Raw genomic sequence first — 457,245 nt, forward strand, 5'->3', positions numbered from 1 at the left:
GTGACCGCCACCGTCGAACCGCATCTTCTGCTCGTCCAGTTTCTCCGCGATCAACTCAGGCTCACCGGCACGCATATCGGCTGCGATACCGCGCAATGCGGCGCGTGCACCGTCCATCTCGACGGCCGCGCGATCAAGTCGTGCAACATCCTCGCCGCGCAGGCGGACGGCATGGACGTGACGACGATCGAAGGCATGGCGAAAGACGGCCAGCTTCATCCGATGCAGGCGGCCTTCAAGGAGTGTCATGGCCTGCAATGCGGTTTCTGCACGCCGGGCATGGTGATGAGCGCGAGCGCGCTGGCGGCGCAATCGCCGAATCTCTCGGAAGAAGACGTGCGCGAGCAGCTCGACGGCAATTTGTGCCGCTGCACGGGCTATCACAACATCGTCAAGGCGGTTTTGCAGGGCGCGCAGAACATGAAAGCCGGCGCCTGATTCCGCGTCAGTCCACATTCCCACACGATGTATCGCGCCTTTCACCAAGGAGACCGCGATGAATGCCCCTGAGCAACAGAAACTGATCGGCGCCGGTGTGAAACGCAAGGAAGACTATCGATTCCTGACGGGCGCGGGCCAGTACACCGACGACGTCGTCATGCCGCAGCAAAGCTACGGCGTGTTCCTGCGCTCGCCGCACGCGCACGCGAAGATCGCGCGCATCGACACCGCGGCGGCGCTGAAGTCGCCGGGCGTGATCGGCATTTTCACCGGCAAGGATATGGCCGGGGAGAACGTCGGCGGACTGCCGTGCGGCTGGCTCATCCACAGCACGGACGGCTCGCCGATGCACGAGCCGCCGCATCCCGTCATCGCGCACGACAAGGTGCTGCATGTGGGCGATCAGGTCGCGCTCGTCGTCGCGGAATCGGTGAAAGAGGCAAAGGACGCGCTCGAACTCATCGAAGTCGATTACGACGAACTGCCTGCAACCGTCGATACCGCGAGCGCCTCCGACGCCGGCCAGCCGCTCGTGCACGACAGCGTGCCGAACAACGTCTGCTATAACTGGGGCCACGGCGACAAGGCCGCGACCGACGCCGCATTCGCGAAAGCCGCGCACGTCACGACGCTCGATATCGTGAACCAGCGCCTCGTGCCGAACGCGATCGAGCCGCGCGCCGTCAACGCGAGCTATTCGAAGCACGACGAGAGCTATACGGTCTACGTCGCGAATCAGAATCCGCATGTCGAACGTCTTTTGATGGCGGCGTTCGTGCTGTCGCTGCCGGAGTCGAAGCTGCGCGTGATCGCGCCGGATGTCGGCGGCGGCTTCGGCTCGAAGATCTTCCTGTATCCGGAAGATGTCGCGCTGACGTGGGCATCGAAGAAAGTCGGGCGTCCGATCAAGTGGGCAGCCGAGCGCTCCGAAGCCTTTCTCTCCGATGCGCACGGCCGCGATCACGTGACCAAAGCCGAACTCGCGCTCGACAACGACGGCAAGTTCCTCGCCATGCGCGTGCACACGACGGCGAACATGGGTGCCTATCTGTCGACGTTCGCATCGTCGATCCCGACCGTGCTCTACGCGACGCTGCTCGCCGGCCAGTACACGACGCCCGCGATCTACGCCGAAGTCAAAGCGGTCTTCACGAACACCGTGCCCGTCGATGCCTATCGCGGCGCGGGCCGTCCGGAAGCGACGTATGTCGTCGAGCGGCTCGTCGAAACGGCGGCGCGCGAGATGAACATCGATCCGGTCGAGTTGCGGCGGCGCAATTTCATCCGCGAGTTTCCGTATGCGACGCCGGTCGGTCTCACCTACGACACCGGCGATTACGACGCGTGCCTGAATCGCGCGCTGGAACTCGCGGACGTCGCGGGCTTCGCAAAACGCCGCGACGAATCGAAGCAGAAGGGCAAGCTGCGCGGCATCGGCTACTCGTGCTACATCGAGGCGTGCGGGCTCGCGCCGTCGAACGTGGCGGGTGCGCTCGGCGCGCGCGCGGGTCTCTTCGAAGCGGGCGAAGTGCGCGTGCATCCGACCGGCTCGGTCACCGTCTTCACAGGCTCGCACAGTCACGGCCAGGGGCACGAAACGACCTTCGCGCAAGTGGTCGCGGACCGGCTCGGCATCGCGATCGAAAACGTCGAAGTCATTCACGGCGATACCGGGCGTATTCCGTTCGGCATGGGCACGTATGGATCGCGGTCGATCTCCGTCGGCGGCTCGGCGATCATGAAGGCGCTCGACAAGGTCGAAGCGAAGGCGAAGAAAATCGCCGCGCATCTGCTGGAAGCGTCGGCGGAGGACATCGAGTTCAAGAACGGCGTGTTCAGCGTCGTGGGCACGGACCGCACGAAGAGCTTCGTCGACGTATCGCTCGCCGCTTACGTGCCGCACAACTTCCCGCTCGAAACGATGGAGCCGGGCCTCAACGAAAACGCGTTCTACGATCCGACCAACTTCACCTATCCGTCGGGCGCGTACGTGTGCGAAGTCGAAGTCGATCAGGACACCGGCGAAACGCGCATCCAGAAGTTCACCGCCGTCGATGACTTCGGCAACGTCATCAACCCGATGATCGTCGAAGGGCAAGTGCATGGCGGGCTCGGGCAAGGCATCGGCCAGGCGATGCTCGAACGCTGCGTGTACGACGACAGCACCGGCCAGTTGCTCTCCGGCTCGTACATGGATTACGCGATGCCGCACGCGAGCGACCTGCCGAGCTTCACGGTGGAGACCGCGAAGGGCACGCCATGCACGCACAATCCGCTCGGCGTGAAGGGCTGCGGCGAAGCGGGCGCGATCGGTTCGCCGCCGGCTGTCATCAACGCGATTCTCGATGCGCTGGCACCGCTCGGCGTGAAGGATTTGCAGATGCCCGCGACGCCGCATCGCGTGTGGACCGCCATGCAGAACGCTCAACGCGCCTGAGGAGGCCGACGACATGTACTCATTCGACTATCAGAAAGCCGACGAAGCGAAAGCGGCCGTCGCGGCGTTGAGCGCGAACGGCGACGCCAAGTTCCTCGCGGGCGGGCAAAGCCTCTTGCCGACGATGCGCCTGCGTCTTGCGCAACCATCGGCGCTCGTGGACGTGACGCGCATCGCGTCGATGAAAAACGTCACGCTCGATGGCGACAAGCTCACGATCGGCGGCGCGGTGTCTCATGCGGCGGTCGCATCGAACGCCGATGTGCAGCGCGCGCTGCCGGCTCTCGCGGATCTCGCGAGCCGCATCGGCGACAGGCAGGTGCGCGAGCGCGGCACGATCGGCGGTTCGCTCGCCAACGACGATCCGGCGGCGTGCTATCCAAGCGCCGTGCTCGCGCTGAACGCGACGGTCGTGACGGACAGACGGCGCATCGCGGCGGACGACTTTTTCATCGACATGTACACGACCGCGCTCGAACCCGACGAACTCATCACGGCGGTCGAGTTTCCGCTGGCCGAGCGCGCGGGTTACGAGAAGTTTCGCAATCCCGCGTCGCACTTCGCGCTCGTCGGCGTGTTCGTCGCGAAGTTCAAGGACGGCGTGCGAGTTGGTGTGACGGGCGCGGCGCCTTCCGTGTTCCGTCCGGCCGATCTCGAAGCGGCGCTGTCCAAGGACTTCTCGGTGGCATCGGCGCGCGGCGTGAAGATCGCGCCCGACGAACTGAACTCGGACATGCACGCGAGCGCCGAATATCGCGCGCATCTGATTCCGGTGCTCGCCGGCCGCGCGATCGAGCGCGCGATGTCGTTGTAGCCCGCGATGCCGGATCAGGAGCCGCAAACCATCGACGAGACCCTCGCGCGCTTGCGCGGGCAGCGGTACTTCGCGAACCGCGAGCTCGCGACGGCGCTCTTTCTCGCGCTGAAGATGCAGCGTCCGCTCTTCCTCGAAGGCGAGCCGGGCGTCGGCAAGACCGAGCTCGCGAAAGCGGCGGCGGGCCTGTGCGGTACGACGCTCTTGCGCCTGCAATGCTACGAAGGGCTCGACACGGCGAGCGCGCTGTACGAGTGGGACTATCCGCGGCAGATCATGGCGCTGCGGCTCGCGGAGGCGTCGGGCGAAACGCCGTCGAACGATTCGCTGTATCGCGGCGAATTCTTGCTCAAGCGTCCGCTGCTGCAGGCGTTGTTGCCCGATGCCGCGAATCCCGACGCGCGCCGCGTGTTGCTGATCGACGAAATCGATCGCGCCGACGAGCCGTTCGAAGCGTTTCTGCTCGAACTGTTGTCGGACTTCCAGGTATCGATTCCCGAGTACGGCACGGTGCGCGCGGCGCGGCCGCCGCTCGTCGTGATGACGTCGAACCGCACGCGCGAAGTTCACGATGCGCTCAAGCGCCGCTGTCTCTATCAGTGGATCGGCTATCCGGAACGCGATGTCGAACTGGCGATCGTCGCGGCGCGCGCGCCGGAAGCGGGCAGCGCGTTGCAGGCGAGGGCGGTCGCGTTCGTGCAGCGCCTCCGCACGCTCGATCTGTTCAAGGCGCCGGGCGTCGCGGAAACGATCGACTGGTGCCGCGCGCTCGCGGCGTTGTCGGTGACGGAGCTCGATCCGCAATCTGTACGGGACACGCTCGGCGTGCTCTTGAAGTATCAGGACGATCTCGCGCGCATGGACGCCGACACGCTCGCGCAATGCCTTTCGGCGCCGCAATGACGACGACGATGGAACCGTTCGCCCGCAACGTCGTGCATTTCGTGAGGCTTCTGCGCGGCGCGGGGCTCGGCATGTCGCCGGCGCATGCGGTCGATGCGCTCGACGCGCTGCGTTTCGTCGATCTGAGCCGCCGCGACGATGTGCGCGCGACGCTCGCGTGCCTGCTCGTCCACGCGCGCGACGAACGCGATATCTTCGATGCCGCGTTCGATCTCTTCTGGCGCGATCCCGACTGGGAAGGCAAGCTGCGCGCGCTCTTGCTGCCGAAGGTGAAGAGCGGCATGCCGCCGCCGAAACGCAATAACCGTCTCGCCGATGCATTGGCGACGCGCGCGGCGGCATCGAAGGCGCGCGAGGCGGAATCGAAGCCCGAAGAAACGCATGCGCGCATCACGTTCAGTTCGCAGGAACGCCTGAGTCACCGCGATTTCGACACGCTCCGCGCCGACGAATGGCGCACGCTGCGGCATCAGATTCGCGCGCACCGGATGCCGCTCGCGACCGAGCCGACGCGCAGGCTGAAGGCGGCATCGCGCGGCACGCACGCCGATCTCAAAGCGAGCGCACGCCATGCCGTGCGCTCGGGCGGCGACTGGACCGTGTGGAAATATCGCGCGGCGGTGGAGCGCAGGCCGCCGCTCGTCTTGCTGCTCGACATCTCCGGCTCGATGAGCGCGTATTCGCGCGCCGTGCTCTACTTCTGTCACGCGCTATTGCAGTCGCGCGAGCGTCTGCAAGTGTTTCTGTTCGGTACGCGCCTCACGAGCGCGACACGCGCGTTGCGCGAACGCGATCCCGACGTCGCCATCGCCACGCTAGGGCAGAACGTCGCGGACTGGTCGGGCGGCACGCGCATCGGCGCGACGCTCGCGGAGTTCAATCGACGCTGGGCGCGCCGCGTGCTGTCGGGGCGGGCGACGGTGCTGCTCGTCACCGATGGCCTCGACCACGAAGCCATCGACGTGCTCGACGCGGAAATGCAAAGGCTCAGACGTTTCGCGCACCGGCTCGTGTGGCTCAACCCGCTGTTGCGCTTCCCCGATTTCACGCCGCGCGCGCGAGGCGTGCAGGCGATCCTGCCGCACGTCGATGCGATGCTCGCGGCGCACAACCTCGACAGCCTGCGCGCCGTCGGGCCGGAGCTGGCCGCGCTGTCACGGCACACAGGAGACACGAAATGGAACTGACCGAGACTCACACTTTGCCGGTGCCGCAGGCGCGCGCGTGGGAAGCGCTGAACGACACGTCGATCCTGAAGGCGTGCATACCCGGCTGCGACAGCATCGACGCCGACGGCGACAATGCGTACAACGTCGCGATGACGGCGGCGGTCGGTCCGGTGAAGGCGCGCTTCAAGGGACGCATGGAGCTGACGAACATCGACGCGCCGCATACCTATACGATCGTGTTCGAAGGGCAGGGCGGCGCGGCGGGCTTCAGCAAGGGCAGCGCGACCGTCAACCTCGAACCCGGCGACGAAGCCGACACGACAAAGCTCAGCTACAGCGCGAACGCGCAAGTGGGCGGCAAGCTCGCGCAAATCGGCTCGCGGCTCGTCGACGGCGCGGCGCGTAAGATTGCGGGAGAATTTTTCAAGCGGTTCAGCGCGCAGTTGCAGGGCGGGCAGGAATCACCGGATGTGGCCGCCGATGACGAAAACGGCGGCGAAGAGAAAGGAAAGAAATCATGGACAGCGTGGATCTCGAAGTCCTGAAAAACAGCGCGAAATGGCTCGAAGAGGGACATCGCGTGCTGCTCGTGACGGTCGTGAAGACGTGGGGCTCGTCGCCGAGACCCGAAGGCGCGATGCTCGCCGTGCGTGACGATGGCCACGTCGTCGGCTCGGTGTCGGGCGGATGTATCGAAGACGATCTGATCGATCGCGTGCGGCAGCGGGGCATCGAGCAGACCAAGCCGGAAGCGGTGAAGTACGGCATCAGCGCCGAAGAGGCGCATCGGTTCGGCTTGCCGTGCGGCGGCACGATCCAGCTCGTGCTGGAGCCTTTGACGATGGCGAGCGGCATCGCGCAACTGTGCGCGGCGGTGGAGAGCGGCAGGCTCGTCGCGCGCACGCTCGACATGGCGACGGGCGCGGCGCGCCTTGAACCCGCGCAGGCCACCGACGGCGTGCTCTTCGACGACGAGCGTCTCCTTACGATCCACGGCCCGCGTTACCGGATGCTCGTGATCGGCGCGGGGCAGTTGTCGCGCTATCTTTGCAGCATCGCGGTCGGGCTGGATTATCAGGTGACCGTGTGCGATCCGCGCGAAGAGTACACGGAAGAGTGGAGCGTGCCGGGCACGACGATCGTGCGCACCATGCCCGACGACACCGTGATGGACATGAAGCTCGACGAACGCTGTGCCGTGATCGCGCTCACGCACGATCCGAAGCTCGACGATCTCGCGCTGATGGAAGCGTTGAAGACGCCCGCGTTCTACGTCGGCGCGCTCGGTTCGCGGCGCAATAACGCGGCGCGGCGTGAACGGCTGAAGGAGTTCGATCTGAGCGAAGCCGAGCTCGCGCGACTGCACGGGCCGGTGGGAATTTATATCGGTAGCCGGACGCCGCCGGAAATCGCCGTGTCGATTCTGGCGGAAGTGACGGCGGCGAAGAACGGCGTGTCGTTGCCCGAACTGCTCCAGGTGGAAGGCGCGAAGGCGGCGCGCGAGGTCGCGGGGAAGGGCGAAGTCTGCGGCGTCTAAAAATTACAGATTGCTGACGAAAGCGGTTCGCGGGCAGGCAGCGGCTATATAATAATCGTTCTCATTTGCGTGGTCGGCTTCGGCTGACGCGCGGTCCGATTTCTTCTCCGCTCGAAGTTTTCATCGCATGCCCGGCAAGTTCTTGACCGGTGATGAAAGGCGCGCAGCCGCTCGCGCCGATGCATCGCCATCTACATCGCACACTAATCGCGCGTCCGCGAACACGCTGCGCCTGTGGTCGATCGTGCATCGCTGGACGAGCCTCGTCTGCACGGCGTTCATGTTGCTGCTGTGTCTCACGGGCTTGCCGCTCGTGTTCGGCCACGAACTGGACATCCTCACCGGCGATGCGATCGAAGCGCCCGCGCTCGGCGCATCGCAGGCAAATGCGCGTGCGGGCTACGACGCGGTGTTGCGCGCGGCGCTCGCGGAACATCCGGGCCACGTGCCGCAATACATGATCTGGGAGCCGGACGATCCGCTTCTGCCGGTCGTCGTCACCGCGCCGCGCGCCGACACGCCGCCCGACGACACGCTCAGCACGACCGTCGACGCGCGCACCGCGCAACCGCTCGGCATGCCGCCGGGTAAAGGCTCGCTGAAGTTCGTGCTGCTGAAGTTGCACGTCGACATGTTCGCGGGCCTCTTCGGCAAGCTCTTTCTCGGCGCGATGGGCGTGGTGTTTCTCGCGGCGATCGTGTCTGGCGTCGTCGTCTATCTGCCGTTCTGGCGCAAGGTCGGGCTCGGGCGCGTGCGGCTGAAGAAGAGGCGGCGCGTCGTGTGGCTCGACTGGCATAACGCGATCGGCATGTTGACGCTCGTGTGGGCGCTGCTCGTCGGCGCGACGGGATCGATCAACACGCTCGCCGATCTCATGCTCGAAGCCTGGCGCAACGATCAGCTCGCGCAGATGGTCGCGCCGTATCGGGACACGCCGCCGGTCGTCGTGCGCGCTTCCGTCGACGATGCCGTGAAGACCGCGCAACGCGTCGCGCCGGAGATGATTCCGTCGTTCGTCGCGTTTCCGGGGACGCGCTTTGCGAGTCCGCATCACTATGCCGTGTGGATGCGCGGCGACGGCATTCTGACGACGCGGATCATGCGGCCCGTGCTCGTGGATGCATCGACGGGCGCGCTCACGGAGTCACGCGAATTGCCGTGGTATCTGAAGGTGCTGCTCGGCTCGCAGCCGCTGCATTTCGGAGACTTCGGCGGGATGCCGCTCAAGATCTTCTGGGCGGCGTTCGACGTGCTGACGATCGTCGTGCTCGGCAGCGGGCTTTATCTTTGGGTGACGCGGCGTAATCCGCGAGAGGGGAAGGGCCGCGCAAGCGGCGGCGGCCCTTAGCTGATCGCCCGATCGCTCAAACCAACCCGCAAACCACCGCCGCAATCAACGACGCCGCCACGATCACCACGCCCGCCGTGCGCTTCTTGTTCAGCTCGGTCCACAGCAGCACGCCAGTCAGCGACAGCAAAATGATGCTGCCCGCGAACGTATCGATGAGCAGCACCCAGCCCACGCTCAGGCCCACGCCCTTGTGCAGGTTGGTCATCATGGCGAGGAAGGTGTTCTCGGTGCGCTTCACCGACACGAAGTTGTTGCCGACCCAGTACTCGGCCATCACGCTGCCGCCCGGCGACGCCACCATCACCGACCATTGCTCCGGCTGCATCGTGCTCTTGTCGCCCCAGCCGACCGGATGCGCCGGTTCCTTGCGCGCGCGTCCGAGATTGCCGTCGATCTTCAGTTCCTTCTTGAGCCACATGCCCATGTCGCGCGGCGTATTGAAGCCTTCGGCGGGCAATGGCATCTGCATCTGCAAAACCTGCGGCTCGCCGGTCGAAATGCGCAGCGGCGGCGCGCGATGATTCAGCAGAAAGCCCGTCGCGCCGAAGAGCAAGCCCAGGAGCGCGCCCCATAGGCCGATCCAGCCATGCACCTTGCGCAGCCACTTCAAAAAGGTCGAGCGGCGCGAGCGATTCTTGCGGACGAACTGCTCGGCATCGTCGATAAGGCGCCCGTGCGGACGATATTGCGTCGAGCCGCTCGTTGCGGACGTTTGCGGATTGAGAGTCTCAGGCGCGTTCACGCGTCTCTCCAGAATTCGGGCGTTGGCAGACAAAGCCGCGCCCCGACCGGCTGGACGCGCACATGCGCGCAGCAATCGATAGAACGCGGACAAATGAGAATTGTTATCATTACACGTCGAAAAGCGCTTTTCAACGCTTTGCGATCGGCTGACAGTCCGCGAATGTCACAAAAAATTTCAGACGGGCCAGAGTGGGCCTTCCTGCATCGCGCCGACCTGCTCGCGCAATTCGAGGATGCGGTCTTCCCAGTAACGCTGCGTGTTGAACCACGGAAAGGCAGCGGGGAACGCGGGGTCGTTCCAGCGGCGCGCGAGCCACGCCGAATAATGGATCAGCCGCAGCGTGCGCAATGCTTCGATCAGATGCATCTCGCGCGGATCGAATTCGCAGAAATCTTCGTAGCCCGCGAGCAGATCGGTCAGCGCGCGCGATGCATCCGCGCGTCCGGCCGGAAGCAGCAGCCATAGATCCTGAATGGCCGGTCCCATGCGGCTGTCGTCGAAATCGACGAAATGCGGGCCCGCGTCCGTCCACAGCACGTTGCTCGGATGACAGTCGCCGTGCAGACGCAACTGCCGCACATCGCCGGCGCGCTCGAAGCATCGGGCGACGCCTTCGAGCGCCATCGCGACGACCGTTTCCCACGCTTCGCGCACATCGGCGGGAACGAAGCCGTGCGTCAGCAGGAAGTCGCGCGGTTCGCGGCCGAACGTGTCGATATCGAGCGTCGGCCGTTCACGATACGGCTCGATCGCGCCTACCGCGTGAATGCGCCCGATGAAGCGCCCGAGCCATTCGAGCGTATCGCTGCGATCGAGATCGGGCGCGCGTCCGCCGCGCCGCTCGAACACGGAAAACCGGAAGCCGTCGAATTCATGCAGCGTCGCGCCTTCAAGCACGCGTGCGGCGACCGCCGGGATCTCGCGCGCGACGAGGCTCGCGACGAATGCGTGTTCTTCGAGAATCGCCGCATTCGACCATCGGTTCGGCCGATAAAACTTCGCGACGACCGGCGCGCCATCTTCGACGCCGACCTGATACACGCGGTTTTCGTAGCTGTTGAGCGGCAGCAGGCGCCCATCGGTGCGCGCGCCCGTGGGCATCAGCACGCGGTCGAGCGCGTCGAGCACGCGCTCGGGCGTGAGGCCGGCGAAGGGCGGCGCGTCATCGGCGGGCGCACTTTGGGAATCGGGATGGATCGGGTTCATCCCGGCATTGTGCCGCAATGCGGCGCGTCGCTTCTCAGTGAACGACCGTGTTCGACGGGCGCACGACATCGCCCGTATCGATCAGGTCTTCCAGAAAGAACGGCTCCGTATTGAGCAGTTTGGTGACGCCGGGCTCGCCCGCATACCACGCGACCATTGCCATGTCGCCGAGAATACGCATGACGATGCCGCGCGCACCTTGAGGCACGGCAATATGCACAGAGCGGACAATCGAACCGATTTGCATGATGAATCCCCGTTTCAGCGCCGGCTGGGAATAAAACGCCGGTCATATATTTTCACCAAGCACAGGCTTTTGACGGCTCGTGCACCAGACAATCGCCGCGTCATTGTTGCGCGAAGCGCGACACGCGCGGCTTTCGTTGAACGATTGTGCTCTTACTTTAGCGCATCGCGGCGCGTCGGCGCGACGCCAATCGCCGCGTTATGTTGCCGATCGCAGACGACTCGCAGTAATTACTGGTGATCGTCGCCGAGATGCATCCGTCGCATTAGGCAAAACCCTTAGCTTCGGAGTATCGTCGTAAGTTTTTCAGCGGAGACTTCATTCGTGGATGCTAACGCAGACCGGGCCACCGATACCGCAACGTATCTCGAACGCGGTTCGCGCGCTTACTGGCGTGCCTCGCTCGCGCTGCTGTTCGCCGGTTATGCGACGTTTTCGCTGCTGTATTGCGTGCAGCCGCTGCTTCCGGAGTTCACCAAGGCGTTCGGCGTGAGTCCGGCGGTCAGCGCGCTCGCGGTGTCGGCGAGCACGGCGGCGCTGGCGATCGCGATCTTCATCGCGGGATTCGTCTCGGAAAGCTGGAGCCGTCACCGGCTGATGACGCTTTCACTGCTGGCGTCGTCGGTGTTGACAGTGATTGCCGCGTTGCTGCCGAGCTGGCACGCGCTGCTCGTCGTGCGTGCGCTCGAAGGCTTTGCGCTCGGCGGCGTGCCCGCGGTCGCGATGGCGTATCTCGCCGAGGAAGTGCATCCCGAAGGGCTCGGCCTCGCGATGGGGCTGTATGTCGGCGGGACGGCCATCGGCGGGATGGCGGGGCGTGTCATCAGCGGCGTGCTCGCGGATTTCTTCGGCTGGCGCGTCGCGATCGGCGGAATCGGGCTTCTCGGTTTGCTCGCCACGCTCGCGTTTCGCTCGCTGCTGCCGCCATCGCGACGTTTCAAGCCACGGCGCGGCGTCGGCTTCGCGCATCATCGGCGCTCGCTTGCCGGGCATCTGCGGCATCGCGGCTTGCCGTTTCTCTTCGTCATCGGCTTCGTGCTGATGGGCAGCTTCGTCACGCTCTACAACTACGTCGGGTATCGGCTGCTGGGCGCGCCGTTTCATCTCAATCAGACGCAGATCGGCGCGATCTTCACGGTGTACTTGACGGGCGTCGTCGCGTCGCCGTGGTCCGGCAAGATGGCCGATGCCTTCGGCCGCGGCCGCGTGCTGATCGCGAGCCTCGCGCTGATGATGCTCGGCATCGCGCTGACCTTGTCGAACGCGCTGCCGGTGATCATCGCGGGCATCGCGTGTCTGACGTTCGGCTTCTTCGCGGGGCATTCGGTCGCGAGCGGCTGGGTCGGTCGTCTCGCCGCACAGGCGAAAGGCCAGGCGGCGGCGCTCTATCTGCTCGCGTATTACATCGGATCGAGTCTGATCGGATCGTATGGCGGCCACTTCTGGACCGCGTTCGGCTGGGCGGGCGTGGCCGGGTTGATCGGCGCGCTGCTGGTCGTCGGAATCGCAGGCGCCGCATATCTGAACAAGCGCGAGCGCGCTACCGCTCAGTGAGATTCGAAAGCCGAATGAAATAAGACGGTACTAAGGGTTATTCCGTGTCTGCTTAAAAGTCGGTGCGTGTAAGCCCTTGTCATGCAAGGCTTTTGTACGTCGTCGTGGTTCGCCCTCGCACGAAGTTGAGCCGGCAACTTCCGGGCAGCGGCCTATACTCGAATCGTCGATGCAAGTGTTCTACTCGCGCCGATAAAAAGCCAGAAGCAGGACGATGGGAGACGCACCATGACGACGTATTTCACGATCGGCGACTTCATTCTGATCATCCCGATGGCGCTAGCTGGCGCGCTATTCCTCGGGGCCATTCCCTGTGCGACGCATCTGAGAAACAACGTACTGCGCGTATTCGGCGCGCTGCTGGGCGTGCTCGCGGCCTTTCTTCTCGTGGAAGGGTTGCCCGCGCTGATATAGCGAACGCGTTTCTTTCGAAGCGCGCCCGCCGGATCGCAAACGGATTACAGATGCTCGCCGAGGAAGGTGAGCGTGCGGCCGTGCGCGAGCGCCGATGCCTTCGCGTTATACGACGCGCGATCGCCGCAATTGAAGCCGTGGTCTGCCTGTGCGTAGACGTAAAGCGCCGAATCCTTGCGGCCTGCGAACTTCTGGCGCACGGCGTCGACCGCGTCGGCGGGAATGTGCGCGTCGAGTTCGCCGTAGTGGAATTGCATCGGCACCTTCACCTGATCGGCCTTGTCGAGCGCGTTCTGAATGCCGCCGCCGTAGTAGGCCACCGCGCCATCCACCGAGCCTTCGGCCGCCGCGAGATACGCGAGCCGGCCGCCGAAGCAATATCCGATCGCCGCGACCTTGCCCGTGACTTCGGGCAGCGCGCGCAGCGCCTTCGCCGCCGCGCCGACATCCGCGACCGCGGCATCGAGTTGCGTCTTCTGCAGCAGTTCCATCGCCTTTTCGCGATCCGCGCCTTCGTAGCCCAGTTCGACGCGCGGCTGCGTGCGCCAAAAGACATCGGGTGCGAGGGCGACATAGCCGTCGGCGGCATATTGATCGGCGACGCTGCGGATATGGCTGTTCACGCCGAAGATCTCCTGAAGGATGATCACGGCGGGTCCGGTGCCGGTCTTGGGCAGTGCGAGGTAACCCTGGTAGCTGCCGCCATCGGCCGGAATGTCGATCCAGCGGGAAGTCGTGGATACGGTCACGTCGAAACTCCTTGTTAGTGAAGGGCGAGAGGCGTGTGAGTGTGCCAGCTTTCCCTTTCAAGCGCCCTGAACACCCGCGCGGCGCCTGGCATGCGCTTTGACGCGCGGCGGGGTTTTAGAGGCCGTGATCTAGACGCGCGCTAAAAACGAGCGTTAAAAACCGGCTAATGATGCCGACAGGCGGCGATTATCGACGCGTGTCTACCGAACTCGAATGACGGTCAAACCTTTGCGCGCCGATGTCGCGGAAACCCGCATGTACAGGGCTTCTTCGCGCGAACACCACCACAAACGGCGGCGCATCACAACTGGCCGTTAATCGGTAGTGACACCAGTATCTTAAAAAACTTCCCTAAATTAATTTGACAACCCTACACTTGCGCGCAGTGCGGATGGCGGCTGCCACGAACGGCCTGCCGGAAGAACTTGCCAAGTGCATGACGATGCATCCGGCGTGGTCGTCCACGGGACTGAGCGATCGTGATGAAAGACGGGGCACAGGGCGATTACGTTGTTTTTGGGACCGAAACTGGAGACTTACATGAACACCAAGCTTCACAAACTGTTGCCGATCAGCGCCGCAGCCGTGCTGTTCGCTACGTTGGCAACGTCCGCAGCAGCCGACCAGGTCGTCAAGATCGGTCACGTCGCTCCGCTGACCGGCGGTATTGCTCACCTGGGCAAGGACAATGAAAACGGCGCGCGGCTCGCAGTCGAAGAAATCAACGCGAAGGGCCTGACGATCAACGGTCAAAAGGTCACGCTCGAACTCGACGCACAGGACGACGCAGCCGACCCGCGTACCGCCACGCAGGTCGCGCAGAAGCTGGTCGACGACAAGGTTGTCGGCGTCGTCGGTCACCTGAACTCCGGTACGTCCATTCCGGCATCGAAGATTTATAGCGACGCGGGCATCGTCCAGATTTCCCCGTCGGCGACGAACCCGACCTACACGCAGCAAGGCTTCAAGACGACGTACCGCGTCGTCGCGACCGATGCGCAGCAAGGCCCGGCGCTCGCCAACTACGCCGCGAAGAACCTGAAGGTGAAGAGCGTCGCCGTGGTGGACGACTCGACCGCCTACGGCCAGGGTCTCGCGAACGAGTTCGAGAAGACCGCCAAGTCGCTCGGCCTGAAGGTCATCTCGCACGACGCGACGAACGACAAGGCCGTCGACTTCCGCGCGATTCTGACGAAGATCAAGGGTGAGAACCCCGACGCCGTGATGTACGGCGGCATGGACGCGACCGGCGGCCCGTTCGCCAAGCAAGCCAAGCAGCTCGGCCTGCGCGCGAAGGTTCTCGCGGGCGACGGCGTCTGCACGGAAAAGCTGTCGGATCTGGCCGGCGACGCGACCGACAACGTCGTGTGCTCGGAAGCAGGCATGGCGCTCGAGAAGATGGACGGCGGCAAGCAATTCGCCGAGAAGTTCCAGAAGCGCTTCGGCCAGCCGATCCAGATCTACGCGCCGTTCACGTATGACGCTGTGTACATCATCGTCGACGCAATGAAGCGCGCGAACTCGACCGATCCGGCGAAGATCGTCGCCGCGATGCCGAACACGGACTACAAGGGCGTCATCGGCGAGACGACCTTCGATTCGAAGGGCGATCTGAAGCACGGCGTGATCTCGCTGTACAACTACAAGGGCGGCAAGAAGACGCTGCTCGACGTCGTGAAGATGTAATTTCCTTCGGGCTTCCAAGTCCAGAAAAGCGCGCGGTGCCGAAAGGCCCGCGCGCTTTTTCATATCTTCAGGCGCCTGAGAATGCGCGGTCCGATCGCGGTGATGACGAGGCAGCACGCCGCGACGACGCATAGACCGATCGGCAGCGTGCTGATCTGCGCGACGCCGCCGATCAGCACCGGCCCGAGCAGCAGCCCGAAATACGCGAGGCCCGCGACCTGCGCGAGTCCTTCGGCGGGCGTAACGCCTTCGACGCGCGCCGCTGCCGCGAACAGCACGGGCATCATGTTCGCGAGGCCGAGTCCCATCAGCGTGAAGCCGGTCATCGTGACGATGGTGTTGGGGAACACGAGCGCCATCGCCATGCCGATGAACGCAAGCCCTGCGCTGCCGAAGACGAGTTGCGGCGCGCCGAAGCGCGCACGCACCGCGTCGCCGCCGAAGCGCCCGGCCGCCATGCCGCCGGAAAACGCCGCGTATGCCGCGCTCGACACCGACGGCGTGGCCTCGACGACATCGCGCATATAGACGGTCGCCCAGTCGTACATCGCACCTTCCGCGATCAACGCGATGAGCGCGAGGCCGCCGAGCGCCCACAGCGCGCCCGAACGCCAGCGATTCGACGACGACGCCTTCGCGTGTTCGTCGTGATGCGGCACGTGCGGCAGCACGGCGGGCATCGACACGAGCAGCACGATGAGGCTCACGCCCGAAGCGAGCGCGAGATGCGCGGCGGGCGCGAGTCCGTGCGCGAGCAGCGCCCCGCCGACGGCCGCGCCCGCCATCCCGCCGATGCTGAACATGCCGTGCAGCGACGACATGATCGGCTGCGCCAGCGCCTGCTCGACGGCGCTCGCTTCGGCATTCATCGCGACATCGAGCGTCGCCATGCCGAAGCCGAAGATGGCCAGCACGATCAGCAGCATCCAGTAATACGGCGTCACGAGAATCAGCGAGCCGCAGAGCATCATTGTGATGCCGCCCGTCAGGCAGGCCGTGCGCGTGCCGGCGCGCGCGATCCACGATCCGGCGGTGAGCATCGCGAAGATGGAGCCACCCGCGACCGCGAGGAGCGCGAACGAGAGCATGCCGGGGCTCAGCGCGAATTTATCGCGCACGGTGGGCACGTGGACGCCCCACGACGCGTACATCATGCCGGCGATGAAGAATACGGCCATCGTCGAATAGCGGGCGCGGGCGCGCGTGGCGTGCGGGAGGCTGCGATGCAATGCGAGCGTCGGATTGGACTCGCAGGCGGCGGAGGCAGTGGTCGAATCGGACACGGAAAAATAGGTTCTGAAGTTGCGCGAGAGGCGAGGCAACCGGACATGTTGCCATCGGACGCGAAGGCTTTCGATTCTATCGAACGGCCAGGCGACACGCTCGGCTCGCTGCGTTACAGTTTCCCGCGCGCATGACTAAACGCTTTACACTTATTCCGATGCGCGGGCGGCCCTGTTGTTTGCCCGCACTCGCAATCGTTTTACATTCGATTACCTCGAACTGACATTTGAAGATCGAAGGCGGCTTCCATCAAAAGGCGCCGAGCGTAAAGGGCGAATTGCGAAGGCGATAAATCCGAGTTGTTGCGTCCCGATTTAGCCGGATAGCGTACACGGGCGGAAAACATCGTCGCAAGTTGCCATTTCATGAAACTTTCCCGCCGCCCGATTTGTCTTGCTTTCATGAGATGCGAGCGTGAAGTACGAATGGAACCTTTTAATGCGATATCTCGGCCCTTCGAAGTTTGTGAAAGTTCGGCAATTGTTACGAAGAAAATTGCTAAACTTTTATTGCGTGGCAATGCGCACATGCCGCGATATTGGGAAGTGTGTTAATCTGCCTGCCAGTCCGGGGCTATACTGATAATCAATAGCGAGCTATCGACTCGCAAGCCAGCAAACCACTTAGGAAATTGCCATGCCTTCATACAAGGAACTCCTCGCTCAACGCGAGTCTCTCGAACGTCAGATTGAAGAAGCGAAGTCGCGCGAATACGCTGAAGTGCTTAATGAGATCAAACAAAAAATGGCGGATTATGGGATCACGCTTCAGGAACTGGCTGGCGGTCGGGGCGCGAAAGGCGCAAAAGCCGCGCGCAGCAGCCGTTCCGGCGTGGCGCCGAAATATCGCGATCCGGAGAGCGGCAGTACGTGGTCCGGTCGCGGCAAGCCGCCAAAGTGGATCGCCGGGCAAGATCGGGATAATTTTCTGATCGGCAAGTAACACTGACTTGAATCATGCACTCCAAGCCGCGTTTCGTAACGCGGCTTTTTATTTGCGCGACATCAATCAACGGTTCGTCCTTCGTGGCTTAAGCCGATGATTCTTAAGAAATCAGCTGCTCGGCCGGCAACAACGTCCGCATCCGGCTGATAAAATGCAGAATCATAAAGCCCGGGGTTAGATTACATGCCGCTTTCGACTGCGCACGCTGCAGAAAAGCAGAATGTCGCCCGACGAACGACGTGGACGAGCATTGCGCTGAATAGCGGGCTTACGACGGCACAGCTCATCGTCGGCTTTCTTGCGCATTCTCAGGCATTGATCGCCGATGGCATTCATTCCCTCGCGGACATCGTCTCCGATTTTATCGTGCTGCTCGCCAACAAACACGCGGGAGCCGCGCCGGACGTCGACCATAACTACGGTCACAGCCGCTATGAAACAGTCGCGTCATTATTCCTCGGCGGATTGCTTGTCGCCGTGGGTGTCGGAATGCTTTGGCGCGCTGGCACGCGTATCGTCAACCTTCAGGATATTCCAGCAGTAAAGGCTAGCGCGTTGGCCGTCGCGCTTATCGTCCTCGTTTCCAAAGAGGCGCTCTTCCGTTATATGCTGCGCGCCGCCGAACGCGTGCGCTCGGCAATGCTCGTCGCGAATGCGTGGCACGCCCGTTCCGATGCCGCTTCATCGCTGGTCGTCGCGCTCGGCATTATCGGCAGTCTGGCGGGATTCAGAATTCTGGACCCGATCGCTGCCGCGCTCGTGGGCTTTCTGATCGGCAAAATGGGATGGACGTTCGCGTGGGACGCATTACAGGATCTTTCCGACCGCGCCCTCGATCAATCCACCACCGACGATTTACGCGCCATTTTGTCGGGCACGCCGGGTGTGCGCGAAGTGCATGAACTTCGCACGCGGAAAATGGGCGATCTCGCCATCGTCGACGCGCATATTCTCGTCGATCCGCTCATTTCGGTTTCGGAGGGTCATTACATTGCCGAATCGGCGCGCGCGAATGTGATGGCCGATACGCGTGTCATCGACGCGCTCATTCATGTCGATCCCGAACTCGATGAACTGAATCCGCTACCCGGCGATTTTCCGCTGCGCTCGACCGTGAGCGACGCGGTGCGGGCGGCGTTCGCGCAGCAAGGTCTATCGGTGGAGGCGTTGAACCTTCACTATCTGAGCAGCGGATTCAATGTCGAAGTCACGTTGCCCGCGCAGAACGCATCGGATACAGCGGCGCGTTTGAAGGCGATCGACCTCGACAAGCTCGGGCGCAAGGTCGGCGCGCGCGAAATCCGCGTCGCGCAAATGCTCGACCTTGCGCCAGCCACGGCGCCGACGCGTGCAATCGATACGCGCTGACGGCGTCTCAGAGCGGCAATTGCGTGTCGAACTTGATTTCGCGAAGCACGACGCTCGTTCGCACCTGCGCGACGGCAGGAATCTTGAAGATGCGGTCGTGGAGAAACGCGTCGTACGCCTTGATATCGGGCGCGACGATCTTGAGGATGTAATCCGATTCGCCGGTCGTGCTGTAACACTCGGTCACTTCCGGGCAGGTTGCGATCTCGCGTTCGAATTGCTCGACGCCGCCTTCCGTGTGCCGCGTGAGGTGAATATGCGCGAGCGCGCAGACATGCAGGCCGAGCTTCTCGCGATCGAGCAGCGCGGTGTAGCGCTGGATCACGCCCGATTGCTCCATGTCCTTGATGCGACGCCAGCACGGCGTGCTCGACAGACCGACCTGATCGGAGATCTCTTGAACCGAACGGCGCGCGTCCAGTTGCAGAAGACGCAGGATTTTTTGTGAGAACGTGTCGAGAGTCAACTGCGCCTCCGTTCGGTCGCGATTTGACTCTAATGGTAGAGGCGCCGGAAAAGAAACGCAATGCAAACGCGGCCGGCCTGAGGGAGTTTCCCTAACTCACTGCCCTGACGGCGCGGTTTTACCTTCGCTGTCCGCGCCGGATTCTTTCGATGCGGCGGCCAGCTTCGCCTGCGACGTGCGCAATTCGGCGAGCATGTTGCAGAAGAGCGCACCTTGCTCGATCGCGTCGTCGAGCGCGACGTGCGTATGCGGCAACTCGTCGAACCAGTGTTTCGGCAGACGCGGCTTGATCGCCTTGCGATAAGGCAGACCGGTCATCGCGAATGCGAGCGTCTTGATGTCGAGCGCCGACCAGGAGAACGGGCAACGTTCGGCGAATCGCATCATGTACCAGAACATATAGGTGAAGTCGAAGCCGGCCGGATACGCGACGAACACCGGCTTGCCCGGCAGCGCCTCCACCCATTCGACGTAGGCCGGCAACGCGCTTTCCGGCTTTTGCAGATCCTTGCGGCATGCGGCCCACGCGTCGGGCTGCGTCTTCCACCACGCGGCCTGCACCGGATGCGGCGCTGCGCCCTCGAGCGTTTCGAGATTCGCGGAGAAGGTGCCGATGAGCTGCTTGTCGGCCGTGAAGGCGGCGGACGCGAAGCTGAGCATCGAATGCGGGCCGGGGATCGGGCCATCGGCCTCGACATCCGTGCTGACATAGATTTCGGGAATCGCGTTCACGCTGTCACTCCGTCGCGCACGAACGGATTGGTGCGCCGCTCTTCGCCGAATGTCGATGCAGGGCCGTGACCGGGAACGAAGGTGACTTCGTCGCCGAGCGGCCAGAGTTTCTCGCGAATCGAGCGGAGCAGTTCTGCGTGATTGCCGCGCGGGAAATCGGTGCGGCCGATGGAACCCGCGAACAGCACGTCGCCGACAAAGGCGATCTTGTGCGCGCGGCTGAAGAACACGACATGACCCGGCGTGTGGCCGGGGCAGAAGTACACTTCCATCGACTCGTCGCCGAACTGCACGGTGTCGCCGTCGACGAGCCAGCGCTCCGGCGTGAACGCCTCGGCATTCGAGAAACCGAAGCGCTGAGTCTGCGCGGGCAGCTGATCGATCCAGAACGCGTCCTCTCGATGAGGTCCTTCTATCTGTATGCCGTAGTGGTCCGCGAGCGCTTTGGCGCCGCCGCAGTGATCGAGATGGCCGTGCGTCAGAAGAATCTTGTCGACTGTCACGCCCTGACGCGCGACTTCTTCGATGATGCGCTCGATGTCGCCGCCCGGATCGACTATAGCGGCGCGGCGGCTCGACTCGCAGATCACGATGGAACAGTTCTGCTGAAAAGGCGTCACGGGAACGAGAATGACTTTCATATGACTGAGGTCGGAACGCGCGAGCCTGTAAAAACGCTCATTGTACCGGCGTCTCAGCATGCGCATCGCACACTGAATTACGCATGCTGTAAGTCTTGAGAACCGGCAATTCTTACGGTCATAGCGAAAATCAATGACGATTCGATGGGTCCGGCGAGACGAACCCCCAATTTTTTGTATAATGGGGATACTTGTGCATGCCGTGAAGCATGCCGTCAATAGGCGAAGGCCAAAACGCTAGTGCGTTTTTACAATCGCCGTCAGTACGCTGTTGGAGGCCAAAAGCCTCGCAATTGCAATTCAAGCATCTCCAGTAGGTGCACACGTCTTGTCCGGCCAGACGCCGCGCGTCTGTCAGATGGCCCTTGCAGCCGTCACGCCGGATGGGGCCTACGCCGCCGTTCCTGCGCTCATCCAGTTTTCCCAGCGCACGGACGTGAAGCCACGTTCGATGGCGGCTTGTGGGGTCTGGTCAGGCTGCCGGGGACAGGTTGCGCCAGACGTGAACAATAACCGGGCGTTTGCGGCACGAGTGCGCCGCATCCGAGCACAGTTCGCCGTTCGCTTGATCGAGCGGCGTTCTGCTTTGCACGGCAAAGCCTCGAGCAGCCTTGCGCGCGCAGACCAGCGCGGCGCGGCCGCTCCTTTTTCGTTAAAAACACGTCTATGAATGCTCGATTTATTCGACATGTCGGAAGCCTGCTAGCCGTTGTTGTGCTGGCCGGTTGCGCCGCGCCGGGTTCGGGCGATGTCGCATCCAATCCTCAGAAGGCAAACTCCTTCAGCACGAGCAGTGCCCGCTCGACGGCGCCGCTCGCTTTTGATTCGCACTTGTCCGCCGTGCCGGCCGACAAACCCGCCCAGCCCGCGCAGTCGCTCTCGGACGCCGAGCCGATCACGACCGGTCCGGACGCCAGCAGCTTCGAGCAGAAGGGCAAGGCGTCGTGGTACGGACGCATGTTCCATGGCCGCAAGACCGCGAGCGGCGAGAAGTTCAACATGAATGCGATGACGGCGGCGCATCGTACGTTGCCGCTTGCATCGTGGGTGCGTGTGACGAACGAGGCCAACCACAAGACGGTGGTCGTAAAGATCAACGACCGTGGTCCTTATGTGCATGGACGCGTGATCGATCTGTCGTATGCGGCCGCAGCGGTGCTCGGCATGCGCGGTACTGGCACGCAGAAGGTGAAGATCGAAGGCCTCTCACAGCAGGAAGCGCGTGCGGCGCGCGAAGAGCAGGCTCAGGCTCTCGCCGACGACAGCGTGAACTGATCGCGCTTCAGTTCTGGCAGTACCCGACGGGCCGTCTCGCGACGGCCCGTTTTCATTGCTCGTCGCGTTTTGCGAGTTTGAGCGCGCGTTCGTACAGCGCGTTGCGCGATGCGCCCGTCAAAGTCGCCGCGATGCGCGCCGCGCTCTTCACCGACAACTCTTCCAGCAGCGTCGAAAGCAGCGCATCGTGGGCGTCGTCGGCGTCTTGCGCTTCTGGCGCGCCTTCCACCACCAGAACGAATTCCCCGCGCTGACGATTGGCATCGCCTTCGAGCCACGTTGGCCCTTCGGCCAGGGTGCAGCGATGCAGGCTCTCATGTAACTTCGTCAGCTCACGGGCGATCAGCAATTGCCGTCCGCCGCCGAACGCCTCGCCGAGCGCGCGCGTCGTTTCGACGATGCGATGCGGCGCCTCGTAGAACACCAGCGCCATCGGATGATTCGCGAGCGCGCGTAGTTGCGTGGCGCGCTGCTTGGCCTTCGTCGGCAGAAAACCGACGAACGAGAAGCCGCTGACCCACGCGCCCGCCGCGCTGAGGGCGGTCGTGAGCGCGCTCGCGCCGGGCAGCGGAATGACCGGCAAACCGGCTTCGCGGACGGCATCGACGAGACGCGCGCCGGGGTCCGAGATGCCGGGCGTGCCGGCGTCGGACACGCACGCGATGCGCTCGCCGTGCCTGAGATGCTCGATCACGCGTTCGGCGGCGCTGCGCTCGTTGTGCTCGTGCACGGCGATCGACGGCTTCGAGATGCCGTAGCGCGCGAGCAATTGCGCGGTGTTGCGCGTGTCCTCGGCGGCGATGCGGTCAACGAGCGCGAGCACGTGCAGCGCGCGCACGGTGATGTCGGCGGTATTGCCGATCGGGGTCGCGACGACATAGAGCGCGCCCGTCGGATAGTGCTGCCCGGCGGCGAGTTCGGAGATCTGAAGCATGAGCGCGGGCATCGAAGGAAAGGACGTCATTTTGCCACGCGCGATTCGCCTCGCCCGCCGACAACTTTTATGGAGGCGTCGTGTCCAAAACGCTCGGCGATGTTTTCGAGTCGCACGCGCTCGAGTTTCTGCAGCGGCAACGCATGCGCCTCGTCGCGCGCAACGTGACGTGCCGCGGCGGCGAGATCGATCTCGTCATGCTTGATGAACGCGGCGCGCTCGTGTTCGTCGAAGTTCGCGCGAGAAAGAGCAGGCGCTATGCGAATGCAGCCGCGAGCGTCGATATGAAGAAGCGCGCGCGCATCGTGCTGGCCGCGCAGCATTTTCTCGCGACGTGGTGCGGCGCGATGCCGGCGTGCCGCTTCGATGTCGTCGCCTTCGATGCGGGCCGCATCCACTGGCTGTCCGATGCGTTTCGCGCCGACGAACCTTGAGCGCGGTTCATCGCATGATGCATGCGGTAAACTGCGCAACAACCGACGCTTTGAGCGTTCAAGCCACGTACCGCCGCACGTCGCGGCCGATGATCGAGAGTCGATGTCAGTCGAACGTATTCAACAGCAATTCCGCGACAGCGCGGCACTCAAAGTCGAAGCACTCGACGCGCTGGCGGTTCCAATCGCGGCCGCCGTCGACACGCTTTTCGGCGCACTCGCCAACGGCAACAAGATTCTCGTCTGCGGCAACGGCGGCTCCGCAGCCGACGCGCAGCGCTTTGCCGCGCAGCTGATCGGCCGCTTCGAGCGCGAGCGTCCGGGTCTGCCGGCGATCGCGCTGACGACGGACACATCGATACTCACGGCCATCGGCAACGACTATGCGTTCGAGCAGATCTTCTCGAACCAGGTCCGCGCGCTGGGTCAGTCGGGCGACGTGCTGCTCGCGATCAGCACGTCGGGCAATTCGGTCAATGTGCTCGCGGCGATCCAGGAAGCGCATGAGCGCGAGATGATCGTGATCGCGCTGTCGGGCAAGGGTGGCGGCGCGATGTCGGACGTGCTCGCCGAAACGGACATCCATATCTGCGTGCCGTCCGAGAGAACGGCGCGCATTCAGGAAGTCCATCTGCTGACCATTCATTGTTTGTGCGACGGCATCGATGCGATGCTGCTCGGAGACGACTGAAACTGAAAGGGGGAACGGAGTTGATGAACAAGACACGCGTCAAGGCGACGCTGGCTCAGGCCACGCTCGTGGTGAGCATGTTGTCGGGCGTTGCATTGACGTTGCAGGGTTGCGCGCTCGCGGTCGTCGGCGCGGCGGCGGGCGGCACGCTGATCGCGACGGATCGCCGCACGCTCGGTGCGCAGACAGAAGATCGCGAGATTCAGGTAAAGGCGCTTTCGCGGGTCAACGAGAATCTGCCCGATACGGCGCACGTCAACGTGACCGTGTTCAACCGGCGCGTGCTGCTGACCGGCGAAGTACCCGACGATGCCTCGAAGCAGAAGGCCGAAGCGGTCGTGCGCGACATCAACAACGTCGGCAGCATCGTGAACGAACTGTCGGTGCAGGGCGCTAGTTCGTATTCGTCGCGCGCGAACGATTCGTATCTTGAAGGGCGTGTCAAGACCGCGATGGTCGGCGAGAAGGATTTGCGCGCGAACTTCTACAAGGTCGTGTCCGAGCGCAGCGTCATTTATCTGATGGGCCTCGTCACGCAGGATGAAGGTGCGCATGGCGCGGATGTGGCCGCGCGCGTGCCGGGCGTCGAACAGGTCGTGAAGGTGTTTCAGTACATCAAGCCTGAAGAAGCGCAGGCGCTCGAAGCGGCGGCTGCGTCGGATGCGAGCGCGGTGTCTGCCGCGAGCGCGCCTGCTCCGGCGGATGCGACGGTCGGCACGGTACCGGATTCGGGCGTGACGTCGCGGCCGCTCGATATGCAGTCGCCCGCGCCTGTGAAGAATTCGGACGTGCGTCCGGGCAATGCCAGTCCGGCATCGGCGGTGAAATGAGGATGGGGCGATTGCTTTTTGGTGCGGCTATCGTTGTCGCGTCTTTTGGCGTGGGCGCTGCGGAGCAGCCGGTTTCGTCCGCGAATGCGATGTCGATCGCGCAAAGCAATGCTTGCATGGGCTGTCATGCGATCGATCGCAAACTCGTGGGGCCGTCGTTTCAGCAAGTCGCCGAGAAGTACAAGGGCGACGCGCAGGCGAGCGTGAAGCTCGAAAAGAAAGTGAAGAGCGGCGGCGCGGGAGTTTGGGGGGCGATACCGATGCCATCGCATCTGAAGATGAGCGATGCGGATATCAAAGCCGTCGTTGCCTGGATTCTTGCGGGGGCGCAGGGGAAGTAGGAATCTGTGGGAATCGTCCGAAGGGCTTTGATCGACGTCGATTTTGCTGTGGTACAATTTCGGTTCGTTGGGGGGGTAGCTCAGCTGGGAGAGCGTCGCGTTCGCAATGCGAAGGTCGGGAGTTCGATCCTCCTCCTCTCCACCACGAAATTGCTTTAGAAACAACGCACTACGTCTTGCGATGTAGTGCGTTGTTTTGCTTTCCGAAGCAGGTTTTTGCACACCAAGTGTGGCGGATTTGTGGCGTCACGTGGTGGTTGTATGAGCACACGGCTCATTGGTAGAAAACACTTTGCTTTTCTACCGAGATTTCACTGATCGTCAAAGTCAACCTTGCATACATCAGCCAACCAACGCCGCTGTGTGCACAAATGTGACATGGCGCAGAAAAAGAGCCATGTCCATGCAAGCCCTACTCACGGTCGATCAACTCGCAGAGCAACTACAGAAGTCTGTCGCTAGCATCCGTAGCGATGCGACGCGCAATCCCAAGTCCCTCCCGCCGATCTGCCGCCTTCCCAATACAAAACGCCTTCTGTGGCGCGTGGAAGATGTAGAAAGGTGGATTGGCCAGCACGTCGCCGATGAACCGTTCCCCGACGCCCCGGAACGGCCCTTTGCTGAAACGCGTCGACGGGGCCGGCCGACGAAAGCCGAATCGGTCGCGAAACGCACAAGTTGCGCCGACAAGCGGTGAGTCGTACCGCCGATGATCTGCGAGGCCGCATGACTCGCGCTGCCGTGCACGGACAAAGACCAGCAAGGAGCGGCGGCAAGCCGCTGCGCCACTCGGTCGATGCCCTAGTCGCACGTGTTGCAGAAATGGAGAAAAAGCACCGAGAGCGGAGCGTCCGTCAACAGCGCGACAGCGTGGCTCCAGCACCTCTTCTGTCCGACGTCGTCCAGTTGCCGCAATGGCCGGATATCGTGCGAGGCGTGCCAAACGGTTTTCTACGATCAGCACTGTTCGGCGCGATTGCCAAGGGGCACCGCCGCTATTTGTCGGGTGAACTGGTACCGACGCTTGACGGTCTCACAATTCTGTTCACTGGCGAACGCCTTGATCAGGGCGACCTCGACGTCTGGGAAAGCGTACTCCACATTGTGCGCCTTCAGTCGCTGGGAATACCGTGCCGCATGACGTCCTATTCGCTGTTGAAATTAATGGGCAAGACCGACACGGGCAAGAACCGTAAAGTGCTGCACGCCCGCATCCTTCGTTTGAGAGCTAATGCAGTAGAGATCATGCAGGAGGGTGGGTCGTACATCGGGGGTCTGATTGATGAGGCTTATAAAGACAGCCGAACACAAGAGTGGGTGATCGTAGTCAGCCCAAAGTTGCATACCTTGTTCGCGGCGGATCAGTTCACGCAGATCGACTGGAATGTACGTCGCGCGCTGGTCGGAAAGTCGCTTGCTCAATGGCTGCACGGCTTCTACGCAAGTCACGCGAAGCCATACCCTATGCGCATGGAAACACTGCTGAGGCTCGCCGGTAGCGAAGACGAGAGCACGAGCAGCGCGCGACAGACGCTACGCAAGGCACTTGATGCCTTGGCTGAGGCGAGCAAGGCCCACGGTCAGCAGTTCGACTATGACGTCCAAGGCGACCTCGTGCATATCGAAAAGAAGCCGACCGGGTCACAACGCCGACACCTGGCCAAGCGGCTTGAGGGGCAAATTAAAGCGATACGTTGATGCCGTTCTAGCACCTATCGAATTGCCGTTCCAGCACCTACAAGATACCGTTCCTTCGCCTACACTTTGCCGTTCCTACACCTAGCTCGTACCGTTCCAGCGCCTAAGCTATCCACAGGCCGAATGCCTCGCAAACCTAGCAACGGCGGAAGGTTCCAGCATTCGACTCGCAACACCTAATCTAGTTTTAATCTTTCTTTAATCATACTGCGGCTTTAGCATACCGAGCATCCGCATAGCAGTAGCGCCGCGTACTACCTGCACTGAATGCGGCGATGATCTCTCTTGCGTCCGATCATAGTGATTCGTAGCTTGGCAATCGAGGGCTTGTGCATTCGAGGACTCGAACTGAGACACACGATATCGGCCAGCACGTTCCTAAGTCTGGTGTGCAAGGATTTTGGGGGCCTTCGATGTCGATGGAGCCCAATCCAAATCGAGCGTATCCCAACGGTCGTCATCGGTGATCCACGAGAGGGAGGCAGAAGCGTAGTGCGCTACCTCGTGCTCCGCTAGGCCAATGGAAGCTCGATATGCACGGTCTACGTCGAGTCTGTTCATCTCCATGTTTACCAATTCGCTGCGCACTAGGTCGTAGCCACCATAGTCGTCCAATTCGTGAAAGATTCCTGTGGCTTCCAAGCAATGTTGGATACAGCGGTAGAGTCCGATTCCATCGATGTCGGAAACCGCTAGCGAACTGATGGTTTGATGCAAGCGATACAGAGCGATCGCTTCGGTAAGGTGATTCAAGGTAAGCGGTTCGCGATAATTCAATGCCAGCAGTAATTCGCCTTCAAACTCCCGAAGGGTCTGGTGGAATGTGCGTGGGCTCACAGAAGTGGCTTCGGCAACTCTCCATTCGGCATCATCGAGCCAAGGCCCATCGCTACAAATACGCGTTCGACATAATGTCCAAAGGACGGACGGGTCCACTGCGTTACCCCAAAGTGCGCGCCATAAATTGGCGGGGCCGTCCTCAAAAATAAGTTTGGCATCATCAAACAGCTGGCCGAGCATTTCGATCGGGCCCGTCGGATAATGTTTGAAGTCACCGTTATCAAGCTTGTACCACTTGTTTGAGGTCTGCGTATCGGTCCAACCCAGCTTCTCTGATTCTCGGTTAATCCACGCTGCAAGTTGGTTGATTTTCACAAATCCTTTTCTGTGCATTAAAGATCTCATCATTGCTCTTGCTCTGAGCTTCATGATTTCTACATCTCTGTAAGACTTGATACGCATAGAGTCGCAATCTAATGAGGAGAGTCGTAGTGGGTAGCGTGAATGCTGACCGGCTATTGATCGAAATTTATCGAAAATATACCGTGTTTTTACCGAGAAGTGTGAGGTCACAGACGTGAAAATAGCTCGGTGCACATAACCAGAGGCACGATTGAGGAGATGTCGAATGGAAAAAATGAGTTTGTCACAAAGGATTGCGGCACAAGTTTTGGCTGAGTCCACCGGCCCGTCGGGTGCAGTGAATCGCGCTACTTTCCTCGGAATTCAAAGCGAGGTTCAGCGCGCAATCGAGGAGGGTTGGTCCATTTTGGCGATCCATCGCGCCCTTCAGGACTCGGGCGTCATTTCGTTTGGATACCAGGCGTTTCGTAGATATGTAAAGGCATTGATCATTGACAAGAATTTGGCGGGAATCAGGACAAATCAGCGGTAAAACCGATCAACGATCGTTTTTTTTTCGATCTGACAAGACGAAACCGGTCAAATAGCGAGCTGTTCGCTTTTGTGTCAGCAATGATCGTCCATGTTCCTCAACTTCTTGATAGTCGTTGCTGAAACGTATCGATTGCAAACCGGGCAAGATAGGTGAAGTAGGCCCACCCGCAAGCGGGCGGACCTTCTTCACTTTTCCTTATTCGCGCTCCGCACTCAACGGAAACGTGCTAACGCGAGTGGTCACCTCGTGGTGACGACGGCCCGACCAAGGGCGCATACCGAATGAACGCCAGAATGGATAACGAAGTGAAGGCCACCCGAAAAGGTTCTACGCCAATCAAGGTGTGGTGCTTGCCGGAGGAGAAGGCGAGCATTGAAGAGAACGCGCGTAAGGCAGGAATGAGTGTTTCGATGTACCTGCGTAACGTCGGAATAGGCTACCGCATCAAGGGAGTCATCGATGCAGAGCTGGTGCTAAAGCTCGCCAAAATTAATGGCGATCAAGGGCGGCTGGGTGGCTTATTAAAGTTGTGGCTGACAAATAGCGAAAAACTCAGCTCGCAAGATCCTGAGCAAATGCGCAGGGTTATTCATGGCGTGCTCGAACGGATTGTTACGATGCAAATAGCAATGCTCGATCTCGTTGAGAAATCAGCTGCCCGGTAGTCCATCTTCGGTCGTCATCCGTCATGCTTTTCGAATGAGTGGCTACGAATTCAACCGCGCCGAATAAAAGCGATTAGCGCCGGCTATCTCGGTCGCCGGAAGTTGCCGTCATTCGCGGACTGCAAAGAAGAAGTGCGTCTTGGCTCTCCGGCTCTCGGACGGTGTCTACAAAGGACCGTTAAGATTTAGCTGCTAAATTTTCAGTCCGGTGCTCTTGCCCGCTCGCCGGGAACCCTCCGGTGTTCGCAATGTGCGGTTGGCGTTATCGCCCGAAGCTGGCGCGCTAGGCGAATTTCGCGGCTAAATTTGGCTCCTGAACTGTTGAGCTTTGTGGCGACGCGGATTGGTGTGAATAATCGCCGACGAAGAACATGCGGCAGATGAGTTCGGCGGTGCATACGTGGTAAGGGAGGAGAAATGAGCGGAGATAGGATAGTTGAGCAGAGCGAGGGCGGATGTACAACGCCGTGGAAGACGTACTACGAGCTGTTTGATGACGAGGTGTTGCACGTCGAAATCCAGGGAGTTGATTTCGAGGTGCTGGTGGTTCGACAGAAGGCTTCGATTCTATTGCGGTTGCCGCGTGAGGTGGCTCGGCAACTCGGCTTCCGCGTGGGGGAGAGGTTTTGGGACGAAGACCCTGACGGTATCGCAGATGGCGCATAGGTCATTTGTCACAAGCGCTGTTGACAAACGAGGGGCAGGACAAAACGTCTGTTCCGTTTGGACCAACGTATTCCCGACCATCAAGAATGTCTTGATGCTTTTGAACAACGTCACTATGTTTTTCCAAAACGCGGGGGATTGCATGAAGGATGTGACAGATCGTAGGGCGTTGGAGTTGCCGGCGTTCTCGGATCAGACATTGGTAACGCAGCGGGTAGCCTCGGAACTGCGCGAGGGGGGCCTCTTGACGGCCTTTGCGTTGGTTCGTGTTCCAGGCGGATGGGTGGTTCGCTTCTTTGGAACTGAAGATCGAGCGGTGGCGTTGCGAGCGGTTAAGGATGGTGCCGCTCGGGTGTTTAAGTCGTTGGATGCTGCGGCGTCGGCGGTCGAGGTTGTTGGATTTGAAGTGTCGGCGCTTGGGACCTCGGTGTGATGGGTTGGTCAGGTCGCAAAGCGGCACGTTCGACGCGGAAGCCGCGCCCGTTCGAGCTGGACATTAAAGCCATTCTGCGTGAGCGGCCGTTTGAAGCGGTCTTAGCAGCCGGTCAGCCGGCGTATGTGTCGGCTCCGGAAGGGATGGACGGAATTTTGAAGGTGTATCCGGACGGTCGACGGGAGCTGGTGACATTTGACCTGCAAGGCGAGCATTTGATAGCGGTTTTGCCGAGCTATAAGGGACCGTGGCGCTATTCCATCAAGCCCCGTCTCAAGACACCGCCGAAGGCGGCGGACGGAGGTTGACGGCCCGAAAGAAATAAGCTTCTCGGTAGAAGGGAGGGGTTAAGAACCCCACCCGACTGCCGAGCGGCGAGCTACATTAATAACAAGGGATGATCGATGGTGGAGCGGGAAAAGCGTAAGCGCGTTCCTTGAGCTGCGTTTGTCCAGAAAGCCAATGACGCTGTAGACGACGCCTGTCGTTCATCTCCGCTTCGAATCGGCGTATCGACAAGGAGAAGGACGAGCCCCACAGGAGTTGAGTCGATAGCAACCAACCCTGCCCCCGTACTGTCAACGTAGAGGCGGCGGCACGATTTTTCGCACGGCCTGAATCAACAACATCGAGGCGCGGTTGTTTCGGGGCTCTCGACGCTCATGGCGGTCCCGTAAGGGCCTCGAAGCCGTGGCTCGCGGCTTGAGATTGTGCAAGAGGCCCTGAATCTGCGTGCGGTGGCATCAACGGCAATGGCGCGTAAGGCCGTCAGCTCCCGTTCATTGACAGTACGGGGGCGCGCGGTTGGTTCAATCCCGCAGACTAGAACGGCAAGTTTGTGCGGAGCTGTAATCGAAGCGATGTGACAGTGGACCGTGCGCAAGCGAGGCTTGACATGAACCCGGAAATAGCTGCCGAACTGGCAGAAGATGCGCAACTGAAGACGGCGATACGCGAATTGCGGAAGGTGAGGAAGGACAGCGAACAGCTCAATCGCGCGTGGTCGGAAACGTGGGTGGCTCGTCAAAAATACGAGCGAGACTACGCATTCATGGTCAAGCAACTCCGGGAACGGGAGGACCGTATTATGGACGAGCTCAGGCCCTATCTCACAAACATCGAGGAGCTTGAGAAACAAGTAAGGAAGCTGGGCAGAAAAATTCGAAAGCGACACAGCAACCAAGGTCGTCCTGAAGCGGTATAGGTCTTTCAGAGTGTTACAGGCCCCCTTGCAGCTCAGTGCTGATATTCCCAGTGCTTTGGTGCTCAAACCTGGCGAAAGCTTGCGACGACAATCGCGATCCAGAGGCTCATCCTTCGCTAGCCGAATAGCGCACTGCCCTTAAGCTAATATCATGAGCGCACCGCTAATGACCTACGGAAGATGCGAAGACGCTGGCGAACTCGGCAGATTTAGCGGCTAAACTTCATTCAGCCTCGGAGTTGGACCTACTATGAAAGATGACGAATTCAAAGGTCTGCCGGATGATACGGACGAGTGGATTCGTCTTCTGCAATCCGACGATGGCCGTGCAACACGCGAGCATCTTGACGCAGGAAGGGCGATTTACTACCGCGATGCGGATACCCCTATCGGACTCTGTATTAAGAAATATCCGGATGGGCATCGGGAACTCGTAAGATTTTCAGTGGAGCACGGAGAGCAATTCGTTTCCAATCTCCCGCCATGCGTTCGGCTCGGTCTTCTGGATGGCACGCTCGATGTTCGCGATGACTTCAATGACCCGCTGCCGGCTGATCTACTCGACCTATTTGAGAGCGTTGCGAAGTCCGCAAAAGCAGCTAACGATGCTTTGGATGATGCCCTGGCGTTCATTGATGAGTCAAACATTCGAATCGAAAGGTTAACGAAGGCCAAATGATTTGAGCGGCTGTCTTCGAGCGCGCCAACCCGACGCATCGGAGCGGGGCTGAGGCTTAGCTCCGGCCTGACAGCGGGTGGGCGCGTCAACGTCATCCTCTGTTTGAGACAAGTTGTCTCTCCAGTTCTCTGTTTCGAGACCGGGGTATTGTGCGCACGCCGTGCGCACACGCCGAATGCTCGATGAGCGGTGCGCCTATATACGATAATGTCTTTTCTCAGATGTACACTGGGCGCATTCAGCCCGCTTGCGAAGCAGGCTGTCCCGACTTCAAAAAAACCATGCCACTACAAAATCGAGTCACACCCACCGGGGAGATCGTCTTTTCCCAGAGCCGCGGCCTGTTCATGGGCAATCGGGGCCGCCTTCACAATGAAGCCAAGCAGATCGTCCGCTCCAGCCAGCACAAACACTGGGTGACCTGCGCGCTCGAATTTAAGGGCGTTCGTCGCGCCTTGATGTCCGATGATAGCTACACCGAGCTTTTCTTTCTGGATGAGGCGACTGCCCTCGCTGCCGGTCACCGGCCTTGCTGGGATTGTCGGAAGCCGCAATATCGGACCTTCACCCGGCTTTGGGCCTCGACCTTCCAGGTAGAAAAATTCAACCGCGACATGATGGATAACGCCCTGCATGCAGAACGCCGCAGCGGCAACGATCCGCAAAATACGCACTATGCCGCGGTTGAAGCGCTTCCCAACGGTAGCTGCGTAGAGTTTGGAGGAAACTGGTATGTGATCTGGGGTGCCAAGCTGCTCGAATGGTCGTTTGAGGGTTACCTTGCAGAGGTCGCTCGGCCAAAGGGCATCGAGGTACAAGTTCTCACCCCGCCCTCTATCGTTGCGGTGTTGCAAGCGGGCTATGAACCGGAGTTGCATCCCACGGCGGCCAGATACCTCACGGAGGAGGCCAGTTCGACTCGTTAACGTGGCCCGCGCATTTGGCGTTCGGCCTTCTTTGTCTAGAGGCGGGAGGGATACCCATTTCTCATATTTATATCTACGTCGACGGAAAAGACCGATCGAACATAGAAAACATATTGAAGTATGGCAGCAATTCCGCGCTCACGATAAAAGAGTCGAATGACTTCTTCGCGGATCAGGCCGTGAACACGCATGAGAACTTGGTTATGTTTGTTACCGGACATGGTGGGCTGCTCGGCATTGACGGTGCTGTTCCGATCACCCCGCATAAGCTGCTCAATTGTATTAAGTCCTCGCCCACGCTCGAACGGGCGATAGTCTATCTGGGGCAATGCTTCGCCGGAAATTTCAATTACATCGGTGCTGGCAAGAAGACGGATCCGAAAGGCGTAAGTGATCCGGATGTCATTTTTATTGGCGCGACTAACTTACACGAAAGTCTGAGTTGCTCGACTCAAGAAACTTTCATGTCGGGAGCCACTGTCCCGTGGGCTGCTAATCTCTTTTTACTTCACGCATTTAAGTGGTTCTCCAATCCAGTTAATGTGGATGGTGATGGTCGCTTGACGATCATTGACTCTTACAAATACGCGGGTGTCCAGTCCAATTTTGTAAGTAAAAACGTGAAGGCTAATGTCTTGGCGAATTCGGTCGATCTTCAAGAAAAAAATGGATTGTCGCGAGAGCCGCGTATAACAAAAATCCGGATTTGTCAACGCAGGTGGCGATGGAAGCGGCCTACACAAACTACCAATCGCAATTGGCGCTGCTTTATGTTCACCAAGAATGTTGGATCTTAAACGCGATACCCGCTCAACGGATCGAGTTGAAATAACGCCGAACGCCTCCCCCAAGAGCAATAGGATGAAGTCAGGCCGGCTGGCGGGCCGCCTGTTATGACCATGACGCTGGCCGACGGTGGGCAACTCGCCAACCGGGCGCACGGCAAAGGCGGGATGTAGGCTCATCTGCCCTGGATAACGGACAAGATTGTCTCGCCGCTTGGCTCGTGCGGGCCGAGCGGGGCGAGCCGCAACTTACCGCTCAAAAACCTTGACGGATAGACTCAGGGCGTGACTCGGCCGTTCGGTACACCGTCAAACTAACGGCTCTCGCACGACCGATAGTCGTCGTTCGCCGCCGAGCTCATTCGGTACGTCTAACTTCACGCGAGAGCCGGTCGCGCAACGCGCAGTACCTACCTAGGGTGAAGTCGGCTGCCGGTGCAATAGACAAGGGCGTACCAGCCAAGCTACCAGATCGCACGCTCTGCTTCATATCCGCCGAACGCGGAAACTGACTTCGCTCTTCGCTAGGGTCCGGTAACCAGCGACTTCAGTGCCGCGCGAATTCCAGCATTGTCATCGGCGAGATCGACCGTTGCAAAGCGCAGTCGGTGACCTCGCACGGTGAAGGATTCGTCCACGTGCACGCCGATGGCAGGATGCAGCAAGAGGCCCTCCGCGCTGTTCGCATAGGCGTCGCCTCGGTCGGCCTGCGATCGCAGGTATGTGAAGATCTGATAGATGTAATCGCTCTTGAACCTGGCTTGGCCGTATTGGTTTGTAGTGAAAATGTCCGTGAACTTCGTATCGACTATGATGCGTCTGGGAGCAACCCGGCTGTCGATCACGATGTCGGCGTACATCGACGGAAGCCATTTCGTCAATCCCGCAGTGGGCGCTTCAATCGGCCAATCAAGCGCCTTCTGAGACCGGACGTTCCATTCCTGTCTCGGGAGTTCCTGCTTGTAGAAGCCCGCGACAGCCTTTTCGAAGATTTCGCGCAGCATCCGTTCGTCTCTTTTGAGGCGGGCGAGGCGAACATCGCCTGCGTCTTCGGTCGGCAGCCGCGGATCGAGCGCGAGATTCGCCACGACGATGAGCGCCGCATCGTCGGCGTCGTTTCTGCCGGTCTGCTCGCGGGTCATTTCCGATCGCTCCGGCCTTCGAAACGACACGCCGAATCGCGCGAGTTCGGAGCCGAGGAGGCGGCAGCGATGGGCGAGCGGCTTGTCGCGGACGAGCGAAGCCAACCGCGCCAAGGCGAAGCGGAAAAGCTGGTTGCGCGGCGTGTCCGCGCTGAGCTCCTCGAAACGGCAGATGACGCGCCCCTGCCGCAATTCGCCGGCGGACAACGTCGCCAATAGATCGATGCGTCCGCGCACGCGCGTCAGTCGCGCTTCCCGCGGCAGATAGGCGCGGGTCAGATTGCGCCTGATGCGGCGCTCGACCATCGCCGCGAGGAGACGGGCGAGCAGTTCCGGCACATCATCGTGTTCGCCTATTTCCACCGGCTGCTTGTCGAAGAAACTGGCGAGGCCATGCGCATAGGACAACAAAAACCAGAGGTTTTTGATCGGGATCGGCTTCGACACTGCTACGCGCCTGAAAATGGCTCGAGATTGGCGAGGAGCTTCTTGCACGCGTCCTCGGCCGTCGCCTGATTGTCGAACCAGTACTCACGCAGCAGTGGTTTAATTTCGCTTTCCACGACGCGGGCAAACCAGGCGCGCACGTTGTCGATTTTCTCGCCCTGCGCAGGCGTGACGAAACTGTGACCGATGCAGAACTGCTCGTTCAATGATTCGTCATCAGCGATGCGCTTGTTCAACTGGCGCATGCGCTCGGCGATATCGTCGGCCTCGGTTTTGGAAAAGCCATTCTCTTTCATACACCAGTCGCGCCATCTGTCGCCGACCTCGGGCTTGAGCGGGAAATACGCAAAGCGGCGACGCAAGGCCAGATCGATGAGCGCGAGAGAGCGATCTGCAACGTTCATCGTGCCGATCACGTAGAGATTTTCGGGAATAAAAATACGCTCGTCGGGTGCGCGCACGTAAGCGGGACGCAGCGCTTCCTCTTCCTTGCGCTTGTCACGTTCGAGGAGCGTCAGCATCTCGCCGAACACTTGAGCAGGGTTGCCGCGGTTGATTTCCTCTATCACTACGACATAGGGACGAGACTGGTCGCTTCGCGCCTCCTCGATCGCCTCCATGAAAACGCCGTCGATCAGGTCCAGCCAGCCGTCCGCGCCGGGCCGCCAGCCGCGCACGAAGTCCTCATAGGAGAGCGACGGCTGGAACTGCAGAGACACGAGCCGGCTCGCGTCCTTTCGTCCGAGCAGCGCATAACCCAAACGCTTGGCTAGCCAAGTTTTGCCCGTCCCGGGCGGCCCTTGCAGAATGATGTTTCGCTTGCTGTCGAGCAACGTGAGCATGGTGTCGAGGTCCTGCCTCTCGACGAAGCAGCCCTCGTTGATGATGCTCTGTATGCTGTATGGGCCGTTCGCGTTCGCGTCCGCTTCGCCGCCGGCGGCAGGGAGGGCGGCGCCAATCTCCTTGACAGCGTCGGCTGCTTCGTCATCGCGAATCTTCCAGCGCTGCTCAAACTCGTTGGGTAATGCTTCGGCGTATTCTTCGCCGTGGTCGGTGAGGACGAGTCTCGTCACGCCGTTCATCGTGACGGGGCGGATCAGTTCGACCATCTTCGCCCACATGATTGTGTAATTGCCTGGCTGCGACGAATTCCAGGTAGGAACGAGCGCCTTGAGCCTCGCTGAGAGTTCCGCAAACGCCAGTCCCTCCTCCGCCTTTTCGAGCCAGAGCAGAAGATGCCCCACGCCGAACACCCGGCCGACCAACGGGCCACGCAGGACTTCACGTGGATCGGGAGCATTTAGCAGATCTAGCCCGCGCGTTGTGGGGCGATATCCACCGTCCGCCAGCGTGATGAGACCAAGCCCACCCAGTGCTTGCGAGATGATTATCGCCGCCGTACTGCTACTCAACTGGGGCGCCTCTTGCACGATGGTGGTGATCAGATCTTCCCGGCTCAGACCATGCTCGGTTTCGCGCGCGATCGCGACCAGCAACGCGACGTTAGCACTCACGCACGGCAGGCCGCGCCGCTGCGAATCCACCGGAAGCAGCGGGATTTCCGGGAGCGCTTCAGCTTCCACGGCCTTCGGCGATTCGATCGCTCCTTGGTCGGGAGCCTTCACATAGGTGTCCCAGAGATACCACGTCAGCATCGACTGTTCGACGGCGCGCTCGATGGTGTCGTCCGGTCCCAGCACACTGCGCAGATGCTGCCGCAGCAATGCATGATGCGCGATGAACTGGTTCGACACACGGTGCTGTCCCAGTAGCCGGTGGACCTGCCAGAGGCGGTTCGCGTCCATCAAGCACGCCATATCGTGTGGGAACAGCGAAGCAAGCAGGCGGATCAGACGCGCTTTAGGCTGTTTCTTGGCGTGCTGCTTCTCTGCGACGCGTTGCAACACCCTCGTGTAGAGCGCGTCTATCCGCGCGCCGCGCACTGAGGCCTCGTCATCGCGCTTGGCTTCGCGCGCTTCGAAGAGCCAAGACGCAAGTTCCAAATCGGTGAGCGCGCCCGTTACCGTGACCGAATTGCCCGGTCCGATATTTGCCACGGGGTTGTCTTTCCAGAGCCTTGTCTGGAAGTCCGGTTTCATCCACTCGTCATGAGGCGTGTCGTTGACCACGCGCACCTGCTCGATGTAACGATCGCGCCAACGCTCTATTCCCGGCTGCTTCAGATAGGTCCTGAATTCGTTTGTCCATATGTCCAGCAGCCGTTCATTGGTCAAGAGCGTAGTCATGTCTGAGGATCTGGTCGAGGGGAGGCATAGGATATCGCGGGCGACTTACGCTAGAAGATTTTACCTACGTGCTCAATCACGAATGCATGACCTAGCCCCTGAACTGATTCCCAAGTGTCGCCCGGGCGCGACCCAGCTAGCTACGATCTTACGGCGTGTCACGCAAACGGTCGTTTCCTAGACACGTCAAAAAGTCCCATTTCAAGCTATCGTAAGTCCAATTGTCCGGTTAACATTCTCGTCAAGTTTTCAACGTCCCGGTTGTGTCAATGAATCAGCGGATCGGCTACGCGCGAGTATCCACGGATGACCAGCACTTAGACCTGCAGCGCGATGCGCTCCAGCAGGCCGGTTGCGGTGTCATTTATGAGGAAGCGGCGAGCGGCAAGAACGTTGCGCGCTTGGAATTGGAGCACTGCCGAAAGGCCCTGCGCAGTGGCGATACGCTGGTGGTATGGCGGCTGGATCGCTTGGGCCGCAGCCTGCCTGACCTCGTGCAAATCGTGGCCGACTTGGAGCGCAGCGGGATCAGCTTCGAGAGCTTGACCGAGAAAATTGAAACGAACAGCGCGGCGGGCAAGCTCGTCTTCCACGTCTTCGCTGCTTTGGCTGAATTCGAGCGCAGCCTGATCCGCGAGCGAACCTACGCCGGGCTGGCAGCAGCGCGTGCGAGGGGCCGCTCGGGCGGCCGTAAGCCGAAACTGGGAGACAAGCAGCTGCGCGAGATCAAAGCGCTTCTTCACGACCCGGATATCCAGGTCTCGGATGTGGCGCGGCGCTACGGAGTATCCCGCACGACGCTTTACAAGCATGTCGGGGTGATCAAGCCGAAGAAAAAACAACCTTATTGAAACAGGAACAACCCTATGACTAGCGCCCAGCAACGTGCCGCCCTGCAACGCCAGATCTGGCAGATAGCCAATGACGTGCGCGGCGCCGTCGACGGTTGGGACTTTAAGCAATACGTGCTCGGTACCCTGTTCTATCGTTTCATCAGCGAAAACTTTGCCAACTACATCGAAGGCGGTGACGACAGCGTCCACTATGCCGAGTTGAGTGACAATGTCATCACGCCGGAAATCAAAGATGACGCTATTAAGACCAAGGGCTATTTCATCTACCCGAGCCAGCTGTTTGCCAAAGTCGCCGCAAGCGCCAACATCAACGAAAGCCTGAACACGGACCTGGCTGCCATCTTTGCCGCCATTGAAGCTTCCGCCAACGGCTATCCGTCAGAACAAGACATTAGCGGCCTGTTTGCCGACTTCGACACCACCAGCAACCGTCTGGGCAACACCGTCAAAGACAAAAACGCGCGGTTGGCCGCCGTGCTCAAAGGCGTGGCCGAGTTGGATTTCGGTGACTTTGGTAGCAGCCACATTGACCTGTTTGGCGATGCCTACGAGTTCCTCATCTCCAACTACGCCGCCAACGCCGGCAAGTCTGGCGGCGAGTTTTTCACCCCGCAGCAGGTCTCCAAGCTAATTGCGCAGCTCGCCATGCACAAGCAGACCAGCATCAACAAGATTTACGACCCTGCTTGCGGCTCCGGCTCCTTGTTGCTGCAAGCCAAAAAGCAGTTCGATGAACACATCATCGAAGACGGTTTTTTTGGGCAAGAAATCAACCACACCACCTACAACCTGGCGCGGATGAACATGTTCTTGCACAATGTCAATTATGACAAGTTCAACTTTCAGCTGGGAAACACGCTGGAGGCCCCGCACTTTGGCGACGACAAACCCTTTGACGCCATCGTCTCCAATCCGCCGTATTCGGTGAAGTGGGTTGGGAGCGATGATCCCACTCTTATCAACGACGAACGCTTTGCCCCAGCAGGCGTGCTCGCTCCCAAATCCAAAGCTGACTTCGCCTTTGTGCTGCACGCGCTCAGCTATCTTTCCGGCAAAGGCCGCGCCGCGATCGTCTGCTTCCCTGGTATCTTCTACCGGGGCGGCGTCGAGCAAAAAATCCGCCAATACCTGGTGGATAACAACTACGTGGAGACTGTGATCTCGCTTGCACCCAACCTGTTCTATGGCACCAACATCGCCGTGAATATTCTGGTTCTGTCGAAGCACAAGCCTGACACCACAACCCAATTCATCGACGCCAGCGCGCTGTTCAAGAAGGAGATCAATAATAATCTGCTAACGGATGCGCACATCGAACGAATCATGCAAGTATTCGACAGTAAGGCGAATGTGGATCACTTCGCCCAGTCGGTGTCGTTCGAGAAGGTGGCTGGCAAGGACTATAACCTGTCGGTTAGCAGTTACGTGGAAGCCAAGGACAACCGTGAGATGGTGGACATTGCCCAGCTCAATACGGAGCTGAAAACCGCCGTGGCTAACATCGACAACCTGCGCAAAGAGATTGATGCCATTGTGGCGGAGATCGAAGGCGAGGAGTTGGAGGCATGAGCAGCGTGAGCTTTTTGGACAGGCTGCTGGATGGCGTTGCAGTGGAATGGAAGGCGCTGGGGGAAGTGACTCTGCCTACAAGCAATATTAGGTGGCGAGATGCGAGCCGCACTTATCGCTATATTGACCTTACCTCTGTAAGCATCGAAACAAAAACAATTACTGAAACGACCGAGATCACAAACGGTAATGCACCAAGCCGCGCGCAAAAACTTGTTGAAAAGGATGATGTGATTTTCGCAACAACTCGTCCTGCCCAACAGCGTTATTGCTTGATTGATGACCAGTACTCTGACGAGATTGCAAGTACTGGATACTGTGTTTTGCGCGCCAATAAGAATGAGGTGTTGCCTAAATGGATTCTGCATTGGGTAGCCTCCGCTGACTTCAAGGTATATGTCGAGGAAAATCAAAGCGGATCGGCATATCCTGCAATATCGGACGCGAAGGTAAAAGAATTCAAAATCCCCGTCCCGTGTCCGGAAAACGCAGAAAAATCGCTTGAAATTCAGGCTGAAATTGTTCGAATCTTGGATGCATATACTTCCAATGCCACAGCGCTTACCGCTGCCCTTGCCGCTGAGCTCGTCGGCCGAAAAAAACAATATAAGTACTATCGCGATCAGCTGTTGAGTTTTGACGAGGGCGACGTGGAGTGGAAGGCCCTCGGCGAGCTGGCTGAAATAAACACTGGGCAAAAGCCGCGTGAAATTTTCGAAAGCGCGACCTGTTTCGACTACATCAATGCGGGAACATCCAGATCGGGATACAGCGCTGCAAGCAATTGCGAAGGTGACACCACTACTACTCCTTCGCGAGGGCAAGGGGGGATCGGTTACGTGGGATACCAAAATAAACCATTTTGGTTGGGTCCTTTGTGCTACAAGTTGCAATCAATCGATAAGACGGTGTTGATCAATAAGTACCTTTTTTACTTCCTTCAATCAAAAAGCGAAATGTTGTTGAGTTTAAAGAAGGAAGGTGGGGTGCCTGCCGTTAATAAGTCTGACCTCGTCAAATTGCAAATACCCGTTCCTCCACTCAAAGAACAAGAGCGGATTGTAGCCCTTCTTGATAAATTCGACGCCCTAACTAATTCCATCAGCGAAGGCCTGCCTCGGGAAATTGCCTTTCGTCGGAAGCAGTACGAGTATTACCGTGATTTGCTATTGGGCTTCTCGAGGCCGGAAGACGTGGCGGCCTGACATGAGCAAGACACTAGCGGAAATAGCTCAGCAACTGAGGACGCCCAAGACAGTCAGGAAGATTGTCTCTGAAAAAAACAACGAAATTGAGGAAGCTAAGCCGGTTCCGAAAGTGCAGCTGATCTATGCATTTAACGGTACAGGCAAGACGCGCCTTTCGCGGGAGTTCAAGCAGCTGATTGCGCCAAAAGGTGATGACGAAGCCGGTCAGCCCGGATTGTCGCGCAATAAAATTGTATATTACAATGCATTCACCGAAGACCTGTTTTACTGGGACAATGATCTAGCGGGCGATGTTGAGCCAAAGTTGAAAATTCAGCCCAATTCGTACACAAGCTGGATACTTACATTGCTCAAAGACCTGGGTCAAGACGGGAATATTGCTCGGTATTTTCAGCGCTATGCGAATGACAAATCAACACCACACTTCAGCGCGGATTTAACCGAAGTCACCTTTTCGCTGGAACGCGGCAACAACGAGAAGTCTGGCCATATCAAGCTATCCAAAGGTGAGGAAAGCAGCTTTATTTGGAGCGTTTTTTACACTTTGCTGGATCAGATTATAACGATTCGCAATGTAGCCGAGCCGGGCGATCGAGAAGTCAGCGCGTTCGACCTGCTCGAGTATGTATTTATTGACGACCCTGTCAGTTCTCTCGATGAAAACCACTTAATAGAGCTAGCGGTCAATCTGGCGAGTTTGATTAAAAGCAGTGAATCCGACCTGAAGTTCGTCGTTACGACGCATAGTCCGCTATTTTATAATGTGTTTTTTAATGAGCTGAACGGAAAAGCCTGCTACATGCTTGAGCGCTCACAAGATGGAACGTTTGCGCTTATTGAAAAGCATGGTGATTCCAACAAGAGCTTCTCCTATCACCTGCATCTAAAGAAAACTATCGAGCAGGCGATCAGTGACAACACGGTAGAGAAATATCACTTTACCTTGTTGCGTAATCTTTACGAAAAAACGGCAAGTTTCTTGGGGTATCACAAATGGTCAGAGCTGCTGCCAGATGACAAACAGCTATATCTAAGCAGAATTATCAACTTCACAAGCCACAGCACGCTATCGAGTGAAACTGTTGCAGAGCCAACTCAGGAGGAGAGGGCGATTGTTAAGTTGTTGCTTGAACACTTGACGAGCAACTATGGATATTGGCGGCAGGAGAAATAAAATGATTGATTACAGCAAGCCCATTGCTGAAACGAGCAACTTCATCGTGCTGGAAAAGTACAGCAATGAGTGGAAGGTTGCTGAGAGCTACCAAAGCGAAGGTGATCTGGAGCGAGAGTTCATTCAGGACTTGGTCAATCAGGGCTATGAGTTCCTGCCCAACCTGAACACGCCCGAAGCCTTGCTCGCCAATGTGCGCGTGCAGCTACAAACGCTCAACAATGTGCTGTTGTCAAACGGCGAATGGCTGCGCTTTGTCGAAACTTGGTTGATGAAGCCCAGCGATGGCGTTGTTGAAAAAACCCGCAAGATCCACGACGACTATATCCACGATTTTGTCTTCGACGACGGCCATATTCAGAACCTCTACCTGCTGGACAAGAAGAACATTGCTCGTAATAAGGTACAGGTGATTAAGCAGTTCGAGCAGGCTGGCACGCATGCCAGTCGCTACGACGTGACGATTCTGGTCAATGGTCTGCCGCTCGTGCAGGTGGAGCTGAAGAAGCGCGGCGTGGCCATTCGCGAAGCTTTTAATCAGGTGCATCGCTACAGCAAAGAGAGTTTCAACAGCGACCACTCGCTGTTCAAGTATCTGCAGCTGTTCGTGATTTCCAACGGCACCGATAGTCGTTACTTCGCAAACACTACGCAGCGCAACAAGAATAGCTTCGACTTCACCATGAACTGGGCGAAGGCCGACAACAGCCTGATCAAGGACCTGAAAGACTTTACCGCCACTTTCTTCCAGAAGCACACCCTGCTCAATGTGTTGCTGCATTACTCGGTTTTTGACGTCAGCAACACCTTGCTGGTGATGCGCCCCTACCAAATTGCAGCCACCGAACGCATCTTGTGGAAGATCAACAGCGCTTACCATGCCCAAAACTGGAGCAACACGGAAAGTGGCGGCTTCATCTGGCACACCACCGGCTCGGGCAAAACCCTGACCAGTTTCAAGGCAGCGCGTCTCGCCACTGAGTTGGACGTCATTGAAAAAGTGTTTTTCGTAGTGGACCGCAAGGATCTGGACTACCAGACCATGAAGGAATATCAACGCTTTTCACCGGACAGCGTGAACGGGTCGGACAGCACTGCCGGACTAAAGCGTAATTTGGGCAAGGACGATAACAAGATCGTCGTGACCACCATCCAAAAGCTCAACAATCTGATGAAGAGTGAAGCTGACTTGCCTATCTACGGCAAGCAGGTGGTCTTCATTTTTGATGAGTGCCATCGCAGTCAGTTCGGTGAAGCACAGAAGAACCTCAAGAAGAAGTTCAAGAAGTTCTATCAGTTTGGCTTTACCGGCACGCCAATCTTTCCCGAGAACGCGCTGGGCGCTGAAACCACCGCTAGCGTGTTTGGTCGCGAATTGCATTCGTATGTGATCACCGACGCGATTCGCGATGAGAAGGTGTTGAAGTTCAAGGTCGACTACAACGATGTCCGTCCCAAATTCAAAGCCGTTGAAACAGAAAAAGACGAGAAGAAGCTTAGCGCCGCAGAAAACAAACAGGCCTTGTTGCACCCCGACCGCATCCGCGAGATCACTCAGTACATCCTAAACAACTTCCGGCAGAAGACCCACCGCCTGCAACCGGGCAATAAAGGTTTTAATGCCATGTTCGCGGTAAGCAGCGTGGATGCGGCTAAACAGTACTACGAGTCCTTCAGGGAGCTGCAAAAGCGCAGCGACAGGCCGCTCAAAGTCGCCACCATCTTCTCGTTTGCGGCAAACGAGGAGCAGGATGCAATCGGTGACATTCAGGACGAAAGCTTTGACCTTTCTGCTATGAACAGCAGTGCCAAAGAGTTTTTAAGCGCGGCGATTTCAGACTACAACGCATTGTTCAAGACCAACTTCAGCTTGAGCAACAATGGTTTCCAGAACTATTACCGCGATCTGGCCAAACAAGTCAAAGCCAAGGAAATCGATTTGCTGATTGTGGTGGGCATGTTCCTGACTGGCTTTGATGCTCCCACGCTGAACACCTTGTTTGTCGACAAGAATTTGCGCTACCACGGTTTGATGCAAGCCTACTCGCGAACCAACCGAATTTTTGACGCGACTAAAACCTTCGGCAATATCGTTACGTTCCGAGACTTGGAGCAGGCGACCATTAGCGCAATCACCCTGTTCGGCGACAAGAATACCAAGAACGTAGTCTTGGAGAAGAGCTACAAGGAGTATATGGAAGGCTTCACCGATCTGGCCACTGGCGAAGCGCGACGAGGCTTTGTAGACGTGGTGAAGGAGCTGGAGGCGCGCTTTCCTGATCCCGCCGCCATCGAAAAGGAAGCCGACAAAAAGGTTTTCGCAAAGCTTTTTGGCGAGTACTTGCGTATAGAGAACGTGCTACAGAACTATGACGAGTTCGCTAGCTTGAAGGAACTGCAAAGTGTCGATATGACCGATCCGATGGCGGTAGAGGCGTTCAAGACCAAGCACTATCTGAACGACGACGATCTGACCGCACTGCAAGCCATCACGCTCCCCGCTGAACGGAAAATCCAGGATTACCGTTCAACGTACAACGACGTGCGCGACTGGCTGCGTCGGGAAAAGTCTTCGGCCGAGAAGGAAAAATCCACCATTGACTGGGATGACGTGGTTTTTGAGGTCGACCTGCTGAAGTCGCAGGAAATCAACCTGGATTACATCCTAGAACTGATTTTCGAGCACAACAAAAAGGTGAAGAGCAAGTCGGACCTTGTTGATGAAGTGCGCCGCGTGATTCGTGCGAGCCTTGGCAACCGGGCAAAAGAGAGCCTGCTCGTGGACTTTATCAATGAGACCGACCTGGACAAGATCGGCGATAAGGCCAGCGTGATCGATGCGTTCTTCACCTTTGCCCAAACAGAGCAGCAGCGCGAGGCGCAAGAACTGATCAAGGACGAGGCGCTGAATGCTGAAGCGACCAGGAGGTACATTAGTACATCGCTGAAGCGCGAATTCGCCAGCGAGAACGGCACCGAGCTCAACGCCATCTTGCCCAAGATGAGCCCGCTAAACCCGCAATACCTCACGAAAAAGCAAAGTGTCTTCCAAAAGATTGCTGCTTTCGTCGAGAAATTTAAGGGCGTGGGAGGTCAAGTCTGACCTAGTCGGGTCATCGGGATACGGAGCTGTCTTTTCTTGATGCTGGACGGAGCGAGCGTCCATGGGCATCTCCTATGCACGCCGCCCTGAAAAGCTGATATTCGATTTATGCCAGCCTCTTTGCTAAATCTTCGGCTCGCGGGTGGTAGTAACGCATTAGCATGCGTGGGTCTTTATGGCCTGTTATCTTCGTCAGTTCGTGCATTGGAAAGATCGACGCCAACCGGGAGGTTGCCTCATGTCGCAGGTCGTGAAAGCGAAGGTCTGTGAGAAATTTGCCGTCTGGTCTTAGCTTGGCCGCTTCGGACTGTTCGACATAAAGCTTCCGGGCGCGAGCGACTGCGCGTTCGAACGCCCTCGTAACGGCGTCACTGCGGATTTCGAACACGCGGTCGGCGGCGTCCTCACCACTCTTGCTCGTGTCACATTTTGCGCGATCTCGCCCGTCCTTTATCGCCTGAAGCACTGCAACCGCGCGCGAAGATAGCGGCACGTCACGAGCATCTCCGTTTTTCGTCGATGGCAGATGTACCACGCGGCGTCTTAGATCCACGTTTATCCAAGACAGGGATACGATCTCACCCCGACGCATTGCGGTTTCAACGGCCAGCCAGATGATTGATGGCAGCAGCGTCGACCTACTAGCTTTGGCTATCCATTCGATCTCGCTGTCGCGCGTACCGCGCTGTGATTCGGAGTCTTCTTCGTCCACGGCACTCCCCAATACGTCGCTGATCGCAATGCGCCGGGTGCGGGCATTGTTCGGCACCGGCTTGCGGATCAGTTCAACCGGATTTGACAGGCTGTCCATGCCCCATTCTTTGCGGGCGATGCTGAACACATGGGACATAACCGCGAGCCGGCGTAAGACCGTCGCAGGTTTGTAGTCCTTGAGCCATTCGTCGCGGAGCTTTGCTATGTCCGCGCTGCGAATCGTTGCGAGGGGCCGCTGTGCGAGATTTGCTGCCTTGCAGGTCTTCAGAACCGACAACTCCTGTGCGACGCCCTTTTTTGCGAACGAGATTTCGCCCTCGTAGCGTATCAGCGCCTCGTAGACCGTTGTGGTCTCGGCCTCGCTGCGGCTAACCCATATTCCCCGTGACATTTCCGACTCGATCATTCCGGCCCAAGCTTCCGCCTCCGCCTTGGTATTGAATGTCCTACTTTGCGCCGGGTAGCCGCGACGGCGTACCTGCGCCTCCCATTGGTATTGTCCACGCTTCCGTATCGTCGGCATTTTCTCGATGCTTGCTCAAGCTAGTGTGGCAAGATTGTGGCAAATATTCCCTTGCAACGCCAGAAACCGCGATGCGTATAGCCTGATTTTTACATTCGCAATGCGAAGGTCGGGAGTTCGATCCTCCTGCTCCCACGAATCCAAAAGGGCTCGGCGTAACCGCCGAGCCCTTTTCATTCCCGCCACCCGCACTAAACTCCCCCTCACACCCCAGTGAGTCCCCATGCACTTCCAGATCCACACCTAGACCACATCGTGCTCCGCTGCGCCGATCTCGACGCCATGGTCAGTTCCTACCGCACCGTCCTCGGTTGCCCTATCGAGAAAGAGCAACGCGATCTCGGTCTCGTACAGATGCACGCTGGCCGCTCGCTGATCGATCTACTGGCCGTCGGCGCGAAGATCGATCGCCCGGAAAGCGGCCAAGCCGGCGCGAGGCGCAACATGGATCACCTTCGCCTGCGCGTCGAGCCCTTCGACGCAGACGCCTTGCGCGCCCACAGCAAAAGCACAACGTGCGCATAGGCGAAGAAGCACGCCGCTACGGCGCCGAAGGCTTCGGCCCGTCGCTTTATCTCTTCGATCCGGAAGACAACATGATCAAACTCAAAGGCCCGCCCGAACCCAAGCCCTAAGCAGCCTTCAACACGCTCCAGCGAATCGCCACGGCATCCATCTTCTCGCTGCCAAGCGATGCATCGCCGTCCTGCACCATCAACTGCAGGCGCATCGTCCGTTCGGCCAGCTTGCCGAGCGCTTCCGCGATGCCATCATCGAGCGACCAGACCGTCACGTTCTGCAGTCGCTCGACCTTGCTCTTCACGCCGTTCCACCAGATATCCGCGGTCCTGCCCGCATACGCGACGACGATCACGCGCTCCGAACGCCCGCTCGCCTTCGAGATGCGTCGTTCATCCGGCTGGCCGACCTCAATCCACGTCTGTATTTGCCCGGTGAGATCCTTCTGCCAGAGATCGGGCTCGTCGGTATCGGAAAGACCCTTGCAGAACTCGAGGCGCTCGTCGGCAAAGAGGCCGAACGCGGCGATGCGCACCATCATTCGTTCGTCAGTCTCCGACGGATGACGCGCAATGGTCAGGGAATGATCGCCGTAGTAGTGGCGATCCATATCGGCGATCTGCAGCTCCGCCTTGTAAATCGTAGATTTGAGGGCCATTCAGCATCGGACGCCGGTTCTTCGGCCGGCGCAAGGTTTGTCGATAAGGCGCGATCGATCGCGCGCGAAACCGACATTGTGCGGCGAATCCACGGAAATTTGGAAGGCGTCGGGCACGCGCGATACCCCGCGAGCGCGGGAAGCGTGCCGCCGATAAACGCGAGCAAAAGCGAATTGACGCGATTCAAAATCGCGCCGAATTACCGATTTACCCCACTTCGAAAACCGCTTATTGATCGATGAATCGATCCGCGGTCCACATGCCTTGCGTATCGCTATTGGAGGCATTCGCGAATTCGATGTCGTGGCCCACGACACGAATCACGCGAAAGTGCGAATCGACCGGAGTCGATATGCATTCGAATCCCTCAAAGAACTGCTGCATCTTCTGATGCTCGCCGGCTTTCGCGTGCTGATCGGCAGAATCGAATTTGTCCTTGGACAAACAGCCATACGAATTCGGCCGAAAGGTGAAGGTCTGTTGAGGCTGAATAACGCTGTCCTGAGCTTGTGCTACGGAAACGACTGTGAACAAACCCATCATCGCGAAAAGAGCACCGGCGCGTTTCTTCATGTAATAGCCTCCAAACGAAATCGTTTCGAGATTAGCTATGTATTTAAAAGCGGATGACCGCAAAACTCATGCTAGATGACTAAGACCAACTTGCAAGCATATGTTGTGTGCGATCGCAATACCGCAGAATGACGCAGTGAACTAAAGGGATGATCAATGAACCGAAAATCACCAAAATGCATAGCTGAGGGAAATGAAAGCTTGCATGCCCTGGCATCCTTCCAAGGCAATTTGCCCCGCGCGTGCCTTTGGTGCGGCGCATTAACCATGTGCGAGGCAAGGCGAACACAGACGTCAAGCTGGCTGAACGGCCTATTGCAAGCAATGGGCGTTCATGGATAAATCCACCGATAGAACCCAGGAGAACAAGCATGAACCTCGCTCAATGGCTGCCGTTCGCGATCGCGTCGGCGATTCTCGTTGCGATTCCCGGCCCGACGGTGCTGCTCGTCGTGTCCTATGCGCTCGGGCACGGTCGCAAGTACGCGTTCGCAACGACCATCGGCGTCGCGCTGGGCGACCTCACCGCGATGACCGCGTCGATGCTCGGCCTCGGCGTGCTGCTGGCGGCATCGGCGGAAATGTTCATGGTGGTGAAGTGGATCGGCGCGGCGTATCTCGTGTACCTGGGCATCAAGCTGTGGCGCGCCCCCGTCGTCGATACAGACGCCGTGCAGCCCACGGGCGAACTTCGCACGAGCCGCATCATGGCGCACGCGTACGCCGTGACGACGCTGAATCCGAAGAGCATCATTTTCTTCGTCGCGTTCGTGCCGCAGTTCGTCGATCCGCATACGGCAAGCGTGTCGCAGATCGCGATTCTCGAAGCCACGTTCGTCGGGCTGGCGGCGGCCAACGCGTTCGCGTACGCGCTGCTCGCGTCCGGCGCGCGCAAGGCGATTCGCAAGCCGTCCGTCCAGCGCGCGGTGAACCGCACGGGCGGCGCGCTGCTGATGGGCGCGGGCGTCTTCGCGGCGGCGTGGAAGAAGGCCGCATGACTCCGTCCGACGACTGGACCGCGAACGCGCGGCACGTGTATTTCGGCTTGCTCGACGACTGGAACCGGCAGGACGCGGCCGCGATGGCGGCGCGCTTCACCGAGCGCGGCAGCCTGATCGGTTTCGATGGCAGCGCGATCGACGGCCGAACCTGCATCGAAGCGCACCTTCAGCCGATCTTCGCCCAGCATCCGACGCCGCGTTTCGTCGCGAAAGTGCGCGAAGTGAGGAGAATGGCGAACGGGCAGACCTTGCTGCTGCGCGCCGTCGCCGGCATGTGGCCGCGCGACTCGACCGCCCTCGAGCCGAGTCTGAACACGCTACAGTCGATGGTGCTGTCGCTCTGCGACGGCGTCTATCGAATCGAAATGTTCCAGAACACGCCTGCGGCGTTCCACGGACGGCCGGAGGAAAGCGACAAGCTCAGCGCGGAACTGCGCGCGATTGGCAAGCCGGCGGGCGCGTGACGTCGCGGAAGATCATTTGCCTATGCAGAAGCGGCTGAAAATCACGCCCAACAGGTCATCGGACGTGAATTCGCCCGTGATCGCGTTGAGATCGTCCTGTGCGAGCCGCAGTTCTTCGGCGAAAAGATCGAGCACTTGCGAATGCTGATCGGCGTGCTCGGCAGCGAGCGCGAGATGATCACGCGCCTCGCGCAGCGCGATCAGATGACGCTCGCGCGCGAGGTACACGCTCTCCGCGCCCGCCTGCCAGCCCGCGATCTTCAGCAGTTCATCGCGCAGCAGCGAAATGCCTTCGCCGGTTTTCGCCGACAAGTTGACTTCGCGCGCGCCGTCCTCGCCATCGCGCGCGGTTGATGGCGTGCCCGCCAGGTCCGTCTTGTTCTTGACTCGCACGACGGGCACGCCCGCCGGAAAGCGCGCCGCGATCGTCCGATCTTCGGGCGTCACGCCCTCGCGCGCATCGAGCAGATGCAAAACGACGTCGGCGCGCTCGATCTCGCCCCACGTGCGTTCGATGCCGATACGTTCCACTTCGTCCTGCGTCTCGCGTAGCCCGGCCGTGTCGACGATGTGCAGCGGAATGCCTTCGACCTGAATCGTCTGCGCGACCTTGTCGCGCGTCGTGCCGGCTATCGGCGTGACGATGGCGAGCTCCGCGCCCGCGAGCGCGTTCAACAGCGACGACTTGCCTACGTTCGGCTGACCCGCGAGCACGACTGACAAGCCTTCGCGCAAAAGCGCGCCCTGCCGAGCGTCGGCGAGAACCGCGCCCAGCCGCTCGCGGATACGCGCGAGCTTGCCGCGCGCGTCGGCGGCTTCGAGGAAGTCGATTTCTTCTTCGGGGAAATCCAAGGTCGCTTCGACGAGCATGCGCAGCGTGATCACGTCTTCGACCAACGCGTGAATCTCGCGCGAGAACGCGCCTTCCAGCGATCGGCCAGCCGAGCGCGCGGCCGCCTCCGTGCTTGCTTCGATCAGATCGGCGACGGCTTCCGCCTGCGCGAGATCGAGCTTGTCGTTGAGAAAGGCGCGACGCGTGAATTCACCGGGCTCGGCGAGACGCAGACCGAAATCGCGCCCGGCTTCGATCGCACGCTGCAAGACGAGTTGCAGCACGATCGGGCCGCCGTGGCCCTGCAGTTCGAGCACATGCTCGCCGGTGTAGGAGTGCGGCGCGGGGAAATAAAGGGCGATGCCGCGATCGAGCGCCTCGCCGTTCTCATCGATGAACGGGACGTAGCTCGCGTGACGCGGCAGGAGTGCCTGGCCACACAGCGCATGCATCGCCTTGTGCGCGGCGGCTTCGCCCGCGCGGCCGAACGACAGACGCACGACGCCGATTCCGCCGCGCCCCGGCGCGGTGGCGATTGCGACGATCGGATCGGTGTCGTTGCTCAGCATGACGATGGCGCGATGGGATGGTTTCGAAGTGCGGGCATTGTATCGCGGCGTCTGTATCGGGCCGCGGCGTGCGCAGTCTCCAAGCAATTAGAAGTTATCTTTTTTGAGATAAACGGCTAGACTGTCGCCGGAAGAGTAAATTTTTGAGTCAAGTCAGTTCAGGGCGTTGCGGTGAAACGCGCAGCGGCATCGGTATGTTGCCAAAAGGCAATCAAATCGAACCCGTATTTAAGATAAAAAACTTCATAAACACGCCATTTATAGCGTAGTTGGTTGACTGGTAAGCAGCGATTGCCTCGCACAATCCAGCCATGCCTACACCACAAGAAAAAGCCGATTTCTCCGAACGGCTCAAATTTTCGATGACTCGCGCGCCCGAAAAGATGCGCGGCGCGACGGATCTCGCTTTGCATTTCAATCTGCGTTATCGAGGCGAACCGGTTTCGCCGCAGACGGCGCACAAGTGGCTTACCGCGCGGTCGATTCCAACCGTCGACAAGCTGAAGACGCTCGCCGAATGGTTCAAGGTCGATCAGCATTGGCTGCACTACGGGCCGCCGCCGAGCGGCATGCCACAGGTGACGCCCAAGCCACTCGCACGCGACGAGCAGTATCCCGCGTCAGAAGAAACGCTCGAGCTGGCGACGAAGATCGAGGCGCTGTCGCCGCATCATCGGTATTTGCTCGAGGAACTCATCGAGCAGTTCTATGGGTCGATGAAGCGGTAACTTCCCATCCCCAAGACAAAACGCCCGGCCATAGCCGGGCGTTTCCGCATCCGAAGAACCAGCAGAAGCGCTTACGCGACCTTCTTCTTGCCCTTGCCCATCATGCGCGTGATGTAGTACTGCTGCGCGATCGACAGCACGTTGTTCACCACGTAGTACAGCACGAGACCGGCCGGGAAGAAGAAGAACATGACCGAAAACGCGATCGGCATGAACATCATCATCTTCGCCTGCACGGGGTCCGGCGGCGTCGGATTGAGCTTCGTCTGCAGGAACATCGAGACGGCCATCAGGACCGGCAGGATGAAATACGGGTCCTGCTGCGACAGATCGTGAATCCAGCCGATCCACGGCGCGCCGCGCATTTCCACTGACGACAACAGCACCCAGTACAGCGAGATAAAGACCGGAATCTGCACGACCACCGGCAGACAGCCGCCGAACGGATTGACCTTCTCGGTCTTGTACAGCGACATCAGTTCGGCGTTCATCTTCTGCGGATCGCTCTTGAAGCGCTCGCGAATCTGCTGCATGCGCGGCGTGATTTCCTTCATGCGCGCCATCGACTTGTAGCTCGCCGCCGAGAGCGGGAAGAACACCGCCTTGATGAGCAGCGTGAGCAGCACGATCGCCCAGCCCCAGTTGCCGACGTAGCTGTGAATCTTCTCGAGCAGCCAGAAGAGCGGCTTGGCGATGATCGTCACCATGCCGTAGTCCTTCACCAGTTCCAGACCCGGCGCGATGCCTTCCAGCATGCGTTCTTCTTCCGGACCGGCGAAGAGACGAGCATCGACATTCACGGCCTGTCCCGGCGCGATGGTCTGCGCGGGCAGCGTCACGCCGACGCGATACAGATCCGGATCGATCTTCTGCACGTAGATGTCGCGCTTCACGCCCTGCTGCGGAATCCACGCCGACGCGAAGTAGTGCTGCACCATCGCGATCCAGCCGTTGTCCGAAGACGGTTCGAACGATGCCTTGTTCTTGTCGATATCGGAGAAATCGATCTTCTGGAAGTGCTTCTGATCCGTGTAGACAGCCGGCCCGATGAACGTGTGCGAGAAGCGCGGCGTCTCGACCGGCGTGTTGTCGCGCACGAGTTCCATATAGAGCTTCGGCGTGACCGGCGCGGCGCCGACGTTCTCGATCTTCGTATCGACGTTGATCACGTAGCTGCCGCGCGTGAACGTGTAGGTCTTGATGACCTTCACGCCACCCTTCACCGGCGATTCGAACGCGATCTTCAGCGTCTTCTCGTCGCCCGTCAGCGACGTCTGGCCGGGAACCGGCGTGAAGATGTCGTTGTGGTTCGGGAAGTCGCCGCCGAGCAGGCCCGTGCGCGCGAGGTACGTGTGATTAGCGGTGTGATCGAAGAGCGTGATGTAAAGGTCGGGCTGCTTGCCGTCGCCTTCCTTGACCAGCGAAAGCTTCGAGAGCGTGCCGCCGCGCGTGTCGATCTCACCGGAATACACGTCCGTCGTAAACTTGACGAGCTGCGCTTGCGCCGTGGCGGGCGGCGTCGAAGTGCCGGGAGCGGCCGTACCCGCAGGCGCGTTCGGCAGCTCGGACGGCTGCGCGCCGGATGCGGCTGTGCCCGGTGCCGGGTTGCTGGCGGTCTTGGCGGGTTGCGTCGCGCTCGGGAAGAACATCGACGGGCGCCCATGGTCGCGCTGCCAGTTGTCGAACAGCAGGACAACTGACACGAAGAAGATGACCCATAGGACGGTGCGTTTGATATCCATGCGTTGTCTCAGTGTCGATCGGAAAGCGCTTCAGCGCCGTTTAGTGTTGAAAGCTTGTCTTGCCCGGAGCCTTTGGCTTCCGCGCTCGATTCTTCTGCGTTGGGAGGCGGCACGAGATCGACGCCGCCGGCCGAAAGGGGATGGCAGCGGCACAGCCGCTTCACGGCGAGATACGTGCCATGCGCGGCGCCATGATACTGGATTGCTTCGCGCGCGTAGTCGGAACAGGAGGGATAAAAGCGGCACCGGTTGCCGAGCAGAGGGCTCACAGCAAGCTTGTAGAAGCGCAACAACGCGATGAGTGCCGTTTGCATAAGCTTCGCGCCGCACGCCCGAGTTGCCATCGAAGGCAAGTCCGGCGCAATCCGCGCTTCATGACCCTGACGGGCCGGATGTTTCGTCGACGGCGGGCGCCGCCACGGTTTCGGCCCTGCGGCGCGCGGCTTCGCGCACGGCACGGTCGAACAATGCTTCCAGCTCGCTGCCGACGAGCGCCCGCAGCGGCGGGGAACTCGCGCTCCGCATCGCGCGGCGGTCGATCTTCGCGTGCAGTCGCACGAGAATGTCGAATCCGTTCAACTGGCTGCGCCGCAGCCGGAACGCGTCGCGCGCAAGCCGTTTGATCAGATTGCGCGTGACGGCGCGCGGCGCCTGCTTCTTGCCGATCACCAGCCCGAGCCTCGCTTCCTTCCCGGACGGCTTGCCGTACAGAACGAAATGCGGCGAACGGCGCCAGGGGCGCAAACGAAAAACGGATGAGAACTCATCCGTTTTCAGCAGCCTTGCGGCCTTGGGGAACACAGCCTGCGCCGGCAACTGAACGATGTCCTGTCTCAAGACTTCTGTGCGGCGCGTGAGCGGCTCGCCGTCGAGTGCAACATCCAACCGCGAGCGAACACTCGGCGGACTTAAACTGCCAGGCGCTTGCGGCCCTTCGCGCGGCGAGCGTTGATGACCTTGCGGCCGCCAGCGGTCTTCATGCGAACGCGAAAGCCGTGGGTGCGCTTGCGACGGGTAACGGAAGGTTGGTAAGTACGTTTCATGGTGCTCTCACTTGAGTAAATTGACCGCGCGGGCTAAGGCTCCAGTGTGGTCACTGCAAGCGCGATGGCCGGAGGTTCAGGAATTCTGTTTTCGCGGAACCCGCTATTTAAACCGTTTTCCTATTGACCGTCAATAGTTTAGCGCCATCGAGCATGTAATCGACGCGATTCGCGACCCGTCCGGCGGGCTGATTTGACCCTGTGGATAACTCGCGCGCTGCCCTCGTTTGGCGTTAGAATCTCGCCTTACTCCCAAATATCCGCCCGCTGCTTCGGCCCGCCGTCCGCCCGCAAACCCTTGCGGCGTAAGCCTCCGGAGCATCCCTGCTCGGCCGTGCCGGGACTTGTCCGAACGTTCGGCAAGCACGGCCCGCAGGTGCGGAGCAACCATAACGACCGCATTCGATGAACGATTTCTGGGAACACTGTTCCGCACTGCTCGCGCGTGAACTCACGCCGCAGCAGTACGTCACGTGGATCAAGCCGCTGACCCCGGTCGACTTCGATGCCGACGCGAACACCCTGCGCATCGCCGCTCCCAATCGCTTCAAGCTCGACTGGGTGAAGAGCCAGTTCTCGGGCCGCATCGCCGATGTCGCGCGCGACTTCTTCAGCGCGCCCATCGACGTGCAATTCGTCCTCGATCCGAAAGCGACCGCGCGCAACGCTATCGGCGGCGGCCCGAGCGCCGCGCCACGCCCGATTGCAACCGCGAGCGCGTCCGTCGCGCCGCGCGCGCCGGCGCCGTCGGCGGCCGTGCCTCGGGCGCCTTCGGTCGTCGCGCATGCGAACGCCACCGCGCACATCAACGCGCTCGCCGCCGAAGCCGCGCAGCAGGCGCAGGCCACGCACGAAGACCAGGCCGATCTCGATCTCCCCAGTCTCGACGCGAACGAAGCCGCCGCGGGCCGGCGCACGTGGCGTCCGGGCGGCGCGCCGTCGGCTGCGGGTGAAACCGATTCCGCCTACGAGCGCTCGAAACTGAACCCTGTGCTGACGTTCGACAACTTCGTCACCGGCAAGGCGAATCAGCTCGCGCGCGCGGCGGCCATCCAGGTCGCCGACAACCCCGGCATTTCGTACAACCCGCTCTTTCTCTATGGCGGCGTGGGCCTCGGCAAGACGCACCTGATTCACGCCATCGGCAATCAATTGCTGATGGACAAGGCCGGCGCGCGCATCCGCTACATCCACGCGGAACAGTATGTGTCCGACGTCGTGAAGGCGTATCAGCGCAAGGCTTTCGACGACTTCAAGCGTTACTACCATTCGCTCGATCTGCTGCTCATCGACGATATTCAGTTCTTCTCCGGCAAGTCGCGCACGCAGGAAGAATTCTTCTATGCGTTCGAGGCGCTCGTCGCGAACAAGGCGCAGGTCATCATCACGAGCGACACGTATCCGAAGGAAATCTCGGGCATCGACGATCGCCTGATCTCGCGCTTCGACTCCGGCCTCACGGTTGCGATCGAGCCGCCCGAGCTGGAGATGCGCGTCGCGATTCTCATGCGCAAGGCGCAGTCCGAAGGCGTGAGTCTGTCGGAGGACGTCGCGTTCTTCGTCGCGAAGCATCTGCGCTCGAACGTGCGCGAGCTCGAAGGCGCGCTGCGCAAGATCCTCGCGTATTCGAAGTTCCATGGCCGCGACATCACGATCGAACTGACCAAGGAAGCGCTCAAAGACCTTTTGACGGTGCAGAACCGGCAGATTTCGGTGGAGAACATCCAGAAGACGGTGGCCGATTTCTACAACATCAAGGTCGCCGACATGTATTCGAAAAAGAGGCCGGCTAACATTGCGCGCCCGCGCCAGATCGCGATGTATCTGGCGAAGGAGCTGACGCAGAAGAGCCTGCCCGAGATCGGCGAACTTTTCGGCGGACGCGATCACACGACCGTGCTGCACGCGGTGCGCAAGATCGCTGCCGAGCGCGGCACCGATGCGCAGTTGAATCACGAACTGCACGTGCTCGAACAGACGCTGAAGGGCTGAACGTCCGAGTGACGCGCGGCGAAGAACGCACGCGTCATTTATTGCGCCCGCCAGCCTGTTTTTTAACGAAAACGTCCCCATTTTTAGGGAGCGGTTCCGTTTTGAGGCACAATATAGGTTTAGCCGTCCGTGGCCTGGGCGGCATTCGAGCGCAGTTTTCGCGAGTGACCGGCGGGGGGCCGGCAACGCGTGTTACGAGGTTGTCCGTCGGGCAAATCTGGTGGCGAAACCGGCGGACAGGCCGTCACATCAACGAAGGAACTCTATGCAACTGGTCAAGACCGAACGAGATAATCTTCTAAGGCCGCTGCAAACCGTGAGCGGCATCGTAGAACGCCGCCATACGTTGCCAATCCTCGCGAATTTGCTCATCACCAAGAACGGCGCCGATGTGTCGTTCCTCTCGACCGACCTCGAACTCCAGATCACGACGCGCGCCGACTTCGGCGTCGGCAGCGACCAGGTTGCCACCACGGTCGCCGCGCGCAAGCTGCTCGACATTCTTCGCGCGATGCCGCCGGGTGAAGTCGTGCTCGACCTCTCCGACAAGCGCCTCACCGTGCGTTCCGGCAAGAGCCGTTTCGCGCTGCAGACGCTCGCCGCCGACGAATTTCCCACGGTCAACCAGGCTACAGACTTCGGCGCGAGCCTTTCGGTTCCGCAGAAAACGTTCCGCCAGTTGCTCGGCATGGTCTATTTCGCGATGGCCCAGCAGGACATTCGCTACTACCTGAACGGCATGCTGCTCGTGGTGGACGGCGACCAACTGATGGCGGTCGCGACGGACGGCCACCGTCTCGCGTTCTCGTCGATGAAGATCGAAGGTTCGTTCGCGCGCCAGGAAGTCATCATTCCGCGCAAGACGATCCTTGAACTCCAGCGCCTGCTCGAAGACATCGACGATTCATTGAATATCGATATCGCCGCGACGCAAGTGAAGTTCACCTTCGGTCAGGTCGAGCTCGTGTCGAAGCTCGTCGAGGGCAAGTTCCCCGACTTCCAGCGCGTGATTCCGAAGTCGCACAAGAACACGTTCGAGATCGGCCGCGAAGAATTGCAGCGCTCGCTGCAGCGCGCGGCCATTTTGACGTCGGACAAGTTCAAGGGCGTGCGCTGCCTCGTCGAGCCGGGCCAGCTCAAGATCATGTCGACCAACGCGGACCAGGAAGAGGCGCAGGAAGAGTTGGAGATCGCTTATCAGGGCGACACCGTCGATATCGGATTCAACGTCACGTATTTGCTCGACGTGCTCGCCAATCTGAAGGTCGACACGCTCAAGGTGAGCCTCGGTGATGCCAATTCCAGCGCGCTCATCACGATTCCCGAGAACGAGGAATTCAAGTATGTGGTGATGCCGATGCGCATCTGACGCAGTCAATACCAAAAACACTCCAAGGGGCGGCGCGCCCCTTTGGCGTTTTTAAGGTGTTTTGAAAAGTTCGAGCAGTAACCCAGGCAGTGACGCAGAACCGGAAAATCTCCATGACTGAAAACACAAATTCGCAACCCGACAACAAGCCTGACAACAGCTACGGCGCCTCGTCCATCCAGATCCTCGAAGGTCTGGAGGCCGTGCGCAAGCGGCCGGGCATGTATATCGGCGATACGTCGGATGGCACCGGTTTGCATCACCTCGTTTTCGAAGTGCTGGACAACTCCATCGACGAAGCGCTCGCCGGCTATTGCGACGACATCCACGTCGTCATTCACGCGGACAACTCGATTTCCGTGACCGACAACGGCCGTGGCGTGCCGACTGGCCTCAAGCGCGACGACAAGCACGATCCGAAGCGCAGCGCCGCCGAAATCGTGATGACGGAACTGCACGCGGGCGGCAAGTTCGACCAGAACAGCTACAAGGTGTCGGGCGGCCTGCACGGCGTGGGCGTGTCGTGCGTGAACGCGCTTTCCGAATGGCTGCGCCTCACGGTGCGCCGCGACGGCAAGAAGCACTTCATGGAATTCGCGCGCGGCGTCGTGCAGAACCGCGAGATCATCGAAGAAGACGGCGTGCAGTATTCGCCGATGCCGGTTGTCGGCGATACGGAAAATCGCGGCACGGAAGTGCATTTCCTCGCCGATGCGACCATCTTCGGCAATGTCGAATTTCACTACGACATCCTCGCGAAACGCATGCGCGAGCTTTCGTTCCTCAACAACGGCGTGCGTATCCGCCTAACGGATCAGCGCACCGGCAAGGAAGACGATTTCGCTTTCGCGGGCGGCGTGAAGGGCTTCGTCGAGTACATCAACAAGGCGAAGCAGGTGCTGCATCCGACCGTGTTTCATGCGGTCGGCGAGCGCGAGAACGTGACCGTCGAAGTGGCGATGCAGTGGAACGATAGCTTCAACGAAAGCGTGCTCTGCTTCACGAACAACATTCCGCAACGCGACGGCGGCACGCACTTGACGGGCTTGCGCGCGGCGATGACGCGCGTCATCAACAAGTACATCGTCGATAACGACATCGCGAAGAAGGCGAAGGTCGAGACGACTGGCGACGACATGCGCGAAGGTTTGTCGTGCGTGCTGTCGGTGAAGGTGCCGGAGCCGAAGTTCAGTTCGCAGACGAAGGACAAGCTCGTGTCGTCGGAAGTGCGCGCGCCGGTCGAGGAAATCGTCGCGAAGGCGCTCGAAGATTATCTGCAGGAAACGCCGAGCGACGCGAAGATCATCACGAGCAAGATCGTCGATGCCGCGCGCGCGCGCGATGCCGCCCGCAAGGCGCGCGAGATGACGCGTCGCAAGGGCGTGCTCGATGGCATCGGTTTGCCGGGCAAGCTTGCGGATTGCCAGGAGAAGGATCCGGCGAAATCGGAGATTTATATCGTCGAGGGGGATTCGGCGGGCGGATCGGCGAAGCAGGGGCGCGATCGTAAATTCCAGGCAATTTTGCCGCTGCGCGGCAAGGTGCTGAATGTGGAGAAGGCGCGCTTCGACAAGCTGATTTCTTCCGAGCAGATCGTAACGCTGGTGACGGCGCTCGGCTGCGGCATCGGCAAGGACGATTACAACCTCGACAAGCTGCGCTATCACCGCATCATCATCATGACCGACGCGGACGTCGACGGCGCGCACATTCGCACGCTGCTGCTGACGTTCTTCTATCGGCAGATGCCGGAGATCGTCGAGCGTGGGTACATCTATATCGCGCAGCCGCCGCTGTACAAGATCAAGGCGGGCAAGGACGAGCGGTATATGAAGGATGCGCACGAGCTCAATCAGCATATGTTGAAGCTCGCGTTGCAGGGCTCGGAGCTGATCGCGACCGAAGGCGCCGATCCGATTTCCGGCGATGCTCTCGGCGAACTGGCGCGCGCGTACTTGCTGGCGCAGGCGGTCGTCGATCGTCTCAGCCGCATTTATGATGCGGCTGCGCTCGAAGCGGTGATGGATGGCGTGACGCTCGATCTGTCGTCGCAGGAAGCGGCGGAGGCATCGGCGAAGCGTCTGGAAGAGCGTCTGCGTGCCGATCCGCTCAAGCCGGAAGTGACGGTGGAAGCGGCTTATGACCAAGTGCGCGAACTGCGCTCGCTGCATGTCAAGCGGCGTCATCATGGCAACGTGAAGGTCACCGTGTTCGATGAAGACCTCCAACTTACCGCGGACTACAAGCAGCTCGTTTCGACGGCGGATACGTTCAAGGGCTTGATCGGCGAAGGTGCGTTGATCAAGCGCGGCGAGCGGTCGATGGCGGTGACGGACTTCAAGAGCGCGATGAAGTGGCTGATCGCCGATGCGGAGCGCAATGTTTCGAAGCAGCGCTATAAGGGTCTCGGCGAGATGAATCCGGAGCAGCTCTGGGAAACGACGATGGATCCGAGCGTGCGACGTCTCTTGCGCGTGCAGATCGAGGACGCGATTGCAGCGGATGGGATTTTTACGACGCTGATGGGCGATGATGTCGAGCCGCGGAGAGCGTTTATCGAAAGTAATGCGTTGCGGGCGGGGAATATTGATGTTTGAGGGTGTAGGTTGTCAGAGATAGTGAAAAACATGTCACTGAGATGAAAACCATTTCTCAGCGTTCGTGAAAAATTGGATCAATGTTGTAGCCCGGTCGACGTTCCATGTCTTCCGGGCTATTTTATTTTGTGGCGCCACCACCTCAATAAAACCAACAAGTTAATGCAATAAATATTGCACATTGCACTAGTGAAAATGGCCGAATATCAGATGATTAGAAATTCACTATAAATTTCAATATGTTGCGGATTTCAATAAAAACCGCCGGTTCGCAGTAGAGAAATACTGCAATAAACGTTGACCGCGTGCCGATAATCAATAAAATAACGTCTTTATCGGAAAAAGATGCTAATTTAAAGCAGGACTGTGCTCGCCGCGTGTGTTTGCGGCGAGAAGAAAACGGAGGGCAGAATGTAAAAACGGAGCAAACCCCATATTAGAAGCTTGCCCCGCTGGTGGGAGCTGACGCTACCCGACATCGACAATCGAAGTATCGTCAATCCCCCGCCTGCGGTCAAGTTTTTGCGCCCAATTTTTTCTGATCTCGCAAGTCGAGAGGGTTTAATGCGCCCTTTTAATTTGCAAGCGGAGCGAATCATGCAAAACAAACCGCATGCCGCCGTCATGCCGACGGCTAGGCAGGGGATTCATCACAACCCCGCACGACGAGTCGTCCGGCCTACCGGTGGGATTTTCCGCGGCCGTTTTCCTTCCCGAAAATCAGGCAGAGCAGTCGCGTTCGAGTCATTGATCGAGCGTGATGCATTGCTTCTCTTCGAGTTCTCTCGCGGAGTCGTCAGTTATCGCGAACAACCCTACTCGATTTATTACTCGTTCGAAGCAAGAACGCGGAAGTACACACCGGACTTTGAGCTTACTCTGGCCAGCGGCGCTGTGCTCCTCATTGAGGTCAAACCACAAGAAAAAGCGCTCGCGCCAGACGAAGAAAGGCGGCTGCGGTGCATTGGGGAACATTTTTCCGAACTCGGCGTACGGTTTCGCGTCCTGACGGACACTCAGATTCGGAGCGGCTCACTCCTGTCTAATCTAAACACGTTATTCCCGTACCTAAGCAAACCGTTGTCCGGCTTACAACGAAGGCTGGCTGTCGCACCGCTCCTTGGTGAGCAATTGTTGACGGTTGAACGTGCGAGCGCTCGTCTCGGTTCCACCGCAGCAGTTTGGCAGTTCCTTGCTCAAGATCTGCTGACCTGCGATCTGCGTCAGCCGTTGAGTGAATCGACCGCCTTGTCCATTCAAATCCGCGAGCCGAACGATGAAGAACTATATTTTTAAAGTTGGGGTGTCCATCGTAGTGGATGATCAAGATCATAGGATCGTGCATCTCACGGCCGACGGACTAGCGCACTTGGTAGCGGCGTCCACCGGTGCAATAACAGTGACGTCAACTACCGAGTTGCAGAAGCAATATCAATCTGGCCACCTGCGCTTTCTGAATGAGGCAACGAATATCGGCGATCCAGCGCAGTCACGACTCGGGCGTCCGCTATCAACCTTCCCCGATCGCGTTAGAGGAAAGGCTCTCCGAAAAAAGAAGTACTTGGACATGCTGCTCGTTCGAGGGCCGATAGTCTCGACGCCCGCTGTACTCGCCCCGTTAATTCAAGAATGTGCGAGGGAACTGAACGACTCTCATCCGCCAAGCCCTATTAGCGTCTACAGATGGGCTCGTAGTGTCTCGCGCGCAGGTGGTGACAACCGAGCGTTGATCGATCGATTCGATCGTCGAGGAGGCGGCAGCAGGTTACCTCTTTCGAGCCTGAATTTGCTGCAGCAGTCGATCGACTCTATTTACATGACGCGAGAGCGTGCTTCCGCGAACGATGTGTACTCTGACCTTCGCTACCGGGTAGATCGTGAAAATGAATTTCGCAGCGAGAGGGAGAAAGTCCCAATGCCGAGCCTGTCCACAGTACATCGCGCGATCCATTCGCGCGACGCATACGATGTATCCGTGCATCGACGCGGCAAACGCGTAGCCAATATCAACTTCCGCACAAGTGGCGCCGGCGTGCATGTCGAACAGATCCTGGAGCGTGTCGAAATTGACCACTCGCCATTAGATCTCTTTGTAATCGACGAGAGGACAAACCTACCTTTGGGCCGTCCGACGGTAACGGTTGCACTTGATCGCTATTCGAGGATGCCGGTCGGTATGCACGTTGGATTTCAAGGGCCTTCAGTTCACGCTGTGCTGCGGTGCTATCCCGATCTTCAACACGACTGGCCGTGCCACGGGAAAATTCGGGAGCTTGTCTGCGATAACGGCTTGGAATTTCACAGCGACGAACTCAAGAGGGTTGCATTCGAGCTGGGAATGATCGTGACATTCTGCCCTAAACGCCAGCCATGGTTCAAAGGTGCCGTTGAACGTTTCCTGAAGACGTTAAATTTTCAGTTTGCGCATGCGTTGCCTGGAACGAGTTTCGCTCGATGGTTTCACCGGGAAGATTACGACCCGCAGGAACAAGCATTGATCACTTACGATCAGCTACTGCATGTTCTGACTCGCTGGATCGTTGATGTCTACGCTCACTCCCTCCATCGGGGAATCAAGACGACGCCGCATGAAAAATGGGTTACGGGTGCGGAGCGTTTTCCGCCTGCACTACCATCAAGTATCGAGGACATTGATATCACAATCGGTGAAACGCACACACGAACCTTGTCTCATCAAGGTATTGAACTCGATAACTTGCGTTACAACGATCCTGCTCTTCTGCAAATCCGCAGCAAACACGGACCTCGAGTCAAGGTCGATGTCATTTCATACTTCGATGATATCTCTCGGATTGCGGTCATCGATCCGGATACCAAGATCCCTTTCATTGTGCCGGCTCTTGATCAGGATTACGCAACCGCCCTAACGCGGGAGCAACACCGTTTGCTTTGTGCTCGGGCACGCGAAACCGGAAAGGGGCTGGTTGACCAAAGCGCTCTTGCGCAGGCGAAGAGTGAAATAAGGGCACTGGTCTCTGAGTTTGCGCTGAGCAAATCACAACGGCAGCGACAAAGGAGCGCGGCATGGCGGGGTATAGGAACGGAGGCGGCGGACATATTTGTCGCTCCGACTGAGACAGCGCGCACAAAGCCGGAGACTCAAAGAAACAAGCTGTTTCCCGCCGTACCTGTGTCTGAGTTACCAAAGCTTACCGCGCTGTTGCTCGAAGGATCTCCGAACGGCAAGGTGCGGCCATGAGTGAGCGACCTTTTGACAATGACGACTACGCCCGAGTGAGGGAAGTAGAGCGCATTCTTATTCCATATCGGCAGTTTGCGACAGTAGTTGATCGCTTGAAGCACGTCCTTGACTTGTCTCGAAATGGGGCTGATCCACGTCATACGTTTCTCGTCGGCGAGTCCGGTACGGGAAAGACATGGGTAGCGCGCTATATCCGATCCATATTGCCAGAGTCAGAAAGCGATGGTGTCCGCATCAAGCCAGTTCTTGTCCTCGAAACGCCAACGTCACCGACGTTGAAGAGCTTGGCGCAGGCAATGCTTGTTGCGCTCGGTGACCCACTGGCGAGCCTTGGCACCGCTGAAGTGAAGAGGCTACGGGCACTCACGCTGATGCGTCAGTGTCAGGTGCAGATGCTCATCGTCGATGAGCTTCAACATTTCCTCGATCATGGCTCTCACAATTCGCCGCAATCGGTGGCAGATTGGCTCAAGAATTTTGTGGAAGATGCGCGGATACCGTGCCTGCTAATGGGTCTACCACGATCGACAGCGATTCTCGCGTTGAACGAGCAACTCCGGCGCCGATTCTCGGCTCGTATAGAACTTTTGCCGTTTTCAATCGAGCACGAAAGCGACGAGCTTGAGTTCCGGACGATACTGAACACCTTGGATGAAATGCTTCCCTGTCAGCGGCGCTCGGGATTTGCTGAGCCGGAAACCGCTCACCGGATCTATATGGCGACCAACGGCTTAATCGGATACGTCAGACGGCTCACCACGGGGGCTTTCGAACTTATGCTGGCTGCGAACCAGCCAAGTATCGATCGGACGTTGCTACAGAAAGCCTTCGTGCGAGAGACCTGGGGTGGGGGACTGGACGAGTTAAATCCATTCCACAAGAAATTTCCGTTTCGGCGTTTGGATCAACCTGGCGAACCATTCGCGCCAACGAGTCGTCGCGGGGAAACCCGTGGGGCGCGTCGCAGGAATTGAAGGACCGGTCGTGACTACGACGTTGCTTAACTTGCCGGAGCCTCGTCCATCCGAGAGCGTCCAGGGCTTTCTTCTGCGATTGGCGGAAGCTAACGCTTGTCCTACCGTCGAATGGTTGCAGCGTGTTGACGGTCTTGACGCACATCTTCGCGCTCTCGTGGGTACATCCATTTTTGGATTCGTACCTAAATGGCTCGGCATATTCGAAGTGCCTGCAGCAGTGCCGCCGGCGTTTGAACAAAAGTTTTGTCTCGGCCGGCGAGCAAGATGCTGCGTCGCCTGCGCGTTGGCAGCGCCATACTGGCGAGCGATATGGGAGCATCGACTGTATGTCGCTTGCCACGTGCATAGTTTGGAATTGGTGGACACATGCCCTAATTGCGGAATCGAGCTTTGTTGGAAGCGGGCGGCAATACTGAGATGTCCGTGCGGGAGTGAAATTACATCATGGAAGCAGGTCGAAGCGAATCACGCCAGTGTCGACGCTGCTCAGCATATTTGGCGCGCCTTTGTTGGGGCGACGGGTGCCCTGCAGGACATAGCCGTATCGCAAACTAGCGCAGTCGACGAACTCAGTTTTTCCTCCATTGCGGCGTTGATATCCCACCTTGGTGCAACGACAGACACGACCGAGTACATGTTATCGCCCAAAGCGTGGCGCAACCTTTCGTTGTCGGAAACTTTACGACTGATATCCGCGGCCTATTCACGCTTGACGGACTGGCCAATCAAATTTCACGAGTTCCTACGCGAAGAAGATCAATCCGTTGCGAACGCCGCTGTAATTTCGCCTCGTCTGCGCCGACTGAAGAGGTTTTTGTTTCACGACCTGTCTCCGGATCTGACTTTCCTTCTCGATGGCTTCCGCGCATACATGCGTGAACAGTCAATGGACACTCTGGACCGGCGCCGCCATTGGGCAACCATCGGCGACATCGAGTCGCAGGCGTATGTCGCCGCAACGGCGGCCGCTCGCCAACTTGGTATCCGGGCCGCGACGCTCCACACTCTGGCCACTCGTGTCGGTGTTACGGAGATCAAAAGACGTGGCGGCATCCGACGGCACTTCACACTAATCAAGCGAACTGCCCTCGCGTCAATTAAGCAAGAACTTTCCGCTGAAATCAGCCTCCGCAACATAAGTTTGCTTCTTGGAGTGTCGACATCGCGGGTCGAACAACTCGCTGATGCCGGTCTGCTGAAGCGAAGGACCGTGACACACGGATTGGTTTCGACGTCGTTCTTTCGACGTTGCGACGCGCTGGAGTTGGTTGCCAGCCTCAAAAAGGGCGGGTATGTCATAACGCACCCTGATTGTGAAATTTCGTTTACCGAAGTCTGCAAATATTATCTGGCGCAACGAGCAGAATTCATATCCCTTATTCGAGCGGTACAAGAGCAACGAATGAATTTGAGGAGGTGGAACGAGAGTGCTCGAGGAATGGCCGGTGCGATTTTTGGGCGTGGAGAGTTCCTCAATTGGCATCGGCAACAATGTTGCATCGGGGGCATGACCGTATCAGAAGCGGCTGCCCACCTTCATGTCAAGCAGGAAGTCGCGTACCACTTCGTAAAATCTGGCCTATTGAAAGGACGGGTTGCCGTTCGTGGTCGACGATCCGTTACCTTGATCACGTCGGATGCCCTATCTGACTTCGAACAGCGTTATATTTCCTCGGCTGAGCTCGCCGCAGGTGCGTCTCTGCCAGTTAGGAAAGTTGTAGCAGTTCTCTTTGATCTGGGGGTATCCCCGATTTGCGGTCCACAAACGGACGGTAGCCGGCAGAATATCTTTCGTCGAAGAGACGTCGAGCTTGTTTCAGAAGCATTTAAGGCTGCTGCTAACGGTCGGGAGGAATCGGATAACCGAGAGCTTCCGCTCGAACTTTTAGACTTACAAACGGCAAGAGGGAAAGCGTGAGCACTTTGCATCCATGGGAACGCCGCATCTTTATAGACACAGAGTGCACAGATATTGCTGCGCCGTGCTTGATAAGCATAGCCATGGTTGCTGAAGACGGCGCTGAGTTCTACGGGGAGCAAGCGCACGTAGATAGGAACGTTTGCAGCGATTTCGTTCTGGCCAGTGTATTGCCGCAGCTAGGCGCGGATCCGACGCGAGTAATGGAACGTAAAGCATTGCGTGACGCCGTGCGAAACTGGATGTCAACGTTCACTGGTTTAAAACAGCGACCGGTGATTTGTTACGATCATCCAGTTGACCTTCAACTGCTGTGGGACCTGATTGGGGGGCGATCTGCTGGCTGGAAAGAGAAGCTCATCAGTTCGAGGATTGATCCGGTCAAGAAAGAGGAATATTTCTGCGTGCACGGTGGCAGACACCACGCACTTCATGATGCGCGCGCCAACAGGGCTGCATACCGATAGCGACGAGCCACAGACATTCGAGCCCGCCTGTTGTCGAAGCGCAGTGATGAGATGAGGCGCAATGGCCGAACTCACCCGAACGAGCAACTCCGCATCCGGGTATGAACGGCTAGGACCCATCCGAACGAGTTCTCGATCGAGAATCCGGATCGGCCTACATTGGTGATACCAGCACTACAGTGATTTCGTGACGGACCAGATTAATAGAACGATTCGCCGCGCACTAGCTTCGTTACGATCATCGTTGTCGCAGGCGAAGTAGGTATGCGGAACTACGTCGTTTGGTGTCGTGCGTTTATTTGCATTGTGTGCGCTGTGCTCACGCGCATTGCAGATCACCTGATCAACCGCATCAACGATGCTCACCCGGGGGGCCGTCGCCGATCAACTCGCCAACGCATATACGCCGACGGAGCACAAGACGGCCCGGGGGACTTGCTTACGTTACAATCGCCATCGATCGCGCAGACAAAACTTGTGCCATCTAAACGTGGCATTTGGCAGCAATGTGGGGACGTATCCCTGTAGATTTTTGCCTAGGATTGGTAGTCCTTGGAAGGCCTCGTGGCCTCCGCATGAAGGCGACCGAGGCCTAGACTTGAAATGCGGCCCATCAACCCGCCCGTACAGAGGCGCCAATGAAGTATAGCGGCATCGAGACATCAGGATTGTGAAAAGCTTGCCCTGTTGAAACAGTGGGACGAGGAACCGGGAACAAGTAGCGAGCGAAAAGAACCGACATGACGACAACGATTCATACCATCCTGGAAGAGTTCAGGGAAGCCGCAACCTCCAACCGGGATCTCGGTGACAAATTCGAAAAACTGTTTGCCACCTATCTGGTCACTGATCCTCTTTATCAAGACAAATTCAGCGATGTATGGCTTTGGAATGAATGGCCTGATCGCGGGAACAAGCCAGATGTCGGCATAGATCTCGTAGCGAAAGAACGTTACACGGGAGGCTTTTGCGCGATTCAGTGCAAGTTCTATGACCCTTCCCACACTTTGCACAAGCCGGATATTGATTCGTTCTTCACTGCTTCTGGCAAGGCGCCGTTTACTTCACGCCTCATTGTTTCCACGACTGACAAGTGGGGCAAGCATGCTGAAGAAGCGTTAGAGAATCAGCATGTGCCTGTATCTCGGTTGAGGGTGCAGGACTTGGCCGATAGTCCGATTGATTGGTCTGCCTTCTCGATGAAGAAGCCGACTGCCATCAAGCTCAAGGCGAAAAAGAAGCTCAGAGAACACCAGAAAAAGGCACTCAAGAAGACCGAAGAGGGGTTCCAGGAAAGTGACCGTGGCAAGCTGATCATGGCCTGCGGCACTGGCAAGACCTTCACGGCCTTGAAGATTACTGAGAAGCTGGTGCCCAAAGGTGGCACTGCATTGTTCCTCGTGCCGTCCATCTCGCTGCTTTCACAGACGCTGAGGGAATGGACCGCAGAAACCGAGGTTGGAATGCAGAGCTTTGCAGTCTGCTCTGATTCCAAGGTAGGTAAGAAAAGTGAGAATGAGGACATCAGCACCCATGACCTCGCATTCCCCGCAACCACGGACGTTCAAAAGCTTGCGAAACAGGTGCAGGCGTTTGCTGGTAAGCGAGACCTGACCGTCATTTTCTCTACCTATCAATCTATTGAGGTCGTCGCACAAGCTCAGAAGGAGGGGCTGCCTGAGTTTGATTTGATTGTGTGCGACGAAGCACATCGCACTACTGGGGTGACGCTTGACGGCGACTCAGAGTCGCATTTCGTGAAAGTGCATGACCAGAAGTTCATCAAGGGCAAGAAGCGGTTGTATATGACCGCCACTCCCAGAATCTTCAGCGACAGTGCTCTTGTTCAGGCTCAAGAAAACGACGCGGTTGTTATCTCAATGGACGACGTGGCTCACTTCGGGCTTGAGTTCTATCGCCTTGGATTTGGTGAGGCAGTAGGGTCCGGCCTGCTGGCCGACTACAAGGTGATGGTTCTTGCCGTTGACGAGAAATACGTTAGCAACGCATTCCAAAGCCAGATTGCGGACGAGAACAGCGAAATCAGCCTTGAGGACGCCGTCAAGGTTACGGGTTGCTGGAATGGTCTGTCCAAGCGCATGGCAAAAAGTGAAGGGTTCAATGAACAAGACCCAGAACCCATGCGACGCGCTGTGGCGTTTTCTCGTTCCATCAAGGACAGCAAGCGCCTGACAAGCCTGTTTTCTCAAATCGTAGATGAGTATCGGGACACGCACGAAGATGATGACGGTCTGCTCGCATGTGAGGTAGACCATGTGGACGGCACCTTCAATGCATTAAGGCGCAATGCTCTCCTTGATTGGCTCAAGGAAGATACGACTGCCCAAGGCAACGTTTGTCGCATTCTGTCCAATGCCCGTTGCTTGTCCGAGGGCGTGGATGTGCCTGCGCTGGACGCCGTCATGTTCCTGAATCCTAGGAACTCGGTCGTTGATGTGGTGCAGTCCGTTGGCCGCGTCATGCGTACGGCTCCGGGCAAGAAGTATGGCTACATCATCCTTCCGATTGGCGTTCCTTCGGACATGAGCCCGGAAGAGGCTCTGAAAGACAACCAGAAGTACAAAGTTGTGTGGCAGGTTCTGCAAGCCCTGCGTGCGCACGATGACCGATTCAATGCCACCGTCAATCAGATTGAGCTAAACAAGAAGCGCCCAGATCAGATTCAAATTATCGGTGTCGGTGGCAGGTCTGAAGACGAGAACGAAGGCGGTGTCCACGGTAAGGGTGGAGGTGAGCCCACGCCCGTTCAATTCACCTTCAACTTTCCGCACATTGAAGAGTGGCGCGACGCCATCTATGCCAAGATCGTTCTCAAGTGTGGAGATCGTCGCTACTGGGAACAATGGGCCTCTGACATTGCTGAAATTGCAGATCGACACATCACCAGGATTACGGCCCTGCTCGAAGGGGCGAACAAAGAACATAAAAAAGCTTTTGCCAGTTTTCTTCGTGGGTTGAAAGACAACCTCAACCCTCAGATCTCTGAGAAGGACGCGATTGAGATGCTGGCCCAGCATCTCATTACCAAGCCGGTCTTTGATGCAATCTTTGAGGGCTACTCGTTCACCGAGAAGAACCCTGTATCGATAGCGATGCAGCACATGCTTAATGTGCTGGAAGAGCAAGCTATTGGCAAAGAGGTGGAGACGCTTGAGCGGTTCTATACGAGCGTTCGCACCCGCGTCAGCGGCATAGACAACGCCAAGGCCAGGCAGGAAGTCATCAGAGAGCTTTACGAGAAGTTCTTCAAGACGGCCTTCAAGGCAATGTCTGATCGGCTGGGGATCGTCTATACCCCAGTCCAGATCGTAGACTTCATCATTCATAGTGCTGATATCGCATTGCGCGAAGAGTTCGGGGTGGGACTCAGTGAAAAGGGGGTCCATGTCATTGATCCCTTCACTGGCACTGGAACCTTCATGGTTCGCTTGCTCCAGAGTGGATTGATCAAGCCGAAAGATTTGGCGTATAAATACAAGCACGAACTGCATGCCAATGAGATTGTGCTGTTGGCCTACTACATCGCTGCCATCAACATTGAAGAGGCGTTTCACGGAATAGAAGACGGCGAATACCATCCGTTTGAAGGCATCGTACTGACCGACACCTTCCAAATGACAGAGGGAAAAGGGAGTCTGGACGAGGTGATGTTCCCTGAGAACAACAAGCGGGCTGCGAAGCAAAACAAGACTGACATCCGTGTCGTCATTGGCAACCCGCCGTATTCAGTTGGCCAGGACAGCCAGAATGACGATGAAAAGAACCTCGATTACCCGCGACTAGATAGCCGTATCGAAACCACTTATGCGGCTAACTCTAAGGCTGGCCTCAAGCGGAACCTTTACGATTCGTACATCCGCGCATTTCGCTGGGCCAGCGACCGTATCAAGGACAAGGGTGTCATTTGCTTCGTGAGCAATGGCTCCTTGATCGGCAAGAACTCGATGGACGGGATACGCAAAACCCTTGTCGATGAGTTCACGAGTATCTATTGCTTCAACCTTCGTGGCGACGCTCACGGTTCAGGGGAGATTCGGCAGAAAGAAAAGGGCAACGTTTTCGGCGCTGGGGACGGGAAGATTGAGTTCTTCGGCTACTGGGCCTTGTTTGACCCAGACGAAGACATGACGGAAGACAGCCTCAGCGCCCAGCTTAACCTCCAGTTGAACTTCGTTGTTGTGGAGGCAAAAAATGGCAGCCACTAACGTTGGGCACAACCCGGAGGAATCAGGAGCGAGGCTGCTTCATTTTGTCAAACAGGAGATCACGAATCCGCCTTCGGCCCCGGTGTTCGAGAACGCCAAGTTCGAACATTTCGCCGCTGAACATGTAGCGATCTTCATTCATGGTTTCACAGCCAACTCAGCGTATCTTGGCACCATGATGCAAGAGTTCGTTGACAACGACATTTTGGCTCTTGCTTTTAACTATCCGTCTTATGACGGCATTGATTGTGCAGCGGCTGAACTTGCTGACGCTCTCAAGGCTTTGGACAATTTAGCTTCGGGGGCGATCTCTCAGCAGAGAAAGGTCGTTCTGGTCTGCCACAGTATGGGCGGACTAGTTGCTCGTGCCTTCTTGAGCTTCAATGGGGGAAACACCTTTGTTCGCAAAGTCGTGACGTTAGGAACGCCTCATGATGCAACTCTCACGAACAGCGGACTGGTCCACGCTTTCGTGACTTGGGGCGAGTACTACACTGGCTTGAACAATGGCGGCTACTCGTCTTCATGCAGATCGGCACTCCAGCTAACCATGCAAGATGGGCCGACTCCCTTTCTTCAGCAGCTCTTGAACGCCAAACCCGTTGATCCTGACGTTGAGTTCATGAGCATTTCGGGCGGCAAGAACATGTTGAAGTTTGGCAAGAACGTCATACACAATAAGGTCCTTAATGCTTTCTTGCAGTGGAAGCTGGGATCGGAAACAAATGATGGCCTAGTCAAAGAGAGCAGCAGCGATTTTTCCTCTGCGAAATTTCGTTCGTGCTTTCCGAAATGTCATCCGCATATGGGAAGCGGGACCTACTCCCGTTACGCCAAGACGAACCATTCATTCTTGATTAGCACTCAGCCGTTGGCACTTGCTGCGATCAGTTTTGTGAAGGTCTGAGCGTCGGACGAAAATCTTAAATAAATATCTTGAGGGGGCGGTCTATGCAGCAGGAAGACATTTTCTATGAGGATCGATTTCTTGAGAGCTGGGCCGGCTCCATCATCACCAATCCTAGCACTGCAATCGTGGAGTTGGTTGCTAATTGCTGGGACGCATACGCTACCGAGGTCAAGATAAGCTGGCCTGATCCGAAGAAGAACAAGCAGTTCTCTATCTCGGACAACGGTAAGGGCATGACCAAGGACGAGTTTGATTACATCTGGCGTGCCATGTCTTATGACCGTATCGCCAAGACCGGCTCCACAACCTCACCTCCCCCTGGCGTAGACGGGTTGCCTCGGTTCGTCTTTGGGAAGAATGGCAAGGGTCGTTTCGCTAGTTTCTGCCTGACTAAAAGCTACCGGATTACCTCTATCAAAGACGGGCAAAAGATCGTCTATCGGGTGAGTCGCACACCCAACAAACCGTTGATCACCGAACTCGTTGAGTTCGTCGAAAATTGTGTTGAAGGGCATGGAACGACGATCACCGGCGAGGGTGAGATCTGTCAGACCAACCTTTCCGTTGAACAAGCCAGAGAGCTGTTGGGCGGTCGTTTCTTGGCGAATCCATCGTTTAAGGTCATCCTCAACGAAAGCCCCATTACCTTCAGCGACATCGGAACATCTTCGCTGTCCATTGTGGATGTCGATGTGCCAGGTTATGGCACGGTGAAGATCTACCATATCGATACGCGAAAGGCTGATAAGACCACCAAGCAGCATGGGATCGCGTGGTGGGTGACGAATCGCGCAGTGGGTGACTGCAAGTGGCGCGGCACAGATGTTGAGCGCATCCTTGACGGTCGTACCGAGAAGGCAAAGCGATTTACCTTCATCGTGCAGGCTGACTTTTTGAACAAGGAGAATGCTGTCAAGGAAGACTGGTCCGGGTTCCATGACAATAATGAGGCCTGGCTGAAGACCAGGCCAGTTGTCCAAGACAAGATCAAAGAAATCATTTCCAGCACGAGCCATGCCGAACGCGAAGGAAAGAGGAGCGCGGTTCTGGAGCGTGTTGGCGAGTCCGTCAACCTTCTTCCGTTATTGAGCAAGGAGCGAGTCACAACCTTCGTCAATGAAGTAGTGGATACTTGCCCGAACTTTGGTGAGCAGGAGGTCGTTCAGCTAACCTCCATCCTGGCGAAATTGGAGAAGAGCAAGTCGCAATACGGCTTGCTGGAGATCTTGCATAACCAGGATCCAAAAGACCTAGACGCCCTTCACGAAGTGTTGAGCCAATGGACCATTGGCATGGCGAAGGTGGTGCTCGACGAGATACAAGGGCGATTGAAGGTCATTAACGAGCTGCGGATCAAGATTCAGGTGGCAGGCATTGACGAAGTCAAGGAACTTCAGCCTCTGTTTGCCAAGGGCCTGTGGATGTTTGGCGATAAGTTTGAGTCAATCCACTTCACGTCCAACAAGGGCATGACAACGGTCATCCGTGAACTCTTCGACGGCAAGGCAGAGAAGGCTTCGCTGAACCGCCCTGACTTTGTGATTCGTGGCGACGGCAGCACAGGCTTTTATTCCCTTCCGTCTTACAACGAAGATCACCAAGAAATTGGCGTCGGCCACCTTGTGATTGTTGATTTGAAGACCACCAAGCTCTCGCTCGGCTCTAAGGAAAAGGAACAGATTTGGAAGTACGTGAAGGAGCTGAAGAAAAAGGGCTATATTCAGCCTGAGACGCGGGTAGACGGTTTCGTGTTGGGCGATCAGATTGAAAGTGGGGAAGGCGGCACCCGCACCGAAGACAATGACAAGGTCAAAATCCAGCCGTTACTCTACAGCATCATTCTGAGCAGGGCCGAGCAGCGGTTGCTCAAGCTCTATGAAAAAGTGAGGGAAGCTCCGTTTCTTGTGGAACAGCAGGAGGAGCTGAGTAAATTCATTGAGCCTATCGCTGTTGCACAGCCATCGCTCGCCGAGACGGCGGGTGCGAAATGAACGGGGGTATCAATTGGATCGCAGCGTATAACTACCTGTTTGCGTCGCTCAACAGCGAGAACAAGGACCTCTATGTTGGCGGATCAACATTTTGCCGCATGGCCCAGCAAGTCGATCCAGGCTCGCCTAGAGATACTGCGTAAGAGCCTTCCGAGTCTGCGGAACGAATTGGCTCATGGCTCGTCGATGTTGACCAGCCAGGTACTGGGAACCATTGAACTGGTCGCCGAGATCCTGTCCCAGATCTTCGCGCCAGATTTGGGAGCAATGGCCTCTGACACGATCCAACGCGGGCGGTCCAGATGAGCCGTGCAGCGTTCGTGCCGTTGTTTTGACGTTCACTGAACTGTCTGCGATTTCGAAGAACGACCGATTCCAGGCTACCAATTAATCCTTAAGGCCGGTTTGGGTAAGCTGCTACCAACGACAGCAGCCGGTAGCTTGGCAGAAGCGGACACTGCAGCGGAATAGTGAACCTCTCTGATACAGGTTTTGTGCTACCAGTATGTTTGGCTACCGTAATAGAGGATATGTGGCCGTAGTGTCAGCTGGTTGTCCGCACTCCGCGAACCAAATGGGTTATCCCGGTGTCGGGACCTTCGTCGGGCGCCCTTTAATACCCAAAGTGAGCTAGTCTGGTTCAAAATCCTGAGCATAGAAACGAGCGCAAACAGAATAAATGATTGTAACTATCGACCTACCGCCTGACCGCCAACGTCCTTGTCTTGAGTCTCTTGACCTCCAAGCGCTCGACATCGCCACACAAGCGATGCAGCAAGCTTTCGATGTATTGCTATCCCAAGATACAACGCTCTGCGAGATTCTGAATAAAATCAGTTCGGCCGGCGTGAGGATGGGTGTGTTCGGCGGCTGGGCGCGCGACAGGCTGATCGAGGTTCCTCGGGGAACGAAGGTCTCGTCCCGCGACATTGATTTCGTCGTGGATAGCGAGCGTCCGATTGCCGAGTTCTTTCCCGCTGGGTACCGCGAGAATCCGTTCGGGGGCGTCGGGATCATCGGGAAGGTGATGCCTCTCGAAGCCTGGAATCTCCATAACACTTTCCTGTTTAAACTTCGCAAGGAGCAGGCCTCGTTTGCGGCGCTTCCTGCGACGGCAGACTACGACGTCAACGCCATCCTTTTCTTTCCGTCCCAATGCAATGAGAAATCCTCTTTACTCGACGTGGGAGCCGGAAACGCTCTTAAGTCAGGCCGTCTCGATTTCATGGCGGATGAGGTTGCGCAGCCCAAGATCCAGGCGGCACGCGCCGTTATTCTCGCTACGAAGCTGGAACTGCAGCCTTCTGAGGCGGTGTGTGATTTCGTGCAGGACGTGTGTGAGGAGGGCGATGCTGCCAAAGAAGTTCAAACTGCGGTCGATACATACTGCCCCCCCGAATTGAGGTCACGTGCCCAGCGTTTGCTGTCGGATATCCGTCAGGGGAGTATGGGTGGGAGACCAAAGACCGAATTCTTCTTCCATTGCTGGGGTGTGTTTGAAGGTGGAGGCGTTCGGGCAGCGGCACATGCGGGTGCGTACGCCGCAGCAAAGCGAGCAGGCGTGACGTTCGGTCGAGTCGCGGGGACTTCCGGCGGCTCAATCGTCGCTGCGCTTGTTGCTGCCGGCGCGCCCCCCTCCTATCTCAGGCGTCATCTTCAGGAATTGGATTTCTCGCCGCTACTCGATAAGCCGTCCAAAATGGATACCTTCTTCGAAAAGAAGCTGCCACTTTGGGCGCGTGCCTTGAGGCTAGTTACTTGGGGGAACGTGCGAAAGGCGGCGGACGTTGCCACTTATGGGGGACTGCACGGGTCCAAGCGCTTGGGGGATTGGATAGAGCAGCGGCTCGTCGAACTTGTGCGCCCAGAAAACTCTACGAACAAGAAGCCTGTTCTGTTCTCCGAACTCCCGATCCCGTTGTATGTCGTCGCCACCGATTTTTCTAACGGCCAACCGAAGGTCTGGTCCCACGCCACGACAGGCGAAGAGAGTGTGGCACTTGCCGTCCGGCATTCGTGCACCATCCCGTTCTTCTTTCAGCCTGCCCGAGCAGGGTCATCCATCTTCCTCGACGGAGGTGCGGTGGCCAACCTTCCAGCGTATGTGTTGAACAAGCAAAGCGGGACCCTTGGCGAGCGGGACGTCCTCTCGCGCATCTTGGCGTTTCGGCTTTTGGAAGACGACACAGGGAGCAAGCCGGTGCGCGACCTGCTGGATTTCGGCAGACGACTGAGTGCAGCCATCATCGACAGCGCGTCGGAAATCCAATTGCAGTTGCAGCCAAACGTCTATCCAGTCCAGATCAAGACAGGTTCCATTAAGTCGACAGATTTTGACGGCGTCAACGTTGACAGCAAGCGTTTTCTCTATGGGCGAGGCGTCAAAGGCGCAAGAGAGTTCTTCGAGAAGGAAAGACTGACGGCGCTACGCGGCGATGCGACGGCGCAAGAATTCCAGGGCTTCGACGAAAAGATGCTGCTCCTCGTGCGCCAAATGCGCTCGTGTAAGGGCACGTTTCTGGCGATTGGCCCCGATACTTACTGGCTCGATCATGTGTTCCCGAGCCTGCTCCTGCTTGCTCGCCGCGGTGTGGCCTTTACAGCTGTCGTGACACCAATCAGTTGGCTAAATCCCAAATTTGCGCAACAGGAAGCCCGTCGGCGACAGTTGCTGGGGTTGCTCGGTGCCGTAGTCACTGAAACGTCTGAGCGCCTCCCCTTCATGGGATTCGCGTTCGACTTGGGTACGAATCGAGCGAGCACTATCCTCACATATCTGCCGGAAGATGCGCGGACTAACTCTCGATACGAGGATGAGAAAGTGCGTCTCTATACGGCGGACAGCGACCCAGTTGTTCTCGAAATGCTGGCTGAACAGGTCAGCGCCCACACTACGGCTGCTGTTCCGTCGTCGCTTAAACTGGAATACGCATCTTGCGCCGAACAGAAGTTGATTGATCGCCTCCGCCGGGTTTCCGCGTACGCGCGGGCCTCGATTAGCATACAAAGTGTCCAAGTGACCCGTGACATTCTCGTCATGCAGAAGCAGATCAAGGAGTTTAAGGCACTACAGATCCGGTCTTTTATGTCCGATTTGTCGGACCACGGGCGCAACTTTTTCGGCTCGACGCAAGTACAGCTTGCGAGCGGGAGAAGTTCCATTGTCACGCCGCCGGTTTTCGAGAAGCATTCAGGGGCACTCGTCTTGATCGAGGGCAACACACGCCTATACCATTGCTTCACGAACGGAATCGACGAAGTAGAAGCCGTGGTCATTGAGGGCGTGACTGATTCACTGCCGAGCGATGGTCGTTTCTCGCTCGGCAACCTCCGGCTGGTATCGTCCACCATCTCAATTCCCAACAATTATCAGAATTACAAGGAGTCCGAGTATCGGCATATTGAGCGCGCTGTGCACGAAAGCTATGATTAATCCGGCCGGTCCAGTGGCCCCGGCGCTTCCGCGGGAAGAGACATTCGGGACGGATGGTTGAGGAAATTGGCGCGAAGAATGACAATTTCGTGGCAATTTTTCACATTTTGTGCGAGCGGGGGCGCGCCTGCGCTAGCGCAAATATGAAAAATGTCTTAATTTTCAACGGCCTAATTTTTCACCTTCGTTGAGAACCTACAGAGGGTTAGCCTTCTCGCATCAGCCAACCCGTGGTCGCGAAAGCGTCACGGGTTTTTTCTTTGTCCTCGATCGTTGCCGAAGTATGAGCGCTTCCAACCTCAATAAAATCCTCAAACGTTTCGCGGAACTGAACATCTGGGAGCGCAAGGGTGAGCGCGCGCCTCACAAGCCGCTCCTTGTTCTGCTCGCGCTCGGGTTGTTCGCGCGTGGCGTTAAAGAAGTTAGCTTCCGTGAACACGAGAAAGCGTTGTGCGATCTGCTTAGAGAATTCGCACCTCAACGTCGCACGCTCTACCCGGAAATGCCGTTTGTTCGACTGAAGAACGACGACGTCTGGGAAGTCACGGTCGACTCGACCCTCGATTCGATCGTGCGCCGAAGCGATGTAAGAAAAACCGAACTGCGTGAACTGAACGCAACGGGACATTTCTCGCCGGATGTACAGCAACTTCTCCAGAGTGAACCCCGTGCGCTGACTGCTATTGCACGCCTGCTGCTCGTCGCACACTTCCCCGAAAGCATTCACAGCGACGTGTTGGATGCTGTCGGCCTTGCGCTTGACGACGAGACGGTTCTCGCGCCCGACACGAACGCGTCGGCTGAGCGCCGGCGTCGTGATCCCGAGTTTCGCGGCGCTGTGCTGGCCGCTTATCAGTATCGATGTGCATTATGCGATCTCGATTTGCGTATCGGTAACATGACGATCGGACTCGAAGCCGCGCATATCAAGTGGCATCAGGCAAGCGGTCCGGATCTTGTCGAGAACGGGATCGCGTTGTGCTGTTTGCATCACAAGCTTTTCGATCTCGGCGCATTCACTTTGGGCGATGACCGTCGAGTTCTGGTCTCGGAAAAGGCGCACGGAAGTGGGCGCTTTGACGAAATCCTGCTCAGACACCACGGCGGACAAGCGAACGCGCCCGTGCAAAGGGAACATTATCCAGCGCAGCCATTTGTCGCATGGCATCGCGAACAGGTGTTCAAGGGCGGCGCTCGGCCACTTTGACCTCACCCGCCCCGCCTCAACCCCAACCAGATCTCCGTCACCAGATCCGCCGGCGCCGTCTCCCTCAGATCATTCACATAAACCTCGAACACCGGCGCTTCGCCCGTTTCCCGTCCGGAGTTCGGTAGCCATTCCCCATACAACCACTGATAAGCAAAACAAAGCTGCGCATACGGCCCGACGTGCGGGAGTACCGCAAACTCGCCGCTCGCGACCTCGACGCGCGACACCGGCGCTTCGAACCGGACATCATCGGGCGAGAACAGCTCGCAGCAAGCCATCGAACGTAAATCGTCTTCCGCGACAGCCGCCGGATCATCGAAATAAATGCCGAGCGAACGCGCCCGAGAATCGACCAACTCGCGCACGGCGAGCCAGTGAAACAGCATCTCGAACGCCCGCCCGACGTTCATATACGACCCGCGATGCTCCATTGCGGCCACGGTAAAGCCACGCTGACTACGAATATCGAGCTGATGCATCGCCGTGTCTCCTGATCGAACTTCATCGAAAGGAACGAACATCGAAGCGCCGCCCTCGCTGCGAAACTGCCCCGGCGCCATCCGGTAACTTGTTTGAAACGCCCGCGAAAACGCGTGCACGCTGCCATATCCGGCGCGTTCGGCGATCGAATCGATTGGCGCCGAACGCTGCAGCAAGTCGTTCGCCGCGTGATGCAGCCGCAGTCGCCGCACGGTCGCCGCCGCCGTCTCGCCGTAGAACGCGTGATAAATCCGGTGCCAGTGATACGGCGACAAACACGCCACTTCGGCAAGCCGGTTGAGATTGAGCGCGTCGTCGAGATGATCGTGGATATATGCGACCACGCGCGCGAGCCATGTTCCATAAGGCTTGTCGCTCATCGCCAGCTCCGTGAAGCAAAGTCGAATCGGTTGTCAGGAAAAGTAGCACGACCCGCTTTAGCATTTCTCGCAAAGCTGCGCGGACCGCGCCGCCACGAGACACGCGTACACTTTCGCCTTTGAGCGCACGAACGCGCCACGAACCCGAGAAATACGAACATGTTCACCTGCCGAAACCAGTCCTGCGGCGCCGATTGGGCGCTGTCGGACGTCGACATCCACAACGAAGGCCAAGGCCTGCTGTTCCGCTGCCCGATGTGCGGCGCGCGCAACTACGTCACGCGCCACGAGAAAAACGGCGACGTGACCTACGAGCAAGTCCAGGACATCCCGCCTCACGGCAAGCGATAACCGACATGACCACCGACACCTCTTTCAGCAGCCTGTCGCTTTCGCCGGCGATGCAGTCGAACCTGCAGCAGCTCGGCTATCTGTCGATGACGCCGATCCAGGCCGCGAGCCTGCCGCCGGCGCTCGCGGGCCACGATCTCATCGCGCAGGCAAAAACCGGCAGCGGCAAGACCGCCGCGTTCACGCTGCCGCTGCTCTCCAAACTCGACGCAAGCCGTTTCACGGTGCAAGCGCTCGTCCTCTGTCCGACGCGCGAGCTCGCCGATCAGGTCACGCAGGAAATCCGCCGCCTCGCGCGCGCCGAAGAGAACGTAAAAGTGCTGACGCTGTGCGGCGGCACGCCGATGCGTCCGCAGATCGCGAGTCTGGAGCACGGCGCGCACATTATCGTCGGCACGCCGGGTCGCATCATGGATCATCTGCAGCGCGAAACGCTCTCGCTCGACGCGGTCCGCACGCTCGTCCTCGACGAAGCCGATCGCATGCTCGACATGGGCTTCTTCGACGACATCGCTTCCGTCGCGCGCCAATGTCCGAAGGATCGCCAGACCTTGCTGTTTTCTGCGACGTATCCGGAAGGCATCGCGAAACTGAGCCAGCAATTCCTGCGCAATCCCCGCGAAATCAAGCTCACGGAGCAGCACAGCAACGCGAAGATCAAGCAGCGTTTCTATCAGGTCGAGGATCACGAACGCCTGCATGCGGTCGGCTTGCTGCTCGATCACTATCGGCCGGTGAGCACGCTCGCGTTCTGCAACACGAAGCAGCAATGCCGCGATCTGCTCGACGTGTTGCGCGCGCAAGGCTTCGAAGCGCTGACGCTGCACGGCGAACTGGAGCAGCGCGAGCGCGATCAGGTGCTCGTGCAGTTCGCGAACCGCAGTTGCTCGGTGCTCGTTGCGACCGATGTCGCCGCGCGCGGGCTCGACATCGCGCAATTGGAAGCGGTCATCAACGTCGATGTGACGCCGGACCCGGAAGTGCACGTGCATCGCATCGGCCGGACGGGGCGTGCAGGCGAGGAAGGCTGGGCGCTGTCGCTCGCGAGCATGGACGAGATGGGACGCGTCGGCGCGATCGAAGAGGCGCAGCGCGCTGAAGTGGATTGGCATCCGATCGACGAACTGACGTCGGCCGAACCGGGGCACCTGAAACCGCCGATGGCGACGCTGCAAATCCTGGGCGGCCGCAAGGACAAGATCCGCCCCGGCGACGTGCTCGGCGCGCTCACCGGCGAAGCGGGTTTCGACGGCAAGCAGATCGGCAAGATCAACGTGATGGACATGGTGACCTACGTGGCCATCGAGCGAACCGTCGCGGACGACGCGGTGCGCAAGCTGAGCGCGGGCAAGCTCAAGGGCCGCAAGGTGAAAGTGCGCAGAATGTAAGCGCGCGGGATGTAAGCGCGCAGGATGTAGCCGCGCTCACGCCTCTCGCGAAGGGTCTCCCACGATGCGTTCAGCCGATGGATTGCGCGTCACGAGGCGCAATCCGCTCGCGATACTGCCGACACCCGCGAACGCCGCGCCGAGCGACAGCGCGAGCGCCGGCCCATGTTTCCCGGCGATGCTGAAGCACAGCGCGACGAGCGCCGCGCCCGTCGCCTGCCCGATCAGACGCGATGTCGCGATCATGCCGCTCGCGCCGCCGCTGCGTTCGCGCGGCGCGCTCGACATGAACGCCTTCAGGTTCGGCGACTGAAAGAAGCCGAAGCCTGCGCCGCAGATCGCCATGCGGATGCAGATTTCCAGCGCATGCGGCTCTGCGGGCAGCATCGCGAGCGAGATCATTCCCACACACAGAATCGCGAGTCCGATGCCGCCCAGAATGCCGGGTGCGTGACGGTCGGACATGCGCCCGGCGATCGGCGCCATCAAAGCGACGAGCGCGGACCACGGCGTCATCAGAAAGCCGGTTTCGACCTGGCTGCGGCCCAGCACGCTTTCGAAGAAGAACGGCAGCGACACGAACGCGAGCCCTTGCGCGGCGAAAGAGCAAATGGCGGTCATCGTCGATAGCGCGAACATCGGACGTCGGAAGAGATCGACGGGCAGCATCGGCGCGGGATGGCCGCGTTCGCGCCGCAGCAGCAGGACGCCCGCGACGAGCGCGACGCCGAACGACGCGAGCACCGTATGCCTCGGCGCGCGCTGGGCCGCTTCGCCGAGCGCGAAGATCAGCGACGCGAACGTGACGACGTTGAGCAGCGCGGCGAAGCGATCGAAGCCGTGGGCGGCGCGCTTCGTCTGCGGCAGCGACGGCCACGCGATCATCAGCGCAAACACGCCGACCGGCAGATTCACTGCGAAAAGCCACGGCCACGTGCCGAGCGAAAGAACGATCGACGCGACCGTCGGCCCGACCGCGAACGCGATTCCGACGACGAGCGCATTCAAACCGACGCCACGCCCCAGCCGATGCGGCGGAAAGATCGCGCTGATGAGCGCCGCGTTGACGCTCATGATCGCGCTTGCGCCGAGACCTTGCAGCAGACGCGCGCCGACGAGCGTCGGCAGCGACCACGAGAACGCGCACACCGCTGACGCGATCAGGAACACGACGAGTCCGCCGAGGTACACGCGCCGATGCCCGAGGATGCCGCCGAGCGCGGCGAAGGGCAGCAGCGTCGCGACCATCGCGAGTTGATAGGCGTTGATAATCCAGACGGAAGCGGCGGGCGTCGTATGCAGATCGGCGGCGATGGCGGGCAGGGCGGTGTTGGCGATCGCGGTGTCGAGCGTCGCAAGCGCGACCGAGAGCAGGATCGCGGCCATGCCGCGCCGCTCGAGCGGGGTCATCGGCGAGTCGGGATCGCTAGGCAGGTGGTGGGGGCGTTCTTCGGTGGGCACGGCGGGCATTCCGGGATGTAAGCGGGCGGAGAATAATCCGAAACGATACGGGAAGACGTGGGGTTCCGCTCGCCGGATGCGCGGCAGCTTTCAAAGCGATGTCAGCGGGTATGCTTTTACGACCGTGTTTATCGAAGGAGACCAACGATGGCGATACGAATCGTGAGACTAGGGACGCCGCGCGCGGAGAACGAAGGACTGCGCATCGGCACGGTGCGGCGGCCGCCGCGCGGCGTGCCGAAGGCCGAGTTTGCGAAACGCGATTTCTACGATGTCTGGTATCCGGTGTTAGCGCCGACGCCGGAACTGGTCACCGAAGCGCTGCACGCCAAAAACGACAAGGAATTCCGCGCTTTCGCGAAGAAGTTCAAGGCGGAAATGGCCGAGCCGGCCGCGAGCAAGACGCTGGATCTGCTGGCGGCGCTGTCGCATGGGGCGAACTTTTCGGTCGGGTGCTATTGCGAGGATGAGGCGCGGTGTCATCGCTCTGTGTTGCGGGAGTTGTTGCTGGGGAGGGGAGCGGAGGGTTTGAGGCGGAAACTTGAGACGGAAACGAAAAAGGGCTGCGCAGTGCGCAGCCCTTCAAATCTTGTGGTGGGGCGTGAGTGACTCGAACACTCGACCTACGGATTAAGAGTCGCTTCCGTCGCCCTTATGATACAGGGAGATTTTCAACCTGTTCCATAAAAATCAACAGCTTAGCCTACTGCTGCTTCCTGCGATTTACCGCTATTTGCCGCGTCCAGTGCAGCAAAATTGCAGCAACGCTAGGCATAGTGTCGGCGATAGCTATGTTTCGCGCAAGCACGTAGGCCGTGGCAGCTACGTGCCCGCTAATCCAGGTAATCCGATGCCAGCGGGCCTTCGAAGAGGCCCGTCGCGGTCAACGTCGCAGCGAAGATGGCATCGCGCACTTCGGCGCGGGTCAGGTCGAGCATGCGTAGTTTGCCCTTGACCTCGGCCACGGATTCGATGCGCCGGAACGCGCCGGGGTGATGCGCGGCAGCGTAAGCCGCCAGGCCGCGCAGCTTGGGTAGCGCATCGCTCAGGTGGATGCCATGCGGGTCTATCAAATCGGCAACCACCTTGCCGCCTTCATCGGCAAAGAAGATGAAGTCCGGCCGCAGTATCAGATATTGGTCATGGTCCTGATACGCGATGCCCAGCGACGACGGCCCCGGCTGCTGGGGGTTGCGATACCAAAACTGAAAACCTGCGCGCTGGCTTTCCTGTTTCAGCACTGCGACTTCCCAAGCGTTGAGTTGCGCCGGGTAGTTTCCCTGCCCATCGCACAGCAGATGGAGCGGATAGGTAGGAATGGGCGTGTCCTGCCCGTTCTCGTGTACCGCCGTCATTTCGGCCTTGGCCGAAGGTTTGAGCATGTCGACGTCTTGCGGATCAGCGCTCATTTCCAGAATCTCGCGGTAAGCCTCTTCCCGGTCGTCGGAAAGCTGCTTGATGCGCGGCTTGTATTCGGCAAACCATGCCTTGGCGTGTTGGTCGGCGGCGGCATCGTAAAAAGGCTGCACCTCGCCCACTAGCCCCAAGGCAGCGATTTCCACCTCGGCTTCCATCAGCTTTTCTTCCAGGTCGTCCTGGTCGTCGGGCTCTGCCAATTGCATCGCCAAGTAGTGTGCATACGATTTGGCGATGGGCAGGCTGAACACACGCGCTGCCCGCTGGAACATATCGTGTATCACGGCCATGTCTGCGGCTTCGGAAAAACCGTCCAACGACATGACCTGGTCTTTAATGTTGCCCTTGACCGTTACGCCTTCAATTTCCAGTACCGCCGTGCGCCTGGCCTCTATTTTGTCCTTGAATTTTTCCCGCGCGTCATCCAGCACCTTATGCATCAGGTCATGGGCTTTCTTGCCCGCGCCGGGTAGGAAGTTGTCGGTAATCAACTCCTGGGCCAGCGCCGTCAGGCGCTTGGCGGGCTTGGCGCTTTGCTGTGGACGGGTCTGCGAAGGCAGGGAGACGAACTTCTCCCACACGGGTTCCGACACATTCGGGTTTGGCCCCATCGTGGAGGGGTTGATAAGGACACGCCCGAATTTGGGCTTTGTGTCGTCGTCGCCCGTCATCAGCATATTGACTACAGCCTTCGCCGTGTCCTTGTCGAAGTGCGGTAGCAGGCAATAGACAGAGTTCAACATGTCATTGCTAGGAATGCGCCGCGCCAGCGGGGTACGCACCATGCGGCCCAATAGCTGCGTGATGTGGGTTTGGTCGGTGGCGGGCCGAAACGACACCATCACCTCGGCGCGGGGGCAATCCCAACCGGTGCTGATGGCGTCTTTGGCAATCAATATACGTATCCAAGCATGGTCTTGCACTTGCTCGGGCGAGATATAGGGAACCGAGAAGCCGCCAAACTGCTCTGTGCGGTGTTCCCCAAAGACGTTTGCCACGCAATCGCGGGGCAAATCAGGCCAGCGTTCAAAGATAGTATCCAGTGCCTTGGCTATGTCATTGGCATTGGGGTTGTTAGGCACTTGCAGCACCATCAACGGGGTGACGCGCGGGGAATCGTCCTGCGCTTTTGCATATTCGGCCCATGCCAGGGTGGATTGTTTAAGCTGGTCGGTGCCACGGCGCACCAGCAGCGTATCGAAGTCACCCGCGCCTTCTGGTATGTCGAGAATGATGGTGTCTTTGAGCAGGCCAGATTCCTGGACCAGCGCGGAATCGACCACGACGGGGTCAAGGCGGGTGCGCTTCTGAGCAACCCGCATGGCTTCCTCAAATCGCTGGACGGTAGCGGAAATACCCCAGACGACGGGCAAACCAGGAATACCCTTTTCCCCATTGATAAGACGGGTAACGATGGTGGCGCGCTCTGCTGCGCCTGTCGCCCGTCCCATACCTCGGTGCGCTTCATCCAGTACGAAATACAGTGTCAAGCTGGGGTCATCAATGGTGTTCTTAATGACGTCCCAAAGCGTGAAGGCGCGCAAGTCGGGGCGAGTGTCGAGCAAAACGCCTTGGCGTGCGTCCACCTCCTGGTCGAAGCCGCGCACCAGCAGGCTGTTTTGGCCGAACTTCTGCGTGTTCAGGAAATAGATTTTCCCAGCCTCGAACTTGGAACGGTTGAAGTTGTCGGCCTCCACCACCTTCAAATCGGTGTATGGGTTGATGCGGTCGGACACCTCCATGAACCGAAAGCGCGTTTGCTCGTTCAGCGCGGGACTATCGCTGAACCAAATCACGATTGCGCCAGGGTCGCGCTCAAAGTTAAATTCCTCGCTACCGTGGAATAGCGCTTCGAACACAGCAGCGGCCATCACCGTCTTACCCGCACCCGTGACGGCGGAAAGGGAAAAGGCGTTGCGCTCTTTGTCCTCATGCCACCGCTTGCGCGTTTTCTTGAGATTTTCCAGAACCTCGCGTACTGCCTTATCCTGATAGTCCTTTAGGGTGAACTTCATCCCTTAATCCCCTTTCGCGAAATTGAAGTTGGTCAGGTACGACTCGTACAGGCGTACTGGCTCAACATGGTCGGGCAGGCGGCGCACGATGTTCTGAAAGCGCCGGTCGTCATCCGTCACGATGAAGGCCACGCGCAAGCCATTGGACTTCTTGATGGCTTTTACAAATGCGTCGGTGGCGTCCACGTCGGAAAGCAAGCCGTAGGCATCGACCACAGCCCAGCCATCGGGTGGCAGCTTGTCGATGCGCTTGCCGCGACTGCCCGCGCGCAGCCACAGCAGGGGTGAGACGCGCGTGAAGGCGATGCTGTGATTGACGGCGACAGGGGTTTCGTAGGTTAGCGTGAAGAACTCGGCGTTGGCCTCGAAGCCGTCGGACATCGGAAACTCATCAATAAATTTGTAGTCGCCCCGGATGGGTTCGCCACTGGGCGTAATGCCCGTCACGGCGGCGGCTACGCGCGGCTTGGTGATGTAGTCGCAGATGCCGAGTTTTTCCCAATTTGGGTCGCCGGGTCGCAATTCTTGTTTGCGAAGTGCATCGTGCTCTTTGGCTGCAACCTCATTATTCGTAACGGAGATACATTGGCGCAATCCGTTGTCTTGCTTGTTTAGTCGAATCACTGCATGGGCTGTCGTGCCGGAACCCGCGAAAAAATCAACGACTATCGCGTTTGGCTTTCCGCCAATGAAGAAACGTAGTGCATCCTCCACCGCATATAACGACTTGGGGTAGGGGAAAGGACGGTTCGACAACAAGGCATTAACAACCTTCGTGCCATATTGCTGTGCGTCATGCGATGGGCGATTCCAATTCGTTGTGGGCATTTTGTCCCGTCCGGATGGATAAAATGCATCGACCGTACCGTCTGGATTTTTCCCGCGCAAAATCGCAACGCCTGCTTCAATGTCGTTGACTATCCCTGAGGTCAAATAGCTAATAACGTATTTCTGCGGTTCCTTCAGTTTGGCTTTTCCTGCGCGCAAATATCCGTTTTCGAGAAGACGTTTAGCCACTCCCGGGGTGATGCCCCAATTCATCTCCGTACCATCAGGCCGAATTGGAAGCACAGTTATGCAACCCTTCATAGCAGGAGCATCGTTTACGGCAACATTTTCAGGAAGCGGCTCTCCTATTGCGGAGATAACACCAGTTTCTTTGTCAACGTAGACGGGAAAAAATTGATTAGGTCCGCATGCTCCAGGCCCTTTGTTTCCGCGCGCCCCTGCAAGACTGCTTCGTCTCAGCGTGTCCCAGACTACAGCTGTTTCCCCTGCCATGCGCCCCTCAGGTGCCACGCTTGCAGAACCGAATCGGGCAAAGAAAATATATTCATCTGTTCGTGAGAAATCGGAATCACGCCCAGCACCTGCTGGATTGATAACGCTACTTACCATTGAGATGCTTGCTTCAGGAAAAATTTATTCAAGCAAAAGACCAAGACGTAGATATTCCTTCTCGTCTATGCTGACTATCAATACCGAATCTTCTGGATTCAGTAATTCCCGGGCAATTAGCAATCGACGCTCCATCATGGCAAGCCACTTGCTATGCCGATATAGGTCGTCACTCTCCACGTAATCGTTGTTGTATTTCCAGTCTTTCGCCCCGGTGTTGTACGGCGGGTCGATGTAAATAGCATCGACCTTACCGCGATGCGTGTAAGTGAGAGCCTTCAACACGTGATAGTTTTCACCATTGATGACTGTATGGTATGGACGGTCGCCGCCGCGCTCCACTTTGCCTGTGCTGACTAGGCCAGGAAAAATCTTGTCGCCAAACTCGGCCACCACCACCAAGTCATCAAGCGGTATGGTCTGCACCGCGGGTTGCTCAGCCTTGTAAAGTTCCAGGTCGGCCACCCTGCGGTCACCATCCTTGCGAAGTTTAGCTACCTGCCAAAGGCGCTGGTCGCCCTTCTCCACTGAGCCGCGCGGCGGCAGCACGCGCACTTTGTCGCCCTTGCGGACGGGACGCAGGGGCAGTTCGACGGCCTCCGGCTTGTGGCGCTCGAAATTCAGGCCGAAGGGCAACCGCTCCAGCAAGACATTGATTTCACGCTCTAAATCCGCCCCCATTTTATGGTCTTTGGCTTTGGCCTGGGCTATCAGGTCGGTCAGTCGAGACACAGTGTGGCTTCCTTCATGTTTCTTAGGCAATGGCCCGAATTATGCCAAGCTCCCCGGACTTTCTGCCAGACGCATCACATATGCGCTATCGCCCGCGCCACGCCATCAATTCCTAGTTGGTCATTTCACCCATAGGGTACGCAGGTGCCTAGGTCGATACGCGCGGTAGGCGCTCGACCTCGTTTGGCCGGCAGGCTCGCGTAAGGTTGCTTGGATTGGGCGGGGCAATCGGGAATTATGGTGGAAGCACCATTTGGAGACGAAACCGATGTCGCGGTCGCGAGCTGCGACCTATGCGCGGGATACCGGGTTTGGTCGGCAAGCCTGCAGCTCGCAGTCACCGGTGGAAGCCGGGGGGGCCAGGTTGAACGGCGGACTGGCGCAGGCGCGAGGCCGGACGCAGTCCACGCAATCGCATTGGCCCGCACGCCAATCGACAACATGCTGGCGGGAGTCGGTTGTCGCTGCGCATCCTAACGCGCGGAGGTCGCCCCAGCAGCCAACGGACAGTCGGCGGGCGGCAGTAGCAGCCGCAGTATCCATTGTCGCCACGCCGGAAGGCTCCCGACGAGCATTTCGAGTCGGGCTTCGAACGAAATGACGGCAGGTGCTGTGGGCGCGACCGACGTAGCGGGGACAATGGGTACAGCGAGCGGCGGGGCCGGGAAAATCTCGCGCAGCACGGAATCGACAGGCTCGCCGTCTCGTGTGCGTTTGGCAAACTCCCGCAACGCGGGGTGCAGGTCGCTCGGCAGCGTTACGCTGATTTGCTTCATGCCGTCGCGCTCCTTGCGCTCGCGGTGCCGTTGCGCCCGTTCCGCGCCCGCTGAACGCCGTTTGCCTGTGGTATCGGGCACCCAGGCACGAACCGATTTCAGGCCAACGTCTCGCGCTGCGCCGTCGATGGCGGCTACACCGTCAACGACAGTAGCGCTTTCGGCGGCGGCAGCATCCGCCGGGGAGTGGGTGACCAGAAGCTGGTCGAGGTTGTCAGAGCCGTTTATATCAGCACCGTTACATGCAGTTGGGCATGTACCCGTACACGTTCGGCAAAGGGGCATGATTGGCTGCTAACGCGGGAAACCGCAAAATAATTTTCCAGCGGAACGACCTGCTTCATGCAGGCCGCTGGTCCGGCGTCACAGGTGACGTTACATGTCACACGGATAGTTCCAAAAAGGCGCTGACCACGGGTGATTTATTTCGAGCCGGGTTCCCCACGGATTGCCGCCGACATCGACGCCGCCGTAGCTGTCGTCGGTCATCGGAAGGCCGGTTGCTGGGTTGAGAGGGTTCATCGTCATAGTTGCTCTCCTTTGTTGAGCGGGTGGAATGAGCGCGCCGACCGTCGGCGCGCCGCGCTGAATCAGTCTTCGTTCGGCACCAGGACGGTGACAACGGGGTCGCCGTCATCGCCGGGGCCGATGTGCAGATGAAGCGTCGTGAGCCGGGGCCGGGTCGAGTGTCCGCCACGCGCAACGCGATAGAGCCGGAACGGGCAGCAGTTGCCTTTGGCACTGCGGGCGGCGAGGTAAGCCATCCACACAACATCCCACAGTCGCCCTGCCCCGTCCTGCGCGGTTTGCCGTTTGCTGTCGCGCTCGGTCCATGCCACACAGTCATCCCAGGCCGCGAGCGTCATTGCTACCGGGATACGGAAACCTGCTTCGCGTGCCGTTGCACTGACATCAATTAGCGCTCCCATCTGAAATGGCTTGTGTGCGTGTGTAAATCGAAACCGCTTCACCGAAAATGGTGCTCAGGTCGTCAAGGTTTTCCATATGTGTTTTCCAATGCTCGCTGGGTTCGAGGATTCCGAGTCCCGTCACGTTGACCGGAATCGGGGTCGGCGGTCGTGCTTGATGCTGCTGTGCTTCGTGGGTTCGTCGTCCGTGTCGAAATGGCACGTCGGGTGATGAAGCCAGCAGGCAAGGTCGCGTTCGCAGGCCGCAGCCCGCAGGGACCGGGCGAGAAACGCGCGCGTAGCGCCTGGCCTTGCGTGCTGGCGCACCCGACGTACATTCGAGTGTCATGGATGACGAAACCGCGAAGCACAGCCGTGCTTGCTGCTGCCCCGATGCCGGAGTAGCGGCCCGACGGGACGCGACCTATGCACGACAGAGTCGTGCCCGTCTCGCAAGCCGAAGTGCGCGCAGTCAGGGGCCTCAGCCGCTGACGCAAAGGAGCCACGCCCGGAGGGTGTGGGGCAAGGGCGTTCAGCCTGCCGCCCAGGCCAGCGCGCCCGCCCCTAGGCGGGTCAATGGGCTGCGGGGGGAGCCGCGAATCGCTGAGCATCCTAGTGCTCAGAAGCCCGCCAACGGGCTGGCAGATTCGCGGGGGGCCATAGCCCCGGCGCCCCGAGCTCTGCGAGCGGGCAAGGTGGTCAGTCGCCAGACCGGCGGCAACGCTGCCGCTTGGAACGCGTCCAGCGGGCCACAGTGAGCGCCTTGCCCGCTCGCAGAGTGGGGCGCCCGTGGGGTTCAGGGCATGACGGGCGTTCAGCCCGTCGAGTGACCGTCTGGGCGTTCAGCCCAGCTAAGGTCACGGTGGCCTGAGCTGCGTTAGCAGCTTCGTTCCCCCTGTTCGCTCCTGGTCGTAGAGGCAAACGAACGGGGAGAATTTTCGCTATACGGGTTATCAAGACAATCGAGATAACCCAATGGCAACACAGAAAGACGGGCGCGTGCGCGCGCTCGAAAATGAAGTCAAGGTTTTGAGAACGCTACACCGCCTAGGCTGGGCGCGTTCTCAGGATATTGCAGCCACTGTCTGGACGCGCTGGGCGCAGCGGCCCGTTGGTGAACCGGATTTCAAACCCGTTGTACCAACAGCTTCGGCGCTGCGCATGGCGCAGCGGACATTGAAACGCCTGCGGGCGGCTCGACAGGTGCTGCATGGCCAGGCAATGAATGGCAGCGTGATTTACTCGCTGGCTGAAGGCGGCGCGCGCCGATTGCGGGAACTCGGCGTACCTGCCGAAACCGGCAAAGACCTGGTACGCCAGTTCAGCGCCGCGCAGTTCATGCATCGCAGTGTTGGAAATCAGCTCGCTGTGAGTGGTATTACTGCGGGTTTTCGTGTCACTACCGAAAACGAGGTCGCACGGGGACGATGGTTCGGTGGAGTGGATGGTGTCGCTGCTAAAAAACCGGATGTGCTGTTCAACGATGGGCGGCGTATCTGGTGGATGGAGACCGAGAAGAGTCGTCGCAATGCCCGAGACCATCAGCGCCTGCTGGTTTGGCTCACGGCGGTCAGAGACGATGCGATGCGTCCGTCCGGCTCGACGTTGCTGCCTCACGGCTTGCGATGGGCCAAGGTCGTGTTTGTATGTGCGCCGACGTTCCAGGTGAAGCTGTGCCGCGACCTGTTGGCGGCGGGCTGGAAACAAGACGGGATTGACAGCATCATCATGTTCAAGCCGACGCTATACTCAAATGAGGAAATCAGGTTTGCTTATTGATGAGGTCATGGGGGCGGACGTCGTCCAGGCCAGAGTCAGCACCGCGCCATCCGTTCTCTTTCTCTTCACGGTCATAAATCCGACTGTGAGCACCGCCGGGTGCGCTGACCCCGGCGGTGTTTTTATGCGTTGAAGCCAGCAGCACATAATGATGCGCGATGTCGGCTGGATTGCCTGGTTGCGGCCCGAGCAGCGGCCCTCATCGGATGACCAGCTTGACCATGTGATTTTCAAAACTTCTTTTTCTTCCATCCCGAAACCGATTCAGGATAGGAAAAAGATTTGCAATCGGACGTGGTCATGCTGGTCATCAAGAAAACCGCCGCATTAATGCGGCGGTTTCGCAACCAGGGAATCAGTCCGACTACGTTGGCAAGCTGATATTGCAGGTACGCACATAGCCGCGTGCCGTCGCTTTGCGGTGGAACAGCACTTCACCGCCCAGTGCGTCTGGGACGCGCTTCCAATACTTCGGAGATGCGACCGCTGCCATACCATTGGCCTTGCACCAAACGGCATAGTGGTCGTACGCATCGGACTTTAGTGTGTCGGTTACCGTCAGCAAGCTAATGTCCGCTTCCTAAACCAAGGCGGCAACGGAGTTGGTTTCGACCTTCGCATTTTCGCTGGTAAGCTGCATGGCAGGAGGCAGGCACTCATCGAACCGGCCACGCGTAAGCAATCGCGTCAGGCCGTGCAAGGCCCAGTTCAACACGCCCGGAAGTTCGTCCGTGATGATGCGCTGAGCCAGCATCGGGTCGCGTTCGGCAGGCGGGATTTCGACATCGAACGGCACGATGTCGAACCGACGCCAGAATCCGTGCGACTGGTCTGTTACCGCCGGGATGTGATTGGCCAGAATCAGAAATTTCCCGGTGATACGGGTATCAACCGGGTCGCGATACTTGCGGTCAATCTGCACGAGTTCGCCCGCGACGAGGGATTTCAGGGCCTGCTCGTCGATGCCGCGTTGCGGAGCCTCGTCGCAGAAAATCAGCGACGCGCCAATCATGTTGGACATCCTGAAACCTTCCAGGTTGTTCAGTTGTACGGCGGCTGTTCGCGCATGAAGCTCCTGCACGATGTTTGACAGTACGCCCTTGCCGTTGGCTCCACTGCCGACGAAAATCTGCGCTCGCTGGTGTCGTGCGTCCGAGGTCAGCGTGTAGCCGACGTATTCCTGCACACGCAAACGTACAGCCTCGTCGGGTAGTACGCGCTCCAGAAACGCAACGAATTCTGCCGGTGATGGTGCTGCTGGGTCGTAGCTGCAATTGAGCACATGCCGCAGGCCACATGCTTTGTCGTGCGGCCCCAAGTGCATGACAGCGCCGTCAATGTGCAGGTAGCCGTTCATCATCGGAATGATGGTACGTGCGGCATCCGGTGCCTTCAATTTGGGCAAAAACAGCAGGGCTGTGTCGTAGGCGGCGCGTGCATTAGCCGCCGATGCTGGCCAAGTCGTGTGATGATGCAACCATTGAAGCGCCTCGCTTTTCAGCTCATCTTCGGGCACCGTTTGCCAATGCGTCCCGCACCAATGAAACACCTGTCGCTCACTTGCGGCGTAATCGCCCGTTGCTTCCAGGCGTTCAGCGAAGCCAATGGGGTTGTAAGGAAGAGTCTTGCTCATCTGATTGGGGGCTTAATGTGGACGGCGAGCTGCCGCGAGTTGTTCCGCGATGGTTGGCCGTCCGCGTCGGCGCGTCGGACGCACGAGGATTGCTGCTGCTGGTGATGGCGTGCAGGGCGACAGCTTTTGCTGCAACCACGCCTCGACATCCTCGCGGCGAAAGCGCAGGAGTCGGCCCAGCTTCAGGCAGGCAGGAAGGAAGGTCACCACCGCACGAGTGGCGGTGGTAGATGGTTTGTTCAGCGATGCCCAGCGCGGCGGCCAGGTCTCGTGGAGAAAGAAGGGGAGGCACTTGTTACGTTCCTATGTCATGCAGCCACATGACTGCCATCAGTATAGGAAGAAACATCGTGATGAAAGGGTAGTCAGGCGTAACTGGTAGGAAACCTTAGTATTTTCTGCTACTTTTTTGTGCCGCGTTGAGTTTGTACGCGCCCGCGTTCCGGGCGCGTACAAAACCAGTAGCTGTCAGGCCGTCCGTATTATCTGCGAGGCGTATGTGGGCGGAGTCATCTTGACCATAAAGGACGCGGTCGGGATGGTTCCCACGGGTGCGAAGCTGGGCGCGGGAATGCGTTCCGTAACTGGCGGCTGGGTGTCGGCTGTATGCTGCGATGGAGGTTTCGTGGTCGCACGGCGAACCAGCGCCAGGATTTCGGAGTCGGTCGGGTTGTAATATCTCATTGCCATTTGAAGCGTTTTCCAGCCCATGAGCTTTGCAAGGTCTTGCACTTGCATGGTAGGTGCGAATCGCGATGCCGCTTCATGGCGCAGGTCGTGAAAACGCAGGCCTTCGATGCCTGCCGCTTTGCACGCACTCGCGAATGCCCGGTCTAGTCCGGAGGTATCGTAGAAATTGGCGATGACTCTATCGCCGGTTCGGGGCAGGTTCTGGAGCACGCTTATCGCCTTGTGTGACAGGCCGACCGTACGGCGACTACCGTTCTTGGTTTGCTCCAACCGGGCACAGCATTGGTCGAAGTCAACCTGGTCCCACGTGAGGCTCAGGAGTTCGCCCGCACGCATACCGCTTTACAGTGCAATGTCGATGCAGGCTTCCAGCCAAATAGCGGAGCGCGCTTTCGGGCGGTGAACGGCTGCGCGCAGACGCATTTCTTCATCGGCATCGAGTCGCCGCTCGCGGCCCTCTTCGGCCTTGGGCTTCGACACGTTCTTCGGTTCGTGCGTGAGCGGCCAAGACCATTCCTTGATGGCGATGGTATACAGGTGTGAGAGCACCGCCAGTTCCAGGCGCACGGTCGTGGGACTGACCACTGCCAGCCGCTCTTCGCGGTAGCGGGTGAAGTCGGCGGCCTGTAGGCTACCAATGAGGCGTTGGGCTATTGGATGGCGCTGGAGCTGCTTGATGCGATTGCGTTCTGACGTTTCACTGCGCTTTTTCGACGTGACGGACGTCAGGTATTCTTCGAGCGCATCGCTGAGAGTAACCCCGGCAATGACCCGGCGGTCGCGGAAGGTGCCCGCGTCCATCTGTGCTTCGATTCTGCGCGCCCAGGCTTCGGCCTGGGTTTTGGTTCTGTGGGTTTCCGACTGTGAAGGGTACCCTTTGCGTCGGACGGTGGCCTGCCATTGATGAGGGCCACGGTTGTTGATTGTTGCCATGCGGTCGCTACTCCCAAATTAAAGTGTAGCGTCGCCGCGTGGGCATGATTGGCAGGTGCAGCAGGTTTGCCGCAAATTTCCAATGCAGCAAAATTGCAGCAATAAATGGCCAGAAAGCAAAAAGCCCACCGAAAAGGTGGGCTAAGTGCTTGATTTCTTTGGTGGGGCGTGAGTGACTCGAACACTCGACCTACGGATTAAGAGTCCGCTGCTCTACCAACTGAGCTAACGCCCCAACAGAAGCGAAATTATAGCGGTGTTATTTGCAGAAGCGCAAGCCCTTCGCGAAGAAAATTCTTAGACTTCACACGAACGCGTCCACGGACCGAACGGCGGCTTGGCAACGCCCGGTTATCATGGCGCATCTCCCGCGACCGCTACGCATACAAGAACATGGACGAAGCCGCCATCCGCGCCTTGCTCGACAGCATCCTCGCACCGTGGGTCAAGGAACTGCGCCTCGCGCCCGAATCCATCGCCGAGAACGCCATCACGCTGCGCTTGCCGTATTCGGACCACCTGCGTCACGCCGGCGGCGTCATCTGCGGTCAGGTCTTCATGGCAACCGCCGATACCGCGATGGTCGTCGCCATTTCACACGTCCTCGGCGGCTTCCAGCCGATGACCACGGTTTCCCTCAACACTACTTTCATGCGTCCGGTGAAGTCGGGCGACGTGCTCATCACCGCGCACATCCAGCGCCGCGGCCGCAATCTCGTCTTTGGCGAAATCGGCATGCACGACGATCGAGGCGAACTCGTCGCGCACGCCACAACCACCTACGCGCTCATCAACAAGTGAACGACAAGTAAATGTTCGACCAGGTCGTATTCGCCGGCGGCGGAAACCGCTGCTGGTGGCAAGCCGGATTCTGGGACGTCATCCAGCCGGAATTGAAGTTGAAGCCGCGCGTCATCGCCGGCATCTCGGCAGGCGCGGCCACCGCGTGCATGCTCTACACCAACGAGTCGCGCTGGGTAATGGACTACTACGCCCGCGCGCTCCGCGACAACACGCGAAACGCCTACTGGGGCAACCTGCTGCGCGGCCAATCGGTGTTTCCGCATTACCGCATCTATCGGCAGGCGCTGCTCGACATCTTCGCGGACCGCTTCCACGAACTCGCGACGGCGCCCGAAATCCGCATCGGCGTGTCGCATCTGCCGCGCTGGCTCGGCGCACGCAGCGCGGTCGCGGCGGGTCTCATCGCGTACAACATCGAGAAATACGTGCGCAAGACGCTGCATCCGACGCTCGGTCAGACGCTCGGTTTCCATCCGGAATTTGTGAAGGCGCAGGAATGCGCGACGATCGACGATCTCGCCGATCTCATCCTGCAGTCGTCGAGCACGCCGCCGTTCACACCGATTCTTCGACGCAACGGCCGCCCGGTGCTCGACGGCGGCATGGTCGACAACGTGCCCGTCTCCGCGCTCGATGCATCGCCGGGAATCGTCCTCGTCATGGTCACGCGTCTTTATCCGCGCGAGCGATTGTTCGTCGTGCCGCACGGCGAACAAAAGCGCGTCTACATTCAGCCATCGCGCAAAGTGCCGATTTCGAGCTGGGACTATACGAGTCCGTCGCAAATGCAACATGCTTATGACCTGGGCCGCGCGGACGGCGAGGATTTTCTTGCGCAACTGCCGCGTTTGATGGAAACCGCTTCGCGTAGTGCTTGAGGAGCCGACCGTGGCGAAGAAACATACGTACCAACTGACCGTCGACTGGACGGGCAATCTCGGTTCCGGCACATCGGCCTACGACGCGTATTCGCGCGATCATCTCGTGCGCGTCGGCACGAAGACGGCGATCGAAGCATCGAGCGATCCGGCGTTTCGCGGCGACCCTGCGCGTCACAACCCGGAGGAGTTGTTCGTGGCGTCGCTGTCGTCGTGCCACATGCTCTGGTACCTGCACCTGTGCGCGACGAACAAGATCGCCGTGACCGGTTATGTCGATGAAGCCATCGGCACGATGCAGGAGGAATCGAAAGGCGACGGGCATTTCGTCGATGTGTTGCTGCGCCCGCGCGTGACGCTGGGCGCCGGCAGCGACGCCGATCTCGCGATGCGCCTGCACGAAGAGGCGCATCGCTTCTGCTTCATCGCGAACTCGGTGAATTTTCCGGTGCGCTGCGAGCCGTCGATCGATATCTCGCAGCCCTGACTTCCGGCGCCGCGCCGAAACTCAACGGCGACGCACGTGCTGAAGCGCTTCCTTGTTGAAGACGCTCGACGTATCGCCGGCATCGAACGCGAGGATATTCCTGAACGCCGCGCCGAAGTACAGTTCGTAACTCTCGCGCTCCACATAGCCGATATGCGGCGTGCAGATCACGTTCTCCAGACGCAGCAGGCCATAACCTTGCAGGATCGGCTCGCTTTCGAAGACATCGACCGCGACCATGCCTGGCCGGTTGTGATGCAGCGAATTGAGCAGCGCGTTCTCTTCGAGCAGTTCGGCGCGGCTCGTGTTGACGAAAAGCGCGGTCGGCTTCATGCGCATGAGATCGTCCTGCTTGACGATGCCGACGGTGTCGTCGGTGAGACGCAGATGCAGCGTGAGCACGTCGCTCTGTTCGAACAGCGCTTCGCGGCTTTCGGCGACCGCGAAGCCATCTTCGCGCGCGGCGCTTAGCGAGTGCTCGCGTCCGTAGATGAGCACGTTCATGCCGAACGCCTTGCCGTATCCCGCGACCATCTGACCAATCTTGCCGTAGCCCCAGATGCCGAGCGTCTGTCCGCGCAGAACCTGGCCCAGACCGAAATTCGGCGGCAGTGCCGACGTCTTTAGCCCCGACTGCTGCCACGCGCCCTGCTTCAGGTTGGCGACGTACTGCGGAATGCGACGCTGCGCCGCCATGATGAGCGCCCACGTCAGTTCCGCAGGCGCGACCGGCGAACCCGTGCCCTCCAGTACCGCGATGCCCCGCTCGGTGCACGCGTCGATATCGATATGCCCGCCGCCCGCGCGTCCCGTCTGGCTGATCATGCGCAGTTTCGGGCACTTATCGAGTAGTTGAGAGCTGATACGCGTGCGTTCGCGAATGAGAACGAGCGCGTCGACTTCCGAAAGCCGGCTCGCCAACTGTCCAAGACCACGCACCGTGTTATTGAAGACCTTCACTTCATGGTCATCGAGTAAGTGGAAGCAATCGAGCTTCCGGACGGCGTCCTGGTAGTCGTCGAGAATGGCGATTTTCATGGGCATTGATTGGCTTTTGTTGGGCATCAAACGTGCTGCTTTTTAATCGAAGGCGAGAATAGAGCGGTTAAATTCGGGTAAGTACCAACTAACTGCGCTGTATTCATCGTTATTTGCGCTGCATCACTGAACTGACGCTACGCAGTGTTATGCTTGACTCCCCATTTTCACGGCGCGTGGAACAGCCGGACGACGGCGCCGAATGATAAATCGAAGACAAGTCGCGGAAAACACGGTGGTCCGCGATGAGACAGGCCATTTAGTATCTCTTTTTAACAGTTTGTTCCTTGGCGGCGCAAGCCGCGAGCCAGTACGGTAGGTAGTTTGAAGAATTCATGCCCGTGACGCCGCATTGGCTGATGAACCGCATTTCGTGCGAAGAAAGCGCGTTGGATAAGGCACGAAAACGCCCGGCGGTTCGGATCGCAAACGCCTCTCGCATGCAGCGTCAGATGGGCCATTGGTTTTCATTGCAGAAGAACGGAGACAGCTCGATGAACCAGCCCGCAGTAGTCGAAGACCACAACAAAAACGCCGTCCAGATCGAAGCGCCGGCCTATGTCCGGCATCAAAGACTCATTGAATGGGTGCAGCAGATCGCGGCTCTGACCAAGCCGGATCGGATCGAATGGTGCGACGGTTCGCAGGAAGAATATGACCGGCTATGCCAACTGATGGTCGATGCCGGCACGATGAAGAAGCTCAATCCCGAGAAGCGCCCGAATTCCTTCCTGGCGTGCTCGGATCCATCGGATGTGGCGCGCGTCGAGGATCGCACCTTCATCTGCTCGCAGCGCCGCGAAGACGCCGGCCCCACGAACAACTGGATCGATCCGCAGGAAATGCGCGTGACGCTCGACGGCCTTTTCGACGGCTCGATGCGCGGCCGCACGATGTACGTCGTGCCGTTCTCGATGGGCCCGCTCGGCTCGCCGATCGCACACATCGGCGTGGAATTGTCGGATAGTCCTTACGTCGTGACGAACATGCGCATCATGACGCGCATGGGCCGCGCCGTGTACGACGTGCTCGGCGACAACGGCGAGTTCGTGCCGTGCGTGCATTCGGTCGGCGCGCCGCTGGCCGATGGCCGCAAGGACGTGCCGTGGCCGTGCAACGACACCAAGTACATCGTCCATTTTCCTGAAAAGCGCGAAATCTGGAGCTTCGGCTCGGGCTACGGCGGCAACGCGCTGCTCGGCAAGAAGTGCTTCGCGCTACGCATCGCGTCGACGATGGGCCGCGACGAAGGCTGGCTCGCGGAGCACATGCTGATTCTCGGCGTGACATCGCCGCAAGGCCGCAAATATCACGTCGCGGCGGCGTTCCCGTCGGCGTGCGGCAAGACCAATTTCGCGATGCTGATTCCGCCGAGCGATCTTAACGGCTGGAAAGTGACGACCATCGGCGACGATATCGCGTGGATCAAGCCAGGCCGCGATGGCCGCCTGTACGCGATCAACCCGGAGGCGGGCTATTTCGGCGTCGCGCCGGGCACGAGCGAAAAGACGAACTTCAACGCGATGGCCACGCTGAAGGAAAACGTGATCTTCACCAACGTCGCGCTGACCGACGACGGCGACGTCTGGTGGGAAGGCATGACCGACACGCCGCCCGCGCATCTGATCGACTGGCAGGGCCGCGACTGGACGCCGGCGATCGCGAAGGAAACCGGCGCGAAGGCCGCGCATCCGAACGCGCGCTTCACGGCGCCGGCGTCGCAGTGTCCGTCGATCGATGCCGACTGGGAAAATCCGGCCGGCGTGCCGATCGACGCGTTCGTCTTCGGCGGACGCCGCTCCAACACCGTGCCGCTCGTCACCGAAGCGCGCGACTGGAAGGAAGGCGTCTACATGGCCGCGACGATGGGCTCCGAAACCACCGCCGCCGCAGCAGGCCAGCAGGGCGTCGTGCGTCGCGATCCCTTCGCGATGCTGCCGTTCTGCGGCTACAACATGGCCGATTACTTCGGGCACTGGCTGAAGATGGGCGAGCGTCTGGAACGGTCGAGCGCGAAGGCGCCGAAGTTTTTCTGCGTCAACTGGTTCCGCAAGGGCGACGACGGCAAGTTCGTGTGGCCGGGCTTCGGCGAGAACATGCGCGTGCTGAACTGGATGATCGGGCGCATCGAAGGCACGGCGCAGGGCGAGGAGCACGCGTTCGGCATCTCGCCGCGCTACGAGGACATCGACTGGGGCGCGCTCGGATTCACGCGCGAGCAGTTCGAACAGGTGATCTCGGTCAACGACACCGCCTGGCGCGACGAACTCGCCCTCCACGACGAACTTTTCACGAAGTTGAAGCTCGGTTTGCCGCAAGCACTGCCGGACGCGAAGGCCGGCATGGAGAAGCGTCTGGCCGTGTGAGCGATTCGCGCGGCGTGATGCTGCGCGCGGTTTGTCTCAAGAATTGAATCAATCCCCAAATATCGGACCCGCGCGACGGGTCCGATTTTCTTGCTGCTTACACCGTCGAAATAGACGCTGCAAGAGTCTTCAAAATTCTCTCGACGGAAATTCAGCGACGCGCGCGTTGTGCGAATCGCAACAATCGGTGATCTTTCACCTGCGTAAGTCGCCTAACTGCCAGATTTTTTTCGACTTTCCGGTGCTTCCCGGCAACTTCTGCACGAAACCGCCGGTCCTAGGATAATCCTGAATTGCTTTGCAGCAGAATTCGAGCCGTCTAGCGGCAGGAGTTGTCTTATGGATCATTTGCAGTCGATGAGAGTGTTCGTCCGCGTCGCGGATCTCGGGAGTTTCGCCCGGGCCGCAAGCGCGATGGACATCTCCAATGCGGTAGCCACGCGCCACGTCGCGGACCTCGAAGGCCGCCTCGGCACGCGCTTGCTCAACCGCACGACGCGCAGCCTATCGCTGACCGAGTCCGGCCAGGTTTATCTGGAGCGGGCGCGGCAAATTCTCGACGAACTGGAAGACGTCGAACAGATGGTGGTTGCGCGCAATCACGAACCGCTCGGTTCGCTTCGGATCGTCGCGCCTGTCGTGTTCGGTCTGCATAATCTCGCGCCCGTGTTACAGACGTATGCACAGCGCTATCCGAAAGTCGTGCCGGACGTGACGCTTGTCGATCGTCAGGTCGATCTGGTCGAGGAAGGTTTCGATGTCGGCATCGTGATCGCGCGCCAGGTCAAGAGCGCGAGCGTCGTCACGCGGCGTCTGACGACGGGTTGCATGACCGTCTGCGCGACGCCCGCGTATCTCGAAACCCACGGCACGCCGACGCGTCCCGAGCACCTGCTCGAGCATCCGTGCCTGAGCTTGCCGTCGGAGTATTGGGGCGACGAGCGCGTGTTCACCGGACCGGACGGCGAAGTGCGCGTGCGTCCGCAGAACGTGATCATCGCGAACAATACCGAAATGCTGCGGCAGTTCGCGCTGCTCGGCATGGGTATCGCGATTCTGCCGAGTTACCTGATCGGCAACGATACGACGCGCGGCCAGCTCGTGCGCCTGCTCGGCGATTATCAATTGCCGCAGGTCGAAATCAACGTCGCGTATCCGAGCCGCCGTCACCTGCCGGCGAAGGTGCGGACGTTCATCGACCATCTCGTTGAGCATTTCAGCCAGACGCCGAATCATCAACTCGGCGAGCAATGGATTCGCAACGGACGCGGCCGGCCCGACACGCATCCGCACTACGAGCACGCCGACGAACCGGCGACGCCGCCGCCGCGTTCGCGCGCGATCGACGGCGAGCTGGCACCGAAGCTGTCAAAGCCGTCGCGCACGCGAGGGCGTCAGCCGGCCGCTTCGCCTTTCTGAAGGGCTCGCGCGCGTCGCAAATAAAAAACCCCTGCGAAGCGATTCGCAGGGGTTTTTCTTTGCAGCGATCCGAACGGACGATCAGCTTGTCTTCTTCGCCGCGGCTTTCTTCGCGGCGGCCTTCTTGGCAGGCGCCTTCTTCGCGGCAGTTTTCGCCGACGTGGTCTTGGCGGCCACGGCGACATCGCTGTCGCCGTTGTCGTCGCCATCGGCCTGGGCTTCCGCCGCCGCGCCGCGCTTCGCCGCGGTTTTCGCGCCCGGTTTCGCTTCCTTCTTCTCGAACTCGAAGCCGATCTTGCCGTCAGGCTGCTTCACGAGAAACGCCTTGAAGTTGCGTCCCGTGCGCGACGACTTGAAGTTCGTCAGCAGATCGGTGCGGCCTTCGTTCAACAGCTTTGCCATCTGATCGCGCGTGATTTCCTGTTGAAGAATCACCTTGCCCGAACGGAAATCGCAGGTCTTCGGATTCGACACCGAGTTTTCGCACACATAGCTCATGCCGTGCTCGAACACGCGCGAGTGGCATTTCGGGCACGCGCCGACGGGCGTCTGATCAGAGAAGTCGGGCGGTTCACCGTCTTCGCCGCCGCTGTCCTGGCCGAAATCGAACTCGAGCTTGTAGTTCTTGATTTCATCGTCGAAGGCGAGCTTGAGAATCGCCGAGAACGGACGGCCCATTTTGCTGCGGAAACCCGACAGCGGCCCGATGGTTTTCTCGCGCAGCAATTCCTCGACTTCCGGAATCTCGAACTGACGTCCGCCGGGAATCTTCGAGATCGAGAACTCGCACTTCGTGCATGCGAACCGCCGATAGTTTTCCTTCACCTGCGCGCCGCAGTTCGGGCACGGTGTTTCGAGCGTCGCGTAATCGCCGGGAATCGTGTCGGAGTCGTACTCCTTCGCGCGTTTGACGATGGTCTGCGTCATGCGCGCGATTTCCTGCATGAACGCATCGCGATGCAGGTTGCCGCGCTCCATCTGCGACAGCTTGTGTTCCCACTGTCCGGTCAATTCCGGCGCGGTCAGTTCCTCGACGCCAAGGCCGCGCAGCAAGGTCATCAATTGAAATGCCTTGGCAGTCGGAATCAGTTCGCGGCCTTCGCGCACCATGTACTTCTCGCCGAGCAGACCTTCGATGATCGCCGCGCGCGTCGCCGGCGTGCCGAGACCCTTTGCGGCCATCGCGTCGCGCAGTTCTTCGTCTTCGACGAGCTTGCCCGCGCCTTCCATCGCCGAGAGCAGCGACGCTTCGTTGTAGCGCGCGGGCGGCTTGGTCACGAGACCGTGCGCGGCGACTTTTTCGACATCGACCTTCTCGTCCTTCTGCACCGGCACGAGATTGCCTTCCTCGCCCGCGGCTTCGCGGCCGTAGACCTGCAGCCAGCCCGGCTCGACGAGCACTTTGCCTTCCGTCTTAAAGTGATGCCCCGAGACTTCCGTGATGCGCGTCGTCACGAGATATTCGGCCGCCGGGAAGAACACCGACAGGAAGCGCTTCACGACGAGGTCGTAAAGTTTCTGCTCGGGCTCGGACAGCGCCTTGGGCGCTTGCAGCGTCGGGATGATGGCGAAGTGATCGCTGATCTTCGAATTGTCGAAGATGCGCTTGTTCGGCTTCACCCAGCCCTTGTCGAGCACCTGCTTCGCGAACGGCAGATAGTTGTTGCTCTCCTTGAGCATGGTCATCGTGTCTTTGACCGTGTTCAGGTAGTCCTCGGGGAGCGCGCGCGCGTCGGTACGCGGATACGTCAGCACCTTGTGCTTTTCGTACAACGCCTGAGCGAGGCCGAGCGTGTTCTTCGCCGAGAAGCCGAAGCGGCCGTTGGCTTCGCGCTGCAAACTGGTCAGATCGAACAGCAGCGGCGACATCTGCGTCGACGGCTTCGATTCTTCCGTCACGGTACCGGTCTTGCCACGGCACGCCGCGACGACCGTTTCCGCCGCCGCGAGACTCCACAGGCGCGAATCACGCTGCTCGGGATCGTTCTCGACGCGCTTGAACTTGGGATCGAACCAGCGGCCTTCGTACATGCCCTTCGCGGCGATGAACTCGGCGCGCACTTCCCAGTAATCGCGCGGCACGAACCGGCGAATCTTCTCTTCACGTTCGACGACGATCGACAACGTTGGCGTCTGCACGCGGCCGACGGTCGTCAGGAAGAAACCGCCGCCCTTGCTGTTGAACGCGGTCATCGCGCGCGTGCCGTTGATGCCGACGAGCCAGTCGGCTTCGGAACGGCAGCGCGCGGCATCGGCGAGCGGCTGCATGTCGGCGTCGCTGCGCAGGTTCGCGAACCCTTCGCGGATCGCGGCGGGCGTCATCGATTGCAGCCACAGGCGCTGGACCGGCTGCTTCGCCTTCGCGTGCTGCGCGATCAGACGGAAGATCAATTCGCCCTCACGCCCCGCGTCACATGCGTTGATGAGGCGGTCGATATCTTTTCGCTTCATGAGCTTCGTCAGCACCTTGAGGCGCGACTCGCTTTTCGCGATCGGATTGAGGTCGAAATGCGGCGGAATCACCGGCAGATTGGCGAAGCTCCATTTGCCGCGCTTGACGTCGTACTCCTCGGGCGCCGCGATCTCGAGCAGATGGCCGACCGCGGACGAGAGCACGTAGTCGTCGCTCTCGTAGTACTCGTCATGCTTGGTGAAGCCGCCCAGCGCACGCGCGATGTCGTTCGCGACGGAAGGCTTCTCAGCGATGATCAGGGCTTTGGACATGACTCAAAAAGGTTGGTAACTGGCAGCGGCCCGGTTTGGACTGCTTTAACGACCGCTTTATAGCACACGCTTTGCGCGGCGGGCGTCGAACCGCGATTCCGGAGGTTTCGGTATCCGGTCCGCGAAGCGTGTTGCGAGAGACGCGAAACGTGCGTTTCGCGGGCGTCGCAATCAGGCCGCAGCGAGCGCGGGGCGGAGTTTCGGCGCACCGACCATGCCCGGCAGCGCGGTCAGATCGGTAAGCATCCGGTCGACGATGGACGCCTGCGGCAGCACCGTGCCGAAAAACCGCGTCGTGATCGCGTCCTCGATCAGGATCGTAGGAAAATTTTCGACGTCGAGGTCGTCAAAACGGTCGGCGTGATTCTCGATATCGATCCAGGCGAAGCAGATGTCCGGATGCGCGTCCGCCAGCTTGTCGAACCCTTCGCGGTATTCGCGGCACGTGCCGCACCACTCGGCGCACAGACAGGCGACGAACAGCGTGCCGGGCACGGCAATGCGTTCCGCGATGCGCTCGGCATCGGTATCGAGATTCAGCGCGGACATGGCGGGTGCGTGTTCCTTATTGGTATCGACTGCGGGGACGGCTTATTTTTCGCGAATGTAGCACGATGCGCGCTCACGAGCGCTCCACCGCCGTGTAGCGGCCACCGGCGAGCGCCGCCACCCGGCCCGACAGTTCGAGCTCCAGCAGCGCGCCCTGCAACACCGCGCTGTCGAGATCGGTGCGCGTCGCGAGAATTTCAAGCGTGGACGGTGCGTGGCCGAGCGCGGCGAGCACGCGGCTGGCGTCGTCGCTGATCGGCGCGTCGTGCAATGTCGCCGATGCCCACGACGCGCTCGCCGGACGCGGCCTCGCGCGTTTCGCCGCCGCCGCGCGCGCCGTTGCCGGCGAAAAGCCGAACTCTTCGAGCACGTCCTCCGGCGTTTCGACGAGCTTCGCGCCCTGCTTGATCAGCCGATGACAACCTTGCGAAAGCGGCGCGTGAATCGAGCCGGGAATCGCGAAAACGTCGCGCCCCATTTCGTTGGCGAGCCGCGCGGTGATGAGCGATCCGGAGCGCATCGCAGCCTCGACGATCAGCACGCCGCCCGACAATCCCGCGATCAGCCGGTTGCGCTGCGGGAAGTTGGCCGAGCGCGCGGGCGTGCCGAGCGGCCATTCGGAGAGCAGCGCGCCGTCGCGGGCAATCTCGTGAGCGAGCGTGTGATGCGCGGCGGGATAGACGAGATCGGCGCCGGTGCCGATCACCGATACCGTGCCCGTCGCGCCCTCCAGCGCGCCGCGATGCGCGGAGGCATCGATGCCGAGCGCAGGCCCCGACACGACCGCGAGCCCCGCATCGGACAGCACGCGTGCGAAGCGGCGCGCGTCTTCCAGGCCTTGCGGCGTGGCATGACGGCTCCCGACGATGGCCACCGCCCGCGTCTGCAACAGATCGAGCCGGCCTTTCGCGTACAGCAGCGGCGGCGGATCGGGCATCGTCAGCAGCGCCTGCGGATAGGCCGCGTCGGCGAGTGTCAGGACGTGATTGCCGGCGTCAGACGCCCACGCGAGCGCCGCTTCAATATAGTGTTCGAAGGGAACGCCTTCGATATCGCCGGGCGGCGCGAGCACGGCTTCGGCCGCGCGCGCATCGACGGTTTCGGCGAGCGATGCAAAACTCTCCGACAACACTTCGAGCGGACCGCCGAACGCACCGAGCAGCGTGCGCAGCGCGAGCGGCCGCAGCCCCTTCGCGTGCGCGAGCCGCAGCCAGGCGCGCAGTTCGTCGGCATCGAATATGGAGGCGGTTTCCTCGGTCGGCAGGTCGGCGGTCGTCATGTTAAGATTTTTGATCCGGAACAGATAAAGAAAGGTCGCGCAGGCTTTCTGCAAAGCCTGAAGCGACGCCCATCGGCCGCTTGCCGGCGGCGTTGAATCCAGTGGATTCACCCGCATATCTTCGGCATGCCGCCCCTTTACCCGCAACCTGGCCGAATGGCCGATTCACACGCGTCGCGGCGCGCGTAGACAATCCGAATCATGGCTCTGCTCAAGATACTCAACTACCCGGACAAGCGGCTGAACAGGGTGGCGAAACCCGTCGCCGTGGTCGACGACCGCATCCGCAAGCTCGTCGCCGACATGGCCGAAACGATGTACGCCGCGCCGGGCGTCGGCCTCGCCGCGACCCAGGTGGACGTGCACGAGCGCGTGATCGTGATCGACGTCTCCGACGCGCACGACCAACTGATGGTTTTCATCAACCCCGAGCTCGTCTGGACGAGCGAGCAGAAGAAGGAGTGGGAAGAGGGCTGTCTTTCGGTGCCGGGCATCTACGATTTCGTCGAGCGGCCCGACAAGGTGCGCGTGAAGGCGCTGAACGAGAAGGGCGAAACCTTCGAGATCGATTGCGAAGGGCTGCTCGCGGTGTGTATCCAGCACGAAATGGATCATCTGGCGGGCCACGTTTTCGTGGAATATCTGTCGACGCTGAAGCAGACGCGCATCCGCGGCAAGATGAAAAAGCTGGAAAAGGCGCTGTAACCGATGACTCAATCGCTGCGCGTGGTGTTCGCGGGAACGCCGGAATTCGCTGCCGCGGCGCTCGCGGCCATTCACGCAGCCGGTTTTTCCGTGCCGCTGGTTCTGACGCAGCCCGACCGGCCCGCCGGACGCGGCATGAAGCTGACCGCGAGCCCGGTCAAGCGCTTCGCCGTCGAGCACGGTTTGAAAGTCGCGCAGCCTACGTCGCTGCGCCGCGCGGGCAAGTATCCGCAGGAAGCGGCGGAAGCCATCGACCTGCTGAAGGCCACGCCGCACGACGTGATGGTCGTCGCCGCTTACGGCCTGATTCTTCCGCAGGAAGTGCTCGATATCCCGCCGCACGGCGCGATCAACATTCACGCGTCGCTGCTGCCGCGCTGGCGTGGCGCCGCGCCGATTCATCGCGCGATCGAAGCGGGCGACGCCGAAACCGGCATCACGCTGATGCAGATGGACGCCGGCCTCGACACCGGCGCGATGATCCGTGAAGCGCGCACGCCCATTCTCCCCGACGACACGACCGCCACGCTGCACGACCGCCTCGCGCAGATGGGCGCGAAACTGATCGTCGCGGCGCTGCGCGATCTCGAACGCGATGGCGCGCTGCCGTCCACGGCGCAGCCGGAAGAAGGCACGACCTACGCCGAAAAGATCGCGAAGAACGAAGCCACGCTGGACTGGCGTCGTCCGGCTGAAGAATTGGCGCGTCAGATCCGCGCGTTCGATCCGTTCCCCGGCGCCTCCGGCACGCTGGATAATGGCGCGATCAAAATCTGGTCCGCGCAACCGGTCGACGGTTCGGGCGAGCCTGGCACCATCGCCGATGTTTCGCCCGACGGCATCGTCGTGGTGTGCGGTTCGGGCGCACTGAGGCTCACGCAGTTGCAGAAGCCGGGCGGCAAACGCCTGCCCGCGCGCGAATTCCTGGCAGGCGCACCGCTCGCGAAAGGCCAGCGTTTCACGCTTCCATAACGGACGCCCGGGGACGCCCGGGAAGGCACCGCGCTAAAATAAAAACGTCGTCGATACGCGTGCCTGTCTGGAGTTTCCGATGCTCGGCATTACCGGTTTCACCTTCTTTCTCATCGCCGTTTTTCTGCTCAACGTCACGCCCGGCCCCGATACGGCTTACCTCGTCGGGCGCAGTGTCGCGCAGGGACGCGGCGCGGGCATCGTGTCGGCGCTCGGCATTTCGGCGGGCTGCATCGTGCATACGCTCGCGTGCGCGTTCGGATTGACGGCGATTCTCGCAGCATCGACGACGGCATTCACCGTCATCAAGATCGCCGGCGCGATCTATCTGATTTATCTCGGCGTGCGCCTGATCTTCGCGAAGCACGACGAAGCCGAAAGCGCGCGTGTCGAACCGAACGACAAATCCACGCCCAAATCGCTCGGCCAGCTTTTCGCGCAAGGTTTCGTCACGAACGTCCTGAATCCGAAGGTCGTGCTGTTCTTCGTCTCGTTCTTCCCGCAATTCGTCGCCGCCGACAGCCCGCACAAGACGCTCGCATTTCTCACGCTCGGCGTCGTGTTCATCGCGATGAGCACGGTCTGGAACAGCTTCGTCGCGTGGATCGCGGGCAGCGTCACGGCGCGTTTCGCGGGCAAGTCGGGCGTGAAGAAGTGGCTGGATCGCGGTGTGGGCGGCGCGTTCGTCGGGCTCGGCATCAAGCTCGCGACGACGCATCGTTAAATAGCGTTGTCATCGATTGAATTATTGCGGCGCGCCCCTATCTAACATTTTGCTTACAATTGTCGTCCCGGTCGGGTGGCCGGGGCAACCGCGCGATACGCGCACTGCATTTGAGGAGAGGAGCTCCGGACATGTTCAACTGGGTCAAAACCGCGATGCTGATGGCTGCGATCACGGCCCTCTTCGTCGTGATCGGCGGGATGATCGGCGGATCGAAGGGCATGATGCTCGCGCTGATCGTCGCGCTCGGCATGAATTTCTTTTCGTACTGGTTCTCGGACAAGATGGTTCTGCGCATGTACAACGCGCAGGAAGTCGACGAAACCACCGCCCCGCAGTTTTATCGCATGGTGCGCGAGCTCGCCACGCGCGCGCAGTTGCCGATGCCGCGCGTCTATCTGATCAACGAAGACGCGCCGAACGCGTTCGCGACGGGCCGCAACCCCGAGCACGCGGCGGTCGCGGCGACCACGGGCATTCTGCGGGTGCTGTCCGAGCGCGAAATGCGCGGCGTGATGGCGCACGAGCTGGCACACGTGAAGCATCGCGACATCCTGATCTCGACGATCTCCGCGACGATGGCCGGCGCGATCTCCGCACTCGCCAACTTCGCGATGTTCTTCGGTGGACGCGACGACGAAGGCCGCCCTTCGAACCCGATCGCGAGTATTCTCGTGGCGATTCTCGCGCCGATCGCGGGCGCGCTGATTCAGATGGCGATTTCTCGCGCACGCGAATTCGAAGCCGATCGCGGCGGCGCGGAAATTTCCGGCGATCCGCAAGCGCTCGCGAGCGCGCTCGAGAAGATTCACGCCTACGCGACCGGCGTGCCGTTCCCGGCCGCCGAGCAGCATCCGGCGACCGCGCAGATGATGATCATGAATCCGCTGTCGGGAGGCGGCATCGCTAATCTATTCTCGACGCACCCGGCGACCGAAGAGCGCGTCGCGCGTCTGATGGAAATGGCGCGAACCGGCCGCTTCTAAAAGCCGAAACGTCATCGAGAAAGGCCGCTCCGGTTTCGCCGGAGCGGCCTTTTTCTTTGTTCACGGCGGCCCGTCCGGACGCGCATTCCCCGCACGTTACAATTCCCCGTTCGCGCGAACTCTGCGCGTCGCCGTTGACCGTTACCGTTTCGCCATGACCGACAAGCCTTCCCGCCGGCCCGCCGCCGCGCATTCCCGCCTGAGCGCGCTGCACCTCGCGCCCGATTCGCTCGCGTTCGCGCTCGACTGCGCGGCGCAAGCCGTGGGCGCGGTGCGCGCGGGATCGGCGTTGCCGGCGGCGTTGCAGACGGTCGTCGCTTCGGCGAAGCACGCGACGGCGCGCGGGGCGGTGCAGGACATCGCGTATCGCGCGATGCGCCGTCTCGCCCTCGCCGATGCGCTGCTGCACAAGCTCGTGAAGAAAGCGCCGCCGCCGCACGTGGCCAATGTGCTCGTGTGCGCGTTCACGCTGTTGACCGACGACGAAGCGCACGCCGCGTATGCGCCGTTCACTGTCGTCGATCAGGCCGTAGGCGCGATCGCCGCGCGCCGCGAATTCGCGTTCGCGAAGGGGCTGGTGAACGCGGTGCTGCGCAGCTTCCTGCGCGAGCGCGAGACGCTCATCGAGGCGGCGCGCGAGAACGAAGTCGCGCGCTGGAATTATCCGCAATGGTGGATCGACGCCGTGAAGCGCGGCCAGCCGGACGCGTGGGAGCGCATCCTCGAAGCGGGCAACGCGCAAGGTCCGCTCACGCTGCGCGTGAACGCGCGCCACGCGAGCGTCGGCGAATATCTCGCGCGCCTGAAAGACGCACACATCGATGCCGAAGCGGCCGGCCTGCACGCGGTGCGCCTGAAAACGCCGATGCCCGTCGACCGCATTCCGGGCTTCGACGAAGGCGTCGTGTCGGTGCAGGACGCCGGCGCGCAACTCGCCGCGCAACTGCTCGACGTGAAGGACGGCATGCGCGTGCTCGACGCCTGCGCCGCGCCGGGCGGCAAGACCGGGCACATTCTCGAGCTCGCGAACGTCGAACTGGTTGCGCTCGAAAGCGATGCGGAGCGCTCGGGCCGCATCGGACAGAATCTGCGGCGCCTGAAGCTCGACGCGCAAATCAGGGTGGGCGATGCGGGCGACCCCGCGCAATGGTCCGACGGCGCGCCGTTCGATCGCATTCTCGCGGACGTGCCGTGCTCGGCGTCGGGCATCGTGCGGCGTCATCCGGACATCCGCTGGCTACGGCGCGCGTCCGATATCGATGCGCTCGTCGCCGAGCAGCGGCGCATCGTGGACGCGCTGTGGCCGCTCGTCGCGAAGGGCGGCGAACTGCTCTACGTGACGTGTTCCATCTTTCCCGAGGAGGGCGAGGCGCAGGCACGCTGGTTTGGAAGCGCGCATGAAGATGCGGTACGATTGGACGCGCCGGGGCAATTGTTGCCGACAGCGGCGCGCAGAAGCGCGGGCGCGGCGCACGGTTCACCGGACGGTACAAATCTCGCGAGCCCGGATCGGGACGCGGAACACATCGCGGACCACGACGGATTTTTCTACGCGCGCTTTCAGAAACGGTGACGATCAAACGCTTCTTTCCGCTTCGGCTCGCGGCCGTCATCTGGACTGCGCTGACGCTCTGGCTGACGCTCGCCGCGGCCGATCCCGCGTTTGCCGAGACGATCGCCGTGCAGCGCGCGTCGCTGCAAGCGGACAACGCCGGCTGGAGTCTCGACGCGCACTTCGACTTCGACCTGAACAACAGTCTCGAAGATGCCGTGAACCGGAGCGTGCCGCTCTACTTCACGATCGACTTCAATCTGTCCCGGCCGCGCTGGTACTGGTTCGATGAAGAGCCGGTCAACGTGTCGCAGAGCATCCGCCTTTCTTATCAGCCGCTCACGAACGAATATCGCGTTTCGACGGGCGGACTGCAGTTGCGTTTCGCATCGCTGAACGAGGCGCTCGCGGTCATCAAGCACGTGACCTCGTGGCATGTCATCGACCGGAACCAGGTGCATGGCGGAGAAACGTATACCGCATCGGTGCGCATGCAGCTCGACATCGCGTTGATGCCCAAGCCGTTCCAGATCGACGCGGTGAATAATCGCGACTGGAACCTTTCCTCGGATTGGAAGCGTTTTACTTTTACGGCGGCAGAACGTGCGAAATAGATTTCGACGCGGCCGCACTGACATGAAGAGTTTCGTCGTTCGCTTGCTGGTCTCCACGGTGGCGCTCACGGCAGTCCTGCTGCTCGTGATGCTCGCGCTCGCCAGCGCCAACACCGAGTTCTTCGACCGTTACTACGGCTGGCTCTACGCGGCGAACGTCGCGGTGGCGATCGTGTTCATGCTGATCGTCGTCAGTCTGTTCATCATCATCGTGTCGAGGGTGCGGCAAGGGCGCTTCGGCACGCGGCTGCTCGCGAAGCTCGCGTTCATCTTCGCGCTCGTCGGCGTCGTGCCGGGCGCGATCATCTATGTCGTGTCCTATCAGTTCGTGTCGCGCAGCATCGAATCGTGGTTCGACGTGAATGTGGAAACCGCGCTCACTTCGGGTCTCACGCTCGGGCGCGGCATGCTGGAAACCTCGCTCGCCGATTTCAAGAATCGCGGTCGGCAGATGAGCGATCAGCTCGCAAGCGCCGATCCGTCGAGTCTCACGTTGTCGCTTCTGCGCCTGCGCGATCAATACGGCGTGCAGGACGCCGTCGTGTTCGAGCGTCCGCGCGACCAGTACAACCGCGAGGATCTCGCCTCGAACAACAGTTCGCAGCGCGTGTCGGGATTGCGCACGGTCGCGCAGGCATCGGGCAATTACTACGCGCTCCTGCCGACCAACGAGCCGACCGGCGCGATGCTGCGCGAGGCGCAGGATCATCCGTACGGCGCGATCGAAGGCGAGATCGACGGCGATCCGAAATCGAACGGACCGAAAGGCGCACTGCGATTGCGCGTGCTCACCAAGATTCCCGATCCGACCACTACCACGGAATTTCAGCACGTCGATCGCTTCCTGCAGATCGAGCAGCCGGTCAGTCAGGAACTCGCGCGCAATGCCGACGCCGTGCAGCGGGCGTATCGCGAGTATCAGGAGAAGCGGCTCGGGCGCACGGGCTTGCGCAAGATGTATATCGGCACGCTGACGCTCGCGCTGTTCCTCGCAACCTTCATCGCCATGATGCTCGCGCTCGCGCTCGGCAATCAGCTCGCGCGGCCGCTGTTCCTGCTCGCGCAAGGCACGAAGGAAGTGGCCGAAGGCGACTACACGCCCAAGCGCGAGATCAATTCGCGCGATGAACTCGGCTTCCTCACGCAGTCCTTCAACGCGATGACGCGCCAGCTTTCGGAGGCGCGCGCGGCGGTCGAGAACAACCGCATCGCGCTGGAGCATTCGAAGGCGTACCTCGAAAGCATTCTCGCGAACCTCACGGCGGGCGTGTTCGTGTTCGACCGGCAATTCCGTCTGTCCACGGCGAATCGCGGCGCGGAACGCATCTTCCGGCAGCCGTTCGCTGCGCTGCTCAATCAGCCGCTCGACCGGATCGACGTGCTTTCCGAATTCGGCGCGATGGTGAGAAAGGCGTTCGCCGAACGCGATGCCGCCGCGGTCGGAAGCGATCATCCCGTCGGCGATCGCGGTCACTGGCAGCAGCAGGTCGCGGTCACGGTGCCGGGCGAAAGCGATCCGCTCACGCTGCTCGTGCGCGGCACGCAGTTGCTGAGCGTGACCGAGAGCGACACCGACGACGCCGAAACGACTGGTTACGTCGTCGTGTTCGACGATATCTCGGATGTGATTTCCGCGCAGCGTTCGGTCGCGTGGGGCGAAGTCGCGCGGCGTCTCGCGCACGAGATCAAGAATCCGCTCACGCCCATTCAGCTATCCGCCGAACGCCTGCAGATGAAGCTCGCCGACAAGCTCGCGCCGCCGGACGCGGACGTATTGAAGCGCGCGTCGACGACCATCGTGAACCAGGTTCAGGCGATGAAGCAGATGGTCGACGATTTCCGCGAATACGCGCGCACGCCGCCCGCGGTGCTCGGCAATCTGCAACTGAACGAACTCGTCGCGGAAGTGCTGACGTTGTACGGCATCGAAGACGGCAAGACGCCGATCAAGGTCGATCTCGCGAAGCTGCCGGTGATACGCGGCGATGCAACGCAGATTCGCCAGGTCATCCACAACCTGCTGCAGAACGCGCAGGACGCGGTGGCCGAAGTCGCGGAACCGCGCGTGCTCCTCGAAACGAGGACAGTAGAATATGGCGAGCCCGATGCATCGGGTCATGCGCGTGTCGCGGTTCGTCTGACGGTGTCGGATAACGGCTCGGGCTTTCCGGCGCGCATTCTTTCGCGTGCTTTCGAGCCTTACGTGACGACGAAAGCGAAAGGCACGGGCCTGGGACTTGCAACCGTGAAGAAGATCGTCGACGAGCACGGCGCGCGCATCGACATACGCAACCGATCGAAGACCGCGGATGTGATCGAAGGCGCGCAGATATCGATTCTGTTTCTACAACTCGCGGACGACACCGCAGCGCCCGGCGCGACGCCGGCGGCGGCCGGTGGGTCGGCGAAGCATGGAACGGCAAAAGCAACAGTGCAGACAAGGGCAGCGTAAATGGCAACCATCCTGGTGGTAGACGATGAAATGGGGATCCGGGAACTGCTCTCCGAGATCCTGAGCGACGAAGGCCATGTTGTGGATGTGGCGGAGAACGCGCAGCACGCGCGCGACTACCGTCTACAGCAAACGCCCGATCTCGTTTTGCTCGACATCTGGATGCCCGACACCGACGGCGTGACCCTGCTCAAGGAATGGGCCGCGCAGGGCAAGCTGACGATGCCGGTCATCATGATGTCGGGGCACGCGACCATCGACACGGCTGTCGAGGCGACGAAGATCGGCGCGCTCAACTTTCTCGAAAAGCCGATCGCGCTACAGAAGCTGCTGAAGGCTGTCGAGCAGGGACTCGCGCACGGCACAGCGGCCGCGCCCGTGACGGCGGCGGCGAAGCCGCCTTCGAGCGCGAGCGCATCGGGCGTGCCGGTTGCGGCGGCGCTTCCGACGGCATTGGCACTCAACGCATCGAGCGATGCGGCGGCGGGCGGCGCGACGCAGAATCACGCAGGGCAGACGGCGTCCATCTCGTTCGATATCCCGTTGCGCGACGCACGCGATGCCTTCGAGCGCGCGTACTTCGAGTATCACCTCGCGCGGGAAAACGGCAGCATGACGCGCGTCGCGGAAAAGACCGGGCTCGAGCGAACGCATCTGTATCGCAAGCTGAAGCAACTGGGCGTCGATCTCGGGAAGAACAAGAGCGAAGTTTGAACGCGGCCCGGACATTTGCACAAAAATGTGCGGAGGGGCTTGAGGGGCGCGATAGTCTCTGCTATAGTTTCACCTCTTCGTTGGCCCGGTAGCTCAGTTGGTAGAGCAGCGGATTGAAAATCCGCGTGTCGGTGGTTCGATTCCGCCCCAGGCCACCAGAATGCAAGAAGCCCGAGAGTGTTATCGCTCTCGGGCTTTTTCATTTGCAGCATGAAAATACGCGCGGTTCGTGCAAGCGTATCGCGCGTTTTTTCTGGCTATCGTGGCTTATCTCGGATTGGCCGCGACGAAGTTCTTGAACGCGGTGTACGCTGCCTTCTGCGTCTTGCCGTCGTTCTTGAGGAGACCGTAGGCGCCTTCGCCGCCGGCGGGATCGTCGTACAGCTGGTACGTCTGGATCGCCTGAATGTTGTACTTCGACGCCACCGCGACGAACTCCGCCATCATCTTGTTGCCGACGAGATAAGACGCGATCTGTTGATCCGAGCCCATCCACGGACGCACGCCGTATTCGTTGATCCAGATCGGCTTGCCAAACTGCTGCAACGTCCCGAGCACGTCATGGCAACCGGTGCCGCCGCACGCGTTCGTGATGTCGCCCATGTCCGAGTACCAGTGCCACGCGGTGACGTCCCAGTTCACGACCGGGTGGCCGGTCGTGCCGTCCGGCTGCGAGCCATTCGCGAGCATCTGATCGAGCGCGTAGTGCATCCAGGTGCCGCCGCCCATGATGATCTTGCCGTTCGTATCGATCGACTTCACGCCTGCGATCATCCCGCGAATCACGCCGCGCGCGATCTGGAATTTGGCGTTGTCGAATTGCTGCGGATAGACGCCGTCGACGTTGTTGTAGATCGTGATCGCGTCGAGTTCGTTCGACACTTCGTAGTACGGGTACTTGTACGCGCTCGCCGTCCAGACGCCGAGTTGATAACCGGCGTTATACGCATCGGCTTCGCTGTTGAAGTCAATGCTCATCAGCATCACGGGATACACGGTCACGCCGCCTGCCGCCATTGTCTTCGCGATACCGGCGAGCTTGTTCGCGGATCCCTGGCTATACACCTCGTTTCGATACAGCTTCACGCCGAGATCCTTCAACTGCGAAAGCTGCAGCGCCGGGCTGGAGATGTCGTAGGCGCCGCCTTCGTTGTTGTGGCCGTTCGCGCCGTAAAAGATCGTGCTGGCGGGCGGCGTGGTGGCCGCTGCAGCGGCGGCGGTTACCTTGCGGCTTGCCGCGGCTGCCGTCGATGCCGTGTCGAGCGCGTCGTTGCCGCCACCCCCGCAGGCGGCCATCAACAGGCTGGTTGCGACCGCAATGGCGATCAGGCTGGTCTTCGGTGCGCGTAACGCATCGGTGACGCGGAGGTTGGTCTGGATATATTTTTTCATTGTTTGCACTACTAATCGGATGATGTGTGTCGGTGAATTAGGTACGGTCTCCGGAGCGCCGCGAACAAAAGGGCGGATTGGAAGCGGACCTGCGGTCCCGCGTAACCCTGCGGGAGGGTTTGAAGTCAGGAAACTTCGATCTACGAAGTAACGAAGGTGCTGTTCGCTTGTTGCCTGAGTTGGACTCGTCGAAACGCAAAAAGTAAAAAATACCGCTTATGTAACAGCCAACCGTGTTTTGTTACATGTATATCGGCGGGCGTTGATGCGGATTTAGAGCGCAGGACAGTCTTGCCGATTTATTTCTTCTGATGATGGCAATAAATACCTTATTACCGCTTGGCGGGCGCCAGCCCGGCGGATATTTACGCTCCATGTTAAAATTCGCGTCGAATTAAGGACTTGCCTCGTCCTCGGACCCGCAAGTCCTTTTCTTTTCGGCGCTCCGAATCGCTTCTCCGCCTGAAATTCCGCTATCGGCGGCATAAAAGGCGTGCGCGTCCGGGCGAAGGCCGCCGGCCTATACTGGACTCGCGGGCATCGCGCCCGCGCCGCTCGTCGCGAGAAGTCCGGTCACCCCGACTGCCTGTGCGGCGTGCGACGCCCATCACATTCACGGAGTACGGAGTTTTCACGGTGACTCGGATAGACGCTAAAGACAGCGCGCTCGTGCTGTTTTCCGGCGGCCAGGACTCGGCCACTTGCCTCGCCTGGGCGCTCGAACGTTACAAGACGGTAGAGACGCTCGGCTTCGACTATGGACAACGCCATCGCGTCGAACTCGAATGCCGTGACGGCTTTCGCAACGCGATCGTGCGCGAGTTTCCGCAGTGGGCCGGGCGTCTCGGCGAAGATCACATGATCGATCTGTCCGTGCTCGGCGCGATCAGCGACACCGCGATGACGCGCGAAATCGAGATTCAGGCGACCGCAAACGGCCTGCCGAACACGTTCGTACCGGGCCGCAATCTGCTGTTCATGACGATTGCTGCGGCAGTGGCGTATCGGCGCGGACTGAAGGTGCTGGTCGGCGGCATGTGCGAGACGGATTTCTCCGGCTATCCGGATTGCCGCGACGACACGATGAAAGCGCTGCAAGTCGCGCTCAACCTCGGCATGGAAACGCGCTACGCGCTTGAAACGCCGCTGATGTGGCTCGACAAGGCCGATACGTGGCGGCTCGCCGAAACGCTCGGCGGCGACGCGCTCGTCGAACTGGTTCGCATCGAGACGCACACGTGCTATGTCGGCGAGCGCGCGGAACTGCACGATTGGGGCTTCGGTTGCGGCCAGTGTCCGGCATGCAAGCTGCGCAAACGCGGCTACGAGGCGTATCGCGCGGGCGAGCAGGTCGATACCGCGCCGGTTTGATTTTTTATAAGGTTCACAGAGCAGTCATGACGTACGCGGTAAAGGAAATTTTCTACACGTTGCAGGGCGAAGGCGCCAATGCCGGGCGCCCGGCCGTGTTCTGCCGTTTCGCGGGCTGCAATCTGTGGTCCGGACGCGAGGAAGATCGCGCGGACGCGGTCTGCCAGTTTTGCGACACCGATTTCGTCGGCACCGATGGCGAGAACGGCGGCAAGTACAGGACGCCGGCGGAACTCGTCGCGAAGATCGCGTCGCTGTGGCCGCAAGGCGAGGCGCACAAGTTCGTCGTGTGCACGGGCGGCGAGCCGATGCTGCAGATCGACCAGCCTTTCGTCGATGCGCTGCATGAAGTCGGTTTCGAAATGGCCATCGAAACGAACGGATCGCTGCCGGTGCTCGAGAGCATCGACTGGATTTGCGTGAGCCCGAAAGCCGATGCGCCGCTCGTCGTGACGAAAGGCAACGAGCTGAAGGTCGTGGTGCCGCAGGACAACCAGCGTCTTGCCGAGTACGAAAAGCTCGACTTCGACTATTTCCTCGTGCAGCCGATGGACAACGCATCGCGCGACATCAACACGAAGCTCGCGATCGACTGGTGCAAGCGCCATCCGAAGTGGCGCCTGTCGATGCAGACGCATAAATACCTGAACATCCCCTGAACGCCGTGCAGACGATTACCCGAAAACTCGAATTCGATGCGGGCCACCGCATCCCCGATCACCGCAGCCAGTGTCGGAATCTGCACGGGCATCGCTACGTGCTCGAAATTACGCTGCAAGGCGATCTCGTCGACGTGGAAGGCGCGCCCGACCGCGGCATGGTGATGGACTTCGCCGACGTGAAAGCACTCGCGATGGAGCATCTCGTCAACAAATGGGACCACGCGTTCATCGTCTACGAAGGCGATGCCAAAGTGCGCGAGTTTCTGCAGACGCTGTCGGATCACAAGACCGTCGTGCTGGATCGCATTCCGACGGTCGAAAATCTCGCCGCCGTCGCGTTCAACATTCTCGCGGAAGTCTACGACGCCCATTACGGCGTCAATCTCAAGCTCAAGCGCGTGCGTCTCTACGAAACGCCGAACTGCTGGGCCGACGTCGAGCGCGGCTGATTCACGCGCGCGGCCGGAGCGCCTCCGGCGCGCGTGCTTTTGTCACGGTATGATCGTCCGATGAGTCGCCCGCCCTCCGAGGCGACGAGACACGGAGCGCACGCATGCCGGCACTTCTCCCGTTCTTCCAATGGCCGCGCGCCGTTGTCCTTCTTCGCGAAGGAGACGCGCGATGAGCACCTTCACCAATCCCCTCAAGCAGCGCCTTTCGGAACCGGGCACGTTGTTCGGCCTGTGGCTGTCGCTCGGCAGCGCCGATGCCGCCGAAGCGCTCGCGCACGCGGGCTTCGACTGGCTGTGCATCGACATGGAGCACTCGCCGAACGATAGCGCCGACGTCGTCGCCCAGTTGCGCGCGATCGCCGCCGCGCATCTGCCGAGCGAGCCGATCGTGCGTGTGCCCGCCAACGAAGGCTGGCTCGTCAAGCGCGCGCTCGACGCGGGCGCGCGCACGTTGATGTTTCCGAACGTGCAATCGGCGGAGGAGGCGGCGCGCATCGTGCGGCTCACCCAATATCCGACCGAAGCGGCGCTGCACGGGTTGCGCGGCGTCGCGGGCGCGGTGCGCGCGGCGGCGTACGGCATGCGGCGCGACTACATGTCGAACGCGAATGCGCAGATCGCGACCATCGTGCAGATCGAATCGGCGGCGGCGCTCGAAGCCGTCGACGAAATCGCCGCGACGCCGGGCGTCGATTGCCTGTTCATCGGACCGGCGGATCTGGCCGCGAGCCTCGGACATCTCGGCGATGGCAAACATCCGGACGTGCAGGCGGCGATCGCCAAGATCGTCGATGCGGCGAATCGCGCGGGCATCGCGAGCGGCATCTTCGCCCTCGATGCCGCAAGCGCGAAGCAATACGCGCAGGCGGGCATCAAGCTCGTCGCGATCGGCGCGGATGTGATGTGGCTGTTGAAGGCGACGCGTCAGGCGTTGCAGGAGGCGAGATCATGAAACCGGTCGCCGCTGCGATCATCGCGCTGGCGCTCGCCGGGGCGGCCCGCGCCGACAATACGCCGAAGCCGACCGACATCGCGACGCAAAACGCCGTCGCCGACTACAACGCCGGCAATTTCACAGCGGCGCGCTCGGAGTTCCGGCGCGCGGCGCAGAAGGGCAGCCGCCTCGCCGAATTCAATTACGCGATGATGCTGCTCAACGGCGAAGGCGGCCCGGCGGACGTGCCGGAAGGCAAGAAATGGCTGCGCCGCGCCGCCGACGCCAACATGACTCACGCGCAATACGTGTACGGCAAGATGTACGACGATGGAGAGTTCGTCGACAAAGACCCGGCAGAGGCGCATCGCTGGTTCCTGCGCGCGGCGAATCAGGGCCACGTGCAGGCCGAGCTCGCGCTCGCCAACCAGTTCCTCGACGGACGCGGCACCGCGCGCGACAACACGCAGGCGTTCGCCTGGTACAAGAAGGCTGCGGAAGGCGGAGACATGACCGCGCAGTACGTCGCGGGATCGTTCTATGAGCGCGGCGGCGATGGCGTCGAACGCAATCTGAACGTCGCGCGTGCTTATTACGCGGCGGCGGCCGCACAGGGCGATCCGGCGGCCAAGCTCAAGTATCTGCAGCTGAGCACCGAGCTGGAGCAGCAGAAGCCGCAGTGATGGCGGGCGTCGAATGAAAAAGCCACGGCTCCTTTATCGAAGAAAAGCGGGCTAGCTTTGCATCAAACGCTTCTGCCGCGCGACGCTCATGATGAGCCCGACCGCGACGCCGAGCGTCGTCAAGGCGGTGCCGCCGTAACTCATGAACGGCAGCGGCACGCCGACCACCGGCAGAATCCCGCTGACCATCCCGATATTGACGAACGCGTAAGTAAAGAATGCGAGCGTGAGCGATCCGGCCAATAATCGCCCGAAGAAGGTTGCGCCGTTCGCCGCGATGAACAGCCCGCGCGCGATCAGCGCCATATAGAGAAAGAGCAGCACGAGACCGCCCGCGAGCCCGAATTCCTCGGAGAACACGGCAAAGATGAAGTCCGTGTGTTTCTCGGGGATGAATTCGAGGTGCGCCTGCGTGCCCTTCAGCCAGCCCTTGCCGAGCGTGCCGCCCGAGCCGATCGCGATCACGGCCTGAATCGTGTGGAAGCCTTTGCCGAGCGGATCGGACGTCGGATCGAGCAGGGTGCAGATGCGGTGCTTCTGATAGTCGTGCATCATCGGCCAGACGACTTCGGGCTGGCAGATCTTGTCCTGGAACGTCGCGATGCCCGCCACCGCGATCACGGCCGCGACCAGCACCGGCACGATCAGCTTGAAACTCAGTCCGGCGAAATAGATGACGAACATGCCCGCTGCGAACACGAGAACGGCGGTGCCGAGGTCGGGTTGCTTCGCGATCAAGCCGACGGGCAGCATCAGAATGATCAGGCCGACGATGTAATCCCACCAGCGGATGTTGCTCTCGCGCTTCTGGTAGTACCAAGCGAGCATCAGCGGCATCGCGATCTTCATGATTTCCGAGGGCTGGATCACCACGCCGACATTGAGCCAGCGTTTCGCGCCCTTGCGCGTGAGGCCGAACGCGGCGACGGCGATCAGCAACGCGACGCCCACGGTATAGAGCGGCACCGCGAAGCGCATCAGCATTTGCGGCGGAATGTTGGCGAGCACCCACATCAGGCCGAAGGTCAGCATGATGTTGCGCAACTGGTCTTCGACACGCCCCGGCATGTCGAGACTCGCGCTATAGAGCGTCACGATTCCGACGCACAGCAGCAGGAACACGATCAGCGCGAGCGGCTTGTCGAAGCCCGCGAACATGCGCTTGGCGCGGTCCAGCAGCTCGCGCCTGTCTAGTTGCATGTGTATTTGCATGGCGTTTCCTTTACTCGTCGATGCCGCCGGACGGCGCGACAACGCGCACACCGTCGTTTTCGTTGCCGCGCACCATCGTGGGCGTCGGCTCGGCGGGACGTTTCTTCGGCTCGGGCGCGCGGCGGGGCGCGGACGCGGGCAGCGCCGCGGCAGGCGCCGCCGAGGCCGCGCGCGGCGTCTGCGCTTTCGGCGCGGAAGCGGCAAGCGCGGGCGCCGACGCCGCCTTCGCGACAGCGGGATTCGACGCCGCCTGCGGTGAAAACGCCGGCGACGAATTCGCGACCGACGCCGGCAGCGCGACGGACGCGGGCGATTGCGTGCCGCCGATCATTGGCAGGCCGGCATCGGTCGTCGCCGATGCCGCTGCCGCGACAGCCGCCGCTTCCGCGCCCGGCTTGAGACGATCGATCAGATAGTAGTCGAGCACCTTGCGCGCGATCGGACCGGCGGATTCCGCGCCCCAGCCGCCGTTTTCGACGATCAGCGCCAGCGCGATCTTCGGCTGTTCCGCCGGCGCGAACGCGATGAAGAGTGCGTGATCGCGCAAATGCTCCGCGAGCGCGTGGCCCTTGTAGTTCGCGCCCTGCAGCGAATACACCTGCGCCGTGCCGGTCTTGCCGGCGGCCAGGTAAGGCGCGCCCGCGAACACTTTCGCCGCCGTGCCGTTGGTGACGACGCCTTCCATCGCGCGCTTGATGAAATCCACGTCCTTCTGTTGCACGGCGATCTTGTCGCTCGGATCGCGCACGACGGCGCGCGTCGCCTTCGAGATCGGATTCTCGATATCGCGCACGAGGTGCGGCTTCATCACGACGCCATTGTTCGCGAGCGTCGCCGTGGCGTGCGCGAGTTGCAGGATCGTGAACGAGTTGTAGCCCTGCCCGATTCCCAGGCTGATCGTCTCGCCCTCGTACCAGCGCTGCTGCTCGGGTTTGCGGTACGCCTTGCGCTTCCATTCCGTCGACGGAAGAATGCCCTTCGCCTCGCCCGCGATATCGATGCCGGTAATCTGGCCGAAACCCCACGGCTTCATGAAACCGGCCATCGCGTTCACGCCGAGATCGCGCGCGAGCATGTAGAAGTATGTGTCGTTCGACACGACGATCGCGCGGTTCATGTCGACCCAGCCCTGACCCGAGCGCACGTCGTTGCGGAACGTGTGGCCGCCGAACGTGAAGTAGCCGGGATCCTGAAAGCCCCAGCCCGGCGTGCGCTTGTGCAGCGTCAGCGCGGCGAGCGCCATGAACGGCTTGTAGGTCGAGCCCGGCGGATACGTGCCGTGCAGCGGACGGTTCAAGAGCGGGTGATCCGGCGAATTGTTGAGCGCGTCCCACGTTTGCTGGTCGATGCCGTCGACGAACGAATTCGGATCGAAACTCGGCGCGGAGACGAACGCGAGCACGTCGCCCGTCGATGGTTCGATCGCGACGAGCGCGCCGCGCTTGCCCGCGAACGCCTGCTCGGCTACCTGCTGCAGCCCGATGTCCAGCGACAACTGAAGATTGTTGCCCGGCGTCGCCTGCGTGCGCGACATCGTGCGAACCGGACGGCCGCCCGCTGTCACTTCCACTTCCTCGAAACCGGTCAAGCCGTGCAGTTCGGTTTCGTAGCTCTGCTCGACACCGATCTTGCCGACGTAATCCGTGCCCTTGTAGTTGTTGGCGTCGAGGCGTGGATCGTAGTGATCGGAGCTTTCGTCGTTGGCGTCGCTTGCGTCGTCGATGCGCTCCTGATCGCGCTGCGAGATACGCCCGATATAACCGATGACGTGCGCGGCGGTCGTACCGAGCGGATATTGGCGGAACAGCCGCGCACGCACTTCGACGCCCGGAAAGCGGAAACGCTGCGCGGTGAATTTCGCGACTTCCTCGTCGGTGAGACGCGTGCGGATCGGCAGACTTTCGAAATTCTTCGAGTCTTCGAGCAGCTTCTTGAAACGGCGGCGGTCGCGGGCGTCGATCGGAATGACTTGCGACAGTTCGTCAATGGTTTCGTCGAGTGTGCCATTGATCTTCGAGCGCGTGATTTCGAGCGTGTAGGCGGAGTAGTTCTTCGCCAGCACGATGCCATTGCGATCGGTGATGATGCCGCGATTCGGCACGATCGGCGCAACCGAAATGCGGTTTTCGTTGGCCTGCAATGAGTATTTGCTGAAATGCCAGACCTGCAAATACAGAAAGCGCAGTCCGATCAGCCCGAAGCAGACGAACACGAACAGTCCCGCCGCCGCGACGCGCAGGCGGAACTTCGACAACTGTTGCTCGGTGTTCTTTATTTCGGTCATGCAGCTTTCGCGGTTTGCTCGCGATTCAAGTGTAGTTCGCGCGCGGCGGTTTATCCGGTCGCCCGGCGCCGCGCGTCAGGACTCGGGACGTCAGATCGGGCGCGTGTCGTCCGGGTCGGCGGCGCGGCGTTGCGGCATCAGCAGCAGAAAGCTCGCGATCGGCCAGAGCAGCGCTTCGACGAATCCGTTGACCAGATAACTCCAGCCGGGGAATGCCGCGCCCGTCATCAGCCGGATGATGAACGGCACGAGATGCGCGCCCACGAGCAGCGGCGCGACGACGAACATCTGCACGGGCAGCGCCATCCACAGCACGCGGCGGTGAATGGTGATCGCGCCGTACGAAAGAAGCGTGTAAGCCAGCGCGTGCTCGCCGAGCAGGTTGGCGTTGTGCACGTCCATCAGGATGCCGAGGATGAACGCGATGCCCATACCGACCTTGCGCGGCTGATGCACGTTCCAGAACAGCAGCACGAGCGCGACGAAATCCGGCACGCCGACGAGCCGTCCCCACGGCATCAGGTTCAGCAGAAACGCAGCGGCCAGACTGAACGTGATGAAGTACGGGTTGACCGGTTGCAGGATGTATTGCGGACGATTCATCGCGCGGCTCCCGATGATGCTGGCTTGGGCGCATGCGCCTTCTTCGACGGCTTCGCCGCGCCCGATGCCGCTTTCGGCGCGGCCGCTTTCTCGGAGGGTTTCTCTTCCGGTTTCGCTGACGCGGCCGGTGCTGCCGCTGCCGGCGCGGAACCCGGCGCCGGAGCCGATGCGCCGCTCGCGCCCGCTGCGGCCGCCGCCTTCGGCGCGGCCTTCTTCTTGCCCTTGTTTTCCTTCGCTTCCTTGGCGGCCGCGGCCGCTTCGACTTCGATCGGATTCGGCGGCACGTTGACGTTATAGTGCAGCACGAGCAACTGTCGGGTGCCGCGCACCGCCGCGACCGGCAGACAGACGACGCGCGCGAATGCCGTGTCCGCCTGCTTGTCGACGCGCAGCACCTTCGCGACCGGCAAACCCGGCGGATAAATGCCGTCGAGGCCGCTCGTCACGAGTTCGTCGCCTGCTTGCACGTCGGCGCTGATGGGCACGAAGCGCAGATCGAGCGTGTCGCCCTTTGGCGTGCCGTAGATCACGCTGCGCAAGCCGGTGCGCGCGATCTGCACGGGCACCGCCTGGTCTTTATCCGTAAGCAGCGTGACTTCGGACTGCAGCGGGAACACGCGCGTCACCTGCCCGATCACGCCGTCTTCGGTGACGACCGGCGCGCCTTCCTGGATGCTTTGCTGCGAACCCTTGCCGATGACGACTTTCTGCGTGAACGGATCGCGCGTGTCGTACTGGATTTCGGCGGGCGTTTCGGCGGTCGTCGCGCGCGATTGCAGATTGAGCAGCGCGCGCAAATGCGCGTTCTCGATGGCGAGTTGCGCCGCATCGCCGGCTTTGACGGAGAGTTCGAGATTCTTGTCGGCGAGCTTCGCGTTTTCGCTGCGCAAGGTTGCGCTCGTTACGGCGAGATCCGCCGCGCCCATGAAGATGTCGCGCGGCACGAGCGCCGCGCGCTGCAACGGATAGAGCCCCGCGCCCAGCATTCCGCGAACGATTTCGAGCGTGCTGTAGCGAGCGTCCGAAACCAGCAACGCGATGGCGAGCACCACGAAGAAGATCAGACGCGCGAGCGCGGAAGGGCCTTGCTTGAAAAGGGGCGGCGGACTGTATTCCATGGTCGGCGCCGAGGGCGTGAACGGATGGATCGATGCTGCAGGTTGCTTCGCCGGGGGCGAAACCTGCCCTACGCTGTTCCAACAACGGCCCGGACGATTGCCGGGCCGTGCGCGCGTCGCGTTACGCGGATGCTTTTAGCTGCCGTGCCGAAGACCGTTTCGCTCATGGAAAACCGAGCGAAGGACTTCGACAGGAAGATCACTCGTACGAGAAGATGCTGCCGAGCTTGTCCATGCGTTCGAGCGCCATGCCCGAGCCACGCACCACACAAGTCAGCGGATCTTCAGCGACGAGCACCGGCAGGCCGGTCTCTTCCGCGAGCAGGCGATCGAGGTCGCGCAGAAGCGCGCCGCCGCCCGTAAGCATCATGCCGCGTTCGGCGATGTCCGCACCGAGTTCCGGCGGCGTCTGTTCGAGCGCGATCTTCACCGACGACACGATCTGGTTCAGCGGATCCGTCAACGCTTCGAGAATTTCGTTGCTCGAAATGGTGAAGCTGCGCGGAATGCCTTCGGACAGGTTGCGGCCCTTGACTTCCATTTCCTTCACTTCGGAGCCGGGGAACGCCGAGCCGATTTCCTTCTTGATGGCTTCGGCGGTCTGCTCGCCGATCAGCATGCCGTAGTTGCGGCGGATGTAGTTGACGATGGCTTCGTCGAACTTGTCGCCGCCTACGCGCACCGAGCCCTTGTACACGATGCCGCCCAGCGAGATGACGCCGACTTCCGTCGTGCCGCCGCCGATGTCGACGACCATCGAGCCCGTTGCTTCCGAAACGGGCAGGCCGGCGCCGATTGCGGCAGCCATCGGCTCTTCGATCAGATAGACCTGCGACGCGCCCGCGCCGTGTGCCGCTTCCTTGATCGCGCGGCGTTCGACCTGCGTCGAACCGCACGGCACGCAGATGATGATGCGCGGCGACGGCGAAAACATGCGGGATTCGTGAGCGGTCTTGATGAACTGCTTGATCATCTGCTCGGTGACGGTGAAGTCGGCGATCACGCCGTCCTTCATCGGGCGGATGGCCTCGATGTTGCCCGGCACTTTGCCGAGCATCTGCTTGGCTTCCTTGCCGACCGCCTGAATGGTCTTCTTGCCGTTGGGGCCGCCTTCCTGGCGAATCGAAACGACCGAGGGTTCGTCGAGGACGATGCCCTTGCCGCGCATGTAGATCAGCGTGTTGGCGGTGCCGAGGTCAATCGCCAGGTCGTTGGAGAAATAGCTGCGCAAAAAACCGAACATTCAAAAATCCTGTCTCGCTGGGTGGCCGTTCGTCGCGAGGAGCGCCGGGGACGGCAGCGGAAAAAATAACGGTTTGCGGTGGCGGCGAACGCTCGCCGCGAAGTGCAAATCCGGGAAGAAATCTACCGCAGAATGGAACGCCGCACGCAAACGTTTCTCGCAATTGACTGATTCAGGGAGAAAGCCGCCGAGAAGCCGTTCCGGAGGTGAGTCGAACGTGTAATGATACCTTATAATTTGTGGGTATCTATAGGAAAAGGATGGCACTTTTTGCCATCGCCAGACCTGTTTCCGAGGGCTCCTTGCAAGATCGTAACTCGCTGTCACAGCGCGGTTTTCGAGATCGAGGCTGTCCACGCTTTCTCCGGTGATTCCATGTCTTTGACCCTGACCGACGTAAAACGCATCGCGCACCTCGCGCGGCTCGAATTGCCCGACCACGAAGCCGAGCCCACGCTCGCGCGGCTCAACGATTTTTTCGGCCTCGTCGAGCAGATGCAGGCCGTCGACACGACCGGCATCGAACCACTCGCCCACCCGATCGAACAGATCGAGGAAGTCGCGCTGCGTCTGCGTGACGACGCTGTCTCAGAGCGTGTCGAACGCGAAGAGTTCCAGCGTTGCGCGCCCGCCGTGCAGGACGGGCTCTATCTCGTGCCGAAAGTCATCGAGTAAGTCTCGAATATTCAGTGTCAGCGCGTGATTCCGACCGCGCTCATCAGGGAACTGCAATGCATCAGAAAAGCTTGACCGAACTGCGCGCGGCGCTCGATTCGAAGGAAGTCTCCGCGGTGGAACTTGCGCAGTCGTATCTGCAACGTATCGAGGCCGCGAAGGAACTGAACGCGTTCATCGGCGTCGATTCCACGCTCACGCTCGAACAGGCGAAAGCCGCCGACGCCCTCATCGGACAAGGCCGCGCGGGCGCGCTCACCGGCCTGCCGATCGCGCACAAGGACGTGTTCGTCACGCGCGGCTGGGCGTCCACCGCCGGCTCGCACATGCTCGAAAACTACGCGAGCCCGTTCGATGCGACCGTCGTCGATCGCTTGAAACAGGCCGGCATGGTCACGCTCGGCAAGACCAACATGGACGAGTTCGCAATGGGCTCGTCCAACGAGAATTCGTACTTCGGCGCGGTGAAGAATCCGTGGGATGCGAAGGCGGTTCCGGGCGGCTCATCGGGCGGATCGGCGGCTGCCGTGGCCGCGCGTCTCGCGCCCGCCGCGACCGGCACCGACACCGGCGGCTCGATCCGCCAGCCTGCGTCGTTCACGGGCATCACCGGCATCAAGCCGACTTACGGCCGCGTGTCGCGGTACGGGATGATCGCGTTCGCGTCGTCGCTGGATCAGGGCGGCCCGATGGCGCAGACCGCGCACGACTGCGCGCTGCTGCTCAACGCGATGTCCGGCTTCGACGAGCGCGACTCCACGAGCCTGCAACGCGAGAACGAAGACTACACGCGCTATCTCGGCAAGTCCTTCAATGGCTCCGATGACGCTTCCAAGCCGCTGAAAGGTCTGCGCATCGGCATGCCGAAAGAGTATTTCGGCGCGGGTCTCGCCGACGACGTGCGCGCGGCCATCGACGCCGCGTTGAAGCAGTACGAAGCGCTCGGTGCGAAGCTTGTCGAAGTCACGCTGCCGAAGACCGAGTTGTCGATTCCCGTGTATTACGTCATCGCGCCGGCGGAGGCATCGTCGAATCTGTCGCGCTTCGACGGCGTGCGTTACGGGCATCGCGCGGCCGAATACCGCGACCTGCTCGACATGTACAAGAAGTCGCGCGCCGAAGGCTTCGGCCCGGAAGTGAAGCGGCGGATTCTCGTCGGCACGTACGTGTTGTCGCACGGTTACTACGACGCGTATTACCTTCAGGCGCAGAAGATTCGCCGCATCATCGCGCGCGATTTCCAGGAAGCGTTCAAGCAGTGCGACGTCATCATGGGGCCGGTCGCGCCGTCGGTCGCGTGGAATCTCGGCGAGAAGGCCGACGATCCCGTGCAGATGTATCTCGCCGACATCTACACGCTGTCCGTGAGTCTTGCGGGCCTGCCCGGCATGAGCGTGCCGTGCGGTTTCGGCGCGGGCGCGAACGCGAATCGGCCGGTCGGTCTGCAGATCATCGGCAACTATTTCAACGAAGCCCGGATGCTCCAGGTCGCCGACGCGTTTCAGCGCGCGACCGACTGGCACCGCAAGGCACCATCGGCATCGGGAGTGTGAACATGCAGTGGGAAGTCGTCATCGGACTGGAAACGCACACGCAGCTTTCCACCGTCTCCAAGATTTTCTCGGGCGCGCCCACGCAGTTCGGTGCAAGCCCGAACTCGCAGGCGAGCCCCGTCGATCTCGCGTTGCCCGGCGTGTTGCCCGTGATGAACCGCGGCGCCGTCGAGCGCGCCATTCGCTTCGGCTTGTCTATCGGCGCGCATATCGCGCCGCGCAGCATCTTCGCGCGCAAGAACTACTTTTATCCGGATCTTCCAAAGGGCTATCAGATCAGCCAGTACGAGATTCCGGTCGTGCAGGGCGGCACCATCACGATTCAGATTCCGGCCAACGAGAAGGCGGGCAAGGAAGCCTACGAGAAGACCATCAACCTGACGCGCGCGCATCTGGAAGAAGACGCCGGCAAGTCGTTGCATGAAGACTTTGCGGGCATGACGGGCATCGACCTGAACCGCGCGGGCACGCCGCTGCTCGAAATCGTCACGGAGCCGGAAATGCGCAGCGCGGCGGAAGCGGTCGCGTATGCAAAGGCGCTGCATGGCCTCGTCGTGTGGCTCGGCATCTGCGACGGCAACATGCAGGAAGGCTCGTTCCGTTGCGACGCGAACGTGTCGGTGCGTCCGGTCGGCCAGGAGGAATTCGGCACGCGCGCCGAGATCAAGAACCTGAACTCGTTCCGCTTCCTCGAAGAGGCCATTCAGTACGAAGTGCGCCGTCAAATCGAGTTGATCGAAGACGGCGGCACGGTGGTTCAGGAAACGCGTCTTTATGACCCGGACAAGCGCGAAACGCGCTCGATGCGCAGCAAGGAAGACGCGCACGATTACCGCTATTTCCCGGATCCGGATTTGATGCCGCTCGTGATCGACGCAGCGTGGATCGATCGCGTGAAGGGCGAAATGCCCGCGCTGCCGGCGGACATGCAGAAGCGTTTCGTCGATACCTACGGCCTCACGCCGTATGACGCGGGCGTGCTGACGTCGTCGAAGGCGATGGCGTCGTACTTCGAAGCGCTGGTGCAGAAAGCGGGCGCGGCGCAAGCGAAGATTGCCGCGAACTGGATCATGGGCGACGTCTCCGCGCAACTGAATCGCGAATCGCTCGATATCGAGGATTCTCCGGTATCGGCCGCGCAGCTCGCGCTCATCATTCAGCGCATCGCCGACGGCACCATCTCCAACAAGATCGCGAAGGACATCTTCCAGACGATCTGGGAAGAGAAGGCAACGGACGATGCCGCCGCGGACCGCATCATCGACGCCAAGGGTTTGAAGCAGATTTCCGACACCGGCGCGCTCGAAGCGATCATCGACGAGGTGCTCGCCGCGAACCAGAAATCGGTCGACGAATTCCGCGCGGGCAAGGAGAAGGCGTTCAACGCGCTGATCGGCCAGGCCATGAAAGCGACCAAGGGCAAGGCGAATCCGCAACAGGTAAACGAGCTCTTGAAGAAGAAGCTCGGCTGATTGTTTCGGTGCGTGAAAGACAGGGCCGTTGCCGGTTAAGCTAGGCGACGGCCTTTCTTTTTGGTGAAGGGAAAAATATGGCAAAGAAACCCGAACTCGACGACTATCGCGTCCCTTTCTTCGACGCTGGCAAGAAGCCGAAACCGTTCGACCTGAGCGCCGTCGATCCTTCCTCGAAGCCGTTTTCGAGCGGCACGAAGGACATCGACCGCGAGCGTCTCGCGGCGATCGGCGCGCAGCTCGACGACCTTCAGGAGAAGCTGCACGCGCAGCGTCGCCAGCGTGTGCTGCTCGTGCTGCAAGGCATGGACACGAGCGGCAAGGACGGCACCGTGCGCGCGGTGTTTCACGATGTCGATCCGCTCGGCCTGCGCATCGTGCCGTTTCGCGCGCCGTCGGAGCGCGAGGCCGCGCACGACTTCCTGTGGCGCGTGCACGCGCAGGCGCCGATGGCCGGCGAATTCGCGATCTTCAATCGCAGCCACTACGAAGACGTGCTCGTGCCGCGCGTGCTGAAGTCGATCGATGCCGACGAATGCGCGCGGCGTTACCGGCATATCCGCGAGTTCGAGTCGCTGCTCGCGGATAGCGGCACGACCATCGTCAAATGCTTCCTGCACATTTCGAAGGACGAGCAGCGCGAACGCTTGCAGGCGCGCATCGACGATCCGACGAAGCACTGGAAGTTCGACGTCTCCGATCTCGAAGCGCGCAAGCAGTGGGACGACTATCAGGCGGCGTATGCGGACGCGCTCGGCGCGACATCGACGGAATACGCGCCGTGGTACATCATTCCGGGCAATTCGAAGACACATCGCAACGTGATGGTCGCCGAGCTGCTTTTGCGCACGATGCAGGACATGAAGCTCGAATTTCCGCCGGCCAAGGAATCGCTCAAGGGCGTGAAGGTCGAATAACCCAGATCAAAAAAGGAAGAACATGTTTCGCGTGATCACCGCCAATCTGAACGGCATCCGTTCGGCCGCCAAGAAAGGTTTCTTCGACTGGTTCGGCGAGCAGAAATCCGATGTCGTGTGCGTGCAGGAAATCAAATGCTCGCAGGACGACCTGACGCCGGAGTTTCTCGCGCCGCACGGTTTCCAAGGCTACTTTCAGCACGCGGTCAAGAAAGGCTATAGCGGCGCGGGGCTTTATACGCGTCACGAGCCGGATGACGTGATCATCGGCTTCGGCTCGGAAGAGTTCGATCCGGAGGGGCGTTACGTGGAAGCGCGCTTCGGCAAGTTGTCGGTTGTGTCCGTGTATGTGCCGTCGGGTTCGAGCGGCGATGAGCGTCAGCAGGCGAAGTATCGTTTCATGGACGAGTTCATGCCGCATCTCGACGCGCTCTCGCAAGAACGCGAAGTCATCCTGTGCGGCGACGTGAACATCGTGCATAAGGAAATCGACATCAAGAACTGGAAAAGCAATCAGAAGAACTCGGGTTGCCTGCCGGAAGAGCGCGCGTGGCTGACGAAGCTTTTCGACGACATCGGTTATGTCGACGTCTTCCGCACGCTGGATCAGCGGCCCGAGCAATATACGTGGTGGAGCAATCGCGGCCAGGCGTATGCGAAGAACGTGGGGTGGCGCATCGATTATCAGATCGCGACGAAGGAAGTCGCCGCGACCGCGAAGAAGACCTCGATTTTCCGCGACATCAAGTTCAGCGATCACGCGCCGCTGACGATTGATTACGACTGGAAGATCGCGAAGAAGAAGTAAGTCACCGCCCGCTCTTCTTGAACCGCCCCATCCCCGCGTAATTCGGCAACTGGTCGATGGTCTTGCCGACCGCCTTCGCATAGAGCGGCATCATGTCCGGCATGCGTTTGAGCAAGTCCTGCCGGCGATCCGGCCCGTACGGATGCAGCCAGATGAAGCCATCGTCGGCGCGGCGCGTGCCCGAATCGATCTTGTTCCACAACGTGACCGCCGCGCGCGGATCGTAGCCCGCGCGCGAGGCGATCTCGCTGCCGATGACATCGGCTTCGGTCTCGTCGGCGGGGGAATAGCGCATCGTCAGCAATTCATCGCCGATATCCGGCTGCTGCGATGCGTAATTCGAAAAGCCGAAGAGTTGCGGCATGCCGTTCGACGATAGCTGCGCCGCCTGCTGCCGGCCGAGCCGCTCGCGCGCATGTTCGCGCAACGCGTGCGCGATCTCATGCCCGAGCATCATGCCGATTTCGTTGTCGTTCAGATGCAACTTGTCGACGAGCCCGCTATACACAACGATCTTCCCGCCCGGCAGACACACCACGCGCTCGTCGTTCGACTTGACGACGTTGATGTCCCACTTCCAGTTCTTCGCGCGATCGTTCCACTTGAGCGCGAACGGAATCTCGTGATTCGCGATCTCTCGCACGCGCTTGACGAGCGGATTGCTATCGGGAAGCAGCGTCTTGTTGCGCTCGGCATCGTGGATGACCTGCGCGTATTCTTCCGCCGACTGCGCTTCGAGCGTCGCAGGCGCGATCAGATTGCGAAACAGCGCGGTGTTGCCGAAGCGGATCTGATTGTTCGGCGCGGAGTACGGCGGCGGCGTCTTCTCTTCGTCCTGGGCATACGCTGACAAAGGCGCGAGCGACGCCCATGTCAACGCGCAAACCAAGGCGCGAAGCCTGAAAGAGACCGTCATCGTTGAGTTCTCCAGGGAGCGATCTTGGGCAACAGTAACATGCCCGGAATGGACAACGCGACGCAGATCATGAAGTACGGAAACCATCCCGTTTCATTGACGATGTAGCCGCTGCCCGCCGCCGCGAAGGTCCGTGGCACGGCGGCGAGGCTCGTGAAAAGCGCGAATTGCGTCGCGGTGTAGCGCGGGTCGGTCGTGCTCGCGATGTAGGCGGTGAAGGTGGCAAGCGTGAGACCGGTCGCGAAGGTTTCGAAGCCGTACAGCACGGCGAGCGCAACCGGCGACGGCCCGATCTTCGCGAGCCACGCGAAACCCAGGGTTGCGATGATTTGCAGAATGCCGAAGATCCACAGTCCGCGCGCAATGCCGATCTTCACCAGCGCGATGCCGCCGAGCAGGCCGCCCGCGATGCTCGCCCAGAACGCGACCGCCTTCGCGATCACGCCGATCTGCGCGAGCGAGAACCCGATGTCGATGAAGAATTTCGTTGCGAGCGCGGTCGCCATCGTATCGCCGAGCTTGTACAGGAAGATGAAGCCGAGCACGAGCAGCGCCGCGCGCCAGCCGTCGCGCGTGACGAACTCGTGAAACGGCTCGACGATCGCCTCGCGCAGATTCTTCGGCGGCGCGCCGTGAATGTCCGGTTCCCTGACGACGAGCGTCATGATGAGACCCGGCAGCATGAACGCGGCAGTGATGAGAAACACGGTCTTCCACGGCAGCACGGTCGCGAGAATCAGCGACAGCGAACCCGGCACGAGTCCAGCGACCTTGTACGCATTGACGTGCACCGCGTTGCCGAGCCCTTGCTCGGTATCGGCGAGGAGCTCGCGGCGATAGGCATCGATGACGATGTCCTGACTCGCGCTGAAGAACGCGACGAGCGCGGCGATCGCGGCCACGGCCCAGAGATTCCGTTCCGGCGAGAAGAAGCCGAAGGAACCGATCGCGATCATCACGAGCAATTGCGTGACGAACATCCAGCCGCGCCGCCGGCCGGGACTCCAGCCGGGAAAGCGCGGAATGAAGCGGTCCATCAGCGGCGACCAGACGAACTTCCACGTGTACGGAAGTCCGATCAGCGCGAAGAGGCCGATCTCCTTCACGTTGATGTGCGCGGTCGTGAGCCACGCCTGCAAGAGGCTGTAGAGCGTGAAAAGCGGCAATCCGGATGTGAAGCCGAGAAAGACGCAAATGAGGATGCGCGTGTTGAGAAACGCGCGCCATCCGGGATGATCTTGGTGTGCGGTTAGAGCGGGCGCCTCGTGTGGCTTGTCGGGCATGTCGTGTAGCGTGCAGTTGTCGATGCGTGAGCCCGCCGGTCGATGTTACCGGCGCTTCACGCGATAGACCGCAAGACTACCACGCCAGTTCGCGCCCCAACGGACCGACTGCCCGCCGTGCAGCACCACGCGATCCAGAATCTCGATGCCCACTTCCGGCGCGAGCGCCTCGAAGTCCTTGATCGTGAGCACGCGCACGTTCGGCGTGTTGTGCCATTGATAAGGCAGCGATTTCGACACCGGCATGCGCCCCTGAATCACCGAAAGCCGATGCTGCCAGTACCCGAAATTCGGAAACGACACGATGCACTGCCGCCCGACGCGCACGGTCTCGCGCAGGATGGCGGCGGTCTGGTGAATCGTCTGCAGCGTCTGCGACAGGACCGCGAAGTCGAAACTGTCGTCTTCGAAGAGGCGCAGGCCGTCTTCGAGATTCTGCTGGATCACGTTCACGCCCTTTTGCGCGCACGCGAGCACGCCGGCGTCGTTGATTTCGATGCCGTAGCCCTTCACTTCCAGCTCTTCGCCAAGAAGCGACAAGAGCGAGCCGTCGCCGCAGCCGAGGTCGAGCACCGTCGAGCGCGGTTCGACCCAGCGTGCGATGGCGCGAAAGTCCGAGCGCAGCGCGAGCGAATCGAGAGTGTGCTGGTTCATGCGCCGATCTCCGTGGCAATGCGTTCGTAGTAGGCGCGCATGAGGTTGTGATAGCGCGCGTCGTCGAGCAGGAAGGCGTCGTGGCCGTGCGGCGCGTCGATCTCCGCGTAGCTCACCGTGCGCTTGTTGTCGAGCAGCGCCTTCACGATTTCGCGCGAGCGCGCGGGCGCGAAACGCCAGTCGGTCGTGAAACTGGTGATCAGATATTTCGCCGATGTATTGGCGAGCGCCATCGTGAGATCGCCGTCGAAGGCTTTCGCGGGATCGAAATAATCGAGCGCGCGCGTGATGAGCAGATACGTGTTTGCATCGAAGTATTCGGCGAACTTGTCGGCCTGATAGCGCAGATACGACTCCACTTCGAACTCGACGTCGAAGTTGAAGTTGTACGCGTCGAGCGCGCCTTCGGCACGGCGCAGCGCGCGGCCGAACTTCACGGCCATGTCGTCGTCGGACAGATACGTGATATGGCCGATCATGCGCGCCACGCGCAATCCGCGGCGCGGCTTCACGCCGTGCGCGTAGTAATCGCCGCCGTGAAAGTCGGGATCGGAGAGGATGGCCGAGCGCGCTGTTTCGTTGAACGCGATGTTCTGCGCGGACAGCTTCGGCGTCGATGCCACGACGATGCAGTGCGCGAGCCGCTCCGGATACATCATGCTCCACGCGAGCGCCTGCATGCCGCCGAGGCTGCCGCCCATCACCGCCGCGAAGCGCTCGATGCCGAAGCGGTCCGCGAGACGCGCCTGCGCGTTGACCCAGTCCTCGACCGTGACGACGGGGAAGCTCGCGCCATACGGTTTGCCGGTTGCGCCGTCGATGCTCATCGGTCCGGTCGAACCGAAACACGAGCCGAGATTGTTGACGCCGATGACGAAGAAGCGGTTCGTGTCGAGCGGCTTGCCGGGCCCGACCATGTTGTCCCACCAGCCGACGTCCTTCGGGTTATCGGCGTGGATGCCCGCGACGTGATGCGATGCGTTCAGCGCATGACACACGAGCACGGCGTTCGAGCGCGCGGCATTCAGTTCGCCATAGGTCTCGACGACGAGTTCGTAATCGCCGAGCGACGAGCCGTTCTGCATGCGGAGCGGCTCGGTGAAGCGCAGTGTTTGGGGAGTGACGATGCCGATCGATTCCATTCATTCCGCCTTTGACCAAGCGGCTAAACGGTGTCGGCGATGCGCTGCCTGAAAGAAGGGCGCGGCTGACGACCTCTTTAGCCGCATTTATAGTGAACGCCCGTGAATGATCACTGAGGTTCGCGCGCCCGCAATCGAGTCAGCAAATCGGCGCGCTGTTCATGTTCGAGAAATCTCGTTAGCGGTGAAGTATAGCGGAAAACGTCATAACGCCGCCAATAATGACGCCATCTGCACCGCCTTGGAAGCGATCCGCGTTTGCGTCTATAGTGACTAATCGTTTCGTTACGCCAGGAAGCGGACATGAAACCGAGCCGGGTCAGACCGCTGAGCCATTTGAAGAGCCGCGCCGCCGAGATGATCCGCAATGTCGTCGAGAGCCGCGAGCCGATGCTCATCACGCAGAACGGCGAAGGCAAAGTGGTCGTGCAGGACGTGCAGTCGTACGAAGACCTGCATCAGACGCTCGCGCTGCTGAAGATTCTCGCGATGGGGCAGAAGACCATCGAAGCCGGTCACTGCGTGAGCGCGAGCGATGTCTTTGCCGAGATCGAGCGCATGGATCGCGAGGAAGGCGTCAAGTGAAGACCGTCTTTCTCGATCCGGTGTGCCAGGATTTGCGCGATTTCCGCCGCTACGTCATCAACAAGTTCGGCGGCACCGCGTGGGCCGCGACGCGCAGCAAGATCGCCGACACCATCGCCGAGATCGAAGCCGCGCCGCGCAACGGCGCGACGCCGCCGGAACTCGTCGACTTTCGCATGTCGGGCTATTACGAAGTGGCGAGCGGCACGAACCGCATCATCTACAAGGTCGATGAAGATACGATCTACGTGCATCTCGTCGTCGATGCGCGCTCGGACCTCGAAGACATTCTCGCGCGCCGTTTATTTCGGATGTAGCGGCAACCGGCGCGACTGCGTCAGCGCGCGCAGCGAGCGCACCGTGCGATCCACGTAGTGCGGCCGGCCCGAGCCCGGCTTGCGGATCGAGATGCCGCCGCTCGACGTTTTCGTCATCGGCAGATGTCCGACGATCCACACCGTGCGAATCCCCAGCCGCCGATACGACTTCAGATGCCCGTGCGTATCCTCGACGAGAATCGCGTCCTCCATCCGCACGTGCGCGCGGCGCATCGCGTGGCGCAGCATCGGCGCGTCGGGCTTGGCGCGCCAGTGATTGCCGCGGCGCATGTCCTCGATCGCGATCACGCGCTCGAACAGCCTGGCGATGCCCAGCTCCGCGAGCACCGTCTTCGCGTATAGCGTCGGCGCATTGGTGAGCACGATCTTGCGCCCCGGCAGCGCGCGCAACATGCGCGTGAGGCCGCGTTCGGCGCGCAGCATCGACGGCAGATCGGGAAACGTGTGCACTTCGCGCAGGAAGTCGGCGGGATCGATGCCGTGATGCCGCACGAGCCCGAGCAGCGTCGCGCCGTAACGCACCGTGTAGCCGACGCGCAGCCGGTTCGCCTCGTCGATGTCCACCTTCAGGCGATCCATGATGTATTGCGTCATCCCGCGATTGATGGCTGGAAACACGGCGTGCGACGCGTGATGCAACGTGTTGTCGAGATCGAAGAGCCAGACGGGGCCGCGCGTCTTGACGCGGCGTCGGCGAGGCATGCGTTGCGCTGTCATCGTGCGCTCTAGTCGTGAAAACGCCCGCGCGGAGGCGGGCGTCTTTAGCAGGGAAAGAAGCTCAATGCGAGCGGATCATCGTGCCGAACGGCTGCTCGGTCAGAATTTCGAGCAGCACCGAATGTTCGATACGGCCATCGATGATGTGTACCGAGCGCACGCCGCTCTTCGCGGCATCGAGCGCGGAGGAAATCTTCGGCAGCATGCCGCCGGAGATGGTGCCGTCCGCGAACAGGGCATCGATCTCGCGCGCGGAGAGGTCGGTCAGCAGATTGCCTTCCTTGTCCATCACGCCGGGAATGTTCGTCATCATGACGAGCTTTTCGGCGTTCAGCACCACGGCGAGCTTGCCCGCGACGAGGTCCGCGTTGATGTTGTACGAGAGGCCGTCTTCGCCGAAGCCGATCGGCGAAATGACCGGAATGAACGCATCGTCCTGTAGCGCCTTCACGACCGCCGGATTGATCGCCTCGACTTCGCCGACCTGGCCGATGTCGATGAACTGGCCCGGATTATCGCGATCCGGCATCAGCAGCTTGCGCGCGTGGATGAGGCCGCCGTCCTTGCCGGTCAAACCGACCGCGTGGCCGCCGAAGTGATTGATCAGCGTAACGATGTCCTGCTGCACTTCGCCGCCGAGCACCCATTCGACGACTTCCATCGTCTCTTCGTCGGTGACGCGCATGCCTTGAATGAACGTGCCTTGCTTGCCGATCTTCTTCAGCGCCTGATCGATCTGCGGGCCGCCGCCGTGCACGATGACCGGATTGATGCCGACGAGCTTCAGCAGAATGACGTCGCGCGCGAAGCCTTGCTTCAGGCGCTCCTCGGTCATGGCATTGCCGCCGTATTTGATCACGACCGTCTTGCCGTGATACTGACGGATGTAGGGCAGCGCCTCGGCCAGAATTTCAGCCTTCAGGGTCGGCGCGATTTGCGTGAGATCGGGTTGCTCGGACATGGCGGCAAATGAGGCGAGGAGCGTTTAAACACGCCGAATTGTACAGGACTGACGCATCGCAGCAGGACGAATCGCCGAGGCGGCGCCACGTTTTCCGGCGCGCCGGCCGGCATGAGATCATCGTTCGTGACGCTTGATGACAAGATGATGAACCCATCTTCCGAAATGGACGAGCGGCGCGCGTCCGATGCGCAGGTGTGTGCCCGATGCGGCGCGGCGTTTCGCTGCGGCGCGCTGGCCGGCGATCCTTCGTGCTGGTGCGCGACATTGCCCGCGCTGCCGGCCGATCGTCTGCGCGCCGGGATGCGCTGTCTCTGCCCCGCGTGTCTCGCCGCGCGAATCGCGAACGCCGCTTCCGCCGACTAGCAGCGTGCGCGGAGGTGCGACAAATCGCGCCAGATGCCGCTGCAAGGACGATGCAAGCGGGATAATGCCGCATGAGGCGTATCAACGCCGCCGGACACTCAACCAGATGCATCGCATAACCAACACCGGACGGGTCAATCTCGGTCATCTCTTCTGGCTTCGCTCGCTCGCGATCATCGGCCAGTTGACGACCATCGCCGTCGTGCAGATCTTCTTCGGCGCGAAGCTTCCGCTGCCCGCGATGCTGCTCGTCATCGCGCTCGAAATGCTCTTCAACGGCCTCACGTGGCTGCGCGTCGCGCGGGCGCGGCCGGAGACCAATCTCGAACTGTTCGGTCAGATGCTCGTCGATCTGGGCGCGCTCTCCGCGCTGCTCTTTCTTTCCGGCGGCGCGACCAATCCGTTCGTCACGCTGTATCTGCCGTCGCTCGCGATCGCCGCCGCCGTCCTGCCGTGGACGATGATGACCTGCCTCGCGCTTTTCGCCGTCACCTGTTACGCGCTGCTCAGCTACAACTACGTGCCGCTCAATATCGAGAATCCGGCGAATCTGTTCGATTATTTTCGCACCGGCCTGTGGGTCAACTTCATGGTGAGCGTGGGCCTGATCGGCTGGTTCGTCGCGCGCATGTCGCGGGCGCTGCGCGTGCGCGACGCCGCGCTTGCCGACGCCCAGCAGCGTCATTTGCGCGACGAACGCGCGGTCGCGCTCGGCGTCCAGGCCGCGACCGTCGCGCACGAGATGGGCACGCCGCTTTCGACCATCGCGATGCTGTCGGAGGAATTGCGCGATTCCGCCGCGCACGACAAGAACCTCGCGCCCTACGCGGCCGACTTCGAACTGCTCGAACAACAGATGGCGCTTTGCACGTCCGCGCTCGCGCGCCTGCGCAGCCGCGCGACGGGGCCGTCGAGCCGGCAGCCGCTCGACGAATGGCTGTCGAGCTTCATCGAGCAATGGCGTCTGCGGCATCCGCAGGTGAAATTCGCGCAGATCGACCGGACGCCCGCGAATGCGTCGATCGACGATGCGGTCGCCGTCGGCCAGATCCTCACGATTCTGCTCGACAACGCCGCGCGCGCGAGCAGCGAATCGGTGACGCTGCGGGCGTCGGCGGAGAGCATCGACGAAATGGATTACGTGCGATTCGATGTGTGCGACCGCGGCCCGGGCATTCCGCACGCGCTGCGCGCCACGCTCGGCGCGGGCCCGGTCGACAGCACGCAAGGCGGGCACGGCGTCGGGCTGTATCTGGCGTTCGCGGCGGCGGCGCGGCTTTCCGGCTCGATCGAGCTGATCGACGGCCAGCCGCGCGGCACGTGCGCGGTGTTGCGCCTGCCGAATCGCGGCGCGGTCGCGGCGCCGGCGCACGCGGCGAGAACTGAACGAAGCGGCGCGGCCTGAACTCGAACGCAGGCGCACCGTGCGGCATTACGGAGAAAAAAGTATGAGCGATACCAACTTTCTGATCATCGACGACGATGAAGTCTTTTCGGGCATTCTCGCTCGCGGTCTCACGAGGCGCGGTTACACGCCGCATCAGGCCCACGACGCCGACGAAGCGCTGAAACTCGCCAACCAGCACAAGTTCGGCCAGATCACGGTCGATCTCCACCTAGGCAACGATTCCGGCCTGCGCCTCGTCGCGCCGCTGCGCGATCTGCAGCCGGACGCCCGCATTCTCGTGCTGACCGGCTACGCGAGCATCGCGACTGCCGTGCAAGCCGTGAAGGACGGCGCGGACAACTATCTGGCGAAACCCGCTAACGTCGAGTCGATTCTCGCCGCGCTGCATGAGCAGGCAAGCGAGCAGACGGCCGAGGAAGCGATCGAGAATCCGACGCTGCTGTCCGTCGCGCGGCTCGAATGGGAGCACATTCAGCGCGCTCTGGCGGAGAACAACGGCAATATTTCGGCGACGGCGCGCGCGCTCAATATGCATCGGCGCACGCTGCAGAGAAAGCTGGCGAAAAAGCCGGTGCGCCAGTAGGACGCGATCGACCCCGGCGCGCAGCCAAAAAAAAACCGCCCAAGCCGGGTGCCAAGGGCGGTAATCGGAGAGTTGCAACGACATGCGCTTGAATCAAACACGCATGGACGAAGCATACGTTGCGGGACTTCAGCGCCATATACGAAAACTCCCAATTCGGAATCCGCTTAATTTGTCTGCTGTCAGGCAGCAATCGGCCATTTCTTTCGACAGCGCTTTCGCATGTCTTTCGCGGAAGTTGCAACGCCCATCCGGCAGGCGTTATCCCCTTCATACGCGCTCAAGAAAAATGAAGCGGGCGCCGTAAAGCCACTCTGTGCGCGAACCTCGGTTTGCGCCGCGCCGTCCGCGGGCGTCGTCTGCGGGGCGCGACAGAGGAGACATCGATGAAATGGTTTGACCGCCTGTCCGTGCTCAGCAAGCTCTTGCTGTCCTTCGCGGTGGTGATCGTGTTCACCGCGTGCGTGGGTGCCACCGGCGTGGTTTCACTCGCGAAAATGAATGGCCTGATCGAGGAAATCAGCGATCGTCACATGGACGGTCTCTACTGGATCGAGGAAGCGAACAAGCACAAGCTCAACACGGATCTCGCCGCCGCCAACCTGACTTTCGCCGACGATGCGGGCAAGGAAAAGCTGAAAGAAGGCATGTCGGGTTCGCTCGACAACATGCATCGCGCGTTCGAACACGCTCGCACGACGATGATTTCCGCCGAAGGCAAGACCCTCTACGACGAGGCGAGCAAGTCCGTCGCGGCATGGGAAGACATCGTGCTGATGCAGATGGGCAGAAAAGCGATGCCCGTCGACGTCGATCAGATGGGCTTGATCGCGCGCGCGATCGCCGCAAGCGAGAAGGCGCGCGATTCGCTGGAACGTCTCGCCGATTTCAAGCGTCAGCGCGCAATGCAGGCGCGCAAGAACGCCGCATCGGAATATGAAACGATGCGCGTCGTGATGCTCGCGCTCGTCTTCGGCGCGATGGTCGCGGGCGCGTTGCTCGCCGTGCTGATCGGCCGGCGTCTTTCGTCGCAGCTCGGCGGCGAGCCGGGTTACGCGGCGGACATCGCCGACCGCATCGCGCGCGGCGATCTGTCGACGCGCGTCGCCACGCGTCCCGGCGACGACAGCAGCATGCTCGCGAGCCTCGGCAACATGAGCACGAAGCTCGCGGACATCGTTGGCGGCATTCGTCATTCGAGCGATTCGATCCTGTATGCATCGCGCGAAATTGCGCAAGGCAACACCGATCTGTCGCAGCGCACGGAAGAGCAGGCGGCATCGCTGGAGGAAACGGCGTCGAGCATGGAGCAGCTCACGCAGACCGTGAAACAGAACGCGAGCAATGCGGACGAGGCGAGCGGACTCGCGCGCGGCGCGTCGGATGTGTCGGCGCGCGGCAGCGAACTGGTGGGCGAAGTCGTCGATAACATGCGCGAACTGGCGTCGGGCTCCAAGCGCATGACGGACATCATTGCGGTGATCGAGGGCATCGCGTTCCAGACGAACATTCTGGCGCTCAACGCCGCCGTGGAAGCGGCGCGCGCGGGCGAGGAAGGGCGCGGCTTCGCGGTGGTCGCGGGCGAAGTGCGCTCGCTCGCGCAGCGCAGCGCGATGTCGGCGAAGGAGATCAAGGAGCTGATCGAGGCATCGACGGCGCGCGTGGACAGCGGTGCGGCGCTCGCCGAGCGCGCCGGCGCGACGATGGCCGAGGTCACGCACGCGGTCCAGCGCGTGACGGACATCATGGCGCAGATTTCGTCGGCGTCGCACGAGCAGAGTGCGGGCATCGAGCAGGTGAATCGCGCGGTCGCGCAGATGGACGAGGTGACGCAGCAGAACGCGGCGCTTGTCGAGCAGGCTGCCGCCGCGGCGGGCGCGATGGCCGATCAGGCCGAGCAACTGAAGCACGCGGTCGCGGTGTTCGAGCTCGAACGCGGCGTCTGAGGGCGAATGATCGGCGGGGAAAAGGCGGGAGAAAGCCTGACGCGTGGCAGGCACACGACGGTCAAACGGTCGTAATATCGGCTCGCTTGCCACCCGAGAGCCCGCTCCGTACACTCGCGCCTGTTTTTTTTCAGATCGCGAGCGCCGTACGGAACGGCGTCTCACCGCCGACAAGGAGCCCGCCGATGTCCGATTCCTACTTCCCGCGCTGGCCGGTCCAGCCGGACGCTCAGGAGGGCCGCGTCGTCGCGCCCGACGAGCGCCTCGCCTGGCCGCAGATGATCGCGATGGGCGTTCAGCACGTCGTCGCGATGTTCGGCTCGACCGTGCTCGCGCCGCTTCTGATGGGCTTCGATCCCAATCTGTGCATCTTCATGTCGGGCATTGGCACGTTGCTGTTCTTCGTGCTGGTCGGCGGGCGTGTGCCGAGTTATCTCGGGTCGAGCTTTGCGTTCATCGGCCTCGTGATCGCGGTCACGGGATACGGCGGCCACGGCCCGAACATGAACATCGCGGTGGCGCTCGGCGGGATCATCGCGTGCGGTGTGGCTTATACGATCATCGGATTGATCGTCGCGGCGGTCGGCACGAAGTGGATCGAAGCGCTGATGCCGCCGGTTGTCACGGGCGCGATCGTCTGCGTGATCGGCCTGAATCTCGCGCCGATCGCCGTGAAGGGCGTGATGGGCAGCAGCTTCGAATCGTGGATGGCGCTCGTCACGGTGCTGTGCGTGGGCGGCGTCGCGGTGTTCGCGCGCGGCATGGCGCAGCGCCTTCTGATTTTGATTGGCCTTGCGATCGCGTACATCATTTACGCGGTGCTGACCAACGGCATGGGCATGGGCAAGCCAATCGATTTTTCGATCGTCGCGAACGCCGCCTGGTTCGGCATGCCGCACTTCACCGCGCCCGTTTTCGAGGCCCCGGCGATGACGCTGATCGCGCCGGTCGCGATCATTCTGGTCGCTGAGAATCTCGGACACATCAAGGCTGTCGGCGCGATGACCGGCAAGAGCCTCGACAAGTACATCGGGCGCGCGTTCATCGGCGACGGGCTCGCGACGATCGCTTCCGGCTTTGCGGGTGGCACCGGCGTGACGACGTATGCGGAGAACATCGGCGTGATGGCCGTCACGAAGATTTATTCGACGCTGGTGTTCGTGATTGCGGCCTTGTTCGCGATTGTGCTGGGCTTCTCGCCGAAGTTTGGCGCGCTGATTCAGACGATCCCGGGGCCGGTGCTGGGCGGTGTGTCGATCGTCGTGTTCGGGCTGATCGCGGTAACGGGCGCGCGGATCTGGGTCGTCAACAAGGTGAACTTTTCGGATAACCGGAACCTGATCGTTGCGGCGGTGACGCTCGTGCTCGGGACCGGGGATTTCACGCTGAAGCTCGGGGGTTTCGCGCTCGGCGGGATCGGGACGGCTACGTTCGGGGCGATTATTTTCTATGCGTTGCTGCGGCGGCGGGGGGCGGGGGTGGTTTGAGGGGTTTGGGTTTTTAATTGTTGCCGGATCCCGTTTTCCTGTCGGTTCGTTAGCGCAGCCCCGCACAGGGCAATGCTTATGAACCGGCGCGGAATCGGGAGCCGGCGAAATAAGACCTAGACCCTTACCCTGCACCCCCCCGCTTCCGATTAACAATCGCAGTCTCCGAAAGATCGACCTCGCGCATCAGCTTATTGAGCGTCTCATCGTTGATATGCTGCAACGACCGCAACCGCAGCAACTCAGCCCGTTCCGCCCGCAACGCCGCCATCTTCAGCCGCGTCTCGACCATCTCGCTCTTCTTCGCCGCCTTGCGCGGCGCTTCGTCGTCGCCGAGCGACTCCAGCCGTCTGCGATACATGCCCATCACGCGCGCCGTCGAATCGGCACAACGTGCTGACGCGGCTTCATCCATCTGTTCGATGAGCTCGTCGTGCGTATCGTCGATCGCGCGGATCGCCGCCTGCGCCGCGCGCCGACGCGCCATGCGCTCCTCCGCCGCGTGCGGATTCTTCTCGCGCTCGATGCCGCGCAGCATCAGCGGCAAGCCGACGACCGCGATCAACAGCGACACCAGAATCACCGCCGACGCAATGAAAATCGCCAGGTCGCGGCCAGTCAGCGTCACCGGCAACGACAGCACGCCCGCGAGCGTCACCGCGCCGCGCACGCCGCCGATCGTCGTCAGCGCGAGCGTGCGGAAACCGGGCGCGGCGCTGTCGAGACCGCGCTTCGCCGTCTTGCGCGCCGCGACCCAGCGCAGCGAAAACACCCACACGAAACGCAACGCGTAGAGCGCGACCAGCGTCGCCATCACATAGCCGATCAGAAGCCCGACCTGCGCATTGCCATCGTGATGCGCCTCGATCAGCGCCTGCCCGAGAATGTGCGGAAACTGCAGCCCGAGCAGGATGAACACCATGCCGTTGAAGACGAATTCGATCATCGTCCACGTGCTCGTCATGCGCACGCGCACCGCGCTCGGAATGCCTTCCCGCAGGCTCTGGATGTTCATCATCATCCCCGCCGACACCGCCGCCAGAATGCCCGAGCAGCCCACATGCTCGGCCATCACATACGACGCGAACGGAATCAGGATCGTGAGGATCACGCCCGCGGCGGGATCGTCGTCGTCGGAAAACTTCAGCAGGCGCGACGGAATCTCGGTGACGGCCCAACTGATCGCCGCGCCGATCGCAAGGCCGCCCGCCGCGATGACGAAGAAGCTGATCGTCGCGTCGCGCAGCGAGAACACGCCCGTCAGCGCGGCCGCGATCGCGAACTTCAGCGCGACAAGGCCCGACGCGTCGTTCATCAACGCTTCGCCTTCGAGAATGTGCATCAGGTTCGCGGGAATCCGGTTGCGTCCGGCGATGCCCGTCAGCGCGACGGCATCGGTCGGCGAAAGCACGGCGGCGAGCGCGAAGGCGATGGGCAGCGGCATCGTCGGAATCATCGCGTGCAGGAAGTAGCCGAGCACGCCGACCGTGATGAATACGAGCCCGAGCGCCAGCATCAGAATCGCGCGGCGCTGCATGTAGAGCTCGCGCTTCGGAATGCGCCAGCCGTCCGCAAACAGCAGCGGCGGAATGAACAGCAGCATGAAAAGGTCGGGATCGAAAGTGACGTGCAGCGCGAAGCCCGGCCACGCGAGGCACGCGCCAATCGCGATCTGGATGAGCGGCAGCGGCAGCTTCACCGGAAGCAGGCTCAAGCCGAATCCCGAAAGCGCAACGGCCAGCAGAAGAATGAGGACGGTAAAAACGATTTCCATGTGTGCGCTACAGCACGACGGCGCGCCGCGCACGCGGACAAAAGCACGCACGCCCGTCTAGCATTGTTTCGATGAGCCGAAAGTTTAGCCCGTGCTCGCGGCGCGGGCAGCAAACGCGCTGCCATGCTTTTGCACCGTGCCGGTGCGTGTGCACCTGAAATCGTCTTACAGCGGTGCATCGGAGACGCAAAAGTCCCGCTGGCCGCGTCGCGCTCTGCGCATGGAGCTTGCTTTATCGAAAGCCACGGGATGAAGCGGCTCCCGACGAGATCATCGAGGGCGGTTCTTATGAAAATGGTATGGGGCATCACGCGGTCTACCGCGTTTCGCCGGGACGTTCGGGTGGAGGCAGCGGCATGGTGATCGCAAACCCCGAGAAGACGACGGTTTCCGCGCGCAGCTTCGAGCTCGGCGTGACCTCGGGATTCGACCGCTATTCGGTCGAGCACGGCGGGTTGACGTTATCGAGCGTCTTTCAGCCGGTATTCAGCCTGTCGCACATGCGCGCGGTCGGCTACGAAGGCTTGTTGCGCGCCCACGATGCGCTCGATCGCCCGGTGTCGCCGCTCGACGTCTTCGGACAGGCATCGCGTGTCGGCGAGGCGTTGCAGATCGACCGGCTCGCGCAAGCGCTGCATCTGGAAAACTTCAAGATGCTCGGCGCGCGCGACGAATGGCTCTTTCTCAACGTCCATCCGGGCGCGCTCACCGAGCCATATCACGCGGCCGCGCTGCTCGCGAATCTGCGGCGTCTGAATCTCGAGCCGCGCCGTGTCGTGCTCGAAGTGCTGGAGCAAAGCGCCGAAGACATCGAGCGGCTCGCGCTCGCGGTGCAGCAGTTCCGCGATCACGGCTTTCTCATCGCGCTCGACGATTTCGGCGCGGGGCACACGAATATCGAGCGAATCTGGCAACTCGATCCCGATATCGTCAAGCTCGATCGCGTGATGCTCTCGCACGCCGGACACAACGTTCACGCGCCGCTGTCCGCGCGCTCGCTCAAGCAGCGGCAGAACATGGAGGCGGTGCTGTCGGGCATCGTGTCGCTGTTGCACGAGGCGGGCAAGCTCGTGCTGATCGAAGGCGTCGAGACCGAGCACGAAGCGCAACTCGCGCTCGCGAGCGGCGCGGACTTCGTGCAGGGCTTTTTCTTTGCTCGGCCGCATCCGGGTCTCGCGGATGGCGTACACGCGCAGAACGTGATCGGTGAATTGACCGAGCGTTATCGCATGCAGATCGAAGTGCGCGAGCGGCGCGTCGCCACGCGCCTTCAGCCGTATATCCGCGCGTTCGAGCGTGCGGCCGAGCGGCTGGCGGCGGGCGAGCCGCTCGAAGAAGTGTGCTGGAATTTTCTCGCGCTGGATAACGCCGCGCGCTGCTTCCTGCTCGACCAGAACGGCCGGCAGGCGGGCCGCAATGTCGTGCTGCGCGCCGATCGCGCCGCGCACGAGGCGCGCTTTCTGCCGCTCATCGACGCACAAGGCGCCAACTGGCTGCGCCGTCCGTATTTCCGCGCGGCGCTCGGCGACCCCGAGCGCGTGCATGTGACGAAGCCGTATCTATCGATCAACGAGGCGATGCCGTGCGTCACGCTCTCCGTGGAGACGCGCTCGCAGGGCAAGCGCTGCGTGCTGTGCGGCGACATCGACTGGCTGCCCGACGATACCGACTGATCATTTCGCGACGACGATCGGGATCGACTTCAGCCCCTTGACCGTGCCGATGGCGTCGCGGACCGCATCGCCCGTCGCCGCTTCGATGCCGATGCGCGCCGCGACGTCGCGTTCGCTGCGCTTGACCATCGCGACGTTCGAGAGCTTCACGTGCCCGTAGCCGCGCACCTTCTCGAATAGCGCGGCGAGCGCCTGAACGTCCTTCGCGTTGCCGGCATCCATGCGAGACAGCGCGCGCGTCATCGTGATCTCGAAGTCGTCGGCGAGCTGGCGTTCCATGCGGCGTTCGAGCGTTCTGCCGAAGACATCGAGCGCGGTGCCGCGCAGCGCGCGAAACTTCGCGAGGCCGCCAAGCACGGGCCACATCCACTGGCCGAACACTTTCTTCTTCGGCGCGCCGTGCGACAGAGCCGGCGGCGCGAAGTTGAACTTCACCGTATAGCTTTCGCCGGCCGTGCCTTCGAACTGCGCGCCGAGCGCGGCGCGAAACGCCGGGTCCGAATGCAGGCGCGCGACTTCGTATTCGTCCTTCACGGCGAGCAGCTTGTAGAACGAGATCGCGATGGCGCGCTTCACATCCTCATTCGACGACGCCTTCGCAAGCAGCGCCCGATATCGCTTCACAAACTTTGCGCCGCCATACGCGAGCAAGCGCGTTTCGCGATCGCCGATGAGTTCCGCAAGCGACATCTCCGCCATCACCGAACGTTTCTCCTGCGCCAAAGCCGTCAGCGATTCGAGCGCGTTCATGTCCGCCGCCGCGAGACGGCCGATCGAGAATGCCAGCTTGTTGGCCGCGACCGCGACATTGTTCAGCTCGATGGCGCGCATCAGCGCCGCGAGCGACAGCGGCACGAGGCCGAGTTGCCACGCGAAGCCCAGCATGAGAATGTTCGCGCCGATGGTATCGCCGAGAAAACGCTGCGCGAGCGCCTGCGCGTCGCAACTGCGCATCGCGTCGCGCGCATCGGGACCGGCGGCGTGGCGCATCTTGTCGAGCAAGGCATCGGCGTGAAGGTTCGCTTCCGGGTTCTGCACGAAAGTCGCGTTCGGAATCGCGTGCGTGTTCACGACGATCTTCGTGCGATCGTGCCGCACCGTCTGCAACGCTTCCGGACTCGCGCCGACGACCATATCGCACGCGAGCAGCAAGTCGGCCTGTTGCGTGTCGATGCGCACCTGGTTGAGCAGCGCATCGGTCGCGGCGAAGCGCACGAACGACAGCACCGAGCCGCCTTTCTGCGCGAAGCCCATGAAATCGAGCACCGACGCGCTCTTGCCTTCCAGATGCGCCGCCATGCTGATGAGCGCGCCGACCGTCACGACGCCCGTGCCGCCGACGCCCGTCACCAGAATGTCGTACGGCGCGTGGTCGAGCTGACCTTGCGGCAGCGCGAGCGCATCGACGCGGCGCGCGAGTTCGGCGGGATCGAACGCGTGGCCTTCGGCTTTCTTCAGCTTGGCGCCTTCGACCGTAACGAAGCTCGGGCAGAAGCCGTTCACGCACGAATAATCCTTGTTGCACGACGACTGATCGATACGGCGCTTGCGTCCGAGTTCCGTCTCGACCGGCTCGACCGACAGACAATTCGACTGCACGCCGCAATCGCCGCAGCCTTCGCACACGGCTTCGTTGATGAAAAGACGCTTGTCCGGATCGGGGAATTCGCCTTTCTTGCGGCGGCGGCGCTTTTCGGCGGCGCAGGTCTGATCGTAGATGAGCACGGTGACGCCCGGCGTGTCGCGCAGACGGCGCTGCACGCCGTCGAGTTCGCCACGATGATGGAACGTCGTGCCGCGCGGAAACTGGTCTTCGTGGCCGATGTACTTCTCCGGCTCGTCACTCACGACGACCAGTAACGCGATGCCTTCCGCCTCGACCTGCCGCGCGATCTGCGGCACGGAAATGCTGCCGTCGACGGGCTGGCCGCCAGTCATCGCGACGGCGTCGTTGTAGAGAATCTTGTACGTGATGTTCGCTTTCGCCGCGACGGCCTGGCGGATCGCGAGGATGCCGGAATGGAAGTACGTGCCGTCGCCGAGATTCTGGAAAACGTGCGGGGTCTTCGTGAACATCGAGTGCGACGCCCAGTCGACGCCTTCGCCGCCCATCTGGATGAGCCCGGTCGTGTCGCGCTCCATCCACGACGCCATGAAGTGACAGCCGATGCCCGCCTGCGCCACCGATCCTTCCGGCACTTTCGTCGACGTATTGTGCGGACAGCCGGAGCAGAAGTACGGCGTGCGCTTCACGGCATCGGCGACATTGGAGAGGATGTGCGGCGCGACGAGATCGACCACGCGGTCGCGGCGATCGAGCGCGGGCTTGTGACGCGCGAGCCAGTCCGCGAACACCGGCAGCACGCGCGACGGACGCAGTTCACCGAGCGCGGAAAGCAGTTGCGCGCCGTCGCGCGCGTTCTTGCCGACAACTACCGGCCGCGCGCCATCGACGCGGTTATAGAGGTGATCCTTGATCTGCTGCTCGATCACCGGTCCTTTCTCTTCGATCACGAGCACTTCGGAAAGACCTTCGACGAACGTTTCGAGCCGCGTCGTTTCCAGCGGATACGACAGCCCGACTTTGTAGATGCGCACGCCGGCGGCATCGAGATCGTCGACGGTGAGATCGAGGCGGCGCAGCGCTTCCATCAGATCGAGATGCGCCTTGCCGCACGTCACGATGCCGACATTCGCGCGCGGACTCGGCGCGATCCACTTGTCGATGCTGTTCGCGCGCGCGAAGTGGCGCACGGCGTCGATCTTCGCGGCGAGGCGCGCTTCGATCGTCAGACTCGGCAGATCGGGCCAGCGGTTGTGCAGTCCGCCTTGCGGCGGCGTGAAGTCGCCGGGCGCGGTCCAGCCGGTGCGGATGGCGTCGAGATCGACGGTCGATCCTGATTCGACCGTCTCCGAAATCGCCTTGAAGCCGATCCACGCGCCCGAAAAGCGCGACAGCGCCCAGCCGTAGAGGCCGAACTCCAGCATGTCCGCCACGTTCGACGGATTCACCACCGGCATGTGCCACGAGATCATCGTCTGGTCGCTCTGATGCGGCATCGACGACGACACGCAGCCGTGGTCATCGCCCGCGACGACGAGCACGCCGCCGTGCGGCGACGAGCCGTACGCGTTGCCGTGCTTGAGCGCATCGCCCGCGCGGTCGACGCCCGGACCCTTGCCGTACCACATCGCGAACACGCCATCGACGGTGCGTTCCGGATCCGATTCCACGCGCTGCGTGCCGAGCACGGCAGTGCCGCCCAGTTCCTCGTTGATCGCGGGCAGAAAGCGTACATCGTGCGAAGCGAGGAGTTTTTTCGCTTTCCACAGTTGCTGATCGACCATGCCGAGCGGCGAGCCGCGATAGCCGCTGATGAACCCGGCGGTGTTCAGTTGCGCCGCGCGGTCGAGTTCGCGCTGCATCAGGACGAGGCGCACGAGCGCCTGCGTGCCCGTGAGGAAGATTCGTCCTCTGGTCGCGCTCAGGTTGTCGCTGAGCTGATAGTCCGACAGCGCGGGAGGAAAAAGGGCATCGGCGGGGACGCGCGCGTTCATGGAATCTCCGTAAATTTTTGTGTGTGAGGCAATACGACATTCTTTGCCGTCAATAGCGGAATGTTTTTGCGCACTCGTTGGCTTTGCACCGCTATCCAGAAGCAATCGGCCTGTTTTCAACCGGAACGAGAGAAAACTTCCCCGAATGGTGGCGGCTGCACGTAAACCCTGATCGGGCGAAGACGCGTGAAAGGGCTAACCTGAATGCCTCGAAAGCCAACCAGACCGATGCCGATGAAGCTCTTCTACTGGCCGAAGACGCGCGCCTTCCGCGCGCTGTGGATGCTCGAAGAAATGCGCGTGCCCTACGAACTGGCGTTCGTGAACATCCGCGCAGGCGCGCAGAAGGATCCGAATTTCTGCCGCGTCAATCCAATGTCGAAGCTGCCCGCGCTCGAAGACGGCGGCGTACGCGTGGCCGAATCGGGCGCGGTGCTGCTCTATCTCGCGGATCGATATCCGGATACCGCGCTCGGCGTGCCGTTCGACGATCCGTCGCGCGGCCGCTTTCTGCAATGGATGTTTTTCACGGGTTCGTGTCTCGAGCCGGCGATGGCCGAGCGCATGACCGGCGCGCAAGGCAACACCGTGAGCTTCGGTTGGGGCGATCTCGCGCGCGTCGAGCACGCGATCGAAGATGCGCTGGAAGAAGGGCAGTGGCTGCTCGGCGATCCGTTCACCGCCGCCGACATCCTCATGGCGAGCACGCTGCAGATCGCGTTCAAGGCGAAGCTGATCGAGCCGCAGGGCGTGCTGTTCGATTACGTCGAACGCTCGCTCGCCCGCGAGGGCTACGAGCGCGCGTCAGCGATCGATCATCGCGAAGCGGAGCGGCTTGCGCTGAACGCGCACGCGGGCGTCGCGCATTCGCCGAACGAACCTTAAGGGAACGCGCGCGGCTTCGGAATGCCCGCGCCTGCTTCGATATCCGACACCGCGCGCTGATGCGCGAGTTCGATGGCTTCGGCTTTGTCGGCGAGACCGTCGTCGCCGCCTACGGTCGTCCACTCCTGCACGGCCTTGTCGTGATGACGGATCTCGTACTCCGCGTCCCAGCGCGAGCCTTGCAGCTCGACCGGCCTCACGTGAATGGCGTAGACGCCGTAAAGGAAAATCTGCTCCGGCATGATGTCCTCCGATGCGGCCATGCGGCGTGGCTAAAGCTCGATTTCCCCGAGGATGCGGTGCGCGAGCGCGCGCGCTTCGTCGAGCGCTTCTTCTTCGTTGCCCGATGCGGCTTCCACTTCGTAGAGCGTCGCTTCGGTATCCTCGCCGTCGTCGCGGGAGAGCGAGACGAGGCCCTGGAACTGGCCGCCGTCGATGGCGCGCACGCCGATCGTCGCGGTATAGAGACCTTTCGTGTAGATGGTGTCTTCCATGATGGATCCGCCTCCGGGCAAGGACGAATCCATGCTAGCACGCTGATATGTAACGCGTGCGACGCTTATTTCAGCAATTCCTCGACCTCTTCCAGCGACGGCGAATGCGCGCCCGAGTGACGGCACGCCGCCGCGCCTGCCGCGAGCGCGAACTTCAGGTGATCCGGCCATTCGCCGTGGCGCGACATGAGGCTGTAGAGCAATCCGCCGATGGACGCATCGCCTGCGCCGACCGTATCCGCCACTTCGACGCTCGGTGGACGCGCGCTGTATTGCTTGTCGGCGGCGTAGAGCGTGGCTTCGGCGGAGCCGCGCGTGACGAGGACGGTCGCCTGCGGGTTCATCGAACGGATTTTGGCGAGCGCGTCCGCTTCGGGCATGCCCTTGAACAACATGTGCAGGTCTTCGTCGGACACCTTGATGAGATCGGCGAGGCTCGCCATGTTGCGCAAGATCGGCTCGTAGCCGTGCTCCATCAGATTGCGATAATTCGGATCGAAGCTGATCTTCACGCCGTGCTCGCGCAACTGCCGCGCAAGTGCCGCGAGCGTCGCGCCGAGCGGCTGGCGCACGAGGCTGATGCAGCCGAAGTGCGCCCACTTCACGCGCTCCATCCAGCCTTGCGGCAGCCGCGACGGATCGAACGCGAGGTCCGCGCCGTTCTCGCCCATGAAGTAATAGGTGGGCGGCTGCGTCTTGTGGACGATCGCGAGCAAGGGCGGCCGCTCGACACGCTGCATGAAGCGCATGTCGAGACCCGATGCGACGCTCGCTTCCCACAGATCGTCGGAGAAATTGTCGGTGCCGAGCGAGCCGGCGCAGGCCGTCGGCAGGCCGAGCCGCGCCACCGCGCGCGCGACGTTCCAGCCCGCGCCGCCCGGACGCGAAAGCCAGCTCGACACGTCCGTGCGGATCATGTCGGTGAGGATGTCGCCGGCTGAGACGAACTGCGGAAAGTTGGGTTGCTCGCTTGCCATTCTTGTCACCGTTGAGTCGAGGTCGGGGCCAGCGCGTTGAGCACTTCGTAGCACGCGCCCATCGTGTGATAGTCGGTCTTGCCGGCGGGGCTTTTCTCGTCGCCGTATTTGCGGTTGTCGCACGTCAGGATGCGATACCACGCGCCGTATTCGTGATCGACGAAATGCGCCCAGCTATAGCGCCAGAGTTCGTCGTAGCAATCCCAGAAACGCTCGCGTCCCGTGCGCGCGCCGAGCAGCGCCGCCGCCGCGAAGCTTTCCGCCTGCACCCAGAAGTATTTGTCGTGGTCGCAGATGGAGTCGTCCGGGCCGAAACCGTAGTACAGACCGCCGTGGCGGCTGTCCCACGCGCGGTTGAAGCCGGCGTCGAACAGTTCGACGGCGCGCCCGGCGAGCCATGGCAACGCGCGGTGCCGCTCGAGGATCAGCAGCAGCTTCGCCCATTCGGTCTGATGCCCCGGCTGGAAGCCCCACGGACGAAAGATGTTCGAACTGTCCGATTCGTTGTAATGCCAGTCGACCGACCAGTCGCGATGAAAATGCTCCCACACCATGCCGTGCGACAGCTTCGCCTGACGCAACGTGATGTTGCTGGCGAGCATCGAAGCGCGGTCCAGATAGATGACGTGGCCGGTCGCCTCGTAGGCGGCGAGCAGCGCCTCGGTCGCGTGCATGTTCGCGTTCTGCCCGCGATAGTCCGAAAGGCGCCAGTCGGGCGTGGCTTCGTCGGCGTAGAGACCGGCTTCGGCGTCCCAGAAGCGCTTTTCCATCAGCGCGAAGGTTTCGTCGATCATGGGCGTCGCTTCGTCGATGCCCGCCATCGCCGCGTGCGCGCAAGCGAGCAGCACGAACGCCATGCCGTAGCAGTGGCGCGTGCCGTCGAGCGTGCGCTTGCCGCCGTCGCGCCACTCGATTTCCCAGTCGTAGCCTTCGTTCGCGGCGTCCCAGTGCGCGTCGCGCAGAAATTCGAACGCGTGGCGCGCGTCGTCCTGATAGCGCGTGTCGCCGAAGTGGCGGAACGCCATCGCGTAATTGAAGACGAAACGCGTGCTGCTGACGAGATGGCGCGTCGTGCGGTTATAGACGCTGCCGTCGTCCTTGAAGAAATGAAAGAATCCGCCGGACGGGTCGCGCGCGTTGGGCGCGTAGAACGCGAGCGTGTCGCGCACGTGGGAGAGCAGGAAGTCGCGGCTGCGGAAATCGATCGCGCGTTCTGCTGGCGCCGGTTCCGCGAGGGCAGGTGAGGCGGTCATGTTCATGGCGTGCTGATGTCCTGTTTCGTGCCCGAACTCGCGCGAGGAACGAAATTGACGGCGACGAGCGTGTCGGCCTGGCTCGGCGGGCTCGATTGATCTTCCAACAGCAATTCGACGCCGCGGCGTCCGAGCGCTTCCTTGTCGACGGTGACGGTCGAAAGCGGCGGCGTGCTCTGCGCGGCGGCCGGGATATCGTCGAAACCGACGAACGCGATGTCGTCCGGCACGCGCAACCCGTGCGCGAGACAGACGCGCATCGCGGCGAGGGCCGCTGCATCGTTATAGGCGAAAACGGCGTCGGGCAGGGGACTGGATTGCGCGCGGGCGTCGGCGATCAGGCGCTCCATTGCGTCGGCGGCGGCGAGATCGGCGCTCAAGCCCGGCTGCGTCGTGATTTCGAGCATCGGATCGAAAAGCTGGCCGGCGTCGAAATACGCCTTCCGATAACCGAGCGCGCGCTGCGCAATGCTGTGATGCGCGAGCGATCCGCCGATGAACGCGATGCGTTGCCGCCCCTGCGCAAACAGATGCTGCATGGCCAGCGACGCGCCTTTCACGTTGTCGATGTTGACCGAGCGGAAGCCCGGCGCGCGCAGATCGATCAGCACGGTTGGGCGCGCGAGCGAATGCAGATGCGCGAGCAGTTCCGGCTCGACGAAGCCCGCGACCGCAATGGCATCGGGCGCGTGCAGGCGCATCTGCTGCGCGAGATCGTGCGTCGGGCCAGCGGTGAGCACCGACGGCACGAGCCGGCGCTCGCGGCATGCTTCCTCGAAGCCGTTCAGAACGTGCGAAAAAAAAGGGCTGACCGCGAAATTATTGTGCTGCCGATGCAGCAGGAAGGTCACGCGACGAATGCGCGTGCGTAACTGTCCGGAGTCGTAGCCGAGCTGCTGCGCGACTTCGACGACGCGTACACGCGTTGCCTCGGACAAACCTGGTTGATTCTTGAGCGCCCGCGACACTGTCCCGATCGAGACGCTTGCCGCACGCGCGACATCGCGAATGGTGGTGGCCATCGTGTGTTTCAGTCTCCGCCTGTTTCCGGCTGTCTTTCGCCGGGCGCGATGTTTATCCGCGCCTGACGAATTCGCATTCGCTTATTCGAGGCGATTGTATAGTAAAAAAGCGAGAAAACACTCTATACGGAGACTGGAGAAAACCAGTAGAAGCCCGTCGTATATGCGATTTATTGCTGCTTCACTGTTTAGTAAAAGACGAGAAACATTACGATGACGGCTCCCGATCGTGAATCGACCGCTTATCGGGCGTCCAGACGTCGAGGATCAGGTCGTCGTCCCAGTAATGACTGAGCAGCGGGAGACTCATGCGGCCGCGCAGCTTGGCGTGCACTTCGTCGCCGTTCTGCAGCCAGCCCTCGATTGGCCGCCGCCAATGACACGCGACGACCGCGCCATCACGCGACAAGGTCTGATGTATATGCTCGATGATGTGCCATAGCTGCGGCTCGTCAAGGTAATACCCGATCTCGCTGATCACGACGAGATCCAGCTTTCCGGTTGGCCATTCGTCGGGGAGCAGCATCTGCTGAACTTTCACGTTCTCGCATTGCGCGACGCGCCGCTGCGTGAGTTCGACGGCGTCCTCAGCGATGTCCGTGGCGATCAGTTCGTCGCAGCGCGCGGCGAGCAAAGCGGTCAGCTCGCCATTGCCGCAGCCGGGTTCGAACGCACGGGCATAGCGCTCGTGCGGCAGCGACGCGAGCAGAAGCGCCCGTTTGCGCCGTTCGTACCAGCGATGCCTGATCTTCCAAGGATCGTCGTTTTCTCGATAAAGATCATCGAAGTACTGCTTATTAATGTCGTTTGCGTTGTTCATATAAGTACGACTTCGAAAGGCCGTGTCAACCGTGCAAGCACATGCTCGGGAAGCACTGGCGCTTGTCCGGTCGCGGCGTCGGGGTCGAGCTGGCTACGAAAAGCCTGCACGGCACGGAGCTTCCGGGCATGCGTGGCGCCGTCGAGAACGATCCGGCGCGCACGGCTCCATGGCACGCGCGTATCGTCCGGCGACGCCCAGTGCCAGGTCCAAAGCGGCACTTCCACGCAGGGCAGGTCGAGCGCTTGTGCCGCGGCATGCACGGCGCGCCCGGCCGCCTCGTGGTCGGGGTGCCCATCATAGCGCCATGTAGTGAAAATTATGTCGCCTGGTTGAAGATATTCGGATAGCAATCCTGATAGATTTGTCTCGATACGGCCTGGGTCGCCATCCTGCAAACCGAGTCTTGCGACCTGCACCTGACGCAGATGCAGCCGTTGTAGCGCCGCCCGCGTTTCCTGCGGACGCACGCGCGCAAGGCGTTCCGGCGGCCATTCGGACGAATCCGGATGACTCGCGGTGCCGTCCGTCACGGCGATGATGAGGATATTCCGGCTGATTTCCGAGAGACGGGCGAGCAGTCCGCCGGTGCCCAGGATTTCATCGTCGGGGTGTGGCGCAACCACGACAGCCCGTCCGCCGAACGGCACGAGCTCCGCTGGATCGACTTCGGGCAGCGCATTGAGACGCGCCCAACCCTGCCATTCGGCTTCCGGCGTGCCTTCTCCGGAAATCGTGCGATCGACGGCGGCGTTGTCGGTTGGCGTTCCGGTGGTCACACTTGCCATGAAATTCGTCCCTCCTCTAGTACGCGTTCGGCGAGCGAGGCTTCGTCGCGTTCGGCGTGGCTTTGTCGAATGAATACCGGCAGATCGGCCATGAGTTGCGCGAAGTGCGCGTCGCGGCAGAGCGGGCCCGCGCCCAGTGCGCGGCCTGCGTGCTCCACGACCAGCGCTGCTGCGCGTTCCGCGGCAAGGCGCGCGCGCATTGTGGGCGCCATGACATCGGCGTGCGGTTCGCGGTCTATCAATGCCGCGGTCTCGCGCAGCAGCGCGGCGGTGGCGGACAACGCCGTGTCGATCGCGCCGAGATGCGCGAGTGCGTGCGGACCGGCGCGGCGTTTCGCACTGCGCGCGACGAAGCTCGCAATGCCCGATGCCGCGCCGAACCAGCACGCCGCGATGCCCGCGCCGCCTTGCCAGAATCCGGGGCGTTCGAGATAGGCGCGCGGCGCGCCGATCAGCCGCGCGGGCACGTGCTCGAAGCGCACGTCGACGCTCGCGCTCGCTTTCATGCCGACCGCCTGCCAGCCGGTATCGGTGATCGTTACGCCTTCTTGCTTTATGTCGACGGCGGCGAGGACGGGTTCGTCGCGCTCGTTCCACGCACTGACGAGCGCATGCGTCACCGACGCAGCGCCCGAGCACCACGCCTTCGTGCCTTGCAGAAACACGCGATCGGCGCTGCCGTCCAGCGCAGCCAGACGCGCGTTCGGCGGCTCGGCGGCCCAGACGGCCCACGCGTTGCCGACGGCAGATTGTGCGTCATCGAGTTCCGCAAGGATCGCGAGCGCGTCCGTGTGACCTTCGTAGAGCTTGACCAGCGAAAGATCGAAGGCGGCGACCGTGCCGAGCGCGCGCCAGCGATCGGCCGTGCTTCCGTGACCTGGCAGCGGCAACCGGTCCAACCCTGCGCCAATCAACGCATGCAGTGCGCGGCCGACGTCTTCGGCGCTGCCGCGCTGAAAAGGCATGCTGCCGAGAAAGTCGTTCAAGGCGGATGTCGTCGCGTGTTCCTTATCTGCCGGTGGTGAAGTGACGCAAGATGTCCGCATGGCTTGTCCTGTCCGTTTTTGCCCGGTTTTGAACAATAGTGTGGCAAGGCACATGCCCGAGCACCACTCAGCTGAAAGGCATAGGCCGAATTGACGGACAAAACGCGGTCGACTTCCATAAGCCGATGCGAACCGACAGTGTTTTCGGCTTATGCCAAACGGCCGAATCGACGCCGGGACGTTTCCGCGCTCCAATAACGAGAAAAGGCCGCGCGGGGCGGCCTTCAGAAGGAGGATCGAAGATGACGAGGCTGCCAGGGGCGCTCGCGCTAGGGAGCGAATCAGCGGCGTGCGGGCGCGCCGACGCTCTTGCCCTCGCGCGCGGGTTCGGGTGCGGTCTTGCGCGCGCCCCAGCGTTGCGCGAGCACGGCACACACCATCAACTGAATCTGGTGAAAAAGCATCAGCGGGAGCACTACGGCGCCTACTGCGTGCGACGCGAAGATCACCTTTGCCATCGGAATGCCGGAGGCGAGGCTTTTCTTAGATCCGCAGAAGATGATCGTAATCTGGTCCGCGCGCGAGAAGCCGAGGCGCTTGGCCGTGAACGCCGTGATGAAAAGCGCCGCCGCCAGCAGCAGGATATTGACGGCGAGCAGTCCCGCAAGCGTTGCGAGGGAGATCGAATGCCAGATGCCTTCGTTCACGGCCTCGCTGAACGCAACGTACACGACGAGCAGGATCGACCCCTGATCGACGAACTTGAGCATTGCGCGATGCCTGTCGATCCATTTTCCGATCGCCGGCCGCAGCAACTGCCCCGCAATGAACGGCACGAGCAGTTGCAGCGTGATGTTGCCGACGGTATGCCAAGGCGATCCGGTCGTCGCGCCGTGATTGCTCACGACAATCCCGACGAGCGCCGGGGTGATGAAAATGCCGAGCAGGCTCGAAGCGGACGCGCTGCACACGGCAGCCGGCACATTGCCCTTGGCCATCGAGGTAAAAGCGATCGACGATTGCACCGTCGACGGCAGCGTGCAAAGGAACAGGATGCCGGTGTACAGCGCCGGCGTGACGAGCGGTGTCAGCACCGGCTTGAGCGCCAGTCCGAGCAGCGGAAAGAGCGCAAAGGTGCTGAGCAGCACGACGAGATGCAGCCGCCAGTGCGTCGCCCCGGCGATGATCGCCTCGCGCGAGAGCTTCGCGCCGTGCAGGAAGAACAGCAAGCCGATGGCGAAGTCGGTGATCCAGTTGAACGCTACCGCAGCGCTGCCGCGGCAGGGCAGGAAGCTGGCGATGATGACGGTGCCGACGAGCGCCAGCGTGAAGTTGTCGGGAAGAAGTTTGGGCCGTGCCATCAAAGAATCTCGTACCTCGACACACCGGGCTCGCCGCGCGGCATGTTCAGCGTCAAGTCGGGAAAAACCATGATTCTCCCTTGTACTCGATTAAATTGGCAAATTCATTTGCCGAAGCGATTGATGCCGAATTCGCATGAAACCGCCGGCTTCCTGCCAGCGGGCGAAAGATTCAGAGAGCAATTTTCGCGCCTCGGGCACGTCGTTTTGGCATCGCGCCAAACCGTCTATGCAGCACGTTTTTCGTCACATGATTGGGCGTCCGAAAAGCTCGCGCGGAAGGAAAAAACTCTGACGTAACATGGTGTTACAACCATTGTGCAGGTCTAACACTTTTTGGCTCGACTGGCGTCGCGGCGCGAAATAGATTGTTGGATACACCGGTCGGCGGGTCTCTTGCATCGCTTCGATGCCAAGGCTCGGATGCTCCGACTACGACCGGTTGTCCGCCTGAATCGGAGACTCGCTTTTTCGATACACGGACAGGAATATCGTCGGACGCAGGCTGTTTCGACATGGCGCTCACTGGCATCCGCAAGACCACCCGGCTTTTCGCATCCGCAGCGCTCGGCACGCTGGCGGTGGCGGGTTCGCTCGCGCTTGCCGGGCCGCGCGCGGAGTGGTTGTCGTCGGCGGTCTTCAGCGACTCCGCATCGAGCCGGCAGTCGCTGCACTACACGCCTGTCGCCGCGAAAGACGGGCTGACGCCCGTAAGCGCCGAAGTCCGTCCGGGTCCGCGCGTCGAACAAGCGGTTCCGCTGCGTGGCGCGGGTTCGATCCGCGCCGACATCGCGCGCTACAACGAAGAACGCAGCGTGCCGCGCCCGCCCGGCCGTCCAGCGGACGATGGCCGCGCGCCGGTCAACGCGAACTATCGCAACTGATTTCCGCTTTCTCCGTTTGCTGCTCGCGCGCACGGAACGAAAAACGTTCGGCGCGTCTAGCTTCGCTGTCACGATGACGTAATCTCGCCACAGTTACGCATCCAATTTCCTCCGGACATTTCCCCTTTTTTTCTGCGCAAGGACAATGCGCCTGCGCGGAAAAATGTCGTATCTCGAATATTTCAAATGACTTTCGGCGCTTCGTGAGGCGCGCCGGGACTCGCTTTGCGATCGGTTCGCGTTGCTGCTGGCCGCGTCGTGCGTGCGTCGCGATGCGTGTCGCCGAGGCCGCCCTGTCTTCGCCATTATTCGAACCGCTATACCCGCAATAACCAAAAACATTTTTGACCGGAAAAATGGTCCGTAAAGATGGTGCCGCTCCACACGCGATGCCTCTTCGCCCACTAAACCGTCATGCCGGTCAGACGAGGCGAGCGCAACGCAACTCGCCCGCAAAGATTTCAATTTTCGACAAAGAACAGGAGAGTTCATGAAGTCAACCGTCAACCGTGCGCCGAAGATCAAGGTGAGAGCAACGGTCAAGGCCACCGTGGTCGCCGCAGCGATGCTCGGCCTTTTCGCCGGAAGCGCGGCACACGCGCAATCGAGCGTTTCGCTGTACGGCCAGGTCGACGAATGGGTCGGCGCTCAAAAGTTTCCGGGCGGCGATCGCGCGTGGAACGTGAGCGGCGGCGGCATGTCGACGTCGTACTGGGGTTTGAAGGGCGCTGAGGATCTGGGCGGCGGCTACAAGGCCATCTTCACGTTGGAAAGCTTCTTCCGTGCGCAGAACGGCCAGTACGGACGCTTCCAGGGCGACACGTTCTTCGCGCGCAACTCGTACGTCGGCATTCAAGGTCCGATCGGCACGATCACCGCCGGACGCCTGACGACGCAACTCTTCGTCTCGACGATTCTCTTCAACCCGTTCGTCGATTCGTACGTGTTCTCGCCGATGGTCTACCACGTCTTCCTCGGCGCCGGCACGTTCCCGACGTACCGCACGGATCAGGGCGTGGTCGGCGATTCGGGCTGGAACAACTCGGTCCAGTACACGTCGCCTGACTTCAACGGCCTGTCCGGCAGCGTGATGTACAGCTTCGGCAATCAAGCCGGCGACGGCCGCTCGAAGAAGTACAGCGCGCAGTTCCTGTACTTCCACGGCCCGTTCGCGGCGACCGGCGTCTATCAGTACGTGAACTTCAACAACACGCCGGGCGATCTGACGTCGCTCGACGGGTTCGCGACGCCCGGCTACAAGAGCCAGAGCGTCGGCCAGCTCGGTGCGTCGTTCGACATGAAGTACGTCAAGTTCTTCGCTCAGTACATGTACACGAAGAACGACTACGAAGGCCCCGGCACGTTCCACGTCAACACGGGACAAGGCGGCGTGACCGTGCCGCTCGGCCCGGGCACGGTGATGGCGTCGTACGCGTACTCGCGCAGCAACGGCGGTCTCGACCAGACGCACAAGAGCTGGGCGCTCGGTTACGACTATCCGCTCTCGAAACGCACCGACGTCTACGCTGCGTACCTGAACGACAAGTACACCGGCATGTCGACCGGCGATACGTTCGGCGTCGGCATCCGCGCGAAGTTCTAAGCAGCGCGCACGCCGAAACGAAAACACCGCGCTTCGTGCGCGGTATTTTTTTAAGGCATCGAAAGAAGAATCAGCCGATCGAGAGACGCGCCTTCGCGTCGTCGTATTCGCGCTTCAGACGCTGCACCAGTTCGGCTACGCTCGGCACGTCCTCCATCAGGCCGACGCCCTGGCCCGCGCCCCAGATGTCCTTCCACGCCTTCGCCTTGCTCGTGCCTTCGGCGAAGTTCATCGCGGTTTTGTCGGAGATGGGCAGCGCGTCGGGATCGAGACCCGAACGCGCGATGCTCTCGCGGATGTAATTGCCGTGCACGCCGGTGAAGAGATTCGTGTAGACGATGTCGGCGGCGGTTGCATCGACGATCGCGCGTTTGTAGTCGTCGAGCGCGTGCGCTTCTTTCGTCGCGATGAAGCGCGTGCCCATGTACGCGAGGTCCGCGCCCATCGCTTGCGCCGCGAGAATCGAGCCGCCGTTGGCGATCGCGCCCGACAGCACGATCGGGCCGTCGAACATGCGCCGCACTTCGCCGACGAGCGCGAACGGCGATGTCGTGCCCGCGTGACCGCCCGCGCCCGCCGCGACGAGAATCAGCCCGTCGACGCCCGCTTCGAGCGCCTTCTGCGCGTGACGCAGATTGATGACGTCGTGCAGCACGATGCCGCCGTACGAATGCACCGCGTCGATCATCTCCTTGACCGGCGCGCGCAGGCTCGTGATGAAGATCGGCACCTTATGCTCGACACAGACGCGCACGTCCTGTTCAAGCCGCGCGTTCGACTGATGCACGATCTGATTGACAGCGATCGGCCCGATGACCGCGGCGGGATTCGCGGCCTTGTGCGCGGCGAGTTCGCCCTGAATCTGCGTGAGCCATTCGTCGAGTAGTTCAGCGGGGCGCGCGTTGAGCGCCGGAAACGAACCGACGATGCCCGCCTTGCATTGCGCGAGCACGAGTTCCGGATAACTGACGATGAACATCGGCGAGCCGACGACGGGCAACGCGAGGTGCTGCAAGATGGCGGGCAGGGCCATGGCACGAATCTCCTGAGTGTCCGGCAGCATTGAGATCATTCTAGAAAAATGGCACGCGATTCGGCACGCACGATCATTTTCCAGAAAGCACGCATAACGGCCAGAGAAAATGGATAGCCAAAAAGGGCAGCGAACGATCGTTCGATTATAAGCACGTTGCCTGTGCCGGGGCATTCGCCATTTCCCGAAGAAGTATTCGGTTTCGACGCCTGGCGCGCCCTTCGCGCATTGGCGTGCGCGCGGCCGCGCCTACAATGGTCCGCAACGTTACAGACAAGAAGAAGACCATGTCATTCGAAGGCTACGAGCCCTTTCGTGTCGATGTCGGCGTCGAAATCGCCGGAATGAAGGGCGGCGACGGGCCGCCGCTGCTTCTTCTGCACGGTCACCCGCAAACGCATGAAATCTGGCACAAGTGTGCCGGCGAACTCGCGAAGCACTTCACCGTGATCGCCACGGACTTGCGCGGTTACGGCGCATCCGGCAAACCCGAGAGCGATGCGCGCCACACGCCGTATTCGAAACGCGCGATGGCCGCCGATCAAGTCGCGGTCATGCGTCACTTCGGCTTCGAGCGCTTTCTCGTCTGCGCGCACGATCGCGGTGCGCGCGTCGCGCATCGGATGGCGATGGACTTCCCCGATGCCGTCGATCGTCTGATGCTGCTCGATATCGCGCCGACGCTCGCGATGTACGAAGCCACCGACCGCGAATTCGCGACCGCGTACTTCCACTGGTTCTTCCTGATTCAGCCGGCGCCGCTGCCCGAACTGCTGATCGGCGGCAATCCGGGCGCGTATATCGATCGCGTGATGGGCAATCGTCACGCTGGCCTCGCGCCGTTCGCGCCGCACGCATTACAGGCGTACCGCGACGCGCTCGCATCGCCCGGCACGATCTTCGGGATCTGCGAGGACTATCGCGCGTCGGCGAGCATCGACCTCGAACACGATCGCGCCGATCTCGAACGCGGCATGAAGATCGCGTGTCCGCTGCGCGTGTTGTGGGGAGCCGAAGGCGTCATCGAACGATGCTTCGATGCGCTCGAAGAATGGCGGCGCGTCGCGCGCGACGTGAGCGGCCGCGCGTTGCCCTGCGGCCACTACATTCCCGAGGAACAGCCCGCCATGCTGCTCGCCGAAATGCGCTCGTTCTTCGACGCCAATGTCCCTTGAAACCCGCGCCGGCATTGGGTCTTACGCCGATTCAGGTGATCGTTAAAATTTTGTAGGGAAAGCACCGATGCACGTGAAATAGTGTCGCGTTACGATACGCTGGACGTTGATCACGTCCATATGATTCGCCGCTTGCCGTAGCTGACAAGCGGCTTTCTTTTTGTGCGGGCGCTTCGAGTCAGGCCGCCGACACGGTCTCGCCGTTCAGCGTCACCGAGCCGCCGCGCGCCAGTTCCCCGACGATTTTTTCGACAAGCATCCGCCGCTCGCCCGATGGCGCGAGCGCATCGGCGGCGGCGCGCATCGCGCGGGCGTGCGTCGTCATCGTGACGAGCGCGTCGAGGGTCATCGCGCGCACTTCCATCAACTTGAAGACGATCAGCACCTTGAGTGCGTTCTTCGCGTTGCGCGCGGGATCGGCCTGCAGATAATCGAGCCGTGACGAAGCCACGTCGAGCGCGCGCGCGATATCGCTGAACGGCGCGCCGTGGCCGGGAATCACGATATCGATATCCAGTGTCGCGATCAGTTCGAGCACGGCGCGTTCTTCCGCGAAACCGCTGTCGCCTTCGAGCTCGGGAAAGATCACGCCGAAGCCGTTTTCCCACAACGCGTCCGCGCTGATGAGCACGCGCAGTTCGGGACAATGCAGCATCAGCGAATGCGGATCGTGGCCGGGCGCGCCGAGCACGTCCCAGCCGAAACCGCCGAGCGCGAGCGTCGCGCCGTGTTCGATCGTGCCGGTGAAATCGAAGCGATCGCAACGCTGGCCGGTCGCGCGGAACGTGAGCGCGTCTTCATCCCATGCGCGCACGGCGTGCGCTTCGCTCGCGGGAATCAGCGTGCCGCAGGCGTAGGTCTGCTGCAGTAGCGCGTTGCCGCCGCAGTGATCCGAATGCAGATGTGTGTTGACGATCAGATCGAGCTCGCGCGCGCCGAGCGTGCGCTGCACGAGCGCGAGCGTTTGCGGCGCGTGCGACGCGTAGCCCGTATCGACGATCGCCGTGCCTTCGGCGCTCGCGAACAGCACGTTGTTCGACGAGAGCCAGCCGCGCTCGAAGACGGTCATCGACGCCGGCAGCGTTGTCATGCGCGCGCCTCCAGAGGCATTACGACGATGGTCGCGGTCGCCTTCATCACGGTTTCGCCGAGCTGATTGCGCGCGCCGCCTTCGAGTTTCACGAGGTCGCCGTTGAGGCCCGCTTTCCACTTCGCTTGGGTGACGCGCCAGGACATCGTGAGCACGTCGTTCGCCTTCACCGCGCGCGTCAGCTTGATGCCGAATTCGAGGCCGAGTGGCTGCGCATCGCGCGAAAAGTGCGCGGCGAGCATCGCCATCAGATGCGCGGTCGGCTGCGTGCCCGATGCGATCAGCGAACCGAAACGGCTTGCGCGCGCGTAGACGTCGTCGTGATGCAGCGGGTTGAGGTCGTTGACGAGCGTCGCGAAATGCTTGATGGAGTCGGGCGGCAGCGCAAGCGTCGCGTCGAACGATTCGCCGATCGTCACGATGCGCGCGCCCTGTCGACGGCTTTCCACGCGCGCGAGCACGGCGCGTCTCGCTTCGTCGTCGCAAGACGACCACGCCGCGATTTCGTCGATGGTGCGAAAGCAGCCGTCGCAGAAACCGGTCTCCGGATTCATGCGGCACACATCGATGCACGGCGACGCCACGCTCGTCATGACGCGGCCGTCTCGCGCAGCGCGACATCGGCGACCGGCGCGCCCGTCAGTTCGATCAATTCCTGCGGCGACAAATTGAACACCGCATGCGGATGCCCCGCCGCGGCCCACAGACTGTCGAGCGCGAGCAGGTCTTCGTCGATCAGCGTGACGGGCGTCACCGCGTGACCGATCGGACACACGCCGCCGATCGCGTAGCCGGTCTTTTCGCGCACGAACTTCGCGTCGGCGCGCGCCAGAGCGCCGACGCGCGCCGCGACCTTCGCTTCATCGACGCGATTCGCGCCGCTCGCGATCACGAGCACCGGCGCGTCGTCTTCCTTGCGGCGAAAGAGAATCGACTTGGCGATCTGCGCGACCTCGCAGCCGAGGCCGGCCGCCGCTTCCGCCGAGGTCTTGCCGGTCTCGGGCAGCATCACGACTTCATGCGGATGGCCACGTTCCTTCAACAACAGCGCGACGCGGCGCGCGGAATCGGGGAGTTGATCGATCATCGGGTTCCTTGCTTTTCAGACACAGGCGGCGGCGCCGTCGCGCTTCTTGGTGAAGATCGCCTTGCCCGCGCGCGACGAACTCGGTTTGCCAATCGCGCGCGAAATGAAATCGCCGATCTCGACGAGCTGATCCAGATCGACGCCCGTCTCGATGCCGAGCCCGTTCATCAGATAGACGACGTCTTCGGTCGCCACGTTGCCGGTCGCGCCCTTCGCATACGGACAGCCGCCGAGCCCCGCCACGGACGCGTGGAAAATCTCGATGCCTTCCAGCAGCGCCGCATAGATATTGCCGATGGCTTGTCCATACGTGTCGTGGAAATGCCCGGAAAGGCGCTCGCGCGGAAACACTTTCTGCGCCGCCGCGAGCACTTCGCGCGTGCGTTTGGGCGTGCCGACGCCGATCGTATCGGCGATATCGATCTCATCGCAGCCAAGCGCCTTCATGCGCTCGACCACGTCCACGACCGATTCGATGCTCACTTCGCCCTGATACGGGCAGCCGAGCGCGCACGAGATGGAGCCGCGCAGCCGCATGCCCGCGTCCTTCGCGGCTTTCGCGACCGGCTCGAAACGCGCGACGCTCTCCGCGATGCTGCAGTTGATGTTCTTCTGCGAGAACGCCTCGCTGGCCGCGCCGAAGATCACGATTTCATCGGCTTTCGATTCGAGCGCGCCTTCGAAGCCGCGCATGTTCGGCGTGAGAACGGAGTAGATCGTGCCCGCGCGGCGTCCGATGCCGCCCATCACGGCGGCGGCGTCGGACATTTGCGGCACCCATTTGGGCGACACGAACGATGTCGATTCCACATTCTCGATGCCCGCGTTCGCAAGCCGGTTCACGAGTTCGATCTTGATCGCGGTGGGCACGAACTCCTTCTCGTTCTGCAGGCCGTCGCGCGGCCCGACTTCGACGATTTTCACCTTCGACGGAATCATGTCTCTCTCCTGTGATGTATTTCCCGTACTTTCAGTACCCGCGCTTGAAATCGACGATGCCGCTGATCGGCTCGCCGCGCGCGAGCGCTTTGATCTTGCCGGCGATCTGCACGATGCTTTCCTCGCGCAGCGTTTCCGCCGAAATATGCGGCGTGACCGACACGCGCGGATGCGTCCAGAACGGATGATCCTGCGGCAGCGGTTCCGTGTGGAAGACATCGAGCGTCGCGGCGGCGATCTGGCCGCTGTCGAGCGCGGCGAGTAGATCTGCATCGACGAGAAGCGGGCCGCGCGCCACGTTCACGAGATACGCGCCGGGCGCGAGTCTGCCGAAGGTGCGCGCGTTCAGAATGCCTTCGGTGTCCGGCGTGTGCGGCAACAGGTTGATGAGCACCTTCACGCCGTCGAGGAACGCGTCGAACCGGTTTGCGCCCGCGAAGATCTGCACGCCGTCGATCGTCTTCGGCGTGCGGCTATAGCCGCGCACCGGCACGCCGAGCGCCAGCAGTCCCTTTGCGACTTCCGCGCCCAGCACGCCCAGCCCGAGCACGCCGACCGTGAACGATTCGCGCGCGTGCTGCGGCAGCTTTTGCCAGCGGCGCGCGCGTTGCAGCGCGTCGTATTCGTCGAAACGGCGCAGATAGCGCAGCACGCAATGCGTCGCGTATTCAACCATCTGGCGCGCCATGCCGGTGTCTTCCAGCCGCACGAGCTTCGCGTTCGGCGGCAGCGTGCCGGGCTCGCGGCGCTCGACATCGAGGATCGCATCGACGCCCGCACCGAGATTGAACACGGCCTGAAGATCGGGACGATTCGCGAAAAGCTCGCGCGGCGCGCGCCAGACGATGGCGTAATCGGCGGCGGCGGTGTCGCCGGGCGTCCAGACGCGCAGGTCAGCATCGGGCAATTCGCGTTGCAGGCCGCCGAGCCACGCGTCGATGTCCGCACCCTGCTCGTAGAAGATGATCTTCATGCGTGGCCGTGTCCGCACGCGCGTTCCGTGCTTTCGGCGCCGACGTTCTGCGCCGCTTCCGCGCGCATGCCGAGACGCTCGATCAGCTTGCGGTCGGCTTCGGCTTGCGGATTGCTCGTCGTCAGAAGCTGGTCGCCGTAGAAGATCGAGTTCGCGCCCGCCGCGAAGCACAGCGCCTGCAACGCTTCGTCCATCTGCTCGCGGCCGGCGGACAGGCGCACCATCGCTTTGGGCATCGTGATGCGCGCAACCGCGATCGTCCTCACGAACTCGAACGGATCGAGCGCGTCGACGCCGGTGAGCGGCGTGCCCGCCACCTGCACGAGGTTGTTGATCGGCACCGATTCCGGATACGGCTCCATGTTGGCCAACTGCGAGATCAGCCCCGCGCGCTCGCGCCGCGATTCGCCCATGCCGACGATCCCGCCGCAGCACACGTTGATGCCCGCGTCGCGCACGTGTTCGAGCGTGTCGAGACGATCCTGATACGTGCGCGTCGAAATGATCTGGCCGTAGAACTCCGGCGACGTGTCGAGATTGTGGTTGTAGTAATCGAGGCCGGCGTCGCGCAGGCCTTGCGCCTGATGCGCTTCGAGCATGCCGAGCGTCACGCAGGTTTCGAGGCCCATCGCCTTTACGCCGCGGATCATGTCCTTGATCGGCTCCAGATGCCGATCCTTCGGATTGCGCCACGCCGCGCCCATGCAGAAGCGCGTCGCGCCGTTCGACTTCGCGACTTCGGCGGCCTTTAGAACTTCGTCGACGTCCATCAGCTTTTCGGCTTTCAGGCCGGTGTCGTGATGCACCGACTGCGGACAGTAGGCGCAATCTTCCTCGCAGCCGCCCGTCTTGATCGACAGCAGCGTGGACAACTGCACCGCGTTCGGATCGAAGTTTTCGCGATGCACGGTCTGCGCGCGATACAGCAGATCGTTGAACGGCAGATCGTACAGCGCGACGACATCGGCGACGCGCCAGCGCTGCATCGGTTGCGGCGTGGTTTTCGAAGTGGTCTCAGTGGCGATGTGCTGTGTCATAGGTTCAATCCTTTTGATGAAGCGAGTCAGTCAGAGCGCCGATATCGAGCGAGTCGGCGGCGCGCTTGGCATCGGGCGGCGCGAGATGCGCGATCACGCCGATGAGCGGCGCATCGATGCGTTGTTTCAGCGTGGCGATATTTTCATCGGGATACAGCATATTCGGATCGACGCGATTCGCGACCCAGCCCGCGAGCTTCAGGCCGCGCGACGCGATGGCTTCGACCGTCAAGAGCGCATGGCTGATGCAGCCGAGCCGCATGCCGACGACGAGCACGACCGGCAGATTCAGCGCGACGGCGAGATCGGCGGTGTCGTGCGCTTCGGCAAGTGGCACGCGAAAGCCGCCGACGCCTTCTACGACAACGACATCCGCTTGCGTCATCGCGAACTCATGCGCCTCCACGATACGCCCGATGTCGAGCGCAATGCCTTCGCGCGCCGCCGCGATATGCGGCGCGATCGGCTCGCGCATCATGAACGGCGTGCGGATATCGTTGGGCAGCGCGACATTCGCGGCGGCGTCGAGCAGATCGGCGTCGTCGTTGTGCAGCACGCCGTCGCGCATGGCCGCGCCCGACGCGATCGGCTTCATGGCGGCGGCACGCAGGCCCGCGCGCGCGAAGCCGTGCAGCAGCGCGGAAGAAACGAGCGTCTTGCCGATTTCCGTATCGGTCCCGGCGACGAAGAAAGATAAAGCGGTCATAACGTGTTCAATGCGTTCAGAGCGTGATCGAGCCGCGCGAGATCGTCCTCGCTATGCGCGGCGGAAAGCGAAATGCGCAGGCGCGATGTGCCTTGCGGAACGGTCGGCGGACGGATCGCGGGCACCCAGAGTCCGTGCTTGTCGAGCGCGGCGGCGATGTCCAGCGTTTCATCGTTGCCGCCGATCACGAGCGGCTGCACGGCCGTATGCGAATCGACCGGCATCCAGCGCGTGCGTTTCAGCATCGCGCGCGTAATGTCGATGAGCGATGCGAGATGCGCGCGCCGCGCGTCGCCTTCATCGCCCGCGATGATCTCGATGCTCTTCGACACCGCATGCGCCACCGCCGGCGCCGACGCCGTCGTGAAGATATACGGACGCGCGCGCTGAATCAGCCATTCGACGACGGTTTCGTCCGCCGCGACGAACGCGCCCGCGACACCCGCCGCCTTGCCGAGCGTGCCGACATAGACGAGATGCGGCGAGCGCAGCGCGTAATGCGCCAACGCGCCGCGTCCTTGCGGGCCGAGCACGCCGAAGCCGTGCGCATCGTCGACGACGAGCCACGCGCCGTACTTCTCCGCGAGCTCGACGAGACGCGCGAGCGGCGCGATATCGCCGTCCATGCTGAACACCGTGTCGGTGACGATGAGCTTCGTCGCGGCATCGTCCTGCGAGGCGTCGAGCATGGCGTCGAGTGCGTCGATGTCGGCGTGCGGATAAATCTGCGTCTGCGCGCGCGACAAACGCACGCCATCGATCAGCGACGCGTGATTCAGCGCATCCGAAAACACGAGCGTGCCGCGTCCGGCCAGCGCCGTGACGACGGCGAGGTTCGCCATGTAGCCGGTGCTGAAGTAAAGCGCGCGCGGATTGTCGACGAAGCCGCCGGCGAACGCGGCGAGATCGTCTTCGAGCTTTGCATGCGCGCGCGAATGGCCGCCGAGCAGATGCGAGCCGCCGCTGCCCGCGCCGAAGAGCGTGGCGCCTTCGGCGAGCGCGGCGCGGATTGCGTCGTGCGCGGCGAGGCCGAGATAATCGTTGCTCGCGAAGCCGATCATCGCGCGGCCATCGACGCTCATATGCGCGGAACACGCGCCGTCGATCGTCTTGCGGCGGCGGCGCAGCCCGCGCGCGTCGATATCTTGCAGGCCCTGTTCGAGCGTTTCGTACAGCGCCCGCGCGGTCGTGCTCATGCGGCGTCCTCCGCGAGCGTGGCGTCGAGCGTCTCGCGCGTGCGTTGCGCGAGCAGCACGAGTTCGTCATCGGAGAGAATGTACGGCGGCATCATGTAGACGGTCGCGCCGATGGGCCGCATCAGCAGTTCGCGCTTCAGTGCGTTGGCGAAGAAGCGGCGCGAGAACGTCTTGTCGTCGATGACGGCATCGAACGCGAAGATCGTGCCGCGATGGCGCAGGTTCGTCACGCGTTCGTGCTTGCCGAAATGCGTTTGCAATACTTCATGCAGCAGCGACGACTTGCGCCTGTTTTCGGCAAGCACGTTGGCGCTGTCGAAGAGATCGAGCGTCGCAAGCGCGGCGCGGCACGCGAGCGGATTGCCCGTGTACGAGTGCGAATGCAGAAAGCCGCGCGTGATGTCGTCGTCGTAGAAAGCGGCGTAGATGTCGTCGCGCGTGAGGACGATCGAAAGCGGCAGATAACCGCCGCTGATGCCCTTCGACAGGCAAACGAAATCCGGCCAGATGCCCGCCTGTTCGCACGCGAAGAACGTGCCGGTGCGCCCGCAGCCGACCGCGATTTCATCGGCGATCAGATGGATGTCGAACTCGTCGCACAAGGCGCGCAATCGCGTGAGATACGAGGCGTCGTACATCGCCATGCCCGCCGCGCACTGCACGAGCGGCTCGACGATCACGGCCGCAAGCGCCGACGCGCGTCGCTCGAACAGCGCGCGCATCGCGGCGATGGCTTCGTCGACGCCGACCGCCGCCGGCGACGCGACCACATGCGCGTGACGGATCAGCGGATCGTAAGCGTCCTTGAAGATGGCGACGTCGGTGACGCCGAGCGCGCCGATCGTCTCGCCGTGATAGCTGTTCGCGAGGCACGCGAACTCGCGCTTTTCGCTTTTGTCGCGATTGCGCCAGAAGTGAAAGCTCATCTTCAGCGCGATCTCGACCGCCGACGCGCCATCGGACGCGAAGAACGCATGGCCGAGCGTGCGTTGCGTAAGCGCGGAAAGACGCTCGGCCAGTTCGACCGCCGGTGCGTGCGTGCAGCCCGCGAGCATCGCGTGTTCGAGCGTGTCGAGCTGATCCTTCAACGCCCGGTTGATGTCGTCGTTCGCATGACCGAAGAGGTTCACCCACCACGAGCTGATCGCATCGAGATAGCGGCTGCCTTCGTGGTCGTAGAGCCACGCGCCCTTGCCACGCGCGATCGGCACGAGCGGCGCGCGTTCGTGATGTTTCATCTGGGTGCACGGATGCCATACGGCGGCGATCGAGCGGGCAACCCAGTCCTGATTGGCTTCTATGTTCAAAAACGGCTCCCAGGCCCGCGCGCGCAACGCGGGCCGGATACGTCGGGCAGGCGCGCAACGCCTGCCTGACAGGAAACTGCGAGGAAAACTGCGGATGAAAACTGCGCCAGACAATTATCCCTAAAACATGGCCGACCTTCCGTATCCGGAAGGTTTTTTGGCCATGCGTGCGCGCGCAACGGAAATGCGAAAACGCGCTATGGCATGCAACGTCGGCGAAATGGATGGCTTAACGAGCGATCGACGCAAAAACGCCGGCGCGAGGGCCGGCGTGTCAGATTAGCGGATGAGGGCGCTTCTAGCGCGATGCGGTCTGCGTCTCGGCGGCGTGATCGTTCCAGACGACGCGATTGTTCACCGCGTAAAGCCTGCACGGATCGGCGCTCTGCTTCTGGCAGCTCGCGATGGCGACGGCCATGGGATCGTCGCCGCCTTCGGCCCACGACCACGCGCCGGAATCGGACACGGCGAAGGCGCGGCTCGAATACTGCGAGAGGAAGTTGCGATACCCGGCGCGGCCGTTTTCGTCGATGAACGGCACGGCCTGCACGGAATCGAGGTCCGCGAAGTGGGTCGCGTCGGGCATGTTCGGCTCGGACACCTGATACTGCACGGCGGTCGGCATGCCGATCTGCGCGAGGAACGCCTTCACGCGCGGCCACCAGATCTGCACGCCGTCGCGATCGCCGACGAGACGATGCGCGTCGTTCTTGTAATTGCCGAAATCGACCATGCTCGCGCGCGCGCCGTGCGCCGTGAACGCCGTGTACATCTGCGCGGACAGGTCGCCTTGCCAGACCGAATCGTTATCGCCGTAGAGCCACAGCGACGGCAAGCGCACGTTCTGGCCGTAGTCGCCGAACGCGCTGACGAGATTTTTCTGCCAGCCCGCGCATTCGTCCTGACGCAGACCGCCCGAGAAGTTGATGAGACCGCGCACGCCAGGCGCCGCGACGACATCGCGCGCGCCGTAGGCGATCGTGGTCAGCCCGCCGTGCGACGTGCCCGCGACGACGATGCGCGTCTTGTCGACATACGATTGCTCGCTCATGTAGGCGACGGTCGCGGCGACGTCCTGCGCCTGCGCGAAGCCGTTCGCCTCGACGTTGCAGCCGTGGCCGGTGTAATCGCCGCCGGAACCCGCGAAGCCGCGGCGGTTCGGCACGACGACGACGTAGCCATGACGCACGAATTCACGCGCGAGCGCGACCGGACGATTGCGCGGCTGCGCGTGCGAATCGCCGGGGAGCTTGCCGTGATTGAAGACGATCATCGGGAACGGGCCGGCGCCGTCCGGCTTGAACACGGTGGTTTCGAGCGAGATGTCGGCTTCGGGAATCTGGATGACGGCTTCGTTCAGGCCGTTTGCGACGACGGGCAAACCGGCGTCGAGCGAATCGGGGATGCGGGAAAGCGCCTGGCCGAAAGCGGGCGCCTGGAGCCCTTCGGATTGACGCACGCCGCCGATCGGTTCGGCGCGCACGGCGGACGTGACGAGCGACGTCGCGAGCGCGCATGCGATGCTGCATCCGACCAACCAGGTTCTGATCGCCATCCGTGAACTCCGACTGCGCATCCAATAAGGCGTTGATTCGGCGTGGCCCCAAACGTCCTTTTTGAAGTCACAAACCTATCGCGCTGCTCGATGAGAGCAGTATCGGCTGCGGGTTCCGGGAGTCATGCCCGGAAAAGGCATGACAATTGGCTTCAAAACGGGGCTTCGCTGCGAGTGCCCGGGCGCGGAGATGACTGCGCCCTGACTTGAACACAGATTAACTGTTCAAAATTGCACTGCACAATAAGAGAAACCCCGTAACTGTTTAATCTGAAAGGAAAAACTCAGGAAATTAATACCGCGTGCCACGGCATATTTTTTAAATGTATATTTAGTTTTCTTTTATACGACCATCGACGTAAATCCAGTTTCCCGCGCTGCTGCGCGTAAACCGACTCTCTTCATGCAGACGATGTGCGCGCCCGCCGACCTTGTAGCGCGCGACGAACTCGACTTCTTCGTGGTCCGCGTCGATCGGCGTGTGGCGCTTGATCTGCAAGCCGAGCCAGCGCGTGCCGCTGCCGGAGGCGTCGAGATCGGGCGGGCAGGTCGATTCGGCCCACGTCGCGCGCAGATACGCCGTGTCGCCGAGGACGTAGGCGGTGTAGCGCGAGCGCATCAGTTCCATCGCGTTCGCGGGCTTTTCACCGCCGTCGATGAAGCGCCCGCAACACGCTTCATAGCGCGGCGCGCGCGCGTTCGGACGCTGATCGGGCGCGGCGCCGCCGCACGGACAATCCACCGGCTTCATTGATCGACGCCCGGCATGACGACATGACGCGGCTGGCTGCGCACGCGCTCGAGCCACGCGCGGATCGCGGGATAGCGCGACAGATCGACGTTCGCTTCATGCGCGACGTGCGTGTAGGCGTACAACGCGATATCGGCGACGGTATAGCGCTCGCCGACGAGAAACGTGCGCGTTGCGAGATGCCGCTCCATCACGTCGAGCGCGCGATACGAGCCGGCGATGCGATCGGGCAGACGGGCATCGTCGGGATTCTTCTGGAATTGCAGGATGAAGCGCGCTACCGCGATGTAAGGCTCGTGGCTGTACTGCTCGAAGAACATCCACTGCAACACTTGCGCGCGTTCGAGCCGGTCGCCGGGCATGAGCGGCGTGCCGTCGGCGAGATAGCAGAGAATCGCGTCGGATTCGGAGAGCGTCGTGTGCTCGTCGATGACGAGCACCGGCACCTTGCCGTTCGGATTCAGCTTCCTGAAAACGTCGGTGCGGGTCGCGCCGTTCATCATGTCGACCTCGTGCCACACGTACGGCTGGCCGAGTTGTTCGAGCGCGAGCCGAACCTTGTGACAATTGCCCGATGCGGAAACGCCGTGTACCTGATAAGTCACGTTCACTCCTGTCTCAACCATGTTCACCATTCGAGCTTCGTGCCGTCGTACTGCACGAAGGTCCCGTTGAATGCTTCGCGCATCGCGCGTGCTTCGGCGATGACCGCGCGCATGCCTGCAACGCTGCGCGCGACATCGATCGCCGCCGACGGCCCGCCCATCTCCGTTCGCACCCAGCCCGGATGCAGCGCGATGCACGCGGAATGCCGCGATTCGATCGACGCCACCTTCAGCGCGGAATTGAGCGCCGCCTTGCTCGCGCGATACAGCCAGCCGGTCGTGCCGCTCGCCTCGCCGATGCTGCCCATCTTGCTCGACACGACCGCGAGCACGCCGTTCGCGGCGTCGGTGAGCGGCAGGAGCACGGGAATCAATTGCATCGGGCCGCGCACGTTGGTGTGCATCACCTGGTCGAAATCGTCGGCGTCGATCATTTCGATACCTTCGGTGCGCGGACCGTACACGCCCGACACGACGACCGCGACATCCAGCTTCTCCTCTTCGAGCTGCCATGCGAGCGCGGCGATCTGCTCGGGCTGCGTGACATCGAGCGAGAAGGATTGAGCGCCCATCGCGTCGAGCGCGGACAGCGAGCTTTTATCGCGGGCGGTGGCGAGCACGCGCCAGCCGTCGCGGCAATATTCGCGCGCGAATTCGTGGCCGAGGCCGCGCGACGCGCCGACGATCAATACCGTTTTCATGAGCGGATCCGTTCCTTGGGATGGACACTTTGCGACTATAGCGCGCGACTGGCTGTCGCGGATCGGGTGACGCGGCTCGCGCGGGCGGTGGCTATGCCCTTCGCCCGGAGGTGAGATCTAGCCTATTTCGTTCGGATGAATAGGGATGCTGACGAAGTCGGGGTAGAGTGCTCGCTGTTTGCAACGATCACGCAAGGAGCGTAATCATGCGGGAATTCAAGATCATTCAGGGGCCGTTGCCGTCGTGGATCGATCAGGAATGGCTGAAGGAGGCTCAGGAATACACCGCCCGGCGCCGAGAGATCGAGAAAGAGGTGCGAAGGAAGATGGGAGAGCCAGTCAATGACGATCCCGTGGGCTTCATCGACGCGCTTCTGAAATTCCCGAAGATCGACTGCGACGACGCCATCTTCGATCGTCACGCCGATAACGGAGCGTCGGATGTTTCTTGCTGATACGAACGTCATCAGTGAAACCAGACGGGAAGATCGCGCGAATGGAGGAGTTCGCGCTTTTTTTGATGGCGCTCGACGAAGAAAGGAAAAGGTCTATTTGTCCGTCATCACCGTTGGCGAACTACGTCGTGGCGTCGATTCGCTTCGCCATAGGGGAGACTCCTTGCAGGCAGGACATGTGGAAGCCTGGCTAAGAAGTGTCCTGTTGGAATACGACGATGGAATCGTGCCGGTAGACAGGAAGATTGGCGAAATGTGGGGGCAACTACGCGCCCGGCATCCGGAACCCGCCGTGGACAAGCTGATTGCGGCAACGGCGTTGGTCTACAACCTCACCGTCGTCACACGCAACATCAGAGACTTCGAAGCCATAGGCGTCAAAATGTTTAACCCCTTCGATTGACAACAAAACCGGCCCGGCGCGCCACGCCCGGACCGGCTCGAGGCCGTCAGATCAGCTCGACGCCCATCGCCGTAGCCTCGCCACCGCCGATACACAAGCTCGCCACCCCGCGCTTCAACCCGCGCGCCTTCAGCGCACCCAGCAGCGTCACCAGAATCCGCGCGCCCGACGCGCCGATCGGATGTCCCAGCGCACACGCGCCGCCATTCACGTTGACCTTGTCGTGCGGCAGATCGTGCTCGCGCATCGCGGCCATCGTCACGACGGCGAATGCTTCGTTGATTTCGTACAGGTCGACATCGCCCGCGCGCCAGCCGTTCTTCGCGAAGAGCTTCTTCATTGCGCCGACGGGCGCCGTCGTGAACAGCGCAGGCTGCTGCGCGAACGTGCTATGCCCGACGACGCGCGCGAGCGGCGTCACGCCGAGCCGCGACGCCGTCGATTCGCGCATCATCACGAGCGCCGAAGCGCCATCGGAAATCGACGACGAATTCGCCGCCGTCACCGTTCCGTCTTTGGCGAACGCCGGCTTGAGCGTCGGAATCTTTTCGATGTTCGCCTTGAACGGCTGCTCGTCGCGCTCGATGACCGTCTCGCCCTTGCGGCCCTGGACGGTGACCGGCGCGATCTCCCACTTGAACGATCCGTCGTCGTTCGCACGCTGCGCGCGCCGCAGCGATTCGACCGCGAACGCATCCTGCGACTCGCGCGAGAAAGCATACGACGACGCGCACTGCTCAGCGAACGTGCCCATCAGACGGCCTTTCTCGTACGCGTCTTCGAGGCCGTCGAGGAACATGTGATCGAGCACCTGGCCGTGGCCCATGCGCATGCCGCCGCGCGCCTTAGGCAACAAATACGGCGCGTTCGTCATGCTTTCCATGCCGCCCGCGACGATCACATCGGCCGATCCGGCGCGCAGCATGTCATGCGCGAACATCGCCGCGCGCATGCCGGAGCCGCACATCTTGTTGATCGTCGTGCAGCCCGTCGACAGCGGCAGCCCCGCGCCGAGCGCGGCCTGACGCGCGGGCGCCTGGCCCTGACCGGCGGGCAGCACGCAGCCCATGATCGCTTCGTCGATCTGCTCGGGCTTCATGCCGGCGCGCTCGACCGCTGCCTTGATCGCCGCCGCGCCGAGTTGCGCCGCGGCAAGCGATGCGAAATCGCCCTGAAAAGCGGCCATCGGCGTGCGCGCCGCCGACACGATGACTACGGGATCGTTCTGTGCCTCACTCATGTTTCATCTCCTTGATGACGCCCTTGATGACGGCGGGAACGTCGCCCAGGCGTTCGGCGAGTGCCGCATCGGACGCGAGGACATCGTTCTCCGCGGAATGCGCGCCGCTGCGAGTCATCGCGGCAATGCACGACTGGTAGACCGGATCGACTTCGTCCTGCTTGCCGATCATCAAACCCATGTTGCGCAGCCGGCCGTCGTGCACGCCGTAGGTCCAGCCGTGCACGGTAAGCGCCTGGCCGCGCGCCCACGCATCCTGAACGATCGTCGTGCGGCACACGTTGATCGTCTGCTCCATCGTGTTTAGTTCGACGAGGCGACGATGACGCGCGTCGCCCATCGGCCATTCGTCGAGCAGCGCGGCGTGTTTCTCGCGCACGTCCTCGACATGGCGCAGCCAGTTATCGGCGAGACCGACGCGCCGCCCGACGAGCGCCGCGCCCACGCCCGAGCAGCCGTAATGGCCGACGACCATGATGTGCTTCACCTTGAGCAGATCGACGGCGAACTGGATTACCGACAGACAGTTGAGGTCCGAGTGCACGACCACGTTCGCGATGTTCCTGTGCACGAACACTTCGCCCGGCGGCAAGCCGATGATCTCGTTGGCCGGCACGCGCGAGTCCGCGCAACCGATCCACAGGTATTCCGGCGTCTGCTGATGCGCGAGACGCTCGAAGAAGCCGGCGTCATCGGCGAGCTTGCGTTCGACCCATTCCTGATTGTTTGCGAACAGATGGGCAAGCGGAGTCTTATCGTCAGAGTGGCTCATGTTGGAAAGTCAAAGCGGGACGGCGCGCGTCACGCAGCGCGCGCGTCCGGTCCGCCAGGCTCGCCGAAACGCTCCGGATAACGGATGCAGAATCGGACGTCCCGGTCGTAGGGAAAGAAATCGGCGAGTTCGCCGCGCAGCAGTTGTTCCTTGTGATGCTGCCAGAGCGCGGGATCGAAGAAGTCCGCGTGATGGCGCATGAACGCTTCGCGCACGCGCGGATCGCCGAGCAGAAAAGTGCCGTACGTTTCGGGAAAGATGTCGTGCGGCCCGACGGTATACCACGGCTCGCCGGACAGTTCGTCTTCTTCTGTGCGCGGCGCGGGCACGCGGCGCACGTTGCAGTCGGTCAGATACTCGATCTCGTCGTAGTCGTAGAACACCACGCGGCCGTGGCGCGTCACGCCAAAGTTCTTGTACAGCATGTCGCCGGGAAAGATGTTCGCCTGGATCAGTTGCTTGATCGCGTCGCCATATTCCTTGATGCCGTGATCGATGTCGTCGGCGTTGCCGTTCTGCAGGAAGAGATTGAGCGGCACCATGCGGCGCTCGATATACACATGCCGGATGACGAGCTTGTCGCCTTCGTATTCGATCATCGAAGGCGCTTCTTTCTCCAGCTCGCGAATGAGCGCATCGTCGAGACGCCCGACCGGCAGCGCGACGCTCGAATACTCGAGCGTATCGGCCATTCGGCCGAGGCGATCGTGCCGCTTCACGAGCTGATACTTGTCCTGAATCTTCTGCCGCGTGGTTTCCTTCGGCGGCGGAAACGCGTCCTTGATGAGCTTGAACACGTAAGGAAACGACGGCAGCGTGAACACGATCATCACGAGCCCCTTGATGCCGGGCGCGACGATGAACTTATCGCTCGAATGCGACAGATGATGCAGCAGGTCGCGATAGAAATCGTTCTTGCCCTGCTTCTGCAAACCGACCGATGTGTAGATCTCCGCCTTCGGCTTGCGCGGCATGATCGTGCTCAGGAACTGCACGAACGCCGACGGCACTTCCATATCGACGAGAAAGTACGAGTGCGAAAAGCTGAAGATGATGAGCACCTGCTCGCGCGACAGCAGCACGGTATCGAGCGCGAGCAGGCCGGGCTGCGTATGCCGGATCGCGATGGCGAAGGGCAGCAGCGCATCGCCGTTGATGATGCGCCCGACGACATACGCCGCCTTGTTGCGAAAGAACAGCGACGAAAGCACGTGAATCTGAAAGTTCGGCGCGGGCGTCAGATCGCCGAAAGCGTCGCGCAGCGCCTGCATCACGCAGTGCACGTCGCGCTGCAAGTCCTCGAACGGCGGCTCCAGCTGAAAGTTCGTGACGATGCGCTCGAGCGTCGCGGCGAGCCCGTCCTTCTCCGGGTAATACGCGCGGTATGTCGGCTTCGCGGCGGGCTCGTCGTTCTCGATGTACTCCGTCGAAATGGCCGGCCGCACGAAGATGAAATCGTTGTTGAAGTACGAGCGATGCAGGATCTTGCAGCACACGGAATTGAAGAACGTCTCCGCGCATTCCGGCTGACGGTGCGTGGTCAGCAAGCCGATGTAATGCAGCTTGATCTGCTGCCACACGTCGTCGTCGATATTTTCCGCGTCGTATTCGTCTTCGAGCGCCGCCACGCATTCCGCGACGCGATCGTCATACGACGCGATGCGCTCGCGCGCCAGTTGCTGCAACGCGAGCCATTCGCCGCGCTCGAAGTGGCCCTTCGCCGCGATGGCAGCGTCGCGGAACACGCGGTAATGATGCTCGAAGCCTTCGAGTATCGTCTTGGCGACATCGAAGCCGATTTGCGACGAGAGCAGCTTGGGGAAATGATTCATGTCGACCCTGCGCTTCGTGTGAAAGTCACCTCATGCCGCTTTGGGTTTGCGCACGCGCTTTTCCGCGCCCGCCGCGAGCAGCGCGCGGCCGTGCTCTTCGTATGCGGAGAGTTCGGCGAGCGTCGTGTTCAGGTCTTCGAGCTGCCGCTGAAGCACTTCGCGATGCGCCGCGATGGTGTCGACGAAAGCCTGCAGTTGCGTCGCGGTGCCGGTGGGCGAGTCGTATAGATCGAGCAGCGTGCGAATTTCCGACAGCGTGAAGCCGAGCCGCTTGCCGCGCAGCGTGAGCTTGAGCCGCGTGCGATCGCGCGCCGAATACACGCGCCGCAAGCCGTTCGAACCTTCGCGTTTCGGCGCGAGCAGGCCCTGATCCTCGTAGAAGCGAATGGCGCGCGGCGTGATGTCGAACTCGCGCGCCAGTTCGGTGATCGTGAAATGCGTGGATTGAGTCATCGCGGGCCGGCAGCGCGAAAGCGCGCGCAACGTTAGAATGAACGTTTACGTTATCGTCAACTTGGCCAAAATGCAACGCGGCGCAAACCCGGAGGCTCGAACCGAATGAACGCACTCGAACATCAGCTCGATTATGTTTTCGCGGACGCTTTGCCTGAGCCGGGCAGCGTCAAGGAAGTGGCGTCGGGCGTGTTCTGGCTGCGCATGCCGTTGCCGTTCGCGCTCGATCACATCAACCTCTGGCTGCTCGCCGACGAGATCGACGGCGTGAAGGGCTGGACCGTCGTCGATTGCGGCATTTCGAACGACACGATCCGCGCGAACTGGGAACGCGTGTTCGACTCGGCGCTCGACGGCCTGCCGGTGCTGCGCGTGATCGTCACGCACTGCCATCCGGATCATCTGGGACTTGCCGACTGGATTTGCGCGGGCGGCGACAAACATCGCTGGAAAGTGCGCCTGTGGATGTCGCTCGGCGAATACGCGATGGGCCGCGTGATGGCCGCAGGCGACGGTTCGAACGCGGGCGGCGAGCGCGCGGCGGCGCATTTCGCGGCGCACGGCCTGACCGATGAAGCCTCGCTCGACGCATTGCGTAAGCGCGATAGCTATTACCCGACGCTGGTGCCGTCGATGCCGGCGGAGTATCGGCGTATTCGCGACGGCGATGTCATTCGCGTCGGCGCGCGAGATTGGGAGGTCGTGTCGGGCTATGGCCATTCGCCGGAGCACAGCGCGCTTCACTGCGCCGCCGACAAGCTGCTCATTTCCGGAGACATGGTGTTGCCGCGCATCTCGACGAACGTATCGGTGTTCGCGGTCGAGCCGGAAGGCAATCCGCTCGCGCTCTATCTGGAATCGCTCGGCCGTTACGAAACGATGCCCGCCGATACGCTCGCGTTGCCATCGCACGGCAAGCCGTTTCGCGGCGTCGGAACACGCATCGGGCAATTGCGCGAGCATCATCGCGCGCGGCTGGCGGAAGTGCGCGACGCATGCGCGGAAAAGCCGTGCAGCGCCGCCGATATCGTCCCCATCATGTTCAAGCGCAAGCTCGATATTCACCAGATGACGTTCGCGCTGGGCGAGGCGCTCGCGCATCTGAACCTGCTTTGGCTCGATGGAACGTTGAAACGTCAGACCGGCGATGACGGCGTGATCCGCTTCACGCCGGCCTGACTTCGCTTACTGCACGGACACGGCGCCGAAGTTGACGCGCCCGAACGGACTCACGTCATAGCCGCTGACGTTCGCGCGCGTGAGCGCGGCGGCGGTCGGATAGACGAGCGGAATCCACAGCGCCTGATCGTGGATGATCTTTTGGGCGTCGACATACGACTTCGTGCGTTTGGCGACATCGGCGGTCGACTTGCCATCGGCGATGAGCTTGTCGAGTTGCGGGTCGCAATAACGCGCGAAGTTGATGCCCGACTTCACCGCGTTGCAACTGAATAGCGGCGACATGTAGTTGTCCGGGTCGCCGTTGTCGCCGGCCCAGCCCATGAACAGCATGTCGTGCTGGCCTTGCTTGGCTTCCTTGATGAGCTCGCCCCACTCGATCACCTTGACCTGCGCCTTCACGCCGATCTTCGCAAGGTCGGCTTGCAGCAGTTCCGCGCCCGCCTTCGGATTCGGATTCAGCACGCTGCCGTTCGGGCGCACCCAGATCGTCGTGTCGAAACCATTCGGAAAGCCCGCGTCGGCGAGCAGCTTCTTCGCATCCGCCGACGAGTACTTGTACGCCGCGATGTTCTTGTCGTAGCTCCACGTATTAGGCGGATACGGATTCACCGCGGCCGTGCCCGTGTTGTCGAACACGGTCTTCATGTAGGTCGTACGATCGAACGCCATGTTGATCGCCTGACGCACCTTCGGATTGTCGAGCGGCTTCTTCTGCGTGTTGAGCGCCACAAACGCCGTCATGAACGCGGGCGCTTCGCTCACTTTCAGCGCCTTGTCCTTCTTCGCGTCGATGACGTCCTGCGGCTTCGGCGACAGCGCGATCTGGCATTCGCCCGCCTTGATCTTCTGCGCGCGCACGGCGGCATCGGGCGTGATCGCGTAGATCAGCCGGTCGACCTTCGGCTTCGTGCCCCAGTACGACGGATTCACGTCGTAACGGATGATCGAATCCTTCGTATAGCTCTTCAGCACGAACGGGCCGGTGCCGATCGGCTTGCTGTTCAGATCGGTCTGCTGGTTCGCCTTGAGCAGCTTGTCCGCATATTCGGATGAATAGATCGATGCGAAGCCCATCGTGAGAATCGGCACGAAGGTCGCGTTCGGCTCGTTGAGCTCGAATTTCACGGTGCGATCATCGACTTTCGATACGGCCTTGATGAGCTTCACGAGACCCATCGACTGCGCGTGCGGAAAGCCGCTCGCGCCCGCGACCTTGTGCCAGGGATTGTCGTCGGACAGCATGCGCGAGAACGTGAAGACGACGTCGTCGGCATCGAGCGCGCGCGTCGGCTTGAAGTAATCGGTCGTCTGAAATTGCACATTCGGCCGAAGATGGAACGTGTACGTGAGGCCATCGCTGCTCACATCCCACTTTTCCGCGAGAGAGGGCACGACTTTCTTCGCGGCTTCATCGTAAGAGACGAGCGTGTTGAAGACGACATCCGCCGAAGCATTGGTCGTCACGAGCGAATTGAACTGCACGACATCGAAGCCGTCCGGGCTTGATTCGGTGCAGACGGTGAGCGGCTTGGACATCGCGAGCGTCGGCGCGGCGAGGAGCGCCATCGCGGCGGCGACGGCGAAGAAATTCAGGCGCATGAGATCTCCCGTGATCTTCATTTTTTGTATATGGATGAGCGTGGCGCGCAGCAAGCGATGCGCCCGGCGCGGCCAGATTACCCAATGGATTCGCCCGCGACAACGATCCGTTCGGCATACGCATATGCGCGGCTTGCCGAAACGGGACGCATCGGGCTAAACTTGCGCGTCTTTGGGGAGTAGCCTTCCTTCGTGAGCGAAGGAGAACGCGTCAACATCCTCGGCTCTGCTGCCGTGGCGCGTTCGACCGGAACGGTTTGGCGAGACCATCGATGCGCTATGTCGTTCTTGGTCGGACGGCGCGTGGCGCATCGTGGTTCGCTTGACGTCCGGCCGTGGAATCATCGTGTCCCCACAACTAAAACATCTCCGTCTTCCGCGCACGCTTGCGCACCCATCGCATATTTCGATGCGAGGTGCCGCATGACGATGCTCTTCCTCGAACTCGCGCTGATGCTCGCGATCATCCTGATCGCGTCGGAGCTTTTCACGAATGCGCTCGAACATCTCGGCGAGCGGCTCGGCATTTCCGAAGGCGTGACCGGATCGCTGTTCGCGGCTGTCGGCACGGCGCTGCCGGAAACGACGGTGCCGATCATCGCGCTGCTCGGCGGCACCACGAGCCGCGCGGTCAACGAAGAGATCGGCGTGGGCGCGATTCTCGGCGCGCCGCTCATGCTCGCGACGCTTTCGACCTGCCTCATGACGTTCGCGATCCTCAAGTCGCGCGGCTTGCGCGGACGCATCGTGCCCGAGCGCAGCGGCTTCGTGCGCGATCTCAACTTCTTTTTGTTCGCGTTCCTGATCGCGTGCGCGGCGATGTTCGTGCCGCATCACGCGTGGCAGGTGCGCGCGCTGTTCGCGGCCGGGCTCGTCGCGCTCTATGTCATCTATGTGATTGCGACGTTCAGGGCTTCGGCGAAGCTCGTCGAAGGCGGCCACGGAACGGAAGCGCCCGAGGCGTTGTTCGCATCGCGGATCGGGCTGAAGACGTCCGTCGGCACGATCATGCTGCAGTTTCTCGTCGGCATCGTGCTGCTCGTAGGCGGCGCGAAAGGCTTCATTCACGGCGTCGAAGGCGTGTCGCACGCGCTGGGCATTTCGCCGCTGCTGCTGTCGCTCATCATCATTCCGATTGCGACCGAACTGCCGGAAAAGGTGAACAGCATTCTCTGGGCGCGCCGAGGGAAGGACACGCTCGCGTTCGGCAACATCACCGGCGCGATGGTGTTTCAAGGGACGTTGCTGCCGGCGATCGGCATCATGCTGACGCCGTGGGAGCCGCGCGTCGAAGTGCTGACAGGCGTGCTCATCACGCTCGCGGCGGCGGCGTGGCTGCGGATCAACGCGAAGGCAGGCGGCGTCGTGCTCTGGGCACTGCTCGGCAACGGCGTGCTGTACGTGGCATATCTCGCGCTGACGCTGGGACGTTGACGGCGCGGGCGCGCGCAAATAAGAATGCCCGCCGAAGCGGGCATCAAGAGCGAAGCAGCGCGCCCGGATTCAGCGCGTCGTTCTTGTTGTTCTTAGAAGGGTTATCGGCGCGGTCGAAAGAAACTTTAGAACCTTTTCGAGCCGATGAAGCGCCGATGCCCGCTCCGGCAGGACGACCGTTTCGCGCGTATGCTTTTCGATCCGTCCATTTCGCATCGGAGCAGACATGCAGACACGCAGCATCGGCACATCGGAAGTGAAAGTCGCGCCGCTCGTCTTCGGCGGCAACGTGTTCGGCTGGACCGCCGACGAGCGCACGTCGTTCTCGATCCTCGACGCGTTCGTCGATCACGGCCTGAATTTCATCGACACCGCGGACGTCTATTCCGCCTGGGTCGACGGCCATCAGGGCGGCGAATCCGAGACGATCATCGGCAAATGGTTCAAGGAAAGCGGCAAGCGCCATCAAGTCGTGCTCGCGACGAAAGTCGGCAAGCTCTCGACGCGCCCGGGCCTTTCGGCGGCGAACATCGCGGCAGCCGTCGACGATTCGCTGCGGCGTCTCAAAACCGATTACATCGACGTCTACTTCTCCCATTACGACGACGAGGACACGCCGCTCGCCGAAACGCTCGACGCGTATCAGAAGCTCATCAAGGCGGGCAAGGTGAGGGTGATCGGCGCGTCGAACTATACCGGCGAGCGGGTCGAAGAGGCGCTCAGAATCGCGAAGGATTCGGGTCTGCCGGCCTATCAGATTCTTCAGCCCGAATACAACCTTTACGACCGCGAAGGCTACGAGACCGGCCTGGAGCCGGTGGCGCGCCAGCACGAACTCGCTGTCGTGCCTTATTACGCGTTGGCGAGCGGCTTTCTGTCGGGAAAATATCGCTCGAAGGAAGACACGCGAAACAGGGCGCGCGGCTCTCGCGTCGAAAAATATCTCGATGCGCGCGGCCTGAGGATTCTCGCCGCGCTCGACGAAGTCGCCAATCGCAACGACACGACGCCCGCGACGGTCGCGCTCGCTTGGCTGATCGCGCGTCCGGGCGTGACGGCGCCGATTGCGAGCGCCACGTCCGTCGCGCAACTGGAAAGCCTCGCCGCCGCGACGCGCCTGCCGCTCGCCGCCGACGACCTCCATCTGCTCGACGAAGCCAGCGCGTGGCAGAAATAAATCTGTTGCATCAATGAGTTGGATGGCTCGCGATGGTTGGCAGCGGCGCGGTGTTCTGGTAACATCGCGCCCGAATCGAGAAATGTGCCCGATTTTCCTGCCTTCGCTGCTGAGAATGACAACGTCAACAAGCAGCGGCGAACGGCTCCGAAACGCGCCTTCGTGTGGTTCCTTCGAAAGCGCATGCCGCTTGCGCGGCTGAATCTCAACGCTCTCTTTTCCGGCCTCCGTGGCCGCTTTGCTCGTGTCCGCCGCCGTTTCGCGTCCGGCGGACGATCGGAGTGCCGGGGCGCGGTTTCAATCGCCGCGCGCTTGAAATACGTTTAGCAAACCAGGATTTACATGACCACTATCGTCCTCAAAGAAAACGAGCCGTTCGATGTCGCGATTCGCCGTTTCCGTCGCACCATCGAGCGCAATGGCCTGATCGCCGAACTGCGTGAACGCCAGTCGTACGAAAAGCCGACCACCGAGCGCAAGCGCAAGAAGGCTGCTGCCGTCGCGCGTCTGCGCAAGCGCCTGCGCAGCCAGATGCTGCCGAAGAAGATGCACTAAGCGTCTCGTTCGGGCGGGAATCTCCGGATTCCCGTCTGGAACGGCAAACGGCGGTGCGACCTGTAAGGGCGCACCGCCGTTTCGTTTTCAGGCTGTCGCGTTTAGACGAACGCTTTCAGACGAACGCGTGACGCTTGCCGAGGGCCGCGAGCAATTCCGGCCATTCGTCGATATCGGCGTAATCGTGAACTTCTTCCAGTTCGATCAGTAGATCGATGACGTTCGGATCGTACGCATTCACGTTCGATGCGTAGAGCGCGCGCAGCAGCTTGCCGTCACGCGCATGCCGATAGTACGAAATGCCGACGCCTTCCAGCTCCGGCTCGTAAAGATCGTCGCGCACGAGCGAGCCGATCGCACACTTGCGGCCCTCCGGACTGCGCAGCCGGCACGACCCGTTGTCGTCTTCCGATACCGCGCGCTGCGTCAGCAAGTGCTCACTGACGCGCTCGTAAATGTCCTTCGGGCTCAACATCGTAATGGGGCTCAACATCACAACACCTGCAATTCACGCGGCCGTTTTAAGAAGTTCGGCGGACAGCCCGAACTGACGCGCGATCGATGCCAGCCGTTCGCGCCATTCCCATCTGCCGAAGACGTCGTGGACGTTCTGCAGACACGAAAGCAACTCGACAGTGTTGGGATCGAACACATTGATGCGTGCACGCAGAAGGGCGCGCTTGAGCGCCGCGACGCCGGCATCCATGTACGCGGGCACGTGCTCGGGCGGCTTCGCAATGAAGCGGATCGGCACGCCTTCCATCGCGGACACATAGTCGCGCGGCTTGATGAAGCGTCCGACAGGACAGCCGCCGCAGTACCCCCGATAGGCGCCGCCGCCGTGCGGCAACAAAGCCGCTTGCCCCTGTCCGAAAAGATGCTGGACCGCGCTGTTGAAAATCTCCTGATGAGTCAGGAAGTTCAGGCTTTTCATGATCTTCTCCCCTGCGCCCCTGCGCAGCGGCCATACGTTCAAGTATTCGAGAACCTCACCTGCCTACCGGCGGCCGCGTCGTCGTGAAAATGCTCAACACGAATGACGCTTGCCGCCTGCACCCTGCATCTCGCACGGCGGTCTTCCCGGTCTGGGGCGTAGTGCCGCGCACTCAGTGAACGGTCCGTACACCGCTGTTATAGCGGTTCAGCCCGGTAAAAAGGTGCGCCACCGCACGCGAGGACGCCATTTTTACACGGCGCGTACGTTCGTGCAGTGCGGAAAACCCGGCACAAAGCCTTGCAGTTCGGGGAATTGCGCGTGCTTCACTGCAAAAAAATTGCCTTCTATAAGGATTTACCCGTATGCGCGCATTTTGCGCTCACGGATGTTGTCGAAAAGCAAAAAATCTCCGCATAGGAATACGCTCAATCTGCCGACCCGGTCGCAACCTTTCGCCGTGTTTTAGGCTTTCTGCGCGACAGGCAATCGGCGGCGTGATCGTTGACCATGCCGGTCGCCTGCATGAAGGCATAGCAAATGGTCGTGCCGACGAATTTGCAGCCGTACTTCTTGAGTGCCTTGCTCAATGCATCGGATTCGGGTGTCGAGGCGGGCGGGGGATGCTCTGCGTCGCGCGGCGTGTCGATGCTCTTACCGCCGACGAACGACCACACGAAGTCCGCGAACGAGCCGTGTTCCTCCTGGATCTGCTTGACGGCGCGCGCGTTGAGCACCGCGGACGCGATCTTCGCCCGGTTACGCACGATGCGCGCGTCCAGCACGATCCGCTCGATGTCCTTCTCGGTGAAGCGCGCCACCTTGTCGATGTCGAAGCCCGCGAAAAGCACGCGATAGCCTTCGCGCTTGTTGAGAATCGTCGACCAGGACAGGCCCGCCTGCGCGCCTTCGAGCACCAGCATCTCGAACAGATGCTGATCGTCGTGCGACGGGACGCCCCATTCTTCGTCGTGGTACTGGATCATTGCATCGGTCGTGGCCCAGGCGCAGCGGGTGTGATCGGTGTCTGCCATTGCGAGTCCTCATCATTTTCGAATCGCGTCAGCATAGCGGAACGGCGGCGCCGCGCCATCTATGCCATCCGGCTAATTGGCGCGCGTCGCGGCCACCGGTAAGCTTGCGCACATGACTACTTTTTCGACTTCGGCATCTGATGGCTTCCTGCTCGGCATCGACGGCGGCGGAAGCGGCACGCGCGTCATTCTCGCCGACGTGCGCGGCAACGAACTGGCGCGCGCGAGCGGCGGACCTTCGGGCCTCGGGCTCGGCGTCGAGCGCGCGTGGCAATCGATCGGCGATGCGTGCCGGCGCGCGTTCGACGCCGCCGCGCGGCCCTTCGACTGGCGCGATTGCGCGCTCGGCTGCGGACTCGCGGGCGTGAACAACGCGGACTGGCTAGCGGCGTTTCTCGGCGCGGCGCCGGACGTGCGCGCGCTGAGCGTCGAAAGCGACGCCTATACGACGGTGCTCGGCGCGCACGGCGGCGAATCCGGCGTGATCGTCGCGCTCGGCACGGGCAGCATCGCGGCGTCGCTGGATGATGCGGGTGCATGCCATATCGCGGGCGGCTACGGTTTCCCTAGCGGCGATGAAGCCAGCGGCGCGTGGCTCGGTTTGCGCGCCGTGGTTCATCTTCAGCGCGTGCTCGACGGCCGCGCACCGGAAGACGCGTGGTCGCGAGCCTTGCTCGCCAAAACCGGCGCGAAGGATCGCGACAGTCTCGTCGTCTGGCTTTGCGCCGCGAATCAGACCGCATACGCGACGCTCGCGCCGACAGTGTTCGAGTTTCACGATCATCCGGTCGCAGCGCGGCTGCTCAAGCGCGCGGCTCTCGAGATAGAGCGTCTGGTTGGGGCGCTCGATCCCGCGAGCGCGCTGCCCGTCGCGTTGTGCGGCGGACTCGCCGCGCCTTACGAGCCGTTCGTGCCGGAGGCGCTGCGCGGACGCGTGCGCGCGCCACTGGCCGATTCGGCGGCGGGCGCGCTCGAACTGGCGCGCCGCGCGGCATTCCCGGTTGCCGGCAATCCGGCGCGATAAAATAGCGCCCTTCGCGGCACCACAAAGGCAGTCATGTACTCGGTCATCGCTACTGATCTCGACGGTACGCTTCTGAACAGCGACCACCAGCTCGATCCCTTCACCGCCGAAACCGTGCGCACGCTGGCGGCGCGCGGCGTACCCATCATCATCGCGACGGGGCGGCATTATCGCGACGTCGCCGGTATCCGCAATGTGCTCGGCGTGGACGCCTACCTCATCACGTCCAATGGCGCGCGCGTGCATGCACCCGGCGATCAGCGCATCTACTCGCGCGATCTCGATCCCGCCGCCGTGCGCCGTCTCGTGCAGCCGGACCTCGCCGGCAGCGAACGCGTCATCGTCAATCTGTTCGCGGACGACGCGTGGCTCATTGACCGTCATGCGCCCGAACTGCTGGTCTTTCACCAGGATTCGGGCTTCAAGTATGAGGTGATGGATCTGCGCGAGCATGACGGCGAGAACATCGCGAAAGTGCTTTATATCGGCGATCCGGAGGATCTGAAGCAAACCGCCGCGAATCTGGAACGCGAGTTCGGCGATTCGCTGTACGTCACGTATTCCCTGCCGGATTGCCTGGAAGTGATGACGTCGGACGTATCGAAGGGGCGCGCGCTGCGTTTCGTGCTGGAGCGGCTGGATATCGATACCGCGCAGTGCGTCGCGTTCGGCGACAACATGAACGATATCGATCTGCTCGAAACCGCCGGGCATCCGTTCATGATGAACAACGCGAATCCCGATCTCATCAAGCGTCTGCCGAACGTGCCGCGCATCGGATACAACTTCGAGGCGGGCGTCGCGCATCAACTGCGCAAGCTGTTCGGCATTCGCGACGAACTGGCGTCGCCGGGACAGACGCCCGACTGAGCCGCGTCATGACGGGCCGCCGGTGTGCGCCGGCGGCCCGTGTTCTTATCCACGATGGCCCCAATTGTTGCCATAGCCGCCGTGGTTCCAGCCCGCGCGGTTATAGCGTCCGTAATCGCGGTTGTCATGCCAGCGGGGCGCTTCATGGCGATAGTACGGCGCGCGGTACGCGGGCACCGCCGGGCGCACATACACCGGAGCCGGCGCCACGTAGGCCGGCGCGCCGAGCGAGACGCCGATGTGCAGATCGTTGTGAGCCTGAGCCGCTCCGACTGCACCGATAGCAAGGCCGGTCGCGACGAGCAAGTGGGTGACGATGCGCTTCATTGTGCTTCTCCTTTGAGGCGACGTGTGTCGCATGAGTCCAATTTAAGCGTCCGCCGTCTTACATGCTTCGAGGACTTGTTACGGTGTGCAAGGACGGCGTAAGGGATGAAGCGCGCGATCAGGAAATCGTTGACTAGCCGAGAGCCTTGTCTGGCGCGCCTTTCACGCGGGGTTCGATTTCATTTCGATCGAATTGACCGACATTCATAAGCAGGCTGCGTAATTCGGCATTACATTTGTCGCGCTCGTTTAATCTTTCGCGTGCGCTTCGGGCCGCAAAAACGACAACGGGCGCATGTCGCGCCCGTTTTGCTTACCGCCGATATGTGCCGCTAAGGCTTACTTCTGACGCGTCAACGTCGGATAAAGCACGCCCGCGATAATCGCACCGACGATCGGCGCGATCCAGAAGAGCCACAACTGATCGAGCGCCCAGCCGCCGACGAAGAACGCCTGGCTCGACGAGCGCGCCGGATTCACCGACGTATTCGTGACCGGAATCGAGATCAGGTGGATGAGCGTCAGGCACAGACCGATGGCGAGCGGCGCGAAGCCTTTCGGCGCGCGGTCGTCCGTGGCGCCGAGGATCACGAAAAGGAAGAAGAACGTCATCGCGACTTCGCAGACGAGCGCTGCCGTCATCGAGAAATGGCCCGGCGAGTGCTCGCCGAAGCCGTTCGCGGCGAACGCGCTCGAAGCGAAATCGAAGCTCGGATTGCCCGTCGCGATGAGATAGATGACCCATGCGCCGAGCGTCGCGCCGATCACCTGTGCGGCGATGTACGGCACGAGGTCGCGTACCGGGAAGCGGCCCGCCGTCGCGAGACCGATGCTCACCGCCGGATTCAGGTGGCAGCCGGAAACGTGACCGATGGCGTAGGCCATCGTCAGCACGGTGAGACCGAATGCCAGCGAAACGCCGGCGAATCCGATGCCGAGTTGAGGAAAGGCCGCGGCGAGCACGGCGCTTCCGCAACCGCCCAGCACGAGCCAAAAAGTACCGAAAAGTTCAGCGCCGAGACGCTTCGACAAATGCATGATCCTGCCTTCGTGAAAAAGAAAAAGCCGTTGATTTCAAACAAGAACGCGTGTCGTGCTTGCGCAGCGGAGTGTAAGCGCGACGTCTTTCGCGGACTGTCAAAAATGGTTGATCGGCTCTTAATTCACGGGCATCGGATCGAATCTTCGGATTGTTCCTTATCGGGAAATGCAACGACACGCGCAATTGAACACGCGCGCGTGGCGCGGACAAAAAAATGCCGCCCGGCAGGCGGGCGGCATCGGTGCAACTCGAGGTGAAAGAAGACTTATCAGCCCACCGCAACCTGGCGCAGCATCGGGCGCTTGGCGGCCTGAAGCATCGCCGTATAGCTTTCGACGTAGTTCTGCGCCATCGTGTGCGCACTGAAGCGGCGCTCGAACTGCGCGCGAATTTCCGTGCGCGAGAGTTCGTCGAGACGTTGCAGCGCGCCGACCGCGCCTTGCACGTCCTCGCAGATGAAGCCCGTCACGCCGTGATCGATGACTTCCGGCACCGAACCGCGATTGAACGCGATCACCGGCGTGCCGCACGCCATCGCTTCGATCATCACGAGGCCAAAAGGCTCGTTCCAGTCGATCGGAAAGAGCAGCGCCTTCGCGCCCGACAGAAATTCCGGCTTCTGCGCTTCATTGATCTCGCCGATGAACTCCACATGCGCCTGCGACAGCAGCGGTTCGATCGTCGACTTGAAATATTCCTGATCGACCTTGTCGACCTTGGCGGCGATCTTCAGCGGCAAACCGCTCTGCGCCGCGATCTTGATCGCGAGGTCGGCACGCTTTTCCGGGCAGATGCGGCCGAGGAACGCCAGATATTCAGGCTTCTTCGCCGGCTGCGGCGTTAGCAAGTCATTCGGCAGGCCGTGATAAACGGTGTTCAGCCAGTTCGCTTGCGGCAGCGGACCGCGCTGATTGTCCGAGATCGAAATGACGTTCGCCTTCGTGAACGTGTTAAAGATCGGTTGCAGTTCCGGCAGGTCCAGACGGCCGTGCAGCGTCGTCACGAACGGCGTGTCCATCTGCGTGAACAGCGGGAACGGCATGTAGTCGAGGTGAAAGTGCAGCACGTCGAACTCGTGCGCGCGCTGGCGGACGGTTTCGAGCAGCAGCATGTGCGGCGCGAGGGCGTCGCGCACGGTCGGGTCGAGACGCAGCGCGCGCGGCCACACCGGCTCGAGCGTCGCCTTGGTTTGCGAATCGCCGCTTGCGAACAAGGTTACATCGTGGCCGAGCTCGACGAGCGCATCGGTCAGATATGACACGACGCGTTCAGTGCCGCCGTAAAACTTCGGAGGGACTGCTTCGTGCAACGGTGCAATTTGTGCGATTCGCATAACGTGACTCTCCATGTAGGTGAGGCATTGCAGTCACGCTCCGGTCGAGCGCTCAACACATGCCATTCGGGCGGGCCGCGTGTGATGTGACGCCGCCCGAGATCGCCCGGACATGAAGAAAACATCGCGACCGGGTTATCCCTTACTGCTCATTATCGGGATCGAGGGCGGCATTACACGTCATTTTTCAATCGCTTATCGTTGTTACAGCGCGAAACATGTGCTGTTACGAAGTCAGAAATTGCACCGATGTAGACGAGAAGGACGCATCTGACGCGTGAAACACGCCGCGAGGCCATTTAGCAAGTGGCGGTCCCGCGCCGCGGGGAGGGCTGCGGAATGAAAGCGGCATGTTTCACGCGCTTCGACCATAAAGTCAGACGAATAGGTGCCGATAATTCATATCTGCCGATCGGCAATGGAAACGGTCGCGCTGTAAGAATTTTTCCGACACGAATCTTCGCGAAACTCCGTCGCTGCGTCGGATGTTTTATCCGACAGGCGCGGGCGCGGGCATCGGCGACAATCGAATCGAATACAAGACAACGCGGGCGGGCCGCGTTCGCATGTCCATTGCGAGCGCGAGCAAACGATCAACCCGCCGGGCCTGACCAGCCACGCATCGATTCGGGGTAGAGAATGACGACCAGCCATACGAGTACGCTCGCGGAAATCCACGAGGTGAATCTGTCGTACTTGCTCCTCGCAAAGCGGCTTCTTCAGGAAGACCGCGTTTCGGCGATGTACCGCCTCGGCCTGTCCGAGCAGGTCGCGCAGGTGCTGACTTCGCTGTCGCTCGCGCAGGCCGTGAAAGTGGCGTCGTCGAGCCATGTGCTGTGCCGCTTTCGTTTCGACGACCACGCGATCCTCGCCTCGCTCGCCGACAAGGACAAGAACGCGGCGATCGCGCACGCTCACGCGTCGATTCTTCTCGCCGACAGTCCCGTCGAGCAGATCGGCTGAGCGCGAACGCCGATGGCGACGAAAAGCGTGCTCGCGGAAGTCCGCGAAATAACTCTGGCGATCGAACTCGTCGAGCTGGGCGCGCGGCTGCAATTGCTCGAAGCCGAAACGAGCCTGTCGCGCGACCGTCTCATCAAGCTCTACAAGGAGCTGAAGGGCGTTTCGCCGCCCAAGGGCATGTTGCCGTTCTCGACCGACTGGTTCATGACGTGGCAGCCGAACATCCATTCGTCGCTGTTTCACGGCATCTATCGCTTCATGGCCGACAACGACAAGAACCAGCCGACGATCCAGGCGATCGTCAAAAGCTACCGCCTCTATCTGGAACACGCGGCGCTCTACGGCGACGAGCCGGTGCTGTCGCTCACGCGCGCGTGGACACTCGTGCGCTACTTCGAGTCCGGCATGCTGCAAACGAACGCGTGCACGCGTTGCGGCGGACGTTTCGTCGCGCACGCCTACGAACTGCGCGCGGGTTACGTGTGCGGCCTGTGTCAGCCGCCGTCGCGCGCGGGCAAGACGCGCAAGGCCGCGTTGCCGCACGGTGCGGGCGAACGCGCGCCACGCATCGCGGCCTGACGCCGCAGCCCTTTTGCGGCGCGGGTTTTACCGTTTGCCGCCGCTCCGGACTTGCCCCCAAAGTTTTCCAGTCGAGTGCCGTAAACCACTTAACGGCGGTCTTACCGCATCGAAACGTGAGGACTCGACTGTGCTGATTTTCATTGGATCGCTCGTGACATTGCTGTCCGTTTTCGGCGGCTATGCCATCGAAGGCGGCCACCTTGGCGCGCTCATGCAGCCGGTCGAAATTCTGATGATCGCGGGTGCGGGCATCGGCGCGTTCATCCTCGGCAACAACGTCAAGACCATCAAGGCGACGATTCAGGTTTTGCCGACGCTCTTCAAGGGCGCGAAGTACGACAAGAGCATGTATATGGAGCTGATGGGTCTGCTCTACGTGCTGCTCGCCAAGGCGCGCAAGGAAGGCACGCTCGCGCTCGAAGCGGATATCGAAGATCCGTCGAAGAGCCCGGTCTTCAGCCAGTACCCGAAGATTCTCGCGGACCATCACATCGTCGAATTCCTGACGGATTATCTGCGTCTCATGGTGAGCGGCAACATGAACGCGTTCGAAATCGAAAGCCTCATGGACGAGGAGATCGAGACGCATCACGTCGAAGGCGAAGCGCCCGCGCACGCGCTCACCAAGGTCGGCGACGCGATGCCCGCGTTCGGCATCGTCGCGGCGGTGATGGGCGTCGTGCACACGATGGCCTCCGCCGATCAGCCGCCCGCGATTCTCGGCGAGATGATCGCGCAGGCGCTCGTCGGCACCTTCCTCGGCATTCTGCTTTCGTATGGCTTCATCGGCCCGCTCGCCAATGTGGCGGAGCAGCGCGTCGCGGAGCAGACCAAGATGTTCCAGTGCATCAAGGTGACGATTCTCGCGAGCCTGAACGGCTACGCGCCCGCGATCGCGGTGGAGTTCGGCCGCAAGGTGCTGTTCTCGACGGAACGCCCGTCGTTCTCCGAACTGGAAGAACACGTGCGCCGGGTCAAGTCGAAGTGACGCCTGACCCAACCTTCGCATCAGCCGAGATACAGCGATGAGCAACGATAACGATCGCCCGATATTCATCAAGCGCGTCGTCGCGGGCAAGAAGGGCCATCACGGCGGCGCGTGGAAACTCGCCTACGCGGACTTCATGACCGCGATGATGGCGTTCTTCCTCTTGATGTGGCTGCTTTCGTCGACTTCGCCCGTGCAGCGGCGCGGCATCGCCGAATACTTCCAGATGCCGCTCAAGGCCGCGATGGTCGGCGGCAAGACCGTCGGCATGGACAACAGCATCATCACCGGCGGCGGGCGCGACATCTCCAGCATCGAGGCGGGCGCGGCGCGGCGCAGCGACGGCAGCACGCAGCTCGCGCAGCGCGCTTCGTCCGACACCGACGAAGAACTGCTCAAGGCCGCGCAAGGCGAACTCGAACGGCGCGAGCAGGTGCGCCTGCACGACCTTCAGGTGAAGCTGATGGCCGCGATCGAAGCCAATCCGACGCTGCGCCAGTTCAAGCAGCAGATCCGCATCGAATCGACGCAGCAGGGCTTGCGCATCGAGATCGTCGATACGCAGAAGCGCCCGATGTTCGCGCTCTCCAGCAACGCCGTGCAGCCGTACATGCGCGACATCCTGCGCGAGATCGGCCGGTCTTTGAACGACGTGCCGAACCGCATCGTCGTGCAGGGCCACACCGACGCCGTGAAGTACGCGGGCGGCGACAAGGGATACAGCAACTGGGAACTCTCGGCGGATCGCGCGAACGCGTCGCGGCGCGAGCTGGTCGCGGGCGGCATGGACGAAGCGAAGGTGATGCGCGTGCTCGGACTCGCATCGACGCAAAACCTCAACAAGAAGGATCCGCTCGATCCGGAGAACCGGCGCATCAGCGTGATCGTGCTCAATCGCAAAACGGAAATGTCGATGCTGCGCGACGACGGCTCCGGCGGCGCGACGCTCGACAACGGCACGGACGCGAACGGCAATCCGTCGACGGCGCTCGGCCAGCTCATTCCCGGCATCGCGGCGAAACCTGCCGCGAACTGAGCAAATACCTCGAAAAGACGCTCAAGTGTCGACACGTTTCGACCGTCATCACGGCAAGAGACAAACATGATCAAGAACATTCTGGCAATCGACGATTCCGCCGCGATGCGGCAAATCCTCTCGGCGACGCTGGCGACGGCGGGTTACGAAGTGACCGTCGCGTCGGACGGCGACGAAGGGCTGGAGTGGGCGCTCGCGGAGCACTTCGATCTCGTTCTGACCGACCAGCACATGCCGGGCAGAAGCGGGCTCGATCTGATCGCGGCGCTGCGCGGCAATCCCGCGTATCGGGCCACGCCGATTCTCGTGCTGACGACCGAGGGCGGCGAGCCGTTCAAGGACGCGGCGCGCTCGGCGGGCGCGACAGGCTGGATCGAGAAGCCGCTCGATCCGGATCTGCTGACCGAACTGGTCGCCGCGCTCTCGGAAGACACGCAGCACTAAAGCCGAAGCACAAGACAACCCGCGCACGCACGCGCCGATGGTGACTCAAGCATGACACTCGACATTACCCAGTTCTATCAAACCTTCTTCGACGAAGCGGACGAACTGCTCGCGCAGATGGAGCAACTGCTGCTCGTTCTGGACATCGCGAATCCCGATCCGGAAGACCTCGCGGCGATCTTTCGCGCGGCGCATTCGATCAAGGGCGGCGCGGCGACGTTCGGCTTCACCGCGCTCACCGAAACGACGCACATCCTCGAATCGCTGCTGGACCGCGCGCGCAATAACGAGCTCGTCCTGCGCCGCGACATGATCGACACGTTCCTCGCGACGAAGGACGTGCTCTCGGATCAGCTCGCCGCGTATCGCGCGAGCGCCGAGCCGGATGCGGCCGCCGCAGCCGCGATCTGCGCGAAGCTGGAGCGCCTGAAGAACGAAACGGCCGATGCAGCCGCGCCGTCGGCGAAGCACGAAGCGACGCCCGCGCCTGTCTCAGTGCCCGCTCCCGCCGCGCCGGCCTACGACGGCCCGAACGCCGCGCCCGCGCATGTGCTGGAACAGGCGATCGACGCGATCGAAGACGACGGCAACTGGGACGGCGCGTTCGAACTGGCCGATGGCGCGAACGCAGGAACCACGAATGCGGGAACCGCTGCCGGCGCGCCGGCGGCGGAAGCTGGACCCCACCTGAAAATTACGCTACGGGGGGTGGGCGAGAAGGACCTGGCGACTCTGATCGAGGAGCTGGGGAATCTGGGAAGCATCGTCGGAGAAAACAAGACGGACGCCGAGTACGTGGTTTGGCTCGACTCGGACGTCCCCGCCGACGATATCGTCGCCGTGTGCTGCTTCGTGATCGACGAGAAGCAGATCGCGATCGGCCGTGGCGACGCGGCGGCGCAGTCCGCCGAAGCAACGCAGCAAGCAGAAGAAGCAGCACGCACGCTACGGGAAGAGCCGAAGCAATCGCAGGCGCCCGACGCGCCCGCATCCGCGGCCGGCAAGGAAGCACCAAAAGAAGAAGCGGCGACGGCGGCGGGTTCGAAAGACCCGTCCGTCGTCCAGCCGTCCAAAGCAGCCGCGAGCGATGCCGACAAGAAGGCGCGCCCGCAGGCGGCGGCATCGGCGGAAGGCAGCTCGATTCGCGTCGGCGTCGAAAAGGTCGATCAGCTCATCAATCTGGTCGGCGAACTCGTCATCACGCAGGCGATGCTCGCGGAAACCACGAGCACGTTCGATCCCGCGCTGCACGACCGTCTTTTCAACGGCATGGCGCAGCTCGAACGCAACGCGCGCGATCTGCAAGAGGCCGTCATGTCCATCCGCATGATGCCGATGGATTACGTTTTCAGCCGCTTCCCGCGCCTCGTGCGCGACATCGCCGGCAAGCTCGGCAAGGAAGTGGAACTCGTCACGTTCGGTCAGGCTACCGAACTCGACAAGAGCCTGATCGAACGCATCATCGATCCGCTCACGCACCTCGTGCGCAATTCGCTCGATCACGGCATCGAAACCGTGGAAGCGCGCCGCGCGGCGGGCAAGTCGACGACCGGCCAGCTCGTGCTGTCGGCGGCGCATCACGGCGGCAACATCGTCATCGAAGTGAGCGACGACGGCGCCGGCCTGCGCCGCGACAAGATTCTCGCGAAGGCGCAAAAGCAGGGCATGCAGGTCTCCGAATCGATGAGCGACGAAGAAGTCTGGCAACTCATCTTCATGCCGGGCTTCTCGACCGCCGAACAGGTCACCGACATTTCCGGCCGCGGCGTCGGCATGGACGTCGTGAAGCGCAACATCCAGTCGATGGGCGGGCATGTGGAAATCATGTCGCGCCAGGGCGCGGGCACGACGACGAAGATCGTGCTGCCGCTCACGCTCGCGATCCTCGACGGCATGTCGGTGAAGGTCGGCAACGAGATCTTCATTCTGCCGCTGAACTTCGTGATGGAGTCGCTGCAACCGGTTGCCGAAGACATCTACACGGTCGCCAACGGCGAGCGCGTGGTGCGCGTGCGCGGCGAATATCTGCCGCTCGTCGCGCTGCATCGCGTGTTCGATGTCGACGGCGCGCGCACCGAGCCTACGCAAGGCATCGTCACGATCATGCAGACGGAAGGACGCCGCTTCGCGATGCTGATCGACGAGCTCGTCGGCCAGCAGCAAGTCGTCGTAAAGAACCTCGAAACGAATTACCGCAAGGTGCACGGCATTTCCGCCGCGACCATCCTGGGCGACGGCAGCGTCGCGCTGATCGTCGACGTGGCCGCGCTCAACCGCGAATCGCGCGCGCAGCACGGCGCCCATTCTCACTGATATCGAAGGAGCCTTTTCATGGCAGACGTTCAAACGATTCATACCGCTGCGCCTTCGCGACGTGATGCGCAGCACGCCGAAGCCGCGGGGCAGGAGTTTCTCGTGTTCACGCTCGGCGCCGAGGAATACGGCATCGACATCCTGAAAGTGCAGGAGATTCGCGGCTACGACAACGTTACGCGCATCGCGAACGCGCCCGGGTTCATCAAGGGCGTGATCAATCTGCGCGGCATCATCGTGCCGATCGTCGATATGCGTATCAAGTTCAATCTGGGCCGCGTCGAGTACGACAACCAGACGGTCGTCATCATCCTGAACGTCGCGCATCGCGTGGTCGGCATGGTGGTCGACGGCGTGTCGGACGTGCTCACGCTGACGCAGGAGCAGGTGATGCCCGCGCCGGAATTCGGCGGCACGCTCGCGACGGAATACCTCACGGGCCTCGGCACGGTCGATGGCCGCATGCTGATCCTGATGGACATCGAAAAACTCATGACGAGCCGCGAGATGGAGTTGATCGACTCCGTCGCCGCATAAAGCACGCAGGGAAGAAGCCATGCTGAAGAAGTTGTCGATCCGCACGACGCTCACGCTCGTCGGCCTGTTGTTCACCGGATGCGCCGCGCTCATCGGCGTGCTCGCGCTCGTCGGCCTCAATTCCGCCGGCGCATCGCTCACGTCGCTCGCGCAGGAAGACATGGTTGCGATGCGCGCGCTCTCGGAAACGTCGTCGTATCTGCTGCGCTCGCGCGTCACGCTCGACCGCGTGCGTTCGCTCACCGAAGCGGGCAGCACGGAAGAAGCGAAGAAGGCGATCGATCGCGGCCAGTATCTGCTCGACAAGAGCAACGAGAACTGGAAGCTCTATATCGACACACCCAAGCCGACGCTGCCGAAAGAAACGCTCGACACGCTCGTCGCGCAGCGCGACGCGCTCGTGAAGACGGGCGTCGAGCCGGAGTTCGCCGCGATCCGTGCGAACGACCTGGCCGCGTATCACGCGATCGCCGACACGAAGATCAGCCCGATGTTCGTCTCGTTCGATCAGGCAGTGACGGCCGCCGTCGCCGCGCATCAGGCGCACGCGGAGGAATCGCGCGCGGGCACGGCCTCGCATATCGCGGCGCTCAACATGACGATCGGCGCGGTGCTCGCACTCGCGGTGCTGATGCTCGTCGGCACGCGCATGGCGCTCTCGAGCCTGATCGTGAAGCCGATCAACGATGCCGTCGATCACTTCGACCGCATCTCGCGCGGCGATCTCACGCAGTCCGCGCACAGCGACAGCGGCAATGAAATCGGCCGCCTGTTCGCAGGCATCGAACGCATGCGCGGCAATTTGACCGCGATGGTCGGCGCGGTGCATCGCGGCGCGGAATCGATCGATGTCGGCGCGCATGAAATCGCGAGCGGCAACACGGATCTCTCGCAGCGCACGGAAGAGCAGGCGGCGTCGCTGCAGGAAACGGCGTCGAGCATGGAAGAACTGACGAGCACGGTGAAGCAGAACGCCGACAACGCGCGCCAGGCGAGCCAGCTCGCGGTGAACGCATCGGATATCGCATCGCGCGGCGGCGAAGTGGTCGAGCAGGTCGTCGATACGATGCACGCCATTGCATCGAGCTCGAACAAGGTCGTCGACATCATCGGCGTGATCGAAGGCATCGCGTTCCAGACCAACATTCTCGCGTTGAACGCGGCCGTCGAAGCGGCGCGCGCGGGCGAGGAAGGACGCGGCTTCGCGGTCGTGGCGGGCGAAGTGCGCTCGCTCGCGCAGCGCAGCGCGGCGGCGGCGAAGGAAATCAAGACGCTGATTGGCGATTCGGCCGCGAAGGTCGACAGCGGCACGGAACTCGTCGCGCGCGCCGGTCAGACGATGGGCGAGATCGTGCAGGCGGTGCGCCGCGTGACCGACATCATGGGCGAGATCAGCGCGGCGTCGGAAGAACAGTCCGACGGCATCGAGCAGGTCAATCGCGCCGTCACGCAGATGGACAGCGTGACGCAGCAGAACGCCGCGCTCGTCGAAGAAGCGGCGGCCGCGGCGGCATCGCTCGAAGATCAGACGCGTCAACTGAAGGACGTGGTCGCGCAATGGCGTCTGGAAAGCGCGGCGCCCGTGCGTGCGAGCGCATCGACGGCGGCGGCGCGCATCAAGGCGTCGGCGCGCGTCGAGCCGTCGACGTCTTCGGTTGCCTCGGTCGTGTCGAAAGCGAAGTCCGTCGAGATGCCAAAAGTTGCGCCGGAAGCAGCCGTTAATAAGGATGTAGCGAAGGAAGCAGCGAAGGAAGCAGCGAAGGAAGCAGGAAAGGAAACCGCGAAGGCAGCAGCACCCGAAGCGCCGAAGGCCGTAAAGAAGCCGGCGAGCGTAAAGCCCGCACCGGCCCCGCGCGCGAAAGCGACGACCGCCGACGACGGCGACTGGGAAACCTTCTAACCGCACCGCAAACGAATACGGCCATGCAGGCATCGCGCATCACGATCGATAACCGGCGTTTCACCGCAGCGCACGGAAGACGCGAGTCCGCATGGTCGAGCGCGACGAACACGCCACATCGGGCGTCAGGAACGACGTCAAGGAAGCACGAGACATCATGATGGCAACGCGCAACACGCGCGTCGACTTGCCCGCCAATGTGCGCGGCACCGAAGTCGAACGCGATTTCGAATTCACGTCGGCGGACTTTGCCCGCATTCGCGAGCTGATTCATCGCCGCGCGGGCATCTCGCTGTCCGACCATAAACGCGACATGGCGTACAGCCGCCTCGCACGCCGTCTGCGCGCGTGCGGCATCGATACGTTCAAGCAGTATCTCGACCGCCTCGAAACGCACGAGGACAACGCCGAGTGGGAAGCGTTCGTCAACGCGCTGACCACGAACCTCACGGCGTTCTTCCGCGAATCGCATCACTTTCCGATTCTCGCGGACTTCGTGAAGCGCCGGCAGCAGCCGTTCTCGGTGTGGTGCTCGGCGGCATCGACGGGCGAGGAGCCGTATTCCATCGCGATGACACTCGTCGAAGCGCTCGGCGAACACGCGGCGCGCCAATGCACCGTGTTCGCGAGCGATATCGATAGCCAGGTGCTCGCGAGGGCCGAAGCGGGCGTGTACTCGCTCGATCAGGTGAAGGCGCTGTCCGTCGAACGTCTCAAGCGCTTTTTCCTGAAGGGCACCGGCTCGCACGCGGGTCTCGTCAAAGTGCGTCCCGAGTTGCGCGCGATGGTGAACTTCGGCCGCGTGAATCTGACCGAAGCGCGCTACGACGTGAAAGGCCCGTTCGACGCGATCTTCTGCCGCAACGTGATGATCTACTTCGACAAGCCGACGCAAGGGCAAGTGCTCTCGCGCTTCGAGCCTCTGATGAAGCCGGGCGCGCTGCTGTTCGCCGGACATTCGGAAAATTTCACGTATGTCTCGCAGGCATTCAGGCTGCGCGGCCAGACCGTGTACGAACTCGCGCGCGATACGAAGGTCGCGAGCGGATCGAGGCGCGCGCTCGCGGGAGAACCGGCATGAGCGGTCTGCCGATGGCGTCGAATCTCTATTTCGACAATCACTTCCAGAAGCCGGGCGTGAAGCTCCTGCCGAACGAGTTCTACATGACGAGCGAAGACATGGTGCTCGTCACCGTGCTCGGTTCGTGCGTGGCGGCATGCATCAACGATCGCACGGCGGGCATCGGCGGCATGAATCATTTCATGTTGCCCGATGACGGTTCCGACGCATCGCACGCCGCGTCGGATTCGATGCGCTACGGCGCGTACGCGATGGAAGTGCTCATCAACGAACTCATCAAGCGCGGCGGACGGCGCGAACGCTTCGAAGCGAAAGTGTTCGGCGGCGGCGCGGTGCTCGCGGGCATGACGACGATCAACATCGGCGATCGCAACTCGGAGTTCGTGCGGCGCTATCTCGCGCTGGAGAAGATTCGCATCGTCGCCGAGGACCTGCAGGGCGCGCATCCGCGCAAGGTCGCCTTCATGCCGCGCTCGGGCCAGGTGATGGTCAAGAAGCTGAAGACGGCGCATGACCCGGTCGTCGTCGAACGCGAGCAGGCGCTCGTGCAGCGCACGCCGGAAGAACGCGCGGAGCGGCTCGCGAAGGCGCGGGCGCGCGTCGAGCTGTTCCAGTCGAATGCGAAGCCGCGCGCGGAGCTGTTCACGACGAACGCGAACGCGTCGGCGTCGCGGCGTCCGCGCGTCGAGTTGTTCACGTCGCGCCTGAAGACCGTGGAGGAAGCATGAACACAGCGCAAAAGATCAAGGTGCTGTGCGTCGACGATTCGGCGCTCGTGCGCAGCCTGATGACCGAGATCATCAACTCGCAGCCCGACATGCACGTGTGCGCGACCGCGCCCGATCCGCTCGTCGCGCGCGAACTCATCAAGCTGCATAACCCGGACGTGCTCACGCTCGACGTCGAGATGCCGCGCATGGACGGCCTCGACTTCCTGGAAAAGCTGATGCGCTTGCGGCCGATGCCGGTCGTGATGGTGTCGTCGCTGACCGAGCGTGGCAACGAAATCACGCTGCGCGCGCTGGAACTCGGCGCGGTCGATTTCGTCACGAAGCCGAAAGTCGGCATCCGCGACGGCATGCTCGACTACGCGGAAAAGCTCGCGGACAAGGTGCGCGCCGCATCGCGCGCACGCGTGAAGCAGGCCGCGCATGTGGCGAGCGCGCCGGCGGGCGGCGTCGCGCACAAGCCCGCGCCGCATTTCAACAACCCGCTCGTGTCGACGGAAAAGCTCGTGATCGTCGGTGCATCGACGGGCGGAACGGAAGCGATCCGCGAAGTGCTCGTGCCGCTGCCGCCCGATGCGCCCGCGGTGCTCATCGCGCAGCACATGCCGCCGGGTTTTACGAAGTCGTTCGCGCAGCGTCTGAACGGGCTGTGCCGCATCACGGTGAAGGAAGCGGAACATGGTGAGCGCGTGCTGCCGGGCCACGCGTATATCGCGCCGGGCCACGCGCATCTGGTGCTCGCGCGAAGCGGGGCGAACTATGTCGCGCATCTGTCGGATGCGCCGCCGGTGAACCGGCATCGGCCTTCGGTCGACGTGCTGTTCCGCTCGGCGGCGCAGCACGCGGGCAAGAACGCGATAGGCGTGATCCTGACCGGCATGGGCCGCGACGGCGCCGCCGGTCTTTTGGATATGCAGCAGGCGGGCGCCCACACGCTCGCGCAGGACGAAGCGAGTTGCGTGGTGTTCGGCATGCCGCGCGAAGCGATTGCAATGGGCGGTGCGAGCGAAATCGCGCCGCTCTCTGAAATGAGCCGGCGCGTGATGGCACGGCTTGCCTCGATGGGCGAACGCGTACAGCGCGTCTGAACTTTGGATTTACGCGGCGCCGCCGCATTGAGAACACACGGGAGTAATGATGGACAAGAACATGAAGATCCTCGTCGTCGACGATTTTCCGACGATGCGCCGTATCGTGCGCAACCTGCTCAAGGAGCTGGGTTACGGCAACGTCGACGAAGCGGAAGACGGCGCGGCGGGGCTCGCGCGTCTGCGCGGAGGCGGCTTCGATTTCGTGATCACCGACTGGAACATGCCGAATCTCGACGGGCTGTCGATGCTGCAGCAGATCCGCGCGGACGCGACGCTCTCGCATCTGCCGGTGCTGATGGTGACGGCGGAATCGAAGAAGGAAAACATCATCGCGGCGGCGCAGGCGGGCGCGAACGGTTATGTGGTGAAGCCTTTCACGGCCGCCACGCTCGACGAGAAGCTCACCAAGATTCTCGAGAAGATGGCCAAAGCGGGGAGCTGATCTTGAACGATCTCACCACTGAACTGGCAGCCGCGGTTGCCGAAGCCGAAGCGGATCCGTCGAGCGATCGTATCCTCGCACGCATCGGCCAACTGACGCGCACGCTGCGCGATTCGATGCGCGAGCTCGGCCTCGACAAGCAGGTCGAAGCCGCGGCGCAAGCCGTGCCCGACGCGCGCGACCGTCTGAAATACGTCGCGACGATGACCGAGCAGGCCGCCGAGCGCGCGCTCAACGCGATCGAGCTCGCCAAGCCGATGCAGGAATCGATGCAGACCGAAGCGCAGGCGCTCGACGCGCGCTGGGCCAAATGGTACGACGCGCCGCTCGCGCAGGGCGAAGCAGGCGAATTGCTCGCGCAGACGCGCACGTTCCTGCAAAGCGTGCCCGGACGGACGCAGGCGACCAACGCGCAACTGCTCGAAATCATGCTCGCGCAGGATTTCCAGGATCTGACCGGCCAGGTCATCAAGAAGATCACGGACGTCGTGTATCTGATCGAACAGCAATTGCTCGGCGTGCTGCTCGAAAACATCGCGCCGGAGCGCCGGGAGCAGTTCGCGGCGTCGGCGGCGGCGCTGATGTCGTCGGCGGTGACGGGTAGTCCGGAGAGCTTGCTGAACGGCCCGCAGATCAATCCGGAAGGACGCAGCGACGTCGTGCAGGATCAGGAGCAGGTCGACGATCTGCTCGCGAGCCTGGGATTCTGACGCAGCCGCTTTTCCGGTTCTTTTCTGACCATCGAAGAACGCGAAGCGCATACCATTGCGCTTCGCGTTTTTGCGTTTGTGCGCTGGCGAACGTTAGGACTATTCGGCGCGGCTGGCATACTGGCGGTATTCGCGCTGAAAAATGAGGGGCGAAAAGCGGTGGCATCTGTCACTCAATCGTCAAGAACCGGGCGCAAAGATTGCGCGCGCGACCGGCAGATAACCGATAGGAGGCCCAGTGAAGGCACCGAAGCAATCCCGTCATGGGCGTTTTTTCAGCACGCTGGCGTTCGTCGCCGGCGCGCTGAGCGCAGGCGCAGCAGCGCCTGCATACGCAGTGCTCGGCGGCCAGCCGATGGACACGCCGCAAGGCGCTACCAATTCGTCGTCGACGCAGGCGGTCGCGCGTGCGGCCGTCGCGAGCGGTGCGTTGAGTACATCGTCGGCATCGACATCGAATTACACCATTCGCTCGACCACGCTCGCGAGCGGCACGGTCGTCAACGAATACCTGAGCACGGAAGGCGTCGTGTTCGGCATCGCGTGGCACGGTCCGCGCGTGCCGGATCTCGCGGGCCTGCTCGGCAGCTATTTCCCGCAATATCAACAAGGCCTGAAGGCGCAGCGCGCCGCGCGCGGCAGCCGTGGGCCGGTGAGCGTGCAGGGCTCCGGGCTCGTCGTGGATTCGGGAGGGCACATGGGTTCGTTCGCGGGCAGCGCGTACCTGCCGCAATCGTTGCCCGCCGGCGTGTCCGCCAGCGACATCCAGTAAGCGACGGGAGACTCAGTATGCATAGAACGACATTCGGCCTTCCCGCTGTTTCTTCCGCGCGCCGCGGCGGCATCGCCCGCTGGCTCGGCGTGCTCTGCCTGTCCGTCATGCTCGCGGCATGCGGCGGCGGTGGCGATGACTCCAGTTCCTCCAGCGGCGGCGGTTCGTCGGGCGGCGGCGGTGGCGGCGGCTCGGGCGGCGGCAGCTCGACCACGAGCAGCGCGAACGCGCAGCCGATCGCGCCCAACGGCACGAACGCGGTGCCGATCAACGTCAACTCCGGCGTCGCGGGCTTCGTCAATATCCCGAACGTCTCGGTGACGGTGTGCGCGCCGGGCTCTTCGGTGTGTCAGACCATCGATAACATTCAGGTCGATACGGCTTCCTTCGGCCTGCGCATTCTCGGATCGGCTGCGCAGTCCGTGCTCGGCAGCCTGCCGACGTCGCGCGCGTCGAACGGCGGCCAACTCGCCGAATGCGCCGGTTTCGCGGACGGCTACACATGGGGCACCGTGCGTACCGCTGACGTGAAGATGGGCACCGAAGTAGCGTCGAACGTGCCGGTCCAGATCATCGGCGATCTCGATGCATCGGCGGCGCCGACGGGCGATAACGGCTGTCCGTCCGGCAGCGACGAAAAGACGACTGGCGACATCGGCGCGAACGGCATTCTCGGCATCGGCCCGCAGACGTACGACTGCGGCAACGGATGCGTGAGCACGGCGCTCAACGCGATGTACTTCTCGTGCACGAACGGCGCGAACTGCTCGGGCGTCGCGGTGCCGCTCGCGCAGCAGGTGACGAACCCGGTCGCAAAGTTCGCGGTGAACAACAACGGCGTGATCGTGCAATTGCCGCCGGTTCCTGACAACGGCGCGGCCACGGCGACCGGCGTGCTGATATTCGGCATCGGCACGCAGAGCAACAACGCGGTCAGCAACGTGACGAAGTACGGCACGGACCAGTACGGCGACCTCACCGGCACGTACAAGGGCAAGACGTACAAGACGTTCTTCGACACGGGATCGAACGGCAACTTCTTCCAGGACAGCTTCCCGCTGTGCTCGGGATCGTCGGCGTTTTATTGCCCGAGCGCATCGCAGTCGCTGTCGACGACGATCAAGGGCACCGAGGGCAACAGCGCTGTCGTGCCGTTCGTACTCGCCAACGCGAGCACCTTGACGCAGGGCAGGAACAAGTTCGCCTTCAACAGTCTCGGCGGTCAGCTCAGCATGTCCAACTTCTTCGACTTCGGTCTGCCGTTCTTCTTCGGCCGCCACGTCTACGTCGGATACGAGTTGCCGAACAGTTCTGCCTACGTCGCGTTCTGACGCGCGCGCGGTACGCCGCAAATGAAAAACCGGCTGCGTTTGCGCGCAGCCGGTTTTTTTTATGTCACGCGCTCATTCGCCCGCGCGCGGTTTGCGCGGCGCGCGCTCGGCGAGCGCGTCATAGAGCCAGCGCGGGATGGCGTGCATCAACATGCCCGCGACGCGCATCTGCCACGGAAACGTCGCGTAGCGCACCTTGCGGCCGATCGCGTCGGCGGCTTTCGCGGCGAAGCGGTCGGTGTCCATGAGAAACGGCATCCGATACGGATTGTGCGCGGTCATCTCCGAGCGCACGTAGCCCGGCGCGATCGTGACGACGGCCACGCCGAGCGGACGCATCTCGACACGCAACGCTTCCAGATACTTCGCCACCGCCGATTTCGACGCGCTGTACGCGCCGCCGCCCGGCAGCCCGCGGACGCCCGCGACGCTTGCAATGCCGACGAGCGTGCCGCGCCGCGCTGCCGTCATCGATTCGACGAAGGGCTCGAACGTCGCGACCATGCCGAAGTAATTGACGTCCATCACGGCGCGGAAGGTGTCGAGATCGCCGTGGCCCGTCAGCGCGCCGCGGCTCATGCCCGCGTTTGCAATGACGATGTCCGCCGCGCCATGCTCCGCGATGAAGCGGCGCGCGGCATCGGCGAGCGCGCCGGCATCGCGCACGTCGGCGGGATAGATGGAAATGGTGCTTTGGGGATGGCTGGCCGCGAACGCGGCGAGCGCTTCGGCGCGGCGGGCGACGAGGCCGAGCACGGCCCCGCGCTTCGCGTATTCTCTGGCCAGCGCGAGGCCGATGCCGCTCGATGCGCCGGTGATGAAGACCTTCGGACGAACTTCAGTCATACCGGCGCGCGAGGGATTAGAGCTTCTTGTCGCGGACTTGCTGGACGAGGAAGTCCATGACCTGCGTCGTGCCCGGCAGGCTGTTGGTCATCGCCGGGCCGGTTTCGTACTTGCCTTGCACGACCACCGTCGGCACGCCGTCGATCTTGTAGTCCTGCAGGAGCTTCGCGTCGCGCTGCACGGCGCTTTGCGTGGAGAACGAGTTGTACGCGTCCATGTACTTCTTCGGATCGACGCCCTGCGTCTTGAGGAAGTCCGCCTGCGCCTGCGGCGTCAGCAGATAGTTCTTCTTGACGTGAATCTCGTTGAAGACGGCGGGCGTGACCTTTTCTGCGACGCCGAGTGCGTCGAGCGCGTGATACATCTTCGAGTGCGGGATGAAGTCGTCGCGGAATGCCACCGGCACGCGCTTGAAGACGACGTCCGGCCCTTGCTTCTTCGCCCATGCCTCGATATACGGCTCGAACTCGTTGCAGTGCGGGCAGCCGTACCAGAAGAACTCGATGACTTCGACCTTGCCCGCTGGCGCGGCGATCGGCTGAGGCGCCTGCAGCACGGAGTAGTCCTTGCCGGCCGTGGGCGCGGCGATCGCCGAACTCGCGACGCTCAGGGAAGCGGCTGCGATGCCGAGGGAAAGAGCCAACGCGCTAAAGATTTTTTTCATGATTGAAGAGGTACGCAATGGATACGCGACAGAACAAAAGCAGGTCCGTCAGTGGGACATACGACGCTTAAGCCACGCTTAAGCGTCGCGGCGCTTCGACTTCGTTGCTGCGTTCTTGCTGCCTTTTGCTGCGTTACTGCTTCGAGAAACGGATGACGGCGGTATCGACGCCCGCATCGGACAGACGCTGACGCGCGGTGTTCATGTCCTCGAACTTCGCGAACGGCCCGATGCGCACGCGATAGTACGTCACGCCGCCTGCGTCGCGCTGCGTGACCTTCGATTCGAAGCCTTGGAAGCCCAAGCGCGCGCGCTGCTGCTCGGCGTCGGCTTGCGTCTTGTACGCGCCGACCTGCAGGAAATAACCTGTGTTCGGCTCGCCGGGCGCGGGCGGCGTGGTTTTCGCCGTCGTGGGCGCTGAGCCGCCCTTCGGCGGCGTGGCGTTCGCGTTGCTCGTCGCGGCGGGCGCATTCGGCGCGGTCTCGGGCTTCTTCGCGGGCGCCGTGCTCGCGGTCTTGGGCGCGGATGCGGTTGCGCCCGACGGCGGCACTTCGACGATCTGCGGCTCGTCGAGCATGCCCGACGACTGCGTCTGATTGTTGGTCTGACCCGGCGCGGTGTTGGGCGGCGTGGGCTGCGCGGCTTGCGGCACCGCCTGACCCGGCGTCTTGCCCTGCAACGGACGATTCGGATCGTACGGTTGCGCGGAGGCCGGCGCGGAACTGGTGTCCGACGGCGGCGGCGCGACCTTCGCCACGAACGGCGTGGGCGCGCGCGTGATGTAAAGCGCGACGATCACGGCGATCGCGAGGCCGACGATCAGGCCCAGCACGATGCCGATAAACGTTCCCCCGGTTTGCTTCGACTGCTTCGATGTGCGGCGTGGTTTTGCCATCGTATGAATCACCTGCGAGAAAGTCTTCTGGTTGGGCGACGATTATAGCGGCGGCTCGCGACGAGCCCGCGCCGGCATCGGTTCGCGCACGCCGAAAATTGTGATTTTCGTGCGCGCGCGACAGGAGGTCACATCTTTTGAGGAGCGGACACGCCGATGGTCGCGAGACCGTTTTCCAGAACCTGGCGCGTTGCCGCGAGCAGTGCGATGCGCGCGGTGCGTTCCTTTTCGTCGTCCACGAGCACGCGCTCCGCATTGTAGAACGAGTGAAATTCGCCAGCGAGATCGCGCAGATAGAACGCGACCGCGTGCGGCGCGAGTTCGTCGGCGGCGTGCGCGAGCATCTCCGGAAACTCGGCGAGCTTGTTCAGGAGCGCCATCGCGCGGTCGCTCGACAGCGGCGAGAGGTCGGCCTGCGCCGCCTTCGACGGGTCGCCGCCGAACTTGTCCTTCCAGTCGTTCAGGATCGTGCAGATGCGCGCGTGCGCGTATTGCACGTAGTAGACCGGATTCTCGTCGTTCTGCTTGAGCGCGAGGTCGATGTCGAACACGAATTCGGTATCGGCCTTGCGTGAGATCAGGAAGAAGCGCACGGCGTCGCGGCCGCGGCGGATGGTGTCTTCGTCGATCTGATCGGGCGCGGTCTCGTGGCCCGGCGTGAGCCCGCCCGACCATTCGATCAGATCGCGTACCGTCACGTAGCTGCCCGCGCGCTTGCTGATCTTGACTTCCTGACCGTTGCGCATGACGGTCACCATCTTGTGCAGCACGTAGTCGGGATAGCCCCTCGGGATGCCGATGCCGAGCCCTTGCAGTCCGGCGCGCACACGCGCGATGGTGCCGTGATGGTCCGAGCCCTGAATGTTGATGACCTTGGTGAAGCCGCGCTCCCACTTCGCCACGTGATACGCGACGTCCGGCACGAAGTACGTGTACGTGCCGTCGGACTTCTTCATCACGCGGTCCTTGTCGTCGCCGTCGTCGGTGGTGCGCAGCCACAGCGCGCCGTCCTGCTCGTAGGTCTTGCCGGCATCGACGAGCGCCGCGACCGTCTTCTCGACGCGGCCTTCCTTGTACAGCGACGACTCCAGATAGAACTGGTCGAACTTCACGCCGAACGCGGTCAGATCCATGTCCTGCTCGTGACGCAGATATGCGACCGCGAAATGACGGATGGCTTCGAGATCGTCGACGTCGCCTTTGCCCTTGACCGGCTCGCCGTCTTTCGCCGCGACGGTTTCGCCCGCCATGTAGTCGCGCGCGATATCCGCGATGTACTCGCCGTTGTACGCGGCGTCCGGCCACTCGGCATCGCCCGGCTTGAGGCCGCGTGCGCGCAGTTGCGTCGACGTGGCCAGATTGCCGATCTGCACGCCAGCGTCGTTGTAATAGAACTCGCGATGCACCTTGTAGCCCTGCGTTTCGAGCAGGTTCGACAGCGCGTCGCCGAGCGCGGCCTGCCGGCCGTGGCCGACGTGCAGCGGGCCCGTCGGGTTCGCCGACACGAATTCGACCAGCACGTGCCGGCCGGCATCGCGCATCGAACGGCCGAACGCGGCGCCTTCGCCGAGCACGGCCGGGATCACGTCTTGCTTGGCCGTCGCGGACAGACGCAGATTGATGAAGCCGGGACCCGCCACTTCGGCGCTCTCGACGAGACCCTTCGCGGCCGGCAGGCCGAGCACGGCATCGACGATCTGCTGCGCCAGCTGACGCGGATTCGCGCGCAGCGGCTTGGCGAGCTGCATCGCGACATTCGATGCCACGTCGCCATGCGCGGCGACCTTCGGCCGCTCGAGGACGATAGATGGCGTGACGAAGGCCGCTTCGCTTGCGCCTTGCGTGGCTTGCGCGACCTGCTGGACCGCGTCGGTGATGAGCGTTTCGAGAGTGTGTTTGTGTGCGGGCAGCATGCTGAATGTGATCCAGTGGAGCGAGGGCCGCGGGGCGCGTTCCGGCATGTGCGCCGGCCCGGAAGGACGACTTCGCGACGCGCTGGCCCGGGAATGTGGTGTTGGCAGCCGAACGCTATTGACTACCACATGAAGTGGGGATTTTAGCAGGTGCTAATATGTCGAATCAGGGTGTCGTCATGTTGTCAGGGAGACCGGCTCGTCTGCGTGTTTCGTTTGCAAACCGCCTATGACCCAACATAAACAAAAGGACCATGCCATGCTGATCACATTCAAAACTCCGTCCGCGCCGGATGTCATGATGCTCGAGAACCTCGCGGAGTACTTGCTTGGCATCATCGGCAAGCCGCTCGGAGAGCGGGGCGTCATCACTCACGATGAGTTGCCTTCGGCCATTCAGAAACTCGAATCGGCCATCGTCACCGACAAGAAAGAGCGCGCCGAACACGACGGCCACTTCCACGAAGGCGAGGAAGGCCACGAGCCGCATGAGATTCCCATCGGGCTCGCGCAGCGCGCCTATCCGTTTCTCGACATGCTGCGCCTTGCGCAGAAGCACAACACGGACATTCTCTGGGGCGTCTGATTCGCGCGGTTCGCCGCGTCGCAAAGAAAAACCCGCATCGCTGCCGATGCGGGTTTTTTTCTTCCGATGAAACGTCGGACGGCTTCGGTCGCTATGCCGCGAGTTACTGCGACTGGCCGCTCTCGATGCCGGCGGGTTTTGCGGGCGTGCGCGGCTTCTTAGGCTTCTTCGGTTTCTTCTTGTGCTCCGACTGCGGCGGCGAGTACGACGATGCCTGGGTGCTGCTCGCCTGCGCGAATGCAGCGGAACTCGATGCTGCGAGCAAAGCCGCGGCGATCGCTACGGTTACGGCGGACGTCATCTTCTTCATGCGACTTTCTCCGTTGACGAAAAGAACGCGCTCGCCGTCATGCCGACGGCGCATCGCGGTGACAAGTCTACGGAATCCAAAAACTTCCCGCCGGTTCCGTGCGAATTCCCGCTATCAGTTTCACGATATGTCGCGTGCGCGAAACATCAGCGCAGCGGCGCGAGTGCGCGTTCGGCATCGGAGGTCGACATCGCCATGCGCGCGGCATAGCTCGCGAGTTGATCGTCGCCGATCTTGCCCACCGAGAAGTACGTGCTGTCCGGATGCGCGAGATAGAAGCCCGAGACGCTCGCGGCAGGCAGCATCGCGAGCGATTCGGTCACGCTCATGCCGATCTCGTCCGCCTGAAGTACTTCGAACATATCGCGCTTGACGAGGTGATCCGGGCACGCCGGATAACCCGGCGCCGGACGAATGCCCACGTACTTCTCCGCGATCAACGCATCGTTGTCGAGCGTTTCGTTCGATGCGTAGCCCCACAGTTCGCGGCGCACGCGCGCGTGCAGCGCTTCCGCGAAGGCCTCCGCAAAACGGTCGGCAAGCGCCTTCAACATGATCGCGCTGTAGTCGTCGTGATCGGCTTCGAACTGCTGTTCCTTCTTGTCGACGCCGAGGCCCGCCGTCACCGCGAACAGGCCGATGTAGTCCTTCACGCCCGAGTCTTTCGGCGCGATGAAGTCGGCGAGCGAGCGGTTCGGGCGCATCACGCCGTCGACGACAGGACGCACGCTCTGCTGACGCAGATTGCGCCACGTCATCGCGACTTGCGAGCGCGATTCGTCCGTGTAGATTTCGATGTCGTCGTCGTTCACGGTGTTCGCGGGCAGCAACATGACGACGCCGTTTGCCGTCAGCCAGCGGCCCTGGATGAGGCGCGAGAGCATCGACTTGCCGTCGGAGAACACGCGCCGCGCCGATTCGCCAACGATTTCATCGTTGAGAATTGCCGGATACGGACCGGCGAGATCCCAGGTCTGGAAGAACGGCCCCCAGTCGATGTAGTTCGCCAGTTCCGCAAGATCGTAGTTCCTGAACACACGCCGCCCGATGAAGCTCGGCTTCTTCGGCGCGTACGCGCTCCAGTCGATCTTCGTCTTGTTGGCGCGCGCTTCGTCGTAGGTGACCATCGGCTGCGCCTTGCGGTTCGCGTGCTGCGTGCGGATGCGATCGTAGTCGGTCTTCAACTCGTCGAGATACTTCGCCGCGCCTTCGTCCGACAACAGACTCGACGCCACCGACACCGAGCGCGACGCATCCGGCACGTACACGACCGGCCCTTCGTAATGCGGCGCGATCTTCACGGCGGTATGCACGCGCGAAGTCGTCGCGCCGCCGATGAGCAGCGGCGTCTGCTTTCCGCGGAAGTATTCGTCGCGCTGCATTTCGGACGCGACATAGGCCATCTCTTCGAGACTCGGCGTGATGAGCCCGGAAAGCCCGATGATGTCCGCGCCTTCTTCCTTCGCCTTCTGAAGAATGGTCGCGCAGGGCACCATCACGCCCATGTTGACCACTTCGAAGTTATTGCACTGGAGCACGACCGACACGATGTTCTTGCCGATGTCGTGCACGTCGCCCTTCACGGTCGCGATGACGATCTTGCCTTTCGAGCGCACGTCCGCGCCCGCTTCGGCCATGCGCTTCTTCTCTTCTTCGATGAACGGGATCAGATGCGCGACCGCCTGCTTCATCACGCGCGCCGACTTCACGACTTGCGGCAGGAACATCTTGCCCGCGCCGAACAGATCGCCGACGACGTTCATGCCGTCCATCAGCGGACCTTCGATCACGTTGATCGGACGGCCGCCCGCCGCGTCGATCTTTTGCCGCACTTCTTCCGTATCTTCGACGATGAAGTTCGTGATGCCATGCACGAGCGCATGCGACAGACGCGCCTCGACCGGCTGATTGCGCCATTCGAGGTTCTCCTCTTTCTTCGCCGCGCCGGTCTTGAACTTGTCCGCGATTTCGAGCAGACGGTCTGTGCCGTCTTCACGACGATTCAGCACGACGTCTTCGACTCTTTCGCGCAACTCGGCGTCGAGATCGGCGTACACGCCCAACTGTCCCGCGTTCACGATGCCCATGTCCATGCCGGCCTGGATCGCGTGATACAGGAACACGGTGTGGATGGCTTCGCGCACGGGATCGTTGCCGCGAAACGAGAACGACACGTTCGACACGCCGCCGCTCACTTTCGCGTGCGGCAGGTTCTGCTTGATCCAGCGCGTCGCTTCGATGAAATCGACCGCGTAATTGTTGTGCTCTTCGATGCCCGTCGCGATAGCGAAGATGTTCGGATCGAAGATGATGTCTTCCGGCTCGAAGCCGACTTCGTTCACGAGAATGTCGTAGGAGCGCTTGCAGATTTCGGTCTTGCGCTGGAACGTGTCGGCTTGCCCTTTTTCGTCGAATGCCATGACGACGGACGCCGCGCCGTAGCGGCGAATCAGCTTCGCATGATGGACGAACTGTTCCTTGCCTTCCTTGAGCGAGATCGAGTTGACGATCGCCTTGCCTTGCACGCACTTGAGGCCGGCTTCGATCACTTCCCACTTGGACGAGTCGATCATGATCGGCACGCGCGCGATATCCGGCTCCGACGCGATCAGATTCAGAAAGCGCACCATCGCGGCTTTCGAATCGAGCATGGCCTCGTCCATGTTGATATCGATGACCTGCGCGCCGTTCTCGACCTGCTGGCGCGCGACGGCCAGCGCTTCGTCGAACTGGCCGTTCAGGATCATGCGCGCGAACGCCTTCGAGCCGGTCACGTTCGTGCGCTCGCCGACGTTGATGAAGAGCGAGCCATCGGTGACGTTGAACGGCTCGAGGCCGGAGAGACGCATTGTGTGATCGGTCATGTTCTTATCTCTTTTCTGTTTCAGGCGGCGTCGCGATATTGCGAAGGAAACGCGCGCGGCTTCACTTCGGCGAGCGCCTTCGCGATCTCGGCGATATGCTCCGGCGTCGTGCCGCAGCAGCCGCCCGCGATATTCACGAGACCGGCCGTCGCGAATTCCTTCAGCAATCCCGACGTCACGTCCGGCGTTTCGTCGAAGCCGGTGTCGCTCATCGGATTGGGCAGGCCCGCGTTCGGATAGCACGACACGTACGTATCGCACAGCTTCGCCAGCTCGGCGATGTACGGGCGCATCAGCGCCGCGCCCAGCGCGCAGTTCAGGCCGAACGTAAGCGGCTTCGCGTGACGCAGCGAGTTCCAGAACGCTTCCACGGTCTGCCCGGACAGAATGCGGCCCGAGGCATCCGTCACGGTGCCGGAGATCATGATCGGCACGAGTTCGCCGGTGTCGTCGAATAACTGGTCGAGCGCGAACAGCGCGGCCTTTGCGTTGAGCGTGTCGAAGATCGTTTCGACGAGGAACAGGTCGCAGCCCGCATCGAGCAGCGCCTTCGCCTGCTCGTAGTACGCGTCGCGCAGTTCATCGAAAGTCACATTGCGCGCGCCCGGATCGTTGACGTCGGGCGAAATGCTCGCGGTCTTCGGCGTCGGTCCGATCGCGCCCGCGACGAAACGCGGTTTATCGGGCGTCGAGTACTTGTCGCAGGCCTCGCGCGCGACCTTCACCGATTCGACGTTCATCTCCGCCGCGAGGGCCTCCATGCCGTAATCGGCCTGAGCGACGCGCGTCGCGCCGAACGTGTTCGTCTCGACGATGTCCGCGCCCGCCGCCAGATACTGCTCGTGAATCTCGCGGATGACTTGCGGCTGCGTGATCGACAGCAGTTCGTTATTGCCCTTGATGTCACGGGCGAAATCCGCGAAGCGATCGCCGCGATAGGCGGCTTCGTCGAGCTTGTAGCGCTGGATCATCGTGCCCATCGCGCCGTCGAGAATCAGGATGCGCTTTTGCAGCAGCGCGGGCAGCGCGGCGCCGCGCGTGTAGGCGCGCGCGGGAGCTTTCGATATGGCGTTCTGGGTCATGACGGACGAGGCCTGCACCGATTGTGAAATAGCCTGACATTGTAGCCGCAGCGCGGGGCGGTCGCTCCCGCGCGGCGGGCGCGCATCGGCGTGACGCGCCAGAAAAAAACCCCGCCGGTTGCGGGGCGGGGTCTTCGGGAACGGCGAGTGTCGCCTGAGCCGCGGATTCGCGCGGCGGCGTGCGCGAGCGGCGCCGTGCCGCTCGCGCGCGTGCATGCATCAGTGAAGCACGACGGGTTGGTTCATCAAGATATCGAACTGGCCGAGGAATTCATCGACATCCTCGAGCGACGGCTCTTCAGCGATCAACTGTTGCACGTGCTCGCGAAATTTCGCGGCGAGCGCGCCGTCGATGAAGATCTCCCGCTGCGTGTTCTTGTCGACGATCTCGTAGCCGCCCGCCTTCATCGCGAGATGGTTGTCTTGCGGCGGAAATTCGACGACGCAATAGTTGGGGCTGTTGTAGATCATTTGCATGGCGACACTCCTTATTCCTTGTTTGCTCCGTGGCAATCCTGCGTCGTAGTTGGAGCGATTGGGTTGGAATTCAAGGGGTGGCCTCGATGTGATGCCGGTTGTATCGAGGCTTTCTTTTGCAACAAAAACAGGAAGAATCAAGCCGAACCGCGTAAAAAGTTACCCAGTAAAGCGGAAAAGCGCTGTGATTCCTCCACCGGTGTCAGATGCGCGGCATTAAGTAATTCGAATCGTGCGCCCGGCACCGTGTCTGCGACTAACCTGGAGGCAGCATGCGGCGTGCCAACGTCGTGTTCGCCCGCGACCACGAGCGTGCGTTTCGCCACGGAAGCCAGCTTGTCTCGCGCATCGAAACGGCTGATCGCCTCTGCCGCGCGCGCGAATCCTTCGGCGGGCGTGCGCGCGATCGTGTCCCCGATCGGTTCGGCCACTTCGGGGTGCGCCTTGCGAAATTCGGGCGTGAGCCAGCGTTCGAGCGTCGCATCCACGATACTCGCAGTCCCGTTTTCGCGCACGGACGCTGCGCGCTGCGCGAACGTGCCGCGCGCTTCCTCGGGGATGAACGCCGGCGCGCCCACGACCGTCAGCGTTTCCACTTTGTCCGCATGGTTGATCGCCAGCTTTTGCGCGACCATGCCGCCGATCGACAGCCCCACGACATGCGCCGACGGCGCGCCGAGCTTGTCGAGCAGTTGCGCGAGATCGTCGGCGAGATCGTCGATGGTGAACGCATCCGGCGAAACGGCCGTGTCGCCGTGACCGCGCAGGTCGTAACGCAACACGGTGAAGTCGTGGCGGAAGTAGCCGGCCATCTGATCCCATACGGAAAGATCGCCGGCAAGTTGATGGATGAAGACGAGCCAGGGACCGCCGCCTTCGTTGTCGAGAACATAACGTGTGTCGATGCGATTGATCGTCAACTGCATATCGGCTCCGTGAAAAATCCGCTTTGCCGCGCTCCGTCACGAAGTGTGACGAGCGCGTTACGGTTTGTCCGCCTCTGGCATTGCCGGCACGGCGGGCGCGGATTCCTCAGACGCAGCTTGCGTGCCCGGCGAACCAGGCGTTTCCGGCGACGAGGACGATTCCGGCGATGAAGGCGCAAGCTTGCCCGCCCACAGCAGTTCGATCTGCATGCCGTTCGGCTCGGTTTGCAGAATCCGCACGGGCAGCCAGCCGATCGACGGCGCGAGCCAGATGTCGAGCTTGCGGCGGTCGCCTTCCTTGCGCGGCAGGCGCGTGAAATGGCGCGCGGTCGTGAAGCCGCCGCGCGCCTGCACGGTTTCGTCGCCGACGGTTTCCACCGGCCAGATTTCGTTGCTGTCGTTGTCCGCGACGCTGAATTGCCGTGTGACGCCGGGCTTGTACTTGTCGGGCGCGCCGCGCACGAGGCTCGCCAACTGCATGACGACGCTGAAGCGATCCTGCGCGCCGTCCGCGAGCGGCTGGGTCTGGGGCGTCTTCGTGTAGACGATCTGCTTCGCGTCGCGATTGAAGATGGCGATGTCGGCGGCGCGGCGGCCACGCTGCTCCGAATACTGTTCCGGCGCGATGCCGAATCCGTCGATATGGCCCTTGCTCGAATACACGTACGGCCCGACGAACGGCAGCGGAATCGAGACGACCATTTCGTAATGCTGGCCGTCGTTGCTCCAGTGGATCGTGCCGGTCTGATTCATCATGCCGTTCACGAGCGTGTCGTAACGTAACTCGCCCGTGGGCGGAACGCTGAACTTGTCGCCGGATGCGGCTGCTGGTTGCGATGGCTGCGCCGGTTGCGCTGCCGGCGATGGCGCAGCCGCCTGCGCGGGTGTCGGAGCGGCTGTGGCGTTGGCGGCGGAAACTGTCGCCGTGTCATCCGCTTGCGCCGTGGTCGTGCTCAACACCGGCGCGGGCGCTTTCTGCGGCGCGGGCGCTTTCTGCTGCATAGGCGCGGACGGCGCTGGCGCTGGCGATGCCGGCGCAGGCGCAGGCGGGGCGATCGGCTTGGGCGTCAACAACTCCACCTGCACGGGCGGCGCTTCGGGCGGCGCGTTCTCCGGCTGCCGGTTGCGGTCGATCCAGCGCACCACGCTGACATGCAGCCCCGCGACGATCAGCACGGCCAGCGCCCAGCGGCCCCAGCGGCGCGGCGTGGCGGTTTCGATGGCGGCATCGGACGGCTCGCCCTGTGCGTGACGAGGGCGGCGGAATTGAAACAGTGACATCGTGCGGACGTGAAAAGCGCGGGTGCAGAGTAGCAAGCGAAACGAAGCAGGCGAAAGGCGTGAGACACGCGCGACGGAAACGATGTTCCGCGCGCGTTCGATGCGCGCCGTCAGCGTTCGCCCGCCTTGTACCCCAGTTCATACGACAGGCCGTTCGCGCACTCGCGCAGGGCTGTGTCGATTTCGCCGCCCCAGCGCGTGTCGAATGTGCCTTCGTGCCCGAGCGCGATGAGCCCGAGCGCGAGTTCGCCCGTCGAATCGAAGACCGGCGTGCAGAACGCATGGATCGTCGGCAGCAGCATGCCTTCGACGCGCGCGGCGCCGTGCTCGCGCACTTCCGCGAGAAGCGGTTCGACATCGGCGATCGTCTGTTTGGTTGCGGCGAGCTCGCGCTCGAGCATCGGCTGCGTCTTGCTGCGCGGGAGATAGGCGGCGAAAAGCAGGCCGGTCGCGGACGAAAGCAGCGGCATCACGTCGCCGAGCTTGAGCGATGCCTTCGCCGGATGGCTCGATTCCATCCAGTGCACGACGGTCGGCCCCTGATTGCCCCACACCGCGATGCCGACCGTCTGATCGAGCCGGTCACGCAGCTGCGCAAGCGCCATGCGCGCGAGTCTCACGCCGTCGACGCGCGCGAGCCTTGCCAGCCCCATCTGCAGCGCGAAGCCGCCAAGCTCGTAGCGACCCGACACCGGATCCTGCGACGCCACGCCGAGTCGCAGAAAACTCACCAGATAGCGATGCGCCTTCGCCGGACTCATGCCCGCGCGCTGCGCCAGGTCGCGCAGCATCATCGCGCGCGGTTCGTTGGTGAGCACGTCGAGCAGGCGAAAGCCGACTTCGATCGATTGAATGCCGGAACGGGTTTTTTCCTCGGCGGCGTCGGTGGCGTCTTCGTCGTCCGTGAGAGATGTGGATTGCATGTGCAAAAAGGCCTATGCCATTCGGCCGAGTGCCGGCGGCGGATTCACCATCGTAAAATACATTTCCCCTAACGTCATCTCAAGCTATGAAACTCGCAACGCTGAAGGACGGCACGCGCGACGGCCAGTTGATCGTCGTATCGCGCGACCTGCGCACGGCGGCAATCGCCGATGGCATCGTATCCACGCTGCAACGCGCGCTCGACGACTGGACCTTTTACGCGCCGCAACTCCTCGAAGTCTACGAGGCGCTGAACGCCGGCCGCGCGCGCAACCCGTTTTCGTTCGATCCGAAGTCGTGCATGGCGCCGCTGCCCCGCGCGTTTCAGTGGGCCGACGGCTCGGCGTACGTGAATCACGTCGAACTCGTGCGAAAGGCGCGCAAAGCGGAAATGCCGCCGGAGTTCTGGACCGATCCGCTGATGTACCAGGGCGGCAGCGACGACTTTCTCGGCCCGGCGGACGACATCGTGTGCGCGACGGAATCATATGGCATCGACTTCGAGGCGGAAGTCGCCGTCATCACGTCCGATGTTCACATGGCCGCAATGCCCGACGAAGCACTGCGCGGCGTGCGCCTGCTGATGCTCGTCAACGACGTCTCGCTGCGCAATCTCATTCCGGCCGAACTCGCGAAGGGCTTCGGCTTCTTCCAGGGCAAGCCCGCGACCGCGTTTTCGCCGGTCGCCGTCACGCCCGACGAACTCGGCGACGCGTGGCGCGAAGGCCGCGTGCATCGTCCGATGATCGTGCACTGGAACGGAAAGAAGGTCGGCCAGCCGGATTGCGGCACGGACATGGTGTTCCACTTCGGCCAGTTGATCGCGCACGCGGCGAAGACGCGCAATCTGCGCGCGGGCTCGATCGTCGGTTCGGGCACGATCTCGAACAAGGACACGAAGCGCGGCTACTGCTGCATCGCTGAGAAGCGCTGTCTGGAGACCATCGAGCACGGCGCGCCGCAAACGGAATTCATGAGGTTCGGCGACAGCGTGAAGATCGAAATGTTCGACGAAGAAGGCAAGTCGATCTTCGGCGCGATCGATCAGGCGGTCGTGCCGCCGGAGCACTGAACGGGTTTCGCCCGATGCGGCGTGCGCGAGCCACGCCTTACACTTTGCCGGGCTGCTTTCGCGCAGCAATAGAACGATCAAAAAAAGGAGACTTTCGATGGCGGCAGGCAAGTGGAAATTTCTGGCGGGCGCGGCCTTCGCGCTTGCCGCGACGACAGCGGCATTCGCGCAGACGGCGCAGCACGTGAAGATCGGTCTCGTGCTCTCGCTCACGGGGCCGGCGGCGTCGCTCGGCATTCCCGCGCGCGACACCGTCGCGCTGCTGCCGAAGGAAATGGGCGGCAAGCCCGTCGACTACATCGTGCTCGACGACGCATCCGACACCACGCAGGCCGTGCAAAGCACGAAGAAGCTCATCAGCGAGGATCAGGTCGATGCGATCATCGGCTCGTCGATTACGCCGAATTCGCTCGCGATGATCGATGTCGTCGCACAGGGACAAACGCCGATGATCTCGCTGGCGTCGTCGGCGAAGATCATCGAGCCCGTCGACGACAAACGCCGCTGGGTCTTCAAGACGCCGCAAACCGACGCGATGATGGCCTCCGCGATCATCGAGCACGCGAGCAATCACGGCGTGAAGACGCTCGCGTACATCGGCCAGGCGGACGCGCTCGGCGAGACGTTCTACGCGGAAGTCGCGAAGTTCGCGCAACTGCACAAGATCGAAGTGGTCGCCAACGAGCGCTTCAATCGCACCGATCCGAGCGTGACCGGGCAAGTTCTCAAGATTCTCGCGGCGAAGCCCGATGCGGTCGTGGTCGGCGCGGCCGGCACGCCCGCCGCGTTGCCGCCGAAGACGCTGGCGCAGCGCGGCTTCAAGGGCAAGGTCTATCACAATCACGGCGTGGGCAATCGCGACTTCCTGCGGGTGTGCGGCGCGGACTGCAACGGCACGTTCCTGCCCGCGAGCCCGGTGCTCGTCGCCGCGCAATTGCCCGACGATCATCCGGCAAAGCGCCTCGCGCTCGAATACATCAAACTGTACGAGGCGAAGCAGGGCGCGGGCACCGTGTCGGCGTTCGGCTCTTATGCGTGGGACGCGGGCATGTTGCTGAACCGCGCGGTTCCCATCGCGATGAAGGCGGGCGCGCCTGGCACGCCGGCGTTTCGCGCCGCATTGCGCGACGCGCTCGAAGGCACGAAGAATTTCTCCGACACCAACGGGCAGGTCAACATGTCGCCCAACGATCACATCGGCCTCGATCAGCGCGCGCGCGTGATGGTCGAGATCCGCGACGGCAAGTGGGTCTATCAGCCGCGCTAATTTTCAATCGACGAGACCATGAGCGATCTCTCCATGTACTCGGGCTACCAATCGCTCGAACTGCGCCGCCATCCGCACGGCGTGCTCGAAGTCGTGATGCCCGGCGCGGGCGCGAACAAAAGCGGCCTGTCCACCGCCGACGCCAACATGCATCGCGAGCTCGCGGATATCTGGCGCGACATCGATCGCGATCCGGACACCCGCGTCGCGCTGATTCGCGGCGAAGGCAAGGGGTTTTCGGCGGGCGGCGATCTCGGGCTCGTCGAGGAAATGGCGAACGATTTCGACGTGCGCGCGCGTGTGTGGCGCGAGGCCCGCGATCTCGTCTATAACGTCATCAACTGCAACAAGCCGATCGTCTCCGCGATGCACGGCCCGGCGGTCGGCGCGGGTCTGGTAGCGGGCTTGCTGGCGGATATCTCGATTGCGTCGAAGTCGGCGCGCATCATCGACGGACACACGCGCCTCGGCGTCGCGGCGGGCGATCACGCGGCGATCGTCTGGCCGCTGCTGTGCGGCATGGCGAAGGCCAAGTACTATCTGCTGCTGTGCGAGCCGGTGAGCGGTGAGGAGGCGGAGCGCATCGGGCTGGTTTCGCTCGCCGTCGACGAGAACGAATTGATGCCGAAGGCGATCGAAGTGGCGAACCGCCTGGCGCACGGTTCGCAGACGGCGATCCGCTGGACCAAGTACGCGCTGAACAACTGGCTGCGCTCGGCGGGGCCGACCTTCGATACTTCGCTCGCGCTGGAATTCATGGGCTTCGCGGGTCCGGATGTGCACGAAGGCATGCGCTCGCTGCGCGAACGGCGCGCGCCGGATTTTCCAGGCGGCGCGCCGTTCTGAACGACGCGAATCTCACACGAAAACAAGGAGAGTCGAATGACCGATAACGCTGGCGGCACGCCGCCCTACACGATTCCCGGTTTTCCCGGATTCGGCCAGGCCGACATGATGGGCAAGATGTGGGAACTGATGCGCCTGAATCCCTTCGCCGCCGCGATGCCGGGCGGCGGGCAGGGCATGGGTCCTTCCCTCTCGATGATGTCCGACATGCTCGCTCCGCTCACCAACATCGAAGAACTCGACAAGCGCGTGACCGACATGCGCGCCGTCGAGCACTGGCTGAAGCTCAATCTCAACATGCTGCAATCGGCGATTCAGGCGCTCGAAGTGCAGCGCGCGACGCTCGCGACATTGCGCGCGTTTGGCGCGTTCGCGCAGACGTCGGTCGAAAGCGCGCACAACGCGGCGGCCGAAAGCGCGAAATCGGCAACCGCGGGCTGGCCGATGAGCGGCGCGGCGGCAAAGCCGGAAGCGCCGAAGGAAGAAGCGTCTGCGCAGAGCGACGAATCGCCCGATCAGGCGTCCGAGCTGCCGCCGGGCTTCGATCCGACCGGCTGGTGGAACGTGCTGCAATCGCAATTCAATCAGCTCGCGCATCTCGCGATGCTTCAGCCCGGCATGACCGGCCCGCTCAACGCATCGGGTGCGGCGAGCGCGGCGGGCGATCAGCCGGCCGCCGCCGGCGTACAAGGCGCGGAGCCTGCGAACGGCACCGGCGCTGACGATAGCCCAGAAGCCGCGGCAGCGAAGAAATCGCCGGCGCGCAAGACCGCGCCGCGCAAAAAGCCGGTCTGACTTCGCGCCGTCCGGCGCTCCCTTCCTGTTCCCTCCGTCGGCGCCCCGCGCGCCGACCGGTTCCGCCTGTCCATCTCGATCGACGCCGTGTCGGGCTGCGCCCTCGCGCCGCGATCTTTCGTCACGCGCGAAAACGCAACTCTCGATAACGAACGCTTCGGATTTTGTCTATGATGAAACATCGACGACTTAAAAAGTTTGTCCACCCTGAGACCCGGGCACGTAACCTGCATCTTCGACATATGTGCAATTTTCATCGATATGTCCATGACAAACTCATCCGAACAAGACTTCGAGTCGGAGCCCGTTTCTGATAGCGCCGACGTTCCGGAGCCCGCCACGCCGCGCAGTGCCGCGACGGGCGTGACTGGCATCGGCATCGGTGCGATCGCGCAGGAAATTGGTCTGACGAAGGACACGCTGCGGGTCTGGGAGCGCCGTTACGGGTTTCCCCAGCCGATGCGCTCGTCGGGCGGCGAACGCCTGTATCCGCAAGAGCAGGTGACGAAGCTGCGGCTCGTCAAGCGTCTGCTCGACGCGGGACATCGGCCGAGCAAGGTGCTCGGGCAGTCCATCGACATGTTGCAGCAGTTGGCCGAAAGCTCAGGCGTCGGACAGGACGCGCCCGACGCCGAACTCGACCACCTGATCTCGCTTCTGCGCGCGAGCGCCTTCGACGAATTCCGCTTCGGGCTGCTCAAGCGGGCGACGCGAGACGGTCTGGAGCGTTTTGTTCTGGACGTCGCTGCACCGCTGGCGGCGCGCGTCGGCAATGCGTGGGCGGCGGGTACGCTGCAGGTCTATCACGAACATTTGTTCAGCGAAGCGATCCAGTCGACGCTGCGCACGCTGCTCCGTCCGCTCACCGACGCCGTGCGCGGACGCGGCGGACGCCCGCGCGTGCTCCTCACGACGCTTTCCGGAGAGGGCCACGGCCTCGGCCTCCTGATGGCCGAAGCGATGTTCACGCTGTCCGAGTGCGAGTGCGTGCAGCTCGGGTTGCAGACGCCGCTGCACGATATCGTCGAAGCGGTGTCGGCGCACAACATCGATATCGTTGCGCTGTCGTTCACGGCAGTGCTGCCCGCGCAGTCGATCGCGAACGGGCTCGCCGAACTGCGCAACCTGTTGCCGCCGCACGTGCGTGTGTGGGCCGGCGGCAGCAGTCCGGCGCTGCGTCGCAAGTTCAACGAAGGCGTGGACTGCATTGCAGGCTTGGCGCCGATCGACGAAACCGTCGCGGATTGGCGTCAAAACACCGTGCTATGATCGACGACGCTCGTCACGGCGGGCGTCGAAGCGGGAATTCGCGGGGCGCGCAAATCGCGTCATCGTTGCATCGTTGTCATGCGCGCGCGTCACAATGCGCAGCCGGCGCGGTTCCGGCGGAAAGTCAGACGCCGCTCGGCCATACCCCAGGCACAGGTTTCGCTCCTCACCCACGGTAGAACAAGACGCGTCAACGCGGAATCCGCACGCGCGAACGTAGTGTGTTCGCAGGATGCGGCGCGTTGCCGCAGCGCCAAAATCGCGCGCTCTTGTCGCTTTTCGTCTTTGGCCGACCGAATCCCGCGTAAAATTGAAAGCTTGGCTGCTTGCGTGCAGGGCTTTTTCGCACATCACGGCCGAAAGTCAATATAGATATAACGTCGCATAAGTGGCATCAGGGGTGGACTATGAACACCATGCTTTATCCGGAACTTTATAAATCGCTGGAATCCGTCCGCTGGGATATGGAGAAGGATATCCCTTGGGACAAATTCGATGCTTCCCTGCTCACCGACGAGCAGGCCAGGACCATCAAGATGAACGCGATCACCGAATGGTCCGCTCTTCCCGCAACCGAGATGTTCCTGCGTGACAACCATCATGACAGCGACTTTTCCGCGTTCATGAGCGTGTGGTTCTTCGAGGAGCAGAAACACTCGCTCGTGCTGATGGAGTACCTGCGCCGCTTCAAGCCGGACATGGTGCCGACCGAAGAGGAACTGCACGCGGTGCGCTTCGAGTTCGATCCGGCCCCGCCGCTCGAGACGCTGATGCTGCATTTCTGCGGCGAAATCCGCCTGAACCACTGGTATCGCCGCGCGGCCGAATGGCACACGGAACCGGTCATCAAGCACATCTACGAAACCATTTCGCGCGATGAAGCGCGCCACGGCGGCGCCTATCTGCGCTACATGAAGAAGGCGCTCGTCACTGCCGGCGATACCGCGCGTGCGGCGTTCGCGAAGATCGGCGTGCTGATGGCATCCGCGCGACGCACGGAAAAGCCGTTGCATCCGACCAACCTGCACGTCAATCAGGCGCTTTTCCCGCGCGATACCGTGCAGTCGCGCCTGCCCGATCCCGAATGGCTCGAGCGCTGGCTGGACGACCAGATCCGCTTCGACGACAGCTGGGAGAAGAAGGTCGTCGAACGTATCCTGCACAATCTGTCGATTCTGTTCGAGCGTTCGTTCGCGACCGCGCAGGAGTTGAATCGCTATCGCAAGGAAGTGACGCTGCGTCTGCAGGCGGCGCCGGGCGGCGCGGCCGAACAGCCGGCCTGACAGCTACCAGAGCTTGACATCGAAACGGCTCGCCGGTCAGCACCGGCGGGCCGTTTTGCTTTCTTCCGCCTGTAAAGCGCGTGGCACAATGCGCGCTTTCGGTACACAGCAACGAGCGCTGCCATGCCCGCTACTTTCGAACGCAAGATGACGACGCGCGAAGCCCTCGCCGCGCGCCGCCCGACGCTTGCCGGTCCCGTGATTTTCACGAACGGTGTCTTCGACATTCTTCATCGCGGCCACGTGACCTATCTCGCCGATGCGAAGGCGCTCGGCGCGACGCTCATCGTCGGCGTGAATAGCGATGCGTCCGTGCGTACGCTCGGCAAGGGCGACGATCGGCCGATCAATCGCGAGGACGATCGCATGGCGCTGCTCGCGGCGCTGGAGAGCGTCGACTGGGTCGTGAAGTTCGAGGAATCGACGCCGCTGCAACTGATCGAGGCCGTGCATCCCGACGTGCTCGTGAAGGGCGGCGACTACGACATGGACAAGCTGGCCGAATCGGCGCTCGTGCGCAGTTGGGGCGGCAAGGCGCTCGCCATCGCGTTCGAGCACGACCGGTCGACGACCGCGCTGCTCAAGAAAGTGCGCGCGCAGGGCTAATTCGCCCGCGCGCGCTCACTCATTGTCCTAGCGGCGCGGTCTGCACGTTGGCGGCGGGCGCCGGTCCACCGACCCGCGGTTGATCGAACGCTTCCTCCGGGCTCAGCGGACGCGTCGCGAGCGCCTCGGGACGTACCTGCTGGAGCAGATGATGCGGTTCGCGCGCGCCCGCGGCGGGAAGCGGGCCGAACATGCCGCGCATGACCGCGAACATCAGCAAGTTGGCGAGTATCAGAAGGGCGATCAGCCAGCGCAGCATTCTCGGGCTCCGTCCGTCAATCAAGTGAAAGTCAGGTTGAGTGGCGCGCCGTCGCGTCGCGCGCGATGAGCGCAAGACCGGACAGCACGAGGGAATCGTGTCGAGTATGCGGGACGTCGAGCGCGCCCGCGATTTCATGCGCCGCGCCGCCGCCGAGCACCAGCCGGACTTCGGCACGCCAGTCCGCTTTCAGATCGCGCCACGCGCGTTCGATGAGGCTCGCCTGCGCGAGCAGGCATCCGGCGGACAGCGCGGCGGCGGTATCGGTGGCGAAGAGACTGCGCGTCTGCGTGAGCGCTTCACGCGCGGCGGCGGCGTCGAGTGTCGGCAATTGCGCGGTGTGGCTGCCGAGAGACTCCATCATCAGCGACAAGCCCGGCGCGATCAGGCCGCCCGTGAACACGCCGTCCGCGCGCAGCGCTTCGAGCGTCGTCGCGGTGCCGAACGTCGCGACCAGCAGATGTTCGCCCGGATAAGCCGCGCGCGCGGCGATCATGCCGGCCCAGCGGTCGCTGCCGAGGCGCGTTGGATCCGCATAGCTGTTGATCACGCCGCATTGTTCCGCGCGCGCGCGGACGACGGTGCGCGGCAGCGTCGGCCAGCGCGCGTCGAGCAGTCGCTGGATGCGGTTCTGAACCGGCATGCCCGCGACGTTCGAAATCCATGCGCTCTCGGGCGTCGGCAGATCGGACCAGGCGTCGAGCGCGGCGTCGTCGGCAGCGGTCGAATGATGCGCGTGCTCGAAGGCGCCGTTCGCGAGTGGCGCGCCGGCTTCGTCGACGAGCGACCACTTGATGCGGCTGTTGCCCGCGTCGATCAAAAGATACGGCGCTGCGTTGCCGTGCGTGTTCACGGGCGTTCCTTCGCGAGACGCAAGGTGAGTTCGCCGGTCGTGACGGTGCGCGGGCCTTCGGGCGCGTCGATGAGCAACTGGCCGGTTTCGTCGACGCCCGCCGCGATGCCGCGCGTCAGTTCCAGGCCTTGATCGATCAGCGCGACTTCGCGCCCGGCCCAGGCGTGCGCGTCGAGCCAGCGCTGGCGAAACGGCCGGAAGCCTTCGGCTTCGAAGCGCGGCAGCGCGGCGTCGAGCGCGTTGAGGACGGCGGCGAGCATGTCGGTGAGATTGGCGTCGGGCCATGCGCGTGCGAGCGCGGCCGGCGGAGCGCCGGGAGCGGACTGCGCGCCGATACGGTTTGCCTCGTCGACTTGCGCGGCGAGCCGCTCTGCGCCGTGCAGATTCATACCGATGCCGATGACGACCGCCGTCGCGTCCGGCGTGTTCCACGCGGTTTCGATGAGAATGCCGGCGAGCTTGCCGTCGTCGAGCAGGACATCGTTGGGCCATTTCAGCGCGGGCCGCGCGGACGGCGCGAGCGGCAGATGCGCGAGCGCGTCGAGCACTGCGGTGCCGATGGCGAGACTCAGACCCGACAGCCCTTCGATCGGCCGCCGCAGCACGCAGCCGACGGACATCAGCAGCGCGTCGCCCGGCTCGGCGAGCCACGCGCGGCCGCGCCGCCCGCGTCCGGCGCTTTGCGAATACGCGACGCGCACGATGGGCGAAGGCGTGCCCTCGTGGCGCGAGGAACGCAGATGCTCCATCAGGTCCGCGTTGGTGGAGCCGGTCTCGTCGACGATGTCGATGGTCCAGTCGCGAGCGGGCCGTTCGGCCAGCGACGCGAGCCGGGTGCGGTCGATGCGCCAGGGCGCGTCGGGGGCGAAGGGGAAGGAGGTCATGGCGGGTATTGTAGCGGGCAGATTCGATCGATCCGCTTGGTTCGACGCAACTTACACGAGCGTGATCCGCAATGACTTCCCACATGCTTTCGCGTACTTCTTCAGCGTCTGGAACGTCGGCGAATGGGTCTGTCTCACGATCGCGCCTTCGAGCCGCGCAACGGCGGCAGCCGTCGTGCCCATGCGGTCGGCGACTTCCGCTTGCGTCAGGCCTGCGTCACGGCGCGCGCACAGCAGGACGTGGAGCGCTGCATACTCTTCCTCGAGCGCGTCATACGCTGCCCTGAATGCCGGATCGGTTTCGAGCATGCGTTTCCACTCTTCTTCGTCATCCGGGACCGGCGCGTAGGGACGTTCCAGTTCTCGTTGCAGCCGTGTTTTGGTCATGCTTTCACCCTTTTCATTCGCGCGCGTGCGACGCGCAGTTCCCTGCCAGGCGTTTCCTGGGTCTTCTTGACGAAGACATGCAAAATCACGATCCGCTTGTGGATCATCGTGCAATAGAACGCGCGTCCAATACCTTCCTCACCGCGCGGTCGGAGTTCGAACAATCCTTCGCCCATCGGGCGTGAATACGGCATTCGCAAATCAGCACCGTGCTCCTGCAACTTCTCCAGCATCCGCCAAAAGCCGGCGCGGATGCCGGCGGGCAGCTTGCGGATATCGGCTATGAGATGCTCGTCGTAATAGGTGATCGTCCATTTCTGATTTTCTGAGGTTAGCATTCTTGCTGCGTCAGGAAGATGAGGGCATGCCCAAAAGTCTTCCGTCTGCGCTGCCTTTCCGATATTCATCCATTCGGGTTAGGCCGATTCCGGATCGCCCTTCCTCCGGCACCGCTCAGACACTCTTCGCTACAATGTCCTCTCCCCGTCAACCGCGTCCCATCGCCATCGATCCTTGGACTTCGACACGCCGCCGCGCCTCAGAGTGGAAGCAGGTCAGCAGGGCAAGGTGGTCCGGCTTTCGGGCCAGTGGACCGCGCTCGCGCTCGCCCGCGACCGCGCGAAGAGCGGTGTGACGCGGCGGCTGCGCGCAATCGGGCGCGAGGCCATCGGCCAGTGGGATCTGCTGTCGGTCGAGCGGCTCGATCACGTCGGCGGACAGGCGCTCTGGCGCGTCTGGGGACGCAAGATGCCCGCGACCATCGCGCTGTCCGACACCCAGCGCGAAATCTTCGAGCGCGTCGCGTTGCTCGACGCCGAACGCGAGGAACCGGAGCCCGTCGATCGCGTCGATCCGGTCACGCGCCTTGGCCAGCTCATCTTCGATTTCTTCGATCACCTCTACGGCGGCCTCGCGATGTTCGGCGGCTTCGTGCTCGATCTCATCGGCCTCGTTCGCCGTCCGCAGCGCATCCCGTGGACGGAAATCTCCGCCAACATCTACAGCGCCGGCGCGCAGGCGCTCGCGATCACCGCGCTCGTCGCGTTCCTGATCGGCATCGTGCTCAGTTATCTGTCCGCGCAGCAGTTGCAGGCGTTCGGCGCGAACCAGTACATCGTCAATATTCTGGGGTTGTCGGTGATACGCGAACTCGGGCCGGTGCTCTCCGCGATCCTCGTCGCTGGGCGCTCGGGTTCGGCGATCACCGCGCAGATCGGCGTGATGCGCGTCACCGAGGAACTCGACGCGATGCAGGTCATGGGCATCCCGCACGGCCTGCGCCTCGTGCTGCCGCGCGTGATCGCGCTCGGCATCGCGATGCCGCTGCTCGTCATGTGGACCAACATCATCGCGCTCCTGGGCGGTGCGCTCGCGGCGAAGCTCGTGCTGTCCATCGACATGAACTTCTTCATCCGCTCGCTGCCGTCGGTCGTGCCGATCGCCAATCTGTGGATCGGGCTCGGCAAGGGCGTCGTGTTCGGCATGCTGATCGCGCTCGCCGCGTGTCACTTCGGCTTTCGCATCAAGGCGAATTCGCAGAGTCTCGGCGAAGGCACGACGACGTCCGTAGTGACGTCGATCACCATCGTGATTCTCGCGGACGCCGTCTTCGCGATCCTCTTCCAGAACGTCGGACTCTGACCGCCATGTCGACCACGCTCGCCACCGCCGTTCGCCATCAGCCGCCGCCCGTCATCGCGGAACCGGTGATCGAAGTACGCGATCTCACCAAGCGCTACGGGCGCACGGTGATCCACGAGCATCTCAATCTCGACGTGCGGCGCGGCGAGATCGTCGCGCTGCTCGGCGGTTCGGGCTCGGGCAAGACGACGCTCGTGCGGCAGATGCTCGGGCTGGAATCGCCGACATCGGGCACGATTCGCGTGCTCGGCGAGGAATGGTCGCGCATGGACGACGAAACCGCGAAGATGCTGCGCACGCGCTCCGGCATGATGTTTCAGCAAGGCGCGCTGTTTTCGTCGCTGACGGTGTACGACAACATCGCGCAGCCGTTTCGCGAGCTCGGCAAGATTCCCGAGGATCTCATCCGCGAGTTCGTGATGCTGAAGCTCGAAATGGTCGGTCTGTCGTGCAAGCACGCGAGCAAGATGCCGTCGGCGCTGTCGGGCGGGATGGTGAAGCGCGTGGGCATCGCGCGGGCGATCGCGCTCGAACCCGAACTGCTCTTTCTCGACGAACCGACCGCCGGTCTCGATCCGAAGGCATCGGACGAATTCGTCGATCTGATCGCCACGCTGCATCGCGCGCTCGGGCTGACGGTCGTCCTCGTCACGCACGATCTCGATACGATGGTCGCGCTGTCCACGCGCGTCGCCGTGCTCGCGGAGCGGCGCGTGCTCGTCGCGGCGCCGGTGGAAGAGGCGTGCGCGGTGGATCATCCGTTCATCCGCGAATATTTTCTGGGGCGTCGCGGCCGCCGCGCGCTGCAGGCCTTGCCGCCCGAGCGCCGCGCGAAGCTGCCGCCGGCCGCGCTCGAAGACGCGCCGATCGCCGTGAACAAGTAAGCGCGCACCGAGCGGTGCGCGCGAGAGGACTCTGCGGATGGAAAACAAATCACACGCGTTCTGGACCGGGCTTTTCACGATCGTGCTCGTGCTGGCCATCGCGTTCGCGGTGTTCTTTTTCAACGTCGATCGCACCGTGCGCGTGCCGTACGACCTGATCGCGCGCACCAACGTGACGGGTCTCTTCACGGACGCGGCCGTGCGTTATCGGGGCCTGGGCGTCGGCAAGGTGCAGTCGATCAGCTTCGACCGCGCGCATCCGGGCCAGATACGCATCCGCATTCTCGTCGACAAGAACGCGCCGATGACGCATTCCACCTACGCGACGCTCGGCTTTCAGGGCGTAACGGGCATCGCCTTCGTGCAGCTCGACGACACCGGCACGGATACAACCGCGCTCGCTTCGTCGCCGCAGCACGTCGCCGAAGTGCCGATGCGCCCCGGTCTCTTCGAGCAGTTGCAGCAGCGCGGCGACGTGATCCTGCGCAAGTTCGAGCGCCTCGCCGACGACGCCGACAAGTTCCTCTCCGACGACGTGCGCAATCAGCTCATGGCGACGACGAAAAGCCTGCAAGGCGCCGCCGACGGCATCGCGACGCTGGCGAGCCAGGTGCAGCCCGCGACGGCGCAGTTGCCGCAGACGCTTAAGCAGATCAACACCACGCTCGCGTCGACCAATCAGCTCGTGCAGAACCTGAATCGTCCGGACGGGCCGTTCGTCGCGAATCTGAACAAGGCGGGCAAGGCGGCCGAAGACGCGAGCGCCGCGCTTGCCGACATGAACGAATCGCTGCGCTTCGTGACGGCGCGCGTCGGCTTCGAGGCGTTGCCGCGCTTCTACTCGTTCGGCGACGACGTGAGCGCGGCCGCGCGTTCGGTCGATCGCGCCGCCGACGCGTTCAGCACCAATCCGCGCAGCGTGCTCTTCGGCGCGCCGCAAAAGGAGCCGGGACCGGGCGAGCCGGGATTCACGTGGCCGGCGAAAGCGGCGCATTAGCGGCGCATTGATCGAGATAACGACATGACGGACATCGACATGAAAGGAGCCATCGCGACGCTCGCGCTCGCCTGCGCGACGCTGCTCGCGGGTTGCGGGTCGACATCGACGGCGCTGCCGAACGCGCATTACGACCTCGGCGCGACGCCTGCCGCCAACGCCGGCGCCGCGCCGATGCCGCCCGTGAAAGTGCTCGCGGTGGCCGCGCCGCGCAGTCTCGAAACGGACGCGTTCGCGTATCGCCTGAGCTATGTCGACGCGCAGCGCACCGGCAACTATTCGAACAGCCACTGGACGATGCCGCCCGCGCAACTCCTGACGCAGCGCCTGCGCGAGGCGCTCGCGGCGCGCGGCCCGATCCTGTCGGGCGCCGATCCGGTGCGCGCGGTGCCGCTGCTCGAAGTCGAACTGACGAACTTCGAACAGGTCTTCGATGCGCCCGAGCAAAGCCACGGTCTCGTGTCCGTGCGCGCGACGCTCACGCAGCAAGGACGCGTAATCGGCCAGCGCAGCTTCGCGGCGAGCGCGCCCGCGCCGAGCGCCGATGCGCCCGGCGGCGCGCGGGCGCTCGCGGCTGCATCGGACGACGTGATCGCGCAGCTTTCCGCGTGGCTCGCGGCGCAACCGCTTGCCGCGTCGCGATGATCTTCGGCTGCTTCCCTTTGCGCCCAGCACGCAGACGCCCGGGCGTCTCATGACGGTCAAGCAATGGCAGCGCCGCCCGTCGGCGTTCTCGCGGCAGGCGCTCGCCGCATACGCGGCGCTCGTCGTCTACGGTTCGCTCTATCCGTTTTCCGGCTGGCGTTCGCTGGGCCTGAGTCCGTTCGCGTATCTGCTCGATCCGCTGCCGCAATATCTGACCGTTTTCGATGTCGTCACCAACGTGCTCGGCTATATGCCGCTCGGCGCGCTGATCGTGCTCGCGCTCTATCCGCGCGTGCGCGGCACGTTCGCGGTCGGCGCGGCGCTCGCCGGCGGCGCGCTGCTTTCCGCGACCATGGAAGCGATCCAGACCTATCTGCCGACGCGCGTCGCCTCCAACCTCGATCTCGCCGCGAATGCGTTCGGTGCGCTCGTCGGCGGCGTGCTGATCGCGCCCGCGACGAGCGCGCTGCTCGATCGAGGCCTGCTGCGGCGCATCCGCTTCACCTGGTTCGAGCGCGACGCGGCTTACGTGCTCGGGCTGACGGCGCTCTGGCCGTTCGCGGCGATGTTTCCCGCGCCGTATCTCTTCGGCGGCGGCGATCTGCCGCGCGTGCTATGGGACGCGCTCGATCCGGCGATGCAGGACGCGATCCTCGCGTGGACGCCCGCCGCGTGGGACATCGAAAGCTGGCCGGATCGCCTGGGCGCGCTTTTGCCCGACGACGCGTGGGAAGCGCTGATCACATCGACGGGACTGTTCGGCGCGCTCGTGCTCGCGACGCTGCTGACCCGCAAGCGCGCGCCGCGCATACGCCTGATGCTCGGCCTCATCGCGGTGACGATCTTCGCCAAAGCAGGCGCGACCTTCCTGCAATCGCGCGCGGGCCTGACCTTCGACTGGGCGACGGACGGCGCGCTCGAAGGCATCGTCATCGCGACGATCGCGGGCGTGCTCTCTGTGTCGCTGCCGCGCGGACTGCGGGCGGCGCTCGCGGGCGGCGCGCTCGTCGTATCGCTCGCGCTCATCAATCTGCTGCCGGTGAATCCATATTTCGATATCGTGCTCGCCGACTGGCGGCAAGGTCGCTACCTGCATTTCAACGGGCTCGCGCACTGGCTCGCGTGGGTCTGGCCGTATGCGGCGCTCGGCTGGCTCGCGTCGGCGGCGGAGCACGCGTGGCTCGCGCGGCGCCGCGCGCGGCGTGACGCGGTTTGATGCCGTTTGATGCGGCCTCAAACAGCGTGCGGCGGGCATGAACATCGCTGGCTATAATCGACCGACACTCTCATCGCACGGAAGTCATGGATTCCTTCTACAAGTACCATGTGTTTTTCTGCCTGAATCAGCGCGAGGCCGACGCCACGCGCCCGAGCTGCGCGAACTGCAACGCGCAGGCCATGCAGGAACACGCCAAGAAACGCGTGAAGAAACTCGGCCTCGCGGGCGAAGGCAACGTGCGCATCAACAAGGCCGGCTGTCTCGACCGCTGCGAGCAGGGGCCGGTCGTGGTCGTGTATCCGGAAGGCACGTGGTACACGTATGTCGATGAAACCGACATCGACGAAATCGTGGATTCGCATCTGGCCAACGGCAAAATCGTCGAACGTCTTCTGATCGATCAGCCCGCATGAACGCGCAAACCGAAAAATTTCTGATCGACGGTTCTGCCGGCAAGATCGAATGCGCGCTCGACAAGACCGACAGCGCGCCGCGCGGCATCGCGCTCGTCGCGCATCCGCATCCGCTTTTCGGCGGCACGATGGACAACAAGGTCGCGCAGACGCTCGCCCGCACGTTCGTCCAGCTCGGCTACACGACGTATCGCTCGAACTTTCGCGGCGTCGGGCAGACGGGCGGCGAGCACGACAATGGCATCGGCGAACAGGACGACCTGCTCGCGGTCATCGACCACATGCGCACGCAACCCGGCCAGGCCGATGCGCCCATCGTGCTCGCGGGCTTCTCGTTCGGCACCTTCGTGCTGTCGCACGTCGCGAAGCGCATGCGCGACGCGGGCAAGGAGATCGAGCGCATGGTGTTCGTCGGCACGGCGGCGAGCCGCTGGGAAGTCGCGCCCGTGCCTGACACGACGCTCGTGATCCACGGCGAAGTCGACGACACCGTGCCCATTCAGTCCGTCTACGACTGGGCGCGGCCGCAGGAACTTCCCGTCGTAGTGATTCCGGGCGGCGAGCATTTCTTTCACCGCAAGCTGCATATTCTCAAGCGCGTGATCGTCGACGCGTGGCGTTGAGCTTTTCGCTCATCGACCGGTAAAACCGGCTAAGCGCAGCCTGAAAAACGTTAAAACGAGCGGCAAGCGCGCAGATTCCAAGGAAAACGGAAGCGGGCCGCGCGTATAATGGCGCAGAATTTTTTCACCGTTTCCGGCCGTGCGACGCCGCTTCGAACGTATCGCGGCCGTCGAAACTCCGGCTTCTGAGAACCGTTTTCGCGTCCGTCTGTCGAACGAGCGCTTTTCGCCGCGGCGCCGCGCGTGCCGCTGTCCTGGCGAAAGCCCGACCGGCAGCGACGGTCAGCCTGTTCAACCCGTGCTTCGCCGATCATCCGATCCCCGATCGTCATCGTCGCAGCGAGCTTTTTCCGCCGATCGATCCTATGCGCTTTGTCCCTTCCGGCTTGTCTTTCCCTTCTGTTTCCGTTTCCGCAAAAGCCGCTTTCGTTCTGCCCGCTGTGCTGGCCGCAGCGAGCGCGTTCGCGCAGGTTGCGCCGCCCGATGTGACGGCCCGTTCATGGGTGCTCGTCGACGCCACCAGCAATCAGGTGCTCGCGTCGGGCAATCCCGATGAGCGCGTCGAGCCCGCATCGCTCACGAAGCTGATGACCGCCTATCTCGTCTTCGATGCGTTGAAGGCGAAGAAGATCAACATGGATCAGACCGTCATGCCGAGCGAGGCCGTGCGCCGCGTGCGCACGGACGAGTCGCGCATGTTCATCGAAGCGAACAAGCCGGTCACCGTGCACGATCTCGTGTACGGCATGATCGTCCAGTCGGGCAACGATGCGGCCATCGCGCTCGCGGAACTCGTCGGCGGCAGCGAAGGCAACTTCGTCACGCTGATGAACGCGGCGGCGAAGCGCATCGGCATGACGCACACGAATTACGCCGATGTGAACGGCATGCCCGATCCGCAGCATTACACGACCGCGGGCGATCTCGCCGTGCTGTCCACACGCCTGATCCGCGACTTCCCCGAGTACTACAGCATCTTCTCGGTGAAGGACTTCACGTACAACAAGATCAAGCAGCCGAACCGCAATCGCCTGCTGTGGCTCGATCCGACCGTCGACGGTCTGAAGACCGGCCACACGAAAGCCGCGGGCTACTGCCTGATCGCGACCGCGAAGCGCTCGCTGCTTGGCGTGCCGGACGCGAGCCGCCGCCTCGTCGCGGTGATGATGGGCGAGCCGAAAGAGCACAACCGCGTGCAGGACAGCCTGAAGATGCTGAACTACGGCTACACCGCGTACGACGCGCTGCGGCTGTACAAGGCCAATCAGGTGATCGATTCGCCGCGCGTCTACAAGGGCGCCGCCGACAACGTGCAGGCGGGCGTCGCGACGGATCAATACATCACCGTGCCAAAGGGTCTGGGCGACAAGGTCAAGCCGGCCGTCACGCACGACAACCTGCTCGTCGCGCCCATCAAGAAGGGCCAGCAGATCGGCACCGTCAAGATGGTCGCGGACGGCAAGGAAGTCGCGCAATTCCCGCTCGTCGCGCTGCAGGACGTGCCGGAAGCGGGTATCTTCGGCCGCCTGTGGGATTCGGCGCTGCTGTGGTGGCAAAAGCGCAAGTAAGGAGCGTTCGATGAGCCAAGCCGAAGCATTCGATCCGACGGTCTATCTCAACGGCGAGTGGGGACCGCTTTCCGAAGCGCGCATTCCCGTGCTCGACCGCGGCTTCATCTTCGGCGACGGCGTCTATGAAGTCGTGCCGCTCTACGCGCAAGCCGACGGCGCGCGCCTGCCGTTTCGCCTTGGGCAGCACCTTGCACGGCTCGCGCGCAGTCTCGGCAAGATTCGCATCGACAATCCGTTCGATGACGCCGGCTGGCGCGCGCTGATCGATCGCGTCATCGCGGAGAACGCCGGTCACGGCGACGCGCTCGTGTATATCCAGGTGACGCGCGGCGTCGGGAAGCGGCGCGGGCACGCGTTCCCCGCTGGCATCACGCCGACGGTCTTCGCGATGCTCGGCCAGCTCGTTCTGCCGAGCGCGGCGGATCGCGCGCGCGGCGCGGTCGCCGTCACCGCCGAAGACAAACGCTGGCTACATTGCGATATCAAATCGATCTCGCTGCTCGGCAACGTGCTGATGGCGCAGCACGCCGCCGAAAACGATGCGCTCGAAACCATTCAGTTGCGCGACGGCTTGCTGACGGAAGGATCGTCGTCGAACGTGTGGATCGTGAAGGGCGGCACGCTGCTGGGCGCGCCGCGCGGACCGCGCATTCTCGAAGGCATCCGCTACGGTCTCATCGAGGAACTGGCGCGCGAGACGGGCATCGCGTTCGAAGAGCGCGACATCACCGAAGCCGAATTGCGTTCGGCCGACGAAATCATGATCAGCTCCGCGACGAAAGAAGTCATGCCGATCACGACGCTCGACGGCGAGCGCGTCGGCGACGGCCGCCCCGGTCCGGTCTATGCTGCACTGTACGACGCCTATCAGCGGGCGAAAGCGCGCGCGTTCGCCGATGAGGCGAAGCGCGGCAAGTGAAGGAGAGAATCATGACCGACAAGCCACAATCCACCGATCCGACCGACAGCGCGAAGCACAGCACCGACGAACTGTTCGATTTCCCCTGCGATTTCCCGATCAAGGTGATGGGCAAGACGCACCCGGATTTCCACGACACGATCGTTGGCGTGCTCAAGCAGTTCGACCAGGATTTCGACGCATCGCGCGTGGAATCGCGGCCGTCTTCCGGCGGCAATTACACCGGCCTCACGTGCACCGTGCGCGCGCAGAATCGCGCGCATCTGGACGACATCTATCGCGCGCTCACCGGCCATCCGATGGTCAAGGTAGTGCTTTGACCTTGCCTGCGGGCGCATCGCACACTGCCGGCGTGCGCTCGTAGAGCAGTCTGAACTGCTCCGCTTCCTCGAAAATCCATTCCCTGAATGCCTGCACGCGCTTCGTCTGAAGCAGCGCCGCCGGGCACACGAAGTAGTACTTCCACGGGCTCGGGCCGTCCACGTTGAAAAGCCGCACGAGCCGGCCTGCGATGATTTCCTGCATCGCGAGCGAACGGCGCACGAGCGCGATGCCCTGACCGTCGATCGCCGCCTGCAGCAGATTCGACGAATCCTCATACAAGACGCCGCGCTTCGGCTCGGGCAGATCGGCGAGTCCGGCCGCGTCGAACCAGGGGCGCCAGAGTTCGTCGTCGGAGCGCAGAAGCGGCAGCGTTGCGAGATCGCGTGGCACGCGCGGCAACTGGCCGCCGCGAAAATTCGGCGCGCACGCCGGGAAAAACACTTCGTCGAGCAGTTCTTCCGTGTGCAGACCCGCGTATTTTCCGTAGCCGAAGCGCAGCGCCACGTCCGCATCGTCGCGATTGAAGTCGATGAGCGACGCGGTCGTCAGCAGTTCCAGATCGACGTCCGCGTGCCGCTCGATGAATCTGCCCACGCGCGGCGTCAACCAGCGCGCGGAAAACGACGGAATCGTCGACACGATCAGTCGGCGGTCGCGATCGCCCGAACGGATGCGCCGCGTCGATTCGGCGAGCGCGACGAGCGCCGCGCGCACTTCGGCGGCGTATTGCTTGCCGCGATCGGTGAGGCGCACGCGTTTGCCGTCGCGCGCGAACAGCGACACGCCGAGCTCCGACTCGAGCGCGCGAATCTGATGACTGACCGCGCCGTGCGTGACGAAAAGCTCGTCGGCGGCGCGGGAAAAGCTTTCGTGTCGGGCGGCGGCCTCGAAGGCGCGCAGCGCGTTGAGCGCGGGAAGCTGGCGGAGGTCCATGTGCGATGTCGGCGGTGTCGTTGTCAATATGGCTCACATAGCCGTGAAAATTGATCGTTTTGCCTGATGCCTTGCCACGCCTAGGATTGTAGTCATCGAAACGTTCCTCTGGCGGAGTGGATCATGCGAGAAATATCAACAAGCGTCACCTTCGAAATCAAGCCCGGCGAAACCGTGCCCATGCGGATCGCGCGCGGCACGCGGCTCATGGTTCACGGCAGCCCGGTCTGGGCGACGCGCAGCAACGACATCGAGGACTATTGGCTCGTGCCCGGCGACAAGCTGCGGCTGCGCGAACGCGAGCGGCTCTGGCTCTCCGTCGAAGGCGACCGTCCGGCCTATGTCGTCTTCACGATTCTGCCGCGTTGCGACGAGCGCGCGATTCACTGGCTTTCGACGCGCATCGAGCGCCTTGCGCTGCGGCTGCGCGCCGGCTGGCGGACCGTCTGAGCGGCAACTATTCGAAATTGCCATCGGAGGCATGAGAATTCACCATCGGCGGGCATGGGCCTATTTCGGTAAACTACCGTCACCATGTCCGCCATACCGCTCGCAGTCCCACACCAAACCCACGACGCGCCCGGCACCGTGCTCAGTTCCGGTGACTTTCCGGTCGCGTTGCGCTGGCGCGGCCTCGAACCGTACAGCCACAGTTTCGACGCGATGCGCGCCTTCACCGACGCCCGCACGCCGGAAACGCAGGACGAAATCTGGCTCGTCGAGCATCCGCCGGTCTTCACGCTCGGTCTTGCGGGCGATCCGGCGCATCTGCTGCTGACCGAAAGCGGCATTCCGCTCGTCAAGGTGGATCGCGGCGGACAGATCACGTATCACGGGCCGGGGCAGATCGTCGCTTATCTGCTGATCGATCTGCGCCGACGCAAGCTGATGGTGCGCGAGCTGGTACGGCGCATCGAAGAGGCCGTGATCGAAACCCTCGCGACGTATAATCTCGCGACGGACCGCAAGGCCGGCGCGCCCGGCATCTACGTGGCGCGGCATCCTCAGGACGTGAACGATCGTATGCAGGCGCACGAAGGCGCGAAGATCGCCGCGCTCGGACTCAAGATTCGCAACGGCTGCAGTTATCACGGCGTGAGCCTCAATGTCCGCATGGACTTGCAGCCGTTCCTCGCCATCAACCCGTGCGGCTACGCGGGGCTCGAAACGGTCGACATGGCGACGCTCGGCGTCGCGGCCGACTGGCGCGACGTAGCTCTCGTGCTGGCCGAACGGCTGGCACATCAAATCGGCGGCCTCCCCGCAATTGCCGCTGCAACAACCGGATCGACCGAATGACTGACGCAACCGCAAACCTGGCTGGCGATACCGCCGCTTCTGCTTCGTCGCCCACCGCTTACGACGCCACCGCCAAGCAGAAGGCGCAAGCGAAGACGTCGCGCATTCCGATCAAGGTCATTCCGATCGAAAAGCTGAGGAAGCCGGAATGGATCCGCGTGCGCACCGCGACCGGCAACTCGCGCTTCAACGAGATCAAAAAGATCCTGCGCGAGCACAGCCTGCACACGGTGTGCGAGGAAGCGAGCTGCCCGAACATCGGCGAATGCTTCGGCAAGGGCACCGCGACGTTCATGATCATGGGCGACAAGTGCACGCGCCGCTGCCCGTTCTGCGACGTCGGCCACGGCCGGCCCGATCCGCTCGACGCAGACGAGCCGCTGAATCTCGCGCGCACGATCGGCGCGCTGAAGCTGAAGTACGTTGTGATTACGTCCGTCGATCGCGACGATCTGCGCGATGGCGGCGCGGCGCATTTTGTCGAGTGCATCAAGCAAGTTCGCGAGCATTCGCCGGAAACGCGCATCGAAATCCTGACGCCGGATTTCCGCGGCCGGCTGGATCGCGCGATCGGCATTCTGACGGCCGCTCCGCCCGATGTGATGAATCACAATCTCGAAACGGTGCCGCGTCTCTACAAGGAAGCGCGCCCGGGTTCCGATTATCACCATTCGCTGAAGTTGCTAAAGGACTTCAAGGCGCTGCATCCGGAAGTCGCGACGAAATCGGGGCTGATGGTCGGTCTCGGCGAAACGGAAGAGGAAATTCTTCAGGTGATGCGCGATCTGCGCGCGCACGATGTGGACATGCTGACGATCGGGCAGTATCTCCAGCCGTCGGAGCATCATCTGCCGGTGCGGGCTTACGTGCATCCGGATACCTTCAAGATGTACGAGGAAGAGGCGTACAAGATGGGCTTCACGCATGCGGCCGTCGGCGCGATGGTGCGTTCGAGCTATCACGCGGATGTGCAAGCGCACGGAGCGGGCGTGGTTTGACGCGGTTCTTGTGCCTGGCGAACGAAACCCACCGGTAACGGTGGGTTTTTTGTTTTCAAGGCGTCTCGCGCGCGTCCGGAACCTCGGACGCCCGCATTCCGGATTTCCGGAATCTCGGATACCGCGCCGCGTGACACTAGAAAAACGTTCGTAAAATCATCGACTTAAGCCGGTGTGCAAGCTGGCATTCCCCTTGCAATAACTAAGGCACGGCCCACGAGCCGCCCATAAAAGTCAAGGAGACAAGCCGATGACCCCTCTCGCATCCAAACGTCCCTGATCCGTCGACGAAGCGGCTATCGCTCGATCGACGCGCTCAGACGTGCCCAACACGCTCGCACCGCGTCAAGGCTCGCCGCTGGCCGTACCTCCGCCAACTGCTTGTTTTTGCCTGGAAACATCGTGAAAAAACCACTCCATAAAGTCCTGTACGTGCAGGTGATCGCGGCCATCATCATCGGCATCGCGCTCGGGCACTTCTATCCCGCGCTCGCCACCGACATGAAGCCGCTCGGCGACGCGTTCATCAAGCTCATCAAGATGGTCATCGGGCCGATCATCTTCTGTACCGTTGTGACCGGCATCGCCGGCATGGAAGACATGAAGAAGGTCGGGCGCGTCGGCGGCAAGGCGCTCCTGTACTTCGAAATCGTGTCGACGTTCGCGCTGGTCCTCGGCCTCGCCGCGACGCACATCCTGAAGCCCGGCGTCGGCTTCAACGTCGATCCGTCGACGCTCGACCACAAGGCCGTCGATTCCTTCGCGACCAAGGCGCATGGCCAGAGCACGGTCGACTTCTTCCTGCACATCATTCCCGACACGCTGGTTTCGGCGTTCGCGCAGGGTGAAATCCTCCAGATCCTGCTAATCGCGCTGCTCTTCGGCGCGGTGCTCGCGCATATCGGCGAGCGCGGCAAGGTGGTGACGACGTTCATCGAAGGGCTGTCGAGCATTCTGTTCGGCATGGTCGGCATCATCACGAAGCTCGCGCCGATCGGTGCGTTCGGCGCAATGGCGTTCACCATCGGCAAATACGGCATCGGCTCGCTGCTGCCGATGCTCAAGCTCATCGGCACGTTCTATCTGACCTCGATCGTCTTCGTTGTCGTCGTGCTCGGCGCGATCGCGCGCATGGTCGGCTTCAACATCCTGAAGTTCGTCGCGTACATCAAGGAAGAAATGCTGATCGTGCTCGGCACGTCGTCCTCGGAAGCGGCGCTCCCGCAACTGATGCTCAAGCTCGAAAAGCTCGGCTGCTCGCGCTCGGTCGTGGGCCTCGTCGTGCCGACCGGCTACTCGTTCAACCTCGATGGCACCAACATCTACATGACGATGGCCGTGCTGTTCATCGCGCAGGCGACGAACACCGACCTCTCGTGGGGCCAGCAGTTGACGCTGCTCGCGGTGACGATGCTCACGTCGAAGGGCGCGAGCGGCGTGACCGGCGCGGGCTTCATCACGCTGGCCGCGACGCTCGCCGTCGTGCCGACGATTCCGCTCGCGGGCATGGTGCTGATTCTCGGCATCGACCGCTTCATGTCGGAATGCCGCGCGCTGACGAACATCGTCGGCAACGGCGTGGCGACGGTCGTCGTGTCGGCATGGGAGAAGGAGCTGGATCGCAACAAGCTGCGCGCGGCGCTCTCGCGCGATGTCGACGTGACCGACACCGAAGAAGCAAAGTCGGTGTAAGTCGCACGGCAAGCGGAAAGCGGAAGCGATCATGCAAGCGGCGAAGCCTCGGTCTGCGGGTGCTTCGCCGCGTTCGGTTCCGGCGCCTGACAAGCGCGAAGCCTATGACACAATGGCAGATCCTCTTTCGCGGGAATCTGCTCACGTGTCGCGCCGCATCGTCATGTTCTTCGCGCTTCTCGCCGCGCTCGCGGCGTGCTGCGCGCTCACGTGGCATATCGCGTGGCAAAGCGGCATCGACGAACTCCGGCTCAACGCCGCCGCGCGTGTCGATCGCACGACGAATACGCTCAAGAGCACGCTCGACCGCTACGAATATCTGCCTTATTTGTTGTCGCGGCATCCGGTCGTGCAGAACGCGCTCGATCATCCGGATCAGGCGAACGTCGCGCGCGCGAACCGCTATCTCGAAGACCTCAACGCGCGCGCCCACGCCACCGTCACGTATCTGATCCGCGCGAACGGCATCGCCGTTGCGGCGAGCAACTGGAACGCGGCGGACAGCTTCGTCGGCGTGGACTACAACTTCCGGCCGTATTTCATCGACGCGATGAAAGGCGGCGTCGGCCGGTTCTTCGGCATCGGCACGATCTCGATCGAACCGGGTTACTACATCTCGCAGCCCGTGTATCGGGAAAACGAGCGCGAGGGCACGAAAGAGATTATCGGCGTCGCGGTCGTGAAGCTGAATCTCGAATGGCTCCAGGGCGCGGATGCGTCCGAGCCGCTCATCGTCACCGACGATCACGGCGTCATCTTTCTCTCGTCGGTGCCCGCGTGGAAATATCACACGGTGCGGCCGCTGCCGCAGAACATCGAGGCGTCCGTCTATGCGACGCGCCAGTACGCGCAGCAGGCGATCACGCCGCTGCCGATGACCATCGTGAAGACGCTCGAAGGCGGCGCGCAGATCGTGCGCGTGGGCGGCGGCGGCCGCGACGGACGTCATGCGCCGGCGTTCCTTGCGACACATCGTTCGATCGGCGAACCCGACTGGCAACTCATCACGATGGCCGCGCTCGATCCCGTCGAGAGCGGCGCGCAGAACGCGGTCATCGTCACCGCGCTCGTCTTCGTCTCGCTGTGCCTGCTCGCGTTCTACTGGCGCATGCGCCGTGCGCGCGTGCGGGAAATGATCCGCAGCCGCGAGATGTTGCAGACGGCCTACGCCGAACTGAATCAGCGCGTCGCGGAGCGCACGGCGGACCTGTCGGAAGCGAACGCGCAGCTTACGAAGGAAGTGAACGAGCGCACGCGCGCGGAGCAGGACTTGCGCGCCGCGCACGACGAACTGATTCAGGCGAGCAAGCTCGCCGCGCTCGGCCAGATGGCGGCGGGCATCACGCACGAACTGAATCAGCCGCTCGCCGCGCTGCGCAGTTTCTCCGACAACACGCGCGTCTTGATCGATCGCGGCGATCAGGCGGCGGCGCGCGAGAATCTCGAAGCGATCGCGTCGCTGACCGAGCGCATGGGCAACATCACGAACCAGTTGAAGCTGTTCGTCACGAAGGCGCGGCCGAAGAACGCGCGTGCGGACGTCGCGCGGGCGCTGCGGCAAGTGTTCTCGATGCTGCGTCCGCGCATGAAGAACGTCGCCGTCGATATCGCGCCGGCGCTCGTCGAAGGCAGCGCGCCCGTGTTCGTGCGCTGCGAGGATCTGCGGCTGGAGCAGGTGTTCATCAACCTTATCGGCAATGCGCTCGATGCGGTCGCGTCGTGCGACAAGCCGCGCATCGTCATCGAACTAAATACGTACGCGGACACGATCGAACTCGTCGTGCGCGACAATGGTCCAGGCGTTCCCGCCGACGCGCTGCCGCGCCTCTTCGAGCCGTTCTTCACGACGAAGGAAATGGGGCAGGGACTGGGGCTGGGTCTCGCGATTTCGTCGGCGATCGCGCGCGATTACGGCGGCACGCTGGTCGCGCGCAATCGCGAGGCGCCGATCGTCGCGGACGGTCCGGAAGGCGGCACGCAGGCCGACGCCGATCAATCGCACGGCGCGGAATTCGTGCTCACGTTGAGGCGCGCGTAACACTTTGCAGAGGCAAGACATGACCACCGGTTTGCAGGTGATCTTCATCGAGGACGACGAACTCGTGCGACGCGCGAGCGTGCAGAGCCTGCAACTCGCGGGTTTCGACGTGACCGGCCACGGCAGCGTGGAATCTGCCGCGCGCGCCATCGACGCGAATTTTCCCGGCGTGATCGTGAGCGACATCCGCCTGCCCGGCGCGAGCGGTCTCGACCTGCTCGCGCAATGCCGCGAGCGCGCGCCCGAAGTGCCGGTGATTCTCGTCACCGGCCACGGCGACATTTCGATGGCCGTGCAGGCGATGCGCGACGGCGCCTACGACTTCATCGAGAAGCCGTTCGCGTCCGAGCGGCTGATCGAAGCGGTGCGCCGCGCGCTGGAGCGCCGCAAGCTCGTGCTGGAGAATCAGGCGTTGCGGCGGGAATTGGCGGGCGCCGGGCAGAGCCGCATCATCGGGCGCAGTCTCGCGATCGAACAGGTGCGGCGGCTGATCGCGAACGTCGCGCCGACGGACGCCTCCGTGCTCATCAACGGCGATACGGGCGCGGGCAAGGAACTCATCGCGCGCAGTCTGCATGACATGTCGCCGCGTCGCGACAAGCCGTTCATCGCGGTGAATTGCGGCGCGCTGCCGGAGCAGATGTTCGAATCGGAGATGTTCGGCTACGAGGCGGGCGCGTTCACCGGCGCGCAGAAGCGGCGCATCGGCAAGCTGGAGCATGCGTCGGGCGGCACGCTCTTTCTCGATGAAATCGAGAGCATGCCGCTGTCGTTGCAGGTGAAGCTGCTGCGCGTGCTGCAGGACGGCGTGCTGGAGCGGCTCGGCTCGAATCAGCCGGTGCGCGCGAATCTGCGCGTCGTCGCGGCGGCGAAGGGCGACATGAACGAGCATGTCGCCGATGGCACGTTCCGGCGCGACCTGCTCTATCGCCTCAACGTGGTGACGATCACGCTGCCGCCGCTAAACGAGCGTCGCGAGGACATCGTGCCGCTCTTCGAACATTTTCTTCTCGATGCCGCCGTGCGCTACGAGCGGCCCGCGCCACTCATCACGGATCGTCAGCGCGCCGAACTGATGCAGCGCGACTGGCCCGGCAACGTGCGCGAGCTGCGCAACGCGGCGGATCGCATGGTGCTCGGCATTCTCGACGACAGCGGCGCGGCCGCGGCGCTCGATACATCGACGCAATCGCTGAAGGAACGCACCGAGCAGTTCGAACGCGCGGTGATCGGGCAGGCGCTGGAGCAGTGCGGCGGTGCGGTCGCGGTAGCGGCGGATCGTCTGCAACTCGGCAAGGCGACCTTGTACGAGAAGATCAAGCGATACGGAATCGTCGTGAAGGGCGATTCCGCCGAGCGATAAAAAACCCGCTGGTTTTCGCCAGCGGGTTTCTTTCGGATTCCAAGGCGCTCAGGCCGAACCGAGCGCCTTGTCGAGCAGTTGATCCAGTTCCGCGAACGTCGGCTCGCCGACATAGCGCTTCAGGATCTTGCCGTTCTTGTCGATGACGAAGGTCGTCGGCGTGAGTTGCACGTTGCCGAACTGCTTCGCGGCGCTGCCGTCGTCCATCGCAACCCTGAACGGCAGGTTGCGAGTTTGCGCGTAATTGTTGACGTACATCGGCGCATCGTAGTTCATCGCGACCGCGACGAATTCCAGGCCGCGGCTCTTGAACTTGTTGTACGTGTCGATCATCTGGGGCATTTCCTTCATGCAGGTTTCGCAGCTCGTCGCCCAGAAATTGACGAGATAGACCTTGCCCTTCAGATCGCCCGACGTGGAAATCTTCTGTCCCGAAAGCAGCGTGAAGGTCGCGTCTGGCACTTTCTGCTGGCCACCGAAGGCGAAATACCCGGTGCAGGCGATCACGCCCGCGACGAGCGCCATGACGATATAGCGCAGCGGGCTTTTGACGCGCGTGGTTGAATCTTGCGTGGCTTGGGACATGGCGAACCTCGAATGGCTCTCCGGCGAACGGAGACTGCCGCGTATTTTAGCGCCAATTTCGGGATGAGTTCGTGACGCGCCGATAAGCCCGGCATTGCAGCGCGATAATGACGCTTTTCACGCAGCGGTCCGTCATGAAGCGAGTTTTTTCCGTGTTTTCTCTTCCGAAGATTGTCCCTGCCCGCAGACTGGTCTGTGCGTCGATCGCGTGCGGCGCGCTGCTCGCATGCACGCCGTCGTACGACTGGCGCACGATCATGAACAACGACGACGGCTACGAAGTCACGCTGCCCGCGAAGCCGCGTTCCGACGAGCGCAAGATCGAAATCGCCGGCCGATCGATGACGATGCGCATGCAGACCGCCGAAGCCGGCGACGCCGTGTTTGCCGTCGGCACCGTCGTGCTGCCAAGCGCCGACCCTCAGCTACAGCGCGCGACGCTCGATTTCCTGCAGCAAGGGCTCGCGCGCAACGTGAACGCGACACCCGACGCGCGCGCCACGCAGATCGACCTCGCCGCAGGCGGGCGCGTGCTGGGCAGCGAGATCGAGGTCAAGGGCGCAGGCGGCGACAAGCGCGAGTCGCGCACGATCCACGCGCGCTTCGTCGCGCGCGGCGCGCATGTTTATCAACTTGCGATCGTGTCGGACAAGACGCCGCCGCGCGAGCAGGCGGACCAATTCTTCATGTCCTTCAAACTTTTTTAGAGTAAGCCCTCGAATTCTGCAGGCGCTGACTTAAAAGGCGTTTTAGTCTGTCTGATCAAAGCGAAGTTCCGTCGTAAGTTAACGCGCTAATACACGGATTCGTATGGACTTTTTGCACTATCCACAATGTCTGTGGATAACTGTGTGGAAAAGAGTGTGCGCCAGCGCTCAAAAGCCCATGTCATGCGGTTTACCTTAGTTTGCCTTCGTTCGCGGCAAGTTAAATAATTCAATAAAATCAATGATCTGTAAAACGCGCTCAAAACCGGGGTTTGATCAGAGGATGACATGCCCCGGATCGCTTCAGTGTGTATTGACAAGCATTTTTCCGTCCAGCAGAGCCGGGACCAACGCGCGCCTGCGCTGGCCTCAGGCGGTTGTCAGCGCCCGCCGGTATTGAACGGCCTCGGCGACATGGGACGCGTCGGGCTTATCGGCGCCAGCCAGATCCGCGATCGTCCGCACGACCTTCAGCACGCGATAGTAAGCGCGCGCCGACCAGCCGAAGCGTTCGCCCGCGGCGCGCAACAGCGCTTCGCCCGCAGCATCGGGGCGGCAGACTTCGTCGGCTTCGCGGCCATCGAGATTGCGATTGATCTTGCCCTGACGCTGCGTCTGAATGTCGCGGGCCGCCGCGACGCGCGCCGCGACGACCGCGCTCGATTCGCCGCGCTCCACACCACGCGCCGACAATTCCGCGGGCGACAGCGCCGGCAACTCGATCTGTATGTCGATGCGGTCCATCAACGGCCCCGACAGCTTGCGCAGATAGCGCGCGGCCACATCCGGCGAGCAGCGGCAACGTCCGCCCGGATCGCCGCGCCAGCCGCGCGGGCACGGGTTCATCGCGGCGACGAGTTGGCACGCCGCCGGAAAGTCCGCCTGCTGCGCGGCGCGCGAAATGGTGATCTGGCCGACTTCCAGCGGCTCGCGCAGGGTTTCGAGCACTTTCCTGTCGAATTCAGGCAGTTAGCTTTTTACGTTGCTCCGTTGTCAATCCAAGCGCAGCGAGGACCTCTCAAGCCGTAAAGGTTTTCGGTTTACGCATTATGATTTCATAATGCGAAACAACGGCGAGCACTGTTACAAAACTTTCAATTTCATTCCATTCGGGTTTGCGCAACCGTTTAGTCAGGAGTCGTGCCAGTCTCCGATGCCAACCTCCTGCCTCCACTGGCATAATTGAGCGCTGTTCAGCAAACACAGAAAACCCATAAAAGGCCAATCCCGGGGGCGGCATGGCGTTCACGAAACAGGTCACTGTTCCGGTAACTTACGTTGTTCACACGCTAGTCGACGGCAACCGAGTAACTCAACTTGAAGCCAGCGAAATACAGCGCGAGGTTTCGATAACTGAGGGCCGCAGTCATCTTGTGCTTGACGACTTCGGCGGCAAGCGAATCGCTGTCGCACTGAAATCCATTCCGCCTCCCGCCGGTATTGACCGTGTCTTGCTCCTCCCTGATACCGACGAGCTACCCACCGCTTATTCCAATTGGGACTTTTCTCAGATAGCGACGCGCTGGGCTTACCCAAAGCCACTTAATATTGGAGATGAGCCCGTAGAGCAAAGCGCGCTCCGAACTGCCGACGTTGTTGACAGTTGGAAAGACGTTTTCAGCTTCAAAGAGGAACGCGTCGAAGCCGACGGCTCGGCTATTCCGGGTCTCCGGCCGCCGCAGATTGGCGCTCTTTATTGCGCCCTCGGTCATTGGCGAGCTTCGTCGAAGCCGGCCACCGTGGTAATGCCAACAGGGACGGGTAAAACTGAGACAATGCTTGCATTGCTAATCGCGCAGCGAATCCCGCGACTGCTGGTTTTGGTTCCGAGCGATGCGCTTCGAGAACAGATTGGCTCCAAATTTGTCAGTCTCGGATGGCTGAAGCGGTTCGGAATCGTCTCGGAATCGGCGATGTTTCCCGTCGTCGGGTATCTGAAGAAGATGCCAAAGGACGCTGGAGCCCTTCAGAGCCTCCTGAATCGCTGCAACGTCGTTGTCGCGACGATGAGTATTGCTGCTAACAGTCGAGCCAGCCACAGGGCTGTAATCGCGGATTGGGCAAGTCATGTCTTCATCGACGAGGCGCATCACGTATCGGCGACGACATGGACCGGATTTCGTGACCTGTTTGTTGATAAGCCGGTTCTGCAATTCACCGCAACGCCGTTCCGCACTGACGGAAAGTTGGTCGATGGCAAAGTCATATTCAATTATCCGCTGCGGCGTGCGCAAACTGAAGGTTACTTCCGACCCATAAACTTCCGCCCTGTCATTGAATACAACAACGAGCGCTCCGACCTAAAAATCATGGAGCGGGCGCTCGCTTCGCTCCGCGAAGATTTGGCGGCAAATCTAGACCACATATTGATGGCGCGCGTTCATTCGATTAAGCGAGCCGAAGACCTGCACGCGCTTTACCGTCGACATGCCGCGGACCTCAATCCTCTGATTGTCCACAGCCGGCAAACCGCCGTCGAAAAGCGAACGGCTCTGCAATCACTGCGAGCACATGAATCTCGAGTCATCGTCTGCGTCGATATGCTCGGCGAGGGCTTTGATATGCCGCAGTTGAAAGTCGCCGCTTTGCACGACATGCATAAGAGCCTCGCGATTACACTGCAATTCACCGGGCGATTTACCAGAACCTCCACAACCAATATCGGCGATGCGACAGTTGTAGCGAATATTGCAGATGTCGAAGTTGGCGAGCGGCTTCGGGATTTATACGCCGAAGACGCAGAATGGAATGACCTGCTGCGCGTTTTGAGCGAGGGCGCGACCGAAGATGAAATCCGACGGTCCGAATTCCTAGAGGGCTTCAGGGAGTCGGCACCGCAGATTGCGCTCCAAAACATCGCGCCCAAGATGAGCGCGGTGGTGTTCCGAACCGGGGCTGCTTGGGACCCGGACCGGATAGGGCGTGCGATTAAACCTGCTCGCATGTTCGCGGGTCCGTTCCATAATCCGGGCGAGCACGTCGTTGTCTTTGTGACTAAGGACCAGGAGCAAGTGGCGTGGGGCGATGTTCGCGACCTGAAGAACACGACGTGGAACGTGTTCGTTCTTCACTGGAGCGAGGAGCAGCGGTTGCTTTTCATCAACAGCTCCGACAACTCGAGCGTGCATGAGGAACTCGCGCGAGCCGTCTGCGGCGCCGATGCGACGCTTATTCGCGGCGAACAGATTTTCAAATCGCTCCATGGCGTGAATCGCTTTCTTATTCAGAACCTCGGGTTGCGGCACGTCATCAGCAAGGCGGTCCAGTTTTCGATGTACTCGGGCGCCGATGTGGGCCCCGCGCTCGTCGCGGCGATGCGCCAGAACCGCGCGAAATCAAATCTGTTTGGTCGCGGCTATGAGCGCGGCGACAAGGTTTCAGTGGGCTGTTCGCAAAAGGGACGACTCTGGTCGCAACGCGTTGCTTACGACCTTGCGAAGTGGGTGGAATGGTGTCACGAGGTCGGGGCCAAGCTGACGGACCCAAATATTTCCACTGAGGAGATTTTCAGGAACGTCGTGATACCGGAGCAGGTTACTGCCCGGCCGGCATCTGTCCTCATCGCAGTCAACTGGAGCGAGGAGATGCTCCATCGGCGCGAGGACGCTGTCGACATAGATATCGGCGGCGTGGTGAGTGCACTCTACGACGTTGACCTCGAGCCTGAGCCGACGCCGGCAGACGGGCCGTTGCGCTTCAAGCTTCGAACCCCAGGCGGGGAGTCAACATACGAGGTGCGGTTCTTTGCCGACGACGTCAACTACGTGCTCGTTGAAGGGACCGCTGCGTACGTGGTAGTGGGGCGCAAGCGCGAACGTCTCGACGATTGGCTTCGCGCGGAGCCGCCGACGCTCTACTTCGCCAACGGCGCAACTCTTGTTCACAACGAACTCTTCCCGCTCACCGCGACCGAACGTCGAGTAGTTTACGAGCGCGAGCGTCTTGTCGCGTGGGATTGGACGGGAGTGAACATCCGGAAGGAATCACAGGGCGCCGTTAAGGCTGCGGACTCGATTCAGAAGCGAGTTATCGACAGACTAATGGCTCTCGAAGGTGACGACCAGGTGGACATCGTTTTCGACGACGATGGCAGCGGCGAGATGGCGGATGTTGTTGCGATGAAGGTTCACCCTGGCAGAATCGACGTCTCTCTATACCACTGCAAGTATTCGCTCGGCGACCGGCCTGGCGCGCGAATTGATGACCTGTATGTGGTTTGCGGCCAAGCGCAGCGCAGCGTGTATTGGAAGGGTGACCCGGAGCGTCTTTTCAGGCATCTCCAGCATAGAGAGGTTGGCCGTCAGCGCGATGGACGAACCAGGTTCGAGCGTGGAGACCTGCGAAGTCTCTCCACGATGAGCCAGTCACTCCGTTCGAACCGTCTGACGCTGAAAATCTACGTTGTGCAACCGGGCGTCCGGAACGCCGATGCCACACCCGCTCAGCTTGAACTGCTCGGAGTTACAGAACTGTACCTTCGCGACACGTACGACTGCGACTTCGAGTTCGTCGGAAGCTGACGGGTGAAGTCGCAGGGCGTTTAGACTTGTACGCTAGACGCTTGCATGGACCTTCCCATCTCAAGCTCCACCAACTCGTACCTGGACCCTCAGCAACTCGGCGAATTGCTTCATCTGTCCGAGCGCACCGTCATTGTGCGAGCAAAGAGCCGCCCGTGGCTGCTACCACCGCGCGCCGAATTCTATAACCGCGATTTGCTTCGATGGCGGCAAAATGTCGTGCACGCATGGATGGTTAGTAGGTGAGTGCGCGTCCGCCGGTTTTGAAGCAGCTCGACTGGATGGATTCCGAATGCCTCTGCGAACGTTTCGAGCCTCGCAAGCCCAAGTGGCGTTCCGCGCCCGTGTGGTGCTTCAATCCAGGAGATGTCATTGCGGTCAACGCCCGCGAGTTCCTTCAGATGTTTCTGCGTGAGCCCATTTTTCCCGCAATCTTGCTACCCTGACGCCAACTGCCGCGCTCGACACATCCCCCGTAGGCGGCCGTCGTTCGATTTCGCCCTTGCCCAAGCATCAAGACGCATATATCACCGAGCCGCGCGCTTGTGAGGGCTTCAGCGCGCTTTCGTCAAGTTGCCGAGTCTGCGTTCGATACGGCTGATGGACGTGCGGTCCTATCGCTCAAGCTGCGCCTGCGTCAAGCCCAGCTCAACGCGGTAAGTTTTCAGCTGTGTTGCGAAACGCCACCGCAAGGTAAAGGGCTCGCTGTTAAAAGGTCGACCCTAACCAGGTTTGCGGCGCGTTTTCCTTTCTGTGAGCGAGTCTGCTTTTTTTAAGGCAGGACGGGCGGTCACCGAGGCAACGTCGCCGCTCGAAAAGAGCTCGGCAACGTCGACTTCGAGTGCTTGGGCCAGCAGCGCGATATTGTCCAACGAGGTGTTCACCACTTTCCGTTCTACCTGACTTGCATATGTCCGGTGTACGCCGGCACGCGCCGCCAGTGCTTCTTGAGACAGTCCACGCAGGGCGCGAAGTCGTTTTAGGTTGGCGGATAGCCGATGTCGCACTTCTAGCTGGTGCTCAGATAAATTGGGAGGTTCTTCCATGGCCTGAAGCATCGCCGATTGACGACGATACCTCTACAGCCGTTGCGTCTACACGTTTTGCATCTACATTGTTTACATCTCATACGAGCGCATCTAAAATGCCTTGATGTACCGCTAGGTACATCGCTGTCGTTGCCATTGCACTGAGAACCGATACCCCGAAGTGCCCACGCAAGTATCGAGGCACTCGAAGGGACGCGCGATGTAGTCGTTTTCGACACGCTGGCATAAAGCGACACGGCGAAGTGAGTACGTATGCAGGTCGGAGACCAGGCAAAATCGATGTCGGTGGCCGGCGGCGTCGCGCATCGGCGTTCGGATAAGACACGACAGAAGTCGCCGTAGGTCCGGCTGGCAGTTGTGAGCACATTTTGGTCGCGCTCCCGAGCAGCATGGCGCGCCATAGCAAGATTCAGGAGTTCTAGTGACGTCAGCTTATGCGGTCGACTATGCCGAGTTTCGAGCAAACGAGGACCTGGTTATAGGCCTGTATTCGGGTCGGTTCGGCTACAACATGAGTTGCTGTCAAGAGTTGCTCACCGCTTGCATTCAACATGGCAACTCGCGAGACCTGTGGGCTGACGCCTACCACGCTTTGCAGCGATACGAGAGCGCTGAGCTAGTGGTAGGCGACGACGCTGAGATATTGCCGGCACCGCCAGTCGCGGCCGAGAGGAAGCGAGCACGCGTGACTCACGTAACTTGCCTTGTTGAAAGAGAATGCGACCGCGTTCAAGACGCAGCCGGGCGCTTCACAGTATCCATTGATACCAAAGGGCGAGTGGAGGGTGAGGCTGTCGCCACAAGCAAGCGGAAAATGAGAATCGCAGGTATGCGGGTGGACCCCATGCAGTCAGTTTCTGAAATCGGGCTCGCGGTTCTAATGCATCTCGCGAGCATCGAACACCTATCTGCGGTCGAAGGCTTGATGGCGCGTATGCGGCGGGGAGCCACACGATGAGGACGGCGTGAGGCTGGAAGCACGTGTGATGCGGTCAATCGCGCAACGAGGGGGCGTCGTAGTTCTGCGGTCTGAACTGAATCGCCTCGGAAGCCGCTCGCAGCTCACTCGCGTCTTGGCGAGCCTTGTCCGTCGCAAACTGTTGGTACGAGTCAGCCTTGGCGTATATGCGAAGACGAAAGTGAACCGCTTCACCGGCCAGCGCACGCCGGCTGCCTCATTCGAAACCATCGCGGCCGAAACGCTTCGAAAGCTAGGGATAGAAGTGACGCATGGAAAGCTCGCAGCCGAATACAACTCAGGGCAGTCGACGCAGATTCCTATGCTCCCAGTGGTGAACACGGGGCGGCGCAGAATTAGTCGCAATATCACAATCGGGAGCAAGAAATTGCTTTACGAGCGAGATTCGGAAGAATGTCGGGCGCAGTAGGCCCGCAACGCGGGTCGCTGATGACGGACAGTGAATCACAAGCGGGGGGATTCAGCCGCACATAGATGCGGGGGGCGGTGTATCGAGGAGACCGTAACGTTCTGAGCGACGACGTCGTTCGCGGCCCGACAAAGTTACTGACCGCATAGAACAATCTCCACGAAAAGCTTTCAGCAAAGGCGTGCATGAGTGCGATGGCCATGACTGACTTTACCGAAGCGGAAGCTGCAGCCGTCTTGCACATAAGCGAGGCCGATGTATTGCGCTTGCTCGCGGTCGGCGACCTTGGACTGGACCACGACAGCGTTCTTGCATACAGAGAGAAGCTCCGGCGCGCCCGGCCGCCGCAGCCAGGGGACGACGAACACTCGTATCTCGTCGAAGGGCTGCTGCAGACAAATGTCGCGGTCTGTCTCGGCGACGGAAGGGGCGACACAATCAGTATTGTGTGCGAGGGCACGAAGTTGTCCCTTGCAGAGCCACGCTGGTCGAGTGCGCGCAGCGCGCTAACCAAGCCTGACCCTCGGGGCCCGTTCCCGGTCGCAAGCGTGTTCTCGGTCTTTGTTCACGAGGTCCGATTGGAAGGGCCAGCCGAATCGCAGGTGCGCGCATCTTTGAGGATTTCCGTTCAGTGTCGAGATAGCTTCGCTTACGCAAGCGTGCATAGCACGCAGCACCGCATCGACCTGCCGCCGGTGCCCTTCGCTATCGGAGATGACGTGGTTACGATTGCTCGAGCAATTTTTGCGGCAGCAGCAGGTGCGGAGGTGCCATGAAATTCGAAATCGAATTCTACGACGGAGAGTATGTCAGCGATATGAGCGCGCTCACGCTCAGCGCAAAGCTTTCGGGAACTGTAGAGGGCCTCGCACCAGCGGATTTTCTTCGGGGAATTGTAGTGTTGCTCGAGATGAGCGAAAAACGCTATGCGACGCCGACCCCGCTGGGCTCAGCGCTTACGATTCTTGTTCGTCGTAAAGCGTGCAATCGGTTGGCCTTGTTCATGCGAATCGACATTGCATTGCATGACGGACTTGCGAAGGCGAGTTTGTCCTGTGACGACAACGTACGAACATTTGACGAAGCCGTCGCTGTCGCTGTGAGCAAGGGCGATGACGTCGTGAATATCGCGCGTGCAGTGCTCGACGCGGTGTATGAAGAACGGCAGCTGTCCACCTTGGTGGAATCTCGTCTGAAGTCAGTAGGCCGCTCAGTGAAAATCAACCCGGAAGAATTGTGATGCATTTCCCCGATGACTTCCCTTGGGACGTCGCGCCTGTGTCGCTGTCCGGCGCTCAGATGAAGCTAGGTGGGCGCTTGATTGATGGCAAGTTCGTGGTCGGACTAACACGAGAAGAGCGTGCGGAACGATGGGACCTGTGCGAAGACCTCGCGCAGCAGCTCGTCCCGAAAGCGCTCGCAGATGCTGCCAAGTTTCCGGATAATCCAGTCACTGTCACGCTGCAGCGGATGCGCAATGCGCTGCAGCGCAAAAGGCTGGGTCACGGTCACCGAGATGGACTGGCTTATTGAGCGCCTACGAACGTTACTCGGCTGGTAACAAGGAAGCAAACATGAACGAAACGTTGACCGTCGCTGAAGTCGCAGTATTGGTGAATTTCTTGCCGGCTTATGTCATGAAGCTAATCCGTGGTGGCAAGTTACCTGCGGGCGCAAATGCGGTTAGCCGGCACTCCGTCGCACGCAGCGATGCGGAGGCCTGCCGGCTCGAAGCACCACCGCGTGGCCGCAAAGCCTTCGAAGAACTAGCGCGCGAGTCGCAGAAAGCGGGGCTGTATGCGAAATATCAGCGAGCGGGGACTGCAGTGTCTGTTGCCCGCTTATAGCGAGCGGTGCTGTCTTTGACTACTTGCAATCCGACCAAGCTCACACAATTCTGACCATGGAAAACCACGCGGATTCTGACGATGTTTCTTCGGCTGCATGGGCATCAGAAAAGTCTCGCGCTTCCGTCGTTGTGTGGGACGCTGACGCGCTCGATGACCTATCGCTGGCGAAGCCAATCTATACCTGCTCGACCGAAGTCGACCCACGTCGTCCGTTGTGGCGACGCGCGCTGAGTGCAATTCGCTCACCTGAATACACGCAGCCCATTGACGTTCCCCAAGCGCCAGCGTCGATGGTCATCGTTGTCGAGCGCGCTACGGGCGGCCTAGGTGACGCCGTGCCTGAAGCGGGATTCGTATGTCACTTAAGAGGGCGAGTTCTCGAGATGACGGTGCACGCTAACGATGGCGCCGAAGTTGTTAGCGAACTTGAGTTAGACACGGACCGGCCGAGCGTACTAGATGTCGCCGATGCGCTATTCACTCTGCTTGCGGAGTTGAATCGAAGTGCCGGCTTTACGGATGACAAGGTACGTGCGGAAAAGCGGCACGTGACTCGGCTTGAAACGACCGTTTCGCAGAGAAAGCAGAAAGGCTGAGGAAGCATACCCCGTCTGAACTGAGAGCAAGCTCTACAACTGGTTCGGAAGATGAGCATGACGACAAACAACACAGAGCTAGCCGTCTTCGCACATATCGACGGTCAATGGGAGGATTGCGGTCAACTCATTCTAAGAGAAGAGCGCGATGAACTCTGCACCTCACTATTCGAATACAACGAATTTTATCGCAGCGGCGAACGTTCCATAGCGCTCGCCCCTTTCGACCTCTCCTTTGAAGACACGCCCGTCGCACCGCATACGTTGTTAGTACCGAAAAATGGATTGCCGTACTTCGGCGCTTTGCGTGACGCAACGCCCGATTCGTGGGGACGGCGGGTAATCGAGTCGAAGCTTAACGCACCCCTAAACGGTCTTCCGGAGTCGCAGTACGTTCTGCATGCAAGCAGCGAACGTGTTGGGATGATTGACGTCCGACGAATGGATAGTGACCTCCCGTCCGAGCAACGCGACGATTGGACGAACCTCGAAAACCTCGCTCAGGCTGCAGAATTCGTAGAGGAAGGCCTGTCTGTCGCTGGCAAACATTGCGACATCTTCGCACAGGGTGTCGGCTTGGGCGGCGCTCGACCGAAGGCGTCTGTTCGCGACGAAGAAGACATTCTTTGGCTTGCGAAATTCTCAAGTCCGGGAGACCGGTTCACAATACCCGCTGTTGAATGCGCGACTCTGCAGATGGCAGAGAGGGCAGGTATCCGCGTTCCCGATGTCAGGTTCACTCGCATTGATGAACGGTGGGTGATGCTCATCCGTCGATTCGACCGCTTTTGGAAACTTCGAGGCGGTCCAAGGCTCGATGAAGTAGGCCGGATGTCGAGCGTTCCAGGCGACGGACGTATAGAACACCGTACACCGTTTATCAGCGCGCTCACGCTCATAGGATGCGATGAGTCTGAGTCTCGAAACGTGAAGTATTCCGACTTGGCCCGGGTGATACAGCAGCATTGTCATCCTTCAATCGCCAGCGAAGACATGCGTGAGTTGTACCGGAGAATGATATTCAACATCTTTACTACTTGTGACGACGACCACCTGCGCAACCATGGATTCTTATGGGATGAGGAGATTTGTGGATGGCGCCTGAGTCCGGCCTACGACGTTGTCCCGCGACCCAGCGTCTCTAGTGAACGATATCTTCATTTAGGTGTGGGTGCGCAAGGTCGTCTTGCGACGATAGATAATGCGCTAACTGAACATTTCGCGTTTAGCCTGTCCAAGCGAGACGCTGCAGAAGCGATTTCGGAGGTCTGGAGTGTCGTACAGGATTGGAGGCGCCACTATGACGCATCGGGTGTTGACGGAAAGGACATCCAGACAATCGCACCAGCTTTTCGCAGCATCGACGACGTAGCGAGCGAAGACGTGCGACGCGCCTTGCTGAAGACCTAGAGCCGCCAAGCCTATGACAAAGTTCAGCGACGAATGAGCGAGTAAATAGAAATATTGGCTGACGCTTTGGATGAAGCGCCAAGCGTCGGGTTCGATAAGCGCGGAAGTGCCGTGGGGACGATGCAGTGACTAATCGCGCGAACGGGCGACCAATGGCGGCATAGGCGCGCCTTTTTCGTCGTTCTCGACGCCCGGCATCTTTGCAGCCTGAAACATCGATTTTTTCGCTGTCCTTCCGCGCGGGTCGAGTGGACAACCCGCGGAATCTGGCGAAGCCGGTGACGGTGGCGTGAGCGGGAAGCGTTGTTCCAATCTTTGAAAAGAGAAAGACAAGCGTTTACATGTAAACGCTTCTGCCCATTTTCACCCGATTCTCAGCATTTGGCTGACTCAACAGCCAAGTGCTGTGAAATTGCAACCAGAATGACGCTCCAGTGTCATCCGCGGCTCCTGCCCGGGACCCCAGTCTCTCCACCTTCTCCCCCTTCACCGTGGGCAGGTCCAAGCGCAAGCGTGGGAAGGCCGGGATAGCGGCTGACGACAGAGAAATCGTGACGACTGCAAGGAACCTGGCCAAGGTGCGGCACGCGGGCTCAATGACTTTGCTCTCGAATCCCTGCACGCGCACGTTCAGCGCGTACTTCTCGCGCGACCAAGAAGGCTGCATGTTCGCCGGCATCACGGGAAGAGTCCTCGGCGTCCAATGCCTTCAATCTTAGTGAATTGAATCGGGCGCAAGCCCGCGCCCGCCCGCGCCGGCGGCCGTTCATTCTCCAAGACGATGAGTTGTCCAGGGCCATTCCACGAGGACAACCATTCATAAAAGCGCGCTCTTACAGTGGAAAGTGGGACTTTGGAATCAAGCGGTTCCTTGTCGGCGTAATTCTTAAGCGGTGAATCGATGACAACAAACCCTGGGTGCGGCCTGTGCAAACTCTCTGCGTGCTCAAGCAAGGCGACGTAAAACGCGGTCAGAAGCAGCGCCCGCACGCCATGTCCAAACGACGTCCGCTTACGACCGTCTACTCTGATGTCAAATGCCGACGCGTCGAAGGTTACGCTCGTAATCTCAAGTCCCCACGCGATGAGCAAATCCAGCACACGCTTGGATATCTGATTGCCGTCTTGCGTCAGGTGTCGCTCGATGCGAGCATTTTTTCCAGTGCTGATTGAGTCAAGTCGTACCGCCTCTGTCGTCAATCGGGCGATTTCCTTGAATGCCCTCAGCTGAGTAAATAGCAGCGTCTTGTGCTCAGCAAGGTCGGTCGCCGAATGCCCAAACTCGCCTACCCCAGCATCAATCATCCGGTCTTCCTGTCGAGAAAGCTCTTCGAGACGAGCGGATAGCAATGTTTGCTTGCGCGCGAGGTCGGCGCGTCGAGACTCCTCGAATTCGAGCGAATCAGCCAGGCCGACCTGCTGACGGTATATTTTGTCAGCCTCGGCCGAAATGGCGCGGCGCTGAAGCAACAAATTCTCCGACGAGTTCAATGCAATCGTCGCATCCGACGGTAGGGTAGTGCCGCAGAGCGGGCATGGTACGTCTTCAAGAAGCGTATAGACTGCGTTGCTTTCGTCCAGCGCAACGAGTCTGTCCAAGTCACTCTGATATTTGCTGCCAAGCAGTTTGAACCGGCTAACAAGTCCGGCGCTTTGCGCAAGTTCCGTTTCGCATGCTCGAAGTTCCCTGGCTGAGTGCGCCAGTTCCAAACGGATATGTTCAACCGCTTGCGACCGGGACTTCTGTTGTTTGCTGAGCGCCTCAAGCGTTGCGTCCACTCTTGCCAGTGCCTCTTCAATTTCCCGCTGAGGGACTCCGTCCGGTAAGTCCGCCTGCAAGTTCCTAATCATTTGACGGGTCGCCTCGGCACCCCCGCCAGCGGCCTTGCGTTGGTCGGTACTCAGGCCTGCCTCAATTGCGGTATCGTCCACACCCGTCATGATTAGGGCCAACACTGCGCTGCGCTCGGTCCGCGAATTCGAGTCGCCGAGAATATTGTCCTTGGCTCCAATTGCTGTCTGAGCGAGAAGCGACCAATGCCGGAGTGGGCTGGAGGTGATGTTCGCCTTGACTCCCGCCTTCCTGAACACTTGGCTTCCGCCAACTCCGACTAAGCGCTTGATGAGCTCATTACAGTCTAGCTTGAGCTTTGGCATTGCGCCCGCGCGTTCAATCGGACCGCGGTAAATTGCCTCGGCTCCGCCCGCCAATGCTCGCACTATCGTGAACACGCTTGGGTCGACCGCAGAATCGATTTCATCCAGGTCGAGCGTCGCCTGGCGCTCCGACTCGTCAATGATGGCTTCTGCATCTCTTCCTCCCCGGACCTCAAGGTGGACCGAATCATATCCTTTGGATTCAGGAATCTCATCGGGAGGCGTGTCGCCCCCAAGGCAGTAGGCGATGCAGTGGTAGATATACGATTTCCCCGTCTCACTCGGTCCGAAGACGAGTGCAGCGGCATCAGAAAATTCAACGACTGCTGTCGCTTTACTGGGACCGGAAATATGGAGTCGATTGATTCTGAATGTCATCGTCAGAAGCTCATGGCAGTAAATTCGGCGCCCCAGCGGTCACCTTCGCGCTCGAATATCTCGGTGAGCTCTTCGGAGGGAACGTCGCCAAACTTTTTCGCGACCCATGCTGAACGTGTTTCGAGTTGTCGCGCGTATGAAGAGGTGAGTGCAAACACGAGTTGCCGACAATGTTCGCCCGCGCAGTACACGATGCCCTCATCCGTGAAACCCGCCGCGACGATGTCTTTGCGGCTCATCAGATAAAGACCTTCTTCGACTCGGTCACGCCTCGTGTACACCTCGCTGTTTCTTTGAGGAATGGGTGTGTGCAAACTACTAGGGCCGCCCAAGTCGCCAGAGTAGATGAGCGCGTAGTCGAGAAGTACCAGCTTCTGCAGGTCCGCCACGCGAGGCCTTAGCGCGTGCAGAATGAAGGCCATTCGCACCCCAAGCTCGAACGCACTATTGAATGGTTCACCCTTCACGTTTCTTGACCCATTTGAGCTTTCCTGCGTTGGCGAGGTGATGACAGGCTCCTGGATAGTCGGGCGAGTTCAGGCTTCCGTTAAGGGGGCTGTCGCCAAGCACGAGTTTGTGCGCTTGCGTCGTGGTGGCTCTGAGACGTTGGAATCCGTTCTCATGTGTAGGCAAGCTGTATTCACTTCGCACCGTGGTGTGCATCACATCGAGGAAGCGGTCGAATTCTTCCGCAAAGATATCTCGACTGAACCGCTTCAACCCTTCCACACTGAAGAATTCCGACCTTGCGGCGGCGAAGTGCTCCTCATACGGACCTCCGACAAGCTCGTCGCGAGGGACGGAGCGGTTAGCATGTTCACTGTACACCGAGAGGAGCGCTTGTACGTACCGCTCCTCTTTCTTCAGCGGTTGTTTAGGGACTCGAGGGTCAGCAGGCCGCTTCGGCTTTATACCGAAGCGCTTGTAGTGCGCCTTCTCGTTGGCCGAGTGCATTTCCACCAATTCTCGGCACGGCTTTTCTTTGAAGCGAGCAAAATCAAATGCCTCAATCGCCGCCAGTACCTCAGGCGTGAGCGTTCCCTTGAGCCCCTGCTTGCTCATACGCCAGGCGTCTATAAAAGCAGCTTTGAAGTCCTCAGGCTCGGACACGAGGTAGTCGTGCAGACGAATCCCGCAATCTTGAGGGCCGCAGAGAAAGTAGGTCCGAGGCTGCGGGTATGACTTCGCTGCAATATGCTCGAAGAACTTCGCCATCTCAGGGAAGAAGTTCGATGGTGCAAGCGGGTCCTTAAAAAACTTGCATTGAAAGATGTCCCAGCCATCGGTACGACGTGGGAGCGACATAAGAGCCTCGACGTCCCGTCCCTTGTCTCCAGGCATGCCGAGTCGCTTAACCTTCTCGTATTGCTTTCCTTTTCCCTCAAGAGTGAGACAGCATTCCTCCACAAATTGCTCCCAGCCTGCGGAGTCAAGTAGCCGAAGCTGCGCAACGGGCGCATGAGCACCCGCTTCTATCACGTAGACGGAGTTGTTCTTCATTGTTACTCGTGCCTCTCTCGAGTTTGGAGAGTCTCTCGCGAGTTGCCGATTATCAGCAAGTATGCGATGCACTCGCAATGTCGTATTCTCGTCAGCATCCGCTGGCAAATGGGCGAAGGAGGGCTTGCTCTATGACATCATAGAACGCTCGTAACTGGACACATCAACCGGGACGGTCCCAATGATTTCCCCGCCTTGCCGTCAACCCAAATCCTGCGGGTAGAACCACCATGATAGGGACGTAGTCGCGAAGCTCCGGCAACCGCCAAAACTCAGAGGAAGTCTCATCAATGACCATCAGTTGCCCCGTGCTGTCGACCGGTTGCAGTGAGTGAAGGATGATGCCTGCGACCAGCTTCATCGACCTCATGCCTTCAATCGAGGCGACGACTTTCTCGAGGCGACGCGATTCGACCCCGGGGCCTTCCAGCGTTTCGAACGCGATGTGAAGCACGGACAACCTGTCATCGGGTACTTGCGCTACTGCTCGGCCCACATGTGTCTTCACATCACGGGCCTTCCGTTCAATTGATGCGTCAGCATCGCAACTGAAAGTCGCCCCACTTGCCCACTCGACTGAGCTAAGGAACGTGGAAAAATATCCTGGAGGCGCCCCTGCAGACACGGTGGTTCCGTGCGCCGAAAGCGAAGTCATTGCATTTTCCGGCACCCAGTCACCGCCGAGAAGGTGGCGCAACTTCGACCCGGCCTGCTTGAGTGAGCTCGATACCAAGTCCGCGTTCAACGCTGTTCGGTCAATGATACGCGCGCGTATTGTAGCGTCAGTATCATCGGATTCAGCATAGCGGTCACCCAGCGGAAGGATAGCCGCTAGCCGTCGGGCCAACCAGTCTTGCGGCAGCGTCGAGAGCTCGACGTGAATTTGGGCGTCAATCCACACCCATTCGCGATTGTGTCGAACGACTTCTTCGGCTTGAGCCCATTGTTGCCGCCAGAGCGCTTCTTCCGCAATTGCGTATTGAGAGCGCGACGACATCCTTTTGCACTCAACGAAGAACGACTCGCCGTGCATTTCGACTTCCATGTCGGGTGTCGGGTCAGAGCCTTCTGGGATGAAGGCCACTGCGAACCCGTGTTCCGCATAGGACAGCGCGACAAGGATTTCGAAAATGAATCCATCGGGCTCGCGTCGGCGCTTGGTGACGGTCTCGAGAATCTTCTCGTCAAGGTTCGCGACGCGGCCCCGGAACCGCAGCTTGCTTCCGATAGCGCCTAGAAAAGGCAGTGCTCGCGAAGAGTAGTAGGTTGGCAGCTCATAGGGGCGCGCGATGGCCAACTCGCACAGATACAGATACCACGCAATCGTGTCATCAAACTGGATAAGCGGCGGCTCGACCATGCCGGCGAACGACGCGGAGATTCTTTCAAACTCCGCTTTGACCGCGTCGCGTCTTGCGAGCCAGTCGTTGATATCAATCAGCGAGACGAAGGCATCGAACGCGCGTCGAAGCACGACGGGGTCGGCCTCGGAGACCTGTACGTCGGAATCATGATTGGTGAGCGACGAAACACGCTGCCAAAGAGGATGCGGTCGCATCAACGCTTCAAGGCGTTGCAAAGGGTCTAGCTCGCGGCGAGGGGGCGTTCCCATAAATTTGCAAACCAAGTTCGGTTCAGTGACGAATGGCAATGCTATCTGAAAGCGCCTCGAGGGTGATGCACTTCTTGCTGGCGGCGCAACACCTGCCGCTGGGTTAAGTACAATTTTTCCCGTGCGGGGCGATGTTTGTCGGTGACGCCGACAACATCAGCGGGTGCGATTTGTACAGCGTCTTGAGGCCCGAGAGGCAGCGTGCTGGCGGCGTTTTCCCGTCGAGCGCTCTAATCGACGCGTCGACGAGGGACGTTTCCGGGCCGAGATGAATGGCACCATTTGCCTCCGCCGCACTCTGCAATAGTTCTGCATTTCCTTGAGTCGCACATTCGAGCATCGTTGCTACTACAAGCTTCCTGTCGTCTTGCGACAGTCCCTAAGCGTTCCCGTCCATCACTGCCGGGGTGACTAGCGCCGCGTACACGTCGAGTTGGAACTGCTGTCGTTCAGCATCGAAGCCAGGCGTCTCAAAAAGAACGTGTGCCAGTGCGAGCGCGCCGCAAGCTGCCGCACCCAGTTCCCAGAACAGTTCTTTTCGAACCACGAAGCCGAAGGTCAATGTTGCAGCTGCGAGCAATCCACACAGCAGGGACGCTGCGGCGCTGAACGGTGCTCCGCCGACGGTGTCGCGAATCGCGAAGCCAAGACCGACCAACAGCGCGGCAGTTGCCGAGAAAAAGCTCATTCAATAATTCACCGAAATCAGGAACGAAAGCTTTAAAACGGCAAAAACGGAATGACTTTAGCTGTCACGGACTCGAACAGTCTGACACAGACGATGTGCGCATCCGTCGATGCTTTCTCGAAATTTCCGTCGACCGCGGTGACGGTCGGACATGCAGCCTTTGCTCTGACTGCCCTCGATACCCTCATGAGACCCAGCACTGGTGTTCCGGCCTGAACGTTGACGAGGCACACCGGTAGCACGCCGGCTCGCGAACACTCGACTTCGACATCAAACGGGCCGAACAGCGAAGTGTATGTGAAGCGTTGTCGGCCGGCAGACGCTATGGACGCTGAATCGAAGTTCACACCTAAAGTCGAAGACCTTATCGGCCGTTATTCAGCGTGAGATGAGCCAATCGCAGAGTCCTTTCAGGACTGAAAGGTGCGCGCGCCAGCTTGTCGAACCCTACGCTCCGTCGCACATCGGCTTCGGGCGTCGTCATTTATCTTCTAAGTGAAAAAACTCGGCATGGCACTCACCCTTGTAGTTCTCTTCCTCTTGGTCGCGTTGCTGTCGTGGCGCTTCGGCGTGAGTCGGAAGGCAGCGTCCGCGCTCCGGACGGAACGAGACGACCTGACGTCACGGCTGGATAAACTTCGGGCCGCCAAGGATGATAACGACGCCCTGAACGCGCAGCAGATTGCATCGTTGCACGAGCGGTTAGCAGCCGCAGAGAAAGATAGAAACTCTCTAGCACGATTCGTTAATATTCGTGATACGGCGGCTGAAGCCGACCGCATCACGTCCGAAGCAGCGGCGACGCTCGCGGCCGCCGAGAACAAAGCTGCCGAGTCATTGGCCGCTGCTCGGCAAGAGGCCGCACGCGTCACCTTGGAAGCGACCGCCGAAGCCAAGCAAAAGCGTACAGAGGCTGACCTGACTATCGCGCGTGCAAGCGCCCAGGCGGCGAAGGTCATTGATGATGCGCGCAAGCGCGCGGAAGAAATTGCCGGGGATGCGCTTCGTGCCGTGGAGGACGCGGACCGCCTGACTGCGACCGCTGCCGCTATGAAGAATGTCATTGATGGCTACGGCGACGCGTACATGATTCCGGCTCACAGCCTATTGGATGAACTTGCCGACAGCTATTCGCATACCGAAGCCGGCAAACAGCTCAAGGTTGCTCGCGACTATTCCAAGTTGATGGCGACGCAGAACCGAGCGGCGGACTGCGATTATGTGGAGAAGCATCGCAGAGAGACTGCAATCCGGTTTGTAGTCGACGCATTCAACGGAAAGAGCGACTCTGTTCTGTCGAGGGCGAAGCTCGACAACTTCGGCTCGCTGCAGCAGGAAATCAAGGACGCGGCTGCTCTCGTGAATCACAACGGTGCCGCCTTCAAGAACGCACGCATTCGCAAAGAATACGTCGACGCGCGCATCGAAGAGCTTGTCTGGGCGGTCCGGGCGAACGAATTGCGCGAGCGCGAGAAGGAAGAGCAACGAGCGATTCGCGAGCAGATGCGTGAGGAAGAGAAGGCTCGTCGCGAGTATGAACGCGCGATGCGCGACGCCGCGAAGGAAGAAGAGCTCATACGGCGTGCGATGGAGAAAGCTCAGGGCCAGATTGCACGCGCCAGCGACGAGCAAAAAGCACAGTACGAGGCGCAGCTCGCTGAACTCGCTGAAAAACTCCAGCAAGCAGAGGAGAAGAATCAGCGGGCTCTGTCAATGGCTCAGCAAACGAAGGCTGGGCATGTCTACATCATCTCCAACGTCGGCTCTTTCGGCGAGCATGTCTATAAAGTCGGCCTGACGCGCCGCCTTGAGCCCATGGACCGTGTCCGCGAGTTGGGTGACGCGAGCGTTCCGTTTGCATTCGACGTGCACGCGATGATTTGGTCCGACAACGCGCCCGAACTTGAACACACACTGCATCAGAAGTTTGTGGAAGCGCAGGTTAATAAAGTAAACCCACGCAAGGAGTTCTTCCGCGTCGGTCTGGCCGACCTGCGTGCAACGGTTGAGGAAATGGGTCTCAACGTTTCGTGGACGATGACGGCGGCAGCGGCGGAGTATCGCGAGAGCCTCGTAATTGCGCGCCAAATCGAGGCCGACCCGACTCAACGCGACAGATGGTTCAGACAGCAGATTGCGCTGGATGCAGCGATGGCGGACGAGGAAGGCACGCTGGCCGAGGTTCAGGCGGCGTGAAGATAGGCTGATTGAACGAAGGTTCTCGCACTGCTGCGACAACTCCGGTCTTTCTCAAGAGGAACAGCGATTGGGTGCGGATATCAGCAAGCTCGTGTCAAAGCCGTTATCGCAGGACTTCTCCCCGACGGAAGTCATCTTCACCGGTTTAGACCGGGTGCCAGACGCACCAAACCGCATCGCCATATACGTCGAGCCGCGCCTAGCAACGGGTCTCAACGAGTTGCTGCCACACGTGCGCAGCATGTTGCTCCAGGAGCGAGGCACTGGCTCCTGCCGTCACGCTGCCCTTACTGGCAAGGGACTAACTAAGGCTCATGCTCCACGCGCTTGGGTTGACGACATGCGCGAATCCGACGAATTCGAACCAGACTTTCTTGCCGGGCTCCAATATCGCCTGCACGTCGTCGATGCCCTTCGTCCCGTTGGCTATTGCTGCTTCAAATTGCTTGTGTCCGGATGGACAGGATTCGGCGTCGAACTTGATGAGGCCTGGCTGAAGCCGGCCTACCGGGGGCTTGGTCTTGGCATGATTCTGAGCCGTCGAGTTGCAGACCTTGCGACCTTCTCGCTTCGCGAGTTGGAATCGAGGGTATCTCAGCAGGCGCTGCAGCAGTCCTTGGACATCTCGGTTTCTGGCGACGTGTACTCGGAGAGTGGCGAGCGGTTTGTGCCAAATGTCGCCGAATCACTCGTGTTTTCGCTCAACGAACATACCTGGTCTGCGTTGACCCTGTCGGACGTCGAAGCAGCACCACACTGGTAGACAGATAAATTCTCAGTTGCAGTAAATCGGTCGTCGTCAGCCGGGCTGCTGCGCGAACGGATTGATTGGGCGAACCTTGTCTGCATTCGGCACTCGCTCCAGGAACTGCACCTTGTTCCAAACTGCCGTCAATGCTTCCAATTCGCGGACGACGTTTGATTCCAAGGCCTGTAAACCAGCATCGCCTTGAAAGTTGGACTTGAACGCGTGGAGGAAACGATGCTGAAGGAGGCGGGTTACGTTCTCGATTCGTTCTTGCGTGTCGGAATCGGTGAACATCACGGAATGCGGCGAGAACGGGTCGTAGTAAATCCGGTTGGGATACTCGCTATTCACCGCAACCTTAGGCTCGTCGCTGATGAACAGCGAGCCAAGCACCTGGACCGAGCCTTTCATGCCCTTGGGAGTTTTGAAAATCCACACCCGCTTGGGAAGCCGCTCCTTGAGTTCAAGAATTTTCGTGTTATTGGAACCAAAGTAGCCGACCTGGCCGTTCTTCAGGTCCTGCTCGAGTCTTTGCCAGTAGTAGAAGATATCCATTCGCCTGCCCGCACATGCCTCGTTGTCTGCGTCGCTGCTCGCGCGCCAACGTCATCTTACCAAGCCAATGTGAAGAAGCCCGCCGAAGCGGCTTCTTGTCAACAAGGAATGGGCTTTAGGCCGCCGCGTCCTTCAGCTTCTTCAGCGCGCGCACCTTGAGGCGTACGCTTGCAGGCTTGGCATCAAACCACCTTTCCTGACCCGTGAACGGGTCCTTGCCGAAGCGACGCTTCTTTGCTTCCACTTTCTGCACGTTGATTTTGAGCAAGCCCGACAGCGTGAACTCGCCAAGGCCCTTTTTGTGCACAGAACCCAGAATCGTGTCTTCGAGCGCCGCAAGCACGGCCTTCGCTTGCTTCGGCTCGACACCGGCCTGTGTTGCCACATGGGCCGTGAGCGACGCCTTGGTGAACGTGTCTTTCACCGGCTTGAGCGTGGCGCCGGCGGCCGGTGCCTTCTTCGTAGCTGCTTCTACCTTCTTCGCCGGTGCTGCCGCCTTCCTCGCTGCGGTCTTGGTTGCAGCGGGCTTGGCTGCAGGTTTTGCGGTCTTCGTTGCCATGTGCATCCTCTTCGTCGTAGTCTGAGAGACGCTTAAGACGAAGCACCCCGCAGCGTCGAGCGCTCGGCACATGCGTCGTCGTAAGCTGTCGGCTAGCGTAGCAACGGTTTATCCGGTACGCAATCGGAAAAACGCTTGAAACATGGGCTTTTCTGCGTTTATCTCTCGAATACAACCAAAATGTGACGCCGAGAAGCAGAGGAGGGTGCGCGACGCAGTTCGACAGGTTTTCGGACCCGCAAAGGCTGCATTGATTGGCATCAGCGTCGGGCAGGCTTACCTTGAATCAGCGCTCGTCGAGTACGAGCCATTCGACCGCATCAGCACAGTAGTCTTGCGGCCACGTGGATGCGAGTGTCTCCATTGCCTGTCTGGCCGGCGTCATCGGCAGTCCCTCGTTGCAGGGAATTCCACCGTGCAGAGCTTCCAGGGTACTCTGCGCGCAAACCAACTGGTCCAGCGCTCGCCGGAGTCGCTCCCTCATCGCATCGCTGAGCCCAAGCTCCCGTGCGACCACTTCAACGCCGCTCGCCGCATCTGCCAAGAGAAGCTGCAAAAGCTTCAACAGCCTTTCCGGCAATCCACCCGCGGGACCGCCGTCCGACACCGCGTCTCGGTTTTCATGAAAGTCATCCATGCAACCCGATAGCGAGCGTCACTTATATGCGCGCAGACCGGCCGAGCCGCTGACGGGTCCTGCCAACATAAGTTGGGCATTGAGACCTGCGGCGTCCCAATCCCCAACTAAATTCGCCCTTGGCGCCAAAGAGCGTTACGGCGACGCCGGCAAATTGGTCGAAACAGGGGAGAGCGGAAATGAGAATGTTGGCAACAGTTGGGCTGCTGCTGCTCATTGCGTCGTGTAGTCGCGGAGAGGATGACGGGTCATGGAGCTACGTGATGGCGCATCCCGAGAGCCGCTCACGCGAGTTCCAAACAGAAAACATGATTTGCGTTGTATGGGTGCCGCGAGGGATTGGCGACCCGGCGCTATCTTGCGCAAAGAAGTGACGCCCGACCGACAGCTACGAACTTTCGGCCTTCAGCGGACTCCACCGCGATTCTCAATAGCGCTTGAAATCAATGGCGGCCCTTCCAAAAAACATAGAGGAGCTTCACCCATCGCTGTGGCGGGGGTCGCAACTTGCCCGCGCCTATGGGAAGACTGTCGAGACCGGCTACCCCAAGCTTTCGGCGGAGCTGCCCGGTGGTGGCTGGCCCGTCGGTTCACTCATCGAACTGCTCGTTCAACAGCCCGGCGTCGGCGAAGTGCGGCTGCTTCGTCCAGCTCTTGTTGCTGTCAGCAAGCGACCACTCGTCTTGCTTGCACCTCCGCATGTCCCCAATGTTCTCGCGCTCGCATACTTTGGTCTTCCTGCTGACAAGGTCATGCGGCTCCGAGCGCCTAAAACCGCTGACGCCCTCTGGTCGGCCGAACGCGTACTGAGTGCCGGTACTTGCGGGGCATTGTTGTTTTGGCAGCAACACATCCGACCGGAATCGCTCCGACGACTTCACCTCGCAGCTCAGTCGGCCGAGACGTTGTTCGTGCTCATCCGGCCACTCGCGTGCGCGCAGGATGCGTCGCCAGCTACCTTGCGACTTGCGGTCAGGCCGGCCGATGGCGGAGTCGATGTGAATGTGGTCAAGCGAAGAGGGCCTACGCGATGCGAGAAGCTGTTCGTTCCGCTTCAGCCATCGCCCGTGCTTCTGAGCCCCCATGGCCGCGCACACCGCCACGCTTCCGCGTCGGACATTGCGGCGGCGAAGCTGTCAGCAGACATCGCGGCGGCTCACTAAACAGTTTCTGCGATTCTTCATTTCCACCCTCAGCGGCGCGCCAAAAGCTGCGAGCATTCTTGCGTGTTTGCACGAACCGCATTGTCAGTAGCAACAGAAACCATATCGAGTGTCGCCGTCCGTCCGACACATTGCTAGCACGACCGGATGACCCAGAGTGCACGGCCCTTGAGTTTTTCGCAGAAAAACAATAGGTTACGCCATCAAGGATGTCTAATAGGGACGTGGGCACAGAACGTGACTAGTACTCAGCGAGCGGCGCTGTCAACCGCTTTCATCCGAAACTCGGCCCTTTGCCGCAACCCACGTTCATGGTGAACCGAAATGAGCATACTAACGATTGCCGACCTGCCCTGCCAGGAAAGAGAACTGACTCGCGCCGAGATGGCGCACGTCGTCGGCGGGCACGATATCGAGAAGGAGAAGGCACTTGTCGAAGCCTATCGCGTCATCGCCTCGATGAACGCACTGGAGAATGAGCCGGACCCCGCCCCCCCTCACGTTGGGATGAAACTGTAGTCTCGGCACGACCGAGACCGTGAGTCATACGTTCTCAGCAACCGGAGCGGTCGCCCGTCTCGAAGGACGCGACCGCTTCTCTCGAGGGGCCGACCGGCGAGTGATGCTGCTGGCGCGCTAATCTCGCGAGGCCTTTTTTCTGCCCATTGCCGCGCGACCCTGCGGCGTTACGCTTAAGCCGCGAACACCACGGCTGGAACTTTCTCGACTTGCGTGAATGTGCGGACAAAGCGGTACCGCTGGTCGCCAATCTGGATTTGATTCAGCCCGGAGGACGTCAGCATTAACATTTCGTCCGCGAGCGCACGTGGAATCGTCCCCACCTTGCGTAGTTTTTCACGCGCCTCGGAAGGGTCGCCAAGATAGACAGTACACACCTCGGGAACGTGCCGAATTAGGACCACACTCGTCGCCACGTCGAGCGCGCGCTCCAGACATTCTGCAAGCGTTCGAAGCGCTTCGGGACTCTCTTGGCAAACATCCACAGCTGTCTTCTTCCCACCTGACATTGAGACCTCACAAGTCGAACCGCGCCGTATCCCTTCGCCCAAGCAGAGTATGCCGTCAAATCAAGATAGCATGCGTCGCTTCACAGTGTCACAGGCTGGCCACGCGTCAGCGATACGCAGGAGAAACCCACTTAAAAACAGCGCTTTCGGCGCATCTTTTCGTGGCACGGCCGTTGCGGTCAGCGGCTGAGTCGAGTCGCAATCTGATGGTATCAACCATGTCCGCCCTGCCTCCAAATCAAGCTAAGAAACTCACGGTCCTCCTCATCGACGACGAGGTGGACATATGCGCTGCTTGGTCGATGGTTCTAGAGATGGAGGGTATGACTGTATTAACCGCGCCTAACGGGCTAGACGGGTTAATGAAAGCGAAGTCTTGCAGGCCGGACGTTGTCATCTGTGACTTCATGATGCCCGGCATAAACGGGCTAGAAGTCTGCGCCGCCATTAGAGCAGAGGACGCCCTTCAGAAAGCATCGATAGTGCTATGGTCTGCGGCGAGGGGCATTGACGGCAAGGGCCTGGCAGACCTGGTCGTCGAAAAGCCGGTCGACACAGAGCAGTTCATCGAGCATATCCACGCCGTAGCCCTCCGAGGCCGCAGTTAGCGCCACCTGAACGACGCTGCTGTCAAAGCCGTCACCTCACGATTCGGATTTGTGAACCCGCTGTCGGAACTCGGGCGGGCTCTCATTCAAAGAGCCCCAGACGGCCTTGATATTCGCGATGTTTCGCGTGTACTCAGTGAAATCTGTCGGCTTGACGACGTACGCACTGATACCAAGGTCGTACGCTCGAACCACGTCTTGTTCTTGGACCGAAGACGTGAAGGCGACGACCGGTATGTCGCGGAGTGCGTCGCTTTCGCGCATCGCTTTGAGGACCTCGAGCCCGGTGACGCGCGGCATTTTTATATCAAGTAGCACAAATTCTGGGTCGTGGCCCACACGACCTGCAAATTCCCCTTCACGGAGAAGATAATCGAGTGCCTGCTGACCGTCTCTCAATGCGACGACGGGTTGCGTCGTATTTGCCCTCTCGAAGGCAATCTGAAGTAACTCCAGGTCACTCTCATCATCTTCGACGACGACTATCGGACGATTCGTACTGTTTTGCATTCTTTTTTTTGTCTAGCTGGCGGCGGTCGCTCGCAGAGGGGGGCGCAAAAGACGCATGCCTCGTTCAAGGGTGTCTGCATCCAGCGGCGCGCAAATGGATGCGATGGTCGAGCACATTGTGCACGCAGTGAAAATTGTTCGCACGTGCAATTTTTGCTATCGCGCAAACATGGCTGCCGGAAACGGAGGGCGCGGAAAGTCGTTCGGTGCAACTCGTTTCGCAAGTGGCGATGACAATCGTTTCGTCGCCGACGGCCAATTGATGTCTTGTGAACCGGCTGCAGTCCTGTACGCTTTGCGTCGGCTCTATGCCACTCCACCGACTTGCGCAGTTGGGAATCTCGGAGGCTGTTTGTTGAGCCGGCCCCAGACCGACAGTATGTTGCCAACGTCGTGTTTCAACTCCTCGAAGGAGGTCGGCTTCTGAACGAACGCATTCGCGCCAAGCTCGTAAGCGCGTTCTAAGTCCTGTGCAAGCCGTGACGAGGTAAGCACGACGACTGGTAACTTTCGAAGCTCGGGCGTTGCTCTCAAAGACTCGAGCATCTCCAACCCCGATACACGTGGCAACTTCAAATCTAACAATACGAAAAGTGGGTCCTGCTCATCGCGGTCCTGGAATTCGCCTTCGCACTTCAAATAGTCGAGTGCCCGCTGCCCGTCGTGAATTACCATCACTGGCAACCTGTTGTGGCAGCGCTCAAGCGCGGCCTGTAGCAGTTCGACATCAGCACTGCTGTCGTCGACAACTAGAATGGGGCGTTCCATCTTTTGTCTATATCGAGCGGATGTATTCACGCCCGCGCAAGAACCGGACCGGCCCTCACATCGGAACGAAATGACCGTCCGCACGAGTGCAAGGGTCTAATCTGAATCAACGTATCCGCGCGTAACCCATCAGGCGCTCACCTCTACGGCTACTGAGGCCGACTTCGAGCGGTGACACTCGGAGTCAGCCTCGACCACGTCGGCGCCCCTCACCGTTGCTTCACAATGACACTGTTGGCACTGCCTGACTGGCTCACGGCGGCGTTCGCGTTCGATTATTTTTTTCGCGACTCCAGCCTTCTAAGGCCCGAAGAGCAAGATACAACACACCGGCCGAGATAGGCTGCTAGCGCCTGAAGGTCAAAGCTCATTCTGCTGCCTCTGCGAAGCAGAATCGTAACTCCCCCTGACTGTACGTTAGCAGCGCTCCCTTGTTTCTCCCTTAGTCACCGAATGGGTCGGTAGCGGATTTTGATTCGGTGCTCAGGTTGTACTCAGCGCGTACAGCCTTAAGTACACCATCGATGTCGCGCTCGAAGCCGACCGCATTTCCAAAATGCGCCATGTTCCAGTTACATCCCGTTTTATCGGGCTCCTGCAATTGGGGCCGCGGAACTCGAATCTTTACGCCGTCTTCAACGATTTCCTGTAGCCGATGGATTCGTCGGTCAACTTCTTGCTGAAGTCGAGACGCATTGAGTGTTTTGCGTATCATTCGACGCTCCTTCTCTCGCGACGCTCCGTTCCACCGAGCTATGCTCGAGCAGCCGACCGTTACGCCGCAAGTCGATGCTCGTAGTATGGTCGGTCTCTATCATCAAGGATGGCATACATCGCATTCAAATTGGACTGGCTGGGATTAAGCCACGCTTCGATATTTTCGACTTTGATGGGCACGATGCATCGGTCGTGGCCAGCAGCCTCGACTTCGGGCGGTGGCGCGTCCGTGATTGCGGCGAAGGACAGCAGGTCGGGCTGCCCTGGCGCGGTCCATCTGGACCAGAGGCATGCAACATGCATCAACTGGCCGTTGCTCGGGCGAAACTCAAGGACGACGTTCTCATCTCGGTCATGCGTCTCAAGCAGCGTGTTCTCGTACTTCGCCTTTTTGACATTCTCGTAGAAGACGTCCACTAGCATCACGCCATGTGTGTAGCCGAAACAGGGTTTCCAGAAGCCTTCGAGATTATCGCGCCGTGCGTTATAAGTCCCCGGGTACTTCACATCGTAGTTCGCCGGCTTACCTGCTACTCGGCATTGGTACCGCATCGGCTTGACCACATATTTCCCGTTCTCCATCACAAGCACGGGCGCGTAAGAGCCGGGGAAGATGCGTGAGTCGCGAGGTTCGGGCCCGGTCCGATTGATGTCCTCGAGTCGGCGTAGGGAGGCCTCGATTTTGGCGGTCGCAATGCGCACGCTCTCGGTGGCCGCCTTCGTAACCTTCGACTTCAATGTGCGCTCGGCGTCCGCAAGGCGGGTTCGCTGCTTGAATAGCTCCTGCTCAAGCTTCGTCGTCTGGTCTGTGTTGTACCGGTCGATTAACGCTTTTATCTCGCTCTCGGCATCAGTCTGCGGTTCGCGAAACGCGTCGTCGACCGCTTTGGGAATCTTCGCCTTGCTGCCCTCGGCCCGCTCGAAGTACAGGCGCGCGAATTCCTCGATGTCCATGTGTGCACCGAAAGTTCTCACATACCTGCGATAGTCCGCCTGAATTTGGGCCGAGTAGCACATGCGTTGCCTTCTTTTGGTCGATTGATTGGCTGACCGGCTCAGAGAGATTGCTTGCACAGTTTCATCATCTTCTGAACCACCGAGCTAGCGTGATTAAGCTTCATTTCGCCAGTGAACAGCACCTGCACGTCGCTCTGCCGTACCGCGATGCCAGCGGCCTTCAACTCGCGCTTGGCAATCTTCATCGCAAGCTGGCCCAGCAGCACTCGGTTAAGCCAATGCATCGATACGCCGCTTCTCGCCAGCCAAAGTCGACTGCTCTCAACGACATGGTCAATGCGCCATTCGCGCGTCAGTGTGTGCGACGCAGCGACGGTTGCCACCAGGAAGCACAGCAAATCGGCGCGTGCGCCCGGCACTTCGTCTATATCAGGTTTATCCATTCCGTGGGTCCCGTTTGTTCTCCTTGCTCGAACTTCGGTCCTCCGCGCTGACTACACCGCGTTGTCGTTCCGACGCAAGAACCGTCGCACCCCTCGCAATGATGGCGGTCTCGGATGCCGCCATCGACCCTCCATCGGTTGTCGTCCTTAATCGAACTCGTACCAACGATGCGCCCGTTCTCTTGCGAGAAGAATGTCGGCTCAACAGCTTGCCGCGTGCCACAGTTCCGGCGATGGCCGCGTTGCCAGAGGCTTCGCCCAGCCATGCGACGAATTCGGCGACCTCAGGCATAGGGTACCTCCGTACAAGCATAGCCATTCGACTTCCCAGTAGCGACTAAAAAGGGGCAATTCACTGCTTCGCTTTTTGCGTTACGATACTGTACATCCATACAGTGTTTTAGCAAGATGGCCGCTCTACCTCAACACATCGAGTCGATTCATCCGAGCCTTTGGCGCGGGTCTCAGCTCGCCCGCGCGTACGGCAAGACGGTCGACACCGGATATGCCGCGCTGTTGGCCGAGTTGCCGGGCGGAGGCTGGCCGCTCGGCGCGTTGGTGGAACTGCTTGTCCAGCAGCCAGGGACTGGCGAGATGCGGCTGTTGAAGCCGGCTCTCCTCGAACGCAGTACGCGCCCCATCGTGCTGCTGCAGGCGCCGCACGCTCCAAACGCGTTGGCGTTCTCGTATCTCGGTTTGCCGTTGAACAAGGTGTTGAGATTGCAGGCGCCCAAGACGGCGGACGCCCTCTGGTGCGCCGAACGCGTGCTGCAAGCCAAGAGCTGCGGTGCCCTGGTGTTCTGGCAGCAGCACATCCGGGCTGAAGCGCTTCGACGTCTTCACCTAGCTGCCCAAGCGACCGAAACCTTGCTCGTGCTTATCCGGCCATTGGCGAGCGCGCAAGACGCATCGCCGGCAACGCTGCGGCTGGGGGTGAGACCCGCTGATGGCGGCCTCGTCGTTGACGTGGTGAAGCGACGAGGCCCAACCAAGACTGAAAAGCTATCCATCGCACTCCAACCATCGCCGATTCTCTTGAGCCCTTATGGCCGTGTTCGTCGCCATCTTCCTGCCCCGGCTTTCGCTGGAGGTGTTCCGTCCGAGGTGGTCGCCTCCGACTGAACACGGGTGTGCGGTGCTTGAACGCGACAAGGTAATTGTGATGGATGCGGCGGCACGAGAAGCAGGCGTTCTACCGGGGATGAAACGAGGCGGGGTGACGACGCTCGCCCCGGATGCGGCGGTGTACGACCGGAGCGTCCCGCTCGAGGCGGAGATGCAGCGCGCAGTCGCCTTCGGCCTGTTGCGCTTCTCCCCACAGGTCGCGCTATGCGACGAACAAACCATCGTCATGGACGTGACCGCCAGCCTGCGACTCTTTGGCGGCATTCGAAGCGTCTGCTCGCAAATCCGACGCGTCGTGAAGTCGATAGGCGTAACGGTTCGCATGAGCGTGGCGCCGACCGGGCAAGGCGCCTGGCTGCTTGCCAAACGCGGCCGTTGCCGCGTAGTCAAGATGCGCTCGCTCGAGCGGCATCTTGACTCGTTACCGTTTATGGTCGTACAGGAAGTCCGCGCATTCGCTGACTGGTTTCACGGTCTCGGCTGCCGAGCGTTGAGCGACATCCGGCGCCTGCCGCGCGCTGGACTGAAGAAGAGGTGTGGTGTGGATTTGTTGGATTCTCTCGACCGTGCTTATGGTCTGTCACCGGAGCTATATGAATGGCTCGAGGTCCCGCCAAACTTCAGCGCGCGCACCGAGCTTCCGGACCGTGTCGAGCATGCCGAAGCGGTGCTGTTCTCCGCACGTCGGCTTATCGTGCAGCTTTGCGGCTGGTTGAGCGCGCATCAGCTTGCGCTCACGCATGCGACGGTGTCGCTTGAACACGAGCGCGGTCGCCAGGCGGTCGAACCGACCATTCTCGAAATTGCGCTCGCAGAGCCAACGTGGCACGAAGAGCATCTCGTTCGTTTGCTGAAAGAACGGCTCGGTCGCACGGAGTTACAGGCGGCAGTTATCGCCGTGCGCTTGACCTCGTCGAAGGTTCAACCCGCCGAGCCGCCGTCGGAGGACCTATTCCCCGACCCGGGCGGTTCGGCGGAAGACCATAACCGCCTCCTTGAACTGCTAGTCGCAAGACTGGGTGCTGAGAACGTACTGCGCCCGGCGCCGACGTCCGACCACCGGCCCGAGCTCGCGAACCGATGGGTGTCCGTCCAGGACGACGCAAAGTTGTCGGTGCCGCCCGAAGGGTTGCCACGTCCAACATGGCTGCTCGAGGAGCCGCTTCGCTTGATGATGAAGAACCATCGTCCGTTCTACGGTTCTCCGCTTAAGCTCGTCTCGACGGGTGAACGCATCGAAGCGGGTTGGCATGACGGCGAGTTGGTCACGCGCGACTACTATGTCGCTGAGGCGAGCGACAAGAGCTGTTACTGGATATACCGCGAGCGGCCGAGCGTGAAGACGGAAGAAGTCCGATGGTTCCTCCACGGGCTGTTCGGATAAGCAGGTGTCGTCGTGGACTTCCCCTCGTCGGCGTTGCCGGACTACGCGGAGCTATTCGCATTCACCAACTTCTCTTTCCTCCATGGCGCTTCTCACGGCGAGGAATTGGTGCTGCGCGCATCGCAACTCGGCTACTCTGGGCTCGCCGTTACGGATGAGTGCTCTCTGGCGGGTGTCGTGCGGGCTCATGTACAGGCAAAGGAGGAGAAGCTCCCCCTTATCATCGGGTCGTTTTTCCGGCTTGTGAATGCAGACAGGAGTCCGGCGTTCGGGCTCATTTTGCTGGCTCAAAACCGCAATGGCTACGGCAACCTCTCCGAACTCATCACGCTGGGCCGCATGCGGGCAGCCAAGGGCGAGTACCTGCTGACCCCGAATGACATCTCTAGGCCCGAGAGAGAATACGCACATCTGAGAGGCATGCCCGATTGCCTCGCGATTCTCGTGCCAGATTTCCCCGCAAAGGAAGGCGCGCTTGCTGCTCAGCTTGAGTGGATGAACGATGTCTTTGCCGAGCGGGCGTGGGTCGGTCTTACGCTGCACCAGCGCGCGATGGACGACATCCACCGCGGTGTGGTCGAGTACATCGCCGACCAGTATCGCGTGCCGGTTGTCGCGACGGGCAACGTCGTCATGCATGTACGGTCGAGAAAGCCGCTACAAGACACGATGACGGCAATCCGTATTGGGAAGCCCGTTGCCGAGTGCGGTTATGACCTGGCGCCAAACGCAGAAGGGCATTTGCGCTCGCGGTTGCGGCTGGCGAATCTCTATCCACCGCATACGCTGTCCGAAACGCTCAATATTTTGGAGCGATGCAATTTCTCGTTGGACGAGCTTCGATACGAATACCCCGACGAACTCGTCCCCGAGGGGTTCACGCACGAGGCCTACCTGCGCCAAGAGACGTACATCGGCGCACATCGTCGGTTCCCGTCCGGCATCCCGCACGTGGTGCAGGAGCAGATTGAGCACGAATTGCAGCTCATCCGTGAACTGCAATACGAGGCGTATTTCCTCACCGTCTATGACATCGTCCGCTTCGCTCGCAGTCAGCACATCCTCTGCCAGGGGCGCGGCTCAGCGGCTAACTCCGCGGTCTGCTACTGCCTCGGCGTGACGGAGGTCGACCCCTCTCGCGGCAACATGTTATTCGAGCGGTTCATTTCGAAAGAACGAGGAGAACCGCCCGACATCGACGTCGACTTCGAGCACCAGCGTCGCGAAGAAGTCATCCAGTACATCTATGGCAAGTACGGTCGCGACCGCGCTGCAATCGCTGCTGCGGTTTCGACCTATCGTCCAAGAGGCGCGCTGCGTGAGACCGGGAAGGCGCTCGGCATCGACCCACAAATCGTTGACAAGGTCGCCAAGTCGCATCAGTGGTTCGACCACTCACAGGACCTGCTCCGGCGGTTCGAGGAGTTCGGGCTCGACCCTTCCAATCCACTTATTGCGATGTGGGCGACGCTGGCCGCGCAGATACTGAATTTCCCACGCCACCTGTCGCAGCACTCTGGTGGCTTTGTCATCAGTCGCGGCAAACTCACGCGGCTCGTGCCAGTCGAGAACGCCGCCATGCAAGACCGCAGCGCGATTCAATGGGACAAAGACGACCTCGAGGCGCTTGGCCTGCTGAAGATAGACGTTCTCGCGCTTGGCATGCTGTCGGCGATTCGGCGCACGCTCGACATCGTGTCCGAGCAGCGCGGCGAGCGTTTCGAGATGCAAGACATTCCAGCCGAAGACGAGGCAACGTACGACATGATTTCGCGCGCTGATACTGTGGGCGTATTTCAGATTGAGTCACGTGCTCAGATGAGCATGCTGCCTCGCATGAAGCCGCGCGAGTTCTATGACCTTGTCATTGAGGTTGCCATCGTGCGTCCAGGTCCTATTCAAGGCGGCGCCGTTCATCCTTATCTGCGACGGCGCCAAGGCCTCGAGCCGGTGAGCTATCCAAGCGGAGCGTTGAAAGCAGCGCTCGGTAGGACGCTTGGCGTGCCTATCTTCCAAGAGCAGGTCATGCAAGTCGCCATTCTCGCTGCCGGCTTCACACCGGGCGAGGCGGACCAGCTTCGCCGGGCAATGGCAGCGTGGAAGCGTAAAGGCGGCTTGGACAAATACTATGACCGTATCGTTGGCGGCATGCTCAATCGAGGCTACGATAAGGAATTTGCTGAGTCTATCTTCCAGCAGATTCACGGCTTCGGCGAATACGGCTTTCCTGAAAGCCACGCAGCTAGTTTTGCGCTTCTCGTGTATGCAAGCAGCTGGCTGAAATGTCACGAACCCGCCGCGTTCCTCGCTGCGATGCTCAATAGTCAACCGATGGGCTTCTATTCTCCGTCGCAACTGTTGCAAGACGCCACTCGTCACGGCGTGAAGGTCGTTCCGGTTGATGTGACCATTAGCGGGTGGGATTCTGTTCTCGAAAAGCAAGCTGACGGCTCTGTGGCGGTGCGCCTCGGACTCTCCCTTATGAAAGGCATGAAGGATGGTGCGGCAGAACGCATTGAGGCAGCGCGAGCCGTGAAGCAATTCTCGAGCGTCAGCGACCTTGCAAGGCGTGCGCAACTGGACCGGCGTGACCTGCAGGTGCTGGCCGCAGCAAATGCACTCTCGTCGCTCGCCGGGAACCGGCGCGAGGCGCTTTGGCAATCAGTCGCTGCAGTGCCGGACCGCGACATTCTTGCCGAAGCGCGCATTGATGATGAGACCCCGGTGCTTGGTGCGCCGTCGGAGGCCGAGAACATCGTCGCTGACTACAATTCGACAGGACTCACGCTCGGGCGTCACCCACTCTCGCTGCTTCGCTCAACTTTGCTCGAGCAGCGGTTAATGCCGGCCTCAACCTTGATGACCTACCGGAACGGTCGGCTTGCCCGTGCCTGCGGCCTGGTTACTGTTCGTCAAAGGCCCGGTACCGCGAAAGGCGTCATGTTCGTCACGATTGAAGATGAGACGGGCAATGTGAACGTCATCATCTGGCCGTCGCTTCTCGAGCGTCAGCGGCGAGAAGCGCTTGGTGCTGCATTGCTGGGGGTGTACGGCACTTGGCAGTGTGAAGGTGAAGTCCGACACCTCGTCGCGCAGCGGCTCGTCGACATGTCTCATCTGCTCGGCGGTTTGAATACGGTGAGCCGCAACTTTTGCTGAAACGTCCAAGGTCCAGGGAGGCGCTGCGCCGACGACCCGCAGCTCAAAGCAAAGGAACATCGCTTGCTATTTGGCTCAGTTGTTACCTCAACTTGAAGACAAATATGGCTGGCGACACTGCGTACAAGCCGCGCGAGATTGTGAAGGTTTCCGGCATCTACTCAGTCGTTCACGATGACGGCAAGGATACGTTCGAAGTGACATGCGTGGAGGGCGAGCACTTCCCGCCGACGCGACGTGGCAAGGGAGCGCATTTCGAACTGAAGTACGCTGCGACGCATTCGCACAAGCATGACGCGCTGAAAGGCACGGAGGGGCGCAACTGAAGTAAAGCCAGCCTCTCTGTCTTCCATGTGGTTCTTAGCCTTGCTCGGGGCGTGTAGAGCGAAATGAACTGCGAGACTGACGAGGCACGAGCCATCGCGCGCATTGCAGACGCAGCTCGTGAGGTATTGTCAGCATCAGAGTCGCTGGAGGCGTTTGTCAAGACGTCGAGCGATGAAAGCACGCGGGCCTTACTTTTGGCTCGTCTGACCGCTGCTGTAGATGAGCTGCAAACAGCGCGTGACGCGTTTGACGGACTGCCGACGCAGAACTCCAAAGTCTGAGCGCATCGCCGATTCCCTCGCCATAGTTGACCTACGGCGTTGATTTAGGGCAGGCGCTTGATGGCCGCTGATAGCGAGTGCCCGGAAGTCCAGAATCCCGACCAAGGGTCGCTCGATTGAAAGCTCAGATACTCGCGTGCGGTCTGCACGTTCCACTGGGCTCCGCTTTTTAGGTCGTGAAGCTGTTCCCATGCGACAGGCATCGATACCCCCATCCCGGGTCGAGCTCGAGCAGAGAACGCTGCAGCAGTGGTTTGCGCCTTCCCATTGCGCAGGTAATCAACATAAACCTTGCCGACTCTATTCGACGGCCCGGATACTGCAGAGAAGCGTTCTGGAATTGTCTTTGCGAGGTGGCGGACGAATGACTGAGAGAAAGTTTTGACCGTCGCGTAGCCCAGCCGGGGAGCAAGTGGAACGACGACATGCAGACCCTTTCCGCCGCTCGTCTTCAGCCAAGCCTTTAGGTCCAGTTCCCAAAGCAACGCTCGAACGAGTTGAGCAGCTTCTTGAACGTGAGGCCACTTCACGCCTTCACCGGGGTCGAGGTCGAAGATGACGCGGTCAGGTTTGTCCAAGCGAGAGACGACGGAGTTCCACGTGTGGAACTCGATGGTGTTCATCTGTGCAGCGGCTAACAGTGCGTCCGCCGTGTCGACGGTCAACAACGGCGGGTGACCCGGCCACAGTTCGCGGTCGTGAGCCGCCAAGCCCGGCATCGCGGTACGCTCTGCATGCTTTTGAAAGAAGAGCTGGCCGGACACACCCTCCGGCGCACGAACCAGCGCAACGGGGCGGTCCTTCAAGTGAGGCAACATCCACTCGGCGACGCTCGCGTAGTAACGGACAAGGTCGGCCTTCGTGACGCCCGATGACGCGTCAATCACTCGCTCGGGGTGGGTGATTTTTAACTCGGGAGGCGTCGTAGGGAGCTCAGTTTTCCCGCCCTCGCGGACGACGCTCCTGGCGGGCTTATCGAGTCGTAACCCTCGAAATGAAGCCTGTCGAACAACACCTTCCGCGGTCCATTCTGCAAACTCAACTTCTGCGACCATGGTCGGCTTCACCCACCGCTCACTTCCGGCCGCGCGTCTTGACCATCGTCCGGGCTTTTTCACTGGCGTGTCGAACGGCGCTGCATCCTCTTGAAGCGGTGCCAGTTGCTGCCAGAGTTCTCGTGCCGTCCTGGAATTCCAGCCCGTTCCGACGCTTCCGGCGTCATGGAGCTTCCTTCCGACGTAATAGCCGAGCAGTAGGCTGCCAACCTCGCCAGCGTTGCCGCCGCGACCGGTCATGCCGCAGATGACGAACTCCTGGCGCAATCTCGCTTTCGCTTTCAGCCACGTTTCGGTGCGACCCGACTGATACGGCGCGTCTCGGCGCTTCAGCACGAGACCCTCGAGACCGAGCCCGGCTGCGGCCTCGAAAACCTGGACCGGCGGAGCGTCGAAGTCTTGGCTAAAGATAAGGTGCTCGCCGCTGCCTTCGAGAAGAGACGCTAGCCGGGCGCGCCTCGCCCACAACGGCACCTTTCTCAAGTCTTGTCCTTCCAGATACATCAGGTCAAAGAGAAAGTAGACGATGTCTGCATTGGCCGCTCCGCCGATTGCATCTTGGAGTGCCGAGAAACTGGGAATGCCGTCCTTCAATACGACAATCTCGCCGTCGAGCCAGGCGCTTGAGACAGCGAGCTTTTGTATTTCCGCTTTGAGCGTCGGAAACTTCGCCGTCCAGTCGTGACCATTTCGAGTGAACAGCTTGACTCGCTTTCCGTCTATACGAGCCAGCAGCCGATAGCCGTCCAGCTTTGTCTCGGTCACCCAATCGCCGGTCGTGGGAAGAGTGTTGGCAAGCGTTGCGAGCTGCGGCTCAAGCTTCGCAGGTAACGGTGCGTCTTGCGCAGCGGAGAAGTCAGCGTCTTGCTCTGTCGCCCGCGAACGTCTCGCTGCTCTCGGCTCACGTTCTTCGACAAGCCCGAGCGGATTTGTGATGACGCTGTCAGGAAGTGCTTTGATGACGTCGTATTCATCGAGCGGGCGCGCCCATTCGTCCCGCTTCTTGAAGAGCATCCATTGGTCTTGTTTGTCGTCGGGCTTTGAGATACGCACTAACTCCCATAAGCCGGCGAGCTTTTCGCCATGCAGGCGGAACACGAGCTTGCCGGCTCCCATGCCCTTGACCGCGTCGCCGACCGGTTCCCATGTTCCCCGGTCCCACACAATCACCGTACCGGCGCCGTACTGCTTTGGCGGAATTGTGCCTTCGAACCCGGCGTAGTCGATAGGATGGTCTTCGACGTGCACAGCCATCTGCTTTCTGCTGGGGTCGTAGGATGGACCTTTGGGAACGGCCCACGATAGCAGTACGCCACCCAGCTCCAGTCGGAAGTCGTAGTGCAGACGGCTCGCCCAGTGCTTCTGGATTACAAAACTCAGGCTGCCTGCATCGCCGGCCGTTTGAGCGGACGATGCGGACGGCTCGGGGGTGAAACTGAAGTCGCGCTTCTTCCGGTAGCGTGAAAGCGGCGGGGACTTCGTGTCATGACGCGAAACCATGTTGGCAGTTAGGAAGGCGACGTGCGAGCCGGTCGCACACCTTTCGCGATAGGTCGGAACCCGCGCTCGGGAGCCATCGCTCACGCAGCATCGTTGCGCTCGGAGCCGTCGCCGGCCTCCTTGTCGTCGTCCGTCTCGATGCGTGTAATGCCGCCGGTGGCGGGCGGGTCGCTTGCCGGAAAAGTTTCCTCGACCGACTCATCGATAAGGTCCTCGGACTTTTCGTTGTTCGGGTTCTGCTCTCTCGTCTTCGTAGCCATGTTCGCTCCGCATCTTGCACGACTGGGAAAGCAAGCGATATGCCGACATTTGGGACGGCGCCCTAGCGTGCGGCTGTGGCCCCGCTGCGGATGCCTCGGCACGGGCGGTGCTATCCTGTCCACGGCGCCCCGGGGCCGTGCCCGACGGTTGCGTCCTTTTCGCCCGGCAAACTCCGACTGCCGGCTAGGAGAAGCCCATGGCAGCTCGCTCAATCGCGTCGCTTTCTCTATCCTTCGGATTGGTCTCCATTCCGGTTCGGCTCTACTCTGCCACTGAGAGCTCGTCGGAGGTCCGGTTCAACATGCTGGCGCCAGATGGGTCGCGCGTGAAGCAGCAGTATGTCTCAGAGACCACGGGAAAGGTCGTCGAGCGAGCTTCGATGCAAAAGGGATACCAGTTTGAAAAGGACCGATACGTTGTCTTCACCGGCGAGGAGTTGAAGGCACTGGAAGAAGGCGCAAGTCACGTTGTCGAAATCGTCTCCTTCGTTCCGGAGAAGGCGGTTGACCCTTTGTTCTACGACAAAGCTTATTTTATTGCGCCGGACAAGCGAGGCGGGAAGCCGTACAGCCTGTTACAGCGGGCGCTTGCTGAGACTGGCCGATGCGCGCTGGCGAAATGGTCCTACAAAGGGAAGACCCGAATCGTCCAGATACGCCCGACTGACGATGGTATGGTGTTTCAGCAGCTGCTCTTCGCAGATGAAGTCCGCTCGTTGAAGGACCTGGACATCGAGCAGGTGGCGGTCTCTGACGCCGAGTTGAAGCTTGCCGTCCAAATAATCGAACAGGGCGCCGAAGACAATTACGACGCATCCGCATATGAGGACGAAGAGAAGAAGCGCATTCTCGCAGCAATCGACCGAAAGATTGAAGGCGAACAGATTGTCGCGCCTGCGGGCGGCGAAGGTGCGCCGACTGGCGAGGTCATTGACCTGATGGAGGCGTTGCGTGCAAGTCTGGCAAAGAGCGGCGAGAAAGCCAAACCGTCTGAAAAGCGCAAACCTGCAATGAAGGCGGTTGAAGAGCCAGTGGTTCCGAAGACGCGTAAGCCTGCCGCCCGAGCGCCGAAGGTCGCCACCGAGGCTCCAGCGAAGGTGCGTGCCCGCAAGTGAGCAAGCGCGACGTATCGCATCACGTCTCGCTCGCCAAGCTTCAATCGATGCTTGGCGTTTCGCGGCGCGTTGTTGACGGGCTCATTGACCTGGGACTGGTCACGCCGACCCGCGGACCGCGTAACGCGCTGCGCTTCACGTTCCAGGACGTCGTCTTGTTGCGCACAGCGCTGCAACTACGAACGGCAAAGACAACTCCACGGAAACTGCGAGGAGCGCTTGTGCGACTCAAGCGCGAGCTCCCGGATGAACTCCCGCTGTCTGGGATTCGCGTCGCCGTCGAGGGCGACGCGATTGTCGTCAAGACAGGTCCCTCACGCTGGGATGCAATCACGGGACAGATGTTGCTCGACTTTGAAGTGGCGGAGGTTAAAGGCGATGTCGTCCTGCTCGATGCATCACCCGAGCGCAAGAGCGTTGCGGCAGCTCAAGCCCGGGAGCGCTACGAGCTGGCCGAACAATTGGTAAAGACCGACGCGGATGCCGCCGAGCGCCACTATCGGCGCGCCATCGAACTAGCGTCAGAACCGTTCTACGCGGCGTACGTCGATTTGGGCGCTCTGCTATGCGAGCAAGAGCATCAATGCGGCAAGGCGCTCGAGGTATTTGACGAAGCACTACGGCACTTTCCGGACGACGCAATTCTGCACTTCAATCGAGCGGTGGCGCTCGACACGATGGGGCGCCTCGAAGAGGCCCGGGCGAGCTACGAGCGGTGCCTCACCCTGAACCCTGACTACGCCGATGCCCATCACAACCTCGCGATGTTGCTGGAAAAGCGCGGTGACCGACGTGGGCTAATCAGGCACCTCAACGCCTACCGAAGACTGAGCAGCTGACGAACTAGCGCCGTCGAAAGCCAATGAACAGGGAGCATACATGGCTACGCAGTTACAAGGCAAAGTAGCGCTGGTGACGGGAGCAGCGTCGGGAATCGGTCTGGCGAGTTCGCAGATGCTCGTTGCCGCTGGAGCGCGTGTGGTGCTGGCGGACCGCGATGAGGCAGCACTCGCATCCGTTTGCAAGCAGTTGGGTACTGCGGCGATTCCGCTGTCAGTGGACCTTCTCGACCCGAGTGCGTGCGCTGCGTTGGTGGCCCGGACGCTCGAGGCTGCGGGTCAAATTGACATTCTTCACGCGAACGCGGGCACCTATGTCGGCGGCGAACTAATAGACGCAGATTCAGCGGCAATCGACCGGATGTTGAACTTGAACGTCAATGTCGTCATGAAGAACGTGCATGATGTCCTGCCGCACATGATTGCGCGAAAGACGGGCGACATCATCGTGACGAGTTCGCTGGCGGCTCATTTCCCGACACCATGGGAGCCGGTATATGCCTCGTCTAAGTGGGCAATCAATTGCTTCGTGCAAACGGTGCGCCGGCAGGTTTTCAAGCACGGCATTCGAGTTGGGTCCGTTTCCCCCGGACCGGTGATTAGCGCGCTTCTCGCGGACTGGCCCGAGGAGAAGTTGAAAGAGGCGAAGGAGGCTGGCAGCCTCATCGAGCCGAGCGAAGTTGCAGACGTCATTGAGTTCATGCTGACACGGCACCGAGGATTGACCATCCGCGATGTTGTGCTAATGCCGACGAATTTCGACTTGTAAGGCCGCTTTCTTCAGGCTTAGCGTTTCTTCCGACGATGCGGCGTTATCAACTGACGGCCGTGGAGCCTCTCGCGGCGGCCGGCGTGTCCGTGCTCCGCGTCGCCTAACGCTACCCAGAATCTGACCGATTAGTTTCGGCTACACACGCTGCTTCTCTTCACAATCTCGGTCCGATGTCTGATGGTGTCTTCGCTCTCTCGTCAACGCCGCGCGGTCAAAAGAGCTCACCCCTCCTCTAGCTGTAGCCCACTGACGTCATGGACGCTCTTCGCCGTGCAGATTCAAGCTTTGGCAAAGACTTGAACTGAGGCTGACGCGTCCTAAAATGCATCATCATGACAACGCCTTCCTGCACACCGATATGACATTTCCTGTTAGCGGCGATTTGCGAGCGCAGACAGAACTCCTGACCTTTCTCGTCATCTCGCACCTTGCGACAAAATTCGCGACCGGTGGATGGATGTCAACAGAGAATACTGTCGAGTCTTCCGCCTACTGGTCGAAGGCAATGCAGCGTGATGAAGACCTCGTGGCCAGGGTCATGCTAACAAGTCGAGCGCTATTGATTGCGAAGGTCATCGAAGCTGAGACCGGTCTTACGCTGAGCGGAAGTGCCTTAGCTTCTATTTTTGACAGCAATCTGCGGCTTGACTTCGCGTCTGCAACGACCCGAGAAATTTACAAGCGTTGTGAGAAGTATCTGTTGGCGGTGCAGTAGTCCGTGAAGACGTTTCTTTGTTCGCTCGCAGCCCGGAACTTCCAGAAACTTCCGTGGGGTGCCGTGAAGCGTTATTTCCTCATTAGTCGGGAGCCAAGACCGAGTGCGTTCGCTAGCTGCCAGACGTACACGCGTGAGTATTGCACTCCAAACTTTCTCTCGATGACCTCACGCAACCGCGCGTTTGTCCAAGATTCAGATTCAAACCCATGCTTGGTGGCTGGCTCCTGCAGGGCAGCAGCTATCCATTCTAAATCGCTCTCACTCAACGCCGAAGCTTTCCCGCCGACCTGCATTTGCTTGAGCGCTTCGAGCCCGCCTTCGTGAATAAGTGCTTCATAACGCCTGACGGTTGCCGGAGCCATCCGAAGATGTTCCGCGACTTGCTTGACCGTCCAGCCGTCGAGCAGCAACTGACCTGCTTGTAGCCGACGAGAAACGCTTGGAAGGTTCTCCGGCGGCGTTCGCATCAGGCACCTCCGTCAAAAGGCCACGGACAAAAATCCCGGGCGAACGAGAATCACCCGAGCGGTACCAAAAGAAACTTCCCAATAAATATACTTTGACGACGAATTAGGCCACCCCGAAACCCCAAAAATTTATCTTGAATTCGATGCTCAAAGCGAGTATCTCTCGGGCCAATCAATTCAACCGAAGCTTCAAAAACTTCTTGGCAGTAAGCAATCTGTTTGCTATCGTTTTCTTCGAGGGCGCGCGCTCCGAGGCGTTCGCCGTCTCCTTCGTGCATTCCAGTATCCGCTCGCGCTCTTTAGTAGTGCACATGAGTAGCGCGGATTGGCCTTGTGCGTCGGGGCGGGATTTCCCTGTTCTACCGCAGGGACCGCCAACATCCGGAGTGTCGAACAATGAGAAAGGCACTATTGGCGGTTATTGCGGCGGCGTTTGCCATTGTGACGGACACAGCCCTGTCACAAACTGCTGCGGATGATGCAAACAAGAGCAATAATCCGCTGAACTTGGCTGCATCTTTCAACGTACAGAATTACTTCACGCCATCGCTTTTCGGGGCAGGCGGGCACACTAATGATTTTCTGCTGCGCCCGACCATCCCGCTCGGTCCTAATGGCATTGTTCCGTTTCCAGAAATCTTCCGGCTTACTGTTCCCATTAGCACGAGACCTGACCCAACTGGCGGATACAACACCGGGCTTGGCGACATCAACCTGTTTGATATTTTCCTCCTTTCGCAAGGCGAAACCCAAATAGGCGTCGGACCGCTTATCACAATGCCAACCGCGACTGACCCGACTCTCGGCACCGGAAAGTGGCAGGCAGGCCTCGCAGCGGTGGCGGTCAACGCCAACAAACAACGGCTGCTCGGTGCACTGGTGCAGTGGCAGCACTCCTTTGCAGGTCAAAGTAGCCGGCCAACCGTCCAGTCGTTGACCACGCAGCCGTTCGTTATCTGGAATCTTCCAGAGGGCTGGTATCTACGGTCAACCGGCATCTGGACGTTCGACCTTCAGCACGGCTCCTATTACATCCCGGTAGGCCTTGGCGGCGGAAAGACCTGGAGAAGCGGCTCGACGATTTTCAACGCGTTCATCGAACCGCAATATTCGGTGGCGCACTCCGGAAACGTTCCTCAGTGGCAGATATTCGCCGGCCTGAACATGACGTTCGGCAAGTAGCGAGAGACCGTTGCTATGAACCTCCGAATCCATACGATTCCGACTACAATTCGCTTCGCATGCCTAACGTGTATGGTATCGGCTCTTGGAGGAAGCCCCACGCCTTCCTGGGCCACTGAGGGCGGCCTCGGCCGGCCGATTGCCGGTATGACCGTCCTCTCGGGTATCGGCATCGTGCCGCCAGCACCCGTCGACATCGTCAGTCTCCAGCAAATATACATAGACGGCTCCATTAGTGGCAGCCGGCAAGTTCCGATTGCCGGCAAGACCTCGCTGGGCATCAATGGGGAAGTGGCCTTCACGCTCGCCTCCATATTGCACGTCTGGGGTGAGGCGGGAGGATGGGACTTCGCAAGTGCCGTAACGCTCCCTTACGTATGGACGAAAGTCACGGGTTCCCTTTCGGTTGGTCCCTTGTCTTCGTCGACCAGCGACCGGGCGTCAAACCTGTTTGATATGTACTTCACCCCTATCGAGGCGGGGTACCACCTGACGAAAACTGACCATATCGCATTCAGCTTCAATTTTTGGGCACCGACGGGCCACTACGATGTGAACGCGCTGGCTAATCCTAGCCTTAACAACTGGACTTTCGTGCCGCAGGTCGCATACACAAAGCTCGTGCCGCAATACAACCTCGAGTTCGATGCTGTTCTGGGTCTGCAGTTCTACACGAGAAATTCCGCGACGGACTATCAGAACGCGCCGCTCCTGACGCTTGATGCGATGGGCCTCAAGAAGTTTGGGAATGGCGTGGGCGTCGGTGTGGTTATGGGAACGGTCCAGCAATTGGGCAACGACAGTGGACCGACTGCTGACCGACTGAATGGCTTCGTCGGCCATGACTTCGCGCTTGGCCCCATCGTGACTTACGACACCAAGATTGGCGGCAAACACCCGTTGTCCGCAAGCATCAGATGGGTGCCAAGTATCGCAAGCACAAACCGCCTGAAGAGCACGAGGAGCTTCCAGGCGACGGCCACCGTCGCTTTCTGACGCGCGACATTGAGGACGATTCAATGCGAAATTCACTCGTTGGCCCTGGTTTCTGCTTCGCTGTGGCGCTGCTTTATGGATGCGCGTGGGACAGGCGGCGCGCCGTCCCGGCGTCTGCGACCCCGCGGCCTACCGAGCCGGTGCATCAAGCGCCGCCGGTTGAAGCGACGCCGTGTAATGCGGGCGCGTCTCATATCGATGAAGGCGCAACAGACGCACTTAGCCGCATAGGCGGTTATCTCCAATCGCTTCCGCAGTTCGCGGCGCGCGCAGACACGTCCACTGACCTCGTGCTCGACGACTGGCAGAACACAAGCTATCTCCATGAGACAGTCCGCGACGTCCAGCGTCCGAACCGGACTGGAGCGGAGGTGCGGGGTAGTCGCAGGCCTCGCGGCATCGTCGTTTCCGCTATCTCATCGCGCGCAAGCTCGGCGTGTCGATGAGCACCGACCTAGCGCACGGACCGGGCCAGAACGCGTTCCACATTCAGGTTGGTAGTGCCTGGCGCTGAGTAACGTCGCTTCCTATGGAGGAACTGATGGATACGAACACCGTTCACGAAATTGCCGCCTTGCTCCAGCGCGCGGCCAAACAAAAGAAGCTGGTGACTTACCAGCGGCTGCATTCGCTGTTCGTGCCGGGCCAGACCCTCACCGAGCGGTATCGCGCTCTACAGGACGCCGCACAGTTGCTGAGTGACTGCAGGAGCCTCGACTATGGATGCCTCATGGCACTTGACAGCGGCTTGCCGGGTGACGATTTCTTCGCGAGATTTCGGCGCAACAGGCCGGCAGAGTTTCAGGCAGTAATGGGATTCGCTTCGCCGGGTCGCTCCAGAACCAAGAAGCGTCGGATTGCTGAACAGGAACGAGCGCGGGTATACGAACACGCGAAGAAGTATGCCGGCAACTATGCACTTTCCGAACGAGCAGCCGTCTTTCGCCCTCAAGAAGCTTATGAAACGTATTGACAGGAGCAAGCCATGAACTCATGTTTTTCCCTGCTTTTTGCTTCCGGCACGTGGAGAGTCCTTCTCGTCGGCTCATGTCTAGGGCTTCTTGTCAGCGGATGTGCGACAAGCGAGCCATCATTGGCCGCCTCGGCCAACTCGTCTGGCGCACTGCCGGTCGGCGCCGCCACATCCGCCACCGCCGCAAGAAACAAGGCGGTCCTCAGTGAACTCAACTTCAACGACAGGGCGAGCTATGACGCGGTCAAACGAGGCCTCATCGCTCAGCTTCCCGACCCGGTCATTCGCGGCAAAGGTGGCAACGTCGTGTATGACGGCGACAAGTTCAACTTCGTTAAAGGGCCGTCGCCTGACACGGTAAATCCCAGCTTCTGGCGCCAGTCAGAACTCAACGCCCAACATGGCTTGTACAAGATTGCCGACCGCATCTATCAGTTTCGCGGCTACGACATCGCGAACATGACCTTGATTCAAGGGGATACAGGCTGGATTATCATCGACACGACCACCTCTGCGGAGGTTTCGGCCGCCGGGCTCAAGCTCGCTAACGACACATTGGGCGCGCGACCGGTCAAGGCCGTTATCATCACGCACAGCCACGCCGACCACTTCGGCGGCATGATGGGAGTGCTGACACCCGACGACAGTAAATCCAAGCGCGTGCAAATCATCGCGCCGGCCGGGTTCGTCGAGGAGGCTGTGAGCGAGAACCTCTACGCTGGTAATGCGATGGGCCGGCGAGCGAGATTTTCCTATGGCGACGGTTTGCCCACTGACCCTACTGGTTCAGTCGGGACCGGGCTCGGCGTAAATCTCTCTCAGGGCTCTATTGGCCTTGCGTTACCGACCACGACAATTACCAAGACAGGCCAAACGCTCAAGGTCGACGGGCTGGACGTCGTGTTCCAGAATGCCCCCGGAACCGAGGCACCTTCCGAAATGATGTTCTATTTTCCGCAACTGAAGGCTCTGTGCCTCGCGGAAGATGCGACTTACGTGATGCACAATCTGTACACGCTGCGGGGAGCGAAGGTACGCAGCCCGCTCGTGTGGGCGAACACGCTTACCGAGACGCTCGAGCTCTTTGGCGACAAGGCTGACCTTGCGTTTGCTTCACATACCTGGCCGACATGGGGAAACGCCAACATCAAGAAGCTTGTTTCCGACCAGCGCGACATGTACAAGTTCATCAACGACCAAACGTTGCGCCTGGCGAACCAGGGTTACAACGCCTCCGAAATCGCAGAACGCATTAAGCTTCCGGACACTATCGGGAAGCAGTTTTATAACCGTGGCTACTACGGCAGCCTCAAACATAACGTTAAGGCTACGTACCAGCTTTACCTCGGCTTCTTCGATGGCAATCCGGCGACGCTTGATGAACTGCCGCGCACCGAAACGGCGAGCCGGTACGTGGCTGCAATGGGCGGTGCGGATAATGTTCTTCGGCTGGGACGTGCGGCCTTCGACAAAGGCGATTACCGGTGGACGGCTGAGCTTGTGAACTACGTCGTGTACGCCGACCCGACGAATCAGGCAGCTCGTCAGCTGCAAGCGGCTGCGCTGGAACAGCTTGGCTTTCAGGCAGAGTCAGCGACGTGGCGAGGCTTCTATCTGATGGGCGCCCAAGAACTGCGCACGGGCAAGCGGATGGCAGCAGCCACACTTGTCGACCCTCGCACCATCCCTGTGCCGATGGCTGTCGACTACGCCTCTACACTCATCAATCCGGACCGAGCTGGCGGTGTAGCGAAGAAGGTGAGGTTAACTGTGACCGACGAGCATCAGCAGTTCACGTTGACGCTCAAGAACTCTGTACTGATTCTTGACAAGCCGAAGCCTGGCGAGCCGGTCGACGGCAGCTATGAACTAACCGGACCGCAATTCGGTGCCATTGTCGGCGGGCAGGCAAAGACTGCGGACCTGGTCAGCTCGGGAGCGGTGAAAGCAACAGGCGACGCGAGCGCACTGGACTCCATCGTCGCGCTAATTGATAGACCGGACCCAGCGTTTCCGCTTGTCACACCCGTCGACAGCAAGTAGGCGACAGTCCTGAACGTAGACACTAAGCAGCCTGTCTTCCCGGAGACACAGTAATGAAACCATCCCATTCCCTTCTGCTGATAGCAGCGACGCTGGCCGTGGCCATTTTTCAGCCGGTCACAGCACAACAGCCGGACGTTGCCGTGCACCGCGGCGAGCCTCCGCCGACACAGCAAATCATTACAGAGCCGACCAAGGTGCAGGGAAAGCCCGGTTACAACCAGCCGAATCAGTACATGACGACGCCGACGACGAAAGTGGCGGACAACATGGAACCTGCCGTGAGCCACCCCGACCAGCTCCGGGAGGCACAACAAAAGCTTAGCACCCTTCAACAACGTACCGGCAAGCGGCCGAATGTCGTCGTCTTTCTTCTGGATGACGTGGGATACAGTGACTTCGGCTTTAACGGCGGCGGTATTGCAGTAGGCAACGACACGCCAGACATTGACCGCTTCGCGAATCAAAGCCTTGTGCTGTCCTCTGCTTACTCACAGCCTAGCTGCTCGCCGACACGCGCGACGATTTTGACCGGACAGAATCAGGCGCATCACGGCATTCAGTCGCCACCCATGTACGGGCAACCGGGAGGCATGGAAGGACTGACTTCGCTCGCTCAGCTCATGTCCAAACAGGGCTACACGACTCAAGCAGTCGGTAAGTGGCACATTGGCGAGAACACCGGTTCGCAGCCCCAGAATGTTGGTTTCGACGATTTTCGCGGCTTTCTTTCGGTATCGGACATGTACACCGAGTGGCGCGACCCCGCCTACAATCCGGAGGTAGCTCTTAGTCCCGAGCGCTACAACTACATCCTGAACCTGCCGTTCAATAAGAGCGATGTCCATGCGGTCAAAGGCGGACAGCTTGAGAACCTCTACGAAATCACTACGGATAACATCAAGGACCTCGACCAGAAGTGGTCCGCCTACGTGGTCGACTTTCTCAACCGACAGAAGAATGAAACGAAGCCATTTTTCTTGTACTACGGGCCGCGGGCCTGCCACTTCGACAACTACCCGAATGATTTCTATCGGGGCAGGTCAGCGTCGCGTACGAACTATGGCGATTGCATGGTCGAGGTGAACGACCTGTTCAAGCGTCTCATCACGACGCTCGAGAATAATGGGCAACTGGACAACACCATCATCTTCTTCGCGTCTGACAATGGCCCGGAAGCCGAAGTCCCGCCGCACGGCCGGACGATGTTTCGCGGTGCCAAAGGGTCGACTTGGGAAGGCGGTGTGCGCAGCCCCTTCTTCGTCTACTGGAAGGGCATGGTGGCGCCGCGCCGGTCTGACGGACTGTTCGACTTTGCCGACATCTTCAACACATCGCTCGCCTTGGCTGGCCAGCCAGGCGCTTCGGTCAGCAAGCTCGTCCCGGCGAAGACGTACATTGACGGTATTGACCAGACGTCGTTCCTGCTGGCGGATAACGGCGTCTCAAACCGTAAGAGCGTCTTTTACTTCTGGAATGATGAAATATCAGCCGTGCGCGTGGACGAGTTCAAGTTCATGGTGAAGGCCCAGGAAGCGAACTCGCTGACGCAGCAGGGCTTCAATGGTGGCTTCAGCGGGTCGGTGCAGGGGTCATGGGCAAGCGTCATGTTTAACCTCTACACGAACCCGAAAGAGGATGAGACCGTTGGAATTCGTCACATTCCGATGGGCGTACCGCTGCAGGCTGAGATGTTGCGCTACGCCGACGTTTTGAAGAAGTATCCGCCGAGGCACCAAATATCGTTGAAGTGACCTAGGAAAACGCCGGCCCAAGGGGCCGGCCTGTCATCCAGGAGGCGTTATGAAAGTTCAATCGTTCCGCCGGATTGCCGCAGGTGCGGCCATTGCCTTGGCCGCAATAGGGACGTCTTTTGCTGCTTACCAGTGGAGCAGCGGGCCGAAAGCTTTGTCCGTCGGTGATGGCAAGAGCGGTCCGCTGAATATGGTCTGGATTCCCGGCGGCGAATTCATCATGGGCAGCAATCATCGGCTCGCGCAACCCAACGAAGGGCCAGCGCACAAGGTGAAGCTGAGCGGGTACTGGATTGACCGCTACGATGTCACCAACGCTGAGTTCGCACGCTTTGTCGCGGCGACAGGCTATGTGACTACCGCCGAACGCAAGCCGCGTTGGGAAGAGCTGAAAGTGCAGTTGCCGCCCGGCACGCCCAAGCCGGACGACAGTTTGCTCGTTCCTGGCGCGCTCGTGTTCCAGGGCACCGATGCGCCGGTACCGCTCAACGACTACTCTCGGTGGTGGAAGTTCGTGCCGGGGGCGAACTGGCGTCATCCTACGGGACCCGACGGCACCATCGCTGGCAAAGAGAACCATCCCGTCGTTCAGGTCTCGTACGAAGACGCACAGGCCTACTCGAAGTGGGCGCATAAGCGGCTGCTGACAGAGGCGGAGTGGGAATATGCCGCGCGTGGCGGCCTTGAGCAAAGCGACTTCGCCTGGGGAACCGAGTTTGCTCCAGGTGGTAAAAAAATGGCCAACACTTGGGACGATGCCTCCCGTCCTTTCCCCGTGACTGCCGTAAGCAACGCCAATGAGAAAGTTCAGGTCGGGACAAGTTCTGTCGGGAAATATGCGCCCAACGGCTATGGGCTGTATGACATGGCAGGAAATGTGTGGCAATGGACGGCCGATTGGTATCGCGCCGACGCGTTCCGGATGCAGGCGGCCAGCGCTCAAGTCGTTCGCGACCCCGCTGGACCTCGCGAGAGCTACGACCCGGACCTCGGCCCTGTCTCCTATGCTCCGGTGCGAGTCACGCGGGGCGGGTCATTTCTGTGCAGCGAGACCTACTGCCAAAGCTACCGGACAAGCGCGCGCCGTGGCACGGACCCCATGAACGGCATGTCACATCTAGGTTTCCGCCTGGCCATGGACGAAGATGCGTGGCGCCGTGAAGCCGGGCACTGATGAGGTGCGTGCGGTGTTCCTCGCCGCGGCGGCCGCATCCCTCGCCCGCAACTGTGCGGACCTCAATACGGCCGCTGCGCAGCGTAAGGCAGCTGCGCTTCAGTCTTCAAGCGGACGAAGCTTTGAGCAAAGCGGAGCCATGATGCGTCTATCAAACGGAGCAGGGGCACGAGTCGCGACGCAGTGCACACTGTTGCTGTTGGCGTTCTAACTCCTGCCCTTTCTCGTCATCTCGCACCGTGCCGGGTTACCTCGTTGTCTGCAAAGCCATGGGAGCAGGCAATGGTACCAACTTCGTCGTCCCAGTTCAGTGATACGTGCGAGGCGTCAAGTCCAGAACAGATAGGCCATCGATATGGGAAAAACGCTGGTCCTCGCAAACCGTGTTGGGACCAATTCCGGAGCGTTGGCGCGCTCGTCGGACGAAAACGAAAACTTGCGAAGAAGGGAGTTGTGATAGCCGTGGACGTCGCGGGAGATGGTTAGGTTCCCAACATTGCGAGAAGTGCCGCGTTTCGTCGTCGTCCTTCATCGTCGTCCTCCAACAAACGGCCCCTTATGTGTTGGAGACGTTCCAACACATCGATACCGCGAGCTTTCGGGCGGAAGGGGGCGGGCGGATGTTTTCATCTCGAAAACAGGTAGTTAGCTCACGGCGAGCGACTGCGGCGGACGTCGGCACAAAAAATGACTGCGACTAAGCGAGCGTTGCGTATCACCGCTCAATCGAAGTCCCTTGCCACCATCCTACTTACGGTGAACCCAAATGAGCACACTGACGATTGTCGACCTTGCCCGTCCGGAGAAAGAACTATCTCGCGCCGAGATGGCGCGCGTCGTCGGCGGGCACGATGTCGAAAAGGAAAAGGCGCTTGTTGAAGCGTATCGTGTCATTCATGACATAAACACTTTGGAAAATACGCCCGACCCGGCGCCAACGCATGTGGGCATGAAGCTGTAATCGCTAGCCGTTGCCGAGTCTTCTCGCTGTAACTGGGCAGAGCTAGGCAGCGGTGCGCGCATTAACGGCTGAGGTCCCAGCCTCTGTGTTCCACACTTTCTTGTTTCTCTGCCAATGACACGGCGCGGGTTGCCTGATGTAATCGGAGGCGGCCGTACGAGGAGAAACCTCCATCGTCGGCCCAAACTACCAGTGCCGGCATCGCGTCGGCTGCCACGCCATGGAGGATTGGACGACAACTAGGCGGCCGCTATGGCGAGCACTTCCTTCAGCGGAATGCCGCGACCGCCTCTCGCCTGCCGAAGGAAGATTTCTGCAATTCCTTTCGTAGGAACGCTCGCCTGCATCTCGCCCAGCTCCTGCAGCTGCAACCATCCGCACCGCGCAATTTCATTGGATGGCTTCGGCTCCGCGTCGGAGCGCACCGTGGCGACGAAGACAAAGTGTCGGGTGCGCAACCCGCGAAACTGGAAGGCGTAGCGCATGTCCTCGGCTACTAACTGAGTCTCTTCCTTCAACTCGCGAGCCGCCGCGTCGGCCAAGTCTTCATCGCGATTCGCTCGCCCGCCGGGGAACGCCCATCTGCCTCGAGCTCTTGCGACGAGAAGAACGCGTCCGTCGCGCTCACAGATGACAGTAGCTCTGCGTTTCATGACCCACCCACGAAGGTGCCGGTGAAGGCCGACGTATGCGTCGCGGACTTGGTTGCGCAATAGCGATTCCAGCTGGAATGGTATCGCGGACGTCCCGGGACGGGGCGCGGAATACGCGGTTGGAGCTAGCTAATGATAATGAAATCGCCTTCGTGCACCGAAATCTGTCTTCCAGCGGGTATTTATACCGCCGCATGCTTGCTGTCGCCGTCGCCGCTCTTTTGGCGCTGCTGTGGGTTCGGCAGGCACAGTCTGTGTGGGGCATCGCGACTTCGAGAGCTTACCTTCCGCTGTGTGCCTCGATGTTGGCGAACTGACGTGCGGAGCTTGTGCCTCTGGTGCTACCACCTTGCCTTGCACCCACGTGTGACGACCGCTAGGATATCGCCACCTGGCGCTGCGCCGTCAGTGAGTATTCGAAATCTTGCACATGCACGCGCAACGCGAATCCCGCGCCGGACCAAGACGTCCGCTTCTTTGCCTCCCTTCGACCGACCAACTACTGTTCGACCGGGACGAGCCGAATCACAGCAGTCGCTACATTGCGGTTGGCCGCGCTCCGTGCCAAGCAAGGAGTTGGTGAGCGGCGATTTGTTCCCCAATCCGAGCGGGTGAACGGAAGTGGACTCCGAGGAACAGGGACCACATGCGGGAACATCATTACGAGGCAGAGCCGAGACACGGCGGCGGGCGCTCTTCGGTCTCGCAATGCAGTTGTCGCTCGTCCGGGGAGCCGGGAAAATAAAAGGTATGGCAATTGCTAGTTTCAAGCCAGTTATCCGACAGTCCCGGGACATTCCTATGGCGACGTTTTCGCGACGACGGCCTAAGCAGGTGTTGTTTCCAACTCAGCGCTTCGTCGCGGCGAAAGCTGGGACGTCGGAAGCTGACTACGCGGTTTACGCGTCTTACCGTCCTCTAAGTGGAAGATTCGTCGGGACACTAAAGGTCGTCCGATTAACCGACGCGCGGCTGCTTTATCCTTTCGCGGGTGCCGAGGACCTCGGGCCGTTCAACACAAAGGACGCGGCGAAGGAAGCTGCCGTTCGTCGCGGACAGGAAATCATCAAGGCAGACCTATCGAATCCTGAGCTTTGAAGTACGGGAACGTCGTTCATTAAAAGCAACGTTCGAAGTGACGTGCAGCGAGCCGAACACGTTCGTGCAACGCGACGCGGGCAAAGGCGCGCACCACGAATGAATATACGCCGTGACACACTCTCGCAAACTCGTCGAGGTGAAGGACACCTAGTCGTACGGCAACTAAACCGCGCTTGCGGCATTTCGGCGCGTCGCATCGTGCCTGCCGGTGCCGAACGCAGTCACCGTGCCGTGCTCATCCCAACGAGGAAGGGCGATGGAATCCGAGACCTATCTTTCTCCCACGAACCGAGACCAGCATATTCCCCGTGTGTCAGCCAAGGCCGTTATGCTTTGGCACCGCGCTCGGGATAGTTATCCCCGTAAAGCGCGACGCCTCCCAACCCGAGTTTCAGCGCGGAAACCCATGCACTGCCGCGTGGATAAAATTTGCTTTGGACATCACAGCCGAGTCACTTCTCCCAAACGGACAAGGCACCGCCCCGAGAGTATTGGCCGTCTATGCACACGCTTGCCAACTGGGAGCAGCGCACCGAACCGAACGGGGCCGTCCGCACGGACCGCCTCGCCTTCATGTTGCTAAAAGGTGACCAATTTCCGTCCACCGGGTTGTGTAAGTATCTGTTACCGCAAGCATTTCTACCTCGTAGGCTCGTGACTTTTCCGCAAGACCTGTCAAAATATCATCGTTTTGCAGGAAAGGGACTTCACATCAATGTTGACGAATGAAGGCGCCGACGACGCTGAAGTTATCGTCCGTCCGGCTGAGGGAGGGGGGTGGCGCGTTGAGATTCCGCGTGACTACGGTCCTGCTTCAGTGACGCTAGTCAGCGACCAAAGCGCGGCGCTTGAACTCGCGCGAACACTAAAGCCGAATGCCGACATCCGAATTCTTCCGGCGGACGAGTGCAATGCAACCTTGCATGGCGACCTGTCGCAGACCCGCAGCAAGCTCAACGTCCCGTGAAATACTGGCGACGGTTTGAAACGCCGTCGCATTGCTGAGGCCAGGTTTCGGATTAGTGGGTCCGCGCGATGCTGGAGTGTACAAAAGTACACGTCCAGCAATCATGAAAGTGACTATCACCGCGCACAATGCGCTAGACACCGGCGACTTGGAATCACACCTTTTTTATTTCCTTGTTGAGGACCAGGAAGGTGAGGCACGTACCGCCTGCGTGAATCTTCGAACGGCCCGGGTCTTGGCTCGCGAGCTTTCAAGCCGTACCGCGCTCGACGCGATGTTGCGGGAGATTGTGGCTACGTCGGTGAGCGATTTCGACGGTCTCATCGGCTCCTTCTTTGAGGGCTCGTAGAGGACCGTATCGGGTTGCGGGTCGCGACTTGTTGGTCGTGCGAAGTGGATTTTTCGCGCATCAGAGATTACCGCATCCGGGAGTTGCAGGGCATCGGTCAAGGCAGTGATGAGGGGGCGCGAAAGGGAGCAGGCCATCGTCGGGTATAATGATGCCCTCCAGATGCTTCTTCACTCCTTTTGATGTGCGTCGCCAACAAATGTCAACGCTGGACGTCGCGCGATGTCTTCATAGGGCGGCGAAAGCCACGAATACTGGTCGTTGATGATTACATAGATGCGGCGACCGCAGTGGCGGCTTATTTGCAAATCGAGGGTGCCACCGTGAAGACGGCGAACGGATGCTTCGAAGCGCTGCGTGTCGTCGCGAACTGGGTCCCTGACGTTATCCTGCTCGACATCATGATGCCGGAGCACGACGGATTCTTCACGGCCCGCGCGCTTCGACGCCTTTCAAAAGACGGCTTTGCCATCATCGCCTACACAGCGAATGACCAGGACTTCGTTCGGTCGAACGGTGACGCCGCGCTGTTCGACGGTTACTGTCAAAAAGCCATTTCGCCAACGTACCTTCTCGGCCTCATGGAAAGACTCTACTCACGTGAGGCTACGTGAGCTGTCTGGCTTCCTAGGGTGGTCAGTAATTGCCCTGGATATGACTCTCGGGTGTGTCGGTATCGGCGACGGCTTCCTCTTTAGGTCTAAGGGCCCTTCGGCAGCTCACAGCTGACCGACTCGTCAGTCGCGGGGTTCCAAGGGACGATAGTACTCAGAAAGACTGAACGGATTGCAATGCACCGATGCTCCTAAGCTAATGCATCGGCATTGTCAGCGGTGCAGACGCAAGACCTTTTGCTGGCCTTCAGTATTCGCGAAAGCGTACGAAGACCGACCTGCTCTCTTCGCCTCATACATTGCGGCGTCGGCCGCATCGAGCAGTCCGTCGATTGCTTCCACCGTGTCTGGATACGTCGCAATGCCGATGCTAACGCCGAGCGGAAAACGACCGCTGAATTCACGCTTGCCGACCATGCGTACACTCTCAGCGAGGCGCGAGGCCAATTCGCGCAATTTGGCGTCGTCGATGTAATCGACGGAAAGGAGAACGAATTCGTCGCCGCCGATTCTGGTAAGCACATCCTGCGGCCGTGTCGCTTCTCGAAGCGCACGCGCGAGCGCCCTGAGGATGGCGTCCCCCGCTTTGTGACCAAGCGTGTCGTTCACTGCCTTGAATCCGTCGATGTCCATATAGAGCATCCCAACTCGACGCGTATCAGTGTCAGCATCGACGGTGAGTGCCTCGAGCGCTGCAAGCAAATGCCGCCGATTCGGTAGCCCAGTCAAGACGTCCTTCGACGCCTGGCGGTTTAGCAGGGTGGTGTAGGCGTGCACACGGGCAAACGCGCGTCGCTGAATGAAGAGCGTGTAGATAAGTAAGCAGCAAACGAGGACTGCTATGACCGCGAGAGCTGCGGCTCCCAAGACGACGCGTCGGTTGACATCCTGAACAGCAGCACGCCGGACCTGACGCCAGTTCGCAAGTAGAACGCCGAGGTCTTCACGTAGCGCATCCATGTATCGCTTGCCTTCGTCAGTCCGCACAATCGCAAGCGAACTCTCGCGGTTGCCGCTGCGGGCGAGCTCAAGCGTGCGCAAGACCTCCATCACTTTCTGATTCTTTGCGTGCTCGATGCGTCTAACCAGGAGCGCAGACTGAGGGTCGTTTGCGACAAGTTGATGCAGCCGTAGCACCGTATCGTCGAGGTCACGCGTGGCCAGTTTATATGGCTGCAGATAACGGTCGTCGCCGGTAAGCAAGTAGCCGCGTTGTCCCGTTTCGAGATTTTCTAAATCGTGCAGCACGCGATTTCCGACCTCAAGTACCGCGACGGAAGTGTCATCACGGGCCTGGTCCGCGCGGATAACCGTGGCTTCATAGATAAGGAAGGCAGCCGCGCATAGTAGTGCGGCGGCAATACCGATATACAACAGAACGAACCGATTTCTGTCTGCTGTCGCAGAGCGAAACAGACGCCGCGGCATACCGTCCTCACCCCCTTGATTGCTACAAGCGACCCGCTGTCTAGGTCATAGCGGCACTATGCTGTCAGAGCCGCCCGTGCTCCGCGGGCCATACTCGGCGAAGGTCACGCCCTCGCTTTGACGCTTGCGATAAGTGCCTCTAGCTCAGAAAAGTTCACCGGCTTCCGAAGAAACAAATCGCAAACCCCCTCGACCGTGGGAGGCGTTCTACCGGAGGTCAATACGAGCGGGACACGTGCGAATGGGCGAAGTTTTCTCAGACGTCGGCACAGGCCGATGCCATCGAGGCTTGGCATTTCCCAATCGGTTACGACAAGGTTTGGTAGGGTTGCGAGCGCCTTCACGAACGCATCTAAACCGTCCTCCGATGAGAGCACCTCGAAGCCGTGAACTTCGAATACAGCGCCGAGCGCATTTAGAGGGCGAGTATCGTCGTCAACAAGTAGTACGCGAGCCATGATATGCAGTGGTCGTTTATCCACGTTCGCGCAACCGTCATGCCACGCTCTGCTCCGGGCTTCTACTGCCGTTGCGCAATGCTCGCTGTGAAGATGGTTCCCGCTGCCTCGGTTGACGTAACGGCGAGGCTTCCACCATGGGCGTCCACAATCTGCTTGCAGATGTAAAGGCCGAGGCCGAGTCCCCCGCCAGGCACACTGCTCGCCGGGCGATAATAGGGCTCGAATATCCTTGTCAAGATGTCGGCTGGAATTGGCTTGCCGCTGTTACGCACTGAGAGGACAAGCCGCTCGTCTGCAAGCCTTGTGGTGACGGCGACGGGACCGCCCTTCTCGCCATGGCTCAGCGCGTTAGCGAGGAGATTCGATAGCAACTGCTGGACACGCGCTCGGTCGCAGTCAACTGTCTCCAATACTTCGATGTCGCGCTCAACTGTGCACGACGGATTGGCGTCGCAAAGTTCGTCAATCACTGCGTGCAAGGACGGCCCTAAATCCGCCACGGATTCGATGTTCACGGCGACGCCGCCGCCCAGGCGACCCCGGGCGAAGTCCATGACGTCGTCAATGAGTCCGGCCATCCGGCTAACTGTCCGTCCAAGACGCTGTCCCACACGGACTAACTCAGCTTCTTTCCGTCGGCACAGCAGTTCCGCTGTTGCATTGAAGGCGGAAAGCGGGTTCCGAAGGTCGTGCCCGAGCACCGCGATGAACTCTTCGCGCAAGGTGGCAGTGCGCCGCGCATCGGCCAGAAGCGCCTCCACTGAAGATTGCTTCCTTGCACTATCCAACTGCAAAGCAATCAGACTTGCGAAGACCTCAAACATCCGAACAACGCGTGTGTTCGAAACGGCATGCGGTCGAGCGTCGAATGCGCAAAGGTTGCCGAAGTATTCACCGTCCGGCAGGATAATGGGTACCGAGATGTAGCTCTCGAGCCTGTATAGCGCGGAGGTGTGGTGATTGCAATATGCCGGGCTAGTACTGAAATCGTCCACTGCAATGGACGCGCGCGCGGCTCGCGATTCGAAACACAGGGTTGTGTAAAGGTCGAGTTGTCCACCGGCTTTGAGTCCGAAGCCGATGTCATCGTGGACCGCACACGCGGTCCACGTCAAATCTGTGACGCGAGCGACTGCAGCGAAACCCATACTGGTTTCTTCGCAAATCATGTGCAGTATCGCGGGCACCGCCCCTATTCTGGCCACGGCACCGATGTCACGAGCCAGCGTCTCGTCCGTCTCGTCGCTTTTCGGTAGATTTTCCATAGGAGGTTCGGACGTCAGCAATCTTCCGGTATTTTACGCTGCGCATCTAGTCCCGAGAACCGCCATAGCCCACCTCCGTCCTAGCTCGGTTAGCCTTCTCCGGCGAAAGCGTGGTCGAAATCACACGAGACGCCCGAATCCCATGCAACCTGGACGCCTGCCGATTTCACGCCTGCAAGGAAGAGGAGGCCCCGCGGATTCGTCGGTGGGAATGGCTTTGCGACGCCATCGCGGTCACGCAGCGTTCGGTCGAATGCATGAATTCCGACTTTGAGCCGTCAAGGAATCGTTACCGGTCTCCGCCTTTCCAATCGACTCGAGCTGTCGCAGTAAGGGCCTAACCGGAGTGAGTGCGTCGTTGCCGCGCGCGGGGCTGGACGATTATGTCGCCTGACCAGAAGGTCGACCGAATAGCGGCGCCGGCGAATCGGCGAGCCAAGCCCTTGAGTAGGCCAGCCGTTCGACTCCGGAAGAAAAGCTGGCCCATTGCTGAGCGCCCCGCAAGGCCGGTGGTGACGAAGCTCGCCTCCACAAGCCGTAGAGCAATGCGTAGGTGAACTCCATCTCTGCGAGCGTCTGCAGATGTACAGCGTCGCATCTTCCTGCTGCGGTCAACCGTTCCACCCGCATGCGCTGCCGGCACAGGGCCTCGTCGCACCTCGTCAACAACCCGAGCAGACTCTGCCCTAGCCTCGCGTCAACATCAAACCATTCTGGTCGCATGGCATCTCTCCCTGGCATTGGCAACGGCTGTTCATAACGCGAGCAAGAGTAGACATGTTAAGACGCTTTTTCGCCGTCTTTCAATACAAGTCACAATCCGTCCATCGAGCTTAACCGCCAATGCCGCTCTTCGAGCCCGGAGTGGCAGCAATCGTACCGTTGCGGCACGTCCGTTGCGCGCCCAACGGGTGAACCTTGTCGCTGCCTGCCTGCGTGCGGCAAGGCGCCGGGACGTCGTCCAAGACAGGCCCGGCATCAAGATAGCTCGCAGGCGGAAAGGAGGGCATCATGACGACGAGTGACTTAACTGGTTCAGGTAATCCGGAAAGCGGCGCGAACATCGTAGGTAGCGGCGTGGGCGAAGGGCCGGGGCCGGACGTTATGGCAGCATCGACATTGGAAGACACCACAGTAATCACCTCGGATGGGGAAGACGTCGGCAAGATTAAACATGTGATGCTCGACGTGCGAAGTGGACGTATTGCGTATGCGGTGCTCGCAAGCGGTGGCTTCCTCGGCATCGGCGATACGCTTCGTGCCATTCCTTGGAATGCGCTCACCTTGGATACGGACCGGAAGGTGTTCAGACTCGACTCGACGGCGGAGCGCATCAAGAGTGAGCCGGGCTTCGACAAAGACCACTGGCCAGCAATGGCGGATTCCAGCTGGGGAACGTCGCTGCACGAGTTTTACAATCCCGACCCGTATTGGTCGTCCTCGCCTGACCGTGTAACGGGACGTCAAGACCCATTGGACGTTTGAACGTACAGCGTCGGAGAACGCGGGCGCCCTAGGCGACCCTCGCATTTGAGGGTCGCCTGTTCCATCCCAGCCAGACAGAGGTAACAACCGAAATCATCTGCGAAAAGGCCGCAAACCCCATTGGCTTGATGAGAAATTCGTTGATACCGGACTCGTAACACCGACTGAGGTCTTGCGGCCCCCTTGAGGAGGTCAGGGTGACCAATGACCAAGCGTCTAAATATTAGGAATGCTTTGCCATTAGTTTCGGTGCGAGACGGCCTCCGCAGCAAAGCTAGGGCAGACCGGACGCTAAAGCGAGGCAAACATGAGAGGTACTATGGCGGACAGCCTCGTCACTTTCGCCCTCACGCTAGTCGGGGCGGCCATTTTTGGGCTCGCCGGCTATGGTCTTCTCAAGGCTCTCTTGGCTCTGATGCTCATTTATTACGGCGAGTACTGACTAATACTACTCGCGACTTGCGGCTGGCGCAGAGTCCCCCGCCAGAGCCTGACACTGTGCGAAGCGTGGCTCGAGGCGTCGTCGTCGCTCCTATCAATTAGCCGAGGAAACCATGCGGCTGGTCTAGAACAGCCGCGTCATCATCTGGTGTTGACTGGCAAATGTTGACTGGCAAGTGTGCAACTGACGAAGACAGTTCGGGGGTGCATGGTCTCGTGTGACATCGCGGGAACGACGATTCCTAGGAGTGCGCGCGAACGCGCTCGTTCTCGCCGCTTTGAGCCTATGACGACAGAGCTGGAATTACGGCTTGCAGGATTTAAACCTCTTAGGTTTACAGCGGACCGAATGCAGCCAATCACAGGCAGGTGGGAGAGCCCCTGAGCGAGCGCTATCGATAACCGTAAGTGTGCGGTTGACGGCATTCGAGCGTGACGAGCGCCTTGCATAATCATGCTTTCGCGAGCGGGCGGCCAATTGGGAGCGCGATGGTGACCGAACGAGGGAACTGGACGCAACGGCGGGTCGAAGTCATGGAGCGGGTGCTCATTGTCGACGACTACCGAGGAGCAGCCGTCGCGACCGCCGAATGTCTATCGTTAGAAGGGCTTCAAACCAGAGTGGCAGGCGGTTGCGCCGAAGCACTGGAAATCATTCGGCACTGGTCGCCAGACGTGGTTTTGCTCGACTTGATGATGCCGCAGCGAGACGGCTTTGCGACCGCGCGTGCCATCCGCAGCAATCCGAATTCAGCCGCTATGTTCATTTGCGCATACACATCGAAGGACAGCGAGTTCGTGGCTCGAAGCCGGCAAGGGGCGCTCTTTGACGGATATTTCAGAAAGGGCACGTCGCCCGACCGCCTTGTAACGTTCTTGCGCTCTTTATGCGTCTCGACTGAACTTCAATGAGTGACTGTGGCCATCGCCAGAAGTCGAGCCTGCAGTCGCTTCCTTCAGTGTCGCACTCTCTCGTCATCGACCAGTCTGAGAACACGGAAGGCTAGGTAACGGGCGCAGGAGCGTTGCTGCGATTGCCGGCGACTTCTCAATGGTCCGCATCCAATTGTTAGCTTCAATGGTGCGCGTACAGTGGCAGGAAAGGGTCCTTCGAGCGCGGAGACCCTTGACTCGTCGGCCGGGAGGCGCCAGCTGTCGTGATAGGCGGTGGGCACACCGGAACTTCAGTCCGAGGGGTCGAAAGACTCAACATCTTTGTAAAGTCATCGGCCGCGCGCACCCGCGCCGTCAGGTCAAGCAGTCCGTTAAGTCCGAGCAGCTTGTCCGTCGTCTTGAGAATCGATGTGTGGTCGTAAAGCGAATGGTCGATAGTACCGGCAGGAACGAAGGGAGAAACGACGATAGCGGGCACCCGTACTCCCGGCCAGTCGAACGAGAAGTTATGCGTCTTCAAGCGAGCGTTTTCGGTTGAGCCGGGCGGTACGGCAATAGGCGGTGTTACATGGTCGAAGAAGCCGCCGTGTTCGTCAAAGACGACCAACAGCACGCTTTTGGACCATAGGCCAGATGTACTGACTGCGTTGTAGACTTGGTTAACCAATGCTTCACCTTTACGAACGTCACCGGCCGGATGCATTGAGTTGCCGTTTCGAAAGTCGTTCGTTGCGTCGTAGGTGGGCTCGATGAATATGAATTTCTCCGTCAATGAGTTTGTAGCAAGGCGGGCGAGCAGGGTATCCATGCTGACAAACCGCGTGAGCAGATTCTGCATCCCGTAGATGCCGCGTGTCTGAGCAACGTCGCCTTGTACGATAAGCCAGTCTGACTCTGCTATTTTCGAAAAGACCGTTCCGTTCGGGAAAGTGAAAATTGGGGCGTTAAAAAACACTGCTTCCAGAACTTGAGCGGCACTCGGAGAATGGTCAAGCCCAGAGGAAGTTCCTGCAACGGCGAAGAAGCGATTAGGCCACGTGGGTCCCGGCACCGACGAGAACCAGTTATCGCATAGCCCAAACTGGCGCACCAAGAAGTTTAGGACAGGAAGTTGGTCAGGCGTAAAAGCATTGAAGGCATCGGCTACCACATCCGAGTGGTCTTCGTACGTTCCAGCAAAACCCGTCGTTGAGGTGTCTGTAGCGAACGGCGGGTAGCCTGCAGCGCCAAGGACGAGCGAGTCGTTGCGCACGGTGTCGCCATTGGCGACCTGCAAGCCGCACGTCTGGACACAGACATCGGTGAATTCATGGCCCGGGTCGAACCCGAGCGCGTACGGCGCCCCTTTGCCGAATCGGTATGTTGTCCCGCTGCGTCCGAAGTTGATAATAGGCGTCGCTGGAAGCCCGTTCGCGGTCGTCGGCTCACCGTTAGGCGTGGTGCCCGCCAAGCTCGACCATCCGAACACGCTGTCGTAAGAGCGGTTCTCGAGCATGAGAACGAACACGTGCTGTATTACCGCAGGCATGAATCCTCCGCTTCGTTCTCAGCGCTCTTACGGATTAGGCCGAATCCGCCACCGCGGCGAGATGGATGAATGCTTGCGGCGAATGCAATTCGGAGGACGCGTCGCAACATGTAATGCGTTCTTCGGCAGTCGTTGGACCCGAGATGGGATGAAGGAGGAGCGCCGCCTCTATAGTGGATGGATATTTCCGGCCTGCATTCCTTTGGGCCCTTGCCGGATATCAAAGCTCACTTTTTGATTTTCTGACAAGCTCTTGAACCCGTCTATCCTGACCTCAGAGTAGTGAGCAAAGAGGTCGTTGCCGCCGTCGTCCGGCGTAATAAATCCAAAACCCTTGGCGTCATTGAACCACTTGACTGTACCCGTTGCCATACGACTCTCCTATCTCATAAAGACGCCCGAACCGAGCAGGTGAAACACACTGGGCATTTGGACTACTACGTGATTTCAGATGCCCCCAACGCTGTAGTCCCGTCTCGCCGAGCTTCGCGAGGTCTCTTCTTCAATGCGTTTACATTTTTTGTTTACCGCAACTGAGGTGTCAAGTACCTGACTACAGTAGTCGAACCATCACGGTCTCCGGACCGGTCGTTCTTACACAGCCGAATACTCTGACGAAAGTCGGCTGAAGTCGCCTTTCAGCGCTCTGCATCGAAGAGGCTTAAAACGAATCGTTGCCGTCAAGCCGTCGCAGTCAGACAGGGGTATAACTGACGCAGGTACGAATGTAAAATTCTGTGCAGGAACCACCGTCTGTGGGGGCCCCTCATGCACTCTGTCCTTCTCGTGGACGACGACGCTGAGTCTCTCTCGGCTCTCCAGTTTATATTTGAAGTGCACGACTTCCGTGTTGCGGTGGCTGCAAATGGCAACTTGGCGATGGCAGAGGTAGCGAAGCACTTACCGGATTTGGTCGTCACGGACATGGAGATGCCGGGAATGGACGGCATTGAGCTTTGCAAACGGCTGAGATGCCATCCCTCATTCGCCTCGGTTCCGGTCGTCCTCGTTTCAGGCGGCGAACCACCGACGCACGCGCCAGTCGTCTGGGATGCGTTTGTGGGCAAGCCTGTTGATTTCTATGAGCTTATCGAAGCGATGGAGCGGCTCCCGCTGATTCGGCTCGACTTAGCATGATTAAAGGGAGCGTCGCGTGGAAGATACGCCGAAGCGGGCCGAGCGTTTGAAGCAACTGGACTTGAGCATCGGGAAGACAAGGCAGCTGATTGCCGAGCATGCGGCGCGCGCCCCTAAAGACAGAAATCCATATCACTTGTCATCTGACGCCTCACTCGCAGCCTTGGAAGACAGTCTGGACGCGCTTCAGTACTATCGCAAGGTGCTGACGAAGCGGCTCCGTGGCCACTTAGAGGGCGACGACACAGGTACCGGTCGAAAGCGCGGATGTTGTGGCATCAGCGCCGAGGATGCGGGCAATCGACTGCCGCTCGAACTCGCCCGGCGGCAGCGCAGTCGCCTGCCCGCGAAGAAGATACTCGATGACCGTCCAGCTAAAACCCGATTGCCTGCGCTGCTGGATGTTTCCGTACGCGCCCAATCGCGTAATAGCTAATCGCCGGTACCAGTCGCACGTCGTGCTCGTTCAAGGAACGGGACAAGTCAATGCCGTTCACGCTGCAGTGGGTGGCGAAGTCGCGAAGAGCTCTTGGAATCGTACTGGCGTTGGATGACTTCGGGCGAAAGGCTGCATTGACGAAACGCTGGCGGTGCGCGTCGGACAGAAGCGTCCGTCGCAGGCAGCGGTTTCTTCTCAACCACTTGAGACGCCGCGCGATGCGATGAGCGATGCGCGAGTTGCGTTAAGAGTGCACGTCGCACAACATAGGTGACGGAGTGCGATTACCTTTGGACGGTTGAATTGGCTCAAAGGAATCGGCATGTCCGACGAGCGACGTCTCATCGCCCGCTCCACTGATAGCAGTCGGCGTGCTCACTACACACTAGAGGAAGGCTCATCTCTGTCGGTGATTTCTGCTGCAGCGTCTTTTGAAATTGAACCCGAGCCCGACCGTCTCGGAAGCGTCGCAAGGCCGAGATAAGCCGCCGCAAGTCGTCGCAATTCGTCTTCGGAAGCGTCCTCTATCCCAATGAGCTGATTGCTTGCAGCACGATGCGATGAAAGGAGCTCGTTCAACTCCAAATGCAGGGCGACGCTGTCTTTGTTCTGGCTCTGCTGAATAAAAAAACCATTAGAAAAGTGACGACAGTGGTGCCTGTGTTGATGACTAGCTGCCAAGGGTCCGAGTAGTGAAACAACGGGCCGGTTACAACCCACGCAAGGACTGTCAGCACCGCCAAGCAAAATGCGGCTGGGGAACCGGCCCACCTTGTAACTAGGCTCGCGAATTTATCGAAGGCCCGGGATAGCGGACGTCGATTTGCATAAGCAGGGCTAGCCGTGTCTGGAACCGTTTCGGGCTCGTCCACAGGCGAGCCAGAAGCTCTGGAGTTATCCATAATCTGCGCCCCTAAGCGCGTTTTCGTCTCTGGCAAGCCACATGCCAGTATGGCAGTAGTAAGGTGAACGGCGAAAGGGCACAGAATGAGTGCATGGGACAACTTCAAAAAGCAGCAGGAGGGTCACGAGGGTTTTGCCGGAGCTAGGTTAAGAAGGCGGCTTCAGGGCCGTCCTAAGGGGGCGCAAAGTTGTCGCAGCTTGAATAGTGCCTCTGGACAATGGTCCCTACGGCTTCCTGGCTTTCTTTTTGTAGCTTGCTTGGCCTTCTCCGTTACGGCTCATCGTAGTTCCTTCGATACACTGACCGGATTCGGCACGCTCAGCCACTTCCCAGCGCCATCCGTCGGGCGGCGTATTGGTCGGCTTTCGTACACGTTGCCGCGTTGTCTGCGGCGTAGGATTGCTTCGGTTACCTACCGTAAATTCCTTATTCTTCCCGACATGCCTAAGACCTCGTCCCGCCGACCCAAGGTTGTCCTCTTCCCGAATAAGCGGCTCGTCCCGGCCCAGGCTGGTGCCAGCCAGGATGACTACGCAATATACGCATCTTACCGGCCGCATGTCGGGGGCGTGTTCGTTGGAACTTTGAAAGTCGTCCGGCAAACTGATGGCAGGCTCTTGTACCCATACGACGGTGCCGAGCAACTGGGTCCTTGCCCATCAAAAGACGAGGCAACGAAACTAGCTGTTCAGCGCGGTGATGAGATAGTGCGCGCGGACCTGGAATGTCCTGAGCTGTAGCGCGAACGCGCTAGCAGCCTTGGTTCATTTCACGGCTGCTTGTCAGATGGTCCGCGTCTCGGCCGCTCCGCGGAAAGCTGTGTCGACAGTACCGGTCGCGCGTGTTGTTCTATCACCGTCGAGACCGCGCTCTTGAACACCATTTGGATGTCCGTCCCGGACCGGATGCTCAGCGAGAACTTGTCGAACGACGAGATGACACCGGACAGCTTGATACCATTTACGAGGAACACCCAGACCGGAGTCTGGTTCGAGACCAGTACGGTTAAGAAGTCGGACTGCAAGTCACCATCATCTCGGTCCACGATGGCCTCCTACACGTGAAAGGGGTTCATGGACGAGCATCGGCGCGTCCGCAGGTCATGGAGAATCTCGGTCGCTGTCGGAAAGGCTATCCATCCGGTCCACCAGCAACTCGGCACGGCCCGCAATTGCACCTGCCACAACAGGTAAAGATGGTCGGGAGCGCTCCATTCCGCGGCAGTCGGCTCTTCCATCAGTTGCTCTGAACCAAGCTGTGCTCCATATCATGCGCGGTATTCGACAACACGTCTTCTGAAGGTTCGGGGATTCCCAGATGGCTGTAACAGACGCCCCTACTCTCCATCGTCCGCTCACGAGAATACTTCCAGCACGGTGCGCCCGGGCGTTCAAAGGTCATACGGACCGGGCAGCAGGCGTCTTAGAGTCCTGAAAAACCTAGCGTCGCCCCGGAACAAGCAAGTCGGAGCGGCGGAGAAATTGGCGTTCGTCCAGTCGCTTGGTCGGCTCGAACCTTCCCGCCCGGGAGGCGACAGTTCGCTTTGCGGAAGCGCCATGGACTAACGACGCTTATGCCATCGCCCGGCACTCTTTGGCGCACGCGCGGCACGCATCAGCGCATTGCTCGCAGTGCTCGTGCTCGTGCTTCTCGCACTCAGCAGCGCATGCTTCACATAGCGATGCGCAGAGCACACATATGTCCTTCACGTGTTGGCTGCCCCTGGCCATCGCTGCTGAAGCAAGACGGCAGACATCCGCACATTCCATGTCCTGCCTAACGCATTCGGCCATTTCAGCGACGTTGCTTTCAGACAGGCAGGCTGTTGCACAATGGTCGCATGCGGCGGCGCAAGCGTCGCATGCGTCAATACATGACTGATGCTGTAGGTGAGCCATATCGTCCTCCTTGAACATTGAACGCTGGATGAGCCAGCCCAGGAGTTACGCATTCAACGTGCCATGAGACAAAAACACGCCCGTACGTCGCGCGGGCAGAAAAGGCAGTCCCATTGTCACGCGACTAAACGCTACCGATTCACCATCAGGACCATCCGGGTGGACGAACAATGTGAAGGCGCTGATTACGGTGTGCCTGGCAACGGACTTGAAACAAGAAGCGCCGCAGCGATGCGAACCGCCACCAGAACGATTGACCCGACATGCAACACCCGCGAAAAGCGCTTCAACGCGGGCTCAGTTGCACGCATGCTGTCTTGCTGGAGGGCGACCAGCAGCCGAGGCATTTCGAAGAATCGATTGTGGCCATCCAGAGCGGCCGCGACTAGGACAAGGCCTAGCCTCCACATGAGAATCTGCCCCTAATCCGATGCAACAAAGCCTGCGTGGGTGTCCACACTGCTCAAGCCGTTATATGCGCCGGTCGCGAAGAGGACGCTCGGGCCTGGTCATAACCGAGAACAATTCCACCAATCCTGTCGCTGAACGCGCGATAGTTAGCGAACTGAGCTATGGCCAGCAGATTGGTCGAAGTTCGGATGTCGTGGAAGCGGTCATCGAAAAAGCTCCGAGAGACGCAGAGGCGTTTGAAGCTTTCGCGAAGATGAGAAAGACTGCGAAGCGCTGCCGACAGCATGCATCGACATCATGCCGAAAGGCAGCATGGAATGCCTAACCGCAAGTCCATTGAAAGTGGTCAGCGACGCGAGCTATTCGTGCAGGAACGGTTATCTGTAAGACGGCGTGGAAGTAGTGGTGCGGGTGGTAGCCCAACGAGTGCGAGCCGCAGCACTTTAGGCGGCGGCTCGCAGCGATACCTGGACCACTTGCCCCGGCAAAAACCGGGAACTTTGCCCTCAAGCGGGCTGGCTTCGCTTGCTCTATGATGAAACGCAGTTATCCGACTGACTCGTCGGTACCGTCATGCCCCTGACGACCGAATTTTCTGTTCACTTTCGCTATGCTTACCTCCCAAGAAGTTTTCCAACGTTTCCTCGCATCTGCGAGCTTCGAATTCGCTTGGGTGACTACACGCCGAAATCTCAGCGAATGGTTTTTCTCAGACCGAGCCATCGCACTGGCCTCAAGGATGGATGGGACGCGTCAACTTCGGTACGACGTCCAATAGTGAAGTCCTGCAGCTAAGCGTCGCATTCGATGGTATTGACGAACCAGAATTTAGTAACGACCAAAGCATGCGTCAATAAGCGTCGTGGAATAGTCGGTGCGCCCGTCTATAAATGCATTGATATGTCACTGGAGAGGCGGCGCCGCGCCGAACTTCTCCGCAAGCATTCGTTCGTAGACACCGAGGTGCAAGTCAACCTCCTCCTGAGCTACGGTCTGTACGAAGATGTTCACCTTTTCCGCCGGCAGCCCCATCACTGTAGCTACGGCTGCTTCGAGTTGCGGCGCGCAAATGCGGTCGTCGGGCAAGGTCGAACCGACTGTGATGTCGTAAGTTTTCTCTTCCCGAAGAACAATGTCGACGATGCGCGCCCGCGCACTCATGTTGTTATCGACCGCAAGCCGCGTCACCTCCGCGAGTTGGCGCATAGCTTCAGTTGGGAAGCCCTTGGCGGAACGCAGCCGAATGCGGTGCTTACCCATCGTGCGCCAGTCTGTGTCAAATTCCACGATGTCCTCCTAGCCAGTACAAGTGCGCGGATGATATGGGCGACGAGTTGGCTTTCAAGCGAAGAAAATTGTGGTCCGGGCTCTTGAAAAGGCGTCGACCGTTACTATTTGCGCGTCGCAAGGCAGCCGCTCATCGCGCGCTGCGTGTTTCAACTTGATTGTCCGCGGCATTAGGGCAGCTGGGCTGATTCGCGTAAGCAGCTTCCCGCCGGCCGCGAGAGGAGAGCGAAAAATGAGTGATGCATTCATTACACCCGACCTCTTCAGCGAACTGGACCGTCTGCAGCGTCAGATGTCCAGCCTGTTTGGCGGGTTCCCGACCAGTCTTCGTTCGACACGTGCCGGAACGTTTCCGCAAATCAACGTCGGGTCGACTGAAGAGTCAGTCGAAATTGTGGCTTTCGCGCCTGGCTTGGATGTGAGTAAGCTCGATGTGTCAGTGGACAAAGGATTACTCACGATTGCCGGTGAACGAGCTACGGGCTACCAAAATCCGCCCGACGGTGTCCGACAGTATGCGCAGGAGCGCTTCAATGGGTCGTTCCGCCGCGTTATCGAACTCCCGCAGCAGGCGGACCCGGACAAGGTCCAAGCGAAGTATATCGATGGCTGTCTTCTGATTTCAGTTGGCAAGCGCGAGACCTCGAAGCCGCGCTCGATTACTGTTCAGTGAGGTGACACCATGAGCGACAACACCAATACGCAAATCACCGAACGTGAACAAGGCGCCGTAACAGGCCCGGAGTCAACGGGTGCGCGTCGCAGGCAAACATTGGCGCCGAGCGTCGACATTGTGGAAGACCTTCACAAAGTGACGCTTTGGGCGGACTTGCCTGGCGTCTCACGAGAAAAGCTTGACGTGAAGGTCCATGACGGCAGTCTGACGATTGAGGCCGAATCGGTCGTTCCGGTGCCGGCAAACCTCCAGTTGGCCCATACAGAGGTTCGGGCACCATACTTCGCGCGAACCTTCACTGTCAGCGAGGACTTCGACACATCAAAGGTCGAAGCGTCACTGAAGGACGGTGTGCTGATACTCACCATACCGCGTCGCGAAGAAGCGAAGCCACGACGGATTGAGGTGTCGGTAGGCTAATCCAGGGAGGGCGGAGCAGCGAGGCGTGGGCGTCGCTGCTCGACAATTCGAACGTCCAGCTGAACTGTAATTTTGGTCTTATTCGGTACTATCAGAGTGACGCGCTGCGATGGCCATGTGTCCGTTTCGTACGGCGCGGCGTTGAAGCTGCAGCTTGAGACAGGGTCAATCACGCTGAGCAAAGGTTAGTTAAGAAGCGTTGCTGCAGTGGGACTGTCGCGAGAGAAGTGCCGTTAAAGTAATCGACGAGCGGCATGGAAGCGCGGCGCTCTTGTCGGCAGCCCACTTTGAAGATTCAACGACAGCACGGTAAGTCCGATGCCGGAAACTCTCACCAGCAATCGAAGTCCCAGATTTCAAAACCGTGGAGGGCGCCATGCTCGAACTTTCCGGTAACGCAGAGCTGCTCGTTGTTGATGTCGCGACGCAGGAGGAGGAGCGGCTCGTCCTGACTGAGAAGGACTTCCATCAAGAGAAGCGTTCCTTGCTTGAAGACGATATCCTGCGCGAGGACGAAGAAGGCGAATTCGTTGCTGAGGCAAGTGCCTTGGGTTACGACTTCCGAGTAATCGCGACGCCACCGAACAACCTCCAAATCGAGGACGATGCCGAAGAAATCCGCGTCGAAGTCGTTGAGAACAATTTCGAGTTCATCGAGCCTTTCGCCGACGAGGAAGAGAGCGGCGAAGACTGACACCTTGGGTTCCGGGGTCAAGTCGTCTGAAGGCCTTGACAAGGCCTAGGATGCGTCTTTCCGTTCGTAGGAAACGTTAAAGCGATTCGGCAGCCCAGCTGGCACTCGCAAAGCTTGCGTTCGCCGAATTCCTACGGCCTTTCTGAACTAGCAGGTTCATCCGAACGCACCGGTGCTAACTAAGCTTGCAACGACTCCTCTTTTCAGTGAACTTAGTTGGTAAAGGGCCGCGTCCTCGTTGAGTAGACTTTCTCTTTTTTCAGTGGATGCTCTCTTATTGGAAGCTTCTTACGCCGATTCGCTGCGCAAGACGGCGCAATGTGCCACGTCCTTTATGAAATCGGGCCGACATTTCGGGCGGAGTTGAAAATGGCTTCCGCAGCCGACTCCACATTCGTTCAAAAATCGCCCACTTGCAAACCTCCATTTGTAGTCGCCCGTGTGGCATAGTGCGTGCATGCAACCACGAATCGGGGAAGTCATGCCTACGCTAAAGTCCATCCAAGCGAAGATTGCGAAGCTTCAAGCGGAAGCAGATGCAATCGTCAAGAAGCAGTCGACGAAGGTCATTTCCGAGATTCATGCTCTGATGGATGAGCATGGGATTACGCTTGAGGACCTTGGCTCTCATTCAGGCAAGCGCGGTCGTACGGTTAGCGCAGCTGGCGCTTCCGCTAAGGCGAGTTCTTCGACTGCTAAATTCATGGACCCAAAGTCAGGCGCGACGTGGAGCGGACACGGTCGCGCGCCCGGATGGATTGCTGGCGCGAAGAATCGCGATAAGTTCCTTATTGATGGCAACGCGACCAGCAGTCTGACCACCCAGAACAAAGCCTCTAAGAATGGCGCGAAGCTCGGCAATTACAAACGCGGTCCGCAGCCGGCTCTGTACCGCGAGCCAAAGTCGGGGGCGACATGGAGCGGTCGGGGCAAGGCGCCGGGCTGGCTTGCTGGCGCCAAGGACAGAAGGAAGTTTTTGATTGACGGCAATGCGGCAACAGCGCCGGCGGCCGACAAGAGTTCGGCGAAGCCCGCAGGCAACTACGTTCGCGGACCTCAACCTGCAAAATATCGTGACCCCAAAAGCGGCTCGGAGTGGAGCGGTCTTGGCAAGGCGCCGAGCTGGCTTGCTGGTGCGAAGGATAGGACCAAGTTTCTGATTGACGGCGCGGCGTCCACGGCGGCTGATGGGACCAAGAAACGCGCGCTGAAAGCAGTCGCGGCGAAGAAAGCAACCGCGAAGAAAACGACCGCGACTTCGACGGCAAAGAAGGGCGCTGCCAAGAAGGCGTCGGCGACGTCTGCGAAGACATCTGCAGGCAAGAGCGCTACTGCAAAGAAGTCGACGTCCGCAGCGAAGAAGGGACCGCAAACGGGGAGCAAGAAACCTCTGGCGAAGAAGGTTGTCGCCAAGAAGGCTAGTCGTGCATCGGCAGAGAAAGTTGCAGACTCGATGCCTCCGATGCCTCCGGTGCCTTCGACGAGCATGAGCGAGGTCGACGCGGTTGCTTCTACTTGAAGGCGCCTGCACTCTGCACCATAGAGGCCGACTGACGAAAATCGGCTGAAGTCCGTGAGCTCACCGTGCCGAGTGGTCTTTGACCACATGGCGCGGTTGCCGCAAGCGGCGTAACGGAGCGATGCCTACAACGTCATTCGTGCGATGCTGGGCGCACTTGGGTGAAGGTGTCCGCCGCGTACCTGACTACAAAGGTTGGACCGCCGAGCTACGAAGCGCGACGAAAATGGCTCGGTCGTACGTCGCGGCGGCCCCCAACCGGGTCGTTTCGGGGCAATGATTGGTTGCATCCAACCGAGATGTCATGAATACCTCATCCAAAATTGGAAAGTATCATACGAGTATGTCGCCGGCTGCTCGTACCAAAATCGCTGTGCTCATACATTCACTTGGCCGTTTTGTCGAACTTCCATCGCTTGGTCGGTGGAGGTCCATGTCGAACGATGACCTGTGGATGCGCCTCGTCTCTCAAATATGCGTGCGTGGGTCCGCACGTGGAATGGATGCTGTCACCGGAAGCCGGGGGACAAAAGACTCATTCATCCAAGCGATTTCGCTTCATGATTGGCAGAAGAGGAACCTTGACGAAGAGTACTTCTCCGACATCTTGAAGCGCTTTAAGGCAACACGGTTCCACAACGAGGCCGCGAGGTCGTTGCGAAAGATTGCAAAGTGCGAAACTGCGATTCGAGGGGGAAAGGTGGTCCTGCTTGCCGAGCTGGACCAGTGCTCGGCGAATTCTGCGTTGCAGCGTGAGCACATCCTGAAGCGATGTCCCGTTCTAGGCTGGAAGAGCGTATCGGACTTTATGATTGAAACGGGAGTCTCCGACGACGTCATTGCACTCGACACCCGCATCGTGAAGCTCTTACAGAAGCACTTTGGCTACAACGTCCCGGTCGGTCGCGTACAGAGTTCGGAAGCACTCTACATGTCCCTCGAGAATGCGCTTCGGGAGGCGTGTGCAGAGGTCAAAGTTCCTCTCGCATTGCTTGACCGACTGCTTTTTCGCCTGTCGGGCATGTCGGTAATCGACTTCTTCATGAAGTACGGGGCCGCCGGCCTTGAATTCAATGCTGCGAGTATTTCGGAATAATCCGGCGAGAGCACTCTGGGCATGCTCCGAGGGATACGCGCGGCGTCGGCGTACCCGGCTGTAAAACCGGAATCCAACGCGACGGCATTCAAGGGAGGGTCGCCGGCAGGCTCATATGAGCTGAAAGAGCGTTACCAGAACCCCAGCCGCATCTGCGGGCTGCCCGCGCTGAGAGGCGACTTCCAAGTCTTAATGATTGCGAGACTCTCGACGTTGCTGACGAGGATGTAGAGTCCTACGGAGTGGAGGCGGCAGCACTCGGACGGCTGCTGCGCCCAACCGATGTTGATGCGGCAAGTTAGGAAGCTTTTGAACCAGTCGGATTCCGCGCGCGCCGCCTGGTCCAGACTCAAGAAGTAGCGAGCTTCCCGATAAATCTCGGCCAGCTTCTCATTTGTATCCAAAAGGCATGTGCATACCGCCAAACCATGGAGTGCAAGGCGATGCTCGTCGCTTAGTTTGGTATCGACGGCTACCCGAAGTTCTCTTTTGCATGTTGTGGGGGATATCGCATCTGTGTGACATTCGCGAGCCCGGAATATGTGCGGAAACGATGTTTATTGACGCTCCCTGCATCGCAACATCGGCCCGACACCGAATGCACGCTGCCAGTCGGACATGGGTAGGTCACCAACGGCGGCCAGTGCTCTCGAAGCGTCCGACGCTCGGCCTTGATACTCCGCGTTTGCGATGCAATGAAAGTGCGCTGATATGCGTAGCAAGGCCGGCTTGCCCGTCCATCACCGGGAGTTTCTTCCCGCCCGTTGATACATGGATTAGTCACCCTGACGATTTATGGACGTCGTCATCACGTGATAATCGTCCATCCGGCGACCACCATACCTATACATATTCTGCCTGCTGGTCCACCCATCATGATGACCATGAGACGGTTTTCCACGGCCTAACATATTTAGCCTCAAAGGCCGTTTCCCGTTCGACCCAGTTCGAACGATGATACGTGATGGGATTTGAACGACCGCAATCACTTTTTTTTGGCAGCGCCACCTGCGTCGGAGCGGGTTACTCGTCTCTGGAAACAATACGATTTGATTTGCCCTAGGTCGTCAGACGGCGTGCAGTCAGCGGAACCCGCTACTGCTCGAAGCGCACAAGCATGCGGCGACTAAGGTATCGCCCATTCGGGCCGACCCCCAGACGCACCGACCGAAGCTGTGAGTAGCTTTGCGCGTACCGCCCAAAAGCCCTTTGTCGAAGAAGGCCAACTTCCCGAGCATGACCCGCCTCGAAAGTTAGGTTTGTCTTCTCAGCCACACTCGCTCGACGCAGACGCGATGCTAGGAATGCAGAAGTACGGGACGACACCAATAATGGTGAATCGAATGCGATTGTCTTCGCCCGCGCCCGCCTTGCCAAGCGAACTACTTCTTGCAGTTGCGAAGCTAACCACTGGGCGTCACGGGGCCTGAATTGAGTACGAGGAAGATGTACGCGTAACGTTCGTCCGTACACGGAGGTCATCAAGAGCGATTTTTCTCTACGCACCCGAATAAACATGCTCAGCACGGTAAAACCCGCAATCGCTAGCAAGCCCACGCTGACTAGGCTAGACGGAAAAATGTGCTTTAGGGCCGCTGAAGCAGCTATCGACGCGAAAGCAACGAATGGCGCATTCAGACGTGCAAAGCCGACGAACAGAACCCGTTGGTACCGGCTCGCCAAGACGGCAAAGATGGCCGCATTCAATCGCTTCTTGGCGTCCCGCACGAAATCTCGAACAACTTCGGATGCCTCCGTACCTGTTATAGCAGGTGATTCCGCTTCTGGTTCGCGCGTGTGGGAATCCATTTTGGGCCGCTTGTTTGGATTAAGACCATTCGCCAAAGATGTCGATGAGCCGCCAAATGGCGAGCACCGACATTGACCATCGCGGCGTTGTGTCGCGTCGGGAAGCCTATCAAAAGTATTGAAGGCTATTTCACTCGAATCGGAATCCGATATCCACCTTTGTACGATACGGTCTCATCGACACGGATACAGGGCACCGAGCGCCCGTCGCCGAGCCGGCACGACGTAACGTCGAGCCGCCCGCCCCTGCTATCAAGATATGCGACCCGCTGTTCGAGGTCCGTCTTCTGCTGCTCAAGACGGGAAACGGACCACGCGGTCACTCCATACCATGTAGCCATCGCCGCCAGACTTACCAGTAACACGGGCGCGCAGATGCGTAGTACCGAAAACGTCGCGGCACGGTCAAGCGCCTTCATTGCCCTATCTGCTGCCAAGTTCGCCGATTCGACCCGAGAAGTGAGCGTCTTTGCTGCGACCTCGATTGTTGTATCGAGTTGACTTTTGACATCGGCGACGATTGCTGCGGGCATAGACCGGCTCTGCTGCTCAATGGCTGCGGTCAAGGATTTCATCGCTCTTACGGCATCGGCCGTCGACTTCTGGTCACGCATTGCTGCCTCAAGCAACGTTCCCAGCGCGTCATAGGCGTACTTCATGCCGTGGACTTCACCATTCATAATCAAAACCTCGGTCTATGCTTTTTTTTAAAGACAGTTGGCAGCTTCTCAATGCATGCCCGCGCTCTAACTCCATAGATTGCTGTTGCACTCTCCCGAAGTACGCCTCGCGGACCAGACTATGGTCCAGGAGCAGGTCCCTTATGTCTGGGACGAGCACGTAGCGGAGCCCCTGTTCCCGACTTAAATTTATTAGCAATCCGCCAGATGAACCTTGGAGGCCACCGTGCGAGACAGACACCAACGCTAGATAGGCCTTGTATGAGGCACGCGTCGCTTCGTCAATCACCTTCGAGACAGCATCCTTGGCGACCGATGACGTGAAGCGTTCTATTGTGGTGGCGGGAACAGTCTCATCCACGAAGTCGATATACGGCACCGCCCTGGAAACGAAGACACCTTCCTCTTCCGACGTCTCGATGTACCAATGAATCTCCCGAGATATGGTTAGCATGTGCTGGTCTGCGCCAAGTGCACGGGATAGGACTTCGCGCTTTGTTTCTTCCTTGATTGAGTCGTTTTTCTTGCGCTTGAACTCAAGCAGTCTCGTCACGCCCGTGTTTGAGACCATCAGGTCACCCAGACTTTCGTCTAGCGGTGTTTGCTGCATTAAGTTTACGCACATTGTCCGGACTGACCCGTGGCTTTCCTGCCCGACGGTAAGCCCAAGGCTGTATAAGAAATTGCCTATGACGATGTTCTCGTACGGTTCCATATTCGTTGACTTTCACCGTTCCCAAAGCACAGCGCAAAATCCAACTCGCGCACGACTTGCGCGTTTGAATGCAGTGCAGATTTGCTTAGCTGAATTGCTTGCTGACCGGGTAAACGGCTGAAGTTGGTGTATTCTTTAGACAATAGTTGTCGCTCCCGCGGACCCTTATATGACGTGGTGGGTTCGTATCAGGCTCACGAAGCAAACGAGCGTGCGGTTGGGGGACTTCGGCATCGCGAGGGACTGCTGCGACGACGATTTATCGTCGCCTCCGACGGGGCCCTCTGACAGCTGGCGCAACCGCTTGTAGTCGAACGCAATCGGATGGTTTTGCTCGCCACGCCACATCTGATTCTGCTGGCAGCGTCCGATGCCAGTTATCCAGCTCAGGAACATTTCGTTGATTGGACCGCGCAACATCCACCACTTCGAAGGGCAGCAACAGCGATGGTCGTCGACATATGGCCCGAACGTGCGGCCGACCAATCATCGTTGAGTGCGGCAGGCGGGCGAAGCATCGTGGCATCGGCAGTGCAACTCCGCATGTTCGTCCATGACTTTGGAGTGGATGTCGAGCAGGCCGGACTCTGTCCGAGAATTGACGGGTCAGGACCAGACCTGGTCACCATTGACCGACGCCTACCCGCTGACTTGGTCGAAACGCTGGCCGGCCGGGTGCCACGTAGGCGGTGGACCGCGACGTGCTTCGCATCAACTTTGCGAGGTCGAGCATCATTGATGGAAGGGAAGGCTGACGGGTGTTTGATATCAGCGACGTTCGCTCGCCTTGGTCTGCGGCGCTTGCGCCCGCAGAGGACTAACAGGGAAGCGGACTCGTCGGGTGACGACAAATGACCTTCGCTTCAGGCTCGGAATCTCTGCTGTTCACGCGCTGAGCGCAGAATGCAGAAGGCCGCTGAAGAAGATAGGCGTTGAGAATGAGCCCGGTTGCGACGGGCGTTGGGTTGAATTCGAGGTGTATCTTGCTTTACCGTGTTTCAAAGGTCCGCTCACGCGGCTTGGTGGCAGCGTTGCTCGATAGAACGTCTCGAAGACGAAGCCGAGTCGGTGCTCGCCGCGGGACGAACGGATTGCAATGTTGGAGGCTGAAGACAACGAGGGGGAATGGGGCTTCATGCCGTACCACCCGCAGCTTGAGACCACCACACCTATTCGCTACTCCTGGCGGCGCCCGGCGCTTCACTAGCGGCGGAACGCAAGCGCGCATCATTCTCCGTCGCGTAAGCGTCGGAGAACCCCCGAGGCATCTTTGTAGAGTAGAAAGCACCAACTGACGGTGCCTCCGTACTCATCGCTCCAGTCCACCTGAAGGCAATATTTCCCATCGTCGGAGACGGTCCAATGTCCGGACGCTCTGTGAATCGAACCGGCTTTGGAGCCCGGGCGCGGCAACCGGCTGATAAGCGCCGAACCATCGGCGTTGGTCGTCCGCCGGCGAACACCCCGCTTTGACCAATGCGTTCCATCTCGGAGTTCCGAGCATCGGAAAGAAGCTCTGCGCGGGTCAGCGGCGTCTGGGATTCTCCGGCTGAAGCCTGCTCTTTCATCAGTCGATTACGGTGAACTCATGCCGCGTAATGGCGATATTTGGCTTCGTCCACCTATTGACGAAGCGCGTTGGCTATCTGGCTATGGCATCGCGGCGCATCCGCCTCCGGTGGATTGACAACCCAGTTGCGTTTAGCTAATTTAACTCAATTCGTCGTCGCCCGCTTGGTCTCTCGTGCTGTTACAAGAGCAGTAGGCAAAGTAGACCGCAGTTGCGTTTGAGACCGGGCATTCTATCTCTCCCATAAAAGCCTTTTTGCCAACTTGAACGGGTGAGGGCAGCAGTTACTGGACGAATCTATCCAAACCGTTGGAGGGTTCGTGACGTCTGCTACTTCGCCATTTCCGTTAAATCTTGCGTCTCGCTTGTTCTTCTGCTGTACCTGCCAACGAACGTTAGTTGTCACTGATGTGTTGCCCGTTCAGCGCTCGAGCGTACCCCTCAGCTTCCACCTTGGTTTCTCGCTCCCCATAGGACGCGAAGGCCGCGCACGTTGCAATCGTGCAAAGTACAACAAGGACCCCGGATGGTTCTCTCGCGCGGTATGCACTGACGTGCCGGCGAGGACGGCATTCGTGACCTTTGCATCGAGAAGAGGTCGGAATGGGCGTTAAACGAAAGTTGTCGAACTTCTTGGATTTGGATGCCTACTCGAGCTTAGAGCAGCGAGCTATCATCGAAGACTTAGATGCTTATTCTGGTTACGCTAGGCCGGAAACCAGCGGCTGGATATCTGGTTCCTTTGAGCTGGCTAAGACTTCGCTGATTCCATCGTTGTTGCGACGATTGCATCTCGTCCTCCTGCTGCTTGAATGTTTTTTACAAGTGACCAAGCATAAGCTGACCGGTTTGAGGTGGGAGGGAAACCAATCGACATGGGAACGATTTATTGGAGCAATTTATTCACCTAGTTTTTTTGCCGCGTCAACCAGCAGGCGATACGAGCTAACACGTTGTTTAGTGCTCGCCCTGGAATGTACTGACTGGCGAGCGCCAAGAGACTGGGTGAAGCGCCACTACCCTGTTTATAATTTGACAACCGGTGCTATCGAGAGATGTCTTGAGCGCTACGAGTCTAGTGAATTAAAAGTGAAAGCTGTCCGTTTGTGGATGAACTGGCCTGGTTCAAACATCAAGGGTGACAGAACCTGGTTCGAACTGTTCGAGGTCAGACAAAACTTCGGGCAAAAATTTACACACGAGTTTCACGTCGCTTGCGCAGCATTCTTTTCTCGCAGACGGTCGACGCGAATTCCCTTGCAAAGGGAGTTACCTGCGTTTATGGCGGCCAACGTAAATCTGACGCTTCGAGCTAGAACGGATGGCGAAGCAAGCACGGATTTTTTTAGGGCGTTATCAGTCTACTATTTGAAGAACAAAAGCCCCAAATTAAGCATTGATTCGGCAGTAATAATTTGGCGATGCGAGTTTTTTACGTTCGCGAACAGTCTTATATCGCAAGGTATTTTCGCTGAGCCGGATGCTGGTATTCCGTCTCCCCCTGACCGCCATGTCGTCGGTTCGAGGACTCACACGAAAATTATCGACGGGATTGAAACACGGACCAAGACCGTAACGCCAATCGCACTTTTACCGTTAGCTGACGAGGAAGCATTGTCGGCGTTACGGGAGAGAGTGCAGCTAGATATTGATACCTTGCGGCAATGGGCGACGGCGAAGATTGACATCGTCTGGAAGAGGTATCTAACGCGCGTGAAATCTTGGCAATTAGGTCGTCCACATCCGCTTTACCGCCGCGAAACTCCGGCGGAGAATTCGGGAGGGAGACGTCCGAGTGCATTGGAAAACGCTGCTGCAACTTTGCACTACAACGGATATGTTTGCGCGGACGATTGCATCGACGAAAATCACTACAATCTGGAATCAATCTTTGGCGGAGATTCGCTGACGAATATCGCCCAAGCTTTGGGTTTGCCGACATTAGGTACACTGCTCCCGTTTGCCACGCTATTAGTAATCGAAAATAATGAGATTACTCCGGCCTTCTTAGAGACATCAGAGCTATATAGCAAGGATGGTTCGAGGACCGGCTTTGGCCGAACTCAAGGTGGATACTTTGTTCGTGGATTCAAGCATAGGAAAGGGAAAGGCCAAGCGGAGCAAACACTCTTGGTCAACAGCGCATCTGCACGCACGCTATTACAGATTATTTGCCTGACTAAGGTATGTAGAGAATACCTAAAGAAACAAAAAAATGACAGCGCGCATTTCTTGTTACTGTCAACCGGGAGAGCTTTCGGTTATCCGACGAGACTTCGGCGCACTGTCGACATGATTGGTTCGGACAGGAGTAGGCGTGATCTCTCCCTGGAGTTTGTGAATTTAGCTGGCTGCAGCAAAGAATATGCAGATTACCTTGTGACGGGCTTTGGGCTCAGCCCAATCCGAGCGCAACTGGTTACCAAGCTTTACCTCGACACGCATGACACTGCAGAGGTAGCTCGGGCGTTAGGGCACAGCCGATTTCGATACAGGCAGGTCTGTCGATATGTTCCAGAGAACGTGGTCAATTTCTTCATGGAGCGCTGGGTAAGAATTCACCAGACTCGATTTGTCGTCGAAGCGCTCGTAGATAGCCCCTATCGATTAGTGGCGAGTGGGCTCGCAAACGAAAGTGAGCTTGTGCAGTTCATGGAGAATCATTGTACTGATTTGCATCAGACGGAAAGCTTCTCCAACGACGGGCCACCCGGTGTTCGCGAACGCTTGAAAGATGCTACGACGTTAATCGGTATTGATGCCGGTGTGATGACGGTACTTTGTAGTATTTCCGTCGCTTGTGCTGGTGGGAGCCGGGTGCCGAGTGCTCGGGCGAATTTTTGGGTGGAGGTCGCCGACCCATTGATAGCGGAAATCGAGTCAATACGCGAGATAAGGCCAGACTTGGCCAGGTACTTGGATGAAGGGCGCGCCTTGGCAGACGCCGCACTTGTCGAGGAGATTATCTTTGAGTGACCTACCTCTTGACATCCAGGCCTTCATAGTGGAACAAGAGCGCTCAAGAGAAGAGCGTTATCGACAGGCCTCGTTCTTGAAAAGCGAATACGAAAATCCAGTCTGGACTTGCGATTTTGGCACAAAAGGGACTTTTGAAATTGACTGGCGGGTAAAGCTCTCCGATGGCTCGATTCTCACGGAAAGAAAGAGGTTGTGGGATTCATTGCGAATGTTTTTATGCGTTCAAACAAATCCCGATGCCTCTAGGAAGAGTTTCGAGAAATCCGACGCGAGGTCTTATTATTTAGTCCGACAGGCGATGGATGTAGTGGATTATTTATTGCTTAATGATGCATCGTTGTGCCTCCATAGTTACGGTTTAAACGCCCTAACCGTTTCCGATATGCAGAGAATGCTGGAAGCGTTCGCCAAGTCATCGTCCATAAGAAGTGTTGTTGACTGGTCGTCTCGTTTAGAAAAAACTCTTTACGACGGTATCGCGACTTTAACGTGGGACGATATATGCGGTGCAATGAGTCACAGTCGAAAAATCGCTGAAGTGCATGTACCCGACGAAGACCGAGAGCTGCACTTTGACGAGCGCGAGATTGTCTTTTCGCGGATATGGCTTTGGCGTGAACGTGCCAATAGCTCAGGAAGTTCGAGATGGCCCTATCGGGTTAAGCCAAGTTCTAGGTTCCTTTGCTCGAGGATTTTCGACGGAACAATTGGTCTATGCAAAGCGAAATTTTCTCTTCCCGAGGAACTATGCTGGGCGCCGAAGGAAAGCTACGTAACCGAGTATCCCCGGGCTTCTGTACAGGCAGAGCGATTTGACATCGAAAACGGGCGGTCGTTAACGACTATGGAGGACTTCCTTCGGGTTGTGAGACGGCTACGAATGATATCCGTGAAAGGAAACAAGGTTCCTCAAGCCGCTCTTAAAGCACTCAAAGATGCGCGAGCAGCAAAGCTGATTTCATCACCGAGAATTGGTCATTTTATTATCCCTGCGGCTCAGCATGTGAAGTTTGCCTTAGATAAGGCAGTTCGTTTTTTTAAAGAACATGTGCCGCATATCCTTGAGAGCTATGCAGCAGTTGTCTCTGCCTCGTACGCGGCTGGAATGCCGTGCTACAAGTTTGCAACAAGCTCGAACGTTCTAAAACATATCGACGATAGAACTCGCCTTTTAGGAGTAAGAGTTTGGCATCTGGCGTTTGATACTTCTGGAACCGGTCGTTTGAGAGACCGGGAGAAGGTTCGGCCGAGTGCATCCATTTTTTTCGACGCTTTGAGAAACAACGAAGGCCTCGTAGAACTCACGAAAATCGCGTTTGGTGCATGTTTGTTTATCGTCGGAGCACTTACTGGCCGGCGTCAAGGAGAGCTCGAGGACCTTATCAGCGGCAAATGCATTGACCCAAAAATGCACCGGATGACATTCGAAAATCGGAAGAGTGGCGCCTCTGGTGTAAGACAAAGCCTAACAAGGCCAATTCCACCGCTTGTTACCGAAGTCATAAATTGCATTCAAAGTTTTCACAAGAAAATGCAGCTGATCGGGTCGTTCGGTGAGAACGTAAAGATTTTTTCTAGCCCTACTCGGTTTGGAAACTGCGTGATTTCTCAAGTAGCAATGGGTGTACTTCTTGACCGTTTTATGGACTACATCGAGTTGCCTGCAAACAACGAGGGGACTCGCTCTTATATTCGTCTTCATCAGCTTAGACGGTTCTTCGTAAGCGACTACTACCGGCGGCGCGGAGGTACTTTGGGCACGTTATCGTGGTACCTCGGTCATTCGGACCCTCGTCAAGTTGATGCTTACCTGGACATAGATTACGGTCCGTATGAGCTTGAGCGGTCGCAGGCTCACGTCGCAGTTGAGAGCCTTCAAATGTATGACAACAGTCCGTATGAAAGGCTTAGAGACCTGATTGAGGAAAAATTCGGAACTAGGGCTGCCGTTATCGACGAGGCCGACGCCGTTGAAGCATTCTTGATTTCTAAGCGACACGATTCAAAATTTAGAATTATCAACGACGTGCTTGAGTTCAAAGGAGTTGGAACCTTAAGGGCTCATTTAATATTGGAGGGTAAAAGTGGATGATTTGGAAAGTTTGATACCGTCCATAGTCGCTGAGACCACGTCAACTAAGCGCCTTCTATTGCTGCTGCAAATCGCGGCTCAGCATCCTAGTCTGTTTGCAACGAGGGAGGCTTTGCGTAAATCCGTCGTGTCACAAGGAGCGTTGGCACGATTTGGCGATGAATCACTCAATATCAGCCCTTGCAGTTTGAATACGCTCAAGGCACATGCACGTGCCGAACTTGGTGGAGGATGGGCAGCCTTAGAGCACGCCAGACACTCTGCTCAGTTTGCGCTCACTGAACGCCTAGCGAATGAGCACGGAGAAGTGACACCTGGTCGTGGGACGAAGGCGGAACTCGAGAATAAGCTGGCACGTCTTACTCATCGTTGTGAACAACTCAAGAGTGATAACTGGCAACTCGTGAAAGCGGTACGACGCCTTTTGAGCAACGCGGAGAGCATTATCGAGCAATTTCCGAACGATGCGGTCGCTAAACAAGTGAAGACCGAGCGCGCGGAGATTTTGGCTATGTTTAGTTTTCTAAAGCAGCCACTGGTGGTGCACGATGAGTCGAAAAAAGAATAGCGTTACCACGCACGATAAGGAGCTAGTGGTAAAACTCAAGGGGCATGTTGAGTATTTCTCCCATTTGAACCTCGACAATGAGCCTGTTTTTGGTGATGCGGTAAACCACTCGATTTTGAATTGGCCTGATGGCCGCTTGTGCTTCCCCGTAACAGCCTTTCTTCAACAACAAGCGGAGACTAGTTGTTCCACTGCAATCGATGGAAGCACGGTGAGGACAAAAGCATATCACCTGTCTCACCTGGTCAGATTCTGTTACAAGAGTCAAACTGACTTCGCGGATTTGACAAACGCTCAGATGATGCTGTTTAGCAATAATATGCTTGTTGAAAGAAAGATTCCCGGCCACCTAGATAGTGCAAAAGTGCGCAATGGCTCGGTTCCTTTCGAAATTTGCCGCGATTGCCTTGATTTTTTAGAGTATATCGGTGAGATACATGGGATGCCGAACTTCGTTTCCAAAAACGGGCAAATTAGGGCGGAGCGGGTAACTAAAACGCACACTAATCCTACTACAGGCCTTTCGATAACTTATCGTTCATGGGTTAGCGAAATTCTGCCTGAACGGGGTGAGGTCCGCACTCGCCAAGCAATAAGCGATGAAGTTCGATTGAAATTAACATCAGCAGTGCCGCTTGTTATCGATGATGGATACTTTGATATCTATCGAAAGCGTAGATTGCACGTGAGTTTGAGGTTATTGAGAATTCTCGGCTGTCGGCGCACGGAGTTGGTGCTTCTTAAAGTGGCTGATTTCGAGTGCGCTGCAAGGATGCTGAAGCCTAAGATAGAGGTTGTAACGTTAAAACATAAGAAAACAGAGACCAGATTTGTTGAGATAAATCAGGTAGATATTAGAGAGGTTCTCAACTTCGCAAAAATTTTTAGGTCGGCGGTAATCGAAGCGACATGCGGTAAAGCCAACGATGATGGCTATCTGCTGATAAGTTCGCGGAGCGGAAGGAAGCTTAAAGGGAATACTGTCACACAGCTCTTAGGTGAGTTGAGGTCAGCCGCCGACGTGCCAGAGCAAGCCTGCGCCCACATGTTTCGAAATCTTTTCATCGTAGAGCGGTTGTGCATATTGATGGAGCACCATCAAATTTTGAACAAGGACGCGTTCAAAAGAGCGCTTATAGACCAGCACACTTTGCTCAAAGAGGTAATGAAAGAGACAGGGCAAACAAGCATGCAAACTGTCCTTCGATATTTGGAGGGCGCGGAAGCCAAGTTAGCCAAACTAGACGCGACAAAGATGAGCGTCCGTGCTGACTTGCTCGAGCAGTCGTTGCAGCGTGCTCAGGAGCAACACAAACTGCGATTGTTGGAAGGCGTGTCCGAATTGGTCTCGTTACGAATTTTGCAGGATGCAGTCGACGCTGCACGGCAGGAGGCGAGCGATCTTGCGCGGTCTGCCGGTCGAACGAAGTAAGCGTCGTATCGTGAAGATTTTGCGGTCAATGCGGCATGACAGTTGTCAGTCGATTTTGCGCTGTGGATAACCTTAATTAAGTAAGATAAATCAATGGGCTAGAAGAATTTTGACAAGTACCGTTAAAAGCGAAGCAATAAATTCGTCCAGGAACAAGACGCCGAGATGCGCGAGCGTGATTTCGCCCGGCTGCGGCGGATTGCGCCCGCCGACGAGCGCCGCCGAACTCGACGAATGATGCGGCGCGCGAAACGGCCGTCGACGCCAGTGCTCGGGCGTGAAGCCGATCGAGCTCGCCGATAGGATCGCAGCTGAGGTCAGCGCTTCGTCGTCGTTCATCGGCGGAAGAAGGCCCGGCAGACGCGCCGCGAGCATCGACTTGCCCGCGCCGGGCGGCCCGACCATCAGCAGATGATGCCCGCCCGCCGCCGCCACTTCGAGCGCACGGCGCGCGGCGGGATGGCCGATCACGTCGGCGAGATCGGCGCACGGCGCGGCGACCGGAGGAAGCGGGGCAGCGTGCATCGGGCGCAAACGCGCCTCGGGGATGCCGTTCAGATGCGCGCAAAGCGTGGGTAGATCCGCCGCGCCGAAGACCTCGATGCCTGGAACCAGCGCCGCTTCCGCCGCGCTCGCGAGCGGCACGTATATTTCGGGGATTCGCGCGGCGGCATCGCGCATCGAAGCGTAATGGCGTGCCGCGCCGCAGACCATCGCGAACGCGCCGCGCATCGGACGCAGCGCGCCGGTCAGCGACAGTTCGCCCGCGAATTCTCGATGTTCGAGCGACTCGGACGGAATCTGTCCGCTCGCCGCGAGAATGCCGAGCGCGATCGGCAGATCGAAGCGGCCGGTTTCCTTTGGCAGATCGGCGGGTGCGAGATTGACGGTGATCCGCCGGACGGGGAAATCGAAGCCGCAGTTCTGCAGCGCGGCGCGCACGCGTTCGCGGCTTTCGCGGACTTCGAGATCGGGCAGGCCGACGATGGAAAACGACGGCAACCCGTTGGCGAGATGGACTTCGACGACGACTTCGGGCGCGCGCCCAGGAGCGGGCGCGCGGCTGCGTACCACGGCAAGCGACATGATTTCACCTGAAACGGCGCGCGGACCGCGCCGGCAATAAAACTAGAAACTCACGGCTCGCTAGCCGAGGTATGCATAGAGCGTTGGCTCGTTAGTCCTGCGCGGCGGCGCTTCCGCCCGCGAGACGCTGCTCCAGTTGCGCGACGCGCTTTTCGAGTTCTTCGAGACGCGCGCGCGTGCGTACGAGCACTTGCGTTTGCGTGTCGAATTCCTCGCGCGTCACGAGATCGAGCTTCGAAAAGCCTTGCGAGAGCATCGCCTTCATATTCCGTTCGACGTCTTTCGCGGGCGAATTCTTGAAGAGATCGCTCATCTTTTGCTGCAAATCGTTGAAAACGTCGTTGGGCTGCTTCATCGTTTCTCCCTTCTTGCACAAATAAAGTGCATTCATTGTTAGGTCAGTGCCCCGAATTATCGAATGTTCGATATTGGTGCGCGCCGCCGATTGCGCCAACGCGCCACGAGGCACCTCTGAGGCGCCGCGATTTTAGCGCCGCCGCGCGCTCGCGTTGTCCGCCCGCGCCCCTTTTTGCGGGACCTTGAGACCACTCTAGCAATGAACCTACCCCGGCGCCAGCACGCGCGCCGCGCGTTGGCCGTTCGGCAGACCCTTCGCACGAAGGTTTCGCAAAATCGCGCGAACCCGCGTGAATACTCGCATGGCATATGAGTTGCATAAGTGGCGCGACCTTTTCTGCACGCTTCAATGGACGGCATCGAAGGATCAGCACACCACAGCGAGGGATACATGAAGCTCATTACCGCAATCATCAAGCCGTTCAAGCTGGACGAAGCGCGTGAAGCGTTGTCGGCCATCGGCGTCTCGGGCATCACGGTGACCGAGGTGAAAGGCTTCGGGCGACAGAAGGGACACACCGAGCTCTACCGCGGCGCGGAGTACGTCGTCGACTTTCTGCCGAAAGTGAAGATCGAGGCGGCCGTCTCGGACGACATCGTCGATCAGGCAATCGAAGCCGTCGAACGCGCCGCACGCACGGGAAAGATCGGCGACGGAAAGATCTTCGTCACCGCAATCGAGCAGGTCATTCGCATCCGCACCGGCGAGACCGGCGCCGACGCGCTCTAACAAGAAATTGGCGATAAGAGGAACCAGAAGAATGCGTAACTTTTTGATGTCACTGTTGGTGGCGGGCGCGCTGATCGGCGCGAATGCCGGCACCGCTCTCGCTCAGGATGCGTCCGCGCCGGCCGCTGCCTCGGCACCCGCTGCAAGCGCGCCGGAAAGCGCAAACACCGCGATGGCTTCGTCGGCTCAGGCTGCGTCGGCGGCAGAAGCTGCGTCCGGCGCATCCGCCGCATCCGATGCCGCGCCCGCCGCACCGACCGAGCCGGTCATGGTCGATTCATCGAAGATCAGCTCTGGCGACACCGCGTGGATGCTGACTTCCGTCGCACTCGTGCTGTTCATGACGATTCCGGGCCTCGCGCTCTTCTACGCCGGCATGGTCCGCAAGAAAAACGTGCTCGCGACCGTCATGCAGAGCTTCGCGATCTGCTGTCTCGTGACGATCCTCTGGACGATCGTCGGCTACAGCATCGCGTTCACGCCGGGCGGATCGTTCCTCGGCAGCTTCTCGCGCGTGTTCCTGCACGGCATGGCCTACATCAAGGGCGACAAGGCGACGACGCTCACCGTGAGCCATCTGGCCGTGACGATTCCCGAGTCCGTGTACTTCGCGTTCCAGCTGACGTTCGCGATCATCACGCCGGCGCTCATCACCGGCGCGTTCGCAGATCGCATGAAGTTTTCGGCGATGCTCGTATTCATGGGGCTGTGGTCGCTGATCGTCTACTCGCCGATCGCACACATGGTCTGGGAACCGACCGGCTGGCTCGCATCGGCGGGCGTGCTCGACTTCGCGGGCGGTACGGTGGTTCACATCAACGCCGGTATCGCGGGTCTGATGTGCTGTCTGGTGCTGGGCAAGCGCGTCGGTTACGGCCGCGAAGTGATGGCGCCGCACAACCTCGTGCTCTCGCTGATCGGCGCATCGATGCTGTGGGTGGGCTGGTTCGGCTTCAACGCGGGTTCGGCGGTCGCGGCTGACGGCCGTGCCGGCTTCGCGATGCTCACGACGCAGATCGCCACCGCGTTCGCCGCATTCGGCTGGATGTTCGCGGAGTGGATCACGAAGGGCAAGCCGTCGGTGCTCGGCATCATCTCGGGCGCGGTCGCGGGTCTGGTGGCGGTGACGCCGGCATCGGGCTTCGTCGGCGTGACGGGCGCGATCGTGATCGGCATCGTAGCGGGCGTGGTCTGCTTCTGGTCGGCGACGTGGCTCAAGCACAAGTTCAACTACGACGACTCGCTCGACGCGTTCGGCGTGCACGGCGTAGGCGGGATCATCGGCGCGCTGCTGACGGGCGTGTTCGCGGTGAAGGACATCGGCGGTTTCGACGGCAGCGTGCTCGTGCAGGCAAAGGGCGTGCTCGTTACGCTGGTCTACAGCGGCGTCGTCAGCTTCGTGTTGCTGAAGATCATCGACATGACCATGGGCTTGCGCGTGACGGAAGAGCAGGAACGCGAAGGTCTCGACGTCACGCTGCACGGCGAACACGTCGAGTAAGTCTCACGCGGCACATGGCGCGCCGCGAGAGGGCGCGCCGTGTGTGTAAAGAACGAGCGCAGCTACTTTGCCCGCCTTCACGGCGGGCATTTTTTTGGCCGCTTCACGTTCGTCATGTTTTCGTCCAGCGAAGACGCGCGGTGTATCGGACCGATAGGCGGAAAAGAGCACAGAAGGTCGCGCGGCGCGGGCCGAAACCCTTGCCAATTGGCGGTTCATACCCAATTAGGCAAAGCAATTGCTCTACAATCTTTTCTCTTCCGTCCGCGAGTAATACATGGTTCCGCACCTTGTTACGGCGTTAAGTGGCCCGCTGCTCGACCTCGAGCGGAAAATTCTCGAGGCCATGCCCGCTATCGAGCGCTGGTTCCGGCTCGAATGGCAAGAGCACACGCCGCCGTTCTACTGTTCCGTCGATCTGCGCAACGCGGGGTTCAAGCTCGCGCCCGTCGACACCAATCTCTTCCCCGGCGGCTTCAACAATCTGCCGCAGGAAGTGTTGCCGCTCGCGGTGCAGGCGGCGATGGCGTCCATCGAAAAAATCTGCCCCGACGCAAAGAATCTGCTCGTGATTCCCGAGCGCCATACGCGCAACGCGTTCTATCTCGAGAACGTCGCGCGGCTCGCGCTCATCATGCGGCAAGCGGGACTCAACATCCGCTTCGGCACGCTCGATGAAAACATCCACGGGCCTGTGACCATCGCGCTCGCCGATGGCCAGAAGATCGTGCTGGAACCGCTCGAACGCACGCCGCGCCGTCTGGGACTCAAGAACTTCGATCCCTGTTCGATCCTGCTCAACAACGATCTGTCCGCAGGCATTCCGCCCGTGCTGGAAAACCTGCACGAGCAGTATCTGCTGCCGCCGCTGCATGCCGGCTGGGCCGTGCGCCGCAAGTCGACGCATTTTTCCTGTTACGACGATGTCGCGAAGAAGTTTTCGAAGCTCGTCGAGATCGATCCGTGGATGGTGAATCCGTATTTCGCGCACGTTGAGGGCGTCGATTACGAGGCGCGCACGGGCGAGGAAGCGCTCGCGGAAGCCATCGACGGCGTGTTGAAGAAGATCGCGAAGAAGTATCGCGAGTACGGCATCAGCGAGCGTCCGTATGTCGTCATCAAGGCGGACGCGGGCACGTATGGCAAAGGCGTGATGACCGTGCACGACGCGAGCGAAGTCGCCGCGCTGACCAAGCGCGAGCGCACGAAGATGAACGACGCGAAGGAAGGTCTGCAAGTCCACGACGTGATCGTGCAGGAAGGCGTGCATACGTTCGAACGCGTGGAGAATGCGGTCGCGGAACCGGTCGTGTACATGATCGACCGGTATGTGGTCGGCGGCTTCTATCGCGTGCACGATTCGCGCGAACGCGATCAGAACCTCAACGCGCCGGGCATGCATTTCGTACCGCTCGGCTTCGAACACACCGCGCTGCCGGACACGCACGCGAAACCGGGCGCCGCGCCGCCGAACCGCTTCTACATGTACGGCGTGGTGGCGCGGCTCGGTTTGCTCGCGGCATCGGTCGAACTGGAAAAGACCGATCCCGAAGCGATTCAGGTGTGACCGGTGCAAACAGGCGGCTTGCGGTAAGCTCGCAGGCCGCGCACCGAACTAGCAAATCGTCATGAACATCCTCTTTATCGCCGACCCGCTCGATCGCTTCAAGATCTACAAGGACACGACCTACGCGATGATGGCCGAAGCCGCGCGCCGCGGCCACGTGCTCTACGCGTGCGAGCCGCAGCATCTTGCATGGACCGGCGCGAAGGTCGAGGCGAGCGTGCGGCGCATCGCGATCGTCGGCGACGAGGCGAACAGCGATCGCTGGCCGTGGTATGCGGCCGAGCAGGCCGAATATCTGCCGCTCACGCATTTCGATGCCGTGCTGATGCGCAAGGACCCGCCGTTCGATCTGGAGTACGTCAACGCCACCTGGCTGCTGGAAATCGCCGAGCGCAACGGCGCGCGCGTGTTCAACAAGCCGCAGGCGATCCGCGATCACTCGGAGAAGCTCGCCATTGCGGAATGGCCGCAGTTCGTCACGCCGACGCTCGTCACGCGCGACGCCGCGCGTCTGCGCGCCTTCCACGCCGAGCACGGCGACGTCATCCTGAAGCCGCTCGACGGCATGGGCGGCATGGGCGTGTTTCGCGTAAAAGCGGACGGCATGAATCTTGGATCGATCGTCGAAATGCTGTCCGAAGACGGCGCGCGCACGGTGATGGCGCAGAAGTTCATCCCCGAAATCAAGGACGGCGACAAGCGCATTCTGGTGATCGGCGGTCAGCCGGTGCCGTATTCGCTCGCGCGCATTCCGCAGGGCAGCGAAGTGCGCGGCAATCTCGCGGCGGGCGGTCTCGGGCGCGCGCAGCCGCTGTCGGCGCGCGATCGCGAGATCGCGGAAACGCTCGGTCCGGTGCTGCAGGCGCGTGGCCTGCTGCTCGCCGGGCTGGATGCGATCGGCGACTATCTGACCGAAGTCAACGTCACGAGCCCGACGTGTTTTCGCGAAATCATGGATCAGACCGGCTTCGACGTCGCGGGCATGTTCATCGACGCGCTCGAGCGCGCGGCGCGCTGAGTCGGCCGACGAACGGAACGCGCGCGGACAGCGCGCCAAACTCACTCTTGCGAGACTGTTAGAATTGACTTCCCGGCGTCCCGGCTTTTGGGGCGCGATTGCGTCTCGAAGTGCGACTGGGCATCTAGGCGCAGGGTCAAGGAAGCCACAAGGCGGTTGTTTTCGCCGAACCGGCATCAACATTAGAGTTGTGTTCCGCGCCGCTCGCGCGTTTTCGAGCGAATTCGGACGTTATCGTCTGATTTTTTCGTCGCTGAATTGTCGCTGAGACAACATCCTGACATGGCTGGCATCCTGATCATCGCGCACGCACCTTTCGCCACGGCGCTTCGTGAGTGCATTGCCCATATCTATGGCGGTCTGCCCGCTCGCATCGGCTGCATCGACGTGATGCCCGACTGCGATCCGGTCGAAGTGCGCGCGTTCGCACGCTCGGAAATTGATCGTCTGAAGGAAGACAACGGCGCAATCGTGCTGACCGACGTCTTCGGTGCGACGCCCGCGAACATCGCCGCGAGCCTGCACGATACCGACGTGCGCGTGCTCGCCGGCTGTAATCTGCCGATGCTGGTGCGCGCCGTCTGCTATCGCGCGACGCCGCTCGACACGCTCACCGAAAAGATTCTGCAAGGCGGCTCGAAGGGTATCCAGGAACTGGATTCGTCCACGCCGCTCAATCCCTGCGCCCTCGCGACGAAGGCCGCCGGCTCGCCCGATCCGGCCTGCTCGGCAAGCGCCGATCTCGTCAGCGCCAAAGCCGCCAGCCACTGACGCCGCTCAATTCATCCATCTAGCGCTTCGGAGCATCATGCTGCAACAAGAAACAACGATCGTGAACAAGCTGGGGCTCCACGCACGCGCTTCGGCCAAGCTCACACAACTGGCGGGCAATTTCCAATGCGAAATCTGGATGAGCCGCAACGGCCGCCGGATCAACGCGAAAAGCATCATGGGCGTGATGATGCTGGCGGCGGGCATCGGCAGCACGGTGACGATCGAAACCGAAGGCGCCGACGAAGCCGAAGCAATGCAGGCGATCCTCGCCCTGATCGCCGACAAATTCGGGGAAGGGCAGTAAGCGCGCCTGCGCCGTGTCCAACCCATGAAAAGCCGCGCACCGACGCGGCTTTTTCGTGTCCACGCCACGCCTTCGCGTAATGCCTTGCAACTGTTTCGGCCCTGACGCCACCGTGTGTTCAGGGCTTTGTCGGCGCAATCGAACTTATAATGGACGCGCGGTTTGCGCCCGCCGAGGGGGCTCCCGGCAGACCGTCACAATCAAGAACTAGAGGAGGTGCGCGTGTCTTTCACGCTGCATGGCATTCCCGTTTCGCGCGGCATCGCCATTGGGCGCGCGTATCTGATCGCGCCGGCGGCGCTCGACGTGGACCATTATCTGATCGATCCCGATCAGATCGACGCGGAAATCGCACGATTCCACGCGGCGCAGGCGGGCGTCCTCGCCGAACTCGAAGCGCTGCGCGAAGACCTTTCCGCCGATGCGCCCAGCGAAATGGGCGCGTTCATCAACGTCCATACGATGATCCTGAACGACGCCATGCTCGTGCAGGAAACCATCGATCTGATTCGCACCCGGCGCTACAACGTCGAATGGGCGCTGACCGAGCAGCTCGAGATTCTCGGCGGCTATTTCGATGAAATCGAAGACGAATACCTGCGCGAACGCAAGGCGGACGTCGAGCAGGTCGTCGAACGTCTTTTGAAGGCGCTCGCGGGCGCGCCGACGGCGGCGTCGCTCGTCGTGCATACGGCGGCGAGCAACGGGCATAACGAGATGATCGTCGTCGCGCACGATATCGCGCCGGCCGACATGCTCCAGTTCAAGACGCAGGCGTTCAAGGGCTTCGTGACCGACCTCGGCGGCCGCACGTCGCATACGGCGATCGTCGCGCGCAGTCTCGGCATTCCGGCGTCCGTCGGCGTGCAGCAGGCGAGCGCGCTGATCCGCCAGAACGATCTGATCATCGTCGATGGCGACCATGGCATCGTGATCGTCGATCCGGCGCCGATCGTCCTCGAAGAGTATTCGTATCGGCAAAGCGAAAAGCTGCTGGAACAGCGCAAGCTCCAGCGCCTGAAGTTTTCGCCGACGCAGACGCTCTGCGGCACGAAGATCGAACTGTGCGCGAACATCGAATTGCCGGACGACGCGCAAGTCGCGGTCGAAGCGGGCGCGATGGGCGTCGGCCTCTTCCGTACCGAATTCCTCTTCATGAACCACAAGGATCAACTGCCGGAGGAAGAGGAGCAGTTCGAGGCGTACAAGCGCGCGGTCGAACTGATGAACGGCAAGCCGGTGACGATCCGCACGATCGACGTCGGCGCGGACAAGCCGCTCGATTCGATGGGCGGCGGCGACGGCTACGAAACCGCGCCGAATCCTGCGCTGGGCTTGCGCGCGATCCGCTGGAGCCTGTCCGAGCCGCAGATGTTCATCACGCAGTTGCGCGCAATTTTGCGGGCGTCGGCCTTCGGTCCGGCCAAGATCCTGATTCCGATGCTCGCGCACGCGCAGGAAATCGATCAGACGCTCGATCTGATCCGCGAGGCGAAGCGCCAGCTCGACGAAGAAGGCGTCGCGTACGACCGCCAGGTCCAGGTCGGCGCGATGATCGAGATTCCGGCGGCGGCCATCGCAGTGCGGCTGTTTCTGAGCCGGCTGGATTTCCTCTCGATCGGCACCAACGACCTGATCCAGTACACGCTCGCGATCGACCGCGCCGATAACAGCGTCGCGCATCTGTACGATCCGCTGCATCCGGCGGTGCTGAACCTGATCGCGTTCACGTTGCGCGAGGCGAAGCGCGCGGGCGTGCCGGTGTCGGTGTGCGGGGAAATGGCGGGCGATCCCGCGGTCACGCGTCTCTTGCTCGGGCTCGGGCTCACCGAATTCTCGATGCATCCAAGCCAGTTGCTGATCGTGAAGCAGGAGATCCTGCGCTCGAATCTGAAGGCGCTCGAAAAGCCGGTCGCGGATGTGCTCGCGGCCTACGAGCCCGCGGAGTTGCAGGCTGCGCTCGCGGCGTTGCAGAAGGTCTAGGCCAGACCGCGATCCGCGATCAGCCGATTCACCTGAGCGATGACCTGCTCGGGTGAGATCGCCGAAGTGCATTGAAAGCGGCCGGACTTGTCGCGCCGGCGCGGACACCACTGAAAATCGCGCGTGTCGAAGTCGCAAGTCGTGTCGTTGAAGCAACTGTTGCAGGCGTGGAAATTGATGACGCGATACGGCGTGCGGAACTCCGTGTGCGGGTGAGTGAAGCCGCTGATCATCACGACGGGCGTGGCCGCCGCCCATGCGAGCCACGACAGTCCGCTGCTCAGTCCCACGAAGAAATCCGCGTGCCGCAGCAGTGCCGCGCGCTCGAGAAGCGGACGATCGCCGGTAAAGTCCTCGCATCCTTCGGGCATCGTGTTGATGGCGCCATCGACGCTGTATTCGCGATGCTGGTCGATGCACAACACGCGGTATCCGCGCGACTTCAGATGAGCGATCAAGGTTGGCCAGCCGCGCGGGTTGTTCCAGTACTTGCACTGTGCCGTCGATTGCGTCGCGACGCAGACGTAGCGTTCGGCCACGGGCCGCGTCGAATCCGCGATCACGATGTGGGGCCGGCGTTCCTCGCACGGCACGCCGAGCAGATAAGACGCGGCGTCCTGCAGGCTGCTTACGCGCGGATCGGTGGGCTGGTGATCGCGATCCGAGTACGGCGAGAAAAAACCAAGGTGGTAGGTCGCGTAGAACGACTCATCGAGCGAATCGGCGGTGTCGGGCGACACGAAGCGCATCGCGGGATAACCTTCCGCGAATAGCGTCTGCAGATGCACCGGCAGCACGACGTGAACATGGCATTGATGCGCGAGCCGGAACGCTTCCACGGCGGGCATCCACGCGAGCGTATCTCCGAGCGCGGTGCCGGACGGATGAAGCAAGACGTTGCGGCCGCGCGCGTCGTAAGCGTGTTCAAACACGAGTCGCTCGCCGTCGAACACTTGCAACTCGAAGCGCACGAAATATTTGCGCCGGCTCGCGACGACTCGATTTGCTTCGACCGGCTCGTCGAAGATGAGGCTGAAGGTGTCCAGATCGACCATTCGGACCCGCCAGCCATCGACGGGAACCTGCACCCGGCAACCGTAATTGAAATCGTAAAGGATGCCTTCCGGCCCGGCGATGTGCGGAAGCGACGGCCGCGCAAACGCGCTTCGCGTGAGTCCACGTTGCGCGCTCGCCGGCGAAGTGATGGTGCTCAAAGAACGATCCGCCCTGCGATTGAAGAATCGACGAGCTTAAGCGGACCGGCCGGCCGACGGTGTAAGACGCGACCGAATTAGCGCGCCGCTTCGTGGTTTCCGGTGTTTGCGCAGACCGGGCAATCCGGCTGCCGCGCGATTCGCATCGTGTTCCATTCCATGCGCAGCGAATCGAGCATCATCAGCCGGCCCGCGAGCGTCGTGCCGAAGCCGCCGATCACGCGCAACGCTTCCGCCGCCTGCATCGCGCCGATGATGCCGACCGTCGGCGCGAACACGCCCATCGTCGAACACGCGACTTCGTCGAACGGCTGATCCGGCGGAAACACGCACGCGTAGCAGGGCGAATCGGGCGCGCGCAGGTCAAAGGTGCTGATTTGTCCGTCGAAGCGCAGCGCCGCGCCCGACACGAGCGGCACGCCATGCGCGACACACGCCGTGTTGATCGCGTGGCGCGTCGCGAAGTTGTCGCTGCAATCGAGCACCACGGTGGCTTGCGGCACGTTCACGTCGAGCCAGGTCTTGTCCGCACGCGCGTTGACCGCGATCACGTCGATGTCCGGATTCAGCGCGTTCAGCGTCTCGCGCGCCGATTCCACCTTGGGCGTGCCGACCGACCGCGTCGTATGCACGATCTGCCGCTGCAAGTTCGTGAGATCGACGCTATCGGCATCGACAAGCGTGATCTTTCCGACGCCCGCGGCCGCGAGATAAATCGCCGCGGGCGCGCCGAGCCCACCGGCGCCAATGATGATCGCGTGCGCATCGAGAAAGCGCTGCTGCGCTTCGATGCCGATTTCATCGACGAGAATATGGCGGGAATAGCGAAGGAGTTGGTCGTCGTTCATCGCGGAAAGAATCGGCTTGCTCGAACGAAGCATTCTAAGCGCGCGAAAGAGAAAAGGCTTCGCAGCATTGCGCTGCGAAGCCTTTGCAGGACTGCGGAAGCGTTACTTCGACTGCTGCGCGGTCGGCGACGAAGCCGGTTGCGCACCCGATGCCGGCGCGGAACCCGGCGTGGCCGGCAGCGCAGGCGTCGCGACGACCGGAGCGGATGCCGAACGCGCCGGCTTGTTCTGCGCGAGCTTGCGTTCGCTGTACGACTTCGACTCGACGACCTGCTTGCCTTCGAGCTTGTTCAGCCCTTGTTGCAGCATGAAGTCGTCGGAGCTGCCGAACTCGACCGGCTTGCGCTCGCGGTCCTTGCGGCGCTGCTCGGGCGTCTTCTTGTCGTTCTGCTCTTCGAGAATGCGCAGTTGTTCCAGACGATCTGCTTCGCGCTGCTCCTGTTCCTTCTTCTCGTTCGGATCTTGCGTGTTCGCGAGGTGATTCGAGTAATCGACTTCGCGCGTGACGAGCGCGTCGTCCGGATCGCCGTCCGCGTACTGATCGACCGGAACGTCGGGGCGCACGCCCTGGTTCTGGATCGACTTGCCGCTCGGCGTGTAGTAGTAGGCCGTGGTGAGGCGCAGGGCGCTGTCGGCGGTCATCGGACGGACGGTCTGCACCGAGCCCTTGCCGAACGTCGTCTTGCCGACGATCAGCGCGCGATGATGATCCTGCAGCGCACCCGCGACGATTTCCGATGCCGACGCCGAGTAAGCGTTCGTCAGCACGACCATCGGCACCTTCTTGAAGATCTCCGGCACGTTCTTCAACGGGTCGGTATCGAAGGACGGCAGACGATAGTTGTCATAGGTGTCGCGGAACGTCTGCTTCGCATCCGCGATCTGGCCATTGGTCGACACGACCACCGCGTTATCCGGCAGGAACGCGCCCGCGACGCCGACCGCGCTCTGCAGCAGGCCGCCGCCGTTGTTGCGCAGATCGAGCACGAGGCCCTTCAGGTTCGGCTGTTGGCGCGCGAGATCCTGCAGCTTCGCGGCGAGATCCGGCACCGTACGCTCCTGGAAGCTCGTGATGCGGATATAGCCGTAGCCCGGCTCCGGCACCTTCATCTTCACGGACTGTACGCGGATCACGGCGCGCGTGACGGTCAGCGGGAACGTGCGGTCGTCGCTCTTGCGGAAGATCGTGAGCGTGACCTTCGTGCCCGGCTCGCCGCGCATCTGCTTCACGGCTTTGTCCAGCGTCATGCCGCGCACCGGCTTGTCGTTGATGCGCGTGATGAGGTCGCCGGGACGGATGCCGGCGCGGAACGCGGGCGTATCTTCAATGGGCGAAATGACCTTGATGAGCCCGTCTTCCGAAGAAATCTCGATGCCAAGGCCCGCAAAACGGCCCTTGGTCTGTTCCTGGAGTTCTTCGTAGTCGGTCTTGTCGAGGTAGGAGGAGTGCGGGTCGAGGCTCGACACCATGCCCTTGATCGCGGCGGTGAGGAGCTTTTTATCGTCGACCGGTTCGACGTATTCGTGCTTGATCTGACCGAAAACTTCGGCGAAAAGCCGCAATTGTTCGAGCGGTAGAGGCGACGAAGCGGCTTGCTGTGCGGATGCGGAAATCTGCAGGGTTGCGAGTGCGCCGGCAGCAACGCCGACGGCGACCAGGCTGAAGTTTTTCAGGTTCTTTCGCATAAAGGGTGCGGTCGGAATCGGATGGGCTGCATCGTAGGTGACGGGCCAGTATACCCGCTCGCCTTGATTGACGACTTAAACGCAACTTAAATGCCTGATGCATTCATCCCGCGAAGCGATCGCTTGCGCACGTTGAGAAACGATCCTGTCGATGCCGCTCGCGCCGCGTCAGCCGCGCGCCATGAATGCAGCGAGGGCGCCCGTGACGGCGCCCTCGCTAACTAAAACGACTGCCTGAGAGCCGCAATCAGCCCGCTTTACCCTGCTTGGCGACAGCGGCCTGCGCCGCCGCGATGGCGTCCGGGTCGCCCAGATAGTAGTGCTTGATGGGCTTGAGATTCTCGTCGAGTTCATACACGAGCGGCACGCCGTTCGGAATGTTCAGCCCGACGATGTCTTGATCCGAAATATTGTCGAGATACTTCACGAGCGCGCGGATCGAGTTGCCATGCGCCGAAATCACGACCTGCTTGCCCGACTTGATGGCCGGCGCGATCGACTCGTTCCACATCGGCAGCACGCGCGCGACGGTGTCTTTCAGGCATTCGGTGAGCGGCAACTGCTCGCGCGGCACTTTCGCGTAGCGCGGATCGTTGTACGACGCGCGCTCGTCGCCCGGTTCGAGCGCGGGCGGCGGCGTGTCGTAGCTGCGGCGCCAGACGAGAACCTGTTCGTCGCCGTACTTCTTCGCCGTCTCGGCCTTGTTCAGCCCCGCGAGCGCGCCGTAGTGGCGCTCGTTCAGGCGCCACGAATGCACGACCGGGATGTACATCTGGTCCATCTCGTCCTGCACGTGCCAGAGCGTGCGGATCGCGCGCTTCAGGACCGACGTGTAGGCGATGTCGAACTGGTAGCCGGCTTCCTTCAGCAGCACGCCGGCCTGGCGCGCTTCGCGGTTGCCTTGCTCGGTCAGGTCGACGTCGACCCAGCCGGTGAACCGGTTTTCCTTGTTCCACGTCGATTCGCCGTGGCGGATGAGCACTAGCTTGTACATGATTTCGGTCGGTCAGTTGAGAAAGCGGGTGCGCCGATCGCACCCCGACATGCTGCACGAGCGGGCGGGATGTCGCCATCGGCCGGACGGCATAGGCCATCGCGGGAAACGGTTATTTTATAATGCCGCGATTGCTCCTATTTCCCTTTCGTCCTTTCCTACTAAATTTCGGCGGCCCTCGACGTGAAGTTTTTCACTGATTACACGAATATCGCACTCATTGTCATCGCGCTCGTTTCCGGCGCGCTGCTCCTGTGGCCGGCCATTTCGCGGCGCGGGCGCGGCGGCATCTCCGCCGCGGAAGCCACCACGCTCATCAACCGGCGCAACGCCGTGGTCGTCGATCTGCGGCCGGCGGCGGAGTTCGCAAAGGGACATCTGCCGTCGGCACGAAATGTCGAATCGACAGAGCTTCAAGCAAAAATCGGCCAGATCGCGAAGAATAAGAGCAATCCGGTCGTGCTCGTTTGCCAAACCGGTCAAGAATCGCAGCGTGCGAGCCGCACCGTGTCCGAGGCGGGTTACGCCGAGGTCCACGTTTTGCAAGGCGGAGTAGACGCCTGGCAAAAAGCCGGCATGCCGGTGGTGAAACAAGGAGCAGTCAAGTGAAGAAAGTCGTGATGTACAGCACGGTCGTGTGCCCGTATTGCCAGATGGCCGAACGTCTTTTGAAGTCGCGCGGGGTCGAATCGATCGAGAAGATCCTGATCGACCGCGAGCCGGGCCGGCGCGAGGAAATGATGACGCGCACCGGACGGCGCACCGTGCCGCAGGTTTATATCGGCGAAACGCACGTTGGCGGTTACGACGACCTGTCCGCGCTCGACCGCAAGGGCGGCCTCGTGCCGCTGCTCGAATCGGCCTGACTTATACTCGCGGCGCGCAAATCACTTGTAACGCGCGCGCCGCATACGAATCACCTTGGAAATCATTATGTCCGACGAGAACAATCAGCCGTTTTTCAACATCCAGCGCATCTACCTGAAGGACATGTCGCTCGAGCAGCCGAATTCGCCGGCCATCTTTCTCGAGCAGGACATGCCGGCAGTCGAAGTCGAAGTCGACGTGAAGGCCGACCGCCTTGCTGAAACCGTCTTCGAAGTGCTGGTCACGGGCACCGTCACCGCGAAGGTCGCCGACAAGGTCGCGTTCCTGATCGAAGCGAAGCAGGCAGGTATCTTCGATATCCGCAATATTCCGGGCGAGCAGATCGATCCGCTCGTCGGCATTGCGTGCCCGACCATCCTGTTCCCGTACTTGCGCTCGAATATCGCCGACGCGATCACGCGCGCCGGTTTCCCGCCGATCCACCTCGCGGAAATCAACTTCCAGGCGCTGTACGAGCAGCGTATCGCCCAGATCGCGAGCGCCCAGGAAGGCGCGGCGAACGGCGCGACGCACTGACTCCGTCTGCCGGACCGGAGCCGAGCATGAAAGTAGCCGTCCTCGGCGCCGGCGCGTGGGGCACCGCACTTGCGGGCCATCTCGCGACCCGGCACGACACGAAACTCTGGGCGCGCGACGCCGCGCTCATCGAATCTCTTTCCCGCACGCACGAAAACACGCGCTATCTCCCGGGCGTGGCGTTGCCGCACGCGCTCGTATTCGAGGCGGATTTCGCGGCGGCGCTCGCGCACGCAGCGGCGGACGATGCGCTGTGTGTCGTCGCGACGCCGGTCGCCGGTTTGCGCGCGCTGTGCGGTGCAATGCGTCGGTCCGGTGTCGTGCCGGCGCATATCGTGTGGCTGTGCAAAGGCTTCGAGGCGGATACGCAGTGTCTGCCCAATGAAGTCGTCGCGGCCGAATTGCCCGCGCATCGCAGCAACGGCACGTTGTCCGGCCCGAGTTTCGCGCGCGAAGTGGGGCAAGGATTGCCGGTCGCGCTGACGGTCGCAAGCGCATCGGCGGAACTGGGCGCGCGCACGGTCGCCGCGTTCCATCACGGCGCGATGCGCATCTATACCGGCGATGACGTCATCGGCGTCGAAGTGGGCGGCGCGGTGAAGAACGTGCTCGCGATCGCAACAGGCATCTCCGACGGACTCGGCCTCGGCCTGAACGCGCGCGCGGCGCTCATCACGCGCGGTCTCGCGGAAATGTCGCGGCTGGGCGTCGCGCTGGGCGGCCGCGCGGAAACCTTCACGGGTCTCACCGGACTTGGCGATCTCATCCTCACCGCGACGGGCGATCTGTCGCGCAATCGCACTGTCGGCATGCAGCTCGCGAGCGGACGTACGCTCGACGAGATTCTCGCGGCGCTCGGCCATGTCGCGGAAGGCGTGCGATGCGCGCGCGCCGTGCTCGGGCTCGCGCAATCGCGTGGCATCGACATGCCGATCACGCAGGCGGTATGCCGCGTGCTCTTCGATAACATCACGCCGCGCGATGCCGTGCAGGCGCTTCTTAGCCGGGACGCGAAGGCAGAGTAATCGGAGACGTTGCGATGGCCAGACTCGAGGCGCTGAAAGCCGATATCACCACGCTCGAAGTCGACGCCATCGTCAACGCGGCGAACAAGTCGCTGCTCGGCGGCGGCGGCGTCGACGGCGCGATTCATCGCAAGGCGGGCAAAGGCCTGTTGCGCGAGTGCGAGACGCTCGGCGGCTGCGAAACCGGCGACGCGAAAATCACAGGCGGTCATGATCTTCCCGCCAGGCACGTGATCCATGCGGTCGGGCCGCGCTGGAGCGGCGGCAAGAAGAACGAGCCCGAACTGCTCGCGAACTGCTATCGGCGCTCGCTCCAGCTCGCTCACGAAGCGGGCTGCGCCTCGATCGCGTTTCCCGCGATCAGTTGCGGCATCTATCACTTTCCGCCCGAACAAGCGGTGAAGATCGCGGTGCGCACCGTCATCGATACCTTGCCTTCCACGCCTTCGGTGCAGCACGTCGTATTTGCATGCTTTCAGGACGACATGCTCGCGCTCTACCGCGCCGAACTCGACGCGGCAAACGCTTAAGCGCCACCTTCGAAGCCCGCCTGACGCCACGCCTCGAAGGTCACGATGGCCACCGTATTCGAAAGATTCAGACTGCGATTGCCCGGCCGCATCGGCAGTCGCACGCGCTGTTGCGTCGCAAATCGCTCGAGCAGACCGGGCGCGAGGCCGCGCGTCTCGGCGCCGAACACGAACCAGTCGCCGGATCTGAACGCGTGATCGAAGAACGGCGTCGAGCCGCGCGTCGTGAATGCGAACATGCGCGTCATGTCGGGCGTCTCCTTCGCGATGAAGGCGTCCCAGCCCGGGTGCACGTTCATTTCGGCGTACTCGTGATAGTCGAGACCGGCGCGGCGCATCTTCGCGTCGTCGAGCGGAAAACCGAGCGGCTCGATCAGATGCAGGCGCGCGCCCGTGTTCGCGCACAGGCGGATGACGTTGCCGGTGTTCGGCGGAATTTCGGGCTCGACGAGTACGACGTTGAACATGGATTGCTTCTGGATAAGGTGGTTAATCTTGCGGCGTGCGCAGCGCGACGAAGTTGCTCACGCGCCGCGCGCCTGAGCACTTGAGCGTGCGCGCGAGTGCATCGAGCGTGGCGCCGGAGGTCATCACATCGTCGATGACGCCGACGTGCAAGCCCCGCACATCGCCCGACACGGCGAACGCATCCGCGACGTTGCGGCGGCGCGTCTCCTGATCGAGCCGCGATTGCGCCGACGTATGCCGCACACGCGCGACGATCGACGCATCGCTGCGCACACGCATCATGCGCGCAAGCGGACGCGCGATGGCCCACGCCTGGTTATAGCCGCGTGAGACAAGCCGCGCGCGCGAAAGCGGCATCGGCACGATCACGTCCGGCACGGGCAAGCCGCTGTCCTCGAAAAGCGCATGCAGATGGCGCGCGAACAGTTCGCCCACGGCGAGCCGCGCGCGGAACTTCAGTTCGACGGCGAGCGTGTCGAGCGGCGCGCGATAGTCGGCGAGCGCGAGCGTATCGTTGAACGCGGGCGGCGCTTCGAGGCACGTGGCGCAGTGCGCGCGTACATCCTCGCGCGGGCGTCGCATCGTCGATGCCGCGAGCGGCAGCGCGCACGTCGCGCAGCGCATACGCGGCTCGTTCCAGTACTGCGCGTCGCAACCATCGCATAAAAGTTCTTGCGACAAATTGCCGCATAACGCGCACTGGCTCGGAAACGCGTGAGCCACCAGCCGTACCGCCGCCGACGCGATTCCGCGAACGCGCGCTGCGATGGGCGTCTGGAATGGAAGGTGGATGCTGTCGGCTTTCATGACTGCTGGATCGGAAAAATCGCGGCTCGCTGCGCTAAACACGCGCATTCGTTGCGCCTTACGAAGGCTTTATGCCTCGTATCAGCACTTCGCATGGGTTGTATTCGAGACGACCGAGTATACTTCGCACTCTCCGCAAAAAGATCGCCATGTCCCCGACATCCCCTGAAACTAGCCGTCCGGCCTATGATTCGCGCCGTTTGCGCGCGATCTTCGATGGCCGCGCCGCCGCCTTCGACGAGGTCGCGTTCCTGCCGCGCGAGATCGCGGAGCGCATGCGCGAGCGGCTCGAATACATCAAGGTCGCGCCGATGCGCATCCTCGATGCGGCATGCGGCGCCGGGGCCGATCTGGGTGGATTGCGGGAGCGATTCGCGGAGGCGTCGGTAACCGGCGTCGATATCTCGTCGGCGATGCTCGCGCGCGCAAGCGCCGCCGAAGCAGCGGACGCCGAGAGCAGCGCGGGCTGGCGCCGCTTTCTTCCGACGACCCTCGCCAAGGCGTTCGGCGCGCGCGGCCCGCAACTCGCGCAAGCGGATTTTTCCGCGCTGCCCTTTGCTTCGGGCGCGTTCGAATTGTTGTGGTCGAATCTCGCGCTGCACTGGCACGCGCGGCCTGACCTCGTTTTCCCCGAATGGCAGCGTGTGCTGAAGGTGAACGGCCTGCTGATGTTCAGCACGTTCGGCCCGGACACGCTGCGCGAACTGCGCGCCGCGTATCGCGAAGCGGAGCGCACGCTCGGGCTCGCGTCCGCGCCGCATACGATCGATTTCGTCGACATGCACGATCTCGGCGACATGCTCGTCGAGAGCGGCTTTGAAATTCCGGTGATGGACCAGGAAGTCCTGACCATCACTTATAAGTCACCCGAATCGCTGTTCGCCGACGTAGCGCGCTGGGGCGCTTATCCGTTCGAACGCCGATTCGACGCAGGCCGCGCGGATGCGAAGGCGCTGCGCGGCGCGGTGCATAGGGCGCTGGACGCGCTGCGCCGCGACGACGGCACGATCCCGCTCACGTTCGAAGTCATTTACGGTCACGCGTGGAAGGCGGTGCCGCGCACGACGGCAGACGGGCACGGGATCGTGCGTCTGGAAGATATCGGACGAGGCTCGAAACCGAGACGATGAATCGGTAAAGAGCGCCGTTGTTATGTCTGAGATTTGCGTGGAAAAAGCGGTCAAAAAGGTGCGTCAAAAGGGCGCAGAAGCTTGTCGCGCTTGGCTTTGCGAGGTTACGACCCTTGCTTGTGGATGCCACTTAAGACGCCTATAATGCGTCAGTTTGTCGCCCGGACGGACACAAATTTGGGCGAAATCCGAGCAAATGTATGTGATTGCGTGCGGATTGATGGAGGCAGCGATGCAGGCCAGCCAGATGCTGACGGAGTCCGAGCCGGTCATCAAGGACTGGCTGATGAAGCGAAACTGCTCGGTCTCGCCGCGTCAGTTCGTGGGCTTTTATGTGTCGCTTGCGCTGTTTTCGCTGGCTATTTCAACGCTGCTGTTCCTGAACGGCGCCTGGCTGGTGCTGCCGTTCACCGGAGTCGAATTGACGGTCGTGGGTGTCGCGTTCGTGATTTACGCGCGTCACGCGGTCGACTACGAACGAATCCGGCTGTATCAAAACCGGTTGTTGATCGAACAGATGAACGCCGAAGAACTGACGCAGTTCGAGTTCAACCCGCGCTGGGTGCGGGTCGAAGCGGGCGCGACGCCGAGAGAGCCGCTCACGATCGTTTCGCGCGGTCAATCGGTGAAAATCGGACAACACCTTGCACAGCATCGTCGCAAACAATTTGCTGCCGAGTTGCAGGCGTCGCTGAGACGCCTTTGAGAGGAGCCGGCAGGCGCGCGATGCCCACGGGGGTCGAGGGTTTGAATGGAAAATTTGGGTAAGGATGCTATGAAAACAATCAAGCGAGCCCTCTCGGGCGTGCTGGCGGCGGGCGCACTGCTCTCCGCGGGCGCGGCCCTGGCGGTCGAAAACAGTCCAGGCGGTCCTGCGGTCAACGAGATCAACTTTCAGCAGCCTGTGACGAAGATCGCCGAGGAGCTCTACGGCCTCCATATCTTCATGCTCATCATCTGCACCGTCATCTTCATCGGCGTGTTCGGCGTGATGTTCTATTCGATGTTCATGCATCGCAAGTCGAAAGGCTTCAAGCCGGCCAATTTCCACGAAAGCACCACCGTCGAAATCATCTGGACGATCGCGCCGTTCATCATCGTCATTTTGATGGCGCTGCCGGCCACGAAGGCCGTCGTCGCGATGAAGGACACGTCCAACGCCGACCTCACCGTGAAGGTCACCGGCTATCAGTGGAAGTGGGGCTACGATTACGTGAAGGGTCCGGGCGAAGGCATCAGCTTCCTCTCGACGCTCTCCACGCCGCGCAGCGAAGTGAACGGCCAGAAGCCGATCTCCACGCTGTATCTGCAGGAAGTCGACAACCCGCTCGTCGTGCCGGTCGACAAGAAGATCCGTGTGATCACGACGGCGAACGACGTCGTGCACTCGTGGTACGTCCCGGCGTTCGGCGTGAAGCAGGATGCGATTCCGGGCTTCGTGCGCGACACCTGGTTCAAGGCCGAGAAGGTCGGCACGTATCGCGGCTTCTGTACCGAACTGTGCGGCAAGGAGCACGCGTACATGCCGGTGGTCGTCGAAGTGCTGTCGGCCGACGACTACGCGAAGTGGGTCGATGCGCAAAAGAAGAAGATGGCCGCAGGCCAGGACGATCCGCTCAAGACGTACACGAAAGACGAGCTGATGGCGCGCGGCCAGCAGGTCTATACGTCGAACTGCGCGGTCTGCCACCAGCCGACCGGCAAGGGCGCGGGCCAGTTCCCGGCGCTCGACGGCTCGAAGATCGCGAACGGCTCGATCGCCGAGCATCTGAATATCGTGCTGCACGGCAAGGGCGCGATGCCGCCGTGGCAAGGCGTCCTGAACGACGTCGAGATCGCGTCGGTCGTCACGTTCGAGCGCAATAGCTGGAGCAACCACACCGGCGATCTGCTGCAGCCGAAGCAAGTCATCGACGCCAAGGCGGGCAAGATGCCCGAAGGCGGCGGCAATGCGGCGGCAGCATCGGCGCCGGAAGCGGCGAGCGCCGCGCCCGCGGCGGCCGAAGCGAGCGCGCCGGCGGCATCGTCGGGTGCGGAGGCGTCGCAAGCAGCCGGTCTGCCCGCCAGCATCTATTTCGAGACGGGCAAGGACACGCTGCCCGCCGATGCGAAAAGCGCGGTGGACGCCGCCGCCGCCTACGCGAAGGCGCATCCGGACGCGAAGATCGCGTTGTCGGGGTTCACCGACGCCACCGGCGGCGCCGATCTGAACGCCGACCTCGCCAAGCGCCGCGCACAAGCCGTGCGCGACGCGCTGAAGGCAGCGGGCGTGTCGGAAGAGCGCATCGTGTTGAAGAAACCGGAAACCATCACGGGCGGCGCCGATAACAAGGAAGCCCGTCGCGTGGAAATCAGTCCGGCTGCTTGACGTGCCGAGCGTGGCGCTTTCCTTCGCCGGACGGCAACGGAAAGTCCCACGCGTCATTGCCAAGTGCCCCGAGTATTCGCTTTAGGAGATGATTGTCATGTCTAGCATCGGACACGATGTAGGCGCAGGTCACGACCACGCGCACGATGACCATGCGCACGAGCTGCCGCATGGCTGGCGCCGGTGGCTTTTCGCCACCAACCACAAGGACATCGGTACGCTGTACCTGTTGTTCTCCTTCATCATGTTCCTCTCCGGAGGCGTGATGGCGCTCGGCATCCGTGCCGAGCTGTTCGAGCCGGGCCTGCAGATCATGCGTCCCGAGTTCTTCAATCAGCTGACCACCATGCACGGCCTCATCATGGTGTTCGGCGCGATCATGCCGGCGTTCGTCGGTTTCGCGAACTGGATGGTGCCGCTGCAGATCGGCGCATCGGACATGGCGTTCGCGCGCATGAACAACTTCAGCTTCTGGCTGCTGCCGGCCGCGGCCGTGCTGCTCGTCGGCTCGTTCTTCGTGCCGGGCGGCGCAACCGCCGCGGGCTGGACGCTCTACGCGCCGCTTTCGACGCAGATGGGCCCGGGCATGGACTTCGCGATTTTCGCGGTTCACATCATGGGCGCGTCGTCGATCATGGGCGGGATCAACATCGTCGTGACGATCCTGAACATGCGCGCGCCGGGCATGACGCTCATGAAGATGCCGATGTTCGCGTGGACGTGGCTCATCACCGCGTATCTGCTGATCGCCGTGATGCCGGTTCTGGCGGGCGCGATCACGATGGTGCTGTTCGACCGTCACTTCGGCACGTCGTTCTTCAACGCGGCGGGCGGCGGCGATCCGGTGATGTACCAGCACATCTTCTGGTTCTTCGGTCACCCCGAGGTGTACATCATGATCTTGCCGGCGTTCGGGATCGTGTCGCAGGTGATTCCGGCGTTCTCGCGCAAGCCGCTCTTCGGCTATAGCTCGATGGTGTACGCGACCGCATCGATCGCGATCCTGTCGTTCATGGTGTGGGCGCACCACATGTTCGCGACCGGCATGCCGGTGACGGGCCAGCTCTTCTTCATGTACGCGACGATGCTGATCGCGGTCCCGACGGGCGTGAAGGTGTTCAACTGGGTCGCGACGATGTGGCGCGGCGCATTGACCTTCGAAACCCCGATGCTCTTCGCGATCGGCTTCCTGTTCGTGTTCACGATGGGCGGCTTCACGGGCCTGATCCTGTCGATGGCGCCGCTCGATATCCAGATGCACGGCACCTACTACGTGGTGGCGCACTTCCACTACGTGCTGGTGGCGGGGTCGCTGTTCGCGCTGTTCGCGGGCTGGTACTACTGGGCGCCGAAGTGGACCGGCTGGATGTACAACGAAATGCGCGGGAAGATTCACTTCTGGGCGTCGATGATTTTCTTCAACATCACGTTCTTCCCGATGCACTTCCTGGGTCTTGCCGGCATGCCGCGCCGTTATGCGGATTACCCGGCGCAGTTCACGGACTTCAACCAGGTCGCGACGATCGGCGCATTCGGCTTCGGCCTCGCGCAGGTGTACTTCCTGTTCGCGGTCGCGCTGCCGACGTATCGCGGCGGCGGCGAGCTCGAAAAGGCGTCCGACAAGCCGTGGGATGGCGCGGAAGGCCTCGAATGGACCGTGCCGAGCCCGGCGCCGTTCCATACGTTTGAAAATCCGCCGACCGTCGAATAAGCGGTTGGTCCGGTTCGCGGGGCCTCGTCGAGAGGCTCCGCGAATGAAAAGTCAGGAAAGCATGGCCCCGAATCCACAAAAAAGACGCACGCCCGAAGAAATACGCGCGGGCAACAAGCGGCTCGGAATCATCATGGTGTTGGTTGCCGCCGTCTTCTTTCTGGGTATCGTCGTGAGGCAATACCTGTTGTCGCGAGGGTAGGAAAGCAACGTGTCCACTCAGCAGGAAAATCCGCATGTCGACCGGTCGTTCAACCGGTCGATGCTGGTCAAGCTCTTCGTCGTCGCCGCGCTGATGTTCGGCTTCGGCTTTGCGCTCGTGCCGATGTATCGCGCGATCTGCCAGATCACCGGCATCAACAATCTCGTGCAGAAGGACGTCGGCGCGCGCGAGGCGAAGAACACGCAGGTGGACATGAGCCGCTCGATCTCGATCGAATTCGATGCGAACGCGCGCGGCCCGCTGAAGTTCAAGCCGGAGCAGAACACGCTCGACATTCACCCCGGCGAAGTGATGACGGTCATGTACGACGTGACCAACGAGCAGAATCGCACGGTGAACGCGCAGGCGATCCCGAGCTATGCGCCGAAGCAGGCCACCGAATACTTCAAGAAGATCGAGTGCTTCTGTTTCACGCAGCAGACGCTCGCACCGAACGAGACCAAGCGCATGCCGGTCGTGTTCGTCGTCGATCCGAAGCTGCCGAAGGACGTGAAGACGATCACGCTGTCGTACACCTTCTTCGAGCTGAACGCGCCGAAGTCGGTGGCGAAAGGTTCGTGACGGCCATGAGCGCGAACACGCCGAACAAGGGTGGTTTCCTCAAGCTCGTGAAGGCGGTTTTCTGGTCGTTCTTCGGCGTGCGGCGCCGGGCCGACCTGGAGAGCGATGCCGCGCAGTTGAATCCGCTGCATCTGATCGCGGCGGGCGTCATCGGCGCGGTGCTGTTCATCGTCGTGTTGCTGCTGGTCGTGCGCGCGGTAGTGGGATAGACGGAACGCCGAGAGCATCGGCGTCAAAAGAAAATTCAAGCAACTGGATCGAAGTGGAGAATCAACAATGAGCGGTCAAAACGAGAGCCCGTACTATTTCGTGCCGCATCCGTCGCGGCATCCGGTGATGGCTGCAACTGGCCTGCTGATCATGCTGGCGTCGCTGGCGTCGTGGGTGAACGGCCATAGCTTCGGGCCGGTCGGCACGTTTATCGGCCTGCTGTTCGTGCTGTTCGTGCTGTGGCACTGGTTCGGCGACGCGATTTCCGAATCCGAAGGCGGCATGTACGGCAAGCGCGTCGATGTGTCGTACCGCTGGAGCATGAGCTGGTTCATCTTCTCCGAGGTGATGTTCTTCGCGGCGTTCTTCGGCGCGCTGTTCTATGCGCGCGCCATCGCGATGCACGAGCTCGGCAGCCTCGACTACAAGCTGATCTGGCCGGACTTCACCGCCGTGTGGCCGAACAACGGTCCCGCCGCGCTCGTGCCGCATTTCCGCGCGATGGTGCCGTGGCCGCTGCCGACCATCAACACGGCGCTGCTGTTGTCCTCCGGCGCGACGCTGACCGTGGCGCACCATGCGCTGCGTGAAGATCATCGCAAGAAGGCGATCATCTGGCTGGCCGCGACGGTTCTGCTCGGTATCATCTTCCTGTTCTGCCAGGGCTACGAGTATTTCCACGCGTACAACGAACTGAACCTGACGCTCAACTCCGGCGTGTATGGCTCGACGTTCTTCCTGCTGACCGGCTTCCACGGTTTCCACGTGTTCCTCGGCGGCACGATGCTCGCTGTCGTGATGGTTCGCCTGATTCGCGGCCACTTCACGGCGGAGCACCATTTCGCGTTCGAAGGCGCCGCGTGGTACTGGCACTTCGTCGACGCCGTGTGGCTGGGTTTGTACGTCGTCGTCTACTGGCTGTAAGGAAGATCGGAGCGGGCGCGCGATGCGCCGTCCGCGAAAAAGGCCGGCGGCAGCGCCGGTCCGAGAGCAAAGAAGCAGTGACCAACACGCCGCCCTCGATGTCTCAAAGGGCGGCGTCGTCGTTTGAAGGGCGATGAGGAGCGTGGCGGCAAGTGCCGCGTTGCGACAATTAGCCCCGTAGGGCAGAACCCGCGCGACGGGTTATCGTCCGATAGGAATGCCCGACGACTGAATCCAGCCCATCCAGTGCGCGAACAGGATAAAGAGGAAGAGCGAGATGGACAGCCCGACGCGCGCGGCAAGCGACCAGACCATGCGCTTGGTCTTGCCCCGGTCGGTCATCATGAAGTAGAGCGCCGAGCCCAGGCTGCCGATGATAAGGATGAACGCGATAGCAACGATGATGTGCATGAAACCAGCCAGCGATTGTGCTCAGGAACCACGGTGAGCAGTATTAATTCGGATCGTCTCATTATCTCACTCGATGCATCGAGCCGTGCAGCGGCCGGCCGGATGCCGGCGCTAAGGCGCGCAGCATGAAGATCCGCTTCTGGCCCGCGCTCCTGATTCTGATCGTCGTCGCGGTGACGGTGCGCCTCGGCTTCTGGCAGCGCGACCGTGCGCATCAGAAGGAGGCGCTCAACGCGCGGATCGTCGCGTTCGAGAATGCGCCTGCGCGCGATGTCGGCGTTGAGCCGATGCCGCTCGCGGCGATCGAATTTCATCGCGTGGCGGCGCGCGGCGAGTTCATGCCGGAGCGCGTCGTGTACCTGGACAATCGTCCGTATAACGACCAGCCAGGCTTTTATGTCGTGATGCCGCTTAAACTCGAGGGTGGCGGCTACGTGCTCGTCAATCGCGGATGGCTGCCGCGCAACATGGCGGACCGCACGGGCATCGAGCCGTATGAGACGCCGAAAGGTGTCGTCGAGGTGAAAGGCATCGCGCGCGCGAATGCGTCGCAGGCGTTCGAACTGGGCAGCGGCGGATCGGCTGCGCACAGGGAGATCCGCCAGAACCTCGACATCAAATCGTACGCGGCCGAAACCGGGCTCGCGTTCCAGCCGTTCGTGATTCAGCAGACGAACGACACCGGCGACAAGCTCGTGCGCGACTGGCCTGCGCCGACGCTGGGCGTCGAACGAAACTACGGCTACATGTTCCAGTGGTGGGGCATGGCGGCGGCGGCCATCGGATTCGGCCTGTATGCCGCGCGCCGCGCCGCAAAGAAGTGCGACGACGTCAACAAAAGCGACGAAGAAGCCGAGCACCACGCCTGACCACCGACGAACCGAGACACGCTTTACCGATGCAATCACAACGTTCCACTGCCACCGCGCAGCGCCCCACGAAGAAAGGCCCCTGGATCAGCGGCCGCTGGATGCTCCTGTTGCTCGCGCTGGTGTGCGCGGCGCCCGTGATCGCGTCGTACCTGATGTACTACGTGTTCAAGCCGGCGGGCGGAACGTCGAGCTACGGCGCGCTGATCGATCCCCAGCGCCCGATTCCGGCGCAACTGGTCGTCACTGACGAAAAAGGGCAGAGCGTGCCGTTCAAGTCGCTCGAAGGCAAATGGCTGATGGTCATCGTCAACGGCAGCGATTGCGACGAGCAATGCGCGACGCGCCTCTACTTCATGCGTCAGGTGCGCGCGCTGCAATCGGGCGAGCGCGAGCGCGTCGTCAACGTCTGGCTGCGCACCGACGACAAACCCGTCTCCGATGTCATCAAGACCGCGTATCCGCAGCCGGACACGCGCATGCTCGTCGCCGACGAAAAGGCGATCGCCGCGTGGCTGCCCGTGAACGACGGCACGAAGCTCACGGATCACATCTTTCTCGTCGACCCGAACGGCAATCTGATGATGCGCTTTCCGAAGAACCCCGATCCGAAGAAGATCAACGCGGATGTGGCGAAGCTTCTGAAGTGGTCGCGGATCGGCTGAGGTAAGCGCATATGTTTCTGCTGCAATTGGGCCTGATCGGTATCTGCATCGCGCTGCTGCCGCTGTCGTACGTATGGGTCAAGGCCGACGACGACAAATTCCGCAAGCTCGTCTGGCTGACGACCTTCCTCACGCTCGATCTCATCATGTTCGGCGGCTTCACGCGTCTGACCGATTCCGGCCTCGGCTGCCCGGACTGGCCCGGCTGCTACGGCACGTCGTCGCCGTTCATCGCGCATGCGCAGATTTCCGCCGCCTATCAGGCGATGCCTACCGGCCCCGTCAGCATGATGAAGGCGTGGATCGAGATGCTGCATCGCTATTTCGCGATGGCGATCGGCGTGCTCATCATCGCGCAAGTGCTCATCGCCTGGACGGCGCGCATCAAGAAGCGTCCGCTGCACGTGTCGCCTTGGTGGCCGACCGGCATTCTGCTGCTGATCCTGCTGCAAGGCGCGTTCGGCGCGTGGACCGTCACGTTGAAGCTGCAGCCGGTGATCGTCACGACGCATCTGCTGCTCGGACTCGCGCTACTCGCCGTACTCGGCTGGCTGGCGGCGCGCATGACGCCGATTCCATCGCCCGACTCGATTCCCGCTGCCGCCTCCGCGCGTTGGATGCCGGCCGCGGCATTCGGCTTGCTGCTGCTCGTCGTGCAGATCGCGCTCGGCGGCTGGGTCAGCACAAACTATGCGGTTCTAGCGTGCACGGACTTTCCACTCTGCAACGGCCAATGGGTTCCGCCGATGAACTTCGAGCATGGCTTCCATCTCTGGCGCGCGCTCGGCATGACCGGCGACGGCGACGTGATCTCGCAGGACGCGCTCGTCGCCATTCACTGGACGCATCGCACGTTCGCGGTCGTCGTCGTGCTGTATCTGCTGTGGCTGGCATCCAGACTGCGACGTTTCGAAGCGCTGCGAAAGCCTTCGAACGGCGTATTGTTGATGATCGTCGTCCAGTTCCTCACGGGCATGTCGAACATCGTGCTGCAGTGGCCGTTGCCGGTCGCGGTGGCGCACAACGGCGGGGCCGCGATCCTGTTGCTGTTACTCGTTATGCTAAACTTTCGAATCTCTTCCAGCCGTCCCGGCCGCGCCGCAGTTCCCGCGCGCGACGTCGTTTCAGCGTGACTCCACATCATGGATAGCACGACACTACATTCCCCTCTCGGTAGCCGCGCATCGCAGTATCTCGCACTGACGAAGCCGCGCGTGACGCAACTCGCCGTGTTCTGCGCCGTCATCGGCATGTTCCTGTCCACCCGCGGCATGGTGCCGTGGGACAAACTGATCGGCGGCGCCGTCGGCATCTGGCTGCTGGCGGGCGCGGCGTTCGCGATCAACTGTCTCGTCGAGCAGAAAGTCGATGCCAAGATGCGCCGCACCGCATGGCGTCCGTCCGCGCGCGGGCAGATCACGCCGGCGCAGATTTTGACGTTTTCGGCGGTGCTCGGCGGCATCGGCATGTGGACGCTCTACACGTTCACCAATCCGCTCACGATGTGGCTCACCATCGCCACGTTCGTCGGCTACGCGGTTATCTATACGCTGCTGCTCAAGCCTTATACGCCGCAGAACATCGTGATCGGCGGCGCATCGGGCGCGATGCCGCCCGCGCTTGGCTGGGCTGCCGTTACGGGCGCCGTGCCCGGCGACGCGTGGATTCTCGTCCTCATCATCTTCGTGTGGACGCCGCCGCATTTCTGGGCGCTCGCGCTGTATCGCCGCAAGGACTATGAGAACGCCGGCCTGCCGATGCTGCCGATCACGCATGGCGAAAAATACACGCTGCTCAACATCTTCCTCTACACGCTCGTGCTGTTCGCGGTCACGCTGATGCCGTATATCTCCGGCATGAGCGGCGTCGTGTATCTGGCGAGCGCGATCGCGCTGGGCGCGGGGTTCATCGGCTATGCGTGGAAGATGTATCGCAATTATTCCGATGCGCTCGCGCGCAAGACCTTCCGCTATTCAATCGTGTATCTGTCGCTGTTGTTCGGCGCGCTGCTCGTCGATCATTACGTCCGCACGGTGATCGGCGCATGACGGCCGTTCTTCGTCGCGTATTCGCGCTGCTGTTCGTGGCGGCGCTGCTTTCGGCGTGCGAGAAGGCGCCGGACTTCAAGAACCTCGATATCACCGGCAACAAGCAGTTCGGCAGCGATTTCTCATTGCCTGACACGCACGGCAAGACGCGCACGCTGGCGGACTTCAAGGGCAAGGCTGTCGTACTGTTCTTCGGCTACACGCATTGCCCGGACGTGTGCCCGACGACGCTCGCCGAACTCTCGCAAGCGATGCAGCAACTCGGCGACAAGTCGAAAGACGTGCAGGTGCTGATGGTCACCGTCGATCCCGCGCGCGACACGCCTGATCTGCTCGGTCAATACGTCGCGGCGTTCAACGGCTCGTATATCGGCTTGCGGCCCGCGAACGATGCGCAACTCGCGCAAGTCGCGAAGGACTTCCGTGTCTACTACGCGAAGTCGCAAGGCAAGACGGCCGACGATTACACGATGGACCACACCGCCGCAAGCTATGTCTTCGACAAGGACGGCAAGCTGCGTCTTTTCGCACGCGACGGGCAGGGCGTCGATCCGTGGGTTCACGACCTGAAGCTGTTGATCGACTGATCGGTTACTCGAACGATCTGCGAAAGTGGCCCGTGCGGCCACTTTTCGTTTCAGCCGTCCAATGACGGTTCTGGCAGGTTCAAACCGGGCGCGAGCCGCGTCGCCTTGAACTCGATTACATCGTAGTGCGCGAGCCCTTGTTGCGCGAACGGATCGTCCGCGATGATCGCGTCGAGGCGGTCACGCTCGATGCCCGACGCCAGGATAATGCCGCCTTCGCGCGGCACTTTCGGCCCCGCGACGACGAACACGCCAGCCGCGAAGTAGCGTTCGAGAAAGATGCGATGCGCCTCCAGGGCGTCGTCGATCTCGGCAAGCGCGCCCGTATAGCGCAGATTGATCACGTACATGATGAGAGTCGCCTCCGGAGTGCGAAAGGTTGTGACGTTCTGTCGCGATTCTATCCGCCCTTGCTGCGCGGGATATTCACATGAGCATTCTGTATTTTCCGTCGCACCAAAGCTGTGCGAACATCCATGACCCGGCTCGAATCGCGGGCCGGTGGCGCAATACGCAATCCCAGCAAGAACGCACCACTGAAACAGGAACACCATGCAGCGCAGAAATTTGCTCAAAGCCATTACCGCCATCGCCGCGTCCGCCGCGATGTTCACGAGCCTCGCCGCTCACGCCGACGACAAGGTGATCAAGGTCGGCACGATCAGCGGTCCCGACGCGCAGATCTGGCAAGTCGTGCAGAAGGTCGCGAAGCGCGAAGGGCTCAACGTCAAGGTCATCGAGTTCAACGACTACGTGCAGCCGAACGCCGCGCTCGACGCCGGCGATCTCGACGCGAACAGCTTCCAGCATCAGCCGTATCTGGACAGCCAGGTGAAGCAGCGCGGCTATAAGATCGTCAACGCCGGGCTGACGTATATCTCGCCGCTCGGCGTGTATTCGAAGAAGCTCAAGTCGCTGAAGGAATTGCCGCAAGGCGCGAAGGTCGCGGTGCCGAACGATCCGTCGAATGAGAATCGCGCGCTGCTGCTGTTGCAATCGCAAGGCGTTATCAAGCTGAAGGCGGGCGCCGGCACGAACGGCAACAGCGCGACCGCGCTCGACGTGGCGGAGAATCCGAAGAAGGTCAAGCTCGTCGAACTGGATGCCGCGCAATTGCCGCGCACACTCGCCGACGTCGATGCCGCTGCCATCAACACGAACTTCGCGCTCGCGGCCGGCCTGCAACCGACCAAGGACGCGATCGCGCTCGAGGACGTGCACAGCCCTTACGCGAACCTCATCGCCGTGCGCGCGAAGGACAAGGATCAGCCGTGGGTGAAGAAGCTGGTCGCGGCTTACCAGTCCGAAGACGTGCGGCAGTTTCTGAAGAGCGAGTTCAAGGGCTCGGTCGTTCCTTCGTTCTGAGCGCGATCTTGCGTGTATCTGCTACGGCGTCCTGACGGACGCCGTTTCTCTTTAGTCGACGATCACCTGCTGCAACGCACGTTGCCAGAGAATGCCGTTCGACCCTTCCTGTACCGGCGTGAAGCCGGTCCGCAGGAAAAGGGCGCAAAGATCTTCCTGAGGTTCGTCGAGACGGCAGACAAGCTGCTCGTAGCGCGCGCCGTACGCGAAATTCGTGCATGCCGCGACGAGGCGCTCGCCGAGTCCGCGCCGCCGCGCGCCCGGTTCGACGAACAACAAGTCGATGCGCGCCCGCGTCTCGGATTCCGCCGCCAGTATGACGGCGCCGACGCGCGTGGCGTTGGGCTGCTCCGCCACCCAGCACGCGATGCGCGGCGTGTTCGCCTGCATCTCCGACAGAAAGTTCGCGACCAGCTGCGATGCGATTGCCTCGTTGGAGAGTTTCGTGCGATCCCACGTACAAAGATGCGCCAGACGCTCGATCATCCAGCCGAAGTCTCCGCCGCGCGGCACGCGCAGCCGGGTTTCGCCATCGGCGCGTGCCGGCGAAAGCAGCCGTTCGACATCGGCCATCGCGGTACATAACTGATCGATCTCGGCGGCGCCCAGCCGCTTGAGCAGCGTGGCGGTTTCGGCCGACACGTGCAGATCGATTTCGTCGACCTGAGCTTTGGCCTCGGGCGTGATGTGCAGCAGATGCGCGCGGCCATCCAGCTCGTTCTTTCGCCGCACCACCAGCCCGAGTTTCTGGAAGTTGTTGATCAGCCTGCTCAGATACCCGGTATCGAGCCCGAGGTTGCGCGACAAGTCGGCAGCAGTAGTGGCGCGTTCTTCTGCCAGTTCGTGAAGAATGCGTACTTCAGTCAATGAAAAAGAGCTTTGATGCAGCCTTTCGTGGAGCGCCCCTGTATGGCGTGCATAAAAGCGGTTGAAGCGACGCACTGCGTCGACGGCCCGGCCCGGATCGGAATAGCCCATTGCGTTAGTCTCTCTCGTTGGTCTTGTTGAAATTAATTGCGAATCCGAACTAATGTATGCATTGTGCCAAATAAGAACGGCCGTGCGAATACGAAAATGCCCCAAAAAATGGGTTGGTCGACAGTTCAGGAACCAGTCAGGAAAGTGGACCGAAGGTACGGGAAAGTCCCGATAGCCGTCTTGTTCTCAATCGATTCACTAAAAATACTTTAACTCATTGATTTTTATAGGATAGCTACCCTGCATCTGATGTCGAGCTTTAACGTTGACTGGTATTATGTTGGTTATATAATGGGCTCCACTTCGGCAGGTAGGGGCGTTAGATGGAGAACCGCTGGCAGGACTTGACGCCCGACGCGAGCAGCGATACGCCGCTTTATCTTCAACTGGCCTCGCGTCTCGCCAAGGCGGTGCACGCGGGGAACTGGGCGGCGGGCGAGGCGTTGCCTTCGGAACGCACGCTGTCCGAGCGTGTCGGCGTTTCGCGCATTACGGCGAGAAAAGCCATCGCGCTGCTCGTCGAGCAAGGCCTGATCAGGCGCGTGCGCGGCGCGGGCAGTTTCATCACGCCGCGCGTCGAAGATCCGCTGTCCCGGCTGACGGGCTTCACCCGCAAGATGGAACAGCGCGGCTTCCTGCCGGACTCGATCTGGCTCGACCGCGGCGTGCGCGCGGCGAATCGCGACGAAACCGTGCAACTCGGCCTGTCGCCGGGCGCGGCCGTCGCGAGCCTGAGGCGGTTACGGCGCGCGGACGGCATCGTGATGGCGGTCGAGCAGTCGACCTTGCCTGTGGCAGTGGTGCCGGACCCGCTCGCGATCGGCGCGTCGCTGTACCGGTATCTGGAGGAGCGCGGGACGTCGGTGGTGCGCGCGTTGCAGCACTTCCGCGCGGTGAACGCCGGCGTCGAAACCGCACGGCTGATGGGCGTGGCGCCTCGCGCGGCATTGCTGGTGATCACGCGCATCGGCTATTCGGCGGATCAGCGCGCGATCGAATTGACGGACACCTATTGCCGCGACGACTACTACGACTTCGTCGCGGAGCTGCATCGATAAGCGTCGGGACAGACGCGCATCGCGGAAACGCATCAAGACATCAAGAAAGAGAACGAGAGGACCCAAGGAAGCCGTTCGCTTCTTTCGTAACGAAAGCCTGCTCGCAGCACGGCGCGAATGGCACTGAACCTCATCCATGCATCGCGTACTTCCAGAGATATTCATGCTGAAAGGAAACATACTCACAACGGACGGCTGGATTCACGGCTCGGTCCGTTTCGAAAACGGGCGCGTGACGGCGCTCGAAGGCCACATCGCCGATCCGCTCGCCAACGACGCGCCGTACATCCTGCCGGGCTTCATCGACCTGCATGTGCACGGCGGCGGCGGCCGCGACATCATGGAAGGCGGCGACGCGGCCGACACCGTCGCGCGACAGCACGCGCAACACGGCACGACGAGCCTGCTCGCCACGACGATGACCGCGCCGCGCGACGAGCTCATGGCCGTCGTCGCGGGCCTGGGCGAACAGGCGAAGCACCGTGCTTCGGGCGGCGCGCGCATGCTGGGCGTGCATCTGGAAGGCCCGTATATCAATCCCGGCAAGCTCGGCGCGCAGCCGGACGCCGCTGCCGTCGCGGTGCGCGATGAAGTGCTGAAGTATCTCGATCTCGCGCCGATCCGCGTCGTCACGATCGCGCCGGAAATCTCCGGACATCTCGACATCATCGCCGACCTCGCCGCGCGCGGCGTGCGCGTGCAACTCGGCCATTCGCTCGGCACTTATGACGACGCCGTGAACGCGCTCAAGCACGGCGCGCGCGGCTTCACGCATCTCTTCAACGCGATGTCGCCGCTGCATCATCGCGATCCCGGCATGGTCGGCGCGGCGCTCGCGCATGCGGAGTACGCCGAACTCATTCCCGACCTGTTGCACGTGCATCCGGGCGCGATCCGCGCCGCGATGCGCGCGATTCCGCGCCTCTACGTCGTGACCGACAGCACGTCGGCGGCCGGCATGCCCGACGGCGAATATCGCCTCGGCAGCCAGCACGTCACCAAGTGCATGGGCGGCGTGCGTCTCGCGGACGGCACGCTCGCCGGCAGCACCCTGACGATGGATCAGGCGCTGCGCAATCTCGTCTCGCTGGGCATTCCGCTCGCGGACGTCTCGAATCGCCTGTCGCGTTTCCCCGCCGACTATCTCGGACTCGAAGACCGCGGCCGCATCGCGCGCGGCGCTTGGGCCGATCTCGTCGTGCTCGACCGGGACCACGCGCTGACCGCTACATATGTCGAAGGAGAATCAATTGTCGAATATGCTTAATGAGGCGCTAGAGTCCGCCGACGTCGTCGCGGCCCAGCTCGCCGATACCTCGCGCATCGAAGCGCTCGCCGAGAAGCTCAAGGAGCAGCCGCGCAACGTGGCGCTGACCGTCGCGCGCGGCAGCTCGGACCATGCAGCCAGTTACTTCGCAAGCCTGACGATGAGCCGCATCGGCGTGCCGGTCGCATCGCTGCCGATGTCGGTCGCCACGTTGCAGCAGGCGCCGCTGCGCGTCTCCGGGCAACTGGCCGTCGCGTTCTCGCAATCGGGCAAGAGCCCCGACCTCGTCGGCACGATGCAGGCGCTGCGCGACGCGGGCGCGTTCACCGTCGCCGCCGTCAACGTGACCGGCTCGCCGCTCGAAAACGCGTGCGAGTACTTTCTGCCCTTGCTCGCCGGTCCCGAGCTTTCCGTCGCGGCGACGAAGAGCTATATCGCGATGCTGTCGCTGTCGGCGATCGTGATCGCGCACGTGCAGCGCGACGTCGAATTGCTGAAGGCGCTCGAGTCGCTGCCGGAGAAGCTGCGCGCGGCGGGCAAGCTCGACTGGACGCGTGCCGTCGATGAACTGAAGAACGTCGACCGCATGATCGTGATCGGCCGGGGACTCGGTCTTGCGATCGCACAGGAAGCTGCGCTCAAGCTGAAGGAAACGTCGGGCATTCAGGCCGAGGCGTTCTCTAGCGCCGAAGTGCGTCATGGTCCGATGGAAATCATCGACCGCGACTATCCGCTACTCGTATTCGCGCCGCGCGGGCCGGAGCAGGCGGGTCTCGTCCAGCTCGCCGCCGACATGCGCGCGCGCGGCGCGCGCGTGCTGCTCGCTGCGCCGGACGACGTCGCGCAGGCGGAACTGCCGCTCGTCGCCACCGATCATCCGGCGCTCGACCCGATCGCCGCAGTCCTTTCGTTCTACGTGATGGCCGCGGGCCTGGCCGCCGCGCGCGGGCGCAATCCCGACGCGCCGCGCCACCTGAACAAGGTCACCGAAACCCATTGAGTGAGACAACCCGATGCGCCGTGCCGAGGAGTCACTGTTGAACCATTCCATCGATAACCCGAACGACGTGGTGCTGCTCGCGCCGTTCGCCGGTCCCGTCGTGCCGCTCGCCGACGTGCCCGATCCCGTGTTCGCCGAGGGCATGTTCGGCGACGGCATCGGCATCGACCCGCTCGACAACGTGCTCGTCGCGCCTTGCGACGGCGTCGTCACGCATCTCGCGCGCACGCATCACGCGGTCACGCTGCGCACGAAGGAAGGCGCGGAAATTCTCGTGCATATCGGGATCGACACGGTCGAGCTGGGCGGCAAGGGATTCACGCCGAAGGTTCAGCAGGGCGCGACGGTGCGCGCGGGAGAACCGCTCATCGAATTCGACGCGGACTTCGTCGCGCAGCACGCGCCGAGCCTCGTTTCGGTGATCGCGATCGCCAATGGCGATGCCTTCGACGTCACCGATCGCGCCAGCCGCGGCATGGTGAAGGCGGGCGCGCGCCTGCTCGTGTTGCGGGCGAAAGACGGCGAGAAAGCCGAAACGGCGCGTGCGGGCGCGGTCGTGCTCGAGGAGGCGCGCCGCGCCCTGACACTGGCTCACGCGGGCGGCCTGCATGCGCGTCCGGCGGCGCGGGCGCGCGAAGCGGCGCGCGGCTTCGACGCGAAGGTCGAAGTGCGTTACGAAGGCAAGAAGGCACCGGTGGAAAGCGTCGTCGGTCTGCTCGGACTCGGTGCGGGCGAGGGCGCGACCATCGAACTCGTCGGCATTGGCAACGAGGCGCGGCAAGCGGTCGAAGCGGTCGCCGCCGAGTTGCTGCGCGCGGCGCAGGGCGAAGTCGAAGAGACGCCCGCGCGCGCGAAGTCTCCCGCGCCGGCCGTGCAGGCCACGCGCACGGGCGAACCGTTGCCGCCGAACACGCTCGCAGGCGTGTGCGCGGCGCCGGGCATCGCGGTCGGCAAGCTGGTGCGCTGGGACGATCAGGAGATCGTGCCGCCGGAGCAGGCGAGCGGTCAGTCGGCGGCGGAAAGCCGGGCGCTCGATAAAGCCATCGCCCAGGTCGATGCCGAACTCGGCGAAACCGTCCGCACCGCGTCGCAGCGTGGCGCGGTCGGCGAGGCGGGCATCTTCGCGGTGCATCGCGTGCTGCTCGAGGACCCGACGCTCGTCGATGCCGCGCGCGATCTCATCAGCCTCGGCAAGAGCGCGGGCTTCGCGTGGCGCGAGGCGATCCGCGCGCAGATTGCGCTGCTGTCGAACGTGCAGGACGACCTGCTCGCCGAGCGCGCGGCCGATTTGCGCGACATCGAAAAGCGCGTTTTGCGCGCGCTCGGTCTCACCAACACGGCGGCGCGCGAACTGCCGCAGGAAGCCGTGCTCGCCGCCGTCGAATTCACGCCGTCCGATCTTTCGTCGCTCGACCGCACGCGCGTCACCGCGCTCGTGATGGCGCGCGGCGGCGCGACCTCGCACGCGGCGATCATCGCGCGGCAGATCGGCATTCCGGCGCTCGTCGCGATCGGCGATGCGCTGCACGCGATTCCCGAAGGCACGCAAGTCGTCGTCGATGCATCCGCGGGACGGGTCGAGCACGCACCGAGCACGCTGGACGTCGAACGCGCGCGCAACGAACGCGACCGGCTCGCGGGCGTGCGCGAAGCGAACCGCAAGTTGTCGCAAGAGACGGCGGCGACGAAAGACGGGCGGCAGATCGAAGTCGCCGCGAACATCGCGACGCTCGACGACGCGAAGGCCGCCGTCGAAAACGGCGCCGATGCCGTTGGCCTGTTGCGCACGGAACTGCTGTTCATCCATCGCCAGTCGGCGCCGACGGTCGCGGAGCACGCGCAAAGCTATCAGGGCATCGTCGATGCGTTGCAGGGCCGCACGGCGATCATCCGCACGCTCGACGTTGGCGCGGACAAGGAAGTCGATTATCTGACCTTGCCGCCCGAAGAGAATCCGGCGCTCGGCCTGCGCGGTATCCGGCTCGCGCAAGTGCGCCCCGATCTGCTCGACGACCAACTGCGCGGCCTGCTCGCCGTGAAGCCTGTCGGCGCGGTGCGCATCCTTCTGCCGATGGTCACCGATTCCGGCGAGTTGCAGCGCCTGCGCGCGCGCATCGACGAACTGGCGCGCGAAGCGGGCCGCACCGAACCGATCGAAGTGGGCGTGATGATCGAAGTGCCGTCGGCGGCGCTGCTTTCCGATCAACTCGCGAAACACGCGGATTTTCTCTCGATCGGCACCAACGATCTCACGCAGTACACGCTCGCGATGGACCGCTGCCAGCCCGATCTCGCCGCGCAGTCCGACGGCCTGCATCCGGCCGTGCTGCGTCTCATCAAGGCGGCGGTGCAAGGCGCGGAGAAACACGGCAAATGGGTCGGCGTGTGCGGCGCGCTCGGCGGCGATCCGGTCGCGGCGCCCTTGCTCATCGGGCTCGGCGTGACGGAATTGTCGGTCGATCCGGTGTCCGTGCCCGGCATCAAGGCGCGTGTGCGCAATCTCGATTACCAACTGTGCCGTCAGCGCGCCGAGGATTGCCTCGCGCTCGAGTCAGCACAGGCAGTAAGAGCGGCAAGCCGCGAAATCTGGCCGCAGGACTAAACGTCCGTCCCGCAGCCGTCGCAGCGAGCTTGTTTTGTAACCCCGAAGCAGCAAAGACAAGACCTATATTTTTGGAGAACCCGATGGACGCCAACCCGTTTGCAAAGATGCAGCGACTAGGCCGCGCGCTGATGCTGCCGATCGCCGTACTACCGGTGGCCGGCCTGCTTTTGCGCCTTGGCCAGCCCGATGTCTTCAACATCAAGATGATCGCCGATGCCGGCGACGCGATCTTCACCAATCTGCCGCTGCTGTTCGCAATCGGCGTGGCGGTGGGCTTCGCGAAGGACAACAACGGCACGGCGGGTCTCGCCGGCGCGATCGGCTATCTCATCGAAGTGGCCGTGATGAAGGACATCAACGACAAGCTCAACATGGGCGTGCTGTCGGGGATCATCGCCGGTATGGTGGCCGGCTACCTGTATAACCGCTACAAGGACATCAAGCTGCCCGAGTATCTGGCGTTCTTCGGCGGCAAGCGCTTCGTGCCGATCGTCACCGGCGTCGCGTGTCTCGTGCTCGGCATCGTCTTCGGCTATATCTGGCAGCCGGTGCAGGCGGCGATCGACGGCGCGGGCAACTGGCTCACGACGGCCGGCGCGCTCGGCACCTTCGTGTTCGGCGTGCTGAACCGCATCCTGCTCGTGACGGGTCTGCATCACATCATCAACTCGCTCGCGTGGTTCGTGTTCGGCTCGTTCACGCCGCCCGACGGTGGCGCGGTCGTGCACGGCGATCTGCATCGCTTCTTTGCGGGCGATAAAACCGCAGGCGGCTTCATGACGGGTTTCTTCCCGGTGATGATGTTCGGCCTGCCGGCAGCCTGTCTCGCGATGTTCCATGAAGCGCCGAAGGAGCGGCGCGCGATCGTCGGCGGCTTGCTGTTCTCGATGGCACTGACCGCGTTCCTGACGGGCGTCACCGAGCCGATCGAGTACAGCTTCATGTTCCTCGCGCCGGTGCTCTACGCGATCCACGCCGTGCTGACGGGCCTGTCGCTCGCGATCTGCTCGGCGCTCGGCATCCACCTGGGCTTCACGTTCTCGGCGGGCGCGATCGATTACGTGCTGAACTACGGCTTGTCGCAGCGCGGATGGCTGGCGCTCGTGATCGGCGCGGTGTACTTCGTCATCTACTACGGCCTGTTCCGCTTCTTCATCCGCAAGTTCAACATGGCGACGCCGGGCCGCGAGCCCGCAACGACCGACGCCCAGACCGATGCCGATACGACCGTCGCAGGCGGTCTGATTCCGCCGGTTCCGGGTGCGGCCGTGTCGGCTTCGAACTCGCGCGCGGCACGGTACATCGCGGCACTCGGCGGCGCGTCCAACCTGTCGCTCGTCGATGCCTGCACGACGCGTCTGCGTCTGTCGGTCGTGGATTCGGAGAAGGTGTCGGAAGCGCAGTTGAAGACGGTCGGCGCGCGCGGCGTGTTGAAGCGCGGTGCGACCAACGTGCAGGTGATCATCGGGCCGGAAGCCGACTTGATCGCCGATGAAATCCGCAGCGAACTGGAACATTCGTCGACGCGCGGCGCGACGCCCGCCTCGTCGACGCCGGCGCAACCGGTGGCAGCAGCCAGCGCCGATCAGACGCCCGGCCCGCTCGATCCGGATCCCTTCCGCTGGCTCGCGGTGTTCGGCGGCGCGACCAACGTCGCGGCGCTCGACGCGGTGGCGCAGACGCGCCTGCGCGTGGTCGTGCGCGATCCGTCGGCGGTGGATCGTCAGCGTCTGTCTTCGCTCGACGTGGCGTGGGTGTCGGCGGATACGTTCCACATCGTCGTGGGCTCGGCGGCGCAACGCTATGCGACGCAACTGTCTGCGCGTCTGCCCGGTGGCACCGGCGGCACGGCGCCGTTGCCTGCCTGATGTGCTAGTGGCCGGCTGACCCGGTGGTCGAGAGCGAACGGCACCTTCGGGTGCCGTTCGCTTTTTCGGGCGCCGACAAAGAAAAAGCCCGCCGTCTCATCGACGGCGGGCTTCGTAGTTTCTGCTACAGCACAGTCAGGGGTTACGCGTAGTCGTGCAGTGCCGAGCGCATCTTCTTCATCGCGCTCGCTTCGATCTGGCGAATGCGCTCCGCCGATACGCCGAATTCGTCGGCCAGTTCGTGCAGCGTCTTGCCGCCCGAGCCGTCGTCTTCCACGTCGAGCCAACGCGCCTTGATGATGCGGCGGCTGCGCTCATCCAGCGATTCGAGCGCGTCGGCGAGGCCGTCGCTTTGCAGCTTGTCGAACTGGCGCGAGGCGATCACGTTGGTCGGCTCGTTGTGCGAGTCTGCCAGGTAGGCGATAGGTGCGAACGCTTCCTCGCCATCTTCCACCTGGCCTTCGAGCGCGATGTCGCCGCCCGAGAGACGCGTTTCCATCTCCGCCACTTCCTCGCGCTTCACGTTCAGCTCGCTCGCGAGACCTTCGATCTCGTCCGGCGTGAATGCCGAATGGCTGGTCTTGTGGCTGCGCAGGTTGAAGAACAGCTTGCGCTGCGCCTTGGTCGTCGCGACCTTCACCATGCGCCAGTTGCGCAGGATGTACTCGTGAATCTCGGCCTTGATCCAGTGCATTGCATACGACACCAGGCGCACGTTTTGCTCAGGGTCGAAGCGCTTCACGGCCTTCATCAGACCGATATTGCCTTCCTGGATCAGGTCGGCGTGCGGCAGTCCGTAACCGAGATAGTTACGGGCGATCGACACGACGAGGCGCAGGTGCGATAGCACCAGCTGGCGAGCAGCATTCAGATTGCCCTGCTCGCGAAATTCGGTGGCGTACTGACGTTCCTCTGCCTGCGACAGCATAGGAATGCGGTTCACTGCTTGTATGTATGAATCGATGTTGCCGATCTGGCCGGTCAGCATCGACGACTGTGCGTACGTCAGCGCGCCTGCCGAAGATGCCTTGGCAGGTGCCGAGCTCACAACATTCGGAAGGTTCATCGCATTGGTCACGCTCATAAGCTCCTTATAACAATTCACGTGCCGCTTAAGAAACGCGGCAAGTCAGACACGATATTAGCACTCCGGTTCATCGAGTGCTAAGTGTTAGAGCGAAGGGATATGTGAGAGTTCCCACAAAATCTATCGGATTTGCGGGATCAATAGGACAGACCGTTGCGCGCATAGCAGCACAAAATACCGGTATCGACGACGGATTCGAATAACTTACCGGTTCTGTGCGTCGCGGCGAAAGAATATTCAACTAAACGAACTGCGAGGATACGATTTCTGCAAATGTTTCAGAACGTCACTAGAATCGCCAGACGGCTGAAGTTTGTGAAACACGCCCGTCTTCCGAGTAAATGGGGTGGTCATGCATAAAAACAAGAGTTCGTGGCATCGCCCGCTGGCGCGCGTGGCGGTGTGTGCTGCTTTCGGCTTCGCGTCGGCGGCGGCGCATGCCGATCGCTTCGGCCTTCAGTTTGCGGGCGGCGTGGCCGACCGCGATATCAAGAAAGCCGATCTCGGCGTGACCTGGGATCCGGGCCTGACGTGGTGGGAGATCGGCGGATTTCATTTCACGCTGGTCGGCGAAGGACACGTTTCGTACTGGCACACCACCGAGGACAACGCCGTTCACTCGAACATCTGGGAGTTCGGCGTGACGCCGGTCGTGCGCTTCGTGAAGAGCGCGGGCTACTTCCGGCCGTTCATCGAGGCGGGCGTCGGCGTGCGTCTGCTTTCGCATACGCGGATCACCGAAGATTTCAGCGTGGCGACGGCGTTCCAGTTCGCAGACATGGTGGGCGTCGGCATGATCTTCGGCGACAAACAGAACTATCAGGTCGGCTATCGGTTCCAGCATCTGTCGAACGGCGGTATCAAAGAGCCGAATCCTGGTATAAATTTCAGCCAGCTATATCTGCAATACAACTTCTGACGGGGCGCCGGCGCATCGGTTCCTCGACACAAGGGGAATCGACAGATGCCGGCAAAAACCATTGAGGCCATCCGTGGCCTCGAGCGCGATCGTTTCCGTGCCATGGTCGAAGGCGACGGCCCGGCGCTGGACGCGCTGCTGGCCGAGAACGTCAGCTACGTCCACACGAACGGCAAGCGGGAGACGAAGCGCCAGTTCATCGACGCGATCACCGCGGGCCGACGCCGCTATCGCCAGATCGAAATCCAGTCGCAGGACGTGCTGCCCGCCGGGCGCGATACCTGTCTCGTTTCGGGGCGCGCGTTGATCGAGATGGAATCGAAGAACGGCGCGCTGCTGTTTCCGATCGCCTACACCGCCGTTCACGTGCAAACCGAAGGCCAGTGGCAACTCCTCGCGCTGCAGGCGACGCGCGTGGCGCTCGAATAGCCACGCGCTTTACTTCCCGATTTACGCCGACAGTCCCGTCAAGCTTCGACTGCTTCGTCCTGCCGGGCGTTCGCCGCGATGCGCCCGGAGCGGTTGACCGCGCTCACGACGGCATCGGCGACGGCGAGCGCCGGATTCGCGTGAACCGCGACGCCGAAGCGCGTCGGGCCGTCGCCGACGCGGCAGCCGACGAAGGCCGCCGTATCGCCGCTCGCCGTCACGGACGTTTCGAACCAGTTGACGTTCGCGTCCGCGCCGAGCGCGGCGGCGACGGCCTGTGCGTAAGCGTCGCCGCTCGCCGCGTTCGCCGCCGGCGCGATCGCGACGCGCTTGTCGAACACCGACAGCGTCGAAACGTCCACACGCGATACCGGCCCGCCCGCGTCGAAATATTCGCGCCGGAAGAGCTCGCAGATCGCTTCGCCGCTGATTTCCGCTCCGGATGCATCGGTGACTTTCTGAACCGCGTGACTGAACTCGATCTGCACGCGGCGCGGCGGCGTGAAGCCAAGGCCGCGTTCGAGCAGATAGGTGGAGCCGCCCTTGCCGGACTGGCTGTTCACGCGAATCACGGCGTCGTAGCTGCGGCCGAGATCGGCGGGATCGATCGGCAAATAGGGCACTTCCCACACCGTACCCGGCACGCGCTGCGCGAAACCCTTGCGGATCGCGTCCTGATGCGAACCCGAAAATGCCGTGAACACGAGATCGCCCGCATACGGATGACGCGGATGCACCGGAATCTGGTTGCATCGCTCGACGACGCGGCGCACGGCGTCGATGTCGGAGAAATCGAGGCCCGGATCGATGCCCTGCGTATAGAGATTCATCGCGAGCGTGACGAGATCGACGTTGCCGGTGCGCTCGCCGTTGCCGAAGAGACATCCTTCGATGCGGTCCGCGCCCGCGAGCAGGGCCATCTCGGCCGCCGCGACCGCCGTGCCGCGATCGTTATGCGGATGCACCGACAACACGATGCTGTCGCGAAAGCCCATGTTGCGGTCCATCCACTCGATCTGATCGGCGAACACGTTGGGCATTGCCGCTTCGACCGTGGCGGGGAGATTCACGATCATCTTGTGATCGGGCGTCGGACGCCACATTTGCGCGACGGCGTCGCAGACCTCGCGCGCGAACGAGAGTTCGGTCATGCTGAAGGTCTCGGGCGAGTATTGATAGATCCAGTGCGTGTCCGGCCGCGCCGCCGCGCATTCCTTGATGATGCGCGTGCCTTCGACCGCCAGCGCCTTCACTTCGTCCTTCGACTGATTGAATACGATCTTGCGGAACGACGGCGCGATCGCGTTGTAGAGATGCACGATCACGCGCCTCGCGCCTTCGACGGCTTCGAACGTGCGCTCGATCAGTTCGCGGCGCGACTGCACGAGCACTTCGATGGTCACGTCGTCGGGGATGCGCTTTTCGTCGATCAGCTTGCGCACGAAGTCGAAATCGGTCTGCGATGCCGACGGGAATCCCACCTCGATTTCCTTGAACCCGATCCTCACCAGCATCTCGAAGAATTCGAGCTTGGAGGCGATGCTCATCGGCTCGATCAGCGACTGGTTGCCGTCGCGCAGATCGGTGCTCATCCAGATGGGCGCGCGCTCGATCGTGCGGTTGGGCCAGCGGCGGCCATTCAGACGGACTTGCGGAAACGGGCGGTATTTCTCGGCGGGGTTCGGCATCATGATCGTCGATCTCTCTTCGGGCGGTTTGCGTAGCGTCTGCGAGAGAGGCCGTGTCCGGCGGCTGGCCGGGCGTGGCTGGATGCACGAGAAACCGCACCGCGCGCGCGCGTCACGGGGATCACCAGCGATGGTGACGCCTGCGACCAACGTGAACGTGCTTGACGCAGCGTGCATGTGACCCTCGCGTTTCCGTTTCGCGGGATGCGCGAACGAAAAGCTGACGACTACAGGTGGTAAGAAAAGGAACTGCGGGACTGCTCGGAGGACCGCGCACCTTGCGGCGCACGGCGCTACGCCTGGCGACTTACGCTAGACGTAGCGATAGGGGCCGCGCTAGGCGGCCCGAAATAATTCGGAGGGAGGAAGGCTGGGTGAAACGCATGCGTCGACTTTAAACCAGCGTTGAATAAAGTGTCAAACGGGATTTTCGCGACCCGCGACGGGTTTGCGCACCACGGCGGCGATCACTTCCACCTGTCGCGCGACGGCGGGCGGCACCGGCACATCGCCGCGCAGCACGCATTCGATCCAGCGCGCGGTGGTCGCGGCATCGAGCGTTTCGGGCAGTTCGACGGGCGGCGAATGCGGCTGCGAGTGCTCCGGCGCGACGAGCGTCTCGACGTGGCCGTCGTGGAACCAGTCGACCTGCACCTGGCGGCGCGTGTCGGCGACCGCTTCGCCTTCCGTGCCGCGCGCGAGCAATGCGCCGCCCGCCGCCGCGTCCGGATGCTCCGTGAAGAGCCCGGTGAGACTCTCGCGATACTCCGGATGCGTGTAGTTGACGAGCCGCAGGCCCGGCTCCGCGAACGGCTGAAGAATCTTCACGAGCGTGTGCGTCGAGTTGCGCACGCCCATCCGTCGCCTGAGCGCGAGCAGGCGCGCGAGCTTCGGCGCGAGTACGGTGATCGGCGCGAACGCGAGACGGCGCGAGGCGAGACTGTCTTCGATTTCATCGTGCGAAGCCGCATGCGCGATGCCCAGCTCGGCGAAGATGGCGGCGCTCGTCACGCGGCCGGGATCGTCGGTGACGCCATGCACGAGCACCGGCACGCCTTCACGCGCAAGCAGGAGCGACAGGAGCGGCACGAGATTCGGCGTCTTGCGCGCGCCGTTGTAGCTCGGGATCGACACGGGCCGCGCGTGCTCGCGGCCGTCCTGGACATGCAGCGGCTCGAAAGAGCGATGCGCGGCCGACAGCATCGCGGCGAGTTCGGCGGCGGATTCGCCCTTCACGCGATAGGCAAGCAGCACCGCGCCCAGCTCGAGTTCGGCGACGCGATCGTCGAGCATCGCTTCGTAGAGCGCGTAGGTGTCGTCGTGCGACAGGGCGCGCGCGCCGTTCGGCCCACGGCCGATTTCCTTGATGTAGCGTGCGCAGGCGAAAGTGGGGGCAGCAGAGTCGGTCATCGGAAAGATGCGCGATCGGGCGCTCGATTCCGGGATGTGAGCGATGCCGTCGCGCGTTTCAAAGGTGCAGGAATGCTATTGAGTACCGCATTTGACGGGCGCTGGCAAGGTTTGCCGGCCGGACGTTTCGCGCCGCTTCCGTCCGATGCTTACTGAAACCGGCGTGCCGCCCGCGCTTCCGAAGGCCGGCCGAAAGCTCGCAAAGCCAAGCCGGTCAAGCGTCGCCACGATCTGCTCGCGCACGTTAAACTCTTTCTTCTCGCCGGCGTGAGCGCCAGCGCATTCGTCCATCAATCTGCAAAAGAAAACAGCAACAGGAGAGCGGGATGAGCTATGTGTTTCCTCCGGCGCCGGCAGCAGCGGTGCCCGTCGATGGTTCGGAACAGCAGTTTCCCGTGCGCCGCATCTACTGCGTCGGCCGCAATTACGAAGCTCACGCGCGCGAAATGGGCCACGATCCAGACCGGGAGCCGCCGTTCTTTTTTAGCAAGCCCGCCGATGCGGTTCTCAATGTCGCGCCCGGATCGACCGCCGAATTTCCGTATCCGCCGCAGACGAAGAACCTGCACTTCGAGATGGAGCTCGTCGCCGCGATCGGCAAGCAAGGCAAGGACATTCCGGCCGACCAGGCGCTCGATTACGTCTACGGCTACGCGCTCGGGCTCGACATGACGCGCCGCGACCTGCAAGCCGAAGCGAAGAAGCTCGGCCGTCCGTGGGATACGGCGAAGGGCTTCGACCGTTCCGCGCCCATCGGCCCGATTCATCCGGTGTCGAAGGTCGGGCATCTGGAGAAAAGCGCGATCTGGCTGACCGTGAACGGCGAGGAAAAGCAGCGCTCGGACATTTCGCAACTGATCTGGTCGGTGGGCGAGACCATCGCTTATCTGTCCACGCTCTTCGAGCTTTTCCCCGGCGATCTCATTTTCACCGGCACGCCCGAAGGCGTCGGCGCGGTCGTAAAGGGCGATCTTCTGAACGGCGGCGTCGATGGCATCGGTGAGTTCTCGGTGCGCGTCGTATGAAGCTCTACAGCTATTTCCGCAGCTCGGCGGCGTATCGCGTGCGTATCGCGCTGAATCTGAAAGGGCTCGATTACGAATACGAGGGCGTTCATTTGCTGCGCGACGGCGGCCAGCAACTGAAGCCCGAATATCGCGCGGTGAATCCGGACGGCATCGTGCCCGCGCTGGTCGATGGCGACGACGTGCTCGTGCAATCGCTCGCGATCATCGAGTATCTCGACGAGACGCATCCCGAGCCGCCGCTGCTGCCGAAGCGTCCGTCCGACCGCGCGTTCGTGCGCTCCGTCGCGATGCAGGTCGCGTGCGAGATTCATCCGCTCGACAATCTGCGCGTGCTCAAGTACCTGAAGCATCAGGTCAAGGTGCCGGACGAAGTGAAGGATGCGTGGTATCGGCATTGGGTCGAGACCGGTTTCGCGTCGCTCGAAAAGCGGCTCGCGGCCGACAAGCGCGTCGGCGCGCTGACGTTCGGCGACACGCCGACCGTCGCGGATCTATGCATCGTGCCGCAAGTTTTCAACGCGCGGCGCTTCGGCATGGACGTGAGTCCTTATCCGACGATCGCGCGCATCGCCGATCACGCCTTGTCGCTCGATGCCTTCGCGCGGGCCGCGCCGGCTGAGCAACCGGACGCGGAATGACGGCGGATTTTCCGAGTTTTCTGTCGGGTGCGGGACTGGGCGCGAGCTTGATCGTCGCGATCGGCGCGCAGAACGCGTTCGTCTTGCGGCAGGGTTTGAAGCGCAGGCACGTGGGCATCGTGGTGTCGATCTGCGCGTTCATCGACGTAATGTTGATCGCGCTCGGCGTCGGCGGAATGGGCGCGCTCATCGCGCGTGCGCCCGTTCTGCTCGACGTGATCCGCTGGGCGGGCGCCGCTTTCGTGTTTCTGTACGGTTTGCGGGCGTTTCTCGCGGCGTGGCGCGGTCCCGGACACCTGAACGCATCGGACGGCGATTCGCAGACCGCGCTCGGCGCGGCATCGACCGTGCTCGCCTTGTCGCTGCTCAATCCGCACGTTTATCTCGATACCGTCGTGCTGCTCGGCGGCATCGGCGCGCAACACGGCTGGCCGGGCAATGCGTGGTTCGCGGCGGGCGCGATGTGTTCGTCGATCGTCTGGTTCACCGCGCTCGGTTACGGCGCTCGTTTGCTGGAACCATGGTTCGAAAAAGATGCGGCGTGGCGCGTGCTCGACGTGATCGTCGGCTGCGTGATGTGGTGGATCGCGGCGACGCTCGTCTTTGCGCGATGAAAAAAAGAGCGCCAGGCGGGCGCTCTTGTTACGTTTAGACGAGCAATGCGTCGGCGAATTCTTCGGCGCTGAACGGCTGCAAATCCTCGACTTTCTCGCCCACGCCGATGAAATAGACCGGCACCGGCCGCTGACGCGCGATCGCGGCGAGAATGCCGCCTTTCGCGGTGCCGTCGAGCTTGGTCACGACGAGGCCGGTGAGACCCAGCGCGTCGTCGAACGCCTTGACCTGCGCGAGCGCGTTCTGGCCGGTGTTCGCGTCGATGACGAGCAGCACTTCGTGCGGCGCGTCGGGCATCGCTTTCGCGATCACGCGGCGCACCTTGCGCAGTTCTTCCATCAAGTGCAGTTGCGTTGGCAGGCGGCCGGCGGTGTCGGCCATCATCACGTCGATCCTGCGCGCGCGCGCCGCGCCGACCGCGTCGTAGATCACGGCGGCGGCGTCGCCGCTTTCCTGCGCGATCACCGTCACGTTGTTGCGCTCGCCCCAGACCGTCAACTGTTCGCGCGCCGCCGCCCGGAACGTGTCGCCCGCGGCGAGCAGCACGGACTGGTTGAAGCGCTGCAGATGCTTCGCCAGCTTGCCGATGCTCGTTGTCTTGCCGGCGCCGTTCACGCCCGCGATCATCATCACGAGCGGTTGCGCGCGGCCGAGCATCAACGACTTTTCAAGCGGCCGCAGCAGGTCGACGAGCAACTCGCGCAGCGCCTTCTTCACCTGAGCCGCGTCGGTCAGACGTTCGGCGCGCACCTTTTCGCGCAGCGATTCGAGCAGGAATTCGGTCGCGTCCACGCCCGCGTCGGACATCAGCAGCGCGGTCTCGAGTTCTTCGTACAGGTCTTCATCGATCTTCGCGCTGACGAAAATGCCCGTGAGATTGGAACTCGTCTTCGACAGCCCATGACGCAGGCGCGACATCCATGATTTCTTCGCGACGGGATCGAGCGTCGGCGGCGGGACGACTTCCTCGCTGGCTTCATCCGTTTCCGGGCCGCGCGCCCATTGGGATTGCGTGCGGCCTTGCCAGTATTCCTTCGATTCGTCCGATGCCGGCGCGTGCGCTGCGGGCGCCGTGGGCGCGACGGGTGGTACTGGCGGAGGCGCTTCTTCCACGGACGGCGGCGCTTCTTCGGCGGACGCGTCGGCGGCGAGCGCCTGGCGTTCCAGCTCGGCGTCGGAGAGTGCCTCGTCCTCGGCCGCCTCGACGGTTTCGTCCTGGGGCGCGTCGAGCGGCGCGTCAGCCGGCTTTTTGAATTTCTTGAAGAAGCTGAACATGGATGTGTGACGATGATGCGCGCTTGATCCGACGGCCTCGTGCGCACTTCGAGTCGCTGTGCGCGAGGCCCGCGCGATGGGATAGAAGGCGCATATTTTATCAGGCGCCGCCGCCCGCGCCTGTGCGGCTCCCGTCATGGCGCGCGTGTGGTAACGTTGGCTCTCATTGCGCCGCCAGCCGTTCTCGAACAAAAACACGCCGGCGCGCCCGACTCCGACCTTCCTTTTATGTCCCGCTCGTCCGCTACACGTTCCGCCCTGACCAGCCATACGCCATCGCGCGGAGGCAAACCGCACACGATCCGCATCATCGGCGGAGACTGGAAGCGCACGCCGTTGCCCGTGCTCGATCTCGACGGCTTGAGGCCGACGCCGGATCGCGTGCGCGAGACGCTATTCAACTGGCTCGGCCAGGACCTTTCCGGACAGCGTTGTCTCGACATGTTCGCGGGCAGCGGCGCGCTCGGCTTCGAGGCGGCTTCGCGCGGCGCGGCGCGCGTGCTGATGATCGAACGCAGCGCGAAGGCGGCTGCGCAGATTCGCGCGAATCAGGCAAAACTCGGCGCGCGCAACATCGAAATCGCGGAAGCGGACGCGCTGCGGCTCGTCGCGAGCCTTCCGCCCGGTTCGTTCGACGTCATCTTCCTCGACCCGCCGTTCGGCGATCACGCAATGCTCCTGCGCGCGCTGGAACTGGCTGCGCCGCTTGCGTCATCCGATGGCGCGATTTACGTCGAATGTGGCGATGCGCTGGACGTCGCGGGCATCGATGCGCTCGCGGGCTGGAGCGTCGTGCGCGAGGGCAAGGCGGGCGCGGTTCGCTATCATTTGCTGCGTCGCGAAAATGAGGAATAATGCGCGTTCCCGATTTTGGCACGGCCGATCTCGCGGTAGATGAGGCAGAGTTGGTCGTCGCAGCCACGCGGCCCAATGTAAATAGAAGAGGAGAAGCTCATGGTTGTCGCCGTGTATCCGGGTACGTTCGACCCGCTCACTCGCGGACATGAAGACATCGTCCGGCGCGCATCGAGCATTTTCGATCAGCTCGTCGTGGGCGTCGCGGACAGCCGCGCGAAGAAGCCGTTTTTCTCGTTGCAGGAAAGGCTGGATATCGCGCATGACGTGCTCGGGCACTATCCGAACGTGCAAGTGAGCAGTTTCACCGGGCTATTGAAGGATTTCGTGCGCAAGAACAACGCGCGCGTGATCGTACGCGGATTGCGCGCCGTATCCGATTTCGAATACGAGTTCCAGATGGCCGGAATGAACCGCTATCTGCTGCCCGACGTCGAGACGATGTTCATGACGCCGTCGGATCAATATCAGTTCATCTCGGGCACCATCGTGCGCGAGATCGCGCAGCTTGGCGGCGACGTGAGCAAGTTCGTATTTCCGTCGGTTGAAAAGCGGCTGATCGACAAAGTCACCGCGCAGACGCAGAAAGATCCGGCGGCGCCTTGATACGCCGGGCCCGCGCACTTATCTTCGAAGGTGCGCGGGTTCATGCCGGACGCGATCCGGCGAGACGAGAGTAAAGCATGTCCCTGATCATTACCGACGAGTGCATCAACTGCGACGTTTGCGAGCCCGAGTGCCCGAACGACGCCATTTCGATGGGTCCCGAGATCTACGTGATCGACCCGAACAAATGCACGGAATGCGTCGGCCATTTCGATGAGCCGCAGTGCCAGCAAGTGTGCCCGGTCGAGTGCATTCCGCGCGATCCGGCGCACGCCGAATCGCCCGAACAGTTGATGGCCAAGTACCACGCGCTGATGGCCGCGAAGGGCAGTTCCTAAGCGACGATTTCCGTCAGTGCCGCGACGAGCGCATCGCATTCGGCGGGCGTGCCGATCGAAATGCGCAGATGCTGGTCGATGCGCGGCAGCTTGAAGTGACGCACGAAGATTTCCTTCGTCCTGAGCGCGGTGGCAAGCGACGCGGCGTCGTGCGCGGGATGTTTCGCGAAGACGAAGTTCGCCGCAGACGGAACGACATCGAAACCGAGCGTCTTCAACTGCGCACTCAACTTCTCCCGGCTCGCGACGACTTTCGCGCAGCCATCCTCGAACCACGCCTGATCCTCGTACGACGCCAGCGCCGCGACCTGCGCGAGGCGATCGAGCGGGTACGAGTTGAAACTGTCCTTCACGCGCGTGAGCGCTTCGATGAGCGCCGGATCGCCGAACGCGAAACCAACGCGCATGCCCGCCAGCGACCGCGCTTTCGAGGTTGTCTGAACGACGAGCAGGTTCGGATAGTCGTCGATCAGATTCACCGCCGATTCTGCGCCGAAATCGACATACGCTTCGTCGACGATGACGGGCGCGTCAGGATTCGCCTTCAACAGCACTTCGATTTCCGATAGCGGCAGGGCGCGGCCCGTCGGCGCATTCGGATTCGGCAGGAGCACGCCACCGCACGGCGCGCGGTAATCGTCGACATCGATGGCGAAATCGCCGTTCAGCGGCACGGTCGCGTATTCGACGCCGTAAAGCTGCGCGTAGACCGGATAAAAGCTGTAGGTGATATCGGGAAAGCGGATCGGGCGAGCGTGCTTGAGCAGCGCCTGAAACGCGTGCGCGAGCACTTCATCTGAACCGTTGCCGGCGAACACTTGCTCGATGCGCAGGCCGTGATGCTTCGCGACGGCCTCGCGCAACGCGCGCGCGGTCGGATCGGGATACTTGCGCAGCGACGCGCCGTCCTCGCCGAGTTCGCGACGGATCGCATCGACGACGCGCGGCGACGCCGGATACGGATTCTCGTTGGTATTGAGCTTGACGGGATGCGCCAGCGCGGGTTGCTCGCCCGGCACATACGGCGTCAGACGATGGACGATATCGCTCCAGAAACGGCTCACGGTCGGCTCCAAATCATGAATTGCGGTGCAGGTTCATCATCGCACGCTCGGTTTCGCCGGCGACGACAAAAGGCATTACGGCGAGCGCGCGCTCGATCGACTGATCGATCACGTCCTGTTCCTCGCGGCGCGGCGGCTTGAGAACGAAATTCGCGACATCGGGCTTCGCCCCCGCGCGCGCGCCTTCCGGAATCAGATCGCGCGGATGCCCGATGCCGATGCGCAATCTCCAATACTGCTGCGACGACAGATGCGCGGAAATGTCCTTCAGGCCGTTGTGTCCGCCGCTGCCGCCGCCGAGCTTCATCTTGACGGTGCCGGGCGGCAGGTCGAGTTCGTCGTGCGCGACGAGAATTTCATCGGGGAGAATCTTGAAGAACTGCGCGACCGCGACGACCGATTGCCCCGAACGGTTCATGTACGTCTGCGGTTCCAGCAGATGCACTTCGTGGCCGTGCAGACGTCCCTTGCCGTAGAAACCGTGGAAACGGCGCTCGTCGCGCAGCGTCGCGCCCGCGTCGCGCGCGAATTGGTCGACGAACCAAAAGCCCGCGTTATGCCGCGTCGCGGTGTATTCGGCGCCCGGATTGCCCAGGCCGACGATCAGCTTGATCATGTAGAATCATGTAGAACAAAAAAAAACCCGCCGGGGCTTGCGCGCCGGCGGGTCACGTCGACCGTTCTTGCGAACGGATCGAGAGGATAGCGGTGTTCCGCGTGCTTACTCGGCTGCCGGCGTAGCGCCTTCGCCTTCAGCAGCCGTATCCGACACGACGGCAGCCGGGACGGTCGCCGAAGCCACCACCGGATTTTCCGCCTGGACGGAAAGCGTCAGGCTCACGCCCTTCGGCAGCGGGATGTCCTTCGCGTGCATCGTCTGGCCGGCTTCGATCTTCGCCAGATCGATTTCCAGGAACTCGGGCAGGTCTGCCGGCAGGCATTCCACTTCCAGTTCCGTCACGACGTGCGAGATCACCGCGCCCGACAGCTTCACGGCCGGGTTGGTTTCCTGGTTCATGAAGTGCAGCGGCACCTTGGTGTGCAGCTTCTTCTTCGCGTCGACGCGCTGGAAGTCCACGTGCAGCACGAGCTGCTTGAACGGGTGGTATTGCACGTCGCGCAACAGAACTTGTTGCGACTTGCCGGCCACTTCCAGGTCGAGAATCGACGAGTGGAAAACTTCTTTCTTCAGGGCGTGCCACAGGGCGTTGTGGTCGAGTTCGACCAGTTGAACGTCCGTTTCACCACCGTACACGATACCCGGGGTCTTGCCCGAGTTGCGCAGGCGGCGGCTCGCACCCGTACCTTGCTTGCTACGCTCAAAAGCGACGACTTTCATGTGTGACTCCTCTATCTGCCCGCGACCAGGCAGGGAAACCGGGATCATCGAAAATGTGTGATCCCACAACAAGCGACGCGAACCTTCGTCCGTTCGCGCCGATCATGCAAAAACGCGAAGCGTGTGCTTCGCGTTCCTTGCTCAATGCTATTTAACCTTCGGCGAAGAGCGACATCACCGAGTCGCCGCGCCGGATTCGCGAGAATGTCTCCGCGAGCAGCCCCGCACTCGACAGGGGACGGATCTTCGCGCATGCGAGCGATTCGGCCGAAAGGGGAATCGTGTCCGTGACGACGAGTTCGTCCAGTTCCGACGCCGTGATGCGCGCCGCCGCGCCGCCCGACAGAACCGGATGCGTCGCGTATGCGAAAACCTGCTTGGCGCCACGCGCCTTCAACACTTGCGCGGCCTTGCACAGCGTGCCGGCGGTGTCGACCATGTCGTCCATGATGACGCAGGTGCGGCCTTCGACTTCACCGATGATGTTCATCACCTCGGCGACATTCGCCTTCGGACGGCGCTTGTCGATGATCGCGAGGTCCGTGTTCAACTGCTTGGCGAGCGCACGCGCGCGCACCACGCCGCCGACGTCCGGCGACACGACCAGCAGATGGTCATGGTTCTGCTTGCGCAGATCGCCGAGCAGAACGGGCGTAGCGTAGATGTTGTCGACGGGGATGTCGAAGAAACCTTGAATCTGGTCGGCGTGAAGGTCCATGGTGATCACGCGATCGACGCCGGCAATTTCCAGCATGTTCGCGACGACCTTCGCCGAGATGGCCACTCGCGCGGAACGCGGACGGCGGTCCTGGCGCGCATAGCCGAAGTAGGGGATGGCTGCGGTGATCCGGCCGGCGGATGCGCGCTTGAGCGCATCGACCATGATCATCAGTTCCATCAGGTTGTCGTTCGTGGGGGCGCAGGTGGACTGCAGAACGAATACGTCTTTGCCTCGAACGTTTTCCTGAATCTCGACCATGATCTCGCCGTCGGAGAAACGGCTGACCATCGCTTTGCCGAGAGGAATACCAAGGATTTTGACGACTTCCTGTGCAAGCGCGGGATTTGCGTTGCCAGTAAAAACCATCAGGCCGTCACTGCTCATCGTGCACCTGTCTGCGGCTGGAGGCGAGAGGAAAAACGCGAGAAAAGGAATGGCAGGGGAGGAAGGACTCGAACCCTCGCATGCCGGAATCAAAATCCGGTGCCTTGACCAACTTGGCGACTCCCCTACACAACTTTGAGTCTTGCCGGAAAGTGTAGGACATACCCGACAAAACAAAACCTATGACGCGAAAGCGAAGAGAGGATGAGAATCCAGACTTGCCGTTACCACGCTTTTCCAGCTTGCCGGCAGTTTGGCTTGCGCCATTTCTGCTTCAGCTTGGCTGGCGAAAGCGGCAAACACGCTTGCTCCAGATCCAGTCATTCGCGCCGGTGCGAGATTGGAAAACCACTCGAGCACCTTTGCAACTTCCGCGTACTTTCCTGCGACTACAGCTTGCATGTCGTTCTGACCGAAGCTGTCTGGCCAGTTTGTGTCTGACCTTTGCTGTGCAAGAAAGTCCATCATTGTGACGACTTTCGTATCCCGCGTCAAGCTTTTTTCGGAGAAAATCGCCGCGGTGGGGACGTGAGCATCAGGCGTTACCACGAGGAAGAAACGTTTCGGCAGATCGACCGCCTGAAGCGCTTCCCCGACACCCTCTGCGAAAGCATTTTGCCCGAAGACAAAAAACGGCACGTCCGCGCCGAGTTGCAGGCCGAGATTCTGCAGAATCTCACGCGAAAGATCAACACCCCAGAGACGATTCAACGCCAAAAGAGTTGTCGCCGCGTCGGAACTGCCTCCGCCGAGGCCCGCGCCCATCGGCAGACGCTTGTCGATTTCGATGTCCGCGCCGAACGTCGTGCCCGTGTGCCGCTGAAGCAGACGCGCCGCCCGCACGACGAGGTCGCTGGCTTCGGGCACGCCGGGAACATCCGTCTTGCGCGCGATGACGCCATCGTCGCGACGTGTGAAGTGCAGACGATCGCCCCAGTCGAGCAACTGGAAGACCGTCTGCAGCGAGTGATAGCCATCCGGACGGCGGCCCGTGATGTGCAGAAAAAGGTTCAGCTTCGCGGGTGCGAGGCAGTCACGAAGCGTTTCGTTCGATGAGGTCATGCGTCATGCAACTGCCGGGTTATTGATCGAGCACGAGTTTGATGTCGAGCGGCGGTTCGTTGCGAGAAAGATTGACGCGCTTCACGCCGGTCGCGGGCGCGTCGGCGTAGGCCAGATAGTCGATCGTCCAGCCGTCCTGCTTGATTTCCTTCGGACGGCCGTTGTTCGCTTCCGGATCGAGCGTCGTCTGAGCGCGCGAACTCGGCGCGGCAGACGGTTGCAGCCAATAGCGCAGGCCTTCCACCGGCAGCGCGAAGCCCATCGTGTTCTGCATCAGTTGCGAGACGTTATCCGCACTTACCGGCTGACGATTGGGCAGTTCGAGCGTCGCGAGCGACGGCGACGACGTCACGATCGCCATTGTCTGGCCGAGCGGATTGCGCAATTGCAGCGTGACGGTGTCGCCCGTTTCCTGCCAGTCGAAGTTGCCATAGGCGTTGCGCTGCGTGCCGTTCTGGTCGTTGTACTGAACGGCGAAGCGTCCGTGATATGCGCGGCTCGTCTGTGTCGCGAGCGATGTGGATGCGTTGGTCGTCGTGGGCACGCGCGGCTGGACCGCGCAACCCGACATCACGAGCGCGGCGGCTGCCGCGATGCCGAGCGCGCCGCGTCGAAGCGATGCGCCGGCGAGAAAATCGAGTGCGATCAAAGGTCGTTTACCTGAAGTCGTTTGAGCGTTTTGACGAGCGTGTCGTTGTCAGGTTCGAGCTTCTGCGCCTGCCGCCACGTCGCGCGCGCCTGATCCTGCTGTCCGGACTTCCACTGGACTTCGCCCAGATGCGCGCCGATTTCGGCATTCGGCTGAAGGTTATAGGCGTTCTTGAGAATCTTCTCGGCTTCGGCCGCATTGCCCTGACGGAAGCGCGCCCAGCCGAGGCTGTCCATGATGAACGCGTCGTTCGGCGCGAGCGAGACGGCCTTTTCGATCAGCTTCACGGCTTCGTCGAGCCGCTGATTGCGATCGACGAGCGAATAGCCGAGCGCGTTATACGCCTGCGGATTGTCCGGCTGCGTGCGCATCAGCGAGCGCAGTTGCGCCTCCATGACGTCGTAATGGCCGGTCTTCTCGGCGGCCATCGCGTAGTCGTAGACGAGATCGGGATCGTCCGGGAACGCCGCCACCGCCTTCGCGAGATTCGCTTCCGCTTCCTTGTAGCGATGCGCCTCGAAAAGGATGGCCGAATCGGTGCGGGCGAGCAGCGCCAGATCGCGCGGATCGGAGCTTTGCAGATTGCCGATGAGCGCGCGCGCGTCGTCAACCTTGCCTTGCTTCGCGAGCAACTGCGCGCGCGTGATCTGCGCGGGCAGATATTGCTGGCTCGTGCGCGGAATCTTGTCGAGCCACTGGCTCGCCGCGGCTTCGTCCTTTTGTTCGAGCGCGAGTTGCGCGAGATAGATGTACGCCTGGCCCGGGTCCGCGCCGGGCGTGCTTTCCGCCGTCTTCGCGTACTGATCCAGAAAGTCCCGCGCCTTGTCGAACTGCTTCTTCTGGGTGTTGATGAGCGCGAGCGCCATCAACGGCGTCAGATCCTTCGGATCGTTCTTGCGCATGATTTCGAACTGCTTTTGCGCGTCGTCGAGTCTGTCGGACGACAGATACAACTGCGCGAGCGCGAGCCGTGCGTCATGCGATTTCGGATTCTTGTCGAGATATTTCTCGAACGATGCGATGCCTTCCCGGCGCTCCTCCGGGCCCATGCGCGCGAGCGTCAGCGCGGCGGGCAGATAGTCAGGCTTCAGTTGCAGCGCCTTTTCGAGCGATGCCTTAGCGCCTGGCTGATCGTCGGCGATCAGTTGCTGGCGCGCGAGCGCGAGTTGTGCTTCGGGCCGGTCGCGATCGTTCTGCGTCAGATCCTTGAGCACATTCAAGCCGCCGACGCGATTCGGTCCGCGCGCGAGCAAGGTCTGAAGAGAAAGGATGGCGTCGCCGCGCTGCTCCGGCGCGACCTTCGCGAGCTCGCGTTCCAGCGTGGGCTTCGCGTCTTCCGGCTTGCCGCCGACGATCAGCAGCGACGCGCTCAACTGCGCCGCGCGATCCGAATGAGGCGCGAACTGCTGCCAGAGCTGCGCCGACGTGAGCGCGTCATTCGGGCTTTGCGCCGCGATCGCGATTTCGGTTGCGCGCTGCGCGAAACGCGGATCGTGCGTGTCGCGGGCGAGCGCGAGATACGTCTGGAATGCGGGTGCGGGCTGTCCGCGCTGCAAGGCGACTTCGGCGGCCAGCACCTGGAAAACGATCTGGCTGGACATTGCCACGTTCGGCAAGTCCTGCGATTCGGCGCCGCTGACCGGCGCGGTCAGGAGATCGGCGGCGCTTTGCGCGTCGGCCTGATCGTCGGCGCTCGGAACAGGGGTCGCGTTCTGCGCCTGAGCGTGCGCGGGCGCGAACGCGAGCGCGGCCATCGCGAATGCAATGGCGCCGGCGATTCGCGACATTGGCATGGCGAACGAATGCGCCGAGCTGGCCTGACGCTTCGCAAACAGCTTCGTGACGAACGAGTTCATGGAATTCCAGACGATGTTTCAGTCGATTGTAACGCGGTCGCTAAAATACCGGCACACTCGCCCCAGCAAGACTCTCTCCAGAAAAATGCCCGAACTGCCGGAAGTCGAAGTCACCCGCCGGGGAATCGAACCCTATGTCGCCGGACGGCGCGTCGAGCACGTCGACGTGCGCACGCCCGCGCTGCGCTGGCCCATCCCGAAGCATCTTCCGAAGACGCTCGATCGTCTGAAGATCGAGAAAGTGGAGCGGCGCGGCAAGTATCTTCTGTTCGAAACCGCGGAAGGCTGGCTGATCGTCCATCTCGGCATGACCGGTACGCTGCGCGTGCTGCGGCACGTGCCGAAGCCGCCCGAGGCGGCGAAGCACGATCACGTCGATATCGTGTTCGACGATTTCATCCTGCGCTTTCGCGATCCGCGCCGCTTCGGTGCGATCCTCTGGCATCCGCGCGCGGACGGCGACGTGCTCGATCATCCGCTGCTCGCAAGCCTGGGCGTCGAACCGTTCTCGCCGGAATTCTCGGGCGCGCTGCTGTTTCGCGAGACGCGCGGGCGCAAAGTGTCCGTGAAGCAGGCGCTGCTCGCGGGCGGGATCGTGGTGGGCGTCGGCAATATCTATGCGTCGGAGAGCCTCTTTCGCGCGGGTATCCGGCCGACGACAGCCGCGGGCCGGATCTCGCTCGTGCGTTACGATCTGCTCGCCGACGCCGTGCGCGTGACGCTCGCCGCCGCAATCGACAAGGGCGGCAGCACGCTGCGCGATTTCGTCGGCAGCAATGGCGAGTCGGGCTACTTCCAGCTCGACTATTTCGTCTATGATCGCGCCGGCCTGCCGTGCCACGTCTGCGGCACCGCGATCAAACAAATCGTTCAGGGACAGCGTTCGACGTACTTTTGTCCGCGTTGCCAACGCTAATTTCCGATGCTCGCTCTCACCGATTTTTCGTCGCGCCTCATCGCGTGGCAACGCATTCACGGCCGCCACGATCTGCCGTGGCAGAACACGCGCGACGCGTACCGTATCTGGCTGTCGGAGATCATGTTGCAGCAGACGCAGGTCTCTACCGTCATTCCGTACTACGCGCGCTTTCTCGAACGTTTTCCGACGGTCACCGCGCTCGCCGACGCGCCCATCGACGACGTCATGGCGCTCTGGGCCGGGCTCGGCTACTACTCGCGCGCGCGCAATCTGCATCGCTGCGCGCAGGTGGTCGCCCACGAGCATGGCGGCGCGTTTCCGCGGACCGTCGACGAACTCGCGATGCTGCCGGGCATCGGACGGTCGACGGCGGCGGCGATCGCGTCGTTCGCCTTCGGCGCGCGTGCGACGATTCTCGATGGCAACGTGAAACGCGTGCTCGCGCGCGTGTTCGGCGTCGAAGGATTCCCGGGCGAAAAGAAAGTCGAGAACGCGATGTGGACGCTCGCCGAATCGCTTTTGCCAGACGCCGCGAACAAGGACGATGTGACCGCGTACACGCAAGGCCTGATGGACCTCGGTGCGACACTGTGCGTGCGCGGCAAGCCGGACTGCGCGCGGTGTCCGTTCGCATCGGATTGCGTGGCGAAGGTCGAAGGACGGCAGCGCGAACTGCCGGCGGCCCGCCCGAAGAAAGCCGTGCCGACGCGCAAGACCTGGATGCTGGTCCTGAAAGACGGGGATTCGATCTTGCTGCAGAAACGTCCGCCGACGGGTATCTGGGGCGGATTGTGGAGCCTGCCGGAAGCGGCCGACGAAGCCGCGCTGACGGACGTCGCGCGCACGCTCGGCGCCGGCGCGCACCTTGAGCGTCTCGCGCCGCTTTCGCACGCGTTCACGCATTTCAAGCTGGATATCGAGCCGCGTCTGGGCGAGGCGCGCAACCCGCCGCGCGAGGCGACGGACATCGAAACCGTCTGGGCGTCGCTCGCGAAGATCGACGCCTACGGCGTACCCGCGCCCGTGCGCAAGCTGCTCGACGCGCTGACGGGCTCGCTCATCTAAAGCAGTTGATGGTGCTGCATGTAGTGATGCACGACGTCGATGCGCGCGCCGGCGTCCATCAGTTCCATGAGTTTCTGGCGCGCGCGCATCGGGATCGGCAGGATTTCGGCCAGGCGGTTGGAAACCCAGGTGGGATCGTCGTAGAGAAAGGGCTCGATGAACGGCAGGTTCTGCGGCTCGCGCTCTTTGATCGTGTCGATGATGCGCTCCAGCACTTCCGCGCACGCGCCGAACTTCGCGAGCACTTCGGCACCTTGCAGCGGCTGATCTTCGCCAAGCAACTCCGCCGTGCCGACGATCAGATTGCTCGGCTCCACGCGATGATCGGTGAGCCTGAAGCGCTCGGTGCCGCGCGCCTGCACGAGCAGCAGTCCGAAGGTATCGACATCGCATTCCGTTATTTCGGCGAGGCAGCCGATGCTCTCCGGCACCGACGGGTCGCCCGGCGATGCGATCTCGTGTCCGCTCTTGAGCAGACACACGCCGAAGGGCGTCTTCTCGCGCAGACATTCGCGCGCCATGTCCAGATAGCGTGCCTCGAAGATCTTCAGCGGCAGTAGCCCGCCGGGAAACAGCACGGTGTGAAGCGGAAACAGCGGCAAGTCGGCCAGAACAGGATTCGCGGACATCGCGTCCCTCCAGGATGGACCGCCGGCGCGGCGATCGGGTGTTCGCGTGTAAGCCGCGCTATCCGGGAGGGATGGGCGCGTCACGATGCCGCACGATCACATTTGCCGTCTCGTGAAAGCGCGCGGCGAGCGCTTCCGCGATGAACACCGAGCGATGCTGGCCGCCCGTGCAGCCGATCGCGACGGTGAGATAGCTGCGGTTGTCGTCGCGAAAACGCGGCAGCCATTTGGCGACGAACGCGCCGATATCGTCGATCATCTCGCCGACCACAGGCTGCGCCGAGAGGAAGTCGATGATGGGTTTGTCGAGCCCCGTGAACGGACGCAACTCGCGGTCGTAATACGGATTGGGCAGTGTGCGCACGTCGAAAACGAGATCGGCGTCGAGCGGCACGCCGCGCTTGAAGCCGAACGATTCGAACATCAGCGTGAGATCGGCAGCGTCGGTCTCGACGAAGCGCTTGACCCACGCGCGAAGCACGTTCGCGCGCAGATTGCTCGTGTCGATCTGATGACCGTACTCCGCAAGACCCGCGACCAGTTCGCGCTCGCGCTCGATCGCCTCCGCGAGCGAGTTCAGCACGCCGACATCGGCCTCGCGCATCGGCGGACCCGACAGCGGATGACGGCGACGCGTTTCGGAGAAGCGCTGAATCAGCGATTGCGTGCTCGCGTTGAGGAACAGCACGCGCAGATCGTAGGCTTGCGACAGCTTGTTGATGATCGCCGGCACTTCGTCGAGCGACAGGCTCGAGCGCGCGTCGATCGCAACGGCCAGACGCGTCTGGCCCTCTTTCGCGAGGTAGTCGGCGAGTTCGGGCAGAAAGCGCGGCGGCAGGTTGTCGACGCAGTAGTAGCCGCCGTCTTCCAGAGCGTTCAGCGCGACGGACTTGCCGGAACCGGAGATGCCGGTGATCAGGATGATACGCATGGGTCTCGAGGGATTCGCTTTCTCTTAGCTTAGCACCTGCGCCCGATTCGTTTCGGCGCACGCAGCGCCGCGCGCTTATATCAGCTTGCCGGGAAACTGGCTGTCGGGGTCCTGCATCGCAAGGCGCTGTCTGTCCATGAAGTCGCGCAAAGTGTCGATGCCGCGCAACTGCAGGATCGTGTTGCGGACCGCGGCCTCGACCAGCACGGCAAGGTTGCGGCCCGCCGCGACCTGAATCGTCACTTTGCTGATTGGCAGGCCGAGCACGTCGACGCTCTGGCTTTCGAGCGGCAGACGCTGGAATTCGCCGTCCGGACGACGCACGAGCTGAACGATGAGCTTGAGCTTCATCTTCCGGCGCACGGCCGTTTCGCCGAAGATCGTCTTGATGTCGAGGAGGCCGAGACCGCGCACTTCGAGCAGGTTCTGAAGCAGCGGCGGGCATCGGCCTTCGACGAAATCAGGGCCGAGGCGCACGAAATCGACGGCGTCATCCGCGACGAGTCCATGACCGCGGCTGATGAGTTCGAGTCCGAGCTCGCTCTTGCCGAGACCCGAGTCGCCGGTGAGCAGCACGCCCATGCCGAGGATGTCGATGAACACGCCGTGCAGCGTCGCGCGAGGCGCGAGAATCCGCGACATGTACGCGCGCAGGCTGTCGATCACGGCTGCGGCGGACATGCGCGTCGTGAAAAGCGGCGTCGACGAGCGCGTGCAGCGCAGAACCAGTTCCGGCGGCGCGCCCACTTCGCCCGCAACGACGAGAAACGGCGGCTCCAGCGCGATCAGCTCAGCCATGTGGCGCGAGCGGTCTTCGTCGGACTGGCGCTGGTAGTAGTTGATTTCGGCGTCGCCGAGCACCTGGATGCGGTTCGGGTGAATCAGATTCAGGTGGCCGACGAGGTCGGCGCTCGACGTTGCGTTAGCGACCGTCTCGCTCGAGAAGCCGCGTTCCCAGCCTTCGTGCCCGGTGAGCCAGCTGAGCTTCAGAGCGGCGGCGTTATCGTCGAAAATGCTTTGGGCGTTGATGCTGGACGTATCCATGAGACCGGAACTCCGTTGGAAGCCGGGAGCAGCCTTTGCTCGACGACGAAGCGGGTCGCTTCGATACGCTGCATGGCGCTGCGCTTGACCGATTGTGCCCCAGAAGCTCTATGTAAGCGAGGCGCGTCCGGCGCAAAGCAGCACGGACGCGCCTCGCGCGCATATCGCCATGTTCGTGTGGCTATTACGGTTGCCATTGCGTGAGCACTTGATAAAGCGCGTCACGATTTTCTTCCTTGTGCAGACGCTCGCGCGCCTCGCTGTCAGAGAGCAGTTGTGCGATCTCCGAGAGAATTTCAAGATGCTGCTGCGTTGCCTGTTCGGGCACGAGCAGAAAGATGAGCAGGGAGACCGGCTGGCCATCGGGCGATTCGAACGCGACGGGTTCTGCGAGGCGGACGAAGGCGGCGAGCGGTTGCTTCAGCCCCTTGATGCGCCCGTGCGGAATGGCGACGCCTTCACCGAGGCCGGTCGAGCCGAGACGCTCGCGCGCGAAGAGGTTGTCGGTGACGGTGCTGCGGGCGATGCCGTTCTGGTTCTCGAAAATCAGGCCCGCTTGCTCGAATACGCGTTTCTTGCTGGTAACGGACAGTCCGAGAACGACGTTCTCGATGGGAAGAAATTTGGCTAAACGATTCATGTTGGCAGGCTGATGCGTGGCCTGATAGCTCCTCATCGTGGCACCTGTCTGGAAGCGCTCACGGCGATGGTGAAACGGAAAGTGCGCTGGCGGCGTTCCGTGCAGCGTGCCTGTCGTGCGACCCCGAAAATTACCGGACCATTATAGAACAGGGCACAGCCCGATGGTGCGCCGCGCAATGGCACCGTTTTGCAATCCAATGTGCAGGACAAAGCCCGAAAAATCAATGGCTTGTCCCACCCTACGGCGAAAATCCAACAAAAAAGCCGCCAGTCGGGGCGGCTTCGCTTCGTTGCATGCGTGAGGCGATCGTTTGCGGATAGTCGAGGACTTCCTCGAATCAGGCCCGCCGTCCGATGGCGGCGGGGTTCGCGCTCAATCCGCGATCAGTCTGCAAGCACGCGCATCACGCGTTCAGGGCGACGGCGCTTCCATTTCGTGCGGCTCGCCTCGGTACTTCACGGACTCGTGGGCATGGCCTTGAATCTTGTCCTTGTGCTTGATGACCTGCCGATCCAGCTTGTCGACCATCAGGTCGATCGCAGCGTACATATCAGCGTCACAACTCTCGATAAAAATGTCCTTGCCCTTCAGATGCAGGTTGATTTCCGCCTTCTGCCTCTTTTCCTTTTCCCTATGATTGTCGACCGAGAGGACAACGTTGCCGTCGATCACTTGATCGAAATGACGCAGCACCCTGTCCAGTTTCGTGATCACATACTCGCGCAACGCAGGCGTCAATTCGAGGTGGTGTCCACTGATCTTCAAGTTCATAGTTGCTCTCCAAGCTAATGGCCGCTAGGCCACGTCGGCTCGTCCGATACCGGTCGGCAATGTGTCCCGCCGGCGCGTCATTCTGGCGCGCTTGAGAAACGGGGCGCATCGGCCGGCACGTCCGCGCTTTCGCGTTGCGGCCGGTAAACGCCCATCGCAACACGCGATGGACTACAGAGACGGGTCATAGAGACTTGCGCAGATTCACTGCCGGGATCTTGAGGGCTTCGCGGTACTTGGCGACGGTGCGCCGCGCGACCACGAATCCTTGCTCCGCCAGCAGTTCGGCGATGCGGCTGTCTGAAAGAGGAGTTTTGGGGTCTTCCGCTCCTATCAGTTGCTTGATGAGGGCCCGGATCGCCGTTGACGATGCCGCGCCTCCTGTGTCGGTCGAAACGTGCGATCCAAAGAAGTACTTGAACTCGAGCGTCCCGAACGGGGTGAGCATGTACTTCCCTGTGGTCACACGAGAAACCGTCGACTCGTGTAAACCCAGCGTATCAGCAATCTCCCGCAAAACCAAGGGCCGCATGGCGATTTCGCCATGTGCAAAAAAGTTCTTCTGACGCTCGACGATTGCCTGCGCGACACGCAAAATCGTCTCGAATCGCTGCTGGATATTCTTGATCAGCCAGCGTGCTTCCTGAAGCTGTTGACGCAGCGAACCACTGCCCGGATCGCCCCGGTTGTTACGCAGGATGTTCGCGTATAGATGGTTGATGCGCAGCTTCGGCACGATCTCCGGATTCAGTTCAGCCGTCCATCCGCTCGATGTCTTTCGCACGAGAATGTCCGGCACCACGTAGTCCGCTTCGCTTTTCCCGTAGGCCGCGCCCGGAAAAGGCTCCAGCGACTTGATCAGCAAATGTGCGTCCCGCAGCGCGTCGTCGCCTGCCTTCAATTGCTTGCGCAGACGCGTGAAGTCGCGCGCGGCCAGCAATTCCAGATGGTTCGTGACGATATCGAGCGCCAGCGTGCGCGTGGGCGAGCCATCGAGCCGCAGCAACTGCAGCTTCAGGCACTCAGACGCCGACCGGCCGCCCACACCCGGCGGGTCGAAACTCTGTAGCAACGCGAGTGCCGCGCTCAGTTCATCCAGTTCGACTTCGAGTTCTTCAGGAAGATCGGTCTGAACTTCATCGAGCGATGACGTGAGATACCCGTCTTCATCGAGCGATTCGATCAGGAACGTGACGAGCGCGCGGTCGCGCTGATTCGCCGCGGTCATGCGCAACTGTGCGGTCAGATGGTCACGCAGCGTCGTGGTCGATTCGTGGATTTGAAGCGGCGGGAGATCGTCGTCGTCGGATGCGTTGTTCGAGCGGCCGTAGTCTTCGAGATTCCACGAACTCGAATCCTGGCCGCTATCCGAACCCAGGCCATTGTATTCGTCGACGCCCTGCGGCTCGCTGTTCTCCGATCGCTCGGAACCGGAGCTGCCCGATGCCGAGCCGTTGCTCATCATCGAATCGGACGGCGTGCTCGGCGCTGCCGGCGCCGCGATCAACGAGCCGTCCGCAGCGACGCGCAGCGGGCTCGCGATCCAGTCGTCTTCGTTCTCGAGCAGCGGATTCTGAGCGATCGCCATCGCGACTTCCTGCTGCAGTTCGAGCGTCGACAACTGCAGCAGCCGGATCGACTGCTGAAGTTGCGGGGTCAGCGCAAGATGCTGCGAGAGGCGGAGTTGGAGGCTGGCTTTCATGGCAAAGTTTTAATCATTGTAGAGAGTTTGCCACGGGCGCGAAACCTCGCGGGGATTCCAAAAAAGCGCATGCCGCCCCAAAGGACGGCACGTAAGTTTTGCTGCGTGCGCATGATGCGGCGCACGATTTGCGCCACGTTCGCGACATGCGGTCACATGCGGAAATGCTCGCCGAGATAGACGCGGCGCACGCTTTCGTTCTCGATGATTTCGCTCGGCGCGCCCGCCGCGAGCACGGTTCCGTCGCTGATGATGTAGGCATGATCGCAGATGCCGAGCGTCTCGCGCACGTTGTGATCGGTGATCAAGACGCCGATGTTGCGCTGCTTCAGAAACTTCACGATCTTCTGAATTTCCAGCACCGCGATCGGATCGACGCCGGCGAACGGTTCATCGAGCAGAATGAAGCTCGGATTGGTCGCGAGCGCCCGCGCGATCTCGACGCGGCGCCGCTCGCCGCCCGATAGCGACAGCGCCGGGTTCTCGCGAAGATGCGCAATCTGCAGTTCGTCGAGCAAGGCTTCGGCGCGCTCGGTTATGTCGTCTTTGGACAGGCGTCTGCCCGATGCATCGGTTTGCAGTTCCAGCACGGCGCGGATGTTCTGCTCGACGGTGAGCTTGCGAAACACCGATGCTTCCTGCGGCAGATACGACAAGCCGAGATGCGCGCGCTGGTGAATCGGCAGAAGGCTGATCGAGTTGCCATCGAGATCGATTTCGCCGGCATCGAGCGGCACCAGACCGACGATCATATAGAACGACGTGGTCTTGCCCGCGCCGTTGGGGCCGAGTAGTCCGACCACTTCGCCGCTCTTCACATCGAGCGATACGTCCTTCACCACGGTGCGCGAGCCGTAACGCTTCTTCAGATTGCGGACGGCGAGCGAACTCGACTCGCCTTCCGGCTTGCGGTGGGGCATGGCGGGCGAATTCACTGCTGCGGCGTTCCTTGAATGGTGTTCGACGGAGAAAGCGTGGCGGGCGAGCCGTTCAGCGGCGCGGCGCCGCCCGAACGCGGCGCGAGCATCGCGCGCACGCGGCCGCTCGGATTGCCGGGGCCGGCCTGGTCCTTGCCCGCGCTTGCCGTGTAGAAGTCCTTCTGACCGTCATACGTGATGACGCTGCCGTGCACTTCGTCCTGCACCTTGGTCAGACCTTGAAGGCGGCGCACGACGGCGCGCGTCGTGAGCTTCGTGAAGTCGTTCTTGCCGTCGTAGTCGATGCGTACCGCGTTGCCGTCGATGTACTCGTCCAGCCCGTCGCGCTTCTGGCGGAAATACGAGAGGTTGTTGCCCGTCGACGTGCCGGTTGCGTACTGATAGCCCTGCGGGTCCTGCGTGACTTCGACGCGATCGGCCTTGATGACGATCGTGCCTTTGGTTGCGACCACGTGACCGGTGAAGATGTTCTTCTGGTTGAGATCGTCGTACGACATGTTGTCCGCTTCGATATTGAGCGGCTTGTCGCGGTCGGCCTTTTCGGCGTGCGCTGGCAGCGCGGCCAGCGTGAGCGCGACGGAGAGGGCGGCAGCGAGCCCGGCCCGCACGGCGTGCGTGGCGCGGCGCGCGAGCGTTGCGCGCGCATGGCCGCCATCGGGACGAGGGAAGCTTTCGTTCATGCAGTCACAATTCGGATGGGAGTGCCCGGGCTTACCTGGACGAGCCGCCGTTGATATCCGTGGCGGCGATCGCACCGCGCACGTTACCGAAGAGCTTCATTACCCGGGTCACGTTGTTGTAGTTCATGCCATCGGCCGTCATCACGGACGGACCGCGCTGAAGTCTAACCGGTTTTTCCGTTTCGATGACATCGTCGTTCACCAGCACGCGAAAATGCCGGGAATCGGCCTGCATCTGCGGATCTCCGTAGCCGGCCGCGCGCAGGATGCGTGCGTCGTCGTAAAGATCGACGATGGAGACGTCTGCGTTGACCGTGCCGCGCAGCGCAGTCGCCGTGACAGTCGGCTTCAGCGGCTGAAACATGCGCATCGCGGGCAGCGTGAGGTCGCTGATCTCGTCGTCTTCGTAATGCACCATCGACTTCGCCGTCAGCCGATATTGAGTCGTGCCGGTGGCGTCCAGTTCGGAAACGGAGAAATTGTTGGCGAAGTAATCAGGCGTGTGGCGCTTCTCCGGCGCAACGGCCGGCGGACCGGGCGGCAGCGTGGCCTGCAGCAGCCAGTACGTGATGCCCGCCAGCGCGGCCATCGCGAGGAGCGGCAGGAGCGAGGCAAGCTTTCCGGGGCGCGGCATGGCGTCAGCCTCCGAGCGCCGCGGCGAGCAGTTCGTCGTAGCGATGCTGGGCGCGCAGGATCGCGTCGCAGACTTCGCGCACCGCGCCGTGTCCGCCGCGCGCTTCCGCGACCCAGTGCACGCGCTGGATCACTTCGGGATGCGCGTTAGCGGGCGCGGCCGCGAAGCCGCAGCGGCGCATCACCGCGAGATCGGGCCAGTCGTCGCCCATGTAGCCGCATTCGTCGGCCGCGATGCCGGTGGCCTCGAGCAGCTCGGCGAGCGCGACGGTCTTGTCGCCGACGCCCTGATAGAGATGCGTGATGCCGAGTTCGCGCGCACGCGCCGCGACGATGCCCGATTGCCGCCCCGTGATGATCGCCGTCTGCACGCCGACGGACTGCAGCATCTTCACGCCGTGGCCGTCGAGCGAATTGAACGACTTCATCGCGTCGCCTTCGGCGGTGAAGTAGAGGCTGCCGTCGGTGAAGACGCCGTCGACATCGAACACCATCAGCTTGAGCCGGCTCGCGCGTTCGGCGGCGGTGAGAGGCTTCTGCGCCATCAGATTACCTTCTTGGAGAAGAGGTCGTGCATGTTCAGTGCGCCGATCAGCGTCGCATCGGCGTCCACGACCAGCATCTGATTGATGCGATGGCGCTCCATCAGTTCCACGGCTTCGACCGCGAGATGATCTGGCGCGATCGTGCGCGGATTGCGCGTCATGACATCGGCGAGTTTGAGCGCGCGGAAATCGCCGTCGCGCTGCAGGATGCGCCGCAGGTCGCCATCGGTGAAAATGCCGTGGACGTGACGATTTTCGTCGATGACCGCGGTCATGCCCATGCGCTTGTCGGTGATCTGGAAGAGCGCGTCCGACACGGTCGCATCGAGCGAAACGACCGGCACTTCGTCGCCCACGCGCATCACGTCGCGCACGTAGGTCAGCAGGCGCCGCCCGAGCGCGCCGCCCGGATGCGAGCGCGCGAAGTCGTCAGGGCCAAAGCCGCGCGCGTCGAGCACGGCGACGGCAAGCGCATCGCCCAGCGCCATCGCGGCGGTGGTGCTCGCCGTGGGCGCGAGATTCATCGGGCATGCTTCCTTTTCGACGCGCGCGTTCAGGTGCATGTCGGCCAGTTGAGCGAGGCTCGATTCCGGCCGTCCCGTAATCGCGATCAGTTTTGCGCCGAGGCGCTTGATGAGCGGCAAAATGGCGACGAGTTCTTCGGTCTCGCCCGAGTTGGATAGCGCGATGAAGATGTCGTCGGCGGTGACCATGCCGAGGTCGCCGTGGCTCGCTTCGGCCGGGTGCACGAAGAACGCGGGCGTGCCGGTCGAGGCGAGTGTCGCGGCGAATTTGCGCGCAACATGCCCCGACTTGCCGATGCCGGACACGACCACGCGCCCGCGACAGCCAAGCAGCGTTTCGACCGCGTTGGCGAAGTTGTCGTCGAGGAGTTCTGCGAGCCCGCGAACAGCGTCGGCTTCAATCTGGAGTACGTTGCGAGCCAGCGCCAGTGCCCGGTCGCCATTGATTTTCGCTATCATGCGCGGAGTATAGCAAAGGCGATTCCGCGCCGCCCCTTCGGGGGGCCGGCCTGCCGCCGTCTATCCGCCCCCGCAAGCCCTGTCGTCAGGGGCCTTTTAAGATGCCGGAGCGCCCCATGCACGCGCCTCGGAACACTGACGAACGAGGACGCTAGTCGGATGTCGATTTCTCCGCTCGAAATGACGCTGTTGCTGCTGCTCTGCTCCGTGGCGGGCGTCGTCGTATTTCGCTATTTCAATCTGCCGCCGATGCTCGGCTATCTGACGGTCGGCATCATCGTGGGACCGCACGCAGCGGGTATCGCGCCTGATACTGACCGCGCGCAGCATCTCGCCGAATTCGGCGTCGTGTTCCTGATGTTTTCCATCGGCCTCGAATTCTCGCTTTCGAAGCTGCGTTCGATGCGGCGAATCGTTTTCGGACTCGGCGCGAGCCAGGTTGCGGCGACCATCGCGCTCGCGCTGATCTTCGGCTGGATTGCGAATTTCTGGACCGAAATGTCGTGGCAGGCGAGCTTCGCGCTCGGCGGCGCGATGTCGATGTCCTCGACCGCCATCGTCAGCAAGCTGCTCGCGGAACGGCTCGAACTCGAATCGGAGCATGGTCGCAATATCTTCGGCGTGCTGCTGTTTCAGGATCTGGCGGTCGTGCCGCTGCTCATCATCATCGCGGCGTTCGGCAACGGAAAATCGTCCGAACTGGCGATGTGGCTCGGCATCGCGGCGGTGAAGATCGTCGTCGCGTTGACGGTGCTGCTGTTCATCGGCCAGAAGTTCATGACGCGCTGGTTCGATCTCGTCGCGCGCCGCCGCTCGCAAGAGCTTTTCATGCTGAACCTGCTGCTGGTGACGCTCGGCGCGGCATTCATCACCGACAAATTCGGTCTGTCGCTCGCGCTCGGCGCGTTCATCGCGGGTATGTTGATCGCCGAAACCCCGTACCGGCATCAGGTGGAAGAGGACATCAAGCCTTTCCGCGACGTGCTGCTCGGCCTCTTCTTCGTGACGACCGGCATGCTGCTGAATCCACGCGTGATCTGGGAGCATCCGTTCCTCGTGCTCGGCTTCTTCGTCGTTCCGATTCTGCTCAAGGCCGTGATGATCACGGGCCTCGCGCGCGCGTTCGGCGCGACGCCGGGCGTCGCGATGCGTACCGGTCTCGGTCTCGCGCAGGCGGGCGAGTTCGGTTTCGTGTTGCTGAACCTGATTCTGGATTCGCATCTTGTCGATTCGACGATCCTGCAAGCGATTCTTTCCGCGATGCTCCTTTCGATGCTCGCCGCGCCGTTCATCATCCAGAACGCGGACCGGATCGTGCTGCGGCTGTCGTCGACGGAATGGATGCTGCAATCGCTGCAAATGACGAAGATCGCGACGCAAAGCCTGAAGCAGAGCGGCCACGTCATCATCTGCGGTTACGGCCGCGCCGGGCAGAACCTCGCGCGCATGCTGGAGCAGGAAGGCATTTCCTACGTCGCGCTCGATCTGGACCCGGATCGCGTCGCGGCGGCGGCGGCGGCGGGCGAGTCGGTCGTGTTCGGCGATGCCGGGCGGCGCGAGTCTTTGCTCGCGGCGGGCCTGCATCGCGCGGCGACGGTCGCGATCACCTACGCGAACACGCCGTCAGCGATGCGCGTGCTGCACAACATCCACGAACTCGCGCCGACCTTGCCGGTGATCGTGCGCACCGTCGACGACGCCGATCTCGAAAAGCTCACCGCCGCGGGCGCGACGGAAGTGATTCCGGAGATCGTCGAGGGCAGCTTGATGCTCGCATCGCACACGCTCGTCCTGATGGGCGTGCCGATGCGCCGCGTCGTGCGGCGCGTCGAGGAAATGCGCGATGCGCGTTACAGCTTGCTGCGCGGCTACTTCCACGGCGCCGACGACGTCGACGACGACGATGGCCACGAGCAGGTGCGGCTACAATCCGTACCCATCGACGCAAATTCCGAAGCCGTCGGGCATTCGCTCGACGATCTCGGGCTCGTCGGCAATGGTGTCGAGGTGACCGCGATCCGGCGCCACGGCATCCGGGGCGTTGCACCCGATCCCGAAACCAAGCTGCGCGCGAACGATATCGTCGTGCTGCGCGGCCTGCCCGAAGTGCTGGCGCAAGCCGAGGAACGGCTCTCGCGCAACCGCCGGGCGGCGTAGTTTCTCTCTCTTTATCACCAAGGCGAACGCGCGGCCACACGGCGCGGACTCCGGAGAAGTCATGTCCATTACCCCATCGCACGCCGAGCTCGACGCCGCGCGTTTCATCAAGGAGCGCGTGCGCACCGTCGAAAACTGGCCGCAGCCCGGCGTGCAATTTCGCGATATCACGACGATCCTGCAGGACCGCCGTGCGTTGCGCATGCTGATCGACCTGTTCGTGCAACGCTATATCGACGAGAACGTGAATGTGATCGCCGGCATGGACGCGCGCGGCTTCATCATCGGGCCGATTCTCGCGTACGAACTGAGCTTGGGCTTCGTGCCGATCCGCAAGAAGGGCAAGCTGCCGTACAAGACGCTCGAACAGTCGTATGAGCTGGAATACGGCCGCGCGACCGTCGAGATTCACGAGGATGCGTGCAAGCCCGGCGATCGCGTGGTGATCGTCGACGATCTCGTTGCGACCGGCGGCACGATGATGGCCGGCAAGATCCTGATCGAGCGGCTCGGCGCGGAAGTGGTCGAGGCTGCGGCGATCATCGATCTGCCCGATCTCGGCGGCTCGAAGCTCCTGCGCGAGAACGGCGTGCCGCTCTATACCGTGTGCGAATTCTCGGGACATTGACATGCCCAATGCTTTGCTCTTTCTCGCCGCGTCGGTTGCGATCACCGTCGCGCCCGGCCCCGACAATCTTCAGGTGCTCGCGCGCGGCATTTCGCAGGGACGGCTCGCGGGCGTCGTCGCGGCGTTCGGCTTCGCGTTCGGCGTGATCTTTCATACGACCCTTGCCGCGCTCGGCGTCGCGGCGCTGCTGCGTTCTTCGCCGATGGCGTTTCAGGCGGTGAAGCTCGCGGGCGCGGCGTATCTCGTGTGGATCGGCATCAAGGCGTTGCGCAGTCACGGCCTCGCAAGCGCGCACGCGCGTCCGAGCCAGCCGCTTACGACCGTGTTCCGTCAGAGCGTGATCGGCAACATGCTGAATCCGAAGGTGACGCTGTTCTTCATCGTGTTCCTGCCGCAGTTCGTCGATCCGCACGGCGCGCAAAGCGTCATGCTGCAGATGTTCGAACTTGGCGGGTTGTTCATGCTGCAAACGATCGTCGTGTTCTCGCTTTTCGGCATCGGTGCGGGAATGATCGGCGCGTGGCTGAAGCGCCGTCCGCGCGTCGGCATGTGGCTCGACCGGCTCGCGGGCGTGACGTTCATCGCGCTCGGCATCCGCGTCGCGCTGCGCGACTAACGTCATGACGCTGCCCGCCATCGTTGCCGCGCGCCGCTTCGACGCCGCCGCGCACGTGCCATTCTTCATCGGCGATGAACGCGTCGGCTGGATTCGCGCGTTCGACGTCGACGCGCTGCGCCGCTGGCCTTCCATCTTCTCCATCGACGACGTCGTGCGCTTGCAGGCGGACAGCGTGAAAGCGCGCACCGAGGCTTTGCAGGAAGTCATCGGCGCGCTCTTCGCCGAAGGCAAAATCCCCGGCTGGCGCGACGAAACCTACGCGATACGCAACGACTTCGACGCGCCGCCGCTTGCGTTCATCGAGCGTGCGGCATCGCGCTTCTTCGGCACGATGACCTACGCGGTGCATTTGAACGGCATCGTAAAATATCGGGATAAGGCGCCGCAATTGTGGATCGCGCGCCGCAGCGACACGAAGGCGACCGATCCCGGCATGCTCGATAACGTCGTGGCGGGCGGCATCGGCTCGGGTTTCGAACTCATGCCGACGCTCGTGAAGGAATGCTGGGAAGAGGCGGGCATGAGCGCCGAACTCGCTTCCACCGCGACGCCCGGCCGCACGTTTCATGTGCTTCAGTCGCTTCCGGAAGGCACGCAGGCCGAGCAGATCTTCGTCTACGACGTTTCCCTGCCGCCCGATTTCACGCCACGCAATCAGGATGGCGAAGTCGGCGAGCATCGCCTCGCGCGTATGGAAGACGTCGCGCGCTGGATCGAAGAGGGCGCGCTCACCGTCGACGCCAGTCTCGCCACGCTCGATTGCATGCTGCGCCATCGGTGGATCGACGAAGACGCGTGCGAAGGCATCGGCGTGCTGTTCGATCCGCCGCAAATTTAAAAGAACCGAACGAGGAAAGGTCATGTCGACCGAACATAGTTTCTATCTGAAGTTGTCGTGTCCGGACCGGCCGGGAATCGTGCATGCCGTGTCGGGCTTTCTGTTCAACCTCGGCGCGAACATCCTCGACTCCGCGCAGTTCGGCGACAGCCGCACCGGCGAATTCTTCATGCGCGTGCATTTTCAGCAGGTCGGCGGCGATCCCGGCCTCGACGCGCTGCGCAAGACTTTTTCCGATCTCGCCGACGAGTTCGGCATGCGCTGGGAGTTGCACGATGCATCGGTGAAGCCGCGCGTCGTCATCATGGTGTCGAAGATCGGGCATTGCCTGAACGATCTCTTGTTCCGCTATCGCACCGGGCAATTGCAGATCGAGATTCCGGCGATCATCTCGAATCATAAGGATTTTTATCAGCTCGCGGCGAGCTACGACATTCCGTTTCATCATCTGCCGCTGCTCAACGCGACGTCCGAAGCGAAGGCCGCTCAGGAAGCGCGCGTGATGGAAATCGTCGATCAGCACGAGACCGATCTCGTCGTGCTTGCGCGTTACATGCAGATTCTGTCGCCGGATTTGTGCGCGAAGCTGTCAGGCCGCGCGATCAATATTCATCACTCGTTTCTGCCGAGCTTCAAGGGCGCGAAGCCGTACTATCAGGCGTTCGACCGCGGCGTGAAACTGATCGGCGCGACTGCGCATTATGTGACCTCCGATCTCGACGAAGGCCCGATCATCGAGCAGGAAGTGGAACGCGTCGATCACAACATGACGCCGGATCAACTGACGGCGATCGGCCGCGACGTGGAATGCGTGACGCTCGCGCGCGCGGTGAAGTGGCACGCGGAGCATCGCATTCTGCTAAATGGCCACAAGACGGTGGTGTTCCGCTAAATCGCGAATTCCGGACGACAAAGCCCGCCGATTCGATTTCAGGCGGGCTTTTTTACGCTCAGACGAGCCGCAGATAAATCAGCTCGCGCTTGATATACCCGTAGAAAATCGGCGCGGCGATGACGCCCGGAATACCGAACGCGGCTTCCATCGCGAGCATCGCAAGAAGTAATTCCCACGCGCGCGCCTCGATTTGTCCGCCGATGATACGCGCGTTCAGGAAATATTCGAGCTTGTGAATCAGGATGAGAAACGCGAGCGACGCGACCGCCGTGCCGAACGAGACCGACAGCGAAATCCCGACGATGATCGTGTTCGAGATGAGATTGCCGATCACCGGCATCAATCCGACGATGAACGTGACGAGCACGAGCGTCTTGGAAAGCGGCAGCCGTTCGTGAAAGATCGGCAGCGCGACAAGCAGGTAGAGCGCGGTGAACACGGCGTTGATCGCGGAAATCTTGATCTGCGCGAACACGATGCGGCGGAAGGCATCGGAAAAACGCGACACGCGCGCGACGAGCGCCGTCGATAGCGGCAGCCGGTGATGCGACGCCCGCGGCGCGCTCACCGCGATGATCGCGCCGACGATCATCCCGATCACGATATGCCCGAAGCCGCGCGCCATTTCCTTGCCGCCTTGCTGAAGCATTTCGGCGTGCCTGTGCATCAGCTCGGTGGCTTTGTCCTTCATCTGCACGGTGTCCACGGGCAGATAATTCGCGATCCAGTCGGGCACGGACAGCCGCGCGCTCGACGTGATGCTCATCAACTGATCGAGCAGTTTTTGCACGCTCGGGAAATCACGCTCGATATGTTCGATGGTGGCGATGGTCGCGCCGGTCAGACCGCCGACGATGATTGCCGAAATCAACCCGACCGCGATCAGCCGCGCGCCCCGGCTGACCACGTGCCGTTCGATCACGGGCGCGATCATGTGCGTGAGCTGAAACACGAGCATGCCGGCGAGCAGCCCGCCGAGCAGTTGCAGCCTGAGCGTGAGATACAGCGCGAGCAACGCGAGGATATAGCTGCCGATCTCCACCGCCGACAGTTTCGGCAAACTCATGTCGCTCGTCAGCCTGACGTGGCGCGTGGGCAGGTCCCGTACACGCCCCTCCTCGTTGGCCGCTTCATTGCGCTTCGCCATGACTGCGTTCCCTTTTCTGCTGCGTACGACGATTATTCGTGCCGCGGCGCGCGCGGTGCATTCCGTTGCTCCGGCTGGCGCCCCCGCGAGCCAGACCGGCGCGCGAATCAGGCCGCCGACTTAGCCCGTTGCAACAAGGGTGCCAGATATCTGCCGGTGAAACTCGCTTTCGATTTCGCCACCTGTTCCGGCGTCCCCTGGGCGATGATCTGCCCGCCGCCCGCGCCGCCTTCCGGACCGAGATCGATGACCCAGTCAGCGGTTTTGATTACGTCGAGATTATGCTCGATGATTACGACAGTATTACCCTGATCGCGCAATCGATGAATCACTTCAAGCAAAAGCGCGATGTCGTGGAAGTGCAATCCGGTCGTCGGCTCGTCGAGGATATACAGCGTCCGACCCGTATCGCGCTTGCTCAGTTCCAGCGAAAGCTTGACGCGCTGGGCTTCGCCGCCCGATAGCGTCGTCGCGGACTGGCCGAGCCGGATGTAACCGAGACCGACGTCGAGCAGCGTTTTCAGCTTGCGCGCGACCACCGGCACCGCCTTGAAGAACTCGTGCGCCGCCTCGACCGTCAGGTCCAGCACTTCGCTGATGTTCTTGCCCTTGTACTGAACTTCGAGCGTCTCGCGGTTGTACCGCTTGCCGTGGCAGACGTCGCAGGGCACGTAGACATCGGGCAGAAAATGCATTTCCACCTTCAAAACGCCGTCGCCCTGACAGGCTTCGCAGCGGCCGCCCTTCACGTTGAACGAAAAGCGCCCCGGATCGTAGCCGCGCTCCTTTGCCGCCGGCACGCCCGCGAACAGTTCGCGGATGGGCGTGAACAGTCCGGTGTAAGTGGCAGGATTGCTGCGCGGCGTGCGGCCGATCGGCGATTGATCGACGGCAATTACTTTGTCGAAGTGTTCGAGACCTTCGATCGACTCGTAAGGCGCGGGCTCCGTCGCCGAACCGTACAGATGCTGGGCGACGGCGTGCTGTAGCGTGTCGTTGATGAGCGTCGACTTGCCCGAGCCGGACACGCCGGTTACGCAAGTCAAAAGCCCGACGGGCAAATCCAGCGTCACGCGCTTCAAATTGTTGCCGTGCGCCTCGACGATGCGCAACATGCGCTCGTCGGGCGAAGTGCGCTCGGCGGGATAGCTGATCGTGCGCTTGCCCGACAGATACTGCCCCGTGATCGAATTCGCGTCCTTCTGCACCTGAACCGGCGTTCCTTGCGCGACGATCACGCCGCCGTGCTCGCCCGCGCCCGGCCCCATGTCGACGACGTAATCCGCCATGCGGATCATGTCCTCGTCGTGCTCGACGACGATCACCGAATTACCGATGTCGCGCAGATGCTTGAGCGTGTCGATGAGCCGGTCGTTATCGCGCTGATGCAGACCGATGGACGGCTCGTCGAGCACGTACATCACGCCGGTCAGCCCCGAGCCGATCTGCGACGCGAGCCGGATGCGCTGCGCCTCGCCGCCGGAAAGCGTCTCCGCGCTGCGTTCCAGCGACAGATAATCCAGCCCGACGTTGTTCAGAAACGAGAGCCGCGCGACGATTTCCTTGATGACCTTGTCGGCGATTTCGCCCTTCGCACCTTCCAGGCGCAGCGTCTGAAAGTAGCCGAGCGCGTCGCGCAGCGGCCATCCGCTGATTTCATAGATGCCGCGCGCCTGATCTTCCGCGCCGACCTTCACGAAGCGCGCCTCGCGCCGCAGACGCGTGCCTTCGCACGCCGGGCACGGCTGATTGTTCTGGTATTTCGCGAGCTCTTCGCGCACGGCGGCGGAATCCGTCTCGCGGTAGCGCCGCTCCAGATTCGGGATGATGCCTTCGAACGCATGCTCTCGCACCGACGCGCGCCCGCGCTCGTTGATGTACGAGAACGGGATCGCCTGCTTGCCGGAGCCGTTCAGCAGGATCTTGCGCACTTTCTCGGGCAGGTCCTCGAACGGGACGTCGATTTCGAACTCGTAGAACGCCGCGAGACTTTGCAGCATCTGGAAATAGAACTGGTTGCGCCGGTCCCAGCCCTTCACCGCGCCCGCCGCGAGCGACAGCGACGGATGCGCGACCACGCGCTTCGGATCGAAGAACGTGATCTGGCCGAGGCCGTCGCACTCGGGGCACGCGCCCATCGGATTATTGAACGAGAAAAGGCGCGGCTCGAGTTCCGGCAGCGAGTACGAGCAGATCGGGCAGGCGAACTTCGAGCTGAAGAGTTTTTCCTTCTCGGTGTCCATTTCGAGCGCGATCGCGCGGCCATCGGCGAGACGCAGCGCGGTTTCGAACGATTCGGCGAGGCGCTGCTTCATGTCCGGACGCACTTTGAGGCGGTCGATCACGACATCGATCGTGTGCTTGTCGTTCTTCTTGAGCTTCGGCAGCGAATCGACTTCGTAGATTTTCGCGACGCCTTCGTTAGCCGTGCCGCCGCCCGAACGAATGCGGAAACGGATGAAACCCTGCGCCTGCATTTCCTCGAACAGTTCGACGTGCTCGCCCTTGCGATCCGCGACGACCGGCGCGAGGATCATCAGCTTCGTTTCCTCGGGCAGCGCGAGCGCGGCGTCGACCATTTGCGAGACGCTTTGCGCCTCCAGCGGAATCAGATGATCCGGGCAATACGGCGTGCCGACGCGCGCATACAGAAGCCGCAAATAATCGTGAATTTCGGTGACGGTGCCGACCGTCGAGCGCGGATTGTGCGACGTCGCTTTCTGCTCGATGGAAATGGCCGGCGACAATCCTTCTATCAGATCGACGTCCGGTTTTTCCATCAACTGCAAAAATTGCCGCGCATACGCCGAGAGGCTTTCGACGTAACGGCGCTGACCTTCCGCATACAGCGTGTCGAACGCGAGCGACGACTTGCCCGACCCGGACAGGCCCGTGATCACGATCAGCTTATGGCGCGGCAAGTCGAGATTGACGTTCTTCAGATTGTGGGTGCGAGCCCCACGAATGCGAATTTCTTCCACGAGTCTGTTCCGGCGTTGATTCGGATGCTTTCGGTCGTTTTGTGCGGCGCTTTCGTCCGTCCGGATGGGCCATGCAGCCATTGCCGGGCGGAAAGAGAGAGGGCCAAACCTGCTACTATAACGACTTTTAAAGGGCGCGGCGCCCGAGCCCCGAGGGCCGGATGCGCGTCGATTGGCCGGCGCGGGGGCTCGCCGGTCATCTGCGGGCGAGCGCGAACGCGACGAGCGGCGCGACCGTGCCGTGCGTTCCATATAGTGCCGTTTCGAGCAAGAACAAGGCGGCCGCGCCTGGCTGCGCCGCAGGCCAGGCCAGACGCGACTCTCATCCTTTTCCCGTTTCTGATGTCCAATCCGTCTGCCACGTCCACACGTCTCTCCGCGCCGGAGTTGCGCGCGACCGTGTCGCTCGCTGCCATCTTCGCGCTGCGCATGCTCGGTCTTTTCATGATCATGCCGGTGTTTTCCGTGTACGCGAAAACCATCCCCGGCGGCGACAACGTGCTGCTCGTCGGCATCGCCCTCGGCGCTTACGGCGTCACGCAGTCGATGCTCTACATCTTCTACGGCTGGATTTCCGACAAACTCGGGCGCAAGCCGGTGATCGCGTTCGGCTTGCTGGTGTTCGCGATCGGCAGTTTCGTCGCGGCCGCCGGACATTCGATGGCGTGGATCATCGCCGGGCGCGTGATTCAGGGAATGGGCGCGGTGTCGTCGGCGGTGATCGCGTTCATCGCCGATCTCACGCACGAAGAAAACCGCACCAAGGCAATGGCGATGGTCGGCGGCAGCATCGGCGTGTCGTTCGCGGTGGCGATCGTCGGCGCGCCGATCGTGTTCCACTGGGTCGGCATGAGCGGGCTTTTCACGGTGATCGGCGTGCTGTCGATTCTCGCGGTGGGCGTGGTCTTCTGGATCGTGCCGGATCCGCCCGCGCACCCGGTTCACGTCAAGGCGCCGTTCGCAGAAGTGCTGCACAACGTCGAGTTGCTGCGCCTGAACTTCGGCGTGCTCGTGCTGCACGCGACGCAAACCGCGCTCTTTCTCGTCGTGCCGCGCATTCTGGTGGACGGCGGGCTGCCGGTCGCGTCGCACTGGAAGATTTACCTGCCCGTGATGGCGCTCGCGTTCGTTCTGATGGTGCCGGCCATCATCGCCGCCGAGAAACGTGGAAAAATGAAGAGCGTGATGCTGAGCGCGATCGGGCTTATCCTGATCGGCCAGTTGTTATTGGGCGCGGCTCCCCATACGCTGTGGTCCGTGGCAGCCATTCTGTTCGTGTACTTTCTCGGCTTCAACGTGCTTGAGGCGTCGCAGCCGTCCCTGGTGTCGAAACTCGCGCCGGGCACGAGAAAGGGCGCGGCGGCGGGCGTGTACAACACGACGCAGTCGATCGGCCTCGCGCTCGGCGGGGTGATCGGCGGCTGGCTGCTCAAGCTCGACGGACCGAGCGCGGTCTTCTTCGCCTGTTCGGCGCTGGTGTTCGCGTGGCTCGTCGTCGCTACGTGGATGAAACCGCCGCCGCGCAGAAGCGAGCGCGCGGCCTGAGGAAAATTTGAATCATCGAATCGAGCCGGCATGGTGCGGCTGAGTCTACGTCTGAAGACGAGATCGGTCCAATCGCATCATTCGGCTGACAGTTAGCAAGGAATCTACCGGAGAAATCATGGCATCAGTCAACAAGGTCATTCTCGTGGGCAATCTGGGCGCCGACCCGGAAACCCGCTACCTCCCGAGCGGCGACGCCGTGGCCAACATCCGTCTCGCGACGACGGACCGCTACAAGGACAAGGCCTCCGGCGAATTCAAGGAACTCACGGAGTGGCATCGCGTGGCGTTCTTCGGCCGGCTCGCCGAGATCGTCAACGAATATCTGAAGAAGGGCTCGTCGGTGTACATCGAAGGGCGCATCCGCACGCGCAAGTGGACCGACCAGTCGGGCCAGGAGCGTTATTCGACGGAGATCGTCGCGGATCAGATGCAGATGCTCGGTGGCCGCGGCGGCGCAGGCGGCGGCGATGACGGCGGCTACAGCCGCAGTGCTCCGATGGAACGTTCCGGCGGCGGTGGTGGCGGTGGTGGCGGCGGTCGTGCGCCCGCGGGCGGACGTGCAAGCGGTGGCGGCGCGAGTGGCGGCTCCAGCCGGCCGAGCGCACCGGCTGGCGGCGGCTTCGACGACATGGACGACGATATCCCGTTCTGATCGTCGACGAACGATTTGCACTTCCAAGTATGGGCTTCGGACTGTGATAGTCCGAAGCCCATTTTTTTCGTCCCGGCAAGGCGCTTTCCGAATTATGGCGCGCGCATCACCTTTTCTCCTCACGGCATATTAATCTCTCGGAACGCGGGACGACTGACGCTCCTCGAATTTTGAGTCGGGGAGAGCGGTCGAAAGCTAATCGGATTCTTCCTATGGTCTACGAAATATTCGCAATCTATTTTGAAGTTATCATTCAAGAGATTTAATCGCAGTATTTATATGCTTGCTGTCATCGATCTAAGCGCTTCCGAGTTTTTGTTTATCTGATTTCGGTAAACGAGTATTCGGAACAAGTGCGTAGTAATGCGTGGGGTTCGGTTTGATCCGTCGCGCGGTCGTTGAAATCAAAAGCATACTCACTAGACCAACAAAATAATCGGGGGCCCTCTTGAAGCTTCGAATAGTTCTTGCTGACGATCATCCTTTTGTTCTCCTCGGAATGAAGGCGCTGTTCGCCGCCGAGAACGGAATGAAGGTAGTCGGCGAGGCGAATAACGCGAGCACCCTGCTCGCCGAACTCGCCATGAGGTCGTGCGATGTGCTGGTCACAGACTTCGCCATGCCCGAACCGGGCGTGGATGCAAATGACGGGCTTCGTCTCATTCGCAAGGTGCGTCAGGATTTTCCGAGCATCATCATCGTGGTGCTAACCAGTGTCAGCAATGTCGCGATCTTGCGCTCGATTCTGAATGCGGGCGCGATGAGCCTGGTCAACAAAGCGGAGCCGATGGAACTGGTGGCCACGGCCGTGCGGCATGCGAGTGTCGGACGTCGTTTCGTGAGCGCTTCGTTCGTTGCCGCGCTCGCTGAAGCAGGCACGGAGACCGAATTTTCGTCGGAAGAGCCGCGTCTTTCTCCGCGTGAGGTCGAAGTCGTTCGCCTGTTTGCGAAGGGTCATTCGATTACGGAAATTGCGAGAGAACTGAATCGTGATGTCCGCACCATCAGCCGTCAGAAACGTGACGCCATGAACAAGCTTGGTGTAAGAAACGATCCCGGTCTTTTCGCTTTCGTTCGTGCGCGTGGTTTAGGATGACTATTTTGTTTAACGATCACTTTCGGACGCATCTTATGTATCAAGATATTTCGATGCCCGATGCTCACAGTTCATATTTGGACGTGGATTTGAGTCCGCAGGATAAGAAGGGGTTTAAGGCGATGGAGTTCGGGAATGGGAGCTATGTGTTCTCGCACGCTAAGCGGATAAGGCTGGCCATAGCAGATGACCATCCGCTCGTTATTCTCGCAGTCGAGCGTCTTGCTGGGAATTTTCCCAACGTTCAGGTCGTGAGTCGAAATGTAGACTCCACACAACTCGAAGAGTCGCTTGCTCGCGGCGAGTGTGACGTCGCCATCATCGATTACTTCATGCCGGGCGGCCGTTACGGCGACGGCATCGAGTTGATCCAGCACGTTGCGAATCAGTATCCCGATGTTCGGATCGTCGTCATGTCACGCAGCGACAACGCCACGCTCGTCAAGCAGGCGCTGGAAGCTGGCGCGCATGCATTCCTTAGCAAGGAAGACCGCCTCGATCTCATCTACGTCGCCATCGTTTCGGTCATGGCGAATGAAACCTATCTCGGTCCGGCCATACGCCGGACGCTGGCGCTCGCGAACGCAGAGAGCCACGCTCGCTTCATCCGCCAGAGACTCTCGAGTCGTGAACTGGAAGTGATCGAGCGCTATGCGCGAGGCGCGAACGTTACCGAGATCGCGAAGGATCTCGGTCGAAGCGTCAAGACGATCAGCGCGCAAAAGTGCGCAGCGATGCGAAAGCTCGATCTGTCGACGGACGCTGACTTGTATCGACTCATAGCGGACAGTGACTTGACCTGAACCATCAGCAAGGGGCGCGCGGGGCAAGCTCCAAAGGTCCGGCAGGAGACGACGCACAGTTGATTCTACGACTGCAGCGTGCCGGAGAAACATCACAAAACGTATAAGAAGATGAGCACACAAACGCCGATACGCGCGATCGTTGCTGACGACCACCCGGTTGTCATCAAGGGCATTCAGTGTTTCCTGGAACGCGACGGGGCGATCCGTGTAGTGGCTACTGCGCAAGACACACTAGCGCTTGCTGAAGCGGTCGAAGCCACACCATGCGATATCGTGCTTTCGGACATCGGTATGCGCGGAATCGACGGAGAGAACAGTTCGATCGGCTATCTCCGGAGCTTGTCGTGGCAGGAGAAAAGACCGAGGGTCATCGTGCTCACGATGATCTCCCACATGCGCATGCTGGCGGGTCTCGTTCAACTCGGCGTCGATGGCATCGTCGACAAGCGCGACGGACTCGGATGCCTGCATGACGCGATAGCCGTCGCCCAAGACGGTGGCTGTTTTCTTTCGCCGTCCGTGGAAGCGGCTGTGCGCCATTTGCCACCTACATCGCCGGCGCGTGCGGGTGTGTTGAGCCGACGCGAGTGGGAAGTTTTTCAGCTTTACGCGAGCGGCCTTCTCGTTCATGAAATCGCGGATCATTTCGGCCGAAGCCGCAAGACGATCGCGACGCAAAAGCGGAGCGGTATGCGCAAGCTAGGACTCGAAAGCGAGGGCGAACTGGTGACCTACCTTCAGCAGGTCGGATTGGTCTGATGCGGTGCCGTCCGGGGAATGCTCCCACTTAGGAGCAAATTGGGACACTTCTGATTCGATCATGATGCGTTGCGAGTCAGACTCAAATCATTTCACTCGATGGCCAAGCGCGAAGCGCGAGCACTCTTTGTCTGCCAATAGCAGCGAAGTGGCGTCCTCGTGACCTCGCTCAGCAGGCGAAGCAACTGTCGTTGCATACGTCGGCCGCATCCGAGGAGTTCGATTTGAGATTTCTGTTTGCGCGTTGTCTGCTCCTTCTGAGTCTGGTCGTGGCGCCATTCAGCCATGCGGCCGATGCGCCCGGTTCGGCCACCGGCCACTCGCAACCCGCTGCCGAAGTCGCTTTCAAGCTCGATCTCCCTGAGCGCGATTACCTACGCACGTTGAAGCCGCTCGTCGTCGGCGTGATCGATGCACCGGACGCCGCTGCAGATGATTCGTTGGAACGGCCCGAAGTCGCGCTGGAAAAAATCGAGAAGTCGCTCGGCATCTCGTTCAAGGCGCGGCAATTCAACGATTGGGCCGCGGCTGCATCGGCGTTTCAGCGTGGCGATATCGATATGATCGTCGCATCAAGTCCGCCGGGCATGCTGAATTACGCGATGCACTCCGAACTGCAACCGCTCGATCAACTCATCCGGCGCGCATTCAAGCAAGCCGAGACACCAGCCACCACAGGGCGAGCGCACGCATTCGCGATTTCGAATATCACGGCGTTACGCTTGCTGCCTGCGCTCATCGGCATTGCGGCGGTGCTGCTCGTGACGCTGCGCGCGTTTATCCGGCTGCAACAGGAGATGTGCCGGCGCATGGAGACCGAGCAGCGGTTGGCCACGCAACTCAGCTTCCAGCAGACCATGATGGAGGTCGTGCCGTATCCGCTCATTGCGAAGGACATGCAGAATCGCTATATCGCGGTGAATCGCGCTTTCGAGGAGGCGCTCGGCGTGCGGCGCGAAGATATTCTCGGGCGCACGAGTCTCGAAGTGACGGCATGGGGCGAGGCGCATAGCCGTGTGGTCCACGACCTGACCGACGCGACTCTGGCCACTGGTCAGCGTCAGGAAGTCGAGGCGGAGTTTCTGGACGAAGACAATCGCCCGCGCTGCGGGCTATTTTGGACGGGTTGTTTTACCGCATCGAACGGGGAGCGGGCCGGCGTCGTCGGCACGATGATCGATATCACCGATATCCGCGACGCCGAAACGCGTGCGCGGCAGACCGAGCGTCGGCTGCACGACGTGACGCGTTCGCTGCCCGCGGTCGTGTTTCAGTTGCGTCGCGCGAGCGATGGCAAGTACCGCCTTCCATATATCGATGGCGACACGCGCCAGTTGCTCGGTCTCGACGTCGCCGCGTTGGCCGACGACCCGATCAACGCGTTGACGCACGTACACGAGGAGGACGCCGCGCGTCTCCTCGAAGAAATCGAAACTTCGGCGCGAACGCTGGAGCCGCTGCATACCGAATTTCGCTCGACGGTGGAAGGTGTTACGCGCTGGATCCGCGCCGACCTCGTCGCGCATCGCGAGGACGATGGCGCCGTGGTGTGGAGCGGCTATTGGGCCGATGCCAGCGTCGAGCACGCACGCGCCGACGAACTCGCCCGCGCGCGCGACACAGCCGAGGCCGCATCGCGCGCGAAGGACGACTTCCTCGCGATGATGAGTCACGAGATCCGCACACCGATGAACGGCGTTCTCGGCCTCGTCGAAGTGCTCGAAAACACGCCGCTCAATCCCGATCAATCCCAGATGCTCGGCATGATTCAGGATTCCGCGAGCGCGTTGCTGCAGATTCTCGACGATCTCCTCGATTATTCGAAGATCGAGGCGGGCCGTCTGACGATCGAGTCGACGCCGGTCGATCTGCGTGAACTCGTCGATAGCGCGGTCGGACTGCTCGCTGGACGCGCGCATGAGAAGGGCTTGCGCGTGCGTGTGGACATGGCGCCGGAAGTGGCCGCAACCGTCCGGGGCGACAGTGTGCGTCTGCGGCAGGTTCTCTTCAACCTTCTGAGCAACGCGATCAAGTTCACGATCAAGGGCGAAGTCGCGGTCCACGTGCGCGCGGTCGAGCAGCGCGAATCGGAGCAAGTGATCGAACTGTGCGTGAAGGACACGGGCATCGGAATCGCACCGGAGGCGCAGCAAAGTCTCTTCGAGCCGTTCGTGCAGGCGGAAACATCCACGACGCGCCGTTTCGGCGGCACTGGGCTCGGACTCACGATCTGCAATCGTCTCGTCGAATTGATGGGCGGCGCGATGAGTCTCGAAAGCGCGATCGGCATCGGAACGGCCATGAGCGTTCGTCTCACGATGCCCATCGAAACATCGCACTATCAGATCGACGGATTGCGCGGCAAGCGAGGCGTCGTTGCGATCGACGACGACCGCGTGGCCGCGGCACTCATGCACTTTGGCGAGGCGCTCGGTCTCTTCCTGCAGCGCTACACGCCCGATGAACTCGAGAGAGCCGTGACCGTGTCGCTCGAAGATATCGACATTGTCTTCTTGAGCGATACGCACAAGCGCGCCGTGCCGTCCGGCTCGCGCATAATACACGTGACCGAAAAGCCGAAGCCGACCGGTTACCGGATTCTCGAAGACGGCATCCGTGTGAGCGTGAATCCGATTTCATGGCACGGGCTCGGTGCAGCGTGCGTGGCGGCGCTGACGGGCATGCCGCAAGTTGCGTCGGGCGTCGCGCTCTGTCAGGAAACGAAGATGGCGCCGCCGGATCGCGAAGACGCGTTGCGCAGCGGCAAGCTCGTGCTCGTGGCCGAGGATCATCCGGTGAATCAGGAGTTGATCCGTCATCAGCTTTCATTGCTGGGGATGGCCTGCGATGTCGTGCACGACGGCGCCGAAGCATACGCCGCGCTCGCCGATACGCGCTACGGCTTCCTGATAACCGACTGCCATATGCCCAAGATGACGGGCTACGAACTCGCGCGGCGCATTCGGGCCGATGAAGCAGGCACGGCGCGTCGGCTGCCGATTCTCGGCATCACTGCGAGCACGGCGCCCGACGAACTGCGCAAGTGCCGCGAGTCCGGGATGGACGACTGCCTCGTCAAGCCAACGCGGCTCGCCACGTTGCGCGAGCATCTGAATCGATCGTGGACGGACGACAGCGCGGAGCCCGAACTCGTCACGCATTCGATGCAGGTTACCGCCGCGCCGCCGCGCGACGATGACGAACTCGATCTCGACGCGATGGCTCAGCTATGGGGCAGTGAGTCGACGGTCAAGGCGCTGCTGGACGCGTTCGTTTCGTCGTTCCGTGAGGATCTCGTGGCGCTCCGGCGATTGCTCGATCGCGGCACGGTCGATGATCTGCGCGATTGGCATCATCGCGTGTTCGGAGCGGCGAGCGTGTTGCAGTATCGGCCGCTGCTCGACGCGCTGGAGGACTTTCGCCGCGATCTGCATACGAAGTCGCGCGACGTGCGCCGTAGCGACGGATTCGCGCTCATCGCGCGATGCGAACAACTCGTCGAGCGCATTCAGACGCAAGGCGCGACGATTCATTGAACCTTCGCGCATTCACTCCGCGAGCGCGCCGGTGTTCGCATCGACGAGATCGCGCTCGCGAAAGTACGTCAGCGCGAAATCCACGAAAGAGCGCGTTTTGGCGGAGACATGGCGGCGCCCCGGATAGACGATCGATACTTCCTTGTCCGCGCCTCCGATCGCGTAGCCAGAAAGGAGGCGCACGAGTGCTCCCGTATCGATGTCTTGCGCCACGTAGCTCTCCGGCAGCACCGCGATGCCCATTCCGGAAAGCGCTGCTTGCCGCAACATGTGAGAGCTGTTCACGGCGTAGGCCGGATCGAGCGCGATGCTTTCGGCCGCGCCGGACGGTCCCACGAAGGTCCATGTCGGGCCGTGAATGTCCGCGGACGGCGCGAGAAACTCGTGCGCCGCCAATAATGCGGGGCGCATAGGCGTGCCGTGCCGCGACAGATATTCCGGCGACGCGACGAGCACCGCGGCGACCCTTACCAGCGGCCGGTTGATCAACATGCCACTGTTGACGAGGTGAGGCACGACGATGCCGACATCGAATCCTTCCGCGACGAGATCGATGGGACGATGCAGCAAAGTCAGCCGCAGTTTGACGCTCGGATAGCGCTCGCGATACGCGTGCAGCATCGGCGTGAGTCCAAGCAGCGAAAACGACGCCGACGCGACCAGCTTGAGCGTCCCGGACGGATTCACGGAACTGCTCGCCACCGACGCTTCGATGGCTTCAACTTGCTCGATCACCGCGCGACAGCCTTCCGCATAAGCGCGCCCGGCTTCAGTCAGAGAGACGCTGCGCGTCGTCCGGTTCAAGAGGCGCGTATTGAGGTGCGCTTCAAGCAAGGAGACATAGCGCGTTACGACAGCGTTGGAAAGATCGAGCGCGGCGGCGGCACGGCCGAATGATTCGGTCTCCGCGACCTTCATGAAGACGCGCATTGCCTGGAGTTGATTCATTGAGATATAACACTTCGAATGGCGAATCGATATGAGCGGCTAATGCGCACCTCGCGTGCGCGATTCTAGAGCGCGATCTGATGCGCAAACATCGGAAGGTTCTGATCCGGCGCGAGTGTATCAATGTGGCCACTGTCGCATGTATGCAACTGAGCACGGCGAGCGGGCGCGGACAAAGCGCAGCGAATGACGTGTAAGTCCATGCGGCCTAAGCATTTACCCGTCCCAAAAAAGCACTTTTTGAATTATTCGAAAAGCCTTTTGTGTTTCCTTTTTCGGTTTCTCAAAAAGACCGGGCAATAAACTTTGTCGTGCCGAATATCGGTGCTGAGCTTAACGGGCAACGAGGCAATCCACGCTCGACAGGCGTTCGGCCTGAAGCAACCCATCGAGTCTCACGACTTAGGAAAGGAACACGCATGAAAAAGAATCTGATCGTCACGGCCATCGCAGCTTTGGCCGCATCGTTCGCAGGCGCTGCCAACGCGCAGAGCAGCGTCACGCTGTATGGTTTGATCGACACGGGCTTGACGTTCGTGAATAACGTCTTCGACGCAAACCCGGATCACGCCAACATGAAGGCCACGTACCACGGTCTGACGAGCGGCAACCTGCAAGAAAGCCGCTGGGGCCTGCGCGGTGCCGAAGATCTGGGCGGTGGTCTGAAGGCGATCTTCACGTTGGAGAGCGGCTTCGATTCGGGCAACGGCCAACTGGGTGAGAACAACAAGCTGTTCGGCCGTCAGGCATACGTTGGCCTGTCGTCGCAAGCCGGCACGGTCACGCTGGGTCGTCAATACGACTCCGTCGTCGACTATCTCGGTCCGCTGAGCGCAGCAGGCACGTGGGGCGGTACGTACTTCGGTCACGTCGCAGGCAATGACAACCTGAACAGCGATTTCAGCATCGCCAACGCGATCAAGTTCCAGAGCGCGAACTACGCTGGTTTCTCGTTCGGCGGTCTGTATGGCTTCTCGAACGAAGCTGGTGGCTTCGCTGACAACCGTGCTTACAGCGTGGGTGCTGGATACGGAAATGGTCCGTTCAAGTTCGGCGCTGCGTACATGCAGGGCAATGGCGTGAACGCGACGACCAACGGCGCCATCTCCGGCGAACAGTTCATGGGTACGCTGCCGGGCCGAGACGTCACGGTGAAGGGCATGCGTCAACGTACCTTCGGTGCGGGTGCAAGCTACGCGTACGAAGCCATGACGTTCGGTGCAGTGTGGACGCAAACGCGCGTCGACAACAGCTACGTTGACAACGCGTCGCTGGTTTACAACAACTACGAGTTGAATGGTCACTACGCTGTGACGCCGGCGCTTTCGCTGGGTGCCGCGTACACGTACACGACTGGCAAGATCAACAACTTCGGCGTGCAGTCGGAGAAGGCGAAGTTCCACCAGTTCGGCCTGCAAGCTGACTACGCGCTGTCGAAGCGCACCGACTTCCACGTCGAAGCAGTGGCGCAGATCGGTTCGTCGAGCGGCGATGCTCCCGCTCCGTACGCCGCAATCGCCAACAACAACGGCGCATTCGGTATGTCGTCGAGCAGCCGTCAGGTGCTCGTGAACACGGGTATCCGTCACCGCTTCTAAAGCGTTCTGACCGGTAAGCAGTAGAAAGAGGGCACCGCAAGGTGCCCTTTTTTCGTTGATGCAACGCCGACAGCGAAGCTAGGTCGAGCCATCGAAATGCACTACGATGACCGTGCAACTCATATGAGGCCGCAAAAAGGAGAGCAAAAATGATCTCGACCTGCCGACCACATGCACGCTGGGCCGCAGTTTTCACGCTCACGCTTCTGATGACGGCTGCCGCTCACGCCGACACCGTCGCGCTCAAAGCCAATCTCCAGCCGTCGAGCGAAGTCCCGCCGCGCGTAAGCAAAGGCCACGGTGTCGTCGATGCCACTTTCGACACCGATACCAAAATACTCACCTGGACCGCGACATACGCTGACCTGTCCGGCCCGGTAACAATGGCGCATTTCCACGGCCCCGCGCCGGTCGGTCAGAACGCGAAAGTCCAGGTTCCCATCGACAAGAAAGCGCTCGCGAGCCCGATGAAAGGGCAGGCGACACTCACCGATCAGCAAGTGACGGATTTGATGGCCGGCCAGTGGTACTTCAACATCCACACGCAGGAAAATCCGACCGGCGAGATACGCGGTCAGATGATGCCGGCGAACTGACGCCTGCCGCGCGATGAGCTGGCAAAGCGACTTCGCCTGCTGGATCGTGCGCAAGCGCGTGCGTCCGCACAGCGCGAAGCCCGCCCTCGATGTCAATCTCGCGCGCAACTACGCGTCGCGCCGGATCTGGTCCCCGCGCGTGCCGAAAGGCTGGCGGCTCGATATCCGCGACACGCCCGCTCACGCTCCGTTGCGCGGCGAATGGCTCACGCCGCCGGCCACTCCGACCGCGACGATCCTCTATTTCCACGGCGGCGGCTATTACTTCTGCTCGCCGCGCAGTCATCGCGCGATCGCGTTTGGCCTGGCCACGAAGATCGGGGCCCGCGTGTTCTCGCTCGATTATCGTCTCGCGCCCGAGCATCGATTTCCCGCCGCGCTCGACGACAGCCTCGCCGCCTATCGGCGCCTGCTCGAGGACGGCGTTCCCGCAGAATCGGTTGCGATCGCCGGCGACTCGGCGGGCGCCGGTCTCGCGCTCGCAACGCTCCTCGCGCTACGCGACGCCGGCGATCCGCTTCCCGCGGCGGCGGCGCTGTTCTCGCCGTGGACGGACCTGACCGGGAGCGGCGAGTCGATGCGAGCCAACGAAGGCCGCGATCCGATGTACCACGCGTCCGTGTTTCCCGAAGTCGCCGCGCAATATCTCGGCGCGGCGGACGCGCGCGATCCCTACGCATCGCCGCTTTTCGGCGACTTCGAAGGCTTGCCGCCGCTGCTGATTCAGGTCGGCGACACCGAACTATTGCTCGACGATTCGACCCGCGTGGCCGCCAAAGCGCGCGCGGCGGGCGTGCGCGTCGAACTGGAAATCTGGCGCAAGGTTCCGCACATTTTTCAGATCTGGTCGCCGTTCATGCCTGAAGCGCGCGACGCGCTCGCGCACGCCGCCTCGTTCATCGAAACCGCGACTGCGGCGCCGCGAATTCATCGTCCGCCCATCACCTCGATCGTCTGATAAGCACGCTCGACCGCCGACGCGCCGTATCGACGCTCCAGCCTGCGCACGGTGAAGTGCCCGTGCGCCATCTGCTGAAAATGGTCGATGAACACGGTGTTGACCATCGCGCCGAGCACCGCGCCGATCGCCGGAATGGACTTCGCCGCGACCTGCTCGCTGACCTGCACGGAGAATCGCGAGGCGATCGTCTGCAGGAACTTGAGCAGCGCCGTCGAGCCGTGACTGCTCAATCCCTTCGCGGCGACCTCGCTGGTCGCGCGCGAAACCGACTGCGCGAGCGCGCCGCGCACGATGAAATAGCCGAGATCGGCGTTGTCGTCGCTGGCTTTGGTGCCGCCCATGCCGAGCACCATCAGGCATTGCAGTTGCGTCTCCACGCGATGCACGTCCTCGCCCTCGCTGCGCGCGATGTCGCAGATCGAGCGGAACATCAGCGTCGTCGTGACCGGAAGTTCGACGGGCAGCGCGAACAGCCCGAACGCGCCGCCTGCCGCGCCGGTCGTCGCGACGGCAAGCTTGTGCATCAGGTTATGCGGCTTGTCGGGCGGCGGCGCGAGCAGCGAATCGGACGGCGCGCTCTTGCCGATCGTGCGCAGCGCGACCTGCAGGCACTTCTTCAGCGCGAGCTGCGTCGCTTCGTCGACTTTTTCCTGCGCGGCGGAAGGCAAGCGTCCCATCAACTTTTCGATGGGCGCGCCGACGACGCTCGCCAGCTTCATCGTCAGTGACGGGCTTTCGAGCGCTTCCTTCGCGCGGGCGAGCGCCGCGAAGTCTTCGGTGGTAAGCGGCGAGGTGATGATCGGCGTCGGTTCCATGCGAGTCTTGTATCCAGAGAATGATGAGCTTCCACGCAGATTAGAGCGCGGCAGCGTGCTATGATTCCATTTCCGTTGACTAGTCAATCATTGCGCTTACAAAAGATGGCCGTTCACACAGCCGCGCATCATTCCAGCGGACAAGTCCTGCCTTTCCGCGAGTCGCTCATGGCGATGCTGGGCATCTCGTTCGTCACGATGCTCGTCGCGCTCGACCAGACGGTGGTCGGCACCGCGCTGCCCACGATCGTGGCCGAGCTCAAGGGCTTCGATCTCTACGCGTGGGTCGCAACCTCGTATCTTCTAACTTCCGTCATCACCGTGCCGATTTTCGGGCGGCTCGGCGACTACTACGGGCGCAAACCGTTCGTGATCGCGTCGATCGTGGTGTTCACGGTCGCGTCCGTGCTGTGCGGGCTTGCCAACAGCATGATGTTCCTCGTGCTCGCGCGCGGGTTGCAGGGCATCGGCGGCGGCATGCTCGTCGGGACCGCGTTCGCGTGCATCGCCGATCTCTTTCCCGATAACGTCGTGCGCCTGCGCTGGCAAGTGATGATGAGTTCCGCGTTCGGCATCGCCAATGCGGTGGGGCCGTCGCTCGGCGGTTTTCTCACGCAATACTACGGCTGGCGCTCGGTGTTCTACGTGAATCTACCAGTGGGTATCGTTTCGCTCTTTTTCGTGTGGCGCTTCCTGCCGCATCTGCGCCACATCGCGCACGAAGGCAAGATGCGTCTCGACTGGCCCGGCGCGATGCTCATCGCGGTGGCGCTCGGCGCGCTGCAGATGTTCGTCGAAATGTTGCCGAAGCACGGGTTCAGCGCCGAAACGGCCGCGCTGCTCGCGATGAGCGTCGCCGCGGGCTTCGCGCTGTGGAAGTGGGAGAAGCGCTGCGATCACGCGATCCTGCCCATCGACATGTTCCGCAACAAGGCGCTCGCCGCGCTCTTCACGCTCTCGATTCTCGGCGGCTTCACGATGTTCTCGCTGCTCTTCTACGCGCCGCTGCTGTTCCAGGGCGGCTTCGGCATGTCGCCGAAGGACGCCGGCATGATGATCACGCCGCTCGTCGTCTTCATCACGATCGGCAGCATCGTGAACGGGCGCATCGTCACGCGACTGAAGAACGCGAACGTGATGCTGTACGCCGGTTTTGCGCTGCTCGCGGTGTCGTGTCTCGGCGTCGTCGTCGCGACGCACAACATGCCGCGCGCGCTGCTGCTCGTCGTCATGTTGCTCGGCGGCCTCGGGCTCGGCTTCGTCATGCCGAATCTCACCGTCTTCGCTCAGCAGACCGCGGGCCGCGCGCATCTCGGTATCGCGACCGCGTTGCTGCAATCGCTGCGCATGATCGGCGGGATGATCGGCACCGCGCTCACCGGCACGCTCGTGAGTCATCTCTATGCGAGCGGCGTGAGTCTCGCGCTCGAAAAAGATCGCGCGATGCACTGGGCCGCCGATCTCTCCGATCCGCAAATCCTCATCAATCGCGAAGGCCAGCAGACGCTGCTCGCGCAACTGTCGGCAGCGGGTCATAACGGCGCGATGCTGCTCGAAGCGGCGCGCGAGGCGCTCGTCGCGGCGATTCACATCGGTCTTGCGCTGGCCGCGCTAATCGCCGTGGTGTCGTTGTGGCAGTCGCGCCGCGTGCCGCCGGTACGCTTGAAAGGGCCGCAAGAACCGGTCATCCTCGCCGAATGACTACGGAAACGCACACGTATGAATGAACAGGACCGTATCGCCGTGGTGCAGCAATTCGGGCGCACTTATCGCGCGTTCATGTCAGCATTCGAGGCGGCCGTGGGCCAGCCGATGCCGCGCTGGCGCATCCTGCTCGCGTTGCACGAGCACGCGGGCGTGCTGTCGCAAAAACGGCTCGTCGAACGTCTGAAGGTCGATCCGGGCGCGCTCACGCGCCAATTGAAGACGCTCGAAGGGCTCGGCTGGATCGTGCGCAGCGTCGATGCGCGCGACAATCGCGTATCGAATGTCGCGCTCACGGCGCAAGGGCGCGCGATTGCCGAAGAGGGTTTGCCGCGACGCAACGCGTTCCTGCACGACACGATGGCTTCGTTGCCCGACGAGGCCATCGAAGCCTTGTCGAGCGCGCTGCACATGTTCGAGGGACGCATTCAGGAAGTGGCGGCTGCCAATGCATCGCAGGCGGCCGCCGTCGAAGAGAAGGCCTAGAAGAACGTTTCGATCACTTCGGTGACGCGATACTTCGGATCGACGACGAGAATCTGGCGCCACTTGTCGAAGGTCAGGCACGGATGCGAGATGTCGAACGCGATCATGTCGCCGACCTTCACGTCGTCGCCCGGCTTGATGCGCAGGTACGCGTGCTGATCCATCAAACCGAAAATCTCCCAGCCGTCGTCGGACGTGACATCGCGCGGCGCCTCGTTGCCCGGCCGATAATGCTTCGCCGGCTCGGGCATGCCCGCATCGAACGCGGAATCGCGCTTGCCGAGACCGATGATCGCGCGATCCGGCTCCGGAATCGACTGCACGTAAGCCCACAATTGCAGCGCCGGCTTCAGGCCTTGGCCCATCTTCTTCGCGATCGGATTGCGCGCGAAAATCTCGTTCTGCGCCTTCTTGTAGATGCCGACATCGTGCGTCAGATAGCAGCCCGGACGCAGCACGACTTCGATCGCATCGCTGTTGGCCTTCGCGAATTCGTCGGCGACAACGTCGTACCACGCCGATCCCGCGCCCGAGAGAATCGCCGGCTTGCGCGCGATCTTGCCTTCGCCGATCAGCTTGCGCGTGACATCGACCGCGCCCTTCAGGAACTCGCGCACTTTCGTTTCGTCCTGCAGCACGCCTTCGTATAACTCGATGCCCGCAAGCTCGATCGTCCCGTTCCAGCGAGCGATTGCAGCGAGCACGGCGTCCCGCTGCGCGTCGTCGCGTACGCCGGTGCGTCCGCCCGGCACGCCGAGTTCGATCAGCACGTTCAGCTTCTTGCGCACCGAACTGAAGAATTCGCCGAGCTGATCGACGCCATCGGCTGAATCGACGAGACAGAAGAATTCGAAATTCGCGTCGGTCAGCAACTCCGCGATCATGCCCATGTTGCGTTTGCCGACGAGCTGATTCGCCATCAGGATGCGATGCACGCCGCCGCGATACGCCGCGCGCACCTGATGCGCGGTCGCGAGCGTAATGCCCCACGCGCCGGTGTCGAGCTGGCGGCGAAAGAGTTGCGGCGCCATCGTCGTTTTGCCGTGCGGCGCGAGCTTCACGCCGTATTCGCCGACGAAGTCCTGCATCCACTTCAGATTGTGTTCGATGCGATCGGAATAGAGCACGGCGGCGGGCAGGCTCACGTCCTCTTCGAGCAGATTCCATTGCAGACGCGACGCGTCGTTCAACTGGATGCCCGTGCCCGGCACCATGCCGAGACCCTTGCCGAACGGGTCGATCGTCGCGTTCTGATAGTTTGTAACTTTCATGTGCTGCCACTCCATCGTCCGTTTAAATAAACCCTGCGCGGGATTCGATGTGCGTCAAGGTTGACGGTGCTATGTTAACCAAAGTAGCATCCGGGGAGGAAATGTTATTTAGTAACACGCACTCATCGTAAACCATGAACGGCCACGCCGACCCGCTCAGCTTCGACATCGTCGCACGCATCGCGGAGCGCGCGCCCGACTTGCGCGGCGCCGAGCGCAAGGTCGCCGCGCTGATTCTCGACGACATCGTGAGCGCATCGCGCGCGAGCATCGGCGCGCTGGCGGAGAAAGCCGAAGTCAGCGTCGCCTCGGTCACGCGTTTCGCAAAGGCGGTCGGTTGTGAGGACGTGCGCGAACTCAAGCTGCGGCTCGCGCAGGCGGCGGGCGTCGGGCAGCGCTTTCTGACACGCGATGCCGACGCCGTCCCCGATTCGCTCGCCGCGCGCATCTTCGAGGAAGTGCAGGCGACGCTCGCGCAGAACCAGGGCGCGCTCGCCGCTGCGCCGATCGCGCAAGCGGCTGACGCGCTCGCGGCGGCGTCGATGATCTACGTGTTCGGCATGGGCGGCGGCTCCACGGCGCTCGCCGACGAAATGCGCTTTCGTCTCGTGCGGCTCGGGCGGCCGGTGGCGTCGTATCAGGACGGGCTGTTGCAGCGCATGGTGGCGTCGACGTTATCGAGGGAGCATGTCGTCGTCGCGCTGTCGGTGACGGGGCAGACGCCCGAAATCGTCGAAAGCTGCGCGCTCGCGAAGCAGTACGGCGCGCGCGTGATCGCGCTGACCGCGCCCGCATCGCCGCTGGGCGCGCTCGCGGACTGGCTGATTCCGGTCATCGCGATCGAAACGGACTTTATCTACAAGCCGTCGTCGTCGCGCTACGCGATGATGATGGCGCTCGATCTGCTCGTCACCGAACTGGCCGTCAAGCAGGCCGATCACAGCCGCGAACTGTTGCGCCGCATGAAGCACGCGCTCGATTCGCATCGCGGCGGCGGCGAGCGTCAACCTTTGGGAGACTGATCATGGAAACGCTCAGGGCCGACACGCTGATCGTCGGCGCGCGCGTGATCGACGGCACGGGCGCGCCTGCCGTGGAGCGCGATGTCGCCGTGCGCGACGGGCGCATCGTTGCGATCGTCGAGCCGGGCGGTTTGTCCGCGTGGCGCGCCGATGAAACGTTCGACGCGCGAGGCAAGGTACTCGCGCCCGGTTTCATCGACGTCCATACGCACGACGACACGCATGTCATCCGCTCGCCGCAGATGATGCCGAAGATCACGCAGGGCGTGACGACGGTGATCGTCGGCAATTGCGGGATCAGCGCGTCGCCGGTGACGTTGAAGGGCGCGCCGCCCGATCCGATGAACCTGCTCGGCGACGCCGCCGCCTTCGCATACCCGACCTTCGCCTCTTACGTCGATGCCGTGAATGCCGCGCGCCCGGCGGTGAATGTCGGCGCGCTGATCGGCCATACGGCGCTGCGCAACAATCACATGGACCGGCTCGATCGCGGCGCATCGGACGATGAAGTCGCCGCGATGCGCGCGCAGCTCGAAGAGGCGCTGGACAACGGCGCGCTCGGTTTGTCGAGCGGATTGGCGTACGGCTCCGCGTTCAACGCGCCGCCGGAGGAAGTGCAGGCGCTGGCCGTCCCGCTGGCGAAGGCGGGCGCGCTCTACACGACGCACATGCGCACCGAGTTCGACGCCATTCTCGACGCGATGGACGAGGCGTATCGCGTCGGGCGTCACGCGCGCGTGCCAGTGGTGATTTCGCATCTGAAGTGCGCGGGACCGTCGAACTGGGGACGCAGCGTCGAGGTGCTTAAGTCGATCGAGGCGACGCGCGACGAACAGCCGGTCGGATGCGATTGCTATCCGTACAACCGCTCGTCGTCGACGCTGGATCTGAAGCAGGTGACGGGCGATATCGACATCACGATCACATGGTCGACGCCGCATCCCGAGATGGCGGGCAAGCTGATCCGCGAAGTCGCCGGCGAATGGCAGGTGACGCAGCAGGAAGCCGCGAAGCGTCTGCAACCGGCGGGCGCGGTGTATCACAACATGTCGGAAGACGATGTGCGGCGCATCCTGTCGCATCCCGCGACGATGGTCGGCTCGGACGGATTGCCGAACGATCCGCTGCCGCATCCGCGTTTGTGGGGCGCGTTTCCGCGCGTGCTCGGCCACTATGCGCGCGATGAAGGCGTGCTGACGCTCGAAGACGCGGTGCGCAAGATGACGAGCCTGTCGGCGCGGCGCTTCAGCATCGCGGAGCGCGGTGAAGTGAAGGTTGGTTATCACGCTGATCTGGTCGTGTTCGATCCGGAGCGCGTGATCGATTCCGCGACGTTCGCGAAGCCGCAGCAGGCGGCGGACGGCATCGACGCGGTGTGGGTGAATGGCGTTTTGACGTATCGCGAGCAGGCCGTGACCGGCGCGCGCGCGGGGCGTTTCGTGGCGCGCGGTTCGGCATCGAAGCTGGATGCGGCCGGCGCGTTCTGAACATTGATTGCTAAGGAAAAGGAGTTGAAACGATGAAGCGTTATGGCGTGGAAGGTGGCAAGGGACAAGGCGGCGCGCACATGCCGTTCGCACGCGCGGTGGAGGCCGATGGCTGGCTCTTCGTATCGGGCCAGACGCCGATGGAAAACGGCGAGGTGATCAACGGCGGCATCGTCGAGCAATCGCATAAGGCGATCCAGAACGTGCTCGCGATTCTGAAGGAAGCGGGTTATGGCACCGAGCACGTTGTACGCTGCGGCGTCTGGCTGGACGATCCGCGTGACTTCGCATCGTTCAACAAGGTGTTCAAGGAATACTTCGGCGCGAATCCGCCGGCACGGGCTTGTGTCGTGTCGTCGATGGTGATCGACTGCAAGGTCGAGGTGGATTGCGTGGCTTATAAGAAGGCGTAAGAAGGGCCGCGGCTCTGCTTCTCGAGAAACAGAGCCGCATCTTCATTCACTGCCGCGCCAGCCGCGCGTTATCCGGCATCGGCAAATTGAAGTTCGTCCGGAACGGATTGATATCCAGCCCGCCGCGCCGCGTATAGCGCGCATACACGGCCAAACGCTCCGGCTTGCACTCGCGCATGATGTCCATGAAGATGCGCTCGACGCATTGCTCATGAAACCCGGTATGTTCGCGATAAGAAACGATATACCGCAGCAGCCCCGCGTGATCGATCTGTCCACCGTAGTAACGGATCTGCACGCTGCCCCAGTCCGGCTGTCCCGTCACCGGGCAATTCGATTTCAACAGATTCGAAAACAGCGTCTCGTCGACGGGCGCTTCGTCGTGCGCGGCCTTCAGCAGCGATGGATCGGGCGAGAACACTTCGCAATCGAGATCGAGGCGGTCGAGCGACAAACCATCGAACTCTTCCATCGTCAGCTTGCCGAAATCGGCAGGCGCCGCGAGTTGCACCGACACCGTCGCGCCGCACACAGCGGAGACATCGCGCTTGATGGCGGCGCGCACATCGTCGATCGAATCGAACTGCGTCTGCGCAAACGAGCCGAGATATAGCTTGAACGACTTCGACTCCACGATGTTCGGCGAATCCGCCGGCACGAAGAACGTCGCGACCGCGATCTGCGGCTTGCCGCGCTTGTTCAGCCACGACAACTCATACGCGTTCCAGATATCCGTGCCGAAGAACGGCAGGCGCGCGGGCACGGCGATCGCGTCGCGCGCGCGTTTGCGATCGATCGGAAACAGCAGCGACGCATCGTACTGTTCGGTGTAGTGGACGGGCTTGCCGAGCGGAGATTGGTCGGGTGTCATGATGCGTTCGCTATGCCGCTGAGAACGTGCCCCGTCGCCGTGACGACGCGAGCCGATTCGCAGTGGCGAATTTGATCGTCGAAGAAAAAGTCGGGCTCGAATTCGCGCAGGAATTCGCCCTTGTCGAGTCCGCCGAGAAACATCGCTTCGTCGATTTCGATGTTCCACGCCATCAGCGTGCGGATCGCGCGCTCGTGCGCGGGCGCCGAACGCGCGGTGACGAGCGCCGTGCGGATGTGCATCGGCGGAGTGCCTTTCGCAGGTGTCGTCCCTTCGCGCTCGCCCTGCGCAGCAATGCGTTGGAGCTTGTTGAGAGCGGCGAGCAGCGGCTTGAGCGGTCCGCCGGGCAAGGGCGAATCCTTGTTGTCGGTTTCGTGGCCGATAAACGCGGGCAGGCCGCTCAGTTGATATACGCGCTCGGCTTCGTCGGAAAAGATCACGGCGTCGCCATCGAACGCGATGCGAATTTCATCGGCGTGGTGGCTCGCTGCGACGACAGTTTCGGGCAGCACGCTGGCGGCAGGAAAACCGGCGTCGAGCGCCGCGCGCACGTCTTCCGGATTCGCCGACAGAAAAAGCGACGCGCGCAGCGGCCTCAGATAGCGGAACGGCGATCGCCCGCGCGTGAATACGCCGCGTTCGATCGCCAAGCCATGCTCCTTGCATGAGCGAAACGCACGCAGGCCGCTGATCGGATCGCTGCGAGACAGAATGACGACCTCGACGCGTTGTTCCTGTGCGTTGAGCGCGAGCAGCTTTCGAATGAGGGCGAATGCCACACCCGGCTTCGCGGGCGTGTCCAGCCGTTCGCGCTGCAGCGCCTCATACCGCGCGAGATCGCCCGTTTCGAAGACCTGATTCTCTTCCTCGAAATCGAAGAGGGCGCGCGACGATATCGCAACGACGAGCTTGTCTTCGAGCGTAAAGGCCATCTGCGTCAGGCCAGAAACAGCTTGTACACCGGATTCGCGCCTTCGTCCCACCACGGATAGCCGAGCGTCGCGAGGAAGCGCTCGAACTCCGCGTTGTCCGACTGCGGCACCTGAATGCCGACGAGAATCGAGCTGTAATCCGCGCCCTGATTCCGGTAATGGAAGAGGCTGATATTCCAGTCGGGCGCCATCGATGAGAGGAACTTCATCAGCGCGCCCGGACGCTCGGGAAATTCGAAACGCAGCAGGCGTTCGTCTTGCGCGAGCGGCGAACGGCCGCCGACCATGTAGCGGATGTGCTGCTTCGAGAGTTCATCGTGCGACAGATCGACCGTCGCGAAGCCATGTTCGATGAACGAGGTCATCATCTGCGCCGTTTCCTTGCGCGACTTGATCTGCACGCCGACGAAGATATGCGCGGCTCTTTCATCGGCGATACGGTAGTTGAACTCCGTCACGCTGCGTGTGCCGACAAGCTCGCAGAAGCGCCGGAAGCTGCCGCGCTCTTCGGGAATGGTCACGGCGAACACGGCCTCGCGCGCCTCGCCGACTTCCGCGCGCTCCGCGACGAAGCGCATGCGGTCGAAGTTCATGTTCGCGCCGGACGTCACCGCGATCAGCGTCTTGCCTTCGATGCCTTCGCGCTCCGCATACAGCTTCGCGCCCGCCACCGCGAGCGAGCCCGCCGGTTCGAGCACGGAGCGCGTGTCCTGAAAGACGTCCTTGATCGCGGCGCAGAGCGCGTCCGTATCGACGGTGAGGACTTCGTCGAGCAATTCGTTGCACAGCCGGAACGTTTCCTCGCCGACGAGCTTCACCGCCGTGCCGTCCGAAAACAGGCCGACTTCGCTCAGTGTGACGCGCTCGCCCGCCTTGATCGATTGCGCCATCGCGCAGGAATCCTCGGTCTGCACGCCGATCACCTTGATCTCCGGGCGCACCGCCTTGATGTACGCCGCGACGCCCGCCGCGAGGCCGCCGCCGCCGATCGGGCAGAAGATCGCGTGAATCGGTCCCTGATGCTGGCGCAGGATTTCCATCGCGACGGTGCCTTGGCCGGCGATCACGTCGGGATCGTCGAACGGATGCACGAAGGTCAGGCCGCGCTCTTCCTGAAGCTGCAGCGCGCGCGCGTAGGCGTCGCTGTACGATTCGCCCGCGAGCACCACTTCGACCGTCGGGCCGCCGTGCGCGCGGATCGCGTCGATCTTCACTTGCGGCGTGGTCGTCGGTACCGCGATGACCGCGCGGCAGCCAAGCCGCGCCGCCGACAGCGCCACGCCCTGCGCGTGATTGCCGGCCGAGGCGGTAATCACGCCGCGCGCGAGCACATCGGCGGGCAGGTTCGCCATCTTGTTATAGGCGCCCCGAATCTTGAACGAGAAAACCGCCTGATTGTCCTCGCGCTTGAGGAACACGGCGTTGTGCAGCCGCGCCGACAGATTGCGCGCGGGTTCGAGCTCGCTTTCACGCGCGACGTCGTACACGCGCGCGGTCAGCACTTTCTTCAGGTAGTCGGGATGTGTCATGCGAAGAATCGTCACGCGGTACCGGTCCGCGCAGTTTTCGAGGGCGAAAGCATCAATGATAGCGCCATCCGCGCGTTCGTCGGACACGCGGTGCGTTTGGACCGTCCGGACGGTCGTGTAAAAAAGCGTCGAAAATGCCGGAAACGTGTCGCGAATTCGCGCGCAAATGCCCCTTCTCGCTGCTAGCGCCAGCCGACGCGCCGCACCGCGATGGGTTAGAATTTCCTTTTACGAATCAGCTATCAGGATCGGCAGATGCACCGGCAGCTTCGGATCGATTTTCTGGCGCATGTATCCCGCGAGTGCCATCCCGCGGCGCAAAAGCATGCGCGTCACGCGCGATCGTGGCGTTGATCCCGGGCACACCGAAGGCGCCGTGACTCGCTGCGGCGGTCTTCGCCAAGAGAAGTCTCATTCGAAAATCTGCGCCCCCACGCGCATCGCCGGCATTTCCGCTTGTCACAGCGCGAGCGCCGGCACACCGAACCGTCGAACATGAACGCACCTCAAGCCTTCGACCCGAACGGCGCCCATGCCGCCTTGGCGCTCGATACCGAGCCCCGTCTGCGCGAAATTCCCTATAACTACACGTCGTTTTCCGATCGTGAAATCGTCATGCGGCTCCTGGGCGACGAAGCCTGGGCCGTGCTCGACGAACTGCGCAACGAGCGCCGCACCGGCCGCTCGGCGCGCATGCTGTACGAAGTGCTCGGCGACATCTGGGTCGTGCGGCGCAACCCGTATCTGCAGGACGATCTGCTCGACAATCCGAAGCGCCGCGCGCTGCTGGTCGAAGCGCTGAATCACCGGCTCGCGGAAATCGAGAAACGCCGCAGCGCCGATCTCACCGCGCACAGCGACGAAGCCGGCAGCCGCGAGCGCGCTGGCCGCGTGCAGTTGCTGGTTGCCGCCGCGCGCCGCGCCGTCGATGATTTCGCCGCCGAGTTCGGCCGCATGGCCGACTTGCGCCGCCGCGCATCGCGCGTGCTCGGAAAGCAGACGCAGAAGGACAACATCAAGTTCGACGGCCTGTCGCGCGTCGCGCACGTCACCGACGCGACCGACTGGCGCGTCGAATATCCGTTCGTCGTGTTGACGCCAGACACGGAAGCCGAGATCGCCGGGCTCATCAAGGCATGCTTCGAACTGGGCCTGACCGTGATTCCGCGCGGCGGCGGCACCGGCTACACGGGCGGCGCGATTCCGCTCACGCCGTTTTCGGCCGTCATCAACACGGAAAAGCTGGAGCAGCTCGGTCCCGTCGAAATGACGGACCTGCCGGGCGTCGATCACAAGGTCGCGACGATTTTTTCCGGCGCGGGCGTGGTCACGCGGCGCGTCACCGAAGCGGCGGAGCAGGCGGGCTTCGTGTTCGCCGTCGATCCGACATCGCTGGATGCATCGTGCGTCGGCGGCAATGTCGCAATGAACGCGGGCGGCAAGAAGGCGGTGTTGTGGGGCACGGCGCTCGATAATCTCGCGTGGTGGCGCATGGTCGATCCGGAAGGCAACTGGCTCGAGATTACGCGTCTGGATCACAACTGCGGCAAGATTCACGATGTCGGTGTCGCGCGTTTCCGGCTCGACTGGTTCGACGGCAACCGTCCGCCGGGCGAGAAGCTGCTGCGCACCGAAAATCTCGACATTGCCGGGCGCACGTTCCGCAAGGAAGGTCTCGGCAAGGACGTCACCGATAAATTTCTCGCCGGTCTGCCCGGCGTGCAGAAGGAAGGCTGCGACGGTCTGATCACGTCCGCGCGCTGGATTCTGCACAAGATGCCCGCGCACACGCGCACCGTCTGCCTCGAATTCTTCGGCCAGGCGCGCGATGCGATTCCGAGCATCGTCGAGATCAAGGACTATTTGTTCGAGACGTCGAAGCAGGGCGGCGCAATCCTCGCCGGTCTCGAGCATCTCGACGAGCGTTATCTGCGCGCGGTCGGTTATGCGACGAAAAGCAAGCGCAACGCATTTCCGAAGATGGTGCTGATCGGCGATATCGTCGGCAATGACGCCGATGCCGTCGCCGCCGCCACGTCGGAAGTCGTGCGCATGGCGAATGGCAAGAGCGGCGAAGGCTTCGTCGCGGTGAACGCGGAGGCGCGCAAGCGTTTCTGGCTCGACCGCTCGCGCACGGCCGCGATCGCCAAGCACACGAACGCGTTCAAGATCAACGAAGACGTCGTCATTCCGCTCAACCGCATGGGCGAGTACACCGACGGCATCGAGCGCATCAACATCGAGTTGTCGATCAAGAACAAGCTGCAACTCGTCGATGCCCTCGAAGCGTTCTTCCGCACCGGCAAGCTGCCGCTCGGCAAGACCGACGACGCCAACGAAATCCCCAGCGCCGAACTGCTCGAAGATCGCGTGACGCAGGCGCTCGACCTGCTCAAGCGCGTGCGCGAGCGCTGGACTTTCGTCGGCGACATGCTCGACATGTCCTTGCGCGAGGCGCAGCACTATCTCGTCACGCTCGGTTACGAAGGGCTCGCGGAGAAATTCGCGGATCGCGTCGACATTCAGCCGGACGCCAACGTGTTCCACGTCGCGCAGGACCGCACTGTGCGCATCTCGTGGAAGCAGGAGATTCGCGCGGAACTGCGTCAGATCTTCAATGGCGGCGAATTCAAGCCGATCCTCGACGAAGCGCAGGCCATCCACAAGCAAGTGCTGCGCGGGCGCGTGTTCGTCGCGCTGCACATGCACGCGGGCGATGGCAACGTGCACACGAACATCCCCGTCAACTCCGACAACTACGCGATGCTGCAGGACGCGCATCACGCGGTCGCGCGCATCATGAAGCTCGCGCGTTCGCTCGATGGCGTGATTTCAGGCGAGCACGGCATCGGCATCACGAAGCTGGAATTCCTGACCGACGACGAAATCAGCGGCTTCCGCGCGTACAAGCAGCGCGTCGATCCGCATGGCCGCTTCAACAAGGGCAAGCTGTTCGACGGCGCGGACCTGCGCAACGCGTACACGCCGTCGTTCGGGCTGATGGGCTACGAGTCGATCATCATGCAGCAGTCGGATATCGGCGCGATTTCCGAGTCGATCAAGGATTGCCTGCGCTGTGGCAAGTGCAAGCCGGTGTGCGCGACGCACGTGCCGCGCGCGAATCTGCTATACAGCCCGCGCAACAAGATTCTCGCGACGTCGCTGCTCGTCGAGGCGTTCCTGTACGAAGAGCAGACGCGCCGCGGCGTGTCCATCAAGCACTGGGACGAATTCAACGACGTCGCCGATCACTGCACGGTCTGCCATAAGTGCGCGACGCCGTGCCCGGTGAAGATCGATTTCGGCGATGTGTCGATGAACATGCGCAATCTGCTGCGCAAGATGGGCAAGAAGAAGTTCAACGCGGGCAACGCGGCGGGCATGTTCTTCCTGAACGCGACGAATCCGCAGACCATCAATCTCGCGCGCAACGTGATGATGGGCTTCGGCTACAAGGCGCAGCGTCTTGGCAACGACGTGTTGAAGAAGATCGTCAAGAAGCAGACGGCTCAGCCGCCCGCGACGGTCGGCAAGCCGCCGGTCGTGACGCAGGTGATCCACTTCGTCAACAAGAAGATGCCGGGCAATCTGCCGAAGAAGACGGCGCGCGCGCTGCTGGATATCGAGGACAACAAAATCGTCCCGATCATCCGCAATCCGCAGACGACCACCGTCGATTCGGAAGCCGTGTTCTATTTCCCGGGCTGCGGCTCGGAACGTCTCTTCTCGCAAGTCGGGCTCGCGACGCAGGCCATGCTATGGGAAGCGGGCGTGCAGACGGTGCTGCCGCCGGGCTATCTGTGCTGTGGCTATCCGCAGCGCGGCTCGGGCCAGTATGACAAGGCCGAGAAGATCGTGACGGACAACCGCGTGTTGTTCCACCGCGTCGCGAATACGCTGAACTATCTCGACATCAAGACTGTCGTGGTGTCGTGCGGAACGTGCTACGACCAGCTCGCGGGCTATGAATTCGAAAAGATCTTCCCGGGCTGCCGGATCATCGATATTCACGAGTTCCTGCTCGAAAAGAACATGAAGCTCGACGGCGTGACCGGCACGCGCTACATGTACCACGATCCGTGTCACTCGCCGATCAAGACGATGGACCCGGTCAAGCTCGTCAACGATCTGATGGGTTCGCAGAACGACGGCTACAAGATCGAGAAGAACGATCGATGCTGCGGCGAGTCGGGCACGCTGGCGGTCACGCGTCCGGACATCTCGACGCAGGTGCGCTTTCGCAAGGAAGAAGAGATCCGCAAGGGCGCGGCCAAGCTGCGTGGCATTCCGCTCGTCGCGGAAGCGGGCGCGAACGCGATCAACATCGCGAATGCGTCGGCGGGCGCGGCGGGCGCGCAGCCCGGTTCGGTGCTGAAGGCCGGCGACGGTCCGCAGACCAACGGCGCGGACGTGAAAATCCTGACGAGCTGCCCGTCCTGTCTGCAAGGTCTGTCGCGCTACAACGAGGACGCCAACGTCGAGGCGGACTATATCGTCGTGGAAATGGCGCGCAAGGTGCTCGGCGAGAACTGGATGGAACAGTACGTCGAACGCGCGAACAATGGCGGTATCGAGCGCGTGCTGGTGTAATAGCGAAATCGGGGTTTTGATTCGCTAGAGGTATGAGATGGACTGTGTGTTTTGCCGTGAAGACGGCGGCGAAGTGCTGTGGTCGGACGACGCGTTGCGCGTCGTCCTTGCCGATGAGCCCGACTGGCCGGGCTTGTGCCGTGTGATCTGGGGCGCGCATGTCGCCGAAATGTCCGATTTGCCGGATGGCGACCGCGCGCGCGTGATGACCGCGGTCAATGGCGTGGAGCGCGCAATGCGCCGCGTGCTCGTGCCGGAGAAGATCAATCTGGCAAGTCTCGGCAATCAGGTACCGCACGTTCACTGGCACGTCATCCCGCGCTTCTCCAACGATTCCCGCTTTCCTCTGCCGATCTGGGCGCCGCGCCAGCGCACGGTGTCCGAATCGCAGCTATCGAAGCGCCGGGCGCAGGCCACGCTCTTGCGCGAGCAGGTGCGCAACGAGCTGAACCAGTCGTTCGGACATCAATAAGGCAAGACCATGAGCGGACTCACTTCCACGACGCCGATTCCTACCGGCGTCGTCGTGCATTCGAAATCGCGCCTGCTGGAACTGCAGTATGGCGGCGAGTCGTATCGCGTTCCCTTCGAGCTGCTGCGCGTCTATTCGCCTTCCGCCGAAGTGCAGGGCCACGGCCCGGGACAGGAAACGCTGCAAACGGGCAAGCGCGAGGTGACGATCATCGGCGTCGATCCGGTCGGGCACTACGCGTTGCAACTGAATTTTTCGGACGGTCACAATACGGGAATCTATTCCTGGGACATCCTTCACGACCTTGCCACGCGACAAGACGAGCTGTGGCGCGACTATCTGTCGAAACTGGAAGCCGCGGGCGTGGACCGCGACACGCCGATGGCCGCGAAACCGTCCGGCGGACACTGTCATTGAGCATCAGGGCTGCGGCATAAGGCCGCATACCCGGCGCGACTATTGCGCAGACATAGAACGAACAACAGGCGAGGAATACGCGCGATGAGCAAGACCCACTTCGGATACGAAACGGTCGACGAGCAGGACAAGGCGAAGAAGGTGGCGGGCGTGTTTCACTCCGTCGCGGGCAACTACGACTTGATGAACGACCTGATGTCCGGCGGACTGCATCGGATCTGGAAGCACTTCACGATCGGGCAGGCGAAAGTGCGGCCGGGCTACAAGGTGCTGGATATTGCGGGCGGGACGGGCGATCTGGCGATGGCCTTCGCCAGGCAGGCGGGCGAAACGGGTGAAGTCTGGCATACGGACATCAACGAATCGATGCTGCGCGTCGGGCGCGATCGTCTTATCGACAAGGGTGTGCTGACGCCCGCGTTGCTTTGCGACGCCGAGAAGATCCCGTTCCCCGACAATTATTTCAATTTGGTTACGGTTGCTTTCGGTTTGCGTAACATGACGCACAAGGATCGCGCGCTGGCGGAGATGACGCGCGTGCTGAAGCCGGGCGGCAAGCTCCTCGTGCTGGAGTTCTCGAAAGTGTGGGAGCCGCTAAAGAAGCCGTACGATATCTACAGTTTCAAGATTTTGCCGTGGCTTGGCGAAAAAGTGGCAAAAGACGCGGAGAGCTATCGGTATCTGGCCGAATCCATCCGCATGCACCCGGACCAGGAAACTCTGAAAACGATGATGGAACAAGCGGGCCTGGATCGAGTCGAATATTACAATTTGTCAGGTGGCGTGGTAGCGTTACACGTCGGGACAAAATTTTGATGTTCCACTCACTAAAGGATTCGATATGTTCGATTCGCGCAAACCCCAACCCCGGGGTTTCCTGAACTCAATATTCAGGAAGGCCGGAATCTTGGCGCTGGCTGGCGTTATTGCGGCTGGCGCAATCTTCGCGGAAACGGCGGAAGCCAAGCGCATGGGCGGCGGACGCAGCATGGGCCGGCAGTCGGCCACGGCGACGCAGCAGCATCAGGCAACGCCGCCGTCGCAGTCTCAGTCGATGCAGCAGAACAACGCCACGGCGCAGCGGGCGCAACCCGCGCCGGCCGCGCCCGCGGCCGCGCAGCCCGCGCGAAACCGCTGGCTCGGACCGATCGCCGGCCTCGCAGCCGGTCTGGGCATCGCGGCGCTGTTGTCGCACTTCGGGCTGGGCGAAGCCTTCGCCGGCGCGATGGCCAACATGATCATGATCGCGTTGATCGTGCTCGCGGCCGTCATGCTGTTCCGCTTCATCATGCGCAAGCGTCAGGGCGGCAACACGCCCGCGTATGCCGCCGCCGGTTCGGCTGCGGGATCGCCGTACGGTGCGGCCGCGCGCCAGAGCCTGAATCAGGAACCGCCGCAGATGCCGCAGCAGCCGACCGGTTTCGGCGCGAACTACATCGAATCGCCGGCGACGCAATCGGTCGCGAATCCGAACGTGCCGGCGGGCTTCGACACCGATGCTTTCGTGCGTAACGCAAAGGTCTACTTCGTGCGTCTGCAGGACGCGTGGGATCGCGGCAACGTCAACGACATCCGCGAGTTCACGACGCCGGAAATGTTCGCCGAAGTGAAACTCGACGTCGACGCACGCGGCAGCGCGCCGAACCGCACGGACGTCGTGCAGCTCAACGCCGATCTGCTCGGCGTCGAGGATCGCGCGGCCGAGTATCTCGCGAGCGTGCGCTTCCACGGCCTCATCCGCGAGTCGGAGGGCGCGGCGGCGGAGCCGTTCGTCGAGGTCTGGAACCTGTCGAAGCAAAAGGCCGGCAACGAAGGCTGGCTGCTGGCCGGCATCCAGCAGGTCAGTTGAGCGTGACGGCGCCTTGGCCGAGTGGCCAGGGCGCCGGCAGCCGCCGGTGTGATCGGCGGTTGCGAAGGTAGAATGGAAACCCGCGCGGGAGCGTCTCGCGCGGGTTTTTTCATCTCATAGCCGATGACGAACGCAGACGAATCCGCCCGTCCCGCAGCAAATCCCGCCCTGAAGACCGCGTCCAGCGGATTTTCGGCCGCCGTGAACCATCTGCTCGTGCGCGAGCCGTGGGCGCTCGAACGGCTGAAGCCATACGCGGGCAAGCGCGTGAAGCTGTCGTGCAAGCCGGTTTCGATTGCGCTCGTCGTGCAGCCGGACGGTCTCTTCGCGGCGACCACCGAGGCGCAAGCCGGCGAATTCGACGTGACCATCGCCGTGCCGCTCGACGCGCTGCCCGCGTTCCTGCAAGGCGGTCAGGCGGCGGTGATGAAGCACGTGCGCATCGAAGGCGACGCAGAATTCGCGACGACGCTCGCGAAGCTCGCAGAGCATCTGCGCTGGGATCCGGAAGAGGATCTTGCGCGCGTGATCGGCGACGCGCCCGCGCATCGCGTCGGACGCATCGCGCGGGCGGCGCAGGAGCAGGCGCAGCGCACCGGACGCAATCTGCTGGACACCGTCACCGAATATTTTCTCGACGAACGCCCGCAACTCGTGCGCAAGAGCGCGCTGGACGCGTTCAACGCCGAGCTGTCGAAAGCGCGCGATGCGCTCGCGCGCGTCGAGAAGCGCATCGAAAGAGTAGAGCGGCAAGTCGGGCAGCAAACCGAACAATCCCGGCCGGCGAGCGGCGCCTCAGCGCGATCCGGCGGCGAGTCTGTGCGCGACTCGCACGAATAACGAGCTGAAGCGAATTCGAACCATGCGTTTTCTGCGTTTCCTCAAGATTTTTTTCACGATCGTCCGCTTCGGGCTCGATGAGCTGGTGATGAGCGGCATCAACGACCGCCGCGTGCGCTATCTCATGCGTATCACGACGTTCGGCCGCCGCTTCGACATCGAGCGCGGCATCCGGCTGCGGCTCGCGCTGGAAAGTCTCGGTCCGATCTTCGTGAAGTTCGGGCAGGTGTTGTCGACGCGGCGCGATCTGCTGCCCGTCGATGTCGCCGATGAACTCGCCAAACTCCAGGATCAGGTGCCGCCGTTCGATTCGGCGGTGGCCGTGTCGATCATCGAGAAGTCGCTTGGCGCGCCCATCGATCAATTGTTCGACGATTTCGAGCGCGTGCCGGTGGCGAGCGCGTCGATCGCGCAGGTGCATTTCGCGAAGATCAAAAACGGCGAGCACGCGGGCAAGGCCGTCGCGGTGAAGGTGTTGCGTCCGGGCATGCTGCCGGTGATCGACTCCGACCTCGCGCTCCTGCGCGACGTCGCGACCTGGGCCGAGCGTCTCTGGGCGGATGGCCGTCGCCTGAAACCGCGCGAAGTGGTCGCGGAGTTCGACAAATACCTCCACGACGAACTCGACCTGATGCGCGAGGCCGCCAACGGCAGCCAGTTACGCCGCAACTTTTTAGGGCTCGACCTGCTGCTCGTGCCGGAAATGTACTGGGACCTGTCCGCGCCGACGGTGCTCGTCATGGAGCGCATGGTCGGCGTACCGATCAGCCAGGTTGGCACGTTGCGCGCGGCGGGCGTCGACATTCCGAAGCTCGCGCGCGAGGGCGTCGAGATCTTCTTCACGCAGGTGTTCCGCGACGGCTTCTTTCACGCCGACATGCACCCCGGCAACATCCAGGTGAGCCTCGATCCGGCGACGTTCGGGCGTTATATCGCGCTGGATTTCGGCATCGTCGGGGCGCTGTCGGACTTCGACAAGAACTATCTCGCGCAGAATTTCCTCGCGTTCTTCAAGCGCGACTATCACCGCGTCGCGACGCTGCACCTCGAATCCGGCTGGGTGCCGCCGAGCACGCGCGTCGAAGAACTGGAAAGCGCGATTCGCGCGGTCTGCGAGCCGTATTTCGATCGCGCGCTGAAGGACATTTCGCTCGGCCAGGTGCTGATGCGGCTATTTTCGACGTCGCGCCGCTTCAACGTCGAGATTCAGCCGCAGCTCGTGCTGTTGCAGAAGACGATGCTCAACGTCGAAGGACTTGGCCGCTCGCTCGATCCGGAACTGGACTTGTGGAAAACGGCCAAGCCGTATCTCGAGCGCTGGATGAACGAGCAGATCGGCTGGCGCGGCTGGTACGAACGATTGCAGATGGAAGCGCCGCAGTGGAGCAAGACGATTCCGCAACTGCCGCGGCTGATTCACCATATCCTCGCAGAGCATCACGACGCGCCGAAAAGCGGCAGCGACGAACTCATGCGCATGCTGCTCGCCGAGCAGAAGCGCACGAACCGGCTGCTGATCACGTTGCTCGTCGGCGGTCTCGTCGCGGTGGCGGGCGCGGGCGTCGTGATCGCGCAGTTCTGGCTTCATCCCTGAGGGCGCAAAACATGAGCGATCCGACCGATCCAGCCGTTCCCGAGTTCGAAAGCCGCGATCCGAATTCGCCGCGTTTCTGGGACGAGCGTTTCGGCCGTCGTTTCACGCCGTGGGATCAGGCCGGCGTGCCGGAGATGTTCACGCGCTTCGTCGAGTCGCGCGATGCGTGCAACGTGCTGATTCCCGGCTGCGGCAGCGCGTACGAAGCGCTGTATCTCGCCGAACGCGGCTGGCCGGTGCGCGCGATCGACTTCTCCGCAGCCGCGGTCGAGGCGGCGCGGGTGCAGCTCGGCGCGCATGCGGGCCTTGTCGAAGAGGCCGACTTCTTTGCGTACGCGCCGCCTTTCTCACCGGGCTGGATCTACGAACGCGCCTTTCTCTGCGCGCTGCCGAAAAGCCGCTGGCAGGACTACGCCAGCCGGATGGCCGCGCTGCTGAAGCCGGGCGCGCTGCTCGCGGGCTTCTTCTTCATCGGATCGACGCCAAAAGGGCCGCCTTTCGGAATCGAGCGCGACGAACTGGACGCGCTGTTGTCGCCACGGTTCGAACTGATCGAGGACCGCGAGGTGACCGGCTCGATTCCTGTGTTCGCGGGCCGCGAGCGTTGGATGACATGGCGTCGAATCTGAGCCGCGCGGCTTGAAATCGACCCGCCGCGCCCTGAAATACCGCGGCATCGATCTCGTGCCGGGAAATCCCGAAAATCGCGGGTCGATAATGGTTTGCGGCTATAATTCAAGGCTTTGCAAGCGTCGACAGATAATCGTAGGAAGAGTGCCATGCCGATTTACGCGTACCGTTGCGCCGACTGCGGCCACGAAAAAGACGTGCTTCAAAAATTGAGCGATGCACCGCTCACGCAATGTCCCGCCTGCGGGAAGGACGCTTTCTCGAAGCAGGTGACCGCCGCCGGATTCCAGTTGAAGGGTTCGGGCTGGTATGTCACCGATTTTCGCGGCGGCAATAATAACGGCGCATCGAACAAGGCAGCCACGCCGGACGCGCCGGCGGCGAAATCGGACGATGCTTCTTCCGCCAGTTCCGGCAACTCGAATTCGGGCGAAAGCGCGGCGCCGGCGAGCACGTCGTCGTCGGACAGTGCCAAGCCTGCCGCCGGTACGTCCGCAACGCCGGGCGCCGCCTGAAACGCAAGACGGCCGGCACGTCCGGCCGCGTATTACGCCGATGCGTCACGCCGATGACCTCGTCGACCGCGCTCAACCGGGCGCGGCCCGCCTGCCAAGCCGAATCTCCCACGCAGTCGAGAGCCGGCGCAGCCTTCGCCCCGTGTAAATGACGACGAAAAAGACTACGCTGAAATCCGTTTTCCTCACCGGCCTGCTCGTGCTGGTCCCGCTCGCGATCACCCTCTGGGTGCTCGGGCTCGTGATCGGCACGATGGACCAGACGCTGCTCCTGCTGCCGCAATCGTGGCAGCCCGAACGCGTCGTCGGTTTCCATCTGCCGGGCGTGGGCGCGGTGCTGACGCTCGCGTTCATTTTCATCGTCGGGCTGTTGACGCAGAACTTCGTCGGCCAGAAGCTCGTGAAATGGTGGGACGCCATCCTGCGTCACATTCCGGTGGTCGGTCCGCTGTACACCAGTGTGAAACAGGTGTCGGACACGTTGCTCTCGTCGAGCGGCAACGCGTTCCGCAAGGCGCTCCTGATCGAATATCCGCGCAAGGGCTCATACACTATCGGCTTTCTGACGGGCATTCCGGGCGGCGACGTGCTGAATCATCTGGACGAGGAGCACGTGAGCGTCTATGTGCCGACGACGCCGAATCCGACGTCCGGCTTCTTCCTGATGATGCCGAAAAGCGAAGTCGTCGAACTGGACATGACCGTCGACGCCGCACTGAAGTACATCGTCTCGATGGGCGTGGTCGCCCCAGCGCCGAGCGCGCCGTCCACGGTCGCGCCAGCCCGCCGCCCCACCGAGCCGCCGATGTAATGCCGGCGCGCGCACACCGTGAGTCAGCCGAACGAGAGCCTGACCCGACGCGCGAGCCGTTGATTAACGAACAACGAAAGACACAACATCATGTCGATGCGATCTGAATACTGCGGTCTGGTGACCGAGGCCCGTCTGGGCGAAACCGTTTCGCTGTGCGGCTGGGTGCATCGCCGCCGCGATCACGGCGGCGTTATCTTCATCGACCTGCGCGATCGCGAAGGCCTCGTTCAGGTCGTCTGCGACCCCGACCGCGCCGAAATGTTCAAGATCGCCGAAGGCGTGCGCAACGAGTTCTGCGTGCGGGTCGTGGGCGTCGTGCGCAATCGTCCGGAAGGCACGGTCAACACGAACCTCACGAGCGGCAAGATCGAAGTGCTGTGCCACGAGCTCGTGGTGCTGAACGCGTCGGTGACGCCGCCGTTCCAGCTCGACGACGACAACCTGTCGGAAACCACGCGCCTCACGCATCGCGTTCTGGACCTGCGCCGTCCGCAGATGCAGAAGAATCTGCGCCTGCGCTATCGCGTCGCGATGGAAGTGCGCAAGTATCTCGACGCGCAAGGCTTCATCGACATCGAAACGCCGATGCTGACGAAGAGCACGCCGGAAGGCGCGCGCGATTACCTCGTGCCGTCGCGCGTGAACGCGGGCCAGTTCTTCGCGCTGCCGCAGTCGCCGCAGTTGTTCAAGCAATTGCTGATGGTCGCGAACTTCGACCGTTACTACCAGATCACCAAGTGCTTCCGCGACGAAGACCTGCGCGCCGACCGCCAGCCGGAATTCACGCAGATCGACTGCGAAACCTCGTTCCTGACGGAGCAGGAAATCCGCGATCTGTTCGAAGCGATGATCCAGCACGTCTTCAAGGAGACGATGGACGTCGAGCTGCCCGCGAAATTCCCGGTCATGCTGTATTCGGAAGCGATGCGCCGTTTCGGTTCGGACAAGCCCGACCTGCGCGTGAAGCTCGAATTCGCCGACCTGACGGACGCCGTGAAGGACGTCGACTTCAAGGTGTTCTCGATGCCGGCGAACTCGAAGGACGGCCGTGTCGCGGCGCTGCGCGTGCCGAAGGGCGGCGAGCTGTCGCGCGGTGATATCGACGGTTACACGGAATTCGTGCGTATCTACGGCGCGAAGGGTCTCGCGTGGATCAAGGTCAACGACAAGACCCGTGGCCGCGACGGTCTGCAAAGCCCGATCGTCAAGAACCTGCATGACGCGGCGCTCGCGGCGATCATGGAGCGCACGGCGGCGGAAGACGGCGACATCATCTTCTTCGCGGCGGATCGCGCGAAGGTCGTGAACGACAGCCTCGGCGCGCTGCGCCTGAAGATCGGCCATTCGGAATTCGGCAAGGCGAACGGCCTGCTCGAAACCGGCTGGAAGCCGCTGTGGGTCATCGACTTCCCGATGTTCGAGTACGACGAGGAAGAGAACCGTTTCGTGGCCGCGCATCACCCGTTCACGAGCCCGAAGGACGAGCATCTCGAATACCTCGAAACCGATCCGGGCCGCTGCCTCGCCAAGGCATACGACATGGTGCTGAACGGCTGGGAAATCGGCGGCGGTTCGGTGCGTATCTTCCAGGAAGACGTGCAGAGCAAGGTGTTCCGCGCGCTGAAGATCGGCGCCGAGGAAGCGCGTCTGAAGTTCGGCTTTCTGCTCGACGCGTTGCAGTACGGCGCGCCGCCGCACGGCGGCATCGCGTTCGGTCTGGACCGTATCGTCACGCTGATGTCGGGCGCCGATTCGATCCGCGACACCATCGCCTTCCCGAAGACGCAGCGCGCGCAGGACTTGCTCACGCAGGCGCCGAGCGAAGTGGACGAGCGCCAGTTGCGCGAACTGCACATCCGTCTGCGTCAGCCGGAACAGAAGGCGCAGTAAGCATCCTCAGCACAATTTGTTGTCGTAGTGATGAAAAAGGCGCCGGGTGCGCCTTTTTCGTTTTTTGCGTTACAGTCTTTCGGATAAACAGATAAAGAAACGCGCGTTCACTACTCATGCTCAAGCCGCCGAAAATTCCCGAATCCGTGCTGGTCGTCATTCACACGCCCGAGCTCGACGTGCTCATCATCGAACGCGCGGATCACAAGGGCTTCTGGCAGTCGGTGACGGGATCGAAGGATCATATCGACGAGCCGTTCGCCGAAACCGCTGCGCGCGAGGTGCAGGAAGAAACGGGCATCGTGATCGGCAGCGCGCTCGTGCCGGAGAACGCGCTGCTCGACTGGCATCACAGCATCCAGTACGAGATCTATCCGCAGTGGCGGCATCGCTACGCGGAAGGCATTACGCGCAACACCGAACATCAGTTCAGCCTGCTCGTGCCGCATTGTCTCGAAGTGACGCTCGCGCCGCGCGAACACACCGCGCATCTCTGGCTGCCGTTTCGCGAAGCGGCGGATCGATGCTTCTCGTGGTCGAACCGGGAAGCGATCCTGCAACTGCCCGAGCGCCTCGCGGCGCATAGCCGATGATCGGACTGCGTCCGCGGCGCAGTTTCAAGCGGCTGCGACAGGCGCTTTTTTCGGGCCGCCGGCCGCCGCGCCTCTGCTTCACGACCGGCAATCACGTCCGCATCTTCAAAGGCGGCGTGCAGTTCTTCCCGGCGCTGATCGAGCGGATCGATAACGCGCGGTCGTCGGTGTCGCTCGAAACCTACATCTTCGCCAACGACGACATCGGCCGCGCCGTCTCCGATGCGCTCGTGCGCGCCGCCGAACGCGGCATCGAGGTCCGCGTGATCACAGATGGCATCGGCACCGAAAGCAATTTGCCGATGTTCAAGCTATGGCAGGAGCGCGGCGTCGAGCATCGCATCTATAACCCGCATCTGCTGTTCGGGCCGCTCGGCTTCTCGCGCACGCATCGCAAGCTCGCGCTGATCGACGAGACGTATGCGTTCTGCGGCGGCATCAATATCGTCGACGACTACGACCAGAACGGCACGCGGCTCGAACGCCCGCGCTGGGATTTCGCGATGGAGGCGCAAGGCCCCGTCGTCAAGGACGTGCGCGAAGCGTTCGATCTGCAATGGCAGCGCATCCGGCTCGGCGTGAAGCCGCGTCAGCCGTCGCAGCCGGGTTGCGAAACGCAGGAAGCGCAGCAATCGCAACAAGCGCACGAAGGCGAGCGCGCGTCGAGCCGATGGAACGCGCGCCGCGCCATGCTGGCACGGCGGCGCGCACGTCTGGGCGAGATTCACGCGGTCGATCAGCCGTGCATCGCGTTCGTCGCGCGCGACAACCTGCTCAACCGGCGCGCGATCGAGAAGGCGTATCTCCGGGCGATCGCTCACGCCGAGAGAGAAGTACTGCTCGCAAATCCGTACTTCATGCCGGGACGCAAGCTGCGGCGCGCGCTCGTCAACGCAGCGGAGCGTGGCGTGCGTGTGTCGCTCGTGATCGGTCGTAAGGAATTCGTAGCGTTGGATTACGCGACGCCGTTCCTCTACGGCAATCTGCTGAAGCATGGTGTGAGGATCGCCGAGTACGAGAAGACGATGCTTCACGGCAAGGTCGCCGTCGTCGATGCGGACTGGGCGACGATCGGCTCATCGAATCTCGATGCACTCTCACTCGTGCTCAACAACGAGGCCAACATGGTGCTCGTCAATCATCATGAAATTGCCGGTCTGCACGACGCCATTCTTCAGGCGTTTGACGAAGGCCGCCCGATCGATGAAAAACATTATGCGTCGCGTCCGGTTACCGAGCGCGCGCTTAATTGGCTCGCCTACAACACCTACCGCGTGATGATGAAAATGATCACCATTGGGCAGTACGATTAACCTGCCAGCTCGCAGGGATTGCGTAAAAATACGTGTCGGCAAGCATTCTCAACTAAGAATTCCCAATCATCGGGAACTCGGGCAGTCACTTACAGGCAGTCTGTACATAAAACGCGACAATGAACGCGGACAATGTTGAGACTTATCCTATGGACATGTCCTGGCGTTTTAGAAACGCGTATCTAAAAATTTGCTTGTAACACCAGCGTTCGGCCACAATAATAGAACGGCCGTTCGATTTTACGGGTCACATAAGAACGGTAGGGACATCATGCGAAAAGGCGAACAGACGCGGGCCGCGATTCTCGACGCAGCGCTGGAGTTGGCAAGTCGGGACGGGCTGGAAGGGCTGACGATCGGCCTGCTGGCCGAGCGGATGCAGATGAGCAAGAGCGGTGTGTTTGCGCATTTCGGGTCGCGCGAGGATTTGCAGGTGGAGGTGGTGCGCGAGTACCACAGACGCTTCGAGGACGAAGTGTTCTTTCCGAGCCTGCGCGAGGCGCGCGGCCTGCCGCGATTGCGCGCGATGATGAATCGCTGGATGGAGAAGCGCATCCAGGAAGTGACCACGGGCTGTATCTATATCAGCGGAGCGGTGGAGTACGACGACCGCGCCGCGAGCGCCGTGCGCGAGCAGCTCGTGCATAGCGTGGGCATGTGGCGCGAGGCGCTGTTGCGCGCGATCCGCCAGTCGAAGGACGAAGGGCATCTGAAGCCGGAGACCGATCCGCATCTGATGCTGTTCGAGCTGTACAGCTTCACGCTCGGCCTGCATCACGACGCGCGCTTCCTGCATCTTCCGGAAGCGGTGCAACTGACGCGGGACGCGCTGGAAAAGACGATTCAGTCGTATCAGACGCCGGCTGCGGGCGCCAATGGAAGCGTCACGCAACCGGCACCGCCTGCGACCACGAATCTGACATCGCAACAAACCGACAGCCGTTAGCGGCGCCGTTCGAATCGACGAGGGTTCGGCGGCGCGCAACCAGAAGCTTGAGAACACTGGAGAGACTCATGGGACAGTACGCCGCCCCCCTTCGCGACATGCAGTTCGTGCTGCACGAAGTGCTGAACGTGGAAGCCGAATTGAAGAGCATGCCGAAGCATGCCGACCTCGACGCCGAGACCATCAATCAGGTGCTCGAGGAAGCCGGCAAGTTCTGCTCCGAAGTCGTGTTTCCGCTCAACCAGAGCGGCGACCGCGAAGGCTGCACGTACGAGGGCGACGGTGTCGTGAAGACGCCCGCCGGCTTCAAGGACGCTTACCGTCAGTACATCGATGCGGGCTGGCCCGCGCTCGGCTGCGATCCCGAGTACGGCGGCCAGGGCTTGCCCGCGTTCGTGAACAACGCGCTCTACGAAATGCTCAACTCGGCGAATCAGGCCTGGACGATGTATCCGGGCTTGTCGCACGGCGCGTATGAATGCCTGCACGCACATGGCACGCCGGAGCAGAAGTCGACGTATCTATCGAAGCTCGTCTCGGGGGAGTGGACCGGCACGATGTGCCTGACGGAACCGCATTGCGGAACGGATCTGGGCATTCTGCGCACGAAGGCCGAACCGAATCCCGATGGCGCTTATGCGCTCACCGGCACGAAGATTTTTATTTCGAGCGGCGAGCACGACATGGCCGAGAACATCGTTCATCTGGTGCTCGCACGTTTGCCGGGCGCGCCGATGGGGACCAAGGGCATTTCGCTTTTCATCGTGCCGAAGTTCGTGCCGGACGCGAATGGCGCGATCGGTGCGCGCAACGACATCAAGTGCGGCTCGATCGAGCACAAGATGGGCATTCACGGCAACGCGACCTGCGTGATGAATCTCGACGGTGCGAAGGGCTGGCTCGTCGGCGAGTCGAACAAGGGCTTGAACGCGATGTTCGTGATGATGAATGCCGCGCGCCTGGGCGTCGGGATGCAGGGTCTCGGGCTGACCGAAGTCGCGTATCAGAATTCGCTCGTGTATGCGAAAGAGCGTTTGCAGATGCGCTCGCTCACCGGTCCGAAGGCGCCCGAGAAGGCGGCTGATCCGATCATCGTGCATCCGGATGTGCGTCGCATGCTGCTCACGCAAAAGGCGTATGCAGAGGCGGGCCGCGCGTTCACGTACTGGGCGGCGTTGAATATCGACAAGGAGCTGTCGCACGCGGATGAAGCCGTGCGCGCGGAAGCCGCCGATTTCGTCGCGCTGTTGACGCCGGTCATCAAGGCCTTCCTGACGGACAACGCGTTCGAAGGCACGAACATGGCGATGCAGATTTACGGCGGGCACGGCTTCATCTCTGAATGGGGCATGGAGCAATACGTCCGCGATGCGCGCATCAACATGATCTACGAAGGCACGAATTCGATTCAGGCGCTCGATCTGCTGGGCCGCAAGATTCTCGGCGACATGGGCGCGAAGCTGAAGCGATTTGGCAAGCTGGTTGCCGATTTCGTCGAGCAGGAGGGCGTGAAGCCGGAGATGCAGGAGTTCATCAATCCGCTCGCGGATATCGGCGAGAAGGTGCAGAAGCTCACGATGGAGATCGGCATGAAGGCCATGCAGAATCCCGATGAAGTCGGCGCTGCCGCTGTGCCTTACTTGCGGACTGTGGGGCATCTTGTGTTTTCTTATTTCTGGGCCCGGATGGCGCGGGTGGCTTTGGATCGTGCTCCGGGCGGGGACGCGTTTTATCAGGCGAAGCTCGCCACCGCGCGGTTCTATTTCGCCAAGCTGCTGCCTGAGACTGCTTCCACTATTCGTGCTGCTCGGGCAGGAGCCAAGCCCATGATGGATTACGACGAAGCTTTGTTTTGATGTTTTTGCTTTTGCTTTCGCTTTCGCGTTTGGGTGATCCCGGTTTCGTGTCGGTCTATTAGCACTGCCCCTGTGCGGGGCGGCAGTCACTTTCTTTGCTGCTGCAAAGAAAGTAACCAAAGAAAGCAGCTTCTCAGGCCCGCAGTCACACGCAGTTTGAGTAGTCCTCTCGTCCTTGGTGGCACTCGCCTAAAGAGTGCCCTCGTAGGACCAGCCGGGCTTGGATCGCGCACGGTCTGACTAGCTAGTCTGTCTCGCGCGTTGGTTCAGCACGAAATGGTTTCGGCACAGCGCTACGCGCTGCCGTGGGGTCTGCGAGGGAAACCAACGGAGCGCGTGCGCTCGTGCACCTCACTACCCCTCGGCCGCGCAGCGGGCCGGAGCTATTTGGTGCTGAACCAGTCTGTTGTGTCGTGCGATGTGGCAGACCGTGCGCGAGCCAAGCCGGGTGATTGTGATGAGGGCACTTTTTAGGCGAGTGCCATCTGCAACGAGAGGACTACCCAACGTGCGTGTGACCGCGGGCGTATCGAGAGCTGCTTTCTTTGGTTACTTTCTTTGCAGCAGCAAAGAAAGTGACTGCCGCCCCGCACAGGGGCAGCGCAAATAGACCGACACGAAATCAGGACTTCACGACGGAACGAAGGGAACGAACCGAGCGAAGCACAGCAAAAGCACCGAAAAAACCCCAATCATTCACGAACCCCGGAGTGACCCCACCGTGAACATCAAAAAAGTCGCCGTACTCGGCGCGGGCGTGATGGGCGCGCAGATCGCTGCCCATCTGATCAACGCTCGCGTCCCGGTAATGCTCTTCGACCTTCCGGCAAAGGAAGGCCCGAAGAACGGCATCGCGCTGAAGGCCATCGACAATCTGAAGAAGCTCTCGCCCGCGCCTCTCGGCGTCAAGGACGACGCCCAGTACATCGAGCCCGCGAATTACGACGACGACATCGGGAAGCTCGAAGAGTGCGATCTCGTGATCGAAGCCATCGCCGAGCGCATGGACTGGAAGCACGATCTCTACAAGAAGGTCTCGCCGCACATCGCGCCGCACGCGATCTTCGCAAGCAACACGTCCGGTCTCTCGATCACCGAACTGTCGAACGGCTTCTCCGATGAACTGAAATCGCGCTTCTGCGGCGTGCACTTCTTCAATCCGCCGCGCTACATGCATCTGGTCGAATTGATCCCGACCGCATCGACGAATCCGGAAATCCTCGATCGGCTCGAGACGTTCCTCACGAGCGTGATCGGCAAGGGCGTCGTGCGCGCGAAAGACACGCCCAACTTCATCGCGAATCGCGTCGGCGTGTTCTCGATCCTCGCCGTCATCGCCGAAGCCGAAAAGTTCGGCCTGCGTTTCGACGAAGTCGACGACCTCACCGGCTCGCGTCTCGGCCGCGCGAAGTCGGCGACCTTCCGCACCGCCGACGTCGTCGGTCTCGACACGATGGCGCACGTCATCAAGACGATGCAGGACAACCTGCGCGACGATCCGTTCTTCGACGTCTACAAGACGCCGCCCGTGCTCGAGGCGCTCGTGAAAAACGGCGCGCTCGGCCAGAAGACAGGCGCGGGTTTCTATCGCAAGGAAGGAAAGGCGATCAAGGTTCTCGACCCGAAAACCGCTTCCTATGTCGATGGCGGCGCGAAAGCCGATGAACTCATCGGCCGCATTCTGAAGCGTCCGCCCGCCGAGCGCTTCAAGCTGCTGCGCGAAACCG

At 61.3% G+C, this 457,245-nt stretch carries 430 protein-coding genes, 4 tRNA genes, 4 pseudogenes and 1 riboswitch (2 of these 439 running past the window's edge); of the genes and pseudogenes, 262 read left to right on the top strand and 176 right to left on the bottom strand.

The features are described 5' to 3' along the window. The 8 genes from AWB77_RS01070 to AWB77_RS01105 all read left to right on the top strand — a co-directional run. Positions 1 to 438, top strand: partial view of a (2Fe-2S)-binding protein gene (locus AWB77_RS01070; RefSeq protein ID WP_061132550.1) — the 3' portion only. Its footprint begins 39 nt before the window's first position; 438 of the gene's 477 nt are visible here — the last part of the coding sequence; its start codon lies off the left edge, out of view; its stop codon occupies positions 436 to 438. Between the two features lie 58 nt (positions 439 to 496). Next, positions 497 to 2,878 carry a xanthine dehydrogenase family protein molybdopterin-binding subunit gene (locus AWB77_RS01075; protein ID WP_061132551.1) on the top strand — a complete coding sequence of 794 codons (2,382 nt, stop codon included), beginning with the start codon at positions 497 to 499 and terminating at the stop codon, positions 2,876 to 2,878. Between the two features lie 13 nt (positions 2,879 to 2,891). Further along, positions 2,892 to 3,692, top strand: coding sequence for an FAD binding domain-containing protein (locus tag AWB77_RS01080; RefSeq protein WP_061132552.1), 801 nt, complete (start codon positions 2,892 to 2,894; stop codon positions 3,690 to 3,692). Between the two features lie 6 nt (positions 3,693 to 3,698). Further along, a complete protein-coding gene (locus AWB77_RS01085; protein ID WP_061132553.1) occupies positions 3,699 to 4,595 on the top strand; it encodes an AAA family ATPase in 897 nt (298 codons plus the stop codon). Next, on the top strand, positions 4,592 to 5,782 hold the full coding sequence (locus tag AWB77_RS01090) for a vWA domain-containing protein (RefSeq protein ID WP_096031073.1): 1,191 nt from the start codon (positions 4,592 to 4,594) through the stop codon (positions 5,780 to 5,782). Before AWB77_RS01085 ends, AWB77_RS01090 begins: the two co-directional genes overlap by 4 nt. Then, complete coding sequence (locus AWB77_RS01095) at positions 5,773 to 6,309, top strand: SRPBCC family protein (protein ID WP_061132555.1); 537 nt, start codon at positions 5,773 to 5,775, stop codon at positions 6,307 to 6,309. The genes AWB77_RS01090 and AWB77_RS01095 overlap by 10 nt, the downstream gene beginning before the upstream one ends. Beyond that, positions 6,282 to 7,301, top strand: a complete 1,020-nt coding sequence (locus AWB77_RS01100) for an XdhC family protein (protein WP_061132556.1) — start codon at positions 6,282 to 6,284, stop codon at positions 7,299 to 7,301. Before AWB77_RS01095 ends, AWB77_RS01100 begins: the two co-directional genes overlap by 28 nt. Before the next feature lie 127 nt (positions 7,302 to 7,428). After that, on the top strand, positions 7,429 to 8,649 hold the full coding sequence (locus tag AWB77_RS01105; RefSeq protein WP_082852555.1) for a PepSY-associated TM helix domain-containing protein: 1,221 nt from the start codon (positions 7,429 to 7,431) through the stop codon (positions 8,647 to 8,649). Positions 8,650 to 8,665: 16 nt separating this feature from the next. On the opposite strand, the gene AWB77_RS01110 is transcribed toward AWB77_RS01105, so the two are convergent. From AWB77_RS01110 to AWB77_RS01120, 3 genes are all read right to left on the bottom strand, one after another. Then, positions 8,666 to 9,394 carry a PepSY-associated TM helix domain-containing protein gene (locus tag AWB77_RS01110; protein WP_061132557.1) on the bottom strand — a complete coding sequence of 243 codons (729 nt, stop codon included), beginning with the start codon at positions 9,392 to 9,394 and terminating at the stop codon, positions 8,666 to 8,668. 177 nt (positions 9,395 to 9,571) lie between these two features. Further along, a complete protein-coding gene (locus tag AWB77_RS01115) occupies positions 9,572 to 10,603 on the bottom strand; it encodes a serine/threonine protein kinase (protein ID WP_061132558.1) in 1,032 nt (343 codons plus the stop codon). Between the two features lie 34 nt (positions 10,604 to 10,637). Further along, positions 10,638 to 10,850, bottom strand: coding sequence for a hypothetical protein (locus tag AWB77_RS01120; protein WP_008352308.1), 213 nt, complete (start codon positions 10,848 to 10,850; stop codon positions 10,638 to 10,640). Between the two features lie 324 nt (positions 10,851 to 11,174). Between AWB77_RS01120 and AWB77_RS01125 the strand changes: the two genes are divergently transcribed. Beyond that, positions 11,175 to 12,404 carry an MFS transporter gene (locus AWB77_RS01125; protein ID WP_061132559.1) on the top strand — a complete coding sequence of 410 codons (1,230 nt, stop codon included), beginning with the start codon at positions 11,175 to 11,177 and terminating at the stop codon, positions 12,402 to 12,404. A 228-nt stretch (positions 12,405 to 12,632) separates the two neighbouring features. Continuing rightward, entirely contained in the window at positions 12,633 to 12,818 is a 186-nt protein-coding gene (locus AWB77_RS01130; RefSeq protein ID WP_008352305.1) for a hypothetical protein, read from the top strand. Between the two features lie 44 nt (positions 12,819 to 12,862). On the opposite strand, the gene AWB77_RS01135 is transcribed toward AWB77_RS01130, so the two are convergent. Then, complete coding sequence (locus AWB77_RS01135) at positions 12,863 to 13,567, bottom strand: dienelactone hydrolase family protein (protein WP_061132560.1); 705 nt, start codon at positions 13,565 to 13,567, stop codon at positions 12,863 to 12,865. Positions 13,568 to 14,108: 541 nt separating this feature from the next. On the opposite strand from AWB77_RS01135, the gene AWB77_RS01140 reads away from it, so the two are divergent. Beyond that, on the top strand, positions 14,109 to 15,254 hold the full coding sequence (locus AWB77_RS01140) for a branched-chain amino acid ABC transporter substrate-binding protein (RefSeq protein WP_008352302.1): 1,146 nt from the start codon (positions 14,109 to 14,111) through the stop codon (positions 15,252 to 15,254). Positions 15,255 to 15,313: 59 nt separating this feature from the next. Here AWB77_RS01140 and AWB77_RS01145 read toward each other — a convergent pair whose 3' ends face one another. Further along, positions 15,314 to 16,537 (bottom strand): MFS transporter, encoded by a 1,224-nt coding sequence (locus AWB77_RS01145; protein ID WP_061133104.1) that lies wholly within the window; start codon positions 16,535 to 16,537, stop codon positions 15,314 to 15,316. 637 nt (positions 16,538 to 17,174) lie between these two features. Here AWB77_RS01145 and AWB77_RS01150 point away from each other — a divergent pair. After that, positions 17,175 to 17,480 carry an H-NS histone family protein gene (locus AWB77_RS01150; RefSeq protein ID WP_061132561.1) on the top strand — a complete coding sequence of 102 codons (306 nt, stop codon included), beginning with the start codon at positions 17,175 to 17,177 and terminating at the stop codon, positions 17,478 to 17,480. A 186-nt stretch (positions 17,481 to 17,666) separates the two neighbouring features. Further along, a complete protein-coding gene (locus AWB77_RS01155) occupies positions 17,667 to 18,851 on the top strand; it encodes a cation diffusion facilitator family transporter (RefSeq protein WP_061132562.1) in 1,185 nt (394 codons plus the stop codon). Positions 18,852 to 18,858: 7 nt separating this feature from the next. On the opposite strand, the gene AWB77_RS01160 is transcribed toward AWB77_RS01155, so the two are convergent. From AWB77_RS01160 to AWB77_RS01170, 3 genes are all read right to left on the bottom strand, one after another. Beyond that, positions 18,859 to 19,317 carry an Lrp/AsnC family transcriptional regulator gene (locus AWB77_RS01160; RefSeq protein WP_008352298.1) on the bottom strand — a complete coding sequence of 153 codons (459 nt, stop codon included), beginning with the start codon at positions 19,315 to 19,317 and terminating at the stop codon, positions 18,859 to 18,861. 96 nt (positions 19,318 to 19,413) lie between these two features. Next, complete coding sequence (locus AWB77_RS01165) at positions 19,414 to 20,049, bottom strand: 3'-5' exonuclease family protein (protein WP_061132563.1); 636 nt, start codon at positions 20,047 to 20,049, stop codon at positions 19,414 to 19,416. Next, the gene (locus AWB77_RS01170) at positions 20,046 to 20,690 is read right to left on the bottom strand and encodes an MBL fold metallo-hydrolase (RefSeq protein ID WP_061133105.1); all 645 of its coding nucleotides are present in this window, start codon (positions 20,688 to 20,690) and stop codon (positions 20,046 to 20,048) included. The genes AWB77_RS01165 and AWB77_RS01170 overlap by 4 nt, the downstream gene beginning before the upstream one ends. Positions 20,691 to 21,356: 666 nt before the next feature. Here AWB77_RS01170 and AWB77_RS01175 point away from each other — a divergent pair. Continuing rightward, a complete protein-coding gene (locus tag AWB77_RS01175) occupies positions 21,357 to 21,965 on the top strand; it encodes a septal ring lytic transglycosylase RlpA family protein (protein ID WP_061132564.1) in 609 nt (202 codons plus the stop codon). 52 nt (positions 21,966 to 22,017) lie between these two features. Here AWB77_RS01175 and rsmI read toward each other — a convergent pair whose 3' ends face one another. Further along, positions 22,018 to 22,899, bottom strand: a complete 882-nt coding sequence (gene rsmI / locus AWB77_RS01180) for a 16S rRNA (cytidine(1402)-2'-O)-methyltransferase (protein ID WP_061133106.1) — start codon at positions 22,897 to 22,899, stop codon at positions 22,018 to 22,020. Between the two features lie 80 nt (positions 22,900 to 22,979). Here rsmI and AWB77_RS01185 point away from each other — a divergent pair, with 80 nt between their 5' ends. From AWB77_RS01185 to trfA, 6 genes are all read left to right on the top strand, one after another. After that, positions 22,980 to 23,333, top strand: a complete 354-nt coding sequence (locus AWB77_RS01185) for a YraN family protein (RefSeq protein ID WP_061132565.1) — start codon at positions 22,980 to 22,982, stop codon at positions 23,331 to 23,333. Between the two features lie 103 nt (positions 23,334 to 23,436). Beyond that, positions 23,437 to 24,024 (top strand): phosphoheptose isomerase, encoded by a 588-nt coding sequence (locus AWB77_RS01190; RefSeq protein WP_061133107.1) that lies wholly within the window; start codon positions 23,437 to 23,439, stop codon positions 24,022 to 24,024. Between the two features lie 23 nt (positions 24,025 to 24,047). Continuing rightward, positions 24,048 to 24,854, top strand: a complete 807-nt coding sequence (locus AWB77_RS01195; RefSeq protein ID WP_061132566.1) for a BON domain-containing protein — start codon at positions 24,048 to 24,050, stop codon at positions 24,852 to 24,854. Next, positions 24,851 to 25,195, top strand: a complete 345-nt coding sequence (locus AWB77_RS01200; protein WP_061132567.1) for a c-type cytochrome — start codon at positions 24,851 to 24,853, stop codon at positions 25,193 to 25,195. Before AWB77_RS01195 ends, AWB77_RS01200 begins: the two co-directional genes overlap by 4 nt. Before the next feature lie 69 nt (positions 25,196 to 25,264). After that, positions 25,265 to 25,340 (top strand) — tRNA-Ala (locus tag AWB77_RS01205). A 581-nt stretch (positions 25,341 to 25,921) separates the two neighbouring features. Next, complete coding sequence (trfA, locus tag AWB77_RS01210; RefSeq protein ID WP_082852568.1) at positions 25,922 to 26,893, top strand: plasmid replication initiator TrfA; 972 nt, start codon at positions 25,922 to 25,924, stop codon at positions 26,891 to 26,893. A 378-nt stretch (positions 26,894 to 27,271) separates the two neighbouring features. On the opposite strand, the gene AWB77_RS01215 is transcribed toward trfA, so the two are convergent. After that, entirely contained in the window at positions 27,272 to 28,102 is an 831-nt protein-coding gene (locus tag AWB77_RS01215; protein ID WP_061132569.1) for a hypothetical protein, read from the bottom strand. Between the two features lie 199 nt (positions 28,103 to 28,301). On the opposite strand from AWB77_RS01215, the gene AWB77_RS01220 reads away from it, so the two are divergent. From AWB77_RS01220 to AWB77_RS34955, 9 genes are all read left to right on the top strand, one after another. Further along, complete coding sequence (locus AWB77_RS01220; RefSeq protein ID WP_061132570.1) at positions 28,302 to 28,568, top strand: TraK family protein; 267 nt, start codon at positions 28,302 to 28,304, stop codon at positions 28,566 to 28,568. A gap of 284 nt (positions 28,569 to 28,852) precedes the next feature. Continuing rightward, positions 28,853 to 29,236: a conjugal transfer transcriptional regulator TraJ gene (traJ, locus tag AWB77_RS01225; protein WP_445343880.1), complete on the top strand. Its 384-nt coding sequence runs from the start codon at positions 28,853 to 28,855 to the stop codon at positions 29,234 to 29,236. A 417-nt stretch (positions 29,237 to 29,653) separates the two neighbouring features. Beyond that, a complete protein-coding gene (locus AWB77_RS01230) occupies positions 29,654 to 29,902 on the top strand; it encodes a hypothetical protein (protein WP_061132571.1) in 249 nt (82 codons plus the stop codon). A gap of 94 nt (positions 29,903 to 29,996) precedes the next feature. After that, the gene (locus AWB77_RS01235) at positions 29,997 to 30,335 is read left to right on the top strand and encodes a hypothetical protein (RefSeq protein WP_061132572.1); all 339 of its coding nucleotides are present in this window, start codon (positions 29,997 to 29,999) and stop codon (positions 30,333 to 30,335) included. Continuing rightward, on the top strand, positions 30,335 to 30,643 hold the full coding sequence (locus AWB77_RS01240) for a hypothetical protein (protein ID WP_061132573.1): 309 nt from the start codon (positions 30,335 to 30,337) through the stop codon (positions 30,641 to 30,643). Before AWB77_RS01235 ends, AWB77_RS01240 begins: the two co-directional genes overlap by 1 nt. Positions 30,644 to 31,230: 587 nt before the next feature. Next, a complete protein-coding gene (locus AWB77_RS01245) occupies positions 31,231 to 31,539 on the top strand; it encodes a hypothetical protein (RefSeq protein ID WP_061133109.1) in 309 nt (102 codons plus the stop codon). 250 nt (positions 31,540 to 31,789) lie between these two features. Continuing rightward, the gene (locus AWB77_RS36570) at positions 31,790 to 32,218 is read left to right on the top strand and encodes a hypothetical protein (RefSeq protein WP_063936463.1); all 429 of its coding nucleotides are present in this window, start codon (positions 31,790 to 31,792) and stop codon (positions 32,216 to 32,218) included. A 182-nt stretch (positions 32,219 to 32,400) separates the two neighbouring features. After that, positions 32,401 to 33,144, top strand: coding sequence for a hypothetical protein (locus AWB77_RS01255; RefSeq protein WP_157694717.1), 744 nt, complete (start codon positions 32,401 to 32,403; stop codon positions 33,142 to 33,144). 113 nt (positions 33,145 to 33,257) lie between these two features. Then, complete coding sequence (locus AWB77_RS34955) at positions 33,258 to 33,941, top strand: hypothetical protein (RefSeq protein ID WP_208601480.1); 684 nt, start codon at positions 33,258 to 33,260, stop codon at positions 33,939 to 33,941. 512 nt (positions 33,942 to 34,453) lie between these two features. Here AWB77_RS34955 and mcrC read toward each other — a convergent pair. After that, the gene (mcrC, locus tag AWB77_RS01265; protein ID WP_061132575.1) at positions 34,454 to 35,518 is read right to left on the bottom strand and encodes a 5-methylcytosine-specific restriction endonuclease system specificity protein McrC; all 1,065 of its coding nucleotides are present in this window, start codon (positions 35,516 to 35,518) and stop codon (positions 34,454 to 34,456) included. Between the two features lie 2 nt (positions 35,519 to 35,520). Continuing rightward, entirely contained in the window at positions 35,521 to 37,764 is a 2,244-nt protein-coding gene (locus AWB77_RS01270) for an McrB family protein (protein WP_061132576.1), read from the bottom strand. Positions 37,765 to 38,033: 269 nt separating this feature from the next. Here AWB77_RS01270 and AWB77_RS01275 point away from each other — a divergent pair, with 269 nt between their 5' ends. The 5 genes from AWB77_RS01275 to AWB77_RS01295 are packed head-to-tail and all read left to right on the top strand — an operon-like array spanning position 38,034 to position 45,672. Continuing rightward, complete coding sequence (locus AWB77_RS01275; RefSeq protein WP_061132577.1) at positions 38,034 to 38,615, top strand: recombinase family protein; 582 nt, start codon at positions 38,034 to 38,036, stop codon at positions 38,613 to 38,615. A gap of 15 nt (positions 38,616 to 38,630) precedes the next feature. Continuing rightward, entirely contained in the window at positions 38,631 to 40,187 is a 1,557-nt protein-coding gene (locus AWB77_RS01280) for a type I restriction-modification system subunit M (RefSeq protein WP_061132578.1), read from the top strand. After that, positions 40,184 to 41,392, top strand: a complete 1,209-nt coding sequence (locus AWB77_RS01285) for a restriction endonuclease subunit S (RefSeq protein ID WP_061132579.1) — start codon at positions 40,184 to 40,186, stop codon at positions 41,390 to 41,392. Before AWB77_RS01280 ends, AWB77_RS01285 begins: the two co-directional genes overlap by 4 nt. A gap of 1 nt (position 41,393) precedes the next feature. Then, positions 41,394 to 42,569, top strand: a complete 1,176-nt coding sequence (locus AWB77_RS01290) for an AAA family ATPase (RefSeq protein ID WP_061132580.1) — start codon at positions 41,394 to 41,396, stop codon at positions 42,567 to 42,569. A 1-nt stretch (position 42,570) separates the two neighbouring features. After that, entirely contained in the window at positions 42,571 to 45,672 is a 3,102-nt protein-coding gene (locus tag AWB77_RS01295; RefSeq protein ID WP_061132581.1) for a type I restriction endonuclease subunit R, read from the top strand. 106 nt (positions 45,673 to 45,778) lie between these two features. On the opposite strand, the gene AWB77_RS01300 is transcribed toward AWB77_RS01295, so the two are convergent. After that, entirely contained in the window at positions 45,779 to 46,909 is a 1,131-nt protein-coding gene (locus AWB77_RS01300) for an integrase (protein WP_061132582.1), read from the bottom strand. A 223-nt stretch (positions 46,910 to 47,132) separates the two neighbouring features. Between AWB77_RS01300 and AWB77_RS01305 the strand changes: the two are divergent. Continuing rightward, positions 47,133 to 47,544: pseudogene (locus AWB77_RS01305) on the top strand (VOC family protein). Here AWB77_RS01305 and AWB77_RS01310 read toward each other — a convergent pair. Together AWB77_RS01310 and sap1 are read right to left on the bottom strand one after the other, a co-directional pair. After that, the gene (locus AWB77_RS01310; RefSeq protein WP_061132583.1) at positions 47,541 to 48,086 is read right to left on the bottom strand and encodes a YaeQ family protein; all 546 of its coding nucleotides are present in this window, start codon (positions 48,084 to 48,086) and stop codon (positions 47,541 to 47,543) included. The pseudogene AWB77_RS01305 and the gene AWB77_RS01310 overlap by 4 nt on opposite strands. 229 nt (positions 48,087 to 48,315) lie before the next feature. Then, entirely contained in the window at positions 48,316 to 48,660 is a 345-nt protein-coding gene (sap1, locus tag AWB77_RS01315) for a surface attachment protein Sap1 (RefSeq protein WP_061132584.1), read from the bottom strand. A 371-nt stretch (positions 48,661 to 49,031) separates the two neighbouring features. Here sap1 and AWB77_RS01320 point away from each other — a divergent pair, with 371 nt between their 5' ends. Then, entirely contained in the window at positions 49,032 to 49,658 is a 627-nt protein-coding gene (locus tag AWB77_RS01320; RefSeq protein ID WP_061132585.1) for a LysE family translocator, read from the top strand. Then, positions 49,655 to 50,125 (top strand): SgcJ/EcaC family oxidoreductase, encoded by a 471-nt coding sequence (locus AWB77_RS01325; protein WP_061132586.1) that lies wholly within the window; start codon positions 49,655 to 49,657, stop codon positions 50,123 to 50,125. The genes AWB77_RS01320 and AWB77_RS01325 overlap by 4 nt, the downstream gene beginning before the upstream one ends. 12 nt (positions 50,126 to 50,137) lie before the next feature. Here the strand turns inward: AWB77_RS01325 and mnmE are convergent, their stop codons facing one another. After that, on the bottom strand, positions 50,138 to 51,526 hold the full coding sequence (gene mnmE, locus AWB77_RS01330) for a tRNA uridine-5-carboxymethylaminomethyl(34) synthesis GTPase MnmE (RefSeq protein WP_061132587.1): 1,389 nt from the start codon (positions 51,524 to 51,526) through the stop codon (positions 50,138 to 50,140). A gap of 311 nt (positions 51,527 to 51,837) precedes the next feature. Between mnmE and AWB77_RS01335 the strand changes: the two genes are divergently transcribed. After that, a complete protein-coding gene (locus tag AWB77_RS01335) occupies positions 51,838 to 52,254 on the top strand; it encodes a hypothetical protein (RefSeq protein WP_061132588.1) in 417 nt (138 codons plus the stop codon). Positions 52,255 to 52,325: 71 nt separating this feature from the next. Here AWB77_RS01335 and yidC read toward each other — a convergent pair whose 3' ends face one another. From yidC to rpmH, 4 genes are read right to left on the bottom strand one after another with little or no spacing between them, the layout of a single operon-like run. Further along, complete coding sequence (gene yidC / locus AWB77_RS01340) at positions 52,326 to 53,996, bottom strand: membrane protein insertase YidC (RefSeq protein WP_061132589.1); 1,671 nt, start codon at positions 53,994 to 53,996, stop codon at positions 52,326 to 52,328. Between the two features lie 8 nt (positions 53,997 to 54,004). Continuing rightward, positions 54,005 to 54,310 carry a membrane protein insertion efficiency factor YidD gene (yidD, locus tag AWB77_RS01345; protein WP_061132590.1) on the bottom strand — a complete coding sequence of 102 codons (306 nt, stop codon included), beginning with the start codon at positions 54,308 to 54,310 and terminating at the stop codon, positions 54,005 to 54,007. A gap of 58 nt (positions 54,311 to 54,368) precedes the next feature. Beyond that, positions 54,369 to 54,881 carry a ribonuclease P protein component gene (gene rnpA / locus AWB77_RS01350; RefSeq protein ID WP_096031074.1) on the bottom strand — a complete coding sequence of 171 codons (513 nt, stop codon included), beginning with the start codon at positions 54,879 to 54,881 and terminating at the stop codon, positions 54,369 to 54,371. Positions 54,882 to 54,904: 23 nt separating this feature from the next. Continuing rightward, the gene (gene rpmH, locus AWB77_RS34115) at positions 54,905 to 55,039 is read right to left on the bottom strand and encodes a 50S ribosomal protein L34 (protein WP_006998755.1); all 135 of its coding nucleotides are present in this window, start codon (positions 55,037 to 55,039) and stop codon (positions 54,905 to 54,907) included. Between the two features lie 405 nt (positions 55,040 to 55,444). Here rpmH and dnaA point away from each other — a divergent pair, with 405 nt between their 5' ends. The 13 genes from dnaA (at position 55,445) to AWB77_RS01420 (ending at position 79,349) form a co-directional block, all read left to right on the top strand. Then, entirely contained in the window at positions 55,445 to 57,031 is a 1,587-nt protein-coding gene (gene dnaA, locus AWB77_RS01355) for a chromosomal replication initiator protein DnaA (RefSeq protein ID WP_061132591.1), read from the top strand. Positions 57,032 to 57,296: 265 nt separating this feature from the next. Further along, a complete protein-coding gene (gene dnaN, locus AWB77_RS01360; protein ID WP_061132592.1) occupies positions 57,297 to 58,400 on the top strand; it encodes a DNA polymerase III subunit beta in 1,104 nt (367 codons plus the stop codon). 113 nt (positions 58,401 to 58,513) lie between these two features. Then, positions 58,514 to 60,997 (top strand): DNA topoisomerase (ATP-hydrolyzing) subunit B, encoded by a 2,484-nt coding sequence (gene gyrB, locus AWB77_RS01365; RefSeq protein WP_061133111.1) that lies wholly within the window; start codon positions 58,514 to 58,516, stop codon positions 60,995 to 60,997. A gap of 597 nt (positions 60,998 to 61,594) precedes the next feature. Next, complete coding sequence (locus AWB77_RS01370; RefSeq protein ID WP_157694718.1) at positions 61,595 to 62,293, top strand: TnsA endonuclease N-terminal domain-containing protein; 699 nt, start codon at positions 61,595 to 61,597, stop codon at positions 62,291 to 62,293. Beyond that, positions 62,274 to 64,217 carry a TnsB C-terminal domain-containing protein gene (locus AWB77_RS34960; protein WP_082852557.1) on the top strand — a complete coding sequence of 648 codons (1,944 nt, stop codon included), beginning with the start codon at positions 62,274 to 62,276 and terminating at the stop codon, positions 64,215 to 64,217. The genes AWB77_RS01370 and AWB77_RS34960 overlap by 20 nt, the downstream gene beginning before the upstream one ends. Next, the gene (locus tag AWB77_RS01385) at positions 64,214 to 65,194 is read left to right on the top strand and encodes a TniB family NTP-binding protein (protein ID WP_061132596.1); all 981 of its coding nucleotides are present in this window, start codon (positions 64,214 to 64,216) and stop codon (positions 65,192 to 65,194) included. Before AWB77_RS34960 ends, AWB77_RS01385 begins: the two co-directional genes overlap by 4 nt. A 10-nt stretch (positions 65,195 to 65,204) precedes the next feature. Continuing rightward, a complete protein-coding gene (locus AWB77_RS35500; protein WP_157694719.1) occupies positions 65,205 to 67,115 on the top strand; it encodes a TniQ family protein in 1,911 nt (636 codons plus the stop codon). Then, positions 67,112 to 67,582: a 3'-5' exonuclease family protein gene (locus tag AWB77_RS34120; protein WP_244158379.1), complete on the top strand. Its 471-nt coding sequence runs from the start codon at positions 67,112 to 67,114 to the stop codon at positions 67,580 to 67,582. Before AWB77_RS35500 ends, AWB77_RS34120 begins: the two co-directional genes overlap by 4 nt. Before the next feature lie 740 nt (positions 67,583 to 68,322). Then, positions 68,323 to 71,808 carry a restriction endonuclease gene (locus AWB77_RS01395; RefSeq protein ID WP_061132598.1) on the top strand — a complete coding sequence of 1,162 codons (3,486 nt, stop codon included), beginning with the start codon at positions 68,323 to 68,325 and terminating at the stop codon, positions 71,806 to 71,808. Then, on the top strand, positions 71,795 to 72,715 hold the full coding sequence (locus AWB77_RS01400) for a lipase family alpha/beta hydrolase (protein ID WP_061132599.1): 921 nt from the start codon (positions 71,795 to 71,797) through the stop codon (positions 72,713 to 72,715). The genes AWB77_RS01395 and AWB77_RS01400 overlap by 14 nt, the downstream gene beginning before the upstream one ends. A 44-nt stretch (positions 72,716 to 72,759) precedes the next feature. Next, the gene (locus tag AWB77_RS01405) at positions 72,760 to 74,709 is read left to right on the top strand and encodes an ATP-binding protein (protein ID WP_061132600.1); all 1,950 of its coding nucleotides are present in this window, start codon (positions 72,760 to 72,762) and stop codon (positions 74,707 to 74,709) included. A gap of 679 nt (positions 74,710 to 75,388) precedes the next feature. Further along, a complete protein-coding gene (locus AWB77_RS01415; protein ID WP_061132602.1) occupies positions 75,389 to 78,142 on the top strand; it encodes a patatin-like phospholipase family protein in 2,754 nt (917 codons plus the stop codon). Positions 78,143 to 78,425: 283 nt separating this feature from the next. Next, positions 78,426 to 79,349, top strand: a complete 924-nt coding sequence (locus AWB77_RS01420) for a phosphorothioated DNA-binding restriction endonuclease (RefSeq protein ID WP_063936465.1) — start codon at positions 78,426 to 78,428, stop codon at positions 79,347 to 79,349. Between the two features lie 2 nt (positions 79,350 to 79,351). Here AWB77_RS01420 and AWB77_RS01425 read toward each other — a convergent pair whose 3' ends face one another. Further along, positions 79,352 to 80,212: an AraC family transcriptional regulator gene (locus tag AWB77_RS01425; protein WP_061132605.1), complete on the bottom strand. Its 861-nt coding sequence runs from the start codon at positions 80,210 to 80,212 to the stop codon at positions 79,352 to 79,354. A gap of 159 nt (positions 80,213 to 80,371) precedes the next feature. Between AWB77_RS01425 and AWB77_RS01430 the strand changes: the two genes are divergently transcribed. Together AWB77_RS01430 and dbpA are read left to right on the top strand one after the other, a co-directional pair. After that, complete coding sequence (locus AWB77_RS01430; protein WP_061132606.1) at positions 80,372 to 80,563, top strand: hypothetical protein; 192 nt, start codon at positions 80,372 to 80,374, stop codon at positions 80,561 to 80,563. A 5-nt stretch (positions 80,564 to 80,568) separates the two neighbouring features. Continuing rightward, a complete protein-coding gene (gene dbpA, locus AWB77_RS01435; RefSeq protein ID WP_061132607.1) occupies positions 80,569 to 81,951 on the top strand; it encodes an ATP-dependent RNA helicase DbpA in 1,383 nt (460 codons plus the stop codon). A 36-nt stretch (positions 81,952 to 81,987) separates the two neighbouring features. On the opposite strand, the gene AWB77_RS01440 is transcribed toward dbpA, so the two are convergent. Next, the gene (locus AWB77_RS01440) at positions 81,988 to 83,361 is read right to left on the bottom strand and encodes an MFS transporter (RefSeq protein WP_061133112.1); all 1,374 of its coding nucleotides are present in this window, start codon (positions 83,359 to 83,361) and stop codon (positions 81,988 to 81,990) included. Between the two features lie 198 nt (positions 83,362 to 83,559). On the opposite strand from AWB77_RS01440, the gene AWB77_RS01445 reads away from it, so the two are divergent. Beyond that, a complete protein-coding gene (locus AWB77_RS01445) occupies positions 83,560 to 84,021 on the top strand; it encodes a DUF488 domain-containing protein (RefSeq protein ID WP_096031075.1) in 462 nt (153 codons plus the stop codon). Between the two features lie 224 nt (positions 84,022 to 84,245). Here AWB77_RS01445 and AWB77_RS01450 read toward each other — a convergent pair whose 3' ends face one another. The 6 genes from AWB77_RS01450 to AWB77_RS01465 all read right to left on the bottom strand — a co-directional run bounded on the left by AWB77_RS01450 (position 84,246) and on the right by AWB77_RS01465 (position 90,678). Then, entirely contained in the window at positions 84,246 to 86,843 is a 2,598-nt protein-coding gene (locus tag AWB77_RS01450) for a DEAD/DEAH box helicase (protein ID WP_061132608.1), read from the bottom strand. A 3-nt stretch (positions 86,844 to 86,846) separates the two neighbouring features. Further along, the gene (locus AWB77_RS01455; RefSeq protein WP_208601481.1) at positions 86,847 to 88,241 is read right to left on the bottom strand and encodes a DNA methyltransferase; all 1,395 of its coding nucleotides are present in this window, start codon (positions 88,239 to 88,241) and stop codon (positions 86,847 to 86,849) included. 24 nt (positions 88,242 to 88,265) lie between these two features. Then, on the bottom strand, positions 88,266 to 88,973 hold the full coding sequence (locus AWB77_RS36575) for a DNA methyltransferase (RefSeq protein ID WP_208601482.1): 708 nt from the start codon (positions 88,971 to 88,973) through the stop codon (positions 88,266 to 88,268). Positions 88,974 to 89,446: 473 nt separating this feature from the next. Continuing rightward, positions 89,447 to 89,749: a hypothetical protein gene (locus AWB77_RS35505; protein WP_157694720.1), complete on the bottom strand. Its 303-nt coding sequence runs from the start codon at positions 89,747 to 89,749 to the stop codon at positions 89,447 to 89,449. A 375-nt stretch (positions 89,750 to 90,124) separates the two neighbouring features. Next, positions 90,125 to 90,277: a peptidase gene (locus AWB77_RS34125; RefSeq protein WP_074168824.1), complete on the bottom strand. Its 153-nt coding sequence runs from the start codon at positions 90,275 to 90,277 to the stop codon at positions 90,125 to 90,127. A 62-nt stretch (positions 90,278 to 90,339) separates the two neighbouring features. Then, entirely contained in the window at positions 90,340 to 90,678 is a 339-nt protein-coding gene (locus AWB77_RS01465) for a DUF6573 family protein (RefSeq protein WP_244158381.1), read from the bottom strand. A 954-nt stretch (positions 90,679 to 91,632) separates the two neighbouring features. Here AWB77_RS01465 and AWB77_RS01470 point away from each other — a divergent pair. Then, positions 91,633 to 92,436, top strand: a complete 804-nt coding sequence (locus tag AWB77_RS01470; RefSeq protein ID WP_061132610.1) for a hypothetical protein — start codon at positions 91,633 to 91,635, stop codon at positions 92,434 to 92,436. Between the two features lie 580 nt (positions 92,437 to 93,016). On the opposite strand, the gene AWB77_RS01475 is transcribed toward AWB77_RS01470, so the two are convergent. The 4 genes from AWB77_RS01475 to AWB77_RS01490 form a co-directional block, all read right to left on the bottom strand. Next, positions 93,017 to 94,069, bottom strand: a complete 1,053-nt coding sequence (locus tag AWB77_RS01475) for a DNA primase family protein (RefSeq protein WP_208601483.1) — start codon at positions 94,067 to 94,069, stop codon at positions 93,017 to 93,019. A gap of 468 nt (positions 94,070 to 94,537) precedes the next feature. Next, entirely contained in the window at positions 94,538 to 95,095 is a 558-nt protein-coding gene (locus AWB77_RS01480) for a site-specific integrase (RefSeq protein ID WP_061132611.1), read from the bottom strand. A 6-nt stretch (positions 95,096 to 95,101) separates the two neighbouring features. Continuing rightward, a complete protein-coding gene (locus tag AWB77_RS01485; protein WP_157694721.1) occupies positions 95,102 to 95,692 on the bottom strand; it encodes a site-specific integrase in 591 nt (196 codons plus the stop codon). Positions 95,693 to 95,851: 159 nt separating this feature from the next. Further along, positions 95,852 to 95,927 (bottom strand) — tRNA-Lys (locus AWB77_RS01490). Positions 95,928 to 96,085: 158 nt separating this feature from the next. Between AWB77_RS01490 and AWB77_RS01495 the strand changes: the two genes are divergently transcribed. Genes AWB77_RS01495 through AWB77_RS01505 form a run of 3 tightly spaced genes read left to right on the top strand, consistent with a single transcriptional unit; the run spans position 96,086 to position 97,861 of the window. Beyond that, positions 96,086 to 96,493, top strand: coding sequence for a PaaI family thioesterase (locus AWB77_RS01495; RefSeq protein ID WP_061132613.1), 408 nt, complete (start codon positions 96,086 to 96,088; stop codon positions 96,491 to 96,493). An 11-nt stretch (positions 96,494 to 96,504) separates the two neighbouring features. Continuing rightward, positions 96,505 to 97,374, top strand: coding sequence for a patatin-like phospholipase family protein (locus AWB77_RS01500; protein ID WP_061132614.1), 870 nt, complete (start codon positions 96,505 to 96,507; stop codon positions 97,372 to 97,374). Positions 97,375 to 97,384: 10 nt separating this feature from the next. Continuing rightward, a complete protein-coding gene (locus AWB77_RS01505) occupies positions 97,385 to 97,861 on the top strand; it encodes an OsmC family protein (RefSeq protein WP_061132615.1) in 477 nt (158 codons plus the stop codon). A gap of 21 nt (positions 97,862 to 97,882) precedes the next feature. Here the strand turns inward: AWB77_RS01505 and AWB77_RS01510 are convergent, their stop codons facing one another. Further along, a complete protein-coding gene (locus AWB77_RS01510) occupies positions 97,883 to 98,899 on the bottom strand; it encodes a D-2-hydroxyacid dehydrogenase family protein (RefSeq protein WP_061132616.1) in 1,017 nt (338 codons plus the stop codon). 494 nt (positions 98,900 to 99,393) lie between these two features. Between AWB77_RS01510 and AWB77_RS01515 the strand changes: the two genes are divergently transcribed. Together AWB77_RS01515 and gvmR are read left to right on the top strand one after the other, a co-directional pair. Then, positions 99,394 to 101,265 (top strand): phosphoenolpyruvate carboxykinase (GTP), encoded by a 1,872-nt coding sequence (locus tag AWB77_RS01515; RefSeq protein WP_061133113.1) that lies wholly within the window; start codon positions 99,394 to 99,396, stop codon positions 101,263 to 101,265. Between the two features lie 339 nt (positions 101,266 to 101,604). Further along, the gene (gene gvmR / locus AWB77_RS01520) at positions 101,605 to 102,684 is read left to right on the top strand and encodes a transcriptional regulator GvmR (RefSeq protein WP_061132617.1); all 1,080 of its coding nucleotides are present in this window, start codon (positions 101,605 to 101,607) and stop codon (positions 102,682 to 102,684) included. A gap of 81 nt (positions 102,685 to 102,765) precedes the next feature. Here the strand turns inward: gvmR and AWB77_RS01525 are convergent, their stop codons facing one another. The 3 genes from AWB77_RS01525 to dprA form a co-directional block, all read right to left on the bottom strand. After that, on the bottom strand, positions 102,766 to 105,408 hold the full coding sequence (locus AWB77_RS01525) for a DNA topoisomerase III (protein ID WP_061132618.1): 2,643 nt from the start codon (positions 105,406 to 105,408) through the stop codon (positions 102,766 to 102,768). Between the two features lie 171 nt (positions 105,409 to 105,579). After that, positions 105,580 to 105,957: a thioredoxin family protein gene (locus AWB77_RS01530; RefSeq protein WP_061132619.1), complete on the bottom strand. Its 378-nt coding sequence runs from the start codon at positions 105,955 to 105,957 to the stop codon at positions 105,580 to 105,582. A gap of 73 nt (positions 105,958 to 106,030) precedes the next feature. Then, the gene (gene dprA, locus AWB77_RS01535; protein ID WP_061132620.1) at positions 106,031 to 107,236 is read right to left on the bottom strand and encodes a DNA-processing protein DprA; all 1,206 of its coding nucleotides are present in this window, start codon (positions 107,234 to 107,236) and stop codon (positions 106,031 to 106,033) included. A 201-nt stretch (positions 107,237 to 107,437) separates the two neighbouring features. Here dprA and def point away from each other — a divergent pair, with 201 nt between their 5' ends. From def to AWB77_RS01580, 9 genes are all read left to right on the top strand, one after another. Beyond that, entirely contained in the window at positions 107,438 to 107,941 is a 504-nt protein-coding gene (gene def / locus AWB77_RS01540; RefSeq protein WP_061132621.1) for a peptide deformylase, read from the top strand. A gap of 3 nt (positions 107,942 to 107,944) precedes the next feature. Then, positions 107,945 to 108,913, top strand: coding sequence for a methionyl-tRNA formyltransferase (gene fmt / locus AWB77_RS01545; RefSeq protein ID WP_061132622.1), 969 nt, complete (start codon positions 107,945 to 107,947; stop codon positions 108,911 to 108,913). A 79-nt stretch (positions 108,914 to 108,992) separates the two neighbouring features. Continuing rightward, positions 108,993 to 109,637 (top strand): LysE family translocator, encoded by a 645-nt coding sequence (locus tag AWB77_RS01550; RefSeq protein WP_061132623.1) that lies wholly within the window; start codon positions 108,993 to 108,995, stop codon positions 109,635 to 109,637. A gap of 131 nt (positions 109,638 to 109,768) precedes the next feature. Then, positions 109,769 to 110,623 (top strand): zinc metalloprotease HtpX, encoded by an 855-nt coding sequence (gene htpX / locus AWB77_RS01555; protein ID WP_061132624.1) that lies wholly within the window; start codon positions 109,769 to 109,771, stop codon positions 110,621 to 110,623. 154 nt (positions 110,624 to 110,777) lie between these two features. Next, positions 110,778 to 112,196, top strand: coding sequence for a 16S rRNA (cytosine(967)-C(5))-methyltransferase RsmB (rsmB, locus tag AWB77_RS01560; protein ID WP_061132625.1), 1,419 nt, complete (start codon positions 110,778 to 110,780; stop codon positions 112,194 to 112,196). Beyond that, positions 112,193 to 112,789 (top strand): DUF4390 domain-containing protein, encoded by a 597-nt coding sequence (locus AWB77_RS01565; RefSeq protein ID WP_061132626.1) that lies wholly within the window; start codon positions 112,193 to 112,195, stop codon positions 112,787 to 112,789. The genes rsmB and AWB77_RS01565 overlap by 4 nt, the downstream gene beginning before the upstream one ends. Positions 112,790 to 112,811: 22 nt before the next feature. Next, positions 112,812 to 115,241, top strand: a complete 2,430-nt coding sequence (locus tag AWB77_RS01570) for a sensor histidine kinase (RefSeq protein WP_061132627.1) — start codon at positions 112,812 to 112,814, stop codon at positions 115,239 to 115,241. Continuing rightward, positions 115,242 to 115,955 carry a response regulator transcription factor EsaR gene (gene esaR / locus AWB77_RS01575; RefSeq protein WP_061132628.1) on the top strand — a complete coding sequence of 238 codons (714 nt, stop codon included), beginning with the start codon at positions 115,242 to 115,244 and terminating at the stop codon, positions 115,953 to 115,955. An 82-nt stretch (positions 115,956 to 116,037) separates the two neighbouring features. After that, positions 116,038 to 116,113: transfer RNA gene (locus tag AWB77_RS01580), tRNA-Phe, on the top strand. Positions 116,114 to 116,222: 109 nt separating this feature from the next. Here AWB77_RS01580 and AWB77_RS01585 read toward each other — a convergent pair. Continuing rightward, positions 116,223 to 117,347 (bottom strand): glycosyl hydrolase, encoded by a 1,125-nt coding sequence (locus AWB77_RS01585; protein ID WP_061132629.1) that lies wholly within the window; start codon positions 117,345 to 117,347, stop codon positions 116,223 to 116,225. 636 nt (positions 117,348 to 117,983) lie between these two features. On the opposite strand from AWB77_RS01585, the gene queC reads away from it, so the two are divergent. The 5 genes from queC (at position 117,984) to AWB77_RS01610 (ending at position 121,449) form a co-directional block, all read left to right on the top strand. Continuing rightward, positions 117,984 to 118,718: a 7-cyano-7-deazaguanine synthase QueC gene (gene queC, locus AWB77_RS01590; protein WP_061132630.1), complete on the top strand. Its 735-nt coding sequence runs from the start codon at positions 117,984 to 117,986 to the stop codon at positions 118,716 to 118,718. Between the two features lie 26 nt (positions 118,719 to 118,744). Continuing rightward, positions 118,745 to 119,377 (top strand): 7-carboxy-7-deazaguanine synthase, encoded by a 633-nt coding sequence (queE, locus tag AWB77_RS01595; protein ID WP_061132631.1) that lies wholly within the window; start codon positions 118,745 to 118,747, stop codon positions 119,375 to 119,377. Between the two features lie 5 nt (positions 119,378 to 119,382). Beyond that, complete coding sequence (queD, locus tag AWB77_RS01600; protein WP_061132632.1) at positions 119,383 to 119,829, top strand: 6-carboxytetrahydropterin synthase QueD; 447 nt, start codon at positions 119,383 to 119,385, stop codon at positions 119,827 to 119,829. Positions 119,830 to 120,001: 172 nt separating this feature from the next. Then, on the top strand, positions 120,002 to 120,784 hold the full coding sequence (locus tag AWB77_RS01605) for an HpcH/HpaI aldolase family protein (RefSeq protein WP_061132633.1): 783 nt from the start codon (positions 120,002 to 120,004) through the stop codon (positions 120,782 to 120,784). Beyond that, entirely contained in the window at positions 120,781 to 121,449 is a 669-nt protein-coding gene (locus AWB77_RS01610) for a tetratricopeptide repeat protein (RefSeq protein WP_061132634.1), read from the top strand. The genes AWB77_RS01605 and AWB77_RS01610 overlap by 4 nt, the downstream gene beginning before the upstream one ends. 51 nt (positions 121,450 to 121,500) lie before the next feature. Here the strand turns inward: AWB77_RS01610 and rodA are convergent, their stop codons facing one another. The 5 genes from rodA to AWB77_RS01635 form a co-directional block, all read right to left on the bottom strand. Further along, entirely contained in the window at positions 121,501 to 122,649 is a 1,149-nt protein-coding gene (rodA, locus tag AWB77_RS01615; protein WP_061132635.1) for a rod shape-determining protein RodA, read from the bottom strand. A gap of 22 nt (positions 122,650 to 122,671) precedes the next feature. Then, positions 122,672 to 124,945: a penicillin-binding protein 2 gene (gene mrdA / locus AWB77_RS01620; RefSeq protein WP_061132636.1), complete on the bottom strand. Its 2,274-nt coding sequence runs from the start codon at positions 124,943 to 124,945 to the stop codon at positions 122,672 to 122,674. Between the two features lie 90 nt (positions 124,946 to 125,035). After that, positions 125,036 to 125,548 carry a rod shape-determining protein MreD gene (mreD, locus tag AWB77_RS01625; protein WP_061132637.1) on the bottom strand — a complete coding sequence of 171 codons (513 nt, stop codon included), beginning with the start codon at positions 125,546 to 125,548 and terminating at the stop codon, positions 125,036 to 125,038. Further along, the gene (mreC, locus tag AWB77_RS01630; protein ID WP_061132638.1) at positions 125,545 to 126,666 is read right to left on the bottom strand and encodes a rod shape-determining protein MreC; all 1,122 of its coding nucleotides are present in this window, start codon (positions 126,664 to 126,666) and stop codon (positions 125,545 to 125,547) included. The genes mreD and mreC overlap by 4 nt, the downstream gene beginning before the upstream one ends. Positions 126,667 to 126,865: 199 nt before the next feature. Then, entirely contained in the window at positions 126,866 to 127,909 is a 1,044-nt protein-coding gene (locus tag AWB77_RS01635) for a rod shape-determining protein (RefSeq protein WP_004189550.1), read from the bottom strand. A gap of 375 nt (positions 127,910 to 128,284) precedes the next feature. Between AWB77_RS01635 and gatC the strand changes: the two genes are divergently transcribed. The 5 genes from gatC (at position 128,285) to AWB77_RS01660 (ending at position 133,334) form a co-directional block, all read left to right on the top strand. Then, a complete protein-coding gene (gene gatC / locus AWB77_RS01640) occupies positions 128,285 to 128,584 on the top strand; it encodes an Asp-tRNA(Asn)/Glu-tRNA(Gln) amidotransferase subunit GatC (RefSeq protein WP_061116735.1) in 300 nt (99 codons plus the stop codon). A 56-nt stretch (positions 128,585 to 128,640) separates the two neighbouring features. Further along, on the top strand, positions 128,641 to 130,137 hold the full coding sequence (gene gatA, locus AWB77_RS01645; RefSeq protein WP_061132639.1) for an Asp-tRNA(Asn)/Glu-tRNA(Gln) amidotransferase subunit GatA: 1,497 nt from the start codon (positions 128,641 to 128,643) through the stop codon (positions 130,135 to 130,137). Positions 130,138 to 130,139: 2 nt separating this feature from the next. Continuing rightward, complete coding sequence (gene gatB / locus AWB77_RS01650; RefSeq protein ID WP_061132640.1) at positions 130,140 to 131,609, top strand: Asp-tRNA(Asn)/Glu-tRNA(Gln) amidotransferase subunit GatB; 1,470 nt, start codon at positions 130,140 to 130,142, stop codon at positions 131,607 to 131,609. A gap of 77 nt (positions 131,610 to 131,686) precedes the next feature. Further along, positions 131,687 to 132,526, top strand: a complete 840-nt coding sequence (locus AWB77_RS01655) for a PPK2 family polyphosphate kinase (RefSeq protein ID WP_061132641.1) — start codon at positions 131,687 to 131,689, stop codon at positions 132,524 to 132,526. 22 nt (positions 132,527 to 132,548) lie between these two features. After that, complete coding sequence (locus tag AWB77_RS01660) at positions 132,549 to 133,334, top strand: exodeoxyribonuclease III (RefSeq protein ID WP_061132642.1); 786 nt, start codon at positions 132,549 to 132,551, stop codon at positions 133,332 to 133,334. A 1-nt stretch (position 133,335) separates the two neighbouring features. Here AWB77_RS01660 and AWB77_RS01665 read toward each other — a convergent pair whose 3' ends face one another. Genes AWB77_RS01665 through metX form a run of 4 tightly spaced genes read right to left on the bottom strand, consistent with a single transcriptional unit; the run spans position 133,336 to position 137,329 of the window. Beyond that, positions 133,336 to 134,250, bottom strand: a complete 915-nt coding sequence (locus tag AWB77_RS01665; RefSeq protein WP_061132643.1) for a M48 family metallopeptidase — start codon at positions 134,248 to 134,250, stop codon at positions 133,336 to 133,338. After that, positions 134,247 to 135,533: an AmpG family muropeptide MFS transporter gene (locus AWB77_RS01670; RefSeq protein ID WP_061132644.1), complete on the bottom strand. Its 1,287-nt coding sequence runs from the start codon at positions 135,531 to 135,533 to the stop codon at positions 134,247 to 134,249. The genes AWB77_RS01665 and AWB77_RS01670 overlap by 4 nt, the downstream gene beginning before the upstream one ends. A 45-nt stretch (positions 135,534 to 135,578) precedes the next feature. Continuing rightward, on the bottom strand, positions 135,579 to 136,187 hold the full coding sequence (metW, locus tag AWB77_RS01675; RefSeq protein WP_061132645.1) for a methionine biosynthesis protein MetW: 609 nt from the start codon (positions 136,185 to 136,187) through the stop codon (positions 135,579 to 135,581). Next, the gene (metX, locus tag AWB77_RS01680) at positions 136,184 to 137,329 is read right to left on the bottom strand and encodes a homoserine O-succinyltransferase MetX (protein ID WP_061132646.1); all 1,146 of its coding nucleotides are present in this window, start codon (positions 137,327 to 137,329) and stop codon (positions 136,184 to 136,186) included. The genes metW and metX overlap by 4 nt, the downstream gene beginning before the upstream one ends. A 303-nt stretch (positions 137,330 to 137,632) precedes the next feature. Between metX and AWB77_RS01685 the strand changes: the two genes are divergently transcribed. Both AWB77_RS01685 and AWB77_RS01690 read left to right on the top strand, forming a co-directional pair. Beyond that, the gene (locus AWB77_RS01685; RefSeq protein ID WP_061132647.1) at positions 137,633 to 137,914 is read left to right on the top strand and encodes a type II toxin-antitoxin system Phd/YefM family antitoxin; all 282 of its coding nucleotides are present in this window, start codon (positions 137,633 to 137,635) and stop codon (positions 137,912 to 137,914) included. Further along, on the top strand, positions 137,911 to 138,231 hold the full coding sequence (locus AWB77_RS01690) for a type II toxin-antitoxin system RelE/ParE family toxin (protein WP_061132648.1): 321 nt from the start codon (positions 137,911 to 137,913) through the stop codon (positions 138,229 to 138,231). The genes AWB77_RS01685 and AWB77_RS01690 overlap by 4 nt, the downstream gene beginning before the upstream one ends. Here AWB77_RS01690 and AWB77_RS01695 read toward each other — a convergent pair. Both AWB77_RS01695 and argB read right to left on the bottom strand, forming a co-directional pair. Beyond that, on the bottom strand, positions 138,217 to 138,969 hold the full coding sequence (locus AWB77_RS01695; RefSeq protein ID WP_061132649.1) for a pyrimidine 5'-nucleotidase: 753 nt from the start codon (positions 138,967 to 138,969) through the stop codon (positions 138,217 to 138,219). The genes AWB77_RS01690 and AWB77_RS01695 overlap by 15 nt on opposite strands. 61 nt (positions 138,970 to 139,030) lie before the next feature. Then, entirely contained in the window at positions 139,031 to 139,930 is a 900-nt protein-coding gene (argB, locus tag AWB77_RS01700) for an acetylglutamate kinase (protein WP_061132650.1), read from the bottom strand. Between the two features lie 111 nt (positions 139,931 to 140,041). Between argB and AWB77_RS01705 the strand changes: the two genes are divergently transcribed. The 5 genes from AWB77_RS01705 (at position 140,042) to AWB77_RS01725 (ending at position 145,720) form a co-directional block, all read left to right on the top strand. Beyond that, positions 140,042 to 140,296 (top strand): cysteine-rich CWC family protein, encoded by a 255-nt coding sequence (locus AWB77_RS01705; protein ID WP_244158382.1) that lies wholly within the window; start codon positions 140,042 to 140,044, stop codon positions 140,294 to 140,296. A gap of 106 nt (positions 140,297 to 140,402) precedes the next feature. After that, entirely contained in the window at positions 140,403 to 141,701 is a 1,299-nt protein-coding gene (locus tag AWB77_RS01710) for an ATP-binding protein (protein ID WP_061132651.1), read from the top strand. Positions 141,702 to 141,744: 43 nt separating this feature from the next. After that, the gene (locus AWB77_RS01715; protein WP_061132652.1) at positions 141,745 to 142,287 is read left to right on the top strand and encodes a response regulator transcription factor; all 543 of its coding nucleotides are present in this window, start codon (positions 141,745 to 141,747) and stop codon (positions 142,285 to 142,287) included. Positions 142,288 to 142,673: 386 nt separating this feature from the next. Next, on the top strand, positions 142,674 to 144,233 hold the full coding sequence (locus AWB77_RS01720) for a methyl-accepting chemotaxis protein (protein ID WP_061132653.1): 1,560 nt from the start codon (positions 142,674 to 142,676) through the stop codon (positions 144,231 to 144,233). 185 nt (positions 144,234 to 144,418) lie between these two features. After that, complete coding sequence (locus AWB77_RS01725) at positions 144,419 to 145,720, top strand: solute carrier family 23 protein (RefSeq protein ID WP_061132654.1); 1,302 nt, start codon at positions 144,419 to 144,421, stop codon at positions 145,718 to 145,720. A 124-nt stretch (positions 145,721 to 145,844) separates the two neighbouring features. On the opposite strand, the gene AWB77_RS01730 is transcribed toward AWB77_RS01725, so the two are convergent. Further along, positions 145,845 to 147,494 carry a Na+/H+ antiporter gene (locus AWB77_RS01730; protein WP_061132655.1) on the bottom strand — a complete coding sequence of 550 codons (1,650 nt, stop codon included), beginning with the start codon at positions 147,492 to 147,494 and terminating at the stop codon, positions 145,845 to 145,847. Positions 147,495 to 147,850: 356 nt separating this feature from the next. On the opposite strand from AWB77_RS01730, the gene AWB77_RS01735 reads away from it, so the two are divergent. Continuing rightward, positions 147,851 to 149,167 (top strand): EAL domain-containing protein, encoded by a 1,317-nt coding sequence (locus AWB77_RS01735; RefSeq protein WP_061133115.1) that lies wholly within the window; start codon positions 147,851 to 147,853, stop codon positions 149,165 to 149,167. On the opposite strand, the gene AWB77_RS01740 is transcribed toward AWB77_RS01735, so the two are convergent. Continuing rightward, entirely contained in the window at positions 149,168 to 152,725 is a 3,558-nt protein-coding gene (locus AWB77_RS01740) for an indolepyruvate ferredoxin oxidoreductase family protein (protein ID WP_061132656.1), read from the bottom strand. 234 nt (positions 152,726 to 152,959) lie between these two features. On the opposite strand from AWB77_RS01740, the gene AWB77_RS01745 reads away from it, so the two are divergent. Further along, positions 152,960 to 153,610, top strand: a complete 651-nt coding sequence (locus AWB77_RS01745; protein ID WP_061133116.1) for a glutathione S-transferase family protein — start codon at positions 152,960 to 152,962, stop codon at positions 153,608 to 153,610. On the opposite strand, the gene AWB77_RS01750 is transcribed toward AWB77_RS01745, so the two are convergent. From AWB77_RS01750 to AWB77_RS01790, 9 genes are all read right to left on the bottom strand, one after another. Continuing rightward, a complete protein-coding gene (locus AWB77_RS01750; RefSeq protein WP_061133117.1) occupies positions 153,607 to 153,852 on the bottom strand; it encodes a hypothetical protein in 246 nt (81 codons plus the stop codon). The genes AWB77_RS01745 and AWB77_RS01750 overlap by 4 nt on opposite strands. A 30-nt stretch (positions 153,853 to 153,882) precedes the next feature. Beyond that, positions 153,883 to 154,104, bottom strand: a complete 222-nt coding sequence (locus tag AWB77_RS01755) for a hypothetical protein (protein WP_061132657.1) — start codon at positions 154,102 to 154,104, stop codon at positions 153,883 to 153,885. A gap of 65 nt (positions 154,105 to 154,169) precedes the next feature. Then, positions 154,170 to 155,081 (bottom strand): carbohydrate kinase family protein, encoded by a 912-nt coding sequence (locus tag AWB77_RS01760; protein WP_061132658.1) that lies wholly within the window; start codon positions 155,079 to 155,081, stop codon positions 154,170 to 154,172. 5 nt (positions 155,082 to 155,086) lie between these two features. Next, complete coding sequence (locus tag AWB77_RS01765) at positions 155,087 to 156,340, bottom strand: AGE family epimerase/isomerase (protein ID WP_061132659.1); 1,254 nt, start codon at positions 156,338 to 156,340, stop codon at positions 155,087 to 155,089. After that, on the bottom strand, positions 156,337 to 157,356 hold the full coding sequence (locus tag AWB77_RS01770; protein ID WP_061132660.1) for a LacI family DNA-binding transcriptional regulator: 1,020 nt from the start codon (positions 157,354 to 157,356) through the stop codon (positions 156,337 to 156,339). Before AWB77_RS01770 ends, AWB77_RS01765 begins: the two co-directional genes overlap by 4 nt. 208 nt (positions 157,357 to 157,564) lie before the next feature. After that, positions 157,565 to 158,176: a class I SAM-dependent methyltransferase gene (locus AWB77_RS01775; protein ID WP_061132661.1), complete on the bottom strand. Its 612-nt coding sequence runs from the start codon at positions 158,174 to 158,176 to the stop codon at positions 157,565 to 157,567. After that, entirely contained in the window at positions 158,173 to 158,964 is a 792-nt protein-coding gene (locus AWB77_RS01780; RefSeq protein ID WP_061132662.1) for a PIG-L deacetylase family protein, read from the bottom strand. Before AWB77_RS01780 ends, AWB77_RS01775 begins: the two co-directional genes overlap by 4 nt. After that, entirely contained in the window at positions 158,952 to 159,950 is a 999-nt protein-coding gene (locus tag AWB77_RS01785; RefSeq protein WP_341844941.1) for an acyl-CoA dehydrogenase family protein, read from the bottom strand. The genes AWB77_RS01780 and AWB77_RS01785 overlap by 13 nt, the downstream gene beginning before the upstream one ends. Before the next feature lie 341 nt (positions 159,951 to 160,291). Then, positions 160,292 to 161,311 carry a bile acid:sodium symporter family protein gene (locus AWB77_RS01790; RefSeq protein ID WP_061132664.1) on the bottom strand — a complete coding sequence of 340 codons (1,020 nt, stop codon included), beginning with the start codon at positions 161,309 to 161,311 and terminating at the stop codon, positions 160,292 to 160,294. A gap of 515 nt (positions 161,312 to 161,826) precedes the next feature. Between AWB77_RS01790 and AWB77_RS01795 the strand changes: the two genes are divergently transcribed. Next, a complete protein-coding gene (locus AWB77_RS01795; RefSeq protein WP_061132665.1) occupies positions 161,827 to 162,195 on the top strand; it encodes a hypothetical protein in 369 nt (122 codons plus the stop codon). A gap of 490 nt (positions 162,196 to 162,685) precedes the next feature. Continuing rightward, on the top strand, positions 162,686 to 163,798 hold the full coding sequence (locus AWB77_RS01800; RefSeq protein WP_061132666.1) for a porin: 1,113 nt from the start codon (positions 162,686 to 162,688) through the stop codon (positions 163,796 to 163,798). A gap of 70 nt (positions 163,799 to 163,868) precedes the next feature. On the opposite strand, the gene AWB77_RS01805 is transcribed toward AWB77_RS01800, so the two are convergent. Continuing rightward, on the bottom strand, positions 163,869 to 164,831 hold the full coding sequence (locus AWB77_RS01805; protein WP_061132667.1) for an NAD(P)H-dependent flavin oxidoreductase: 963 nt from the start codon (positions 164,829 to 164,831) through the stop codon (positions 163,869 to 163,871). Between the two features lie 287 nt (positions 164,832 to 165,118). On the opposite strand from AWB77_RS01805, the gene AWB77_RS01810 reads away from it, so the two are divergent. Next, a complete protein-coding gene (locus AWB77_RS01810) occupies positions 165,119 to 166,006 on the top strand; it encodes an alpha/beta fold hydrolase (RefSeq protein ID WP_061133118.1) in 888 nt (295 codons plus the stop codon). Positions 166,007 to 166,184: 178 nt separating this feature from the next. Here AWB77_RS01810 and AWB77_RS01815 read toward each other — a convergent pair whose 3' ends face one another. The 13 genes from AWB77_RS01815 to AWB77_RS01875 all read right to left on the bottom strand — a co-directional run bounded on the left by AWB77_RS01815 (position 166,185) and on the right by AWB77_RS01875 (position 177,953). Beyond that, complete coding sequence (locus AWB77_RS01815; protein ID WP_061132668.1) at positions 166,185 to 167,096, bottom strand: MBL fold metallo-hydrolase; 912 nt, start codon at positions 167,094 to 167,096, stop codon at positions 166,185 to 166,187. Continuing rightward, positions 167,093 to 167,650, bottom strand: coding sequence for a DUF1289 domain-containing protein (locus AWB77_RS01820; protein ID WP_244158384.1), 558 nt, complete (start codon positions 167,648 to 167,650; stop codon positions 167,093 to 167,095). Before AWB77_RS01820 ends, AWB77_RS01815 begins: the two co-directional genes overlap by 4 nt. A gap of 35 nt (positions 167,651 to 167,685) precedes the next feature. Further along, entirely contained in the window at positions 167,686 to 168,183 is a 498-nt protein-coding gene (locus AWB77_RS01825; RefSeq protein ID WP_061132669.1) for a YbaK/EbsC family protein, read from the bottom strand. Between the two features lie 15 nt (positions 168,184 to 168,198). Next, positions 168,199 to 169,122 carry a hydroxymethylglutaryl-CoA lyase gene (locus AWB77_RS01830; RefSeq protein ID WP_061132670.1) on the bottom strand — a complete coding sequence of 308 codons (924 nt, stop codon included), beginning with the start codon at positions 169,120 to 169,122 and terminating at the stop codon, positions 168,199 to 168,201. 31 nt (positions 169,123 to 169,153) lie between these two features. After that, on the bottom strand, positions 169,154 to 170,095 hold the full coding sequence (locus AWB77_RS01835) for a 2-hydroxyacid dehydrogenase (protein WP_061132671.1): 942 nt from the start codon (positions 170,093 to 170,095) through the stop codon (positions 169,154 to 169,156). After that, on the bottom strand, positions 170,092 to 171,132 hold the full coding sequence (gene bioB / locus AWB77_RS01840; RefSeq protein WP_061132672.1) for a biotin synthase BioB: 1,041 nt from the start codon (positions 171,130 to 171,132) through the stop codon (positions 170,092 to 170,094). The genes AWB77_RS01835 and bioB overlap by 4 nt, the downstream gene beginning before the upstream one ends. Before the next feature lie 4 nt (positions 171,133 to 171,136). After that, positions 171,137 to 171,838, bottom strand: a complete 702-nt coding sequence (gene bioD, locus AWB77_RS01845; RefSeq protein WP_061132673.1) for a dethiobiotin synthase — start codon at positions 171,836 to 171,838, stop codon at positions 171,137 to 171,139. After that, positions 171,835 to 173,034 carry an 8-amino-7-oxononanoate synthase gene (gene bioF, locus AWB77_RS01850; protein WP_061132674.1) on the bottom strand — a complete coding sequence of 400 codons (1,200 nt, stop codon included), beginning with the start codon at positions 173,032 to 173,034 and terminating at the stop codon, positions 171,835 to 171,837. The genes bioD and bioF overlap by 4 nt, the downstream gene beginning before the upstream one ends. Continuing rightward, positions 173,031 to 174,341, bottom strand: a complete 1,311-nt coding sequence (locus AWB77_RS01855) for an adenosylmethionine--8-amino-7-oxononanoate transaminase (protein WP_061132675.1) — start codon at positions 174,339 to 174,341, stop codon at positions 173,031 to 173,033. Before AWB77_RS01855 ends, bioF begins: the two co-directional genes overlap by 4 nt. 298 nt (positions 174,342 to 174,639) lie before the next feature. Then, entirely contained in the window at positions 174,640 to 175,896 is a 1,257-nt protein-coding gene (locus AWB77_RS01860) for a dienelactone hydrolase family protein (protein ID WP_061132676.1), read from the bottom strand. A 331-nt stretch (positions 175,897 to 176,227) separates the two neighbouring features. Next, the gene (locus AWB77_RS01865; RefSeq protein ID WP_061132677.1) at positions 176,228 to 176,647 is read right to left on the bottom strand and encodes a YchJ family protein; all 420 of its coding nucleotides are present in this window, start codon (positions 176,645 to 176,647) and stop codon (positions 176,228 to 176,230) included. Then, a complete protein-coding gene (locus tag AWB77_RS01870; RefSeq protein WP_061133120.1) occupies positions 176,644 to 177,252 on the bottom strand; it encodes a glutathione S-transferase family protein in 609 nt (202 codons plus the stop codon). The genes AWB77_RS01865 and AWB77_RS01870 overlap by 4 nt, the downstream gene beginning before the upstream one ends. 23 nt (positions 177,253 to 177,275) lie before the next feature. Next, positions 177,276 to 177,953 carry an SDR family oxidoreductase gene (locus tag AWB77_RS01875; RefSeq protein ID WP_061132678.1) on the bottom strand — a complete coding sequence of 226 codons (678 nt, stop codon included), beginning with the start codon at positions 177,951 to 177,953 and terminating at the stop codon, positions 177,276 to 177,278. A gap of 206 nt (positions 177,954 to 178,159) precedes the next feature. Here AWB77_RS01875 and AWB77_RS01880 point away from each other — a divergent pair, with 206 nt between their 5' ends. Next, positions 178,160 to 178,408, top strand: a complete 249-nt coding sequence (locus tag AWB77_RS01880; protein ID WP_061132679.1) for a hypothetical protein — start codon at positions 178,160 to 178,162, stop codon at positions 178,406 to 178,408. Beyond that, positions 178,395 to 178,811 (top strand): type II toxin-antitoxin system VapC family toxin, encoded by a 417-nt coding sequence (locus AWB77_RS01885; protein ID WP_061132680.1) that lies wholly within the window; start codon positions 178,395 to 178,397, stop codon positions 178,809 to 178,811. Before AWB77_RS01880 ends, AWB77_RS01885 begins: the two co-directional genes overlap by 14 nt. Before the next feature lie 46 nt (positions 178,812 to 178,857). Here the strand turns inward: AWB77_RS01885 and AWB77_RS01890 are convergent, their stop codons facing one another. Genes AWB77_RS01890 through AWB77_RS01905 form a run of 4 tightly spaced genes read right to left on the bottom strand, consistent with a single transcriptional unit; the run spans position 178,858 to position 183,108 of the window. Continuing rightward, a complete protein-coding gene (locus AWB77_RS01890; RefSeq protein WP_061132681.1) occupies positions 178,858 to 180,051 on the bottom strand; it encodes an acetyl-CoA C-acetyltransferase in 1,194 nt (397 codons plus the stop codon). Further along, positions 180,044 to 180,823 (bottom strand): carbonate dehydratase, encoded by a 780-nt coding sequence (can, locus tag AWB77_RS01895; RefSeq protein ID WP_061132682.1) that lies wholly within the window; start codon positions 180,821 to 180,823, stop codon positions 180,044 to 180,046. The genes AWB77_RS01890 and can overlap by 8 nt, the downstream gene beginning before the upstream one ends. A gap of 29 nt (positions 180,824 to 180,852) precedes the next feature. After that, positions 180,853 to 182,655 carry a bifunctional isocitrate dehydrogenase kinase/phosphatase gene (gene aceK / locus AWB77_RS01900; RefSeq protein WP_061132683.1) on the bottom strand — a complete coding sequence of 601 codons (1,803 nt, stop codon included), beginning with the start codon at positions 182,653 to 182,655 and terminating at the stop codon, positions 180,853 to 180,855. Between the two features lie 30 nt (positions 182,656 to 182,685). Further along, a complete protein-coding gene (locus AWB77_RS01905) occupies positions 182,686 to 183,108 on the bottom strand; it encodes a MerR family transcriptional regulator (RefSeq protein WP_061132684.1) in 423 nt (140 codons plus the stop codon). Positions 183,109 to 183,213: 105 nt separating this feature from the next. Between AWB77_RS01905 and AWB77_RS01910 the strand changes: the two genes are divergently transcribed. Next, positions 183,214 to 184,287, top strand: coding sequence for an MBL fold metallo-hydrolase (locus AWB77_RS01910; protein ID WP_061132685.1), 1,074 nt, complete (start codon positions 183,214 to 183,216; stop codon positions 184,285 to 184,287). Between the two features lie 6 nt (positions 184,288 to 184,293). On the opposite strand, the gene AWB77_RS01915 is transcribed toward AWB77_RS01910, so the two are convergent. After that, positions 184,294 to 185,889, bottom strand: a complete 1,596-nt coding sequence (locus AWB77_RS01915) for an ABC transporter substrate-binding protein (protein WP_061133121.1) — start codon at positions 185,887 to 185,889, stop codon at positions 184,294 to 184,296. Positions 185,890 to 186,051: 162 nt separating this feature from the next. Continuing rightward, a riboswitch (yybP-ykoY riboswitch) is annotated at positions 186,052 to 186,224 on the top strand. Between the two features lie 88 nt (positions 186,225 to 186,312). On the opposite strand from AWB77_RS01915, the gene AWB77_RS01920 reads away from it, so the two are divergent. The 3 genes from AWB77_RS01920 to rpsU all read left to right on the top strand — a co-directional run bounded on the left by AWB77_RS01920 (position 186,313) and on the right by rpsU (position 189,055). After that, on the top strand, positions 186,313 to 187,323 hold the full coding sequence (locus AWB77_RS01920) for a sodium:calcium antiporter (RefSeq protein WP_061132686.1): 1,011 nt from the start codon (positions 186,313 to 186,315) through the stop codon (positions 187,321 to 187,323). 226 nt (positions 187,324 to 187,549) lie between these two features. Further along, on the top strand, positions 187,550 to 188,500 hold the full coding sequence (locus tag AWB77_RS01925; protein ID WP_061132687.1) for an aldo/keto reductase: 951 nt from the start codon (positions 187,550 to 187,552) through the stop codon (positions 188,498 to 188,500). Between the two features lie 342 nt (positions 188,501 to 188,842). Further along, the gene (rpsU, locus tag AWB77_RS01930) at positions 188,843 to 189,055 is read left to right on the top strand and encodes a 30S ribosomal protein S21 (protein WP_008351904.1); all 213 of its coding nucleotides are present in this window, start codon (positions 188,843 to 188,845) and stop codon (positions 189,053 to 189,055) included. Positions 189,056 to 189,170: 115 nt separating this feature from the next. Here rpsU and AWB77_RS01935 read toward each other — a convergent pair whose 3' ends face one another. From AWB77_RS01935 to AWB77_RS01945, 3 genes are all read right to left on the bottom strand, one after another. Continuing rightward, a complete protein-coding gene (locus tag AWB77_RS01935; RefSeq protein ID WP_244158387.1) occupies positions 189,171 to 189,548 on the bottom strand; it encodes a hypothetical protein in 378 nt (125 codons plus the stop codon). A 15-nt stretch (positions 189,549 to 189,563) separates the two neighbouring features. Next, positions 189,564 to 189,989 carry a hypothetical protein gene (locus tag AWB77_RS01940; protein WP_061132689.1) on the bottom strand — a complete coding sequence of 142 codons (426 nt, stop codon included), beginning with the start codon at positions 189,987 to 189,989 and terminating at the stop codon, positions 189,564 to 189,566. Positions 189,990 to 190,417: 428 nt separating this feature from the next. Then, the gene (locus tag AWB77_RS01945; protein WP_061132690.1) at positions 190,418 to 191,023 is read right to left on the bottom strand and encodes a DNA-3-methyladenine glycosylase I; all 606 of its coding nucleotides are present in this window, start codon (positions 191,021 to 191,023) and stop codon (positions 190,418 to 190,420) included. A gap of 112 nt (positions 191,024 to 191,135) precedes the next feature. Between AWB77_RS01945 and AWB77_RS01950 the strand changes: the two genes are divergently transcribed. Beyond that, on the top strand, positions 191,136 to 192,047 hold the full coding sequence (locus tag AWB77_RS01950; protein ID WP_061133122.1) for a glucosamine kinase nucleotide-binding domain-containing protein: 912 nt from the start codon (positions 191,136 to 191,138) through the stop codon (positions 192,045 to 192,047). Between the two features lie 33 nt (positions 192,048 to 192,080). Further along, positions 192,081 to 192,917 carry a Cof-type HAD-IIB family hydrolase gene (locus tag AWB77_RS01955; protein WP_061132691.1) on the top strand — a complete coding sequence of 279 codons (837 nt, stop codon included), beginning with the start codon at positions 192,081 to 192,083 and terminating at the stop codon, positions 192,915 to 192,917. 45 nt (positions 192,918 to 192,962) lie between these two features. Here the strand turns inward: AWB77_RS01955 and AWB77_RS01960 are convergent, their stop codons facing one another. From AWB77_RS01960 to AWB77_RS01970, 3 genes are all read right to left on the bottom strand, one after another. Next, a complete protein-coding gene (locus AWB77_RS01960) occupies positions 192,963 to 193,244 on the bottom strand; it encodes a hypothetical protein (RefSeq protein WP_061132692.1) in 282 nt (93 codons plus the stop codon). Positions 193,245 to 193,583: 339 nt separating this feature from the next. Beyond that, positions 193,584 to 194,282, bottom strand: coding sequence for an aquaporin Z (aqpZ, locus tag AWB77_RS01965; protein WP_061132693.1), 699 nt, complete (start codon positions 194,280 to 194,282; stop codon positions 193,584 to 193,586). 272 nt (positions 194,283 to 194,554) lie between these two features. Further along, positions 194,555 to 195,619: a glycosyltransferase family 4 protein gene (locus AWB77_RS01970; RefSeq protein ID WP_061132694.1), complete on the bottom strand. Its 1,065-nt coding sequence runs from the start codon at positions 195,617 to 195,619 to the stop codon at positions 194,555 to 194,557. 639 nt (positions 195,620 to 196,258) lie between these two features. Here AWB77_RS01970 and flhD point away from each other — a divergent pair. The 15 genes from flhD to AWB77_RS02045 all read left to right on the top strand — a co-directional run bounded on the left by flhD (position 196,259) and on the right by AWB77_RS02045 (position 210,537). Then, entirely contained in the window at positions 196,259 to 196,582 is a 324-nt protein-coding gene (gene flhD, locus AWB77_RS01975; protein ID WP_061132695.1) for a flagellar transcriptional regulator FlhD, read from the top strand. 12 nt (positions 196,583 to 196,594) lie between these two features. Continuing rightward, positions 196,595 to 197,161 carry a flagellar transcriptional regulator FlhC gene (gene flhC, locus AWB77_RS01980; RefSeq protein WP_061132696.1) on the top strand — a complete coding sequence of 189 codons (567 nt, stop codon included), beginning with the start codon at positions 196,595 to 196,597 and terminating at the stop codon, positions 197,159 to 197,161. Positions 197,162 to 197,291: 130 nt separating this feature from the next. Beyond that, on the top strand, positions 197,292 to 198,152 hold the full coding sequence (gene motA / locus AWB77_RS01985) for a flagellar motor stator protein MotA (RefSeq protein ID WP_061132697.1): 861 nt from the start codon (positions 197,292 to 197,294) through the stop codon (positions 198,150 to 198,152). 37 nt (positions 198,153 to 198,189) lie between these two features. Next, positions 198,190 to 199,188, top strand: coding sequence for a flagellar motor protein MotB (motB, locus tag AWB77_RS01990; RefSeq protein ID WP_061132698.1), 999 nt, complete (start codon positions 198,190 to 198,192; stop codon positions 199,186 to 199,188). Positions 199,189 to 199,254: 66 nt separating this feature from the next. Continuing rightward, positions 199,255 to 199,632: a response regulator gene (locus tag AWB77_RS01995; protein WP_061132699.1), complete on the top strand. Its 378-nt coding sequence runs from the start codon at positions 199,255 to 199,257 to the stop codon at positions 199,630 to 199,632. Positions 199,633 to 199,683: 51 nt separating this feature from the next. Then, positions 199,684 to 201,945, top strand: a complete 2,262-nt coding sequence (gene cheA, locus AWB77_RS02000) for a chemotaxis protein CheA (RefSeq protein WP_061132700.1) — start codon at positions 199,684 to 199,686, stop codon at positions 201,943 to 201,945. Positions 201,946 to 201,963: 18 nt separating this feature from the next. Beyond that, positions 201,964 to 202,482, top strand: coding sequence for a chemotaxis protein CheW (cheW, locus tag AWB77_RS02005; RefSeq protein ID WP_061132701.1), 519 nt, complete (start codon positions 201,964 to 201,966; stop codon positions 202,480 to 202,482). 19 nt (positions 202,483 to 202,501) lie between these two features. Continuing rightward, on the top strand, positions 202,502 to 204,382 hold the full coding sequence (locus tag AWB77_RS02010; RefSeq protein WP_061132702.1) for a methyl-accepting chemotaxis protein: 1,881 nt from the start codon (positions 202,502 to 202,504) through the stop codon (positions 204,380 to 204,382). A gap of 157 nt (positions 204,383 to 204,539) precedes the next feature. Then, positions 204,540 to 205,463, top strand: coding sequence for a CheR family methyltransferase (locus tag AWB77_RS02015; RefSeq protein ID WP_061133123.1), 924 nt, complete (start codon positions 204,540 to 204,542; stop codon positions 205,461 to 205,463). Then, the gene (gene cheD, locus AWB77_RS02020) at positions 205,460 to 206,191 is read left to right on the top strand and encodes a chemoreceptor glutamine deamidase CheD (protein WP_061132703.1); all 732 of its coding nucleotides are present in this window, start codon (positions 205,460 to 205,462) and stop codon (positions 206,189 to 206,191) included. The genes AWB77_RS02015 and cheD overlap by 4 nt, the downstream gene beginning before the upstream one ends. After that, positions 206,188 to 207,279: a protein-glutamate methylesterase/protein-glutamine glutaminase gene (locus tag AWB77_RS02025; RefSeq protein WP_061132704.1), complete on the top strand. Its 1,092-nt coding sequence runs from the start codon at positions 206,188 to 206,190 to the stop codon at positions 207,277 to 207,279. The genes cheD and AWB77_RS02025 overlap by 4 nt, the downstream gene beginning before the upstream one ends. Positions 207,280 to 207,328: 49 nt before the next feature. Further along, on the top strand, positions 207,329 to 207,724 hold the full coding sequence (cheY, locus tag AWB77_RS02030; RefSeq protein WP_008351870.1) for a chemotaxis response regulator CheY: 396 nt from the start codon (positions 207,329 to 207,331) through the stop codon (positions 207,722 to 207,724). Positions 207,725 to 207,726: 2 nt separating this feature from the next. Continuing rightward, positions 207,727 to 208,434: a protein phosphatase CheZ gene (gene cheZ / locus AWB77_RS02035; protein ID WP_061132705.1), complete on the top strand. Its 708-nt coding sequence runs from the start codon at positions 207,727 to 207,729 to the stop codon at positions 208,432 to 208,434. Between the two features lie 238 nt (positions 208,435 to 208,672). Next, positions 208,673 to 209,206 (top strand): DUF2844 domain-containing protein, encoded by a 534-nt coding sequence (locus AWB77_RS02040; RefSeq protein WP_082852559.1) that lies wholly within the window; start codon positions 208,673 to 208,675, stop codon positions 209,204 to 209,206. Between the two features lie 17 nt (positions 209,207 to 209,223). Next, positions 209,224 to 210,537, top strand: coding sequence for a DUF3443 domain-containing protein (locus AWB77_RS02045; protein WP_061132706.1), 1,314 nt, complete (start codon positions 209,224 to 209,226; stop codon positions 210,535 to 210,537). Between the two features lie 72 nt (positions 210,538 to 210,609). Here AWB77_RS02045 and AWB77_RS02050 read toward each other — a convergent pair whose 3' ends face one another. The 4 genes from AWB77_RS02050 to argS form a co-directional block, all read right to left on the bottom strand. Then, a complete protein-coding gene (locus tag AWB77_RS02050) occupies positions 210,610 to 211,383 on the bottom strand; it encodes an SDR family oxidoreductase (protein WP_061132707.1) in 774 nt (257 codons plus the stop codon). A 16-nt stretch (positions 211,384 to 211,399) separates the two neighbouring features. After that, entirely contained in the window at positions 211,400 to 212,047 is a 648-nt protein-coding gene (locus AWB77_RS02055; protein WP_061132708.1) for a thiol:disulfide interchange protein DsbA/DsbL, read from the bottom strand. A gap of 133 nt (positions 212,048 to 212,180) precedes the next feature. Then, positions 212,181 to 212,942: an SPOR domain-containing protein gene (locus tag AWB77_RS02060; protein ID WP_061132709.1), complete on the bottom strand. Its 762-nt coding sequence runs from the start codon at positions 212,940 to 212,942 to the stop codon at positions 212,181 to 212,183. Positions 212,943 to 213,070: 128 nt separating this feature from the next. After that, the gene (gene argS, locus AWB77_RS02065) at positions 213,071 to 214,855 is read right to left on the bottom strand and encodes an arginine--tRNA ligase (RefSeq protein ID WP_061132710.1); all 1,785 of its coding nucleotides are present in this window, start codon (positions 214,853 to 214,855) and stop codon (positions 213,071 to 213,073) included. A gap of 259 nt (positions 214,856 to 215,114) precedes the next feature. On the opposite strand from argS, the gene AWB77_RS02070 reads away from it, so the two are divergent. After that, a complete protein-coding gene (locus tag AWB77_RS02070) occupies positions 215,115 to 215,441 on the top strand; it encodes a DUF1840 domain-containing protein (RefSeq protein WP_061132711.1) in 327 nt (108 codons plus the stop codon). Between the two features lie 103 nt (positions 215,442 to 215,544). On the opposite strand, the gene AWB77_RS02075 is transcribed toward AWB77_RS02070, so the two are convergent. The 7 genes from AWB77_RS02075 to AWB77_RS02105 form a co-directional block, all read right to left on the bottom strand. Next, positions 215,545 to 215,751, bottom strand: a complete 207-nt coding sequence (locus AWB77_RS02075) for a hypothetical protein (protein WP_061133125.1) — start codon at positions 215,749 to 215,751, stop codon at positions 215,545 to 215,547. Positions 215,752 to 215,897: 146 nt separating this feature from the next. Continuing rightward, entirely contained in the window at positions 215,898 to 218,639 is a 2,742-nt protein-coding gene (gene metH, locus AWB77_RS02080; protein ID WP_279616164.1) for a methionine synthase, read from the bottom strand. Further along, on the bottom strand, positions 218,636 to 219,697 hold the full coding sequence (locus AWB77_RS02085) for a homocysteine S-methyltransferase family protein (RefSeq protein ID WP_061132713.1): 1,062 nt from the start codon (positions 219,695 to 219,697) through the stop codon (positions 218,636 to 218,638). The genes metH and AWB77_RS02085 overlap by 4 nt, the downstream gene beginning before the upstream one ends. Positions 219,698 to 219,916: 219 nt before the next feature. Continuing rightward, positions 219,917 to 220,174 (bottom strand): BTH_I0359 family protein, encoded by a 258-nt coding sequence (locus AWB77_RS02090; protein WP_008351849.1) that lies wholly within the window; start codon positions 220,172 to 220,174, stop codon positions 219,917 to 219,919. A 137-nt stretch (positions 220,175 to 220,311) separates the two neighbouring features. Next, positions 220,312 to 221,100, bottom strand: a complete 789-nt coding sequence (locus tag AWB77_RS02095; RefSeq protein ID WP_061132714.1) for an alpha/beta fold hydrolase — start codon at positions 221,098 to 221,100, stop codon at positions 220,312 to 220,314. Positions 221,101 to 221,157: 57 nt separating this feature from the next. Next, positions 221,158 to 222,381, bottom strand: a complete 1,224-nt coding sequence (locus tag AWB77_RS02100) for a DUF3108 domain-containing protein (RefSeq protein ID WP_061132715.1) — start codon at positions 222,379 to 222,381, stop codon at positions 221,158 to 221,160. Between the two features lie 110 nt (positions 222,382 to 222,491). Continuing rightward, positions 222,492 to 223,304 carry an IclR family transcriptional regulator gene (locus tag AWB77_RS02105; protein ID WP_061132716.1) on the bottom strand — a complete coding sequence of 271 codons (813 nt, stop codon included), beginning with the start codon at positions 223,302 to 223,304 and terminating at the stop codon, positions 222,492 to 222,494. A gap of 86 nt (positions 223,305 to 223,390) precedes the next feature. On the opposite strand from AWB77_RS02105, the gene AWB77_RS02110 reads away from it, so the two are divergent. The 7 genes from AWB77_RS02110 to rfaE2 all read left to right on the top strand — a co-directional run bounded on the left by AWB77_RS02110 (position 223,391) and on the right by rfaE2 (position 230,443). Beyond that, complete coding sequence (locus AWB77_RS02110; RefSeq protein WP_061132717.1) at positions 223,391 to 224,377, top strand: fumarylacetoacetate hydrolase family protein; 987 nt, start codon at positions 223,391 to 223,393, stop codon at positions 224,375 to 224,377. A gap of 97 nt (positions 224,378 to 224,474) precedes the next feature. Continuing rightward, positions 224,475 to 225,644 (top strand): ABC transporter substrate-binding protein, encoded by a 1,170-nt coding sequence (locus tag AWB77_RS02115; protein ID WP_061132718.1) that lies wholly within the window; start codon positions 224,475 to 224,477, stop codon positions 225,642 to 225,644. Between the two features lie 18 nt (positions 225,645 to 225,662). Then, entirely contained in the window at positions 225,663 to 226,490 is an 828-nt protein-coding gene (locus tag AWB77_RS02120) for an enoyl-CoA hydratase/isomerase family protein (protein WP_061132719.1), read from the top strand. Positions 226,491 to 226,526: 36 nt separating this feature from the next. Then, a complete protein-coding gene (locus tag AWB77_RS02125) occupies positions 226,527 to 227,285 on the top strand; it encodes a PhaM family polyhydroxyalkanoate granule multifunctional regulatory protein (protein WP_061132720.1) in 759 nt (252 codons plus the stop codon). Positions 227,286 to 227,552: 267 nt separating this feature from the next. Beyond that, complete coding sequence (locus tag AWB77_RS02130; RefSeq protein WP_061133126.1) at positions 227,553 to 228,554, top strand: MerR family transcriptional regulator; 1,002 nt, start codon at positions 227,553 to 227,555, stop codon at positions 228,552 to 228,554. Positions 228,555 to 228,961: 407 nt separating this feature from the next. After that, positions 228,962 to 229,837 (top strand): ferritin family protein, encoded by an 876-nt coding sequence (locus AWB77_RS02135; protein WP_061132721.1) that lies wholly within the window; start codon positions 228,962 to 228,964, stop codon positions 229,835 to 229,837. 123 nt (positions 229,838 to 229,960) lie between these two features. Continuing rightward, positions 229,961 to 230,443 (top strand): D-glycero-beta-D-manno-heptose 1-phosphate adenylyltransferase, encoded by a 483-nt coding sequence (rfaE2, locus tag AWB77_RS02140; protein WP_061132722.1) that lies wholly within the window; start codon positions 229,961 to 229,963, stop codon positions 230,441 to 230,443. Between the two features lie 19 nt (positions 230,444 to 230,462). On the opposite strand, the gene AWB77_RS02145 is transcribed toward rfaE2, so the two are convergent. Genes AWB77_RS02145 through AWB77_RS02165 form a run of 5 tightly spaced genes read right to left on the bottom strand, consistent with a single transcriptional unit; the run spans position 230,463 to position 233,233 of the window. Continuing rightward, positions 230,463 to 230,702, bottom strand: a complete 240-nt coding sequence (locus AWB77_RS02145; protein WP_061132723.1) for a hypothetical protein — start codon at positions 230,700 to 230,702, stop codon at positions 230,463 to 230,465. Positions 230,703 to 230,733: 31 nt separating this feature from the next. Continuing rightward, on the bottom strand, positions 230,734 to 231,555 hold the full coding sequence (locus tag AWB77_RS02150; RefSeq protein WP_061132724.1) for a type III pantothenate kinase: 822 nt from the start codon (positions 231,553 to 231,555) through the stop codon (positions 230,734 to 230,736). Continuing rightward, the gene (locus AWB77_RS02155) at positions 231,552 to 232,439 is read right to left on the bottom strand and encodes a biotin--[acetyl-CoA-carboxylase] ligase (RefSeq protein ID WP_061132725.1); all 888 of its coding nucleotides are present in this window, start codon (positions 232,437 to 232,439) and stop codon (positions 231,552 to 231,554) included. Before AWB77_RS02155 ends, AWB77_RS02150 begins: the two co-directional genes overlap by 4 nt. A gap of 51 nt (positions 232,440 to 232,490) precedes the next feature. Continuing rightward, positions 232,491 to 232,826 (bottom strand): helix-turn-helix domain-containing protein, encoded by a 336-nt coding sequence (locus AWB77_RS02160; protein ID WP_061132726.1) that lies wholly within the window; start codon positions 232,824 to 232,826, stop codon positions 232,491 to 232,493. Next, positions 232,823 to 233,233 carry a type II toxin-antitoxin system RelE/ParE family toxin gene (locus AWB77_RS02165; RefSeq protein WP_341844942.1) on the bottom strand — a complete coding sequence of 137 codons (411 nt, stop codon included), beginning with the start codon at positions 233,231 to 233,233 and terminating at the stop codon, positions 232,823 to 232,825. The genes AWB77_RS02160 and AWB77_RS02165 overlap by 4 nt, the downstream gene beginning before the upstream one ends. 106 nt (positions 233,234 to 233,339) lie before the next feature. Between AWB77_RS02165 and AWB77_RS02170 the strand changes: the two genes are divergently transcribed. From AWB77_RS02170 to AWB77_RS02215, 10 genes are all read left to right on the top strand, one after another. Next, entirely contained in the window at positions 233,340 to 234,467 is a 1,128-nt protein-coding gene (locus tag AWB77_RS02170) for an MlaE family ABC transporter permease (RefSeq protein WP_061132728.1), read from the top strand. A gap of 5 nt (positions 234,468 to 234,472) precedes the next feature. Next, a complete protein-coding gene (locus AWB77_RS02175; protein WP_061132729.1) occupies positions 234,473 to 235,351 on the top strand; it encodes an ABC transporter ATP-binding protein in 879 nt (292 codons plus the stop codon). Positions 235,352 to 235,388: 37 nt separating this feature from the next. Next, a complete protein-coding gene (locus AWB77_RS02180) occupies positions 235,389 to 236,348 on the top strand; it encodes an MlaD family protein (protein ID WP_061132730.1) in 960 nt (319 codons plus the stop codon). Between the two features lie 24 nt (positions 236,349 to 236,372). Then, positions 236,373 to 236,993 carry an ABC-type transport auxiliary lipoprotein family protein gene (locus AWB77_RS02185; protein WP_061132731.1) on the top strand — a complete coding sequence of 207 codons (621 nt, stop codon included), beginning with the start codon at positions 236,373 to 236,375 and terminating at the stop codon, positions 236,991 to 236,993. Between the two features lie 49 nt (positions 236,994 to 237,042). Next, a complete protein-coding gene (locus tag AWB77_RS02190) occupies positions 237,043 to 238,209 on the top strand; it encodes a VanZ family protein (RefSeq protein WP_061133127.1) in 1,167 nt (388 codons plus the stop codon). Positions 238,210 to 238,295: 86 nt separating this feature from the next. Continuing rightward, positions 238,296 to 238,625, top strand: a complete 330-nt coding sequence (locus AWB77_RS02195) for a (2Fe-2S) ferredoxin domain-containing protein (protein WP_061132732.1) — start codon at positions 238,296 to 238,298, stop codon at positions 238,623 to 238,625. Further along, complete coding sequence (locus AWB77_RS02200) at positions 238,622 to 239,248, top strand: alpha/beta hydrolase (RefSeq protein ID WP_061132733.1); 627 nt, start codon at positions 238,622 to 238,624, stop codon at positions 239,246 to 239,248. Before AWB77_RS02195 ends, AWB77_RS02200 begins: the two co-directional genes overlap by 4 nt. Positions 239,249 to 239,613: 365 nt before the next feature. Beyond that, entirely contained in the window at positions 239,614 to 240,816 is a 1,203-nt protein-coding gene (locus tag AWB77_RS02205) for a D-alanyl-D-alanine carboxypeptidase family protein (protein ID WP_061132734.1), read from the top strand. Between the two features lie 10 nt (positions 240,817 to 240,826). Next, complete coding sequence (locus AWB77_RS02210; protein WP_061132735.1) at positions 240,827 to 241,738, top strand: D-amino acid aminotransferase; 912 nt, start codon at positions 240,827 to 240,829, stop codon at positions 241,736 to 241,738. Between the two features lie 11 nt (positions 241,739 to 241,749). After that, the gene (locus AWB77_RS02215) at positions 241,750 to 242,058 is read left to right on the top strand and encodes a DUF493 family protein (protein ID WP_061133128.1); all 309 of its coding nucleotides are present in this window, start codon (positions 241,750 to 241,752) and stop codon (positions 242,056 to 242,058) included. Here AWB77_RS02215 and AWB77_RS02220 read toward each other — a convergent pair. Continuing rightward, entirely contained in the window at positions 242,042 to 242,995 is a 954-nt protein-coding gene (locus tag AWB77_RS02220) for a transcriptional regulator GcvA (protein ID WP_061132736.1), read from the bottom strand. The genes AWB77_RS02215 and AWB77_RS02220 overlap by 17 nt on opposite strands. A 123-nt stretch (positions 242,996 to 243,118) precedes the next feature. On the opposite strand from AWB77_RS02220, the gene AWB77_RS02225 reads away from it, so the two are divergent. From AWB77_RS02225 to AWB77_RS02250, 6 genes are all read left to right on the top strand, one after another. Continuing rightward, the gene (locus tag AWB77_RS02225) at positions 243,119 to 243,445 is read left to right on the top strand and encodes a DUF2917 domain-containing protein (RefSeq protein ID WP_061132737.1); all 327 of its coding nucleotides are present in this window, start codon (positions 243,119 to 243,121) and stop codon (positions 243,443 to 243,445) included. A gap of 84 nt (positions 243,446 to 243,529) precedes the next feature. Continuing rightward, positions 243,530 to 244,294: a lipoyl(octanoyl) transferase LipB gene (lipB, locus tag AWB77_RS02230; RefSeq protein ID WP_244158390.1), complete on the top strand. Its 765-nt coding sequence runs from the start codon at positions 243,530 to 243,532 to the stop codon at positions 244,292 to 244,294. Next, the gene (gene lipA / locus AWB77_RS02235; RefSeq protein ID WP_061132738.1) at positions 244,291 to 245,292 is read left to right on the top strand and encodes a lipoyl synthase; all 1,002 of its coding nucleotides are present in this window, start codon (positions 244,291 to 244,293) and stop codon (positions 245,290 to 245,292) included. Before lipB ends, lipA begins: the two co-directional genes overlap by 4 nt. Before the next feature lie 402 nt (positions 245,293 to 245,694). Continuing rightward, a complete protein-coding gene (locus AWB77_RS02240) occupies positions 245,695 to 246,984 on the top strand; it encodes a dicarboxylate/amino acid:cation symporter (protein WP_061132739.1) in 1,290 nt (429 codons plus the stop codon). 31 nt (positions 246,985 to 247,015) lie between these two features. Next, a complete protein-coding gene (locus AWB77_RS02245; protein WP_061132740.1) occupies positions 247,016 to 249,022 on the top strand; it encodes a sensor histidine kinase in 2,007 nt (668 codons plus the stop codon). Positions 249,023 to 249,041: 19 nt separating this feature from the next. Then, entirely contained in the window at positions 249,042 to 250,385 is a 1,344-nt protein-coding gene (locus AWB77_RS02250) for a sigma-54-dependent transcriptional regulator (protein WP_061132741.1), read from the top strand. 48 nt (positions 250,386 to 250,433) lie between these two features. On the opposite strand, the gene AWB77_RS02255 is transcribed toward AWB77_RS02250, so the two are convergent. Beyond that, positions 250,434 to 250,970 (bottom strand): peroxiredoxin family protein, encoded by a 537-nt coding sequence (locus tag AWB77_RS02255; protein WP_061132742.1) that lies wholly within the window; start codon positions 250,968 to 250,970, stop codon positions 250,434 to 250,436. Positions 250,971 to 251,104: 134 nt separating this feature from the next. On the opposite strand from AWB77_RS02255, the gene AWB77_RS02260 reads away from it, so the two are divergent. Continuing rightward, complete coding sequence (locus tag AWB77_RS02260) at positions 251,105 to 251,677, top strand: hypothetical protein (RefSeq protein WP_082852569.1); 573 nt, start codon at positions 251,105 to 251,107, stop codon at positions 251,675 to 251,677. Positions 251,678 to 252,046: 369 nt separating this feature from the next. Here the strand turns inward: AWB77_RS02260 and AWB77_RS02265 are convergent. Beyond that, positions 252,047 to 252,646, bottom strand: a pseudogene (locus AWB77_RS02265) (ATP-binding protein); the annotation flags it as partial. 269 nt (positions 252,647 to 252,915) lie between these two features. On the opposite strand from AWB77_RS02265, the gene AWB77_RS02270 reads away from it, so the two are divergent. Beyond that, positions 252,916 to 256,197: a DEAD/DEAH box helicase gene (locus tag AWB77_RS02270; protein WP_061132744.1), complete on the top strand. Its 3,282-nt coding sequence runs from the start codon at positions 252,916 to 252,918 to the stop codon at positions 256,195 to 256,197. A gap of 722 nt (positions 256,198 to 256,919) precedes the next feature. Here the strand turns inward: AWB77_RS02270 and AWB77_RS34135 are convergent. After that, on the bottom strand, positions 256,920 to 257,243 hold the full coding sequence (locus AWB77_RS34135; RefSeq protein ID WP_074168841.1) for a helix-turn-helix domain-containing protein: 324 nt from the start codon (positions 257,241 to 257,243) through the stop codon (positions 256,920 to 256,922). A gap of 989 nt (positions 257,244 to 258,232) precedes the next feature. Here AWB77_RS34135 and AWB77_RS36680 point away from each other — a divergent pair. The 7 genes from AWB77_RS36680 to AWB77_RS02305 all read left to right on the top strand — a co-directional run bounded on the left by AWB77_RS36680 (position 258,233) and on the right by AWB77_RS02305 (position 262,490). Next, entirely contained in the window at positions 258,233 to 258,634 is a 402-nt protein-coding gene (locus tag AWB77_RS36680; RefSeq protein ID WP_244158406.1) for a DUF6088 family protein, read from the top strand. A 200-nt stretch (positions 258,635 to 258,834) separates the two neighbouring features. Further along, a complete protein-coding gene (locus tag AWB77_RS02285) occupies positions 258,835 to 259,410 on the top strand; it encodes a hypothetical protein (RefSeq protein ID WP_157694722.1) in 576 nt (191 codons plus the stop codon). Continuing rightward, positions 259,407 to 259,874 carry a hypothetical protein gene (locus AWB77_RS02290; protein ID WP_061132748.1) on the top strand — a complete coding sequence of 156 codons (468 nt, stop codon included), beginning with the start codon at positions 259,407 to 259,409 and terminating at the stop codon, positions 259,872 to 259,874. Before AWB77_RS02285 ends, AWB77_RS02290 begins: the two co-directional genes overlap by 4 nt. Beyond that, positions 259,874 to 260,167 carry a hypothetical protein gene (locus AWB77_RS02295; RefSeq protein WP_244158391.1) on the top strand — a complete coding sequence of 98 codons (294 nt, stop codon included), beginning with the start codon at positions 259,874 to 259,876 and terminating at the stop codon, positions 260,165 to 260,167. Before AWB77_RS02290 ends, AWB77_RS02295 begins: the two co-directional genes overlap by 1 nt. Before the next feature lie 41 nt (positions 260,168 to 260,208). Beyond that, the gene (locus tag AWB77_RS35520) at positions 260,209 to 260,481 is read left to right on the top strand and encodes a hypothetical protein (RefSeq protein ID WP_157694723.1); all 273 of its coding nucleotides are present in this window, start codon (positions 260,209 to 260,211) and stop codon (positions 260,479 to 260,481) included. Between the two features lie 56 nt (positions 260,482 to 260,537). Further along, positions 260,538 to 261,080 carry a hypothetical protein gene (locus AWB77_RS35525; protein ID WP_157694724.1) on the top strand — a complete coding sequence of 181 codons (543 nt, stop codon included), beginning with the start codon at positions 260,538 to 260,540 and terminating at the stop codon, positions 261,078 to 261,080. Positions 261,081 to 261,137: 57 nt separating this feature from the next. Continuing rightward, positions 261,138 to 262,490, top strand: a complete 1,353-nt coding sequence (locus tag AWB77_RS02305; protein ID WP_167354123.1) for a type II toxin-antitoxin system HipA family toxin — start codon at positions 261,138 to 261,140, stop codon at positions 262,488 to 262,490. A gap of 678 nt (positions 262,491 to 263,168) precedes the next feature. Here the strand turns inward: AWB77_RS02305 and AWB77_RS02315 are convergent. From AWB77_RS02315 to AWB77_RS02335, 5 genes are all read right to left on the bottom strand, one after another. After that, positions 263,169 to 265,025, bottom strand: a complete 1,857-nt coding sequence (locus AWB77_RS02315; RefSeq protein ID WP_061132752.1) for an AAA family ATPase — start codon at positions 265,023 to 265,025, stop codon at positions 263,169 to 263,171. Positions 265,026 to 265,027: 2 nt separating this feature from the next. Further along, complete coding sequence (locus AWB77_RS02320; protein ID WP_341844943.1) at positions 265,028 to 265,492, bottom strand: ABC-three component system middle component 2; 465 nt, start codon at positions 265,490 to 265,492, stop codon at positions 265,028 to 265,030. Further along, positions 265,482 to 266,525 (bottom strand): ABC-three component system protein, encoded by a 1,044-nt coding sequence (locus AWB77_RS02325; protein WP_061132754.1) that lies wholly within the window; start codon positions 266,523 to 266,525, stop codon positions 265,482 to 265,484. Before AWB77_RS02325 ends, AWB77_RS02320 begins: the two co-directional genes overlap by 11 nt. A 163-nt stretch (positions 266,526 to 266,688) precedes the next feature. Further along, positions 266,689 to 268,104, bottom strand: coding sequence for a hypothetical protein (locus AWB77_RS02330; protein ID WP_157694725.1), 1,416 nt, complete (start codon positions 268,102 to 268,104; stop codon positions 266,689 to 266,691). 412 nt (positions 268,105 to 268,516) lie between these two features. Further along, positions 268,517 to 268,825 carry a hypothetical protein gene (locus tag AWB77_RS02335; RefSeq protein WP_061132756.1) on the bottom strand — a complete coding sequence of 103 codons (309 nt, stop codon included), beginning with the start codon at positions 268,823 to 268,825 and terminating at the stop codon, positions 268,517 to 268,519. Between the two features lie 510 nt (positions 268,826 to 269,335). On the opposite strand from AWB77_RS02335, the gene AWB77_RS02340 reads away from it, so the two are divergent. Together AWB77_RS02340 and AWB77_RS02345 are read left to right on the top strand one after the other, a co-directional pair. Continuing rightward, on the top strand, positions 269,336 to 271,021 hold the full coding sequence (locus tag AWB77_RS02340; RefSeq protein WP_061132757.1) for a GIY-YIG nuclease family protein: 1,686 nt from the start codon (positions 269,336 to 269,338) through the stop codon (positions 271,019 to 271,021). 70 nt (positions 271,022 to 271,091) lie between these two features. After that, positions 271,092 to 271,787: a GNAT family protein gene (locus tag AWB77_RS02345; RefSeq protein ID WP_061132758.1), complete on the top strand. Its 696-nt coding sequence runs from the start codon at positions 271,092 to 271,094 to the stop codon at positions 271,785 to 271,787. 36 nt (positions 271,788 to 271,823) lie between these two features. Here the strand turns inward: AWB77_RS02345 and AWB77_RS02350 are convergent, their stop codons facing one another. The 3 genes from AWB77_RS02350 to AWB77_RS02360 all read right to left on the bottom strand — a co-directional run bounded on the left by AWB77_RS02350 (position 271,824) and on the right by AWB77_RS02360 (position 273,523). Continuing rightward, positions 271,824 to 272,327: a hypothetical protein gene (locus AWB77_RS02350; protein ID WP_061132759.1), complete on the bottom strand. Its 504-nt coding sequence runs from the start codon at positions 272,325 to 272,327 to the stop codon at positions 271,824 to 271,826. A gap of 115 nt (positions 272,328 to 272,442) precedes the next feature. Further along, positions 272,443 to 272,886 (bottom strand): HU family DNA-binding protein, encoded by a 444-nt coding sequence (locus AWB77_RS02355; RefSeq protein ID WP_061133130.1) that lies wholly within the window; start codon positions 272,884 to 272,886, stop codon positions 272,443 to 272,445. 286 nt (positions 272,887 to 273,172) lie between these two features. After that, positions 273,173 to 273,523, bottom strand: coding sequence for a hypothetical protein (locus AWB77_RS02360; protein WP_061132760.1), 351 nt, complete (start codon positions 273,521 to 273,523; stop codon positions 273,173 to 273,175). Positions 273,524 to 273,969: 446 nt separating this feature from the next. Between AWB77_RS02360 and imuA (AWB77_RS34140) the strand changes: the two genes are divergently transcribed. The 3 genes from imuA (AWB77_RS34140) (at position 273,970) to AWB77_RS02380 (ending at position 276,322) form a co-directional block, all read left to right on the top strand. Further along, positions 273,970 to 274,686 carry a translesion DNA synthesis-associated protein ImuA gene (gene imuA, locus AWB77_RS34140; protein ID WP_074168827.1) on the top strand — a complete coding sequence of 239 codons (717 nt, stop codon included), beginning with the start codon at positions 273,970 to 273,972 and terminating at the stop codon, positions 274,684 to 274,686. A gap of 324 nt (positions 274,687 to 275,010) precedes the next feature. Continuing rightward, entirely contained in the window at positions 275,011 to 275,205 is a 195-nt protein-coding gene (locus AWB77_RS02370; RefSeq protein ID WP_061132762.1) for a hypothetical protein, read from the top strand. Between the two features lie 727 nt (positions 275,206 to 275,932). After that, entirely contained in the window at positions 275,933 to 276,322 is a 390-nt protein-coding gene (locus AWB77_RS02380) for a response regulator transcription factor (RefSeq protein ID WP_061132764.1), read from the top strand. A gap of 36 nt (positions 276,323 to 276,358) precedes the next feature. Here AWB77_RS02380 and AWB77_RS02385 read toward each other — a convergent pair whose 3' ends face one another. From AWB77_RS02385 to AWB77_RS02400, 5 genes are all read right to left on the bottom strand, one after another. After that, complete coding sequence (locus AWB77_RS02385; RefSeq protein WP_061132765.1) at positions 276,359 to 276,832, bottom strand: response regulator; 474 nt, start codon at positions 276,830 to 276,832, stop codon at positions 276,359 to 276,361. A gap of 306 nt (positions 276,833 to 277,138) precedes the next feature. Continuing rightward, positions 277,139 to 277,600 (bottom strand): response regulator, encoded by a 462-nt coding sequence (locus AWB77_RS02390; RefSeq protein ID WP_061132766.1) that lies wholly within the window; start codon positions 277,598 to 277,600, stop codon positions 277,139 to 277,141. A 442-nt stretch (positions 277,601 to 278,042) separates the two neighbouring features. Then, positions 278,043 to 278,315 carry a hypothetical protein gene (locus AWB77_RS34145; RefSeq protein ID WP_074168828.1) on the bottom strand — a complete coding sequence of 91 codons (273 nt, stop codon included), beginning with the start codon at positions 278,313 to 278,315 and terminating at the stop codon, positions 278,043 to 278,045. 59 nt (positions 278,316 to 278,374) lie between these two features. Next, positions 278,375 to 279,334: an SOS response-associated peptidase family protein gene (locus AWB77_RS02395; RefSeq protein WP_061132767.1), complete on the bottom strand. Its 960-nt coding sequence runs from the start codon at positions 279,332 to 279,334 to the stop codon at positions 278,375 to 278,377. 38 nt (positions 279,335 to 279,372) lie between these two features. After that, entirely contained in the window at positions 279,373 to 279,717 is a 345-nt protein-coding gene (locus AWB77_RS02400; protein ID WP_061132768.1) for a hypothetical protein, read from the bottom strand. 408 nt (positions 279,718 to 280,125) lie between these two features. Between AWB77_RS02400 and imuA (AWB77_RS02405) the strand changes: the two genes are divergently transcribed. The 4 genes from imuA (AWB77_RS02405) to AWB77_RS02420 all read left to right on the top strand — a co-directional run bounded on the left by imuA (AWB77_RS02405) (position 280,126) and on the right by AWB77_RS02420 (position 285,711). Next, on the top strand, positions 280,126 to 280,839 hold the full coding sequence (imuA, locus tag AWB77_RS02405; protein ID WP_061132769.1) for a translesion DNA synthesis-associated protein ImuA: 714 nt from the start codon (positions 280,126 to 280,128) through the stop codon (positions 280,837 to 280,839). Then, entirely contained in the window at positions 280,763 to 282,226 is a 1,464-nt protein-coding gene (locus tag AWB77_RS02410; protein WP_061132770.1) for a Y-family DNA polymerase, read from the top strand. The genes imuA (AWB77_RS02405) and AWB77_RS02410 overlap by 77 nt, the downstream gene beginning before the upstream one ends. A 12-nt stretch (positions 282,227 to 282,238) precedes the next feature. Continuing rightward, positions 282,239 to 285,385, top strand: a complete 3,147-nt coding sequence (locus AWB77_RS02415; RefSeq protein ID WP_061132771.1) for an error-prone DNA polymerase — start codon at positions 282,239 to 282,241, stop codon at positions 285,383 to 285,385. Positions 285,386 to 285,489: 104 nt separating this feature from the next. Continuing rightward, on the top strand, positions 285,490 to 285,711 hold the full coding sequence (locus AWB77_RS02420; protein WP_061132772.1) for a hypothetical protein: 222 nt from the start codon (positions 285,490 to 285,492) through the stop codon (positions 285,709 to 285,711). A 326-nt stretch (positions 285,712 to 286,037) separates the two neighbouring features. Here AWB77_RS02420 and ligD read toward each other — a convergent pair whose 3' ends face one another. Beyond that, entirely contained in the window at positions 286,038 to 288,548 is a 2,511-nt protein-coding gene (gene ligD, locus AWB77_RS02425; RefSeq protein WP_061132773.1) for a DNA ligase D, read from the bottom strand. An 80-nt stretch (positions 288,549 to 288,628) separates the two neighbouring features. After that, complete coding sequence (locus AWB77_RS02430; protein ID WP_061132774.1) at positions 288,629 to 288,808, bottom strand: hypothetical protein; 180 nt, start codon at positions 288,806 to 288,808, stop codon at positions 288,629 to 288,631. Positions 288,809 to 289,005: 197 nt separating this feature from the next. On the opposite strand from AWB77_RS02430, the gene ku reads away from it, so the two are divergent. The 4 genes from ku (at position 289,006) to AWB77_RS02450 (ending at position 292,249) form a co-directional block, all read left to right on the top strand. Continuing rightward, positions 289,006 to 289,923, top strand: coding sequence for a non-homologous end joining protein Ku (ku, locus tag AWB77_RS02435; protein ID WP_061132775.1), 918 nt, complete (start codon positions 289,006 to 289,008; stop codon positions 289,921 to 289,923). Further along, a complete protein-coding gene (locus AWB77_RS02440) occupies positions 289,920 to 290,762 on the top strand; it encodes a tetratricopeptide repeat protein (RefSeq protein ID WP_061132776.1) in 843 nt (280 codons plus the stop codon). Before ku ends, AWB77_RS02440 begins: the two co-directional genes overlap by 4 nt. Before the next feature lie 40 nt (positions 290,763 to 290,802). Beyond that, positions 290,803 to 291,531, top strand: a complete 729-nt coding sequence (locus tag AWB77_RS02445; protein ID WP_061132777.1) for an SDR family oxidoreductase — start codon at positions 290,803 to 290,805, stop codon at positions 291,529 to 291,531. Positions 291,532 to 291,856: 325 nt separating this feature from the next. Next, positions 291,857 to 292,249: a hypothetical protein gene (locus tag AWB77_RS02450; RefSeq protein WP_157694726.1), complete on the top strand. Its 393-nt coding sequence runs from the start codon at positions 291,857 to 291,859 to the stop codon at positions 292,247 to 292,249. Positions 292,250 to 292,320: 71 nt separating this feature from the next. Here AWB77_RS02450 and AWB77_RS02455 read toward each other — a convergent pair whose 3' ends face one another. Both AWB77_RS02455 and AWB77_RS35530 read right to left on the bottom strand, forming a co-directional pair. Then, positions 292,321 to 292,719: a helix-turn-helix domain-containing protein gene (locus AWB77_RS02455; RefSeq protein WP_061132779.1), complete on the bottom strand. Its 399-nt coding sequence runs from the start codon at positions 292,717 to 292,719 to the stop codon at positions 292,321 to 292,323. 50 nt (positions 292,720 to 292,769) lie between these two features. Further along, positions 292,770 to 292,997, bottom strand: a complete 228-nt coding sequence (locus AWB77_RS35530; RefSeq protein WP_157694727.1) for a hypothetical protein — start codon at positions 292,995 to 292,997, stop codon at positions 292,770 to 292,772. 118 nt (positions 292,998 to 293,115) lie between these two features. Between AWB77_RS35530 and AWB77_RS02460 the strand changes: the two genes are divergently transcribed. From AWB77_RS02460 to AWB77_RS35540, 8 genes are all read left to right on the top strand, one after another. After that, positions 293,116 to 293,901, top strand: coding sequence for a hypothetical protein (locus AWB77_RS02460; RefSeq protein ID WP_061132780.1), 786 nt, complete (start codon positions 293,116 to 293,118; stop codon positions 293,899 to 293,901). 72 nt (positions 293,902 to 293,973) lie between these two features. After that, entirely contained in the window at positions 293,974 to 294,897 is a 924-nt protein-coding gene (locus AWB77_RS02465; RefSeq protein WP_082852561.1) for a SphA family protein, read from the top strand. Positions 294,898 to 294,920: 23 nt separating this feature from the next. Beyond that, on the top strand, positions 294,921 to 295,343 hold the full coding sequence (locus tag AWB77_RS37375) for a DUF2092 domain-containing protein (protein ID WP_374728669.1): 423 nt from the start codon (positions 294,921 to 294,923) through the stop codon (positions 295,341 to 295,343). A 95-nt stretch (positions 295,344 to 295,438) separates the two neighbouring features. Further along, entirely contained in the window at positions 295,439 to 295,870 is a 432-nt protein-coding gene (locus AWB77_RS02470; RefSeq protein WP_061133131.1) for a hypothetical protein, read from the top strand. Positions 295,871 to 295,882: 12 nt separating this feature from the next. Next, positions 295,883 to 297,913 (top strand): alkyl/aryl-sulfatase, encoded by a 2,031-nt coding sequence (locus tag AWB77_RS02475; protein WP_063936466.1) that lies wholly within the window; start codon positions 295,883 to 295,885, stop codon positions 297,911 to 297,913. 53 nt (positions 297,914 to 297,966) lie between these two features. Next, positions 297,967 to 299,667, top strand: coding sequence for a sulfatase-like hydrolase/transferase (locus AWB77_RS02480; RefSeq protein ID WP_082852562.1), 1,701 nt, complete (start codon positions 297,967 to 297,969; stop codon positions 299,665 to 299,667). Between the two features lie 49 nt (positions 299,668 to 299,716). Continuing rightward, complete coding sequence (locus tag AWB77_RS02485; RefSeq protein ID WP_061132783.1) at positions 299,717 to 300,841, top strand: formylglycine-generating enzyme family protein; 1,125 nt, start codon at positions 299,717 to 299,719, stop codon at positions 300,839 to 300,841. A gap of 766 nt (positions 300,842 to 301,607) precedes the next feature. Next, positions 301,608 to 301,802 (top strand): hypothetical protein, encoded by a 195-nt coding sequence (locus AWB77_RS35540; protein ID WP_157694729.1) that lies wholly within the window; start codon positions 301,608 to 301,610, stop codon positions 301,800 to 301,802. A gap of 239 nt (positions 301,803 to 302,041) precedes the next feature. Here AWB77_RS35540 and AWB77_RS02490 read toward each other — a convergent pair whose 3' ends face one another. After that, the gene (locus AWB77_RS02490) at positions 302,042 to 302,455 is read right to left on the bottom strand and encodes an NUDIX hydrolase (RefSeq protein WP_061132784.1); all 414 of its coding nucleotides are present in this window, start codon (positions 302,453 to 302,455) and stop codon (positions 302,042 to 302,044) included. Between the two features lie 801 nt (positions 302,456 to 303,256). Between AWB77_RS02490 and AWB77_RS37275 the strand changes: the two genes are divergently transcribed. The 4 genes from AWB77_RS37275 (at position 303,257) to AWB77_RS02515 (ending at position 305,486) form a co-directional block, all read left to right on the top strand. After that, positions 303,257 to 303,553 carry a DUF6723 family protein gene (locus tag AWB77_RS37275; protein ID WP_061132786.1) on the top strand — a complete coding sequence of 99 codons (297 nt, stop codon included), beginning with the start codon at positions 303,257 to 303,259 and terminating at the stop codon, positions 303,551 to 303,553. Between the two features lie 718 nt (positions 303,554 to 304,271). Next, positions 304,272 to 304,523 (top strand): hypothetical protein, encoded by a 252-nt coding sequence (locus AWB77_RS02505; RefSeq protein ID WP_061132787.1) that lies wholly within the window; start codon positions 304,272 to 304,274, stop codon positions 304,521 to 304,523. A 103-nt stretch (positions 304,524 to 304,626) separates the two neighbouring features. Continuing rightward, positions 304,627 to 304,872 (top strand): hypothetical protein, encoded by a 246-nt coding sequence (locus tag AWB77_RS02510; RefSeq protein WP_061132788.1) that lies wholly within the window; start codon positions 304,627 to 304,629, stop codon positions 304,870 to 304,872. Positions 304,873 to 305,054: 182 nt separating this feature from the next. Continuing rightward, positions 305,055 to 305,486, top strand: a complete 432-nt coding sequence (locus tag AWB77_RS02515; protein ID WP_063936467.1) for a response regulator — start codon at positions 305,055 to 305,057, stop codon at positions 305,484 to 305,486. A 213-nt stretch (positions 305,487 to 305,699) separates the two neighbouring features. On the opposite strand, the gene AWB77_RS02520 is transcribed toward AWB77_RS02515, so the two are convergent. The 3 genes from AWB77_RS02520 to AWB77_RS02525 all read right to left on the bottom strand — a co-directional run bounded on the left by AWB77_RS02520 (position 305,700) and on the right by AWB77_RS02525 (position 308,640). Next, on the bottom strand, positions 305,700 to 306,860 hold the full coding sequence (locus AWB77_RS02520; RefSeq protein WP_244158392.1) for a diguanylate cyclase: 1,161 nt from the start codon (positions 306,858 to 306,860) through the stop codon (positions 305,700 to 305,702). Positions 306,861 to 307,018: 158 nt separating this feature from the next. Next, the gene (locus AWB77_RS37380) at positions 307,019 to 307,372 is read right to left on the bottom strand and encodes a response regulator (RefSeq protein WP_074168830.1); all 354 of its coding nucleotides are present in this window, start codon (positions 307,370 to 307,372) and stop codon (positions 307,019 to 307,021) included. Between the two features lie 62 nt (positions 307,373 to 307,434). After that, positions 307,435 to 308,640, bottom strand: a complete 1,206-nt coding sequence (locus AWB77_RS02525) for a sensor histidine kinase (protein ID WP_061132790.1) — start codon at positions 308,638 to 308,640, stop codon at positions 307,435 to 307,437. Between the two features lie 1,011 nt (positions 308,641 to 309,651). Here AWB77_RS02525 and AWB77_RS02530 point away from each other — a divergent pair. Together AWB77_RS02530 and AWB77_RS02535 are read left to right on the top strand one after the other, a co-directional pair. Then, entirely contained in the window at positions 309,652 to 310,125 is a 474-nt protein-coding gene (locus AWB77_RS02530; protein WP_061132791.1) for a PRC-barrel domain-containing protein, read from the top strand. A 975-nt stretch (positions 310,126 to 311,100) separates the two neighbouring features. Beyond that, on the top strand, positions 311,101 to 311,478 hold the full coding sequence (locus AWB77_RS02535; RefSeq protein ID WP_157694730.1) for a response regulator: 378 nt from the start codon (positions 311,101 to 311,103) through the stop codon (positions 311,476 to 311,478). 163 nt (positions 311,479 to 311,641) lie between these two features. On the opposite strand, the gene AWB77_RS02540 is transcribed toward AWB77_RS02535, so the two are convergent. Both AWB77_RS02540 and AWB77_RS02545 read right to left on the bottom strand, forming a co-directional pair. Beyond that, positions 311,642 to 312,988: an alkaline phosphatase family protein gene (locus tag AWB77_RS02540; RefSeq protein ID WP_063936468.1), complete on the bottom strand. Its 1,347-nt coding sequence runs from the start codon at positions 312,986 to 312,988 to the stop codon at positions 311,642 to 311,644. Between the two features lie 168 nt (positions 312,989 to 313,156). Then, complete coding sequence (locus AWB77_RS02545) at positions 313,157 to 313,360, bottom strand: cold-shock protein (RefSeq protein ID WP_061132794.1); 204 nt, start codon at positions 313,358 to 313,360, stop codon at positions 313,157 to 313,159. A 414-nt stretch (positions 313,361 to 313,774) separates the two neighbouring features. On the opposite strand from AWB77_RS02545, the gene AWB77_RS02550 reads away from it, so the two are divergent. Beyond that, the gene (locus tag AWB77_RS02550; RefSeq protein WP_157694731.1) at positions 313,775 to 314,125 is read left to right on the top strand and encodes a response regulator; all 351 of its coding nucleotides are present in this window, start codon (positions 313,775 to 313,777) and stop codon (positions 314,123 to 314,125) included. Positions 314,126 to 314,141: 16 nt separating this feature from the next. Continuing rightward, positions 314,142 to 314,561, top strand: a complete 420-nt coding sequence (locus AWB77_RS02555; RefSeq protein WP_061132796.1) for a hypothetical protein — start codon at positions 314,142 to 314,144, stop codon at positions 314,559 to 314,561. A 468-nt stretch (positions 314,562 to 315,029) separates the two neighbouring features. On the opposite strand, the pseudogene AWB77_RS34160 reads toward AWB77_RS02555, so the two are convergent. Further along, positions 315,030 to 315,466 (bottom strand): annotated as a pseudogene (locus AWB77_RS34160) (low affinity iron permease family protein); the annotation flags it as partial. Positions 315,467 to 315,908: 442 nt separating this feature from the next. On the opposite strand from AWB77_RS34160, the gene AWB77_RS37280 reads away from it, so the two are divergent. Next, positions 315,909 to 316,208 carry a DUF6723 family protein gene (locus tag AWB77_RS37280; RefSeq protein WP_061132797.1) on the top strand — a complete coding sequence of 100 codons (300 nt, stop codon included), beginning with the start codon at positions 315,909 to 315,911 and terminating at the stop codon, positions 316,206 to 316,208. A gap of 29 nt (positions 316,209 to 316,237) precedes the next feature. Here AWB77_RS37280 and hfq read toward each other — a convergent pair whose 3' ends face one another. The 3 genes from hfq to AWB77_RS02575 all read right to left on the bottom strand — a co-directional run bounded on the left by hfq (position 316,238) and on the right by AWB77_RS02575 (position 319,064). Continuing rightward, positions 316,238 to 316,513, bottom strand: a complete 276-nt coding sequence (gene hfq, locus AWB77_RS02565) for an RNA chaperone Hfq (RefSeq protein ID WP_061132798.1) — start codon at positions 316,511 to 316,513, stop codon at positions 316,238 to 316,240. A 526-nt stretch (positions 316,514 to 317,039) separates the two neighbouring features. Then, positions 317,040 to 317,366 (bottom strand): four-helix bundle copper-binding protein, encoded by a 327-nt coding sequence (locus tag AWB77_RS34165; RefSeq protein ID WP_074168842.1) that lies wholly within the window; start codon positions 317,364 to 317,366, stop codon positions 317,040 to 317,042. A 1,314-nt stretch (positions 317,367 to 318,680) separates the two neighbouring features. Next, complete coding sequence (locus AWB77_RS02575) at positions 318,681 to 319,064, bottom strand: hypothetical protein (RefSeq protein ID WP_061132800.1); 384 nt, start codon at positions 319,062 to 319,064, stop codon at positions 318,681 to 318,683. A 232-nt stretch (positions 319,065 to 319,296) separates the two neighbouring features. Between AWB77_RS02575 and AWB77_RS02580 the strand changes: the two genes are divergently transcribed. The 5 genes from AWB77_RS02580 (at position 319,297) to AWB77_RS02600 (ending at position 323,469) form a co-directional block, all read left to right on the top strand. Beyond that, complete coding sequence (locus AWB77_RS02580) at positions 319,297 to 319,737, top strand: Hsp20/alpha crystallin family protein (protein WP_061132801.1); 441 nt, start codon at positions 319,297 to 319,299, stop codon at positions 319,735 to 319,737. A gap of 9 nt (positions 319,738 to 319,746) precedes the next feature. Next, on the top strand, positions 319,747 to 320,160 hold the full coding sequence (locus tag AWB77_RS02585) for an Hsp20/alpha crystallin family protein (protein WP_061132802.1): 414 nt from the start codon (positions 319,747 to 319,749) through the stop codon (positions 320,158 to 320,160). Between the two features lie 376 nt (positions 320,161 to 320,536). Next, a complete protein-coding gene (locus tag AWB77_RS02590) occupies positions 320,537 to 320,854 on the top strand; it encodes a hypothetical protein (protein WP_061132803.1) in 318 nt (105 codons plus the stop codon). Positions 320,855 to 321,335: 481 nt separating this feature from the next. Further along, positions 321,336 to 322,373, top strand: a complete 1,038-nt coding sequence (locus tag AWB77_RS02595) for an H-NS family nucleoid-associated regulatory protein (protein WP_063936469.1) — start codon at positions 321,336 to 321,338, stop codon at positions 322,371 to 322,373. 433 nt (positions 322,374 to 322,806) lie between these two features. Beyond that, complete coding sequence (locus AWB77_RS02600; RefSeq protein ID WP_061132804.1) at positions 322,807 to 323,469, top strand: 8-oxoguanine DNA glycosylase; 663 nt, start codon at positions 322,807 to 322,809, stop codon at positions 323,467 to 323,469. A gap of 1,934 nt (positions 323,470 to 325,403) precedes the next feature. On the opposite strand, the gene AWB77_RS02610 is transcribed toward AWB77_RS02600, so the two are convergent. From AWB77_RS02610 to AWB77_RS37385, 3 genes are all read right to left on the bottom strand, one after another. Then, positions 325,404 to 325,958 carry a hypothetical protein gene (locus AWB77_RS02610; protein ID WP_061132806.1) on the bottom strand — a complete coding sequence of 185 codons (555 nt, stop codon included), beginning with the start codon at positions 325,956 to 325,958 and terminating at the stop codon, positions 325,404 to 325,406. After that, positions 325,948 to 326,673: a hypothetical protein gene (locus AWB77_RS02615; RefSeq protein WP_061132807.1), complete on the bottom strand. Its 726-nt coding sequence runs from the start codon at positions 326,671 to 326,673 to the stop codon at positions 325,948 to 325,950. Before AWB77_RS02615 ends, AWB77_RS02610 begins: the two co-directional genes overlap by 11 nt. Positions 326,674 to 327,900: 1,227 nt before the next feature. Next, positions 327,901 to 328,086: a DUF995 domain-containing protein gene (locus AWB77_RS37385; RefSeq protein WP_157694733.1), complete on the bottom strand. Its 186-nt coding sequence runs from the start codon at positions 328,084 to 328,086 to the stop codon at positions 327,901 to 327,903. Positions 328,087 to 328,846: 760 nt separating this feature from the next. Between AWB77_RS37385 and AWB77_RS35550 the strand changes: the two genes are divergently transcribed. From AWB77_RS35550 to AWB77_RS35565, 4 genes are read left to right on the top strand one after another with little or no spacing between them, the layout of a single operon-like run. Then, positions 328,847 to 331,219: a hypothetical protein gene (locus AWB77_RS35550; RefSeq protein WP_157694734.1), complete on the top strand. Its 2,373-nt coding sequence runs from the start codon at positions 328,847 to 328,849 to the stop codon at positions 331,217 to 331,219. Next, entirely contained in the window at positions 331,212 to 333,314 is a 2,103-nt protein-coding gene (locus AWB77_RS35555; RefSeq protein WP_157694735.1) for a site-specific integrase, read from the top strand. The genes AWB77_RS35550 and AWB77_RS35555 overlap by 8 nt, the downstream gene beginning before the upstream one ends. Further along, a complete protein-coding gene (locus AWB77_RS35560; protein ID WP_157694736.1) occupies positions 333,307 to 333,882 on the top strand; it encodes a hypothetical protein in 576 nt (191 codons plus the stop codon). Before AWB77_RS35555 ends, AWB77_RS35560 begins: the two co-directional genes overlap by 8 nt. A 25-nt stretch (positions 333,883 to 333,907) precedes the next feature. Further along, a complete protein-coding gene (locus AWB77_RS35565; protein WP_157694737.1) occupies positions 333,908 to 335,314 on the top strand; it encodes a site-specific integrase in 1,407 nt (468 codons plus the stop codon). Positions 335,315 to 335,455: 141 nt separating this feature from the next. On the opposite strand, the pseudogene AWB77_RS02640 reads toward AWB77_RS35565, so the two are convergent. Together AWB77_RS02640 and AWB77_RS02645 are read right to left on the bottom strand one after the other, a co-directional pair. Further along, positions 335,456 to 336,400: pseudogene (locus AWB77_RS02640) on the bottom strand (YifB family Mg chelatase-like AAA ATPase); the annotation flags it as partial. 91 nt (positions 336,401 to 336,491) lie between these two features. Continuing rightward, positions 336,492 to 336,755 carry an accessory factor UbiK family protein gene (locus AWB77_RS02645; protein ID WP_061133134.1) on the bottom strand — a complete coding sequence of 88 codons (264 nt, stop codon included), beginning with the start codon at positions 336,753 to 336,755 and terminating at the stop codon, positions 336,492 to 336,494. A 393-nt stretch (positions 336,756 to 337,148) separates the two neighbouring features. On the opposite strand from AWB77_RS02645, the gene AWB77_RS02650 reads away from it, so the two are divergent. From AWB77_RS02650 to ptsP (AWB77_RS02680), 7 genes are all read left to right on the top strand, one after another. Next, positions 337,149 to 337,487: a P-II family nitrogen regulator gene (locus AWB77_RS02650; RefSeq protein WP_014190273.1), complete on the top strand. Its 339-nt coding sequence runs from the start codon at positions 337,149 to 337,151 to the stop codon at positions 337,485 to 337,487. 31 nt (positions 337,488 to 337,518) lie between these two features. After that, a complete protein-coding gene (locus tag AWB77_RS02655) occupies positions 337,519 to 338,988 on the top strand; it encodes an ammonium transporter (RefSeq protein ID WP_061132812.1) in 1,470 nt (489 codons plus the stop codon). Positions 338,989 to 339,265: 277 nt separating this feature from the next. Further along, a complete protein-coding gene (gshA, locus tag AWB77_RS02660) occupies positions 339,266 to 340,555 on the top strand; it encodes a glutamate--cysteine ligase (RefSeq protein ID WP_061132813.1) in 1,290 nt (429 codons plus the stop codon). Between the two features lie 61 nt (positions 340,556 to 340,616). Beyond that, a complete protein-coding gene (gshB, locus tag AWB77_RS02665; RefSeq protein ID WP_061132814.1) occupies positions 340,617 to 341,573 on the top strand; it encodes a glutathione synthase in 957 nt (318 codons plus the stop codon). 282 nt (positions 341,574 to 341,855) lie between these two features. Next, positions 341,856 to 342,344 (top strand): PTS sugar transporter subunit IIA, encoded by a 489-nt coding sequence (locus AWB77_RS02670; RefSeq protein ID WP_061132815.1) that lies wholly within the window; start codon positions 341,856 to 341,858, stop codon positions 342,342 to 342,344. A gap of 37 nt (positions 342,345 to 342,381) precedes the next feature. Then, entirely contained in the window at positions 342,382 to 342,651 is a 270-nt protein-coding gene (locus AWB77_RS02675) for an HPr family phosphocarrier protein (protein WP_008351787.1), read from the top strand. A gap of 222 nt (positions 342,652 to 342,873) precedes the next feature. After that, positions 342,874 to 344,634: a phosphoenolpyruvate--protein phosphotransferase gene (gene ptsP, locus AWB77_RS02680; protein WP_208601485.1), complete on the top strand. Its 1,761-nt coding sequence runs from the start codon at positions 342,874 to 342,876 to the stop codon at positions 344,632 to 344,634. Here the strand turns inward: ptsP (AWB77_RS02680) and AWB77_RS02685 are convergent. The 4 genes from AWB77_RS02685 to gpmA all read right to left on the bottom strand — a co-directional run bounded on the left by AWB77_RS02685 (position 344,631) and on the right by gpmA (position 349,376). Next, complete coding sequence (locus tag AWB77_RS02685; RefSeq protein WP_061132817.1) at positions 344,631 to 345,848, bottom strand: autotransporter strand-loop-strand O-heptosyltransferase; 1,218 nt, start codon at positions 345,846 to 345,848, stop codon at positions 344,631 to 344,633. The genes ptsP (AWB77_RS02680) and AWB77_RS02685 overlap by 4 nt on opposite strands. 77 nt (positions 345,849 to 345,925) lie before the next feature. Continuing rightward, entirely contained in the window at positions 345,926 to 346,696 is a 771-nt protein-coding gene (locus AWB77_RS02690) for a HesA/MoeB/ThiF family protein (protein ID WP_061133135.1), read from the bottom strand. Positions 346,697 to 346,798: 102 nt separating this feature from the next. After that, positions 346,799 to 348,382, bottom strand: a complete 1,584-nt coding sequence (locus tag AWB77_RS02695; RefSeq protein ID WP_061132818.1) for a S41 family peptidase — start codon at positions 348,380 to 348,382, stop codon at positions 346,799 to 346,801. Positions 348,383 to 348,629: 247 nt separating this feature from the next. Then, positions 348,630 to 349,376, bottom strand: a complete 747-nt coding sequence (gene gpmA / locus AWB77_RS02700) for a 2,3-diphosphoglycerate-dependent phosphoglycerate mutase (protein ID WP_061132819.1) — start codon at positions 349,374 to 349,376, stop codon at positions 348,630 to 348,632. Between the two features lie 183 nt (positions 349,377 to 349,559). On the opposite strand from gpmA, the gene AWB77_RS02705 reads away from it, so the two are divergent. The 5 genes from AWB77_RS02705 to AWB77_RS02725 all read left to right on the top strand — a co-directional run bounded on the left by AWB77_RS02705 (position 349,560) and on the right by AWB77_RS02725 (position 352,335). Further along, positions 349,560 to 349,985, top strand: a complete 426-nt coding sequence (locus tag AWB77_RS02705; protein WP_061132820.1) for a rhodanese-like domain-containing protein — start codon at positions 349,560 to 349,562, stop codon at positions 349,983 to 349,985. Continuing rightward, positions 349,982 to 350,242, top strand: coding sequence for a glutaredoxin 3 (grxC, locus tag AWB77_RS02710; RefSeq protein WP_061132821.1), 261 nt, complete (start codon positions 349,982 to 349,984; stop codon positions 350,240 to 350,242). Before AWB77_RS02705 ends, grxC begins: the two co-directional genes overlap by 4 nt. A 67-nt stretch (positions 350,243 to 350,309) precedes the next feature. Further along, entirely contained in the window at positions 350,310 to 350,780 is a 471-nt protein-coding gene (gene secB / locus AWB77_RS02715; protein ID WP_061132822.1) for a protein-export chaperone SecB, read from the top strand. A gap of 26 nt (positions 350,781 to 350,806) precedes the next feature. Then, positions 350,807 to 351,805 (top strand): NAD(P)H-dependent glycerol-3-phosphate dehydrogenase, encoded by a 999-nt coding sequence (locus AWB77_RS02720; protein ID WP_061132823.1) that lies wholly within the window; start codon positions 350,807 to 350,809, stop codon positions 351,803 to 351,805. 14 nt (positions 351,806 to 351,819) lie between these two features. Then, positions 351,820 to 352,335 (top strand): O-acetyl-ADP-ribose deacetylase, encoded by a 516-nt coding sequence (locus tag AWB77_RS02725; protein ID WP_061132824.1) that lies wholly within the window; start codon positions 351,820 to 351,822, stop codon positions 352,333 to 352,335. Here AWB77_RS02725 and trmL read toward each other — a convergent pair. Next, on the bottom strand, positions 352,332 to 352,802 hold the full coding sequence (gene trmL / locus AWB77_RS02730) for a tRNA (uridine(34)/cytosine(34)/5-carboxymethylaminomethyluridine(34)-2'-O)-methyltransferase TrmL (RefSeq protein WP_061132825.1): 471 nt from the start codon (positions 352,800 to 352,802) through the stop codon (positions 352,332 to 352,334). The genes AWB77_RS02725 and trmL overlap by 4 nt on opposite strands. Before the next feature lie 22 nt (positions 352,803 to 352,824). Then, complete coding sequence (locus AWB77_RS02735; RefSeq protein ID WP_061133136.1) at positions 352,825 to 353,610, bottom strand: ComF family protein; 786 nt, start codon at positions 353,608 to 353,610, stop codon at positions 352,825 to 352,827. A 149-nt stretch (positions 353,611 to 353,759) separates the two neighbouring features. On the opposite strand from AWB77_RS02735, the gene AWB77_RS02740 reads away from it, so the two are divergent. The 8 genes from AWB77_RS02740 to AWB77_RS02770 all read left to right on the top strand — a co-directional run bounded on the left by AWB77_RS02740 (position 353,760) and on the right by AWB77_RS02770 (position 360,737). Then, entirely contained in the window at positions 353,760 to 354,740 is a 981-nt protein-coding gene (locus tag AWB77_RS02740) for a methyltransferase domain-containing protein (RefSeq protein WP_061132826.1), read from the top strand. Positions 354,741 to 354,972: 232 nt separating this feature from the next. Then, positions 354,973 to 355,446 (top strand): DUF2244 domain-containing protein, encoded by a 474-nt coding sequence (locus AWB77_RS02745; protein WP_061133137.1) that lies wholly within the window; start codon positions 354,973 to 354,975, stop codon positions 355,444 to 355,446. A gap of 45 nt (positions 355,447 to 355,491) precedes the next feature. Further along, positions 355,492 to 357,108: a cytochrome c oxidase subunit II gene (gene coxB / locus AWB77_RS02750; RefSeq protein WP_061132827.1), complete on the top strand. Its 1,617-nt coding sequence runs from the start codon at positions 355,492 to 355,494 to the stop codon at positions 357,106 to 357,108. Positions 357,109 to 357,205: 97 nt separating this feature from the next. Then, positions 357,206 to 358,819 (top strand): cytochrome c oxidase subunit I, encoded by a 1,614-nt coding sequence (gene ctaD / locus AWB77_RS02755; protein WP_061133138.1) that lies wholly within the window; start codon positions 357,206 to 357,208, stop codon positions 358,817 to 358,819. Positions 358,820 to 358,880: 61 nt separating this feature from the next. Further along, positions 358,881 to 359,021 carry a cytochrome oxidase small assembly protein gene (locus tag AWB77_RS35270; protein WP_008351762.1) on the top strand — a complete coding sequence of 47 codons (141 nt, stop codon included), beginning with the start codon at positions 358,881 to 358,883 and terminating at the stop codon, positions 359,019 to 359,021. A 9-nt stretch (positions 359,022 to 359,030) separates the two neighbouring features. Then, positions 359,031 to 359,603: a cytochrome c oxidase assembly protein gene (locus AWB77_RS02760; RefSeq protein ID WP_061132828.1), complete on the top strand. Its 573-nt coding sequence runs from the start codon at positions 359,031 to 359,033 to the stop codon at positions 359,601 to 359,603. Between the two features lie 5 nt (positions 359,604 to 359,608). Continuing rightward, a complete protein-coding gene (locus AWB77_RS02765) occupies positions 359,609 to 359,812 on the top strand; it encodes a DUF2970 domain-containing protein (protein WP_061133139.1) in 204 nt (67 codons plus the stop codon). Positions 359,813 to 359,879: 67 nt separating this feature from the next. After that, positions 359,880 to 360,737, top strand: a complete 858-nt coding sequence (locus AWB77_RS02770) for a cytochrome c oxidase subunit 3 (RefSeq protein WP_061132829.1) — start codon at positions 359,880 to 359,882, stop codon at positions 360,735 to 360,737. Between the two features lie 201 nt (positions 360,738 to 360,938). On the opposite strand, the gene AWB77_RS02775 is transcribed toward AWB77_RS02770, so the two are convergent. Next, a complete protein-coding gene (locus AWB77_RS02775) occupies positions 360,939 to 361,148 on the bottom strand; it encodes a twin transmembrane helix small protein (protein WP_035497548.1) in 210 nt (69 codons plus the stop codon). Between the two features lie 125 nt (positions 361,149 to 361,273). Between AWB77_RS02775 and AWB77_RS02780 the strand changes: the two genes are divergently transcribed. From AWB77_RS02780 to AWB77_RS02800, 5 genes are read left to right on the top strand one after another with little or no spacing between them, the layout of a single operon-like run. Continuing rightward, positions 361,274 to 362,017 (top strand): SURF1 family protein, encoded by a 744-nt coding sequence (locus AWB77_RS02780; RefSeq protein ID WP_061132830.1) that lies wholly within the window; start codon positions 361,274 to 361,276, stop codon positions 362,015 to 362,017. 29 nt (positions 362,018 to 362,046) lie between these two features. After that, positions 362,047 to 362,682 carry an SCO family protein gene (locus AWB77_RS02785; RefSeq protein WP_061132831.1) on the top strand — a complete coding sequence of 212 codons (636 nt, stop codon included), beginning with the start codon at positions 362,047 to 362,049 and terminating at the stop codon, positions 362,680 to 362,682. A gap of 11 nt (positions 362,683 to 362,693) precedes the next feature. After that, positions 362,694 to 363,815: a COX15/CtaA family protein gene (locus tag AWB77_RS02790; RefSeq protein WP_061132832.1), complete on the top strand. Its 1,122-nt coding sequence runs from the start codon at positions 362,694 to 362,696 to the stop codon at positions 363,813 to 363,815. 9 nt (positions 363,816 to 363,824) lie between these two features. Further along, positions 363,825 to 364,730: a heme o synthase gene (cyoE, locus tag AWB77_RS02795; RefSeq protein ID WP_061132833.1), complete on the top strand. Its 906-nt coding sequence runs from the start codon at positions 363,825 to 363,827 to the stop codon at positions 364,728 to 364,730. Then, positions 364,727 to 365,317, top strand: a complete 591-nt coding sequence (locus AWB77_RS02800) for an SCO family protein (protein WP_061132834.1) — start codon at positions 364,727 to 364,729, stop codon at positions 365,315 to 365,317. The genes cyoE and AWB77_RS02800 overlap by 4 nt, the downstream gene beginning before the upstream one ends. Before the next feature lie 50 nt (positions 365,318 to 365,367). On the opposite strand, the gene AWB77_RS02805 is transcribed toward AWB77_RS02800, so the two are convergent. Next, positions 365,368 to 365,667: a YciI family protein gene (locus AWB77_RS02805; RefSeq protein WP_061132835.1), complete on the bottom strand. Its 300-nt coding sequence runs from the start codon at positions 365,665 to 365,667 to the stop codon at positions 365,368 to 365,370. 202 nt (positions 365,668 to 365,869) lie between these two features. Here AWB77_RS02805 and AWB77_RS02810 point away from each other — a divergent pair, with 202 nt between their 5' ends. Then, positions 365,870 to 366,682, top strand: coding sequence for a MetQ/NlpA family ABC transporter substrate-binding protein (locus tag AWB77_RS02810; protein WP_061132836.1), 813 nt, complete (start codon positions 365,870 to 365,872; stop codon positions 366,680 to 366,682). A gap of 51 nt (positions 366,683 to 366,733) precedes the next feature. Here the strand turns inward: AWB77_RS02810 and AWB77_RS02815 are convergent, their stop codons facing one another. Further along, entirely contained in the window at positions 366,734 to 367,765 is a 1,032-nt protein-coding gene (locus AWB77_RS02815; protein WP_244158394.1) for a bifunctional helix-turn-helix transcriptional regulator/GNAT family N-acetyltransferase, read from the bottom strand. A 218-nt stretch (positions 367,766 to 367,983) separates the two neighbouring features. Here AWB77_RS02815 and AWB77_RS02820 point away from each other — a divergent pair, with 218 nt between their 5' ends. From AWB77_RS02820 to nagE, 5 genes are all read left to right on the top strand, one after another. Next, complete coding sequence (locus tag AWB77_RS02820) at positions 367,984 to 368,718, top strand: GntR family transcriptional regulator (RefSeq protein WP_061132838.1); 735 nt, start codon at positions 367,984 to 367,986, stop codon at positions 368,716 to 368,718. A 163-nt stretch (positions 368,719 to 368,881) separates the two neighbouring features. After that, positions 368,882 to 369,985: an N-acetylglucosamine-6-phosphate deacetylase gene (nagA, locus tag AWB77_RS02825; protein WP_061132839.1), complete on the top strand. Its 1,104-nt coding sequence runs from the start codon at positions 368,882 to 368,884 to the stop codon at positions 369,983 to 369,985. Further along, positions 369,978 to 370,985: an SIS domain-containing protein gene (locus AWB77_RS02830; RefSeq protein WP_061132840.1), complete on the top strand. Its 1,008-nt coding sequence runs from the start codon at positions 369,978 to 369,980 to the stop codon at positions 370,983 to 370,985. The genes nagA and AWB77_RS02830 overlap by 8 nt, the downstream gene beginning before the upstream one ends. A gap of 13 nt (positions 370,986 to 370,998) precedes the next feature. Next, complete coding sequence (gene ptsP, locus AWB77_RS02835) at positions 370,999 to 373,587, top strand: phosphoenolpyruvate--protein phosphotransferase (RefSeq protein WP_061132841.1); 2,589 nt, start codon at positions 370,999 to 371,001, stop codon at positions 373,585 to 373,587. Positions 373,588 to 373,670: 83 nt separating this feature from the next. Continuing rightward, positions 373,671 to 375,458 (top strand): N-acetylglucosamine-specific PTS transporter subunit IIBC, encoded by a 1,788-nt coding sequence (gene nagE, locus AWB77_RS02840; protein WP_061132842.1) that lies wholly within the window; start codon positions 373,671 to 373,673, stop codon positions 375,456 to 375,458. Positions 375,459 to 375,600: 142 nt separating this feature from the next. Here nagE and rpoH read toward each other — a convergent pair whose 3' ends face one another. Further along, positions 375,601 to 376,542 (bottom strand): RNA polymerase sigma factor RpoH, encoded by a 942-nt coding sequence (rpoH, locus tag AWB77_RS02845; protein WP_374728670.1) that lies wholly within the window; start codon positions 376,540 to 376,542, stop codon positions 375,601 to 375,603. A gap of 355 nt (positions 376,543 to 376,897) precedes the next feature. Here rpoH and AWB77_RS02850 point away from each other — a divergent pair, with 355 nt between their 5' ends. After that, entirely contained in the window at positions 376,898 to 377,464 is a 567-nt protein-coding gene (locus tag AWB77_RS02850; protein ID WP_061132843.1) for an acyloxyacyl hydrolase, read from the top strand. Between the two features lie 45 nt (positions 377,465 to 377,509). Beyond that, positions 377,510 to 377,893: a nuclear transport factor 2 family protein gene (locus AWB77_RS02855; RefSeq protein ID WP_008351729.1), complete on the top strand. Its 384-nt coding sequence runs from the start codon at positions 377,510 to 377,512 to the stop codon at positions 377,891 to 377,893. Positions 377,894 to 377,931: 38 nt separating this feature from the next. Here AWB77_RS02855 and leuA read toward each other — a convergent pair whose 3' ends face one another. Further along, positions 377,932 to 379,584 (bottom strand): 2-isopropylmalate synthase, encoded by a 1,653-nt coding sequence (gene leuA / locus AWB77_RS02860; protein WP_061132844.1) that lies wholly within the window; start codon positions 379,582 to 379,584, stop codon positions 377,932 to 377,934. 414 nt (positions 379,585 to 379,998) lie between these two features. After that, positions 379,999 to 380,991, bottom strand: a complete 993-nt coding sequence (ybiB, locus tag AWB77_RS02865) for a DNA-binding protein YbiB (RefSeq protein ID WP_061132845.1) — start codon at positions 380,989 to 380,991, stop codon at positions 379,999 to 380,001. A 326-nt stretch (positions 380,992 to 381,317) separates the two neighbouring features. On the opposite strand from ybiB, the gene AWB77_RS02870 reads away from it, so the two are divergent. The 3 genes from AWB77_RS02870 to AWB77_RS02880 are packed head-to-tail and all read left to right on the top strand — an operon-like array spanning position 381,318 to position 383,271. Then, positions 381,318 to 382,016 (top strand): fumarylacetoacetate hydrolase family protein, encoded by a 699-nt coding sequence (locus AWB77_RS02870; RefSeq protein ID WP_061132846.1) that lies wholly within the window; start codon positions 381,318 to 381,320, stop codon positions 382,014 to 382,016. Then, on the top strand, positions 382,013 to 382,657 hold the full coding sequence (gene maiA / locus AWB77_RS02875) for a maleylacetoacetate isomerase (RefSeq protein WP_061132847.1): 645 nt from the start codon (positions 382,013 to 382,015) through the stop codon (positions 382,655 to 382,657). Before AWB77_RS02870 ends, maiA begins: the two co-directional genes overlap by 4 nt. Next, a complete protein-coding gene (locus AWB77_RS02880) occupies positions 382,654 to 383,271 on the top strand; it encodes a LysE/ArgO family amino acid transporter (protein WP_061132848.1) in 618 nt (205 codons plus the stop codon). The genes maiA and AWB77_RS02880 overlap by 4 nt, the downstream gene beginning before the upstream one ends. Positions 383,272 to 383,305: 34 nt before the next feature. Here the strand turns inward: AWB77_RS02880 and ftsY are convergent, their stop codons facing one another. Beyond that, positions 383,306 to 384,547 carry a signal recognition particle-docking protein FtsY gene (gene ftsY / locus AWB77_RS02885; protein WP_061132849.1) on the bottom strand — a complete coding sequence of 414 codons (1,242 nt, stop codon included), beginning with the start codon at positions 384,545 to 384,547 and terminating at the stop codon, positions 383,306 to 383,308. A 228-nt stretch (positions 384,548 to 384,775) separates the two neighbouring features. Here ftsY and rsmD point away from each other — a divergent pair, with 228 nt between their 5' ends. From rsmD to AWB77_RS02900, 3 genes are all read left to right on the top strand, one after another. Further along, positions 384,776 to 385,402, top strand: coding sequence for a 16S rRNA (guanine(966)-N(2))-methyltransferase RsmD (rsmD, locus tag AWB77_RS02890; protein WP_061132850.1), 627 nt, complete (start codon positions 384,776 to 384,778; stop codon positions 385,400 to 385,402). Between the two features lie 99 nt (positions 385,403 to 385,501). Continuing rightward, a complete protein-coding gene (coaD, locus tag AWB77_RS02895) occupies positions 385,502 to 386,008 on the top strand; it encodes a pantetheine-phosphate adenylyltransferase (protein WP_061132851.1) in 507 nt (168 codons plus the stop codon). 77 nt (positions 386,009 to 386,085) lie between these two features. Further along, positions 386,086 to 386,346: a YfhL family 4Fe-4S dicluster ferredoxin gene (locus AWB77_RS02900; RefSeq protein WP_061132852.1), complete on the top strand. Its 261-nt coding sequence runs from the start codon at positions 386,086 to 386,088 to the stop codon at positions 386,344 to 386,346. Here the strand turns inward: AWB77_RS02900 and hisC are convergent. The 8 genes from hisC to AWB77_RS02940 form a co-directional block, all read right to left on the bottom strand. Then, a complete protein-coding gene (hisC, locus tag AWB77_RS02905) occupies positions 386,343 to 387,410 on the bottom strand; it encodes a histidinol-phosphate transaminase (RefSeq protein ID WP_061133141.1) in 1,068 nt (355 codons plus the stop codon). The two genes, AWB77_RS02900 and hisC, sit on opposite strands and share 4 nt — an antisense overlap. A gap of 13 nt (positions 387,411 to 387,423) precedes the next feature. After that, a complete protein-coding gene (gene pth / locus AWB77_RS02910; protein ID WP_061132853.1) occupies positions 387,424 to 388,026 on the bottom strand; it encodes an aminoacyl-tRNA hydrolase in 603 nt (200 codons plus the stop codon). Positions 388,027 to 388,131: 105 nt separating this feature from the next. Next, a complete protein-coding gene (locus AWB77_RS02915) occupies positions 388,132 to 388,749 on the bottom strand; it encodes a 50S ribosomal protein L25/general stress protein Ctc (protein WP_061132854.1) in 618 nt (205 codons plus the stop codon). A 151-nt stretch (positions 388,750 to 388,900) separates the two neighbouring features. Beyond that, positions 388,901 to 389,854, bottom strand: a complete 954-nt coding sequence (locus tag AWB77_RS02920) for a ribose-phosphate pyrophosphokinase (protein WP_061132855.1) — start codon at positions 389,852 to 389,854, stop codon at positions 388,901 to 388,903. Positions 389,855 to 389,904: 50 nt separating this feature from the next. Continuing rightward, positions 389,905 to 389,981: transfer RNA gene (locus AWB77_RS02925), tRNA-Gln, on the bottom strand. Positions 389,982 to 390,034: 53 nt separating this feature from the next. Then, complete coding sequence (ispE, locus tag AWB77_RS02930) at positions 390,035 to 390,916, bottom strand: 4-(cytidine 5'-diphospho)-2-C-methyl-D-erythritol kinase (RefSeq protein ID WP_061132856.1); 882 nt, start codon at positions 390,914 to 390,916, stop codon at positions 390,035 to 390,037. Between the two features lie 19 nt (positions 390,917 to 390,935). Further along, a complete protein-coding gene (gene lolB, locus AWB77_RS02935) occupies positions 390,936 to 391,562 on the bottom strand; it encodes a lipoprotein insertase outer membrane protein LolB (RefSeq protein WP_061133142.1) in 627 nt (208 codons plus the stop codon). Further along, complete coding sequence (locus AWB77_RS02940; protein WP_061132857.1) at positions 391,562 to 393,421, bottom strand: tetratricopeptide repeat protein; 1,860 nt, start codon at positions 393,419 to 393,421, stop codon at positions 391,562 to 391,564. The genes lolB and AWB77_RS02940 overlap by 1 nt, the downstream gene beginning before the upstream one ends. A gap of 85 nt (positions 393,422 to 393,506) precedes the next feature. On the opposite strand from AWB77_RS02940, the gene mutM reads away from it, so the two are divergent. Both mutM and mutY read left to right on the top strand, forming a co-directional pair. Next, a complete protein-coding gene (gene mutM, locus AWB77_RS02945; RefSeq protein WP_061132858.1) occupies positions 393,507 to 394,337 on the top strand; it encodes a bifunctional DNA-formamidopyrimidine glycosylase/DNA-(apurinic or apyrimidinic site) lyase in 831 nt (276 codons plus the stop codon). Between the two features lie 6 nt (positions 394,338 to 394,343). Then, on the top strand, positions 394,344 to 395,405 hold the full coding sequence (mutY, locus tag AWB77_RS02950) for an A/G-specific adenine glycosylase (protein WP_061132859.1): 1,062 nt from the start codon (positions 394,344 to 394,346) through the stop codon (positions 395,403 to 395,405). Here mutY and AWB77_RS02955 read toward each other — a convergent pair. From AWB77_RS02955 to kdsD, 11 genes are all read right to left on the bottom strand, one after another. Continuing rightward, positions 395,402 to 396,034 (bottom strand): LON peptidase substrate-binding domain-containing protein, encoded by a 633-nt coding sequence (locus AWB77_RS02955; RefSeq protein WP_061132860.1) that lies wholly within the window; start codon positions 396,032 to 396,034, stop codon positions 395,402 to 395,404. The genes mutY and AWB77_RS02955 overlap by 4 nt on opposite strands. Before the next feature lie 58 nt (positions 396,035 to 396,092). Beyond that, the gene (rapZ, locus tag AWB77_RS02960) at positions 396,093 to 396,965 is read right to left on the bottom strand and encodes an RNase adapter RapZ (protein ID WP_061132861.1); all 873 of its coding nucleotides are present in this window, start codon (positions 396,963 to 396,965) and stop codon (positions 396,093 to 396,095) included. Positions 396,966 to 397,040: 75 nt separating this feature from the next. Then, the gene (hprK, locus tag AWB77_RS02965; protein WP_050453002.1) at positions 397,041 to 398,009 is read right to left on the bottom strand and encodes an HPr(Ser) kinase/phosphatase; all 969 of its coding nucleotides are present in this window, start codon (positions 398,007 to 398,009) and stop codon (positions 397,041 to 397,043) included. Between the two features lie 184 nt (positions 398,010 to 398,193). Beyond that, a complete protein-coding gene (gene ptsN / locus AWB77_RS02970) occupies positions 398,194 to 398,649 on the bottom strand; it encodes a PTS IIA-like nitrogen regulatory protein PtsN (protein WP_061133143.1) in 456 nt (151 codons plus the stop codon). 414 nt (positions 398,650 to 399,063) lie between these two features. Continuing rightward, on the bottom strand, positions 399,064 to 399,423 hold the full coding sequence (gene hpf, locus AWB77_RS02975; RefSeq protein WP_061132862.1) for a ribosome hibernation-promoting factor, HPF/YfiA family: 360 nt from the start codon (positions 399,421 to 399,423) through the stop codon (positions 399,064 to 399,066). 184 nt (positions 399,424 to 399,607) lie between these two features. Next, positions 399,608 to 401,125 (bottom strand): RNA polymerase factor sigma-54, encoded by a 1,518-nt coding sequence (locus AWB77_RS02980; RefSeq protein WP_061132863.1) that lies wholly within the window; start codon positions 401,123 to 401,125, stop codon positions 399,608 to 399,610. A gap of 152 nt (positions 401,126 to 401,277) precedes the next feature. Then, entirely contained in the window at positions 401,278 to 402,045 is a 768-nt protein-coding gene (gene lptB, locus AWB77_RS02985; RefSeq protein WP_096031084.1) for an LPS export ABC transporter ATP-binding protein, read from the bottom strand. Between the two features lie 11 nt (positions 402,046 to 402,056). Further along, a complete protein-coding gene (gene lptA / locus AWB77_RS02990) occupies positions 402,057 to 402,743 on the bottom strand; it encodes a lipopolysaccharide transport periplasmic protein LptA (RefSeq protein WP_061132865.1) in 687 nt (228 codons plus the stop codon). Positions 402,744 to 402,774: 31 nt separating this feature from the next. Beyond that, positions 402,775 to 403,377: an LPS export ABC transporter periplasmic protein LptC gene (gene lptC / locus AWB77_RS02995; protein ID WP_061132866.1), complete on the bottom strand. Its 603-nt coding sequence runs from the start codon at positions 403,375 to 403,377 to the stop codon at positions 402,775 to 402,777. Between the two features lie 4 nt (positions 403,378 to 403,381). Continuing rightward, positions 403,382 to 403,921, bottom strand: a complete 540-nt coding sequence (locus AWB77_RS03000) for a KdsC family phosphatase (RefSeq protein WP_061132867.1) — start codon at positions 403,919 to 403,921, stop codon at positions 403,382 to 403,384. Beyond that, a complete protein-coding gene (kdsD, locus tag AWB77_RS03005; protein WP_061132868.1) occupies positions 403,921 to 404,904 on the bottom strand; it encodes an arabinose 5-phosphate isomerase KdsD in 984 nt (327 codons plus the stop codon). The genes AWB77_RS03000 and kdsD overlap by 1 nt, the downstream gene beginning before the upstream one ends. Positions 404,905 to 405,063: 159 nt before the next feature. Between kdsD and AWB77_RS03010 the strand changes: the two genes are divergently transcribed. From AWB77_RS03010 to purU, 5 genes are all read left to right on the top strand, one after another. Further along, a complete protein-coding gene (locus tag AWB77_RS03010; RefSeq protein WP_061132869.1) occupies positions 405,064 to 407,061 on the top strand; it encodes a monovalent cation:proton antiporter family protein in 1,998 nt (665 codons plus the stop codon). A gap of 61 nt (positions 407,062 to 407,122) precedes the next feature. After that, positions 407,123 to 407,689, top strand: coding sequence for an adenine phosphoribosyltransferase (locus AWB77_RS03015; RefSeq protein WP_061132870.1), 567 nt, complete (start codon positions 407,123 to 407,125; stop codon positions 407,687 to 407,689). A 1-nt stretch (position 407,690) separates the two neighbouring features. Beyond that, positions 407,691 to 408,305 (top strand): LysE family translocator, encoded by a 615-nt coding sequence (locus AWB77_RS03020; protein WP_061132871.1) that lies wholly within the window; start codon positions 407,691 to 407,693, stop codon positions 408,303 to 408,305. A gap of 4 nt (positions 408,306 to 408,309) precedes the next feature. Further along, complete coding sequence (locus AWB77_RS03025) at positions 408,310 to 409,146, top strand: NUDIX hydrolase (protein ID WP_061132872.1); 837 nt, start codon at positions 408,310 to 408,312, stop codon at positions 409,144 to 409,146. A gap of 22 nt (positions 409,147 to 409,168) precedes the next feature. After that, entirely contained in the window at positions 409,169 to 410,038 is an 870-nt protein-coding gene (gene purU / locus AWB77_RS03030) for a formyltetrahydrofolate deformylase (protein WP_061132873.1), read from the top strand. 58 nt (positions 410,039 to 410,096) lie between these two features. Here the strand turns inward: purU and AWB77_RS03035 are convergent, their stop codons facing one another. Then, positions 410,097 to 411,188 (bottom strand): AI-2E family transporter, encoded by a 1,092-nt coding sequence (locus tag AWB77_RS03035; protein WP_061132874.1) that lies wholly within the window; start codon positions 411,186 to 411,188, stop codon positions 410,097 to 410,099. 107 nt (positions 411,189 to 411,295) lie between these two features. After that, positions 411,296 to 414,169, bottom strand: a complete 2,874-nt coding sequence (gene uvrA, locus AWB77_RS03040; RefSeq protein ID WP_061132875.1) for an excinuclease ABC subunit UvrA — start codon at positions 414,167 to 414,169, stop codon at positions 411,296 to 411,298. 342 nt (positions 414,170 to 414,511) lie between these two features. On the opposite strand from uvrA, the gene AWB77_RS03045 reads away from it, so the two are divergent. From AWB77_RS03045 to AWB77_RS03070, 6 genes are all read left to right on the top strand, one after another. Beyond that, a complete protein-coding gene (locus AWB77_RS03045) occupies positions 414,512 to 415,714 on the top strand; it encodes an MFS transporter (protein ID WP_061132876.1) in 1,203 nt (400 codons plus the stop codon). 118 nt (positions 415,715 to 415,832) lie between these two features. Next, positions 415,833 to 416,369, top strand: a complete 537-nt coding sequence (locus AWB77_RS03050) for a single-stranded DNA-binding protein (RefSeq protein ID WP_061132877.1) — start codon at positions 415,833 to 415,835, stop codon at positions 416,367 to 416,369. A gap of 448 nt (positions 416,370 to 416,817) precedes the next feature. Beyond that, positions 416,818 to 417,465 (top strand): response regulator, encoded by a 648-nt coding sequence (locus AWB77_RS03055; RefSeq protein ID WP_074168832.1) that lies wholly within the window; start codon positions 416,818 to 416,820, stop codon positions 417,463 to 417,465. Positions 417,466 to 417,500: 35 nt separating this feature from the next. Next, positions 417,501 to 418,268 carry a response regulator gene (locus AWB77_RS03060; protein WP_244158395.1) on the top strand — a complete coding sequence of 256 codons (768 nt, stop codon included), beginning with the start codon at positions 417,501 to 417,503 and terminating at the stop codon, positions 418,266 to 418,268. A gap of 111 nt (positions 418,269 to 418,379) precedes the next feature. Further along, entirely contained in the window at positions 418,380 to 419,030 is a 651-nt protein-coding gene (locus tag AWB77_RS03065; protein ID WP_061132879.1) for a response regulator, read from the top strand. Between the two features lie 224 nt (positions 419,031 to 419,254). Then, positions 419,255 to 422,566 (top strand): ATP-binding protein, encoded by a 3,312-nt coding sequence (locus tag AWB77_RS03070; protein ID WP_061133145.1) that lies wholly within the window; start codon positions 419,255 to 419,257, stop codon positions 422,564 to 422,566. A 12-nt stretch (positions 422,567 to 422,578) separates the two neighbouring features. Here AWB77_RS03070 and AWB77_RS03075 read toward each other — a convergent pair whose 3' ends face one another. After that, on the bottom strand, positions 422,579 to 423,514 hold the full coding sequence (locus tag AWB77_RS03075) for a LysR family transcriptional regulator (protein ID WP_061132880.1): 936 nt from the start codon (positions 423,512 to 423,514) through the stop codon (positions 422,579 to 422,581). A gap of 419 nt (positions 423,515 to 423,933) precedes the next feature. Here AWB77_RS03075 and AWB77_RS03080 point away from each other — a divergent pair, with 419 nt between their 5' ends. From AWB77_RS03080 to AWB77_RS03090, 3 genes are all read left to right on the top strand, one after another. After that, positions 423,934 to 425,112 (top strand): porin, encoded by a 1,179-nt coding sequence (locus tag AWB77_RS03080; RefSeq protein ID WP_061132881.1) that lies wholly within the window; start codon positions 423,934 to 423,936, stop codon positions 425,110 to 425,112. Between the two features lie 209 nt (positions 425,113 to 425,321). Continuing rightward, positions 425,322 to 425,708: a CHRD domain-containing protein gene (locus AWB77_RS03085; protein WP_061132882.1), complete on the top strand. Its 387-nt coding sequence runs from the start codon at positions 425,322 to 425,324 to the stop codon at positions 425,706 to 425,708. Between the two features lie 13 nt (positions 425,709 to 425,721). Continuing rightward, positions 425,722 to 426,666 (top strand): alpha/beta hydrolase, encoded by a 945-nt coding sequence (locus tag AWB77_RS03090; RefSeq protein WP_061132883.1) that lies wholly within the window; start codon positions 425,722 to 425,724, stop codon positions 426,664 to 426,666. On the opposite strand, the gene AWB77_RS03095 is transcribed toward AWB77_RS03090, so the two are convergent. Beyond that, positions 426,636 to 427,484 carry an EcsC family protein gene (locus AWB77_RS03095; RefSeq protein WP_061132884.1) on the bottom strand — a complete coding sequence of 283 codons (849 nt, stop codon included), beginning with the start codon at positions 427,482 to 427,484 and terminating at the stop codon, positions 426,636 to 426,638. The two genes, AWB77_RS03090 and AWB77_RS03095, sit on opposite strands and share 31 nt — an antisense overlap. 105 nt (positions 427,485 to 427,589) lie before the next feature. On the opposite strand from AWB77_RS03095, the gene AWB77_RS03100 reads away from it, so the two are divergent. Next, on the top strand, positions 427,590 to 429,185 hold the full coding sequence (locus AWB77_RS03100) for an MFS transporter (protein ID WP_061132885.1): 1,596 nt from the start codon (positions 427,590 to 427,592) through the stop codon (positions 429,183 to 429,185). An 18-nt stretch (positions 429,186 to 429,203) separates the two neighbouring features. Next, entirely contained in the window at positions 429,204 to 429,674 is a 471-nt protein-coding gene (locus tag AWB77_RS03105) for a MarR family winged helix-turn-helix transcriptional regulator (protein ID WP_061132886.1), read from the top strand. Here the strand turns inward: AWB77_RS03105 and AWB77_RS03110 are convergent. Further along, positions 429,671 to 430,945, bottom strand: coding sequence for an amino acid deaminase (locus AWB77_RS03110; protein ID WP_061133146.1), 1,275 nt, complete (start codon positions 430,943 to 430,945; stop codon positions 429,671 to 429,673). The genes AWB77_RS03105 and AWB77_RS03110 overlap by 4 nt on opposite strands. A gap of 134 nt (positions 430,946 to 431,079) precedes the next feature. On the opposite strand from AWB77_RS03110, the gene AWB77_RS03115 reads away from it, so the two are divergent. Genes AWB77_RS03115 through AWB77_RS03125 form a run of 3 tightly spaced genes read left to right on the top strand, consistent with a single transcriptional unit; the run spans position 431,080 to position 433,867 of the window. After that, a complete protein-coding gene (locus AWB77_RS03115; RefSeq protein ID WP_061132887.1) occupies positions 431,080 to 431,967 on the top strand; it encodes a MurR/RpiR family transcriptional regulator in 888 nt (295 codons plus the stop codon). Positions 431,968 to 431,969: 2 nt separating this feature from the next. Beyond that, positions 431,970 to 433,454 (top strand): N-acyl-D-amino-acid deacylase family protein, encoded by a 1,485-nt coding sequence (locus AWB77_RS03120; protein ID WP_061132888.1) that lies wholly within the window; start codon positions 431,970 to 431,972, stop codon positions 433,452 to 433,454. A 32-nt stretch (positions 433,455 to 433,486) separates the two neighbouring features. Next, complete coding sequence (locus AWB77_RS03125) at positions 433,487 to 433,867, top strand: RidA family protein (RefSeq protein ID WP_061132889.1); 381 nt, start codon at positions 433,487 to 433,489, stop codon at positions 433,865 to 433,867. A gap of 46 nt (positions 433,868 to 433,913) precedes the next feature. On the opposite strand, the gene queF is transcribed toward AWB77_RS03125, so the two are convergent. From queF to ilvA, 3 genes are read right to left on the bottom strand one after another with little or no spacing between them, the layout of a single operon-like run. Continuing rightward, positions 433,914 to 434,738 (bottom strand): NADPH-dependent 7-cyano-7-deazaguanine reductase QueF, encoded by an 825-nt coding sequence (queF, locus tag AWB77_RS03130; RefSeq protein ID WP_061132890.1) that lies wholly within the window; start codon positions 434,736 to 434,738, stop codon positions 433,914 to 433,916. Then, positions 434,735 to 435,670, bottom strand: coding sequence for a 5'-nucleotidase (locus tag AWB77_RS03135; RefSeq protein WP_061132891.1), 936 nt, complete (start codon positions 435,668 to 435,670; stop codon positions 434,735 to 434,737). The genes queF and AWB77_RS03135 overlap by 4 nt, the downstream gene beginning before the upstream one ends. 5 nt (positions 435,671 to 435,675) lie before the next feature. Further along, positions 435,676 to 437,199 (bottom strand): threonine ammonia-lyase, biosynthetic, encoded by a 1,524-nt coding sequence (gene ilvA, locus AWB77_RS03140; protein WP_061133147.1) that lies wholly within the window; start codon positions 437,197 to 437,199, stop codon positions 435,676 to 435,678. Positions 437,200 to 437,694: 495 nt separating this feature from the next. Between ilvA and AWB77_RS03145 the strand changes: the two genes are divergently transcribed. The 16 genes from AWB77_RS03145 to AWB77_RS03220 form a co-directional block, all read left to right on the top strand. Then, positions 437,695 to 441,789, top strand: coding sequence for a DUF3683 domain-containing protein (locus AWB77_RS03145; RefSeq protein WP_061133148.1), 4,095 nt, complete (start codon positions 437,695 to 437,697; stop codon positions 441,787 to 441,789). Positions 441,790 to 441,826: 37 nt separating this feature from the next. After that, positions 441,827 to 442,261: an HIT family protein gene (locus AWB77_RS03150; RefSeq protein WP_061132892.1), complete on the top strand. Its 435-nt coding sequence runs from the start codon at positions 441,827 to 441,829 to the stop codon at positions 442,259 to 442,261. 9 nt (positions 442,262 to 442,270) lie between these two features. Then, entirely contained in the window at positions 442,271 to 442,678 is a 408-nt protein-coding gene (locus AWB77_RS03155; RefSeq protein WP_061132893.1) for a gamma-butyrobetaine hydroxylase family protein, read from the top strand. Between the two features lie 84 nt (positions 442,679 to 442,762). Continuing rightward, positions 442,763 to 443,494: a bifunctional demethylmenaquinone methyltransferase/2-methoxy-6-polyprenyl-1,4-benzoquinol methylase UbiE gene (ubiE, locus tag AWB77_RS03160; protein ID WP_061132894.1), complete on the top strand. Its 732-nt coding sequence runs from the start codon at positions 442,763 to 442,765 to the stop codon at positions 443,492 to 443,494. Positions 443,495 to 443,519: 25 nt separating this feature from the next. Continuing rightward, on the top strand, positions 443,520 to 444,527 hold the full coding sequence (locus tag AWB77_RS03165; RefSeq protein ID WP_061132895.1) for a Tim44 domain-containing protein: 1,008 nt from the start codon (positions 443,520 to 443,522) through the stop codon (positions 444,525 to 444,527). A gap of 168 nt (positions 444,528 to 444,695) precedes the next feature. Beyond that, complete coding sequence (locus AWB77_RS03170) at positions 444,696 to 445,367, top strand: ubiquinone biosynthesis accessory factor UbiJ (RefSeq protein ID WP_096031085.1); 672 nt, start codon at positions 444,696 to 444,698, stop codon at positions 445,365 to 445,367. A gap of 22 nt (positions 445,368 to 445,389) precedes the next feature. Next, positions 445,390 to 446,961 (top strand): ubiquinone biosynthesis regulatory protein kinase UbiB, encoded by a 1,572-nt coding sequence (gene ubiB / locus AWB77_RS03175; RefSeq protein ID WP_061132897.1) that lies wholly within the window; start codon positions 445,390 to 445,392, stop codon positions 446,959 to 446,961. Between the two features lie 11 nt (positions 446,962 to 446,972). Next, the gene (locus AWB77_RS03180; protein WP_061132898.1) at positions 446,973 to 447,590 is read left to right on the top strand and encodes a methyltransferase domain-containing protein; all 618 of its coding nucleotides are present in this window, start codon (positions 446,973 to 446,975) and stop codon (positions 447,588 to 447,590) included. A gap of 150 nt (positions 447,591 to 447,740) precedes the next feature. Then, positions 447,741 to 448,106, top strand: a complete 366-nt coding sequence (locus AWB77_RS03185; RefSeq protein WP_061132899.1) for an FmdB family zinc ribbon protein — start codon at positions 447,741 to 447,743, stop codon at positions 448,104 to 448,106. Positions 448,107 to 448,254: 148 nt separating this feature from the next. Beyond that, a complete protein-coding gene (locus tag AWB77_RS03190) occupies positions 448,255 to 448,917 on the top strand; it encodes a DUF502 domain-containing protein (protein WP_061132900.1) in 663 nt (220 codons plus the stop codon). A gap of 90 nt (positions 448,918 to 449,007) precedes the next feature. Then, complete coding sequence (gene aspS, locus AWB77_RS03195) at positions 449,008 to 450,810, top strand: aspartate--tRNA ligase (protein ID WP_061132901.1); 1,803 nt, start codon at positions 449,008 to 449,010, stop codon at positions 450,808 to 450,810. Positions 450,811 to 450,926: 116 nt separating this feature from the next. Next, complete coding sequence (gene nudB, locus AWB77_RS03200; RefSeq protein ID WP_061132902.1) at positions 450,927 to 451,403, top strand: dihydroneopterin triphosphate diphosphatase; 477 nt, start codon at positions 450,927 to 450,929, stop codon at positions 451,401 to 451,403. After that, positions 451,403 to 452,716: a phospholipase D-like domain-containing protein gene (locus AWB77_RS03205; protein ID WP_374728673.1), complete on the top strand. Its 1,314-nt coding sequence runs from the start codon at positions 451,403 to 451,405 to the stop codon at positions 452,714 to 452,716. Before nudB ends, AWB77_RS03205 begins: the two co-directional genes overlap by 1 nt. A 271-nt stretch (positions 452,717 to 452,987) precedes the next feature. Next, complete coding sequence (locus tag AWB77_RS03210) at positions 452,988 to 453,662, top strand: TetR/AcrR family transcriptional regulator (RefSeq protein ID WP_061132904.1); 675 nt, start codon at positions 452,988 to 452,990, stop codon at positions 453,660 to 453,662. A gap of 68 nt (positions 453,663 to 453,730) precedes the next feature. Beyond that, positions 453,731 to 455,518: an acyl-CoA dehydrogenase C-terminal domain-containing protein gene (locus AWB77_RS03215; protein ID WP_061132905.1), complete on the top strand. Its 1,788-nt coding sequence runs from the start codon at positions 453,731 to 453,733 to the stop codon at positions 455,516 to 455,518. A 721-nt stretch (positions 455,519 to 456,239) separates the two neighbouring features. Next, positions 456,240 to 457,245 carry the 5' portion of a 3-hydroxyacyl-CoA dehydrogenase/enoyl-CoA hydratase family protein gene (locus tag AWB77_RS03220; protein ID WP_074168833.1) on the top strand. 1,418 nt of this gene lie beyond the right edge of the window, so 1,006 of the gene's 2,424 nt are visible here — the first part of the coding sequence; its start codon is at positions 456,240 to 456,242; its stop codon lies beyond the right edge, outside the window.

Source organism: Caballeronia fortuita (genome assembly GCF_001544835.2).
Taxonomy (GTDB): domain Bacteria; phylum Pseudomonadota; class Gammaproteobacteria; order Burkholderiales; family Burkholderiaceae; genus Caballeronia; species Caballeronia fortuita.

Bases quoted from the DNA above. Each gene is read 5' to 3' on its own strand.
- gyrB (WP_061133111.1), top strand. From the start codon at position 58,514: ATGACTGAAAACACAAATTCGCAACCCGACAACAAGCCTGACAACAGC.
- AWB77_RS02360 (WP_061132760.1), bottom strand. From the start codon at position 273,523: ATGGATGACTTTCATGAAAACCGAGACGCGGTGTCGGACGGCGGTCCC.
- queF (WP_061132890.1), bottom strand. From the start codon at position 434,738: ATGACACCCGACCAATCTCCGCTCGGCAAGCCCGTCCACTACACCGAA.
- AWB77_RS01735 (WP_061133115.1), top strand. From the start codon at position 147,851: ATGGTGATCGCAAACCCCGAGAAGACGACGGTTTCCGCGCGCAGCTTC.
- AWB77_RS01115 (WP_061132558.1), bottom strand. From the start codon at position 10,603: ATGAACCCGATCCATCCCGATTCCCAAAGTGCGCCCGCCGATGACGCG.
- AWB77_RS02690 (WP_061133135.1), bottom strand. From the start codon at position 346,696: ATGAACGACGACCAACTCCTTCGCTATTCCCGCCATATTCTCGTCGAT.
- AWB77_RS02070 (WP_061132711.1), top strand. From the start codon at position 215,115: ATGCTGATCACATTCAAAACTCCGTCCGCGCCGGATGTCATGATGCTC.
- cheD (WP_061132703.1), top strand. From the start codon at position 205,460: ATGAGCGGTCTGCCGATGGCGTCGAATCTCTATTTCGACAATCACTTC.
- gatA (WP_061132639.1), top strand. From the start codon at position 128,641: ATGCATCAGAAAAGCTTGACCGAACTGCGCGCGGCGCTCGATTCGAAG.
- AWB77_RS01725 (WP_061132654.1), top strand. From the start codon at position 144,419: ATGTCCGATTCCTACTTCCCGCGCTGGCCGGTCCAGCCGGACGCTCAG.
- AWB77_RS02090 (WP_008351849.1), bottom strand. From the start codon at position 220,174: ATGCAAATGATCTACAACAGCCCCAACTATTGCGTCGTCGAATTTCCG.
- AWB77_RS02135 (WP_061132721.1), top strand. From the start codon at position 228,962: ATGAACACCATGCTTTATCCGGAACTTTATAAATCGCTGGAATCCGTC.
- AWB77_RS01080 (WP_061132552.1), top strand. From the start codon at position 2,892: ATGTACTCATTCGACTATCAGAAAGCCGACGAAGCGAAAGCGGCCGTC.
- AWB77_RS01860 (WP_061132676.1), bottom strand. From the start codon at position 175,896: ATGGCGATCAGAACCTGGTTGGTCGGATGCAGCATCGCATGCGCGCTC.
- AWB77_RS02355 (WP_061133130.1), bottom strand. From the start codon at position 272,886: ATGGCAACGAAGACCGCAAAACCTGCAGCCAAGCCCGCTGCAACCAAG.
- hprK (WP_050453002.1), bottom strand. From the start codon at position 398,009: ATGGATACGTCCAGCATCAACGCCCAAAGCATTTTCGACGATAACGCC.
- AWB77_RS02530 (WP_061132791.1), top strand. From the start codon at position 309,652: ATGACGACGAGTGACTTAACTGGTTCAGGTAATCCGGAAAGCGGCGCG.
- AWB77_RS01875 (WP_061132678.1), bottom strand. From the start codon at position 177,953: ATGAAAACGGTATTGATCGTCGGCGCGTCGCGCGGCCTCGGCCACGAA.
- AWB77_RS01310 (WP_061132583.1), bottom strand. From the start codon at position 48,086: ATGGCCCTCAAATCTACGATTTACAAGGCGGAGCTGCAGATCGCCGAT.
- ftsY (WP_061132849.1), bottom strand. From the start codon at position 384,547: ATGTTCAGCTTCTTCAAGAAATTCAAAAAGCCGGCTGACGCGCCGCTC.
- mreD (WP_061132637.1), bottom strand. From the start codon at position 125,548: ATGAATCGTCCGCAATACATCCTGCAACCGGTCAACCCGTACTTCATC.
- AWB77_RS01800 (WP_061132666.1), top strand. From the start codon at position 162,686: ATGAAGTCAACCGTCAACCGTGCGCCGAAGATCAAGGTGAGAGCAACG.
- AWB77_RS02120 (WP_061132719.1), top strand. From the start codon at position 225,663: ATGAGCGATCTCTCCATGTACTCGGGCTACCAATCGCTCGAACTGCGC.
- AWB77_RS36570 (WP_063936463.1), top strand. From the start codon at position 31,790: ATGAAAGATGACGAATTCAAAGGTCTGCCGGATGATACGGACGAGTGG.
- AWB77_RS03100 (WP_061132885.1), top strand. From the start codon at position 427,590: ATGGCCGTTCACACAGCCGCGCATCATTCCAGCGGACAAGTCCTGCCT.
- AWB77_RS02160 (WP_061132726.1), bottom strand. From the start codon at position 232,826: ATGACCAAAACACGGCTGCAACGAGAACTGGAACGTCCCTACGCGCCG.
- mnmE (WP_061132587.1), bottom strand. From the start codon at position 51,526: ATGCTGAGCAACGACACCGATCCGATCGTCGCAATCGCCACCGCGCCG.
- lipB (WP_244158390.1), top strand. From the start codon at position 243,530: ATGTCCGCCATACCGCTCGCAGTCCCACACCAAACCCACGACGCGCCC.
- queE (WP_061132631.1), top strand. From the start codon at position 118,745: ATGACGTACGCGGTAAAGGAAATTTTCTACACGTTGCAGGGCGAAGGC.
- AWB77_RS01940 (WP_061132689.1), bottom strand. From the start codon at position 189,989: ATGAAAAGCCTGAACTTCCTGACTCATCAGGAGATTTTCAACAGCGCG.
- aspS (WP_061132901.1), top strand. From the start codon at position 449,008: ATGTCGATGCGATCTGAATACTGCGGTCTGGTGACCGAGGCCCGTCTG.
- AWB77_RS01320 (WP_061132585.1), top strand. From the start codon at position 49,032: ATGAACCTCGCTCAATGGCTGCCGTTCGCGATCGCGTCGGCGATTCTC.
- bioD (WP_061132673.1), bottom strand. From the start codon at position 171,838: ATGACCGCTTTATCTTTCTTCGTCGCCGGGACCGATACGGAAATCGGC.
- cyoE (WP_061132833.1), top strand. From the start codon at position 363,825: ATGGATAGCACGACACTACATTCCCCTCTCGGTAGCCGCGCATCGCAG.
- AWB77_RS02060 (WP_061132709.1), bottom strand. From the start codon at position 212,942: ATGGCAAAACCACGCCGCACATCGAAGCAGTCGAAGCAAACCGGGGGA.
- AWB77_RS03080 (WP_061132881.1), top strand. From the start codon at position 423,934: ATGAAAAAGAATCTGATCGTCACGGCCATCGCAGCTTTGGCCGCATCG.
- ubiE (WP_061132894.1), top strand. From the start codon at position 442,763: ATGAGCAAGACCCACTTCGGATACGAAACGGTCGACGAGCAGGACAAG.
- dnaA (WP_061132591.1), top strand. From the start codon at position 55,445: ATGAACGATTTCTGGGAACACTGTTCCGCACTGCTCGCGCGTGAACTC.
- AWB77_RS02880 (WP_061132848.1), top strand. From the start codon at position 382,654: ATGACGGCGGATTTTCCGAGTTTTCTGTCGGGTGCGGGACTGGGCGCG.
- AWB77_RS01995 (WP_061132699.1), top strand. From the start codon at position 199,255: ATGATCAAGAACATTCTGGCAATCGACGATTCCGCCGCGATGCGGCAA.
- AWB77_RS03045 (WP_061132876.1), top strand. From the start codon at position 414,512: ATGTCCAATCCGTCTGCCACGTCCACACGTCTCTCCGCGCCGGAGTTG.
- AWB77_RS01765 (WP_061132659.1), bottom strand. From the start codon at position 156,340: ATGAACATGACCGCCTCACCTGCCCTCGCGGAACCGGCGCCAGCAGAA.
- rodA (WP_061132635.1), bottom strand. From the start codon at position 122,649: ATGCAACTAGACAGGCGCGAGCTGCTGGACCGCGCCAAGCGCATGTTC.
- AWB77_RS02545 (WP_061132794.1), bottom strand. From the start codon at position 313,360: ATGGCAACGGGTACAGTCAAGTGGTTCAATGACGCCAAGGGTTTTGGA.
- AWB77_RS01750 (WP_061133117.1), bottom strand. From the start codon at position 153,852: ATGCCGGAGCAGATTTTCCTTTACGGCGTCTACGCCATTCACGTGAGG.
- AWB77_RS01745 (WP_061133116.1), top strand. From the start codon at position 152,960: ATGAAGCTCTTCTACTGGCCGAAGACGCGCGCCTTCCGCGCGCTGTGG.
- mreC (WP_061132638.1), bottom strand. From the start codon at position 126,666: ATGGAATACAGTCCGCCGCCCCTTTTCAAGCAAGGCCCTTCCGCGCTC.
- AWB77_RS02105 (WP_061132716.1), bottom strand. From the start codon at position 223,304: ATGCAATCCACATCTCTCACGGACGACGAAGACGCCACCGACGCCGCC.
- AWB77_RS02125 (WP_061132720.1), top strand. From the start codon at position 226,527: ATGACCGATAACGCTGGCGGCACGCCGCCCTACACGATTCCCGGTTTT.
- AWB77_RS01610 (WP_061132634.1), top strand. From the start codon at position 120,781: ATGAAACCGGTCGCCGCTGCGATCATCGCGCTGGCGCTCGCCGGGGCG.
- AWB77_RS01515 (WP_061133113.1), top strand. From the start codon at position 99,394: ATGAACCAGCCCGCAGTAGTCGAAGACCACAACAAAAACGCCGTCCAG.
- AWB77_RS01370 (WP_157694718.1), top strand. From the start codon at position 61,595: ATGCAAAACAAACCGCATGCCGCCGTCATGCCGACGGCTAGGCAGGGG.
- AWB77_RS01420 (WP_063936465.1), top strand. From the start codon at position 78,426: ATGAGCGCTTCCAACCTCAATAAAATCCTCAAACGTTTCGCGGAACTG.
- AWB77_RS01095 (WP_061132555.1), top strand. From the start codon at position 5,773: ATGGAACTGACCGAGACTCACACTTTGCCGGTGCCGCAGGCGCGCGCG.
- AWB77_RS37275 (WP_061132786.1), top strand. From the start codon at position 303,257: ATGGCGACGTTTTCGCGACGACGGCCTAAGCAGGTGTTGTTTCCAACT.
- AWB77_RS02800 (WP_061132834.1), top strand. From the start codon at position 364,727: ATGACGGCCGTTCTTCGTCGCGTATTCGCGCTGCTGTTCGTGGCGGCG.
- AWB77_RS02645 (WP_061133134.1), bottom strand. From the start codon at position 336,755: ATGAAGCAGCCCAACGACGTTTTCAACGATTTGCAGCAAAAGATGAGC.
- AWB77_RS02220 (WP_061132736.1), bottom strand. From the start codon at position 242,995: ATGGACCTCCGCCAGCTTCCCGCGCTCAACGCGCTGCGCGCCTTCGAG.
- AWB77_RS01695 (WP_061132649.1), bottom strand. From the start codon at position 138,969: ATGACAGCGCAACGCATGCCTCGCCGACGCCGCGTCAAGACGCGCGGC.
- ku (WP_061132775.1), top strand. From the start codon at position 289,006: ATGGCAGCTCGCTCAATCGCGTCGCTTTCTCTATCCTTCGGATTGGTC.
- AWB77_RS01240 (WP_061132573.1), top strand. From the start codon at position 30,335: ATGGGTTGGTCAGGTCGCAAAGCGGCACGTTCGACGCGGAAGCCGCGC.
- AWB77_RS02055 (WP_061132708.1), bottom strand. From the start codon at position 212,047: ATGAAAAAAATCTTTAGCGCGTTGGCTCTTTCCCTCGGCATCGCAGCC.
- coaD (WP_061132851.1), top strand. From the start codon at position 385,502: ATGGTTGTCGCCGTGTATCCGGGTACGTTCGACCCGCTCACTCGCGGA.
- AWB77_RS03115 (WP_061132887.1), top strand. From the start codon at position 431,080: ATGAACGGCCACGCCGACCCGCTCAGCTTCGACATCGTCGCACGCATC.
- AWB77_RS01075 (WP_061132551.1), top strand. From the start codon at position 497: ATGAATGCCCCTGAGCAACAGAAACTGATCGGCGCCGGTGTGAAACGC.
- AWB77_RS02100 (WP_061132715.1), bottom strand. From the start codon at position 222,381: ATGTCACTGTTTCAATTCCGCCGCCCTCGTCACGCACAGGGCGAGCCG.
- AWB77_RS02580 (WP_061132801.1), top strand. From the start codon at position 319,297: ATGAGTGATGCATTCATTACACCCGACCTCTTCAGCGAACTGGACCGT.
- AWB77_RS01295 (WP_061132581.1), top strand. From the start codon at position 42,571: ATGATTGATTACAGCAAGCCCATTGCTGAAACGAGCAACTTCATCGTG.
- AWB77_RS01430 (WP_061132606.1), top strand. From the start codon at position 80,372: ATGTTCACCTGCCGAAACCAGTCCTGCGGCGCCGATTGGGCGCTGTCG.
- AWB77_RS01905 (WP_061132684.1), bottom strand. From the start codon at position 183,108: ATGACTCAATCCACGCATTTCACGATCACCGAACTGGCGCGCGAGTTC.
- AWB77_RS02535 (WP_157694730.1), top strand. From the start codon at position 311,101: ATGGAGCGGGTGCTCATTGTCGACGACTACCGAGGAGCAGCCGTCGCG.
- AWB77_RS01550 (WP_061132623.1), top strand. From the start codon at position 108,993: ATGCTCGGCATTACCGGTTTCACCTTCTTTCTCATCGCCGTTTTTCTG.
- AWB77_RS37280 (WP_061132797.1), top strand. From the start codon at position 315,909: ATGCCTAAGACCTCGTCCCGCCGACCCAAGGTTGTCCTCTTCCCGAAT.
- AWB77_RS03085 (WP_061132882.1), top strand. From the start codon at position 425,322: ATGACGGCTGCCGCTCACGCCGACACCGTCGCGCTCAAAGCCAATCTC.
- trmL (WP_061132825.1), bottom strand. From the start codon at position 352,802: ATGTTCAACGTCGTACTCGTCGAGCCCGAAATTCCGCCGAACACCGGC.
- gshA (WP_061132813.1), top strand. From the start codon at position 339,266: ATGGTTCCGCACCTTGTTACGGCGTTAAGTGGCCCGCTGCTCGACCTC.
- AWB77_RS03155 (WP_061132893.1), top strand. From the start codon at position 442,271: ATGAGCGGACTCACTTCCACGACGCCGATTCCTACCGGCGTCGTCGTG.
- esaR (WP_061132628.1), top strand. From the start codon at position 115,242: ATGGCAACCATCCTGGTGGTAGACGATGAAATGGGGATCCGGGAACTG.
- AWB77_RS02175 (WP_061132729.1), top strand. From the start codon at position 234,473: ATGTCGACCACGCTCGCCACCGCCGTTCGCCATCAGCCGCCGCCCGTC.
- AWB77_RS02510 (WP_061132788.1), top strand. From the start codon at position 304,627: ATGAAAGTGACTATCACCGCGCACAATGCGCTAGACACCGGCGACTTG.
- AWB77_RS35520 (WP_157694723.1), top strand. From the start codon at position 260,209: ATGAACGAAACGTTGACCGTCGCTGAAGTCGCAGTATTGGTGAATTTC.
- AWB77_RS02600 (WP_061132804.1), top strand. From the start codon at position 322,807: ATGTCGAACGATGACCTGTGGATGCGCCTCGTCTCTCAAATATGCGTG.
- AWB77_RS02650 (WP_014190273.1), top strand. From the start codon at position 337,149: ATGAAGCTCATTACCGCAATCATCAAGCCGTTCAAGCTGGACGAAGCG.
- AWB77_RS02955 (WP_061132860.1), bottom strand. From the start codon at position 396,034: ATGTCCGCGAATCCTGTTCTGGCCGACTTGCCGCTGTTTCCGCTTCAC.
- AWB77_RS34165 (WP_074168842.1), bottom strand. From the start codon at position 317,366: ATGGCTCACCTACAGCATCAGTCATGTATTGACGCATGCGACGCTTGC.
- AWB77_RS02145 (WP_061132723.1), bottom strand. From the start codon at position 230,702: ATGCTGCGCTGGCTGATCGCCCTTCTGATACTCGCCAACTTGCTGATG.
- AWB77_RS02210 (WP_061132735.1), top strand. From the start codon at position 240,827: ATGAGCCAAGCCGAAGCATTCGATCCGACGGTCTATCTCAACGGCGAG.
- AWB77_RS02615 (WP_061132807.1), bottom strand. From the start codon at position 326,673: ATGGAACCGTACGAGAACATCGTCATAGGCAATTTCTTATACAGCCTT.
- AWB77_RS35505 (WP_157694720.1), bottom strand. From the start codon at position 89,749: ATGAAGCAAATCAGCGTAACGCTGCCGAGCGACCTGCACCCCGCGTTG.
- AWB77_RS01465 (WP_244158381.1), bottom strand. From the start codon at position 90,678: ATGGGAGCGCTAATTGATGTCAGTGCAACGGCACGCGAAGCAGGTTTC.
- AWB77_RS01290 (WP_061132580.1), top strand. From the start codon at position 41,394: ATGAGCAAGACACTAGCGGAAATAGCTCAGCAACTGAGGACGCCCAAG.
- AWB77_RS03145 (WP_061133148.1), top strand. From the start codon at position 437,695: ATGAACGCACCTCAAGCCTTCGACCCGAACGGCGCCCATGCCGCCTTG.
- AWB77_RS01215 (WP_061132569.1), bottom strand. From the start codon at position 28,102: ATGAAGCTCAGAGCAAGAGCAATGATGAGATCTTTAATGCACAGAAAA.
- AWB77_RS01770 (WP_061132660.1), bottom strand. From the start codon at position 157,356: ATGGCCACCACCATTCGCGATGTCGCGCGTGCGGCAAGCGTCTCGATC.
- AWB77_RS02900 (WP_061132852.1), top strand. From the start codon at position 386,086: ATGTCCCTGATCATTACCGACGAGTGCATCAACTGCGACGTTTGCGAG.
- AWB77_RS02695 (WP_061132818.1), bottom strand. From the start codon at position 348,382: ATGCGAAAGAACCTGAAAAACTTCAGCCTGGTCGCCGTCGGCGTTGCT.
- AWB77_RS01480 (WP_061132611.1), bottom strand. From the start codon at position 95,095: ATGCGTGCGGGCGAACTCCTGAGCCTCACGTGGGACCAGGTTGACTTC.
- AWB77_RS01730 (WP_061132655.1), bottom strand. From the start codon at position 147,494: ATGGAAATCGTTTTTACCGTCCTCATTCTTCTGCTGGCCGTTGCGCTT.
- argB (WP_061132650.1), bottom strand. From the start codon at position 139,930: ATGTCCGAGCAACCCGATCTCACGCAAATCGCGCCGACCCTGAAGGCT.
- AWB77_RS01415 (WP_061132602.1), top strand. From the start codon at position 75,389: ATGATTGTAACTATCGACCTACCGCCTGACCGCCAACGTCCTTGTCTT.
- AWB77_RS01530 (WP_061132619.1), bottom strand. From the start codon at position 105,957: ATGTCCGCGCTGAATCTCGATACCGATGCCGAGCGCATCGCGGAACGC.
- AWB77_RS01440 (WP_061133112.1), bottom strand. From the start codon at position 83,361: ATGACCCCGCTCGAGCGGCGCGGCATGGCCGCGATCCTGCTCTCGGTC.
- AWB77_RS01275 (WP_061132577.1), top strand. From the start codon at position 38,034: ATGAATCAGCGGATCGGCTACGCGCGAGTATCCACGGATGACCAGCAC.
- AWB77_RS02285 (WP_157694722.1), top strand. From the start codon at position 258,835: ATGACTGACTTTACCGAAGCGGAAGCTGCAGCCGTCTTGCACATAAGC.
- AWB77_RS02050 (WP_061132707.1), bottom strand. From the start codon at position 211,383: ATGACTGAAGTTCGTCCGAAGGTCTTCATCACCGGCGCATCGAGCGGC.
- AWB77_RS01960 (WP_061132692.1), bottom strand. From the start codon at position 193,244: ATGAAGCGCATCGTCACCCACTTGCTCGTCGCGACCGGCCTTGCTATC.
- AWB77_RS02870 (WP_061132846.1), top strand. From the start codon at position 381,318: ATGAGCTATGTGTTTCCTCCGGCGCCGGCAGCAGCGGTGCCCGTCGAT.
- AWB77_RS02610 (WP_061132806.1), bottom strand. From the start codon at position 325,958: ATGAATGGTGAAGTCCACGGCATGAAGTACGCCTATGACGCGCTGGGA.
- AWB77_RS01195 (WP_061132566.1), top strand. From the start codon at position 24,048: ATGAACAAGACACGCGTCAAGGCGACGCTGGCTCAGGCCACGCTCGTG.
- AWB77_RS02445 (WP_061132777.1), top strand. From the start codon at position 290,803: ATGGCTACGCAGTTACAAGGCAAAGTAGCGCTGGTGACGGGAGCAGCG.
- AWB77_RS01790 (WP_061132664.1), bottom strand. From the start codon at position 161,311: ATGGCACGGCCCAAACTTCTTCCCGACAACTTCACGCTGGCGCTCGTC.
- AWB77_RS37380 (WP_074168830.1), bottom strand. From the start codon at position 307,372: ATGGCTCGCGTACTACTTGTTGACGACGATACTCGCCCTCTAAATGCG.
- AWB77_RS02940 (WP_061132857.1), bottom strand. From the start codon at position 393,421: ATGAACTCGTTCGTCACGAAGCTGTTTGCGAAGCGTCAGGCCAGCTCG.
- AWB77_RS01140 (WP_008352302.1), top strand. From the start codon at position 14,109: ATGAACACCAAGCTTCACAAACTGTTGCCGATCAGCGCCGCAGCCGTG.
- AWB77_RS02215 (WP_061133128.1), top strand. From the start codon at position 241,750: ATGACCGACAAGCCACAATCCACCGATCCGACCGACAGCGCGAAGCAC.
- coxB (WP_061132827.1), top strand. From the start codon at position 355,492: ATGGAAAATTTGGGTAAGGATGCTATGAAAACAATCAAGCGAGCCCTC.
- AWB77_RS02380 (WP_061132764.1), top strand. From the start codon at position 275,933: ATGTCCGCCCTGCCTCCAAATCAAGCTAAGAAACTCACGGTCCTCCTC.
- ligD (WP_061132773.1), bottom strand. From the start codon at position 288,548: ATGGTTTCGCGTCATGACACGAAGTCCCCGCCGCTTTCACGCTACCGG.
- gpmA (WP_061132819.1), bottom strand. From the start codon at position 349,376: ATGTACAAGCTAGTGCTCATCCGCCACGGCGAATCGACGTGGAACAAG.
- AWB77_RS01175 (WP_061132564.1), top strand. From the start codon at position 21,357: ATGAATGCTCGATTTATTCGACATGTCGGAAGCCTGCTAGCCGTTGTT.
- AWB77_RS02410 (WP_061132770.1), top strand. From the start codon at position 280,763: ATGGCCGTGTTCGTCGCCATCTTCCTGCCCCGGCTTTCGCTGGAGGTG.
- aqpZ (WP_061132693.1), bottom strand. From the start codon at position 194,282: ATGCATTTGTCGAAGCGTCTCGGCGCTGAACTTTTCGGTACTTTTTGG.
- AWB77_RS02725 (WP_061132824.1), top strand. From the start codon at position 351,820: ATGGCCAGACTCGAGGCGCTGAAAGCCGATATCACCACGCTCGAAGTC.
- AWB77_RS03035 (WP_061132874.1), bottom strand. From the start codon at position 411,188: ATGGCGAAGCGCAATGAAGCGGCCAACGAGGAGGGGCGTGTACGGGAC.
- fmt (WP_061132622.1), top strand. From the start codon at position 107,945: ATGACTCAATCGCTGCGCGTGGTGTTCGCGGGAACGCCGGAATTCGCT.
- AWB77_RS34125 (WP_074168824.1), bottom strand. From the start codon at position 90,277: ATGACGATGAACCCTCTCAACCCAGCAACCGGCCTTCCGATGACCGAC.
- gvmR (WP_061132617.1), top strand. From the start codon at position 101,605: ATGGATCATTTGCAGTCGATGAGAGTGTTCGTCCGCGTCGCGGATCTC.
- AWB77_RS03020 (WP_061132871.1), top strand. From the start codon at position 407,691: ATGCCCAATGCTTTGCTCTTTCTCGCCGCGTCGGTTGCGATCACCGTC.
- AWB77_RS02720 (WP_061132823.1), top strand. From the start codon at position 350,807: ATGAAAGTAGCCGTCCTCGGCGCCGGCGCGTGGGGCACCGCACTTGCG.
- AWB77_RS02470 (WP_061133131.1), top strand. From the start codon at position 295,439: ATGGATACGAACACCGTTCACGAAATTGCCGCCTTGCTCCAGCGCGCG.
- metX (WP_061132646.1), bottom strand. From the start codon at position 137,329: ATGGAATCGATCGGCATCGTCACTCCCCAAACACTGCGCTTCACCGAG.
- AWB77_RS01910 (WP_061132685.1), top strand. From the start codon at position 183,214: ATGAACGCACTCGAACATCAGCTCGATTATGTTTTCGCGGACGCTTTG.
- cheY (WP_008351870.1), top strand. From the start codon at position 207,329: ATGGACAAGAACATGAAGATCCTCGTCGTCGACGATTTTCCGACGATG.
- motB (WP_061132698.1), top strand. From the start codon at position 198,190: ATGAGCAACGATAACGATCGCCCGATATTCATCAAGCGCGTCGTCGCG.
- rsmI (WP_061133106.1), bottom strand. From the start codon at position 22,899: ATGCTTCAGATCTCCGAACTCGCCGCCGGGCAGCACTATCCGACGGGC.
- nagE (WP_061132842.1), top strand. From the start codon at position 373,671: ATGGACGCCAACCCGTTTGCAAAGATGCAGCGACTAGGCCGCGCGCTG.
- AWB77_RS01925 (WP_061132687.1), top strand. From the start codon at position 187,550: ATGCAGACACGCAGCATCGGCACATCGGAAGTGAAAGTCGCGCCGCTC.
- AWB77_RS01220 (WP_061132570.1), top strand. From the start codon at position 28,302: ATGGAAAAAATGAGTTTGTCACAAAGGATTGCGGCACAAGTTTTGGCT.
- AWB77_RS02450 (WP_157694726.1), top strand. From the start codon at position 291,857: ATGCATCATCATGACAACGCCTTCCTGCACACCGATATGACATTTCCT.
- AWB77_RS01090 (WP_096031073.1), top strand. From the start codon at position 4,592: ATGACGACGACGATGGAACCGTTCGCCCGCAACGTCGTGCATTTCGTG.
- AWB77_RS03090 (WP_061132883.1), top strand. From the start codon at position 425,722: ATGAGCTGGCAAAGCGACTTCGCCTGCTGGATCGTGCGCAAGCGCGTG.
- AWB77_RS01270 (WP_061132576.1), bottom strand. From the start codon at position 37,764: ATGACTACGCTCTTGACCAATGAACGGCTGCTGGACATATGGACAAAC.
- imuA (WP_074168827.1), top strand. From the start codon at position 273,970: ATGGCGGCCCTTCCAAAAAACATAGAGGAGCTTCACCCATCGCTGTGG.
- AWB77_RS02025 (WP_061132704.1), top strand. From the start codon at position 206,188: ATGAACACAGCGCAAAAGATCAAGGTGCTGTGCGTCGACGATTCGGCG.
- AWB77_RS01865 (WP_061132677.1), bottom strand. From the start codon at position 176,647: ATGAAGCCGGTGGATTGTCCGTGCGGCGGCGCCGCGCCCGATCAGCGT.
- AWB77_RS01245 (WP_061133109.1), top strand. From the start codon at position 31,231: ATGAACCCGGAAATAGCTGCCGAACTGGCAGAAGATGCGCAACTGAAG.
- AWB77_RS01255 (WP_157694717.1), top strand. From the start codon at position 32,401: ATGAGCGGTGCGCCTATATACGATAATGTCTTTTCTCAGATGTACACT.
- lptA (WP_061132865.1), bottom strand. From the start codon at position 402,743: ATGAACGAAAGCTTCCCTCGTCCCGATGGCGGCCATGCGCGCGCAACG.
- AWB77_RS02195 (WP_061132732.1), top strand. From the start codon at position 238,296: ATGGATTCCTTCTACAAGTACCATGTGTTTTTCTGCCTGAATCAGCGC.
- flhC (WP_061132696.1), top strand. From the start codon at position 196,595: ATGGCGACGAAAAGCGTGCTCGCGGAAGTCCGCGAAATAACTCTGGCG.
- AWB77_RS02785 (WP_061132831.1), top strand. From the start codon at position 362,047: ATGCAATCACAACGTTCCACTGCCACCGCGCAGCGCCCCACGAAGAAA.
- AWB77_RS01495 (WP_061132613.1), top strand. From the start codon at position 96,086: ATGGACGAAGCCGCCATCCGCGCCTTGCTCGACAGCATCCTCGCACCG.
- AWB77_RS03065 (WP_061132879.1), top strand. From the start codon at position 418,380: ATGAGCACACAAACGCCGATACGCGCGATCGTTGCTGACGACCACCCG.
- kdsD (WP_061132868.1), bottom strand. From the start codon at position 404,904: ATGATAGCGAAAATCAATGGCGACCGGGCACTGGCGCTGGCTCGCAAC.
- AWB77_RS01710 (WP_061132651.1), top strand. From the start codon at position 140,403: ATGCATCGCATAACCAACACCGGACGGGTCAATCTCGGTCATCTCTTC.
- AWB77_RS02260 (WP_082852569.1), top strand. From the start codon at position 251,105: ATGAAGCGAGTTTTTTCCGTGTTTTCTCTTCCGAAGATTGTCCCTGCC.
- AWB77_RS02585 (WP_061132802.1), top strand. From the start codon at position 319,747: ATGAGCGACAACACCAATACGCAAATCACCGAACGTGAACAAGGCGCC.
- AWB77_RS02830 (WP_061132840.1), top strand. From the start codon at position 369,978: ATGCTTAATGAGGCGCTAGAGTCCGCCGACGTCGTCGCGGCCCAGCTC.
- AWB77_RS35530 (WP_157694727.1), bottom strand. From the start codon at position 292,997: ATGCACGAAGGAGACGGCGAACGCCTCGGAGCGCGCGCCCTCGAAGAA.
- AWB77_RS01740 (WP_061132656.1), bottom strand. From the start codon at position 152,725: ATGAACGCGCGCGTCCCCGCCGATGCCCTTTTTCCTCCCGCGCTGTCG.
- dbpA (WP_061132607.1), top strand. From the start codon at position 80,569: ATGACCACCGACACCTCTTTCAGCAGCCTGTCGCTTTCGCCGGCGATG.
- AWB77_RS03105 (WP_061132886.1), top strand. From the start codon at position 429,204: ATGAATGAACAGGACCGTATCGCCGTGGTGCAGCAATTCGGGCGCACT.
- AWB77_RS02765 (WP_061133139.1), top strand. From the start codon at position 359,609: ATGAGCGCGAACACGCCGAACAAGGGTGGTTTCCTCAAGCTCGTGAAG.
- ptsP (WP_061132841.1), top strand. From the start codon at position 370,999: ATGCGCCGTGCCGAGGAGTCACTGTTGAACCATTCCATCGATAACCCG.
- leuA (WP_061132844.1), bottom strand. From the start codon at position 379,584: ATGATGCCGAACCCCGCCGAGAAATACCGCCCGTTTCCGCAAGTCCGT.
- AWB77_RS34960 (WP_082852557.1), top strand. From the start codon at position 62,274: ATGAAGAACTATATTTTTAAAGTTGGGGTGTCCATCGTAGTGGATGAT.
- AWB77_RS01100 (WP_061132556.1), top strand. From the start codon at position 6,282: ATGGACAGCGTGGATCTCGAAGTCCTGAAAAACAGCGCGAAATGGCTC.
- AWB77_RS01470 (WP_061132610.1), top strand. From the start codon at position 91,633: ATGGCAACACAGAAAGACGGGCGCGTGCGCGCGCTCGAAAATGAAGTC.
- trfA (WP_082852568.1), top strand. From the start codon at position 25,922: ATGACTCGCGCTGCCGTGCACGGACAAAGACCAGCAAGGAGCGGCGGC.
- AWB77_RS02595 (WP_063936469.1), top strand. From the start codon at position 321,336: ATGCCTACGCTAAAGTCCATCCAAGCGAAGATTGCGAAGCTTCAAGCG.
- AWB77_RS03000 (WP_061132867.1), bottom strand. From the start codon at position 403,921: ATGGCGCAGAAGCCTCTCACCGCCGCCGAACGCGCGAGCCGGCTCAAG.
- AWB77_RS02790 (WP_061132832.1), top strand. From the start codon at position 362,694: ATGTTTCTGCTGCAATTGGGCCTGATCGGTATCTGCATCGCGCTGCTG.
- gshB (WP_061132814.1), top strand. From the start codon at position 340,617: ATGAACATCCTCTTTATCGCCGACCCGCTCGATCGCTTCAAGATCTAC.
- AWB77_RS01150 (WP_061132561.1), top strand. From the start codon at position 17,175: ATGCCTTCATACAAGGAACTCCTCGCTCAACGCGAGTCTCTCGAACGT.
- AWB77_RS01970 (WP_061132694.1), bottom strand. From the start codon at position 195,619: ATGCGAATCGCACAAATTGCACCGTTGCACGAAGCAGTCCCTCCGAAG.
- AWB77_RS01720 (WP_061132653.1), top strand. From the start codon at position 142,674: ATGAAATGGTTTGACCGCCTGTCCGTGCTCAGCAAGCTCTTGCTGTCC.
- AWB77_RS02430 (WP_061132774.1), bottom strand. From the start codon at position 288,808: ATGGCTACGAAGACGAGAGAGCAGAACCCGAACAACGAAAAGTCCGAG.
- AWB77_RS02460 (WP_061132780.1), top strand. From the start codon at position 293,116: ATGAGAAAGGCACTATTGGCGGTTATTGCGGCGGCGTTTGCCATTGTG.
- AWB77_RS02325 (WP_061132754.1), bottom strand. From the start codon at position 266,525: ATGAAGAACAACTCCGTCTACGTGATAGAAGCGGGTGCTCATGCGCCC.
- AWB77_RS35540 (WP_157694729.1), top strand. From the start codon at position 301,608: ATGAGCACACTGACGATTGTCGACCTTGCCCGTCCGGAGAAAGAACTA.
- rpsU (WP_008351904.1), top strand. From the start codon at position 188,843: ATGACCACTATCGTCCTCAAAGAAAACGAGCCGTTCGATGTCGCGATT.
- AWB77_RS03135 (WP_061132891.1), bottom strand. From the start codon at position 435,670: ATGGCCTTTACGCTCGAAGACAAGCTCGTCGTTGCGATATCGTCGCGC.
- AWB77_RS02515 (WP_063936467.1), top strand. From the start codon at position 305,055: ATGTGCGTCGCCAACAAATGTCAACGCTGGACGTCGCGCGATGTCTTC.
- AWB77_RS01815 (WP_061132668.1), bottom strand. From the start codon at position 167,096: ATGACAACGCTGCCGGCGTCGATGACCGTCTTCGAGCGCGGCTGGCTC.
- AWB77_RS01670 (WP_061132644.1), bottom strand. From the start codon at position 135,533: ATGCCCGACAAGCCACACGAGGCGCCCGCTCTAACCGCACACCAAGAT.
- AWB77_RS02010 (WP_061132702.1), top strand. From the start codon at position 202,502: ATGCTGAAGAAGTTGTCGATCCGCACGACGCTCACGCTCGTCGGCCTG.
- ctaD (WP_061133138.1), top strand. From the start codon at position 357,206: ATGTCTAGCATCGGACACGATGTAGGCGCAGGTCACGACCACGCGCAC.
- AWB77_RS02980 (WP_061132863.1), bottom strand. From the start codon at position 401,125: ATGAAAGCCAGCCTCCAACTCCGCCTCTCGCAGCATCTTGCGCTGACC.
- AWB77_RS02590 (WP_061132803.1), top strand. From the start codon at position 320,537: ATGCTCGAACTTTCCGGTAACGCAGAGCTGCTCGTTGTTGATGTCGCG.
- AWB77_RS01120 (WP_008352308.1), bottom strand. From the start codon at position 10,850: ATGCAAATCGGTTCGATTGTCCGCTCTGTGCATATTGCCGTGCCTCAA.
- AWB77_RS02130 (WP_061133126.1), top strand. From the start codon at position 227,553: ATGACAAACTCATCCGAACAAGACTTCGAGTCGGAGCCCGTTTCTGAT.
- AWB77_RS02185 (WP_061132731.1), top strand. From the start codon at position 236,373: ATGACGGACATCGACATGAAAGGAGCCATCGCGACGCTCGCGCTCGCC.
- AWB77_RS02245 (WP_061132740.1), top strand. From the start codon at position 247,016: ATGCAAGCGGCGAAGCCTCGGTCTGCGGGTGCTTCGCCGCGTTCGGTT.
- AWB77_RS02315 (WP_061132752.1), bottom strand. From the start codon at position 265,025: ATGACATTCAGAATCAATCGACTCCATATTTCCGGTCCCAGTAAAGCG.
- AWB77_RS02395 (WP_061132767.1), bottom strand. From the start codon at position 279,334: ATGTGCTACTCGGCCCAAATTCAGGCGGACTATCGCAGGTATGTGAGA.
- AWB77_RS03190 (WP_061132900.1), top strand. From the start codon at position 448,255: ATGACGACGAAAAAGACTACGCTGAAATCCGTTTTCCTCACCGGCCTG.
- AWB77_RS02780 (WP_061132830.1), top strand. From the start codon at position 361,274: ATGAAGATCCGCTTCTGGCCCGCGCTCCTGATTCTGATCGTCGTCGCG.
- AWB77_RS01885 (WP_061132680.1), top strand. From the start codon at position 178,395: ATGTTTCTTGCTGATACGAACGTCATCAGTGAAACCAGACGGGAAGAT.
- AWB77_RS01635 (WP_004189550.1), bottom strand. From the start codon at position 127,909: ATGTTCGGTTTTTTGCGCAGCTATTTCTCCAACGACCTGGCGATTGAC.
- AWB77_RS01155 (WP_061132562.1), top strand. From the start codon at position 17,667: ATGCCGCTTTCGACTGCGCACGCTGCAGAAAAGCAGAATGTCGCCCGA.
- AWB77_RS02290 (WP_061132748.1), top strand. From the start codon at position 259,407: ATGAAATTCGAAATCGAATTCTACGACGGAGAGTATGTCAGCGATATG.
- AWB77_RS02075 (WP_061133125.1), bottom strand. From the start codon at position 215,751: ATGAAGAAGATGACGTCCGCCGTAACCGTAGCGATCGCCGCGGCTTTG.
- AWB77_RS02295 (WP_244158391.1), top strand. From the start codon at position 259,874: ATGCATTTCCCCGATGACTTCCCTTGGGACGTCGCGCCTGTGTCGCTG.
- purU (WP_061132873.1), top strand. From the start codon at position 409,169: ATGTCGACCGAACATAGTTTCTATCTGAAGTTGTCGTGTCCGGACCGG.
- AWB77_RS01665 (WP_061132643.1), bottom strand. From the start codon at position 134,250: ATGACGGTCTCTTTCAGGCTTCGCGCCTTGGTTTGCGCGTTGACATGG.
- AWB77_RS01810 (WP_061133118.1), top strand. From the start codon at position 165,119: ATGTCATTCGAAGGCTACGAGCCCTTTCGTGTCGATGTCGGCGTCGAA.
- AWB77_RS37375 (WP_374728669.1), top strand. From the start codon at position 294,921: ATGCGAAATTCACTCGTTGGCCCTGGTTTCTGCTTCGCTGTGGCGCTG.
- AWB77_RS02745 (WP_061133137.1), top strand. From the start codon at position 354,973: ATGCAGGCCAGCCAGATGCTGACGGAGTCCGAGCCGGTCATCAAGGAC.
- AWB77_RS02095 (WP_061132714.1), bottom strand. From the start codon at position 221,100: ATGCAGTTGACGATCAATCGCATCGACACACGTTATGTTCTCGACAAC.
- AWB77_RS01890 (WP_061132681.1), bottom strand. From the start codon at position 180,051: ATGAGTGAGGCACAGAACGATCCCGTAGTCATCGTGTCGGCGGCGCGC.
- AWB77_RS01230 (WP_061132571.1), top strand. From the start codon at position 29,654: ATGAGCGGAGATAGGATAGTTGAGCAGAGCGAGGGCGGATGTACAACG.
- rpoH (WP_374728670.1), bottom strand. From the start codon at position 376,542: ATGAGCGTGACCAATGCGATGAACCTTCCGAATGTTGTGAGCTCGGCA.
- AWB77_RS01325 (WP_061132586.1), top strand. From the start codon at position 49,655: ATGACTCCGTCCGACGACTGGACCGCGAACGCGCGGCACGTGTATTTC.
- AWB77_RS02465 (WP_082852561.1), top strand. From the start codon at position 293,974: ATGGTATCGGCTCTTGGAGGAAGCCCCACGCCTTCCTGGGCCACTGAG.
- AWB77_RS03210 (WP_061132904.1), top strand. From the start codon at position 452,988: ATGCGAAAAGGCGAACAGACGCGGGCCGCGATTCTCGACGCAGCGCTG.
- AWB77_RS02485 (WP_061132783.1), top strand. From the start codon at position 299,717: ATGAAAGTTCAATCGTTCCGCCGGATTGCCGCAGGTGCGGCCATTGCC.
- AWB77_RS01335 (WP_061132588.1), top strand. From the start codon at position 51,838: ATGCCTACACCACAAGAAAAAGCCGATTTCTCCGAACGGCTCAAATTT.
- cheA (WP_061132700.1), top strand. From the start codon at position 199,684: ATGACACTCGACATTACCCAGTTCTATCAAACCTTCTTCGACGAAGCG.
- AWB77_RS01400 (WP_061132599.1), top strand. From the start codon at position 71,795: ATGGCAGCCACTAACGTTGGGCACAACCCGGAGGAATCAGGAGCGAGG.
- def (WP_061132621.1), top strand. From the start codon at position 107,438: ATGGCTCTGCTCAAGATACTCAACTACCCGGACAAGCGGCTGAACAGG.
- AWB77_RS01760 (WP_061132658.1), bottom strand. From the start codon at position 155,081: ATGGCAAGCGAGCAACCCAACTTTCCGCAGTTCGTCTCAGCCGGCGAC.
- rapZ (WP_061132861.1), bottom strand. From the start codon at position 396,965: ATGCGTATCATCCTGATCACCGGCATCTCCGGTTCCGGCAAGTCCGTC.
- ubiB (WP_061132897.1), top strand. From the start codon at position 445,390: ATGCGTTTTCTGCGTTTCCTCAAGATTTTTTTCACGATCGTCCGCTTC.
- AWB77_RS02475 (WP_063936466.1), top strand. From the start codon at position 295,883: ATGAACTCATGTTTTTCCCTGCTTTTTGCTTCCGGCACGTGGAGAGTC.
- AWB77_RS02390 (WP_061132766.1), bottom strand. From the start codon at position 277,600: ATGGAACGCCCCATTCTAGTTGTCGACGACAGCAGTGCTGATGTCGAA.
- AWB77_RS01795 (WP_061132665.1), top strand. From the start codon at position 161,827: ATGGCGCTCACTGGCATCCGCAAGACCACCCGGCTTTTCGCATCCGCA.
- AWB77_RS03110 (WP_061133146.1), bottom strand. From the start codon at position 430,945: ATGAAAGTTACAAACTATCAGAACGCGACGATCGACCCGTTCGGCAAG.
- AWB77_RS03060 (WP_244158395.1), top strand. From the start codon at position 417,501: ATGTATCAAGATATTTCGATGCCCGATGCTCACAGTTCATATTTGGAC.
- AWB77_RS01955 (WP_061132691.1), top strand. From the start codon at position 192,081: ATGTACTCGGTCATCGCTACTGATCTCGACGGTACGCTTCTGAACAGC.
- hpf (WP_061132862.1), bottom strand. From the start codon at position 399,423: ATGAACTTGAAGATCAGTGGACACCACCTCGAATTGACGCCTGCGTTG.
- AWB77_RS01525 (WP_061132618.1), bottom strand. From the start codon at position 105,408: ATGTCCAAAGCCCTGATCATCGCTGAGAAGCCTTCCGTCGCGAACGAC.
- ispE (WP_061132856.1), bottom strand. From the start codon at position 390,916: ATGACCTCATCGAACGAAACGCTTCGTGACTGCCTCGCACCCGCGAAG.
- AWB77_RS01450 (WP_061132608.1), bottom strand. From the start codon at position 86,843: ATGAAGTTCACCCTAAAGGACTATCAGGATAAGGCAGTACGCGAGGTT.
- AWB77_RS02205 (WP_061132734.1), top strand. From the start codon at position 239,614: ATGCGCTTTGTCCCTTCCGGCTTGTCTTTCCCTTCTGTTTCCGTTTCC.
- AWB77_RS02820 (WP_061132838.1), top strand. From the start codon at position 367,984: ATGGAGAACCGCTGGCAGGACTTGACGCCCGACGCGAGCAGCGATACG.
- ptsN (WP_061133143.1), bottom strand. From the start codon at position 398,649: ATGAATCGTTTAGCCAAATTTCTTCCCATCGAGAACGTCGTTCTCGGA.
- AWB77_RS01170 (WP_061133105.1), bottom strand. From the start codon at position 20,690: ATGAAAGTCATTCTCGTTCCCGTGACGCCTTTTCAGCAGAACTGTTCC.
- AWB77_RS02915 (WP_061132854.1), bottom strand. From the start codon at position 388,749: ATGAAAGTCGTCGCTTTTGAGCGTAGCAAGCAAGGTACGGGTGCGAGC.
- AWB77_RS01685 (WP_061132647.1), top strand. From the start codon at position 137,633: ATGAAACCGAGCCGGGTCAGACCGCTGAGCCATTTGAAGAGCCGCGCC.
- traJ (WP_445343880.1), top strand. From the start codon at position 28,853: ATGAACGCCAGAATGGATAACGAAGTGAAGGCCACCCGAAAAGGTTCT.
- AWB77_RS02670 (WP_061132815.1), top strand. From the start codon at position 341,856: ATGGCTGGCATCCTGATCATCGCGCACGCACCTTTCGCCACGGCGCTT.
- AWB77_RS02255 (WP_061132742.1), bottom strand. From the start codon at position 250,970: ATGTCCCAAGCCACGCAAGATTCAACCACGCGCGTCAAAAGCCCGCTG.
- AWB77_RS02015 (WP_061133123.1), top strand. From the start codon at position 204,540: ATGATGGCAACGCGCAACACGCGCGTCGACTTGCCCGCCAATGTGCGC.
- flhD (WP_061132695.1), top strand. From the start codon at position 196,259: ATGACGACCAGCCATACGAGTACGCTCGCGGAAATCCACGAGGTGAAT.
- AWB77_RS01105 (WP_082852555.1), top strand. From the start codon at position 7,429: ATGCCCGGCAAGTTCTTGACCGGTGATGAAAGGCGCGCAGCCGCTCGC.
- AWB77_RS01425 (WP_061132605.1), bottom strand. From the start codon at position 80,212: ATGAGCGACAAGCCTTATGGAACATGGCTCGCGCGCGTGGTCGCATAT.
- rsmD (WP_061132850.1), top strand. From the start codon at position 384,776: ATGTCCCGCTCGTCCGCTACACGTTCCGCCCTGACCAGCCATACGCCA.
- AWB77_RS02735 (WP_061133136.1), bottom strand. From the start codon at position 353,610: ATGAAAGCCGACAGCATCCACCTTCCATTCCAGACGCCCATCGCAGCG.
- AWB77_RS02740 (WP_061132826.1), top strand. From the start codon at position 353,760: ATGTCCCCGACATCCCCTGAAACTAGCCGTCCGGCCTATGATTCGCGC.
- dprA (WP_061132620.1), bottom strand. From the start codon at position 107,236: ATGACGACCGCCGACCTGCCGACCGAGGAAACCGCCTCCATATTCGAT.
- AWB77_RS02045 (WP_061132706.1), top strand. From the start codon at position 209,224: ATGCATAGAACGACATTCGGCCTTCCCGCTGTTTCTTCCGCGCGCCGC.
- AWB77_RS01825 (WP_061132669.1), bottom strand. From the start codon at position 168,183: ATGATCGATCAACTCCCCGATTCCGCGCGCCGCGTCGCGCTGTTGTTG.
- nudB (WP_061132902.1), top strand. From the start codon at position 450,927: ATGCTCAAGCCGCCGAAAATTCCCGAATCCGTGCTGGTCGTCATTCAC.
- argS (WP_061132710.1), bottom strand. From the start codon at position 214,855: ATGCTGCCCGCACACAAACACACTCTCGAAACGCTCATCACCGACGCG.
- AWB77_RS01475 (WP_208601483.1), bottom strand. From the start codon at position 94,069: ATGAGCAAGACTCTTCCTTACAACCCCATTGGCTTCGCTGAACGCCTG.
- cheW (WP_061132701.1), top strand. From the start codon at position 201,964: ATGGCAGACGTTCAAACGATTCATACCGCTGCGCCTTCGCGACGTGAT.
- AWB77_RS02200 (WP_061132733.1), top strand. From the start codon at position 238,622: ATGAACGCGCAAACCGAAAAATTTCTGATCGACGGTTCTGCCGGCAAG.
- AWB77_RS02920 (WP_061132855.1), bottom strand. From the start codon at position 389,854: ATGAGCAGTGACGGCCTGATGGTTTTTACTGGCAACGCAAATCCCGCG.
- AWB77_RS01835 (WP_061132671.1), bottom strand. From the start codon at position 170,095: ATGAAGATCATCTTCTACGAGCAGGGTGCGGACATCGACGCGTGGCTC.
- AWB77_RS02525 (WP_061132790.1), bottom strand. From the start codon at position 308,640: ATGGAAAATCTACCGAAAAGCGACGAGACGGACGAGACGCTGGCTCGT.
- pth (WP_061132853.1), bottom strand. From the start codon at position 388,026: ATGATCAAGCTGATCGTCGGCCTGGGCAATCCGGGCGCCGAATACACC.
- AWB77_RS02775 (WP_035497548.1), bottom strand. From the start codon at position 361,148: ATGCACATCATCGTTGCTATCGCGTTCATCCTTATCATCGGCAGCCTG.
- AWB77_RS02850 (WP_061132843.1), top strand. From the start codon at position 376,898: ATGCATAAAAACAAGAGTTCGTGGCATCGCCCGCTGGCGCGCGTGGCG.
- AWB77_RS02855 (WP_008351729.1), top strand. From the start codon at position 377,510: ATGCCGGCAAAAACCATTGAGGCCATCCGTGGCCTCGAGCGCGATCGT.
- AWB77_RS01655 (WP_061132641.1), top strand. From the start codon at position 131,687: ATGGCAAAGAAACCCGAACTCGACGACTATCGCGTCCCTTTCTTCGAC.
- AWB77_RS03050 (WP_061132877.1), top strand. From the start codon at position 415,833: ATGGCATCAGTCAACAAGGTCATTCTCGTGGGCAATCTGGGCGCCGAC.
- AWB77_RS34135 (WP_074168841.1), bottom strand. From the start codon at position 257,243: ATGGAAGAACCTCCCAATTTATCTGAGCACCAGCTAGAAGTGCGACAT.
- AWB77_RS01945 (WP_061132690.1), bottom strand. From the start codon at position 191,023: ATGGCAGACACCGATCACACCCGCTGCGCCTGGGCCACGACCGATGCA.
- yidC (WP_061132589.1), bottom strand. From the start codon at position 53,996: ATGGATATCAAACGCACCGTCCTATGGGTCATCTTCTTCGTGTCAGTT.
- AWB77_RS01510 (WP_061132616.1), bottom strand. From the start codon at position 98,899: ATGAAAATCGCCATTCTCGACGACTACCAGGACGCCGTCCGGAAGCTC.
- AWB77_RS02480 (WP_082852562.1), top strand. From the start codon at position 297,967: ATGAAACCATCCCATTCCCTTCTGCTGATAGCAGCGACGCTGGCCGTG.
- maiA (WP_061132847.1), top strand. From the start codon at position 382,013: ATGAAGCTCTACAGCTATTTCCGCAGCTCGGCGGCGTATCGCGTGCGT.
- AWB77_RS36680 (WP_244158406.1), top strand. From the start codon at position 258,233: ATGCGGTCAATCGCGCAACGAGGGGGCGTCGTAGTTCTGCGGTCTGAA.
- AWB77_RS01280 (WP_061132578.1), top strand. From the start codon at position 38,631: ATGACTAGCGCCCAGCAACGTGCCGCCCTGCAACGCCAGATCTGGCAG.
- mutM (WP_061132858.1), top strand. From the start codon at position 393,507: ATGCCCGAACTGCCGGAAGTCGAAGTCACCCGCCGGGGAATCGAACCC.
- metW (WP_061132645.1), bottom strand. From the start codon at position 136,187: ATGAACCAGCACACTCTCGATTCGCTCGCGCTGCGCTCGGACTTTCGC.
- secB (WP_061132822.1), top strand. From the start codon at position 350,310: ATGTCCGACGAGAACAATCAGCCGTTTTTCAACATCCAGCGCATCTAC.
- AWB77_RS02770 (WP_061132829.1), top strand. From the start codon at position 359,880: ATGAGCGGTCAAAACGAGAGCCCGTACTATTTCGTGCCGCATCCGTCG.
- AWB77_RS02490 (WP_061132784.1), bottom strand. From the start codon at position 302,455: ATGAAACGCAGAGCTACTGTCATCTGTGAGCGCGACGGACGCGTTCTT.
- AWB77_RS01285 (WP_061132579.1), top strand. From the start codon at position 40,184: ATGAGCAGCGTGAGCTTTTTGGACAGGCTGCTGGATGGCGTTGCAGTG.
- AWB77_RS01755 (WP_061132657.1), bottom strand. From the start codon at position 154,104: ATGGAAGACACCATCTACACGAAAGGTCTCTATACCGCGACGATCGGC.
- AWB77_RS01715 (WP_061132652.1), top strand. From the start codon at position 141,745: ATGAGCGATACCAACTTTCTGATCATCGACGACGATGAAGTCTTTTCG.
- AWB77_RS03015 (WP_061132870.1), top strand. From the start codon at position 407,123: ATGTCCATTACCCCATCGCACGCCGAGCTCGACGCCGCGCGTTTCATC.
- AWB77_RS01485 (WP_157694721.1), bottom strand. From the start codon at position 95,692: ATGGCAACAATCAACAACCGTGGCCCTCATCAATGGCAGGCCACCGTC.
- mutY (WP_061132859.1), top strand. From the start codon at position 394,344: ATGCTCGCTCTCACCGATTTTTCGTCGCGCCTCATCGCGTGGCAACGC.
- AWB77_RS02655 (WP_061132812.1), top strand. From the start codon at position 337,519: ATGCGTAACTTTTTGATGTCACTGTTGGTGGCGGGCGCGCTGATCGGC.
- gatB (WP_061132640.1), top strand. From the start codon at position 130,140: ATGCAGTGGGAAGTCGTCATCGGACTGGAAACGCACACGCAGCTTTCC.
- AWB77_RS03120 (WP_061132888.1), top strand. From the start codon at position 431,970: ATGGAAACGCTCAGGGCCGACACGCTGATCGTCGGCGCGCGCGTGATC.
- AWB77_RS01920 (WP_061132686.1), top strand. From the start codon at position 186,313: ATGACGATGCTCTTCCTCGAACTCGCGCTGATGCTCGCGATCATCCTG.
- AWB77_RS02505 (WP_061132787.1), top strand. From the start codon at position 304,272: ATGTTGACGAATGAAGGCGCCGACGACGCTGAAGTTATCGTCCGTCCG.
- AWB77_RS01385 (WP_061132596.1), top strand. From the start codon at position 64,214: ATGAGTGAGCGACCTTTTGACAATGACGACTACGCCCGAGTGAGGGAA.
- AWB77_RS01200 (WP_061132567.1), top strand. From the start codon at position 24,851: ATGAGGATGGGGCGATTGCTTTTTGGTGCGGCTATCGTTGTCGCGTCT.
- AWB77_RS02165 (WP_341844942.1), bottom strand. From the start codon at position 233,233: ATGAATATCGGAAAGGCAGCGCAGACGGAAGACTTTTGGGCATGCCCT.
- lipA (WP_061132738.1), top strand. From the start codon at position 244,291: ATGACTGACGCAACCGCAAACCTGGCTGGCGATACCGCCGCTTCTGCT.
- AWB77_RS01915 (WP_061133121.1), bottom strand. From the start codon at position 185,889: ATGCGCCTGAATTTCTTCGCCGTCGCCGCCGCGATGGCGCTCCTCGCC.
- AWB77_RS03185 (WP_061132899.1), top strand. From the start codon at position 447,741: ATGCCGATTTACGCGTACCGTTGCGCCGACTGCGGCCACGAAAAAGAC.
- AWB77_RS02385 (WP_061132765.1), bottom strand. From the start codon at position 276,832: ATGCAAAACAGTACGAATCGTCCGATAGTCGTCGTCGAAGATGATGAG.
- AWB77_RS01775 (WP_061132661.1), bottom strand. From the start codon at position 158,176: ATGAACAACGCAAACGACATTAATAAGCAGTACTTCGATGATCTTTAT.
- AWB77_RS35525 (WP_157694724.1), top strand. From the start codon at position 260,538: ATGGAAAACCACGCGGATTCTGACGATGTTTCTTCGGCTGCATGGGCA.
- AWB77_RS01570 (WP_061132627.1), top strand. From the start codon at position 112,812: ATGAAGAGTTTCGTCGTTCGCTTGCTGGTCTCCACGGTGGCGCTCACG.
- AWB77_RS02340 (WP_061132757.1), top strand. From the start codon at position 269,336: ATGGCACTCACCCTTGTAGTTCTCTTCCTCTTGGTCGCGTTGCTGTCG.
- AWB77_RS01820 (WP_244158384.1), bottom strand. From the start codon at position 167,650: ATGAATCCGGAGACCGGTTTCTGCGACGGCTGCTTTCGCACCATCGAC.
- AWB77_RS02115 (WP_061132718.1), top strand. From the start codon at position 224,475: ATGGCGGCAGGCAAGTGGAAATTTCTGGCGGGCGCGGCCTTCGCGCTT.
- AWB77_RS03010 (WP_061132869.1), top strand. From the start codon at position 405,064: ATGTCGATTTCTCCGCTCGAAATGACGCTGTTGCTGCTGCTCTGCTCC.
- AWB77_RS03095 (WP_061132884.1), bottom strand. From the start codon at position 427,484: ATGGAACCGACGCCGATCATCACCTCGCCGCTTACCACCGAAGACTTC.
- AWB77_RS01235 (WP_061132572.1), top strand. From the start codon at position 29,997: ATGCTTTTGAACAACGTCACTATGTTTTTCCAAAACGCGGGGGATTGC.
- AWB77_RS01935 (WP_244158387.1), bottom strand. From the start codon at position 189,548: ATGTTGAGCCCCATTACGATGTTGAGCCCGAAGGACATTTACGAGCGC.
- lptC (WP_061132866.1), bottom strand. From the start codon at position 403,377: ATGCCGCGCCCCGGAAAGCTTGCCTCGCTCCTGCCGCTCCTCGCGATG.
- AWB77_RS01085 (WP_061132553.1), top strand. From the start codon at position 3,699: ATGCCGGATCAGGAGCCGCAAACCATCGACGAGACCCTCGCGCGCTTG.
- AWB77_RS03075 (WP_061132880.1), bottom strand. From the start codon at position 423,514: ATGAATCAACTCCAGGCAATGCGCGTCTTCATGAAGGTCGCGGAGACC.
- AWB77_RS03180 (WP_061132898.1), top strand. From the start codon at position 446,973: ATGAGCGATCCGACCGATCCAGCCGTTCCCGAGTTCGAAAGCCGCGAT.
- AWB77_RS01830 (WP_061132670.1), bottom strand. From the start codon at position 169,122: ATGATTCCGTCGAAGGTGAAAATCGTCGAAGTCGGGCCGCGCGACGGC.
- AWB77_RS01805 (WP_061132667.1), bottom strand. From the start codon at position 164,831: ATGGCCCTGCCCGCCATCTTGCAGCACCTCGCGTTGCCCGTCGTCGGC.
- AWB77_RS02335 (WP_061132756.1), bottom strand. From the start codon at position 268,825: ATGAGCTTTTTCTCGGCAACTGCCGCGCTGTTGGTCGGTCTTGGCTTC.
- AWB77_RS02155 (WP_061132725.1), bottom strand. From the start codon at position 232,439: ATGACCTCCTTCCCCTTCGCCCCCGACGCGCCCTGGCGCATCGACCGC.
- aceK (WP_061132683.1), bottom strand. From the start codon at position 182,655: ATGAATCATTTCCCCAAGCTGCTCTCGTCGCAAATCGGCTTCGATGTC.
- AWB77_RS02810 (WP_061132836.1), top strand. From the start codon at position 365,870: ATGCAGCGCAGAAATTTGCTCAAAGCCATTACCGCCATCGCCGCGTCC.
- AWB77_RS02805 (WP_061132835.1), bottom strand. From the start codon at position 365,667: ATGTACGTGATCAATCTGCGCTATACGGGCGCGCTTGCCGAGATCGAC.
- gatC (WP_061116735.1), top strand. From the start codon at position 128,285: ATGTCTTTGACCCTGACCGACGTAAAACGCATCGCGCACCTCGCGCGG.
- AWB77_RS03165 (WP_061132895.1), top strand. From the start codon at position 443,520: ATGTTCGATTCGCGCAAACCCCAACCCCGGGGTTTCCTGAACTCAATA.
- AWB77_RS02370 (WP_061132762.1), top strand. From the start codon at position 275,011: ATGAGCATACTAACGATTGCCGACCTGCCCTGCCAGGAAAGAGAACTG.
- AWB77_RS02270 (WP_061132744.1), top strand. From the start codon at position 252,916: ATGGCGTTCACGAAACAGGTCACTGTTCCGGTAACTTACGTTGTTCAC.
- AWB77_RS01950 (WP_061133122.1), top strand. From the start codon at position 191,136: ATGACTACTTTTTCGACTTCGGCATCTGATGGCTTCCTGCTCGGCATC.
- AWB77_RS02180 (WP_061132730.1), top strand. From the start codon at position 235,389: ATGGAAAACAAATCACACGCGTTCTGGACCGGGCTTTTCACGATCGTG.
- AWB77_RS01605 (WP_061132633.1), top strand. From the start codon at position 120,002: ATGAGCACCTTCACCAATCCCCTCAAGCAGCGCCTTTCGGAACCGGGC.
- bioB (WP_061132672.1), bottom strand. From the start codon at position 171,132: ATGACACAGCACATCGCCACTGAGACCACTTCGAAAACCACGCCGCAA.
- AWB77_RS03150 (WP_061132892.1), top strand. From the start codon at position 441,827: ATGGACTGTGTGTTTTGCCGTGAAGACGGCGGCGAAGTGCTGTGGTCG.
- AWB77_RS02455 (WP_061132779.1), bottom strand. From the start codon at position 292,719: ATGCGAACGCCGCCGGAGAACCTTCCAAGCGTTTCTCGTCGGCTACAA.
- dnaN (WP_061132592.1), top strand. From the start codon at position 57,297: ATGCAACTGGTCAAGACCGAACGAGATAATCTTCTAAGGCCGCTGCAA.
- AWB77_RS02420 (WP_061132772.1), top strand. From the start codon at position 285,490: ATGGCTGGCGACACTGCGTACAAGCCGCGCGAGATTGTGAAGGTTTCC.
- AWB77_RS01500 (WP_061132614.1), top strand. From the start codon at position 96,505: ATGTTCGACCAGGTCGTATTCGCCGGCGGCGGAAACCGCTGCTGGTGG.
- AWB77_RS02110 (WP_061132717.1), top strand. From the start codon at position 223,391: ATGAAACTCGCAACGCTGAAGGACGGCACGCGCGACGGCCAGTTGATC.
- AWB77_RS02350 (WP_061132759.1), bottom strand. From the start codon at position 272,327: ATGGATATCTTCTACTACTGGCAAAGACTCGAGCAGGACCTGAAGAAC.
- AWB77_RS02675 (WP_008351787.1), top strand. From the start codon at position 342,382: ATGCTGCAACAAGAAACAACGATCGTGAACAAGCTGGGGCTCCACGCA.
- ilvA (WP_061133147.1), bottom strand. From the start codon at position 437,199: ATGACACATCCCGACTACCTGAAGAAAGTGCTGACCGCGCGCGTGTAC.
- AWB77_RS02305 (WP_167354123.1), top strand. From the start codon at position 261,138: ATGACGACAAACAACACAGAGCTAGCCGTCTTCGCACATATCGACGGT.
- AWB77_RS01300 (WP_061132582.1), bottom strand. From the start codon at position 46,909: ATGCCGACGATACGGAAGCGTGGACAATACCAATGGGAGGCGCAGGTA.
- AWB77_RS01705 (WP_244158382.1), top strand. From the start codon at position 140,042: ATGAGATCATCGTTCGTGACGCTTGATGACAAGATGATGAACCCATCT.
- nagA (WP_061132839.1), top strand. From the start codon at position 368,882: ATGCTGAAAGGAAACATACTCACAACGGACGGCTGGATTCACGGCTCG.
- AWB77_RS01880 (WP_061132679.1), top strand. From the start codon at position 178,160: ATGCGGGAATTCAAGATCATTCAGGGGCCGTTGCCGTCGTGGATCGAT.
- AWB77_RS03125 (WP_061132889.1), top strand. From the start codon at position 433,487: ATGAAGCGTTATGGCGTGGAAGGTGGCAAGGGACAAGGCGGCGCGCAC.
- AWB77_RS02400 (WP_061132768.1), bottom strand. From the start codon at position 279,717: ATGGATAAACCTGATATAGACGAAGTGCCGGGCGCACGCGCCGATTTG.
- AWB77_RS01130 (WP_008352305.1), top strand. From the start codon at position 12,633: ATGACGACGTATTTCACGATCGGCGACTTCATTCTGATCATCCCGATG.
- ybiB (WP_061132845.1), bottom strand. From the start codon at position 380,991: ATGACCGACTCTGCTGCCCCCACTTTCGCCTGCGCACGCTACATCAAG.
- can (WP_061132682.1), bottom strand. From the start codon at position 180,823: ATGAGCCACTCTGACGATAAGACTCCGCTTGCCCATCTGTTCGCAAAC.
- AWB77_RS01395 (WP_061132598.1), top strand. From the start codon at position 68,323: ATGACGACAACGATTCATACCATCCTGGAAGAGTTCAGGGAAGCCGCA.
- sap1 (WP_061132584.1), bottom strand. From the start codon at position 48,660: ATGAAGAAACGCGCCGGTGCTCTTTTCGCGATGATGGGTTTGTTCACA.
- yidD (WP_061132590.1), bottom strand. From the start codon at position 54,310: ATGCAAACGGCACTCATCGCGTTGTTGCGCTTCTACAAGCTTGCTGTG.
- AWB77_RS02540 (WP_063936468.1), bottom strand. From the start codon at position 312,988: ATGCCTGCGGTAATACAGCACGTGTTCGTTCTCATGCTCGAGAACCGC.
- AWB77_RS35270 (WP_008351762.1), top strand. From the start codon at position 358,881: ATGGCCCCGAATCCACAAAAAAGACGCACGCCCGAAGAAATACGCGCG.
- AWB77_RS01190 (WP_061133107.1), top strand. From the start codon at position 23,437: ATGTCAGTCGAACGTATTCAACAGCAATTCCGCGACAGCGCGGCACTC.
- AWB77_RS01455 (WP_208601481.1), bottom strand. From the start codon at position 88,241: ATGGTAAGTAGCGTTATCAATCCAGCAGGTGCTGGGCGTGATTCCGAT.
- AWB77_RS01660 (WP_061132642.1), top strand. From the start codon at position 132,549: ATGTTTCGCGTGATCACCGCCAATCTGAACGGCATCCGTTCGGCCGCC.
- AWB77_RS01405 (WP_061132600.1), top strand. From the start codon at position 72,760: ATGCAGCAGGAAGACATTTTCTATGAGGATCGATTTCTTGAGAGCTGG.
- AWB77_RS02225 (WP_061132737.1), top strand. From the start codon at position 243,119: ATGCGAGAAATATCAACAAGCGTCACCTTCGAAATCAAGCCCGGCGAA.
- AWB77_RS02190 (WP_061133127.1), top strand. From the start codon at position 237,043: ATGACGGTCAAGCAATGGCAGCGCCGCCCGTCGGCGTTCTCGCGGCAG.
- AWB77_RS01780 (WP_061132662.1), bottom strand. From the start codon at position 158,964: ATGGCAAGTGTGACCACCGGAACGCCAACCGACAACGCCGCCGTCGAT.
- AWB77_RS34145 (WP_074168828.1), bottom strand. From the start codon at position 278,315: ATGATACGCAAAACACTCAATGCGTCTCGACTTCAGCAAGAAGTTGAC.
- AWB77_RS03025 (WP_061132872.1), top strand. From the start codon at position 408,310: ATGACGCTGCCCGCCATCGTTGCCGCGCGCCGCTTCGACGCCGCCGCG.
- htpX (WP_061132624.1), top strand. From the start codon at position 109,769: ATGTTCAACTGGGTCAAAACCGCGATGCTGATGGCTGCGATCACGGCC.
- imuA (WP_061132769.1), top strand. From the start codon at position 280,126: ATGGCCGCTCTACCTCAACACATCGAGTCGATTCATCCGAGCCTTTGG.
- rpmH (WP_006998755.1), bottom strand. From the start codon at position 55,039: ATGAAACGTACTTACCAACCTTCCGTTACCCGTCGCAAGCGCACCCAC.
- rfaE2 (WP_061132722.1), top strand. From the start codon at position 229,961: ATGCCCGCTACTTTCGAACGCAAGATGACGACGCGCGAAGCCCTCGCC.
- lptB (WP_096031084.1), bottom strand. From the start codon at position 402,045: ATGCCCCACCGCAAGCCGGAAGGCGAGTCGAGTTCGCTCGCCGTCCGC.
- bioF (WP_061132674.1), bottom strand. From the start codon at position 173,034: ATGAGCACGACCGCGCGGGCGCTGTACGAAACGCTCGAACAGGGCCTG.
- AWB77_RS35550 (WP_157694734.1), top strand. From the start codon at position 328,847: ATGGGCGTTAAACGAAAGTTGTCGAACTTCTTGGATTTGGATGCCTAC.
- AWB77_RS03215 (WP_061132905.1), top strand. From the start codon at position 453,731: ATGGGACAGTACGCCGCCCCCCTTCGCGACATGCAGTTCGTGCTGCAC.
- mrdA (WP_061132636.1), bottom strand. From the start codon at position 124,945: ATGACCGAAATAAAGAACACCGAGCAACAGTTGTCGAAGTTCCGCCTG.
- AWB77_RS02085 (WP_061132713.1), bottom strand. From the start codon at position 219,697: ATGACCCAGAACGCCATATCGAAAGCTCCCGCGCGCGCCTACACGCGC.
- AWB77_RS02250 (WP_061132741.1), top strand. From the start codon at position 249,042: ATGACCACCGGTTTGCAGGTGATCTTCATCGAGGACGACGAACTCGTG.
- AWB77_RS01445 (WP_096031075.1), top strand. From the start codon at position 83,560: ATGGCGATACGAATCGTGAGACTAGGGACGCCGCGCGCGGAGAACGAA.
- rsmB (WP_061132625.1), top strand. From the start codon at position 110,778: ATGACCGACAAGCCTTCCCGCCGGCCCGCCGCCGCGCATTCCCGCCTG.
- AWB77_RS01585 (WP_061132629.1), bottom strand. From the start codon at position 117,347: ATGAAAAAATATATCCAGACCAACCTCCGCGTCACCGATGCGTTACGC.